The 358,258-nt window shown below is 34.8% G+C and carries 314 protein-coding genes, 2 tRNA genes, 4 pseudogenes and 2 riboswitches; of the genes and pseudogenes, 116 read left to right on the plus strand and 204 right to left on the minus strand.

The window, feature by feature from the left end; translation table 11 throughout:
• The 6 genes and pseudogenes from E2R68_RS02175 to E2R68_RS02205 form a co-directional block, all read right to left on the minus strand.
• On the minus strand, positions 1 to 274 hold a 274-nt coding region (locus tag E2R68_RS02175; protein WP_208380101.1), incomplete at its 3' end, for a transposase.
• 74 nt (positions 275 to 348) lie between these two features.
• Positions 349 to 1,149: a hypothetical protein gene (locus tag E2R68_RS02180; protein WP_134275872.1), complete on the minus strand. Its 801-nt coding sequence runs from the start codon at positions 1,147 to 1,149 to the stop codon at positions 349 to 351.
• 433 nt (positions 1,150 to 1,582) lie between these two features.
• Positions 1,583 to 2,231 (minus strand): annotated as a pseudogene (locus E2R68_RS02190) (SphA family protein).
• On the minus strand, positions 2,197 to 2,973 hold the full coding sequence (locus E2R68_RS02195) for a tRNA (adenine(22)-N(1))-methyltransferase (protein ID WP_134275875.1): 777 nt from the start codon (positions 2,971 to 2,973) through the stop codon (positions 2,197 to 2,199). Before E2R68_RS02195 ends, E2R68_RS02190 begins: the two are co-directional and overlap by 35 nt.
• 39 nt (positions 2,974 to 3,012) lie before the next feature.
• On the minus strand, positions 3,013 to 5,196 hold the full coding sequence (locus tag E2R68_RS02200; RefSeq protein WP_134275876.1) for a helix-hairpin-helix domain-containing protein: 2,184 nt from the start codon (positions 5,194 to 5,196) through the stop codon (positions 3,013 to 3,015).
• Between the two features lie 136 nt (positions 5,197 to 5,332).
• Positions 5,333 to 5,695, minus strand: a complete 363-nt coding sequence (locus tag E2R68_RS02205) for a thioredoxin domain-containing protein (protein ID WP_134275877.1) — start codon at positions 5,693 to 5,695, stop codon at positions 5,333 to 5,335.
• Positions 5,696 to 5,966: 271 nt separating this feature from the next.
• Between E2R68_RS02205 and E2R68_RS02210 the strand changes: the two genes are divergently transcribed.
• The 6 genes from E2R68_RS02210 to E2R68_RS02235 all read left to right on the plus strand — a co-directional run bounded on the left by E2R68_RS02210 (position 5,967) and on the right by E2R68_RS02235 (position 12,555).
• Positions 5,967 to 7,259: a DEAD/DEAH box helicase gene (locus E2R68_RS02210; RefSeq protein WP_134275878.1), complete on the plus strand. Its 1,293-nt coding sequence runs from the start codon at positions 5,967 to 5,969 to the stop codon at positions 7,257 to 7,259.
• Positions 7,260 to 7,616: 357 nt separating this feature from the next.
• Complete coding sequence (gene fbp, locus E2R68_RS02215; protein WP_134275879.1) at positions 7,617 to 8,621, plus strand: class 1 fructose-bisphosphatase; 1,005 nt, start codon at positions 7,617 to 7,619, stop codon at positions 8,619 to 8,621.
• Between the two features lie 280 nt (positions 8,622 to 8,901).
• On the plus strand, positions 8,902 to 9,483 hold the full coding sequence (locus E2R68_RS02220; RefSeq protein ID WP_166738786.1) for a DUF2057 domain-containing protein: 582 nt from the start codon (positions 8,902 to 8,904) through the stop codon (positions 9,481 to 9,483).
• An 85-nt stretch (positions 9,484 to 9,568) separates the two neighbouring features.
• Positions 9,569 to 10,159 carry a hypothetical protein gene (locus E2R68_RS02225; RefSeq protein WP_134275881.1) on the plus strand — a complete coding sequence of 197 codons (591 nt, stop codon included), beginning with the start codon at positions 9,569 to 9,571 and terminating at the stop codon, positions 10,157 to 10,159.
• A gap of 118 nt (positions 10,160 to 10,277) precedes the next feature.
• On the plus strand, positions 10,278 to 11,357 hold the full coding sequence (locus E2R68_RS02230) for an outer membrane protein assembly factor BamD (protein WP_134275882.1): 1,080 nt from the start codon (positions 10,278 to 10,280) through the stop codon (positions 11,355 to 11,357).
• A gap of 28 nt (positions 11,358 to 11,385) precedes the next feature.
• Positions 11,386 to 12,555: a hypothetical protein gene (locus E2R68_RS02235; protein ID WP_134275883.1), complete on the plus strand. Its 1,170-nt coding sequence runs from the start codon at positions 11,386 to 11,388 to the stop codon at positions 12,553 to 12,555.
• A 126-nt stretch (positions 12,556 to 12,681) separates the two neighbouring features.
• Here E2R68_RS02235 and E2R68_RS02240 read toward each other — a convergent pair whose 3' ends face one another.
• The 15 genes from E2R68_RS02240 to E2R68_RS02315 all read right to left on the minus strand — a co-directional run bounded on the left by E2R68_RS02240 (position 12,682) and on the right by E2R68_RS02315 (position 38,703).
• Positions 12,682 to 13,188 (minus strand): VF530 family protein, encoded by a 507-nt coding sequence (locus tag E2R68_RS02240; RefSeq protein ID WP_134275884.1) that lies wholly within the window; start codon positions 13,186 to 13,188, stop codon positions 12,682 to 12,684.
• 122 nt (positions 13,189 to 13,310) lie between these two features.
• Positions 13,311 to 13,775: a GNAT family N-acetyltransferase gene (locus tag E2R68_RS02245; RefSeq protein ID WP_134275885.1), complete on the minus strand. Its 465-nt coding sequence runs from the start codon at positions 13,773 to 13,775 to the stop codon at positions 13,311 to 13,313.
• A 27-nt stretch (positions 13,776 to 13,802) separates the two neighbouring features.
• Complete coding sequence (locus tag E2R68_RS02250; RefSeq protein WP_134275886.1) at positions 13,803 to 14,228, minus strand: VF530 family DNA-binding protein; 426 nt, start codon at positions 14,226 to 14,228, stop codon at positions 13,803 to 13,805.
• A gap of 85 nt (positions 14,229 to 14,313) precedes the next feature.
• Positions 14,314 to 15,948 carry a PfaD family polyunsaturated fatty acid/polyketide biosynthesis protein gene (locus tag E2R68_RS02255; protein ID WP_134275887.1) on the minus strand — a complete coding sequence of 545 codons (1,635 nt, stop codon included), beginning with the start codon at positions 15,946 to 15,948 and terminating at the stop codon, positions 14,314 to 14,316.
• A gap of 12 nt (positions 15,949 to 15,960) precedes the next feature.
• On the minus strand, positions 15,961 to 21,783 hold the full coding sequence (locus E2R68_RS02260) for a hotdog fold thioesterase (RefSeq protein ID WP_134275888.1): 5,823 nt from the start codon (positions 21,781 to 21,783) through the stop codon (positions 15,961 to 15,963).
• A gap of 9 nt (positions 21,784 to 21,792) precedes the next feature.
• Positions 21,793 to 24,381 (minus strand): PfaB family protein, encoded by a 2,589-nt coding sequence (locus E2R68_RS02265; RefSeq protein ID WP_134275889.1) that lies wholly within the window; start codon positions 24,379 to 24,381, stop codon positions 21,793 to 21,795.
• A 1-nt stretch (position 24,382) separates the two neighbouring features.
• Positions 24,383 to 32,659 carry a type I polyketide synthase gene (locus E2R68_RS02270; RefSeq protein WP_134275890.1) on the minus strand — a complete coding sequence of 2,759 codons (8,277 nt, stop codon included), beginning with the start codon at positions 32,657 to 32,659 and terminating at the stop codon, positions 24,383 to 24,385.
• A 51-nt stretch (positions 32,660 to 32,710) separates the two neighbouring features.
• Positions 32,711 to 33,544, minus strand: coding sequence for a helix-turn-helix domain-containing protein (locus tag E2R68_RS02275; RefSeq protein WP_134275891.1), 834 nt, complete (start codon positions 33,542 to 33,544; stop codon positions 32,711 to 32,713).
• Positions 33,545 to 33,916: 372 nt separating this feature from the next.
• The gene (locus tag E2R68_RS13970) at positions 33,917 to 35,218 is read right to left on the minus strand and encodes a TIR domain-containing protein (RefSeq protein ID WP_208380102.1); all 1,302 of its coding nucleotides are present in this window, start codon (positions 35,216 to 35,218) and stop codon (positions 33,917 to 33,919) included.
• A 106-nt stretch (positions 35,219 to 35,324) separates the two neighbouring features.
• A complete protein-coding gene (locus E2R68_RS02285) occupies positions 35,325 to 35,867 on the minus strand; it encodes a recombinase family protein (protein WP_208380103.1) in 543 nt (180 codons plus the stop codon).
• Positions 35,868 to 36,476: 609 nt separating this feature from the next.
• Positions 36,477 to 36,719 (minus strand): hypothetical protein, encoded by a 243-nt coding sequence (locus E2R68_RS02295; protein ID WP_134275894.1) that lies wholly within the window; start codon positions 36,717 to 36,719, stop codon positions 36,477 to 36,479.
• Positions 36,719 to 37,135, minus strand: coding sequence for a hypothetical protein (locus tag E2R68_RS02300; protein ID WP_134275895.1), 417 nt, complete (start codon positions 37,133 to 37,135; stop codon positions 36,719 to 36,721). The genes E2R68_RS02295 and E2R68_RS02300 overlap by 1 nt, the downstream gene beginning before the upstream one ends.
• A gap of 253 nt (positions 37,136 to 37,388) precedes the next feature.
• Positions 37,389 to 38,114: a hypothetical protein gene (locus tag E2R68_RS02305; protein WP_134275896.1), complete on the minus strand. Its 726-nt coding sequence runs from the start codon at positions 38,112 to 38,114 to the stop codon at positions 37,389 to 37,391.
• A complete protein-coding gene (locus E2R68_RS02310) occupies positions 38,111 to 38,383 on the minus strand; it encodes a hypothetical protein (protein WP_134275897.1) in 273 nt (90 codons plus the stop codon). Before E2R68_RS02310 ends, E2R68_RS02305 begins: the two co-directional genes overlap by 4 nt.
• Positions 38,383 to 38,703, minus strand: a complete 321-nt coding sequence (locus E2R68_RS02315) for a hypothetical protein (RefSeq protein WP_134275898.1) — start codon at positions 38,701 to 38,703, stop codon at positions 38,383 to 38,385. The genes E2R68_RS02310 and E2R68_RS02315 overlap by 1 nt, the downstream gene beginning before the upstream one ends.
• Positions 38,704 to 39,031: 328 nt before the next feature.
• Here E2R68_RS02315 and E2R68_RS02320 point away from each other — a divergent pair, with 328 nt between their 5' ends.
• The 3 genes from E2R68_RS02320 to E2R68_RS02330 all read left to right on the plus strand — a co-directional run bounded on the left by E2R68_RS02320 (position 39,032) and on the right by E2R68_RS02330 (position 41,893).
• Positions 39,032 to 39,847 carry a ParB N-terminal domain-containing protein gene (locus E2R68_RS02320; protein WP_134275899.1) on the plus strand — a complete coding sequence of 272 codons (816 nt, stop codon included), beginning with the start codon at positions 39,032 to 39,034 and terminating at the stop codon, positions 39,845 to 39,847.
• Positions 39,844 to 40,497 (plus strand): LCP family protein, encoded by a 654-nt coding sequence (locus E2R68_RS02325; protein WP_134275900.1) that lies wholly within the window; start codon positions 39,844 to 39,846, stop codon positions 40,495 to 40,497. Before E2R68_RS02320 ends, E2R68_RS02325 begins: the two co-directional genes overlap by 4 nt.
• A 1,129-nt stretch (positions 40,498 to 41,626) precedes the next feature.
• Positions 41,627 to 41,893 carry a hypothetical protein gene (locus E2R68_RS02330; protein ID WP_134275901.1) on the plus strand — a complete coding sequence of 89 codons (267 nt, stop codon included), beginning with the start codon at positions 41,627 to 41,629 and terminating at the stop codon, positions 41,891 to 41,893.
• Positions 41,894 to 42,122: 229 nt separating this feature from the next.
• Here E2R68_RS02330 and E2R68_RS02335 read toward each other — a convergent pair whose 3' ends face one another.
• The 3 genes from E2R68_RS02335 to E2R68_RS02345 all read right to left on the minus strand — a co-directional run bounded on the left by E2R68_RS02335 (position 42,123) and on the right by E2R68_RS02345 (position 45,773).
• Positions 42,123 to 43,634 carry a recombinase family protein gene (locus E2R68_RS02335; protein ID WP_134275902.1) on the minus strand — a complete coding sequence of 504 codons (1,512 nt, stop codon included), beginning with the start codon at positions 43,632 to 43,634 and terminating at the stop codon, positions 42,123 to 42,125.
• Between the two features lie 100 nt (positions 43,635 to 43,734).
• The gene (gene ppiC, locus E2R68_RS02340; protein WP_134275903.1) at positions 43,735 to 44,013 is read right to left on the minus strand and encodes a peptidylprolyl isomerase PpiC; all 279 of its coding nucleotides are present in this window, start codon (positions 44,011 to 44,013) and stop codon (positions 43,735 to 43,737) included.
• 35 nt (positions 44,014 to 44,048) lie between these two features.
• Positions 44,049 to 45,773, minus strand: coding sequence for an AMP-binding protein (locus tag E2R68_RS02345; RefSeq protein ID WP_134275904.1), 1,725 nt, complete (start codon positions 45,771 to 45,773; stop codon positions 44,049 to 44,051).
• Between the two features lie 260 nt (positions 45,774 to 46,033).
• On the opposite strand from E2R68_RS02345, the gene E2R68_RS02350 reads away from it, so the two are divergent.
• Positions 46,034 to 46,300 carry a DUF2960 domain-containing protein gene (locus E2R68_RS02350; RefSeq protein ID WP_134275905.1) on the plus strand — a complete coding sequence of 89 codons (267 nt, stop codon included), beginning with the start codon at positions 46,034 to 46,036 and terminating at the stop codon, positions 46,298 to 46,300.
• 27 nt (positions 46,301 to 46,327) lie between these two features.
• On the plus strand, positions 46,328 to 47,044 hold the full coding sequence (locus tag E2R68_RS02355) for a hypothetical protein (protein ID WP_134275906.1): 717 nt from the start codon (positions 46,328 to 46,330) through the stop codon (positions 47,042 to 47,044).
• Between the two features lie 44 nt (positions 47,045 to 47,088).
• Here the strand turns inward: E2R68_RS02355 and E2R68_RS02360 are convergent, their stop codons facing one another.
• Both E2R68_RS02360 and E2R68_RS02365 read right to left on the minus strand, forming a co-directional pair.
• Positions 47,089 to 47,322 carry a hypothetical protein gene (locus tag E2R68_RS02360; RefSeq protein ID WP_134275907.1) on the minus strand — a complete coding sequence of 78 codons (234 nt, stop codon included), beginning with the start codon at positions 47,320 to 47,322 and terminating at the stop codon, positions 47,089 to 47,091.
• A gap of 210 nt (positions 47,323 to 47,532) precedes the next feature.
• Positions 47,533 to 48,192 (minus strand): 7-cyano-7-deazaguanine/7-aminomethyl-7-deazaguanine transporter, encoded by a 660-nt coding sequence (locus E2R68_RS02365; protein ID WP_134275908.1) that lies wholly within the window; start codon positions 48,190 to 48,192, stop codon positions 47,533 to 47,535.
• Positions 48,193 to 48,401: 209 nt separating this feature from the next.
• Between E2R68_RS02365 and E2R68_RS02370 the strand changes: the two genes are divergently transcribed.
• The 4 genes from E2R68_RS02370 to E2R68_RS02385 all read left to right on the plus strand — a co-directional run bounded on the left by E2R68_RS02370 (position 48,402) and on the right by E2R68_RS02385 (position 52,634).
• On the plus strand, positions 48,402 to 49,067 hold the full coding sequence (locus E2R68_RS02370) for a regulatory protein RecX (protein WP_134275909.1): 666 nt from the start codon (positions 48,402 to 48,404) through the stop codon (positions 49,065 to 49,067).
• Between the two features lie 58 nt (positions 49,068 to 49,125).
• Complete coding sequence (gene radA, locus E2R68_RS02375) at positions 49,126 to 50,550, plus strand: DNA repair protein RadA (RefSeq protein ID WP_134275910.1); 1,425 nt, start codon at positions 49,126 to 49,128, stop codon at positions 50,548 to 50,550.
• Positions 50,550 to 51,080, plus strand: a complete 531-nt coding sequence (locus E2R68_RS02380; protein WP_134275911.1) for a class I SAM-dependent methyltransferase — start codon at positions 50,550 to 50,552, stop codon at positions 51,078 to 51,080. The genes radA and E2R68_RS02380 overlap by 1 nt, the downstream gene beginning before the upstream one ends.
• A gap of 72 nt (positions 51,081 to 51,152) precedes the next feature.
• Entirely contained in the window at positions 51,153 to 52,634 is a 1,482-nt protein-coding gene (locus E2R68_RS02385) for an NAD-dependent succinate-semialdehyde dehydrogenase (protein WP_134275912.1), read from the plus strand.
• Between the two features lie 61 nt (positions 52,635 to 52,695).
• Here E2R68_RS02385 and E2R68_RS02390 read toward each other — a convergent pair whose 3' ends face one another.
• The 7 genes from E2R68_RS02390 to E2R68_RS02420 form a co-directional block, all read right to left on the minus strand.
• Positions 52,696 to 53,679: a DHH family phosphoesterase gene (locus tag E2R68_RS02390; protein ID WP_134275913.1), complete on the minus strand. Its 984-nt coding sequence runs from the start codon at positions 53,677 to 53,679 to the stop codon at positions 52,696 to 52,698.
• Positions 53,679 to 54,314: an adenylyl-sulfate kinase gene (gene cysC / locus E2R68_RS02395; protein WP_134275914.1), complete on the minus strand. Its 636-nt coding sequence runs from the start codon at positions 54,312 to 54,314 to the stop codon at positions 53,679 to 53,681. Before cysC ends, E2R68_RS02390 begins: the two co-directional genes overlap by 1 nt.
• A 22-nt stretch (positions 54,315 to 54,336) precedes the next feature.
• Positions 54,337 to 56,064: an SLC13 family permease gene (locus E2R68_RS02400; RefSeq protein WP_134275915.1), complete on the minus strand. Its 1,728-nt coding sequence runs from the start codon at positions 56,062 to 56,064 to the stop codon at positions 54,337 to 54,339.
• 86 nt (positions 56,065 to 56,150) lie between these two features.
• Entirely contained in the window at positions 56,151 to 57,560 is a 1,410-nt protein-coding gene (gene cysN, locus E2R68_RS02405) for a sulfate adenylyltransferase subunit CysN (protein ID WP_134275916.1), read from the minus strand.
• 46 nt (positions 57,561 to 57,606) lie between these two features.
• On the minus strand, positions 57,607 to 58,515 hold the full coding sequence (gene cysD / locus E2R68_RS02410; protein ID WP_134275917.1) for a sulfate adenylyltransferase subunit CysD: 909 nt from the start codon (positions 58,513 to 58,515) through the stop codon (positions 57,607 to 57,609).
• A 352-nt stretch (positions 58,516 to 58,867) separates the two neighbouring features.
• Positions 58,868 to 59,791 (minus strand): YbaY family lipoprotein, encoded by a 924-nt coding sequence (locus E2R68_RS02415; RefSeq protein ID WP_134275918.1) that lies wholly within the window; start codon positions 59,789 to 59,791, stop codon positions 58,868 to 58,870.
• 138 nt (positions 59,792 to 59,929) lie between these two features.
• Positions 59,930 to 61,051: a site-2 protease family protein gene (locus E2R68_RS02420; protein ID WP_134275919.1), complete on the minus strand. Its 1,122-nt coding sequence runs from the start codon at positions 61,049 to 61,051 to the stop codon at positions 59,930 to 59,932.
• Between the two features lie 160 nt (positions 61,052 to 61,211).
• Here E2R68_RS02420 and E2R68_RS02425 point away from each other — a divergent pair, with 160 nt between their 5' ends.
• Positions 61,212 to 61,571, plus strand: a complete 360-nt coding sequence (locus E2R68_RS02425; protein WP_134275920.1) for a DUF2750 domain-containing protein — start codon at positions 61,212 to 61,214, stop codon at positions 61,569 to 61,571.
• A gap of 101 nt (positions 61,572 to 61,672) precedes the next feature.
• Positions 61,673 to 62,275: an RNA methyltransferase gene (locus tag E2R68_RS02430; RefSeq protein ID WP_134275921.1), complete on the plus strand. Its 603-nt coding sequence runs from the start codon at positions 61,673 to 61,675 to the stop codon at positions 62,273 to 62,275.
• Positions 62,276 to 62,341: 66 nt separating this feature from the next.
• Here the strand turns inward: E2R68_RS02430 and E2R68_RS02435 are convergent, their stop codons facing one another.
• Positions 62,342 to 63,721: a PhoH family protein gene (locus E2R68_RS02435; protein ID WP_134275922.1), complete on the minus strand. Its 1,380-nt coding sequence runs from the start codon at positions 63,719 to 63,721 to the stop codon at positions 62,342 to 62,344.
• 230 nt (positions 63,722 to 63,951) lie between these two features.
• On the opposite strand from E2R68_RS02435, the gene E2R68_RS02440 reads away from it, so the two are divergent.
• Together E2R68_RS02440 and E2R68_RS02445 are read left to right on the plus strand one after the other, a co-directional pair.
• Complete coding sequence (locus E2R68_RS02440; protein WP_134275923.1) at positions 63,952 to 64,260, plus strand: DUF496 family protein; 309 nt, start codon at positions 63,952 to 63,954, stop codon at positions 64,258 to 64,260.
• 59 nt (positions 64,261 to 64,319) lie between these two features.
• Positions 64,320 to 65,078: a 4'-phosphopantetheinyl transferase family protein gene (locus tag E2R68_RS02445; RefSeq protein WP_134275924.1), complete on the plus strand. Its 759-nt coding sequence runs from the start codon at positions 64,320 to 64,322 to the stop codon at positions 65,076 to 65,078.
• Between the two features lie 27 nt (positions 65,079 to 65,105).
• On the opposite strand, the gene E2R68_RS02450 is transcribed toward E2R68_RS02445, so the two are convergent.
• The 3 genes from E2R68_RS02450 to E2R68_RS02460 are packed head-to-tail and all read right to left on the minus strand — an operon-like array spanning position 65,106 to position 66,577.
• Positions 65,106 to 65,504 carry an acyl-CoA thioesterase gene (locus tag E2R68_RS02450; RefSeq protein WP_134275925.1) on the minus strand — a complete coding sequence of 133 codons (399 nt, stop codon included), beginning with the start codon at positions 65,502 to 65,504 and terminating at the stop codon, positions 65,106 to 65,108.
• Positions 65,505 to 65,507: 3 nt separating this feature from the next.
• On the minus strand, positions 65,508 to 65,960 hold the full coding sequence (locus tag E2R68_RS02455) for a low molecular weight protein-tyrosine-phosphatase (protein ID WP_134275926.1): 453 nt from the start codon (positions 65,958 to 65,960) through the stop codon (positions 65,508 to 65,510).
• 53 nt (positions 65,961 to 66,013) lie between these two features.
• On the minus strand, positions 66,014 to 66,577 hold the full coding sequence (locus E2R68_RS02460) for an elongation factor P hydroxylase (RefSeq protein ID WP_134275927.1): 564 nt from the start codon (positions 66,575 to 66,577) through the stop codon (positions 66,014 to 66,016).
• 147 nt (positions 66,578 to 66,724) lie between these two features.
• Between E2R68_RS02460 and pdxH the strand changes: the two genes are divergently transcribed.
• Positions 66,725 to 67,378, plus strand: coding sequence for a pyridoxamine 5'-phosphate oxidase (gene pdxH / locus E2R68_RS02465; protein ID WP_134275928.1), 654 nt, complete (start codon positions 66,725 to 66,727; stop codon positions 67,376 to 67,378).
• 83 nt (positions 67,379 to 67,461) lie between these two features.
• On the opposite strand, the gene E2R68_RS02470 is transcribed toward pdxH, so the two are convergent.
• The 5 genes from E2R68_RS02470 to E2R68_RS02490 all read right to left on the minus strand — a co-directional run bounded on the left by E2R68_RS02470 (position 67,462) and on the right by E2R68_RS02490 (position 73,512).
• Positions 67,462 to 68,433 carry a Solitary outer membrane autotransporter beta-barrel domain gene (locus E2R68_RS02470; protein WP_166738787.1) on the minus strand — a complete coding sequence of 324 codons (972 nt, stop codon included), beginning with the start codon at positions 68,431 to 68,433 and terminating at the stop codon, positions 67,462 to 67,464.
• A 2-nt stretch (positions 68,434 to 68,435) separates the two neighbouring features.
• A complete protein-coding gene (locus tag E2R68_RS02475; RefSeq protein ID WP_243834577.1) occupies positions 68,436 to 69,836 on the minus strand; it encodes a cobyric acid synthase in 1,401 nt (466 codons plus the stop codon).
• 172 nt (positions 69,837 to 70,008) lie between these two features.
• Positions 70,009 to 71,061 carry a 3-deoxy-7-phosphoheptulonate synthase AroG gene (gene aroG / locus E2R68_RS02480; protein WP_134275930.1) on the minus strand — a complete coding sequence of 351 codons (1,053 nt, stop codon included), beginning with the start codon at positions 71,059 to 71,061 and terminating at the stop codon, positions 70,009 to 70,011.
• Between the two features lie 110 nt (positions 71,062 to 71,171).
• Entirely contained in the window at positions 71,172 to 72,419 is a 1,248-nt protein-coding gene (gene moeA / locus E2R68_RS02485) for a molybdopterin molybdotransferase MoeA (RefSeq protein ID WP_134275931.1), read from the minus strand.
• Positions 72,420 to 72,567: 148 nt separating this feature from the next.
• Complete coding sequence (locus E2R68_RS02490; protein WP_134275932.1) at positions 72,568 to 73,512, minus strand: LysR family transcriptional regulator; 945 nt, start codon at positions 73,510 to 73,512, stop codon at positions 72,568 to 72,570.
• A gap of 204 nt (positions 73,513 to 73,716) precedes the next feature.
• On the opposite strand from E2R68_RS02490, the gene E2R68_RS02495 reads away from it, so the two are divergent.
• Entirely contained in the window at positions 73,717 to 74,925 is a 1,209-nt protein-coding gene (locus E2R68_RS02495; protein WP_134275933.1) for a pyridoxal phosphate-dependent aminotransferase, read from the plus strand.
• Positions 74,926 to 75,057: 132 nt separating this feature from the next.
• Here E2R68_RS02495 and E2R68_RS02500 read toward each other — a convergent pair whose 3' ends face one another.
• From E2R68_RS02500 to hemA, 9 genes are all read right to left on the minus strand, one after another.
• Positions 75,058 to 75,300: a hypothetical protein gene (locus E2R68_RS02500; protein WP_134275934.1), complete on the minus strand. Its 243-nt coding sequence runs from the start codon at positions 75,298 to 75,300 to the stop codon at positions 75,058 to 75,060.
• 312 nt (positions 75,301 to 75,612) lie between these two features.
• The gene (rlmM, locus tag E2R68_RS02505) at positions 75,613 to 76,701 is read right to left on the minus strand and encodes a 23S rRNA (cytidine(2498)-2'-O)-methyltransferase RlmM (protein ID WP_134275935.1); all 1,089 of its coding nucleotides are present in this window, start codon (positions 76,699 to 76,701) and stop codon (positions 75,613 to 75,615) included.
• Positions 76,702 to 76,735: 34 nt separating this feature from the next.
• On the minus strand, positions 76,736 to 77,149 hold the full coding sequence (locus tag E2R68_RS02510) for a DUF423 domain-containing protein (RefSeq protein WP_134275936.1): 414 nt from the start codon (positions 77,147 to 77,149) through the stop codon (positions 76,736 to 76,738).
• Positions 77,150 to 77,167: 18 nt separating this feature from the next.
• A complete protein-coding gene (gene kdsA, locus E2R68_RS02515) occupies positions 77,168 to 78,013 on the minus strand; it encodes a 3-deoxy-8-phosphooctulonate synthase (protein ID WP_134275937.1) in 846 nt (281 codons plus the stop codon).
• A 52-nt stretch (positions 78,014 to 78,065) separates the two neighbouring features.
• Entirely contained in the window at positions 78,066 to 78,980 is a 915-nt protein-coding gene (locus tag E2R68_RS02520; RefSeq protein WP_243834578.1) for a SirB1 family protein, read from the minus strand.
• Positions 78,981 to 78,983: 3 nt separating this feature from the next.
• Positions 78,984 to 79,370 (minus strand): SirB2 family protein, encoded by a 387-nt coding sequence (locus tag E2R68_RS02525; protein WP_134275938.1) that lies wholly within the window; start codon positions 79,368 to 79,370, stop codon positions 78,984 to 78,986.
• Between the two features lie 17 nt (positions 79,371 to 79,387).
• Complete coding sequence (prmC, locus tag E2R68_RS02530) at positions 79,388 to 80,245, minus strand: peptide chain release factor N(5)-glutamine methyltransferase (RefSeq protein WP_134275939.1); 858 nt, start codon at positions 80,243 to 80,245, stop codon at positions 79,388 to 79,390.
• Positions 80,246 to 81,337: a peptide chain release factor 1 gene (gene prfA / locus E2R68_RS02535; protein ID WP_134275940.1), complete on the minus strand. Its 1,092-nt coding sequence runs from the start codon at positions 81,335 to 81,337 to the stop codon at positions 80,246 to 80,248.
• A gap of 51 nt (positions 81,338 to 81,388) precedes the next feature.
• A complete protein-coding gene (gene hemA, locus E2R68_RS02540; RefSeq protein WP_134275941.1) occupies positions 81,389 to 82,654 on the minus strand; it encodes a glutamyl-tRNA reductase in 1,266 nt (421 codons plus the stop codon).
• Positions 82,655 to 82,898: 244 nt separating this feature from the next.
• Between hemA and E2R68_RS02545 the strand changes: the two genes are divergently transcribed.
• The 3 genes from E2R68_RS02545 to xthA all read left to right on the plus strand — a co-directional run bounded on the left by E2R68_RS02545 (position 82,899) and on the right by xthA (position 84,705).
• Complete coding sequence (locus E2R68_RS02545; protein WP_134275942.1) at positions 82,899 to 83,321, plus strand: outer membrane protein assembly factor BamE; 423 nt, start codon at positions 82,899 to 82,901, stop codon at positions 83,319 to 83,321.
• Positions 83,322 to 83,524: 203 nt separating this feature from the next.
• The gene (locus E2R68_RS02550) at positions 83,525 to 83,761 is read left to right on the plus strand and encodes a TIGR02647 family protein (protein WP_134275943.1); all 237 of its coding nucleotides are present in this window, start codon (positions 83,525 to 83,527) and stop codon (positions 83,759 to 83,761) included.
• Between the two features lie 137 nt (positions 83,762 to 83,898).
• Positions 83,899 to 84,705: an exodeoxyribonuclease III gene (gene xthA, locus E2R68_RS02555; RefSeq protein ID WP_134275944.1), complete on the plus strand. Its 807-nt coding sequence runs from the start codon at positions 83,899 to 83,901 to the stop codon at positions 84,703 to 84,705.
• Positions 84,706 to 84,783: 78 nt separating this feature from the next.
• Here xthA and E2R68_RS02560 read toward each other — a convergent pair whose 3' ends face one another.
• The 3 genes from E2R68_RS02560 to pfkA form a co-directional block, all read right to left on the minus strand.
• Positions 84,784 to 85,503: a TIGR01621 family pseudouridine synthase gene (locus tag E2R68_RS02560; RefSeq protein WP_134275945.1), complete on the minus strand. Its 720-nt coding sequence runs from the start codon at positions 85,501 to 85,503 to the stop codon at positions 84,784 to 84,786.
• Positions 85,504 to 85,544: 41 nt separating this feature from the next.
• Complete coding sequence (locus tag E2R68_RS02565) at positions 85,545 to 86,165, minus strand: UPF0149 family protein (RefSeq protein ID WP_134275946.1); 621 nt, start codon at positions 86,163 to 86,165, stop codon at positions 85,545 to 85,547.
• 93 nt (positions 86,166 to 86,258) lie between these two features.
• The gene (pfkA, locus tag E2R68_RS02570) at positions 86,259 to 87,221 is read right to left on the minus strand and encodes a 6-phosphofructokinase (RefSeq protein WP_134275947.1); all 963 of its coding nucleotides are present in this window, start codon (positions 87,219 to 87,221) and stop codon (positions 86,259 to 86,261) included.
• Between the two features lie 307 nt (positions 87,222 to 87,528).
• Between pfkA and E2R68_RS14180 the strand changes: the two genes are divergently transcribed.
• The gene (locus E2R68_RS14180) at positions 87,529 to 87,654 is read left to right on the plus strand and encodes a hypothetical protein (protein WP_279587466.1); all 126 of its coding nucleotides are present in this window, start codon (positions 87,529 to 87,531) and stop codon (positions 87,652 to 87,654) included.
• A 160-nt stretch (positions 87,655 to 87,814) separates the two neighbouring features.
• On the opposite strand, the gene E2R68_RS02575 is transcribed toward E2R68_RS14180, so the two are convergent.
• The 9 genes from E2R68_RS02575 to E2R68_RS02615 all read right to left on the minus strand — a co-directional run bounded on the left by E2R68_RS02575 (position 87,815) and on the right by E2R68_RS02615 (position 99,547).
• Entirely contained in the window at positions 87,815 to 89,377 is a 1,563-nt protein-coding gene (locus tag E2R68_RS02575; RefSeq protein WP_134275948.1) for a SulP family inorganic anion transporter, read from the minus strand.
• A 372-nt stretch (positions 89,378 to 89,749) separates the two neighbouring features.
• On the minus strand, positions 89,750 to 91,459 hold the full coding sequence (locus E2R68_RS02580) for a polyamine aminopropyltransferase (RefSeq protein ID WP_134275949.1): 1,710 nt from the start codon (positions 91,457 to 91,459) through the stop codon (positions 89,750 to 89,752).
• A 64-nt stretch (positions 91,460 to 91,523) separates the two neighbouring features.
• Entirely contained in the window at positions 91,524 to 92,423 is a 900-nt protein-coding gene (locus tag E2R68_RS02585; RefSeq protein ID WP_208380104.1) for a DUF350 domain-containing protein, read from the minus strand.
• Positions 92,424 to 92,432: 9 nt separating this feature from the next.
• Positions 92,433 to 93,368, minus strand: coding sequence for a hypothetical protein (locus tag E2R68_RS02590; RefSeq protein WP_134275950.1), 936 nt, complete (start codon positions 93,366 to 93,368; stop codon positions 92,433 to 92,435).
• Positions 93,369 to 93,383: 15 nt separating this feature from the next.
• Positions 93,384 to 94,166: a 3-deoxy-manno-octulosonate cytidylyltransferase gene (gene kdsB, locus E2R68_RS02595; RefSeq protein ID WP_134275951.1), complete on the minus strand. Its 783-nt coding sequence runs from the start codon at positions 94,164 to 94,166 to the stop codon at positions 93,384 to 93,386.
• 2 nt (positions 94,167 to 94,168) lie between these two features.
• Positions 94,169 to 94,348, minus strand: a complete 180-nt coding sequence (locus tag E2R68_RS02600) for a Trm112 family protein (protein WP_134275952.1) — start codon at positions 94,346 to 94,348, stop codon at positions 94,169 to 94,171.
• On the minus strand, positions 94,342 to 95,313 hold the full coding sequence (gene lpxK / locus E2R68_RS02605; RefSeq protein ID WP_134275953.1) for a tetraacyldisaccharide 4'-kinase: 972 nt from the start codon (positions 95,311 to 95,313) through the stop codon (positions 94,342 to 94,344). The genes E2R68_RS02600 and lpxK overlap by 7 nt, the downstream gene beginning before the upstream one ends.
• Entirely contained in the window at positions 95,313 to 97,064 is a 1,752-nt protein-coding gene (gene msbA / locus E2R68_RS02610) for a lipid A ABC transporter ATP-binding protein/permease MsbA (RefSeq protein WP_134275954.1), read from the minus strand. The genes lpxK and msbA overlap by 1 nt, the downstream gene beginning before the upstream one ends.
• A gap of 20 nt (positions 97,065 to 97,084) precedes the next feature.
• Entirely contained in the window at positions 97,085 to 99,547 is a 2,463-nt protein-coding gene (locus E2R68_RS02615; RefSeq protein ID WP_134275955.1) for a DNA internalization-related competence protein ComEC/Rec2, read from the minus strand.
• A gap of 33 nt (positions 99,548 to 99,580) precedes the next feature.
• On the opposite strand from E2R68_RS02615, the gene E2R68_RS02620 reads away from it, so the two are divergent.
• The gene (locus E2R68_RS02620) at positions 99,581 to 100,099 is read left to right on the plus strand and encodes a DUF2062 domain-containing protein (protein WP_134275956.1); all 519 of its coding nucleotides are present in this window, start codon (positions 99,581 to 99,583) and stop codon (positions 100,097 to 100,099) included.
• A gap of 101 nt (positions 100,100 to 100,200) precedes the next feature.
• The gene (locus E2R68_RS02625) at positions 100,201 to 100,851 is read left to right on the plus strand and encodes a porin family protein (protein WP_134275957.1); all 651 of its coding nucleotides are present in this window, start codon (positions 100,201 to 100,203) and stop codon (positions 100,849 to 100,851) included.
• A 103-nt stretch (positions 100,852 to 100,954) separates the two neighbouring features.
• On the opposite strand, the gene E2R68_RS02630 is transcribed toward E2R68_RS02625, so the two are convergent.
• The 3 genes from E2R68_RS02630 to E2R68_RS02640 all read right to left on the minus strand — a co-directional run bounded on the left by E2R68_RS02630 (position 100,955) and on the right by E2R68_RS02640 (position 107,273).
• On the minus strand, positions 100,955 to 101,434 hold the full coding sequence (locus tag E2R68_RS02630) for a response regulator (RefSeq protein WP_134275958.1): 480 nt from the start codon (positions 101,432 to 101,434) through the stop codon (positions 100,955 to 100,957).
• Positions 101,435 to 101,784: 350 nt separating this feature from the next.
• The gene (gene pepN, locus E2R68_RS02635; RefSeq protein ID WP_134275959.1) at positions 101,785 to 104,430 is read right to left on the minus strand and encodes an aminopeptidase N; all 2,646 of its coding nucleotides are present in this window, start codon (positions 104,428 to 104,430) and stop codon (positions 101,785 to 101,787) included.
• 143 nt (positions 104,431 to 104,573) lie between these two features.
• Positions 104,574 to 107,273: an acetate--CoA ligase family protein gene (locus E2R68_RS02640; protein WP_134275960.1), complete on the minus strand. Its 2,700-nt coding sequence runs from the start codon at positions 107,271 to 107,273 to the stop codon at positions 104,574 to 104,576.
• A gap of 176 nt (positions 107,274 to 107,449) precedes the next feature.
• Between E2R68_RS02640 and E2R68_RS02645 the strand changes: the two genes are divergently transcribed.
• Positions 107,450 to 108,793, plus strand: coding sequence for an MATE family efflux transporter (locus E2R68_RS02645; RefSeq protein ID WP_134275961.1), 1,344 nt, complete (start codon positions 107,450 to 107,452; stop codon positions 108,791 to 108,793).
• Between the two features lie 74 nt (positions 108,794 to 108,867).
• On the opposite strand, the gene E2R68_RS02650 is transcribed toward E2R68_RS02645, so the two are convergent.
• On the minus strand, positions 108,868 to 109,683 hold the full coding sequence (locus E2R68_RS02650; RefSeq protein ID WP_134275962.1) for a hypothetical protein: 816 nt from the start codon (positions 109,681 to 109,683) through the stop codon (positions 108,868 to 108,870).
• 41 nt (positions 109,684 to 109,724) lie between these two features.
• Positions 109,725 to 110,630 carry a LysR family transcriptional regulator gene (locus E2R68_RS02655; protein WP_134275963.1) on the minus strand — a complete coding sequence of 302 codons (906 nt, stop codon included), beginning with the start codon at positions 110,628 to 110,630 and terminating at the stop codon, positions 109,725 to 109,727.
• Positions 110,631 to 110,844: 214 nt separating this feature from the next.
• On the opposite strand from E2R68_RS02655, the gene E2R68_RS02660 reads away from it, so the two are divergent.
• Both E2R68_RS02660 and E2R68_RS02665 read left to right on the plus strand, forming a co-directional pair.
• The gene (locus E2R68_RS02660; protein ID WP_134275964.1) at positions 110,845 to 111,843 is read left to right on the plus strand and encodes an NADP-dependent oxidoreductase; all 999 of its coding nucleotides are present in this window, start codon (positions 110,845 to 110,847) and stop codon (positions 111,841 to 111,843) included.
• Between the two features lie 234 nt (positions 111,844 to 112,077).
• Positions 112,078 to 112,899 (plus strand): phytanoyl-CoA dioxygenase family protein, encoded by an 822-nt coding sequence (locus tag E2R68_RS02665; RefSeq protein WP_134275965.1) that lies wholly within the window; start codon positions 112,078 to 112,080, stop codon positions 112,897 to 112,899.
• Between the two features lie 51 nt (positions 112,900 to 112,950).
• On the opposite strand, the gene E2R68_RS02670 is transcribed toward E2R68_RS02665, so the two are convergent.
• Together E2R68_RS02670 and E2R68_RS02675 are read right to left on the minus strand one after the other, a co-directional pair.
• Positions 112,951 to 114,855: a RecQ family ATP-dependent DNA helicase gene (locus tag E2R68_RS02670; protein WP_134275966.1), complete on the minus strand. Its 1,905-nt coding sequence runs from the start codon at positions 114,853 to 114,855 to the stop codon at positions 112,951 to 112,953.
• 172 nt (positions 114,856 to 115,027) lie between these two features.
• Complete coding sequence (locus E2R68_RS02675; RefSeq protein ID WP_134275967.1) at positions 115,028 to 115,519, minus strand: MarR family winged helix-turn-helix transcriptional regulator; 492 nt, start codon at positions 115,517 to 115,519, stop codon at positions 115,028 to 115,030.
• Positions 115,520 to 115,624: 105 nt separating this feature from the next.
• On the opposite strand from E2R68_RS02675, the gene E2R68_RS02680 reads away from it, so the two are divergent.
• On the plus strand, positions 115,625 to 116,920 hold the full coding sequence (locus E2R68_RS02680) for a multidrug effflux MFS transporter (protein ID WP_134275968.1): 1,296 nt from the start codon (positions 115,625 to 115,627) through the stop codon (positions 116,918 to 116,920).
• Positions 116,921 to 117,108: 188 nt separating this feature from the next.
• Here E2R68_RS02680 and E2R68_RS02685 read toward each other — a convergent pair whose 3' ends face one another.
• The 3 genes from E2R68_RS02685 to E2R68_RS02695 all read right to left on the minus strand — a co-directional run bounded on the left by E2R68_RS02685 (position 117,109) and on the right by E2R68_RS02695 (position 119,247).
• Positions 117,109 to 117,996, minus strand: a complete 888-nt coding sequence (locus E2R68_RS02685) for a hypothetical protein (RefSeq protein WP_134275969.1) — start codon at positions 117,994 to 117,996, stop codon at positions 117,109 to 117,111.
• Positions 117,997 to 118,093: 97 nt separating this feature from the next.
• Positions 118,094 to 118,181, minus strand: a tRNA-Ser gene (locus E2R68_RS02690).
• A gap of 115 nt (positions 118,182 to 118,296) precedes the next feature.
• Positions 118,297 to 119,247, minus strand: a complete 951-nt coding sequence (locus E2R68_RS02695; RefSeq protein WP_134275970.1) for a glucokinase — start codon at positions 119,245 to 119,247, stop codon at positions 118,297 to 118,299.
• 239 nt (positions 119,248 to 119,486) lie between these two features.
• On the opposite strand from E2R68_RS02695, the gene E2R68_RS02700 reads away from it, so the two are divergent.
• Together E2R68_RS02700 and pyk are read left to right on the plus strand one after the other, a co-directional pair.
• Complete coding sequence (locus tag E2R68_RS02700; RefSeq protein WP_134275971.1) at positions 119,487 to 120,341, plus strand: MurR/RpiR family transcriptional regulator; 855 nt, start codon at positions 119,487 to 119,489, stop codon at positions 120,339 to 120,341.
• Positions 120,342 to 120,412: 71 nt separating this feature from the next.
• Positions 120,413 to 121,843: a pyruvate kinase gene (gene pyk, locus E2R68_RS02705; RefSeq protein ID WP_134275972.1), complete on the plus strand. Its 1,431-nt coding sequence runs from the start codon at positions 120,413 to 120,415 to the stop codon at positions 121,841 to 121,843.
• Positions 121,844 to 121,911: 68 nt separating this feature from the next.
• On the opposite strand, the gene E2R68_RS02710 is transcribed toward pyk, so the two are convergent.
• A complete protein-coding gene (locus tag E2R68_RS02710) occupies positions 121,912 to 122,472 on the minus strand; it encodes a glutathione S-transferase family protein (RefSeq protein ID WP_134275973.1) in 561 nt (186 codons plus the stop codon).
• Between the two features lie 467 nt (positions 122,473 to 122,939).
• Here E2R68_RS02710 and E2R68_RS02720 point away from each other — a divergent pair, with 467 nt between their 5' ends.
• A complete protein-coding gene (locus E2R68_RS02720) occupies positions 122,940 to 123,536 on the plus strand; it encodes a MarC family protein (protein WP_134275974.1) in 597 nt (198 codons plus the stop codon).
• Between the two features lie 5 nt (positions 123,537 to 123,541).
• On the opposite strand, the gene dinB is transcribed toward E2R68_RS02720, so the two are convergent.
• A complete protein-coding gene (gene dinB / locus E2R68_RS02725; RefSeq protein ID WP_243834579.1) occupies positions 123,542 to 124,639 on the minus strand; it encodes a DNA polymerase IV in 1,098 nt (365 codons plus the stop codon).
• Between the two features lie 211 nt (positions 124,640 to 124,850).
• On the opposite strand from dinB, the gene E2R68_RS02730 reads away from it, so the two are divergent.
• Both E2R68_RS02730 and E2R68_RS02735 read left to right on the plus strand, forming a co-directional pair.
• Positions 124,851 to 127,232: a heavy metal translocating P-type ATPase gene (locus E2R68_RS02730; RefSeq protein WP_134275975.1), complete on the plus strand. Its 2,382-nt coding sequence runs from the start codon at positions 124,851 to 124,853 to the stop codon at positions 127,230 to 127,232.
• A 60-nt stretch (positions 127,233 to 127,292) separates the two neighbouring features.
• Positions 127,293 to 127,682, plus strand: a complete 390-nt coding sequence (locus E2R68_RS02735) for a MerR family DNA-binding protein (RefSeq protein WP_134275976.1) — start codon at positions 127,293 to 127,295, stop codon at positions 127,680 to 127,682.
• Positions 127,683 to 127,790: 108 nt separating this feature from the next.
• Here E2R68_RS02735 and E2R68_RS02740 read toward each other — a convergent pair whose 3' ends face one another.
• The 9 genes from E2R68_RS02740 to malQ all read right to left on the minus strand — a co-directional run bounded on the left by E2R68_RS02740 (position 127,791) and on the right by malQ (position 139,576).
• The gene (locus tag E2R68_RS02740; protein ID WP_134275977.1) at positions 127,791 to 129,101 is read right to left on the minus strand and encodes a dicarboxylate/amino acid:cation symporter; all 1,311 of its coding nucleotides are present in this window, start codon (positions 129,099 to 129,101) and stop codon (positions 127,791 to 127,793) included.
• A gap of 58 nt (positions 129,102 to 129,159) precedes the next feature.
• Positions 129,160 to 130,248 (minus strand): DNA alkylation repair protein, encoded by a 1,089-nt coding sequence (locus tag E2R68_RS02745; protein ID WP_134275978.1) that lies wholly within the window; start codon positions 130,246 to 130,248, stop codon positions 129,160 to 129,162.
• Between the two features lie 164 nt (positions 130,249 to 130,412).
• A complete protein-coding gene (locus E2R68_RS02750) occupies positions 130,413 to 131,180 on the minus strand; it encodes a class II glutamine amidotransferase (protein ID WP_134275979.1) in 768 nt (255 codons plus the stop codon).
• 11 nt (positions 131,181 to 131,191) lie between these two features.
• On the minus strand, positions 131,192 to 131,770 hold the full coding sequence (gene lpcA, locus E2R68_RS02755; RefSeq protein WP_134275980.1) for a D-sedoheptulose 7-phosphate isomerase: 579 nt from the start codon (positions 131,768 to 131,770) through the stop codon (positions 131,192 to 131,194).
• A 43-nt stretch (positions 131,771 to 131,813) separates the two neighbouring features.
• The gene (locus tag E2R68_RS02760; RefSeq protein WP_134275981.1) at positions 131,814 to 132,305 is read right to left on the minus strand and encodes a hypothetical protein; all 492 of its coding nucleotides are present in this window, start codon (positions 132,303 to 132,305) and stop codon (positions 131,814 to 131,816) included.
• Between the two features lie 103 nt (positions 132,306 to 132,408).
• Positions 132,409 to 132,693: a YeaC family protein gene (locus E2R68_RS02765; RefSeq protein WP_134275982.1), complete on the minus strand. Its 285-nt coding sequence runs from the start codon at positions 132,691 to 132,693 to the stop codon at positions 132,409 to 132,411.
• 251 nt (positions 132,694 to 132,944) lie between these two features.
• Positions 132,945 to 135,071 (minus strand): glycogen debranching protein GlgX, encoded by a 2,127-nt coding sequence (gene glgX / locus E2R68_RS02770; protein WP_243834580.1) that lies wholly within the window; start codon positions 135,069 to 135,071, stop codon positions 132,945 to 132,947.
• Complete coding sequence (gene glgB, locus E2R68_RS02775) at positions 135,072 to 137,291, minus strand: 1,4-alpha-glucan branching protein GlgB (RefSeq protein WP_166738794.1); 2,220 nt, start codon at positions 137,289 to 137,291, stop codon at positions 135,072 to 135,074.
• A gap of 92 nt (positions 137,292 to 137,383) precedes the next feature.
• A complete protein-coding gene (gene malQ, locus E2R68_RS02780; RefSeq protein WP_134275984.1) occupies positions 137,384 to 139,576 on the minus strand; it encodes a 4-alpha-glucanotransferase in 2,193 nt (730 codons plus the stop codon).
• Between the two features lie 673 nt (positions 139,577 to 140,249).
• Between malQ and gap the strand changes: the two genes are divergently transcribed.
• The 9 genes from gap to E2R68_RS02825 all read left to right on the plus strand — a co-directional run bounded on the left by gap (position 140,250) and on the right by E2R68_RS02825 (position 149,597).
• Positions 140,250 to 141,242: a type I glyceraldehyde-3-phosphate dehydrogenase gene (gene gap, locus E2R68_RS02785; protein WP_134275985.1), complete on the plus strand. Its 993-nt coding sequence runs from the start codon at positions 140,250 to 140,252 to the stop codon at positions 141,240 to 141,242.
• A 423-nt stretch (positions 141,243 to 141,665) separates the two neighbouring features.
• Entirely contained in the window at positions 141,666 to 143,093 is a 1,428-nt protein-coding gene (gene sbcB, locus E2R68_RS02790) for an exodeoxyribonuclease I (protein WP_134275986.1), read from the plus strand.
• Positions 143,094 to 143,324: 231 nt separating this feature from the next.
• Positions 143,325 to 144,290: a cysteine synthase A gene (cysK, locus tag E2R68_RS02795; RefSeq protein ID WP_134275987.1), complete on the plus strand. Its 966-nt coding sequence runs from the start codon at positions 143,325 to 143,327 to the stop codon at positions 144,288 to 144,290.
• A 387-nt stretch (positions 144,291 to 144,677) separates the two neighbouring features.
• Complete coding sequence (locus tag E2R68_RS02800; RefSeq protein ID WP_134275988.1) at positions 144,678 to 144,935, plus strand: HPr family phosphocarrier protein; 258 nt, start codon at positions 144,678 to 144,680, stop codon at positions 144,933 to 144,935.
• 47 nt (positions 144,936 to 144,982) lie between these two features.
• The gene (gene ptsI / locus E2R68_RS02805; protein WP_134275989.1) at positions 144,983 to 146,707 is read left to right on the plus strand and encodes a phosphoenolpyruvate-protein phosphotransferase PtsI; all 1,725 of its coding nucleotides are present in this window, start codon (positions 144,983 to 144,985) and stop codon (positions 146,705 to 146,707) included.
• 58 nt (positions 146,708 to 146,765) lie between these two features.
• Positions 146,766 to 147,275 carry a PTS glucose transporter subunit IIA gene (gene crr, locus E2R68_RS02810; RefSeq protein WP_134275990.1) on the plus strand — a complete coding sequence of 170 codons (510 nt, stop codon included), beginning with the start codon at positions 146,766 to 146,768 and terminating at the stop codon, positions 147,273 to 147,275.
• Positions 147,276 to 147,408: 133 nt separating this feature from the next.
• Positions 147,409 to 147,759 (plus strand): ArsC family reductase, encoded by a 351-nt coding sequence (locus tag E2R68_RS02815; protein WP_134275991.1) that lies wholly within the window; start codon positions 147,409 to 147,411, stop codon positions 147,757 to 147,759.
• Between the two features lie 9 nt (positions 147,760 to 147,768).
• The gene (dapE, locus tag E2R68_RS02820; RefSeq protein WP_134275992.1) at positions 147,769 to 148,902 is read left to right on the plus strand and encodes a succinyl-diaminopimelate desuccinylase; all 1,134 of its coding nucleotides are present in this window, start codon (positions 147,769 to 147,771) and stop codon (positions 148,900 to 148,902) included.
• Positions 148,899 to 149,597 (plus strand): M15 family metallopeptidase, encoded by a 699-nt coding sequence (locus E2R68_RS02825; protein WP_243834581.1) that lies wholly within the window; start codon positions 148,899 to 148,901, stop codon positions 149,595 to 149,597. Before dapE ends, E2R68_RS02825 begins: the two co-directional genes overlap by 4 nt.
• 51 nt (positions 149,598 to 149,648) lie before the next feature.
• On the opposite strand, the gene E2R68_RS02830 is transcribed toward E2R68_RS02825, so the two are convergent.
• Entirely contained in the window at positions 149,649 to 150,131 is a 483-nt protein-coding gene (locus E2R68_RS02830) for a YajQ family cyclic di-GMP-binding protein (RefSeq protein WP_134275993.1), read from the minus strand.
• A gap of 137 nt (positions 150,132 to 150,268) precedes the next feature.
• On the opposite strand from E2R68_RS02830, the gene E2R68_RS02835 reads away from it, so the two are divergent.
• Complete coding sequence (locus E2R68_RS02835; RefSeq protein WP_134275994.1) at positions 150,269 to 151,198, plus strand: ketopantoate reductase family protein; 930 nt, start codon at positions 150,269 to 150,271, stop codon at positions 151,196 to 151,198.
• Here the strand turns inward: E2R68_RS02835 and E2R68_RS02840 are convergent.
• From E2R68_RS02840 to yejK, 6 genes are all read right to left on the minus strand, one after another.
• Positions 151,152 to 152,159 carry an LPP20 family lipoprotein gene (locus E2R68_RS02840; RefSeq protein WP_134275995.1) on the minus strand — a complete coding sequence of 336 codons (1,008 nt, stop codon included), beginning with the start codon at positions 152,157 to 152,159 and terminating at the stop codon, positions 151,152 to 151,154. The genes E2R68_RS02835 and E2R68_RS02840 overlap by 47 nt on opposite strands.
• Positions 152,160 to 152,180: 21 nt before the next feature.
• Entirely contained in the window at positions 152,181 to 153,425 is a 1,245-nt protein-coding gene (locus tag E2R68_RS02845; protein WP_134275996.1) for a COG3014 family protein, read from the minus strand.
• Positions 153,426 to 153,490: 65 nt separating this feature from the next.
• Positions 153,491 to 154,090 carry a penicillin-binding protein activator LpoB gene (locus tag E2R68_RS02850; protein WP_134275997.1) on the minus strand — a complete coding sequence of 200 codons (600 nt, stop codon included), beginning with the start codon at positions 154,088 to 154,090 and terminating at the stop codon, positions 153,491 to 153,493.
• A gap of 58 nt (positions 154,091 to 154,148) precedes the next feature.
• Positions 154,149 to 154,496 carry an HIT domain-containing protein gene (locus tag E2R68_RS02855; RefSeq protein ID WP_134275998.1) on the minus strand — a complete coding sequence of 116 codons (348 nt, stop codon included), beginning with the start codon at positions 154,494 to 154,496 and terminating at the stop codon, positions 154,149 to 154,151.
• A gap of 46 nt (positions 154,497 to 154,542) precedes the next feature.
• Positions 154,543 to 155,409, minus strand: coding sequence for a 6-carboxytetrahydropterin synthase (locus tag E2R68_RS02860; protein ID WP_134275999.1), 867 nt, complete (start codon positions 155,407 to 155,409; stop codon positions 154,543 to 154,545).
• A 43-nt stretch (positions 155,410 to 155,452) separates the two neighbouring features.
• The gene (yejK, locus tag E2R68_RS02865) at positions 155,453 to 156,529 is read right to left on the minus strand and encodes a nucleoid-associated protein YejK (protein ID WP_134276000.1); all 1,077 of its coding nucleotides are present in this window, start codon (positions 156,527 to 156,529) and stop codon (positions 155,453 to 155,455) included.
• A gap of 399 nt (positions 156,530 to 156,928) precedes the next feature.
• On the opposite strand from yejK, the gene E2R68_RS02870 reads away from it, so the two are divergent.
• The 4 genes from E2R68_RS02870 to E2R68_RS02885 all read left to right on the plus strand — a co-directional run bounded on the left by E2R68_RS02870 (position 156,929) and on the right by E2R68_RS02885 (position 160,845).
• The gene (locus E2R68_RS02870; protein ID WP_134276001.1) at positions 156,929 to 157,153 is read left to right on the plus strand and encodes a YejL family protein; all 225 of its coding nucleotides are present in this window, start codon (positions 156,929 to 156,931) and stop codon (positions 157,151 to 157,153) included.
• 4 nt (positions 157,154 to 157,157) lie between these two features.
• Positions 157,158 to 158,972, plus strand: a complete 1,815-nt coding sequence (locus E2R68_RS02875; protein ID WP_134276002.1) for a DUF3413 domain-containing protein — start codon at positions 157,158 to 157,160, stop codon at positions 158,970 to 158,972.
• Between the two features lie 355 nt (positions 158,973 to 159,327).
• Positions 159,328 to 159,540 carry a hypothetical protein gene (locus E2R68_RS02880; RefSeq protein WP_134276003.1) on the plus strand — a complete coding sequence of 71 codons (213 nt, stop codon included), beginning with the start codon at positions 159,328 to 159,330 and terminating at the stop codon, positions 159,538 to 159,540.
• A 435-nt stretch (positions 159,541 to 159,975) separates the two neighbouring features.
• Positions 159,976 to 160,845 (plus strand): carboxylate/amino acid/amine transporter, encoded by an 870-nt coding sequence (locus E2R68_RS02885; RefSeq protein WP_134276004.1) that lies wholly within the window; start codon positions 159,976 to 159,978, stop codon positions 160,843 to 160,845.
• A 47-nt stretch (positions 160,846 to 160,892) separates the two neighbouring features.
• Here the strand turns inward: E2R68_RS02885 and lplA are convergent, their stop codons facing one another.
• The 3 genes and pseudogenes from lplA to E2R68_RS02900 all read right to left on the minus strand — a co-directional run bounded on the left by lplA (position 160,893) and on the right by E2R68_RS02900 (position 163,130).
• Positions 160,893 to 161,912, minus strand: a complete 1,020-nt coding sequence (gene lplA, locus E2R68_RS02890; protein WP_134276005.1) for a lipoate--protein ligase — start codon at positions 161,910 to 161,912, stop codon at positions 160,893 to 160,895.
• Between the two features lie 112 nt (positions 161,913 to 162,024).
• The gene (locus E2R68_RS02895; protein WP_134276006.1) at positions 162,025 to 162,462 is read right to left on the minus strand and encodes a GNAT family N-acetyltransferase; all 438 of its coding nucleotides are present in this window, start codon (positions 162,460 to 162,462) and stop codon (positions 162,025 to 162,027) included.
• 190 nt (positions 162,463 to 162,652) lie between these two features.
• Positions 162,653 to 163,130 (minus strand): annotated as a pseudogene (locus tag E2R68_RS02900) (VOC family protein).
• A gap of 344 nt (positions 163,131 to 163,474) precedes the next feature.
• Between E2R68_RS02900 and E2R68_RS02905 the strand changes: the two are divergent.
• Entirely contained in the window at positions 163,475 to 165,352 is a 1,878-nt protein-coding gene (locus tag E2R68_RS02905) for a DUF294 nucleotidyltransferase-like domain-containing protein (RefSeq protein WP_134276007.1), read from the plus strand.
• 9 nt (positions 165,353 to 165,361) lie between these two features.
• A complete protein-coding gene (locus E2R68_RS02910; RefSeq protein ID WP_134276008.1) occupies positions 165,362 to 166,099 on the plus strand; it encodes a 3'-5' exonuclease in 738 nt (245 codons plus the stop codon).
• 138 nt (positions 166,100 to 166,237) lie between these two features.
• Here the strand turns inward: E2R68_RS02910 and E2R68_RS02915 are convergent, their stop codons facing one another.
• Positions 166,238 to 167,836: a BCCT family transporter gene (locus E2R68_RS02915; RefSeq protein WP_134276009.1), complete on the minus strand. Its 1,599-nt coding sequence runs from the start codon at positions 167,834 to 167,836 to the stop codon at positions 166,238 to 166,240.
• Positions 167,837 to 168,179: 343 nt separating this feature from the next.
• On the opposite strand from E2R68_RS02915, the gene epd reads away from it, so the two are divergent.
• The gene (gene epd, locus E2R68_RS02920) at positions 168,180 to 169,217 is read left to right on the plus strand and encodes an erythrose-4-phosphate dehydrogenase (protein WP_134276010.1); all 1,038 of its coding nucleotides are present in this window, start codon (positions 168,180 to 168,182) and stop codon (positions 169,215 to 169,217) included.
• Between the two features lie 13 nt (positions 169,218 to 169,230).
• Here epd and E2R68_RS02925 read toward each other — a convergent pair whose 3' ends face one another.
• Together E2R68_RS02925 and ubiT are read right to left on the minus strand one after the other, a co-directional pair.
• Positions 169,231 to 169,518, minus strand: a complete 288-nt coding sequence (locus E2R68_RS02925) for a YkgJ family cysteine cluster protein (protein ID WP_134276011.1) — start codon at positions 169,516 to 169,518, stop codon at positions 169,231 to 169,233.
• 100 nt (positions 169,519 to 169,618) lie between these two features.
• Complete coding sequence (gene ubiT, locus E2R68_RS02930) at positions 169,619 to 170,161, minus strand: ubiquinone anaerobic biosynthesis accessory factor UbiT (protein ID WP_134276012.1); 543 nt, start codon at positions 170,159 to 170,161, stop codon at positions 169,619 to 169,621.
• Between the two features lie 219 nt (positions 170,162 to 170,380).
• Between ubiT and ubiU the strand changes: the two genes are divergently transcribed.
• Together ubiU and E2R68_RS02940 are read left to right on the plus strand one after the other, a co-directional pair.
• Positions 170,381 to 171,376, plus strand: coding sequence for a ubiquinone anaerobic biosynthesis protein UbiU (gene ubiU, locus E2R68_RS02935; RefSeq protein WP_134276013.1), 996 nt, complete (start codon positions 170,381 to 170,383; stop codon positions 171,374 to 171,376).
• Positions 171,377 to 171,409: 33 nt separating this feature from the next.
• Positions 171,410 to 172,294, plus strand: coding sequence for a U32 family peptidase (locus E2R68_RS02940; protein WP_134276014.1), 885 nt, complete (start codon positions 171,410 to 171,412; stop codon positions 172,292 to 172,294).
• Between the two features lie 29 nt (positions 172,295 to 172,323).
• Here E2R68_RS02940 and modC read toward each other — a convergent pair whose 3' ends face one another.
• The 14 genes from modC to moaA all read right to left on the minus strand — a co-directional run bounded on the left by modC (position 172,324) and on the right by moaA (position 182,903).
• On the minus strand, positions 172,324 to 173,424 hold the full coding sequence (gene modC / locus E2R68_RS02945; protein WP_134276015.1) for a molybdenum ABC transporter ATP-binding protein: 1,101 nt from the start codon (positions 173,422 to 173,424) through the stop codon (positions 172,324 to 172,326).
• Positions 173,417 to 174,103, minus strand: a complete 687-nt coding sequence (modB, locus tag E2R68_RS02950) for a molybdate ABC transporter permease subunit (protein WP_134276016.1) — start codon at positions 174,101 to 174,103, stop codon at positions 173,417 to 173,419. Before modB ends, modC begins: the two co-directional genes overlap by 8 nt.
• Positions 174,103 to 174,849 (minus strand): molybdate ABC transporter substrate-binding protein, encoded by a 747-nt coding sequence (gene modA / locus E2R68_RS02955; RefSeq protein ID WP_166738788.1) that lies wholly within the window; start codon positions 174,847 to 174,849, stop codon positions 174,103 to 174,105. The genes modB and modA overlap by 1 nt, the downstream gene beginning before the upstream one ends.
• Before the next feature lie 28 nt (positions 174,850 to 174,877).
• Entirely contained in the window at positions 174,878 to 175,339 is a 462-nt protein-coding gene (moaE, locus tag E2R68_RS02960) for a molybdopterin synthase catalytic subunit MoaE (RefSeq protein WP_134276018.1), read from the minus strand.
• Positions 175,340 to 175,588: a MoaD/ThiS family protein gene (locus E2R68_RS02965; RefSeq protein WP_134276019.1), complete on the minus strand. Its 249-nt coding sequence runs from the start codon at positions 175,586 to 175,588 to the stop codon at positions 175,340 to 175,342.
• A gap of 8 nt (positions 175,589 to 175,596) precedes the next feature.
• A complete protein-coding gene (gene moaC, locus E2R68_RS02970) occupies positions 175,597 to 176,079 on the minus strand; it encodes a cyclic pyranopterin monophosphate synthase MoaC (protein WP_134276020.1) in 483 nt (160 codons plus the stop codon).
• A complete protein-coding gene (gene moaB / locus E2R68_RS02975) occupies positions 176,079 to 176,597 on the minus strand; it encodes a molybdenum cofactor biosynthesis protein B (protein ID WP_134276021.1) in 519 nt (172 codons plus the stop codon). The genes moaC and moaB overlap by 1 nt, the downstream gene beginning before the upstream one ends.
• 83 nt (positions 176,598 to 176,680) lie before the next feature.
• Positions 176,681 to 177,268 (minus strand): molybdenum cofactor guanylyltransferase, encoded by a 588-nt coding sequence (gene mobA / locus E2R68_RS02980; protein ID WP_134276022.1) that lies wholly within the window; start codon positions 177,266 to 177,268, stop codon positions 176,681 to 176,683.
• A gap of 77 nt (positions 177,269 to 177,345) precedes the next feature.
• Complete coding sequence (locus tag E2R68_RS02985) at positions 177,346 to 177,921, minus strand: NapC/NirT family cytochrome c (protein WP_134276023.1); 576 nt, start codon at positions 177,919 to 177,921, stop codon at positions 177,346 to 177,348.
• A gap of 15 nt (positions 177,922 to 177,936) precedes the next feature.
• Complete coding sequence (locus E2R68_RS02990) at positions 177,937 to 178,401, minus strand: nitrate reductase cytochrome c-type subunit (RefSeq protein WP_134276024.1); 465 nt, start codon at positions 178,399 to 178,401, stop codon at positions 177,937 to 177,939.
• Between the two features lie 116 nt (positions 178,402 to 178,517).
• A complete protein-coding gene (napA, locus tag E2R68_RS02995) occupies positions 178,518 to 181,013 on the minus strand; it encodes a nitrate reductase catalytic subunit NapA (protein ID WP_134276025.1) in 2,496 nt (831 codons plus the stop codon).
• On the minus strand, positions 181,010 to 181,285 hold the full coding sequence (locus tag E2R68_RS03000) for a chaperone NapD (RefSeq protein WP_134276026.1): 276 nt from the start codon (positions 181,283 to 181,285) through the stop codon (positions 181,010 to 181,012). The genes napA and E2R68_RS03000 overlap by 4 nt, the downstream gene beginning before the upstream one ends.
• Complete coding sequence (napF, locus tag E2R68_RS03005; protein ID WP_134276027.1) at positions 181,282 to 181,764, minus strand: ferredoxin-type protein NapF; 483 nt, start codon at positions 181,762 to 181,764, stop codon at positions 181,282 to 181,284. Before napF ends, E2R68_RS03000 begins: the two co-directional genes overlap by 4 nt.
• 161 nt (positions 181,765 to 181,925) lie before the next feature.
• Positions 181,926 to 182,903: a GTP 3',8-cyclase MoaA gene (gene moaA, locus E2R68_RS03010; protein ID WP_134276028.1), complete on the minus strand. Its 978-nt coding sequence runs from the start codon at positions 182,901 to 182,903 to the stop codon at positions 181,926 to 181,928.
• A riboswitch (molybdenum cofactor riboswitch) is annotated at positions 182,894 to 183,045 on the minus strand. Its footprint overlaps the gene before it by 10 nt.
• 66 nt (positions 183,046 to 183,111) lie before the next feature.
• Here moaA and E2R68_RS03015 point away from each other — a divergent pair.
• From E2R68_RS03015 to E2R68_RS03040, 6 genes are all read left to right on the plus strand, one after another.
• Positions 183,112 to 184,797: a histidine kinase gene (locus E2R68_RS03015; protein ID WP_134276029.1), complete on the plus strand. Its 1,686-nt coding sequence runs from the start codon at positions 183,112 to 183,114 to the stop codon at positions 184,795 to 184,797.
• A gap of 40 nt (positions 184,798 to 184,837) precedes the next feature.
• A complete protein-coding gene (narL, locus tag E2R68_RS03020) occupies positions 184,838 to 185,473 on the plus strand; it encodes a two-component system response regulator NarL (protein WP_134276030.1) in 636 nt (211 codons plus the stop codon).
• A gap of 265 nt (positions 185,474 to 185,738) precedes the next feature.
• The gene (dinG, locus tag E2R68_RS03025; protein ID WP_134276031.1) at positions 185,739 to 187,796 is read left to right on the plus strand and encodes an ATP-dependent DNA helicase DinG; all 2,058 of its coding nucleotides are present in this window, start codon (positions 185,739 to 185,741) and stop codon (positions 187,794 to 187,796) included.
• Between the two features lies 1 nt (position 187,797).
• Positions 187,798 to 188,577 carry a TSUP family transporter gene (locus tag E2R68_RS03030; RefSeq protein ID WP_134276032.1) on the plus strand — a complete coding sequence of 260 codons (780 nt, stop codon included), beginning with the start codon at positions 187,798 to 187,800 and terminating at the stop codon, positions 188,575 to 188,577.
• A complete protein-coding gene (priC, locus tag E2R68_RS03035; RefSeq protein WP_134276033.1) occupies positions 188,565 to 189,128 on the plus strand; it encodes a primosomal replication protein PriC in 564 nt (187 codons plus the stop codon). Before E2R68_RS03030 ends, priC begins: the two co-directional genes overlap by 13 nt.
• Positions 189,121 to 189,297 (plus strand): DUF2496 domain-containing protein, encoded by a 177-nt coding sequence (locus E2R68_RS03040; protein WP_134276034.1) that lies wholly within the window; start codon positions 189,121 to 189,123, stop codon positions 189,295 to 189,297. The genes priC and E2R68_RS03040 overlap by 8 nt, the downstream gene beginning before the upstream one ends.
• A 9-nt stretch (positions 189,298 to 189,306) precedes the next feature.
• Here the strand turns inward: E2R68_RS03040 and E2R68_RS14245 are convergent.
• Positions 189,307 to 190,114: pseudogene (locus E2R68_RS14245) on the minus strand (IS3 family transposase); the annotation flags it as partial.
• 258 nt (positions 190,115 to 190,372) lie between these two features.
• On the opposite strand from E2R68_RS14245, the gene E2R68_RS03050 reads away from it, so the two are divergent.
• A complete protein-coding gene (locus E2R68_RS03050) occupies positions 190,373 to 191,935 on the plus strand; it encodes a hypothetical protein (RefSeq protein WP_134276036.1) in 1,563 nt (520 codons plus the stop codon).
• A gap of 72 nt (positions 191,936 to 192,007) precedes the next feature.
• On the opposite strand, the gene cysS is transcribed toward E2R68_RS03050, so the two are convergent.
• On the minus strand, positions 192,008 to 193,414 hold the full coding sequence (gene cysS / locus E2R68_RS03055) for a cysteine--tRNA ligase (RefSeq protein WP_134276037.1): 1,407 nt from the start codon (positions 193,412 to 193,414) through the stop codon (positions 192,008 to 192,010).
• 127 nt (positions 193,415 to 193,541) lie between these two features.
• Here cysS and E2R68_RS03060 point away from each other — a divergent pair, with 127 nt between their 5' ends.
• Both E2R68_RS03060 and E2R68_RS03065 read left to right on the plus strand, forming a co-directional pair.
• Entirely contained in the window at positions 193,542 to 194,036 is a 495-nt protein-coding gene (locus E2R68_RS03060) for a peptidylprolyl isomerase (RefSeq protein ID WP_134276038.1), read from the plus strand.
• A gap of 3 nt (positions 194,037 to 194,039) precedes the next feature.
• Complete coding sequence (locus E2R68_RS03065; RefSeq protein ID WP_243834582.1) at positions 194,040 to 194,780, plus strand: UDP-2,3-diacylglucosamine diphosphatase; 741 nt, start codon at positions 194,040 to 194,042, stop codon at positions 194,778 to 194,780.
• Positions 194,781 to 194,846: 66 nt separating this feature from the next.
• Here E2R68_RS03065 and E2R68_RS03070 read toward each other — a convergent pair whose 3' ends face one another.
• From E2R68_RS03070 to proQ, 3 genes are all read right to left on the minus strand, one after another.
• Entirely contained in the window at positions 194,847 to 196,508 is a 1,662-nt protein-coding gene (locus tag E2R68_RS03070; protein ID WP_134276039.1) for an AMP-binding protein, read from the minus strand.
• A 227-nt stretch (positions 196,509 to 196,735) separates the two neighbouring features.
• Positions 196,736 to 198,730: a carboxy terminal-processing peptidase gene (gene prc / locus E2R68_RS03075; RefSeq protein WP_134276040.1), complete on the minus strand. Its 1,995-nt coding sequence runs from the start codon at positions 198,728 to 198,730 to the stop codon at positions 196,736 to 196,738.
• 11 nt (positions 198,731 to 198,741) lie between these two features.
• Positions 198,742 to 199,371: an RNA chaperone ProQ gene (proQ, locus tag E2R68_RS03080; protein ID WP_134276041.1), complete on the minus strand. Its 630-nt coding sequence runs from the start codon at positions 199,369 to 199,371 to the stop codon at positions 198,742 to 198,744.
• Between the two features lie 263 nt (positions 199,372 to 199,634).
• Here proQ and trhP point away from each other — a divergent pair, with 263 nt between their 5' ends.
• The 13 genes from trhP (at position 199,635) to E2R68_RS03145 (ending at position 213,511) form a co-directional block, all read left to right on the plus strand.
• On the plus strand, positions 199,635 to 200,981 hold the full coding sequence (gene trhP, locus E2R68_RS03085; protein ID WP_166738789.1) for a prephenate-dependent tRNA uridine(34) hydroxylase TrhP: 1,347 nt from the start codon (positions 199,635 to 199,637) through the stop codon (positions 200,979 to 200,981).
• Between the two features lies 1 nt (position 200,982).
• Entirely contained in the window at positions 200,983 to 201,234 is a 252-nt protein-coding gene (locus E2R68_RS03090; protein ID WP_134276043.1) for a YfhL family 4Fe-4S dicluster ferredoxin, read from the plus strand.
• Between the two features lie 53 nt (positions 201,235 to 201,287).
• Positions 201,288 to 202,562 (plus strand): MATE family efflux transporter, encoded by a 1,275-nt coding sequence (locus E2R68_RS03095; protein ID WP_243834589.1) that lies wholly within the window; start codon positions 201,288 to 201,290, stop codon positions 202,560 to 202,562.
• Between the two features lie 137 nt (positions 202,563 to 202,699).
• Positions 202,700 to 204,328 (plus strand): ABC transporter substrate-binding protein, encoded by a 1,629-nt coding sequence (locus E2R68_RS03100; protein WP_134276045.1) that lies wholly within the window; start codon positions 202,700 to 202,702, stop codon positions 204,326 to 204,328.
• 1 nt (position 204,329) lies between these two features.
• Positions 204,330 to 205,307, plus strand: a complete 978-nt coding sequence (locus E2R68_RS03105) for an ABC transporter permease subunit (protein WP_134276046.1) — start codon at positions 204,330 to 204,332, stop codon at positions 205,305 to 205,307.
• Positions 205,294 to 206,184, plus strand: coding sequence for an ABC transporter permease subunit (locus E2R68_RS03110; protein WP_134276047.1), 891 nt, complete (start codon positions 205,294 to 205,296; stop codon positions 206,182 to 206,184). The genes E2R68_RS03105 and E2R68_RS03110 overlap by 14 nt, the downstream gene beginning before the upstream one ends.
• Positions 206,184 to 207,194, plus strand: coding sequence for an oligopeptide/dipeptide ABC transporter ATP-binding protein (locus E2R68_RS03115; protein ID WP_134276048.1), 1,011 nt, complete (start codon positions 206,184 to 206,186; stop codon positions 207,192 to 207,194). The genes E2R68_RS03110 and E2R68_RS03115 overlap by 1 nt, the downstream gene beginning before the upstream one ends.
• Positions 207,194 to 207,976: an ATP-binding cassette domain-containing protein gene (locus E2R68_RS03120; RefSeq protein WP_445177074.1), complete on the plus strand. Its 783-nt coding sequence runs from the start codon at positions 207,194 to 207,196 to the stop codon at positions 207,974 to 207,976. The genes E2R68_RS03115 and E2R68_RS03120 overlap by 1 nt, the downstream gene beginning before the upstream one ends.
• A 109-nt stretch (positions 207,977 to 208,085) precedes the next feature.
• On the plus strand, positions 208,086 to 209,930 hold the full coding sequence (locus E2R68_RS03125) for an EAL domain-containing protein (RefSeq protein WP_134276050.1): 1,845 nt from the start codon (positions 208,086 to 208,088) through the stop codon (positions 209,928 to 209,930).
• An 88-nt stretch (positions 209,931 to 210,018) separates the two neighbouring features.
• Positions 210,019 to 210,951, plus strand: a complete 933-nt coding sequence (ttcA, locus tag E2R68_RS03130; RefSeq protein WP_134276051.1) for a tRNA 2-thiocytidine(32) synthetase TtcA — start codon at positions 210,019 to 210,021, stop codon at positions 210,949 to 210,951.
• 194 nt (positions 210,952 to 211,145) lie between these two features.
• Positions 211,146 to 211,895, plus strand: a complete 750-nt coding sequence (gene tpiA, locus E2R68_RS03135) for a triose-phosphate isomerase (protein WP_134276052.1) — start codon at positions 211,146 to 211,148, stop codon at positions 211,893 to 211,895.
• Between the two features lie 283 nt (positions 211,896 to 212,178).
• The gene (locus E2R68_RS03140) at positions 212,179 to 212,838 is read left to right on the plus strand and encodes a Bax inhibitor-1/YccA family protein (protein ID WP_134276053.1); all 660 of its coding nucleotides are present in this window, start codon (positions 212,179 to 212,181) and stop codon (positions 212,836 to 212,838) included.
• A gap of 70 nt (positions 212,839 to 212,908) precedes the next feature.
• The gene (locus E2R68_RS03145) at positions 212,909 to 213,511 is read left to right on the plus strand and encodes an arylesterase (RefSeq protein WP_134276054.1); all 603 of its coding nucleotides are present in this window, start codon (positions 212,909 to 212,911) and stop codon (positions 213,509 to 213,511) included.
• 54 nt (positions 213,512 to 213,565) lie between these two features.
• Here the strand turns inward: E2R68_RS03145 and lolE are convergent, their stop codons facing one another.
• The 3 genes from lolE to E2R68_RS03160 are packed head-to-tail and all read right to left on the minus strand — an operon-like array spanning position 213,566 to position 216,709.
• Positions 213,566 to 214,807: a lipoprotein-releasing ABC transporter permease subunit LolE gene (lolE, locus tag E2R68_RS03150; protein ID WP_134276055.1), complete on the minus strand. Its 1,242-nt coding sequence runs from the start codon at positions 214,805 to 214,807 to the stop codon at positions 213,566 to 213,568.
• Positions 214,807 to 215,490, minus strand: coding sequence for a lipoprotein-releasing ABC transporter ATP-binding protein LolD (gene lolD / locus E2R68_RS03155; protein ID WP_134276056.1), 684 nt, complete (start codon positions 215,488 to 215,490; stop codon positions 214,807 to 214,809). The genes lolE and lolD overlap by 1 nt, the downstream gene beginning before the upstream one ends.
• The gene (locus tag E2R68_RS03160) at positions 215,483 to 216,709 is read right to left on the minus strand and encodes a lipoprotein-releasing ABC transporter permease subunit (protein WP_134276057.1); all 1,227 of its coding nucleotides are present in this window, start codon (positions 216,707 to 216,709) and stop codon (positions 215,483 to 215,485) included. The genes lolD and E2R68_RS03160 overlap by 8 nt, the downstream gene beginning before the upstream one ends.
• Before the next feature lie 385 nt (positions 216,710 to 217,094).
• On the opposite strand from E2R68_RS03160, the gene mfd reads away from it, so the two are divergent.
• Together mfd and E2R68_RS03170 are read left to right on the plus strand one after the other, a co-directional pair.
• Positions 217,095 to 220,574, plus strand: coding sequence for a transcription-repair coupling factor (gene mfd, locus E2R68_RS03165; protein ID WP_134276058.1), 3,480 nt, complete (start codon positions 217,095 to 217,097; stop codon positions 220,572 to 220,574).
• Positions 220,575 to 220,593: 19 nt separating this feature from the next.
• Positions 220,594 to 221,556, plus strand: coding sequence for a CsiV family protein (locus E2R68_RS03170; protein ID WP_166738790.1), 963 nt, complete (start codon positions 220,594 to 220,596; stop codon positions 221,554 to 221,556).
• A gap of 88 nt (positions 221,557 to 221,644) precedes the next feature.
• Here the strand turns inward: E2R68_RS03170 and E2R68_RS03175 are convergent, their stop codons facing one another.
• The 3 genes from E2R68_RS03175 to rluC all read right to left on the minus strand — a co-directional run bounded on the left by E2R68_RS03175 (position 221,645) and on the right by rluC (position 224,287).
• Positions 221,645 to 222,622 (minus strand): glycosyl transferase family protein, encoded by a 978-nt coding sequence (locus tag E2R68_RS03175; RefSeq protein WP_134276060.1) that lies wholly within the window; start codon positions 222,620 to 222,622, stop codon positions 221,645 to 221,647.
• Positions 222,623 to 222,702: 80 nt separating this feature from the next.
• Positions 222,703 to 223,347, minus strand: coding sequence for an HAD-IA family hydrolase (locus tag E2R68_RS03180; protein ID WP_134276061.1), 645 nt, complete (start codon positions 223,345 to 223,347; stop codon positions 222,703 to 222,705).
• A gap of 1 nt (position 223,348) precedes the next feature.
• Positions 223,349 to 224,287, minus strand: a complete 939-nt coding sequence (gene rluC, locus E2R68_RS03185) for a 23S rRNA pseudouridine(955/2504/2580) synthase RluC (protein WP_134276062.1) — start codon at positions 224,285 to 224,287, stop codon at positions 223,349 to 223,351.
• A 330-nt stretch (positions 224,288 to 224,617) separates the two neighbouring features.
• Between rluC and rne the strand changes: the two genes are divergently transcribed.
• Together rne and trxB are read left to right on the plus strand one after the other, a co-directional pair.
• Complete coding sequence (rne, locus tag E2R68_RS03190) at positions 224,618 to 227,500, plus strand: ribonuclease E (RefSeq protein ID WP_134276063.1); 2,883 nt, start codon at positions 224,618 to 224,620, stop codon at positions 227,498 to 227,500.
• Positions 227,501 to 227,669: 169 nt separating this feature from the next.
• Positions 227,670 to 228,620 (plus strand): thioredoxin-disulfide reductase, encoded by a 951-nt coding sequence (trxB, locus tag E2R68_RS03195; protein WP_134276064.1) that lies wholly within the window; start codon positions 227,670 to 227,672, stop codon positions 228,618 to 228,620.
• A gap of 71 nt (positions 228,621 to 228,691) precedes the next feature.
• On the opposite strand, the gene E2R68_RS03200 is transcribed toward trxB, so the two are convergent.
• The 3 genes from E2R68_RS03200 to folD form a co-directional block, all read right to left on the minus strand.
• Positions 228,692 to 229,912, minus strand: a complete 1,221-nt coding sequence (locus tag E2R68_RS03200) for a diguanylate cyclase domain-containing protein (protein WP_134276065.1) — start codon at positions 229,910 to 229,912, stop codon at positions 228,692 to 228,694.
• A 128-nt stretch (positions 229,913 to 230,040) separates the two neighbouring features.
• Positions 230,041 to 230,925 carry a GGDEF domain-containing protein gene (locus E2R68_RS03205; protein WP_134276066.1) on the minus strand — a complete coding sequence of 295 codons (885 nt, stop codon included), beginning with the start codon at positions 230,923 to 230,925 and terminating at the stop codon, positions 230,041 to 230,043.
• Between the two features lie 258 nt (positions 230,926 to 231,183).
• Positions 231,184 to 232,038: a bifunctional methylenetetrahydrofolate dehydrogenase/methenyltetrahydrofolate cyclohydrolase FolD gene (gene folD, locus E2R68_RS03210; RefSeq protein WP_134276067.1), complete on the minus strand. Its 855-nt coding sequence runs from the start codon at positions 232,036 to 232,038 to the stop codon at positions 231,184 to 231,186.
• Positions 232,039 to 232,210: 172 nt separating this feature from the next.
• Between folD and E2R68_RS03215 the strand changes: the two genes are divergently transcribed.
• The 12 genes from E2R68_RS03215 (at position 232,211) to nspC (ending at position 247,205) form a co-directional block, all read left to right on the plus strand.
• Entirely contained in the window at positions 232,211 to 234,385 is a 2,175-nt protein-coding gene (locus E2R68_RS03215; protein ID WP_134276068.1) for an FUSC family membrane protein, read from the plus strand.
• An 84-nt stretch (positions 234,386 to 234,469) separates the two neighbouring features.
• On the plus strand, positions 234,470 to 234,796 hold the full coding sequence (locus E2R68_RS03220) for a TusE/DsrC/DsvC family sulfur relay protein (RefSeq protein ID WP_134276069.1): 327 nt from the start codon (positions 234,470 to 234,472) through the stop codon (positions 234,794 to 234,796).
• 23 nt (positions 234,797 to 234,819) lie between these two features.
• Positions 234,820 to 235,386 (plus strand): elongation factor P-like protein EfpL, encoded by a 567-nt coding sequence (gene efpL / locus E2R68_RS03225; protein ID WP_134276070.1) that lies wholly within the window; start codon positions 234,820 to 234,822, stop codon positions 235,384 to 235,386.
• A 419-nt stretch (positions 235,387 to 235,805) separates the two neighbouring features.
• Positions 235,806 to 236,747, plus strand: a complete 942-nt coding sequence (locus E2R68_RS03230) for an SPFH domain-containing protein (RefSeq protein WP_134276071.1) — start codon at positions 235,806 to 235,808, stop codon at positions 236,745 to 236,747.
• Positions 236,748 to 236,749: 2 nt separating this feature from the next.
• On the plus strand, positions 236,750 to 237,205 hold the full coding sequence (locus E2R68_RS03235) for an NfeD family protein (RefSeq protein ID WP_134276072.1): 456 nt from the start codon (positions 236,750 to 236,752) through the stop codon (positions 237,203 to 237,205).
• 291 nt (positions 237,206 to 237,496) lie between these two features.
• Positions 237,497 to 237,844: a putative quinol monooxygenase gene (locus tag E2R68_RS03240; RefSeq protein ID WP_134276073.1), complete on the plus strand. Its 348-nt coding sequence runs from the start codon at positions 237,497 to 237,499 to the stop codon at positions 237,842 to 237,844.
• Positions 237,845 to 238,054: 210 nt separating this feature from the next.
• On the plus strand, positions 238,055 to 239,443 hold the full coding sequence (gene dbpA / locus E2R68_RS03245; RefSeq protein WP_134276074.1) for an ATP-dependent RNA helicase DbpA: 1,389 nt from the start codon (positions 238,055 to 238,057) through the stop codon (positions 239,441 to 239,443).
• A gap of 305 nt (positions 239,444 to 239,748) precedes the next feature.
• Positions 239,749 to 241,230 (plus strand): PTS glucose transporter subunit IIBC, encoded by a 1,482-nt coding sequence (gene ptsG / locus E2R68_RS03250; RefSeq protein WP_134276075.1) that lies wholly within the window; start codon positions 239,749 to 239,751, stop codon positions 241,228 to 241,230.
• 570 nt (positions 241,231 to 241,800) lie between these two features.
• Positions 241,801 to 243,213: a diaminobutyrate--2-oxoglutarate transaminase family protein gene (locus tag E2R68_RS03255; protein ID WP_134276076.1), complete on the plus strand. Its 1,413-nt coding sequence runs from the start codon at positions 241,801 to 241,803 to the stop codon at positions 243,211 to 243,213.
• On the plus strand, positions 243,213 to 244,691 hold the full coding sequence (locus E2R68_RS03260; RefSeq protein WP_134276077.1) for a pyridoxal phosphate-dependent decarboxylase family protein: 1,479 nt from the start codon (positions 243,213 to 243,215) through the stop codon (positions 244,689 to 244,691). The genes E2R68_RS03255 and E2R68_RS03260 overlap by 1 nt, the downstream gene beginning before the upstream one ends.
• A gap of 98 nt (positions 244,692 to 244,789) precedes the next feature.
• Complete coding sequence (locus tag E2R68_RS03265) at positions 244,790 to 246,010, plus strand: carboxynorspermidine synthase (protein ID WP_134276078.1); 1,221 nt, start codon at positions 244,790 to 244,792, stop codon at positions 246,008 to 246,010.
• 70 nt (positions 246,011 to 246,080) lie between these two features.
• Entirely contained in the window at positions 246,081 to 247,205 is a 1,125-nt protein-coding gene (gene nspC, locus E2R68_RS03270) for a carboxynorspermidine decarboxylase (protein WP_134276079.1), read from the plus strand.
• Between the two features lie 804 nt (positions 247,206 to 248,009).
• Here the strand turns inward: nspC and nlpI are convergent.
• The 15 genes from nlpI to E2R68_RS03345 all read right to left on the minus strand — a co-directional run bounded on the left by nlpI (position 248,010) and on the right by E2R68_RS03345 (position 264,347).
• Entirely contained in the window at positions 248,010 to 248,951 is a 942-nt protein-coding gene (gene nlpI, locus E2R68_RS03275) for a lipoprotein NlpI (RefSeq protein ID WP_134276080.1), read from the minus strand.
• A 182-nt stretch (positions 248,952 to 249,133) separates the two neighbouring features.
• On the minus strand, positions 249,134 to 250,081 hold the full coding sequence (secF, locus tag E2R68_RS03280; RefSeq protein WP_134276081.1) for a protein translocase subunit SecF: 948 nt from the start codon (positions 250,079 to 250,081) through the stop codon (positions 249,134 to 249,136).
• A gap of 12 nt (positions 250,082 to 250,093) precedes the next feature.
• Positions 250,094 to 251,956 (minus strand): protein translocase subunit SecD, encoded by a 1,863-nt coding sequence (secD, locus tag E2R68_RS03285; protein ID WP_134276082.1) that lies wholly within the window; start codon positions 251,954 to 251,956, stop codon positions 250,094 to 250,096.
• Positions 251,957 to 252,018: 62 nt separating this feature from the next.
• On the minus strand, positions 252,019 to 252,354 hold the full coding sequence (gene yajC, locus E2R68_RS03290) for a preprotein translocase subunit YajC (protein ID WP_134276083.1): 336 nt from the start codon (positions 252,352 to 252,354) through the stop codon (positions 252,019 to 252,021).
• A gap of 50 nt (positions 252,355 to 252,404) precedes the next feature.
• A complete protein-coding gene (gene tgt, locus E2R68_RS03295) occupies positions 252,405 to 253,529 on the minus strand; it encodes a tRNA guanosine(34) transglycosylase Tgt (RefSeq protein WP_134276084.1) in 1,125 nt (374 codons plus the stop codon).
• An 80-nt stretch (positions 253,530 to 253,609) separates the two neighbouring features.
• Positions 253,610 to 254,665: a tRNA preQ1(34) S-adenosylmethionine ribosyltransferase-isomerase QueA gene (gene queA / locus E2R68_RS03300; RefSeq protein ID WP_134276085.1), complete on the minus strand. Its 1,056-nt coding sequence runs from the start codon at positions 254,663 to 254,665 to the stop codon at positions 253,610 to 253,612.
• Positions 254,666 to 254,816: 151 nt separating this feature from the next.
• On the minus strand, positions 254,817 to 255,521 hold the full coding sequence (gene phoU, locus E2R68_RS03305) for a phosphate signaling complex protein PhoU (protein ID WP_134276086.1): 705 nt from the start codon (positions 255,519 to 255,521) through the stop codon (positions 254,817 to 254,819).
• A gap of 13 nt (positions 255,522 to 255,534) precedes the next feature.
• Positions 255,535 to 256,347 carry a phosphate ABC transporter ATP-binding protein PstB gene (pstB, locus tag E2R68_RS03310; protein ID WP_134276087.1) on the minus strand — a complete coding sequence of 271 codons (813 nt, stop codon included), beginning with the start codon at positions 256,345 to 256,347 and terminating at the stop codon, positions 255,535 to 255,537.
• 80 nt (positions 256,348 to 256,427) lie between these two features.
• Complete coding sequence (gene pstA, locus E2R68_RS03315; protein WP_134276088.1) at positions 256,428 to 258,086, minus strand: phosphate ABC transporter permease PstA; 1,659 nt, start codon at positions 258,084 to 258,086, stop codon at positions 256,428 to 256,430.
• 17 nt (positions 258,087 to 258,103) lie between these two features.
• On the minus strand, positions 258,104 to 260,329 hold the full coding sequence (locus tag E2R68_RS03320) for an ABC transporter permease subunit (RefSeq protein ID WP_134276089.1): 2,226 nt from the start codon (positions 260,327 to 260,329) through the stop codon (positions 258,104 to 258,106).
• A gap of 458 nt (positions 260,330 to 260,787) precedes the next feature.
• Positions 260,788 to 261,144 (minus strand): 50S ribosomal protein L20, encoded by a 357-nt coding sequence (rplT, locus tag E2R68_RS03325; RefSeq protein ID WP_025564056.1) that lies wholly within the window; start codon positions 261,142 to 261,144, stop codon positions 260,788 to 260,790.
• 16 nt (positions 261,145 to 261,160) lie between these two features.
• Positions 261,161 to 261,358 carry a 50S ribosomal protein L35 gene (rpmI, locus tag E2R68_RS03330; protein ID WP_025564055.1) on the minus strand — a complete coding sequence of 66 codons (198 nt, stop codon included), beginning with the start codon at positions 261,356 to 261,358 and terminating at the stop codon, positions 261,161 to 261,163.
• A 95-nt stretch (positions 261,359 to 261,453) separates the two neighbouring features.
• On the minus strand, positions 261,454 to 262,011 hold the full coding sequence (gene infC / locus E2R68_RS03335; RefSeq protein ID WP_134276090.1) for a translation initiation factor IF-3: 558 nt from the start codon (positions 262,009 to 262,011) through the stop codon (positions 261,454 to 261,456).
• A 5-nt stretch (positions 262,012 to 262,016) separates the two neighbouring features.
• Positions 262,017 to 263,924 (minus strand): threonine--tRNA ligase, encoded by a 1,908-nt coding sequence (gene thrS / locus E2R68_RS03340; protein WP_134276091.1) that lies wholly within the window; start codon positions 263,922 to 263,924, stop codon positions 262,017 to 262,019.
• 159 nt (positions 263,925 to 264,083) lie between these two features.
• Positions 264,084 to 264,347, minus strand: coding sequence for a YebG family protein (locus E2R68_RS03345; protein WP_134276092.1), 264 nt, complete (start codon positions 264,345 to 264,347; stop codon positions 264,084 to 264,086).
• A gap of 162 nt (positions 264,348 to 264,509) precedes the next feature.
• Between E2R68_RS03345 and E2R68_RS03350 the strand changes: the two genes are divergently transcribed.
• The 4 genes from E2R68_RS03350 (at position 264,510) to rsmF (ending at position 269,870) form a co-directional block, all read left to right on the plus strand.
• Positions 264,510 to 265,073, plus strand: a complete 564-nt coding sequence (locus E2R68_RS03350; RefSeq protein WP_243834583.1) for a paraquat-inducible protein A — start codon at positions 264,510 to 264,512, stop codon at positions 265,071 to 265,073.
• Complete coding sequence (locus E2R68_RS03355; protein WP_134276094.1) at positions 265,066 to 265,698, plus strand: paraquat-inducible protein A; 633 nt, start codon at positions 265,066 to 265,068, stop codon at positions 265,696 to 265,698. The genes E2R68_RS03350 and E2R68_RS03355 overlap by 8 nt, the downstream gene beginning before the upstream one ends.
• A complete protein-coding gene (locus tag E2R68_RS03360; protein ID WP_134276095.1) occupies positions 265,688 to 268,354 on the plus strand; it encodes an MlaD family protein in 2,667 nt (888 codons plus the stop codon). Before E2R68_RS03355 ends, E2R68_RS03360 begins: the two co-directional genes overlap by 11 nt.
• A gap of 70 nt (positions 268,355 to 268,424) precedes the next feature.
• Entirely contained in the window at positions 268,425 to 269,870 is a 1,446-nt protein-coding gene (rsmF, locus tag E2R68_RS03365) for a 16S rRNA (cytosine(1407)-C(5))-methyltransferase RsmF (protein ID WP_134276096.1), read from the plus strand.
• A gap of 80 nt (positions 269,871 to 269,950) precedes the next feature.
• Here rsmF and E2R68_RS03370 read toward each other — a convergent pair whose 3' ends face one another.
• The 22 genes from E2R68_RS03370 to E2R68_RS03475 form a co-directional block, all read right to left on the minus strand.
• Positions 269,951 to 270,628: a VpsP family polysaccharide biosynthesis protein gene (locus tag E2R68_RS03370; protein ID WP_134276097.1), complete on the minus strand. Its 678-nt coding sequence runs from the start codon at positions 270,626 to 270,628 to the stop codon at positions 269,951 to 269,953.
• A complete protein-coding gene (locus tag E2R68_RS03375; RefSeq protein ID WP_134276098.1) occupies positions 270,625 to 271,374 on the minus strand; it encodes a tyrosine-protein phosphatase in 750 nt (249 codons plus the stop codon). Before E2R68_RS03375 ends, E2R68_RS03370 begins: the two co-directional genes overlap by 4 nt.
• On the minus strand, positions 271,374 to 273,584 hold the full coding sequence (locus tag E2R68_RS03380) for a GumC family protein (protein ID WP_134276099.1): 2,211 nt from the start codon (positions 273,582 to 273,584) through the stop codon (positions 271,374 to 271,376). Before E2R68_RS03380 ends, E2R68_RS03375 begins: the two co-directional genes overlap by 1 nt.
• A 15-nt stretch (positions 273,585 to 273,599) precedes the next feature.
• The gene (locus E2R68_RS03385; protein ID WP_243834584.1) at positions 273,600 to 274,124 is read right to left on the minus strand and encodes a polysaccharide biosynthesis/export family protein; all 525 of its coding nucleotides are present in this window, start codon (positions 274,122 to 274,124) and stop codon (positions 273,600 to 273,602) included.
• On the minus strand, positions 274,121 to 275,296 hold the full coding sequence (locus E2R68_RS03390) for an outer membrane beta-barrel protein (RefSeq protein ID WP_134276100.1): 1,176 nt from the start codon (positions 275,294 to 275,296) through the stop codon (positions 274,121 to 274,123). The genes E2R68_RS03385 and E2R68_RS03390 overlap by 4 nt, the downstream gene beginning before the upstream one ends.
• 54 nt (positions 275,297 to 275,350) lie before the next feature.
• Positions 275,351 to 276,748, minus strand: coding sequence for an undecaprenyl-phosphate glucose phosphotransferase (locus E2R68_RS03395; protein WP_134276101.1), 1,398 nt, complete (start codon positions 276,746 to 276,748; stop codon positions 275,351 to 275,353).
• A 126-nt stretch (positions 276,749 to 276,874) separates the two neighbouring features.
• Positions 276,875 to 278,194, minus strand: coding sequence for an HlyD family type I secretion periplasmic adaptor subunit (locus E2R68_RS03400; RefSeq protein WP_134276102.1), 1,320 nt, complete (start codon positions 278,192 to 278,194; stop codon positions 276,875 to 276,877).
• Positions 278,194 to 279,864, minus strand: coding sequence for a type I secretion system permease/ATPase (locus E2R68_RS03405; RefSeq protein ID WP_134276103.1), 1,671 nt, complete (start codon positions 279,862 to 279,864; stop codon positions 278,194 to 278,196). Before E2R68_RS03405 ends, E2R68_RS03400 begins: the two co-directional genes overlap by 1 nt.
• 111 nt (positions 279,865 to 279,975) lie before the next feature.
• On the minus strand, positions 279,976 to 281,166 hold the full coding sequence (locus tag E2R68_RS03410; RefSeq protein ID WP_134276104.1) for a calcium-binding protein: 1,191 nt from the start codon (positions 281,164 to 281,166) through the stop codon (positions 279,976 to 279,978).
• 30 nt (positions 281,167 to 281,196) lie between these two features.
• Positions 281,197 to 281,275, minus strand: a riboswitch (cyclic di-GMP riboswitch).
• A gap of 368 nt (positions 281,276 to 281,643) precedes the next feature.
• Positions 281,644 to 282,669, minus strand: a complete 1,026-nt coding sequence (locus E2R68_RS03415; RefSeq protein ID WP_134276105.1) for an acyltransferase family protein — start codon at positions 282,667 to 282,669, stop codon at positions 281,644 to 281,646.
• A gap of 316 nt (positions 282,670 to 282,985) precedes the next feature.
• Entirely contained in the window at positions 282,986 to 283,870 is an 885-nt protein-coding gene (locus E2R68_RS03420; RefSeq protein ID WP_134276106.1) for a polysaccharide pyruvyl transferase family protein, read from the minus strand.
• A gap of 17 nt (positions 283,871 to 283,887) precedes the next feature.
• Positions 283,888 to 285,354 (minus strand): oligosaccharide flippase family protein, encoded by a 1,467-nt coding sequence (locus tag E2R68_RS03425; protein ID WP_134276107.1) that lies wholly within the window; start codon positions 285,352 to 285,354, stop codon positions 283,888 to 283,890.
• A gap of 84 nt (positions 285,355 to 285,438) precedes the next feature.
• Positions 285,439 to 286,197, minus strand: a complete 759-nt coding sequence (locus E2R68_RS03430; protein WP_166738792.1) for a glycoside hydrolase family 16 protein — start codon at positions 286,195 to 286,197, stop codon at positions 285,439 to 285,441.
• Between the two features lie 52 nt (positions 286,198 to 286,249).
• On the minus strand, positions 286,250 to 287,152 hold the full coding sequence (locus E2R68_RS03435; protein WP_347876574.1) for a glycosyltransferase family 2 protein: 903 nt from the start codon (positions 287,150 to 287,152) through the stop codon (positions 286,250 to 286,252).
• Between the two features lie 48 nt (positions 287,153 to 287,200).
• Positions 287,201 to 288,130, minus strand: a complete 930-nt coding sequence (locus E2R68_RS03440) for a glycosyltransferase family 2 protein (RefSeq protein WP_134276110.1) — start codon at positions 288,128 to 288,130, stop codon at positions 287,201 to 287,203.
• A gap of 53 nt (positions 288,131 to 288,183) precedes the next feature.
• A complete protein-coding gene (locus tag E2R68_RS03445; RefSeq protein WP_134276111.1) occupies positions 288,184 to 289,080 on the minus strand; it encodes a glycosyltransferase family 2 protein in 897 nt (298 codons plus the stop codon).
• Positions 289,077 to 290,063, minus strand: a complete 987-nt coding sequence (locus tag E2R68_RS03450; RefSeq protein WP_134276112.1) for a glycosyltransferase family 2 protein — start codon at positions 290,061 to 290,063, stop codon at positions 289,077 to 289,079. The genes E2R68_RS03445 and E2R68_RS03450 overlap by 4 nt, the downstream gene beginning before the upstream one ends.
• On the minus strand, positions 290,060 to 291,028 hold the full coding sequence (locus E2R68_RS03455) for an NAD-dependent epimerase/dehydratase family protein (RefSeq protein ID WP_134276113.1): 969 nt from the start codon (positions 291,026 to 291,028) through the stop codon (positions 290,060 to 290,062). Before E2R68_RS03455 ends, E2R68_RS03450 begins: the two co-directional genes overlap by 4 nt.
• The gene (locus E2R68_RS03460) at positions 291,018 to 292,226 is read right to left on the minus strand and encodes an O-antigen ligase family protein (protein WP_134276114.1); all 1,209 of its coding nucleotides are present in this window, start codon (positions 292,224 to 292,226) and stop codon (positions 291,018 to 291,020) included. The genes E2R68_RS03455 and E2R68_RS03460 overlap by 11 nt, the downstream gene beginning before the upstream one ends.
• Positions 292,220 to 293,533, minus strand: coding sequence for an O-antigen ligase family protein (locus tag E2R68_RS03465; protein ID WP_134276115.1), 1,314 nt, complete (start codon positions 293,531 to 293,533; stop codon positions 292,220 to 292,222). The genes E2R68_RS03460 and E2R68_RS03465 overlap by 7 nt, the downstream gene beginning before the upstream one ends.
• A gap of 103 nt (positions 293,534 to 293,636) precedes the next feature.
• Positions 293,637 to 294,134 carry a hypothetical protein gene (locus E2R68_RS03470; protein ID WP_134276116.1) on the minus strand — a complete coding sequence of 166 codons (498 nt, stop codon included), beginning with the start codon at positions 294,132 to 294,134 and terminating at the stop codon, positions 293,637 to 293,639.
• Between the two features lie 246 nt (positions 294,135 to 294,380).
• Positions 294,381 to 295,160, minus strand: a complete 780-nt coding sequence (locus E2R68_RS03475; protein WP_134276117.1) for a methyltransferase domain-containing protein — start codon at positions 295,158 to 295,160, stop codon at positions 294,381 to 294,383.
• 114 nt (positions 295,161 to 295,274) lie between these two features.
• On the opposite strand from E2R68_RS03475, the gene E2R68_RS03480 reads away from it, so the two are divergent.
• On the plus strand, positions 295,275 to 296,033 hold the full coding sequence (locus E2R68_RS03480) for an ElyC/SanA/YdcF family protein (RefSeq protein WP_134276118.1): 759 nt from the start codon (positions 295,275 to 295,277) through the stop codon (positions 296,031 to 296,033).
• A 112-nt stretch (positions 296,034 to 296,145) separates the two neighbouring features.
• On the opposite strand, the gene E2R68_RS03485 is transcribed toward E2R68_RS03480, so the two are convergent.
• The 8 genes from E2R68_RS03485 to phoB all read right to left on the minus strand — a co-directional run bounded on the left by E2R68_RS03485 (position 296,146) and on the right by phoB (position 304,805).
• The gene (locus E2R68_RS03485; protein WP_208380106.1) at positions 296,146 to 296,328 is read right to left on the minus strand and encodes a DUF1737 domain-containing protein; all 183 of its coding nucleotides are present in this window, start codon (positions 296,326 to 296,328) and stop codon (positions 296,146 to 296,148) included.
• 234 nt (positions 296,329 to 296,562) lie between these two features.
• The gene (thiI, locus tag E2R68_RS03490; RefSeq protein ID WP_134276119.1) at positions 296,563 to 298,017 is read right to left on the minus strand and encodes a tRNA uracil 4-sulfurtransferase ThiI; all 1,455 of its coding nucleotides are present in this window, start codon (positions 298,015 to 298,017) and stop codon (positions 296,563 to 296,565) included.
• A gap of 80 nt (positions 298,018 to 298,097) precedes the next feature.
• Positions 298,098 to 299,861 carry a diguanylate cyclase domain-containing protein gene (locus E2R68_RS03495; protein WP_134276120.1) on the minus strand — a complete coding sequence of 588 codons (1,764 nt, stop codon included), beginning with the start codon at positions 299,859 to 299,861 and terminating at the stop codon, positions 298,098 to 298,100.
• 129 nt (positions 299,862 to 299,990) lie between these two features.
• On the minus strand, positions 299,991 to 300,527 hold the full coding sequence (locus E2R68_RS03500; RefSeq protein WP_134276121.1) for a YaeQ family protein: 537 nt from the start codon (positions 300,525 to 300,527) through the stop codon (positions 299,991 to 299,993).
• Positions 300,528 to 300,615: 88 nt separating this feature from the next.
• Positions 300,616 to 301,719: a 3-isopropylmalate dehydrogenase gene (leuB, locus tag E2R68_RS03505; RefSeq protein WP_134276122.1), complete on the minus strand. Its 1,104-nt coding sequence runs from the start codon at positions 301,717 to 301,719 to the stop codon at positions 300,616 to 300,618.
• Between the two features lie 129 nt (positions 301,720 to 301,848).
• Complete coding sequence (locus E2R68_RS03510) at positions 301,849 to 302,604, minus strand: Nif3-like dinuclear metal center hexameric protein (protein WP_134276123.1); 756 nt, start codon at positions 302,602 to 302,604, stop codon at positions 301,849 to 301,851.
• Positions 302,605 to 302,757: 153 nt separating this feature from the next.
• On the minus strand, positions 302,758 to 304,047 hold the full coding sequence (gene phoR, locus E2R68_RS03515; RefSeq protein ID WP_134276124.1) for a phosphate regulon sensor histidine kinase PhoR: 1,290 nt from the start codon (positions 304,045 to 304,047) through the stop codon (positions 302,758 to 302,760).
• 74 nt (positions 304,048 to 304,121) lie between these two features.
• The gene (gene phoB / locus E2R68_RS03520; protein WP_134276125.1) at positions 304,122 to 304,805 is read right to left on the minus strand and encodes a phosphate regulon transcriptional regulator PhoB; all 684 of its coding nucleotides are present in this window, start codon (positions 304,803 to 304,805) and stop codon (positions 304,122 to 304,124) included.
• A 212-nt stretch (positions 304,806 to 305,017) separates the two neighbouring features.
• On the opposite strand from phoB, the gene rdgC reads away from it, so the two are divergent.
• On the plus strand, positions 305,018 to 305,926 hold the full coding sequence (rdgC, locus tag E2R68_RS03525) for a recombination-associated protein RdgC (protein WP_134276126.1): 909 nt from the start codon (positions 305,018 to 305,020) through the stop codon (positions 305,924 to 305,926).
• 110 nt (positions 305,927 to 306,036) lie between these two features.
• On the opposite strand, the gene E2R68_RS03530 is transcribed toward rdgC, so the two are convergent.
• A complete protein-coding gene (locus tag E2R68_RS03530; RefSeq protein WP_134276127.1) occupies positions 306,037 to 306,996 on the minus strand; it encodes an acyltransferase family protein in 960 nt (319 codons plus the stop codon).
• A gap of 479 nt (positions 306,997 to 307,475) precedes the next feature.
• On the opposite strand from E2R68_RS03530, the gene purT reads away from it, so the two are divergent.
• Both purT and E2R68_RS03540 read left to right on the plus strand, forming a co-directional pair.
• Entirely contained in the window at positions 307,476 to 308,654 is a 1,179-nt protein-coding gene (purT, locus tag E2R68_RS03535; RefSeq protein ID WP_134276181.1) for a formate-dependent phosphoribosylglycinamide formyltransferase, read from the plus strand.
• Between the two features lie 241 nt (positions 308,655 to 308,895).
• Positions 308,896 to 309,312, plus strand: a complete 417-nt coding sequence (locus E2R68_RS03540; protein ID WP_134276128.1) for a SulA-like leucine-rich domain-containing protein — start codon at positions 308,896 to 308,898, stop codon at positions 309,310 to 309,312.
• A 731-nt stretch (positions 309,313 to 310,043) separates the two neighbouring features.
• Here the strand turns inward: E2R68_RS03540 and E2R68_RS03545 are convergent.
• The 6 genes from E2R68_RS03545 to apt form a co-directional block, all read right to left on the minus strand.
• On the minus strand, positions 310,044 to 311,534 hold the full coding sequence (locus tag E2R68_RS03545) for a carbon starvation CstA family protein (RefSeq protein ID WP_134276129.1): 1,491 nt from the start codon (positions 311,532 to 311,534) through the stop codon (positions 310,044 to 310,046).
• A 177-nt stretch (positions 311,535 to 311,711) separates the two neighbouring features.
• Positions 311,712 to 312,452, minus strand: a complete 741-nt coding sequence (gene btsR / locus E2R68_RS03550) for a two-component system response regulator BtsR (RefSeq protein ID WP_134276182.1) — start codon at positions 312,450 to 312,452, stop codon at positions 311,712 to 311,714.
• Positions 312,452 to 314,146 carry a sensor histidine kinase gene (locus E2R68_RS03555; protein ID WP_134276130.1) on the minus strand — a complete coding sequence of 565 codons (1,695 nt, stop codon included), beginning with the start codon at positions 314,144 to 314,146 and terminating at the stop codon, positions 312,452 to 312,454. The genes btsR and E2R68_RS03555 overlap by 1 nt, the downstream gene beginning before the upstream one ends.
• Before the next feature lie 226 nt (positions 314,147 to 314,372).
• Positions 314,373 to 314,702 carry a YbaB/EbfC family nucleoid-associated protein gene (locus E2R68_RS03560; protein ID WP_134276131.1) on the minus strand — a complete coding sequence of 110 codons (330 nt, stop codon included), beginning with the start codon at positions 314,700 to 314,702 and terminating at the stop codon, positions 314,373 to 314,375.
• A 52-nt stretch (positions 314,703 to 314,754) separates the two neighbouring features.
• A complete protein-coding gene (gene dnaX / locus E2R68_RS03565) occupies positions 314,755 to 317,220 on the minus strand; it encodes a DNA polymerase III subunit gamma/tau (protein WP_134276132.1) in 2,466 nt (821 codons plus the stop codon).
• Complete coding sequence (gene apt / locus E2R68_RS03570; protein ID WP_134276133.1) at positions 317,221 to 317,766, minus strand: adenine phosphoribosyltransferase; 546 nt, start codon at positions 317,764 to 317,766, stop codon at positions 317,221 to 317,223. It abuts the gene before it with no gap.
• Positions 317,767 to 317,992: 226 nt separating this feature from the next.
• On the opposite strand from apt, the gene E2R68_RS03575 reads away from it, so the two are divergent.
• Positions 317,993 to 318,946 carry a tRNA-dihydrouridine synthase gene (locus tag E2R68_RS03575; protein WP_134276134.1) on the plus strand — a complete coding sequence of 318 codons (954 nt, stop codon included), beginning with the start codon at positions 317,993 to 317,995 and terminating at the stop codon, positions 318,944 to 318,946.
• A 103-nt stretch (positions 318,947 to 319,049) separates the two neighbouring features.
• Here E2R68_RS03575 and E2R68_RS03580 read toward each other — a convergent pair whose 3' ends face one another.
• From E2R68_RS03580 to E2R68_RS03625, 10 genes are all read right to left on the minus strand, one after another.
• Positions 319,050 to 320,024, minus strand: a complete 975-nt coding sequence (locus tag E2R68_RS03580) for a PstS family phosphate ABC transporter substrate-binding protein (protein WP_134276135.1) — start codon at positions 320,022 to 320,024, stop codon at positions 319,050 to 319,052.
• Between the two features lie 224 nt (positions 320,025 to 320,248).
• Complete coding sequence (locus E2R68_RS03585; RefSeq protein WP_134276136.1) at positions 320,249 to 322,060, minus strand: DUF3466 family protein; 1,812 nt, start codon at positions 322,058 to 322,060, stop codon at positions 320,249 to 320,251.
• A gap of 7 nt (positions 322,061 to 322,067) precedes the next feature.
• A complete protein-coding gene (uup, locus tag E2R68_RS03590) occupies positions 322,068 to 323,990 on the minus strand; it encodes an ATP-binding cassette ATPase Uup (protein WP_134276137.1) in 1,923 nt (640 codons plus the stop codon).
• A 41-nt stretch (positions 323,991 to 324,031) separates the two neighbouring features.
• Positions 324,032 to 324,256 carry a glutaredoxin family protein gene (locus E2R68_RS03595; protein WP_134276138.1) on the minus strand — a complete coding sequence of 75 codons (225 nt, stop codon included), beginning with the start codon at positions 324,254 to 324,256 and terminating at the stop codon, positions 324,032 to 324,034.
• A gap of 27 nt (positions 324,257 to 324,283) precedes the next feature.
• On the minus strand, positions 324,284 to 326,545 hold the full coding sequence (rlmKL, locus tag E2R68_RS03600) for a bifunctional 23S rRNA (guanine(2069)-N(7))-methyltransferase RlmK/23S rRNA (guanine(2445)-N(2))-methyltransferase RlmL (RefSeq protein ID WP_134276139.1): 2,262 nt from the start codon (positions 326,543 to 326,545) through the stop codon (positions 324,284 to 324,286).
• Positions 326,546 to 326,727: 182 nt separating this feature from the next.
• Entirely contained in the window at positions 326,728 to 327,366 is a 639-nt protein-coding gene (gene udk / locus E2R68_RS03605; RefSeq protein WP_134276140.1) for a uridine kinase, read from the minus strand.
• A 25-nt stretch (positions 327,367 to 327,391) separates the two neighbouring features.
• Positions 327,392 to 327,814: a VanZ family protein gene (locus E2R68_RS03610; protein ID WP_279587468.1), complete on the minus strand. Its 423-nt coding sequence runs from the start codon at positions 327,812 to 327,814 to the stop codon at positions 327,392 to 327,394.
• 42 nt (positions 327,815 to 327,856) lie between these two features.
• Positions 327,857 to 328,747: a DnaJ C-terminal domain-containing protein gene (locus tag E2R68_RS03615; protein ID WP_134276141.1), complete on the minus strand. Its 891-nt coding sequence runs from the start codon at positions 328,745 to 328,747 to the stop codon at positions 327,857 to 327,859.
• A 348-nt stretch (positions 328,748 to 329,095) separates the two neighbouring features.
• Complete coding sequence (locus tag E2R68_RS03620) at positions 329,096 to 329,332, minus strand: cysteine-rich CWC family protein (protein ID WP_134276142.1); 237 nt, start codon at positions 329,330 to 329,332, stop codon at positions 329,096 to 329,098.
• A 370-nt stretch (positions 329,333 to 329,702) separates the two neighbouring features.
• Complete coding sequence (locus tag E2R68_RS03625; protein ID WP_134276143.1) at positions 329,703 to 330,206, minus strand: hypothetical protein; 504 nt, start codon at positions 330,204 to 330,206, stop codon at positions 329,703 to 329,705.
• Between the two features lie 381 nt (positions 330,207 to 330,587).
• Here E2R68_RS03625 and E2R68_RS03630 point away from each other — a divergent pair, with 381 nt between their 5' ends.
• The 5 genes from E2R68_RS03630 (at position 330,588) to E2R68_RS03650 (ending at position 336,158) form a co-directional block, all read left to right on the plus strand.
• Positions 330,588 to 332,204, plus strand: coding sequence for a cation:proton antiporter domain-containing protein (locus tag E2R68_RS03630; protein ID WP_134276144.1), 1,617 nt, complete (start codon positions 330,588 to 330,590; stop codon positions 332,202 to 332,204).
• 207 nt (positions 332,205 to 332,411) lie between these two features.
• Positions 332,412 to 334,082, plus strand: a complete 1,671-nt coding sequence (asnB, locus tag E2R68_RS03635) for an asparagine synthase B (protein WP_134276145.1) — start codon at positions 332,412 to 332,414, stop codon at positions 334,080 to 334,082.
• A 63-nt stretch (positions 334,083 to 334,145) separates the two neighbouring features.
• Positions 334,146 to 334,610, plus strand: a complete 465-nt coding sequence (locus E2R68_RS03640; protein ID WP_134276146.1) for a YchJ family protein — start codon at positions 334,146 to 334,148, stop codon at positions 334,608 to 334,610.
• Between the two features lie 28 nt (positions 334,611 to 334,638).
• On the plus strand, positions 334,639 to 335,478 hold the full coding sequence (purU, locus tag E2R68_RS03645; RefSeq protein ID WP_134276147.1) for a formyltetrahydrofolate deformylase: 840 nt from the start codon (positions 334,639 to 334,641) through the stop codon (positions 335,476 to 335,478).
• Between the two features lie 116 nt (positions 335,479 to 335,594).
• Positions 335,595 to 336,158 (plus strand): VC2662 family protein, encoded by a 564-nt coding sequence (locus tag E2R68_RS03650; RefSeq protein WP_134276148.1) that lies wholly within the window; start codon positions 335,595 to 335,597, stop codon positions 336,156 to 336,158.
• A 94-nt stretch (positions 336,159 to 336,252) separates the two neighbouring features.
• On the opposite strand, the gene E2R68_RS03655 is transcribed toward E2R68_RS03650, so the two are convergent.
• Positions 336,253 to 336,804, minus strand: coding sequence for a DUF3332 family protein (locus E2R68_RS03655; RefSeq protein WP_134276149.1), 552 nt, complete (start codon positions 336,802 to 336,804; stop codon positions 336,253 to 336,255).
• Between the two features lie 367 nt (positions 336,805 to 337,171).
• Between E2R68_RS03655 and E2R68_RS03660 the strand changes: the two genes are divergently transcribed.
• Positions 337,172 to 337,255, plus strand: a tRNA-Tyr gene (locus E2R68_RS03660).
• A gap of 90 nt (positions 337,256 to 337,345) precedes the next feature.
• On the opposite strand, the gene E2R68_RS03665 is transcribed toward E2R68_RS03660, so the two are convergent.
• A complete protein-coding gene (locus tag E2R68_RS03665; protein ID WP_134276150.1) occupies positions 337,346 to 338,242 on the minus strand; it encodes a LysR family transcriptional regulator ArgP in 897 nt (298 codons plus the stop codon).
• 160 nt (positions 338,243 to 338,402) lie between these two features.
• Between E2R68_RS03665 and E2R68_RS03670 the strand changes: the two genes are divergently transcribed.
• Positions 338,403 to 339,017: a LysE/ArgO family amino acid transporter gene (locus tag E2R68_RS03670; RefSeq protein ID WP_134276151.1), complete on the plus strand. Its 615-nt coding sequence runs from the start codon at positions 338,403 to 338,405 to the stop codon at positions 339,015 to 339,017.
• Between the two features lie 59 nt (positions 339,018 to 339,076).
• The gene (locus E2R68_RS03675) at positions 339,077 to 340,330 is read left to right on the plus strand and encodes a leucine-rich repeat-containing protein kinase family protein (protein WP_134276152.1); all 1,254 of its coding nucleotides are present in this window, start codon (positions 339,077 to 339,079) and stop codon (positions 340,328 to 340,330) included.
• Positions 340,331 to 340,421: 91 nt separating this feature from the next.
• Here E2R68_RS03675 and E2R68_RS03680 read toward each other — a convergent pair whose 3' ends face one another.
• Positions 340,422 to 341,549 carry a M14 family metallopeptidase gene (locus E2R68_RS03680; RefSeq protein ID WP_134276153.1) on the minus strand — a complete coding sequence of 376 codons (1,128 nt, stop codon included), beginning with the start codon at positions 341,547 to 341,549 and terminating at the stop codon, positions 340,422 to 340,424.
• Between the two features lie 212 nt (positions 341,550 to 341,761).
• On the opposite strand from E2R68_RS03680, the gene E2R68_RS03685 reads away from it, so the two are divergent.
• A complete protein-coding gene (locus tag E2R68_RS03685) occupies positions 341,762 to 342,142 on the plus strand; it encodes a SpoIIAA family protein (RefSeq protein WP_134276154.1) in 381 nt (126 codons plus the stop codon).
• 103 nt (positions 342,143 to 342,245) lie between these two features.
• On the plus strand, positions 342,246 to 342,497 hold the full coding sequence (locus E2R68_RS03690) for a hypothetical protein (RefSeq protein WP_134276155.1): 252 nt from the start codon (positions 342,246 to 342,248) through the stop codon (positions 342,495 to 342,497).
• A gap of 34 nt (positions 342,498 to 342,531) precedes the next feature.
• Here the strand turns inward: E2R68_RS03690 and E2R68_RS03695 are convergent, their stop codons facing one another.
• The 6 genes from E2R68_RS03695 to queE form a co-directional block, all read right to left on the minus strand.
• Entirely contained in the window at positions 342,532 to 343,254 is a 723-nt protein-coding gene (locus E2R68_RS03695) for an amino acid ABC transporter ATP-binding protein (protein ID WP_134276156.1), read from the minus strand.
• A complete protein-coding gene (locus E2R68_RS03700) occupies positions 343,251 to 343,901 on the minus strand; it encodes an amino acid ABC transporter permease (protein WP_243834586.1) in 651 nt (216 codons plus the stop codon). Before E2R68_RS03700 ends, E2R68_RS03695 begins: the two co-directional genes overlap by 4 nt.
• Positions 343,901 to 344,572: an amino acid ABC transporter permease gene (locus E2R68_RS03705; protein WP_134276158.1), complete on the minus strand. Its 672-nt coding sequence runs from the start codon at positions 344,570 to 344,572 to the stop codon at positions 343,901 to 343,903. Before E2R68_RS03705 ends, E2R68_RS03700 begins: the two co-directional genes overlap by 1 nt.
• A gap of 377 nt (positions 344,573 to 344,949) precedes the next feature.
• Complete coding sequence (locus E2R68_RS03710) at positions 344,950 to 345,777, minus strand: transporter substrate-binding domain-containing protein (protein WP_134276159.1); 828 nt, start codon at positions 345,775 to 345,777, stop codon at positions 344,950 to 344,952.
• Between the two features lie 466 nt (positions 345,778 to 346,243).
• Positions 346,244 to 347,194: an AEC family transporter gene (locus tag E2R68_RS03715; RefSeq protein ID WP_134276160.1), complete on the minus strand. Its 951-nt coding sequence runs from the start codon at positions 347,192 to 347,194 to the stop codon at positions 346,244 to 346,246.
• A 104-nt stretch (positions 347,195 to 347,298) separates the two neighbouring features.
• A complete protein-coding gene (gene queE / locus E2R68_RS03720) occupies positions 347,299 to 347,976 on the minus strand; it encodes a 7-carboxy-7-deazaguanine synthase QueE (RefSeq protein WP_134276161.1) in 678 nt (225 codons plus the stop codon).
• A gap of 82 nt (positions 347,977 to 348,058) precedes the next feature.
• Here queE and queC point away from each other — a divergent pair, with 82 nt between their 5' ends.
• From queC to E2R68_RS03740, 4 genes are all read left to right on the plus strand, one after another.
• Entirely contained in the window at positions 348,059 to 348,724 is a 666-nt protein-coding gene (queC, locus tag E2R68_RS03725) for a 7-cyano-7-deazaguanine synthase QueC (protein ID WP_134276162.1), read from the plus strand.
• A gap of 38 nt (positions 348,725 to 348,762) precedes the next feature.
• Positions 348,763 to 349,419: a cupin domain-containing protein gene (locus tag E2R68_RS03730; protein ID WP_134276163.1), complete on the plus strand. Its 657-nt coding sequence runs from the start codon at positions 348,763 to 348,765 to the stop codon at positions 349,417 to 349,419.
• A 164-nt stretch (positions 349,420 to 349,583) separates the two neighbouring features.
• Positions 349,584 to 350,288 carry a DUF3581 family protein gene (locus tag E2R68_RS03735; RefSeq protein WP_134276164.1) on the plus strand — a complete coding sequence of 235 codons (705 nt, stop codon included), beginning with the start codon at positions 349,584 to 349,586 and terminating at the stop codon, positions 350,286 to 350,288.
• A 222-nt stretch (positions 350,289 to 350,510) separates the two neighbouring features.
• The gene (locus E2R68_RS03740) at positions 350,511 to 351,002 is read left to right on the plus strand and encodes an Hsp20 family protein (RefSeq protein WP_208380108.1); all 492 of its coding nucleotides are present in this window, start codon (positions 350,511 to 350,513) and stop codon (positions 351,000 to 351,002) included.
• Between the two features lie 323 nt (positions 351,003 to 351,325).
• Here the strand turns inward: E2R68_RS03740 and E2R68_RS03745 are convergent, their stop codons facing one another.
• From E2R68_RS03745 to E2R68_RS03785, 8 genes and pseudogenes are all read right to left on the minus strand, one after another.
• The gene (locus tag E2R68_RS03745; protein ID WP_134276165.1) at positions 351,326 to 351,925 is read right to left on the minus strand and encodes a YitT family protein; all 600 of its coding nucleotides are present in this window, start codon (positions 351,923 to 351,925) and stop codon (positions 351,326 to 351,328) included.
• Between the two features lie 299 nt (positions 351,926 to 352,224).
• Complete coding sequence (locus E2R68_RS03750) at positions 352,225 to 353,379, minus strand: alpha-hydroxy acid oxidase (RefSeq protein ID WP_243834587.1); 1,155 nt, start codon at positions 353,377 to 353,379, stop codon at positions 352,225 to 352,227.
• Positions 353,380 to 354,214: 835 nt separating this feature from the next.
• Entirely contained in the window at positions 354,215 to 354,475 is a 261-nt protein-coding gene (locus E2R68_RS03760) for a Txe/YoeB family addiction module toxin (protein ID WP_134276166.1), read from the minus strand.
• Positions 354,468 to 354,722 carry a type II toxin-antitoxin system Phd/YefM family antitoxin gene (locus E2R68_RS03765; protein WP_134276167.1) on the minus strand — a complete coding sequence of 85 codons (255 nt, stop codon included), beginning with the start codon at positions 354,720 to 354,722 and terminating at the stop codon, positions 354,468 to 354,470. Before E2R68_RS03765 ends, E2R68_RS03760 begins: the two co-directional genes overlap by 8 nt.
• A 154-nt stretch (positions 354,723 to 354,876) precedes the next feature.
• Complete coding sequence (locus tag E2R68_RS03770) at positions 354,877 to 355,680, minus strand: GIY-YIG nuclease family protein (RefSeq protein WP_134276168.1); 804 nt, start codon at positions 355,678 to 355,680, stop codon at positions 354,877 to 354,879.
• Positions 355,681 to 355,882: 202 nt separating this feature from the next.
• Positions 355,883 to 356,302: pseudogene (locus tag E2R68_RS03775) on the minus strand (transposase); the annotation flags it as partial.
• Between the two features lie 307 nt (positions 356,303 to 356,609).
• A complete protein-coding gene (locus E2R68_RS03780; RefSeq protein WP_134276169.1) occupies positions 356,610 to 357,638 on the minus strand; it encodes a serine/threonine-protein kinase in 1,029 nt (342 codons plus the stop codon).
• Complete coding sequence (locus E2R68_RS03785; RefSeq protein WP_134276170.1) at positions 357,638 to 358,102, minus strand: hypothetical protein; 465 nt, start codon at positions 358,100 to 358,102, stop codon at positions 357,638 to 357,640. Before E2R68_RS03785 ends, E2R68_RS03780 begins: the two co-directional genes overlap by 1 nt.
• Between the last annotated feature and the right edge of the window lie 156 nt (positions 358,103 to 358,258).

Genomic DNA, 358,258 nt, shown 5'->3' on the forward strand with positions numbered 1-358,258 from the left:
ACTGAGGCTCAAAAGAGCCTTCTCTGTCACGGGGAGTTTCAAGTTCAAACTGGCCATCGTCAGTAATAATAGTTTTAGTTGAACTGCCATTACGACTGTTAGTGGTTGATGATTTTCGATGTTTGGAATAACCAAGGTGGTCGTCTAACTCTGCATTCAATGCAGCTTCAACGGTTATCTTAGTCAGCATCTGACTAAAGTTGTTGAGGTCTTTTTCTGTTTTTAATGTTTTCGCGGCTTCACGAGCAAACGCTTCTAATTGCTTCTGATCCATAACTGCTTATCCTTTTCCAAATAGTAGGATTATAAATAAGCAGTTACACAGTTTTTATTACAGTCTCTTAACGATTACATTTTTACACCGTTACACCAACCGTCAGGGGCTGTATTTGAAGTGCTTCGAGAAGCGTCGACTAAGAAGGCTTTATAGGAATCGCCAAAGTTGTGTTTCTTAACAAGGTCTTTGATTTCATTTAGTTTATCTTCAGCTTGATAAAAACGTTCACTGTATTCTTTATCACACCAATTAGGTTTTTTAAGATCAATATCAAAGGCAGTAAATTCATCCATTAATTTAACGACTTCATCTTGTGCTTTTCTTTTCTCTTCAGCAAGTGCAGCTGCTTTATTAATTTTTGCAGATTCTTTTTGCCACTTTCTGAATTCAACCATTTCTTTTTCAAGCACATCATTTTTGGCTTTTAATGCTAAGTTTTGACTGTTCAGTCGGTTGATTTGTGCTCGGTTATTACCTTTTGATGCAAACTCAGCACGAATTTCTCTTTCAATTTGTTTTCTAGAGACATTAGGAGTGTTAGAATTGTAATTAGCTTTTAGTTTTTCGATCTCTTCTTTATATGCAGCTCGCTCAACTTCAAATTCCTTAAATGCTAAATTTAATTCTTCTTCTTGAGCTGCAATGTATTTTGTATCTCTTATTATTTTTAATTCCCACTTATCTTGTTTTTCCAGTAGATCAACCTCAGCAAGTTTTATTTCTGACCTTAAGTCTTCTAATTCTTTTTTGCTTAAGTCCACTTCCGAAAACTGATTAATTAAAAATACAACAGCGGCCACTAGTATCGCGAGAACAACAATACCACTAATAATGCTATCTTTAAGGTTAGATTTTCTTTTATATTCCGACATTGATAATCCCTTGCAATGTAATGGAGGCTCACTTTAAAGAGCTTTTGATTATAGATTTTTAAATACAAACTTTTCGTTTTAGGCTAAAAACTAAAGAAACGAAACCATGCCAGATTCTAATGTTTCAGCCACAAAAAACAACTATAAACATCAAAAAATATAATCTATTTAACGTTGTGAACGCTTTAATTAAGTCATTTGTATCAAGATAGATATAAAACCTCTATGTCTTTGATAAAACTAAATTTTACTGCCATTTACTTTACATTTAATTTATAAAAAAGGTGAAAGGAAGAACCGCATAAAAAGGGTTGAACAGCAAATATTTCTATACCTGCTAAATGTACCCTAATGATTTCAAAACCACATTTACCTTCATATCCATTCCCTTTAAAATTGAATAAATAACTCTGAGAAAAAACTTATAAAATATTTATTTTTTAGCACCAAAAGGAATGCTGATTGTAGTGAAAATAGCGGTACCTTCAACACGATGCTTAGCAGAAAACTCCCAATAACCGCGTAAGTTAATATAAGCTTGTTGCTCATTCATTGTAAATGAATAGCCTATTTCAGGTGCAATAGAGGCAATGCTTGATTTTAACCCATCATTGTAGGCATAAGCGCTAGTATCTTCCGTTAATTGACCGTAAACATAACCAACGAGACCCCGTATGATAGTTCTCAAAGTTATAAGTAGCGCCAAGCACTGCCAAAAACTCTCTACCACTTGTTTCATTAAAATAAGTATAACCACCGCCAATATCGATAGCAGAATGACCTATACCGATATTAGCTAATCGGCTTGAATCATAATCACCAACAGGAATGCCACCTGTTACATAAGTCATCCAATTATTCTTATCTTCATTCCACGCAAGGCTTACTATCGGGTATAAATCGGTAAATCCAGTAACAGAGTCGTCACCTTTTATAGAGGGTTTACCTGTAGGAGAAATATGTCCTTCACTATGATTATTACCCCACCCAAAACATAACCCCATAACTCTTGGAAAATTTTCTGCAGATACTTTAAAAATAGCGATTTCAAAACAATGACTCGTCTTTATCCTCGTTAACATTCCAATGGGACTCTACTGTATTTTGATAATATTCTTGAAGTACAAGACGGTAATCCATTAATGCCTTTGTATTTAATTCCTGATCAAGCTGGCTTAATTTATGACTCGAATCTGAACTTTCCATACGTTGATAATGTGCAATAAGTTTAACGAGATATTGTTTATGAGAGTTTTTTGGCTCCCATATTTTTTTTCCACTCAAAGAAATTTCTTTACCTACAACTTGGTTAACCAATAAGAGTTCATAACCTCGTTTATTTTCAACCACCAAGCGCTCTTCTTTTAACTTAAAGTTTAATTTAATCAATGCAGTCCGTAATTTATAAGTATGCTGTACCGGACATAATAAATAATCGATGTTATATCCACGATAACGTTGCATTAAACCTTCAAGCATATCAATCATTAACTCTCCCCCTACTCCGCTGATAATAACTAATTGCTTAGGAATCGGTGATAATTGACTCTGATGCTTGTCTTCCATTAATTGTAGACTTGCTACATCTTGGCAAAAGGTATTCCAGCTAACATCATTAGGTAAATGGTACGCATACATTGATAATTTTTTATCTAATTTATCAATAATAGCAGGAACAAGATCCACAAAATTAACTTGTTTAACCAAGCCATCTGCTAGGATTTTAAATCCTAATAAACCATGATCACAACAACAATCCCATACAAGGTGGTAGGGTGAAGTGACCATTTCCGATAAATTTAACAAACGTTTATTTAACTTCATTTTATCTAATTACTTATATCAGTTATCAGTTATCAGTTTTTATATTGATGGTTGTTTAATGGACTTCATAGTCAATGCAATACGCTTTCTTTCTGTATCAACACTAATAATTTCTACATTAACTATTTGCCCTACTTTAACTACCTTCTGAGGATCATCGACAAAACCTTCTTTTAACATTGATATATGAATTAACCCATCTTGATGAACACCTAAATCAACAAAAGCACCAAAATTAGCCACATTCGTGACTGCACCTTGTAGTGCCATTCCGACACTGAGATCAGTTATTTTTTGAATATTTTGATCAAACTCTGCACTTTTAAATTCAGCTCTAGGATCACGGCGTACTTGTTTAAGTACATTCGAAATTTCCCGATAAGCAATGACTTTATCTTTATCCATATCCTCAGGTATGTTTAATTCACATGTTTCTGGTGATGCTAATACTTGTTCAACGGTTATCTTATTTAAAAGAAGAAACTCTTTCGTTAATAGGTATTGCTCTGGATGCAGAATGGTTTCATCTAAACCGTTTTCTCCTTTATTGACTGTTAAAAAACCAGCGGCTTGCTGAAATGCTTTTGCTCCTAATCTATTAACATTGTTGAGTGCTTGACGAGAGTTAAAGCGCCCATGCAGATCTCTATATTCAACAATGTTATTAGCAATCGTTGTATTTAACCCTGCGACATGCGATAACAAATGAGCCGAGGCCGTGTTTAAATCAACACCAATTTTATTAACACAGTCTTCTACCACCGCTTGTAATCGATTTGCTAACAAAGTCTGTTGTACATCATGTTGATATAAACCTACACCAATAGCTTTTGCTTCAATTTTAACGAGCTCTGACAAAGGGTCTTGTAAACGGCGGGCAATAGAAACAGCACCACGTACTGTAACATCTAAATTTGGAAATTCCTCTGCTGCTAATTGTGATGCAGAGTAAACTGATGCACCCGCTTCACTCACTGAGATAGCTTTTATGGGTAAGTCTATTGATTGCAATATTTCAGCAATAAACTGCTCACTTTCACGTGACGCTGTGCCATTACCAATTGCAATTAATTCAACCTTATATTGTTTGATCAACTGACTTACTTGCTGTATTGCTTTAGCAATTTGTCGCTGAGGTTGATGCGGATATATAGTCGCGTAATCTAATAGTTTTCCTGTTTTATCAATGATCGCTAATTTACAACCACTTTTAAAACCAGGATCTAGACCTAGTGTCACTTTTTCGCCTGCGGGTGCAGCCATTAATAATGAGGTTAAGTTATTAGCAAACTGTTCTATGGCCTCATTATCGGCTTGTTCTTTTAATTGTACGAGGAATTGTTTTTCAAGGTTGAGTAACAATTTTGTACGCCACGCAGTATCGATGACTTTTCGATGCCAAGAGTCATGATCATCTTTAGCAAGATAAATATTAAGATGTTTTGCCATTAAGGTTTGGCAATAACTATAAGTTTTTTTGTCTTTTTGAAATGGGTCTGCATTAATTTTTAAACGTAAAAAACCTTCTGATTTTCCTCGTAACATAGCGAGTACTCTGTGTGCAGGTATCTGGTTTAATTTAGCACTAAAATCAAAATAATCTTTATACTTAATTGCTGCGTTTATTTTTGATTTCACAACGACTGCAGTCAATACACTTTGTTCTCCTAAATGCTTTTTCAGTAATGTTAACAATTCAACATCTTGCGTTATATTTTCAACTGCAATAGCTAATGCACCTTCTAATGCTTGCTCTGGTGTTACAAAACCTTTGCTGGCATTAATATAACGACCTGCAATCCTATTAAATTGTTGCTTCGGAGATTGCCATAATTGTTTGGCTAATAACATTAAACCTGCTTCTTCTGCTAATTTAGCCTTGCTAACACGTGTAGTCTTAAATGGTGCATAGCAATGTTCTAAACTTACTTTATCTTGTATTGATTGTATTTGTGTTTGTAACTGTTTGGTCAATTTACCTTGGCTATCAATCGATTTTAATATGCTGACTTTACGAGTCTCTAATTCTCTAAAATAATGAAGCTTGGTTTCTAATAAACGAAGTTGATTATCACCTAATGACTGAGTTAAATGCTTACGATATCGTGCGATAAATGGAACTGTATTGCCATCATCCAATAATTTAATTGCACTATCAGCTTGTTTAAAGGAAATGTGACATTCTTGAGCTAAATACTCAGTAATTTTAGAGGTTGATGGCATAGTATGATTCTTATTATGTTCACATAACAAGCATCACTTTTTTAAATTGATACTTGTTTGTGAATACTAGGGGTCAATATAGTTGAGGTAAATAACAACTTATTGCATAGGTTAAAATGCTGAATAAGCTCTTTTCTTAAAGTTTGCTAAATTCTGTTGCTAAGGCTAATAGTTCAGTTTCACTTATTATCTCAACATTACTGGTACTCACTGCTTCACCATTTTTAATGAGTACAGTGCGCGGATAACCATGCCCACCGAAATGTTCAACTAACTGTTGATAAGCAAGATCAACAAAAACACCTTTTTCATGCTGAGCAATTAGTTGCACTACGTCTAATTCTTGCTGTTTCAACTCGTTAACAAAAGAGATGATATTTTCTTGCTGATCCATACAATCAGAGCACCAAGTGGCAACGATATTTAATACAAAACTCTGTTTATTTTCTATTTTTTCATTAACTTCAAGTGGTGTAACAGTACGAAGGTGATCAAACATAAAAGGGCTTCCTGATAAAATATAATTAAAGTTATCATACTGTAAGCAATAGATTACGCCAAGACACCCACCCTATTATTTATAGCCGTTATAAAAGTACCCAATAAATAAAAGAACACATTAGAGAAAAATTACTTAATAAAAGATCAATGACATTTGTCGACTAATAATTTCAGTAAGTCACCTCAATAGCCTTATTATTTTTCCAACATTACAAATAGAGTTTGTTATACTGCGCTGATTTTATAATGTACTTACATAGGGTTTAATTATGAGTGTTGATGCAGCAGGTTTATCTGCAAATCTTTTAAAAGCAGTTAAAGCATGTGGTTATTCCAAATTAACCCCAATCCAGCAACAAGCAATTCCAATGATCCGTGCCGGACACGACCTATTAGCCAGTGCACAAACCGGCACCGGAAAAACGGCTGCATTTACTCTTCCTTTATTAGATATTTTAGCGAAAAACCCACCAAATAATATTGGTAGCTCTCGTACGATTAAGGTTCTTATCTTAACTCCCACACGCGAATTAGCATTACAAGTTGCTGAAAATGTTAAACAATATAGTCAATTTCTACCTTTAACATCGTGTGCTGTCACTGGTGGTGCAAACATGTCACCTCAAACTCAAATGCTTAAACAAGGTGTAGATGTTTTAATAGCAACACCTGGGCGTTTAATTGAACATGTTAATGCTCGCCAAGTAGATCTTGCCCATATTAAACACTTAGTACTTGATGAAGCTGATCGTATGTTGGATATGGGGTTCTTAACTGACATCCAAAAAATAACCGATATTATTAAACAAAAACATCAAACATTAATGTTTTCAGCGACTTTCTCCAATAAAGTTAAAACACTTGCTAATAAATTGTTACATACACCTAAGAACATCGAAACAGCAAAACAAAACTCAACTTCAGGCAAAGTTAAACAACAGGTCTATTGGGTTAGTGAAACACGTAAACGTGAATTATTATCAGAATTAATCGGTGTTAAAAACTGGAAACAAGTTTTAGTTTTTGCAGGGACAAAAGAAAGTGCCAACTTATTAGCACAAGAATTAAAATTAGATGGTATTAAAGCTGCATTATGCCATGGAGATAAAACCCAAGGTGCCCGAAATAAAGCAATTCAACAATTTACAGAAGGTAGTGTTCGAGTATTAGTTGCAACAGATGTTGCCGCTCGTGGTTTAGATATTCCTGATTTACCTTATGTTGTTAACTTCCATTTACCATTCTTAGCTGAAGATTATGTACATCGTATTGGACGTACAGGTCGTGCAGGTAAAAATGGTCAAGCTATTTCATTAGTCAGTCCTAAAGATGAGCAATTCTTGGATAATATTGAAACATTAATTGATAGAAAATTCGATCGTATCGTTTATCCCGGATATGAATTCGATAGAAGCACTGAAGTACAGCAAGATGGAAAAAGCTTTAAAAAAAGTCGTTATAAAGCAACACAAGAACGTAACCAAATGCTAGAAAAACGTAAAGCAGAAACAAAACCCTCTGCTGTTCGTCGGGCTAAAAATAAAGCAAGAAAAGCAAGATAGCTTTAAATAATGTTATTGAATACTAAAAAACAGACTAAAAAACTTCAAAATATTTTGTACAAACATGATTTTAAACAAGAAATAAATGAAGGAATTATGCGGTCAAGCACAAGCTAGGCATAAAGCTTGTGTTTTTACGACATAAAAACAAAATAAATATGATATTTCTGTAAGTTAAGGCTGATAACTTGTAAAATAAATAACATTAAACTAGTTTTGTAACGCAATGAATAATTAGCCCTTATTTCTAATACAGCATAGCTAGTCACTCAATTAATCCGAACAAAGCAACATCTTTTTTGAAAAGAATTTTTATTATTAATACTATAATAAAATCCAACACTTATTGGAGAGTATATGATCACTTTAGGCGAATACATTATTGAAAAACAGCATGATTTCCCAGAGGCTAGTGGGGAATTGACAGGCTTATTAGGAGCCATTCGCTTAGCTGCTAAAATAGTTAACCGTGAAATTAATAAAGCTGGTATTACTAATATAATCGGTGCTACCGGTATTGAAAATATTCAAGGTGAAACACAGCAAAAACTTGATTTATACGCCAATGATAAATTTAAAGATGCGTTAGAAGCTCGCGGCGAAGTGTGTGGTGTTGCTTCTGAAGAAGAAGATGATTTTGTTAGTTTTGATAGTGAGCGTGGCCATAACAGCAAATATGTTGTATTGATGGATCCACTAGATGGCTCTACTAATATCGATGTTAATGTTTCAGTAGGTACTATTTTTTCAATCTATCGCCGTATTAGCCCTGTTGGTACTCCAGTTACTCTTGAAGATTTCTTACAGCCTGGTATTAATCAAGTTGCCGCAGGTTATGTTATCTATGGTTCATCGACAATGCTTGTTTACACTACAGGTAACGGTGTTCATGGCTTTACTTGTGATCCCTCATTAGGTGTGTTTTACCTTTCACATGAAAATATGACAACACCAAAAATGGGGAATTGCTATTCTATTAATGAAGGTAATTACTTAAAATTTCCATTAGGTGTTAAAAAATATATCAAGTACTGCCAAGAAATTGAACCTACACAGAACCGTCCTTATACTTCGCGTTACATTGGTTCATTGGTTGCTGACTTCCACCGTAACTTGTTAAAAGGTGGTATCTTTATTTATCCATCAACAGCACAAGCTCCAACTGGTAAACTAAGACTTTTATATGAATCAAACCCAATTGCCTTCTTATCTGAACAATCAGGCGGTGCGGCAACTGATGGTTTCCAAAGAATATTAGAAATCAATCCAACAGAACTACATCAGCGTGTACCATTTTTCTGTGGTAGTGCTGATATGGTAAAAGAAGCTGAAAAAATGATGCAAGAAAATAAAGAAGAATAAATTCAATTTTTTAAAAACTGCATCAAAAATAAAAATACCAAACATTTATGTTTGGTATTTTTATTTGTAATTAAAAACAGAAAATAAATAAAATATCTGCATTACAAAATACACTTTCCAATCAATATCTATAGTTTTAGCCAAAAATATTGGCTATTTATACCGTTATTTCACATTATTTTTAAGAAAGTCCTTTGAAATGACATTTCAATATACCAATGCCCTCAATGATCTGTCATATTTATATTTACAATACCGCTTATACTCATTAGGAATGTACATGAAAGTCACAGGATTATTTTTAGCCTTAGTAGTAAGTCCATTTGCTTTTTCAGGAGAGATTATTCCAAGTAATAATATCGAAATATTAGCTATCAATGGCGTTAAAGCACAATCTTCATTTTTTGGTAGTAAAGATATTGAAGTAGAAGATGGTCCACAACAAGTTGTCGTTAAATATATTGACTCATTTGGTAATGAAGATTTTATTGAAAGTCGACCTTATATATTTACAATCAATATCGATGGAAAAACCTCTATTAGAACAGAAAAATTTAATAACCTTTCACAAGCGACTAAACAAATAGATAACGGCTTAAAATGGTATGTAAAAAATCAGAAAGGAGAGTTTCAAGTAGAAAAAGCAGAGCAATTAAAGGGGAAAGGTTTTATGCCATACTCTGATATCGAAGCAATAGTTGCCGAATATAACAAAAATAATATCACAGTTGCCGATATTAAGAATAATAGTCATAAAGTCCCTGCTAAAAATTCAAATGCTTTGATTGAACAATATAAAATATCCAATAAAGCACAAAGAAAAGAATTTAAAATGTGGTTAATTGAAAATGAAACAAAATAACAAAACCATTTAACAGCATCACTTAATGACACACAAAAAGTCATGAGATCAGAGTATTCATATAACTGATTTAAAGGAGTTTTAAATGATCACTGTCGATATTCCTGCTAGTTTTGAGTGGAATCAGACTAATTTGAATTGGGTTAAACATTATTTAATGCCAAAAACAGACTTAGTTATAAAATTAACTCATGGTACTGGATTAGATACTGATAATCTTGATGAAGATAAATTCAAAGCATTTTGTCATCAATTAGAAGGTACTCCCGAAGGGCGTGAACTGCGCAATAAAATGTTCAAAGCATGGCGGAGTAAAAAATCACGCGATAGTGATAATGGTAAGAAGCTATATACTTTTAATTTGTCTATTAAAGCAGGTATTCAATTAAAAAAAATAGCCAAACAAGCCCCGCTTAATCAAACTTTAGAATCACTTATCTTTGCGGGAAAAAAATCCTCTGAATTCGATATACAGCAAGAAAAAAAATTAGAACAGCTTGAAGCGGAAAATAAAGAACTTAAACAACAACTTGCTAACATCGATAATAACAATGACGAATTACAAGCAGAGTCTATACTTGCAGGAGATACTCAAGTCACTCAATTAGCTAAATTAGAAAAATCACAGTTAATAAAACAAATTTTAATATTGAAAAGAAAGATTAAAGAATTGTAATATTAATATTAATGTTAATGTTAATGTTAATGTTAATGTTAATGTTAATGTTAACAGCATGAGTTTTATAAATGGAAATATCTACCATTATTGTAGATAAACAATATAAGGATATAATATGCGCTACCCTCTTTTATTTTCTATTGCCTCAAGTGTGGCACTATTATCAGGTTGTGGAGAGCAATCAATAGATGATAATTGCAGATATTACGTTCAACAAGATCTTGATAATAAGAACTACGATGATGCGATTACAAAATTAGAGTCGACTACATGTCAAGATAACTATTCTGATGATGATTATTTAATTGACCTTGCTTCTGCTTATTTAGGCAGAGCGGGTTATTCATTACCTTCAATATTAGCAGCCGTTTTAGATAACAAATCAACTGATGATAGTTTTTTAAATTTTTCTACCGATATAGCAGATCTAAAAACAACAAATACACTTGCAAATCTTCAGCTATCACATGATACCTCACTTCAATATTTAAACGCTCAATGCAACGACATTGCAGACAAAACTCCAACAGAAGTTGGCATCTGTCTAACTCAAGCAGTCATTGGTTTAACTAAAACAGCCTTAGCAATTGATTTTTTAAGTGGTGGAGATATTAAAGACTGGAAAGATAATGCCTCAGGTGCAATGAAACAATCTACCTGTGCCATCGGATATAGTACTGCTTATACTGCCGATAATAGTATAAGTTTACCTTATTCAGCTTCCTGCCAATCTCCAATACAAGTTGAATCAAGTGAAGAAGTTACTTTCTCTAATGGAACGATTAGCAAAACGTATCAACACCTAAAAGTAACAGGAGGAACAGAAGATAAATATTATTTACAAAGTTCTTCTACCGATAGTGCTACAAATAATGTAGCAAGCAATATCGTATTTACAGAAAACTTCTGTCAAACAGATTTCACTGTTTGTAGCGTTATTAATGAAACAACTTGTTATGTTTGCCCAAGTCAGGAAGAAGATGATCTTGTTGTTAATTCATTTGTACTTGATTCTTTAAATGATGGTCTGAGTAATATCGATAGTTTATTCGCCCATAAAGAAGATGGTAATAGTGATATCACTGAAGCAACAGGTAAGTTTAAAGAGGAGATCAAACCTGGTGGTTGTGATACTACATCGGATCAACCTTGTTTTACTATGCAAGATATTACTGACTACTTAAATAAAAAATAATTAGCAAAGAATTACGAAAGGAATCAATATGAAAAAATTACCAATGCTCATCTTTGCAGGGTTAACAACACCAATGCTAGGGTTAGAAGCTTCAGAGCTAAGTTACTTATATAAAGACCAACGGATCATGGCAATGGGCGGAGCAAACGTTGCTGCCGGAGGTTATAGCACTTCAATATTTTCTAATCCAGCTGGGATTGCAAAAGTAAGTAATGAACATGGAATGGTGATCGAATTGTTAGGCTTCCAAGCAGGCACAAGTAAAAATGGTCAAGCATTATTTACCGATTTAAATGATGCTATTGATAGTGATAATGAAGGTGATATTTTAACAGTTTTTGACGATTACTCAGGCCAAACTGTTCACGTTGATGTATCTAACTATAGCTCAATGACAAACAATCATGGTCAATTTGCTTGGTCAATCGGTTTATTAAGTGCTGTTGATGCAAATTTAACCCCACATGGTAATAGTTATAACCTACTTGAAGTACAAGCCAGAGGTTATGGCGGTATAACAGGTGCCGCAAGTTATACGATCAAACCTAATGATCTTGGTGATTTATCATTTGGTCTAGGTTTAAAGGTTATTTCTCAACAATCTTACGAAGGCGCATTAACACCTGATCAGTTGGTCGATTACGACAATATATTGGATAACTTACAAGACAAAATGGAAAATAATGGTACTGCAATTGGTGCTGATTTAGGCGCTATTTATCAGTTCAATAGTTTTCTCAAGCCTTCTTTAGGTGTCAGCGTATTAAATATTGGAGGATTAGATTACGACGATAGTTATGGCTCTCAACCTATGACAGTCAATCTTGGTGCAGCTATAGAGCCAGATTTAGGTTTCATTAAAAAAACGGTTATTGCACTTGATTATGTAGATTTACTTAATGCAAACCAAACTCGTACTTATACAATAGGTAGCGGAAAAAATGTAACTTACACTGAAAATGATGATACTGACATTATAAAAAGAATTCGTTTTGGTGTTTCTGCATTATTATATGAGAACTCATGGTCTGCATTTGGTTTAGCGACAGGTATTTATCAAGGTGCATATACTGCAGGATTTGATTTTACTGCGAGTATTTTCCAAATTGGTTTCAGTACTTACGAAGAGCAACTTGGACCACAGCATGGAGACTACACAGATCGTCGCTATCAACTTAGAACAGGTTTTGCTTGGTAAAAATATTATTTAGTAAAAATAAAAAGGGCGACTAGTTTTTAACTAGCCGCCCTTTTTAATACATGACTTCCGATAAGCTAAGCAATATAGACCCATTATCCAAAATTAAAGCCATATAAGTTTAAACTATACGTTCCAAGGATTGCTTGGATCATATTTAGGCTCTTCTTTAGTGGTTTTAGGGCCTTTATTATCTCGCATTGGATGTTTACTGACTTGTTCTCTACGTTGACGAGAATGGTTTCCCTGACGCTGTTCATTTTGACGTTCTTGAAACGCTGAAGCCGCTTTAGCTTGTGATAACTCTATTGATTCAATCGTTAGTTTCATTGGAGATAAAGGGACGATACCATGTTCAAAGCCGCGTTCTCTTGGATTCAAATGAAATTCAGCATCATTTGGTTTTGGCATACGCTTAAAACGATATAGGTAAAAGCTCTCTAACTTTAAACGCGCCCACTCTGTTTTTTGTAGAAATTTCAGGCTACCTTTAATCGTTGGATTAACATCAAAACACTTAAAACGTGTTGCAGCGAATAATATTTTCCATCCATAAAATTCAACTAATTCAGTCAATAGTGTTTCGGTCTTTAATCCATGTAACGGATTATTACGTTGTAATTCAACAGACATTTTTTGTTCCTAAATGTAATGCCATCACAAAAGGTGAATCGATGGCGGTAATATAATTTATTATATCAGTTGTTTAAAATAATCAGAATCATTCTAAAAAAGAGTGAGCTTTAAATAAAAGGTTATAGCAATGATTCATTAATTAACAGCATTTCTATATGCTCTATACCATCTTCATCGTACGGATCTGATGTGACCTCAAAACCAAGAGACTCATAAAATACTTGTAGATGCATTTGTGCCGATATTTTTATCCTAGGTTGCTGCATTTCCTGCCAAATAAAATTAATTGCTTTATTCAATAATTGTTTAGCAAAACCTTGCTGTCTAGCAGAGACATCAACCAAAATTCGACCAATGGACACTTCTGCATAACTTGTTCCTGCCGGGAGTATTCTACAATAAGCCAATAATTCATCGTCTTCTTCTGATATTAGTAGTATATGTAATGCTTGTTGATCTAACCCATCAAGGTCAGCATATAAGCAAGCTTGCTCTAAGACAAAGACATCTTGTCGTAGCTTTAAAATTTGATACAAGCGTAAAACAGTAAGCTCTGAAAAAAATAATAATTTCCAAGTTAACACGCCTATCTCCTTTTTTATCTTTGTTTTTTATTTTATACCCCAAGGATTACTTGGATCATAAACAGGCTCTTTTTTAATAGCATTTACTTTATCATACACTCGATATTTACAAGCAATATCAACACGTTCAATTAATTCATCAGAAATAATTTCTGGAGTGCCTTCAACTTGATCTTCAGGAATATGGCGATCTCTTGGCGGTTTAGCTAATAATTTTGGCTCTGGATATGGGTATGCTTTAAATTCATGTAAATAAAACGTTTCAACCTTTTCACGAGCCCATTGGTTATTGCGTAAAAATTTACAAGTAGATTTCATGCCAGTATGAAAATCAAAACGGTCAATACGCAATGCTTTACTTAATCCAGGCCAAGTATAATGTTCTGAAATTTCAGTTAAGAGTATTTCAAGTTTCAAACCATATAATGGATTATTCTGTGTTTTAGCCGTCATGTATTACCTTGTTGTTGCGGTGTCGAGCACTTTTGAAAAAGTGCTGCTTAAAATTAAATATTCGAATTAAAAATATTGATGAATTTTAAAAAGGTGCCGAGGGATGATAACTCAATAAATCATTATGTATTGAAATACCTTGGTATTTAAGTTGATTTATTCTTTGTAAATACGCAGCACCAGTTAATAAATGTAATGCAACATCTACGGCTTTACGTTGTTCATAATCTGCAAGGTAGGTATTTTTAACCCAACTATTAAAAGCACCTAAGCTTGGGCCAGCCCAAATTTGATAATCCATCTCTCGCCCTTTTTCGCCAATATTTGACCATCGAGAAGATAGGCCTAAATACCAACGGAAAATTAGTGCCATTTTACGTTTCGGATCCTGCTTCACTCGCGCTAACATTTCCGGGTCTCGTGCATGGAAAAATATCATGGTAGTTTCCCAGACTTGATCTAAATTTTGACGAAAGATTTGTTTTTCAATTTTTTCTCGTTCAACTGCTGGGATAGCTTCAATACTTGGGTAATTACTATAAAGCTCATAAAGTTTATTGGCTCGCATAGCAAACATTGAACCACGTTTAACCACTTGTAACTTAACCCCCATTTCAAACATATCAGCAGCTGGTGCCATGGTCACATCAGCCATCTCAACATTAGCGAGCAGCTTTCTGGTATGCTCTGAAGCCCCTGCTTCTACACAAGCTTGATTAACAGAACCAAGAACAACGTAAGCAGCGCCCATATTATAAGCGGCTAACATTGACTCAGGAGTACCAACACCACCACCAGCCCCAACACGAAGTGGTACCACATAGTCATATCTAGCTTGAATTTGATCTCGCTGTTGAATAATAGTCGGTAATAACGTTAAAAATGGTCGGTTATCAGTATGCCCTCCAGAGTCAGCTTCTGCAGTAATGTCATCGGCCATCGGTACTTGTAAAGCGAGCTTTGCTTGTAATGCAGTTATTTTTTCTGCTGCCAGTAACTTATCTAATATCTTTTGAGGTGCAGGAGACATAAATTTCTCTGCAACTTCTGTACGAGAAATTTTCGCAATGACTTTATTCTTGATATTAATAGAGCCATCAGCGTTCTGTGACAGTCCTGCAACTCGATAATATACAATATGTTCAGTTAAGCCTAAAAATGCAGAAGCTTCGACGGTATTCACACCTAGCTTCAAAAATCGCTCTACTGCACCAGACTCTAATGCTTCTTCACTTGGAGCATGAATTAAATTTACAGCAAACGGTCCATTAGGTAGCGCGCGTTGAATTCGTTTAATTGACTCTTCAATTACATCTGGAATTAAACCTGCAGCACCAAATGAACATAAAAAGCCAGCTTGCCCTAACGCAATAACCAATTCAACAGAAGCAATCCCATTGGCCATTGCACCACCATGGTATGCGTATTTAACACCATGTGCTCTTTTAAACTCATTACAACCGAGCTCTTTTGCATTAATTGCCTGCGCAAAAGCAACAACATCTCCGCTCATTTCTGAAGCGCTCTCTTGAAGTTGATGTGTAGCACCAATCTCACCAGTTTGTGATTGAGCCAGGTACAAAGGTTTATCAATAGCTAAGAAAGCTTTCTTTACGCTATGCTCATCTGTCATTAATGTATTGGTATTAATATCCCAGTTCCAATTAATACCTGCTTGATTGGAAGTTATTAAGGGCGTTTTATTTTTATTCTGTGTCATTTCTTTTTTCTCTTAAGCTTCAACAATGCTAAGCACAATATCTTTTATTTGATAAATCCGCAGACCATCTTTAGATAGATTTGCATCACCTACTAAACGCACTTCTGAATCCGTTTTAATGATATCTGTTAAATGAATATCCAAACTCATTTGTTTATTCAGTGGCGTAATTTGCCCTCTATATTTCCATGCAACTTTTGTTTTCGGTGTAATGAAACGAGGATTAATAAACTGTTTACCTAAATCATTACTCAATGCATAACATTGTAATAATTCAATGATCGCTTCAACACCTAATGAACCTGGCATTACCGGATCTTGGTGAAAGTGATAACGGAAGAACCAATCACTTGCATCAATAGTACGTTCACCGTAGATATAAGCTAACTGGTGATCACCACCGCCTTCAACAATAGTCACGTTATCAACAAAGCTTAACTGCCCACCAGCCAGATGATAAGAAGGTTTATCTGTAGAAGGTTTATACAATGCCAACTCATTATCAGTTAAATCGATCCGTTTAACTTTTTCATCGGGTGTATTGTGTTCAACAAACCAAGGTTGCGTGATTTGTCCGTTATCGATACCTAATTGATTAGTTAACGAATCTGCACTGAAATAACCAAATACTGCACCACCGCGATACATTGTTTCTCCTTCAACACTTAAATCAAAACTAAAGCTTTGAATAATGGCACCACCCGCCATACTGGTAGACAACAACACTGATTTATTAACAATCGTTTTACCACGTAAATCAATCGCTTTGACCAATTCACCATGACCATCCAGATTACGGAAATACAGATCTTTATCAGGATATTTAAGCGTAGTGCCCATATAAGCGGAGATGAAACCATTAGGTTGTAATGCTATTTCCATCAATAACGCATACGGCATCCAGTTTTCACTACTGTTTTTAGTGAAATACCAAGCATCCTCAGGTACAAAATATTCAGCAACACAACTAGATGGCGTTTTAAAGTCCATACGCTGCCCTTTGACCTCTGTAACCTGTGTAACTACTTGTAGGTCACCACAAGGCGTTCTAGGAGGTGTCCTACCCAGGTATACGTCAAAGTCTTGACCAAAACATTGACTAATGTTGCCTGTCGCAAACTCAAACAAATGCCAAGGTGTAAATGGTGTTGTATCTGGTTTTCTGTTTTGTCCTGCTACCATAGGTGCAGAGAAATGTTGGATTGGCACGACACCTTTATTTGTTGGAGCTGTTAAATCAGATTCAACACGCATTAAAGGACGCTCTGGGTGTTTAAATGGTTTGATTCCGCGTTCGTCAATCACCTGTAATTCTTTTTCTGAAGTAACAGGAATGGCATTAACAGTTTGGATTTGTTGCAATTGTTCTTCAATATTATTAACTGACGGTTGATTAATTGAAGCTTGGTTCGGATTGGCATCATCAACCAGCTCTACGTTATTCGGTAGCGTCACAGGGAATGGGCTATTTTGATCTTGCTCTTTTATTTCCATGCAAAGGTTTTTAAAATCAACCACTACTTTGCCATCAAGAATAATATCAATATTTGCTTTGATGAAAGGTCTTGGCTCCATGCCAATCGCAGTCACTTCCATACGGTAAGTTAGCGTATTATGTTGTGGTCTGACTTGTCCACGACAGCGAACCGTTTGTGCTTCACCCGCCATAGGTTGAAAACGCGCATTATTAACATGACCATTCATGCCTAACCACAGCATAAAGAACATTGCCATTTGCCCACAACCTTCTGACATTAATGATCCTGCCATCACTTGGTCATCTTTAAAGTGACAAGGAAAATACCAGTGTTCAGGTGTAAGATCTTTCTGCCCTTCCAATATGCCTAATCCCCAATGACCGCCATTTCTATCAATCTTAGTAATACGTTCTATCATCAAGAATTTTTCAGATGAAAACTTCAATGAAGGATTACGTCCTTGTTGATCATAAGCGTGCCCAAAACAACCTTTGATGTCACCATGGACTAACTTCAACATATCTTGGTAGTTATACTGTGTTTTATTGTTCGCAATTAATGGTATAAATGACGATTTTTTAGCGGAAGTTAATTGTGCTTTGTCATTCGCTGTTGCAATCACCCCTTTACCATCGGCCAACTCTTCATCTGTAAAGAAACCCGCACAGCCATTACGCATAATTAATACTTTTTTATCCCCAACAAAACAGTCGTAATGGAAGAAGAATAAAAGCTGTTCACCATTTTTTGCATAAGAATCGATATGTATTTCATAACGTAATGTTTCACCACCAAACGCCATCTCTTCCAGGAAAGTTAGCTCACAATCTAATAAGCGATAAACTCGCTCACCTTTATTTTGGAAATCGATACCAATATAAGAGATCAACATGAGATCACATTGACCAGACTCCACAGATACAGACCAAGGAATTTGACCATCAATTAAAAATGGCGCATCAAGAGGGATATCATATTCAGTAAACATCGACGCTTTTTTGTATTGATTTGTTTTAGCATCAAGTTCAGTGACTCGGCTGACTAACAGATAATCCGTCGTTGGAAGACGTACTCGACGAGGATAACTATCAATAATTTTATATTGCTCACCAAATACGTTGGCAATATCCCCTTCAGCAAATTCAATTAATTGTTGCGTATCAAAAACCACGTTTTCAGGTTTATTATATTGCTCAATGAGTTGCAAATCAGGGTATTGGTAGCCTGCTTGCCCTTTGATTTGAATAACGCCATTAACCTGTTTAGTGACACCATTCAATGGCAAGTAAATAGTGGAAGTTGGAGTATTAGTCGTCGTTCCAGCGATACTCATTTGCGCTTGTAACTTGATCAGCGTTGAAATTTGCTTTTCAGCCATAAAGCGAGCACGTAAAAATGCTTGATGTGTTTGGTTTGTTTGTTCGATATCCTGTGTTGCTTTATTAAATGCTAACTGACTTACAGCAGAGTGTTGTTGAGGTATTTTGACATTCATTAAAACTTGCTCAGGTTGAATAATGTTTGTTTTCACTATTTCTGGTGTTGGATTCAAGGCTTGATGTATTTGTACAATAAGAGGATTATTTCTTTCACAACAAATACTGTCATAAATAGATTTTCCACCTAAAGACACGCTCTTAATAAGGCTAGCTTTTTTAACTTGAGATTTATTAAGCGTATCCTCTAGCGTTGAACTTATCGCTTTTAATGCATTGTTATTTGATACGATAAGATGTGCAATGCTGTTATCAAGACCTAGTCCATTGATTGCTACATACTTAGTTTCTTTAATATTCGATTTAGCCGCTAACACACTAGCAATCAAACTCACCATACCGGAAGCATTATATAAATGTCCCACTTGCTGTTTTGAAGAGACTAATTTAGCCATTGGGTAAACAGCTGTTAAGGCACATTTCTCTTGTGTTAGTTGTGATTGGTTACCAGCAGCAAATAATTCAACTTGAGATATTTGATTAGCTTCAATACCTGCCTCATGCAATGCAAGAGACGCGACATCTTCGTTGCCTGATTGGTTTTGCTTGGCGGTAAATACACAAGATTCAATATTGGCATAAACAGATTCAGAAAAGTTACCTAGCTCAAGGCTCTGTCGCTCACTACTGACAGCTCTCAGTACAATCGCTCCTGCTCCTTCACCCACTAACCAATTTTGCTGTTGAGTAGGATCCACTTCAACTTCTGCATTTTCAGAAACAGGATTAAAACGTTGTCTTAAACTGACATTTTCAAAACTACCAGCAAGATCAACACTCGCAATAATGACAGCTTCAACATCCGATGTTTTTAATAAATTATCGGCAATATCAACACATTTATAAACTGAATTTTCTTCACTAGACACAGTAAACGCTGGCCCACTAAAATCCCATAAAGCAGAGATCCTAGACGCCATTATATTACCTATAAAACTGGTATATTGATTTAATTGCGCAGGCTCATTAATACTACTTTTACTAATATGAGTTAATTCAGTTAATTGTTGCTCTGTTAACTCAATACCTTGGTCAATTAAACTTTGCTCTATTTGTGTCTGTAAATTAACACGGCCGCGATACTGATGAAGGTCAAGCTCTAAGCCCATCGCCACCAAGACTGCAACATTTGCACCTTCTACTAGTTTTGCGTCTTTTGCTGCGTTATCTGCCACTTTCATCATTAACAATTGCTGTGGTATCAGGCTATCTTGGTCATTAGGCGGGATTTTGAAACGTAAAAAATCAATATCAAACTGTTCGATATAATTACCTAAGGGTGCTTTAGTTAAACCAACCTTCTTTAATACCGACTTCTGTTGTTCAATCCCTTGCCAGCGTTGTTTAGGTAACTCTCTAAAACAATTTCCCCCTTGTTCACTTAATCTATTTTTATAGTCAGCAATGCTTTCAATGGAACCAAAGTGACAATCCATACCAACGATAGCCAGACTAGAAACATCATTCAGTTTACGCTTATCTTCAATTAACGGTGTATCACCTGCTTGCAAAACAATATGCGCATTACTGCCACCAAAGCCAAAGACACTCACCCCAGCAGTTGCTTGATGATCAGCTTCTGGCCATGCAACACTAGTAGATGGAATTTGTTGTTGAGAAAAATAAGCATGTTGCGTTGTAATGACATTAACAACATTGATTGTCGCAGGGATCACTTTTTCATTTAAAGCATAAATGGCTTTTGTCATCGCAGGCATTCCGGCGGCAGTTAACAAGTGTCCTAAATTGGATTTAGCCGATCCTAATAATGGCTTATGATCATACTGGCTAAAATACTGCTCCATCGAACTCAATTCGACTTTATCGCCTTTTGGTGTTCCAGTCGCATGACATTCAATATAATCAATATGTTTAGGGTCGATCTGTGCATCTTTATAAGCCTCTTCATAAGCAAGCACCTGACCTTTACTATTTGGGCTAAGGACAAATTCTCCTTTGCCATCATTTGTTAACGCGCCACCTTTAATCACAGCATAAACTCGGTCACCATCTTTAATGGCATCACTATGTCGCTTAAGCACCATCATGCCCGCACCTTGTGCGGCAAATAAACCTTGAGAATCTTTATCAAAAGGCGCATGTCTATTATTTCCAGGAAAAGCTTGGAAGATAGAAAAACCCATATTAACAAATAGAGAATCTGCCGCAGATACTGCACCAGCTAACATCATATTAGCTTTACCTGTTTGCAAATAATCACAAGCAAGTTTCACGCTGTAACAAGATGAAGCACAGGCTGCATCAAGCGCAAATGAATTACCGCCTAGTCCATTTACTTGGGCTAACATTGCCGCTGGATACCCTGCGACTAACGCATTTTCAGGAGATACTGTTTTTCTTGCTGCAAAAGGTGTTAATTGAAAGCTGCTATTGAGTGTTTTTTGTAAAGCGAGTTCAACTACATCATGATACAGATCCATAAATAGGAAGTTAGACTGCTTAGTAGGAAAAGATAGATTACCTAAAATTAAACCACAATCTTTTAATGCTGCACTTTTCCAATAACCAGCATCCTGTAAAGCACGCTTTGTTACAAATAATGACCATTGATGTAAGTCATCTAATTGCATTAGTTTTTCAGTGCTTATGTCTGTAATATTTGGCTCAGGTAAATACTCAGTTGCATCAAAATTAAAGTCGCGGATATAACCACCGTATAGACAATAATATTTATCACTATCGCCCTTTTTTCCTAAATATTTTAGCGGGTCAACACCTAACTCACTTTTAGTAATTTCCGTTCGATTATCTTGTTGTTGCAATAATTGCAGCCAAAATGCTTCAGGTGCACTTGACCCTGGAAATAAATTAGCAATACCAACAATGGCGATGTTTTCCATAAATACTCTCTATGATACTAAATTGTTACAGTTATATTTTTTAACTGGACGAATTATCGTGCCTGTAAAAAAAGACTGTAAATTAACTTGATAACCAAGGCTAATTAAAGGTGCAATGGTTTTTAAAATGGCACTATGATCATCTAAATTTTTCTGATTAACCGATAAGCATGTAACAGTTGTTAAATCATCTTTTAATATTCTTTCAATCCAAGTGCCTAAAGACTTTCCTGCGCCCATTTCAATAAATACACGTTCACCTTGTGCAGCAAGTTGCTTTATTAACCTTGGGAAATCTACTTGCTCGGTTAAACATTTACTAATACTGGTTGCGATGGCTTTTTCAGTGATCGGGATGGGTAAATAGCAAGAGCTAGAAAATAATTTACAGCTCACTTTTTCTTTAATATCCAAAGAATAAAGCTTTTGCATATTTTCATATTCGCTTTTGGCTAAAGGACAATGAATAATATTAGGTACATTAAGTGCTATTGCTCTAACTGAAAGTTGTTTTGATAAGGCTACACATTGTTCAGGATCACCAGCGATCACCAAACTATCAGGTGTATTAATAATAGTGATATACACCCGAGGGAAAGACTCTAATAGTGCTTCAACTTGCAATAATTCCGCTTTAATATGGTATGACTCCCACAAAGGAGTTCCCGTTTTTTTAGCTAATTTAGGCCACTCATTATCCAGACGTTTTAATGGACCAGATAATTGCGCTGTAAATATTGGACTTTCTCGTAGCCGTTGACTCATTACATGAGGTGACTTCCAACAACCAAGTGCAGCAAACATACTCACTTCACCCATGCTATAACCTGCAGCACTAGTTGCTTTTAATCCAAGTTGTTCTTGAAATATAGTGGTTAATAAACAAGCATAACTCACTCCTGCTTCAGCAATATTAGCTAATTCATCCCGTAATAAGTTTTCATATTCTATTATGTGAGTTTTATCAGGTTTACTTAATGAACGTGGGGTCATTAAGTTATCTTGTAATGCGGCGGCAAGATCATCTGTCATAGTTAATAGACGATGGTAACTTTCAGGAAATAATCGTAATAAATCTTTTCCCATCCCCACATACAATGCACCAACACCGGGATAAACAAAGTTTAATGAACTCTGATCTTGTTTAGTTTGAATTAGCTCCCCACTAAAATAACTACCCGTAGGTGTTTTCCAAGGTTTAACCATTGGCTCAGTTATGCCATGCAAAGCTAATTGAATTTGCTTTTCTAATGTCGAGAATGAACATGCAATCAGTACAATACAATAAAAGCTTTCAATATTTTCATCGGAAAAATTTTCAGTAAACAGATGATATTGTTGCTCACAAAAAAGATTAAAATTTTGTTCTAACTCTTTGACGTTATTTAACACTTTATTTAGATTTTGATGTAAGACGCTAATATTACATGCAGTAACGATCACGGGTTTGCTAGGTTGTTGCGCCAAAAACCCGTTATTCACGGACCTTTCATTTTCTTCACCGTTAATCTGATTTGCTACAGAAAGTTGTATCAGATGATGACTATCACCTAATGAAAAATTATCTGAACATATCTGGCTTAACAATATATGACGAAAGTGTTCTGTTTTGTTAGGCAAATAACTTGTTGATTGCTGTAAAGCGTATAAACCTGATAAGGGGTAGTCTTTAATTAACTGTTGATCAATAAAATTTTGTTTTCCAGCGATTCTGTAACCTTGATCTAAACACAATATGCCTGAGACTAAAGCTAATAACGTATTAAAATTTTCAGAAGCAGAATCAAGGAGATCAACATTGCTTATTAATGAATTTGCAAACAGAGTTTTTTGATTTAGCTCGTGTAGTAACGGCGAGGAATTTAACGAACTAAAAGCATGCAAACACCCTTTTTGATGTGAAAATTCTAAAGGCTTAAAAGCATGCTTTTCAGATTTATCGTTCTGTGAAAGTAGAAATGAATCAATATGCTTAGTTTTTAACTTATTTTGGAACAGAAACTGTTGAATATGTTGGCTAATGTTTGTAGTGACACTTTCATTTTCCGCATTAAAATTCGCTAATTTCTCTACAGAGGTTGCATTTATCTCAGCATAACAATGGCAATGTTTAATTTGTGCTAATTGCGCTAAGTGTAATTGATCTTTTGTGTCTAGATAAAACTCATCATTCAGTAACTTTTTATCACACACTAATAAAGCAACCATTCCATCAAAATGCATTTGGTTGATAGACAAAATCAATGTTGGTCGGTGATTTTCAAAACTTAATTGTTTTGCTAACTGTAAGCTTTGATTAATTTCATTTGCATGAGAAAAACTTGCAAAATCTGCTAAACAATTATTTTTTTTAATAATATCCGAGAAAATATTTTTGGCGTCATCAAGCGCAACCAGATCCACACATGACGCCACTATATGATTAGCCGATAACACTCCATTAACAAATGGATAGATATCATCAACTAGTTGCTGAGAATCCATATAAAATTCATTATTATTCAGCGAGATAGGTTTATTTCGGTAAAGGTGATAATCGAATGCATCGATACCTTTTACCGAAGTAAAACTAACGTCTAAACCTATCACTGACAACATATTATGCGTTAGCCTTAAATAACGCTTTTAATGTTGCACTGCAGGTCACCTCAGCAGAAGTTACCTTGCTAATAATGTTACCATCTTTATCAATTAATAAAATATTACCAATAACACGTTGTCCAACTGTTTTAGTGATAGTTAATTTAACAAAGAAGTATTCATTAATATTGACTTCTCTAAACACCTGCCAAGCATCTGTACTACTCGGTAGACTACCTTCCCCTATAAATTTACTTGTCCAAATAAGTAAAGCTTGATAAACCAAGTCATTAGCTAAAACATTATTATCAACTAATAAAAATTCACCTTGAGAACGTAAAACTGATTGATCAATAACACACTCTAACAATATCCCTGACTCATCCATTTGATGTATCTGTTTTATTCCTTGGAAATTTTTTCCATGAAATAAACTACCATCATGATAAAGCGCCAAAGCTTCTTCAGAGTCTTTTTTTATCAATGTAGGTAAAGCATCTTGATAAACTAACATTTCTGATTTTTGCTTAGATAAGTTAACCAATCCACGGAAATGGAAGAAGGTTTTACCTTTCTCTTTTTCACTACTGATCACGACATCAACACAAATCGATGACTCGCTGTCTTCAACTAATTTTGTTTCAATCAAAAACTGTTTTGCTTGGTTGCCATCAAATACAATACCTTTAAATAACTTAAACTCTTCAATCCCTTGGTATTTGTATTCTGGATATAATTCTTCACATACACTTTTCATCCAAGCAATTGAACAAACCGTCGGTAATACCTGAAACCCATCAATCTGATGATCTCGAAGCAAAGAACTATTATCGGTATTAAATACCTTAACCACACTGCTTGATAATGGTTTCGAAATCACTGGAGTTGAATCATCCTCTGTTGTTTTATCGTTCCCTGACATATCAGTACCAACAACAATTTGTACACAACGATTAGTATTTGAAGCTAACTCTCGTACTAATAATGTGGCGCCTGATTGAATAGGAATAATGTAAACACCACGTTCATCAAACATACGTTTTAATGCAGGTGTTACCATGCCACCATCCCATGGTCCCCAGTTGAAACTTAAAACTTGTGTCTCTGGATACAAAAATTTAAATCGATAAGCTGCTTTATTCAGTATTTCATTAGCAATTGCGTAATCAGATTGCCCTGGGTTGCCATAAAAACCAGCGGCAGAAGAAAACACGACAAGATGCTCTAATCGCTCTGGAACACAGCATGCTAACATCGCCTGTAGACCATTTACTTTTGTATTATAAACTTGATCAAACTCGAGCAATGTTTTTTGCTCTATATACTTATCAGCCAATACTCCAGCACCATGAATGATACCTGTGATAGCCCCCCATAACTCACAAATAGGTTCAATGGCTTGTTTTAGATTATATGCATCACATACATCTGCACTAACATATTCAGCAATACCGCCCTCATCTGAGATACGGTTTAATGTTTGACTGATTTCTCGGTTCGCAAGCACAGGATTAACCATATTTTGAATTAGTTTAGGGTTTGGCTTTTCACCCTCAGCGATTAAAAATTGCATCGCTGCTTTTTTTAATGATTCTTCTGTTTCATGCTCTAATGACCAAGTTTCTTCCTGAGCCTGATATGCAGAGCGACCTAATAAAAGAAATTTACACTGGTACTGTTTAGCAATCTCGATAACACAATGAGCAGTTACGCCTTTTGCCCCACCACTAACAAGAAAAACTGAATCTTGATCAATTGAGTGACTACTTTCTAAAGTATAACTATCCGTTGACTTCGCAACTAAGGTCAAACGCCCTTTACTGTTAAAACCAACTTCAACAGGTTTTGTTTGCTTATCATTCAACTCATTGATCACAATATTTGTTACTTTCTCTGCCGCATATTGTGATGGAATATCAAGGATACGACAGAAAACATTATCCCATTCATGAGCGAGCGTTTTCACTAACCCTGCCAAACCGCCTTGCACAAGATCTGCTTTTTTCTCAATCTTATTGGTAGAAAAATCTCCGCCCTGACGCGTTAATACAACAAATGATGAACGGGTTTCATTATTAACTTGGTTAAGCTTACTTAGTTTTGCGAGTAAAAATGCAAGCTGTAAGCCTTTTTTATATTTACTTTCAAAATGAATACCAAGCACTTCTGATTTAGGGTGTAGGTAAATAACTGATTGCCATTGTTCTTTACTTTCTAATACAACACTTAATGCGGCTTCAGTGACTTCATCTAAAGGAAGGTTAGTTACTTCTTTGTTAAAGACTTTGGTTGTTGCACTTTCGATCCAACTCGGTGTAATAACAACAACATTCCAGCCTAATTGAGATAAATTATTTGCAATATAAACACAACTTCCTTGGCCATCATTAACAAGTAGCATATTTTTATTTACAACACGTGAATCCATACATTCAAGTGCGGCTAATTGTTTAATCTGTACTGTAGCACTAGGAGATGGAGTGAATGCGATGATATTTTCTATCTCAGTAGAAACTAGAAGCGACTCATCTAACTCCTTTTTATCAATTGTTTTAGACACATTAAACCTAACAACCGAAGCACTAGAATCATTATTTACTTCATTCATGTAAGTGACAATTTCAGCTAAGGTGCGAATTTGTGATAATTGCTCAGCATCTAATTCAGGTAAGTCGATGATCTCATCTTGCACTGCACCTAATATCTCAACACGCTTGATTGAATCAATTCCTAAGTCAGCTTCCATATCCATGCTTAGTTCAAGCATCTCAGTTGGGTAACCTGTTTTATCCGCCACCACGGCTAGCATAGTTTGCTCAATCAATTTGGCATCAATTGTTTTATTAGCAATGACGTTATTCGAAATGCTATTAGACAAAGGACTTTCTTCTAACAACTGAGGTAAAGCAACGCTTACTGAACTCATCACTTCGTTCATGTAAGTGACAATTTCAGCTAAGGTGCGCATTTGTGATAATTGCTCAGCATCTAATTCAGGTAAGTCGGTGATCTCATCTTGTACTGCACCTAATATTTCAACACGTTTGATTGAATCAATTCCTAAGTCAGCTTCCATATCCATGCTTAGTTCAAGCATCTCAGTTGGGTAACCTGTTTTATCCGCCACCACGGCTAGCATAGTTTGCTCAATCAATTTGGCATCAATTGTTTTATTAGCAATGACGTTATTCGAAATGCTATTAGACAAAGGACTTTCTTCTAACAACTGAGGTAAAGCAACGCTTACTGAACTCATCACTTCGTTCATGTAAGTGACAATTTCAGCTAAGGTGCGCATTTGTGATAATTGCTCAGCATCTAATTCAGGTAAGTCGGTGATCTCATCTTGTACTGCACCTAATATTTCAACACGTTTGATTGAATCAATTCCTAAGTCGGCTTCCATATCCATGCTTAGTTCAAGCATCTCAGTAGGATAACCTGTTTTATCCGCCACCACGGTTAGCATAGTTTGCTCAATCAATTTGGCATCAATTGTTTTATTAGCAATGACGTTATTCGAAATGCTATTAGGCAAAGCACTTTCTTCTAACAGCTGAGGAGCAGCAACACTAATTGAACTCATCACTTCGTTCATGTAAGTGACAATTTCTGCTAAGGTGCGCATTTGTGATAATTGCTCAGCATCTAATTCAGGTAAGTCGGTTATCTCATCTTGTACTGCACCTAATATTTCAACACGTTTAATTGAATCAATCCCTAAGTCAGCTTCCATATCCATGCTTAACTCAAGCATCTCAGTTGGGTAACCTGTTTTTTTCGCAACCACCGCAAACATCGTACGTTCGATTAATTGAATATCGATAGCTTGAGTTATTGCCGTAACCGTTTCAGTCAATATAGGTGCTGAACTCACTACCGCATGAATAAATGATGCCGCTACCTCATTCATGTAAGTAACAATCTCAGCTAAGGTACGCATTTGTGATAATTGCTCAGCGTCTAATTCAGGTAAGTCGGTGATTTCATCTTGTACGGCACCTAGGATCTCAACACGTTTGATTGAATCAATTCCTAAATCAGCTTCCATATCCATGCTTAGTTCAAGCATCTCAGCTGGGTAACCTGTTTTTTCTGCCACTACGGCTAGCATAGTTTGTTCAATTTCTTGGCTATCAGTAATATGGTTTTTTACTGCGATAGTTGAGACTTGAGGCAAAGAAACGCTTACTGAACTCACCACTTCATTCATATAAGTGACAATTTCAGCTAAAGTACGCATTTGCGATAACTGCTCTGCATCTAATTCAGGCAAGTTAGGAATATCATCCTGCACAGCACCTAGGATCTCAACACGTTTGATTGAATCAATCCCTAAGTCAGCTTCCATATCCATGCTTAACTCAAGCATCTCAGTTGGGTAACCTGTTTTTTCTGCCACTACGGCTAGCATAGTTTGTTCAATTTCTTGGCTATCAGTAATATGGTTTTTTACTGCGATAGTTGAGACTTGAGGCAAAGAAACGCTTACTGAACTCACCACTTCATTCATATAAGTGACAATTTCAGCTAAAGTACGCATTTGCGATAACTGCTCTGCATCTAATTCAGGCAAGTTAGGAATATTATCCTGCACAGCACCTAGGATCTCAACACGTTTGATTGAATCAATCCCTAAGTCAGCTTCCATATCCATGCTTAACTCAAGCATCTCAGTTGGGTAACCTGTTTTTTCCGCCACCACGGTTAACATTTTATTCTCAATCTCATGTAAATTGATTTGAGTAATAGGATGTTGATTTTCCACAACAGCTTTAGCACTTTGAATTGTTTGATGCGTAGCTTGTAACTGTGCTTGCAAATCATTAGATTTAACAGCAGTTTGCTTAACAGTATTTTGATGAGCTGAAGTTACTTTTGCTGTATTCAACTGTGCGCTCTGATTTTGTGGCGTTTGCGAATGAGCATTGCTGGTCAAGTTAGCAACTTGATTATCGGAACTATGTGCAAACATTTGCTGCATATTATTAGTCTGATTGTTTAAATACGTTTCATGTACACGTAATGTTTCCGTTTGGAAATCGTGATACATAGCTAACGTTTTATCTAAACCTTCTGGTAATTTTTGTTGGCCAGCCTGTGCGGCTAATACGCTTTGAAAGGTTTCTGCATACTGATTTGGCCCATCTAAATAAGCTTGATGAACGGCTAATAAGTCTGATTGATGCTTAATAAATAGCTCAATATTATTTTCAATATTGGAAGCTAAATTTTGTTGTGCCGTAGGCGTTTGAGCCGGTTGATTAGCAAGTGGTTTACCAGTGTTATCAACATAAACAACTTTTTCAACAACCTTTTCAACAACAACTTCTTTTACAGTACTACTTGAAGAATGAGCATTACTTATTTTCCAATCATCCGTCAGAGCATCTTCAAAGGCCTTTTTAGTTTTTGGACTCACATAAGATGCACCAGAGAGCTTCATCGCAAGAGGTGATTTCTTAGGGGCAACAGTAGGTCGTGCTACTGCAGAATACGGGTCAATACCATCTAACTCTAATCCCATAACAGCAAGCTCTAAAGCAGCTAAACGTAGTTGTAAATCCGATGATTTTTTAGCATTACTATTAGTTGCAATAGTGAAAACGTCGTTTTTATCACTCAAGATATTATGAACTAAACGAGTTAAGACATTTTTAGGTCCAAATTCAACAAAGATGCGTCCACCAGCGTTATATAACTGGCTAATTTCTTCACTAAATTGTACTGATTGTAGAATATGTTTTTTTAGTTCAGCTTTAATTTCTTCTGGATTGTTGTTGTAAGCTTTACCCGTTGCATTAGAATAAACAGCCGTGGTTGGTTTATTGAAGGTAACTTCATCAATCGCTTGAGCAAATGGTTTTTGTGCATGCCCAACTAACGGCGTATGGAAAGCCGCAGAAACAGGCAACTCAATAACTTTAAAACCATTAGTATTTAGAGTAACTGAAGCCGCTTTAATTGCATCGGTTGTACCAGCAATAACGACTTGATTATGTGCATTATAATTAGCAATACTGACATTCTCAATTGAGGAAATTAACGTTTCTACCTCATCGGCATGACCAATTACCGCAGCCATTTTTCCTGCATCAATATCAGTATTTTCTGGTGTTGACATTGCTTGACCACGTGCAATAGTCAACTTCATATAATCAACTTCAGAAAACACACCTGCAGCCCACAACGCAGTTAGCTCACCAAAGCTATGGCCTGCACAGAAATCCGCTTTAAAACCTGCTTGTTTAAAAGTATTAAACAAACCAACTGATAAACCACCAATGGCAGGTTGTGCAAACTGAGTTAGGCGTAAATTAAGCTCTTGCTGAGAACGTTTCTCTGCATCAAAAACAGGAATAGGATAAACAATATTCGATAAACTTGCTTTACCTGCTTGATGAAATTGTTGATCCATTGCAACTTGAGTCGACATCATACTTGGGAAATGACAAACCAACTCACGTCCCATATTAACGTATTGAGAACCTTGACCAGAGAAAAGTGCAACAACTTTACCTGTTGTTTTTATACCTTGTTCACGATAAAAAATGCCTGTGGATTGAGACCACTCTTTGCTTTCATTGGCCATTAATTGTTTAATAATGTCCTGAATTAATTTAATTGCCTCATTAGCGTCATGTGCAACAAAACCACAACGCACTTGAGACTGAGCAATTTTCTGAACGGGATACGAAAGAACCATTTTATTAAAGGCATAAGGTTGAAATTCAACATCTACGTTTAATAAATTCAGGTTTTCATTTAATATTTTGATTAATTCAGCTTTGTTGTCTGCACTAAGTAAAAATGACTGTGCAACATCATTTAAACGATAAGCACCACGTTGAGCTTGCGTATATTCTTCTAAAACAAAATGAAAATTAGTACCACCAAACCCGAATGAGCTAATACCTGCTTGACGTTTAGCTCCATCAGCTCGTTGCATCCATGGTCTAGTTTCAGTATTAATATACAGAGGTGTATTTTCGATATTTAAGTTCTTATTGGGTTTATCAACATTAATTGTTGCCGGTAATACTTTATGATGCAAAGCCAAAGCCGCTTTAATTAATCCAGCAGTGCCTGCAGCTGCTTTAGTATGACCAACTTGAGACTTAACAGAACCTAATGCGACATGTTGTTTTTGATCATTATTTTCACTAAATAATAGCTCTAAACCTCTAAATTCTGCAGCATCACCCGCTTTAGTACCCGTACCATGAGCTTCAATTAGTCCACAAGTTTTTGGGTCAAAACCAGCGTCATCATAAGCGCGTTTTAATGCTTTTAATTGCCCTTCAGGTCTTGGCGCATAAATCGATTTAAATTTACCATCGGAAGAACTGCCAATACCTTTGATCACAGAATAAATTCGGTCACCATCACGTTCAGCATCTTCTAATCGCTTCAAAGCAATCATACCAACACCTTCACCGATCATCATACCATTTGATTTTTCATCAAAAGGACGAATACAATCTCCATCAGTAAATGCCGGTGTTTTAGAGAAAGACATATACATAAACGGTGAATTATCACAACAAATACCACCAGAAATCATCATGTCTGAACGATATTCTAACAAGTCTGAAACTGCCATTTTAATAGCAGCTAAAGAGCCCGCACAAGCTGCATCAACTACGCAGTTTGTGCCTCCAAAGTTAAAGCGATTAGCAATACGTCCAGCAATAACATTACCTAACATGCCTGGAAATGAATTTTCTTCCCAAGGAATATAAGCTTTTTTAAATTTTTCAACAATCACGTCGGTATCGTTATCGCTTAAACCTGACGCTTTTAATACTTTCTCTAATACAGGGCCTTGTAAGCGAGACATTAATTGCCCGCCTTGCTTCTGTCCGCCACCTACACCCAGCGTGATCCCCATTTTGTCACGATCAAAACTTGATTCCTCACTCACGCCAGCATCTGCTAATACGTCTCGAGCAACAACTAATGCCATTAATTGTGTAATATCGGTCAGCTCTAATAAATTAGGTGGTAAACCAAATTCCATTGGATCAAAGTCGATCTCAGGTAAAAAACCACCACGTTTACAATAACTTTTATCAGCGGCCTTTTTATCTTCAGAATAATAATCATCAATAGCCCAGCGATCTTCAGGTACATCTTGAATACCATTAACAGAGTTAACGATCATATCCCAAAACTGTCCTAGGTTTTTACTTTCAGCAAAAACAGAGGCCATTCCAACGATTGCAATCGGCGTTTCTTGTAAGCGAGAATTAATACGCTTATCTGACGCAGTGTTGGTGGTTTGTTCTTTTGACATTACTTTCTCCAATGGCATTACTATTAGTTCGGTTATTTGCTTACTGAGCTTTTACTGCTCATTTAATAAACTAAATCGACTTAAAAATTCATTATAATTTGCCGCTAATAAACGACGGATATGGAATGGTGCATGTTTCAATACATGTTTCATGTATCGTCTAGCTGCATCAGCTTCATCATCTTGATATAAATCGACATAAACCCATTGGCTATCAGGATCATTAGCAATCAATAAACGATGTTGGTTTGTTTTATTATTTTCTTCGCTGCCTGCTTTTTTATCTAATTCAGGTAGAGTGATAACATTAACTTGCACCACGTCCTCGCAAGTTAAACTACGCGTTTTTGCAGTTCTCGCATAATCAGTAAGCAGGCTACTTTGCTGCTCTTCTGCATCTTCTAAGCGTAATTGGTTTAATACCTCTAACATCGCTTGTGGATTCACTTCAGAGTTAAGAATTTTTTCTGAAGTATTATCTTGAATAGCCACACTCACTTGTTGTTCTAATTTTCCCAATTCATCAGCAGGATCAATATCGGCAAGTTTTGATACACCATGACGTTTTAAACATCGTTGCAAACCTGCGCGGGAGGTATTGGCATTAATAAACTGTCGACAAACTTTTAGTAACTCATCCAATGAAAGCATTAAACGAGTACGTAATTGCACAACAACATATTGCTGCTGCAATGTCAGGGTTGTATTGGAATGTTTAGGGATATGAGAAGCATCTTCTAAGGTTTCACGCTGACGCCATTTACGTACGGTAGACTCAGATATTTTTAATAAACGAGCTAATACTGCCGTTGGTAACTCGGAGTCTCGGATAAAGGCTCTTATCTCAGGCGTTGTTGTCGCGTTTTTATGCTGTTTTGCAGTCAAAATAATTTAATTCACAAAATGTAAAGTAGAAATTGACTGTAATATACACAGGTATCATTCCCTATACAATCTACCGATACTTTTATTTGTATTATTTATGAACGGATTAAATTTATGTGACTGAACACTCATTTAAGATCATTAAGATCAATATGTAAGAGGCTGATAAGATTGAAAATGCATAGGAAAAGCAGATGATTAAAACTGATATAAAAGGGAAATAATGACCTTAATGATAAGGCCATTGGATATTAATGAATACAGTGAATCCTCATCAATTAGGTTCTATAAAGCACTTTAGTAAAGTGCTCATTCTAACATAGTTAGAATAAGTGCCAATGGATATCCACCAGCACTAGAGCCTATCAGTAGTTAAGCATAAAGAGCGTTAGCATCACACTCTATTCCCGCCTCTTTAAACTCTTGTAATAGCTTCATTTCCCAACTTTCATTAGTGCCTATGTAAACAACACCTTGTATATCATTTTGTATTTCTACGCTCGGGTCTACAATCGCCGCAACTTTATCCATACCTAATCTAGCAATGAAATAACCATGTTCAAAAACTACATTCTGTCTAGCTCTCTTGTTTAAAACTGGCTCTTCTAAAGCACCTATAGCTTTGGCTTTTCGACCTTCGTCACAAGGCGTATAGAGAATAATAGCATAGGCAACATCACCATTTTTTATCAACTTATTAATAATAGTGTTACCACCATTAGCTCTATCCATAAGTATTATCGGGTCTAGCCCTAGCCTACGGACAAAGTTATCTACTTTTAATCTAAGTACTTCGTCGTGACCATGAACAATAAACACTTTTTGTTTAGGAGCTTGTTGGGTATTGGGAGTATTCATATATGGTTCCGTAGTCTTATAATGTATAGGTCGTTCTATTATTTGCGGTTGAGGTCGTATTTGCTCAGTTAAAAACTCTCTATCTAAAATACTAGAATGAGGTTGCATGTGCGCGGTTAGTGCCGTTAGGTCTATAGCATTTGGTTGAGTTAGTGCGTTGCTCATTTCCATTGCTTTAGTCATTTCTGCTAATGCACTTGGTTGATATAGCTGTTTGGTCATTTCTGCTATTGCACTTGGTTGATATAGCTGTTTAGTCATTTCTGCTATTGCGCTTGGTTGGGCTAGCTGTTTGGTCATTTCTGCTATTGCACTTGGTTGGGCTAGTGCTTTGCTCATCTCTATCGATTTGGTCATTTCTGCTATAGCGCCTGATTGAACTTGTAGCGCAGTCAAATCTAAAGCACTTGCTTGAGCTGGATAATAATCAGTCAATGACTTTACTTTACTCGCTTTACTAGAGTCTTCAGGTGTTAGTTTATTGGCTATATCAATGCATTTTAAACGAGCTTGTTCGCTATATCCTGACTCACCTGAGTAGTGGTTATTACTTTCTCTATCATCATCATATCGCTGAATCAAACCAAGCAACACACCACCAACAGTTTGATTATCACTTATAGTCCAAAAGCCACGCATTTTATTAGCTTTAGAGCCTGACTTTTGACCTACAGTATAAGCTTCATCATAGATATCAATATCATAGTCTTCAAAAAAACTACCAAGACTCTTATGTGTAAAGTCAAGTAAATGACCATCTTCCATTTGTAAGTAGCTTTCTAAAATGTTTTTATCTCTGTTGGTCAAATCTGCCATAAAATCTCCTAGTTAGAGATTCATTTTACCACAAACAATCCTTAGCAATATAAAGTGTTAACAGTTTCATATTACGGAATACCCAAGTTGATAGGTCAAACCAGAATCAACCTTTCAATTTCTTACTGACTTTTGCAACAGTGCCTAAAGAATACCCCGTTTCTGCAACTGTCTTTCTAATGCTTAGGCCATTATTCAAATGTTGCTCAATCAGTGCATAGTCTACAGTTGGCTTTCTACCCTTATACACACCTTTTGCTTTAGCTTTTGCAATGCCTTCTTTCTGGCGCTCTAACATTATTTCACGTTCGAACTGATAAACAGACCCAAGTAGGTTCAACATTAATTGATTCATCGGGTTTTTCTTGTCCGCTGTAAAAGTCATAGCCTCTTTTCTGAACTCAACCGCAACACCCTTGCTATTAAAGAACTCGATAATATCAATCAAGTCTTTTATGTTACGTGCAAGACGGCTTATATCATGAACCGTTACCGTATCGCCTAATCTCGCGAAATCTTTTAGATTATTAAGTTCTGCCCTATCTGTTGTTGAACCACTAACTTTATCAGTAAACGTTTTGTCCGCTTCAATAAGTTGTCTGTCGTCATTTTGTTCTACGGTTGAAACTCGAATATAAGATAAAAGCATAATACACCTGTGTCATTTAGAATCTAGAGTCCACTGTAACAGGCTGTTATACTAATTCATACCAACTCATAATGAACGCTTTTTACAGCTTTTTACCGTTACATTTAGACCGCGCTCTATTAGATACAAAAAAGCCGTAACAAAATTTACGGCTTTTAAATTCAAACTTTAAAACTTAATACCTAAAGTTGCCATAGCTGTTTGCGTATTTGTTCGACTAGCCATTAATAGCTCATCAATCGCGCTCGATGCAATAACACTTTCAAATAGAGATTCCCCCCACCAGATTTTTTATGACCTACATCCACAAATTGCAACATGAGAATATTGCAGGCCCACGCTTGGTGTATAGTTTTATTTGATATATTGATTTTCATTTAATAAAGGATAATAGTATGAATAGTTTGATTAAGGCAGTTGTGATTATGTTTTGTGTGGCAGTTGCTTCGCCAGCTTTTTCTCACGGCGGAGGCCTGAACAAACAAGGAGGTCATAATTGCTCTGAGAAATCTAAAAGCAAAGGACTGTGTTCGGGCTATCATAAGCATCGCTAACAAATATAGCGCAGTTTCATTAGACGCAGAAAGCCGTGACAATAGTCACGGCTTTTTAATTAATGCCCAAGGTTGTCATAGCTATTTGCGCATTGGTTCGACTAACCATTAATAGCTCATCAATAGTCTTGTGCTTGCACTTCGCAATCAGTCGCGTTCGCTCAGCATCAGAACACAACACTTTCACGTAACAATGAAAGCTCACCATATAATCATCAATCGCGCTTGATACCGTGACGCTTTCAAACAGCACATCATCATCACTGGCTTTTTTAAAATAATTTTCAATGTAATTCATTATAAAAAACTCCTCAAATCATTTAGGTCATCGGTAGATGTACGACTGAGGTCAATCATATTGTTTTTCAATAATTCAGTGATTGTCATTTTTTCACCCGTTACCGCCAGCTCTTGTTTATTCGGCTGCTCTTTTAGCATTTCATCAAGTTCCGACTTTACAACCATTTGCTCTATTTTATGACTATGCTTCAAAGACTCAGAGAACTGGACCGCTAACAATTCTTTAAGCAAGTAAATTTGAATTTCTTGTTTAACTCCATTTGATAGATTGAAATTGAGTTTGTAATCATCAAGCAACTCCAGCGGAGACTTAGAGGTAATTAATGCTTTTATCGCATTGCGTCGCTCGGCATTACAAGTGCGAGCTTCCGCACTCTTGGCTTGAGCTTGTACTGCATTATCTTTAGTAAACATACCAACTCCTATGCTACAGACGTGCTACAGGTTTTCTGTAGCTCATAAAAAACTAAATCTTGCTTCCGTAATCGCTCGACCCTCAATGAATCTGTAGTTAACAAATCCGATTCGATTTGCTCTCTTAGCTCATCAGGTAAAAGCTTTAACAAACCATGTTTAAAAGTCGAATATTTTTCGACCCTGAAAATGCTATCGAAGATTTCATTTGATATCCCATACGCTTTAAATGCATTCTGATTTACTATGTATATCATCGTAAGCCTCCTGCAATTAATTGCTCCAGAGTAACTTTGTTGTCAACTATCCCGTAACTAACGTTAGTAGTGTTTTTAGTCGCGCTTGCAGTTTCAGTGATTTTTTCAGATTCAGATTCAAGCTCGTCCTCCAAACTCAATACCTCAACTAATCGCTTCAAAACAGACTCACTCAAGCTATCAATTACAATTTCTGCATGTACATCAACTAACTCACCAGTCTCAACCAAATGAGCATCGTCTACAATATCAATTTCAAAATCTTCCGATTCTAAATTTAAATCAAGTCTTGTTGTGTAAACACCACCTGTTTCAGTAAAAGCAACCAGTCCAACTCTATGCTGATAATTCATTTTGTCTGTGTTGAAATATAATTCCATACCACTGTCATTATGTTTTTTTAGATAGCAAGATTCAGTTACGTAGTGCATTGATTCAGTTTCGCTAGGCTCAAAAACCCCCGATTCATTTATAGAATTGTCATTACTAATGAAGTAATTGCCACGAGCGTCCGCATTCACGTTTAATGAAAATCCAGTGCGAAATAGTGATTGATACTTTTTGCCAACTGAATTGTCATCAAGAAACAGAATTGATTTTCTTTCTTGATTGAATCGGCCAATGACCTTATTCAAATCTCGTTTTTGAGCCGATTCCTTATCAGCAAATACGATTGATTTGTGAGACGGTTCAATTCCGCTAATTTCTTTTTCAATTTTCATATACTCAATTCCTCAGCTTGTACAACCTCAGTTTCTGCCAGACCAAATTCATCAACAAGCCTCGACACTTGCTCTAACATTTCTACACCACTTAGCTTTACGTACTGTTCTGTATTTGCGCATAACAAATACGTATCGGGTTCAATACTGTTATTGCCCACGACTACTAATGAACCCACTTTAGTTTTAATGACTATGAACCGACGTACCGCTTGTGCATGATATTCAATTTCTACACCGAACCGTTCTGATAATATTGATAACGACATTATTTTGCCCCTAGACGTTCGAGCATGATTTTCGAGACCAATTTCTTAGTTGAATTTTTAGTTAACTGTGATTGAGTTTCATCTAGAAGATTATCGCTGATATCACGATACATTTTTGCAAGCGCCTTGTTATCAACTCCTAATTTGTTTGTCGTTTTGAATTCAAGTAGAAAACTTGCCTCGTTTCTTACTTTATTCTCTGCTAACTCAGCCATAAGATTTGAGAACGATTTAACAGCCTTTCGGCTCTCATTAATTTTGTCTTTATTTTTTCTGTAGTGCTTTAAGCTTGATAAGCGTGATTGCTCTTGATTTGTCATTTATGCCCCTTTGTTACATCTATTTAGTGATGTAATCAGACGCTTGACAGTAGATATGAGTAACTGCATTAACCAAGAGTGAATCAGCGTTAGAATCGATAGTAGGTCGCATACGCCGTAGGCGTTGTTGCTTCGCAACTTAAGCATACAAACGTAATGATTTAGGTTCCAGATAGAGTGCTACTTATATAGTAACTTTAAGTGGAGCCTAATTAGTTGCTACGCAACAATGCCTGCGGCATATCATTTTATGAATTCACTTTAGACGCTTGCGTCACCGTGATACTCTCGTGAGAAAATACACGTACGTACTTTTTCACGAGGCAATATGAAACAAGCATTTATAAACGTCAACAAACTACTTGTACCCAAGAATCGAGAGCGAAAAGTTAATATCGCTAAGGTTAAAGAATTAGCAAAATCAATTCATACGCTAGGGCTAATTAGCCCTATCGTGGTTAGTCGAGACAAAAGGACCGTCGTTGCTGGCGCGCATCGAGTCGAGGCATGCAAGCTTCTTGAAATAGAGGAAATAGAGGCGCGCATTATTCTATCCGAGCAAGATGCAAAGCTGGTTGAAATTGATGAAAATTTTAAACGAAATGATTTAAAGCCAGCAGAGCGCAAAGACCACGCAGTTAAGCGCATGAGTGAAATTATATTGAGAATTCGTGAAACTGAGAGTGACGAGGTTATTCGAAAAGCTATCCAAGAGAATGTCGACAACAAGAATTTGAGCGCAGATGATTTCAAAGAGGCTCTTGATATTGCTACTGGCTGGGCTTCGTTAGAATCCAATACCAAGCCAAAGGTAAAAGAGGCAGTAAAGAAAGCTGAGCGTTGCGTTAAAAAGCTGGCCGAAGACATTGTAATGGGTGAATTGGGGCTGTCGCGACGATACCTCAGGGATGCGGTGAAAACAGAAAAGAAAGTTGCAGTTGGTGACACTCCTCGAATTTACTTTGATGACCCGAAGCCAGAAGAGATGGAGGCGCAGGTTAAATTATTAACTGGTACAGCAATGAAAAAGGTAAGGCGATTAGGTAAAGAATTGCGTGCAGAGTTAAATGAAATCAATAGCAGTGATGCTAAAGAACTTGAGACGTTGATTGCTCAAATAGAAAGGATTGGGGGTTTAACATGATAATTACAGCAAGAATTCTTGATGTGTTGAAAGCGTTTAGCAAGATTAACATGAGCCTTTATATGGAAAAGAATGGCGTACTGGCAACCAAGAACTTGAACGGTGGCGTCTACGCCAAGGTCAATTTCCCTGTTCAAATAGATAACGATTACGGAATTTATGATTTGCCAGAATTCATTGACAGGTGCTACTCAGGCTCAGAGTTGCAAATCAACGGCACCGATATCACAATTGACCGGAGCACAACAGCTAAGCTACACAGCGCAGACAAAAGCGTGATTGTCAGCCCTAAACCCATAGAAATGAAGTTATTTGAGAATATATCACCTTCAATTTTTGAGATGAATATCAACGGCGCACTGGTAAAGGAAATTAAAAAGCATAAACATCATAACCTTGTGATTAGCGCCAGTGCAAACACTGTTCGTGCGACCATTGTAGATTATGGGCTCAGAAATGAAGTAATGCGACTGGCAGAAGCACCGCGAACAACTCCCGATTTCTCAGTAAACGTATCGACAAACAATCTAATGCACCTGCCTAGTGAAGATACTAGGGTTCGAATTACAAAAGTTGGAGTCATTCTTTTTGAATCAAAAAACATTCAGTCCATGGTGATTGCCCAAGCTTGCAAGCACCCTTACCTATAAGTAACGGCTTGCCGTCCGTGCGTAGCACGTTTACTTCTGAGTGTTTACGCTTGACGTGCTGTTTTCATAACGATTTTAGGTTCCACTTAAAGTTACTATATAAGTAGTACTCTATCTGGAACCTAATTTAGAGGCTTCGCCTCGCGCTACGCGCACAAACCCTAATTAGAAATGGTTCTGAATAATCCATTGAAGCGTAGCGTTAATTGACGACGCAGTCGTCCGTGCGTAGCACGTTTACTTCTAAGTGACGTGCTGTTTACGTTTGAGTCGCTCCGCTCCGCGCTACGCGCGCAAACTCTAATTATAAATGGTTCTGAATAACTCTATATTTTAATCTTTTGATTTTAAGAGTTCGGCCTATTCGCGTAATTAGTTTTATAGTGGCTCAACCGCCTGCTATCACTGAGCCGAGAGGAATAGAGTGTCGTACTTTTGGAATAGAGTGTCGTACTTTTTTTAACTCAATATAGCTAACTTGTGCGCTTGCTCAGTTTGTTTACTACCTTCCGAACCCCTAGTAAAATAAGACTTCAATTAGCTACTAAATAGATTAGTAGTCACTTCCGACTACCTAATCTAAATTCTTCGATATCATTAGAATGCGTACTGCATTTGATACTTCCAGTGTCTACCGCGTAATAACGTCAATTATTACGCATTCTAATGATATTGACCTTGTTGACGCAGGGATGGAATCCACTGGAATAAAATGAACTATCAAATATTCGCGAACTTAACCATCACTCGCGGTCAAAATAAAAAACAAGAATGGAAATCGTTCTACACCGTAAAATCTCTAAAGCTCAGAAACAAAAAAACAAAACAATATATCGAACTATCTGACGAATCGTTAAACAAGCAAATGCGCGGCCTAAACTTATCTAAATCTCGCCGTGATAGCTTAAATAGACGTATCCGAAAAATGGCCAGTGATAACTTAATCGACTTATCTGAATTCAAAGTGCATCTGCAATCGAAAGGTAAAACTATATCAGTATGGTTCGTAAAGAAGACTCAGGAACTCCAAAATATCACTATCGAAACGCACGTAATCGAAGAACGTCAAAAATCCAAAAATAGAGAATATATAGTATTCCATGACTACGAGACTTTAAAGGTGGACCAAATGAACGCTAAAACTAAATCGATTGTTTTTAACTTAAACACTTTAGAAAAAGAAGAAAATCGTGGCTGGAAGCTTGGTAAATTACGTAAAAACGCGACATTAGAAGAAAACACAGAGAAGACGAATGAAATCATTGAAACTGTTAATACATTAACTGATAAATCAGAACAAATGGAGTCCACATTACAGGAAATGGAAGCGCGTATACGCGCTGAGTTTGAAGAAAAAATGAATTTAATGAGAGCGCAGATGCAAGAAGGCATGTAATTGTTAAAATGCATTATTAAGCGGCATTTCCGCATACTAACTAAGACAAAGATTTTATGAACACTAAATATTTTTGTATTCACTGCTTATTGATACAACAGCATTAACACCCATTATGCTTTAAAAAAGCCGATTCATTAATTTGAATCGGCTTTTTCGTCTAGAGTTTTAAACTCTTTTGATAAATGCTTTATTCTGCTGACACGATTTGCCGTATCAGACTTACGAACTAATCGACATATTCAAAATCTTCAACACCAACAAGAAGGCTAGCAATCTCCTTTAAAAGCTTCTCGCTATCGTGCGTACCTAATAACGTAGAGTTACCAACTCCGTGGCGTTGCTCTAATGTACGGATAATTCTATGACCATTTTTCTGTATGCAAGTAAGCTTAAAAACAGCTCCAGTTTTTCCATACTTACGTAGGAAAAGCACTTCAACTTTATCAATCAATTTTCTGAAAGTAGCGTTCTGCTCTTGGGCATCCTCTAATTCAAACACTTTTTTGTATTCAACTTCCACTTCTGTGCTTTGCTTTTCATCTTCATCTTTGCTTTCTTCAATAAGTCGCTCTAATCGACTTATCTCAGCATTAGAACGCCTCGCGGCTTTTAAGTCTTTATTGTTTCTCGCATCAGATAATAGCTCTTCTTCAAACTGTTGTTGCTCTATTAGCTCAACGGTTTTTGATATATATCCTTTCTTTATTGTGTAGCTCATTCCAGAAAGCATTTGCTTCATTAACAAATCTGGTTCACGTATTAAATGGACGTTCTGACATCGCCCTTCTGTTGCACCGATGCATTTTCTATACATGACTTTTTTCCCATTATACGCACTTGTTCTTTGCACCATCCCAGACCCACAATCGGCACAGCGCATTATTCCTGTAAAAGCACTTTTCTTGGATATCCTGCCAGTTTTCTTCTGCTGTAGGCTCTGCCAACTTTCAAAGTTAGTGAGCGGAGGAAACATATCAGGCACTTTCTTTATCGGTTTCATTTCACCGCTACCAGTCGTATCGTAATAGACTTTTGCACCATATAAAGCGTGGTTCTTAATGGTCTGCCTTACAATCGAACCACCCCAACCTTTTCCAGATAACCCCCCTGGTAGAAGCTTGTTCAACTCTTTTGCAATAGTCTGGTTGCTATTACCTTTCAGCTTACCCTCAAGCATTACACTGGCATATTCGGCTTTGTCGTTTAAAGTCGGTATACCACCAACTAACTTTATCCAGAAAGGCAACTTACCTTTTATTATGTTGTTCTCAACAAGTCGTGATTTGGCATTTTTTATTAGGTTAGACTTTCGCTCACTTTCTTGCATTGCGCGGTCAGCATCTAACAATAGTGGCAGAACAGGCCCAAGATTTGTCATTGTTGTTTTGTTGTAGATTTGCCCAGTGTCGAGCATTACGATATTTACATTTAAGTCGACCAAGTCATTTACAAGGTCCAAAGCGTGTTGGTATCCTCGTCTAGTTAGTCGGTCTGTATTTTCAAATAAGACGTAATCAACTGACACTCTATGGCTTTCTATTGCGTCAACTAAATCAACTAAAGCCGGACGCTTACCACCTTCTTTAAAAGCAGACACGCCTAAATCATTGAATGTCTCTTCTATAAGTTCAACATCGTTGTACTTGCACCATTCCTTGGCTTTTTGAGTTTGTCGTAGGACTGAATCGCCCTGTTCTTGTTTGAGAGTAGAAAATCGTATGTAGAGTAAAGCTTTCATATTGGCAACCTAATCAGTGGTATATTCGAAAAGCACATTAGCGAAGCCAGTTTACTAAAACCTAGCACTGCATATGCAGGGCTAGGTCAAGAAAACTATATTAGATTCGGTACAGTACTTTAACAACATGCCAGCCAAATTTGGTTTTAACTAAGTGAGGAGTAATTAATTCTCCGTTAAAACACACCTTATCAAAAGCAGGTACCATTTGGCCTTTTTTAAATTCACCTAAGTCCCCTCCTTTTTTTCCTGAAGGACAAGTTGAATATTTTTTTGCCAATGTTTGAAACTTTGCACCTTTTTTTAGCTGTGCAATAATATCTTCAGCTTTATCCTGATGTTTCACTAATATGTGTAATGCAGATGCTGTTTTAGCCATTTTTTATACTCTTTGTAAAGCTATTGTTTATTAATTTACATATGTAAATAACGTTTAATTTTTTTCGTTGGTGTTTTGATAAAAGGGTCTGTTTGCTCAAATACACTAGTCAGTTTTGAAAATGATGATAACTGTTCATTTGACTCTACTTTAATTTCTTCTAATGAAGATAAAATATCTTGATGTAATTTAGCATCACTATTGTTTTTAAGATCATATTGTTGATCAAACAGATCATAATCTAGATGGATTTTTGCAACTACTTTATTGTCAAGTTCATAAACCATAGAATCAGCAACTAAAGGATGTTGCTCAATCACAGCTTCTATACATTCAGGGTATATATTTTCACCGTTGGGGCCAATAATAACATTTTTACTACGTCCATTAATGGTTAGGATCCCCATCTCATCAACATAACCTAAATCGCCTGTATTTAACCAACCTTCTGCGTCTAATACTTCAGCAGTGCGCTCTTGGTCTTTATAATATCCCTGCATAATATTAGGGCCACGAACGTGTAATTCACCATCTCGATCTTGCTCATTTGTTTTCACAAAACGATATTCAATTTCTGCTGCGAATGTACCCGTTGTTCCGACTCGAGTTTTACCAGGTATTGCACCCGCAATAATAGGAGCTGTTTCAGTTAATCCGTAACCAATGGCATATGGGAATCGCGCTTCAGACAAAAAATCTTCAACAAAACTAGATAATTTTGCCCCACCAACACCAAAGAATCTTATTTCACCACCAAAACTTTCTATTAATTTATTACCTGCTATTTTATTCATTTTTTTACGTATAAAAGCAACATTATCGTAAAGATACTTAATGGTCTTATTTTTATTAAATTGCGTTAACACTTTATTTTTGTAAATTTTTTCAATAACTAAAGGCACACTTAATATGCAAGTTGGTTTTACTTGCTGCATTGCACCTAATATTATTTTCGGAGAAGGGATTCGATTAAGGTAATGTATAGATGCCCCATTAGCAAAAGGCACTAAAAAACCTACCGAACATTCAAAAGTATGTGCTAGCGGTAAAATGGATAAAAAGCGGTCATTCTCTTTTATCTCAATTAAGGTGTTAGCTTGATGAAGCTGTGCCATTAAATTATAATGACTGAGCATTACACCTTTAGATTGCCCCGTAGTTCCTGATGTATAAACAATAGCAGCAAGATCATTTGGATTAATGGTTAAAAGATCGTCAATTTCACTGATTTTTAATAGATTTTTCTGTTTTGCAAAATCTAACACTTTATTTTTAATCTGCGCAACGGTCTGTGCCCCTTTAATAAAGAACTCTGAGTGTGCAGGCGTTTTGTCTTCCACTAAATCAAGTGTTTCTAATGAAAAAACATAAGATAAATTAGAACTAAAATCCTCTTCGTCTATTGTCTCCATTTTCTTATTTGAAGCAAATATAGCTTTCGCTTCAGAATGTTTAATAATGTGGTGAACTTCATTATTATGAAAGTCAGGCAAAATAGGCACAACAACTGCCCCCATGGCTGTTATTGCTAAATAAACAAGGCCCCAATGCGGCATATTTTCACTACATATTGCAATTTTATCACCTTGTTTTACCCCTAATTCTTTAAACATAACTTGTAATTGGATCACTTTTTGTTGTGCTTGTTGGTAAGTAATACCAGCTTCTCCAACATGTGTCACAAATACATTTGAAGCATATTTTTTAAATGTATGGTCCGCTAAAGACATTAAATTGTTGTGAGAAAGATTAAGTGACATAAAGCGCCTTTAAATTAGAATAATGAGCCATTTTCAAACAAGGTTTTTGATTGAAATTTAAGTATGAATATAGAGAAAATAAAAAATTGAACTCTATGATCTTAGTTTAAACTGAGCAAGTTTTTGTATTATCTCACACCTTTTCAGTATGTTAGTTTATAAATCTATCATTTTTTTATTTTAGTAAAACCTTAAAAGGTTGTTATAGCTCAGTAACAAGCTGTGATAAAATACTCTTTTTTATTCATTGGAACATCTCTATGGCACGCCAAGTTACTTATTTTTACCAAGGTACCAAAAAAACAATTACATTTTCATTTAGTCAACACTTTGATATTTATGAAGGTGTTGCAGCTGCAGAAGGTGTTGATTTAACTTCATTTTGGGCAATGGAAAAGCAAATAGAAATGAGTTGTCGTGGTCAAGGTATTATGAAAAATTACCGTGCTAATGAATTTGAACGCATGGGCTTTTCTGATATTAAATTTGTTAGAGATGAGACCAAAGAACCTAAAGAAAAAAAATAATGTTCGCCTATCGTTAGAGAATTATTTGTGAAAGCTTCTGAACCATTAAAATCACGTACCTTGTCTGAACAAGAAAAAAATCACCTAACTCAGGCACTGAGTTCACTACCCGTTCCTCGAAAAAGATACCTTAAAGCAGCCCTTAATACATCTGTATTTTGGGTATTTTCATTGGCTATCTTTTGTATCGTATGGTTTATTAGTAGTTTATTGATTGCAGCTTTTACTGAATTCGATATTGGGATCAGCAGTGATTATGCAAAGCACATATTTCCAATCATTATCCTAATTGCTGGTTTCTTTGCAATTAATTCCACTAAAAAATGGCTTGCTACTTCTGAAAATGACTATGCACTTGTAAAAGCAGATTTAAAAGCACAGCAAGTCGTGTTAGACACTTATCAAGTCATTGAGTCAAAATGCTTTAAAGAGCCTGAGCACGGTGGACTGTTATATTTTTTATTATTAAAAGCACCACACAATGAAACAACTAAAGTTAGAGCAATATATGACTACGAAAGCCAAAAAAAAGATCCTGATATAAAATCATTATTATCAATCACCCATCAAATAACAATTTGTACTGCACCACAATCAAAGTTAGTTGTAAGCAATCAATTTTCAGGGCAAGCAATGGGTAAAATAAGTTATTTTGCTTTAACAACAGAGCCTGAAAATTGGCCTCAACCTAATAGCTGGGTCAATAGTGATTGGCATACACTTCAACAAAAATTTGAAATATAAAGTTACACTCCAGCAAGTCACTTTTATAGGATAATTTTTGCAGGTTAATAACTGTATAAATATGAATGTCCATTGGATGTGACCATCTCAACCAAATCAACTTCAATTGTTTCGCCAATATTGTATTGTGATAAATTTTTATGACATTCAATTTTTGTATTAATAGGCAACTTGGCTGAGAAACAAGGACGTAGTTTTAACTTTCTTTTTTCTTCTTCATAACAAACTTGGGCAAGGATTGTTTTAGATTGGATGGCAATGATATTTTCTGTTCGCATAAAAATGGCCTTATCAATAATAAAGAACTGCAATTAAGCAAAAAAAGTCCATTTGTTACTTATTCCCTAATTTTAATCTAAGGATTATAGCCAAGCTTTTTTGAAAAAAAATCATCTTTACAATTTTTTACACTTGCCAATTTTCATAATGGATATCATCAAAATAAACTAATCCATGATATCCATTAACTTCTTCTGTAAACCTGATATTTATATGTTTACAGCTTGTTCAGGTAACTTAACAATGCGCTTTTCAAGGACCTTCAACAACACTCCGTAAGCCGGTAAAAATAACAGTAAACTAACTAACAACTTAAATCCGTAATCTACTAATGCGATTTCAGGCCAGTGCGCTGCCATAAAATTATCTGTTGAAGCATAAAATGCAAATGAGAAAAAAATCAGGGTATCTAATAAATTGCCAAATAATGTAGACATTGCAGGTGCAACCCACCATTGCTTAGTTCGACGTAATTTGGCAAACACTTTAATGTCTAATAGTTGCCCAAACAAATAAGCGGCAAAACTTGCAAAAGCAATCCTAAAAACAAAACTATTAAACTCAACTAAAGCCTGCCCTCCTTGAAATCCACCTTGATGAAATAAAACACCAATAACATAAGAAATAATTAAAGCTGGGATCATTGCTTTAAAAATGATCCTTCTAGCATTAGTTTGCCCAAAAATTCTTACTGTTAAATCAGTCGCTAAATAAACAAAAGGAAAACTAAAAGCGCCCCAAGTTGTATGCCAGCCAAAAATGGTAAAGGGTAATTGCACTAAATAATTACTAGCACAGATAATGATGATGTGAAATCCAACCAATAGCGTAATAGCACGGCGAATTTGCGTGTTTGAAAGTGATAACATATTTGACCTTTTTAACTGTAACAACGGGGTGAGGGAACCCGCTTTATGATTTATTCGAAAATAGGGCGTGCAGTATATACCTATGAGTGTTTGAGATGCAAAATAAGTAAACAATACCAATGCATTAATTTATCTAATCGAGGATATAACTTTGCAAATTTATGAGAGCTCAATATATACTGTATATAAATACATGCCATGGATTTATTATGTTTACTAACAAACCAATAAAAATTGCTAAAGATATTGAAGGCGTAAGACGTAGTGCACTCTGGCATTTATCCCGTCGAGATCACTCTCAGGCAGAATTGCTAACAAAACTAAAACGTAAAACAGATAATCACGATTGGATTGAAGTAATCATTAATGAGTGTTTAGATTTTAATTATCTAAATGATCAACGATTTACTGAGTCATTTATACGCAGTTCACAAAATAAAGGCTATGGAAAAACACGCATTAAGCAGGATCTAAAACTCAAAGGGATCTCAGAGCCTTTAATTAAAATGAATATTGATGATAATGACTTTGATTACATCAATTCAGCAGAGCAGTTATTAAATAGTAAATATCAAGAAGCTATCGTAACGCAACATTTAAAACAGAAAGCGATGGCATTTTTACAAGCCAAAGGTCATAGTTTCGATATTATAACGCTTGCAATTGAATCACATAATGAACACTACCCCACTCCTAAATTTGATAATACTGAACAAGCCTGTTTATTATTAAGTAAAAAATTTAGGAACAGTATTGACGATAAAAAACAAACAAATAAAGCAATACGATATCTCACTTCACATGGTTATGACTATTCAAAATCAAATCAGGCGATAAAATTATTCAACCAAAATATAACCCTAGAAGATGAGTAAAAAACTTACGCAATAGCACATTTAATATCTATCATTGTTTTAAAATACGGAGCCTATAATGGCAAAAGCAAAGACAAAAATTTCTTATGTATGCAGTGATTGCGGAGCTGATTATACGAAATGGCAAGGACAATGTGGTGAATGTAAAGCATGGAATACAATTACTGAATTTCGAGAAGCATCAAGTACTTCAAAATCCGTTAATGCCGCTATAAATCGTAACCTAAATGCAACTCAAGCTGGCGGTTATGCAGGTGTTACAAGTAATGGAGTACAACGTATTTCTACGGTACAAGTAGAGCATGCACAAAGAGTATCAACTGGATTAAGTGAATTAGATCGAGTACTAGGAGATGGTATTACCTTGGGGTCTGTAGTGTTAATTAGTGGCGACCCAGGCTCAGGTAAAACCACCCTACTCACAAAGGTTGCCTCTGTCATGTCACAATCAATGTCGACGTTATACGTTACGGCAGAAGAGAGTTTAAGCCAGTGGGCCAAAAGAGGTATTGAACGTTTAAATTTAAATTTTAATGAAGCAAATTTTTTATTATCTGATACCGATAGTATTGAAGATATTGTCGATCAATGTATCGAGAATAAAGTGAAGTTTTTAATTGCAGATTCTATTCAAGCTTTTGAATCTAATTCTGTTGATGGTTCTGCCGGTGGTGTTACGCAAGTTAAGACCTGTGCAAAAATATTAAACCGTTTATGTAAACAGCACGGCATTACTCTTATTTTAGTTGGACAAGTTAATAAGAACTCTCAAATGGCAGGCCCTCAAACACTTAAACACATTATTGATACTGCAATTCATATTGAAGTAAATGATGCATCTGTACGTATTTTACGAGCAGATAAAAATCGCTTTGGCGATACTGAACAAGTAGGTATTTTTCAAATGACAGAAAAAGGCATGCGGTCAGTTGATAATCCAAGTCGTTTATTTTTATCTGGCAGCGAAGAACACTTTGAAGGCTCTGCAATTTCAGTGATCAAAGATGGTGCTCGTAACTTATTAATTGAAATACAAGCATTAGCAACTGAGGTTGAAGGAGAAAAGTCGATCCGAAACTGTATCGGAATTTCATACAGTCGTTTATCTTTGATCACCGCAGTGTTAAAAAAACACGGAGGGATCCCAACCTATTACGATATAAATATCAGCTTAGTCGGAGGGTTAAAAATGGCTGATTCTGAAACATCAACTGATATGGCCGTGACAGCAGCCCTTCTAAGTTCAATCAATTCTAAGCCTTTACCTACTGATGCTGTCTTTATTGGTGAATTAGCATTAACAGGAGAATTACGTCAAATACCACAAATTGTGCCACGTGTGCGCGAAGCTTTAAGCCATGGTAAAAAACAAATTTTTATTCCATCAGTTGCTTACCATTCTTCCATGCAGCAATTTGTAAAAGGAGACCAAAAAATAATTCCTCTTAAAAATGTAAAAGAATTGATTGAGGCTCTACAGTAATGCAGGTTCCTCAATTATTACAAAATTATGCCTATCTGTTTGATAACGGTCCCGATGCAGTTCTAGATTTAGCTTGTGGTAAAGGTCAAAATGGTTTGTATTTGCAACAGCACAAAATAAATACAATATTTGCAGATATTAACGAAATACATATAGATAATTTAATCAATCAGCATGCTATTAAAAAAGAACATTGTTGGTGTGCTGATTTTGAATCAGCTTCATCTGCAGACGCTAGCACACTCAGTAAAATGAAATTACAAGGGATCATTGTTTTTCGTTATCTACACCGCCCCTTATTCCAATATCTAAAAAAGGCAATAAAGCCTGGTGGCGTCATTATTTACGAAACATTTACTGAACAAAATAAAGCCTTTGGCAGACCACACAGAGAAGCATTTTTATTAAAGAAAAATGAATTAAAAAATATTTTTAGTGATTGGGAAATCATCTTTTATTTTGAAGGCATTAAACAGGATCCGGATAGAGCTATCGCACAAATCGTGTGTAGAAAACCAAACTGTCCATAATCACAAGTTTCAGTTTATCTTTAAATATCATAGTGAGTTGAATTAAAAGACAATAATATAAAGAGGTAAAAAATGCACAATATTAAGCAGCAAGATCTTATAAAAACAAGCTCTTTTATTAATGGCTCTTGGCTAAAAAGTCAGCATTCATCAATAGCATTTGATGTCGTTAACCCAGCTAACCTTTTATGTTTAACAAAAGTTCACGATGCACAAGCAACAGATGCAGAAAATGCAATTGAGGCAGCCTCTAGATCATTTCCTACTTGGACAAAATTAACTGCATATCAACGAGCAGATCATCTTGTAGCATGGGCAAAATTAATTTCACAACATGAAGATGATTTGGCACGTTTATTAACCCTAGAACAAGGTAAACCCTTATCTGAAGCATTAGCTGAAATCCGATATGGTATTAGTTATTTACATTGGTTTAGCGAAGAAGGTAAACGTATTTACGGCGATACTATTCCCGCTTTATCCCCACAACAGCGAATTTTAGTGACGAAACAAGCCGTAGGAGTAGCTACCGCAATAACTCCATGGAACTTTCCTAATGCAATGTTATTACGTAAAGCGGCAGCTGCATTAGCCGCAGGTTGCACCTTCGTTGTCAAACCTGCATCAGAAACTCCTTTGTCTGCGCTTGCTTTAGCTTATCTCGCAGAGCAAGCGGATCTACCACAAGGGAGCTTTAACGTTGTTGTTGGCACTGACGCTAAAGCAATTGGAGAAGTACTAACCAAACACCCAAAAGTCAATAAATTTAGTTTCACCGGATCAACTGAAACTGGGAAAAAGCTTATCGCACAATGTGCCGAAGGCGTTAAAAAAGTATCTATGGAATTGGGTGGCAATGCACCATTTATTGTTTTTGACAGTGCCGATATAGACCAAGCTATAACAGGACTTATCAGCAATAAATTTCGTAATGCAGGACAAACTTGCGTATGTGCTAATCGTATTTATGTTCAACAGAATATATTAGATACTTTTACAAAGAAATTAACCCAATCATTAACCACGCTTAAAACCGGTAACGGTTTTGATCAAACAACAAATATTAGCCCACTTATTTCATCTAAAGCAGTTGATAAAGTGCGTCATTTAGTAAATAACGCACAGCAGCAAGGCGCGACAATAGAGTTTCAAGGTGATCTGCACTTTGATAATAAAACAGGAAATAAATCAGATTGCTTCTATCCAGCAACACTGTTGAGTGGTGTTAGCCAGCAAATGGAAATAGCAAAAACAGAAATATTTGGCCCTGTCATCTCATTGATTAGCTTTAATAATGAAGATGAATTAATTGAACAAGCCAATGCAACAGATGCTGGTTTAGCTGCTTATTTTTATTCTCAAAATATCAATCAAATTTGGCGTGTTTCTGAGGCATTACAATATGGCATGGTGGGGATCAATGAAAGTGCGTTATCAAATGCAGCAGCTCCATTTGGTGGGGTTAAGGGCTCAGGCAATGGACGAGAAGGTTCACATTATGGCTTAGATGATTATTTGGAAATTAAATATCTATGCTTCGGGGGAATTGATTAAATCATTATCTGAATAAATACTCGAATAAGTAAACCTATACGGTTTACTTATTTAAATCGATTTAACTAGCATATTTTTCTTCAACCAAGTTAATAAAATCACTCAGTTTAGTGTCTGGCAAACAATTGATTCCTGCGGCAGCTGCGCGCCCTCCTCCGGTTTCAAATTGGCTACAAATATCACCGGCCCCTTGTTTATTATTAAGTGGCGCTCTTAATGAAACTAAATAGTTTTTTGTTTGCTCAACTAAGTCCTGTTTTTTTGTATCGCAGGTCAGTACAGCAAAGGCACTATTTGGATTTTGATTCGCAAGAAAATTACCATATACACCACTAATACGTCGCGACCATGCTGCATCGGGCAACTCAAAAACACTTAAGTATTCAGAACGATATTGATAAGGGATAGCCAGTGCGAGAGCAAAGTCTGCTTGATAAGCCATTTGTAACTGTTTAAAAGGAGACTGTGCATCATCAATCACATCAAAGGGAGATTCATATTTTGATAATAATTGATACAAGGTTGCAGGATGAAAATGTAGATCACTTAAGTTTGAACCGTAACCATTATAATTAATTAATGTACCTAACTCTTTTAACTGCTTTTTTTGTACTTCATTATAGCCTGTCGTATTAGCTAATTGCTCTGCAGTTGCAATCATATTATCTCCATAAGCAGCACAAATAGCCCAGGCGTGATATTGGCCTTCTAAGTAGTTATCAATAATTAAAGCAGTACAAGTATTAGCATCAAGGTCTATCAATGCTTGCAGGTTTTTATGTTTAGGAATAGCGCCTGAACGATGATGATCGGCATAAAATACAGGGTTTCCTTTTTCTAGTATATGACGCAAAGCAGCACTATTTTTTTCCATTGAAATATCAAGTACTGTGACACTATCAGATGCTTCAACGTTAAGATTTTCTAATAATTGAATATCTCTTTTTACCCCAGTAATTAACTGAGAATCTTTTGGTTCACTAAGACGTAATTGTATCAGTGAAATAATGCCATCAGCATCACCATTGAAGACATCATAATGCATTATAGGTACTCATTTTCTTTTAAATAATCAATAACTTGCTGAGCACATTCCTGAATTGATTTTTGCTCTGTTTTAACATGAATTTCTGGATTGACAGGTATTTCATAAGCACTATCAATACCAGTGAAATTTTTAATTTCTCCAGCTCGTGCTTTTTTATACAGGCCTTTAGGATCTCGTGATTCACAAACGCCTAAAGGAGTATCAATAAACACTTCAATAAACTGACCTTTAGGCAATTGTGAACGTACCATTTCACGATCAGCAATAAAAGGAGAGATAAATGCAGTTGAAACTAATAAACCAGCATCGACAAATAGTTTAGACACCTCACCAACACGACGGATATTTTCAATACGATCCTTATCAGAAAATCCTAAATCACCATTTAAACCGTGACGGACATTATCTCCATCTAAGACATAGGTTTTAGCTTGATGTTGAAACAACATTAAATCAACAGCATTTGCCACTGTTGATTTTCCTGAACCACTCAAGCCTGTAAACCACAAAACAGCTGCTTTATGACCATTTAATTTGCAATGTTCCTGATGAGAAACACTAGCCTGATGCCATACAACATCTGTAGATTTTTCACCATCTACTGTTACTTCCATATACGGGTTATTCATCATAATTCTCTTTATTTCAAATAGTTTACAGTCCAAAAACACTAATAATCGCAATAATGGCGGTGATGCTGTACACCAAACTCACAGGTACACCTACTTTAATAAAATCATTTAATTTATATTGGCCTGCATTAAATACCATTAAGTTGGTTTGGTAACCATAAGGACTAACAAAACTTGCACTCGCACCAAAAGCAACAGCCATAATAAATGCAGTGGGGTTTGCATCGAGACTTAATGCAATGCCATAAGCGATTGGAAAAATAAGTGCAGCCGCCGCATTGTTTGTGACTAATTCAGTTAATAATAACGTCACAATATAGACACAGATAAGTGCAATTATTGGATTCATGACAATTGAACTATGTGCAAGTAATTCTGTAAATGAGCCTATTACCCCACTATTTTGTAAAGCATAAGACAATACAATAGCAGATGAAATAATAACCCAGATATCGGTAGGAAAACGTCTTAATATTTCACTACTTGTTAGACAACCACTGAGTAATAAAATACCTAATAATAAAACAACCGCTTTAAATAACGGGATAATACCAAATGCAGCCAACGCTATTGCTGCAAAAAATCCAACAATAGCTAAACATTCTTTTTTACCGGATAATCTCGAATCTAATTCAACATCAGAGAGTAATATAAAATTCTTACGGATATTTCGACGTGATTTAAAATCTTCGCCAACAGCCAACACTAAAAAATCACCCGGTCTAATCTTTAGTTTTCCAATTTTACCCGATACTTTTGCACCATCACGTTTAATTGCAACGACGGCAGCATCAAACAAAGAACGAAAACCAACTGATTTTAATGTTTTCCCCGTTAAAATACTTTCAGGACGAACGACTACTTCTCTTAAATTTCCTAATGGCAAGCCACTATTTTCAGCAAAAATAGACAAACCATCAAATAAACGTAACTGGTTAACTTTCGAGATATCACCACTAAAAATTAATTTATCGTTTTCCTGTAAAACTTCACTTGGTGAAATAGCCGTCAATAAAACATCCCCTCGCATTATTTCCACTAAGAATAAGGACTGTAAATGACGCAATCCATTTAGCTCAACACTTTTACCTATTAAGTTAGATCCTGGTTCAACCTTAGCTTCAATAAAATAGGACTGCGCTTTACCATCCTTCATTTTATGATCAGGTAAAAGAGAGCGGCTAAAATACAAGGTAATACCACAGGTAACAACTAAACATAAACCGACTAATGTGAAATCAAAAAAGCCTAAAGATGGTAAACCTGCATCTAATACCAAGCTATTAACAATAAGATTCGTGGATGTACCTACTAAGGTTAATGTGCCACCTAAAATAGCCGCATAGGATAATGGGATTAATAACTTGCTTGCAGAATGATTGGGGTTATTACGAATCGGCGCAAGCATAGTAGAAACAACAGCAGTGTTATTTAAGAAAGCAGATGATATGACTGTAAAACCAAACAATCTTGCCCACGTTGCTCTATAACTAGGTTTAATTACTTTCATTGCAACCAAGCGTAACAAACGAGTTTTTTCAAGCGCAATTGAACACAACATCAACAGTATTAATGTTAATAAACCTTGATTAGATAGGCTTTTAATTACTTGTTCAGTACTTACCATTTGAGTTGAAAACAAAGCCAACAAAGCAACACCAAACACTAAGCTTGGGCGTTGTTGAAATTTAATCAAACCCGCAATAGTTAGCACAAAAATAGCCAGTACAAAATACGATTGAAGTGTCATAAATGCTCAATAAATGAAACCATTATTATCAATCGTTAGCATTAACGAGATGCTAATAACTAACGACTAATAAACAATGGGGAATACTACCCTTTCAGGATATCTTTTGCTTCCCAATGAGGGAAATGTTTACGAACTAGCGCATTGAATTCAACTTCAAATTCACTATAAGTCGTTTTCTCAGGTGCTTTAACGTCAACCGCTTGTTTGATCATACCAGCGCCAACTGTGGCGTTAGTTAAGCGGTCAATAATAATAAATGCACCTGTTGCTCGGTTCTCTGCATATGAATCAAATTGTACTTCTTTTGCCACTTCAAACTGACAACTACCAATTTCATTCAATGCCAATAATGTTGCTGGTTTTTGTTGAATTGTATTTACATCTGTTTGGTAGTTAACTTGAGTAACACAACCTACTGTTGAGTTACTGCCTACTTTAATGATGTATTCACGATCAACTTGTAATGGCGTTTCATCCATCCAAACCACATCTGCTTCAAAGTTTTTAGTCGATTGAGGTTGCTCATGTGGACGAACAATCATATCCCCACGGCTAATGTCTATTTCATCTTCAAGCGTTAAAGTGATCGCCATACCTTGATAAGCAATCTCAATGTTGCCATCAAAAGTAACAATCTCTTTAACTTTGCTTTGTTTACCAGAAGGTAAGGCTGCAATCGTATCACCCACACGGATTTCACCTGATGCAATCGTGCCTGCGAAACCACGGAAATCTAGATTTGGTCGATTAACATATTGAACACCAAGACGGAATTGGTCATTTGCATTACTACTAATTTCAACAGTATTTAGTAAACGTAAAAGTGGAGAGCCTGGGTACCAAGGCATATTTTCACTTTGATTCACTACGTTATCGCCTTTAAGTGCTGAAATAGGCACAAAACGAACATCTGCTATGTTTAGTTGCTTAGCAAATTCACGGTAATCTGCTTTAATTTTTCTGTAAATTTCTTGGTCGTAGCCTACAGCATCCATTTTATTAATAGCGATAACAACATGTTTGATGCCTAATAAAGAGCAAATGTAAGAATGACGACGAGTTTGCACTTGTACACCATGACGTGCATCGATCAAGATAATCGCTAAATCACAAGTTGAAGCCCCCGTTGCCATGTTACGAGTATATTGTTCATGTCCCGGTGTATCTGCGATGATGAATTTACGTTGCTCTGTTGCAAAGTAACGGTAAGCCACGTCAATGGTAATGCCTTGCTCGCGTTCTGATTGCAAACCATCAACCAATAAAGCTAAGTCAAAAGACTCATCGGTTGTATTGAATTTCTTAGAGTCTTTTTCAATCGCTGCCATATGATCTTCAAAGATCATTTTACTATCAAATAATAAGCGGCCGATTAACGTCGATTTACCATCATCTACACTACCGCAAGTGATAAAACGCATCATGTCTTTATTTTCGTGAACACGTAAATATTCTTCGATATCAGCTGCGATTAGATTTGTATCATTAGTCATTTTTTTTCCTTAAATCTTTATGGTTATGGGTTATTTAAGCTGAAGCCTAGAAATAACCTTCCATTTTTTTCTTTTCCATTGAACCAGCAGAATCATTATCGATAACACGCCCTTGACGCTCAGATGTTGTTGTTAATAGCATCTCTTGAATAATTTCTGGTAGTGTTTTAGCTTCTGATTCAATCGCACCAGTTAATGGGTAACAACCTAATGTACGGAAACGAACATTTTTAATTTCAGGGACTTCCCCCTCTTCAAGAGGCATACGCTCATCATCAACCATAATTAATGAACCATCACGCTCTACTACAGGGCGAGGAGCAGAAAAGTACAAAGGCACCATTTCGATTTGCTCTTGGTATATATATTGCCAAATATCAAGTTCAGTCCAGTTAGAAAGTGGGAATACACGAATACTTTCACCACGGTCAACTTTAGAGTTATAAATATTCCATAATTCTGGACGTTGGTTTTTTGGATCCCAGCGATGTTTTTTATCTCGGAAAGAATACACTCGCTCTTTTGCACGTGATTTTTCTTCATCACGACGAGCACCACCAAAAGCGGCATCAAAACCATAATGATCTAGTGCTTGTTTTAGCCCTTGTGTTTTCATTACGTCTGTATGTTTAGCTGAACCATGTGTAAATGGCCCCATCCCCATCGCAAGACCTTCAGGATTTTTATGAACTAATAAATCAAAATCATACTTCTTTGCCAGATTGTCACGGAATTGGATCATCTCTTTGAATTTCCAGTCAGTATCAACATGCAATAATGGGAAAGGAATTTTACCTGGGTAAAATGCTTTACGCGCAAGATGTAATAACACAGATGAGTCTTTACCAATTGAATACAACATTACTGGGTTATCAAATTCAGCAGCGACTTCACGCATAATTTGAATCGATTCAGCCTCAAGCGCCTTAAGGTGAGTTAGTCTTTTATTGTTCATGTGTTTCCTTACAAAGTCACAAGATATGTATAATTTGAGAGTATTATGCAGTGTTACAAGACAAATATGCAGGAACGAATTTAGATAGGATATAGAAAATTGTTATAAGGGAAATTAGACCTTCAACGTATTGAAAATATTTAATTTTTTAAACTTACTGTTAGTTTTTAACCTATATAAACAAAATAAATAGAATATTTTTTACAATAAGACTCTATCTTAGTTATATAGCATGGAAGGCATTCAGGGGCTTTGGGGTTTACTCTAAGAATTACCAATAATAATGAGAAAAAAGCATATTACTCAATCAAGTAAATATGCTTTTTAATAAGGTTATAATAACTTAATCAATTTACTGTTTATTAATGGTAATTAGTTTTGGTTTTTCAGGTTTAATTTCGCTGTTCTTATTATTAACCGTAATATCATCTTGTTTATTGGTATCAGCTTTGCTCTTATCAAGCATTGTCTCTGTTGCTTTATTTGTTTCTTTGATCGTTTCATTGCTTAACTGAATACTTTTATTCACTTTAAATCTCAAAATAACTTGCTCTAGTTTATTTGACATCGTTAACGAACTGCCATTAATTTTATAAGTTTCAACGTGAGATAGTGCTTGTAAATAATTAAACTCATCGTCTCCATTTAAACAAGCCATTTGTGTAGAAATTAATGGGGCAAATGTTAATGTTGATTCAGTGACTTCATAACCGCCTGAAAATTGGTTACAACCTGCAAAGCCTGCCGCTCGTTTACTCTTTTGATTAAATGAAATTCCAACCGCTTTATCTGCAGCGGCAGCGGGTTCAACAACAATCTTATTAACTTCTGTTAATACCCATGGATGAGCTTGTAGCATAGTTTGATTATCGATTTCTATTTGTTGGCCTGCTGGAGATAATACAATATTAATGGCTTCTTTATTATCAAAAGCTGGCGTACTTGTAGTATTTATGAAACGTATTTTGCCATCAACTTTTATACTTGCTCGTAATGTATAATGACCTTTTTTATCAAGTTTTTTAGGGCTATATGAAAGTTCAAAATTCCATGGAGGGGCGGTATTTACCGTCATACTTTTTTCAGCAACACTAAAAGCAGCGACATCTTGTTTTGCAGTATCTTCAAGTTTAATGCTTAATACAGCATTTTCAGGTAATGCAATTCGTTCATGATAAGTCACAGTGCCAGAAATAATCGACGATTTAGGTGCGGAGCTACAGGCTGTTATTCCTAATAACACACAACAAAGTGCAATAAGTTTCCAATTGAACATAATAATTCCTTTTAAAATAAGAGTTTGTAGAGCAGAAAAATATGAGAAAGAGTTATAGTCTATCTCATATTTTGATTAAATCATCTCTTTACACTTTAGTATAAAGGCTTTTCTTTGTGTAATAATTAAGAGTAATAACTAACTGCCTAATATCATCAATGGTAGAGATAGTAATTGATCTCCTGATTTTGCAAAATAAAAAATGATCGCAATCAAACTCGCAACCGTAGCAAAATACCAAATAGAAGAGAAAATTTGTCCATAACGATCAAGTGGTAACAGATGACTGTTAAAACGCGCTTTCCACTCAAGTACAATTTCAACACTACCGATTAATAACATAAAACCAAGTAAAGCAAGTCCCAATGAATAGCTGATAACGACACCAGCTGCAGCGCCAACCGCACACGCCAACAAGCCAACTTTACTGTTCATTGAAAAGCTAATACTTTTTAAAATATGTCCTCCATCAAGAGGCAAAATAGGTAACATATTAAATAGATTTAAAAGTGCATTAAAAGCTGCTAGTCCTGCAAAAAAATCACTCCCCGTTATCCAATAAATGCATAGGCATAATATTGACATTATCAAACCAAATGTTGGCCCCATAATGGATATCACGACATCTTGCCAACGAGTATTAATTTTTTCATCCGAGACCGCTAAGCCACCAACAAAAGGGATCAAATAAATTCCCTTTGTTTTCATACCAAAGTATTTCATAGCTCGAATATGGCCGTATTCATGAAAAACCAAACAAGCGATTAACGCTGCTGCAAATTGGAAAGAAAAAAACCAACTATAAGCAGCAACACTTGCACCCGCTAACACTACTTTTATAATTTTTGCACTTTTAAATAATTTAAGCGCTAATGACCCCAAACCAATTAAGCTTAATTTTTTAGGTTCATTCACTACTTTTACAGGTGTTTGTTTTTCAATATCTTTTATATCACGCGACGCTTTTTTAATGAGTTGGTCATCTACATAAAATGTATACTTAACTAAAAAAGGCTGCCAAACTACATCAACTTCTAATTTACATTGAATAGCCCTTTTTACTGCTTCAGTCTCACCATTTTCAGTTTGTTCCTTAGCTTGTTGTACAAACTCAAATTCATGCGTTTGTTTCCCTTGAACGTATTCACTTGCTGTAATTTGTGAAACAATTTGATCTCCCCAATACAATTGTTGCCAACCAGCCATAGAGGCTTCAAGTCTTAATATTTTTCCAAAATGTGGTAGTTGTAATAATTCCATGTTTTATCCTTAATAAGTCGACGTAATTATGCCTTAAATTAAATAAACAACCTATTATCTCATTTAATCATTCTTCATGATTTCTCACTATCAATTATCAGCTTAACCCGTATACTAAGCGCTTTAAGTTTCACCACTTTCACAATAAGAGAGAAACACCATGACGCAAAACACTGCTGCATTAGAAAAATTTCAAGATGACGTTAAAGAAAGCCAGCTTTTATGGGCTCTACAAGATAAAGAGAGCGGTGATTGGGTAGTGATGGACTCAATGAACTATGAAGAAACTGAAGTAATGCCTTTATGGTCACAAGAAGATCTTGCAAAAACACATTGCGTAGAAGAGTGGGAAGATTATGTACCAGCTTCAATTACCTTAGCGGATTGGTTCGAGTTTTGGCTTGAAGATTTAGTAGAAGATGATGTTATTGTTGGTTTAAATTGGGTTGGTGATGAAGATGATCTTGAATTAGGTTTATCTGAATTTACTGAAGCATTAGGGCAAATAGAAGCTTTATAAAGTAAACCCTCTTTTATGTTATTTGCTTATTTACCTTCAAGTAAATAAGCAATGCAAAAATGCATGCTTAATACTCACCTCTAAAATATCAATATTAAATTATGTCTGAAAATAAAATAGATCTAACATCGCAATCTCGTACTATCATCGCCCTTACAAATCCTAAAAGCTCTACTAATGTCGGAGGTGCAATGCGTGCGGCTGGATGTTATGACGCTCAAAAGGTAGTGTATTCTGGAGAACGATTTAACCGCTCAGTACGATTAGCGGCAGATACTCAAAAAGTGCATGAAATTGTACCTTTAGTACATTATGAAGATCTATTGTCAGCCTTAGAGCCAGGTATGAAATTGGTGTGTGTTGATTTAATTGAAGGTGCAACCCCTTTACCTAATTTTGAACACCCTCAAAATGCAATGTATTTATTTGGTCCGGAAGATAATACAATTAAACAACAGGTTATTAATAAAGCCGATGCCGTTGTTTATGTGCCAACGATTGGATGTATGAATTTAGCCGCTTCAGTTAATGTTATTTTATATGACCGATTAGCAAAATCTCAACTTCACCAACAAGATAATGATTTAATTAGAAGTAGCCGAGATAAAAATAATAAGGTGAAAATTAAAGCGTTAAAGTACAAAAATAACTTAATTAAAGAAGCTAAAAATTTAGCAAGACAAGAAGAATCTAATAACAGTTAATAGCCATTTGAAGATAACAAGCTGTAAAAATTAATTAACAGCTTGTTTGATATTTATTTATAAACTCTACAAATGCTCTTCTGCAAATTCAGCTAATCGACTTCTCATTACACCATTTAAATATACATTTGCGCTGCCTTCGAAGTTTTTAAATCGTTCCACAATATAAGTTAGACCAGATGTAACAGGCGTGAGATAGTTACTATCAATTTGCGCTAAATTACCCGAACACACTATTTTAGTCCCCTCCCCACAACGAGTAATGATGGTTTTAAGTTGTGAGGCAGTTAAGTTTTGACATTCATCTAATAAAACAAAACTATTTTGAATACTTCTACCGCGCATAAAATTCACTGATTTAAACTGAATATTCGCTTTATCCATAATGTAATTTACCGAACTCGCACTACAATTATCGTTTTTATGTAGCACTTCCAATGTATCAGTCACGGAAGCTAACCATGGCATCATTTTTTCTTCTTCAGTACCGGGTAAAAAACCAATGTTTTCAGCAATATCTGGCGTATTTCGTGTGACAATAATTTTGTCATACTGCTTTTGTTCTATCACTAACTCTAATGCAGCAGCCACTGCAAGCAATGTTTTACCACAGCCGGCAGGTCCAGTTAAAATAACCAAATCAACGGATGGATCTAATAACGCATTCATTGCCATACCTTGATAGATATTTTTAGGCGTGACGCCCCAAGCTTGTTGTCCCATTAATCGTTCGTAGCCAATATCTAATAACTCAACGCCATCTTTAAAATGATCTGTAACTTTGCCTACAAACTCATGGTCAGTATCTACAATATATTGATTAGGGTAAGGTGCGGTTATTTTTTCAGTTTTAAATTGATGATAAGTATCCTCACCTCTATTAAAAGTTTCACAATTTTGGATACTCTCCCATAAGCTTCCTTCAATATGTTGATAACCTTTGCTCAATAGGTCGACATCAGCAAGTAATTGATCCGTTCTATAATCTTCAACATATTTCAGCCCAGCCCCTTTAGCTTTAAGGCGCATATTTATATCTTTAGTGACTAGAATAACTTTTGCAGGTAACTTACTTTCCTGTAAATAAAGTGCAGCATTAATAATTCGATTATCAGGCTCATCCTCACTAAATGCTTCTTTTACAAAAGCACTATGATGATCTGCAAAAATCGAAATAACGCCCCCAAGCTTAACCCCTTTATGATCTATCTCTACCCCTTGACTAATTTGTTGAGAACTCGCATCTTGAAAAATAGCTTCCAAACTTCTGATGGCTACGCGCGCATCACGACTAACATCTTTTTGCCTGTCTTTAATACGGTCTAATTCTTCTAATACTGTCATGGGGATCACGACATTATGCTCTTGAAAAGAATATAGCGCTAAAGGTTCATGTAACAAAACGTTGGTATCAAGTATGTAAAATTTACGTGGGGTATCTGTCATAAAGAACTCCTCAGTTATGGTCTAATATAAGCATACTTTCATATAAACAATCCTTAATGACCGTTTTATGACAATAGCTATAAATCAGTTACCTATGTGAAATTATTTAAAAAATCTGTTTCGTAAATCATTGTGCAGCGTATAATCAAATTTGCTGATTGAAAATCATTAATCTCATCAACTAGTTTTAATTATTAATTAAATAATCATGAAATACAAAAGGAACAAAAATGAGTAGTAACGTACTTGAACTTGTAAAAAATACTCGTCGTAAAAACAAATTAAAACGTGAAATACTTGATAACGATAAAAAAATACGTGATAACCGTAAGCGTGTTGATTTATTGGCTAATTTAACTGAATACATCACACCCAATATGAAGCATGAAGATATTGTTAATATCATTAAAAACATGCAATCTGATTACGAAGATCGTGTTGATGATTATATTATTAAAGGTGCTGAATTATCTAAAGAGCGCCGTGATGTAAATAAAAATATCAATTCATTTAAACGCCCAGAAACAAGTAATAAATAATTTGTTAAAGTAACAAATACATTGTTAATTTTTACTTTATTCACACAAGGTAAGCTTTTGTGCACCTATTGTTGTCTTCACTGCAAGCGCTAGAAAAAAACCATATTGATCTCTGGTTTATTGACCCAAATACTATTTCAGCCCAGTCTATTCAAGATTTAAGCTCTGTATTAAGCCACTCTGAAGCTGAAAAGTTGGCACAATATAAAAATAAATCTGCTCAACATACTGCCTTAGTGACTCGCTCAATTAGCCGTATTATATTAGCGAATTACACTCAGTTATCCGCTTCTGAAATCTCGTTTGTTCGTAATCAACATGGAAAGCCAGAATTAGAAAAGAATATAAATAATGTTCAATTTAACCTTAGTCATAACCATCATCTTATTGTTATGGCTGTTTGTGTCAATGATGATATTGGATGCGATATTGAAAGTCCTTTACGCAAAGTGAATATCGAACCAATTACAAGACGTTATTTCTCTAAGCAAGAACATAAGCAACTTATAGAGTTAAATGATGAGAAAAAACAACAACGATTTTTTGAATTATGGACATTAAAAGAGGCGTTTGTAAAAGCAACGGGTGTAGGGATCAGCTTAGGTTTAGATACCTTTCATTTTAGTTTTAATAAAAATAAGTTAACCAGTAATATCAATCTAGCTTTTAATTCACATTACCCATTAGATAAAAATGTTCAATGGCAACTTTATCAAGCCGCTTTTAAAAATCAGATGTTAGCTATCTGTAGAGCAAATGAATTACCACAAAACGTGAACTTTTTAGATGCGAGCCAGTTAATTAAAAAGAGTAAATAACTGGCTGTATGCCATTAAATACAATGATTAAAGTAATGCTTTTAATATCTCTTCAGGTAAAGGCTGTAACTGTTTATTTTTATCTAAACAAACCATTTCGATATCTCCAATAACCGCAGCTCGTTGAGCACCAGGGCGCCAAACTTCTTGTCGCCATAATGTTTTGTATTTACCATCAATGACAAAACTAGTTCGAATATCACATACCTCTGCAAATTCAACGCCATCTTGAAAAGTCATATTCGCTTTATAAACGGCAAATCCAATGCCTTTTTCATTCCATAATTTATTAAGGCGTTGACTATCAATAACATGTTCACGGGCACGTTCGAAATATTTCAAAAAATTGGGGTGATAAACCACACCTGAATGGTCAGTATCTTCATAATAAATTTGCACTGCATGGTGGTATATTTTATTAGTCATTTATCAACCTATCTTATCTAATAATTGATCGCTGGCTTTTTCTAATAGGTCTAACACTAACTCAAACCCTTGCTCACCACCGTAATAAGGATCAGGTATCTCACTTTCCTTCACATCAGACAGAGATAAAAATAGTGCAATTTTATCTGCATATTGTTCAGGACAACGTGTTAATAAATCTATTTTGTTTTGTCTATCGGCAGCAAATATATAATCAAAATAAGCAAAGTCTTGAGTTGTAACGGGGCGAGATGTGATCCCTTGAAAACTATAACCTCGACGCTCTCCTGCAGCACGAGAACGTTGATCAGGCCCTTTCCCTTGATGGTGATTTATAGTACCGGCAGAATCTACTTCAATATTTATTCCACGTAATTTCGCTTTTGCTTTTAATACTGCTTCAGCGGTAGGAGAACGACAAATATTTCCTAAGCAAACAATAAGAATTTTTTTCATTAATAAAACCTTTTACAAACATAATGCCTTAACAACATAATGCCTTAACAACATTAAACTAATTGATACATTCCCTGATATTCAAAACTTTCTACACATAAATCAGGTGTGTTATATGCTTTTTGACACGCTTTTAATAGAATTCTTGTTCGTGGTGAAAAACCTGTCTCTAATAATGTTAATACTTGATGATAAACTTTTTGTTTAAAGGCTAAACGGTTAATAACGATACCACTTAAATTATCACTACTTACGTCGAACTCCAATCCACAACTTACGGATAATGCCCATTCAATTGCCTGTGGTAACACTTCTACTTTTTCAAATTCAATTTGTCGCAGTTGATCCCGTCCATCAGGTTCATACCAATAACCATAATCAAGCTGACAACGACGTTGTTCTCCTGCCACTAACCAATGCGCTATTTCGTGCAACGCACTTGAAAAGTAACCATGTGCAAAAATAATTTGATGGTATTGGCAGTGCTCGTGAGCTGGTTGATATAAAGGTTCGTTACCGCCTAATACTAATTTAGTATTATAAGAAACGTAAAAGGTTTGATTAAATATTTCTATAATGTCTTGACTACGAAAGCTTTCAATTGCTTGTTTATACATACTTACAAAAATCTCATTACAGCGGTACTAAATGACTTAAAATTCTTATCTATTTTGTTTATCCGCTAACTAAACAATAAGTTCGACAAGATTAAAGACAAATTATACACTGCACCTTCTGTTCAATCTAATTAATAAAGATACGCCATGTCACTGTTAAGTAAACTACGTTGTGCATTCACCTTAGGACAAGGTGTCTTAATAGAAAATAAAGCACTTACCACAACTGATGATCCTATTTCATTTTTTGATAATTGGTTAAAAGAAGCTGAAAAGTCAGGGATTATTTTACCTGAATCAATGTCTGTTTCTACCTCAACAACTGAAGGTCGACCTTCTTCACGTATGGTGTTATTAAAAGAATTTAATCAACAAGGTTTTGTTTTTTTTACCAATTACGGCAGTAGAAAAGCTGCTGAATTACAAGCGAACCCATTTGCAGCACTTTTATTCCATTGGAATATGTTACAACGACAAGTGCGTATTGAAGGACGTATTGAACGCATCAGTCAGCAAGAATCAGAAGCTTATTTCCATTCCCGTGGACGTGGCAGTCAAATTGGCGCTTGGGCTTCAAAACAAAGCCACATATTAAATGACCGTAAAGATCTTGTGGATAGTGTGAAATATTACGAAGAAAAATTTGCAGGTAAAACGATCCCATTACCTGATTTTTGGGGAGGTTACCGTGTGATCCCTGACAGCATTGAATTTTGGCAAGGTAAAGCAGATCGTTTACATGACCGCTTTGTTTATACTAAACAACCAAATGAATGGAAAATTACACGCCTTAACCCTTAATAAACTTTGTTAGAAGAGTGAATTAAAACTCTTCTAACTTTTAAAGCGATTGCATTAAATATGCAGTCTAAATTAATGTAAAATTATTCATTGTAATAAAGCACTAAGGTACCACCACTAATTGAACTACCGTAGTTAATTGAAATGCCGATACCGATATTATCTAAAAAAGGAATATCGTCATTGGTATCAATAACCCAACCAAAACTTGTTTCATAATAATGACCCTTTTCTGCCATTGCTCTCATATCACCGAGTACATCAATTCTTTTAAAATCAATAGTAAGGAAATCATCAATCCCCCATAGCTCAGGGACATCAACAGTAAATTCAACACCATTGGTTAAACGCCAACCTTCAGGGTTAATATTTCTCGAATTTTCAATAGAGCCACCAAATCCTTGCCCATAAATATAATTTGTATTGTTATGTGCTCGCCATGATCCCCATTTTTGATTTTTTCGATAACCGATACCTATTTCAGGCTCAATGATTGCCGCAAAGGTACTAACATTGAAAGTATTTTCATTTAACTTATTTTTTAACTCATCTGGTACTCCATCACCATAATGATAAATATTTTTATAATAAGTTAAATAGGCACCTAAAGCAGATTCAACGTACCAATTTTTAGTAACATGATAAAATTGAGAATAACTACCGTATATACCAGCAGTATATTCATTAAAGTCATCTTTAATACTTGGGACAAGTTCATTATCGCGGCGGCTATTAATATAAAATGCACGCACCGTTAGTGCATGATCCCATGCTGAACTTTTAGGCTCTAAATACCAGGTATGAGGAATAACAAAAACATCCAAACTATTTTTTAACTTACTTGATTTATCATTCCCAAAACCTGGATCATCAACCTTAAGATCAAAATTCATAAAACCAAAAGTAAGCGCTTCACTATCTGACATTAACGTTGAGATTGCAAAAGCTTCTTCAATTGTACTTATTCCGAGTTCATCAGCTGCTTGTGCCCTATTACTCATCATCGTAATGAAGCCAATAAAGCTGATAACACTAAAAATATTTAAACGAGACAAAGTTATAACCATCCATGTTGTGCAAACATATCTGCCAATTTATCTAATTCTTGGTCAACATGTTTTTTCCAATTAATTCCATTTTGAGCAGCACCAACTTGCTGCATAAACCAGTTATAAAAAACAGCATTATCAAATAAACCATGTAAATATGAACTATGGATATTGTTTTGTTTCCAACCCATATTTTTATCTATAAAGACCTCAACATTATCTGTTAAAACAACGCTTTCTCCGTGATGTATTTGATAAGTTTCAAGTGTATTATTTTTCCATTTTATTATATTTTGCTGTGTTTCTTTTTGATGGGCTAAGGTTGTGCTCAAATCAATCAAGCCTAAACCATTTTTATCACCATCCTCTAATGCAAAAGGGTCTTTTATCTCTTTTCCTAAAACCTGCAAACCACCGCAAATACCTAAGACAAGTTTCCCCGTTGCTGCGAATGCAATAATACCTTGATCAAGTTGTGTTTGTTGTAAAAAAGCTAAACTTTTACCGCTATTTTTACTACCAGGTAAAATAACCGCATCAAATAAAGACAGATCTTGAACATGTTGAATAGGCACTAAATTAACATCTTCTTGGTATATTAACGCATCAAATTCATCCAAATTAGAGGCGTAAGGATAATATATTAAAGCCACGTTGATTGCACCACGTTGCCAAGTTGTCCCTAATCGAAAGCTATCTTCTTCTGGTAATTGATGACGATAATAAGGTAAATTAGCAACCGTAGGTATCCCTGTTTTTTCTTCCAGCCACTGCATGGCATTACCCAGTAAATTAGGGTCACCACGAAATTTATTAAGTACAAAACCTTTAATTAGCTTCTGCTCTTCTTCAGCTAAACACGCCCATGTTCCTAACAAATGAGCAAAAGAGCCTCCACGATCAATATCAGAAACTAAATAAACATCTGCTTGACAAGCAAGTGCAACGCTCATATTAACAATATCACCATCACGTAAGTTAATTTCCGCAGGGCTTCCAGCCCCTTCAATAACAATTTGCTCATACTCATTTTGTAATGACTCTAAAGCTGTTAACACCTTTGGCCAGATCAACTTCTTACGCGCCATCCAAGGCATATTGGAAATTTCATGATCAACTTTACCATTTATAATCACTTGGCTAAACGTATCTGCACTGGGTTTTAATAATACTGGGTTCATTAATACCGATGGTGTTGTTTTAGCTGCTAACGCTTGTAAATATTGCGCACGTCCTATCTCTAGACCATCCTTAGTGATCGCAGCATTGTTACTCATATTCTGCGCTTTAAATGGTGCTACTTGCACACCACGATTAGCGAGCAATCGACAAATAGCTGTCACCACAAGTGATTTTCCTGCATCGCTTGTACATCCTAAGATCATGATTGGTTTTGCTTTAGTAGACATGAAATTCACCTAGAAGTAGTAATAGCAATATTTACACCTAACATTGAACTGTTTTTCCAGCGCAAAGTTTTTAATATAATCGGTATAAATGTTAATAATTTTAAAAGAGACAAAAAAAAGCACCGTCTAAACAGTGCTTTATAATAAATCAAAACAAGGTCAGTTAATTAAATTAACCACGACGAGCAATAACCGCTGCAGATAATTGTGCTAATAATGTTTCTGTCGCATCCCAACCAATACAAGCATCGGTAATGCTTTGGCCATAAGTTGGTGTCACGCCGTCACATAAATCTTGACGCCCTTCTACAAGATGGCTTTCTACCATTACGCCTGAAATTGCTTTATCGCCTGCGGCAATTTGTGCACAAACATCAGTACAAACTTTCATTTGGTTTTCAAATTTTTTCTCTGAGTTTGCATGACTAAAATCAATCATTATCTTTTCAGGTAAACCTGATTTTTGTAAATCTTGTTTAATAGAAGCAACATCTTCTGCGCTATAGTTCGGTTTTTTACCACCACGTAAAATAATATGACAGTCTGGATTACCCGCTGTTTCAACAATCGCACTGTGACCAAATTTATTTACTGATAAAAAGTGATGCGATGCATTCGCTGCACCAATCGCATCCACAGCAACTTTGATCGTACCATCGGTGCCATTTTTAAAACCAACAGGGCATGATAAACCAGAAGCTAATTCACGGTGAACTTGAGATTCAGTTGTACGAGCACCGATTGCTCCCCATGACATTAAATCTGCAACATATTGTGGTGTTATCATATCTAGGAACTCAGTTGCAGCAGGCACACCCATAGCGGTAATATCTAATAATAATTTACGGCCTGTACGTAAACCTTTATTAATATTAAAAGTACCATTTAATTCAGGATCATTAATTAGACCTTTCCAGCCCACTGTAGTACGCGGTTTCTCAAAATAAACACGCATAACCACTTCTAATGAATCTTTATATTTTTCACGTAATGGGGCTAATTTTGCAGCATAATCAAGTGCTGCTTTTGTATCATGAATTGAACAAGGACCAATAATCACTAAAACACGATCAGATTTATCGCTTAAAATGTCACTAATTGCTTCACGAGAGCCTGCCACTGTGCGGCTAATTGCTTTCGTTGATGGGAATTTTTCTAACAAAGCGATTGGGGGTAATAACTCTTTTATTGCAGTAATATTTACGTCATCTGTTTTAATCATAATTTTTCCATGGCACTTTCTGTGCTTATAGTTAGTATTTCAATTTCATGAATATGTGTTCATTATTTTACACATATTCTGGTTTAATTTAGGCATCAATTTGCCTTATTGTATTAATCCATTAAAGGACTGTAAGGCTCAACAACTACCTTTTCACCTACCGAGACATTACCTCTATCTTGCTCCAGTACGATAAAGCAATTAGATTGGCTCATTGAGCTAAATACACCAGAACCTTGACTGCCTGTTGTATTAACAATTAATTGCCCTTGCTCGTTGACTGAATAAGTCCCACGTTGAAAATCAGTTCGTCCTGGGGCTTTAGATAATGCATCCCGACATATCGCATTAAAGCGCACAGCCGGTTTTATTTTCTCCCCACACATTTTAGCCATTGCCGGTACAGCTAGTTGGTATAGAGTGACGATAGCGGAAACAGGATTTCCTGGCAACCCAAAAAAGATACTGTTTTGTAACTTACCAAAAGCAAATGGTTTTCCTGGTTTAATCGCTAATTTCCAAAAACCAATTTCCCCTATTTCATTTAAAACATCTTTAATAAAATCTGCTTCGCCAACTGAAACACCGCCACTAGTGATCACAACATTAGCTTGTTGGTCAGCTTGAATCATAGCATCTCGAATCAAGGTATAATCATCTTTAATAATACCAAAATCGATCACTTCAACGTTAAGTCGAGATAACAAAGCAATAATACTATATCGATTACTATCGTAAATATCCCCTTGCGCTAATGGCTCTCCTAAACTTTTTAGTTCATCACCAGAAGAAAGCACCGCCACTTTTAATTTTCGATACACTGCAACAGTTGCAATACCCAATGAAGCTAAAAGCGGGATATCACGTGGAGTTAATTTGTGACCTTGTTGTAATACTGCTTGTCCTACTGTTAAGTCTTCACCTGAAAAGCGTATATTATTGTTGACCATAGCGCTCTGTGTAAAAGTAATTGAATCACCTTCAGCAATGCACTTTTCTTGCATCACAACACAATCAACTGAATCAGGAACAACAGCGCCTGTCATAATACGAATACAACAACCGCTTTTAACTTCGCCTGTAAAAGGTGCGCCAGCAAATGATTTTCCAACTAATGTTAATTGTATTGGATTATTCTCACTACCTTCTTTTATATCATTCGCATGTAATGCATAACCATCCATCGCTGAGTTATTAAATGGTGGAACATTTAATACTGAAACAATGTTTTCAGAAAGAGTGAAACCTAATGCTTCAGATAAAGGTAAAGTGATTGTTTCACATACATTGGATAATGAATCTTGCATTTTTTGCAATGCTTCTGATAACGGCATTAGCCCATTTGTATCGCAACAGCTCATAATGTTCACTCTTATTTTTATTGTTGATTAATAATCATTTTATTGTGTCTGTTTCCACTCTAGCGTGCAATTGAACAAACTAAATAATTAGCGCTAGGATCAATGAATACAGAAAAAACAGGCTTGAATGTCTTTTTTTTATGCACCTTTATTTATCTTCTGACTTAGTTGATAAAAAATTAGCCACTTTGATCCCTTTCAAATTGGAAAAGCAACTTTCAATTGCAGTCGCAATAAAATCTTCAATAAAAGCTAACGACTTTTGTTCTTCACGTACCGCAGCATAAAGTGTGTTCCATACGCCCTCTTTACCTAAACGACGAGCAACGACATAATCTTTTTGTAAGTATTCAAACAATGCCCAATTAGGTAAACCTGCAACACCTCTCCCACTTGCCACTAATTGCAACATCATTAATGTCATATCAGCATGACGAATTTTAGCGGGTACCACACCAGCTGGCGTTAAGAAGTGATTAAAAATATCTAAGCGTTCTTTCTCTACAGGATAAGTGATCAAGGTTTCAGATTGTAAATCTTCAGCATCAATATAAGTTTTATTCGCTAAAACATGATGACGGCTTAATGCCAACATGGGTTGGTAACTAAATAAAGGAATATAAGTGATCCCTTCAATCTCTTGTGGATCAGAGGTCACCACTAAATCTAAGTTGCCTCTTTTTAATGCAGGTAAAGGTAAAAAGCTAAAGCCGCTGGTAAAATCTAATTCAACCTCTGGCCAACTATCACGAAAGCGATCAATCGCTGGCATTAACCATTGAAAACAAGAGTGGCATTCTATCGCCATATGTAAGCGCCCAGCATCTCCAGAAGCAAAGCGAGATAGATCTCGTTCAGCATTACGAATTTGCGGCAGAACCTGATCTGCAAGCTCTAATAAACGTAACCCAGAAATAGTAAAACGAATTGGACGTGATTTACGCATAAATAAAGAACAATTTAAACGCATCTCTAACTCTTTAAGTTGGTGCGATAAAGCCGATTGCGTGAGGTGTAATTGTTTAGCCGCTTCCACTAAACTGCCTGCTTTATTAAGTGTTGATAATGTTTTTAAGTGTTTAAATTCAATCATAAGGAGTCCAAATAAAGCATAAAAAGAATAGTAAATTAAGCAAAGTTCATTATATTAATCAATTTTACTGAATGATTGAATTTAATTAATAATTATCTGCATTTACTTTCACATATTTTTTATTTCAACTTCACTAAATCAGTTAGATGAGGTACTTTATCCGACTGTTCCAAGCACTATGTAAATTAGTTTTAAGGGGTTTAAATGTATATTCGTTCAAACAAATTAGATAATGTCTGTTATGACATTCGCGGTCCTGTATTAAAACAAGCGCTAAAATTAGAAGATGAAGGTCAGCGCATTCTTAAATTAAATATAGGTAACCCCGCCTCATTTGGTTTTGAAGCCCCAGAAGAAGTATTAATGGATGTGATCAAGCATTTACCAACGAGCCAAGGTTACTGTGATAGCAAAGGGTTATTTTCGGCTCGTAAAGCGGTTATGCAACATTATCAAGGCAAAGGTTTATTATCTTTAGACACAGATGATATTTATATCGGTAATGGTGTAAGTGAACTTATCGTAATGGCGATGCAAGGTTTATTAAATAATGGTGACGAAATTTTAATACCTGCACCTGATTACCCACTATGGACAGCTGCAGCAAATTTATCTGGTGGTAAAGCCGTTCATTATGTTTGTGATGAAGAATCTGACTGGTTTCCAGATATTGATGATATTAAATCAAAGATCACTTCTCGCACCAAGGGTATTGTTTTAATTAATCCTAATAATCCAACGGGTGCCGTTTATAGTAAAGATTTGTTAGAGCAGATTGTTGAGTTAGCACGTCAACATAACTTAATTGTTTTCTCTGATGAGATTTACTCAAAAATTGTTTACGACGATGCGGTACATATCCCATTAGCAACCTTAGCTGACGATATTTTAATTGTTACTTTTGACGGATTATCAAAAGCTTACCGTGTATGTGGGTTCCGTGTAGGTTGGATGATGATCAGCGGAGCAAAAAAACAAGCACGAGATTATATCTCTGGTATAGAGATCCTCGCCAGCATGCGCTTATGTGCCAATGTACCCATGCAACATGCAATTCAAACTTCTTTGGGTGGTTATCAAAGCATTAATGAATTAACCGTTCCCGGTGGACGTTTGTATGATCAAACACAAACAGCTTGGAAGTTAATTAATGATATTCCAGGATTAAGCTGTACCAAACCCAAAGGCGCTTTATACCTGTTCCCTAAATTAGACTCAAAACGTTTTAATATTAAAGATGATCAGCGTTTTGCCATGGATTTATTAGTAGAAGAAAAAATATTAATAGTACAAGGCACAGGCTTTAACTGGCATAAACCGGATCACTTCCGTATTGTATGTTTACCTCGAGTTGATGAAATAACAACAGCGATTCAGAAAATCGGTCGCTTCTTAGATGGATACAGTCAGTAGATATAAAGTTCAACAACCACCCGCTAAAATAGGTGGTTGTTTCATTTTCAAAACTTATAATTAAAAAGCGAGTTGTTTTAACTGCTAAAGTAGATCAGCTATTGACTACGATTGGTATCAGTCACTTCAATGTTAGCTATTTAATTTTTTAGATCGAAAAGAGTTAGCAAATAGAGTTAATCCTCCACCAAAAAATAATGCCAGCATAGACAGCCCTATTCTTGCTTCTGTTACATAACCTACCGTTAATAATAAAATACCAACTATCATTAAGCTTACCCCAATCACTAAACATACGCCTGGATAACGGCTTAACAAAGAACGAGAATGCTTTCTGTGGCTTCCTGCTTTACGTTTATATTTTTTAGCTGACATCACTATTTACTCCATTCTACAGTTTCATCAAACCTATTGTTATAATACAAAATAGATTCTCTAAAATCGCATGTCAGATCACGCATTGAGGTTAAATTTGAATTAATTATTACCAACTTAACTATTGCGGATAACTAAAGTATTGCTTTAATAAATGGAATGGTAATAGGTAGAATAACAATGTGGAATGGATTAATAATAAAGCTTAAACCACTCATGTTAGATTATGGCGGCTAAGCAATATTAAGGCAGTAAAGATAAGATAAATTTGTGGTTAATCTGCTCTTATTTTTATCTGCTTATTGGCTGTAATTAGGATAATGGGCCATACAGTTTATCCGTTAAGCGCACGTGTACTGTTATTTCTTCTCGATCATGATACAAGTGTTTTGCTTGTAGCTCATAGTTAAACCCGGCTTCATCAATCATATCAGTTAATATTTTTAAATCGTCTGTCGCTTCTTGATAGCGTTGTTTCATTGGTAGCTTAAGATTGAAAATAGCTTCGTTACACCACCCCTCAATTAACCACTTTGCCATTAACTTCGCAACACGTTTAGGTTTTTCAATCATGTCGCAGACTAACCAATGAATATTTTTACGTTCTGGCTCAAATTTAAAGCCATCTTCCATATAATGGGTCACTTGCCCTGTTTCCATTAAACTTTCGGCCATTGCACCATTATCAACACAACTTACAAACATGCCTCGACGTACAAGTTGATAGGTCCAACCACCGGGACAAGCCCCAAGATCCACAGCACGAAGACCTGAGTGAGCACGCAACTCTTGCTCTTCTTTGCTTAAAAATGTTTGAAAGGCTTCATCAAGCTTTAAAGTTGAACGACTTGGAGCTTCATTGGGGAAACGTAATCGCATGATCCCCATATGTTCATTACTACGATTATTAGGGATAGAATAACCAACGTAAGCTGTTTCATAATCCATAAAGCAAACATGCAAACGTTGTTTTTTCGGATTTTCTTTATTAGTTAAATTATTTTTCTGTTTCAACTTCTGCCTAAACGGTACAGTAAATTTACGGCAGAAAGTCAGTAAAGGTTTAGTTTCATCACCTTCAGGACATTCAACGTAAACATCACCTGACATAGGTAAGTTTCTTGTCACTTCTAAAATAGGACTAATACGATCTTCTGCGGGTAAATTTTCTAGTAGTTCAACAGCAACAATCATTTGTCGAGCAAAAATAAGTTGAGCAAAATTAAGCTGTTGCGCTAATGACTCAACTTGTGAGGGATCGTAACAATGATATAAAACAAAACCGCTATTTTTTAATGTTTTAACATAACCAAAAACGTCTAACTCACTCGCTTTTGCTTGGATCTCATTTGCACAGTCATTTTCAAAACCTGGACGACAATATAATAGAATACCTAACATACAAACCTCAATTTATTCACTCTAGAATAAACCTTTATTTTTGTTTAAATAACATAGCAAAGCCAAGGCACAACCATGCACAAATAAGTAATAGACCACCCAATGGGGTGATCAAAACAAGTAACTTAGTACCAGCAAAAACCAAATAATACAAACTACCACTAAAGCACAAAATACCTAGAGTAAAACACCATAAACTGAAAGAAATCAAAGTGCGAGAAATAGATTTCCCAACAAATACTGAGTTTAATAATGAAACAATTAATAAGCTAATTGCATGAAACAACTGATATTGTGCAGCTAGTTGTACTTGTGATATTCGAGCGGCACTTGCCCATGCAGATAAACCATGACTTGCATAAGCCCCAAACATAACCGCAGAGGCCCCCAAGAAGGCAGCAACAGCAATAAAGAAACGGGTTTGATTAGATAACGTAATCGATGGCATGAGTTTATTGTCTACCAATTATTCAGTATCAATAGCATCTAAGCTTTTAGCTAGCTCGTCCATTTGCTTCATTTGCGTTAAGAAAGGTACTAACTTATCAAGTGGTAAAGCACATGGTCCGTCACATTTGGCATTAGCTGGATCTGGGTGAGATTCTAAAAACAATCCCGCAATACCTTGAGACATACCAGCAAGTCCAAGCTGCACAACCTGACTTCTTCGCCCATCTGCACTATCACTACGCGCACCAGGTTTTTGTAATGAATGAGTAACATCAAAAATAACAGGATACCCAGTTTCTTTCATGGTACTAAAACCTAACATATCAACAACGAGGTTGTTATAACCAAAACAACTACCACGTTCACACAAAATAATCTTGTCATTTCCCGCTTCATTAAATTTAGTAATAATATGCTGCATTTCATGAGGTGCTAAAAATTGTGCTTTTTTGATATTAATAACAGCATTGGTTTCAGCCATCGCTTTAACCAAATCAGTTTGACGACTTAAGAATGCTGGTAATTGGATCACATCAACCACTTCAGCTACAGGTAGTGCTTGGTATGGTTCATGAACATCAGTAATAATAGGCACGTTAAAAGTAGATTTAATTTCTTCAAATATACGCAAACCTTCTTCTAAGCCTGGTCCACGATAACTATTAATAGAAGAGCGATTTGCTTTATCAAAAGAAGCTTTAAACACATAAGGAATATTTAACTTACTTGTCGCTTCAACATAAGTCTCAACCATTTGCATTGCTAAATCACGAGACTCTAAAACATTCATTCCACCAAATAAAACAAAAGGAAGATCATTAGCAACATCAATGTTACCTACTTTAATAATTTTCTGGCTCATCTGCTCTCTCAATTAGTGACGACTTTAACTAACAAAGTCTAATTTTGTTGAATTAATGGATAGTTTGAGTAATTAGCTCATCACCCATTTGTGTAATTTGTAATTTTAATAAATTAACAATCGGATCTTCCGGGCACTGCTCAATGAAAAAAGTAAAATCATTACAAGCTAACTGAAAACAATCTAATTGTTGAAATAAAAAACCACGGTCTCGTACTTCAAACGCATCATCAGGATCCAGTCGTAATAAAATATCACTACATAATAATGCTAACTCAATTTTTTCAGATTGAATATAAGCCGCTTTTAGTACATTTACGTAACGCTTAATGATGGTTTCATTATTATCAGCTTCTAACATATTTGAAGTTAAACGAGCATGGTTGCCTAATTGACCACGAACTTTTAATTCTAGGTGTTTGCGATCAACCAATTCACCATTAAAAGGGTCAACATAAAGCGATTCATTATCTATGTTAACTTTGACAATAAAACCACTAGGGAAACAGATCCCCTGCGCAATAAAGCCAGTCTCTTTAAGCATTTCAATTAATAAAATACCTAAACTGATAGGCACACCTTTACGGCGAGATAAAACTTTAGAGAGCAATGCATTTTTAACTTTAAAAAAAGCTTTCCAATCACCACTAAAACCTTGAGTTTTATAAACACTATCTAATAAAGCTTGTAGTTTATCTTTGTTAATTTCAGTGTTGTTTTTTAATTGTGATTTTAAAACAATCATTTGCAAACGTAATGCATCATTAAATTTAACAATAGATTGACCTGTTATTTCAGATTCAGCCATGCTCGCTAACTGTAAAAGCGAAAAATTATTGTAGTCTATACCTTCAAAAATGAAGTTTGTTTTAGTTTCTTCAACTTGTGTTTCATTAACAATTAATTCTTCCGTAATTGCTTGTTCAATTCCATTCTGCTCAAGGGCAATTTGCTCATCTAATTCCATGCTTTATCCCACTAATAAAATGGCCTGTTTGGTGATGGCTAATTTAGCAATAAAAGCGAGCCACCCAAAAGCACCGATAAATGTAATCCACTGAATATGTGTTTTTGTTTTCTCATTTAATGCCACTTGCACCATGATAAAGTAAGCCGCAAACGCAATTAACTTCTCTAACAACCAAGCATTGCCTGTGGCAAATGGATTTAAGTGTAAATATCCCATCAAACCTAACCCTAAGGCAATAATAGTAAAGGTTGAATGCAACTGAATTTTTTTAAAAACAACTTTTTGTGAATTTGCATTATTTGTTTTTAACCAATAAAAACGAACAATAAATAAAATGACAGCGATTAAAATAAATGTCATATGTGCATGTTTTAAAATTGAATACATATTTTCCCTAAGTGTATTTAAATAGTTACTTCTTTATGCGTTAATGCATAACCTAACGTAACACGGTCATTTTGACCATAATCTTGGTGTGTTGTGATGCTTGCAAAACCATTCTTCTTTAATAAATCTTGTACTGCACTTGCTTGTTCAAATCCATGTTCAAACAATAAACAACCACCTACTTTTAAATATAATTTTGCTTGTTCACAGATATGACGAATATCTGATAAACCTTGTTCATTTGCGACTAACGCTGAAATCGGCTCAAAACGCACATCACCTTGATGCAGGTGTTTATCATCAGCATCAATATAAGGTGGATTGCTAACAATTATATCAAACCGACCTTGCACATTATTAAACCAATTACTTTGTTGAACAATGACATTTTTAAGCTGTAAATTATCAACATTTTCTAGAGCTAGCTTAACTGCTTCTTCGCTTTTATCTACCGCGACACAAGTTGCATTAGGTAATTCACTTGCAAGCGCTAAGATAATAGCACCAGTGCCTGTACCTAAGTCGAGTATATGAGCATCATGACTCATCTTTTGTTGTACAATATCAAGTGCGACTTCTACTAATATTTCAGTATCAGGCCTTGGGATTAAAGTACTATTATTTACTTTTAACGGCAGGGACCAAAATTCTCTCTCTCCCGTTAAATGAGCAACCGGTATTCCCTTTATTCTCTGCTCAATTAATGCTTTGAAACCTAATGTTTGCTGCTCTGTTAATTCTCGCTCAGGCCAAGTCATTAAATAAATAGTTTGTTTATCTAATACAAAAGCAAGTAATACTTGTGCATCTAATAATGCAGAATCACTGTTGCTCAGAGTTGACTCTGCCCATGTTAATGCTTGATCAATACGCAATTACAACGAACCCTGTGCTAATGCAGCAAGTTTGTCTGCTTGATCTTCTTGTAGAATAGGATCCAGTAAAGCATCTAATTCCCCTTCTAATACTTCATTTAAACGGTATATCGTTAAATTAATACGGTGATCACTTACTCGACCTTGTGGGTAATTATAAGTACGAATGCGTTCACTACGATCACCACTAGCAACTAGACTACGGCGAATATCTTGCTCTTCCGCATTATTTTTTTCATCTTCAGCTTGTTGCAAACGAGCTTGTAGTACAGACATCGCTTGAGCACGATTTTTATGCTGTGATCGTTGATCCTGACATTCAACAACTGTTCCCGTTGGTACGTGCGTAATACGAATAGCCGAGTCAGTTTTATTAACATGCTGACCACCAGCCCCCGATGCACGGAAAGTATCAACTTTTAAATCAGCAGGATTAATTGAAATAGCTTCAGATTCTGGAATTTCAGGCATTACCACTACAGTACATGCAGAGGTATGAATACGGCCTTGTGATTCAGTTTCTGGAACACGTTGTACACGGTGACCACCTGATTCAAACTTCATTAAACCATAAGCACCGTCGCCTTCGATTTGCATGATGACTTCTTTAAAACCACCTTGCTCGCTCTCATTGCTATTCATGACTGTCATGCGCCATTTTTTGCTATCAGAGAATTTACTGTACATACGGAATAAATTACCTGCAAAAATTGCCGCTTCATCACCACCAGCACCGGCTCGAATTTCAACAAAACAGTTACGATCATCATTTGGATCTTTTGGTAACAATAATATTTGTAGTTGATCAGCTAATTTTTCTACATTTTCTTTTGCTTCAACGATTTCATCTTGAGCCATTTCACGCATCTCTTGATCATCGTCTTCTAACATTAATTCAGCAGCAACAAGATCTTCCTGAGCGGATTGAAATGCTTTAAAAGAAAGCACAACCTCTTCAAGTTGTGAATACTCTTTAGTTAATTCTCGGTATTTATCTTGATCCGCCATGGTTTCAGGATCACCTAACAATGCTTGAACTTCTTCATAGCGTTCAACTAATATTTCTAATTTTGCAACAATTGATGCTTTCATGTTTGTCTCTTTTTATGAATAGGTTAATAGCTTAACTATTAGTTTTATTCGTTATAATTCGTCTTTTGAGCTTAACCCTAAAGTCGCTCTTAATAACATTAACTCTTGCTCATCACCTGTTTGGCTAACAGAGGTTAACGCTTGAGTAGGATGATGGATAAGTTTATTTGTTAATTTGTACGCAAATTCTTTTAATACTTTTTCACTATCATTGCCATTCGCTAATGAAGTAATAGCACGTTGTAATAATTCATCTCTTAATTGCTCACTGTTTTGACGATATAAACGGATACTTTCAACCGCTTTTAATGATTCTTGCCAAGCGATAAAGTCTTCAACGCAAGTAACAATTATTTTCTCTGCTTCGATAGCAGCTTCCGCTCTAGCTTGTTTATTCTCTTCAATAATACCTTGTAGATCATCAACGCTATAGAGGTAAGCATCATTTAATTCAGAAACTTGGGGTTCAATATCACTAGGAACAGCAATATCAATAAATAACATGGGTTGATGACGACGATGCTTTAACGCAGTTTCCACCATACCTTTACCAATAATAGGTAATGGGCTTGCAGTTGAAGAAATAATAATATCTGATTCAGCAAGATGATTTGGTATTTCACCTAAGGTAATTGCTTTTGCATCGAACCTATCAACCAGTTCCATTGCTCTTGCCAGTGTTCTATTCGCAATAGTAATGTTAGGCACTTCGTGTTCTAACAAATATTTACCTACTAGTTCAATCGTTTCACCCGCACCAATGAGGAGTACTCGGCTTTGTTTTAAATCACTAAAAATTTGTCTCGCCAAACATACTGCAGCAAAAGCTACGGAGATAGCATTTGCGCCTATTTGTGTTTCAGTCCGAACACGTTTTGCAACAGTGAATGCATGTTGAAACCATTTATTTAATATTTTATTCGTTGCTTTTTCTTGGTTTGCTGTTGCAAAAGCTTGTTTAATTTGCCCCAGTATTTGTGGTTCACCTAATACTAGAGAATCTAAACCACACGCAACACGGAATAAATGCGCCACGGCCTCTTGGTTTTGATAACAATAAAAATTATTTTCAAAACTGCCTGCATCAAGATGATGAAATTGGATCAACCAATTTAATAACGCATCACTCTCAGTTTCATTGGTGTAACAATATATTTCACAACGATTACAGGTAGAAATAATAACGGCTTCTTCAATAAACGGTTGCGCTAACAAATCTGCATAAGCAGCAATCAAAGAATTAGGTGCAAAAGCAACTTGTTCTCTTAATCTCACTGACGCAGTTTGATGATTAATTCCTAACGCAAATAATGGCATTTATATAATTCACAGATACAAGAAAATGAAGCAAAATAAAAGAGCTGAATTCTACGTAAATTTGCAGCAAATTTAAAGCGAACTCTGTTTCTACTGCATATTTAGTCTTATTTTTAATCAATTAATGCTTAACACTTGACTGATAAAACATAAACACAAAATTTCTTCGCTTATATTTTTACTTGTATGCTCTGCTTGGGTATCATCGAGTCAAAATATCTATCACTAAAGCATCGACGAGATCATGATCATTAAAAAAATATTTTTCTGCCTTGCAATCAGCTTTTCACTTTCTGGTTGTACTTATTTATACGATAAATTTGTATACCAAATAGATGTTACTCAAGGTAATTACATCGACAGTGCTAAATTAGCACAAATCGAAATTGGCATGACACAAGAACAAATTATCTTTGTATTAGGTTCCCCTATGCTTATTGATCAATTTGATTCATCTAAGTGGTATTATGTTCGTTATATCAAACCCGGTGGTGAGAAAGTACAACAATCTCAAATCATACTAACCTTTAAAGATAAAAAATTAACGGAAATTAATAGTGAAAATACAGGCGAAGATAATCCGTTAGTTGAACAATCTGCAGAGAAAAAAGAACCAAATGAAGCAGCAGAAAATGCGCAACCTAATAAGTCTGTGACTTCTGAATAAAGCGGATTATTGAATGAGTGAACTTAAAAGGGATATCAGTTGGTATTCCTTTTTTTATAGCTATTTAAAGTGCGCTAACTCACCTTTAACAACAAATTATTATTTTCCCTTGATCTAGCCCAATTTCATCAACACAAAGCTTTGCATTTTGTTTTCTAATACCTATGATGAAAGTTCCTCTCAACATAGAAGTGAACAAAAAAATGACTAAAAACTACTCAGATACATTTTTTGAAGAAATCAAATTACTTGCTAAGTTCCCTGAAAAATCACAGTTAGAAGGACTAAAAATTCATAAAGAAGCCGCACCGTCAGTTATCCAAGCAGCACAATCTCTTTTCGATAAAGGTTTAATCTCTCAACGCGATGGCGGATATTTAACAGATAGCGGTTTAGAAACAGCCTCACATCTACACCATGTATTAATTGCTTTAAAATAAAATCCCAATACCGATAGTTTTACATCTGATTTTTTAAAAACGTCAAAAAATAATATGAATTGCTGTCCATTACCTTGTTGAGTAAATAAGCTCAACAAGGTACATTCAGCCTTTTGATTCTGTAAAGGCTATATTCTATGAAAGTTATTTCCTTCAATATTAATGGACTACGCGCTCGTCTTCATCAATTACAAGCAATTATTGATAAACACCAACCCGATGTAATTGGCTTACAAGAGATCAAAGTACATAATGATGCATTCCCTGTTGAAGCTGTCGAAGCAATGGGATACCACGTTTATTATCATGGCCAAAAAGCACATTACGGTGTTGCTATGTTATGTAAACAAAAACCTTCAGCCGTTCAATATGGTTTTCCTACGGATAATGAAGATCACCAAAAGCGCATGATAATGGTGACAATTGATGATCAAGATGGACAACCAGTACATATTCTCAATGGTTATTTCCCTCAAGGTGAGAACCAAACGCATGAAATAAAATACCCATACAAACGTCAATTCTATCAAGATTTAAATACATACCTTAATACACATCATACTGCTGACGATCAGGTTATTGTCATGGGAGACATTAATATTTCACCACTAGATTTAGATATTGGTATTGGTGAAGTTAATGCAAAACGTTGGTTACAAACCAAAAAATGTAGCTTTTTACCTGAAGAACGTGAATGGCTGGCAACGTTAATGGGGTTCGGTTTTACTGATACATTCCGCTTATTACACCCAGAAGAAAATGAAAAATTCAGTTGGTTTGATTACCGTTCTCGTGGTTTTGATGATAACCGGGGTTTACGCATTGATGTGATTTTAGCCACTGCAACATTAGCAGAGAAAACCGTAGAAGCAGACATTGATTATGAATTAAGAGGAATCGATAAACCTTCAGATCATGCGCCTATCTGGACTGAATTTGCATAAAATAAGAGCCTGTAAATAATACAATAAAGCTTGTCACCCACTTTGTAACAAGCTTTATTGACTAAATTAAAAATTGATTTAAATTTTGGGCCAGTTTAATTGATCACATCTATCCAATAACAATAACTTATCCTGACAAGATGCTAATAAAAACTCTTTTCCAGCTTCAGGAGTAACTATAAAGTTGAATGATTGTTGAGCATAATCAAATTGAATTTGATACGCATGTAAATAACCACGATCGTAACGGTATGCGTCTTCTGTAGCATAAATAAGATCGCCACAGATCGCGCTTCCAATACTCTTTAATGCAACACGAATTTGATGCGTTTTCCCCGTTTTAGGTTTAACAACAAACAAACGTTTTCCATCACCTAATGCATAACTAAAAAACTGAGTGATCGCTATATTGTCTTGTTTTCTTGTAAGCTTCCACATTGAACGACGTGACTTCTCCATTCCACCTTTAATCAAGCCCTGTGTCTTTTTAGGTTTTTTATCAGAAATAGCTAAGTAATATTTTTGTATTTGTTGCGTTTTAAATAATTCAGATAACCCATTAGCATCTTGTGATGATTTCGCTAACAGTAATAAACCCGAAGTCATTTTATCTAATCTATGTACGCTATACAGTTTTTGTTTTAAAGCTCGCTCGGCAGCAACAACAACACCAATATCCCCTTCTTCAGTATGAAAGTTAATACCTGCTTTTTTATTGATCACAACAAAGTATTCATTTTCAGCCACTAAAGTAAAATATTGCTGGTATTCAGTCATTGCTTGTATTGCTTTAGGCATATTTATTCTCAATAAAAATAGTGATAGTACTTTTGTTATTATTATTCATCTATGTTTAAAACTTGAGCGGCACAATAAGCAAGGTTAGTTAATAACTGTGGCAGTATTTGTAATATCTCAGCAAAATCTGGTAACTGTTCAAATAGATCTAACAACTGTTGATCAACTTCTTCACTTGGTGCCAATTTACTTAGTAATAAAATACTCGTTTGTAATAAGTTTTGTGTGTTTTCATCTTCATTAGTCACTAACCATTGTTCATTAAAACATTCAATAGCTGCTAAATATCCTGCTGCAAATTCTACAGCTTCGACAGTTAATGCATCATTATCTAACCATTCTTGACAGTTTAGTTCGTCAAGTGATGTTGCTTCTGCATATAAAGATTGAAGATGAGCAACAAGATTTAATACTCTTTGTGCGTATTCTGTCGCTTGTTGTTCATCAGTAAAACTAATATCAACACCATCACGCCATAAATAGGACAACCATTGTTCAAGATCTACCCCTTCAGGTATTGCTTGAATACTACAAATAAAACCAAGTTGATAATAAGCGGGTTGTAACTGTTCAGTTAATGGATGTGTTTTATTAAAATGAATAAAATCCATAAAAACAGAATTTTGATGATCGTGTAACGAATCATCAGTTAGGTTATGCATAATAGGATCCTATCGTAAAAATACAGCTCTAATATAGATATAAAAAAGCCCACCCAAAGGTAGGCTAAATGAATAATAGCTATCTAGTACTATCTAGTACAACAATTTTGATAAATCATATAAATCTTGACGGAATGGGCGCTGCATATTATCTAAACAGTCAATAATATCATGATCGATCAGCTCACCATTTTTAATACCAATACAACGAGCACTTCGACCTTCCATCAATACTTGTACCCCATAAGCCCCCATTCGACTTGCTAAAATACGGTCAAATGCCATCGGTGAGCCACCACGTTGTATATGCCCTAAAATAGTAGCTCGAGTATCGCGATTGGTTTTTGCTTGAATACGTTTAGCTAATTCATTGATATCAGTTATGCGCTCAGTGATGGCAACAATCGCATGTTTTTTACCTTTTTTCTCACCTAACTCAATTTGCTTGATAAGACTATCTTCATCAAAATCTTTTTCCGGTAAAATAACGTACTCACTACCACCAGCAATCGCAGCCCATAAAGTTAAATCACCACAATGGCGTCCCATAATTTCAACAATTGAAATACGATTATGTGAAGAAGAAGTATCACGTAATCGATCAACTGCATCAACTACAGTATTTAATGCCGTCATAAATCCAATGGTATAGTCTGTTCCAGCAATATCGTTATCAATCGTGCCAGGAAGCCCAACACATGGGAACCCCATTTCACTTAACTTTTTAGCTCCCATGTAGGAACCATCACCACCGATCACTATTAACGCTTCGATACCGTGTTTCTCTAATACTTTGATTGCTTCTTGACGAACACTTTCTTCTTTAAATTCAGGAAAACGAGCGGTACCTAAAATTGTTCCCCCGCGATTGATAATATCTGATACTGAATGGCGATCTAGCTGCTCAATTTTATCTGCATGTAAGCCGGCATAACCATCGTAAATACCAAACACTTCAATACCGTTAGAAATACAACTACGCACAACGGCTCGGACTGCACAATTCATTCCCGGTGCATCACCGCCACTTGTTAAAACTCCAATTTTTTTAATCATAATTGTCCTCCACCAAAGAATGTTAGTTAGTAAAAAATAGTAAGCGTTGAACTTAATATATTATAAATAATGTCATTTGATGAATATTGATCACGAGGAGCACTTGCACATCATTTTCAGTTAAACAATCAACAACTTGATTAACAGCATACAATAATAAGGGCTGAATTAAACAACAATATTAGTAAAATCATCATAAAAAATATTTTTATGATGATTATTTATAAAGAGCTTAAATTATTTTAAATTGTCACAAATATGCAATAAAAACGAGGTAATGTATTGGAAATTAAAAAAGGAGAATAAAATGAAAAATAAAAAGAAAGCATTTAGAAATAAACATATTTGGTTTTCAGTATGGAATGCAAAAACATCACAACTTAGCCCAAAATGCGATGATGAATATCGCCCAATCCGTCAATCCAACCGTTAAATAGAGCCTATAAATATATACTCTTTTGCTTGAGGAGTATTAATTTATAAATCAACAACAAACATTTTCGCTAACCATTTCCTCCCCTCTAAAAAACAAAAGCAGGTTAAAAAACCTGCTTAAAATAGAGCTTATGAATACGATTATAAATACTAAGTAATTAACCTAGTCTATCTGATGCAACTGCATAAGATGGATCTTCAATAACATTTATTTCCACTAATACACCTGCTTTATGTAATAACTTACGACAATCTTTACTTAAATGGCGAATATGTAATTTCTTGCCTTCTTTTACATAACGTTCATTAAGCACACTGATTGCCTCAATAGCGGAGTGGTCAACGACTCGTGAGTCATAAAAATCTACAACCACATGACGAGGATCATTTTTCACATCAAACAATTCTAGAAAATTACTTACAGAGCCAAAAAATAATGGCCCATTAATACCGTAATATTTTTCACTATTATCATCATTAGTTTCACATTTAGCATATATGTGGCGAGCATGCTCCCATGCAAATACTAATGCAGAAACAATAACTCCAACAAATACAGCGATCGCTAAATCTGTTACTACAGTTACCCCACTCACTAGTACAATAACAAATGCATCTTTACGCGGTACATTACGCATCATTTTAAATGAAGCCCATTCAAAAGTACCTAACACAACAATAAACATCACCCCCACTAATGCAGCTAATGGAACCACTTCAATTAAACTTGATGCGAATAAAATAAAAGCTAACAAAGCTAATGCAGCAGTGATCCCCGATAAACGACCACGTCCGCCTGAATTAATATTAATCATCGACTGACCTATCATCGCACAGCCCCCCATACCACCAAAGATGCCATTGACCATATTAGATGCACCTTGCGCAACACACTCTTTATTAGGACGGCCACGTGTGCCTGTCATTTCATCTACAACGGTTAGCGTTAATAATGATTCGATTAAACCAACTGCAGCTAAAATTAATGAATAAGGTAAGATAATTTTCAAGGTTTCTAAACTGAATGGTACGTCAGGTAAAGCAAATGTAGGCAATGTACCTGCAATGGTCGCATTTTCATCACCACTCATGCCTTGCAAGTAATCTAATACGGTACGAGTATCTAACGCAGGAATAAAATAGACTAATAAAGTTACAACAAGAATAGCGACTAAAGTTGAAGGTACTGCCGTTGTTAATTTTGGTAAGAAGTGAATAATAGCCATAGTCAATATAATTAAGCCGAGCATTACATGTAAAGCACTTCCTTCTAACCAGACTAGTTCACCACTTGCATCAATAATTTTAAATTGTCCTAATTGCGCGAGAAAAATAACAATAGCTAAGCCATTTACAAAACCAATCATAACCGAGTGCGGTACCATTCGGATAAATTTACCAAAATGTAATGCCCCACAAATGATTTGAAATAATCCCGCTAAGAGCACTGCAGCAAAAAGATATTGGACACCATGTTCAGAAACCAAGGCAACCATAACAACAGCCATTGCACCTGTAGCGCCTGAAATCATACCTGGGCGCCCACCGAATATAGAGGTAATTAATCCCACCATAAATGCTGCATATAACCCCACCATTGGGTCTACCCCTGCCACAAAGGCAAAAGCTACTGCTTCAGGAACCAGTGCTAGTGCGACAGTTAAACCAGAGAGCACATCATTTTTAACACTGCTTTTATTTATTTGGGGGAATTCGAACACCGCTGTAGTTCCTTTTAGGGCTAAATATAGGGCGCGTAGTATATCGTTGATTTCGACGAACAGCAAAATAAACAAAACTTAAAGTATTTTATAAATAGAATAACAATAAGATCGCAAAGGAAATAACAAGAAGATAAAACTAAATAGGTAATACTATTACCTTTTAGATTATGATTTATTCTCCTTCAATAGCTCCCTTAATCTTATGATTTATAGAAAAATACCCTCTTCATTTTTGCTACTTAAATAATCATTAAATATAAATTGATGCTGGCTTGGCTATTTGAACACTTAGATTCAAATAACAAATTTAGAAATGACGTCCTTAATATTCACAAAAAGAACGTAGATAACTAGCCTGATGATAAAAGATTAATTAGAAAACTCAGTTTCAATTTCCCACGCTTTTTGATGGTATTGATACAGTGTATTACTCCCTAAATAGTTAATTTTTATTTTATCTTTATCGATATAAAAATCTTTATTAAACATAAATGCGCCCTGCAATAAAGGCAAGGTTAACCATTTGGTAGGTACTTCAATTTCTTTAAAAGCAGCTAAACGTTGCGAAGGAGCACTTCCCCGCTTGCTTGCAATCGTCCATCCCCATTCTCCAAAAGAAGGAACATTTTGGTGATATTGCTCAGTATTATATCCCGCTTGTTGTAATGTTTTTGCAATAGAAATAAAAGCGGATTGAGCATGAAAAGGTGATGTGGACTGCACTACTATTACACCATCACCACTTAATAGATGCTGTAAACGATAGTAAAAATTAACACTATATAGTTTATTTAAATCTGGGTGACTTGGGTCGGGTAGATCAACAATAATGGTATCAAAAGTTTGTTTAGTTGCTAATAAGTTATCTATCGCAATAAAGGCATCGTCATTAATAACATTTACACCAGGTTGATTAAAACTATCTTGGGTTAGATCTTCCACTTTATGGCTTAAATGAGGAGGTAAAAACTGCTCTGGATTTTTAAACAATTCCACCAATTGACTATCTAAGTCGATTAAAGTAACAGCTGAAGGCTTCCATTTTTGAACCTCTCTCAAAGCTAAGCCATCTCCACCACCGACAATTAATACTTTATCATGGCGAGCAGAAGCTTGCATGGCAGGATGTACTAAAAATTCATGGTAGATATGCTCATCTAAACTCGAGAATTGCAAACGTCCATTAATGTAAAAATTATAGATAGGATCATAACCACCACCTAATAATCGTTCTGTAAACACAAGGTTTTGATATGGTGTTTGTGTTTGATAAACCACCTTATCAAGGTATAACATGTTCTGCATTTGCTTTTGCCAATGTCCACCAAAAACAAACATTAACACCACTAATAATGCTAAAAATCCATGGCCTATTAACAATCTCACTTTATGGCGAAGATAAACTCTAAAACGAACTAAGAAAATAAACCCCGCAATTAAGTTAAGTGATGCTGTTAAGGCGGCTGCTTGGCTAATTTCAATATTGAGCATAAACAACACCCAAATTGCAGCACCAACACCAGCACCAATATAATCTGCACCGTATATAGTACCTGCATTATGTGCTAAATGGTGACCGTAAATCGTTTCTCGAATACGCGCAATAAGGGGAATTTCCATACCGATTAAAAAGCCTAAAACAAATGCAAATAGATACGGTAATTTAATACTCATCCAATTTAATGTTGCTAAAAAGTCTCCTTTAACTAATACATCATTTGGTATCTGATAAGTATCGGCAATAACTTGTGGTAATGTTTGGCTGAAGCCAATCACTGAGGCAATAAATAAAGTCGCACTACAACCAATAAAAGCAACAACTAATTCAAGAACAACAAACCCTTGAAAGGCATCTTTCACTTTTTTAGCAGCAAAAGCGCCAAGCCCCATAGATACAATCATAATACCAATGATGGCATAAATAACCGTTTCTACGCTGCCTAATATACGAGCAGAATAATGTGATAAAAGATACTCATAAATTAATCCACAACAAGCTAATGTCGCCATAATTAATATTAATAAAGTATCATCAACAAGCAACTTTACTTGTTTATTTTTGAGTGCATTTTCCTGCATAAATTTACATTCACTTATAAAAAAGGCCATCAATTAGATGGCCTAATAGTTAATTTGGTTTAAATTATGACATTAAGGCCATTAATAATAATGCAATTGAGAATGAGGTTGCGAACTCAATAATGGCGATACCAATATTTTGCTGGTCTTCTACTTCTTCACGGCGGTTAATTCCCCATAAAACAAGATACTTAGCTATCGTCGTTAATATGGTTAATGAAGCCATCAAGACAATACTGATAATCACCCATTGTGCTAAACCAACCCACAGTGCGTCCATATCAAAAACAAGAAAATAACTTGCAGCAGTCACTGACATTGCAGTTGAAATTAAATAACCGCTGTAACGAATAGATAAAGCAACGTGTTCATTGATTAATGCCGTTTGGAAAGAAATACCGTTATTTTTAGCGTATTTCCATTCAAAAACGCGTGTAATAATAACCAACATTATCTGCGATACGATCCAAGCAGCAGCTAATGCGATGAATGTTTTAACGCTAATTCCATCAACCCAGATAATCGCAGCACGTACCACAATGGCAGTAGCAATAACAGATGCAGCATCGACAATACCAACCGCATTATTACGGTTTAAAATTAGTTCATGCTTATCAAACGCAGGTAATGCAAATTTATCGTGAATATAACGTCCCGCTTTAATTAAAATTAAACCTGCTAAACCATAAGCAAGCATACCGATAAACTCTATTTGGTATGATCCTGCTAATTCACCTGTAATTGCACCACTTAATGCAATCCCCATCGCGGCAACACCACCCGCTAAACTAATACCATAAGCAAAATTGTCTTTTGTTGCTAATTCATCTGTAGTATCAACTTTACCAATCATTCCCATGGTGTAACGAATGCCAGTTAATAATAAAATGGCAACAACCATATCAATTACTAAATAACCAATCAGCGAACCGCTGTATCCTAATGTTGTCATTAACTCATTCATGTTATATCCCTATTTCCCACGTCTAATGCCACGTGAAGTGGTTGAAGTACTATTCCGAAAACTACTTGTTGATGCTTTTTGTCTAGAGTAACTTGATTTACCTGCAAAACTTGGGGCTCGTTGTGCTTTTTGACTTGCTGTCGACATACGACTTGCCCCCGTTTTAGTTTTAGCATAAGGACTATTAAAACTACCTCGGTTACCAAATTGCTTTTTAGTGCGGTTAGCTAAGTTATCTTGAGACTTTTTCTGTTGAGGTGAGGTATAACGATTACGTCCTACATCATTGTAATAGCTGTAATCTCGACCTGAAGACCAACGATTATAACCAATAGGACGAGGCGAAATAGCAGAAAACATGGCATACATTCCATACCAATGCCAAAAAGACATACCACTATTATTGGTTTGCCATTCTCCATAACCTGGGTTACCAACAAGTTGACTGCCCGCTCCGTTATCATCAGCACCGTTAGCGCGTAGACTTTGTGATTTACTGATCGCATTCACACGAGCTAATTCACCATCAGACATATCAGCAATAACATTGATAGGATCTGATAATGCATCATTAAATAAACTTGGATCAGATGCTTCAATTAACGTTTCACTTTCAAACAACTGAGCTTCAATATCACCTAAAATAGCTGGTTGTTTTTTTAACGTTGATAAACGATCGGTTAAAGAACGATACATTGGCCCATTACGTGTAGCATCTTTCGATAATTCCGTGAGTAGTGGACGAAGTTCTGGTTTTCGTTGTGTTAATAACTGTGCATATTGTTGCAAGATAACGGCATTTCGAATGCGGTTATCATTTAAGTTATTACCCAAATTTCCAATGAGGTAATCAGCTGTTTTTATATTTGCTTGCAGTCGTTCTGGGCGATCATCACCACAGGCAACTAATAACAAACTTAAACAGCAGATAAGAAATATGCGCATAAGTTTTATAATCCCTTATTTATTTATGTTAACGGCGGATAATACATTGATTACACGTTGTAGATCTTGCGCAGTATCAATGCCTGCAGGTGGAACTTCAACAGCAACATCAACATGTATTTTAAAACCATGCCAAAGTACGCGTAATTGTTCTAATTTTTCAATCACCTCTAAAGGTGAAACAGACAATTGAGCATACTGTTTTAAAAAGTTAACTCGGTAAGCATAAATACCAATATGGCGTTGTAAATTTTCCAAATTAACGTTTTTGCTTTGCTGATTTTCAGGAGTAAAGTTATCACGATCCCAAGGTATTGTTGCACGACTAAAATAAAGTGCTAATTTGTTTTTATCCGTCACCACTTTAACAGCATTAACATTAAATACATCTTCTTGATCACCAATCGGTGCACTTAATGTTGCAACACTTGCTTGTTCATTTTCAAACAGGTTATTTGCCACTTGTTTAATCACACTAGGTGGGATCAGTGGTTCATCTCCTTGTACGTTAACAATAATTTCATCATCTGAAAAATTATAAATATGACACACTTCAGCTAATCTATCGGTACCTGATTCATGGTCTTTTGACGTTAAACAAACCTCTATATTTTTTACTCGCTGCAAAGCATCAACAATGCGTTGATCATCGGTTGCCACAATGACCTGCTTAGCACCACTTTGTAATGCTTGCTCTGCAACACGTTCAATCATTGTTTTACCTAATATATCTGCAAGTGGTTTTGCAGGTAAACGAGTTGATTGATAACGAGCAGGAATAACAACAATAAATGACATAGTTATTCCTCGTCAGCACTCATTTTTCGCGCCTCAACTTGTAATAGAGCAGGAATACCTTCTCTTACAGGGTAAGCTAAATGGTCAAACTTACAGATTAATTCATTATTGATTTTGTCATAAGCTAGTTTTCCTTTGCATACTGGACAAGCAATAATATCCAATAGTTTTATATCTAACATTTTGATTCCTTGATCTGTTTTAATTTATCTAAAAACGGTTGTGTAAACGTATTTGGTAATTGCCCATCAATTGGTAAGTACCACCAATTATCTTTAGCAAATGAAGTGCATTTTACTGCATCTTTTTCTGTCATAAGTAATGGGATATCTAATTCAAATTGGTCAAAATCATCTGAAGTATAAGCGTGGTGATCAGCAAAAGAGACTGTTTTTTGTAGCCTAAAGTTTTGTTTCCTTAAGGTTTCAAAAAAACGAGGAGGATAACCTATCGCAGCACAAGCATTAATATCAGATATGGTTAAAGTGCCTTGCTTTCCATCAACACGTTTACAGGTAGAAGGTAATAAATTCATGGTAAATTCACCAGAACATACACCACCATTATTAATAATATAATCCACAGATTGTAAACGACTCAAAGGCTCTCTTAATGGCCCCATTGGCATAATGTGCTGATTACCATAACGGCGTTTACCATCTACAACAACCACTTCAATATCACGTTGTAATGCATAATGCTGCAGACCATCATCGGTAACAATGACGTCAACATCACACTGTTCAGCCAAATAAATGGCTGCTTGTGAACGGACTGGATCAACAACAACAGGTATCTGTAAACGTTGATAAATTAAGACTGGTTCATCACCCGCTTCTTTTCCTGTTGTTTCATTCACAACAAGCAGTGGGTATTGTGGTGATTTGCCACCATAACCTCGACTAATCACACCCGGTTTATATCCTGCAGTGATTAATAGTTCACACAAGCTAATTACAAAAGGTGTTTTGCCATTACCACCAACTGAAATATTGCCTACCACAACAACAGGTAATGGGCTTTGATAGCTTGCTAACCAGCCTTTTTTATAACAAAACCTACGAATAGTGCTGATCAATTGCATTAATAAAGAAAATGGGTACAAACACCATACCCATAAACGAGTTGCTTGATACCAAAATGGCATTACAACTCTCCCGATGCTTGCATTTGATTTAAGCTATGGTAAATCTTGCCTTGTGCTAATAGCTCAGTATGAGTGCCTTGTTCAACCACTTGTCCTTGGTCTATTACCAATATTTGATCTGCATGTTCAATAGTTGATAAACGGTGTGCAATAACAATTGATGTTCTATTTTTTTGCAGTTCATCTAATGCGGCTTGAATATGACGCTCTGATTCCGTATCCAATGCAGATGTTGCTTCATCTAATATTAAGATAGGTGCATCACGTAATAATGCACGGGCAATAGCTAAACGTTGACGTTGTCCACCAGATAACATCGCACCATTCTCACCAATCACTGTATTTAAACCGTCAGGAAAACCTTCTATAAATTCCATTGCATGAGCAGTTGTTGCCGCATTAATTATATCTTGCTCGGTAAATTTACCTTCACTTGCATAAGCAATATTATTAGCAATAGTGTCATTGAATAAATGTACATTTTGAGAAACGATAGCGACTTGGTTACGTAATGACTTTAAGCTATATTCTTCAATATTTTTACCATCTAATTTTATTTCTCCTGAATCAATATCATAAAAACGAGTTAATAAATTCGCAATAGTAGATTTTCCACTTCCTGAACGCCCCACCAGTGCAACTGATTGGCCAGATTTGACATTAAAACTCACTTTTCGTAGTGCAGGTTGCTCCGCTGTAGGGTAAGTAAAAACAATATTATCAATACTAATATCGCCTTTAGCACGCTCAACTTCATAAGTACCGTCATCTTTAGCAACTGTCATATCTAACATAGTAAACAAGCTGCTACTTGCTGAAATACCTTTTTGAATTTCGTTATTTACCTGAGTTACACTTTTGATTGGTTTCATTAATGCCATCATAGAACTAATGATCACAACAAAAGTACCTGAAGATAATGTATTCATAATTTCAGGGTAAGTCGCTAGGTACAATACAAATGCTAATGCCAGTGAAGCAATACTTTGAATAACAGGAACACTGATTGCGTTCGCACTTGCCATCTTCATGTTTTGACTACGAACAGTGTTACTTACTTTTTCAAACTTTTTATTTTCAAGTTCTTGACCACCAAACATCAAGACTTCTTTGTGACCTTTCAACATTTGCTCTGATGAAGTTGTAACTAACCCCATTGCATTTTGTAAATTTTTACTTATTTTTCTAAAACGTTTACTCACAATATTAATAGCAATACCAACGATTGGAGCCACTACAAAAAACACCAATGATAATTGCCAACTTTGATAAAACATCAATGCAACTAAACCAATAACCGTTGCACCTTCACGGAATATCTTAACCATGGCACTACTAGCTGCATTAGAGACTTGGTTAGCATCGTAGGTGATTTTTGATAACAGGTCACCAGTATTGGTTTTATCAAAAAAGCTAATAGGCAGAGCAATTAATTGAGAAAACAGTTGGCGTTGTAATTTCATTACAATATGTGTACCAACCCAAGCCATACAATAAGAACTTAAAAAAGCAGCAAGACCACGTAAAGCAATTACTACAATTACAAAATATGGCATTAATTGCATTACACTAGGATCTTTCCCCGTAAAACCATCATCAATTAATGGTTGTAATGACCATATAAGTAACATATCTACAGCGGCATAACCAACCATACCAACAATGCCAAACGCTAATGCAACTTTGAACTCTTTGATATAGCCGAGTAAGCGTTTAAATACTAAGTAACCGTTTTCTTCTTTGTTTTTCATGAATACACCAAATAAGATATTTATAATGCAGGATGTCGATGATACCAATAAGCTGCGAGATCTTCTCTATAAGTTTTTACTTCAATATGCTGATTTTGCACATTAAATCGAATAAATCCAGTATTCCCTGTCGTTAACTGTTTTGCGCCTTGTTGTTGATAACGTTGTACAACTTGTAAAGCAGGAAAATTCCAACGATTTCTATAGCCAGCAGGGAAAACAACCCAACTAGGATTTACTTGCCTGATAAAAGCTTCACTGGATGAGCTTTTACTACCATGATGTGGTGCAATAAGAATATCTGCCTTTAATATTTCTGAATTATTATTTTGTAACGCATTGTATATTAACGCTTGTTCAATAGTATGACTAATATCCCCTGTTAATAATAGACTGTTTTTTCCATCACTTATTTTTAATACACAGGAGTTATTATTGTTATTTTTACTCACCACTGACGGAGAAAGTATAACGACACTTAATTTTCCTAAAATAAACTGCTGCCCTGTTATACATTGCTGATAATCAAGATAAAAAGAATGCATCTTCAATGCCTCACCAGCATAAGCTTTTTTGACTTTTAATGACTGTTGAATAATATTTGCGCCACCCGCGTGGTCATTATCACTGTGACTAACAATTAAATAATCTAGATCTCGGATCCCTTTAGCTTGTAAATACGGCAAAATTTCAAACTCGGCCGTAGCATAATTTGGCGGGTAGCTAGGGCCTGTATCATACAACAAGTATTTACCCTCACTTTGAATTAATACCGCCAATCCCTGACCAACATCAAATACCTCAACTTGCCAAGTATTTTGTTTTTCCCACCCTATTTCTCCTATTCTCACAACAATAAAGCCAATGAAACTAAACACCAATATTGATAGCAATAACATCCTACGTTTTACAAGAAAAAAAGATTGTAGATAAATGAATAAAGCAACTAATAGGCTAAATATAAAAACACTCAACATTAGTTTTATGGTTAAGTCAGATAATAACAAATAAGCTTCTGATAATTCTGAAAAATAATACATAAATTGTATTAACAAATAGTCACTTATCATTAATAAAAAAACTCCAATAGGCTCAACAAGCATCACCAATAGTGTGCCTAATAAAGTGATAGGAATAATAAACCAAGAAAATAAGGGGATAGCGATAAGATTAATAATGAAAGAAAACAAACTCACAGCAGAAAAATTAAGTAACTGAATTGGTAACATAAAAATAGTCAAAATAAGTTGTAACAATAATAACCACTTAATAAATGAAATACATTTTTGGCTATATATTTCCCACCAAGCTGGCATATCCGCTTCAACTTTTTGAGTTTTTTGAGGTTTCTGTTGACTCCAAACAAAGAGCAAAATAATGCTTATAGCTGTAAATGAAAGCCATAAACTACTACTTAATATCGCTAATGGGTCAACTAATAAAATAATCCATAAACACAAGATTAATAAATCAAAAAGACTTATTTTTCGTTTTACCGAAAACATTAATACACTGATAAATAACATTAACAATGCACGTTGGGTAGGTAATGAAAAACCAGAAATATAACCATAACTTAAACAGACACAGAAACTAAGTAGATATATCAGACGCCAAGAAAACCAGCCTAATAAGCTGATAGGTAATATTCTTTTCAGCAACAGATTAAATATAAAGAATGAAAAAACAAATAATAAACCAATGTGCAAGCCAGAAATAGCAAATAGATGAGCAATGCCTAACTGTTTAATCAATTGCTTTTCGTCATCACTCAGTAAACTTTTATCTGCAAAACTTAAAGCTATAATTGCTCCTTGCTGTTCAAGTTTATCCGAGGCATGCAATACTTTTTGATATAAATATGCCCGTAATGAAATAGAGGGATCTATTGTTTGTAGATGAGTTCTAATGTTGGCAATATAAGCAATATGATTTGAATAACGCCATTTTTGTCGGTCAAAACCATTAGGGTTAGCTTTCCCTTGCAATGGTTTTATACTTGCTTTGAATTGGTGCACCTGCCCAGCTTGTACTAACAATATTGGCTTAAACCAACGCATTTCAATTAATGGACAATAAATACAGTGCTGATTATTGATAGAAATTATATTTGCAATAAAATAACCATTATTTTTTGAATTGATTAATGATTTAACCTGTACTGTTATGATATTGTCTTTGCCGTTCAATGCATTAGTAAAAAAGCTAGCATGTTGTTTATTAACGGAAGTTAACGATGGTTTATTTTGCAATATATTAAGGACATTTGTTGAATCAACAGAGACTCCCAATAATGTAACTTGTGTAAATAAGCTAAAATAGGCAGCAGTTAACGGCAGGATCACTAATGTTCGCCATCTAGGCCAACAAATAAAAATAAATACACTTAGCACGCAATACAGTATGCCACTATAATTTAATAATTGTGGCCAATAGAGTGTGCTAACAAAAACAGCGATAGATAGCCCTATTGATATTCGCATTTTTTCCCATTTACGCAGATAAAGTTTAATTATATGCCAAAAAAATTTATTAAACGCTTTTCGCCAAATCCAGAAACGCTAAAAGCTCATCCTCATTTAAAACATTTTGGAGCTAAACTTCAAAATCCTAACTTATGGCATTTAAACAGACGTAGTGCTGCAGGTGCTGTTGCAGTAGGATTATTTTGTGCTTGGGTCCCAATGCCATTTCAAATGTTACTGGCATCAATTATTGCAATGATTTTCTGTGTGAATTTACCTTTATCCGTTGCCCTAGTTTGGATATCAAATCCACTCACTATGCCTCCATTGTTTTATGCAGGTTACCGCTTAGGTGCTTTTATTTTAAATCAGCCATTAATGGATTTTCATTTTGAATTATCCTATGCGTGGATCATCAATACCTTAGAAACAATTGCGCCCGCTATGTTTTTAGGTTGCTTTATAATTGGTTGTATTTGTGCCTTTTTTGGATATTGGAGTTTTACTTTTTTCTGGCGTTATAGTGCTGCTAAAAAATGGAAAACCCGTCAACATTCGCAAAAACGCTAAAAAGAGCATTAAAAACCTAATTACTAGTTTATAAAAATGGAGAGATTCTGCTTTAATATTAATGAACTAACAGCAGACTTCTAAAAGGAAATGGATATTTCATGAAACTACACCAACGTATACTGCCTGTATTTGTAATAAGTACTTTTTCATTACCAAGTGCAGCTGAAAGCATCTTTTTTGAAGACCCTTATGGGGCCAAAAACTATATGACAGTGAGTGCATTTTTAGGAACTCGAATTAGCGAAGATGTAGCACATAAAAGTACTGGTGAAGTCGCTGATTTTAGCGCCGCATTAACTCAAGCAGTTGCTTTAGGTTGGACATACGATAGGCACTCTGAAGGTGAGTTATTATTCTCAAATAGTAAACCAACATTATCAATGTCCAATTCAACCACAAGTGCGCCTGATATCGATGTGTATATACAATATCTACATTTTGGTGGACGTGTTTTATTTCCAACTCGTACAGCATTCTCAAGCAGTTTTGGTTTAGGTATTGGTGCTACTTATTTTAATCCTGAAGGTAATGATTACGGCTCTGAATTTGCTTTTTCAGGAAATATTACCGGTGGTATTCGTTACCAATTAACAGAAGAATTTGCTTTACGCGGAGACTTACGTGTATATGGCACCCTGTTAAACTCTGAGAGTTCATTATTCTGTGGTAATCAAACGTGTTACTTAGATGTGGATGGGGATGTTTATGTACAAGGTGAATTAATGGCAGGTCTTGAATTCAAGTTCTAAAAGCTCTTTATAAAATAGCATTATTAATCCTCTGTACTCATGTGATGAAATGTTTAATGAGTACAGAGAAGTTTTATAAAATCGGGTAGATTTACGTTGTTTTTTAAGGCTTACCTAATAAACGAGCAAGTGTTTTAACATCTAATTTTTCAGCATAATCTTCATGATCAAGCCCTTTTTCAACTATAAATTCAGTCACTAACTCTTTCACCGTTTGTAATAATTCTTCAGGATCCCATATTTTTTCTAAAAAATGATCTAATCGAGCATAATTAATTGCGCGTACCATATCGGCTTGCGTTGCTAAACCAGTTAATAACAGCTTTTTAGTGCCCATGAAACGATTATCCATCTCAATTTCTGTTAATAATTCAACTCCATTTTTGCCTGGCATAACGTGATCAGAAATAACCAATGCAACATATTCTTGATCTGCATGTAGGTCTTCTAATAAACCTAAACATTCAATCGCAGATTCACACTCTTCAATATTAAAAACATCTGCAAAAAATGCTAAATCTCGACTAACTGAATCTAAAACCTCACGTTCATCATCAACACAAATTATGTTTATTTTTTCCATCAAGACACCCACCCAATAAATTAAAAGCCAAACTTAGAGTTATATTAAAAGTATAATTATCTTATAACTCCGATACTATATGATACCTACTTTACTACCTCTTTTGTATAGGTACACCCCTCACTATTATAAATAGTAGTTAAGATTATCCTTTAATAATCAAAGACCAAGCGAATGATAAGCTTAACAATGACGATTGCTCACTCCCTATTTATAGATAGTTTTAAGTAATTTGGATTAAGTGTATGTCTATTTTAAATATTCACATCTTGAAAAAGAGGGGTAGATCAAGCTCAATAAAAAAAGCCTTTCTAAATGTTTAGAAAGGCTATCCAGATCACTTTATAAGATTACTGTGCGAGTGCTTTAGTCACTTTTTCATATAAGTCGACAGCTAAATCAGGTAATACTAATAAACGATTTAATTGTTTTTTAATTAATTGAATACGCACTTCATCCAAGCGTTTAAATTGAATTAAAGGAGTGATCAAGCGAGAAGCTACCTGAGGGTTCAAACTATTAAGCTTGATAAGTTGCTCAGTTAAAAATTGATAACCACTACCATCAATATTATGAAAATGATAAGTATTATTCTGTGCAAATGCGCCAACTAAAGAACGTAATCGATTAGGATTATTAAAAACAAAGCTGCGGTGATTAAATAAATTTTCAATATTATTTAATACTTTTTCACAAGGCATACTCGCTTGTAACGCAAACCATTTATCCATGACTAGACCATTTTCATACCAAGTATCATCAAAGGCTTTCATGACATCTGAACGACAAGGCAACAAACCAATATTTGCAGCCGTTAATGCTCCAAGATGATCGGTCATGTTATTACATGAATCAATTTGTGCTAATACGTATTCATTTGCCAGTTTTTTGTCAACTAATGCAATAAATATTAAAGAGATATTTTTTAGTTTACGTTCAGCAATATCATTGATATCTGCTTGGTATGCTTTTAATTTATGGTGGCGTAAATAAGTATCAACAAATAACTCATGTAGCTGTGTCGCAATTTCTTGAAGCATGAAATGACGAGCATGATGAATTGCATCAATATCTACGTACTCAAATAATTCTCGAGCACCATTTTCACTAGTGAAAGTAAACATATCTGCAATTAATGCAGGATCTAGGTTTTCACTAACTAGAACCGATTTAAAACCATCAATAAAAATCTCTGGTAATTCAAGTGCTTCTTTTTGCTGTAAGGCTTTTACATTTTTAACTAAGTATTTGTTAAATAGAGTTTGTCCTGCATCCCAACGAGAAAACTCATCACTCGCAAAGCTCATAATATCTAATAATTGCTCATCGCTATAAGCATATTGATATTTAACAGGTGCAGAAAACCCACGGAATAAACATGGAACAGGTTTACTTTTAACATTTTGAAATACAAAAGTTTGCTCTTTATGCGTTAAACTTAAAACTCGAGTTGTTCTACCTTTTGATAATTCAATGGCGTTACCTTTGTTATCTAATAACTCTATATCAATAGGGATATGTAGAGGCAATTTTTTTGCTTGATCCGCTGTAGGTAAGGTTTTTTGTTTAAAAGTAATTTGGTAAGTATTGTTAATATTATTGTAATGATCAGTCACAAAAACGTTAGGAGTACCTGATTGTGAATACCAACGTTTAAATAATATTAAATCAATAGCACTTGCATCCTGCATTGCAGCAACAAAATCATCACAGGTAACTGCTTGCCCATCATGGCGTTGAACATAAAGTTGCATGCCCTGTTGAAATTTCTCTTCTCCCAATAAAGTATGCAACATACGAATCACTTCAGATCCTTTTTCATACACTGTTAAGGTATAAAAATTATTCATTTCCATTACACTTTCAGGGCGAATTGGATGTGACATTGGGCCCGCATCTTCAGAGAATTGATGATCACGCATCGTCATTACATTAGCAATTCGATTAACACTACGACTACCTAAGTCTGAACTAAACTCTTGGTCTCGAAATACTGTTAAGCCCTCTTTTAGACTAAGCTGGAACCAGTCTCGACAAGTAATACGGTTACCGGTCCAGTTATGGAAATATTCATGCCCGATAACAGCTTCAATGCCTAAGTAATCTTGATCTGTTGCACTTTGTGGGTTAGCTAAAACAAACTTAGAGTTAAAGATATTTAAACCTTTGTTCTCCATTGCCCCCATGTTGAAGAAATCCACGGCGACAATCATATAAATATCTAAATCATATTCTAAATTAAAACGTTGTTCATCCCATTGCATTGATTTTTTAAGTGATAACATTGCATGTTGAGTTTTATCTAAATTACCTTTATCAACAAATAAAGCTAATTCAACTTCGCGTCCACTTTTAGTGGTGTAAGTGTCTTTCAAGCAATCAAAATCACCAGCCACTAATGCAAATAAATAAGCAGGTTTAGGGAAAGGGTCAACCCAAGAAACAAAATGTCTGCCCCCTTCTAAATCACCTTGATCAACTTGATTACCATTTGATAATAAATACGGATAAAGTGTTTTATCTGCAATAACTTTGGTACTAAATTTAGCTAATACATCTGGGCGATCTAAATAATAGGTAATACGTCGAAACCCTTCAGCTTCACACTGAGTACAAAAAGCTTCGCCAGATTTATATAATCCTTCAAATGCTAAGTTTTTGGCAGGGTCAACTTCTGTATTAATCTCTAATTTAAAAGAGTCAGGCAGAGAGTTAATTAACATGCCCCCTTCTTCAATTAATTCAAAATCACTATAATCGACATCATCGACTAGAACAGAAAGTAACTTTAATGACTCACCAAATAAAAATAATGGTGTAGCTTTCGCACTAACACGCTTTACTTGGCTAATAGCTTTAACTGTGGTTTGGTTATCAAATAGATCAAACTCAAGGTCAATAGTAGAAATGCTGTAATCTGATGGTCGATAATCACTCAGATGTTTTTCTTGGGGATTTTTTTCGATAACTTCTTCGAGAGAATCAACTTGGCTCATTATTTATATACTCTTAAATCTATGGGAATCTGTGCGCATAATATACAAGAAGGCTTAATAATTATTAAGCCTTATTTAAACAACATGGCAATACTCAGGCATTAACATCGTTTAACTCAATAAATGAGTCGTTCAAATCACAATTATTGAGCAGGCTCTGCTGTTAAATCTATTTTCATATTAATGATCCCTTCTTCTATGTCTCGTTCAATTTTAAAACCTAAACTTTTAGCCAGCATTGCCATACCAACATTACTTAACATCGTCATGCCCGAAATCGAATGTGTGCCTTTATCTCGATGGTATGTGATCAATTTTTTAAGCAATAATTTACCTAATCCTAATCCTTGTAAATCAGACAACACAATCATAGCAAATTCTGCATCAATATTATCAGGGTCAATCGATGCTCGCACCACAGCAAGGGTTTCTTGTTCATTGTTTTGATTCAAGCGAATAGCAATAAATGCCATTTCTCGCTCATAATCAATTTGCGTTAATATTGCCATCTCTTCATGTGACATCTTACCTCGTTGTGAGAAATAACGTTTGTATCTATCCTCTTCCGTTAAAGAGTTATCAAATACTTGATGTCTTGCCTCATCTTCCGCTGTAATTGGACGAATTAATACTATTTCACCATTTTTTAAAACAACATTTTCTTCTAATTGTTTAGGGTATGGACTAATTGCAAATCGACTTGATGCGTTTTGTATATCAGATGTTAACTGCATTTGGCCATCAACAATGGTCACTTTGTTTCCAGTCACAAGAACAGGATTTAAATCTAAATCTGTAATTTCAGGGTTATCCAACAACAGCTGCGATAATTGTGTCAGCATCAAACAGACCGCATCCATATCAAAGTCTTTTGCATGCTGTTTTACTTTGATTTTTTTATCTTTAATCCCTTGGATCACTAAATATCGGGCAAGTGCCATATTTAGAGGGGGTAACGCTACCACCGCATTTTCCAACGTTGATTGTAAGTCTCGTGCATCACTATCTTGAGAAATAGCAATCACAGGACCAAAAATAGCATCTTGTTTAATCATCACTCGTAACTCTAATGCCAGACCTGATGCCACCATTTTTTGTAAAATAAATCCGCTAAATCGTGCATTAGGCAAGACTAATTTCACCCTCTCCGAAATAGATTTTAATGCTGAATCAAGCTCTCGAGCATTGTTAATATTCAGCATAACGCCATGAACTTGAGACTTGTACTGTATATCCGGTGAATTAATTTTTACCGCTAGCGGATAACCAATTATTTTAGCTTTATCAATCGCTTCCTCAATATTCTGTACAATATGAGTATCGATAGTATTAAGGTGATAAGCATCTAATAAAGGCTTAGTAAAATAGGTATTTAACTTAGCACTCAATGTTTCTTCATTAAGATTTTGTTTGATGTATTCTGCAGCTGCAGTGGCATCATAAACGAGGTGTTCAGGTAACCGAGTGGGAGTCTCTAATAATAATTTCTTATTTCGGCGATATTGCACCAAATGCATAAAAGCAGTGATCGCACCCTTAGGTGTTCTAAAAGTAGGAATTTTTTCATTAGAAAATAGTTTTCTTGCTGGTTTTGCAGCCTCTTCTCCACTCCAATTAGTTAGGATATTAATTTGTTTTTTCTTTTTATGTTTTTTAATAACGTCAATAATGGCTTTAGCCGTTTCTTCGCTATCAGATAAAGCAGAAGGCGAATGCATAATTAAAATAGCATCAACTTGATCACTATCCATTAAGTGTATTAATGAAGTGGCATAACGTTTGGGGTCTGCATCACCGATCATATCGATAGGATTGTTATGCGACCAATTACTGGGTAAACAACTATTTAATTTATCCATTAAGGGTTGATCAAGTTCAGCTAATCGCCCTCCTTCTTCCACCAGATTATCAACAGCTAAAATACCTAAACCACCACCATTGGTAATAATCGCTAAACGCTCTCCATGCAAATAATTTGCATAAGCTAAGGTTTCAACAGCAGCAAACAGCTCATGCAAATCATGTACTCGTAGCATACCCGCCCGTTTGATAGCCGCATCATAAACACTATCGTGTCCAAAGCATCCACGACTATGTAATGCAGCAGCTTTAGCACCTAATAAGGAACTGCCCGCTTTAATCACTAACACCGTTTTATGCTGGGAAATAGCACGTGCTGCAGATAAAAATTCACGAGCATTGGCGATATTATCGATATATAACAAAATGGCTTGAGTTTTAGTGTCACGAGCTAAATAGTCTAGCAACTCAGCAAAAGTGATATCTTTTGCATCACCTAATGAGACAAAAGCTGAAAACCCTATTCCTTTACCCATTGCCCAGTCTAATACTGTGGTGCATACGGCGGCAGATTGTGAGATAAAGGCGATATTACCAGGTAGTGCATTACAATGAGCCAAGCTCGCATTAACTAGATTATGAGGATTAATAATACCTAAACTACTCATGCCTAACAGGCGAATTTTATGTTCAGCCGCAACCTCATAAATACTATTTGCAATATCATGGTCAGTTTCTGTGGTAATAATAATGGCGGCTCGACAGCCTTTATCTGCAAGTGATTTTAATATTTCAGGAATACGAAATTCATTAGTACAAATTACCGCTAACTCTGGCGTAATAGGCAAGTCAGAGACTTGTTTATAAGCGAGCACCCCATGCACAGAGGTGTACTTCGGCGTGACTGGCATAATTGGGCCATTAAACCCAGCCGCAAGTAAATTATTCATCACTAAGTAACCAGCCCGTTTGACATTCACGGAGGCCCCGATCACAGCTATAGATTGCGGATTAAAAAAATGTTTAAGTAACTGTAAACTCATAACAAACTCGCCCAATGTAAACGATATAAGATAAATTAAGTTTACGCTTTCAAAGAAATCTTGCCGTAGTTTTTAAGTAAAGTAAGAGGCATATCATTGAATATTTTTTACGAATTAATTTGCGCCCTCTGTGCGTGCAGATTACACTCAGCCTTTTACCTCGTCCGGAGTAGGTTTTGCCCTTTTTTATTGAATCCAAGAAAATTATAAAACTCAGTTTACCGCTATTTATTGCGCAATTTGCACAAACGGCGATGGGCTTTGTTGATACTGTGATGGCAGGTGGTGTCAGCTCAAGTGATATGGCTGCTGTAGCAATTGCATCTAGTATCTGGCTACCTTGTATTCTTTTTGGTGTGGGTGTATTGATGGCCATAGTCCCCCTCACGGCACAAGCACATGGCGCTAACGATACACTGCAAATACCCAAAACAGGACAACAAGGTTTATACCTTGCATTATTATTATCAATTCCTATCGGAGTTATCCTGTTTAATGCAGGTATTTTAATGAAGATGATGGATATTGAAGCTTTATTAGCAGCCATTACAGTACATTATTTATACGCAATGATTTTTGCAATTCCAGCCTTTTTATTATTTCAGGCACTACGAAATTATGTAGAGGGATTATCACTTACCAAACCCGCTATGGTTATCGGATTTTTAGGGTTATTGGTTAATATTCCTTTAAACTGGATGTTTGTTTACGGAAAGTTAGGGGCTCCAGCTTTAGGTGGTGCAGGTTGTGGAGTTGCTACTGCAATTGTCTACTGGTTAATGGCTATCGCACTGGCTTTTTATGTTTTTTATAGCAAAAAATTAAAACATTACCCATTATTTAAAGAGTTTACTCAACCTGATATTAAACACCTTCTCTCGATATTTAAGTTAGGATTACCCGTAGCCGTTGCAATATTTTTTGAGGTGACCATTTTTGCCGCGATTGCGATATTAGTTGCACCTTTAGGAGCAGATGTTGTTGCCTCTCATCAAATTGCGATTAACTTTTCAACCATGATATTTATGTTACCAATGAGTATTGCAAACGCGGTGAGTATTCGAGTTGGTTTTAACCTAGGTAGCAAAAACAATAATGGAGCCAAACAAGCGAGTTATGCAGGTCTAAGTATTGGTTTAGGTTTGTCCGTTATCACCGCGATATCAACTGTCTTATTTAAAGAGCATATCGCCTTATTATATTCAAATAATCAAGAGGTTATAGACCTAGCGATTGTACTTATTTTATTCTCTGCTATTTACCAATGCGTTGATTCAATTCAAGTCGTCGCTGCAGGTGCACTACGTGGTTATAAAGAAATGACGGCTATTTTTACCCGTACTTTTATCTCTTACTGGGTTGTGGGCTTACCATTAGGTTATACGCTTGGCATGACAAATTTACTCACAGAACCTATGGGAGCACAGGGTTTCTGGATTGGCATCACTGTCGGTTTGACCGTTGCAGCTATTTTGTTAGGGCAACGTTTATACGTAGTACAAAAAACACAGTTTAATTAAGCGCTTAATAAAATATGACACATTCAAAGTAGACTTATTTGCACTCCAAATAAGTCTATTTATTAAGAGCAATATTAAAAACGAAAGCTAACAATCCACAAAATAACTCTCAGAATAGATAACATCAATACTAATGTACTCGCTAAAATAATCCCTATGACATATAACATCGAGACCATATTAATAGTCTGCTGGAATTCAAAAAAGTGACCCCCAACGACTTGAAGTAACATCATAGTCAGCAAACACAATAGAATAAATATAATAAAACCAACCCACGCACCTTTTAAATCTTCTTTTGATGGCGAAAGATGCAAACTAATGGCGGCACAACAATATGCCCAAACCAACACATTAATCGGTGAAGTAGCGTAAGTCTGTTGAATTAAATCTTTTATTTTTTGCAGCAAGGAGAATATTTCAGAAAAATGTAGCTGTAGCGGTTCATTAAACACGGCACTTTTTAAAACCTCAAATAAAGAAGCAGCATTATCTAACAATAACCAAGTTGTTAAATAAATGGCAAATAACCCACCAAATAACGGAGCAATACCAATAAAGAAATTCCCCATTACTTGCCATAAATTACGATTGTTATAAGAATGTGTTACATAACCTAATGTGCCATCTTTGTCTGGGTTAAATAACATAACTTTATGTATTTTATGCCCAAATATAAGGCAAAAAAGTGCATGTGATAATTCATGGAATGGCGTTCCTAACCACGCACTGAGATAAATAATTCGCCCACCAAGCATATTAATTGATAAAGAAAACACCATACGCTGAAGAATGAATAACAGAAAAACCAAAACAAAAAACAATGTAAAATAATGCCCTAAAATCAGTAAATGTTGGCTTATCCAAGCCAGAAAAGATGACAGTTTCATACTCTATTTCTACCTATTACATCAGTGATTTTAATCAACAATTATGACATTGCTTTAATTCTAGCGACCAAGAAGTCTACCGCCGATTTTACTTTAGGTACTTGATAACGTTGTTTTTGATATAACAAAAACACCCCCAAACTCGAATTCTGTGTCACAGTTAATCTTGGTTGAATATCTAATTCCACTAAATCACCTGAAGATAATTGAGATGCAAGTGCCCATTTGGGCATCATTAAAATGCCCTTTCCTGCACATGCTTTTTGTAATAACCAATCACCATTATTAGAAGTTAATATTGCAGGTGCAGAAACATCATGCCATTGCCCTTTTATCTCACACAACCAAGGCGTAGGGCCAACCGGAGTATTAAAATATAAACCTTGATGTTGCTGTAAAGTTAACGCATCCAGTGGAAAATCCAATTCCTTAATATATTCTGGAGAAGCAACAGGAATAAAGTCATTACTCATTACTTTAATTGCTATAACACGCTCATCCGGTGCGTATCCACCGCGAATAGCTAAATCAACTTCATCTCTGGCTAAGGTTGATAGTTGATCACTTAAATTTACATTCAAAGTTATTTCTGGGTATAAATCTGAAAATTCATCTAATAACGGTAACAATATTTTTTCACCAAAACCAACCATAGAACTGATGTTCAGCACGCCCATTGGAGTCGTTTGATAAGATCTTACTGATTCATCAGTCATTTCTAATGACTTTATAATCTCGCTTACTTGTTGATAATAACGGTTACCTATTTCCGTTAACGTCACCACTCGTGTTGAACGCTTTAACAAGGTTGCACCAAGGCTTTTTTCTAAATCAGCGATGCGTCGAGATAGTGATGAAGGAGGAACAGAAAATAAAGCAGCAGCTTGAGTAAAGCTACCCGTTTCAACAACCTGTACAAAATATTTAAGCGCTCTTAACTGATCCATTTTTATCTTCCATAAGTTTATATTCAACAAGACAGTCACAAGTAAACGTACAAATATTGATACTAACTCCATTATTGCTTTTACGACAATAAAGAAAGGCTAATTAACGCATATATATTGCTATAAAAACAATACATAATCATTTTATCAATGACATTTAGCAACAATTACTCATATTCATTATCTCTACAGAAAAAAACACGAGGAACAAGCAATGACAACATTTACTGCAATTAACTTAATCAAACGTCCTACTGGCGGTCCTATTAATGCATCATTATTTGAAGTAGTTAAAAAAGAAATGCCAACCGTTGAACCTGGGCAAATATTAGTAAAACAAAACTACATGTCATTAGATCCGGCAATGTTTGGTTGGATGAGCCCTGATACTAACAGTTATATTCCTCCAGTCGCTTTAGGTGAGGTAATGCGCAGTTCTGGTATTGGTGAAGTGATTGTAAGTAACCACCCTGATTTCACTGTCGGCGACCGAGTGATGGGTATGATGGGATGGCAAGAATACTGCCTAAGTGATGGTAAAGGTTTAAATAAAGTAACAGCATCACTGCCTGACCAAGGTATTTTATCTGTTTTTGCATTACCTGGTTTAACAGCAACACAAGGGTTATTTAATGTTGGCAAACCTAAAAAAGGGGAAACATTAATCGTGACCGGTGCAGCTGGCTCTGTCGGTTCAATCGTAGGACAACTTGCTAAAGCAGAAGGTCTACGTGTAATCGGCGTTGTTGGTAATCAAGAAAAAGCAGATTGGATTGTTAACGAATTAGGTTTTGATGCAGCTATTAATTACAAAAGTAATGACTTAGATGCACAATTAGCAGTTGCAGCACCTAATGGTATCGACCTGTTTTTTGAAAATACTGGCGGTCCAATTCAACACTTAATATTTGATCGAATTAATGCACATGGGCGAGTGGTTGTTTGTGGTTTAATTGCTGATTACGATAATGAGGTACCAGAATTAAGCCCTAGTTGGATGAACATTATTAAACGTCGTATTACGATCCAAGGTTTTACAATGCCTGATCACTTCCACCAAGTACCAGAGTTATTAGAAAAATTAACTCCTTATGTATTAGCGGGAAAAATCAAACATCGCGCTCACGTATTAGAAGGCTTAACCTCTGCAATTGAAGGTCTTAACTTATTTTCTGAAGGTGAAAACAAAGGTAAATTGATAGTTAAAATTTAATAATTAATAACATCAAAAGCTCGTTTTCATACTAGTGATGGAAACGAGTTTTTACTGCATCTTTTAATCTTTATATAAAAAACTAACAATAAACCTCCTATCTTCACCTCCATGCTTAACCATCTAAACTTGCCATAGATATCAATAAGTAACAGAATAGCGGCCTTAAGATATCTTGAATAAAGATCAAACTTCAAATATCAGACTCGAATAAAAGACAGGCAGTAATAATAAATGTTTAATGGTATAAAAGATCTACATCAGCAATATTATGAAAAAGGTTATTTTGTAGTTAAAGATTATTTTAGCAAAGCTGAAATGGCGGCATTAAGAAAGGTTATATTAACTTTTCATGAACATTGGAAATTAGAGAATAAAACTTTCTATCAAGAAGAAGCTTTTAACTCCTCCCTGATCACTGGTAGTCAATATTTAGCATCTGATGATCGGGCTGCATTATTCAACTTTATCAGTTCGCCAAAAATGATAGGTATCATCAATTCAGTGATTAAAAACTCGCCTGCTTTTATGAATACACAACTATTTTTTGATCCTTTTAATCAGCAACAGGAAAATTTTTGGCATCGAGATTGCCAGTATGATTATGATATTGAAGATCAAAAAAGAGTAATACAGCAAACTCAAGTAGTCCATCTTCGAGTACCTATATTTGATGAGCCAGGAATGGAATTAATTCCGGGTTCACACAATCGTTGGGATACCACAGAAGAGTTAGCCGTTCGACAAGAAGAAAATGGAAAGTTAAGCAGTGATGATTTACTCATGAGTCATAAAATCCCTCTAGCCGCAGGAGATTTATTAGTTTTTTCAGCAGATATGATCCATCGAGGTTTATATGGACTTGATCGGTTAGCTTTTGATATTTTAGTTTTTGATGCTTCGGGAGATGGAGCTATTTATGCGGATTATGTAGATGATGACTGCTTGCCTAATGACGCTATATTAGAAAAAATTAATCAACCTGCATTATTCATTAACACCATGAAATTAAAGTCCGAACATAAAGACTTAGATACATTCCCCATTTGTATCTAAGTCTTAGAAACAAAAATAGAAAGAGGTGTTAATACCCAATTTATGAATTTGTTAAGCGTTATTTATCCAACTTAATACATCTGAAAAACGATAATTCTCTAGTATTGCAAATCCAGATAATTGACGTACTTTCAGACGAGTAAAAATCGGTGTTGTTAATCCACAGAAAAAACGTGCTCTTAATACAGCGCTATCATCTTTTCCTAATTTTGCGGCTATTTCTGCGCTTAATTGTTCTGCATTATATTGTTGTAAAGGCATTAAGGATCCCACAACAGGCATAATAGCTGGACGACCAGCACAAACCGAACAATGTCCGCATGCTTGCTGTAAATGACTGTCGGAGAAGTAGTTAGCTAACTGTAAATTTAAACATTGATCACTAGCAAAAAAAGCAAGTAGATGATGAATTCGTTGAATTTCACTGCTTTCTTTTTGCTGAAAGCGTTGCGTTAATTCATCACGTAACCCTTCTGTGATTTTATTTTTATCAACCTTATAAACTTGGGTCATCTGCTTGGTTTGTAACTCAATCAAACCTTGTTGATCTAAATAATCAATTGCAGTTAATACACGGCTTCTTTCACATTGATACGTTTGCTGCATCTTTTCAAAATTTAACGAAGACCAAGTACGTGCTTTATCTGATGTCGCAAAAATGGTTTGTAAAAATTGAGCTCGTTCACCATGAAAGCGAGCAACCAGTTCGTTTTCAGGCATTAAAAATTTGTATTTATATTCAGCGTAATAACTGTAAGCAGGTTCAATCACTCCTTCTAATTCTAAATACACTAATAATGTTTTTAATGCTAACAATCGAATATTAGATTGACTAGAAAGGCTGTTCATAACCACTTCCCAGTTTCCCTGAGATTGAGCAATTTCATTAATAATATAATCAATTGCAGTGCTTTCTGGAGTATCCGCATAAACAAAATTTTCAAGTACATTCAGGTTATTTTTGTTCGCTAAGACTAAACAATCTGAAGCCTTGCCATCACGACCTGCACGACCAATTTCTTGTGCATAATTTTCGATGGATTTAGGTAAATCGTAATGCACAACAAAACGAATATCACTTTTATCAATCCCCATGCCAAAAGCAATAGTGGCGACGATCAAGGGTAATTGTCCGTTCATAAATTGTTGTTGAATTTGTTGTCGTTGCTCATTGCCTAATCCAGCATGATAAGCCGTTGCTTGAATACCCTGCTCAGTTAATAATTGTGCAACTTGTTCAGCTGTTTTTTGTAGGGTGACATAAATAATGCCGTGCATTTGTTGATGCTGATGTAACCAAGGTACTAAAGTTGCTAACTTTTCAGTTTCATTAACTCCAACAACAGATAAGTTTAAATTACGACGGTAAGATCCAGTTAAGGTTATATGATTAATATCGATATGAAATTTAGCCGCCATATCTTGTATAACTTTTTGTGTCGCAGTGGCTGTTAATAGTAGAACTTGGGTAATAGAAAACTCTTCTCGATAACTCGCTAACTTTAAATAATCAGGTCTAAAATTATGCCCCCACTCACTAATACAATGAGCCTCATCAACAACCATCAGCGAAATAGGCACTTTTTTCAAAAAAGTCCTAAACCTTTCACTATTTAATCGTTCAACAGAAATAAATAAAATTTTAATTTGACCATCAGCAACATTTTTATAAACCTGTGCAGACTCTGCAGGACTTTGCATCGATTGGATACTTGCAGCTGCAATACCTTTACTCTGTAAAAAATCTAACTGATCTTGAATCAATGCAAGTAATGGAGAAACAACTAAAGTCAGGTGCGGAAGGTGTAATGCAGGCAATTGATAACACAAGGATTTACCTGATCCAGTTGGAAAGATTGCCGCAGCGCTATGACCATCTAATAGCGCTTGAATAACCGACTCTTGTCCTAGTCTAAATTGTTCAAATCCAAAGTATTGCTTTAATGACGAGTACATAAATGGCCTTAATAATAATATTGAAGCACGTTTATAACATAGATATTTATAGGATCTAGTTATACCAATAAATAGCTTATCTATTTAATTTATTAAAACAGTTCACTTCCTCGTTGTAAATCTTATAAAGGAGTAGCCATTTACGTCAATTTATTGACGTTGTACTCCGTTGTTACCCCTCTTCATTATGATCTAATACTTTTTGTAATAAGGTATCTAATTGCATCGTTTCTACTGCTGTTAAACCACTTAATAGAGATTTATCTTGTTGATGCAATTGAGTCATAATTTTTTCTACTAATTGTTTCCCTTTAGTATTTAATTGAACCAATTTACTCCGTTTATCATCTGGATTTTCTACTCGTTTAATCAAACCCGCATCAACTAAACGTACTAATACTTTGGTTAAGCCACCAGAACTAAAAAACATACTTTTATATAAATCGGTTGGGGACAAACAATAAGGAACAGGACTACGTCTTAATGTCGCTAACACACTAAAATCAGCATGTTGTAGATCATATTGACCAACACAAGATTCTATCTCATTTTTAAATAACTCTTGAACTCGAGTTACTTTTAATAAAGCAAATGACATGGTTTCAGCGCATTCAGGCCAATTTTCACGCATTGCTAATTCAATTTCTCGTAAACTGTTTTTCATCTTCTTTCTTATTCGCTTCTTATTTTAAAGTCATCAATCAATATATCTTGCCAGAAAGACAAAATCCACCTATTATCTTACTAGAAAGATAATAAGGCGAGACAAATGACACAAAACAACAAAAAAGTAATCAGTAAAAAGTTGATCGTAACGCTTTCGAGTATTTACGCGATCTCTCCTTTTGCTATTGATAGCTACTTACCTGCTTTACCTAGCATTGCAAAAGAGATGCAAGTTGATATCGCTATGTTATCTGTCACTGTGAGTTTATATATCTTTGGTCTTGCCATTGGACAATTAATTGGAGGACCTTTATCAGATAAACATGGTCGACTTCCAGTAATGCTTTCTGGTTTAAGTATTTTTGCCATCTCAAGTTTATTACTAACCACCAGTACACATATTGAAGTGCTTTGGTTATGGCGTATGCTGCAGTCTATTGGTGGTGGTATCGCAATTGTCGGTGTGCCAGCGGTCATCCGAGATAATACAGAAGGAAAAGAAGCCGCTAAATTATTTGCATTAGTCTCATTAATTATGATGGTAGCTCCTTCGATTGCTCCCACCATAGGTAACTTTATTTTATCTTTACACAGTTGGCATTGGATTTTTTACTTTATGTCAATCGTGGCATGCTTTGCTATGTTCATGGCGATCAAATTTATTCCTAGAAAGTCTGCTGAAGAAAAATTAGCACAAAAATACCAAGCTAAATTGACACCAGCTCAACGCCATAAAGGCATTAAATTTATCGATGTGTTTAAACACAAGCAAGCTGCAGGTTATATGGTGGCACAAGGTTTTGCTTTTGCAGTTATGATGAGTTTTGTAACCAATTCAGCAATGATCTATATGGGTGTTTTTAAAGTCACGCCAGATACCTTTTCAATGTTATTTGCAGCAAATATTTTTGGATTGATAATGATTAACCGTTTAAATAATTTTTTATTGAATCGCTTTGAACCTTCAACATTATTGCGCTTCTTTTTAAGCATGCAAGTAACTGGTGCAACTTTGTTAGTACTATCCAGTTTCTTAATGCCTAAGATATTGCCATTAACCGTAGTAGCTTTTGTTATCACGCTCAGTGCAAACGGTGGCATTATTGCAAATTCAAATGCTTGCTTCTTAAGACATTTTAATAAGAGTACAGCAGGTACAGCATCTGCGGTATTAGGTGCTTTTCAATGTGCAATAGGTGCAGCAGTTAGTGCATTAGCAGCATTCATTAGTATGGGGAAATTACAACCTGTGGTAATACTGATGTTAATATCTTCAAGTATTGCTTTGTTTGCGGTGATCCGCAGTAACAAACAAGCCCGTTTAGCAAATGAAATTGAAATATCAGAAAAGAAACAACAGACGATTAATGAAAAGTCTTTATTAATGGAACAGGCATAGAATGAGTTTTTGTTAAATAACGAGGGCAATGACATTTCAAAGAGCAGTTAATTATCTATTTTAATACTTCACTTCAATATATTACTTATCAAGCTCTAGAAACAAAAACACCATCTAATTTTATATTAGATGGTGTTTTTTTATCACTTATAAAAGGTGATTATTTAAGAATAAATATCTTCCTGACATTAATCTAAAGTATGACCAAAATAAACTTCAAGTAAGGCTTTAGGCGTATACGGTTCTACTTTAGCAGCAGGGTTTTCAGCATTAGTACCAATAATAAATTGCACATAATAAGGAATATTATTTGCTTTTAGTGTTGTATTCTCAGCATTACCCGCATGTTCATAACCCCAAGTATGCGTTAATTCATGTAATATAAGAGAGGCTGCATTATGTTCATAACCTTTTACTAACTCCAGAATTTGCGGTTCAATTGCTACATAAAGATCAGGCATACGAGGAGGATATGCAGGCATACTGTAAGCAAGCCCGGTAGTGTCGGTGCCACCACCCATATAAAATTTATAATGATTATTAGACGCAAGCATCGCTTTATTAGCTTGGTCTCTGAATACCTCATAATTTTCAGGATATGGTAACTTCCCTTCATAATCAGCATTGAGTAAATTAATATTATTATTAAATGCAGATTCAAACTTTTGTGTATTAACCACAAACACTATACGTCCAAATATTTTTTTGAATTGACGTATTTGATCTTTGTCCCAAGTAGGAAGAATACTTACAAATGAAGCAAAAGGAGCAGCACCGCGATCCGATGAGCCAACAAACATATCATCGGCTAATTTAGGAAGGTTTTTAAATATACGATCTGGATTTTCTAAAACATATTGCACATCAGAAGGATGATTTTTAATTAAACATTTAGCATCTTCTACATCAAGCCCAATACTAACGAGAGCATCTTGTGGGTCTGAAGGTAATTGAGTTGTACTTTGATCTGTTGTTTTAGTGGTATTGCCATCGCTTGGGTCACATGCGACTAAGAATATAATTGTAAATGAGATAATAATTGCTTTTTTAGCAAAACAAAAAAATAATTTTCTCATATATAGTCCTCTAATTGATAAAAGAAGAGAGAAGATTGTTCTTATTGCAGATACAAAAATGGGTTGCTTTAATCAGCAACCCATTTTTGTATTAATGTGGCGGAGAACAAGAGATTCGAACTCTCGAAGGGTTGCCCCTTACACACTTTCCAGGCGTGCGCCTTCAGCCACTCGGCCAATTCTCCATAAAATTTTAATGCTCAATAATTACACTAACTTAGTCGTTGTAACAATGAAGCGGAGCGCATGATAGTTAACTCAGTAAGTTAAATCAACCGTTAACACTCAATATTCAGTGATTTATGACAATTCTTGTCGTAAATAAACGGCTGCCCCCAATAAGCCAGGGTTTTTATGAGTAATGACATAAGCTGGTATATGAGATAAATATTCTTGCAAACGCCCTTTTGCTTCAAAATATTGACGAAATTCACTGTTTTCAAAGAATTCTAAAAAACGAGGAACAATACCACCAGCAATATATACCCCACCTCGACAATCTAAATTTAATACTAGATTGCCTGCGAAACTACCCATTGCTTGGCAGAATAGGTTTAATGTTTGCTCAGCCATTTCGCATTCATTATTCACTGCTGCAGTGGTTATTTGTGCCGCTTCATCATATTGAACAGGTTGTTCTTTCAGTTTACATAAAGCTTGATAGATATTAACAATACCTTGTCCTGATAATAAACGTTCTGTAGAAACATGCCCAAACTGCTCTTGTAATATTAATAACACTTCAGCTTGTTGCCGATTATTAGGAGCAAAACTAATATGCCCACCTTCACCATCTAAACTGATCCACTTATCATCCTGCTTAATCAGATGTGATACGCCTAAACCAGTACCAGGACCAAAAACAGCTTTCATTGCATTATCAACAATACTTCCACCACCTACTTTTATTTGCTGAGTTTCATCGAGGAAAGGCACTGCTAATGAGATAGCAGTGTAATCATTAATGACATAAAGTGATTTCAGTGCGAATTTGTTTTTTAAGGCCGCTTGAGAAAATTGCCAGTGAAAGTTAACCATTTTCACTTCATCTCCCTCAACTGGGCAGGCAATACCAATGCATAAATGAGCAACGCTAGCCGGTAATGTAACAAAATACTGCTCAATGGCATTTTCTAACGTAGTGAATTCACTACAAAGATATTCTTTAACTTGGTCTATTTCTCCGTTGCTTAAATTTAATACACCTAAACGTATATTCGTTCCGCCTACATCAACAACTACTGACAACATCCTTGTGCTCCTGACTTAAAATTAATATTAAGAAGCCTAGTGCAACCTCTCAATTTTCTTATTTATACTTTTATTTTTTGATCTAAAACATTTTAACTCTGTAATAAAATGACATCAAAAATCGCCTACTCTATAATCTTATTGTGTTATAACTGTATTTCTTGTAATTTTATTTCATAAAACATTACAAATTTCTTTGCCAAATGCTAACTACCTTTATACATCGAGTGAATAATATAATGAATACTTTAGAGTTAATTAAAAAAAACCTTGATACTTTTAGTAAATCGGAACGTAAGGTAGCAGAAGCAATTCTAGCTGCCCCACAAACCGCGATTCATTCTAGTATTGCTAACTTAGCTAAAATTGCTCAAGTCAGTGAACCAACAGTTAACCGCTTTTGTCGCCGTTTAGATACTAAAGGTTTTCCTGATTTTAAGCTACATCTAGCACAAAGCTTAGCGAATGGTACACCTTATGTGAACCGTAATGTTGATGAGGACGATGGTCCTGAAGCTTATACCTCAAAAATTTTCGAATCTACTATGGCATGTTTAGATGTTGCTAAGAATAGTCTAGATATCAATTTAATTAATCGTGCCGTCGATATATTAACGCAAGCCAACAAAATTTCTTTTTTTGGTTTAGGTGCTTCATCTTCTGTTGCCCACGATGCACTTAATAAGTTTTTCCGTTTTAATATCCCTGTATCCTGTTTTGACGATATTGTAATGCAACGTATGAGTTGTATTAATAGTTCAGAAGGTGATGTAATTGTTTTGATCTCACATACAGGTCGAACAAAACCTTTAGTAGAAATAGCTCGTCTAGCCCGCGAAAATGATGCTTTTGTTATTGCATTAACTGCCTATGATTCACCACTCGCAGAGCAAAGTAATTTAGTGCTTTCTTTAGGTGTACCTGAAGATACGGATATTTATATGCCGATGTCATCTCGTATTGCGCAGTTAGTACTAATAGATGTATTAACAACAGGTTTCACTTTGCGCCGAGGAGCTAAATTTAGAGATAATCTAAAACGCGTTAAAACAGGTATTCGAGATTCTCGCTTTGAAAAAGAAGATGACAAGTGATAGGTTGTTAAATAATAAATGTTAGCAATAACATTAACTACCGCCCTTTCTATCTTTAAATAGAGGTGAACATGACAAGACGTACAAAAATTGTAACCACATTAGGCCCTGCAACGGATCGTGATAATAATTTAGAAAAAATCATTGCAGCTGGCGCTAATATGGTACGTATGAACTTTTCCCACGGTGACGCAGTTGATCATGTAAGACGAGCACAAGAAGTCAGAGAGATAGCAGCTCGATTAGGTTTAGAAGTTGCCATCATGGGTGATTTACAAGGTCCTAAAATTCGTGTTTCCACCTTTGAAAACAATAAAATAGAACTAGCTGTAGGTGATAAATTTACACTTGATAGCGATATCCAAAAAGGTCAAGGTAATCAGCAGCAAGTTGGTCTTGATTACAAAGCCCTACCAAAAGAAGTCTCAACCGGTGATGTTTTATTATTAGATGATGGCAGAGTACAGTTACAAGTTGAGACTGTTGAAGGTAATAAAGTACATACTAAAGTGATTATTGGCGGTCCTTTATCAAACAATAAAGGGATCAACAAACAAGGTGGTGGTTTATCCGCAGCTGCGTTAACCCCAAAAGACAAAAAAGATATTTTAACCGCAGCTGAAATAGGTTGTGATTACCTCGCAGTTTCCTTCCCTCGAAATGGTGATGATTTACACTATGCGAGAAAATTAGCAAAAGAAGCTGGCTGTCATGCAAAAATAGTCGCTAAAGTTGAACGTGCTGAAGCTGTAGAAACCAAAGAAGCACTAGAAGATATTATTCTTGCATCAGATGTTGTTATGGTTGCTCGTGGTGATTTAGGTGTTGAAATTGGAGATGCTCGTTTAGTTGGTGTGCAAAAAGAAATGATCCGTACTGCACGTCGTTTGAATCGAGTGGTGATCACCGCAACACAAATGATGGAATCAATGATCAATGCTCCCATGCCTACACGAGCAGAAGTGATGGATGTTGCTAATGCCGTATTAGATGGAACCGATGCAGTTATGCTCTCAGGTGAAACGGCCGCAGGAGAATACCCAGTAGAAACCGTTAAAGCAATGAGTGATGTTTGTATCGGAGCTGAAAAACACCCAAGTATTAATGTATCAAACCATCGTATTAATTATACTTTTGACAGTCCAGAAGAAGCATTAGCCATGACAACTATGTATGCAGCAAACCATACTAATGGCGTCACCGCGATTGTTGCATTAACAGCCTCTGGTTCAACCCCTTTATTAATGTCTCGTTTAAGTAGTGGCTTGCCAATTTATGCATTATCTAGCAAACAACAAACATTAAATTATTGTGCTTTATATCGAGGTGTTACACCTGTTAAATTTGCATCAACATCCATTGATAGTGTGCAATATATTGATAATGCATTAGAAACACTTAAAGCATTAGAGTTAATTAAAACCGGTGATTTAATTCTGTTAACGCATGGCGATAATGTAAAACAAGGCTCTACTAATACCTGTAAAATAATTAAAGTTTAAAATTACTTAGCAATACAAGCACAGAAAAACGCTCTTCTATTTAATAAAAGAGCGTTTTTAGTTAAGTATTAGTCTTGTGGGGCTGTGGCATTAAAAATAGGATCGGTATTAGCAAGATCTAATAATTTTTGTATATATGGGTAATCAGTTAGCGAAAAAAGATCTCTAAATAAAGCCCAATCAATAAAAATAGCTACTCTCATTTCTGCATTAGACAAAGGCAATGATTGACTAATAATTTTATTATTTATGGCTTCTAACCCTGTTTCTATGCGTTGCTTTTGACGTGTTAAATAAACACTTTGCTCTGGTGTAATATTATCAAATTTAGCGAGCATTAATAAATTAACACTGCTATCTAATAAAGTGTTGGTCATATTATATAATTCGACTTCTTCTACATCAGTTAAAAACTCTTCTCCAGCCACTTCATAAATATGCGTAAGAATAGAGGTTGAATCTGTCAATTTAAGATCGCAATCAATTAAAATAGGGACCTTCTTGGTGGGAGACAATAACGCGCTTTGTGCAGCATCCGTTTCAATAAACTGACATTCAAGCTCAGTTTGTAATAACGCAATACGACAATGGCGTACAAAAGGAGAAGTGTAACTACCGTATAATTCCATAATAGCTCCTAAATAAAGTAAGTCGAAAATAGCACAATGAATAGTGATAAATACAACAAAGAAAACTTACTTTAGGGGCTGCATAATTATTAGTCAATTGATTCGATCATTTATTGCTAAGTTAATGATCAACTCCTTTATATCTGATCAATAAGAAACATATTTTTTGATCTCCTAAGTAAATATATCTGATCAAAAATGTAAATATCACCTTATTTAATCATGTGTAGTGATACAGACTAGATGGCGATTTACAATACCTGATAAAGCAAGTAACCTTGCGCCCTTGCAAATAACATGCAACAACATTTTAAAGCTACTTTCGTGAAAGCGAAGTAGGTGCGTTATTATTAGACAGTAAAAGACCAGTGAATATCATAAAGCTGTTTATTATCTTTATCTTACGCACATTAGTGACCTTACCTGTTATTGCACATCTTATTTTTTAAAAACTAAAGAGAAAACAAATGGATATTGCACTCTATCTTCATGCATTAACGGGTTTATTTGTCATTATTGACCCTATCGGATCAGCATTAATTTTTAATTCACTGACCTCTGGTACGGATCAAAAATATCGTACAGTAATGGCCATAAAGTCAGTTGTGATCAGTGCTTTTTTACTCATTCTATTTGGCAATTATGGAGAGGCTTTATTCTCTCAATTAGGTATTAATATCAATTCATTACGCATCTCAGGGGGGCTGTTATTATTTTATACAGCTTTCATGATGATCACCCAAGAATTGAAATTTACTAAAACAGAAAAGAATGCGGATATTTCAGTCTTTCCTATGTCTATCCCTTTATTAGCAGGTCCAGGTACACTTACACTTGCGATCTTATTGTTTTCACAAAATAACCAAGGCTATGCAGTGTTCTCTGTTAGTGCTGCTATTGTGAGTATTTTATTACTTACATTAGTGGGAATGATCGCTTCAAAGTACTTGAAAAAGATTATTGGGAAAACTGGTGATGAAATTTTACGTCGCTTTTTAGGGGTTATTCTTGCGGCATTAGCAATTCAATTTATTTATGAAGGGATCCGTAATATTTCTATGTAATGGGTCTATTCATTATCAATCAGGCTTAACTGTATTGGATATGATTGTTCAGTTAAGCCGACACTCAGACCTAATAAACGAATAGGTTGTTTAGGATTAGCTTCTATCAATTGATGTAATAATTGTTCAAAAATAGATAGGTTTAACTGGCTATATTTTCTTTCACTACTTTTAATAGTGAAATCGCTAAACTTTAACTTCACACCTAATTTCGTAATTATTTTCTTATCAAGATGCTTTTCTAATCGCCCTTCTAATTCATTATAAAATTGCTTTAAATGCTCTAAACATTGTACTTCACTGAATAGATTATGTTCAAAGGTCCGTTCAACAGCAACTGATTTACGCTCTCGATTAATTTGTATCGGTCGATTATCAATACCTTGACTATAACTGATTAATGATTGCCCTAATTTACCAAATGTTGTTAGTAGCTTTTGCTCTGAATATTGCATGATATCTGCACAGGTAAATAATCCTTTATCAGCAAGATTTTGTTGTGCCACTTTACCTACACCCGGTATTTTTTTCAGCGGTAATTTTTTGATGAATGCTTTGGCTGACTCAGGTGTGATCACACACTGTCCATTAGGTTTATTTTCATCTGAAGCTATTTTAGCTAGAAATTTACAATAAGAAACACCAGCTGATGCTGTCAGATTTAGCTCTGTTTGTATTGCTAGTCTTATATCCTGTGCAATATAAGTTGCCGATCCTTGAAACATTTTACAATCGCTCACATCTAAAAATGCTTCATCTAAGGATAACGGTTCAACTATGTGTGTATAACGATAAAAAATATTACGTAGTTTCTGTGACACCTCTACATAAACTTGCATACGGCCCGGTACAACCAATAATTCAGGGCATAGCTGCTTAGCTTGGAATACCGGCATGGCAGAATGTACTCCAAATTGACGGGCGAGGTAATTACAGGTCGATAATACTCCTCGACGTTGACTCCTGCCCCCGATAGCTAACGGTATATTTTGGTAATTAGGATTATCTCTCATCTCAACAGCTGCATAGAAACAATCCATATCGATATGAATTATTTTACGTTGTGAATATAAAGAGTCAGATGGCATAGAGTCAGAACACATAAAAGTACCACCTCACCATAGAATAAAAAGACACATCACACCACAAAAACAAAACAACTGTTTTTATAAACAGTTATAATATTATGAACATAATAAATTACAAGCTAAATAAAAATATTTAAATACATTTGACATTAACCTAAGGGTAAAGGTTAATCTTCTACATTAATAAGAGTGATAACAATAAAGTAATCTACTAGAGCAGGTTAATATGATGACTCCACAACAAATAACATTTCCTGTATATGGTATGAATTGTGCTGGTTGCGCCAGTAAATTAACAACAAGCTTCAATGATATTGAAGGGATTGAAGCAAATATTAATTTTGCTTTAGAAAAAGTAACATTAACAATGGATCAAGTAGTAGTGACCCCTTCTATCGCTAAAATAGTAGTGAACACGTTAGAAAAAAAAGGTTATCAAACAGATTATCAAAAGATAACTTTTGAAGCAGATTGGTCATGTGCAAGTTGTGTAGAAGCAACATTAAAAGCATTAAAAAAACATTCGCTCGTATTAGATGTTAAAGCTAATTTTGCGACTAAAACACTTTATGTAGAAACATTAGAAAGCTTTATTAATAATACTTTTATCGAACAACTTATTAAATTAAGCCCTTATACGTTAATCCACAAACAAGTCACTACATCACAGCAACAATTACTTGAAAAACAAAATAATGAACGAAAACAACAGCAAAAAGAAAAATTAAGTGTCAGTATCGCTTTATTATTAAGCTTACCTTTTTGGTTCGCTATGATACATATGCTGTTTACCGATTCCCATTTATTATCTCCTTGGTTTGAATTTTTATTAGCAACACCATTGCAGTTTATTATTGGCGCTCGCTTTTATAAAGGATCATGGAACAGTCTTAAAAATAGATCCGCTAATATGGATGTCTTAGTAACTTTAGGCACCTCTGCAGCATACTTTTTCAGCTTAGCGATGCTGCTTCAAAATAGCCCTCAGCACCTATACTTTGAAACAAGTGCTTTAGTTATTGTTCTGATCCGTTTAGGGAAATATTTAGAATTCCGAGCTAAACAAGCAAGCAGTAAAGCTATTAATGCGTTAAACCAACTACAAGCCATTGATGCCCTTGTTAAAAAAGGTAAAGCCTTTAAGCGCATGTTGATTGATCAGGTACAGGTTAATGATCTTGTGCAAGTAAGCTCGGGTGATAAAGTTCCTGTTGACGGTATTATAGTTGAAGGTAGTAGTTACTTAGATGAAGCATTATTAACCGGTGAAAGTCGTACAATACATAAAGAAATTGATCAGACTGTATATGCAGGAACCATTAATGGTGATGGTGTTTTATTAATTAAAACAACAGCAGTAAATGAACAAACAAAACTACATCAAATCATACAATTAGTTGAATCTGCTCAGATGAGCAAAGCCCCAATATTACAATTAGTAGATAAAATCAGTTCTATTTTTGTGCCCATCGTATTAGTTATTGCCATCATTACTTTTTTTGCATGGTTGCATTTAACCGGTGACTTTGAGCAAGCATTGATCCACAGTGTTGCTGTATTGGTTATTGCATGCCCATGTGCCTTAGGGCTGGCAACGCCGACGGCTATGGTGGTAGGAATGGGGCTAGCCGCTCAACAAGGTATATTAATTAAAGATATCAATACATTACAATTAGCTCATAAGTTAGATTATATTGCCTTCGACAAAACAGGCACGCTAACTAAGGGGCAAGTTAGTTTAAAAAATATAACCTCTTTAGATGAACAGTTTTTACCTTTATTAAGTGGATTACAACAAGCCAGCAAGCACCCTATTGCTAAAGCTATTACAGAGTATTGTCAGCAACACAATATCCAAGCAAAGAATATTAATGAGATACAAAGTGTTCACGGTGAAGGAATACAAGGAAGTTATGATAATGAGATGATCATCGCTGGTAATCCAGCAATGCTGTCTCGTTTAAAAATTAATTTAGCAGAACAATTAAAACTGCATAACATCAAGATAGATCTATCCGAAAATAATATTTATGTATGTTACCAACAAAAATTATTCGGATATTTTTCTATTGAAGATCAATTGCGTCCTGAAAGTAAGCAAGCAATTAAAGACCTGCAAAAATTAGGACTCTCAACCCTATTAATTAGTGGTGATCAATACAGTGTAGTGCAAGCAATGAGTGAAAAATTAGCAATAAATACTTTTTATGCGCAACAAACACCACAGCAAAAATTGCAGCATTTATCAGAACTTCAACAAAAATCATTAGTCGCTATGGTAGGAGATGGTGTTAATGATGCGCCGGCACTCGCTGCGGCAGACGTAAGTATTGCAATGGGAAGTGGTAGTGATGTAGCTAAACAAACTGCAGCAATGACTTTAATGCGTGATGATCCACGTTTAATTGCCGTTGCTATTAAGCTATCACGTGCAACTTGGTCAACCATTCGTCAAAATTTATTTTGGGCATTCATCTTTAATAGCTTAGCAATTCCAGCTGCGGCATTAGGTTATCTAAACCCAACATTAGCAGCGATGACGATGACAGCTTCAAGCTTAATGGTATTAAGTAATTCATTATTATTAAAACGAACTCTACTTAAATAAATGAAAAATGCAGTCATAATATAACCGTAAACTCAATATCAAAAATACTGGAGAGAACCTATGTTATCAATAAGTCAGGCCTCTAAAGAAACTGGATTATCAGTTAAATCTATCCGTCATTATGAATCAATAGGTTTGATCGATGAGCCACCACGGGAGCACAATGATTATCGTTTTTATCCTAACGAAATCATAAAACAGTTACATTTTATCCAAAAAACAAAGTTAGCGGGATTCACTTTAAAAGAATGTAAAGCGCTTCTGCTGCTATGTGAAGATGAGCAAAGAAATAGTGCCGATGTGAAAAAGATAGCATTAGAAAAAATACAAGAAATAGAGCAACGTATTCAACAACAGCAGGAAATTGTGGATCAACTTAAAAAAATCAGTCAATTATGTCCAGGGGATGATCAAGCAAAATGTAGCATTATTGATGCTTTTACTCAGTAGTTTTTTATTCCTGTTAATAAAAAAGCCAATTCAGCATATTAGCTAACATACTGAACTGGCTTTAACTGTTAATCTTAACTTTATAAGAAAACAACTTTGTGAATAATGTTACTCTTGTTGCACTTTACTAAGGCCTATTTTTTCAGCTTTATAAGCCGTATCAGGATCATTGAACACATCAATATCCATTTCGCCTTCTGATTTAGCTACGATACAAGTAACAACACTATCACCCGTAATATTTACCGCTGTTCGGATCATATCAAGTAATCTATCAACACCCATGATCATCGCAATACCTTCCACTGGTAAACCAACTTGATTTAATACCATTGCTAACATGATTAAACCAACACCAGGTACCCCCGCCGTACCGACAGATGCCAATGTTGCAGTCATTATCACAGCGGCATAATCAGAAAGAGTTAAATCAATATTAAAGGCTTGTGCAATGAACACAGTCGCCACACCTTGCATGATCGCCGTACCATCCATATTAATAGTGGCACCTAATGGAACAGTAAACGAAGCAACTCTATTATTTACACCTAAATGTTTAGTAGCTGTTTCTAATGTCACCGGGATCGTCGCATTTGATGATGCAGTAGAAAATGCAAATGTAATTGCTGTTTCCATTTTTCTGAAAAATTTAACAGGACTTAAACCCGTAAAAATTTTAAAGAAAGCACTGTAAGTCACAAGAGCATGGATAATTAATGTTGCGCTTAATACTAAGAAGTAATTCATTAAATTAAAAATAGCGTCTAAGCCAATTTCACTAAATAGTTTAGCCATTAAGAAGAACACACCATAAGGTGCAATATTCATTAACATGACAACTAACTTCATAATCACTTCATTAAAATCTGAAAATAAAGTAGCAATACGTTCGCCAGCTTTACCAGAAGCACTAATAGCAATACCAAATAAAATAGCAAAAACAATAATTTGCAAGGTATTACCTTCGGCCATTGAACTCACTGGGTTAGTTGGAAACATATTAATGATCACGTCGCCAAGGGATGGTGCTTCTTTGGAAGCAAAGGTTGTTGCTTGAGCTAAATCAATCCCCACTCCCGGCTGGAAAATATTAGCCATCACAATAGCAAGCGTAATAGCAATACCTGTTGTCACTAAATAAAAAGTAACTGTTTTGCCGCCTAAACGTCCTAAAGTGGAGAGATCTTTTAAGCTACTTGTACCACAGACTAAAGATACAAAAATTAATGGGACAACCAACATTTTAAGGCTGGCAATAAAGACAGCCCCACCAACATGAAATAGACCATGCACGATATAATCATGAATAAATGCAATATCTGCAAACACACTACGGATCAAAAATCCCGTTAAGATCCCTAAGCCCATGCCTATTAGCACTTTCTTAGTTAATGACATTTTATTTTTTGTTTCGGTCATGGTAACTCCTGTTTAATGATCCCTTTTACGTACTTCCAACGTAACAGCTCAGTTTTAGTTAATTAGTTAATATAAAATCAGTCGAACATAACTGCACACCATTGACCAAAATAGCCAAGCTATGTAAACCTAAATAATATTGACGGGTGGATATTTTTTTAAAGCTAAATGACTTCTTAATATTCTTAGAATCTTGTTTGATCACTGATTCTGATAATTGGAATATTTTACGTGATTGTAGCCCATTTTTTTTCATAAAATCAATGGCAAACTCAATGCGTAACTTATTCAGAGGTAATAAATATTGATGTTTTAATAAACATGAAAAATACAAAACGCCACCTAAGCTGACTTGCTCATCAACAACAAAATCAATCATTTGAATATCTTTTGGAGGAAGAAATCCAAATAAAACTAATGCATCTGGATCTGCTTGTTTTAACAAGCTACGACAAGCATGTTTAACTAAACGTTTTGATTGAGTGTTTGGATTTTTAGCTAGCCATTGTTTGGCTAAATTAATAACAATCTGAGGGTGATCCTTAGCAATGTCATTAAGGTTGTTGGCTACGCTACGACGTACATACTCACTACAATCATCTTTTAAGATTTCTAAAATGGGTAAAATATAGCGAGGGTCTTGTTTAAACAAAGGCAAAGACATTGCCCAAGGTAAACGAGGACGGCAACCTTCAGAAGCTAAGCGTCTAATATGCTCATCGTCATTCGTAGCCCAATCTAACAAAACTTGATGCATTTGTTCTGGGTATCGTTCTATGAATGGACGTATTGCAAATTCAGCACTAGAAAATTGAGTAATATATGCAAGTGCTTTAACAGATATTTTAAATTCATCCAAACCATATAACTCTACAAATGTAGGGATAAACATGCCTTCATAATGGGTAAAGTGTTTGGCAACTTGTTGAATAATGCCTACTGCTTGTTTGTATTCTAGAGTAATAAAGTGATGTAATTGCTGTGCAATATGGAAGGTACGAGCTTTGAGTTCTTTATCTTTCCATTGATTATTAAAAACAGCATGAATAAAATCAGTTTTTTTAAAATCAGGATAAACCTCATGAATGACGGTTGCGACATTTGTTATATATAATTGATTATAAACATCTTTTAATAATACAGCCATAACATCCCTATCGTATTAGAGTAGTGCTTCAATAAAAGAGGTTCATTGAATAATGATGGCATTTTTTAGTTTTAAAGAATGCCATCTCCATTGTAGTGCTTATATAAATTAAAGTGATGAAAGAAAATGCTTAAAATAATTTATATTCTGAAGCAAGTTCACAATTACAGTACACGCTCACCAAAATGAAAAACACAGAACTCCCCTTCACCCATTTTATTCCATGCTTCATCTTTTGTTAAAGGACGAGTTGCGATCACTGTTACTACATCACTATCAGATGTTTCCTGCTGAAAATCAACAATCATATCTTCATCTATTAATTGTGCTTTTCCAAAGGGAGCACGACGTGTGATCCAATGTAAGTTATTTGTGCAATAACACATCACATATTCGCCATCACTTAATAACATATTAAAGACACCTAATGCTTTTAATTGATCAGCATAAGTTGCAATCAATTTAAACATACTCAACATATCATCAGGCGGTTGTTTATATTCTTGATGTAATTTATCAATAATCCAACAAAAAGCTCGCTCGCTATCGGTTTGACCAATAGGGTTAGCGTATCCCATCGGTAAATTTTCATAACCTGTTAATTGACCGTTATGAGCATAAGTCCAATTACGTCCCCATAGTTCACGTATAAAAGGATGAGTATTTTCTAAGTTCACGCCACCACGATTAGCTTGCCTAATATGACTGATCACTGATTTACTTTTAATTGGATAATTTTTAACTAACTCTGCAATTTTTGAATCACAACTTGGACTAGGATCTTTAAAGCTACGACAACCTTTGCCTTCATAAAAAGTAATTCCCCAACCATCTTTATGTGGTCCAGTTTCACCACCTCTTTTCACTAACCCACTAAAACTAAAACAAATATCTGTTGGTACATTGGCACTCATGCCTAATAATTCACACATTTTTTAAAAACCTAAGCCATTTTTTTTTCAATTAAATAGATCAAAATATGAATGACCTTGATATGTATTTCTTGAATACGATCTGCAAATCCAAAGTGAGGAACGCGAATTTCAACATCAGCTAAACCCGCCATTTTACCACCATCTTTACCAGTTAAAGCTATCACTTTAATGCCTTTACTTTTAGCCACAGTAATAGCATTAAGGATGTTAGCTGAATTGCCACTCGTCGATAAACAGAATAAAACATCACTACGACGACCAACACCTTCAAGATAACGAGCAAATATTTGCTCAAATCCATAATCATTCCCTACACATGAAATATGACTCGCGTCAGAAATTGCAATAGCAGGATACGATGGGCGATGTTCACGGTAACGACCGGTTAATTCTTCTGCAAAATGCATCGCATCACAATGTGAACCACCGTTGCCACAGGCTAAAACTTTGCCATCATTTTTAAATGATTCAGCTAATAATGAAGCGGCATTTTCTATATTTTGTAAATTTTTTTCTTCTGCTAAAAAATTTTCCAACACGGCTTGTGCTTCTAATAATTCATCTTTAATTATTGATATATTTACCATATCTACTTACCTAATTATTTAAGTTATTAACTACATTAACGAGTTAACATTCTTTTAAATTTATCTGATATCGAGCTGAATGACGTTCAGACTCTCCAAGTCTATTGTTACGCATAAAAGGCTGTTGATATATTAACGAACAAGCTGTGTCATCTAACCCTTCAGGGTAAAAGACCAATTGTCCATTTTCTTTACCTTCTACAATTGATAGCCGTTCCACCCAAATAAAAATGGAGATATTTTGTGTTAATGCAGCCATCTCACCTAAGGTTAATATTCCACCTTGATGTACTTCATCAATAACACTTGCATCCAGTCTTTCATTCAATTGTAGGTTATGGATACTTGCTCTACTGAATAACATACGATTAACAGACTTTAATTGCATCTCTGTTATTTTCAGCATGTTAATTCTTGCTTCTCGTGCAATATCCGAGGTATATGAGATAAATGTACTCATAATAATTAATACAATTAAAAAAGTAGTAAGATAAACTAATAAACGCTGAGAAATAAATCCTTTATGCTGAAACATTGAGATCCTTAAACACTCAAAATACAATAATGAATTATCAATATAAGCGAACTAAATCAACCATATATTTTATATTCATATTGCCATCAAAACCTTAACACGACTATAAGTTAATAATATGTGTGTCGCTTAAATCAGTTTCTTCAGAAAATTGACTCTTTAAGACTTTCTTTGATTCCATATAAATTTCACCATTTTGTGCAATAGTGAAATGATCTGGCTGTTCATTAAATTCTTTTTGATAAGCCATCACTAACTGTAAGGAATGTGCTTTTTGTTCTTCAGTTAATACAGCACCATCTAACCATTTTCCTGTTTCTACGGCTGTTTTTAATTTTTCATAAAGTGATGGAGTTATATTTTTTGCATACTCATTAATATTTGACACTGACTTTACCTGTCCTTCTGATAAATACTAGTTTCAGTATAAATGATCTTAATTAATAATTATCTAGTTATGTTTATTTTCAACTATAAATATTTACAATCGCTCTGTCTTTTCAATAAATTTTATAACACAAATATTTCTTTTAATGATAAACATAAAAAAAAGAGACACCTACTGTTAGATGCCTCTTATTATTTGAATCTAAGCTAAATAATGAACGTTAAAATAGTTCATTAGTTTGTTTATCATTTCTAATGGCTGACAGCTCTAAACAATAATACTGAATGAGCAGCCGCTTTCACGGCATCAGACACAAAAGTAACTTCATCAATTAGTTCACCATTTTCACAACGAGTATCTATCTCCGCTTGCCAGAATTTATTTTCTTCTAAAGCAGGTAATTGACAGCATATTTGATAACTAGAAGCATTTAGTACCAAATAAAAATGTTCTCCTTCTGAATCAATTTCATTTAGCTCAACAGCAATCGCTTGTGAATTTGCAGCATGCCAGTCTATTTCTTGCATCAAATATCCATCTGGATGATACCATTTCACTTGATCGCTATTCTCTAAATTATCATCTAAAAGAAGCTTTCCAAATAATCGAGATTGTTTACGTAGTGCAATAATCTTACTGGTAAATTTAAATAACAATAAGTCATCAGAAGAATGTTCCCAATTAATCCAACTTATCTGATTATCTTGGCAATAAGCATTATTGTTACCTAATTGATTGTTTCCCATTTCATCACCCGCAAGGAAATGAGGTGTCCCTTGAGATAAAAATAAAGTAGCAATCATATTACGTTTTTGTTGTTGTCTTAGCTTATTAATTCGAACATCTTTTGTTGGTCCCTCACAGCCATAATTCGCTGATAAGTTATGTCCATGACCATCACGATTATTCTCTCCATTTGCTTCGTTATGACGATCTTGAAAAGACACCATGTCGTCTAATGTAAAACCATCGTGGTAACAAATATAATTAACACTCGTGCTATTACTTCTGTTTTCAAGAGGGAAGAAATCACGAGAGCCTAATAAGCGAGTGGCCACCTCAGAAACTTGCCCTGTATCACCTCGCCAAAAAGAGCGAATAGTATCGCGATAACGATCATTGCACTCTTTCCATTGTTCAGGAAAGGCCCCTAAGCGATATCCACCAGGACCAATATCCCAAGGTTCGGCTATCAAAGTGACTTTACTTAGAATAGGATCTTGTAATAATGCTTTAAAAAATGAGCTTTGCTCATTAAAACCTTTAGCTTCACGACCTAAACTAACCGCTAAATCAAATCTAAAACCATCAACTTGCATCTCTGTCACCCAATAACGTAGCGCGTCTAGAGTGATCTTTAAAGACCAAGAAAAATCTAAGTTAACTGTGTTCCCACAACCTGAATGGTTACTATAATTTTGATAATTAACGCCATTTTTATCGCTTTCAAAAGTATAATATTGCTTATTATCAAAACCTTTAAAACTAAGTACTAACCCACCATCACCTGATTCAGCTGTATGATTAAATACCACATCTAATATCACTTCAATATTGGCGGCATGTAGTTCACGAACCATTGTTTTAAATTCAACGACAGCATCATATTGTGAATAGCGAATTTCGGGCGCAAAAAAGTTAATTGGGTTATATCCCCAATAATTCGTTAACCCTAAGTCTTTTAAACGTGGTTCACTCATATAACTAAATACAGGCATAATTTGTAAACTCGTTATACCTAATGATTGATAATGTTTAATACTTTCTGGATGTGATAAACCAAGGTATTTTCCACGTAAAGGTAATGGAATATTAGGATTTGATTGAGTGAAACCTTTGCAATGCAATTCGTACAAAATACGAGTTTTATTATCAATCGTTGGTTTAACACTCTCCTGCCAATCAAACTGGTCATCTATTACAATTGATTTGGCAATATGAATATCATTTTCATCGCTTTGCGATTGGGCAAAACTATGCTGAACTTTGCTTAAAGATTTAGCATAAGGGTCGATTAATAAATGTTTGTTATTAAATAATAACCCTTCTTCCGGGGCATAAGTACCATGGACTCGGTAAGCATATTTTTGACCCGCTCGAATACCTTGCAAATGAATATGCCAAAGATGCGAATGAGTAGTGTTTAGAAAATAACTCTCTATCTGAACTTCGTTATTATCGAATAAACAAAGCTCAACACTTTCAGCTCCTTGGCTATGTACTGAAAAATTACACCCCAGTTCATCCAAAGTAGCACCTAGTGGATAATAATTTCCGAGTGAACTAACAAAACTCCCTTTTATGTAGTCAGTTTTACTTACCGTTTCTTGCTCACTATTGATAATATCCATGTTAGTTTCAGTCACAATATTTGACACTTATGCTCCTTTTCTCTTTAAGTAAACGGTTGATAGTGGGGGTAAATTGATGACGATAGAATGACCTTTACCTTGCCAAGGATGGGATTCACTTTCAAACACTCCCATGACATCTCCCATGGCATAATTACTTCCCCAGTAATATTCACTATCAGTATTAATAACAACTTCATATTGACCTGCTATATCAACAGCTAATCGATAATATTCACGAGGTACAGGGGTAAAGTTTGATATACAAATAACATGCTCAGTTTTATTTAAATTATGACGCACAAAAGAGACAATACTATTTTCACCGTCACTATGATCTAACCACTCAAAACCTTGCTGTTGGTAATCAGATTCATACATTGCACGATTATTTTTATAAAAATGATTTAAATCACAAATAAGTTTTTGTTGAGCTTGGTGCTTGTCAAAAGCAAGTAAATCCCAATCTAAACTTTGATCATGATTCCATTCTCTACTTTGGGCGATTTCAGTTCCCATGAAATTTAATTTTTTACCCGGATGAGCATACATATACCCCATATATGCTCGTAAATTAGCTGCACCTTGCCATTCATCTCCAGGCATTTTCCCTAACATACTTTTTTTACCATGCACAACTTCATCATGTGAGATAGGTAATACAAAATGCTCGTTATAATGATAAGCCATGGCAAATGTCATTTCATGATGATGGAATTTTCGGTACATAGGATCTTGCTCAATATAACTTAATGTATCGTGCATCCAGCCCATATTCCACTTAAACCCAAAACCTAACCCACCCTCAAAAGTAGGCTTGGAAACACCAGAAAAAGCAGTGGATTCTTCAGCAATGGTCATCGCATGTGGGTATTGACGATACACTTCCTCGTTAAACCATTTTAATAAACTAATCGCTTCATAATTATGATTTCCCCCATCAACATTCGGTACCCACTCACCTTCTTCACGCGAATAATCCCAATACAGCATTGAGGCAACAGCATCCACGCGTAATCCATCAACATGGAATTTATCAAGCCAAATAAGTGCACTCGCGACTAAAAATTGACGCACATTATCGCGCCCAAAATCATATATATAAGAATTCCAATCTGGATGCCAACCACGGCGAGGATCTTCATATTCATATAAAGGAGTGCCATCAAAACAGGCTAAACCATGTGAGTCCGCGGGGAAATGAGCAGGTACCCAATCAACAATAACGCCAATGTTCGCTTGATGGCATTGGTCAATAAAATATTTCAAATCATCTGCATCACCAAATCGACTTGTGGCAGCAAATAATCCCACGGGTTGGTAGCCCCAAGAACCATCAAATGGGAACTCAGAAATAGGTAAAACTTCTAAATGTGTGTAGCCCATTTCAACTAAATAAGGTAATAAATCTACCGCTAATTCTCGGTAGGTCAGCATTCGTTCTACACCATTTTCTACCACTCTTTTCCAAGAGCCGAGGTGTACTTCATAGATGCTAATAGGTGCAAAGCGTTTATCTCCAGCCTGAGATGCTTGCCATGCTTGGTCATTCCATTGGTAGGAATCATGATCAACAACAATAGAAGAATGTGATGGAAATAACTCAGCTTGAAAACCAACTGGATCCGCTTTATGCGGTAAACGATTTCCTTTGTTATCTTTAAGTTCAAATTTATAAGCGCAACCTGCAGATAAACCAGGAACAAATAGAACCCAATGGCCACACCAACTGCGTTGCATTGGATGACGTTGCCCATCCCAATGATTGTAAGCAGAAATCAAACTAACACTAGAGGCATTAGGGGCATAAACTATAAAGCGCACACCGCTTACTTCAACACCATCAACACATACTGTTTTTAATTGAGCACCTAAAGTTTGATAAACATTCTGAGGGGCTTCATGCAATGTAGCCAATCCTGAAAAGGCAATATCATGAAACTGATAAGGGTCAATGAATTCATGTACACCACCTTGATATTCAGCGGTTAATTGGTAAAGAAACGGCTCTGTCACATTAGGTAATTCAACTTCAAATAAACCTGCAGCATCTACCAGTATTAATTCCCCTTCAATATCTAACTCATCGGCAGCGGCACAAAAGGAAACGGTAATCGCTTCAGGTAACCATACTCGCAAAGTAAAACCTTGTTGCTCAGTTTTTTTAATTAATCCTAATTTGGCAAAGGGTTGTGCTAGTTTTGCTTGTTTTAATTGTAAGATTAATTCTCTTGCTGCTAAGTTCATTTGCTTCTTTTCAATTTCAGCTACTGTCTTTTGTACGGCTTTTTTAGTCATTTTAAATACCTAGGTAGAAGTTCATTTAGCCCGAATTCAGGTTATTTAGATCTTGCTTCTGTTAGTTCTTTTAATAAATTATGAATATTTGTGTCTTTAAAAATAGAGTCAACATCATGTGTCAATTTTCGTTGCCAATTTCTATATTCATCACTTGTACCAGGCACATTAACGGGCTGCTCCATCTCTAAGAAATCTTCAAGTTGCAAAGTTAATAATGTAGAACATCCTCTTGCTAGATGTTTTTGCAATGCAAAGTTTAAAACCTGATCCATACCAATATAATTTGCATCTCTAGGAAAATCATCAGGTAGACTATGATGCCCATGTAAACTATCTAGTATCTGTTGCTTAGCATTAACTCTATCAACAAGTAGTTTATTAAATACCTCAGGATCTGGATATAAACCAAGTTCTCTGCCTAAATATAAATCCTCACAGTGCCAATAACCTTTTATTGTTGGCATGTCGTGAGTTGATAAAGTGGCCATTGCTTGTTGTTCATAATGGGAAGGAGAAATAAAACCTCCATCTTCAGCTTGTTCGAAGAAAAAGACTTTATATGAATACACTCCAGCTTCTTTCAACAATACATCCATACCATCAGGCACAGTGCCAAGATCTTCTCCAATCACTAAGCATTCATTGCGAACACTTTCTAAAGCTAATAAATTCAACATATCATAAACATTGTAATAGACGTAAGCACCGCCATCAGCAGTTTCACCTTCAGGAACCCACCACAAACGTAATAAAGCCATGACATGATCAATACGTAGAGCTCCACAATATTGCATATTTGCTTGTAGTAATTCGATAAAAGGTTGATACGCCGACTTATAAAGTTGATCTGGCGAAAGTGGTGGCAATCCCCAACTTTGGCCTAATGGCCCCAATACATCAGGCGGCGCTCCAATACTAATATTTTCACAATACAAATCGCGATTGGCCCAGACTTCACTACTATTTTTTGTCACTCCTACCGCTAAATCACGATAAATACCCAATGTCATACCTAATGATTTAGCAAGTTTGTCTGCCTCTGCTAATTGCTCTTCTGCAATCCACTGACAATAGCTCCAAAATATAATTTCTTGAGCATTTTCTGAACACCAATCTTGTGTAGCAGTACTTGAAAATGATTGTAAGTTATCAGGCCAAACAGGCCATCCCCAGGCTTGCTCATCTTCAGTAAAGAATTTGAATTGTAATGCGTCATAGGCAGCTTGTTCTTTTAGAGAATCCCCTTTTTCAGCAACAAAAGAGCTCAGTTTTTGTAAACGTTTATTATTTTCTTCTTCACCATCATGCAAAGTAATGAACAAATCTCGCAACGCCGCAAGTTTTAAACGAGCAACGGATTCGTAATCGACCCATTTTAGGTCTTGTAACTGAGTTAACGCTTGTTGAAACTCAGCAGAAGCTAACTTGTTTTGTAAAACCTGACAATGCTGCAATTCTGGGATCTCTGTAATATCGATATACAGTATATTTAACCATTTCCGTGATGAGGGGCTATAAGGGCTGGCATTATTAGGTTGTGATGGACTCAGTGCATGAATAGGATTTAAGCCAATAAAGTCTCCACCACTTTCAGCCGTTTTAGTTAATAATTCTTTTAAATCAGAGAAGTCCCCTATTCCCCAATTTTGTTGACTTTTGATACCATATAATTGAACACTTGTTCCCCATAGCTTTTTGCCTTCTCTTATAGCAGGAGGCGTAAAGCAGACTGTAGGTGTAATAACTAAAGACATTACCGCTAATGGTTGATCATTACCTTCTTCTAATAAAGTAAGCTGATGATAGCCAATATCCAACTCCACCTCTAAAGTCACAGCATATAATTGAAATTCAACATCCGAAATTTCATTACAACCTAATAAGGGGAAATCTGTCGCTGTTATCTTTTTATCAATTTGTAAACCATCTTCGGTAGTAATACGATAAACCAGTGCGTCTGTTACAAAATCAATAGGTAAATGCACTTCAATTTGATAATTTGAGGCTTTTTGCCATACACAGACAGGAGGTAATAAAGATAACCAGTGTTGTGTTTCTTCTTGTTGATAATGGGCTGATAAAGCGGCTTCATCTAAAGCATCAAATCCCATATGATTAATGAGAGTATTAACATTTTCATCAGTAACGGTGGCAGGTTTTCCCCAAGCATCAATAAAATGAGGATCAATCCCTTTTAATTGCATAAACGAATCTAATGTAGAACTATTCATGTAACACCTATATTTATGATTAATTGATAGTACCCAGTATGGAAACTAGATTTCTAATTTAACTCGTCATGATTACGAATAAAATGAATACAAAATGGTGATAAATAAAAACCATGTCACCTACTATTTAATATCAGTTATTGTATTAATAACCACCACATCAAAAATAACATTCAATCTTAGATTGTTTTACCACAAATTATTTTGACTACTCATTAAACTGAGCAATTTACTTAAGTAAACTCACAATTTATCTATTTTGTATTTAATATCAATACGATTGTTCAACTATACAAAGGAAACAATAAACCAGGAAAGAGAGTAATTAATTGATATGAAGCTAAACTACTTCAATTTTATTAAATAAAAATGATCATATAGTTACAATTTCTACCTAGGTCTCATAAAAAATTATTCAATGAATAGACAAATAACACTTTAATTGCTGTTTTGCTTTATTTTATGTGGAATTGCCCTTAATATGACACTGTAATTTAATTACAGTGATATCAGTTCAAAAAACATACTACTTATTAATTAGAAATTTTTTTGCAATTTAATGAGTAACAAGGTGTTTTCAGAGCGTATAACTTGACTAACATCAAGTCTCAGGTGTTTTTGACACCTATAATGATGACAAGTTTTAAAATCAAACATCCATAAGGAACAAAAAATGACAATTAAAGTAGGTATTAACGGCTTCGGTCGTATCGGCCGTTTCGTATTCCGTGCATCATGTGAACGTGCTGATGTTGAAGTTGTTGCAATCAATGACTTAATCGACGTTGAATACATGGCTTACATGCTTAAATATGACTCAACTCACGGTCGTTTTAATGGTACAGTTGAAGTTAAAGACGGAAACCTAATCGTAAATGGCAACACTGTTCGTGTTACTGCAGAACGTGATCCAGCCAACCTAAAATGGGATGAAGCAGGTGTTGAAGTAGTTGCAGAAGCAACAGGTTTCTTCCTAACTGACGAAACAGCTCGTAAACATATCCAAGCAGGCGCTAAAAAAGTTGTTCTTACTGGTCCTTCTGGCGACGTTCCAATGTTCGTAAACGGTGTTAACTTCTCTGAATACGCTGGTCAAGATATCGTTTCTAACGCTTCTTGTACTACTAACTGTTTAGCACCAATTGCTAAAGTACTGAATGACAAATGGGGCATTGAATCTGCTCTTATGACAACTGTACATGCAACAACTGCAACTCAAAAAACAGTTGATGGTCCATCAATGAAAGATTGGCGCGGTGGTCGTGGTGCTTCTCAAAACATCATCCCATCTTCAACTGGTGCTGCTAAAGCTGTAGGTAAAGTAATCCCAGCTCTTAACGGTCTTTTAACTGGTATGGCTTTCCGTGTACCAACTGCTGACGTTTCTGTTGTTGACTTAACTGTTAACCTTAAAACTGCTGCTACATATGAAGAAATCTGTGCTGAAATGAAACGCGCTTCTGAAAATGAAATGGCTGGTGTTCTTGGTTACACTGAAGATGCTGTTGTTTCTCAAGACTTCATTGGTGAAACTCAAACTTCAGTATTTGATGCAAAAGCAGGATTATCTTTAACTGATAAATTCGCTAAAGTTGTATCTTGGTACGATAACGAAATCGGTTACTCAAACAAAGTACTAGACTTAATCTCTCTTGTTTCTAAATAAGCAGTGATATAAGTTTCGAGTTAAGCCTGCTATATGCAGGCTTTTTTGTATCTAAAACTTAGTCTTCAAACTCTTTTAAGTGAAGGTCATGTTTTCACTAATTTAATTGTATTCGATAATTAATTATTAAAAACACACCTGCAATATTCTTTACTTCTAATACTTATCTTTAAAATAAACTTATTTTTCAATTACATTATTGTAATTAATATCGATTACATTAAATATGTTATCTAAATTTTGCGCTGAAAAAATAGTTCAATTCAAGACCTAATGGCAGTTTCTTTTACAAAGTTTACAACCAGAAACTGGGACTGTTGTGACAAGTAAAATAGATAAGCTATTTATTGTGATTAGTATCATTCGCTTTTTACAAGCAAATTAGCCACAATATGTGAATCAGTAATTTCAGGTAATATAAATATGAATCAAGATGCTCCAAGCCTTTTCTGGCACGATTACGAAACCTTTGGTTTAAATCCAGGTACCGATCGCCCTTCTCAATTTGCCGGGATCCGTACCGATCTTGATTTAAATGTAATTTCAGAACCTTACGAATGGTACTGTCGCCCACCTAATGATTATTTACCCGCACCTGAAGCTTGTTTAGTTACTGGTATAACCCCGCAACATGCTTTACAACATGGTGAATATGAAAATCAATTTATATTTAACATTTTACAGCAATTCAAACAGCCTAATACCTGTGTGGTGGGTTATAACAATATCCGTTTTGATGATGAGGTGACACGCTTTACTTTATACCGAAACTTTCATGACCCTTATCAGAGAGAGTGGCAAAATGGTTGTTCGCGATGGGATATTATCGATATGGTACGTGCATGTTATGCACTAAGACCTGATGGTATAGAATGGGTTTATGATGAAAATGATGCACCTAGCTTTAGGCTTGAATTATTAACCAAGGCAAATAACATTGCACATCAACAAGCGCATGATGCAATGTCGGATGTTTATGCCACCATTGCAATGGCAAAATTAATTAAAACAGTACATCCTAAGTTATTTGATTATTGTTATAGTTTGCGCCAAAAAAACAAAGTACTACGTGAGTTAAAACTTGGAACCTTCACCCCTTTAGTGCATATATCAGGTATGTTTTCAGCTTTACAAGGATGCTGTTCATATATTTTACCTATTGCACAACATCCAACAAATAATAATGCAGTGATAGTAATTGATTTAAATAAAGATATTAAGCAACTTAATTCTTTAACCATTGAACAAATACAATCTTACTTATACACACCAACCAATGATTTGCCTGAAGGGATTAATAGACCACCACTTAAGCTTATTCATATCAATAAATGCCCTATTATTGCAAGTGCTAAAACATTAACACCTGCACGGGCAAAAGAATTAGGGGTTGATGCAAAACAATGCCGTGAATCCATAAATTTCTTCTCAGAAAACAGAGCGTTAGTTGAAAAATTAATCACTGTTTTTAATGTAGATCCAAAAATCAATCGAGAACAACAGCCAGAGCAAAAGTTATATAGTGGAGGTTTCTCTACTGCAAACGATAAAAATCAATGTAAAGCGATTACAGAGCTGTCTGCTCAACAAATTTCAGGCTATGAAGCTAACTTTGATGATCCTAATTTAGCGATATTATGGGGACGCTACAAAGCAAGAAATTATCCTGATACTTTATCTATTGAAGAACAAGAAAAATGGGCAAAACACAGGGAGGCTTATCTTATAGAACATAGAGATAATTATATTGAACGTTTAAATATACTCGCGCTTGAGCACCAACATAGCCCAGAGAAAATAGAAGTATTACAAAACTTAGTACATTACTTAGAATTTTTAACAGAAAGTTAAAAATTCTAATATTAATTTCCTTATATATCAGTTAAATAACATGAAGTACGGTCGTATTGTAACTAAATTTATTTAACTGATTTTACAATCAACTCAGCCTCTCAACAGCTTAAAAGCTAATATATCTCAAAAATCTATATGGTATAACAAAATTTTACTTCCGCATTTAGAAACATTGGATATGCTACTAGCTATAAATTATTAAATCACTCAACGAACAGGAAGATCATTATGAGCAAAATTTTTAGCGACAACTCACAATCAATCGGTAATACACCACTAGTACGCTTAAACAATGTAACAACTGGTAACGTATTTGCAAAAGTAGAAAGTCGTAACCCAAGCTTTAGTGTGAAGTGTCGTATTGGCGCAAACATGATTTTAGAAGCAGAAAAAAATGGAACATTAACAAAAGATGTACAATTAGTTGAAGCAACTAGTGGTAACACAGGTATTGCATTAGCTTTTGTTGCAGCTGCCCGAGGTTACAAAATAACCCTAACTATGCCAAACACAATGAGTGTTGAACGTCGTAAATTATTAAAAGCATTAGGCGCAAATCTAGTATTAACCGATGGTGCTTTGGGCATGAAAGGTGCAATCAATAAAGCAGAAGAATTAGCTGAATCTGCACCAGGTAAGTACCTGGTATTACGTCAATTTGAAAACCCAGCAAACCCACAAATTCACGAGAAAACAACTGGCCCTGAAATCTGGAATGATACAGATGGCGAAATTGATGTATTTGTAGCAGGCGTTGGTACTGGTGGTACAATTACAGGTGTTAGCCGTTACATCAAACAGACACAAGGCAAAGCAATTATTAGTGTTGCAGTAGAGCCTACAGACTCTCCAGTTATTGCTCAAACATTAGCTGGTGAAGAAGTAAAACCAGGACCACACAAAATTCAAGGTATTGGCGCTGGATTCATCCCTAAAAACCTAGATATTTCATTAATTGATCGTGCAGAACAAGTAAGCAATGATGATGCAATTGAAATGGCTCGTCGATTAATGGAAGAAGAAGGTATTTTAGCAGGAATCTCTTCAGGGGCAGCCGTTGTTGCAGCAGCACGTTTAGCAGCAGAACCTGAATTCAAAGACAAAAATATTGTTGTTATTTTACCAAGCTCAGGTGAACGCTACTTATCAACAGCATTATTTGCAGGTGTATTTGAAGGCGAAGAGTTCGCTTAATTTAAAAACATTCTGATTTAAAAAAGGTGCTTTTTAGCACCTTTTTTTATATCAAAAATTCCCTTCCTCATCTACAGGTCAAAAAACAAGCAAAAAAACAAATATTATGGCGTTTTTATAGCCATAAAACAGAAATTCGTTGACCTATCGTATCTTATTTAGGATCATTAATTTCATTATGGGTTATTATAATCATCGCCTGTTAAAGAAAAATGACATATTAAGAAAAATCTAATATTTGGCGAAATAAATGTTGGCTTAGTTCCAACCTCCATTTCTCATTTTTAGTTGTTTTGATGAATACACTTTTATTATCTGTGCATTATTTTTTATGCTTCATAACAGATCATGTTCATCACAAATTCAAAATTTATTTAAGGTATTACCATGTATCAAAAAACAGTTACTATTACTGCACCGAATGGTCTTCACACTCGTCCTGCAGCTCAATTTGTGAAAGAAGCAAAATCATTCACAGCTGACATTTCTGTTGAAGTAGGTGGTAAATCAGCAAGCGCTAAAAGTCTTTTCAAGTTACAAACATTAGGTTTAACTCAAGGTACTTCCATCAATATCAAAGCTGAAGGTGCTGATGAACAAAAAGCGGTCGATACTTTAGTTGAATTAATGGCAACTTTAGTGTGATCCAACCATTCTCATTTATGAAAAACCTAATAGCTTAAGGGTAGATTATGATCTCTGGCATTCTAGCATCTCCTGGTATCACGTTCGCAAAAGCGTTGTTATTACAAGAAGATGAGATTTCAATCAACACCGATAAAGTGCAAGATTCTCAACATGAAATTGAACGTTTTCTTGAGGCTCGAACAAAAACATCTGCACAATTAGAAATTGTTAGGAAAAAAGCACTTGAGACATTTGGTGAAGAACAAGAAGCTATCTTTGAGGGACATATTATGTTGCTTGAAGATGAAGAGTTCGAAGAAGATATCTGTGACTATATAAAATTAAATCACTGTTCTGCTGACTTCGCAATAAACTATGTTGTTGAAGAAAACGCAAACATGTTGCAAGAATTAGAAGACCCTTACTTACGTGAGCGCTCTGCTGATTTCCGTGATATCGGTAACCGTTTATTAAAAAATGTACTTGGTATCAACATTGTTAGTTTAGATGCAATTACTGAAGAAGTTATTTTAATTGCAGATGATTTAACTCCTTCTGAAACAGCACAAATCAATCTTAAAAAAGTATTAGGTTTTATTACTAATATTGGTGGTCGCACTTCACATACTTCGATCATGGCTCGTTCATTAGAAATTCCAGCAATTGTTGGTACAAATGATATTACAGAGCGTGTTAAAAATGGTGATATTGTTATTCTTGATGCATTGAATAATAAAATAATTATTCAACCTAGTGACTCAGAACTAACCAAAGCTAAAGCAATACGCGATCAATTTTTAAATGAAAAAGTAAAACTTGCAGAGTTAAAAGATCTTCCTGCTGTCACATTAGATGGACATCACGTCGAAATTGCTTCAAATATTGGCACCGTTAAGGATATTGATGGCGCAAAACGTTATGGCGCAGAAAGTATCGGTTTATATAGAACAGAATTTTTATTTATGGATCGAGATCAACTTCCAACTGAAGATGAACAATTTTTAGCATATAAAGAAGTAGTTGAGGCAATGCAAGGACACCCTTGTATTATTCGTACCATGGACATAGGTGGTGATAAGTATTTACCTTATTTAAATTTACCAGCTGAACTTAATCCTTTTTTGGGATGGCGAGCAATTCGAATCTATTTTGACCGTCCTGAAATAATGAACCCTCAATTACGTGCATTGCTACGAGCATCTGCTTTTGGCAAAATCCAGATCATGTTTCCAATGATCATTTCTGTTGAGGAAGTGCGCAGACTTAAAGATATATTAACCGTATTGAAGCAAGAACTAACAAATGAAGGCATCGCTTTTGATACAAGTATAGAAATTGGTGTTATGATCGAAACACCAGCGGCAGCAACTATTGCACATCATTTAATTAAAGAAGTCGACTTCTTTAGTATTGGAACAAATGATTTAACGCAATACACTCTTGCTGTTGATCGAGGCAATGAATTAATTTCTGAACTATATAATCCATTATCACCTTCTGTATTAACATTAATTAAAACAGTAATTGATGCTTCTCATGCAGCTGGAAAATGGACTGGTATGTGTGGTGAGTTAGCCGGCGACGAGCAAGCAACACTTCTACTATTAGGAATGGGGCTAGATGAGTTCTCAATGAGTGCAATGTCTATTCCTATGATTAAAAAAATTATACGTAATACAACTTTTTCAGAGGCAAAAGCATTAGCAGATAAAGCTCTTTCTTTAGCTACAGCTGCTGAAATCGAAGCATTAGTCAGTAATTTTAATAAAACTAAAGCATTAACTAATTAAAACTAAGCAGCTGATTAGCTGTTGATTTAACTTATTTTATTACAACTTGGAGTTTAACATGGGTTTTTTCGATTCATTAAAGAAAGCAGTAACTGGTAGTACGCCGACATCAGATACCATTGACATTGTAGCGCCTATTTCAGGTGAAATAGTGGCAATTGAAGATGTGCCAGATGTTGTTTTTGCTGAAAAAATCGTCGGTGACGGTATCGCTATCCGTCCAACAGGTAACAAAATGGTTGCCCCATGTGACGGTAAAATAGGTAAAATTTTTGAAACAAATCATGCCTTCTCATTAGAATCTGACACAGGGATTGAATTATTTGTTCATTTTGGTATTGATACTGTTGAATTAAAAGGTGAAGGTTTTACACGTATTGCTCAAGAAGGCCAAAAAGTAAAAGCTGGCGAGACTATCATTGAATTTGATTTAGCTTTTTTAACTTCAAAAGCAAAATCAATATTAACGCCTGTTGTTATTTCAAATATGGATGAAATTAAAGAGCTACAAAAAATGTCTGGCACTGTTGACGTTGCAGAAGATATTATTCTTAAAATAGTTAAATAATTCATCGCCAGTAAATACAAATAGTCGATTTGCGACTCTTTGTATTTACTGACACCTTATCTTAAATTTTTCTTATTGCCCCTTCCTTGTTACAATTCATTATTCTTTTTATTTCAACGTATAAGCTCCCATAATGCAGACAATAATGTACGGTATCCCAAATTGCGATACGATAAAAAAAGCTAAAAAATGGCTCGATGATAATAATATCCCTTTCTTATTTCACGATTACCGTAAAGATGGATTAGACAGTAATTTAATTTCACAGCTATACCAAACATTAAGCTGGGATGAATTATTGAATAAACGTAGCACCAGCTATCGTGCACTCACCGATCAGCAAAAAGAGTCATTAAATGAAAAATCAGCAAGTTTATTGTTTATAGAATTTCCTACCTTAATCAAACGCCCTCTTGTGATCCACCAAGGCGTAGCGATAATTGGATTTAATCAAAAAAACTATCAAACCTTTTTTGCCGTATAAGGAAATACCATGAACCACTCACCTGTTGTAACATTATTAGAAGATTTGATCAGTCGTCGTTCAGTGACACCTGAAGATGCTGGCTGCCAAGATCTTTTAATTGCTCGTTTAGAAAAATTAGGTTTTGTTTGTGAAACCATGGAATTTGAAGATACATTAAATTTATGGGCAAGACGCGGCACACAAGCGCCTCTATTTTGTTTCGCTGGACATACCGATGTAGTACCAACTGGACCTGAAAGTAAATGGGATACGCCACCATTCGAACCAACTATTATTGACGGTATGTTATATGGGCGTGGTGCGGCTGATATGAAAAGCGGCATTGCTTGCTTTATGCTTGGATTAGAAGCATTTATCAATGAACATCCTGATCATAAAGGCTCTATTGCATTACTGATCACAAGTGATGAAGAAGGCCCATTCATAAACGGCACAACACGTGTTATTGATGTATTAGAAGAACGCAATGAAAAAATAGATTATTGCATTGTTGGTGAACCTTCAAGCACTACTCATGTCGGTGATGTCATTAAAAATGGACGTAGAGGCTCATTAACAGCTGATATAATATTTAAAGGAACACAAGGACATGTTGCTTATCCCCATTTAGTGAATAATCCTATCCATTTAGCCACGCCTATATTAACAGAACTAGCTGACACTGAATGGGATAAGGGTAATCAATATTTTCCTGCAACTAGCTTTCAAATCACTAACTTTAATTCAGGTACCGGAGCAAGTAACGTAGTACCTGGTGATGCAGTAGTACAATGTAACTTCCGATATTCAACGGAATTAACAGCGGATATGATCACCAATAAAGTAGAAGCAATTATCAACAAAGCTAAAGTAGAGCATGAGATAAAATGGACTTATAACGGGCAACCTTTTATTACCGAGCCCGGTTCATTAACTGATGCAGTGACTCAAGCTATTTTATCAACTAATGGCATTACGACAGAGCTATCTACTAGTGGTGGTACTTCTGATGCTCGTTTTATCGCACCAACAGGCGCTCAGGTAGTTGAATTAGGACCAATCAATGCCACTATTCATAAAGTAAATGAATCAACTAATGTTGCACAATTAGATGAGTTAGTTGATATATTCAAACTTACATTAAAAAATCTATTAGCATGATTTCATCTGTAATAACGCCCAAACAACTTACGGGCCAAGAGCAAACTCATCTAATAGAGTTTGCTCCAAATCGATTGCTTCACAAGCAAGTTGTAAAGGATTTTACTGCATTACAATTAGCGGCAAAACAACAAGGTTTTACTTTACATATTGCTAGTGCATTTCGAAGCTTTGAGCGTCAATTACAGATTTGGAATAATAAATATTCTGGTCGTGTTGCTATTTTAGATAAAAATGAAGTCGCACTCGACTGCAAGCAAACAAACAAAATAACTGAGACAGAAAAGCTATATCAGTTATTACATTGGTCTGCTTTACCTGCTACTAGTCGCCACCATTGGGGCACTGATATAGATGTTTATGATCCAACCCTACTACCTCTAGGTCAATCATTACAATTACAAAAAAGTGAATATTTAAGCGGTGGATATTTTGCGGAATTAAATGAATGGCTAACAAATAATATGCAAGCTTTTGGTTTTTATCGCCCTTATCAAAATTATCAAGGAGGAGTTGCTGAAGAACCTTGGCACATTAGCTACTTTCCAATAGCCGAAAAATGTCTTCCGCTATTAGATGAAACACTGATAGCAGACACAATAAACAAAGCGTCTATTCAAGGAAAGTCTTTAATTTTGCAACAGTTACCTATTATCTATAAACAATATATTTGCAATATTAATCAAAGAAAATAGCAGAATTAATAGAGCTTTATATGTAATAAACCTCTATTAATTATTGATAATTTAGTCTTTAAAGTTATTAAATTGAAAGCCTATTCCTAAATCACAATCTTTCACTAAACGCATTGCTTGCTGTAAATCATCACGCTTTTTGCCTGTTACACGTAATTGCTCACCTTGAATGGCAACTTGTACTTTAATTTTGCTATCTTTAATTAGTTTTACTAATTTTTTCGCCGTTGGTTGATCAACACCCACTTTAAATTTAACATTCTGAGACCAAAATTTTCCTGATTGATCACATTGTTCAGGATCCATTGCACGCGTATCCACACCACGTTTAACAAGATTACCACGTAACATATCACGCAAAGCAGAGATTTGCATATCGGCTTCAGCTTCTAGTTTTACTACTTCTTTATTAAGTGTCACGGTTGCTTTAACACCACGTAAATCATAACGATTACTTATTTCTCGTCGTGTATTGTCTACTGCATTTTTAACTTCTTCTAAGTCAATTTCTGAAACGATATCAAATGAAGGCATCTTTATTCCTTAATGAATGGTTTAAATTAATGTGTGCTGAATTTACCAGAAAATGCATTCATCTTCTATCATCGAAACAGACTTTGTTACTTGTATCTTATTATACAAATTAGCATAATGAATTTTTAGGAGAAATTATGATTCAAATTATTGGTGCAGGTGCAATCGGCTGTTTATGGTTAGCAAAATTACAACAATCAAATTTCGCCTGTCATATTGTGACCCGTACTAAACACCAAACAACTGAATTACAATTTACTAACTTACAAGCAGAAAAAATTCGATTACCTATTTCTCACAGCCATCAGTTATTACATAACACATTAATCGAGCAACAAAGTGTTATTTTAGTTTGTGTAAAAGCACCTAATGTATTATCTGCTTTATTAATGCAACGCCCTTATATATCAACCCAGCAACCTATTATATTAATGCACAATGGTTATGGCTGCGCTGATGAAATACTTAAGCACTTCCCTAACAACCCCATTATTTCTGCAACAACAGCTAATGCGAGCTTATTAAACGCTCCTTTTAATATTACGCAGACAGGTAATGGGGCAAGTTACTTTGGTACTTTTAATTGTGAGAATAAAAAATTAGATCTAGCAACTCTAATTAAACCTTTTCAAGCAGTTATGAAAGATGTGCATTGGTGTAATGATATCGCTGAAAAATGTTGGCTAAAACTAATTATTAATGCAGCCATCAATCCATTAACAGCCATTCATCAAATTAAAAATGGAGCATTACAAGCATCAGAGTTTTCTTTAACCATCAAAGCAATTATTGAAGAATCACTTGCCATAGCAAAAGCTGAACAATTTAATTTTGAATTATTATCATTACAAAAAAGTATTAATGCAGTGATTGAAGCAACGGCCCCAAATTACTCATCAATGAACCGAGATATTTTTTATCGGAGAGAAACTGAAATAGAGTTTATTAATGGTTACCTTATAAAAAAAGCGCATCAACATAATATTGAGGCGCCTATTTTAACGAACTTATATCAACAAATTAAAGCGTTGGAGTATCGCTCACCAACTGTTGTAAATAATTGCTAATTTGACTGTTTAATTTATCTTGTAAACGCAAATTTAATAATTCTTTTTGCTTTGCAGAAATTTTAACAGTCCAACGTTTACGGCTAATCACTTTATCATTTTCACTAATTGTTAATTCATAACTACCACGTAACCAATACCAATTATTAATAAACGCTGGATCAGTGACATCAATTTCTGCAGAAAGTTGTAAGCTTGATTCATTAACAACCTTTACTCCTAACTTTGCTAAACCCGCTTGTAATGATTTTTTTTGGCTATCACTGTCCGCTTTTACACTCATTTGTAATGATGCTAATTTACGACTAATTAACTGCTCAATTTTGTTACTCGAAATATTATTGGGTACACCACTACCACTAATATATTTCAATTGTAAATCAGCAGTCTTACGTGCAAGCTGTTGATCTCTTGCCGAACGAAGCGCATTAACAGCTAAAATTGAATTAGGCGCAAAATTAATACTGTAATCAATTAACTCTGCTGTTTTATTATCTAGCTCAGTAATGGATTGCATTAAATTTTGAGCCGCACTATTTTTTTCTAATACAGCTAGAGCATAATAATCACCAGTAGGACTTAGCCAACTTTCTTTTATTTCTACGCCTTGAATCACTTGATCAGTTTCTGTTTCGATACTGCGCTGTAATGTGGTCGAACTTTCTAGCGTCACTCCGACTACACTTTCTTGTTTTACCGCTTCAGTTAATGTTTTTGTCTCTGCACGTACTTTCACTGAAAAAATTTCCAGTAAATTAGTGACGGCACTTTGTCCTGCTCGAGTACGATTTGAGGCTTGTCCTACAGCAGTTAAATAATCATTACTTGGGTATTTTCCTTGTGCATTATCAATCCAATCAGGACGCTCTGCCAACGCTTTCTCTTCAGGTGTTGGAGCTGCACAAGCCGTTATCAATAATAACGAAATGAACATACATAATGTAAGCTTTACTTGCTTCATAAAAATTCCTTATTTAAAGATTTATTGCTGATAATGAAAAACTTTATCAGTCAAACTCGTTGTTAAAATAACGTGTTGCGTTCCTTTACTTAAACTAATTTTATGATCAATATCGTTTACACTCGACACAATAACATTATCTGCATTAGTATCTAAATAACTAAATTGTATGGTAGCAGGCAACATGTTCCAGCTACGTAAATCAGCAATTTCACTTAACACAGTAGCAATATTTAATAATGTACCAACCAATGAGCTTTGTTCATGACCTCTTTGCACTAACTCATATTTAGCAATCGCTCGCGTTGTTGTTAGTAATAAAATTGATGGGTATTCTCTATCTAAATCTTCTCTTGCTAAGGAGTCAATATTTTCAATTACATCACTACGAACTTGTTGCTGACCATCACTCATTTTAAGGCGTTGTAAACGGTAATCTTGTTTATCATAAGCAGGCATAGAGATTCTAATTAATTGCCCATGATCATGACTTGGCACCATCACTGTTCGCTCAACTTTATTCGAAACAACGCCATCAAAATACAGGCTAAAAACTTGCTTATTAGTCTTAGCACGCTGTACAAGTGATGGGAATTTTTGACTATATTTCGCGTATTGTTGATCATTTCCCATTTTTTTGCTCATACGTAATAAGCCTAACTTTAGCCCCTCAGGTAAAGTTGCTTTACGTTGCGTTAAAATACTTTCGGCAGATTGATAACTAATAAAAGCATTTGAACGTTCATCTAATAGCTCATAAATCATAGCAGATAATAGATGTGTGCTTGCTAGTTGACCGTTTAATTGTCTGCCACTAACTAACTTTTTCATGGCAACATCAGCTTGTAGCATTTCAACGCGTGCCCCCTCAATATCGTTATTAAATAAATAACTTAGAGCAAGCATATTATGTACCATTACTCGATCAGTTGGGTAACCGCTATATTTTCGAAATGTCTCATTAACAGTGCCAGCAGCGACATTTTCAGTAACTGATATAGCAGCTAATGATTGCATCTCTTTTTCTGCATGTGTTAGTGATTTAATAGCAGGATCAAATTGCCCGGTGAGCAACTGCAAATATCCAAGATTCAGATAATATTGTGCAATATCTGTATCACCAGGATCTTTTTCTTGTAATGTAGAAAGGATTTTTTCAGGTTTTTGTTGTTGTAACTGATCAGCTAATTCATTGTTGTGATATTGCTGCAAAGAACAGCCCGTAGACAACAACACAAATAAAGTAATAATAAGTATTTTATGCATGGTTTTCCCACTTTGAAATTAAAATAGGCTCAAAATTGAGCCTATTTAAAGGGTTCGTTGGGTGCTTACTCGCGAAGTTTACTATTTTTAACCAGTTTTTTGATTTTCTTCTCACCAACCCATACTTTACGATTATCTTTGATACTAATTAACTCTAAGTTAACTTGGTAGAAACGTACTTGAGTTGTACCATCCACATCAATAATAGTATTGATTTGACCTTGCATCATGTAGTCAGCGCCATATTCTTGGCCCATTTCTTTACGCGTTGCTTCAGTTGCATTTAAATCTTGATCAGCACGTTCATCACGGATCTCTTGACGAGCACCAGAACTTGCAACAAATTGTACTTCACCAGAGTTAATTAACTCACGTTCAATATTGGCAATAAATGCATTGGTATTAATATGTTCATGGCTTAAGTTTTTAATACGACCAACAATAACTGCAGGATCTTTACCTTGTGTTTTTACAAATTTAGTTATCCATGCACGTGATAATGCATCATCAACCATTTCTCGCGCAACAAGTTGAGAATCGGTGTCATTCCATGCCCCGCTTAAATCGATTTGCTGTTGTGCATCTAAGCGCTCAACCGATGTAGAACAACCCGACAAGACCAACGTCGCTGCAACTACTAACCAAAATTTAGATTTTATTTTCATTGTAAACTCCACTAAAGAATAATTGTGCTGGATTTGATTATCCAACGTTTTTAAAAATTTAACTAATTAATTTCCCTAGATTTTTTCCACCTAACAAATGTAGATGAATATGATAGACCTCCTGTCCACCATCATTATTACAATTCATAATCAAGCGATAACCTGACTCAGCAATACCTTCCTGTTTTGCAAGGTTTTTAGCAACTGTCATCATTTTACCAATTAATAATTCGTCTTCAATTTCAATATCATTTGCCGTTGGGATCAGTTTGTTAGGAATAATTAATATATGCACAGGCGCTTGGGGAGAAATATCTCGAAATGCAGTCACATAATGATCTTGATATAAAGTATCTGATGGGATCTCTTTATCAATAATTTTTCTAAAAATAGTTTCTTCTGCCATATGAGCCTCTTTAAAATAATTCAAATAAGTAATTAAACAGCTAAAATTAAAGCGTAACAATTGCTCCTTTACCAATACCTTCATAAGCATAAACGGTTACACGATTATCCCCTTCTTGCTGTTTAATTGTTTCACAAATAAAACGAGCTAATTCTTCAACTGTTGTGTCATTATCCAATACTTCACAACGACTCGCTGGCATCAACAATTCAAAATATCCCTGTGGTGCATGATATGCAGAACAATGGACAGGTACAGTACTTTTGCTGGTAATAAATGATAATTCACTACGTTCAATCACGTCTTCTTGACTTGCTAAATAAATATCCGCCCAACGCTTAGCCCACTTATCGACCCAAGATTCACTGTATTCATCATTGATGAAAATATCAATTTTTGAACGGTGTCCATGTGCAATACGTTGACAATTTCCATTATGCTTTTTCAAACCATGCGTATAGTGATAATAAGGCGTTGTTAATACTTCTGAACGTAGCTTTATTGATAAACCAGTTATATTTTCTGGTAGTTTAATCAGCACAACTTGTTCTAGATAAGTTTCTAATAAATCGACTGTAATCGTTTCACTTTCTAACAAACAATACGCTTCATGCGGGCTTTTTAATTGAATAACACTTTTATCTTCAAGTACATAATCAACTTGTGTGCGTTGTTCTTCTAATGTAACTGAGCAACGAGATGATGCATGTGGCACGAGTAATTTATGATCAACTTCAGCATCAATAATGGCTTTTATCTGTTTTTTAACTAATGAAAAATCCAGAATCATAGATTGTTCATTCAATTGTCCATCTAACACAACATCAACTTGATAACTTTCGCCAACAAAGCCACGCTCTGGATCTAAATATGTAGCATCAATGACCGTTAGGTCTCGTACAAATAATTTCATTCTTGTTATCTCTTATCAATTGCAGTGAGTAATTAGCACATGATTAAAACGGTGCTTTACTTTCATCTTCAGTTGCACTTTGTAATACAACGTCATCCGAGTCAATTAATGCATCACGTTTAAGTTGTTCACGTAAATTAGGCGGAATACCTTGAATGGTTAATGTGTCAGACGCTTCGTCATATTTGACAGATGAACCTAAATGCTTTTGATCAAAACTAATACTCATGCCACCACCTTGACCAACATATTTTGTTAATTTTCTAACTAGGCTTCTGTCAGCAGGAAAATTTTCTTCTAATTGATAATCTTCACTGACAAAATCATAAAAACTTCCTTCCAAACTAGATGTACTTTCAAATTCATTAGATAAGGTTGAAAGATCAATATCTTGACCTTCTTTAAGTTGCTCTTTGCAGTAGTTCGATGTTACTTCACGCACAGCTTGCTTTTCTTCAGTTGGTAAAGCTTGTTTTTCACAAAACTCTTCTACTGCTTGTAATAGACCTTGATTTTGTACCTTTGCATCAAAGCCTTCTTTTGCCCCCATCATATCTAAGAAAAAATCAGATACTTTACGACCAACTCGACCTTTAATAAATGAAATATAACGGTTAGCTTCAGGTGAGCGTTTTAATAACGTGAGATCAATACGCGCGACTAGTTGAATTTTACTTGTTTCAATATGCTGACTTACTTTAAGCTCTAAATTCTCATTAACACTGATCGACTGATTATTTTGCAATAAAGCAATAAATAGGTAATCACTCGTTGTCCAACTATATTTACTTATCAGTAACACACCTTCTTCAGCAAAATCATGCTTTTTTAATTCTTCTACAAGTCGGGCTGCAGCTTGCTGTGAAAAACCAACAAAATCTAATTCACCATTTAACTCTTCTGTTAGAGCACGTTGAAATAATGGTGACTTTTCAGATTCATCAGCAAAATAAGCATAGGCTTTATTTGATTTACTCTGGTAGTTACGGTGCAAATCCATTACAAACTGCTCAATTGAAGGCGAAATAGGTAACTCACCTTCACGCATTTTACATTGTAATACCCCTTCATCGTTGTAATTCAAAGAATGTAAAATGATATTAGTAGCAGAAACGTTCATAGATAGAATGACCTTTTGAAAGCAAATTGATTTAGTGGCAAATCTGATTCGCAAATTATATACCTGTTATCCTTCAAGATGCAAAAATCAACACCACTAATCACAAATAACATTTAGCTAAAAAACAAAGAAAATATTAAATAAAATCAACACTTAGTTAGATACGTTTGCTCGTAATAGATAAACTCACCTAACTATTTTTTGATCAAAATAGAAGCGATAACATTATATTTTCATAGCAGAAATGATGATTAAATAGAAAAAGAGATGAAAAACGAAGATTAAATAGTTTTATTATCACCTTAACTTTTTAAATTCCTCCTGTTAAGTGATTGGTATAATAATGTCAGTGGGGTATCATACTGTAATTATTCATCCTTAATTACATAGAAGTTTATTATGCCAATTCAATCAAAATACTCTAGCCAAAAAATTGAAACTATCCTTGATCAAGTCATGGACGTTTTACATGATAATGACGTATCAGTTGATTTGAGCTTAATGATCCTTGGTAATAGCATTACACATGTTATTAATAGCCAAGTTCCGGTGACACAGCGTAAAGCAATTTCAGATAAATTTGTAAAAGCATTAAGTGCTTCTATTAACTTAAAAGATAAATAAAAACATGGTTGAGACAGGTCATAAATTCTACGACAATGTAGCCAAGAAAGTAGCCTGGGCACACTGGTTTACGTTTTTTAATATTATTGCTGTTTCATTAATCAGTATTCGTTATGTAGCATATTCTGGTCTGGCTGATTCAGCCTTAGGTATTCTTTATCAATTTGTCAGTCTGATTGGACACTTTAGTTTTCTTTCTGCTGTTGTCTTTGGTATTTTTTTATTTCCACTGGCTTTCCTCATAACAAACAACCTTGTTTACCGATTAACCTCCATATTAATCGCCACTGTTGGTATTGCTTTTTTAATCGTAGATACACAGATATTCCGACTTTATGGTTTTCATCTCAACCCTCTAATTTGGCAATTTTTACAACGACCGGAACAAGTCGAAGCCATTTATTCAATTAATTTACACTATATTTCTATTCCTATTATTTTTGCCTTAGAAGTATTCTTTTCATTAATTGTATGGAAAAAAGTACGTAATTTAAGTGCTAAACGTATTGGCAAGCCAATTACTTTGGTGTTGTTATCAGCATTTATTCTTAGCCATCTGTTGTTTATTTGGGCCGATGCAACTCAATACCGCCCAGTCACCTTACAAAAATCTTTATATCCATTATCATACCCAATGACAGCCCGCACGTTTTTAACTAAACAAGGTTTATTAAACGAAGAAAGCATTCAAAAGAATAAACTTGCCCAAGATGGCACTAATCCAAATGAATTACGTTATCCCATTGAGCCATTAGCTTTTTCTGCTAGTGAAAACAATCCTGAACATAATCGAAATATTTTAATTATCACAGTTGAATCACTGCGTGCAGATATGTTGAATGCTAAAAGCATGCCCTATCTACAGACACTAAGTGAACAAGGATTTAATTTCAAACAACACTTTAGTGGTGCGAATAATAGTGAGCAAGGCGTATTTAGTTTATTTTATGGCTTGCCGAATAGTTATTGGACAACCGTTATCAACAATCATATTTCGCCTGTTTTTATTGATAAAGTAGCAGAAGATAAACGTCCTATTGGGCTATTTTCTGGTATAGGTTTTGTACATCCTGAATTTTTACAGAGTAGTTTTAGCCAATTAAAAGCGACACCTAACGTTTACTTTTCAAAAACTCAAAATAATAATCAAGTCGTACAACAGTGGAATAAATGGGTTAGTGAGCAAAAAAACACTCAGCCTTGGTTTAGTTATGTTTATTTAGCACAAAAAAACAGTCATTTATTTGCTCAAAATAACCACAAAACGGTTTCTGAACAAAGTGAAGATTTATCGCTATACCAATCTCAAGTACTGACAATTGATAATCAGATAAAACGATTAGTAGAAAGGCTAAAAAAACAAAAGCAGTATAAAAATACAATCATCATGATAACCGGAACGAATGGGCAGTCATTTAAAAAAGCGAATACAAGCGATACTTTAATTAACGGTTCACATGTACCAATGGTCTTAATATGGCCAAATAAAGTACCACAAGAAATAAATAGAATGACAAGTCATGTAGATATCATGCCAACCCTAATGCAAGAAGTGTTCTCTGTTGATAATATGCCGAGTAGTTACAGCAGTGGTAAACACTTGTTTAGCAACAATAATCGTCAGTATGTTTTGTCAGGTGATACCAATAACTACATTATTTATGAAACAGATAAAATAACACAATTTTCACGTAATGGTGATATTGATAGTATTAATTGGCAAGGTGACCGTATTGAGCAATCTGAAAATAATGCTCAATATGACATAACGTTATTAATTGATGTGCTATCTAAATTACGTCGTTTTAATCCTAAATAAACAATAGTTCACATGGGGGAAACGTCTTCCCCATCACTTCTCAACTCTCTTTTTTACATTATGATTTTTGAACTTTGATGAAGCTCATACTAGTAGCCATAATATATATGTTACATTCCACCAGCATTTACAGTAAATAGCGGATCTATTTTACTGGTTAAAACAACTCACTTCTTTGTTATAAATTTTGTAAATGGGACAACCATTTATCTCAATTTACGCCTCTAATTGAATTGTTTTTTCTGAGCAAAACTTAGATCACATACTTAATGTAATTGCTCTTAAACAATGACATTGCATATGATTTGTACGTAGTAACAAGGTAGTTACTACTCAATAAAAAAGGGATACTACTATGACCATATTATCTTGCGAGACAACAACTCGCCTAGAGCAAGAAATAAGACTCTTTTCTCAAAAAATTTACCATAAAGGAAGTGCTCAAGCTGAAATCGTCAAACAATATGAGAATAGAAAAAAAGTTGAGCAGTTTAAAATTAACCTGATCTGTAATACAGCCTTGAATATTGGACTAATAATTTGCTTAGGAAGCTGGTTAATTTTATAAAAAAAGTAACGAAAAAGCCAATTAACATAATGAAAGCCATTCTTTAAATTCGATTTTTGTCGTTTTAGGCTATTGAGATGACAAATAAATTACGCTTACCAGCATCGTTTTTATTGTTGCGCCATTATGATCTTCTTATCCTATCTGATTCTATAACGGTTATTAACAGAGCTATTTTTAAATTAACTCAACCAATACCGTAATTTAGATTATTGTAATAACCTACTCTATAAACGATAAAAGGTATAAATTTCATTAATTTACACCTTTTATTATGAAAATATAAAACATTTTTTGGTTATACATTAAGTAAATAGTCACCATTCAAAAAGTAGATTGGAAAACTATCCAACTATTTGATTTATTTTAGTAAATTTATTTACCCAAATAAGAGAAATGAGTAAACTCCCCCCTATTTTTATGGAATAAAACTTAATGCCAATACTTATTGCCATCACTTTTTTGTGGGCATTTTCTTTTAGTTTAATCGGAGTCTATCTAGCAGGACAAGTTGATGCTTGGTTTTCTGTTTTAATGCGAGTTGCCCTTGCCACTTTAGTCTTTTTGCCATTTTTACAGCTGGGTCAAATTAAACCTAAAATTGCTTTACAACTGATGCTATGCGGCGCATTTCAACTTGGTATTATGTATGGTTTTTATTACCAATCCTTTTTATATCTTTCCGTACCAGAAGTTCTCTTATTTACCGTTATGACCCCCATTTATATCACTTTACTTAACGATATACTTGATCGAAGATTAAATATTGGATTTATTATTAGTGCATTAATTGCAATTATTGGAGCAATTGCTATTCGCTATCAAACGATAGATGAAGGTTATTTAAAAGGCCTATTGATTGTACAAGGTGCAAACCTATGCTTTGCCGCAGGTCAAGTTGGGTATAAACGGATCATTGCAAAAGAGCGTGCTGATTTACCACAACGTACTGTCTTTGCTTGGTTTTTTATCGGAGCATTAGTTGTTGTTATTCCTTGTTATTTATTACTTGGCAATCCTAACAAACTACCAACAACAGGTCTGCAATGGTCTATTTTAACTTATTTAGGAGTTGTTGCTTCAGGTATCGGTTACTTTGCTTGGAATAAAGGTGCAACCATGGTGAACGTGGGAACATTAGCAGTCGCAAATAACTTATTAATTCCTGCAGGTATTTTAGTAAATGTTATATTCTGGAACCATGATGCCGATATATTACGTCTTTCAATTGGTGCAGGGATCATATTGTTGGCACTGGTGGTTAACGATAAATTTAATCAGAAAATAGATCAGCAAAAAACATAATTGCTTTACTTAAAAATATAAATAAGTGGTGCTACTGCACCATTTATTTACTCATCTCTGATAAAGAAAGCTTGTGATCTAAACCACTGCTCAATATCCGTCAAGTAGCCTTTAAATTGTGGTTGTATCATTGCTAAAGCCGACATTTTTTCACTAATAGCGGTGATGCTATAATGGTTATTCAGTAATAAGTTACGTAACACATCAATAAAATCAACATCTAATGCATCAGAAAAAACAACACATTCATCAATCACACCTTGTTTTACTTTCAGATTGATATCAACAATTCCCCATGTAAAACGCGTCTCGAGTTTGTGGTCAAATTCAGGTGTTTTACCAAAGCGCCAATCGCTATCACTCATTTTTTGGTAATACGTATCTAATACATCGATCTCTTTTAATACTTCAATATCTAATAACTCAGGTTCAACCCTTGTTTCATAATGAGCACAAAAAGCATCAGTAATTGCCTCACAAATAGTTTTATGATTAATCTCTGCATTAAATTCACATAAATTAGCAACACGAGATCGAACTGATTTAATACCTTTAGCTTCAAGTTTTAACGGATGAGGATTAAGGTAATTAGCAAGTTGAGTTAAATCTGCATTCACCAATAAAGTACCATGGTGGAAACTTAACTTTGAAGTGTGTTTGAAAGCAGATCCAGATATTTTTTTATCACCAACAGTTAAATCGTTACGTCCAGAAAGTTCTGCACTGATGGCAAACGTTTTTAACGCCTTAATAATGATATCGAAGTTATCTGTTTGCTGATAATTGGCTTTGCTACTTAAAAAAGTAAAATTCGTATTACCAAGATCATGAAAAACCGCTCCACCGCCACTTTGTCTTCGGGCAAGGTAAATATTATCAGCTTCCATTTTATCTAAACGACATTCTGCCCAAGGATTTTGATGTTGGCCAATCACCACAGTCGGATCATTTTGCCATAGATAAAGTATATGAGTAGAATGGTCTAAATGACGAAAGATCCAATCTTCTATCGCTAAATTAAACCAAGGATTGTTTGTTGATGAATGCAATACTCTTATTTTAGTCATAACATACTCTAAATGAGGGTGAAAAATGAACTGATAAACTAAGTGCAAAACCACATTAATTTATCTTAGCCTGATATTCAATAAGTCATTATTTACACTATAAATATATTATTTATGGATACACCATCGTATTCATCAGGCGCTCTTTTCCTTGAAAGTTTAGCGAAAATTCACTTGTAATACGAAACCCCGATTTTAGATACAGTCCTTTAGCGCGCTCATTTGATTTCCATACCGACAATCTTGCACTACCTTCTAATTGGCATAATACATAAGCTAATAACTTCTGCCCCACTCCTTCCCCTCTATTAATGGAATCAACAAAAAGCCAATTAATGCGATCACCTGTAAAACCGCAGAAACCTAAAATATCCTCTTCTTCGTAAACATAAACTTTAGACTGAGAAAATACCGCCATCATATATTCATCTTTACTCCAGGGAGTAAATATAAAATCCCCCTCCTCTTGATAAAACTCATGTGGACGAGCGGCATCATAAATACTGGCTAAGCGAGTAAAATCAGTTTCTTTATATTGTCTAATATTCATATATGCCTCACTTTAAACAGATGCTATACAAGGTAACATCTAATAAGCTATTCAGTGCTAAGTATTAACCCACTATTCTTGCTTCATTCAATAATATTTAAAAAGTGTATGTTCAAAGTTAAGCATCTAAAAAAACAAAAGCCCCAATATTAAAAAGTAACAATGTAGCTAATAATATTAATTCATTTTTTTATTCGTATTCAGAAGAGTATGTTTCACTATATGAATGAGAATATAACTCAAAAAAATTACCAAACGGGTCTTCTAAGTAGATCATTTGATAAGGTTTACTCTCATCTTCAGGATGGTATCTCATGGTTTCCATTCTTGTTTTACCCCCGTACTTTTTCAATCACACCTTCAAAATCATCAGCTTCTAAAGAATAATGGAAAATACCAATTTTTGAAAAATCGACAATATGCTTTTCTTCTCTTTCTTTCATCTCGAACAATTCAAAACCAATGCCATCTTTAGTGACTAGATGAGCAATATTAAAGCTTTTAAATCCTTCACCAAATACAGCGATGCACATAGCACCAATCGCGGTTTCTTTTTCTTCAACCACTTTTGATTTCCCCATGACAATTTCAAGCCCTAATGCTTTAGTGTAAAATTCAACGGCTTTGTCTATATCACCAACCATAATGCCTACATGACTCATTTTCATATTCATTTCACCTATATTGTTTTTTTGATTACTGCTGTGTTTTGATGGAGGTATTATAGGCAGAACAAAAAAAACACTTAAAATTATTAATCTTTATTATTTTAATAATTTAAATTTATCATTATATGTTGATTATTTTGCTCATATAAATAGGAATATTAATAAACAGAGAAAGTGTAGTAGAACAAAGGATTGTTAACTTTTGTGAATACAGACCAAAAAACTCAATAAAATGAACATGATGATAACTTTATATATCACCATGACTATTTTTCTACTAACATACATAAGATAAGTACATCTCACCATGCCCCCTAACCGAACACTGACATATTGAGTAGCGAATGGAAGTTGAATTATTAGAGATAAAAGATTTTATTAGCCAATATGCCCCTTTTGATCAGCTTCCTGAAGAAGTTTTATTAGAGGTGGTGCAAAGCGTGCAAATATCTTATTACCGCGCAGATACGCGTATTGTGGATTTTAAAGATAACATCCATGAATTATATTTGATACGCAGTGGTGTGGTGGAAATTTATCGCCGTAACGGTGATCTTTATAATCGACTTGACCAAGGTAAGTTATTCGGTCAAATGGGCTTACTAACCAATAATAAAGTACGCTTTCCTTCAAAAGCAGTAAAAGACACGCTTTTATACTGTATTCCAGACACTGTTTTTTATGATTTATGTGAACGCTTTGATAGTTTTGCTGAATTTGTTGAGTCAGAAGATAGTACGCGTTTAAAACAAGCTGTTGAAGGTAAAAGTGATGATGCTAATGATCTCACCACATCTAAAGTAAAAAAACTCATCACAAGAGAAGCTCTAGTTTTACCTAGCAACACCAGTATTCAGTCAGTTGCACAAATCATGGCTGAAGAATACCAGTCTGCAGCATTAATTAATGATCCAACTATTGACGATGAAGATGGCGGTAATCTTGTTGGTTTAATCACTGAACATGATTTGTGTGCAAAAGTGGTTGCTGCTGGTTTGAGTGTTGATAATCCAGTATCAGAGGTAATGTCGACTGAGCTTATTTCACTCGATCACAATGCTTATATTTTTGAAGCGATGTTATTAATGTTGCGTAATAACGTGCATCACTTACCTATTCTTAAAAATAAAAAGCCCATTGGTTTAGTGGAAGTTACAGATATTATTCGTTATGAATCGCAAAATAGCTTATTGTTTGTAAGTGGTATTTTTCAACAACAAAGCACTGAAGACTTAGCACTTTTATCTAGTCAATTAAAAGATTGTTTTTTACGAATGGTCAACGAAGATGCCAATTCTCATATGGTTGGACGTGCCATGTCAGAAATTGGACGGAGTTTTAAACAACGATTATTAGAATTAGCAGAAGAAAAGTTAGGCCCGCCACCTCTACCTTATTGTTTCCTTGCATTGGGTTCAATGGCAAGAAATGAACAGTTAATTGTAACAGATCAAGATAACGCATTAATACTTGATAATGATTACGACCCAGAGATCCATGGAGAATATTTTGAAAAGTTAGCGCATTTTGTCTGCGATGGTTTAGCCGCATGTGGTTATACCTACTGTACAGGTGAAATCATGGCAACAAACCCTGAATACCGTAAAACTCAAGCACAATGGGAAGCATGTTTTGCTGATTGGATAGATCACCCTAATCCACAGGCATTATTAAACTGTAATATTTTCTTCGATCTTTCCGGTGTTTATGGTCGTGTTAAATGGGCTGAACAACTTAATGCATTTGTATTACGTAGAGCCAAAAAGAATAATCGTTTTTTATCTTGCATGGCACGTAATGCATTAAACAGAAAACCTCCACTGGGTTTCTTTAAGAACTTTGTAATGGAAAATGATGGACGTCATAATAATTCAATCAATTTAAAACGTCGAGGAACAGCACCTTTAGCGGATTTGATCCGAGTACATGCTCTCGCCATCGGTTCTCAATCTCAAAACTCATTTGATCGTTTAGAAGATATTATTGAAGCAGGTATTCTACCTAAATCAAAAGGGGCTGATTTACAACATGCTATGGAATTGATCTCTTTAGTCAGATTACGCCATCAAGCACTTGATGTTGAGTCTGATCTTGAACCTGATAATAATATTGAACCTGAAAATATGTCCGATTTTGAGCGACGCAATCTTAAAGACGCTTTTTTAGTGTTAAGTAATGCACAGAATTTTTTAAAATACCGTTATAGTGCAACTAGCCTTTAAGGGGATATAATGCATCATTTTGCTAACAAAGAAATTCACTTCGCTAATAAAGAAATTCTAAACTGGGCCGCTTTTTTGCAGCTAAAAGCAAAAGAAAGCAAAGATATACGGTTACAGAATTTCTACAATAACGGTACTTATCACGATGAAACAAAGCTAAAAGATATTGAATTTGTTGCTTTAGATTTTGAAACAACAGGCTTAAATCCACAACAAAATAGTATTATTAGTATTGGCTTAGTCCCTTTTAGTTTAAATAGGGTTTTTTGTAATCAAGCCAAAAAATGGTATGTAACTCCTCAAGACAAGTTAGAAGAAGACTCAATTGTTATTCATGGCATCACACATTCTGATTTAAAAGGTGCGCCTGATTTAATACGTATTTTAGAGCATCTATTAGACGAATTAGCAGGTAAAGTTGTGGTCGTTCATTACCGAAGAATTGAACGAGATTTTTTAGATCAAAATCTACGCGCATTAATTAATGAAGGAATTGTTTTTCCTATTATTGATACCATGCAAATTGAGGCTGATATACAACAAAAACAAACATCAGGTTTTGTTAATTGGTTATTCAGAAAAAAAACACAATCTATTCGTTTAGGCAGTAGTCGTTTAAGATATCACTTACCAACCTACCCGCCACATGATGCATTAACAGACGCCATTGCTACTGCTGAGTTATTTCAAGCACAAGTGAGCTATCATTTTAGTGAAAATACAGCCATCAAAGATATGTGGTTATAACACTCCTCTATTCGAACTATAAGTTTACTCCCCACTGAATAAAGATAGTGAGTAAACATCATCAACAAAAAAGACGATTAATCATTGATTAATCGCCTTTTTAGATCGTTTTAATAATTTTTATTAATTAAAAACTACTTATACTTCGCCTTTCGCGATAGCTTTAGTACGTTGCTCTGTTCTCATACCCATCAACAAACTCACACACATTATTAATAATATAATGGTGAAAGGTAATGCTGTTGATATGGCGGCAGCTTGCAATGCTTCAATGGCATGTATACCGCCAACCCATAACAATGCAACAGCAATTGCTCCCTCGATCGAAGCCCAGAAGATACGTTGTGGAACTGGTGCATCAACTTTACCACCAGCAGTAATGCTATCAATAACCAGTGAGCCTGAATCAGAAGAAGTAATAAAGAATACTAAAACTAATACGATAGCAAGTACCGATAAAATACTGCCAAACGGTAAAGCATCAAACATTTCAAACATTGCAAGTGGAACAGAAGTTAACCCTTTATCTCCTAAGATACCTACATGATTAACTATTTGATCAATCGCATTGCCACCAAATACTGACATCCAAATGACTGTAACAGATGTTGGAATAATTAATACTGCAGTAATAAATTCACGTACTGTACGGCCACGAGAGATACGCGCAATAAACATACCTACAAATGGAGACCATGAAATCCACCATGCCCAATAGAATACAGTCCAGCCATGCATCCAAGCTTGATCTTCACGACCGATAGGATTACTTAATGGAATAATATTTTTTACATATCCCATAATAGTATTAGGGATTGTACCCATTGATACAGCAAAAGTAACAATAATAACAAATACAACTAAAGCTAATGCTAATAGCATATTGATATTACTAATCACTTTAACACCACCATCCATTCCTCGAACAACAGAAACAACAGCTAATAAAGTGACCGCTACAATAATAATGATCTGTGTGGTCAGCCCAGCAGAAATACCAAACACATGGTGGAAACCACTCGCTGCTTGCTGTGCACCCATACCAAGGGATGTAGCTAAACCAAATAAAGTCGCAATAACGGCAAAGATATCAATGATATGTCCAGCCCAACCCCAAGTACGATCACCTAGTATTGGATAAAAAATAGAACGCATTGAAAGTGGTAAACCTTTATTAAAAGCAAAAAATGCTAATGATAAGGCAACAACACCATAAATAGCCCAAGGATGTAATCCCCAGTGGAACATCGTTGCACCTAATGCTAATTGAGCAGCTTCTGGTGTATTAGCCACAACATTTAATGGCGTTTCATACCAACCAGTATAATATGCAATTGGCTCAGAAACCCCCCAGAACATAAGTCCAATACCCATTCCGGCTGCAAATAACATTGCAATCCAAGACCAAGTTGAATAGTCGGATTTTGCATCATCTCCACCTAAACGAATTTTACCGTAAGGTGACACAACTAATGCTAAGCAGAATACAACAAATATATTTGCTGACCACATGAATAACCAATCAAATGAACCAATGATTTGCCATTTTATTCCATCTAATGCGGCTTTAGAAACTTCAGGATCAACGACCATGATCACAACTAAAAATAAACCTATTAAGCCCGCACTAATACCAAAAACAGGATTATGTACATCAAATCCCCATTTTTGAACGTTATCTTGCCCCACAGTATAGTCGGTGTTATCTATACTATATTTATCCTTGTTTAAACTCATTTTTCCTCATTTAGAGCATCCGCTCTGTTATGTACCAGTTTCCATCGCGATGATATTAACAAAATCAACATTATTTTTCAGTTTAATCTTGAAATTAATATTAAATAATGACATTAGATTCCCATAAATAATCTAAATTTTAGATTATTAGGTATGATGTGGAGAATTTATTAACGAGAATAATTATTCTTCTGAACATGAAGTTGATAAAAATAAAATGAAATTAAGTTATTCTTATCAAGAGTTTAGTGAAGAGCAAGATTAATAGATTGTTTTTCTATGCTTATCTTTTTTTTGTTTTACAATGTGAATCTAACATTACATTTTAAACTCGGAATTATTCATGTCACTTCGTATTGCAATCAATGGTTATGGACGTATCGGACGTAGTTTTCTACGTGCTTTGTTCGAAGGTAATTTTCAATCAGATATTGAAGTCGTTGCCATTAACGAACTCGCAAGTGCTGAAGCGATTTGTCATTTAACACAATACGATTCAACACATGGACGTTTTCCATTTGAAGTTTCACAGCTCAATAATTATCTCTGCATAGAACAACAAAATATTCAATTGCTCTCTTTTGAAAATATACAAGAGTTACCATGGCAAGCCTTAAATATTGATATCGTCATTGACTGTACTGGTATTTATGGCAGTAAAAATGATGCAAATGCACATATCTCTGCTGGCGCTAAAAAAGTCATTTTTTCACATCCAGCAGATCATGATGTGGATGCGACCGTTGTATATGGCATTAATCACCAACAGTTAACCGGTCATGAACAATATATTTCAGGCGCTTCTTGTACAACAAATTGTATCGTGCCAGTCATTGCCAGTTTAGATACAGCATTTAATATTAAATGTGGCACCATCACTACTATACATTCTGCAATGAATGACCAACCAGTGATTGATTCTTATCATCATGATTTACGTAGAACACGCTCAGCTAGTCAATCGATTATTCCCGTTGATACGAAATTAGCAGCAGGTATCGAACGAATTTTACCTAAATTTGCCAATAAATTTGAAGCAATAGCAGTGCGAGTTCCTACCATTAATGTAACTGCAATGGATCTGAGTGTGACAGTTGATAGTAAAGTGTCTATTGATGATATTAATCATTGCTTAAAGCAGAGCGCATTAAGTGAATTAAAAGGTATTTTGGGTTATACCGAAGCACCGCTAGTTTCTGTTGATTTTAACCATGACCCACGTTCTTGCATTATTGACTGTACACAAACAAGAGTAAGCGATGGACATTTAGTTAAATTACTTGTGTGGTGTGACAATGAATGGGGGTTCGCAAATCGTCTATTAGATACGTGTATGCACTTAAAAACGTTAATAGAACAATTGCCAGAACACAATAAATAAAATAGTGCGGTGATTATTTAGCAATAAACTCTTCACTGCACTCATATGATCCCATTTCAAAGATACGACATACCCAAGGTCTGTTTTCATAAATCGTGCATAAACGAGTTTCACGATCAACACAGATACAGTACCCATCATCGAGTTGTTTCATTGTTTCCCCTCCCCATTGATCACGATTAATATATTGCTCTGGTACACCGGTCTCTGTGATCAACATAACCTCTAACTGACAGCAAGCCGCTCTACAGTTATCACAAGTTAATTCAGGGGTGGAAATATCTTTAATGGGTATCGTCATTTATTCACAAATATAAAAGGAATAATAAAGTAGTAAGCCTATAGGGCTCACTACTTAAAAGATACCAAAATTATTTAGCTTATTGGAAAACCTAATTAAATTATACGCTTACATTATTGGTTACTTTATCAAACCCAGTTGGTTTTAAAGCTAAACCTGTTTTAATAAACTCAGAGAAATGTGCAATCGTTTTTTGAGCTAATGGTGGCAAGTTATCAAACTCTATATTATCCAGTAAATTTTTCACTTCCAAACCTAGTTCTGTATCACCTTCTATTGATAAACGACGCTGGAAGAATAATGTATCTGGATCTTCTTTACGGCCAACCACTAAGATCAAATCATTCACAACAGCGGTGAATGACACATCCGTTCTCGGTGCTTTTTCTTTAATCACAATGGCATCATTTTCAAAACTTAAAAACCAAGTTAATTTAAGATCTGAAATAGTTACTTTTAACCATTTATCCTCTAAAAATCTTAAATCATCATCTTCAATCGCTTCTTTAAAAATACGACTTAATATTTCATTTAAACATTTTTGTTGTACAGAAAAAGGTAATAACAAACTTGGGAAAGCTAATAATTTAGGTGTTTTTGTTACTATTTTATGTTGAATTTCGCTGCGTAATTGAGTAAACATATTTATCCTTTAAGTCACCATTTTTCGATAAGGCTGCAGCCATTCAAGACAGTAACCATTTAATAATAGAAATTATAAAGACGTCATCGAAGAACAACTTGGTTTAAATCAATTTAGCTCTAATCAATTTTGCAAGGAATGCATTTTGCCTGCCCTACATCAATAAATATCTAGCTACTTTTTTTACAATAGCCATATTATGAATAACGGAGAAAATGAATGGAACTTTTATGCCCCGCAGGCAGTTTACCCGCATTAAAAATGGCCATTGATTGTGGTGCAGATGCCGTTTATGTCGGATTAAAAGATGATACCAACGCTCGTCACTTTGCAGGTCTAAATTTTAATGACAAAAAGCTAGCTAAAGGTGCACAATATGTCCGGGATCATAACAAACATTTACATGTAGCCATCAATACTTTTGCACATCCAGGAAGTGAAAAAAGATGGTTTAATGCTGTTGATAAATGCGTTGATTTAGGAGCAAACGCCGCTATTATTTCTGATATTGCAACATTAGATTACGCCGCTAATAAATACCCTGAATTAGAATTACACTTATCTGTACAAGCTTCAGCCACTAACACTGCTGCTATCGATTTTTATAAAAATAATTTCAATGTAAAACGAGTTGTCTTACCAAGAGTTTTATCGATTCATCAAGTAAAACAATTAGCACGTAATACTGATATGGATTTAGAAGTGTTTGCTTTTGGTAGTTTGTGCATCATGGCAGAAGGCCGCTGTTATTTATCATCTTATTTTACTGGTGAATCACCAAATACGGTTGGTGCATGTTCTCCTGCTAAATATGTAAGATGGCAAGAAACGGAACAAGGTTTAGAATCTCGCTTAAATGATATTTTAATTGACCGCTATCAACCTGATGAAAAAGCTGGATACCCTACTTTATGTAAAGGAAAATTTACTGTAGATAATCACCTTTATCACGCACTCGAAGAGCCAACTAGCTTAAATACATTAGCGATCCTACCTGAATTAATGCAAGCCGGAATTACCTCTGTAAAAATTGAAGGCCGTCAACGCAGTCCTGCTTATGTTGAACAAATAACTCGTGTATGGCGTGCAGCCATCGACAGTTACCAACAAGCACCAGAAAATTACAGTGTACAAAAAGATTGGGATGTAGTGCTCGCGAATGTTTCTGAAGGTAGCCAAACCACCTTAGGTGCTTACCACCGAGATTGGCAATAACATCACATCGACATTGTTGTAATAGGAATATTCATGAAATTATCATTAGGGCCTTTGTTATATTACTGGCCAAAACAAACAACCGAAGCATTTTATCAAGCAGCTATAAAAAGTGATGCTGATGTTATTTATTTGGGTGAAACAGTATGTAGTAAACGTCGTGAATTTAAAGCTCGCGACTGGATCAACCTTGCTAAAGAATTAAATAATCAAGGCAAAGAAATTGTATTATCAAGCATGGCATTACTTGAAGCACCTTCCGAAATAAAAGTACTCAAACAACTTTGTGAAAATGGAGAGTTCTCAGTTGAAGCAAATGACTTAGGTGCTATTCAATTACTTTCTGAACGAAAAGTCCCTTTTGTATGTGGCCCAGCTATTAATTGCTATAACGCACACGTACTTAAATTATTTGTCAATCAAGGCATGCAACGCTGGGTTATGCCCGTTGAACTTTCGCGTGATTGGTTGCAAAGTGCATTAGACGATGCACAAAAAATGGGAATACGTGATCAATTTGAAGTTGAAGTATTTGCTCATGGTCATTTACCCCTTGCTTATTCTGCTCGTTGTTTTACCGCAAGATCAGAAAATAAAGCAAAAGATGACTGTGAATTGTGTTGTATTAAATACCCTGAAGGGCGAACAAGTCATACTCAAGAAGGCCAGCAAGTATTTGTATTAAATGGTATTCAGACACAATCTGGTTATTGTTATAATTTATTAAATGATGTTGAAAGCATGCATGATTTAGTTAATGTTATTCGTGTGAGCCCTAATTCAATGGAAAGCTTAGCAATCTTAAGTCAGTTCAAACAACAGATATTAGGTGCCCAACAACAATTTAAATTAGATGATTTACAATGTAACGGTTATTGGCATCAAATTGCTGGTTTATCATTACAAACCAGCCTGTAAAAATATCGCCTAATTAGTCCTTAATTAGCTTAGTTTATTATGCTCATGGTTTTCACATGAGCATAAACGCAACTCCCTACTTCTAGTTGTAACTTATGAAATGAACGTGATGTAATACGAGCATAGATAAACTGAGATCCTATTTTTAGTGTTAATATCATTGAATTTTTATCATCTTTCATAAAATCAACAAGCTGAACAGATAAGCAATTTAATAACGAACTATCCATGATCGGTTTAGTAGCAATAATAACATCACGACTATTTATCTTAACTTGAATGCTCTTTGTTTTTGGCTCTTCTACGGTATTGATAAATAACGTCTGCCCATCAACGAGCCCTTCAATCAAACCTTCTGTTAAATCGATTGTTTTAACCTGCACATTCACAATTAATCCTTGATGTGCAAATTTTCTTAATGATAGCTCACTATCAAGAAATAACTTTTGCGGCTCACCGATCGCTTCCACTTTGCCTTCATTCACTAATAACATGTTTTTACTAAGATAAAAAAGCTCATGAATAGAATGAGTGACGTACAATATTGGAATATGCAAACTCACCAGCTTTAAAAATGGCAGCAATAAATTTTTACTACTGATATCTAATGATGATAATGGTTCATCCATTATTAATAACGTTGGGTTAGTTAATAATGCACGTGCAATGGCAATACGTTGTTTTTGACCACCTGATAGCTGTGTTGTTTGATAAGTTAGCAGTTCACTAAAACCTAGCTGTTGGGCTAACTTATCAATAGTAAATATATTATCAGAGTGTTCTTGAGTTGTTGCCTTAGCAACGGCAAGTAGTAAATTTTGTTGTACATTAAGATGAGGGAATAATCTTGGCTCTTGAAATACCATACCAATTCGACGCTTTTCTGTTGCTAATAGGAACTTATTTTGATTCACTAATGCATTAGTATTTAACCATGCTTGTTGGTTAAATTGGATCTGCCCTTCACAAGTTTCTAATCCAGCTAAACAGCGTAATAAAGTTGTTTTTCCCGCACCGGAATCACCAAAAATGGTACATACACCTGATAGTTCAATTTCACCTTCAAAGTGTAAAACATTGTCATTTACTGCATTGTTATTAAATGCTTTTTGAATATTAAATTTAAGCATTTAATACCCGCTGTTGACGTTTTTGTAAGCAACCATAAATCACCACTAATACCGACATAGAAAACGCTAATAAGATAAAAGAGAGCTTATGCGCTGATGCATATTCAAGAGATTCAACATGATCAAATAAGAGAATAGATAAAACTTGAGTTTCACCAGGAATATTACCCCCAATCATCAATACTACTCCAAATTCACCAATCGTATGTGCAAAACCTAATGCACCGGCGATAATAAAACTCGGTAATAACATGGGGAAGATGATTTTATATAAACGTTCAAATTTTCCATAACCTAATGTTGCACTCACTTCTAAATAGCTTTTATCTAAATGAACAAAAGCACTTTGTAATGGTTGCACAACAAAAGGGAGCGAATAAATGACCGAAGCAATAACCAAGCCAGTAAAAGAAAATGCCAGTGATGAGTCATTAAAACTCAACCACCACTCTCCTAAAAAATGCTCTGGAGAAAAGGCGATTAATAAATAAAAACCCAATACTGTTGGAGGCAAAATTAATGGTAAGGCAACAAGTGATTCAACTAACGGACGGATTTTTGTCTGACTACGAGCTAACCACCAAGCAAGTGGCGGAGCCATTATCATTAATAACAATGTTGTTAAACTTGCTAATTTTAGCGTTAACCAAATTGCCTGATAATCCCCCGCCGTTAACATTAATTATATCCTTGTGATTTTATATACTTTTGCATATTTTCAGATAATAAAAATTGACGAAATAATTGCGCATGTTTAGTTTCATCATTGTTTAAAACAATACCAGCTTGTTTAATTGGATGATGCCATTCTTGAGGAATAATTACGTAATTTTTTTGTTGTTTTTGAATAACTGATGCATAAGCAACTAAGCCCGCACGCACATTTTTAGACTCAACAAATTGGTAGGCTTGGTTAATATTATTACCTTTAATATATTGCTGAACTTGCCATTTTTTAATCGACTTTAAGGTTTCTTCTGCTGCAATACCATAAGGTGCAAATTTTGGATTAGCAATGGCGAGTCGTCCATCATATAAAAGAAAATCTTGTAACGTTGGTACTCTGGTAATATCTGGTTTCCAAAATACTAACCGACCTTGAGCATAAATAAACTCATGTTCTTGATTCACTTTATTGGCATCAATTAATAAATCAATATGCTTTTGATCTGCAGATAAAAACACATCAAACGGAGCACCTCGTAATATTTGTTGGTATAAAGTAGCAGTAGAAGCACTTGATATATTAACTTTAATACCTGATATTTCTGTAAACTCATGGGCAATATGTTGCGCAGACAATTTAAAATTACTAGCAACAGCGATGTTTAATGGTTTGTTTTTTACCGTACTTGCTAAAGCAAAGCTGTGAGCACTCCATAAACTAATAAGAATAAAGGAAATAATTAAACGAATTCTATTCATTATTGATAAATACCTTGGACTTTTATATTCAACATTTGTTTTCAAGATTCCATTTTGAAAGAGCTTGCTGATCGGCTTCTCTTGCATCTACCCATTTAGTTTCACCACTTTCCATTGTTTCTTTTTTCCAAAACGGGGCTTGGGTTTTTAAATAGTCCATTATAAATTCACAGGCAGCAAAAGCATCTCCACGATGTTGACTCGCGATACCTACAAAGACGATTTGTTCTGATAAAGTTAATGCGCCAATTCGATGAATAACAGTTGATTCAATAATATTCCACCGAGCTTTAGCTTGCCTAACAATATCAATCAAACATTTTTCAGTCATTCCCGGGTAGTGCTCTAAAGTTAAATCACTCACTCGTTGATCTTGATTAATATCTCTCACTAAACCTGTAAATGTAACAATGGCACCGATTGACGTTTTACTTTTTAAACGATTATATTCAACTTGTTGGTTAAAATCTTGTTTCTGGACACTGATCATTTAACCGCCTGTAACTGGGGGAAAATAAGCAACTTCGTCCCCGTCATTTAATACAACATTCTTAGTTGTCATACTTTGATTAACAGCTTTCAGCCATATTTGAGAATTTAACACGCCACTCCAATCTGCTTGATACTTTAATAGGTGTTGAAATAATTGCTCAGTGTCTTTAATATTATTAGATTCTATAAGCAGTTCTCGAGTCCCTAATTGCTCACTTAACTTGGCAAAAAATAGTACTTTTATCATTTTCAATCCTATTCTGCAGCTTTAAAGTGGCCAGATTTACCACCAGTTTTTTCTAATAACTTAACAGTAGAAATCACCATATCTTTTTGTACTGCTTTACACATATCATAGATAGTTAACGCAGCAACTGACGCGGCTGTTAACGCCTCCATTTCAACCCCAGTCTTGCCAGACAATTTACATAAACTTTCAATACGTACACGGTTAAACTGAGTTTCAGCAGTAATACTCACTTCGACCTTAGTTAATGCAAGAGGATGGCATAAAGGAATTAAATCAGATGTTTTTTTCGCCGCCATAATCCCCGCAATACGAGCTGTTGCGAAGACATCTCCTTTATGATGCTGACCATTAACAATTAAAGATAATGTTTCAGCAGACATTTCAATATAAGCTTCAGCAATCGCTTGTCGTACAGTGACCTCTTTTGCACTTACATCCACCATATTAGCTTTACCATCTTGATTTATATGGGTAAAAGTAGCTGACATTATTTTTTCCCTAAATGCGGCATAAAGTTACATGGTTTATGCTGAGAATTAATTTGCTCGTGAATAATGTTAGTCCAAGCCGTTTTACAAGCACCTGTTGACCCTGGCATACAGAAAATAACCGTATTATTAGCAAACCCAGCTAAAGCTCGACTTTGAATCGTTGAAGAGCCAATTTCTTGATAAGAAACAGCACGGAATAACTCACCAAACCCTTCCACCTCTTTATCAAATAACACAGAGACGGCTTCTGGAGTTGTATCTCGAGCAGTAAAACCCGTTCCACCAGTAATTAAGATCACTTCAATATTTTCATCTGCAATCCATTGTGAAACAACTGCACGAATTTTATAAGGATCATCAATGACAATTTTTTTGTATGCTAATTTGTGGCCTGCTTCAGCTAATGCGTTAACAAGATATCCGCCAGAGGTGTCTGTGGACTCATTACGAGTATCTGAAACAGTTAATACTGCAATGTTAGCGGCTGTAAATTCTTTGCTTGATAAATGACTCATGTTAATCCTTAGTACTGCTGATTTAATAAAACTATCAGCATAAAAATTTTAATTTAATATCGTTTTTTAATTCTATTTAATGGCTAATCTTTTGACTGCATCATCGCATAAGTTGATAAACAATGCTGCCATTGCTCCGGTGTATTTGTATTTTCAAAGCGAAATGCATCACGTTCATTTTTACATATGCCTTTAACCTTAAGCTGCTTAAGCAAACGATATAAAGAACGATGCTTTTTATAGGATGAAGTAACCGCATCGGATAAATAACCTGTTAAATTGTCATTTAATGTAAGCAACATAGGGAAAGTAACATCTTGATAATACACACCTTGTATTTCTAGAGAAGTAAATTGCTGCAATATATGTTGGCAATCTTCAACAGCTAATAAAGGCATATCAACAGGGATAATCAACATCGCATCATAATGTGTAGATAGTTGTGTAGCACATGCATCAAGCCCGGCAATAGGCCCTAGTGATGAATATTGATCACTAATACAGTTAAAGCCTTCGTAATCACCACTAACAAAACAATCATTAACACCTGCATTTTGTAATAGTGTCACTGCACGTGATAATAATGTATGTTGCTCAAGCGTTAAGGTTGCTTTATCTTTACCCATACGTAATGACTGCCCACCCGCTAATACAACTCCTGCTATTTTCACATTCATCCTTATACTAATCACAGTAAATAAAAAAGGAGCAATAAGCCCCTTTTGTTTTATTGAGTATATCGGCTATTTTACCAACCTTCTATACCTTCCATATTAGGTAATTGATGTGCAATACCTTTATGACAATCTACACATGTTTTTTCACCTGAAGCAAGTGCAGTTGAATGTTGAGAAACACTTCGTTTACCTTGTTCACTGAAATCCATAAATTCAAATTGATGACAATTACGACATTCTTGTGAATTATTTTCCTTCATTCGTTTCCACTCTCGATTTGCTAGATGAGCACGTCGAGCTTGAAATTTTTCTTCCGTACTAATGGTCCCCATTGCAAATGCAACAAGTTCTTTAGAAGCTTGTACTTTGCGAACAATTTTATCAGTCCAATTATGTGGAACATGACAATCAGAACAAATCGCACGAACACCTGAGCGATTAGAATAATGGATGGTTTCACGTATCTCTTTGACAATAGGAGCATGACAGCCAGAACAGAATGCTTCTGTATTTGTTGCTTCCATTCCGGTATTAAAGCCACCCCAGAATATAATCCCACCTAAAAAGCCAATCACTAGGATAAATCCGAATGAAGCTGTCGAAGGAGATTTCATAATCACCCATAAACGCTTTAATAATTTAAGCATAATATTAACTCCTGCTTAGCGTAACGAATGAACCGGTGTGAATGTGTTTTCAACCAGAGGTTTAGCGTCTGCTTGTGTTACATGGCACTGTAAACAAAAATAACGACGAGGTGATACATCAGATAATGTAGTACCTGAACGAGTTTCAAAATGAGTCACACTAATTTTCGTCGCCCCCATTTCACCCGCATTTTTGAAACTATGGCATGCCAAACATTTATTTGCATTCAAGTTAACCTGATAGCCACGAATTGAATGTGGGATCATAGGTGGTTGCTGTACATAATTACGATCAATAAGTTGTTGTTCACGTTGTACTCGTTTTAAATCTTCAGCTTTATTCACATCAGATATTTCATATAAACCACGTAATGATGATACACCACCATTATTTGATGTTAATGCATCATCGTTACTCCAAGCAGGTGAGGATAATGCGATAATTGATGCAGTCAAAATTGCTGTTAATATTTTTTTCATTACTTTTCTCCATCTTCTTACTATAACTAAGAGCGGTTATAGCCAAGCGCTCTTTTTAAGTAGACGTAAATCATTCCGTTTATACGGCATTACAACTTCGCAATGCCACATTGTCATTACACTTTTTTAGTAACTTTAACGGCACATTTTTTATAATCTGTTTCTTTCGATAACGGATCAGTTGCATCTAACGTTAATTTGTTCGTTAACTGTTTAGCATCAAACCAGGGCATAAAGACTAATCCTGCTGGTGGACGATTTCTGCCTCGCGTTTCTACTCGAGACGTTAACTCGCCACGTCGAGAAGCCATTACGATTTCATCTCCACGTCGCAAACCACGCTTTTCAGCATCATCAGGGTGCATAAATACAACCGCATCTGGGAAAGCTTTATATAACTCAGGAACACGTCGAGTCATTGAACCTGAATGCCAATGTTCAAGAACACGTCCCGTACTTAACCATAAATCGTATTCTTCATCAGGAGATTCTGCTGGCGGCTCATACGGTAATGCAAAAATAACTGCTCGCCCGTCTGGTTTACCATAAAATTGATAGCCAGAACCTTTTGCTACATAAGGATCTGAACCCTCACGGAATCGCCAAAGCGTTTCTTTACCATCAACAACAGGCCAGCGTAAACCACGCTCTTCATGGTATCTATCATAAGGAGCTAAATCATGACCATGACCACGACCAAAGCTAGCATATTCTTCAAATAAGCCTTTTTGAACATAGAAGCCAAAATGACGAGACTCATCATTTAATCTATCATCAGCAACTTCGTCTAAACCAAATGCATCAACTTGCCCATTACGATAAAGCACGTCATACATAGTTTTACCTTTAACTTCAGGCATTTTAGCAATCAAGTCAGCATCCCATACGTCTTCAATTTTGAAACGCTTTGCAAACTCCATCATCTGCCATAGATCTGATTTAGCGCCTTTAGGTGCTTCTACTTGTTGATGCCAAACTTGTGTGCGACGTTCTGCGTTACCAAATGCCCCCTCTTTTTCAACCCACATGGCAGTTGGTAAAATAAGATCTGCCATTTGTGCCGTTACTGTTGGGTACGGATCTGATACAACAATGAAGTTTTCTGGATTACGGTAACCAGGAATGACTTCTTCATTAATATTCGCCGCTGCTTGTACATTATTATTACACATAACCCAGTAGGCATTTAGTTTTCCGTCTTTTAACATACGGTTTTGTAACACTGCGTGATAACCTGGTTTAGAAGGAATAGTTCCTTCAGGTATTTTCCAAAGCTTTTCAGAAATAGCACGATGTTTAGGATTATTTACAACCATATCTGCAGGTAAACGATGTGAGAACGTACCAACTTCACGAGCAGTACCACAAGCAGATGGCTGTCCAGTTAAGGAGAATGGACCCGAACCAGGTTTAGAAATCTTACCTGTTAATAAATGCACGTTGTACATTAAATTATTTGCCCAAACACCACGAGTATGTTGGTTGAAACCCATTGTCCAGTATGATGTCACTTTGATTTTTGGATCCGCATACACTTTAGCAAGTTTAATTAGCTTAGCAGCCGGAACACCTGACATTTTTTCAGCATATTCAACGTCAAATTCAGAGACGTATTCAGCAAATTCTTCATAAGACATTGGTGTTGAGGCACCTGAATCTGGATTTTTGGCTGCTTGCTGTAATGGACTTTCAGGACGAAGTCCATAACCGATATCGGTTGCACCTTTGCGGAAGTTAGTATGTTTTTTAACAAAATCTTTATCAACAGCATCATTTTGAATGATGTAATTGGCAATAAAATTAAGGATGGCAAGATCTGATTGAGGTGTGAAAATCATACCATTATCAGCTAATTCAAATGAACGGTGTGTGTAAGTAGATAAAACATGTACGCTAACATCAGGATTACTTAAGCGGCGATCAGTTAAACGAGACCAAAGTACTGGATGCATTTCTGCCATATTTGATCCCCACAATACAAACGCATCTGCATTTTCAAGATCATCATAACAACCCATCGGCTCATCAATACCAAAAGTTCGCATAAAACCACCAACAGCAGAAGCCATACAGTGACGAGCATTTGGATCAAGATTGTTTGTACGGAAACCTGCTTTCATTAATTTAGAAGCGGCATAACCTTCCATAACGGTCCATTGACCTGAACCAAACATACCAACAGAAGTTGGGCCTTTATCTTTTAATGCTTTTTTGAATTTCTCAGCCATTACATCGAATGCAACATCCCAAGAAACAGGTGCAAAATCCCCCTGTTTATCATAAATACCACCTTTCATACGCATTAGCGGAGTTGTTAAACGATCTTTACCGTACATGATTTTAGAAAGGAAATAGCCTTTAACACAATTAAGACCTTTGTTAACCGGCGATTCTGGATCGCCTTGTGTAGCAACAACTTTGCCTTCCTGTGTACCAACAAGAACACTACAACCAGTACCACAAAAACGACATGGCGCCTTTTCCCATTTTATTTTAGTGGCATCTGTACTTGCAATAAGATTACTAGCAGTAGCTGGTAATGTTATGCCTGCAACTGCAGCAGCAGAAGCCGCTGCTTGTGCTTTCATAAATTCACGTCTGGTAAACTTCATTGTATTTCCTCGCTATCATTTTGCGTAGACTTTTCAAATTCGTGGTAAACAAGGCCAGTATGTAATACACCGTCTAGTTCATTAATTTGGTCAATACATTGCATTATTTGGCCTTGATTAGCGGCTTCTATTATTACAATGGCTTTCCCTTGCTCTGTTATCGTCACCATCTCAGCACCTTTTAATGCATTGATACTGTTAGTAATGCTAGACGACTTTTCAGGTTTAACATGTACAATTAAACTTGAAACATGTAATTCTTCTACTTTCATTTACTGTCCTTGATGTTAATGGCACTGGTTGGACATGGCGAAAAGCATGCCCCACAACCATTACATTTTGCTAAATCAATTTCTGGAATTGCGTTAATACCTATTTTGAAACTTAAAGCTAATTCAGGACAACTTTCGCAACAACTACGGCAATAGACATTTTGATTTGCTAAACAACTCTCACTAATAACTGCTTTTTTTTGCCATGCAATTTCACTGGTATCTGCAAAAATATCTTCCTGGCAACTTACTGCACATTTAGTACAAAAAGTACATTCACCTGCAGAAAAGTCGATAACAGGAAACCCACCATCGCCTTGTACGATAATATTTTCAGGGCAACTATTTAAACAATTTTGACATTGAGTACAGTTTTCGGTGAATTTTGTTGCATCAACAATCCAAGGCATTAAATTATTAATTACCAATTCAGATTTTCGGCGAAATAAATTACGTTTTTGTGTGTCAATTATTGGCATATTTAATTGCTAACAGAATGTTAAATAATATGAGAGTAACTTTAGCAGAAGTATTTTAAAAAGAAGGGGAAAGGGAATTTCACTTGATGCAAATCAACAACTATTATATGCAATGAGACATCCCCCACAGAAAATGAGAGAAGTCTCGACAATTAGTTTAGTTAACCACCAATAGAAGCAAGATGTGGCGTGCCACCCGATACTCCTAAATCTAGAAAATGTGTTGCTTTCTTTTCTTGTAAAGCAGAGATAATAGTCTTTTTTAATTGCTCTTTATCCGAACTATTTTGTAATAAATGTCGAAGATCTACTCCCTCTTCACCAAATAAACATAAATGTAGTCGCCCTACTGCTGATACACGTAAACGATTACAATGACTGCAAAAGTCTTTGCTATAAGGCATGATCAAACCAATTTCACCGACATAATCAGGGTGAGTGAAAACTTCAGCTGGGCCGTCGTTGACATGCCTTATTTTACAAATCCAATTTTGCTTTAATAATATTGATTTGATCGTTTGACCAGATAAATGATAGCGATTAAAAAATTCAGTATTATCTTCTGTTTGCATCAACTCAATAAAACGTAATTGAATGGGGTGATCTTTTATCCAGGCTAAAAAAGTATTAAGGTCGTTATCATTTAAGCCTTTCATTAAAACACTATTTACTTTTACCTGTTCAAAACCAGCAGAAGCACATGCTTCGACACCTTCCATCACTTTATGAAAGATATTTTTTCCAGTAATTAAGTTAAAAGTATTAGCATCTAAGCTATCAACGCTCACATTGATCGCACTTAACCCCGCTTCAAACCATTGTTCAGCATGTTTACTTAAATTAAAGCCATTGGTTGTAGTGGCAACTTTTTTAATACCTTCAGTTTGTGAAATTTGAGAAATAATATCAGCAAAATCTTTGCGTAAACTAGGTTCTCCACCTGTTATTCTCACTTTACTTGTGCCTAATTCTGCAAAGGCATTAATTAAGTTGGTTATTTCATTTTGAGATAAAAATTGCTTTTGATGAGTACGTTGATATCCATCAGGCAAACAATAATTGCACTTGAAATTACATTCGTCCGTGATCGACAAACGTAGATATTCAAACTTACGATGATATCTATCGATTAATTGCATGGTCAGTTCCTTTCCAAACACGGGAGGCAAACCCATTTCTAGATTTACCCTTCTTAACTTACAAACGGTTAAGCGGCTTGAATCACATATTTACACAAAATACGGTAAACTTAGTGATAAAAGCTCGGAGCTAAATTAAATATAAATGACATATGCCTCTAATTAAAGGAAACTATGTCGATTCGTTACCTATTATTCTTAACTATGTATGAAGATTAATCTACTGTTTCATTCAATTTCCATTACAAAAGTGATCTCAACGATCTGTTTACTCATATTAACCATCTCTGGCTCTCATATTCTTAATGTTGTCAGCGCTTATAGCGGCTTAGATAATAGTAATGAAGCAATTGAACGTTTGATGAAATTAAAATTTGCTACCCATACTCTAGCAGTGGAATTTAAATATACGAATAAAAACAGACAAGACTCCCTTAATAAACTATCTCCTTATTTATCAGAGCAAGTGTTAACACATAAATTTTTTGATGTCTCAGAAATCAATACACTCAATGCAGCATTAAATGAAGAGTTTCACGCATTACAATTACAGTTAAGTCAGTTATCTCAGTCAGAATTAGAGTCACGTCTCGCACATTTCACTGCACAAATAAGCTTAACCATAAAAGAATATCAATTATTATTAGAGCAAGAGGAATATTTAAATAAAACCTCAGAAACCTTAGCTTTCTTCTTAATTGCTTTATGCTCATTATTTTTATTAGTCTATTGTCGACGTTATGTTGCGACTCCGCTGCAGCAATTAGAAAAAAACGTAACCTCGATTACCAATCATCATTTTAACGTCGACTTTCCAGAATTTAAAAATGAGATTGGTGTTCTCTCTTCTGGTTTACAAAGTATGTCAACTGAACTTGAATCCTTAATTGTAGCAATGCAAAAAAAGGTATTAAGCAAAACTACCGAGTTAGAAAATGCTAACGAAACAATTCAATTTTTATATACTATTTCTCAGCAGTTAAATACGGTTAAGTTAACGAATGCTATTATCATTGAAGCACTTAACGCCTTAGCAAAACAAGCTAACCTTTCAAAATTATGTTTAGAACTCATCAATGGAGTACAGATCGATAGTGATTATGGATGTGCTTCTCAACACCCTGATAAAAAAAGAATTCCTATCATTATTAATGGGAAACCTTTTGGTTATTTAAATTATGTTCAAGAAGTAACAGTAACCAATAACGCAACCATTATTGCAAGTTTTAGTGGCCTTTTAGCCCGAGCGTTATATCAAGAAGAATATAGCTTACAAGAACAAAAATTATTATTAATGGAGGAGCGTGGTGTCATTGCTCGCGAACTTCATGATTCTATTGCGCAAGCCCTTTCATTCTTAAAAATACAATGCACTGTCTTACACCGCCAAATAAAAGCCAATGAAGGTAATGATAAATATAAAGAATCCGTGAACAATATCGAAGAAGCTGTGTCAGATGCTTATGTACAATTACGTTCACTACTATCTACTTTTAGATTAAACATCAGTGTATCTGATTTTAAAGAAGCAGTTTTAGTTATGATTTCTCAATTGCAAAAACAAACAACTGCTAGCATTAAGCTTGGACATTTTGAAACCAATTTTCAAACACATGCCAACCAACATATTCATTTGTTGCAGATTGTTAGAGAGGCAATCATCAATGCAATGAAACATGCAAATTGTAATAACATAACAGTTAGTTGTATCACTATTGGGCAAAAAGTCATGCTTACAATTTGTGATGATGGTATTGGCATTGATGAAAAACCAGCTAAAGACAATCATTATGGTCTTGAAATCATGAATCAACGAGCAACAGAGCTCGATGCAGTATTAGAAATCCAAAATTTATCAGTAGGTACTGAAGTCAAACTGATATTTACAATTTAAATAAAAACTCGATTAAGTTTGTAACACTAAGGAATAATAAATGAGCAATGTATCTACGGTTATTGTTGTTGATGATCACCCTCTTATGCGTAAAGGCATCACACAGCTATTAAATATGGATCCTAATTTTGTGGTCATTGATGAAGCGACAAACGGTATAGAAGCCGTTAGTATGGTGAAAAAACAACGCCCTGATATGGTCTTGTTAGATTTAAATATGAAAGCTGTATCTGGTTTAGAAACTTTAAAAGCATTACGTAATGACGGTATTACCAGCAAAATTGTTATTTTAACCGTATCAGATGCCAAGCAAGATGTAATTTCATTAATCAATCAAGGTGCTGATGGCTACTTATTAAAAGATACCGATCCAGAATTATTATTGAAAAATCTACATCAAATCCAACAAGGTAAACTGGTTGTAAGCAACGCACTAACAGAATATTTAGATTGCTTAGATCAAGAAGATAATATTCGAGAAAAATTATCAGGGTTAACACGCCGTGAAACACAAATTATGGAAGAAATTGCAAAAGGATTAAGCAATAAAGAGATCTCTGATAATCTACATATTTCAGAAGGTACTGTAAAAGTACACGTAAAAAGTTTACTTAAAAAATTAGGTATAAAATCTCGAGTTGAAGCCGCAGTTTTATTTTTGGAACAACCAAAATAAACGATACCCTAGCAGTTTCTAATTATCATTTTTATGATCTATAAAATAAGATAATATTTACAATAATAAGTTGATTAATAATCGGTAAATATTTCACCGATTAATAAATACTGCACAAGTGTTAATATCACAGATAAATAACCTTTATTTTGGTAAACTGCCAAGATAAAGGTTTTTTGCTTTTTATATACAATAAAAAACCATTTAAAAACAGATTGATAACCTAAACTGTCACTTATTATACTGATTAATAGTATCGAGATTTATGCTTTCAGATTCATTAAAAAAAGAAATTCGCGCCAACTATGAGCTTATTACTCAAGCTTTACCACAATTTAAAGCGCGTAAAGCTCAGAACTATTTAGTTGCCGAAATAGCAAAAGTTTTAGCAGGAAACTATGATAAATCACGCCGAATATTAGTCGCAGAAGCAGGGACAGGAATAGGCAAATCACTCGCTTATATTTTAGCCGGGCTTCCTGTAGCACTTAGGTTAAATAAAAAACTCATTATTTCTACTGCAACAGTAACGCTACAAGAGCAGTTAATTAGTAAAGACCTGCCATTTTTTCTACGTCATAGCGATTACAAGTTTACTTTTACACTAGCAAAAGGCCGTCAACGTTATTGTTGTGAACATAAATTATTAAATCAACATAATAACGATAACCAACAAACACAACTATTCATTGAAAAGCCTCAAGCAGGCGATGCGGAACTATTAAATAGATTAAAAACAGCGTATCTAGATGGTAAATGGAATGGCGATCAAGATAGTTGGCCAACACCTATACCTTATCGTATTTGGCAACAAATTGTGTCCGATAAACACAGCTGTAAAAAAGCGTTAGCCAATCACAGGCAATGCCCTTTCCATCGCGCTCGAGATAACATTAATAAAGCCGATGTTATTGTAGTAAATCATGCCTTATTGTTAGCTGATTTGGAATTAGGTGGTGGCGTCATTTTACCCGATCCTGATGCTTGTTTCTATGTACTTGATGAAGCTCATCATTTACCCAAAATTTCTCGCGACTTTTCTAGTGCAAACGTCAATATAAAAACCAGTCAAGAATGGCTTAAAAAAATAAAACAAGTTAGCACTCATATTAATCGTGTTGTTCATCGTCAAACAACGATCACGCCTAATTTAAATATGTTAGAAAGTGCGAATGAAATCATTAATGATTTAAAAACCATTGAATTGTATTTTAGAAATAACCCGCTTAACTATAACAAATCAAACCAATATCGTTTCCCAATGGGTGAAGTACCACAACCTATAGTCAATGCATTAATTAGTTTAAAAGAAGAATCAAAAAAATGCTTAAGTGCACTTAATAAATTGGTTAATATCACTTCAGAAGAATTAAAAGATGCCAATATAAAACTCTCAGACGCAGAGCCTATTTTGATTGAAACAGGTTATTATATTCAACGTTTAGAAACTCTTTGCGCTTTGTGGACCATGTTACTAAAAGAGCGAACCTCCACTCAAGCACCGATTGCTGCATGGGTAAATAATGAAAATGAAGGTTTCACTTTATGTGCAAGCCCATTAGAAGTAGGTGGTCTATTAGAGTACATGCTGTGGTCACAAGGCGCTGGCGTAATTTTGTGTTCAGCGACCCTAACGTCGTTGAATAGTTTTGATTACTTTATGCGTCAAGCAGGTTTAAAGAATAATGATGGAACACAATATCTACGCCTAAAATCACCGTTCGATTACCCTTCTATTGCGCTTAATGTGGCAAAAATGAAATATGATCCAACAGAACCCGGATTTGATAATGAATTAGTTGATAATATAGCGCAGCGAATAGAAGAGAAAGAAGGTAATTTAGTGTTATTTGCTTCTTATTGGCAAATGAATTTAGTTGCCGAAAAACTACGTAAAAAATTTCCTAATGCATTATTAATTCAAGGAGAAAGTTCGCGTAGTAGAATGATTGAAACTCATAAAAAAGCTTGCGATAAAGGGCTCACTAGCATTTTATTTGGAACAGGTAGTTTCGCAGAGGGATTAGATTTACCTGGGCATTATTTAACTAATTTGATGATCACCAAGTTACCTTTTGCGGTACCTGATTCTCCTGTTGAAGAAGCACATGCAGAATGGATCACTTCAAAAGGTGGAAACCCATTTATGCAAATAACCATTCCAGAAGCGAGTAAAAAATTAATACAATCTTGCGGTCGTTTGATCCGTAAAGAAACAGATACCGGGAACATAACACTGTTAGATAAACGTGTGATCACTAAACGTTATGGTAAAAGCTTAATTGACTCCCTTCCTCCTTTTGCTTTAAATGTAGAGAAATAAAATGACAGAGTTTGTATTAGATCCTAACAGCTGGATGCTATTAGCCTTAGTTGGTTTATTTGCAGGGTTTATTGATGCCGTTGTAGGTGGTGGTGGGATGTTAACCGTACCAGCTTTATTAAGTGTTGGTTTACCACCACATTTAACATTGGGCACTAATAAATTATCAGCAAGTTTCGCTTCAGGTACTGCAGCCTATACTTATTTTCGTAAAAACCTATTTGATCCCATTTTTTGGAAGCATTGTTTTTACAGTACATTTATTGGGGCTGTATGTGGCACCGTATTAGTTAACTTTATTTCCACCGAGTTTTTAAATAAGTTTTTACCTTTAATTATCTTAGGTGTGGCTCTTTATACTTTATTCAGTCGAGTAAAGGAGATTGATAATAAACAATTACCAGAAAACACCCTGAAGTTAAGAATAACACAGCGTTTACAAGGTTTTACATTAGGCTTTTATGATGGTGTTTCTGGCCCTGGAACAGGCGCATTTTGGGTTATTTCGAATATGCGTTTATATCGTCTAAATATTTTGCTTTCTAGCGGTATTGCAAAAGCAATGAACTTTACTAGTAACCTAGTTGCTTTAATTATTTTTATTGCTTTTGGAGAAGTTAATTGGTTTATTGGATTAACCATGGGGGCTTGTTTAATGCTAGGAGCTTTTATTGGAGCCCATTCTGCAATCCATTTTGGCGCTAAATTTATACGACCATTATTTATTATGGTTGTACTTATCATGGCGATTAATCTTGGGTATAACGCATGGTTCAGTTAGTTGATTTAAAACACTTAAACGCTTTGTCTGAACAACTTGATGCACTAACGGTACGTTGTCAGCAATGGGATCAAAAAATAACATTAACTGAGAATAAATCATTTCGTTTTGAAGTGCATTTATTTACAACAAGCAGTTTAACATTGAGTGGTTATTGCCAACAAATCCACCATACTTTTGCACACTTAAAACATGTTACAAGTAAAAATATGGATAACGTGATCGTTCAATATGAATGCGAACGATTTATTAATCAATTCTCTGCATTGTTGAACATTGTTAATCAATTAGATGCAGGAAAAGCAGAAGGTTTATACAAACGTTATTCAACACAACAAGAAAAAGTATATCAACAATTACAGCGCCAATATCAATATGAGCAACGATTATTAACAATGATATCCGAAGAAAACATTTTGTACCAAAACGCAACAACAATGAATAAATCAACACACAAAGCCCGTATTAGTGCGCTTAAAAAGCGCTATCAAAAGTGTAATGAATTTACTCAATCACTAGAATTTAAAATGGAAGCATTAGACAATGACTAATAAGCAACCAACTAACACAGCGTCTACTGCATTAGATAAAGCACCTTTAGAAATCAAACTAGCCGTTGATTTAATTCAATTACTAGAAGAAAGTAAAATTGATATTGAAATAACGATTAAAGCATTAGAAATAACATTACAAGATTTCAAAAATAAACAGAATAGTTAACTATTCTGGTCAAGCCCAACCGGACACCTGACTTTGTAAATTTTCATAGTTAATCGGCGTTAAGTCGCCGAGTGCTGTATGAAGCCGTTCGTGGTTGTAATAACGGATATATTCTTCAGCATCCATCTTCATTGCATCACGTGTTAAGTGAACAATATTTAATAACCATTCATTCTTTAAACTGCCAATAAATCGTTCTACAACTGCGTTATCTAAACAAGCTCCAACACTGCTCATTGAGGCTATTATTTTATATTTTCTCAGTAACTGACTAAATCGCCCACTTGTATATTGAGAACCACGATCATTGTGAAACATTAACCCAGACTCAGGTCGTCTGATGTTAATCGCCATTTGTAATGCTCGCTCAACTAAATCAACCGTCATGCGTTTTGATAGTGACCAACCGATAACCTTACGTGAGTATAAGTCCATGACGACGGCTAAATACATCCAACCTTGATTGGTTCTCAAATAGGTGACGTCACCTGCTCAAACTAAGTTTGCGTACTTAGGATTAAACTGCTGCCTTAATAAATTATCGGCAACGCTATCACGGTGTTTACGCTTGGTTGTTATTTATATGCCTGACGCTGTCTCACGACTAGTTTTAGCTTACGCATGATACTGCGAGTGCGATAAAGTCCAACATTGAGCCAGCCAGTCTTAAATTCTTACACAACTGACAAGAACCTAAACTGCCACGACTACGTTTAAATAGCTGTCGTGCAGTACGGTACATATTTAACTCTTCTTCACTGATGATTTTAGCTGGGCGTTCTAGCCAATCATAAAATGCACTACGGCTTACTTGTAGTTCAAAAGCATATTCTGATTTAGTTGTTGAACTTTAGTGAGTTATTAACAACCTCTATAATCTTTAATAGGAAGAAATGATTCTTCCTGTTATTTTCCCTATGCATCTCTTAAATTGATATTTAGCGATAAAACCAAGCTTACGATGTTAACCCATTTCTAAATTATCCAGAAAACTGAAGTTCAAATAACAAGTAAGATTGACCTATTATTTAATATGATTACTATCATAATATCACTGTTAATAATGGAGTATTAAGTGAGTAAAAATAAGGTATTAAGCTATTTATCCGGATTATTGTATTTCATCTCCTACCAGATATTTGCGCAAAATGGATTATATAAACCTAATCTCTTAATTCAAGAAGGTATTGACCCACAGATCCTTAATCTTGCTGTGGCAACATTTAGCCCAGAAGTTGCATTAACTCTTGATACCACCCAAGTAATCGAATCAAACAATAAAAAAACTAAATTAAATTACAAGCTTCTATATGACCCTTTTACAAATTACGGTATTGACCTGCGTTTACAAGTCCCCAAACAATACGAACACCTTTTAGCAGGTAAAGATATTTCAAATACCCTAGATGAAATAATGGCATTACAGATAAAACTAGGTAATACATCTGTATATGATCCAGATAGCTTTAAAATTGTTTCCAAAACCGAGCAGCAAACCGTTATCTCATTTACTTTGTTAAAAGATGAAATTCCTTATGAAATAAAACAATATAGAAGCTTTAAAGGCTATGTTTACATTACATCACACCGAATTAATAAAATAGTGATAAGCAATCAAGAATCTTTTGAAGATCAAGGTATTGATGTCACTATATTTGAGAAAGAGCTAACCTTTAACTCAGTACCTTTTAATGGCGGTTATTTATTACAGGGTATTAAAATTGAAAAGCAAGGCATTAAAAATGGAGAAAAATATCATTCGCTGATTAATGCTGTTGTTTCGTCTTATCAAAACCATAAATTAGATCCTGTCAGTTTTTCAGGCGGTATACAAAAAAAAACTCCTTTCTCTGAATCAGACTATAAAACCTATTATGTAGAGCTTGATCGAATATTCCCTTTGTTTGGCCAAGAAGCACGTAAACAAGGTTATGATTTACCGAAGCCTTTTGGTATATCAATGATTAGTATGTTACAAGAAACAACCATGCATATGACAAGTTTTGCCGTGAATGGAAAAGATGTAGGTAATTTAGTTGGTGGTGATGATGCAAAAGTTGTTAATAGCTCCGCTGTCATGTTAGTGCGTGCAGATATGTGGTTATTACCTTTTTTAAACGTTGGATTAATTGTCGGTAAAACTCAAACCCTTAGTGATATAACTTTACAAGTATTGCCTAATGGTTTTAATCCATCTATTCCTATTTTTGATGATATCGGTCCTGGTGATTATTTTACAGTGAACGATGCTAAAAGTAGTAGTGTTGTATATGGTGGTGGTGCAACTATTGCTGGAGGGGTCGGTAATTACTTTGGTACAGTGGATTTACAATATGTAACTGCATATACCAAGAAAGCCGATGCGGAATTAAAAATGTCTATCATCACTCCAATCGTAGGTTATCATTTTAAAGAAATTGGGTTAAGGGCATTACTAGGAGCACAATATCAAGATACCGCAAATCGAATCGTTGCTAACTTTGTTAAAAATCAAGTGGTTGTAGGGTTAAGATCTAAAAAATGGACTGGACTGGTAGGTGTTGAGAAAAGCTTTGCTCGCCATTGGAGCAGTTCATTAATGTTTAGTTATGGTGAGGATAGGAATAATCTAAACTTAGTAGTAGGTTATCGTTTTTAATATTGTATTCATTATTTAAAAAGGGCATCAATTGATGTCCTTTTTGATTTAACAATAAAGCTTATTTAAATATTAAACTTTTCGCCAAGTAGTACCATTAGCACCATCTTCAAGCACTATATTTAATGCAGCCAACTTATCACGAGCATCATCTGCGCTCGCCCAGTCTTTATTCGCCCTTGCTGTATTACGTTGTAATATCAATGCTTCAATCTCAGCAACTTGATCATCTTCACCATTACCTTGTGAAGTACCTTGTAAAAAATCATCCGGCGATTGAGATAATAAACCTAACACATTAGCAAATTTTACTAACATGCTTCCTAACGCTACCGCTTTATCCATATTGGTTGCTTTGATTCTATTGATCTCTTTTGCTAAATCAAACAATACCGCTAATGCTTCCGGTGTATTAAAGTCATCATCCATGGCTTTAACAAAACCTTGATAGAATTTATTGCTCTTAAATTCATCATCAAACTCATTAATACCAACAATTTTAATATCACGAATAGCTGTATATAGTCGCTCTAAACTCGCTCTCGCTTGTTTTAAGTTATCTTCTGAGTAATTTAATTGGCTACGGTAGTGACCAGATATTAAAAAATAACGAACAGATTCACTATCATATACATCGAGTACATCTTTAATGGTGAAGAAGTTATTTAATGATTTCGACATTTTAACTTTATCAACTTGCACCATGCCTGAATGCATCCAAGTATTCACATACTTACCGTGATGCGCACAACATGACTGAGCAATTTCATTTTCATGATGTGGAAAACTTAAATCAGAACCACCGCCATGAATGTCAAACACTTCACCTAAATGTTTTCTGTTCATTGCTGAACATTCAATATGCCAACCAGGACGCCCTTCCCCCCATGGAGATGACCAAGATGGTTCGCCCGCTTTAGCCATTTTCCATAATACAAAGTCTAATGGATCATGTTTACTATCTTCTACTTCAACACGTGAGCCAGCTTGTAACATTTCAAGATTTTGACCGCTTAATTGTCCATATTCAGGAAATGAAGAAACAGAGAAAAGTACATCACCAGTATCAGATACATAAGCGTGTCCTTTAGCAATTAACGCTTCAACCATGCTAATAACCTCAGGCATGTGGTCGGTAACACGAGGCTCAATATCAGGTCTAATCATATTCAGTGCATCAAAATCAGCATGCATTGCTTCTGTAAAACGTGTCGTTAGTTGATCACAAGTTTCACTGTTTTCATTAGCACGTTTAATAATTTTATCGTCAACATCGGTAATGTTACGAATAAAGTTTAAATCATAACCACTAAAGCGTAAGTAACGAGCGACAGTATCAAAAGCAACAAAAGTACGACCATGTCCAATATGACAATAATCATAAATAGTGACACCACATACATACATCCCGACCTTACCGGTAACAAGGGGTTTAAATTCTTCTTTAGTTCGAGTTAGGGAGTTGTATATTTTTAACATTTTCCATCCAATGCGATTACTGTAAAGCGCCTATTCTAACCTGCTAAAGTGACAAATTCACCCTTTGTATTTAATGAATTACCTAGTTAAGGTATGATAACGCTCTTTTTGAAGATAGGATTTAACTATGATTACTTTACATACAAATTTTGGCGATATCGCACTAGAAATGAATGAAGAAAAAGCACCTAAAACAGTGGCAAACTTTATTAAATATGCAACCAGTGGTCATTATGACAACACTATTTTCCACCGTGTTATCGATGGTTTCATGATCCAAGGTGGTGGTTTTGCCCCTGGTATGGAAGAAAAAGATAGCCAAAAGCCAATTAAAAATGAAGCAAACAACGGTTTATCTAATGTTAAATATTCTGTTGCAATGGCTCGTACTATGGAACCACATTCAGCTTCAGCTCAATTTTTTATTAATGTTGGTGATAATAAATTTTTAGACTTTAAATCAGAGACAACTGATGGTTGGGGATACTGTGTATTTGCTAAAGTAGTCGCTGGTGAAGATGTTGTAGATAAAATCAAAGTTGTTGCAACAGGTAACGCACATTATGTTCACCAAGATGTGCCACTAGATGATGTTGTTATCACTAGTGTTACTGTAGCTTAATCTATGATGCGCACTTTATTCATTGCAGATTTACATCTCAGCGAAAATCATCGACACATTAGCGATGCTTTTTTTTCTTTTCTTGAAAAGGAAGCAGTCAATGCTGAGACACTTTATATCCTTGGTGATATGTTTGAAGTCTGGATCGGTGATGATGAACACACACCTTTAATGGATGAAGTTGCGCAAAAATTAACGCAGTTTTCTCAAAAAAACAATACTCCTATTTTTTATATACACGGTAATCGTGACTTTATGATTGGAAAACGTTATGCAAAACAAGCTTCCATGACATTATTACCTGAGCATACTGAAATTGATTTATACGGTTGTAAGACGTTAATTATGCATGGTGATACGCTTTGTTTATTTGATAAAAATTATCAACGCATGCGTAAAGTTATTCATAATCCAATGCTGCAATTTATTTTTAATTGCTTGCCCCTGAGATTACGTAAACGTATTGGTTGGAAAATTCGCACAGCGAGCCAGTCAAAGAAAGTTTATAAAAATACAAATATGATGGGTGTAACACAAGATGAAGTTTTACGTTTAATGTCTAAACACAACGTACAACACCTTATCCATGGCCATACACATCAAGCTTTTATTCATGACTTGGAAGTTAATAACAAAGCAGGAAAACGTTATGATGTAGGTGATTGGTATAATAATTTAAGTTATGTGGAAGCCTCTCCTACAGGCGTTGAATTAGTCGTTCGTCCTATTAATTACTATCAATAATTATTTTATAATTTCCTCATGAAAAACAACCGTAACCCCTTAAAATGATATTACGGTTGTTATTGCTTATCTTTCTTTTAATAATCGTCGTAATACCTTACCAACATTATTTTTAGGCAGTTCAGTGACTATTTCAATATTTTTAGGTTGTTTATAACGAGTTAAATATTTAGCACAATGAGCCTTAATGGTTGAAACTTTAATATTAAAATTACTCAATACCACAAATAATTTTACAGCCTCACCAGACACGTCATCATCAATGCCTACTACAGCAGCTTCAAGTACTCCATCTAACTGAGTAACGATATCTTCGATTTCATTAGGATAAACATTAAAGCCAGACACTAATATCATATCTTTTTTGCGGTCAACAAGACGTAACAAGCCTTTTTCATCAAAAAGCCCTATGTCACCACTCTTAAACCACCCATCATTAAAAACAACTTTTGTTTCTTCTTCATTTTGCCAATAACAATCCATTACTTGTGGACCTTTTATTTCAATTTCCCCTGGTGTATTAAAGTCCTCAATTATATTATTTTGATCATCAATTAACCGTAAGTCAGTACCTGGCATAGGAAGGCCAATTGAACCATCATGTGCAGTAACATTATATGAATTAACACTCACCATAGGCGCACACTCAGTTAGCCCATAACCTTCTATAACTGTACTACCCGTTACTTCTTTCCAGTGCGATGCAACTTTAGTTTGTGTGGCCATGCCCCCTGCTAAAGTAATTTTCAAATGGCTAAAATCAACGCTATCAATTTTAGGGTGATGTAATAAAGCATTGAACAAAGTATTTAATGCAGTGAAGTAAGTGAAGTTATATTTGCTTAAAGTTTTTATGAAAGTATCTAAATCACGAGGGTTAGTGATCAATAAATTAGTTGCGCCTTTTTTAATAAAAAATAGACAATTCACAGTGAGAGCAAAGGCATGATACAAGGGTAATGCGGTCACAATCATTTCACTTTCTTGCTTCACCGTTAAACCAAATACACCATCAGCTTGAGCTAAGCTGGCTGCCATATTACGGTGTGACATCACTGCGCCTTTTGAAACACCGGTTGTGCCTCCTGTATATTGAATAAATGCAATATCATCTAAACGGATCACTGGGCGAACATACGCAAATTTAGCACCATCTTTTAATGCAGAACGATAACTTTTAGCGCCGGGCAACTTAAATTTTGGCACCATTTTTTTCACATAAGCCACTATAAAATTAACTAAATTCCTTTTAATCAGTGGTAATGCATCACCTAGTTTTGTTAAAACAACGTGTTGGATCTGTGTTTCTTTAACAATACTTTCTAATGTTTGAGCGAAATTAGAAACAATAAAAATGGCTTTTGCACCAGAATCATTTAATTGATGTTTAAGTTCAGAAGCCGTATAAAGTGGGTTCACGTTTACCACAGTTAAACCCGCTCTTAAAATACCTAATAATATAATCGGATACTGTAAAAGATTAGGCATCATGATAGCAACACGATCGCCTTTGCTTAGCTGCGATGTTTGTTGCAAATAAACAGCAATTTGACGAGACTGCAGCTCTAATTCAGCATAACTAAGCGTCTCATCCATATTAATAAAAGCAGTATGATCAGCATACTCTTTAAAGGTATGTTCAATCATTTCTACTAAATCAATAAAACTACTTTCATCTAATTGACTACTGATCCCTTCAGGGTACTTATCTAACCATGGTTTAAACATATAAAATCCTTTTATACCGATTACATTACAAGGTGTAAATTGATGTAAATGGCTGTTCCCTTTACGAAATTTACAACGAGAAAGTGAGTTTTTTACAAGTAAAATAGATAAGTTATTTATTGTGATTGATATTATATAAATACCAAGTCTGCTATTTTCAGACTGATATAAAAAAACCGACTATAAAAGTCGGCTTTTTCAATGACCTTTAGAAACTTATCGTTACATTATAGATTAGCGTAATCTAAGGTAATGTGCCCAGCTTCAATTAAAAAAGCATCAATAGGCTCAAAATCATCAGGAACATCATCTAATGATTTCACTTCTTTTAAACCTGCTCTTTTTAAACGCTCGTTAGTACGAACCAATCCTTCTGCTTCATTTTTTTCACGCTCGCTCACACGTTGTTTTTTAAGCAATGAGATTGTTGTTTTATCTTTTTCAGCAAGATATTCCTGAATATCAGCATCTAAATAACTAAATTCTACTTCACTTTTAATACGTTTTTGATGAGCTAAAATTAACTTTTTAATCACTGGTTCAAGGTTGTTAAGTTTAGTATATTTCGCCGACTTAATATTATCCCAAGGCAATGCATTTTTTTCTAAACTCTCACCAGTATCCTTAGGGTCAATAGCAGTTGGAAATTTTATATCAGGAATAACGCCTTTATTTTGCGTACTACCACCATTGATGCGATAGAACTTAGCAATGGTGTACTGTACAGAACCAACTGCATCTTGGTTTTGATCGTAATAGCGAGCAATACGACGGTGCTGCTGTACAGTTCCTTTACCAAAACTTTGTTCGCCAATAATGATCGCTCTACCATGATCTTGTAATGCGGCTGCAAATATTTCAGATGCTGATGCACTATAACGATTGATTAATACAGTTAATGGACCGGTATAAGTAACTGCGCCATCATCATCAGATTGAACTGCAATTTGCTGGCGACTATCTCTTACCTGTACTACTGGACCACTTTTGATAAATAACCCAGTTAACAATGTAGCTTCAGTCAAAGCACCACCGCCATTATTACGTAAATCAATCACAATGCCTTTAACGTCTTTCTTGGCAAGTACAGCTAGTTCACGTTTAACATCTTCACTTAAATTCATGTAAAAGCTTGGAATGGTGATCACGCCAATGTTTTTACCATCAATTACTTCTACTGATGATTTTGCTTCTCTATCTTCAAGATGAATTTCTTCTCGAACAATTTTAATCACACGGCTTTTATCGCCAGCTTTACCTGATAAGATCTGTAGCTGAACCGTTGTACCTTTAGGCCCTTTAATCAACTCAACAATATCGTCTAAACGCCAACCTATAACATCAACAATTTTTTTACCGTCCTGGCCAACACCAATGATGCGATCGTCTTTAAATAATTGTTTTGATTTATCTGCTGGACCACCAGGCACTAAACTACGTATTACAGTGTAATCATCTTCCAGTTGTAAAACAGCACCAATACCTTCAAGAGAAAGATTCATTTCCATTTGAAAACGTTCAGCGTTACGTGGAGATAAATAACTAGTATGAGGTTCAATAGTATGTGCATAAGCATTCATAAAAGTTTGAAAAACATCTTCACTTTCAGTTTGAGTTAAATGCTTAAGTGCATAATTATAACGTTTTGTTAAAAGCGTTTTAATTTCTGGCCATTTTTTGCCAGATAAAGCTAAATTTAATTCATCCGACTTAACACGCGCAGTCCACAGTGCATCTAATTCTTTTTTATCTTTAGGCCATGCAGCTTCACTACGATCGAATTGATACTCTTCGTCTGTATCGAATTTCATTTCTTTATCTAATAAGGAAAGAGCATAAGTAAAACGTTCATAACGACGAGTTAAATTAAGCTGATAAATCTCATATACAGATTTCAAATCACCAAATTTAAGATCGTCATCAAAAGAGTATTGATAAGCTTTCATTTTATCAATATCACTTTGCATAAAGATCTGTTTATTAAAATCTAGCTGCTTAATATAACGTTCAAATATTTTTTCAGATAATTGGTCATCTAAAGGCAAATATTTGTAATGGGAGCGACTAAATAAATCGCTTACTCTTTTCGCCACTTTTGCATGTTGAGGTTCTTGATGTAACTGTGGAATGTCTTTTAAGCTAACATTAGTTACGGTGGCAAACGCGGCCCCAACAAAAAGAAGTTGAGATAAAATCAATGCATGACGAAAGAGTTTTTTCATTAAAATACCTTTTATACGATTAAATGCTTAGCTTTCACTTTAACAACCATTCCAGAGTCTAGTTGTACTTGAACTTCTTCTTTTAAAATTTCTACTACCGTCGCTGAAACAGGCGATTTTCCTAATAACACTTTAACTGATTGTGCTACTTTTAATTCATTATGATTAGCTTCTTTATATTGGCTTAAATCAATTTCAGGTTGTTTCGCAACTTTTTTAGGAGCTGTTTTTTTACGATTTGGTACTGTTACTTTTTTAGCAGGTCGGCTAGCTGCTTTATTTGCTTCAGTTTTCTTTTTATTAGCAAATGCTTTTTCTTTACTTTCTTTTAATGAAAGCTGAGCGTGATCTGCATGTTCTTGAGAAACTTCATCCCCTTCAACACCGTCTAGGTCAACTCGTTTAGCACCAGCTTTTACACAATGAAGGTAACGCCAGCTCATTGTATATTGACGTAAAGCACCACGAAGTTGTGTTTTACTCACGCGAGTCTCATTTTCTAAACGCGTAGCTAGTTCTTGAAACACACCAATTTTTAATGGTTTTGCAGACTCTGTCCCGGTGATAAAACAAGCTGGGAATTGTTCTGTTAAGAAGGCAATGATTTGTTTGTTATTTGTAAACTTTTCTGTGTTTTCCATGTAAAACCTAATATTTAAAAACGATGTTGAAAGATATTCAAAGTAAATCTCTGATTATCAGTAAGAAAATTACTCAGTAGTATAGTGTTGCGTTTATTAAATGTGAAACGAATTATCGTCATAGCGGGCTATTCCCTTCAATTTAATGATATTTCTAATGAATAGTGAATATTTACACATATCCCTACACCTTTTTTATAAAAACAAGTAGAATCTCACATCACATTTTTACTAAAATGTCCCAATTTTTTATTGAAGAGAATATGATGAAACCAGAATTATTATCGCCAGCAGGCACTTTAAAAAACATGCGTTATGCTTTTGCTTATGGAGCTGATGCCGTTTATGCAGGACAACCTCGTTATTCTCTTCGTGTACGTAATAATGAATTTAATATTGAAAAATTACAGCTTGGTATTAATGAAGCTCATGCCCAAGGTAAAAAACTGTATGTGGTTTGTAATATTCAGCCTCACAACTCTAAGCTAAAAACATTCATTCGTGATATGAAACCCGTTGTTGATTTAAAACCTGACGCGTTAATTATGTCAGATCCAGGTTTGATCATGATGGTCCGTGAAGCTTTTCCAGATATGGCAATACATTTAAGTGTACAGGCAAATGCGGTTAACTGGGCAACAGTCAAATTTTGGTATTCACAAGGTATAGAACGCGTTATTTTATCTCGCGAACTTTCACTGGATGAGATCGAAGATATTCGCTTCCATTGTCCTGATATAGAAATAGAAGTTTTTGTACATGGGGCGTTATGCATGGCTTATTCAGGCCGTTGCTTATTATCAGGTTATATCAATAAGCGTGACCCTAACCAAGGTACATGTACCAACTCATGTCGTTGGAAATACGATGCTCATGAAGCAACAGAAAATGAAACGGGTGATATTGTTGCAGTGCACAAACCAGAACCAACATTAGGTAGCGGTCAAACAACGGATCAAATTTTCTTATTGCAAGAAGAAGGCCGTCCAAACGAATACATGCCAGCTTTTGAAGACGAACATGGCACTTACATAATGAACTCAAAAGATCTACGTGCGATTCAACATGTAGAGCGACTTTTAAAAATCGGTGTTCACTCATTAAAAATTGAAGGTCGTACTAAAAGCTTTTATTACTGTGCCCGTACTGCACAGGTTTATCGTAAAGCAATGGATGATGCTATTGCAGGCCGCCCTTTTGATCCGTCACTAATGGGGTCGTTAGAAAATTTAGCACACCGAGGTTACACAGAAGGCTTTTTAAGCCGCCATACTCATGACCAATATCAGAATTATGACTATGGTTATTCAATCAGCGAGACTCAACAATTTGTTGGAGAAATTACAGGTCGCAACCAACAAGGCTTAGCTGAAGTGAACGTGAAAAATAAATTTTTACTCGGTGATAAATTAGAATTAATGACACCACAAGGTAATATCAATTTCAAACTTGAAGAATTACATAACCGTAAAGGTGAGTTAGTGGATGTGGCACCAGGATCTGGTCATGTATTATATATTCCAATTCCAAAAGAGATTGATCTCAACCACGGTTTATTAATGCGTAATTTAACTTCGGGTGCAGATACTCGTAATCCGCACGCTAAATAAGATGGCGCTATTAATAGAAGATACTTGTATCAACTGTGATATGTGCGATCCAGAGTGTCCCAATGAAGCCATTACTTTTGGTGCTGAAATCTACGAAATTAATCCAGATTTATGCACGGAATGTGTTGGCTTTTATGAAAAAGCAACTTGTGTTGCAGTGTGCCCTATCAACTGCATTATTGTTGATCCTCAGCATGTTGAAACACAAGAACAATTACTCGATAAATTTGCAAATTTATATGTCGATGAGTAATGTCATTCAGCGCTAAATTCACACAGGGAGATCTTTCTGAACATATAATAAAAATGGCGCTAACGAATGTAATTGGGTTAAGCGTCTTTTTTATTGTTGATTTAATCGATATTTATTTCATTAGTTTACTCCACCAGCCACACCTTGTTGCAGCGATTGGTTATGCAGCCGCTATTTTATTTTTCTCCTCCTCATTAAGTATTGCAATGATGATTGCAAACTCAGCAGTGATAGCTAAAAGTATTGGCCAACAAGATATACTTTCAGCCCAAAAATCAGCACTCACCTGTTATTTGTTGACCTTCATTTTTAGTATTTTTATCTCTTTAATTATCTTTTATAACACTACAACAATATTATCTATGATTGGCGCTCAAGCGAGAGAACTTGAGGCTGCCGCTCATTATTTAAAAATAGTTGTTTTTTCCATTCCTCTGGCTGCATTATCGATGCAAATAATAGCGACTTTACGTGCTCTAGGAAAAGCTAAGCTAGCAATGATTTGTACCTTGATAGGAGGAGTCGTTAACCTAATATTAGATCCCCTACTTATATTTTATTTTAAGCTAGATTTAAATGGCGTCGCTTTTGCTTCAATAATTGCGAGAATGGCGATGTTATTACTTGGAGGATATTATTTATTGTATCAACATCGATTTATTGTACGAATGAAACTTGATGATTTTAAAGTAAATACACATAAAATATTAAAAATAGCTCTCCCCGTATCGTTAACACAAATGATCACTCCGATGAGTCATCTTTATATCACTTACGAAATAGCTAAGTTTGGAAGTGATTTTATGGCAGGTTGGGCAATTATCAGCAGATTAATTCCAGTTGCTTTTATAATGCTATTTGCTATGCCTGGTAGTATAGGCCCTATTATTAGCCAGAATTTAGGGGCTAAAAATATTATTAGAGTAAAAGATACACTGAATATTTCACTTAATTTTATAATCAAATATGTCTTAGTATTAGCACTTACATTATCTTTTTTACAAGAGTTTTTAATCCAACTATTTAATGCCCGTAACGATGCCGCAATTTTGCTACGATTTTTTTGTCAATACATTCCCATCAGTTTCATTTTTGTAGCGATGAATTTAGTCGCCATGTCATTTTTAAATAATGTTGGGCACGCTAAAGTGGCGACCCTACTTAATGCAGGAAAAATGTTTTTTGGAATAATTCCATTTGTGAGCTTAGGAGCTTATTATTACGGCGCACAAGGTATACTGGTTGGACAGGCAGTCGCAAGTATCATCTTTTCATTGATAGCTATCGTAATATGTTATAAAAATCTATCAAAATTAAAAGCTCAATGAATATTCTATGGGTCAATTTGTCAGATGATTTAATGGAAATATTAAATTAGTCTATCCTTCTGATATTTAATATTTTATTTGCGCTTTGCAACTGCTAAAATAACCTTTATGACTTCTAATGGATATAGAATTACGCTATGTATTTAATAAGCTTAAGAACGACGCGACTAATCTTGTTATTGCTATCCATAGTTAGCCTTCAAGGCTGTTATCAAAATAAACAACTAACTGATAATACACTCATTTATTGTACAGAAAATAATCCAACATCTTTTAATCCACAAATAAGTAATGATCTCGCTAGTTTAGATGCAACAACACACCAAATTTTTAATCGTTTAGTAAAACTCGACTCCAATACCAATCGATTCATTCCTGATTTAGCTGAAAGCTGGCAACAAAGTGATGATAAATTACATTATCGTTTTACATTACGTAAAAATATCAGCTTTCATCATACTGATTTTTTCACACCCACTCGATTTTTTAATGCCGATGATGTGCTATTTAGTTTTAATCGCATGCTTGATATACAACATCCTTATCATACGGTGAATAATCAAATGGAGAGTTATTCTTATAGCCACCCTTTTTCTAATTTGCTTTCTAAAATAAATAAAATTGATGAGCATACTGTGGAGTTTGTTCTATCAAAACCGGATGTTACTCTATTAGCTAACTTAGCAGCCCATTATGCAGTTATTCAGTCAAAGCAATATGCAGATCAGTCATTACAACGTGGTCAACCTGAAAAGATTGATTTTCAACCGATTGGTACAGGGCCCTTTAAATTTAAAAGCTATACGAGTAATGGTGTGATCCGCTATCAAAAAAATGAGCTTTATTGGCAGGATATGACTAATATTGAAAACCTTATTTACATCACTAATCCAAGTGCAACAAAGCGCTATAGTAAATTACTATCAGGTGAATGTGATGTTATTTCGTATCCAGCGGCTAGTCAGTTAGAGGCAATGAGTAAGAATAAAGAAATCATCTTAAACAGTAAATCCACTTCAAATATCGCGCTATGGGCATTTAACACCAAACAAACCATACTACAGGATGATAAAGTCCGTTATGCGCTATCACAGGCGATTGATAAAAAAACTATCTTACAGGCAGTCTATTTTCAGAGTGCAATACAAACTAATACACTATTGAGCAAACAGTCTTGGGCGCTAAAACCACGTATTGACGAAAATATTTATGCCTCTCAACAGGCCAAAGAAAAGTTACAAACACTTAACTACGATTTTTCTAAAACATTGAGTATTCTAGTACCAGAGAATGCAGCAGTGTTTAATCCTAACTTTCACAAAACAGCTGAATTAATACAATCAAATTTGGCGGATATTGGCGTCATGGCAAAGATTGAGAGCCTCAGCGGAACAGCATTGCAAGCAAGGTTGTTTAGTGGTGATTATGATACTTATTTAACAGGTATCAATGTACATATTAATGATCCTGATAGTATCTTTAGACCTTTATTGAGTTGTGCTTCTTCGCCTGAAAACGGGAATAGTAGTCGCTGGTGTTCACCTCATACTGAATCATTATTAGAACAATCTTTAACAGAATCAAATTTTGCACAACGCATTAAAAGTTATTACCTTTTACAAGATGAAATATATAAAAAACGTCCCTATTTACCCATTGCACACGTATTAAGACTAGATGCAATTTCTTCATCTGTTTTAAATGTACAAGTTAATCCATTAACCGGCATTAATTTTCAATATGCCATTAAACAAGATCTAAATTAATATGCTGTCATTTTTAATAAGACGTTTAAACCTATTATTGATCACTGCGTTTATCTTAACGATTATCGCATTTGCAATTGATCGCAGTGTGACCATTGAAAGTGATCTGACATTGTCAGAACAACCTAATTATTTTTTTCAGTACTTGTCTTACCTATTTAATTTGCTGGATGGAAATTTTGGTTATTCCTCTTTAGATAATCAACCATTACTAACACGAGGTTTACTCTTTTTTAATGCAACATTAGAGTTATGTTTTAGCGCGTTATTAATCTCATGTTTAATTGCCATCCCACTTGGTCTACTTGCAGGTTTATTTAGAAATACCAAACTAGATTACATGATAATGACTGTCGCAATTGTTGGTTTAGCATTACCTGTTTTTTGGGTTGGCGTAATGGCAGTCTTATTACCTAGTGTTTGGGGGGATGTTTTACCTGTAGATGGCAATTTAAGCTTAATATATGATGTGCCTACTGTGACTGGTTTTTTATTAATCGACACTTTATTAGTAACTAAAGAATATGGGTTGTTTGCTTTTTTTGACAGAATTGCTCATCTGATATTACCTTCTTTGGTACTCTCATTTTTTCTTGTAACAGAAATTATCCGTCTAACACGTCATTCAATGACAATGGTCATGCGTAGCAACTATATTAAAGCGGCTTATGCAAAAGGCTTTTCTCGCCGTAAAATAGTTTTTACTCATGCATTAAGAAATGCTCTCCCCCCTATTATTCCGCAATTACGTTTACAATTAAGCACAGTGATCTCCTTTGCTATGACCATTGAAATAGTATTTAACTTAGATGGTATTGGAAAGTGGCTGTTTACTTCTTTAAAAGCAGGTGATTACTTAGTACTACCAGCCGGTATGTTAATTATTACAGGGTTTATTTTGTTTTTTAGTATCTTGGTAGAAATTATTATGGTCATTATTAGTCCACTAAGACGAGGTTCGTTATATGTTGATAAATAATGGATTCAACGAAGATAAAATCCAATCACCACTTCGTTACATTTGGTCTATTTTTAAAAGTAAAAGTATTGCTGTTGTGGCAATGTGGTTAGTTATCTTACTCATTTTTGCTGCTATTTTTGCGCCTCACTTTGTACCTCATTCACCATTAGCTCAAAATTCAGACAAGATGTTACTGCCTCCTTATTGGGTTGATGGTGGGGATATAGATCATATACTCGGTACCGATGATTTAGGGCGAGACACATTATCACGTGTATTCCATGGTTTACAATTCACCTTCGGAGGCGCTATATTAATTACCTTTATTGTTGCAATTATTGGTATGGTTATTGGTGCTAGTGCCGCACTTACAAAAGGCATCAAGGCGAGTATTTTACATCATTTATTAGATGCGCTATTAGCCATTCCTTCATTATTGTTAGCTTTAATATTGATCACAATCTTTGGCCCAAGTTATTACAACTGCTTGATTGCAATATCTCTTTCACTCTTACCGCAATTTATACGAGCCAGTTATTTAGCTATTGAACAAGAGCTAGGCAAACAGTATATCATTGCCTTACAGTTGGATGGAGCAACCAATTTACGATTATTCCGTTATGGAATTTTACCTAATATATTAGAGCCCACCATTACCGTTATTAACCGACTATTTACCATGGCTATAATTGAAATTGCTACATTAGGTTTTTTAGGTTTTGGCGCTCAATTGCCACAAACAGAACTAGGCTCTTTAATTGCAAGTAGTATGGAACTCATTTATTTATCACCATGGTTGGTTATTTTTCCTGGGCTTGCCATTTTTTTAGTGATTGTCATTGTTAATGTATTTGCAGAAGGTTTACGACACGCTGTTATTGAAGGAGAAGAATAATGGCTTTATTAGATATTAGAAACCTGAGTATTGATATTGAAACAGCTCAAGGAAAAATTCGTGTTATTGATAAAGCTTCATTAAATATCGTTGAAGGCTCAATTCACGGATTAATAGGTGAATCAGGATCAGGAAAAACCCTCATTGCACAAGCAATCATGGGATTACATAATAATAACTGGACAGTAACAGCAGATCGTATGTTTTTAGGTGGGATAGATTTAACTAAACTATCACAAAAAGAACGTCGCCAAATCATGGGAAAAGAAATATCTATGATTTTTCAAAAACCAAGCTCTTACCTCGATCCTAGTCAAAAGATACATACGCAAATAAAGTCAGTATTGCCAAAACAAACAATGAAAATCCGGATCAGACGTATCCTAGGAAAAATCCGACGGGTTAATGTGCAATCTAGCCGATTACAAATGAAAGAATTATTGCATAAAGTGGGGATCCAGCATGATATCTCGATTCTCAATTCATATCCACATCAATTATCTGAAGGTGTTTGTCAAAAAATAATGATTGCAATGGCAATTGCTAATAATCCTCGTTTAATCATCGCAGATGAACCAACTACCTCTATGGAAGCGGTGACGCAATCACAAATATTTAGATTACTCTATAAACTCAATCAACTGAATAATACAACGCTGCTCATATTGAGTAATAATTTTGCAAATACCAGTAACATTTCAGATTACATGACCCTAGTGTATTGTGGACAAACAGTAGAATCTGGCTCGTATAAACAAATAATTACCTCCGCTATGCACCCTTATACTCAAGCTTTGCTGAAAACAATGATCCATAATGACCCATCACATGAACATAAAGGTGAACTCTATACTTTACCTGGTAATATACCTTCAGCCAATCAATTACCTATCGGTTGTCGATTAGGCCCTAGGTGCCCAAGAGCGCAAAGAACCTGTGTTGAAAATCCAAGTGTGACAATTAAAAAAGGGCATAGTTTCCGATGCCATTATCCAATTAAATTGAGCTAATTATGCAGCCATTATTAAATGTTGTGAATCTTTTCAAAAGCTTTAAACAAGTCTCAGGTTTATTTACTAGCCGTGATCGTATTGCATTTGGTCCCGTTAACTTTACCTTAGAGAAAGCACAGACATTAGCGGTAGTAGGAGAAAGTGGTTCAGGGAAAAGTGCATTAGTAAGAACCATTGCTGGACTATTAAAAGCGAATTCAGGTGATATCTATATTAAAGGAAAAAACATATCCTCTCTTAGTTCTCAAGAGCGTTGTCTTTCAGTGCGTATGATATTTCAAGATCCAAGTAGCTCATTAAACCCTAAAATGACTGTTGGTAAAATTTTAAATGCTCCATTAGAGCTCAATACTGATTTAAATGCAGAACAACGACATCAACAGATTCTTGATACTTTAAAACTAGTAGGCTTATTACCAGATTATTTAGCCTTTTTTCCGAATATGCTATCCAGCGTACAAAAACATCAAGTTGCTATAGCGCGAGCAATGATATTAAACCCGGACATCATTATTGCTGATGAGATACTAGCAATGTTAGATATTTCACTACGATTTAAAATCATAAATTTACTATTAAAAATTCAAAAAGAAAAAGAAATTAGCTATATTTTTGTCGCTCATAACATGCATTTAGTGAGACATATGAGCGATCACATTATCGTACTCCATCATGGAAAAATTATTGAAAAAGGAACGACTGAAAAGATCTGTCATTCTCCTCAGCATGAACAGACAAAGTATTTATTAGTTAGCCACCAACCAGACTACAGGAAATGATATAAATTTCAGATAAATAACAAAAAAGTATTTATTTTATATATACTAAATAAATACTTTTCTGAGCATGTGTGCTTTGAGATTTTACTAATATCATGGAGGACATTAAATGAATGATTACAAAATAAGTCTTTGGCTCACCAATATTATTACAATCATTATCGCAATCAGTTTAGCCTTTGCCATTAAACTTATTTTTAATCCTTTATTATACCAGCAGCAGCAATTAACAGGTGAAAATGAACAATTCACTCAGTTACCCGATCTTGTCAACCTAGATGAACTTAGAGAAAGCATTAACTTAAATCAATTTACTTATATCAAAGTATCAGGTGACAACCTATCTAAACCTATTATTTACACAAAAAAGTCTGAACATGATCTATTCAGTAAAATATTGCCACTCCCGCTTTCAACAAGCACTTCTGTATCAAACCAGCAAACATTTGAATATACATCAACAAATGACTCCTTATTTAAACTCTACCGCTCTATCGTATTGATCATTATTGCAGGTTTAATTTTAACAATGATTATCGCTAACTTTATTTACTTCCGATTATTTAAAAAAATAGAGCATGCTTTAGTTTATGAAATAACTAATGATGTACATAAAGAAACCCCGTTCACGAGAGTCTCTGATGCCTTACACGAACAAAAATTATTAATTCATCAAGCACTACAGAAACAAGAAAGTAAGATAGTTGAATTAGCAGAACAAGTTAATACAGACAATCTGACCGGTTTACACAATCGTCATGCGTTTCGAAAAGAGTTAATTCAAATATTAACCCACGAAAGTAACCCCAAATCAGCTATTTTATTTATTATTCGCTCATTTGAATTATCGGCGATCAATGCTAAACGTGGTTTCCAACAAGGAGATCAATACATTATTGATATTGCGCAGATGATAAAAAAAGGGATCGAAAGATATAAAAATATCCATATTTCACATATCAATGGGGCTGATTTTGCTCTTATTGCACATGAAATGTCGATTAAAGATGCACATCAACTTGCCAAAGAACTAAAACTAAAATTTGATGAATACCAGCAATTTAATAACTTAGATAATGTTGCTTTTAATGGCATGACTGTAATTACCTCCAATCAATTACCAGAACAGGTCTTAACTCGTGCAGATATAGCCTTGGCTAAAGCTCAGTTAGAAGGTGTTAATGCTTGGGTATTTGAACCAAAAGATAATGAAAACGTTGCATTAGGACAACAATATTGGACAACGCTTATCAAAGATATTATTGATAAGCGCTCATTAACGCTTTTATCTCAACCGATTCAAGAAATCCACCGTGAAATGAAAGCTTATCAAGAGATTTTCACTCGTTTCACAGGAGAGAACAACAACATTATTCCAACTGAAAATGTATTTGCTATGGCACTACGAACAGATAACATCATTAAACTGGAACAGATAATTATAGAGAAAGTGATTTCAAAATATCGAGTACAAACAAGTCACCATTGTCGCTGGGGTCTGAATATTAGCTCATCTGCAATACAAAGTAGTAGCTTTAATATTTGGTTAGAACGTTTATTATTAAGAAACCCTGATATTGCTGGCTCACTTGTTTTTGAGATGCAAGAAAAATTATTAGACAACAACTTGATCACCAGTAAACGATTTTTTGAAATGCTCAAAAGAGTTGGTAGCCGCTCAGCAATTTGTAACTTTGGTAAAGGAATTGGTTCGTTTCGTTTATTTAAAGAACTAAAACCTAATTTTGTAAAAATTGATGCAAGTTTAATTCGTCATATTGAAAGTGATAGTGAAAACCAGCAGTTTGTTCGTATGGTGATCGATGTTGCTCATCGCATGGATTGTCAGGTTATCGCAGAAGGTATTGAAGATATTGAACAGAAACAAATTCTTGAAAGTATGCATGTAGATGGAATTCAAGGTTATTTAATTGCTCACCCCACTGTTTTATAGGCGATACGTGGAGTCTTTGTCTTTACATCTACTCCACTCTTTTTATACAATGCGCGCAGTTTTATCACCACTATAAGCAAGGCATACCATGACGCAACAACTGTCAGAAAAAGAGTTATTCAATCTCAAAAAATTAAACAAAGTGTTACGTCGACAAACAGGTCAAGCCATTGCAGATTATAATATGATCGAAGAAGGCGACAGAGTAATGGTATGTTTGTCTGGTGGCAAAGACAGCTACACTTTATTAGAGATCCTAAGTCAATTAAAAGCAGTCGCACCTATCCACTTTGATATCATCGCAGTAAATTTAGATCAAAAACAGCCAGGTTTTCCAGAACATATTTTACCACAGTACCTTAAACAGTTAGGCGTTGATTACCGCATAATTGAACAAGATACATATACCATAGTGCAAGACAAACTAGAGCCAGGTAAAACAACCTGTAGTCTTTGTTCTCGTTTACGTCGTGGCATTTTATATAAAACAGCAAAAGAGTTAGGCGCCACCAAAATTGCACTTGGGCATCATCGAGATGATATGCTTGCCACTATGATGTTAAATCTATTTTTTGCCGGCAAACTAAAATCTATGCCAGCAAAATTAGTGTCAGATAATGGGGAACACGTTGTTATTCGCCCATTGGCTTATTGTAAAGAAAAAGAAATAGAACAGTTTGCCGAGCTTAAAAAATTCCCTATCATTCCTTGTAACCTATGTGGTTCTCAACCAAATTTACAACGCCAATTAACCAAAGAAATGCTAAATGATTGGGAAGTTAATTATCCAGGTCGTTTAGAAACTATGTTCACTGCAATGCAAAACGTGGTTCCTTCACATTTAGCAGATACGACTTTATTTGATTTTAAATCAATTACCAGGGAGTCTGGGATTATAGATGGTGGTGATATTGCTTTTGATAAAGAGTCTTTTGCGGTTCAAAGCCAAACTGTTGAAGATGACACAGAAAATGAGTTCTATAAGCAACATACCGCCGTTCAATTTACAGAAATTAATTAACTGCTTAATTAACAATTTGTAATGAACTAAATATCAATTATTAACTTCGATCTAATTTTAAAGAAGTTAATTAATCATTTATCTCATTTTGTTACAAATATATAAAAAAAAATGATAAGTTTATTCAGATAGTTAATTATAAACACTATTCTATTCGATACTTATTAGTTCTAATAAAAATGATGGAGTCAAACATGAGAACACCTCTTGTAATGGGCAACTGGAAACTTTTCGGCACTAAAGATACTATTTCGGCACTGATTAAAGGTATTGAGGGTACGGCGAATTCAACTAAGAATGTTGAAGTTGTTGTATGCCCCCCTCCAATTTTTATTGAACATGTTGCCAAACTTACACAAAACAATAATCTTAAATTTGGCGCTCAAAATGTTAGTGAGCATATTACAGGCGCATTTACCGGTGAGACATCATCAGATATGGTGAAAGAGTTTGGAGCTAAATATACTTTAGTTGGCCATTCAGAGCGTCGCCAATACCATTTCGAAACAAATGAAATGGTGGCAAGAAAGTTTATGGCTGCACAGAATAGTGGATTAATTCCCGTATTATGTATTGGTGAAAGACTACTCGACCGTGAAACGCATAAGACATTTGAAGTACTTGAAAAACAACTCAAAGCAGTGACTAATCTTGTAGGTGTAGCTGCGTTTGAGAAAGCTGTTATCGCTTATGAACCTATGTGGGCAATTGGAACAGGTAGAGTAGCAACGGCAGAACAAGCTCAAGAAGTACATTCCTTTATCCGTTCTTGGTTAAGAGCACAAAATGAAGTTGTCGCAGAAAAAGTGCAAATTCTTTATGGCGGTAGTGTAAAAGCAAACAATGCAAAAAACTTATTTGCTCAACCAGATATCGATGGTGGATTGGTTGGTGGTGCTGCACTTATTGTTGAAGAATTTGTAGGCATTATTGAAGCAATTTAATAATAGAGTCTAATATTTATATAATTGTATTAAAGGCACTTGGGTGCCTTTTTTTTATTACTTATTATTTAAATTAAATATCCCTTTATTTTCACTTCTCGCACCACCAAAAACCACCCTTTTTAGGTAGTATTTTGCGTTTAATCGCCTTATTTATTAATGATTAAGAGGATATGCATCAAAAAAAATTATCCTCCATTATTTACTGCAACGAAAATCCTCCACAAGCTAAAATCTCATGTTATGATGTCTGATGTAATCACTAATTAAATTGGAGTTAAAGATGAATTCTTCTATTAATAATGCTCAAACACACAGTGTTGGAGTTTCAATTAATAAAGTTTTAAAGAACACATATATGCTGTTAGGAATGACATTAGCATTTAGTGCAGTAACAGCAACAATTGCAACTATGGTTGGTATTGGCCCAATGGTTTCACTTGTATTAATGCTAGTAGGGTTTGCTTTATTATTTGTTGTTTCAAAAACAGCAGATACTAGTAAAGGCTTATTCTGGGTATTTATGTTTACAGGTGTGATGGGTGCATCTCTTGGTAATATGTTAAATCATTATTTAACTATGCCTAACGGCCCTGCCCTTATTATGCAAGCATTAGGTACAACAGCAATTATCTTCTTTGCTTTATCAGCTTATGTATTAACCACACGTAAGGACTTCTCATTTATGGGAGGGTTCTTAATGGCTGGTATGATTGCAGTACTGGTAGCGATTATTGCTAATATCTTTTTACAAATTCCATTATTCCAGTTAGTTATCAGCAGTGTTGTTGTACTAATCATGTCTGGTTTAATTTTATTTGATACAAGCCGTATCATTAATGGTGGTGAAACAAATTACATCCGTGCAACTGTTTCTCTATATTTAAATATTTTCAATATTTTTGTACACCTACTTTCAATATTGGGTATTTTAGACGATTAAGTTTCTAACCAATTAGACTTTGCGCACTTTAACGTGCGCTTTTTTTTACCCTTATTTTAATGAATCGATAATGAAAATAATATTTACCCTGCTATTTTGCTTTTTATTAACAGCTTGTGGCTCCTCTGAAAAACTAACTCCATTGAATCATACACAACCTATTTTAGCCTTTGGGGACAGTTTAACTTTTGGATATGGAGCTAAAAAAAATCAAAGCTATCCAGCACAATTAAGTAAATTATTAAATATAGATGTGATTAACGAAGGCATAAGTGGTGAAACAAGCGATAGAGGTTTAAAACGATTAGCCTCTTTATTGGATCGATATCAGCCGCAGTTAATTATTTTATGCCATGGTGCAAATGATATGCTGCAAAAACAAAGTCTACAGGTAATGAAAAATAACCTTTCACAAATGATTGCAATGGCACAAGAGCGAGATATACAAATTGTTTTAATATCAGTACCTGAAGCCTCTTTATTTTTACCTGATCTTATACAATATCAGGAATTATCAGAGCAATATAATATTCCATTAGAAAATGACATCATAAAAGATGTATTAAAAAAACCATCTCTACGTAGTGATATGATCCATCCTAACGCTCAAGGGTATGGCCTAATTGCACAGGCTATTTATAAATTATTAGAAGATAATGGCGCATTAAATTAATGCACTATTCGATACCTCCCCTAACAATCTGATCATTCTTGTTGGTTGAAAAAGTTAATGGCTATAACCTAACTCTTTTGCAGGCTCTATATTGCTTGCAGTCCAGGCTGGATACAAAGTGGCAACCACACTCATAACAAAAGCAACAACGGTAATAATCACCACTTGATGATAATCAACCTGAGAAGGTAAGTAATTAATAAAATAAATATCGCCAGAGAGTAATTTACGTCCTAACATGTTTTCAAATACACTAAAAATAGTACTCAAATTACTCGCTAGATAAATACCAACAACCGCACCTAAAAGACTACCTAACAATCCATTAAATGCTCCCTGTACGATAAAAATAGCACGCAATGACCATTTCCCCATGCCCATGGTCTTTAAAATAGCAATATCACTACGCTTTTCATTCACAGCCATAACCAAAGTTGACACAATATTAAAACAAGCAACAGCGACAACTAGCAATAAAATGACATACATTAGCGACTTAACCATTTGTATATCTTGGTATAAATAACCTTGGCTAGTGATCCAGCTTTTAATATACATATAAACAGGGATGCTATAAGCCACTTCTCTCGATAACACTTGTGCTTGTAAAACATCATCTACTTTAAAAGCAATCCCCGTCGCATTATTAAGGTGTAACATCTCTTTGGCTTTATTAATATGTATAAAACCTAATGTACTATCGACTTGCCCTCCCATTTTAAATGTGCCAGTTAACACAAATGAGAATTTACGAGCGGCTTTAAGTTGATTAGAGCCAATTTGAGGTAATAAAAGTGAAAGCCTATCACCTACCACTAAACCAAGATGTTGGGCTACGGGTTCACCTAAAATAATACTATTTTCTGATGTTGATAATAACTCCCAGCCACCTTGTTTAATATATTGTTCAATCGAAGTAACTTGATTCTCTGTATCAGGTGTTATCGCACGCATTTGTAATGCTTTCATTTTGCTATCTTTTTGTAATAACGCATTCATTACAATATATGGACTAGCGCCAGCAACACCTGGATGTTTCCTTATTTGAGATAGTATTTGTTCTTCATGAGTAAAATCACCTTTCACTACTTCTAATTCCGCATGCGGGATCACGGTTAATAATTGGTCTCTTAATGCTCTTTCAAAACCGTTCATCGTTGAAAGGCCAACAATTAATACAGCAACACCTAAAATAATGCCGGAGATTGATGCAATTGAAATAAAAGAAACGAATTTGTTTTTATGTTTTGCTTGGCTATAACGTAAGCCAACAAATAAGGGTAAAGGTCTGAGCATTATAACGAATCCTGTAAAACACCATTACTCATATACATCTGCCTATCTAATTTATTAGCTAATTGCTGATCATGAGTTACAACAATAAATGCCGTACCTAACTCTTTATTTAACTCAATGAGTAACTGATAAACCGATTCAGCACTTTTAGCATCTAAATTACCTGTAGGTTCATCGGCAAGTACTAAAGATGGGTTATTGATTAGAGCTCGAGCAATCGCAACACGTTGTCTTTCCCCACCTGATAGCTCTGCAGGACGATGAGCGATACGGCTGCTTAACCCCACTCGATCTAATAAACACATTGCTTTTTCTTGGGCAACTTTAATGCTTTCACCTGCAATCAATAACGGCATTGCAACATTTTCTAATGCGCTAAATTCTGATAATAGATGATGGAATTGATAAACAAACCCTAACTCTTGATTACGCCATTTAGCTTGTCGCTTTGATGATAGCTTATTAATATTCTCACCATTAAATATCACCTCACCAGAAGAAGGCGAGTCTAAAGCTCCTAGAAGATGTAATAATGTACTTTTACCTGAGCCTGAGGTACCAACAATGGCCAGTAATTCACTTTTATTGACAGCTAAATTAACACCATGTAGAACTGGTGTTTGTAGCTTACCTTCTTGATAAACTTTACTTAAATCATGACAAACTATAATCGAATCATTCATATCTTAATGCCTCAACAGGGCTTACTTTACCTGCTCTATAAGCTGGATATAAAGTAGCTAATAAACTTAATAACATGGCGCCAAACATGATAAATGCAATTTGTACGGGCTCATGAATAACAGGTAGTACACGTGCGCCTCCAGACGCATTAGATAAAACATGTAAACCTAAAAATGACATCACCTCATTAATATAAGTACTCAATAGCAACCCTAATCCAGTACCAATTAAGGCTCCGATAATTCCACTAAATGCACCTTGAAGAATAAAAATAAAATTAATAGTAGAGGCTTGAATGCCTAAGGTTTTTAAAATTGCCACTTCAGCACTTTTGTCTGTTACAACCATCACAGAGGAGGATAAAATGTTAAAAGCGGCAACGGCGATAATGAGACACAGTAGTAACCAAATCATATTCTTTTCCATCTTAACGGCTGCAAATAATTCACCGTGAGTACTTCGCCAATCAACAAGTGTTTCACCAGCATCAAGAGAAGGATGTTGCCATGACTCAACAGCAAAGGGGTCGTTAAAATAGAAGCGTAAATCTGTTACTTGCTGTGGTTGAAGACGGATCAAACGAGCAGCATCTTGTGCATGCATTAAAACAAGATGGCTATCGACATCTGAACCAACTTCAAACATACCAGCAACAGTGAAATTACGTTGGCTAGGCACTTGTCCTAAAGGTGTATACCTTGCACCTCTTGTAGAGATAATTCTCACTTTATCACCAAGATGAACTTTTAACTGAGTTGCTAATTGATGGCCAATAATAACCCGGTATTCTCCTGCTTGTAGATCATTTAGTTCCCCCATATAAATACTGTCTTTCACTGTGTGACTTGCATATTTATCTGGATAAATACCTTCAACTAAAGCGCCTTGTAAATTATTAGGGCTCTGGATAATCGCTTCAGCATTGATCATAGGTTCAACAGCAATCACCTGTAAATTTGGAGGTAAGTTGTCAATACGTTGTTGCCAATGATCGATAATATGTTGCTGATTGCTTAATTTCGCTTGTGGAATAGAGCCGAGAATACGTTGTTTTAATTCACCTTCGAAGCCATTCATCACAGATAACACTGTAATTAAAGCCAGCACTCCTAGGATAATTCCCCCTGTTGAAAACAAAGAGACAAAAGAAACAAACTGATTATTTCGTTTAGATTTTGTATATCGTAGACCGATAAATACACTTAAAGGATAAAACATAGTTACCTTTTATATAAAGCTATCTTTTATTGAAAGTGACTTTTATTATGTGTGAGATAATAAATATCACTAAATAGAGACTTAACTCTTTGATTACATTTTAATACAAGGCATTCTAATGTATCTTTATTCGCTTAGACAGACAAAACTCTTGCAAATGGTGCTTCTCTCTCACTCAGAACAACTTGCTTTGTAGAGTTTATGAAAAACAAGAAATTTTAATGATTATTGTAACGCGACAACCGTTAAAGCATTAAATGCATTAAAGCATTAAAGCATTAAAGCATTAAAGCATTAAAGCATTAAAGCATTATTAAAATAATGAAAAATAATAATAAAAAACAGTGACAAAAAACAATTAACATAATGAATATAAGTAAATAATATGAATAGCTTGCTTAAAATACAACCTTTAAAATCATCAACTGATACACAACAACTTGCTAATTTAGTCGGTAGTAGCCAAAGCTTTGTTATTAATCAGTGTGCACAAGCTAATCCACAAAAATCACCATTAATTGTAATCGTTAATGACACTCCAAGCGCAATAAAATTGCATCAAGAGTTGCTTTTTTTTGCTGAAGGTAAGTTTGAAGTAAACCTATTTCCTGACTGGGAAACTTTACCTTATGATCATTTTTCTCCACATCAGGATATTATCTCCACACGTATCGAAACACTGTATCAATTACCCTCTATAAAAGAAGGTATTTTAATTGTTCCTGTGACGACTCTATTATTACGACTAGCACCACCAAGTTATTTAAAGCAACACACTTTAGTTGTTAAAACAGGGCAAAAGTTAGAACTACAACAACTCAGAGAGCAATTACAAGAAGCTGGCTACTATGCCGTTGAACAAGTTCAAGAGCATGGGGAATTTTGTGCTCGAGGTTCATTGTTAGATGTTTACCCGATGGCAAGTGATACGCCATACCGTATTGATTTTTTTGATGATGAAGTTGATTCTATTCGTCCCTTCGATACAGAAACACAACGCTCATTACCTACCATTAAACAAATTAAAATGTTGCCTGCACATGAATTTGCAACAGATAAACAAGCAATTCAGAATTTTAAATCTGCTTATAGCAACAAATTTCCAGCTAAAATATGCACTGGGCCAGACTCGATTTATCAGCAAATATCACAAACGAACTTACCTGCTGGTATTGAATATTATTTACCTCTTTTTTTTGATGAAACGGCAACGTTATTTGATTACTTCCCTAAACAAAGTCGTTTATGTGTTGTGGGTGATATCAATACCGCTATTGATAACTTCTGGAAAACTATAGAACACCGTTATGAAGAACGTGGTGTTGATCTATTACGTCCATTATTAAAACCTATTGAATTGTATTTAAGACAAGAGCAATGTTTCAAACGCTTAAATGAATTTCCAAAGTACCAATTACAACATGACTCTTTTGCGCAACCGAAACCTGGTAAAACAAACCTCCCCTTTACCACTTTACCTGACATAAAAATTCACCACAAAGATAAAACACCGCTTGCTAATATCGCTGACTTTATTAATAACTTTTCAGGAAAAATACTATTAAGTGTTGAATCAGCAGGCCGTAAAGAAGCTTTATTAACTTTATTAAGCCCTCTAAAATTATCAATTAAATCAGTTAATAACATCAGCGAATGTAGTAACAAAAAAGCTAAAATATTTATTACCATTAGTCGCGTTGAACAAAGCTTCTTAATTATTGATAGTCAATTTGCTTTTATTACAGAAACTGAATTATTAGGCAGCAAAATAACTCAGCGTAGGCGCCAAAATAAAGATAATAATAATGAAGAAAACTCAGATCATATTGTCCGAAATTTAGCTGAATTAAAAGTAGGTCAACCGGTTGTCCATATTGATCATGGTGTTGCTCGTTATTTAGGCTTACAAACCATTGAAATATCTGGCAGTATCAATGAGTTTGTAACACTTGAATATTTACGTGGTGATAAATTATATGTACCTGTCACCTCATTGCATTTAATTGGTCGTTATAGTGGCAGTGATGTAGAAACAGCCCCCATCAGTAAATTAGGTAATGACACTTGGGCAAAAGCTAAAAAACGTGCAGCAGAAAAAGTGCGTGACGTAGCTGCTGAATTACTTGAGATTTATGCTCAACGAGCAGCTAAAAAAGGTTTTAGGTATAAATTAAATAAAGAAAATTATGCCGTTTTTAGTAACGACTTCCCCTTTGAAGAAACTCATGATCAAGCTCTTTCTATTAATGCTGTTATTTCAGATATGTGCTCATCACAACCTATGGATCGATTAGTTTGTGGTGATGTAGGTTTTGGTAAAACTGAAGTGGCCATGCGTGCTGCATTTATGGCAACAGATAATGCCCGCCAAGTAGCTTTATTAGTACCAACTACATTACTTGCACAGCAACACTTTGAAAATTTCCGAGATCGATTTGCAAATTGGCCGGTACGCATTGAAGTCTTATCTCGTTTTAAAACAGCCAAAGAGCAAAAGCTAATTTTACAAGAAGCAGCTGAAGGGAAAATAGATATCCTTATTGGTACTCATAAATTATTAAGCGATGGTATTCAATTTTCTGATTTAGGATTATTAATTATCGATGAAGAACATCGTTTTGGTGTGCGACAAAAAGAAAAAATTAAACGCCTTCGTGCACAAATTGATATTTTAACATTAACGGCAACACCTATTCCTCGTACTTTAAATATGTCCATGAATGGTATGCGTGATCTATCAATTATCGCTTCACCTCCAGCAAAACGACTAGCAGTAAAAACTTTTGTTGAACAGCGTAGTGATCAAACCATCAGTGATGCAATCACTCGTGAAATTATGCGAGGAGGACAAGTCTACTTTTTACATAATAATGTTGAAACTATTGAAAAAGCAGCTGCTGACTTACAGGTTTTATTACCACAAGCAAGAATTGCTACCGCACACGGTCAAATGAATGAACAGCAATTAGAACGTATCATGTCTGATTTTTATCATCAGCGTCAAAACGTACTGGTTTGTACCACTATTATTGAAACAGGTATCGATATACCAACAGCAAATACCATCATTATTAATCGTGCCGATCATTTAGGTTTAGCTCAACTGCACCAATTACGTGGACGTGTTGGGCGTTCTCATCATCAAGCTTATGCTTATTTATTAACACCCACACCCAAACTAATGACCAAAGATGCTAAAAAACGTCTACAAGCAATTGGCTCTTTAGATACATTAGGTGCAGGTTTTACCTTAGCAACTCACGATCTCGAAATTCGTGGTGCAGGTGAATTATTAGGAGATGAGCAGTCAGGACAAATCACTAGTATTGGTTTTAATCTGTACATGGATATGCTGAATCAAGCAGTTGATGCGCTACGTAATGGTCAAGAGCCAAGTTTAGAACACCTACTATCAACTCAAGCGGAAGTAGAGTTGCGCATACCCGCGTTAATACCAGATGATTATATTCCCGATGTTAATATGCGATTGTCTTTATACAAGCGCATTGCCAACAGTAAAAACAATAATGACCTCAATGAAATTCAAGTAGAATTAATTGACCGATTTGGTTTATTACCTAATTCAGCTAAAAACTTGATCGCAGTCACCTCTATTAAGCAGCGTTGTAGCAAATTAGGTATTGCCAGAATTGAAGCTCATGCATTAGGTGGTGCAGTTACTTTTACTGAACATTCACAAGTAGATCCCATGTTTCTTGTTTCGTTACTGCAAAGCCAATCAAATACCTTTAAACTAGACGGACCAAGTAAACTGAAATTTACTATCGGCCTTGAAAACAGTGCTGAACGTCTAAATTGGTTGAAACAATTGCTTGATAGCTTTAAATTACACCTTATTAAATAATTTAGGAAAGGATACCCTTTTGAATTGTCGTTATATTTTACCATTACTGATCGCAGTAACATGCTCTCTTAATGCACATGCAGCATCTGGCCGTTGGTTCGAGGTTGAATTATTAGTTTTCAAACGAAATGTTGATGTTAAAGATATTAGCGAACAATTAGATCAAAAAAACGTTTATTTAAAACAGCGTGAGCGTCTAGAAGTATTTAAAGCTAAGCAAGCAACTGATTGTTTAAAAGATCAGCCTTGTTTACATGAGCAAAATCCAGTTAACATTACTAATAATGAAATAGTAAAAGGTGGACATCGAATACAACGATTAGATAGTTCTCATTTACATTTCAAAAATCAGCTTAACAAACTGGAAAAGCATGAACTATTTGAACCATTAATGCATGTGGCATGGCGTATGCCAGTACAAAATAAAAGAATAGCATTACCAATCCATTTATTTGCAGGCCAAAATTATGCATTAGATTTACATAAAGCCGAAATAAAAAAACAAAAAGAGCGTGAAGCAGAATTAGCAAAACAAACAGGTAACAAAAAAGTTGCTCCTACACTTCAAGAAACACCAGAAAAAGCTAAAACAGATAAATTAGATGTGTTGGCTGCATTACAAAAAGAAAAAACAATTCAAGACTTATACGAAATTGATGGTAATTTACTGATTTACGTAGAGCGTTATTTGTTTGTTGATAGTCAACTAGTGGTAAGAACTGAAACTGAAAAAGAAGTGTCTTCTAAGCAAGCAGTCTTAGCAAATACTCAATCCCAAGAACAAAAAAATAACGATAAAGCTCAACAGCCAAACACGGTTGAAGTTATCGATCAACAACCTGTTGAGCAGGCAGATGTTGAAACTAAAACCGTCATAACAGAAACATTATTTGATCAGAATAGACGTTTACGAAGTGGTGAAATACATTATTTTGATCACCCTCTTTTTGGCATGATCATTCAAATCAGAAAAATTCCATAGAATACATAAATGTCAGAATGATATATTTATAAATAAAAAAGGAAGCAATTAAGCTTCCTTTTTTGTTTTGATAGTAGAAATAACTAAATTATAATTTTCTTGTTTCCCAAAGCTGTTTGGCTTTTTCTAATACATCACTCTGTGAATGCTCTGGATGCATTTGTTTTAACACCATTGCAACGGTTGTGATCACTGCAGCATCGCCATACTCATCAACAATTTCTTTATTCCAAACTTTCAGTAAATATTCAGCAGATACTTCTGTATGTGATCCAGAAAAGTCCTCTAAATAAGTTGGCCAATCTTGCTCAACATATTGCGCTTTTCCATCAACTTGAACAACACCACAAGCCAGTGTCGAAACACGAGGATTCACTTCGCTTTCTCCACCCTCGCCTTTAAAAGCAATGACACTATATTCCTTATTTAATACTGCTGCTTGGGCATGGATTTTTTCGTAACTTTTATGAAAAACACCATGAATACTATAAGGTGCAGCACTTGGATTAATGCTTCTAGCAACTGTATTTAATGGCGTTCTCAAACCTACTTGTTCTCGTAATGCTAAAAGCTCAATTAACTCAGGGCAATAAGAGGAGAGAGGTATATAAACCAAGGCATCTTTTTGCAAAGCTGCTTGAGCACTTTCAGGTGTATCAGCAATAGATATATTTAATAATGGACATGCAGATTCAACTTGATATTTGATTAAATCAACACTCATGTGTCCGTGCAATAAAATTTTAACACCATCTGCAGCCAATACTTTTGCCGCTAATAATAACCATGGTGGTTGTCTTTTTTTACCCGCAAAACAAGGCCAATCAAGATCCGTTGTTAATGCCTTCCATTCGGGAGAAACTTTAGTGCGTAATGCTTTAATGTACCCAGCAGCTTCTTCAGGAGTTTCACAGCGCACTCGTTGTAACATTAACAAAACAGCCATTTGTAATAAACTGGCATCACCATTTAAATAATCAGTTAAAGCTTGTTCTGCTTCACTCATTGTTAATGGACGTCGTCCTTTCTCCCCACGACCAGTTAATTTGATATATTCACTAAACATAAAAACTCCTTTTAAAGCATCTATTCATAAGCAAAAAGAACGACCACATAAAACTAATCAGTCAATCTTAAGCTAAATTATTAAATATGTGGGTGTAATTGAGTTGCTAAGCAATCAACAATTGCAATGGGGTTTGATAATAATAACATTTCAGGATCATGCACACCGTAACTCACACCTAAACTTTTTACACCTGCATTAGTTGCCATGTCTAAATCATAACTAGAATCCCCCACCATCAAAGTATCCGATGAAGCTATGTTTAATTTATCTAAGAGTAGATTAATCATCAATGGATCTGGTTTAGAATTAGCTTCGTCAGCACAAATAGTGGCAGCAAAAAGAGTGCTTGTATTGGTTATTTGTAACATACTATCTAAGCCATTTCGCCCTTTTCCTGTCGCTACAGCAAGCGTATATCCTTTGGCTTTCAAATCAATTAACAATTCAAAAATACCGTCATATAAAGGAGTGTTAAGGTGTTGATGAAGGAGGTATTGCTCTCGATATGCTTCGACCAAATCCTGTTGTTGTGATAATGACAAATCAGGAAATAATTGCTGCATCGCTTTAAGCAAACTCAACCCCACAATATTTTTAACGGCTTGTGCGGTTGGTATTGTTTGTTTTTGTTGTTGTGCTGCTTGTTGCATACATAATACGATTTTATCAACGGAATCCATTAACGTTCCATCCCAATCAAAAATAATCAGTTTATATTTCATATTAACTTCGCTGTAATTTTGTTAACAGTTCCTCTAGACGAGGGCAAAGAGGCGCACTGACTGTCATATTCTTTTCTAATACAGGGTGGAAAAAAGTAATATGAGCCGCATGTAAAAATAAACGGTTTAAGCCTAATGCTTTCATCGATGCATCAAATGCATTATCACCATAACGCTCATCACAGGCGATATTGTGACCTTTACATGCAGTATGAACACGTATTTGATGTGTTCGTCCAGTTACCGGACTTGCTTCAACTAACGTTGCTCCTTCATAACGCTGAATAATTTTAAAACGTGTTTCAGACTCTTTACCGAGCGGGCTCACTTTAACCACTGAATCTTGCGCATTTTTTAACAGCGGTTCACGTATCGAACGATCTCGTTTATCCCACTGCCCTTTCACTAAAGCAAAATATTGCTTCTTCATTGTTTTTTGGCGAAGTTGTTCGTGTAAAGCTCGTAACATGCTACGTTTTTTAGCAATTAATAAACAACCTGAGGTCGCTTTATCTAAACGATGTACTAATTCTAAAAATCGGGCGTCAGGGCGTAATGCTCTAAGGCCTTCAATAGCACCAAAATCTAAACCACTGCCACCATGAACGGCGATACCAGAAGGTTTATTTAGAATGATCAAAGCATCATCTTCATAAACAATGGCTGATTCTAAATTTTTAATACTATTTAATTTAGGAGATGGTAACGCATTTTCAGGATCAACTTTAACAGGAGGAATGCGCACACTGTCGCCTACCTGTAATTTATAATCAGGTTTAATGCGTTTTTTATTAACTCGAACCTCTCCCTTACGCACTATTCTGTAGATCATGCTTTTAGGCACGCCCTTAAGATGTAAACGAAGAAAGTTGTCGATACGTTGTTGTGCATTTTCTTGAGCAATGTCAATAATGCGTACTGAGTGATTTATCTGTTCCATTCGTTAAGTTTATCACGCCTAATCCAGATAATATGTAAAAACTTTGTTGCTTGTAAGCCGTTATAAGTGCGACAATAACAAAGTTAATGCCTCGCAATTAAAAACAAAGAAATTGCTGGTAGGCATGGCACTGATTAAAAGCAAATTAAATGATTAGAATGTAACGCTGAAGTGTTAAATCATCTCTGATTTAGCACTTTTGTAGCCGCTTTTTAACGCACCTCAGAATACTTCCAGTCGAGAGATTGTAAAACCAGACATGGGGTCAAGCATGCAAAAAACAGTTAGTACATATAAAAATAACGAAAAAAATAAAACAAGAGTTCACAAATGAAAAGAATGTTAATCAACGCAACTCAAGCAGAAGAGTTGCGTGTAGCCCTAGTTGATGGGCAAAAGCTGTATGATCTTGATATTGAAAGTCCTGGTCACGAACAAAAGAAAGCGAATATTTATAAAGGTAAAATCACACGTGTAGAAGCAAGCTTAGAAGCTGCATTTGTAGATTATGGTGCAGAACGTCACGGATTTTTACCATTAAAAGAAATTGCCCGTAATTATTTTCCAGAAGGATACTCATTTAAAGGCCGCCCTAACATCAAAGATGTTATTAAAGAAGGCCAAGAAGTTATTATTCAAATTGAAAAAGAAGAGCGTGGTAATAAAGGTGCAGCATTAACTACCTTCATCAGTTTAGCTGGTAGCTACCTTGTATTAATGCCAAACAACCCTCGTGCAGGTGGTATTTCACGCCGTATTGAAGGCGATGACCGTACTGAATTAAAAGCTGCATTATCAAGTCTTAAATTACCTAATGGTATGGGACTAATTGTACGTACTGCTGGTGTAGGCAAATCAGCGGAAGAATTAGAATGGGATTTAAATGTATTAGTTAATCATTGGCAAGCCATTGATCAAGCATCAAAAACTAAATCAGCTCCTTTCTTAATCCACCGTGAAAGTAATGTTATTGTTCGCTCTATTCGTGATTATTTACGCCGAGACATTGGTGAGATTGTCATTGACCACGCAAAAACTTACGAACAGGCAAAAAACCATATTGAAATGGTTCGCCCGGATTATGTAAATCGTCTTAAATTATACCAAGGTGAAATCCCACTATTTACACATTATCAAGTTGAAAGCCAAATTGAATCAGCTTTCCAACGCGAAGTTCGTTTACCTTCAGGTGGTTCAATCGTTATTGATCCAACAGAGGCATTAACTTCAATTGATATTAACTCCGCTCGTGCTACACGTGGTGGTGATATTGAAGAAACAGCTTTCAATACTAACTTAGAAGCAGCAGAAGAAATTGCACGTCAATTACGTTTACGTGATTTAGGTGGTTTAGTGGTCATCGATTTCATCGATATGACACCTGCTCGCCATCAACGTGAAGTTGAAAATAGAATGCGCGAATCTGTACGCCAAGATAGAGCTCGTATTCAATTAGGCCGTATCTCTCGTTTTGGTTTAATGGAGATGTCACGCCAACGTATTCGTCCTTCTTTAGGAGAATCAGCATCACGTGTTTGTCCGCGCTGTCATGGTCAAGGTACTATTCGTGATAATGATTCACTTTCTCTTGCTATTCTACGTTTAATTGAAGAAGAAGGTTTAAAAGAGAACACAGCACAAATCCAAGCTCGCGTTCCAGTTGCTGTTGCAGCTTATTTACTTAATGAAAAACGCAAAGCTGTTGCTAAGATTGAAAATCGTCATAACTGTGAAGTTTATATTGTGCCTGACGCAAACTTACTGACTCCGCACTTTGAAATCAAACGTACTCGTAAAGACGGTAAAGAAGACATCAATTATGATGCGCTTGAGAAACAACATACTGTTTATGTGCCTAATATTGCACAAAAAGAAAGTGAAGAAATTGAAGAGCCTGTTTTAAGTGGTTTCAGTGCACCTAAAGAAACAACTAAGACAGAAAAGAACAAATCAACTGCGAAAAAAGCTGAAAAGCCAACTTCAATGTTGACAAAATTAGTTCAATCAATTGTTAAATTCTTTAGTGATGACTCAAAAGTTGAAGTTGAAAAGAAAGCACCTCAAAAACCTCAACCTAAAAGAGATGAGAACCGCAAACCACGTAACCCGCGTAATGCCAAAGGTAATCAGAACAGAAATCGCAATAATCGTTCAGAAAAAGCTGCTGAAGGTGCTAATGAGCGTCGTCCTAACAATCGTAAAACAGCTGAGCGTAAAGCAACACCACAAGCGAAGAAATACGACAATGAAGCAAAACCTTCAACAGCTAATAATGAAGAAGTTATTGTTGCACGTCGTAAACGTCGTAATATGCGTAAAAAAGTGCGTGTTCAACAACCTGAGGCCGTTGTAGAAAAGAACACAACAACACCTATTGCCGAAACAGAAACTAAAGTAGTCACTGAAAATAAAAAACCAGTAACTAAAGCTGAACCTAAGGTAGTAGAAGATAAAGTCAAAAAAGTAGAAAAAATAGAAAAAGTAACAGAGCCTACTTTAACCACAGAAACTGCTGATACAAATAGTGAAAATAAAGTAACTGCTAATGAGCAAGAAGCTTATCAACCTGTTTCAATTCCGAACCGCCGCTCTCGTTATTTACGTAACAACGGACAACGCAATAAAAAACGTGATGATAATGTTGAGCAAGCTGAAGCAGTTGCAACTCGCTATCCAGAAACAGCTCAACCAACTGAAGTTGAAGTACAAGCAATAGCACCAACAGCAAAACTTGTTGAGCAAGTTGCAGAAGCACCTCAGCAACAAGCTGAAAAGCGTGTTTCAAATACTGAGACAACAATAGCAGAGCAAATTTTACCTACTGTAGAAACAACAACGGCTGAAGTTAAAGTAGAGGAAGTATCTCCTGTCATTGAACCAGTTAAAGTTACTGAAGCAAAAACGGTACCAACTGAAGCTAAGGTTGAAGAGCCTAAAGTTGAGATTGTTACACCAGAAAAGATAACGGTTGCTGATGAAGTGATTAAGACTGCAAGCAATACTCCAGTAACAGAATATGGCACTGTCAGTATTGCTAAAGGTAAATCAACATCAAAAACAGTTAAAACAGTTTCTGATCCTCTTGATTTATCTAAAGAGCTTAACATTGTTGCTGCAACTGAGCGTCAATCAATTATTAAAGCAACACAGCAAGCAGGTAGTTCATTTGCAAGTAATCATGCAAGTAGTGAAATGGTAAAAACTTCACTATAATGTGAAGCCTAAGCCTATCAATAAAAACGGATATTCCAATGGAACATCCGTTTTTTTTTACTGAAATTTTCACCTCAAAAGTTTAGTATTAACAATATTTTATTAATGATCAGTTAGTGTGGTTGATGAATACCACTGACTAACCTTTTTTATAATTCAAGGTAACTATATGAGCGAAGCGATACATAACAAATTATTGATTTTAGGATCTGGTCCTGCTGGGTATACAGCGGCTGTATATGCTGCACGTGCAAATCTTAAACCAGTATTGATTACAGGTATGCAACAAGGCGGGCAGCTAACTACGACAACAGAAGTGGAAAACTGGCCAGGTGGTGGTGCTGATATGACAGGCCCTGGTTTAATGGAAAGCATGAAAGAACATGCTTTACGTTTTGATACTAAAATTATCTTTGATCATATTAATGAAGTTGAATTAACTAAACCTCCTTTTACTCTTAAAGGTGATACTGGAACTTATACTTGTGATGCATTAATTATCGCAACAGGTGCTTCAGCACGTTACTTAGGGCTTGACTCTGAAGAAGCTTTTAAAGGCCGTGGTGTTTCTGCATGTGCAACTTGTGATGGCTTTTTCTATCGTAACCAAAAAGTAGCTGTTGTAGGCGGTGGTAATACTGCTGTTGAAGAAGCACTTTACTTATCTAATATTGCATCTGAAGTACATTTAGTTCATCGCCGCACTGAATTTAGATCAGAGAAAATTCTATTAGACCGCTTAAACGAAAAAGTTGAGAACGGTAATATCATATTGCACACTGATCGTACATTAGATGAAGTTTTAGGTGACGATATGGGAGTAACTGGATTACGCCTTAAAGATACCTTATCGGATAAAACTGAAGAAATTGATGTAATGGGTGTTTTCATTGCTATCGGCCATAAACCAAATACAGATATGTTTGTGGATCAATTAGAAATGAATCATGGTTACCTTAAAGTGCAAACAGGTAGCGAAGGCAACGCAACACAAACCTCTATAAAGGGTGTATTTGCAGCAGGTGATGTATCTGACCATATTTATCGTCAAGCAATTACATCAGCAGGAACAGGTTGTATGGCAGCATTAGATGCAGAAAGATACTTAGATAATTTATAATCAAATAACTAAAAACAAAAAAGACTGCAATAGCAGTCTTTTTTATAGGTTAAATAAATTGATGATTAAAATTAAATTTCAACACCAACTTGATCTCCACCATTATTTTTAGCTACTTTTAACGCTGCTTCAACTTTACTCACTAACATCTTCATTGTATTTAATTCACTTGGAAAAATGTTTGATAAGCCGATACTCATCGTAAAGATCTTTTTAACTGGTGATGCAGCATTCTCTAGTTTTAATTCTTGCAACGTGGTTTTTATCATTTCAGATACTTTTAACCCTTTCGTTGCGTTACCACCATGAATAATAACTGAAAAACGCGCGCCCTTCTGATAAGCCATGAAACAACCAATAGCATCGCATTTTTTCTTCAAAGCACCCGCAACTGTTAACAACAATTTATCAGCAGTTTTTTCACCATGATGTTGACTATATTCAGTGAAGTGATCTAATTCACAAGTAAACATTGATAATAATTCTTCATCTCGACTTGATTCTTTCCAGATGCTAGAAAAATGCAGTTCAAAATCTGAATTATTATTAATCCCCTGCTTTTTCATCATTTGGGCTAAATTAAGCTTATTCGACTCAGCGGTTTCTTCTACCACTACTTTTTCATTAACAACACGTTGCGAACGATTGTTGCGCAGGTTTAAATTACCAGAGACCTGATTACAACCTGACATTTTAGCAATAGATAAAGCAGAAGTAGCTTGTTTTACTTCAACTTGCATGGATGTTGGATAAACACTAGAAAGGCCAATACTTAATGTGACGATATCAGCTACTTCAGAATATTTATGCTCTGTATTAGATTTTTCAACAGCAGAACGAAGCTTTTCAGCAATTTCATGAGCAGATTCAGCAGTTTTCCCTTTTACTAAGATACCAAACTCATTACCTTTGTAACGAGCTAAATAAGCGCCGTGCTCTTCACATACGGTTTTAAGGGCTAATGCAACCACTAATAACATGAAAGAAGACGCTTGATGCCCATAATTTTCATTATATTCATCAAAGAAGTCTATCTCACAAATTAGAACTGATAACAACTCTAAATCATCACTTGCTTCGCTCCACAATTGAGCATACTTACTATCAAAGTTATCTCGATCAGCAATATTCATTTGCTGCATAACTTGCTCAAATGCAGACAACTCTGAAGTTGGTTTTTCTTCAGGTTGCTGATATTTTTTAATACATACAACTCCTTCTGCATCAACACTTTTTTTAGTGTCTACATTGAAGTTCTTGTTGATTGCATCTGCTCGATTACCATGTGCCATAGTATATCCTCGATCCCACTGTTGTTAATCTGATTAACAATTGATTCCATTCATTAACGAACGAATATTATTATAATAACTTAGTTCTGGGTCGTTCTGCTTATCCGGAACCAAGGTTATTTATTATTCTAGAAGAATGGGTCCATATCATACATACCCACTGCTTGCTTTTTCTTTTCTTCTTCAAGACGCTCTTCTTCTTCTAATCTAAGCTGTTTTTGCTTTTCTTTTTCTTTCTTTAATTCTTCTAACCTTAATGCTTCAGCTTTTTTCAATTCTTCTTCTTTTCTAAGCGCTTCTTCTTTTTTCAACGCTTCTTGTTGTAAAAGTTCATTGGCTAGTTCAGCTTCTTGCTGACTATTTGAAATACTACTCGATGATTCAAGCGTTGTATCTAGATGTCCAGAGACTTGATTGCGCCCAGCTAATTTTGCATTGGTTAATGCCCTACTTGCTTGTTTCATAACAACCTGCATAGAGGTTGGATAGAAACTTGAAACACCAATACTTAAAGTAACAATATTACTCACACTTGAAAACTTATGTTCCGTACGAGACTTTTCTACTGCGAAACGTAGCTTTTCAGCAATTTCATTGGCTGTTTCAATATCCCCACCTTTGATAAGGATACCAAATTCATCACCTCTATAACGACCTAAATAACAATCATGCTCTTCACATGTTGTTTTCAATGCTAAAGCAATAACTAGCAACATAAATGAAGCACCTTGATGCCCATAATTATCTACATAAGCCTTGAAAAAATCGATCTCACAAATCATTAGAGTTAACAATTCATTTTCATCACTTGCTTCGTTCCACAATTGAGTATATTTTTTATCGAAGCTTTTACGATCAGCAATATTCATTTGCTGCATTACTTGTTCAAATGCAGATGACTCAGAGCTTTGTTTTTCCTCTTGATGCTTACTTAAATGAACAACACCTTTGCCATCCTGCTCTTGTGTTGTGTCATTTTTATCTATCTCATCTGATTGATTTAGTTGCGCCATATTATTCCCTCAATCTAGCTTATTTACTTATCAAGTATTACTTATAGTAGCAATAGTCTTTTAACATAAAGGCCACTTAATTTTCACATATTTGAAGTACTATAATCTTTTCAATGCATAAGATCACCGAGTAGGGCAAAAGCAATATAAATAGTTTGCTGATCTTCACAAATTAGTGGTTCATTCGCGCTATAGTTTGACACGAGGTGATTCTCTGAGGTTAAAAATTTAGTAAATCACCACTTTATTAGTTCTTTATTAAGAATGATATTCACTACAAGCAAACAATGTATTTTCAATGAGTGTAGCAACTGTCATAGGACCAACACCACCAGGAACAGGTGAGATCCACCCAGCACGTTCTTTAGCGGTTTCAAATTCAACATCACCAGTTATTTTACCGTTATCTAAACGATTAATACCTACATCTAATACAATTGCCCCCTCACGGATCCATTCTCCAGGAATAAAATTAGCCTTACCTCGCGCAACAACTAATACTTGAGCTTGACGAACATGATGTTCTAGATCTTTAGTAAAACGATGGCAAGTTGTAGTCGTACAACCAGCTAATAGCAATTCTAAGGTCATAGGGCGACCAACAATATTTGATGCTCCAACAACAACGGCATGCATACCACGGATATCAACACCAATTGATTCGATCATCGAAATCATGCCACGTGGAGTACAAGATCTTAATAAAGGGATACGTTGCGCTAAACGACCTACATTATAAGGGTGGAATCCATCAACATCTTTACTAGGTTTGATACGTTCGATAACAGAGGTTTCATCTAAACCATCAGGCAATGGAAATTGCACCAAAATACCATCAATAGTATTGTCTTCGTTTAATTGATCAATTAACTTTAAAAGATCTTCTTGAGAAGTTGATTCTGGTAAATCAAAAGCTTTTGAGGTAAATCCAACCTTTTCACAGGTGCGGCGTTTACTTTGAACATATATTTGTGATGCAGGATCCCCTCCTACTAAAACAACAGCTAATCCAGGTACACGTAAACCTTTTTCCTTTCTAGCATTTACACTTTTAGTTACTTTATCGGTAATAGCAGCAGCAATCGCCTTTCCATCAATGATTTGAGCAGACATCAAACATTTCTCTTTTGAGTTAATAAAATTCTCTGCTATTGTCGCAAAAGTCACTTAAGATGTCACATTAAACATCAAAAACTTAATAACTTCGATGTAAGTTATAATAGATTAATATTAAACAACTTATATGATACATATCCGTACATAATTAATTCAACGATAAGTAAATATGCAGCACTCCTTTACATTAATGTTAAGACGATTAATTTCAGATTCTAATACACACTCAGGCTTCCGTGTATTAATTGCTATGGCCTGTACTTTTATTCCGGCAATATTAGATTTTAATTTATATTTTTTAGAACAATCCAACTTGTTAATTTCAACCTCGTTATGTTTAGGGGTGATGGCTTGTGCAATCGTGGAAGTTGATGAAAATACAAAAGACAGGTTAAAGTTTATTGTTACCGTTATTACTTGTTTTTTTATTGCTGCTTCAAGCGTTGAATTATTACTAGACTACCCCTTATTTTTTGCTATCGGTTTAGGGTTATCCAGTTTTGCTTTTATGATGCTATCTAACTTAGGAACGCATTACAGTAAAATTGGTTTTGGTGCCATATTAGTTGCAATTTATACCATGATTGGCCATCAAGATAATATTCCTTGGTTTGAACAACCTTTATTATTAGCTATTGGTGCGCTTTGGTATGGTTTATTTGCCATCACATGGTCACATTTAAGTCCAAACCGTTCAATTAGAGAGCAATTAGCACAACTATTTTTTGGATTGAGTCGATACCAATTACAAAAATCAGCCCTATTTGATGATCAAAAAGGTAACTCTCGACAAGGTATTATTGAAACAAGACAAAAATTAGCTGTATTAAATATAGGTATCATGGCTCGCTTAGAATCCTCTAAAAACATGATCAAAGGACAATTTCAAAGTAATAGGCGCCAACATGAATTAAGTTTATTAAATCAATATTATTTAATTGCAGAACAAATCCATGAACGTATTAGTGCTAGTCAGTATTTATATAGTCAACTTGAACATACTTTTGGCCGAAGTCATATCTTAGAAGGATTCCACCAGCTTTTATTACAAGTAAGTGATGATTGCCATATGGTCGGTGTCAGTATTAATGACAAAAAACCATGTCAACATTCTCGTCGCCTAAAATGGACCATCCACGCATTATCAGATCAATTATATTTATTAGAACAAAAGCTACAGTTGTTTGATAACAACCAAGAAGCAATGCAAGCTTTGCAAGCTATTTACGATAATATAAGCGGTATTAATAATTTGTTATTTTCTTTAACGAAAATCCATGAACAACTTCCCCCTATTATTGTAGATAACGAACAGCATCAAACTCATTCTTTTTGGGAAAAGATCAGCGCAGCTTATCGCGAAAAAAATGCCGTTTTTAAACATGCAATTCGTATTAGTATTTCTCTAGTATTTGCTTATTTGATCCAAAATGAATTCCAACTTCAAAATGGTTTCTGGATTTTATTAACCGTTTTATTTGTGTGTCAGCCAAGTTTTAGTGAGACTCGTAAACGTTTAATGCGTCGAAGCTTTGGTACACTTTTAGGAATAATGATCAGTTTTCCCGCTCTTTTATTTATCCAGAATGATGCTGTGCAAGTTGTGGTCATGATTTTAGCTGCATTCCTTTTCTTTACTTATGTCCGTACAAATTATGGCTTAGCCGTTGTTTTCATTACTCTATTTGTTATGTTGATTTCAGATATACAACGAGGCATTGGATTAGAGATTTTATCCTCTCGCATTTATGAAACCTTAGCGGGTTGTCTATTAAGCGTAATAGCAATTAGTTTTATATATCCTGACTGGCAATATAAACGCTTCCCCTCTTTAGCAAATGATCTTTTATTAAATAGCAGTCGATATTTCAAACAAATTGCACAGCAGTATCAATTCGGCCGTAGTGAATCAATGATATTTCGACAAACTCGTTTTGCTTCTTTTAAAGCCGATGCATTATTAACAACAGCATGGCAAAATATGCTATTCGAACCTCATTCTAAGCAACACCTTAAACGCGAAATTTATGGATTAGTGAATCGTTGCGATGCTCTAAATTGTTATATTGCGGCATTATCTTCACATCGTAGGAAAGTTGAATCAGAAGCAGATCTACACATTTTACAAAAACTCTTTGAAGTGACTTCACAGCAAATTCTATATACCTATAGACCTGAGTTAAAAGATTCAAACGATGAAATTGATGTTGAGTCATTTGTTCGTTATAAAAATACTATTTCTGATGACTCAAAATTAATTGTTGAGCAATTACGTTTAATCGCTTTTGCAGCATTAGATATCCAAGTGCTATTACAAGAAATTAACAGTAACAACACAGAATGACTGTTTTAGAATAGGAAAGCGATTCGTTTTAATATAGAATTTTGCGACCTTCAACTCGTCATTAATATAATAGAGGAAGTCGACTTGATATTTAATGGTCAAGAGATAGCAACAGACGCTCAAGGTTATTTACTAGATCCCACATTATGGGATGTTCAGTTAGCGACAGAGATTGCTCAATTAGAAGAAATAGAAATGACTGATGAGCATTGGCAAGTAGTCTATTTTGTTCGAGATTTTTATGAACAATTTAATACTTCTCCAGCTATCAGAGCATTAGTAAAAGCAATGCAAAACAAATACGGTGCAGACAAGATAAGTAGCCGTTATTTATATAAATTATTCCCAACTGGGCCAGCTAAACAAGCAACTAAAATTGCAGGTTTACCTAAACCGGCTCGCTGTATTTAAGTACTATATAAAGGAAATATACTATGCCGAAGGCAAGTGATATCAAAAAAAATACTGCTATTGAGTTTAACAATAGTGTCTACATCATCAAAGATATTGAGCGCTCAGTTCCACAAGGACGCGCAGGCGGAAGCTTATACCGTATGCGTATGTACGATGTAGTTTCTGGAGCAAAAACAGATGAAACATTTAAAGATAGCGACATGCTAACATTAGCTGACTTAATTCGCCGTAATGCAATGTTTTCATATGTTGATGGTGACGAATTAGTATTTATGGACAATGAAGATTACACACCATACAACTTAAATAAAGAAAGTATTGCTGATGAAGTGTTATTCATCGATGAAAATACACAAGGTTTACAAGTTGTTATTGTTGATGGTGCGCCAGTTGGCGTTGAATTACCAGCAAGTGTAGATTTAGAAATTATTGAAACCGACCCTTCAATCAAAGGTGGTTCAGCAACGGCTCGTACTAAACCCGCTATTTTATCAACCGGTTTAACAGTGCAAGTACCAGAGCATATTTCAACAGGTGATAAAATCCGAGTTAATACTGCTGAAAAGAAATTTATGGGTAGAGCGTAATATTCTCGGCAACCATTAATCCCAAAAGCCGATTATTTAATATCGGCTTTTTAATGCATATTCCACACAGCCACTCATCATGTCACTTTATTCGCACATTTAGGTGATTAACAACCATCATAATCACTTCATAGCAATGACATTAAGCATGTTATCTAAATTTTACGCAGAAAAATTTAATTCGAGGCGTAAATTTCATAAATGCTTGTTCCATTTATGAAATTTATAACAAACAAGTGAGTTGTTTTAACCAGTAAAATAGATCAGCTATTTATTGTGATTGGTATAATACACCTACAAAAAAAAATGTTTATTGAACACGACTCACACTGTTCAAGCACACTTACTAATTAGCGGTATGATTAAGATCAGCAACCTGTTATTTTAAACTAACAGTCTCCCCTACCAACGGATTTATTATGAACATATTATTTGAATATTTATTTAGAGTAGAAGTTTTTTTCTTGGTGTTAGTTGTGGTGATCTTAAAAAAATCAATTATATTTGTACCACAAAATCGTGCGTTTTTAATCGAACGTTTTGGTAAATACCAATCAACTCGAGAAGCAGGTTTAAACTTTCTTTTTCCTTTTATTGATCACATTGGTGCAGACCGTTCATTAAAAGAGCAAGCCGTAGATGTACCAAGCCAAAGTGCAATCACGAAAGATAATATCTCTTTAAGTGTTGATGGTGTCCTGTATTTCCGAGTATTAGACCCGTACAAAGCAACTTATGGTGTTGATGATTATGTATTTGCAGTGACACAATTAGCACAAACTACCATGCGTTCTGAATTAGGTAAGATGGAGCTAGATAAAACATTTGAAGAACGTGATGTGCTTAATACCAACATTGTTGCATCAATTAATGATGCCGCTGGTCCTTGGGGCATACAGGTTTTACGTTATGAGATAAAAGACATTGTTCCACCACAAACGGTAATGGAAGCAATGGAAACTCAAATGAAAGCAGAACGTATTAAACGAGCACAAATATTAGAATCTGAAGGTGATAGACAAGCAGCGATCAACGTCGCAGAAGGTCAAAAACGATCAGTTGTGCTTAATGCAGAAGCAGAAAAAGAAGAGCAAGTATTACGCGCTCAAGGTGAAGCAGAAGCGATTATTGCCGTCGCTCAAGCTCAAGCAGAATCGTTACGTATGGTTGGTGAAGCAGCGAATACTGTAGAAGGTCAAAAAGCAGTACAACTTGATTTAGCCACTAAAGCGATTCAAGCTAAAGCAGCAATTGCCAAAGAGTCTTCAGTTGTTCTTTTACCTGATAGCGGCAATGATGCTGCATCAATGGTTGCACAAGCGATGACCATTATCACTAGTTTAAATAAAAACAAAGGATAATAATGGAATATCTTTTAGCACATTTATCACAAGCATTAATTGTACTGGGATTAATCTTCCTCGTTATCGAAGTGCTTGTATTTGGATTTTCAACTTTTATATTATTTTTCATTGGATTAGCCACCATTGTAACCGGTGGTTTAATGATGATAAATATTATCCCTGAAACAGTACTTTCATCTTTAGTATCAACAGCACTTATATCAGCAATCATTACAATAGTGAGCTGGAAGCCGATGAAACGTATACAAAATAAAGTAGAACTTAAGCAAGTAGATAACGGGATAATTGGTTATCAATTTACACTGACTGAAGATTTACCTATTGGTAAAACAGTCACTTATCATTACTCTGGAATCATCTGGAAAGTTAAAGCGAGAGAAGCCTTAGCGATGGGCGATGAAGTTAAAATAATTAAAATGGAAGTTGGTTTACTCACTGTCGAGCGAGTAGCTTAATATCACTAAGCTCAATGGATTATAAAAGTCTGTTGAGCTTAACAAACCATGATATTAACGATCTACATTAACGCTACTGAACCAATATTCATAATAAATAGCTTATCTATTTTACTTGTTAAAACAGCCAACTTCTTTGTTGTAAACTTCGTAAAGGGAACAGCCATTTATGTCAATTTACGTCTTGAATTAACTGTTTTTTCCGCGCAAAATTTAGATATGAAATGTAATTGGTATTAATTCAAAACAATTAATAATTTCTCTCTCCCCTTATTAATATAGGAACTAAAAATGTCACAAAAAGTTTATTGTATTGCTATGTTTAGAGCAAAATGCGGTCAAGAAGATGCATTATTCAAAGTTTTACAATCATTAGAGCCTAATGCGCATCGTGAAGATGGATGTATCCAATACTTAGTCACTAGACATATCAAAAGTGATTTTGCTACCGGAGAAAGCTTTCCTATTGTTTTCAACGAAATTTGGAAAGATAAAGCGGCTTTTGAAGCGCACTGTCAACGTAAAGAGATAGTTGAATTCTTTGAACAGCAATGTGTTGCTGAAGATGGATTAGTTGAAGCACATAATGTATGTGTTTATAGCGATCAGGCTAATCATTATGATGCACCTATTTTATAAATAGCTAGTTAATATTGCTGAGCCCTCTCTCAGCAATTTACCTTTTTTATCATGATTGCCTAAACACTCATAAGACAACTAAATCCCAAAGTCAAAGCGCTAAATTAAAGTCCAAAATTTTACAGCAGATTTTCAACATTATTTTGTGACCAGCACAACAACCTGTTATGGTAACGCACATTATTAATACCCTATCAGGAAGCTATTACCGTGAGTGAACTCTCTTTTTCAACATTACCATTATCAGAAAGCCTTTTAAGTAATTTAGCCTCTTTAAACTATCAAAAAATGACTGAAATACAGGCTCAATCTTTACCATTAATTTTAAATGGAGAAGATGTAATTGCACAAGGTAAAACAGGCTCAGGAAAAACAGCGGCTTTTACATTGGGTCTTTTACATAACCTAAATGTTAAACGTTTTAGGATCCAATCTTTGGTTGTATGCCCTACTCGCGAACTTGCAGATCAAGTTGCAACAGATATTAGAAAATTAGCTCGTTCTATTCATAATATTAAAGTATTAACCCTATGTGGAGGCATCCCTCTTCGACCTCAAGCTGATTCTCTTGAACATGGCGCACATATTATTGTTGGCACGCCCGGCCGTATACAAGATCATTTACATAGAGGCTCATTGAGTCTTCAAGACCTAAATACCTTAGTACTTGATGAAGCTGATCGTATGTTAGAAATGGGGTTTCAAGACGCTATTGATGCAATTATTGAACATAGCCCAACACAACGACAAACATTATTATTTAGTGCAACTTATCCTGAACAAATACAAAAAATTGCGCAACGGATCATGAACTCACCAAAACAAGTAACAGTAACAGCAACTCACGATAATAATATTATTGAGCAAACCTTCTATAAGGTACAAAACCATCAAGATCGTATGCTTGCTTTACGTTTATTATTAAATCGTCATCAGCCTGAATCTAGCGTTGTATTTTGTAATACTAAACGTGAAGTACAAGAAGTTGCTGAAGAGTTAACTAACCGTAGTTATAGTGCCATTGCTTTACATGGTGATTTAGAACAAAAAGATCGCGACCAAGCATTAATTCGCTTTGCCAATAAAAGTTCCCGTATTTTAGTAGCAACAGATGTTGCAGCTCGTGGATTAGATATCGATAATTTAAGTGCAGTTTTTAATTTTCATGTTGCACACGATCAAGAGGTACATGTTCACCGTATTGGTAGAACAGGCCGCGCTGGTAGTAAAGGACTTGCTTTCACTTTTTATAGCAGCAAAGATGATCATCGAATTAAATTATTGGAAGATATTTTAGATCGTAATATTAATGCAAGCCCCCTGCCTGATGAATCTTTATTAAATAGCACACCACCTCAATCAGAAATGATCACCATTCGTATTGAAGGAGGGAAAAAACAAAAAATACGCCCAGGTGATATTGTAGGAGCTTTAACGGGTGCCGATGGTATTACAGGACAACAAGTAGGTAAAATTTACGTTGCTGATAATTGGTCTTATGTAGCCGTACAACGTAATTCATTAAAAGTTGCCTTTAAAAAATTGAGTGAAGGTAAATTAAAGGGTAGGAAGTTCCGTGTGATGGTAGTACGAGGTTAATCACTCAAGTACAGACTGTCATCATACAAATAAGCGTGCGATTGAATAATATTTAAAATCAAACGCTTATTTCTATAAGCATCTATTTTATAAAATAAAAAATTTTACCGCGAACAAACGCCCTAATAACTGATGTCTAAGTCTCATAAAATTTAATCTAGAGCATATAACTTCATTTAAATTCTTTTTAAATCTTTGAATCCATGAATATTCTAACTAGACTCGCTATAATCCCATAAAATTAACTCCCTCTATACTGTATGCACTTAAATAGTATACGTTTTGTACTCACGGAGAGTATTTAGATGAATGTGTTCGGAAATTTACAAAAAATAGGGAAGTCATTAATGCTTCCTGTCTCAGTATTACCCATAGCCGGTATCTTATTAGGAATTGGGGCCGCTAACTTTAGCTTTATACCAGATATCATATCAATAATTATGAGGGATGCTGGCGGTGCAATATTCACTAATATGCCTCTTTTATTTGCTATTGGTGTTGCGCTTGGCTTCTCTAAAAATGATGGTGTAGCGGGTCTTGCAGCTGTTGTTGCTTATTTTATAATGATCAAAGTGATTGTTATTGTTGTGACAGTCACTAACTCGCCGGAATCCTTACAATTACTCCCTAATAGCAAAGAATATAGTGATGCAATAGAAAGGTTATCAGATACAGGTGTTTTAGGTGGCATATTTGCAGGTGGTATTGCAGCTGTCATGTTTAATCGCTTTCATAACATTATTTTACCTGATTATTTAGGTTTTTTTGCAGGCAAACGAGCAGTCCCTATTATGACAGGGATATGCTCTATTTTAATTGCTGTTATTTTAGCATTTGTTTGGCCACCCATCGGCTCTATTATTCAAGAGTTTTCTTACTGGGCGGCAGTACAAAATCCTAAACTTGCATTTGGTATTTACGGTGTAGTAGAACGTGCTTTAATCCCATTTGGTTTACATCATATATGGAATGTACCTTTCTTTTTTGAAGCTGGTACTTGTACAAGTACGAGTGGTGAACAATTACATGGTATTTTAACTTGTTACTTATCTGCTGATGATGTGAGTCGTGCTGCTGGTAATGGTTTTGGACAATTAGCTGGGGGCTACTTATTTAAAATGTTTGGTTTGCCTGCTGCAGCTATCGCTATTGCTCATTCAGCAAAACCTGAAAATAGAGCTAAAGTAATGGGGATCATGGCTTCAGCAGCATTAACTTCTTTTTTAACAGGTATTACTGAACCAATTGAATTTGCATTTTTATTTTCAGCTCCTCTTTTATATCTTATCCATGCTTTTTTAGCAGGTTTTGCATTTGTGATCACCAATACATTAGGCATGGTACACGGCACTTCATTTTCCCACGGTTTAATTGATTTTGTATTGTTATCCGTTCACTCTCAAAAAATAGCTTATTTCATCGTTATTGGCCTGGTTTATGCCATTGTGTATTACACGTTATTTCGCGTAGTGATCCAAGCACTTGATCTTAAAACCCCCGGTAGAGAAGAAGATGATTCAGAGCAGCAAAAAGAGATAGCTCTATCGAATAGAGAAACCTCTTCAGCCTTAATTGTTGCGTTTGGTGGTAAATCGAATATTAAAAATTTAGATGCCTGTATTACTCGTTTACGTGTTACCGTCAATAATATTGAGCTTGTTGATCAGGATGCACTAAAACAATTAGGAGCAGCAGGAGTTGTTGTATCTGGAGATGGGGTACAAGCTATTTTTGGCACCCGTTCAGATAACTTAAAAACAGATATGGAAAGTTTTTTAAATAAATAACTTCAGCAAATAATTAAACTACCGATAATAAGATCACCCTTTATCTTTGATCGGTAGTTTGGAATCAACTAAGAGCATATTTAGTTAATTTTTCACTCGGTGACTTATTTCTATTAAATAGGCTTTTGCATACCGATTATTTTTCATACCATTAATTAAATAGCTCATTAAAAATCAAATAGATAAAAAGGTATGTTTATTTAATTTAAATAAACCTATTTTTTAAGCTTGCACTGGATAAAAACGATGATAAAATGCGCGCGTTTTCCCATTCAACCAATTTTATTATAACGACTAATTATCAACGGAGGCTTAAACAATGCAACATACTTACATTGACTCATCTAAACCTCTCAATCGTTATTTTACACCTCAAAATCAATACTTATTACAGTATCGAGAACGTACAGTCGAACCTTGAATTTCAGTTTCAAGTTAGCTTAGTTCATCAGATATTCGTAATTAAAATTATTGCTATACCTTATTTACTTAATCCGTTTATTCATTGATAAACTGATTAGTTATTAATTTATTTTTTCAATTTATTATTCCAATTTAATGGAGCATAAAATGCAAAACGTCTTAAATTTGGCACCTGAGTGCAAATTAACAAACGAATTAGAAGTTCCAATCATTAAAACACCTTATGACTTAACACCTGATGAAGTTTTATTGAGCCAAGAACATTATGAATCTGAAGTTCGTTCATATCCACGACGTTTACCGATCGCTATTAAAAGTGCTCGTGGTGCTATTGTTGAAGATACAAAAGGCCAGCTGTACCTTGACTGTCTAGCCTGTGCAGGTGCATTGCCACTAGGTTATAACCACAGTGAAATCAACCAAGTATTAATCAACCAAATAAATACTGGTGTACCTTATCAAACCTTAGATTTAACAACCCCAAGTAAAGATGCATTTATCAAAGCTGTTATGCAATTTTTACCTGCTAATTTTGCTAAAACTGCACGTATTCAATTTTGTGGTCCGTCAGGTGCAGATGCAGTAGAAGCATCAATCAAATTAGCTAAGTTATACACTAAACGTAATACTATGGTGTCATTCCACGGCGCTTACCATGGTATGACAAACGGTTCTTTATCGCTAACAGGTAACTTAGGTTCTAAAAGCCGTCGTACAGGTTTAATGTCTGACGTACACTTTATGCCATTCCCATATGATTACCGTTGTAAATTTGGTTTAGGTGGCGAAGAAGGTGCAGCACAAAGCATCCGTTACATTGAATCTGTGTTATGTGATGATGAATCAGGCATTACTAAACCAGCTGCGATTATTGTTGAGCCAATCCAAGGCGAAGGTGGCGTAATACCTGCACCTAAAAAATGGCTACAAGAGCTACGCCGTATTACAACTGAGCATGGCATCCTATTAATTTTTGACGAAGTACAATGCGGTATTGCACGTAGTGGTGATAACTTTGCATTTGAGGAATCAGGTATTGAACCAGATATTCTTATTTTGTCTAAAGCGATTGGTGGTGGTATGCCAATGTCAGTTATTTTATATAATGAAAAATTTGATTGCTGGAATGCAGGTGAACACACTGGAACATTCCGTGGTAACCAATTAGCAATGGCAAGTGGCGCAAAAACACTAGAAATTATCCAACGTGACAGCTTAGCTAAAAATGCAGCTGAGCGTGGTGAGCAATTACGTGAAGCTTTACGTAAAATCCAAGCAGACTTCCCACAAATTGGGGATATTCGTGGCCGAGGTTTGATGAATGGTATTGAAATTGTAAAACCAGGTGAATTTAATTCACTAGGCCAAGCAGAAGCAGATCCTCAATTAGCGATTAAAATTCAACGTGCGGCATTAGAACTAGGTTTAATCATTGAAAAAGGCGGACGCCAAGGCGCTGTATTACGTTTTTTACCGCCGTTAATTATCAGTGAAGTACAAATTAACTTTGTTGCAGAAACAATGGAAAAAGCAATTAAATTTGCAGTGGAAGCACAATAATGAGCCAAATAAATCATTGGCAACATTATTTTCCTCAGCTCGGTGAAAACCAAGCTTTCGAGCAAGCAACTCAACAAACACAAAATGCGATTAATAATTTATTTAAAAACGCAGATAAAGCCTATTCAGGACTTGAACCTGCATTATTAAAAGAACAAATTAATGCGATTGATTTTTCACAATCTACTCCATTACAAGAAGTGATTGATAATACAAATGAGTTGATTGCCAAAAATTCTATTTTAGTGCAACACCCGCACACCATTGCTCATTTGCACACACCACCTTTAATCGCTTCAGTTGTTGCAGAACAATTTATTGCGTCATTAAACCAATCAATGGATTCATGGGATCAAGCTCCTGCAGCTACCTTTGTTGAACAGAAAATGGTTGATTGGTTATGTGAAACCTACCAACTCGGTGAGCACTCTGATGGTGTTTTTACCAGCGGTGGCACACAAAGTAATTTAATGGGGTTATTACTGGCACGAGATTGGTTTGCTTATCAGCAATCACAGCATGATGTACAACAAGATGGTTTACCAGATTATGCACAAAAAATGCGTATTATCTGCTCTGATAAAAGTCATTTCACAGTACAAAAATCAGCATCATTAATGGGCCTTGGTGAACGTAGTGTTGTATTAGTTAAAACCAATGTACAAGGTCAAATTGACATTAATGAATTACAGCTAACTATTGATGCATTAAAAGCACAAGATTTATTACCTTTTGCTGTTGTTGCGATGGCTGGCACAACAGATCATGGTGCAATTGATGACCTACAAGCTGTTGTAGATATAGCACGTAATGCAGGTTGTTGGTCACATGTTGATGGCGCTTATGGAGCGGCATTACAACTTAGTACACAACATAAAGATCGCCTTAAAGGCATCGAATCTGCTGATTCTGTTAGTGTTGATTTTCATAAATTATTTTACCAAACAATAAGTTGTGGCGCCCTACTCATTAAAAACAAAGCAAACTTTAACACTCTGTTACACCATGCAGATTACCTTAATCGTGAAGGTGATGAGTTACCAAACTTAGTGGATAAAAGCATTGCAACAACAAAACGTTTTGATGCATTAAAAATGTTTATGACATTAAAAGCAGTTGGTGAGGAAAAACTAGGTGAATTTTATGATTATTTATTAGCACTAACCCAGCAAGTCGCTAATAAAATATCAGAGAATCAATATTTTGAATTATGTTGTACCCCACTACTGTCAACTGTGTTATTCCGCTTATCTCCTTTAGTAAAAGGTGATTTAAGTGAAATTGAATTTAATCAGTTACATCAACAATTACGATTAACATTATTAACCAGTGGTGAAGCCGTTATTGCTGAAACTAAAGTTGATGGAAAATTAGTTTTGAAATTTACGCTGTTAAATCCATGTCTAACCTTAAATGATTTTGACACGCTATTAGACAAAATTGAGCATTCAACTAAAGCATTAATTAACAAAAAATAATCTGTACTTAATATCTATAAGTGGAATTACTAACACTGACTTAACAGCATTAAGTAGTAGTTAGCTAAGAAATAATAATTAAAGAATAGGAACAAACCATGTCTGTATTACAAATTGGCGCCGGTGGCGTAGGTTGGGTAATAGCACATAAATGTGCTCAAAATAATGATGTATTTGGCGATATTACTATTGCATCGCGCACCATTGCTAAATGTGAAAAAATTATTACTTCAATCAAAGCACGTAATAATGTAAAAGATACCACTAAGTCAATCACTGCACTAACGGTTAATGCCGATGATGTAGCTGCATTAGTTGCATTAATTAATCAAATAAAACCAGATTTAGTTATCAATGCAGGTCCTCCATGGGTAAATGTTGCAATCATGGAAGCTTGTGTACAAACAAAAACTGCGTATTTAGATACATCAGTGGCAACAGATTTATGTAGCCCTGGTCAACAAGTTCCTGAAGCATATGATCCACAATGGGCATTTGCAGATCGTTTTAAAGAAGCTGAGATCACAGGAATTCTAGGGGCCGGCTTTGATCCAGGTGTTGTCAGTGTGTTTGCTACTTACGCGCACAAACATCTATTTGATGAAATTGATAGTATTGATGTGATGGATGTTAATGCCGGCGATCACGGACAAAAATTCGCAACAAACTTTGATCCAGAAACAAATATGTTAGAAATCCAAGGAGACTCTTTTTATTATGAAAATAATGAATGGAAACAAGTACCTTGTCATAGCCGTATGATGGAATTTGATTTCCCGGTGGTTGGTAAACAAAAAGTTTACTCAATGGCACATGATGAAGTACGTTCAATGGCAGAATTTATTCCTGCAAAACGTATTGAATTTTGGATGGGTTTTTCAGATAACTACTTAAATTTCTTTAATGTTATGCGCACAATCGGTTTATTAAACCCTGAGCCAATCACTACTTGTGATGGCATCACAGTTGAACCATTAAAAGTACTTAAAGCTATTTTACCTGACCCTACATCTTTAGCACCAGGTTACACAGGTAAAACCTGTATTGGTACTTGGTTACGTGGTAAAAAAGACGGCGTTGCTAAAAGTATTTTCATCTACAACATTTGCGACCATAAAGAGTCTTATATTGAAGTTGAGCATCAAGCAATTTCATATACAACAGGTGTACCGGCTATCACTGCGGCATTACTTTATTTCCAAGGTAAATGGAGCGATAAAGGCTTATATAACGTAGAGCAATTAAATCCTGACCACTTCCTAGAATTAATGCCTAACATAGGCCTTAGCTGGGAAGTGATGGAACTTGAAGCCGAGTAATTTAGTTTCAATTAATTAATAATGAAAGGCGAAGCTAATTACTTCGCCTTTATTGTTTGTGAGAAAAATAATGTTACAAAAACAAAATTTAAATACGCCTTATTTTATGATCAATGAACAAGCATTGGTTAATAATCTTGAAAAAGCGAAACAATTAAAAGAGATTTCAGGCGCTAAATTAGTACTTGCATTAAAGTGCTTCTCAACCTGGGGAACCTTTGACACTATCAAGCCTTATTTAGATGGAACAACAAGCTCTGGCCCTTATGAAGTTAGATTAGGACATGAAAAGTTTGGTGGTGAAACACATGCTTATAGCGTGGGTTATTCACATGCCGATATTGAAGCGGTTAAGCCACTATCAGATAAAATTATTTTTAACTCATTATCACAACTTAATGCGCATTATGATAACTGTAAAGACAGTGCCTCTCTTGGCCTACGTATCAATCCAGAAATGAGCGTAGCAGGACAAGATTTAGCAAACCCAGCTCGCCCCTATTCTCGTTTAGGCGTAAAACAAACATTATTAGAGTCAACAGTATTAGATAAAGTTGATGGTTTTATGTTTCATATGAACTGCGAGAATAAAGATGTTGATGCATTTATTAATATTTTAAATCATATATCGACTACTTTTGCAGAATACCTCAATAAACTATCCTGGCTTAGTTTAGGTGGAGGGATCTTTTTTACCTATCCTGATTACCCAATAGAAAAACTAGGAGAAGCATTAAAAGCATTCGCAGCAAAACACCAAATACAAATCTATTTAGAGCCAGGTGAAGCAATTATCACTCGTACGGCTGATTTAGTCGTAAGCGTGATTGATATTGTTGAAAATGATAAAAAAACAGCGATTGTTGATAGTGCAACTGAAGCTCATCGTTTAGATACGCTTATCTACAATGAACCTGCATCAGTTAAAGAAGCTAACGAAGGTGCAGAGCATAATTACATCATTGGCTCATGCTCATGTTTAGCTGGTGATCAGTTTTGTGAAACTCAATTCGATAAACCATTAGAAATTGGTCAAAAACTACATTTAGTAGATAGTGCAGGTTATACCATGGTAAAATTGAATTGGTTTAACGGGTTAAAAATGCCGAGTATTTATTTCGAAAAAGTAGATGGCAGCATTGAAGTATTAAATGAGTTTGGCTATGAAGATTTTAAAGCGACATTAGGGAAGTAATGATTCACTGTAGGAATGGTACTGCTGATTTCTAGTCACCTACTCCTGCGTTTCTAGTCCCCATAGCCAACATGGGGATTCATGTTTCTACGATATTATTTACTGATTTGATTGATCTTTCGTCTGTGCTCATCCATTCACTTAATTTATTAATTGCTTTTATTACGCACCGGCTCTCGCTGGCCATCCATGACCAGAACGAGCCTATCCCAAACATCCTGTTTGGGCTTGCTAAAAGCAATATATAATTTAGGAAAGCTCAACGGTGATGGTGTCGTATTAACTATCTATGGGGTGCAGGATTCATCCTGCATCTTTTAAAGTGGCTTAAAAGCCACGCCCCTTTTATGAAATGAATAACTCTATTTATCTATATTACAGTAATTTGATTTAAAAAATTAATTGCTTGATTTTATGCACGATAAAGGCATTTTTATGTTAATTTTAACAAATTAAACTATTCCGTATTTTCATCTGAAATATGGAGTTATTTCAATCAGTTATGAATAAAACCTTACTCAACGTGCCTACAGCAACTCTCCCGTTGAGTTTTTCTGAATCAATTGCTGTCTTCAGCAAGCTAAGGCTGGGAGCGAGTTATGCGGCTACAAAAAATTTTGGATATCCACATTAAACTAAACAATATCAACAAGTTAAAAAACAGATGGCAGCATTGAAGTGTTGAATGAGTTTGGCTATGAATATTTAACCAGTAAAATAGATCTGCAATTTACTGTGATTGGCATAGAGTCAAAAATAAAAAACTCACCGGAGTGAGTTTTTAAAATAACAACATAAACTATATTAGTTAATCTTTGCTTCTGCTTTTTTTAATTCAGCGTGTTGAAGTTGAGTTTGGATTGCTTTTAAATCAAGTAATGCATATTTATATTCAATAAAGTCTTGTACGTTTGCAGCTAAACTCAATTTCAAATAATAGATCCCTTGATTAATATTATTATGATTAATATGCCAGTGCGCTAAATAATAATAAGCTTCACAAAGGCGCTGTGCTAATTCTTCATTGGTAGTAATTCCATTAGATATGTTTTCGAAAAATGCTTGCTCTGATATTTTTCCATTCATAACATCAACAATCCCCCACGCAAAATTGCTATTATCTGCGGGAGCTTGTGCAGATTTTAATTGTTCCGTAGCTAATTGTGGATCAACCTTGTAATCAATTAAATAACGCCATAAAACACGATAAGGATCTGTTTTGTCTAAAGCATAAAAACGTTCTATATCTTCTTTTGCAGCATCATAACGTCCAACAAGTGACAGACCTACGGCACGGTGTAGGTAACTAAATTGAACATCATCAGAAAGCTCAATGGCAGAATCAAATGCTTCAAATGCTTCATCATAAGCCTCCCCCATCAATAAATACAAACCTAAGGAATTATAAGCTTCTGCAAAAGTAGGATCTAATTGAATGGCTTGACTAAAATCAAAACGACTATGTGCACTTAAGCCCATACGATCGTAAATTAAACCACGTTCATATAATAAGATAGCCCGCTGCTTATTATCAACATTACTTTTATCTGCAATAAGTTGATTAATACGTAATAAATTTACTTCATCTTGATAAGATGCTTTTAGTGGAACTGGGAGTGGAAAAAATAAACTACCGGATCTCATTGCCGATGAATTATCTTGATCATTTTGGCTAGAATGACTCGAACATGCAGTGAGTACTATAAAAGACAGGACTACTATTAATTTATTAAAAGATGATTGCATTATTAAACCCTTATAAATAAGAGATTTAAGAGTGTACTATATCCTCGATAATGTAAAGTTTTAGGCTTCATATTCACAAATTAAACCAATCACATTAAATATGTTCTCTTTAGTTTTATTTCAGATATAAAAAAGCACTGCAGAGCAGTGCTTTAAATAAATTTAGTTATTGAAAAGAGAATTTACATTAGTGGATCTTGATCTGCGCCTTCTTTTTCAACCACTTCAGGGATCATATGTTCACGAGAAATACCTAGTTTAATCGCCAGAGCACTCGCTACATAGATAGATGAATAAGTACCTACACCAACCCCTATCAATAATGCAGTTGCAAAACCATGAATCAACGCTCCACCAACAACAAATAATGAAATTAATACAAAAATAGTTGTACCAGATGTAATAATTGTTCTGCTTAATGTTTGCGTCAATGATTGGTTTACAATTTCCTCAGGCGTTGCTGTTGCAATCAAACGAAAGTTTTCACGAATACGGTCAAATACAACAATCGTATCATTTAATGAATAACCAACAACAGCAAGTAAGGCGGCAAGTACCGTCAAATCAAACTCTATTTGGAATAGTGAAAACACACCCAAAGTAATAATGATATCGTGAGCTAGAGCCAATACAGACCCCATTGCTAAACGCCATTCAAAACGCATACTTACGTATAACATGATACAAACAAGCGCTATAATGATAGCTAAGCCACCATTTTCTGCTAATTCGGCACCAACGTTAGGTCCAACAAACTCAATTCGACGCATATCCACGTTGCCAAAATCCGCAGCGTTTAATGCATTTAAAACTTGATTACCGATAGTTTGGCCTTTAACACCTTCACGAGGAGCTAAACGTACCATAACTTCATGACTACTACCAAAATGCTGTACAACAGCATCAGGAAACTCAGCAGCAGCTAATGTTTCACGTAAATCAGTTAAGTTAGCAGGTTGATCAAAACCAACCTCAATTAATGTACCGCCAGTAAAATCTAATCCCCAATTTAACCATTTAGTACTTAACGACCCTAATGAAATAACAATTAACAATATTGAAAACCAAGTTGCTGGTTTTGCATATTTCATGAAGTCAATTGTTTGCTTCGATTTGATTAATTCAAACATATTTTACCCAGCTTATATTGAAAGTTTTTTAATATCATTACGTCCACCCCATAGTGCATTAACAATCGCACGAGTACCGAAGATAGAAGTAAACATTGAAGTTAAGATACCAATTGCAAGTGTGACCGCAAAGCCTTTAACAGGACCAGTACCCACTGCGAACAAGATAACAGCAGTGATAAAGGTAGTGATATTAGCGTCTGCAATGGTAGACAATGCATTTGAATAACCTTCATTAATGGCACGCTGAATTGATTTTCCGGCTTTTAATTCTTCACGAATACGTTCAAAAATAAGTACGTTAGCATCAACCGCCATACCAATAGTTAATACAATACCCGCAATACCAGGTAACGTTAACGTAGCCCCTGGAATCATCGACATTAAACCAACGATCATAACAATATTAAATATCAATGCTGTATTGGCAACGACACCAAATTTACGGTAATAAACAAACATGAATAGAACAACAGCAAGCAAACCATAAACCATTGCTTTAATACCATTATCGATATTTTGCTGACCTAAGCTTGGACCAATCGTACGTTCTTCAACGATTTGAATCGGTGCTGTTAATGCACCTGCACGTAATAATAAGGCTAAGTTGTGTGCTTCAGCTGCATTGTCTAAGCCAGTAATGCGGAAACTACGACCTAATTGAGCTTGAATTGTTGCAACATTAGCAACTTCAATACGTTTTTCAGTTTCAGCTTTACCATTGGCTTTCTTTTTACCCGTTGGCATATATTCGATAAATAATGTAGCCATTGGTTTACCAATATTGTCTTTAGTAAAGCGAGACATTTTACTGCCACCTTTAGAATCTAAAGAAATATTTACCTGCGCACGTCCATATTCGTCTGCTCCCGATTGTGCATCAACAATATGGTTACCCGTTAAGATGATCTTTTTCTTAATCACAACAGGACGGCCACTACGTTCTTTGTAAATAATAGAAGAGGCAGGAATGCGTCCTGATAATGCATCTGACACATCAGTTTCAGAGTCAACAGGGTGAAATTCTAACGTTGCTGTTGCACCTAAAATTTCTTTTGCTCGAGCGGTATCTTGAATACCTGGTAACTCAACCACAATACGGTCAAGACCTTGACGTTGAACCAATGGTTCAGCAACACCTAATTCATTAACACGATTACGTAAAATACTTAAATTTTGTTGTAATGCATCTTCCTTAGATGATTTTAATTTTTCTTCGGTCATTGCCACGGTTAAATAAAATACACCACTGCTTTCTTTTTCTTGGAAAGAATAACCTGGATTAATAGGTTTTAAGTAATCAACCGCATTATTTAAAATATCTTGAGATGTAAAACGAAGTACAACGCCCGTTGCAGAAGTATCTTTTTCAATACCACGAAAACGAATTTTTTGCTCACGTAACTCTGCACGTAAGTCTTGTACCATTTGATCTTGTTCTTTACTGATCGCTTCGTCCATGTCCACTTCCATTAAGAAATGTACACCACCACGAAGATCTAGGCCTAATTTAAGAGGACTACCACCAATGGATTCTAACCATCCAGGTGTTGAAGGCGCTAAGTTTAAAGCGGTTACAAAGCCATCGCCTATTTGTGAGCTAATTGTTTCACGCGCAATTAATTGATCTTCACTAGAAGAAAGTCGAACTAATATTTGGCCATTCTCTAATATGGTTGATTTAGGAGAAATGTCTGCTTGTTTAAGAATGTCTTGTACTTTGTCTAAAGTAGATAATTCAACTTTAGCACCACGAGTAGCAGAAACTTGTACGGCAGGGTCTTCACCATAAAGATTTGGAGCAGCATAAACTAGAGTCAATAATACGATAAACCCTAGTAGCAAATACTTCCAAAGAGGATATTTATTTAACACGATAATGTCCTTTATTTAACGCTAAAGGCAATAAAAAAGGCAGGAAACCCTGCCTATTTTATTTAGATTGATTTAAGCGTACCTTTAGGTAGCACAGCTGTAATGAAGTCTTTTTTGATTGCGATAATGTTATTTTCGCTTAGTTCTAGTTGAACGTAGTCATTTTCATCACTAATTTTAGCAACACGGCCGATCACGCCACCAGTTGTTAATACTTCATCATTTTTACCGATATTATCCATTAGGTTTTTATGTTCTTTTGTACGACGCGCTTGTGGGCGGTAAATCATAAAATAGAAAATTGCACCAAAAACAACCAACATAAAAATCATTGACATGCCACTGTCGGCAGGAGCGCCTTCTGCAGCTGCATGTGCTTGAGAGATAAATAAACTCATGTTATATCCTTTATTGTATAAAAATTAAACTGTGTAATAGTATTTTGTTATCAATTATTTAGAACAGGCATTTCTTTGCCAATTCGTTTATAAAATGATTCAACAAACGCCTCTAATGTACCCTCTGCAATCGCATCACGCAAACCTTTCATCAAACGTTGATAGTAACGTAAGTTATGGATCGTGTTTAAGCGAGCACCAAGAATTTCTCCGCATTTGTCAAGGTGATATAAGTAGGCACGCGTATAGTTTTTACACGTGTAACAATCACATTCAGAATCTAATGGGCTTGTATCTTCACGATGTTTAGCATTACGAATTTTAACCACGCCATCAGTAGTAAATAAATGACCATTTCTAGCATTACGCGTTGGCATAACACAGTCGAACATATCAACACCACGACGAACACCTTCAACAAGATCTTCTGGTTTACCCACTCCCATTAAATAACGAGGTTTGTCTTCTGGTATTTTAGGTGCAATATGCTCTAAAATTCGGTGCATATCTTCTTTAGGCTCACCAACTGCCAACCCACCAATAGCATAACCATCAAATCCAATCTTACTCAAACCGTCTAATGACACATCACGTAAGTGCTCATAACAACCACCTTGGATAATGCCAAATAACGCATTTGGATTTTTTTGTTCGTCAAAACGTTGTCGACTACGTTTTGCCCAGCGTAAAGAAAGTTGCATTGAAACATCAGCTTCTTCTTCTGTCGCAGGGTATGCAGTACATTCATCAAAAATCATGACAATGTCAGATCCCAAATCATGCTGAATATCCATCGACACTTCAGGAGACAAAAATACTTCATCGCCATTAACAGGGCTTCTAAAATAAACCCCTTCTTCTTTGATTTTACGCATCTTACCTAAACTAAATACTTGGAAGCCACCAGAGTCAGTTAAGATCGGTCCTTTCCAGTTCATAAAGTCATGTAAATCGCCATGTTGACGGATCACTTTTTGCCCTGGACGTAACCAAAGATGAAAAGTATTCCCTAATAAAATTTCAGCACCTGTTGCATCAACTTCTTCAGGTGTCATTCCTTTTACTGTGCCGTATGTACCTACTGGCATAAACGCAGGTGTTTCAACCGTTCCACGATCAAATGTTAAACGACCACGGCGAGCGCGACCATCGGTTTTAATTAATTCATATTTCATACTTTTCCTTATCAGATAAACAGTCTGATATTTGTAAAATAGCGGAGTATTTTAAACTCATTGTTAAATTAAGTTTTGACCTAGCTTTTGTTATTGATTTTTTTAGTTAAAAACATCGCGTCGCCATAACTAAAAAATCGATATTTTTGTGCAATTGCAGTTTGGTATGCTTTATCGATATTTTCTTTGCCTGAGAATGCACTTACTAACATCAATAGAGTTGATTCAGATAAATGGAAATTAGTGACCATGGCATCAACCACTTGAAACTCATAACCAGGATAGATAAAAATACTGGTCTCAGAAAAAAACGGAGCTAAAGGAAAGCCTTTAGCTAACGTCACACTGGCAGCACTTTCAACTGAGCGAACTGAAGTGGTACCGACAGCAATAACTCGCCCGCCTGAAGCTTTGGTTTTAATAATTTTATCAATGACTTCTTGAGAAACTTCTGCGTACTCACTGTGCATTTGATGATCGAGTATATTATCAACTTTAACTGGCTGAAAAGTGCCTGCCCCAACATGCAAAGTAACAAACGCAAAATCTGCTCCTTTCGCTGCCAGTTTATCTAGAATAGTTTGATCAAAATGTAAACCCGCAGTCGGGGCTGCAACCGCACCGGGATTTTTATTGTAAACCGTTTGATAACGCTCTTTATCAGCATCTTCATCTGGTCTATCAATATAAGGTGGCAGTGGCATATGACCAATACGCTCTAATATTTGCAATACAGTTTCATCGCTTTCAACTTTGATTTCAAATAAAGGACCTTGGCGTTGCACCATGATTGCATTAACATCATTCTCTAATAACAATGCACAACCTGGTTTAGGCGATTTAGAGCTACGTACATGAGCAAGAAAAGAGATTTCATCTAGAACACGTTCAACTAAAACTTCAATTTTTCCACCGGTTTCTTTAGTACCAAATAACCGAGCTGGAATAACGCGTGTATCATTAAAAATAAGTAGATCATTCTCATTAACCAATTCAACAATATCAGTAAAGTTCAAATGGCTTAATTGTCCTGAATTCGCTTCTAATGAAAGTAAACGACTATTCGAACGTTCAGGCATAGGATAACGCGCAATCAATTCCTCAGGGAGATGGAAAGAAAAATCAGCTACTTTCATAAGGTACTTCCAGCTAAAATAAAACGCGCAGTATACCTGATGCTATATAGGCTGCAAAGGTTTGTCCTATAAATGAAAGCATGTATATGAAAAAAGCAGAGATCTATAAATTCAGCTCTGCTTTTTCTTTCTATAAAACTGAATAACAGTATTAATTTATCAATGCGTTTATCTCTTCTTCTGTTGCATGGCGTACATCAACACCTTTTACTAAATAAACAATTTGCTCACAAATATTCTGGCAACGGTCGCCAATTCGCTCAATAGAGCGTGCAGACGCTAATACTTTAAGTACAAAAGGAACTGAGCGAGGATCTTCCATCATAAAGGTCATTAATTCACGAAGAATACTTTCATATTGGCGATTTACTTTTTTATCTTCATTATGAACAGCAATAGCCGCATGCAGATCTAAACGAGTAAAAGCATCTAATGCATTATGTAACATTTTAGAGACTATTTGCCCCATATTTTCTAAACCAATTAAAGAAGGGACTTTTTGACCATGGTTTTCAATAACCATTTTGGCAATAGAGGTAACGCTATCCCCTACTCTTTCCAATTCAGTGACTGTTTTCATAATGGTTAAGATTAGACGTAAATCACTCGCTGCAGGTTGGCGTTTAGCAATAATACGAGAGCAATCTTGATCAACCGTTGTTTCAAATTGATTAACTTCATTATCTTTTATAATAACCTTACGCGCTAACTCAATATCATTTTCAGCCATTGCACTTAATGCATCCATTAGCTGTTGTTCAATCAACCCCCCCATTTGCATCACTTGATTACGCACGTTTTCCAATTCATTATTAAATTGACCTGAAATATGACGGCTTAAATTTAAGTTTTCCATTTTATTTCCTCAATTAACCGTAACGGCCTGTAATGTAATCTTCGGTTTGTTTTTGTTTTGGTGTTGTAAATAAGGTATTAGTATCTGAATATTCAATTAATTTACCCATATACATAAAAGCAGTTTGATCCGATACTCGAGCGGCTTGTTGCATATTATGAGTAACAATCACCACAGTAAATTTTTGCTTAAGCTCAGTGATCAACTCTTCAATGGTTAATGTTGAGATAGGATCCAACGCAGAGGTGGGCTCATCTAACAATAACACTTCAGGTCCAATAGCGATTGCACGAGCAATTACTAAACGTTGTTGCTGACCGCCGGATAAACCAAATGCATTATCGTGTAATCGATCTTTCACTTCATTCCAAAGTGCTGCACCACGTAAAGAGCTTTCACATGCTTCATCTAATGTACGGCGGTCATTAATACCTTGTAAACGTAAGCCATAAACGACATTTTCATAAATTGATTTAGGAAATGGATTAGGACGTTGGAATACCATGCCAATGCGACGACGTAATGAGGCAACATCTACGGATTTATCATAAATATTAATACCTTGTAACTCAATATTACCGTCGACCTTACAAAGGTCTACTAAGTCATTCATTCTATTAATGCAACGCAATAATGTTGATTTACCACAACCAGAAGGTCCAATAAATGCCGTGACTTTTCCCTTTGGGATTTTCATAGAAACATTATATAAAGCTTGTTTATCACCGTAATAAAGATTTAAATTTTTAATTTCTAAAGCTGTATTGTCAGCGCTTAAGCTTGCAAGATCTTCACCTTTCGGGTTTAAATTGGATAAATCAATCATTGTCTTTCCTAATCTGAGTCACACATCAATGTGTATGCTTTATTAATATCTAATATATTGCTATTCATTTTTTAACTATATTAATGCTCTAGCGAACGGTATTTTTCACGTAAATTATTACGGATTGAAATAGCAGCTAAATTCAAACCAATAATAACAGTTACTAATAAAAATGAAGTGGCATAAACTAATGGACGTGCTGCTTCTACGTTTGGACTTTGGAAGCCAACATCATAAATATGAAAGCCAAGGTGCATAAACTTTCTATCTAGATGTAAATAAGGGAAGTTTCCATCTAGAGGCAATGTTGGGGCCATTTTCACTACACCCACTAACATTAAAGGCGCCACCTCTCCTGCTGCGCGAGCAACCGCGAGGATTAACCCCGTCATGATAGCAGGACTTGCCATTGGAATAACAATACGCCATAACGTTTCAGATTTTGTTGCTCCTAATGCTAATGAGCCTTCTCGTAATGTGCTCGGTATACGACTCAAGCCTTCTTCCGTAGAAACAATAACAACTGGCAAGGTTAAAATAGCCAATGTAAGTGCCGACCATAAAACACCAGGCGAACCAAATGTAGGGGCAGGTAAAGCCTCTGGATAAAATAGCTGATCAATACTGCCACCTAAAATATACACAAAGAACCCTAGACCAAATACACCGTAAACAATGGAAGGAACACCAGCTAAGTTAATAACTGCAATTCGTATAAATTTTGTAATACTGTTTTTGGCAGCATATTCATGCAAGTAAATCGCCGCTATAACACCAAATGGAGTCACAATAACGGCCATTAACATCACCATAAAAACAGTACCAAAAATAGCTGGGAAAACACCACCTTCTGTATTCGCTTCACGAGGGTCACTACTTACAAATTTATAAACTTGGTGAAACCAATGTCCAATTTTTTGTGTTAACGTCATATTGTTGGGTTGATAAAAATCCAAAATATACGAGAGAGGCATAGTCACTAAGCGCCCTGTCATATCTTTCACCACAACACTGTCACGTTTAGCTTGTTCACGATAATCAAATAACTCTGTTTCTAATGCTAAATATTCATTTTGTAATTGTTCACTTTGCCCTTTAAGTTCAAGCTGCTTTTTATCAGTTAATTTTCCATCGAGTTGTAGTTTACGCTCTTGCAAACGAATACGTTCTAATTCGTAATTAATACGCCCTATTTCGCCAGATAATAAATCATCTTCTTTAGAGCGTAATGCAAGTGCTCGCTCAAGACGCTCACTAAGCTCTCTGACTAAACCATTTGGCTTAATATCAAGTGCTTGACCATTAACTTTGATCCCATCGATATAACCATAAAAGTTACCGTTTTTTGTACGTTCAAAAACAACAATATTATCTGCAACCGTTGTAGATTTGATACTTGTTTCAAGGATCCACTGAAAATCTAAATCAACATATTCTCGATTACCAATTTTTATTAAAAAACGATCTAATGAATCTGGTTTATTTTCTAATCCCTTTATACCTGCAGAAATTAATTGCTCTTTTAATACATGTTCAGTGTCATAAATCTCACCGATTAACGTTGATTGATGCCCATCTTCCACTTGCATAGAAAATTCATAAACAGTGGCAGGCCAGAAAAAACTAAGACCTCTCCAGCCTATTAATATAAACAATCCCAACACTGCAATTAAACTTAAACTTACCGCACCACCTGTCATCCAAATCCACGGAGTGCCTGACTTAAACCATTTACCCATAACAATTAACTCCCTATTTATAGGCTAGAATATTTTTCACGCAGACGCTGACGAACAAATTCAGCAATGGTATTAACAACAAATGTAAAAATAAATAATACAAATGCAGCAAGGAATAAAACTCGATAGTGTGAACTACCCACCGCGGACTCAGGCATTTCCACTGCAATATTGGCTGATAACGTACGCATACCTTCAAATATATTCCAATCCATAATAGGTGTATTACCTGTAGCCATTAATACGATCATTGTTTCCCCAACTGCACGTCCCATACCCATCATAATGGCCGAAAATATACCAGGACTTGCCGTCAATAGAACAACCTTTGAAAGTGTTTGCCAGCGTGTTGCACCTAATGCCAATGACCCCATAGTTAGACTTTTTGGAACACTAAAGATGGCATCTTCTGCAATAGAGAAAATAGTAGGAATAACAGCGAAGCCCATGGCGATACCAACAATAAGTGAGTTACGTTGGTCAAAATTGATACCCAACTCATTAGTTAGGTACATACGCGTATCACCATTGAATAACCAAAGTTCAAGCGTGTCACTAAACGCCATAGAAAAGTAACCCGTGATGAATAAAATAGGTAATAAAACTAAAGGTAATACTCCTTCACTGATTCTATCACTTAACGATTTTGGTAAATTACTCCAAATTAAAGCAGCAATTAACACACTAACAGGTAAGCTTATCAGTAATAACAGAATACCTGGCAATTGGTTTTCAACGATTGGGGCTAACCATAATCCAGCCAAAAAGCCCAAAATTACCGTAGGTAAGGCTTCCATTATTTCCACTGTAGGTTTGATATATGTTCTGATGCTAGGCGTCATAAAATAAGCCGTATAAATAGCAGCAGAAACAGCGATTGGAACAGCAAATAACATTGCATAAAAAGCAGCTTTAATAGTACCAAAGGAAATAGGCACTAAGCTCATTTTAGCTTCAAATTCATCGCTTGCTGATGTCGACTGCCAAACGTACTGAGGCTCCGGATACCCTTCATACCATACCTCTTGCCATAAAGCAGACCAAGTAATTTCAGGGTGTTCATTATCAACATGATAAAGTTTGATAAAGCTTTTATCCGCAACCAATATTGCATTTGCGCGCGGGGATATAGCTACTACTAAAGAGTCTGTAGAAGTTAATGATTCAGTAAACAACTTAGTTTCTCCCGTTGAATGAAATATCGATAACTCACCCGACTTGCTTGTTGTCATAAATCCTTTACGGTAATACTCAGGGACAATACTCGTTATATTTTTAGAAGCCTTAAAATCACGAATATAAGTGAACTCACGTTTATTATCTTTAAGCACTTCAAACCATTGGCTAACAACACCATTTTCATTAGCAACTAATAAAGAACTCGCCCCCGTTAACAATTGTATGGTAGAGACATTACTATCTTTAGCATTAATTTGGAAAGCAGATAGAACACGAATATTGTTACTTTCTGAAATATCATAAACCAATAAATTATTACCATTTCTAACAAATAGTTTTCTTAAATTAGGTGTTAATAATAATTGATCAACATGATGTGGAAATGAAGGTAATTCGAATGATTCTTGCTCCCAAGTTGTTTCTCCAGTCATCATATTTTCTTCAGCAGAAAGAAGGAGAAAAACGCCTTTTCCGTCACTTTGTACTGCTGCAACAGCGGCATAATCAGAGTTCATTTCAAATGAAAGTTGCTTTAATGCTTGCTTGTTATCTGAAACACTTAAAGGATCTTCACCAAGAGGAAACCTAAGTTGTGGCGTGATCATACGTTTGTCTTTAGGATAAGTTGTAATGAAATCAGGCTTAACTATCTTCACTTCCCCTTGACCGTTACTAAATGCAAAAGTCCCTGTTGAAGAAGTTGTTCTGGCTATTTTATTAATACTAGGAAAGGCTTGATATTGTAATAAATTTTCACCTAAATCATTTTCTCTTAATGAATAAAATGTTAATAACCCTAGTTCATCAACTTGATAAGCAACTTCATTTTGCTCATCAATTCCTAAAGCGTAAATAGTCGTTGGATCTTGACGTTTAAAAGATTGTGTCTGGTCAATACTAACAGGGGCAAAAATAGGCAGAACAACATATAAAAGATAGCCAAAAATCAATAATAATGTAACTAATACTAAGCTACCACCGCCTGTCACACCATATTTGACTAATTTATCCTTAATAACACGCTTCTTATTAGCTCGTAGCGTGGTCGCTAAATCGCGTTCCATGTATTATCTCCAACATAATTAATGACGGGGAGTATAGATTTGTTTTGTGACACTTATATGACAAAAGTCATGAATATGTTATTTGGAAACGATCATATTCAATATCACTGCAAACTTGACTTATTAAAAATCGATTTATACCAATTACATTAAGTATGTGATCTAAATTTTACGTAGAAAAAACAATTCAAGTTGTTCCATTTACGAAATTTATAACAAACAAGTGAGTTATTTTAATCAGTAAAATAAATTAGCTATTTACTGTGAATACTATTAGTAGCAATTATATTAACTACGTTATCTAAGTTAAGAGTTATTTAAGTAAAGAGCGATTCTCAATAGTCAAAATGTAATGAAAAATTTGCAGCGATAACATTGATGGTCTAAAAAGAGAGGAATTTTGGATAAAAAAAAGGAGACAAAATGTCTCCTTCTTCAATTCTGTTAATCAATAATGATTAAGCTAGCGCTTTTTTTGCAACTTCTACTAAATGAGCAAATGTTGCTTTATCAAATACAGCTATGTCAGCTAAGATCTTACGATCGATTTCAACAGAAGCCTTTTTAAGACCATTGATGAAACGGCTGTAAGATAGACCGCTAATACGAGATGCAGCGTTAATACGCGCAATCCATAGTTGACGGAACTGACGTTTACGTTGACGACGGTCACGGTAAGCGTATTGACCAGCTTTAGTTACTGCTTGAACCGCTACGCGATAAACACGTGAACGAGCTCCGTAATAACCTTTAGCTTGTTTTAAGACTTTTTTATGACGTGCACGAGCTTGTACACCGCGTTTTACTCTTGGCATTTTATATATTCCTTACTTAAGCGAATGGTAACATTCTGTTAATACTAGGTACGTCTACTTTAGCTACCATGCTTTGAGCACGTAGATGGCGTTTACGTTTAGTAGATTTCTTAGTAAGGATATGACGTAAGTGAGATTGCTTACGTTTAAAACCACCAGAAGCAGTCTTTTTAAAGCGCTTTGCAGCACCTTTGTTAGATTTCATTTTAGGCATTGCGAACTCCGCATTGTTAAAATTTAAATTAAACCAGTAAGGCGAGTAAATAGTACGAACATTCTCATATTCGTACATCAATACTTCTTTATGCCTTAGCTAGCACGTTTAGGGCCAAGTACCATCACCATTTGACGACCTTCCAGTTTAGGGAAAGACTCGACAGTTGATATTTCAGCTAAATCGTTTTTAACGCGATTTAGTAATTCCATACCCAGTGATTGATGCGCCATTTCACGACCACGAAAACGTAGCGTTACTTTGGCTTTGTTACCCTCTTCAAGAAAGCGAGTCAGGCTGCGTAGTTTTACCTGATAATCGCCATCATCAGTCCCAGGACGGAATTTTATTTCCTTCAACTGAACCTGTTTCTGATTCTTCCGTTGTTCTTTAACGGATTTACTCTTTTCAAAGAGAAATTTGCCATAGTTCATGATGCGACAAACTGGCGGCTCAGCATTTGGACTAATTTCAACTAAGTCCAAGTCTGCGTCAAATGCCATATTTTTTGCTTCTTCTAAAGAAACAATACCTACTGGTTTGCCTTCTGAATCAGAAAGACGTACTTCAGTACCAGTTATTTCATCGTTTAAACGATGTTTGTTGCCCGTTTGCGGGGCTTTTTTTGCACCTTTTATAACAAATTCCTCCAAGTAATTTATGAACGAGTGATAATTTCTTGTTTTACATGATTAATAAAATTATCAACCTGCATTTTCCCAAGATCATCACCTTTGCGTGTTCTTACTGCAACTTCGTTTGCTTCGACCTCTTGGTCACCCACAACTAATAAGTAAGGAACGCGCTTTAATGTATGCTCGCGGATTTTAAAGCCTATCTTCTCATTTCTCAAGTCCGAAATTGCTCTAACACCCGATTTTTTCAATTTATTTACTACTTCAGTAACAAAATCTGACTGTTTGTCAGTAATATTCATCACAACCACCTGTTGAGGTGATAACCAAGTAGGATAAATGCCTGCGTATTCTTCAGTTAAAATACCAATGAAACGCTCTAAAGAACCCAAAATTGCACGATGGATCATAACTGGTGTATGACGTTCGTTATCTTCACCAACATAAGTTGCGTCTAAACGGCCTGGCATTGAAAAATCTAACTGTATTGTACCACATTGCCAAGCACGACCTAGACAATCATATAAAGTAAATTCAATTTTAGGACCATAGAAAGCACCTTCACCAGGAAGATACTCAAATTTAACACCATTCTCATCTAATGCATGAGCAAGCGCAGCTTCTGATTTATCCCAAGTTGCATCATCACCAACGCGTTTTTCAGGGCGAGTAGATAACTTAACCACGATATCTTCAAAGCCGAATGTTTTATAACATTCAAATACCATATTGATACACGCAGAGACTTCTTCAAGTATTTGTGCTTCAGTACAGAAGATGTGAGCATCATCTTGTGTGAAACCACGAACACGCATTAAACCATGTAGAGAGCCAGATGGTTCGTTACGATGACATGAGCCGAATTCCGATAAGCGCAATGGCAAATCGCGGTAAGATTTCAAACCTTGATTGAAAATTTGTACATGACCTGGACAGTTCATCGGTTTAATTGCATAGTCACGGTTTTCACTACAAGTACAGAACATGCCGTCTTTATATTTATCCCAGTGACCTGATTTTTCCCATAACGAACGGTCTAAAATCTGTGGTGCTTTCACTTCTTGATAACCAAATGCAACTGTTTGCTCACGAATATAGCTTTCAAGCTCACGGAAGATAGTCCAACCATTTGGATGCCAGAACACCATGCCCGGCGCTTCTTCTTGCATATGATAAAGATCTAACTGTTTACCGATTTTACGGTGATCACGTTTAGCCGCTTCTTCTAAGCGTTTTAAATAAGCATTCAATTGCTTTTTATCAGCCCATGCTGTGCCGTAAATACGTTGCAGCATTTTATTGTCAGAATCTGCGCGCCAATATGCACCAGAGACTTTCATTAACTTAAACCATTGACTAAATTTCATCATCGGCACATGTGGGCCACGACACATATCAATGTATTCTTCGTGATGGTATAGGCCAGGACGATCGTCTTTATCGATACCTTCTAAAATTTCTAGCTTATAAGGTTCATTACGCTCTTTAAAAACAGCAATTGCTTCATCAACAGAAACTTTCTTTTTAACCACTTGGTAATTTGTTTTTACCAACTGTTGCATACGTTTTTCGATTTTAGCTAACTCTTCATCATTGATGGTGACATCGAGATCAATATCGTAATAGAATCCATTATCAATGGTTGGACCTATTGCCATTTTAGCATCTGGATATAGTTGCTTAATTGCGTGACCTAATAAATGTGCACATGAATGACGTAATATTTCTAAGCCTTCGTCATCTTTAGCAGTAATGATTGCAACACTTGCATCATGATCAATCGGATCACAAGCATCAACTAATTTTCCATCGACACGACCAGCAATACACGCTTTTGCTAAACCAGGGCCGATATCAGCTGCGATATCCATTATAGAAGTAGTGTTGTCGAATTGACGTTGATTTCCATCGGGAAGAGTAATAATTGGCATGCTAATTCCTCACAGTGATGCTTCCAACCAAAAAGCATTTGTAGTTTGTTAAAATTGAGGGGGCATTTTAATGTATTAAAGCACACAATAAAAGGTATCTAATATGAATTTATTGATACCTTTTATTGTGTGTCATTATTTGATGAGTTAGATAACTGGTTACTCTTTAATTTTTTTATTATTTTCTGTAGAAAATAACTGACCTTTAAATAAGTTCTGTAATATATCTTTATTACTTGCGACGTATAACCCTAACTCTTCAAGTTGCTGATCATCCAAAGAAACGGGACTTTCACTTAAGAATAATGCAATTTGATCTGCACTATCTAGCATTTTATCGTACGCATCAGCTTCTTTCTTGCTGGTAAAGGTCATTTTCTCAACACCTTTTCTTTCTACAATGTATTTAATGATGACTGCCACGGTGGCCTCTTTTAATAAACTAATTAAACATGGTTTTACATACAGTACTACTGCTTCCGAATGAATGCAACTTTTGTCATCCTTAAATTAGTTTGCTATCTTACATTTATGTCAAACTACTGATTATTAACAATGAATACTATTATATGCAGCCATTGTGATATGGTTTCAAAAAGACCAAATTTACAATCAGGCTATGTCGCAAAATGTGCTCGTTGTCAGCGAACTATTTATACTGCGAAAGTAGTTAGGCCAGATAAGATGTTTGCGTTAGCAATCAGTGCATTAATGGTGTGTATTCCAGCATTCTCTTTTCCACTTATCTCTGTTCATTTATTAGGTATTACCGAAGGTACAAACTTAATACATGGTGCAATAATGATGATAGATATTGCTCCTCTTGTTTCTTTTATGGTGTTATTTTGTGCTGTACTGTCACCCACATTATTAACCTTATGTATGGCGTTTAGTAGTTTTTGTATGATGTACAATAAACGACCTGCAATGCTCAATTATGTTTTAAAACTAACCAGTGCATTGTTACATTGGTCTATGCTTGAAGTTTACTTGATCAGTCTGATGGTCGCGATTGTAAAATTAATGAGTTATGCAGATCTTTATTATGGTAGTGGAATGTTATTTTTTATCGCTCTTTTAATTATCAATATGACCATGATAAGTGAGTATAACAACGTTAAGTATTGGGAATATTTACGCAATGGATAAGCCTTTAAAACCAGGTATTAGTGCCATACAACAAAATAGGCAGTTATGTCGTATTTGTGATACCGATTGCTCAATTACAGGCAATGCAACATATTGCCCTCATTGTGGTAGTCCAATCTCACCCCGTATAAAAAACAGTCAACAAAAAACATGGGCACTATTATTTACAGCTATTGTATTTATTTTTCCAGCCAATCTTTACCCTATTACTTATTTATTAAAAAATAATACACTTTACCCTGATACTATTTTTTCAGGCATTTTAAGTCTATTAGATAGTGATATGCCAGCAATTGCATTTATTGTATTTATCGCCTCTATTTTAGTACCAATATTAAAAATTCTAGCATTAACATTCATTTCATTTGCGGTGCATTTTCAATGGCAACTTAATCCTAAAAAACAACTGATTGCTTTTTCAATCGTTGAATGGATTGGCCGTTGGTCAATATTAGATTTATTCGTTATTTCAATCATGGTTGCAGTTTTTGACAAAGGGAACCTGTTATCTGTTTACCCTGGTATTGCAGCAACCTCTTTTACAGTTGTGGTTGTTACCACATTATTTGCAGCAGAGAGTTTTGATACTCGCTTAATTTGGGATGCTAACATCGATGCAAAATAACCCTTCTTCAGAAACAGTGATTACTAAGTCACATTCAATTTCACCTATTTGGTTTTTGCCTTTTATTGCAGCGATCTTAGGGGCTTGGATTTTATTTCAAAATATTACCCATAAAAATGAACATATAACCATTCACTTTTCCAATGCTGATAGCATCATTGTTGATAAAACAAAAATCCGCTATAAAGGCGTGATCGTAGGGACAGTCAAAAAAATTGAACTAGATGAAGTTGATGGTGTTAATGTTTTTGCTGAAATTGAATCTCATGCAACGTTTCTTTTAAAAGAAAAGAGTCAATTTTGGCTTGTTTCTCCGAAAGCCTCCCTTACCTCGATATCTGGCTTAGATACTTTATTTTCAGGTAGTTATATCAACTTATTACCTGGGGAAGGTGAAGCCGCAACGACTTTTGAAGCAACAACAGAGCAACCAGAGATCATTCCTGATAATGCATTATTAATCAATTTAAAAAGTAACAATGCAGCTTCTATTAATATTGGAACACCTATATTTTTCAAAAAGATACAAGTAGGTGAAATTGTGCGAGTCCGACTCGATAAATCAGGAAAATTTGTTAATATTCAAGCGTTTATTGAAAGTAAATATAGCCACCTTATCAAAAAAGAAAGCCAGTTTTGGAATATTAGTGGTTTAAATGCCAATATTTCACGCTCGGGAGTTGATATCAAACTCGATAGTTTAACTTCTTTAATTGCAGGTGGTATAACATTTAGTAGTCCTGATTCCGATACTCCCCCAGTAAAAGATCAACAATTTAATTTATTTGAGAATATTGATGAAAGTAAACAAGGTTTACAAATCACCCTTAAATTAACAAATACTGATAATTTGCCTAATGGTGCAGGTATTTTATTTAAAGGGCATGGTATTGGTCGTATTAACCATATTCGTTATGATACTGATTCTCAGTTATTTATTGCTCAAGCAACTATTAACCCAGCTTTTTCTGAAATGGTAACTGAGAACGCACAATTTTGGATAGAAAAAGCCTCTATCTCTTTTTCTAAAATTGAAAATTTGAGTAATTTAATTACTGGTGATTATGTTGGTTTTTCTTACAGCGAAAATTATAAACAAGAAAAACAAAAGACTGAATTTGTACTCAATAATAATCAACTACCTTCTCAGGAGTATGCATCAATTACTTTGATTGCCGATAATGCAAATGGATTAACAGCAGGGGCTTCCGTCACTTATAAAGGCCTAAAAATAGGTAACATTACCTCACTTACTTTAACCAAAGACAGTAAACATATAAAAGCGATGTTAAATATAAACAAACAATTTAGTTACTTGATTAATAAAAATAGTAAATTTCATTTATTAAGTGGTGTCAACTTTAAAGCTTCTTTGCAGGGGATAGAAGTAAATAGTAAACCATTAAAAAATATACTCTTAGGTGGCATCGCTCTTTATAATAAATATCCTCCCACTAAAAAGAATAGCAAAACACCACTCAAAACAAATCAGTTGTTCCATTTATATGCATCTAAAGAAATGGCAAAATTAGGTAAGAACGTTTTTACGGCGCCTTTAAAAGTATCATTATTAAGCAAAGAATTACCATCTGTCAGTGTTGGTTCTCCTGTTTATTATCATAAATTAAAAGTAGGTGAAGTCAGTGACTTAACATTGCATGATTCAGGTTTAATGCAAACAAGTCTAGAAGTAAGCGCTCAATTTAAACACTTAATTACCAATAAAACTGTTTTTTGGAATATTAGCGGTTTTCAAGTTGATGCGGGGCTTTCGGGTGTCAAAGTGAATGCAGAATCATTACTTTCAATTGCTGCAGGAGGTATCGCATTAGAGCTAGCGCCATCTGTTAAAGGAAATGTAACAAGCCAAGGTCAATATCGTTTGTTTGATAGTTATCAGCAGGCAACTATTCCGCCTAAACAACTCACTTTAACTTACGATAATGCTTTTGACCTTAAAGTTGGTAATAAAGTAAAACTTAAAGGTTTAGATATCGGTGAAATCAGTAACTTAACCCTTAACAAGCACAATAAGATAGACGTTACTTTGGATATTGATGCAAAGTATTTTGCTAAAGTCGCTAAAAAAGGCAGCCGATTCTGGATCGTGCGTAGTGATATTTCATTATCAGGAGCTAAAAATTTAAGCACGCTGATTAGTGGTGTTTTTATTAATGTATCGCCTGGTACAGGTAATGCTTTAACTAAGTTTACCGGAGAAAGCCATGAGCCATTATTAGCTCAAAATAAAACAGGCTTGCCTATTACATTGTTAGCAGATAATGCCGGCTCAACAGATATCAGTAGCCCAGTTTATTATCGTCAAATCCAAATTGGTGAAGTTATCAATAAACGTTTAAACAGTGACGCTTCTGGTGTTGAAATAGAGCTTAACATTTATCCTGAATATGCTTATTTGATTCGTTCTAACAGTGTATTTTGGCCAGCGTCTGGCTTTAATTTAGATGTTGGCATCACAGGAGCAGCGCTAAAAGCGACATCTCTTACCTCCCTCATCAAAGGAGGAATCAATATGAGCACACCAGATGATGAAAAGCTTCAACCAGCAAGTAAAGCCTTTGCTTCCTTTGAGTTACAATCAGAAAGTAAAAATTCTTGGTTAAAATGGAAACTTAAAATTCCTAAAAGTAATTAATTAAAGTTTATGTTATCTTGCGCGCACTTTTAGTGCGCGTTTTGGCAAGCATCATTTATTGGATAATTTTATGGACAGCAATACTTTTATACCTCAAGCATTTATCGATAAAATGTCTGATATTTTACCAAGTCACTTACATATTGATGATTTAGTTGATGCCTGTCGTCGTCCATTACGCCGTGCTATTCGAGTAAATACTCTGAAAATATCAGTTGCTGACTTTAAATTACGAGCAATCGAACAAAACTGGTCTTTAACCTCTATTCCTTGGTGTCCTGAAGGTTTTTGGATCATGACCGAAGATCAAACTAACTCTCTTGGTAATAGCGCCGAACATTTAGCTGGGCTTTGTTATATCCAAGAAGCAAGTTCAATGATGCCCGTCAGCGCCCTATTCCATTTTTTTGAGCCATCAAATAGTTCTGTTTTATTAGATGCTGCGGCAGCCCCTGGCTCTAAAACGACACAAATAGCAGCCTTAATGCAAAACCAAGGACTTGTTATAGCCAATGAGTTTTCATCTAGCCGTATTAAAATGCTGCATGCCAATATTCAACGTTGTGGCATCAATAATGTAGCTTTAACCCATTTTGATGCCCGCGTATTTGGAGAATGGTTACCGGAAACATTTGATGCCATTCTATTAGATGCCCCTTGCTCAGGAGAAGGCACAGTACGCAAAGATAAATATGCAATGAAAAACTGGTCCCAAGCTTCTATCGAACAAATAACAGCGATGCAAAAAGAGCTTATTGTTAGTGCATTTAATGCATTAAAACCGGGTGGTTTTTTAGTTTATTCAACTTGTACTCTAAGCCAAGAAGAAAACCAAGATGTACTTCATCATTTACAAACAGAATATCCTGACAAAGTTAAGTTTCTAAATTTAGAGAATTTATTCCCTAGTGCAAACAAAACACTCACTCAAGAAGGATTTTTACATATTTGGCCACAAATTTATGATACTGAAGGTTTCTTTGTTGCTGCTATACAAAAAGTAGAAAGCTCAATAAAACAAAATTATAATAAACGCCCTGCTAAGTTACCTTTCATCAAAGCCTCATCACAAGAAAAAGCAAACTTGCAAGCATATTTTGAACAGCAATTCGGTATTAAAGAGCTAGATGGTATTTTATATAAACGTGAACAAGAGCTTTGGCTATTTCCTGCTTCAATAGAGCCCTTGATGGATAAAATTCGTTTTTCTCGCTTAGGTATCAAAATAGCTGAACAATTTGGTAAAGGCCGTAAAATAGGCTTTAAAACCATGCATGAATTTGCACGCTGTTTTGCTAAAGATAGCAGTAAAAATAATGTAGAGCTTTCAGCACAACAAGCTAATGAATTTTATCAGGGTAGAGATATCCACGATATTGATTGTAAAGGAAATAGTGGAGAAGTATTTGTTAACTATCGAAGTAATGTAATAGGTATAGGAAAGTCATTGGATACTCGAATAAAAAATAACTTACCTAGAGAGCTTATACATGATAAAAAATTGTTTAAAATGTAAGTAATATGCATAACTTTTAAGACTTTATTTTTTATTAGCCCTAATGGTATTTAAATTAAATTAGGGTTTTATATTAGGAATTATTTGCAAAGTGGTTGAAAGGCAACATCCTTTTCTCTATTCAAATTATCAACAATACAGACAATTTGATCTTTTCCTATTACACGAGCGTATTTAATTAATTCATTACGTCCCGCATCAAAATATAAAGCTCGTTTTATTTGCTCTACTCCAATTTGAGCAGATATATTTTGAGAGCTTCCCCAATGTTTCAAAAAAAGTTTAGATAGTTCTAAATTTACCTCCTGCATATAAGGTCCATGCACAATTGCTTTATCAATATAAAGGTAAAAATCATCATCTAATATCCCTAATTGAGACTTTATATTTGCCATATAAGCCCATGTTAATGGCCAATGAGGCCTTAATTTTGTCGACTTTTTATAAAGCTGAAGTGCTTTTTTCAAACTACTATGGGATACACTTAGGTTGTCAAAATATTTAAAAGCTTGCCATTCATAAACTTTTGCAGCCATATTTAAATAATGAGGATGATGGCCGTGTAGGTTTAGCATTGTTTCACTAGCTAATAATGCGCTGTTCAACTCTTCTCGACTCAATTGATTTGAATGCTCCCAACGGGTTAGATAAGTCTCAACCTTTAAATAATTTAAGTTCGCTAAGCTATATTTAGCAACTAAAATTCCCACAGCTATGGTTAGGGCAAGTAATGCTATTTTAAAAGCTGCAATTTTCACAAGATTTCTTTAAATGATTTAATAAAAGCGTTGGATATGAAAATAGAATTTGGATTATCAATGCATAGTTTATTCGCTTTATTAATATCAAACTTTTCCGTAATAGCTTTATATGCTTCTAACATTCTATTTGGCCTACGCTTTAAATTATGCATATCAGAGGCAACAACATGAACTAAACCTAGATTGATATAATGCCATCCTAGTTTTTGAGATTTCTCTCCAAAGCCTCCAAGTAATGAGGCTGCTGTGATCTGTAATAAGCATCCTTGTTTAATAAAGTCATCAATAAGATTAGGATGTTCCCATAAGTCACGATTCCGTTCAGGGTGAGCAATAATAGGGCAAATATTATGTTCGAATAACCAAGCAACCAGTTTCTCACTACCTGGTGGGATATGACTATCTGGAAACTCAAGCAATAATAAATTTTGCCCCTTGTGTTTCCCAAGAAATGGTAATTGCTTATTTTTAGCCAACAAGATGATTTCAGGACAAATCCGCACTTCTGCAGCAAAGGCTAATTCAACCGTAATATTAAGTTCAATTATCTTATTAAATAAATGGTGGAATACGTCCTCTATACCGGCCAAATCATTATCAAAGCTACCAATATTAAGATGAGGAGTCGCTATTATTTTATTAACACCACTATCAACAGATTGAGAAATTAAAGCAATAGAGTCATCAATGCTCCTCGCACCATCATCAATTCCCGCTAAAATATGACTATGTAAATCAATCATTAGCGACTATTTTTGTGATTATAATCATAAGAGTCATAATAACCGGCATAATCCATATTCTTTTTAAGTTTTTTGATATTAACTCGATTAAGAACGACCCCGTCAATTCTTACTTCTACCTCGACTAAACGGGAGATTCCGGCTTTAGCTGTTGCTTCTTTAGTTGATTCAGAACGAACAACATAAATAACCGAGTCTGCACTTTTAGAAAGCACTAATGCATCACTTACAGCTAACGATGGAGGCGAGTCAATAATAATATGATCGTATTCCTCCTTCAGTTTCATTAATAAAGTTGCAAATTTTTGAGAAGATAATAGTTCAAGTGGATTCGGAGGAATGAAGCCCGCAGATAAAATATCTAAACCAGACATCTCATCATGAATAATAGAATCATTTAACGTTTCAGCACCTGAAATAACATTAGAGAGCCCACTCTGATAAGGATCTAATGAAAAAACACGTGTAAAACTTGGTCGACGCATATCAGCTTCAATTAATAGTGTTTTTTCCATTTGCGCCATGGCAAAAGCAATATTAATCGCGGTCGTTGTTTTCCCCTCTGCAGGGACAGATGAGGTAACAACAACAACTTTATGATCATCATCAAGATGTGATAAAACAAACCCGGTTCTTAATGTTCTTATTGCTTCAGAGAAAGTCCTATATGCATCATCAAAGAAAGCATATAAAGGAAGACCTTTTTTACGTTTTAAATGTAGTAGTGGAACTAAACCTAATAGGCGGATTCCAAGTTTAGATTCGACTTCAGCAGCACTTCTGAAACTATCATTCAAAGCATTTAAAATAAACGTTAATATAATTGCGAAAATAAATGAAACAGCAAAAGCAATTAACACTAACAAAGTCTTTTTAGGTTTAACTGGTGAAATAGGTACTTCAGCAGGGTCAACAACTTGTGCTTTTTGTGTTTCTAAATCTGTTGTAATGTTCATCTCTTTAAAACGCTCTAAAAAGGCATCGTATAAATTGCGATTTGATTCAACTTCATGACTTAATTTTAAATAATTTTGTTCCTTATTAGTAATGACTTGGAATTTAGATTTTTCTTTATTTAAATTTCTTTGAAAGCGGCGTTCATTGTCCTTAGCTGCAGACAAGTCTTTACCGATACCAGTCACTAACTTATCAACTTGTTGCTGTAAATTCTTTTGTACTGCCGCTAATTCAGCTTTAGCTGCAATTAATTTAGGGTGCTTTTTACCATAACGAAAACTAAGTTCTGAGTAACGTTTTTCAGCTTCAATTTCTACACGTTTAATGGCTCTTACTGATTCATGATTACTGATTTCAGGTAAACTTAGGAGAGACTCAATATCATTATCTTCCACACGACTAACAAATAGCGCAATTGTTTCTGCTTCAAAACGTTTTTGTTTAGCATCAAGATAACTTTGCGTTAAACTCTCTAATTCATTACTTGCAATACTACGCACACCTTTGGATTCAATATCAATTAAATTTTCTTTAACTCTATATTTTTGTAACAGATCAATTGAATTTTCTAAATTTAAGCGTAATTCCTCTAAACGATCTTGAAGCCAACTTGCCGCTTTTTTAGTGCTGTTTAATTGTGATGCCATCCCTTGAGTAATAAATGTATCAGCAATTTCATTTGCTACCATTGCAGCTAACTTAGGATCATGAGCTTCAAAAGAAATATTAACGAGCTGTGTCTTACGTATTGGCTCAATTTCAATGCGTGATTGGATAGTATTAATTAATGCAACTTTATCTCGACGTCCATCAAATTCATCTATTATTTCATTATTTTTTTCAGCAATAGGTAAGAAACTTTTAATATAAGATTTAACATCGCTAAATAAGCTTGGTTCATCAGAAGGCAAAAATTCAGGTTGATAAGCTAGGCCTAATTTATCAATAACTTGTTCAGTAATAATCCGAGATTTTAGAATTTCATATTGAGTTAAAAAATACTCTTTACGTGAAGTATCTAAAGAATAAACAGTATCAATTGAAACTGTTTTATTTTGATCAGACTCTAGTAATAACGAAGTTGTTGCTCTATAAACAGGTTGCATTCCAGCAACAAAAACAGCCGTTAATAAAGTAGTAAAAACTGCAAACCCCAAAATTTTCCATTTAGATTTGATCAACAGTTTCCAATAAATTTTTAAATCTATAATCTGTTCTTGTGGAGGGTTCGATATTGATTTTTTAAATTCCATATAAGATATCCGCGATTAGAAAAAGCTTTGTTCAATGGTTATCGTATCACCGGCAGAAATAACAGAAGTTAACTCTACATTTTCGTTAACAACTTTATTTTTTATCGTTTTTTTGATGTATATTTTTGCTTTTGATTCACGTCCAGTAAACCCTCCTGCCAATGCAACAGCTTGATCTATCCGCATCCCTGGTTGATAAGGATAAGCTCCGGGTTTTTTTACCTCACCATGAATGTAAAATGGTCGATATTGAATAACATCAACTTGAACAGAAGGATTAAGTAAATAGTCACCTAATAGTCCATTATATATAAGCTTTTGGACTTGCGATGTTGTTTTTCCTGTAACAGAGACAGCACCAATTAAAGGGAAGTTGATAAAACCATCATCATTAATCACAAGTTCAACCATTAGATCTGGTTCATCATAAACAACAATTTTAATTTCATCTCCTGTATCCAATTTATAATTATTAACAACCTCCCCTTGTATATAAGGACAGCTAAATAATACAATCAACAACAATAATTTATTCATCATAGTGCAACCGTTATCCCTAAATTAACTGCGTTTTGATCATAACGAATATTCGCTACATTAGAGCCTTTTTTAGTAAACTCATAACCTGTACGCATTTTAAACCAACGAGTAAATTCATAAGATAGGTATAAAGAAGTATTAAGTGTTTTATCTTCTCGGTCTGCCCCTATGTAATCTTCATTGCTATAAAGTAGAGTAATATCTGAATCTATTTTTTCAGTCCAATTATGTAACCAACCAACAGAGCCGCTTGCAGCCAAAATATAATCACCAACCGTATCTGAATCTTCTGCAGCGCGATTAACATGCATTTCTATACTTGAATACATGACAGGTTGCCATGTAACACCGAGATCAATAATATTACCTGCAAAATTTTCTCGGCTACTATCATCAAATTCTTTATATTGATAACCAAGTTTTAATTTACCAATTGTTTTTCCTAACCCTTCCCAACGAGCCCCAAAAGTAAAACGGTTATCTCTATTATTTTTATTTTTTTGATGTTGATAAACACCATTTGCCGTACTCAAATCAACTGTAAAATAAGTAACAGCTCCAATTTGATAATCACCATCAAGCATAAACGTCCACTTTGATAGATCATCAATTTCCGTATCATCAGTAAAATTTTGATATTCCTTCACATAATACTGTATACCGCCCCCCACATTAAGAATCGCACTTTGTAATCCATACTGATAATAAACATTAGTAAATAATGTATTGTATTTTATTGGGGCATCATATCGATATTGGTTTGATTCTGTTAAGTTCGAACCTCTAGCTTCATGAAGGTTATTAAAGTGAATATTAATGTCTGTTCTATGCCTGTCAGTAAATTCTGTATGTCCATATAATGCTAATTTTTGATCTAAGTAATTATCATCACTACTATTTTCATAAGTGCCAGAAATTAACTCATACTCTCCACCATATCGATTTATACCATCATCAATACCAAAAGCGATCAAGGGTTTGACAATGTAAATAGCAGAAGAAACTGTATCAAACTCACTTGTATAAATATTGTCATTAAAATATGTAGAGGCATCAAGTTGAGGAACTATAATAAAACTATTCGTGAGTTTTACTGGTGCAGGCTCAAATATACGAGCCTCAACACCAATGACAATAAAGATAGTTAAGAGAGTAATTAATAATGACTTCATCAGCAGTTCCCATATAAATACTATATCTAATTAAAGTGAACAATAACCATTTTTCTAATATGCATTTTTATGTATAAAACCTTTAAATAAAGTTAAAAACACAATTTTAAGATCAAATAAAATGGACCAATTTCTAATATATTGCAGATCAAACTCAATACGCCCTTTCATTTTATCCAGTGTATCTGTTTCACCTCGCCAACCATTAATTTGTGCCCACCCAGTAATGCCTGGTTTTACTTTATGGCGTAACATGTAAAAAGTGACTAAATTGCGATATTCTTCATTATGAGCAACAGCATGAGGTCGAGGTCCAACAATTGACATTTGACCTTGTAATACATTAATAAATTGTGGCAACTCATCTAATGATGTTCTTCGTAAGAAAGCCCCTAATTTAGTTACTCGACTATCCCCTTTTGTAGCCTGCTTAATAACATCTCCATTATCAACCGCCGTCATGGAACGAAACTTCCAAACATTAATTGGTTTTCCAGATAAACCATAACGCGTTTGTTTAAAGAAAACGGAGCCAGGAGAGTCTAGTTTGATAAGAATGGCGATAATTAACATAGGTAAGGTAATAATAGATAAGATCAAGCTTGCTCCAATAATATCTTCAATACGCTTTGAAAAATAAGAAAGCCCATTCATAGGAGACTCATAAACACTAATAGTTTGTGTACCACCAACTTGTGATAAATGAGCATTCATTAAATTAAAGGTAAAGAAGTCAGGCACAATATGAACATCAACAGTTGTATTACCTAGCCCTTGCAAAATTAATTCAATACGCTTTTGAGCCGCTAATGGCAAAGCAATATAAACGATATCAAAATTTCCAGCCTTCGCTAAATCTATTCCTTTTTTAATATCACCTTCTAATTGTGTGATAAATTCAGAGGATACACGCCCATCATTTCGATCATCAAAGAAACCATTTAACGTAAAGCCTATTTCAGGATGTTGATAAAATTCATTTGCTAAGCGTACACCTGACGGAGTTAACCCAATAATGGCAATTTTTTGTGTATTGAAACCTTGGCATCGACGTTTAAATAAAATTAATCGAAAAACAATACGCCAACCAATGAGAGCAATAGTTGAGCTAACAAACCAAAAACCAATAACTACACGAGAAAGCTCTAGGCTAAATTTACTAAAAAATAAAAAGATAGAAATAATAAAAACAGCAGATAACCAAGAAAATAAAGTATATGTAAATAGTTGTGCAGGAAAACCAGTTCGCCATGAACGATATAAATTCATAGTTTCAGCTGAAAGACTAAAAGAAATAACGGCAATTAAACCGACTAAAAAATAAAGGATTGTAAATGTTTCATTGTATAGGTAAATCACAGACAGAAGCATTGATAATATAAAAAATATATCTGCAATTCGAAGTATTATAGAGTAAGGACAACTATTATTTTTTACATAAAAATCTTCCATATAAAAATCCTTTCTTATATTTAATAAAAATAACATCAATTAAATAGATGTATTTAAGCATAACAACAAGTAAAAGAATCAACAATCAATTTATAAAATAAAAGTAACAAAAAAAACAAATAAAGATCAACCCTCTCTAAATGCACGAAATAGATCTAAAGATAATGGTTCTAATAAATAATCAAGAGGAGTACGAGATTTGAGCTTTATAAAAATTTCTGCAGGCATTCCTGGGTGTAATTCAACATCATTTAATTTTTCTAAATCTCTTTTATTGAGACTAACTTTAATGATGAAACCATCTGTTGCACTATTACTATTATCATCAAGTCTATCTGCGGCAACATGAATAACTTCTCCTGCAATAGGAGGTGTTGACCGAAAGCTATAAGCAGATAATCTAACCATTACAACTTGACCAAGTTTGACCACATCAATATCTTCAGGTTTTAATTTTGCAACAACAATCAATCGCTCATCGAGCGGAACGACTTGAAGTAAGGTTTCACCAGGACTAACAACATCACCTTTATTAAAAACAGATAACCCCACGATTTGCCCTTTATGGGGGCTTTTAATAATAACTCGGGACAATATATCTTCAGCTTTAACTAATTGTTCTAAGGTGTCATCTTTAACCTTAGTAATATCTTGCAACTCACTTTCTACTTCACTGATAAATCGAAATTTAGTAGCAGTTTGTTGCTGCCTTGCTTCTAAACTAATCATTTCATTGTTTTGCAACTGTCCATTTAGCTCAATCAAACTTCCTGAATATTTTGCTTTTGTTCGTTTAAGTTCATAACTTTTAAGGTGTGATGAATAACCTTGGTCTAATAATTTATCATGCATATTAACTTCTTTATTAAGAAGCCACATTGCAATCTTTTCTTGTTCAATTTTTTTAACTAACACTTTTTTATCACTTTCAAGCCCTAGCAATTTAGTATCAAAACTCAAAAGTTCACTATGTTTCATACTCATTCTTGCATTAAAAAGTAATTGTTGAGTTTCTAACACTGAACCTAATGAAGGGTATTCCCCAACAGCTTCTAATAAAATAGGGTCAAAAATTAATTTTTCAGCTAATTTTCTTTCATGATGTAAGCGTTGCTGTTGTGCCAATAAGCTATAATATTTTAATTTTAATTGCACAAAATGAGTTCTAGCTGTTACTGCCGATAAACGAATTAGTGGTTGATTTACTTCAACTGCATCACCGTCATTAATGAGAACAGCTTCAACTATTCCGCCTTCTAAATGCTCTACAGCCTTACGTTGCCCTTCTACACTAATAATCCCTGGTGCAATTGCGGCAGAATCTAGCTGGCTTAATGCCATCCATGAACCTAATCCACCAGCAAATATAAATAAACAAAAGACACCTACTTTTACATAGTCTTTACCATCAAATATATGAGATGAATTTTTTGTATTACTTATCATTAGCTTGTACCTGATTTTTTATTCAAACGCAGTAATACATCATCTCTTTTTCCTGCATCTGTAATTGAGCCTTTATGCATTACAACAAGCCAATTAACTGCTTTCAAAATACGTGGACGGTGGCTGATAATAATAATTGAGACACCATTATTTTTTAAATGCTCTACAAGTTTTAATAATCTATTTTCTGCATTCATATCTAAATTTGAATCAGGTTCATCGAGTAATAATAACTTTGGGGAGTGATAAAGAGCGCGTGCTAAAGCAATCATTTGCATTTCTCCTCCTGATAATTGAACTCCAGAAGGACCAACAATTGTTTTATAAGCATTTGGTAACTGGCTAATAAATTCATGAATACCAGCTAATTTTGAAGCTGAAAAAACTTGCTCTTCAACATTTTCACTTGTATCAAATCGACTTATATTATCGAAGATAGTTGCTTCAAATAAATCTATTTTTTGTGGAAGATATCCAATTAAAGAGTTACGCTGAGATGGTAAAAGTTCATTAATATTAATACCATTAATACGTATATTTCCCTGTTGCAATTCACAATGCCCAGCTAAAAGATTCAATAATGTGGATTTACCTGAACCACTACTTCCAATAATAGCCAAAACATTATTAGGCTTAAGCTCAAATTGAATATTACTCAAAATATTACGTTGAAATTTATCTCTTAAACTCAACTTACTGACAGATAGATGTACATCATCTATTGGCATTTCTATACGATTTTCTACATCAGTATGACTTAAAATACCTTTAATACGCTTAACTGCCTCTTGGCTTTGGCGCCAAGGACGCCACATATTAATCCCCTGATCAATTGGAGCTAAAACTCTCCCAAGTAAAATAGAAGAAGCAAGCATCACACCGGGAACAGTTTCATTATTGATAACTAACCAAGCACCGAGTCCTATGACTCCAATCTGTAAAGACATACGCGCATATTTAATAATACTTTGTAATAAATGTAGCTGAAAGTTTGATTTATATTGAACAACAAGTGTTTCAATATGCTTTTGATGCCAATAATCAGAAAGAGGAACACTCGTATCAAATAATGTAATACTTCGTCCATGCTCTATCAGTTTTTGTAAGCTACTATCATTTTCAAAGTTATTTTTTACAAATTTATCTTGATTTTTTTTCGTTAATTTTAAATTAATAATTGTCAATATAACTAATATTATTGTCGCAGTTAATGCAAACCAACCTAGCGTGCTATGAAGTGAAAAAATAACCAAAATAAAAATAGGTGTCCAAGGTAAATCACAAAATAAAGAAAATACAGGTGAGGAATATGATGTACGAGTTTGTGCAAGATCTTGTAATATCTGACGTGCATGTTGAGGTGATGAACCCGCAGATTTTAATGCGGCTCTCACAACGTCTTTAGAACAAAGTTCATCAAATTGAGCACTACTTGTATGCAATAACCTAGTTCTAATAAATTCCAGAATTGCTTGAAACAATAATAACGCAAATGCAATAAGCGCAAGAAGAAATAAAGTTTCAACACTTCGAGAAGAAAGAACACGATCAAAAACTTGCAGGCTATAAATAGGTATAACTAGCATGCATAAATTTATAAAAATTGAAAAGAAAGCAACATAAAAAAGTTGTGTCTTACGTGCCGATAAGAAAAGATTCCATTCAGACATAGTATTCCTTATTTATCTAAGCAAACTCAGTATTATGGTTTTATTCCAAATACGTATTTTGCTCAAAAAAAAAATAGTACAAGCTTGTGATACTTGTACTATTTAGTAAAACTATGCTGTTAGTAGATCAACATCAGACCAAATGACTTCACCTGTATTAGCTTGGTAACCATTTAATGCCTCTATATGTGATATACCATAGCCTTGTCCATCAATAAGCTCGAATATATCGGCCTTATCTGTGCCAGCAGTCATCGTTAAGTAATCATCAAATGATGAGGCAACAGCAGTAAACGTAACCTCAGCACCAAACATTACAGAATCGCCTGCATCACCTCCAAGCATTACAATTAAACCATCTTGTAAAGATGCTGTAATATCGTCTTCACTATGATTATTTATATTAGAAATAATAGCTTCAAAACCAACTGCTTTAACAACATTTGCAGAGCCTGATATAACCAAAGAGTCGAATCCTTCACCACCTGAAATAACTTTATCATTAGAATCAAAGAAAACTTGATCATTGCCTGCCCCAGCAAATATATAATCAGCCCCGCCTTCTCCCTGTATTGTATCGTTTCCATTACCGCCATAAATAAAATCTTTGCCGTGACCACCATTAATCATATCGTTTCCATCTCCGCCATATATTTTATCATTACCATGGCCACCATGGATGTAATCATTACCACCATGAGAATAAATAGTGTCTGCTCCATTCCCACCGTATAAAGCATCACTACTTTCTGATCCAACTACAGTATCATTACCATCACCAGCATCAATGTAACGTTCAGTGTCTATACCTGCATTAAGGCCTAAAATAGAAATAAAATCATTTCCAGTTCCTGCATCAATATTTACAGATGTAAACTCTGAACCTTCAGAATTAGTAAAAGTGATTCTATCATCACCAGCACCTGTATCTAAATCAAAATGATTAGACCAATTAGAGCCATTTGACATTACATCAACATTTATCCGATCATTACCTTCACCAGTAATAATATCGCCACGTTTAGCATTATTTATAATTACATTTACATCATTTGTACTACCTTGAAGGTCTACTCCGACATCTACATAATCATTCAGAACCACGCTTTTGTTGGTCGTTTCGACATGAATCTCTTTACTATCTTGGGCATTCCATGAGGGTGATGTTGCAGAAATACGCGTACTTGATACATACATATTACCAAGCGTTGTGTTAAGAGTATCAGATAAAACTTCGTGATCACTGGTTAAGTTTTTACCTGTACCATCTAGATTTGTGCTACCTACTTTAATTGAGTACATACAAATTCCCCTAAAAATTAAATAAATTAATGAGGCAACTCGGCTATCTCCAAATTAGAGATCCGTGGCTTTCTGTCCCATACTCACGCATGGTTTAGCATTACTCGATAAGAAGTACTTAATAAACATAATACTTGTTTACTAAATTTTAAGTATGCTTACAAGCATATCAAAACTATACACCAAAAAAAGAAAAAACATCAACAAAAACGAAAAATAAACTATATTCAGCATGATATATAATTTGGCACATATACTTCTCTTCGCTAAATTACTTGCAGCGGTTTTCTCAATATAACTTTACATCATTTTGTAATAGTTACTTTTCACTTGAAATTTTTAAAATGTTCTAGCGTGTCAATTGATTATTTAGGGGCTTTGAATATTCTGGTCAAGCCCAACGGATAACAGACTTTTAATTAAAACCATAAACGTATTTCAGGAAGAAAGTAGTCAACATGAGTAATATATTAATGTTTATCTTTTGCCAGTTAATAATATTTGAGCTTTCGGAAATAAACGAACAAAAACTTTATAAGTCATTAATGAGATAATAAAAACTAATATTGGGCTAATAATAAAAATTATTACATAACTATATGTCATAGGTACAATATGTAATTGTTTAGCTACAATCCATATAAAACTAATAATCAAAGTATGTGAACAAAATGTAAAGAATATAACTGAGCTATATTTTTCAATATTAAACTTATTAGCTAGAAAACAGGCTACATTCCAAAATATTATTGCTCCAAAAACTCTAGAGATTATGGATATTATAATTTGAATTTCATCAAGTAAATTTTCTGGTTTAATAAATATTAATAGATTAGTTAGAATAAATAATAAAAGCGCACTAGTTATGAATAATGATTTACTTTCAAAGTACTCCTCTCCTCCTTTACAGGCAAAAATAATACCAATAAAAAAGAAAATAATTATTTTATCATTTATAAACAGGTAATTATTTAGATTTAATATAGACAATATTATTAATGAAATAACTGTAATTATAGATGTGACTCCTGATGTTAATTTTAATAATAAGGGCGCAATAATTACACATACAAATATATCTCTTAAGAAATACAATGGGAGAATACCTGGTGTATCGTATACAGAAAACAAGTAATTTATAATATTTTTATCTTCTAATGGTGCTCCCCCTAATATAAAGTCCTTAGAGAGTGATAATAAATTCCATGTAGCTAAGGGTACTAGTAATGTGATTGTTTTATTTAATAACAGCCTAGTATATTTATATTTTAAAATAGAGGAGACAATAAGATAACCGCTAATAATACTAAGTAATGGAACACTGGTTCTCCCAATAAAATTACTTATCAGCACAACTAGGTAATCAATAAAATTATTAACGTTACATATCTCACCGTACAGAGGAGGGAAGTGAACATATATCAAACTTAGGATACAAATTACACGAGCAGTTGAAATTTTCTTAGATAGGGATTTTTTATCACTTAATAACAAATTAATCATGAATTTACGATCCTGTAAATAATTTGTGCAATTAAAGTAATAATATATATTTATGAATCTATATTATTATAATAAATAAAACTTCTTAGATGGCAGGTTCACCTTATTATATCTTCAACTTCTACTTTGTTGATATCAACTAGTAGACGTAATAGCCTATTGGGTTTTTCATTCAAGCTGCGTTGCCATAATATAAGGATCTACAAAATCCCCCACACTTTGAATGTATCGTAGCAAAGCAATATAGCACATAGTCAGCTAACCGCTTTTCCTATTATTCAAGTTATCCCCTTATGCTTTGAATCTAAGCATTAATTTAAGACACTTGTAATTTACAATATTGAGAAAGCTTATCTAAGGCCATATAGGATTTATCATTAAAGATTTTTTCATCACTCATTTGCCCCCCCTGTTTTACTAATTTTAACAACTGCTCTGCTGCATGATTTATAAAATAAGGATCACTAAAACTCAATGCCTTACCTAATTGAGTACTTCGTTTACCTAACCCCACGTTACCTGTTTTATTTGCCCATAAATCCTGAATAGAAGAACTAGGGCTTTGATTAAATTGTAAGTCTATATTTAACGACTCTGACCAGTCATACCATTTATTATGATGTGTAGACACAATAGGCTTTAATGCGATCCATGGAGTACGTAAGGTGTCAGCTAAAATAGCACCATGCATTGCCTCTGTTATAACTAACTCGCTCTGCTGTATTTCTTGTAGGTTTCTTAATACATCAGGGTTTGTTGGATCAATATAATTAATTCCACCTTTCTTACACACTTCTTTCCAATTCCCCCTGGGAATACTTTGAAAATGAGACATAAAACTAACTTTGAATTTTTTTTCTTGATTGGCTAGCCCCATAAAACGAGTTAAAATTGCAGCATCAGTAATAACAATATTAGGAGAGAGATTTAATGTTTTAGCTGTTCTAGGGCCTCTAACGAAGGCAACATCCCAAGTCCCATCATGCATATCTGGCTTCCCTGTATAGCCCCCATATCCAGAGCCCATTACGATTTTTTTAGATTCTTTTGGAAAATCATTCCATAAAATAGACCCTATCCCTAAAAAAAGGGTAGATTTATCTTGGTCAAAAAAATCTGGTTCAATTAAAGCATCCCACATGACTTTATTTAATTCATCTCCAAAATTGGGAATTTTATCTTTAAAATATGTTAATTTCATATTACCGAGCTCCTTTATTAACTATTTGATCTTGATAATTTTATTAAAAATGGATTGCTTGGAAAAATCTTCATACCTATATTAATTAATTTATTGAAATCTATTAATATTAATAAAACTAAATACAGCACAAAAAATACAACTCCGGAGAAAACTAAACCTATAAATACATTATTAAAACTTAATAAATGAGTTTCTATAAAAGTAAAAAGAATACCTGTAGTAATACAACAACAGACAGGCCTCAAAAAGCTACTAACGTAATATTGTAAGCTTAATGACAATATTTGACAGGATTTCCACATTGAGATTAATGTATATAAAAATTTAGCAAAAATAAGTGAAATAAGTAAAGCATTTAAATCATAAAAAGCAGTCATTGCAGTAAGCGGAATAATAATAATTGATAATTTAAGCTGTAGTTGAAACCACCATTTAGCATGCTCATGTAAAATTATAATATTTTTTTGACAAACCCCTAAAAGTATAAAGGCAAACATAATACAAAAGGCTTGAAATATTATACTAGAAGCAAGCCATTTATCCGTGAATAAAAAAATAAATATTTCATCTGATTTAATAAAAAATAAAGTAAGAAATGGATATAAGCAAGCAACCGATAAATAAATAGTACATAAATAAGTAGATTTTAATTCATCCATTTTGTTTTGTTTTTTAGCCAATTCTGGAAAACTTACCTCATTTACAGTTCCTATTAATATATCGCCAATAAGCCTATTTAAGCGTTGTGCGACGTTATAAAACCCAAGCTCTCTCGTTCCTAAACCCAAGCCAACAATAATTGAATCATAATGATCTAATGCTGTTGTTAAACTATCTGTAAAAGTAGTGTAAACAGCAAAAGGGTTCATCTTTTTAACAGTGTTGGTACAAAACGAAAAAAAGACATAACGTCTAGTAGGTATTAAAACAGCAATAAAATTTGAAATGGAAAGTAAAACCTGAGCCCAAATCAAAGCCCAAACACCATAATCGAACATGATCAGTATGATGATGAATGTAGAAGAGATAATTGAGGAAATAATTGTTCGTAATGCGATTAAAGAGTATTTTTGTTGCTGAAGTAAAATAATATTTAATGTGTGAAATAAACCATCAAAAATTAATTTTATTGTCAAAATAGTTAACGCAAGATTAAATACTTCATTCTGAAACCCAAATAAAGATAACTGTGCAAACACCACAAGAATACCAGCCAAAAAAATAGAAACAAAAAAGTTAAGCCAAAAAACACTACTAATTTCTAATTTGTCTGTACATTGATATTTTACAAGTGCGCTTCTCCAACCACTTGGCATAAGGCTTGCTAAAATATATATAATAGATAAAGCAAGTGCAACTAAGCCAAAATCCTCTGGAGATAAAATCCTCACAGTATAAGCAAAAACTAAAAAATTAATTAACGGTGGGAATAATTTGCTAAAAAATAGCCATATAATTCCCTTTTTTGAAGTATTTTTCATCAGTGTCTACTGTTTTGTTAGTGAATTTTAATAGCTTTAATTTTTAACAACATAGATAATTCTAAATATAATTAAAGTACATTCCTATTCCATTTTTTGATAAACTCTAACATAGTCAATTACAAATTTTTGAGGGAATATTTTGTTATCAATCCCTTTCTTCCCTCCCCAACCACCACCAATAGCAAGATTGATTATCAAATACATAGGAGTATCAAACGGCCATGCTTCATAAGCATCACTTTCTTTTAAATAACTAAATTTCAGTGCACCATCAAACCAAAAATCAATACGCTCAGGCTTGACTTCAACTGCGTAGGTATGGAATTTATTTAGTAAATTTCTCACAAGCAAGGAGTGGTTAACTCCATTTTTTAAAGTATGATTTTTATTTTTGGTATGAACGGCAAAATGAATATGTTTTTCATCGAAACCAACATACTCCATAAGATCGATTTCTCCTTTAGCAGGCCAACCTTTCTTATATGGGTCCAAGCCAAGTAACCAAATAGCAGGCCATACTCCTACACCTTGAGGTAACTTAGCTCTAACTTCAATGCGAGGATAACGCCAACTAATTATTCCCTTTGTAGTTAAGCTTGAAGATGTATATTCAGGTTGAGTAAAACTATCAAAAAAAAATGCATACCAAGATGATTCTCTTTTGTGAGCTTCAATAATTAAAAATCCCCCTTCGACTCTTGAGTTTTTTTTATCAGCGGATGTATAAAACTGCTTTTCACTATTACGCAAATAGCCAACTTCATAATTCCACTTTTTTCTATCTGGTGTACTTGATGCAGTAAATTCATCACTCCAAACTAACGCCCACTCTTCAGCCATTAGAAATTCACTTTTAAATGACAACAAAAACAAGAACACAATTAATTGACATTTATGCATAAGACTTCACCCTTCCCCTTGTAAAAATACCATAAAAGAAGCCAAGCCCATGTGAAATGTCACATAAAGAATCTAATATTGAATATTTTGAGCTAATAAGAAATGGTATAAAGGAGAGGAAACCTTTTAATAAATATGCACTTCCTTTGAATAGGCAAATTAAATAGGTTTTATGACGGTTTTTATTACAACTTTCAATTTTAAAGCCAGTAGCCCCCATTCTAAATGTTCGATTTAAAGCCCATTTAAGATTTAATCTTTCTCTAACAATATGTTCTTTAACAACCGCATTTGAGCGCCATTTAATTTTACCTCCAAGCTTAGAAACTCTTAAAAAAAGCTCTTTATCTTCACCACCATGAATAAGTGTTTCATTAAAGCGTAAATTTAAACGTTTTAAAGTATCAATAGAGATCAACACATTATTAGTTGCCGCCCATTGTATATCTGCATTGTGATTAATGACTCGTTCACGGTAAACTTTGGCTAACTTAAAAAACGAGGGAATATCTTCTGGAAATAATGCACATTGAGGTCCTGAAACAACATCAAAGCTATCAATATCGATAGTTAATTCATGAATCCAGTTATTAACAGCAAAAGCATCATCGTCTATAAACGCAAGATGACTATAACCATTGATTTGCGCAAATGATAATGCACAATTACGTGCAAAAGGAATTCCAGGCTTAACTTCTAAACAGTGAAAAATATTAATATTAGAATGTTCTTTATAAGGCTCTATAATTTGCGTAATAGATGATAAAGCTTTTTGATTATTTTCAACAACCAAAATATCCATATCAATAAATGAAGGTATATTTTGCCTAAAAAGACTTTCAATGCATATTTTAAAAGTCTTATTTCTGACCCCTGTTGTCAGTATAGCAACCACTATTTTCAATATCATCTCCAATCTATTAAGTTTATATTTATAAATAAATTAATACCCAAATAACCGTTTACGAATCGGAAACCACAATAGCGCTACAGAACTAGGGCTTAATAAAGCAATTTTTAACGCTGGAAAAAGCTTTTTTTTCTTTAATCTTTCTACTAAATAAAGGAAATTTTTCCCTCGTAATAGATTTTTTGTCCTAAGTTGCTGTGCAGTTTTTTCCTCTTTGGTTAATGTGTGTTTTTTTAAAAATTTTTCATCTGAAGATAATAAACGTTCAAAATGAGAAATAGTCATTATTTCAGATATGGAGCCTGATCTGATCGTATATACATAAGCACAAACATCTACAACAATTGCCTTCGCTCCTTGCGCAAGACAACATGCAAGGAAATAATAATCTTCACCAATTTTAATTTCTGGCCAATACTTAATATTATGATAAAAAATAAAACTACGACGAAAAATGGGTTTTATATACCCTGTCGACTTTTGCTTTGTATAAATCATATTTGACTGAATTAAAAATTGTAATGTAAATACCCCTACAGGTAATTCATTCCTATGAAAGTAAGGTATCAGGGTATGTTCCCCCTCTATTTGTCCATAAAAATTATCTATCAAGACATCTACATTATCTTTACTAGCAGCTAACATTTGACTTAACCTAAAAGGCTGATAGGTATCATCTGAGTCTAAAACAGCAATCCACTCTCCTTGTGCCGCATTAAAACCGATATTTCTAGCGGCTCCAGGGCCTCCATTATATTCAGAACAAATTAATCGAACTCTTAAATCACTATAACTTTTGACTACCACACAAGTATCATCCGTTGAACAATCATCTACTACAATAACCTCCACATTAACTCCTACTTGCTGTAACGCAGAATCGATAGCTTTTTTGATAAAAGATGCTGAATTCCATGCTGCAATAATGATAGAGACATCGATATGATTATGATTATTTTGCATTTGAACCTCTTAAATAACTCTTACTCACGATATTAAAAGATATAACATTCAAACTAGTATTGAAGAATTTCATGTTTACCTAAAAGTTTAGATATAACTCCAATATGTAATACTCCCCGTAAGAACCATGAATAAGATATTGTTTTATTAAATACCGAGATAGCACTCATAAATAAACAAAATGAAACTTTACTCAAACTACTTAATATTGATAATACAAACGATATAGTAGATTTATTAGAGTTTAATATTTTAGCTCCTGAAGTTTGGCCATATCTAAATTTTCTTTTAATTAACCATTTGAAATTATTACGTTGCTCTGGCACAGGTTCAAATACAACCGCTTTTTCTGCAAATTCTAATTTTGCACCTCGTTGAAATGCAGCTGAAAAATAAGCACTATCTTCACCTCCACTTCTGCCTAATGTTAAATCAAATTTTTTATCTTTAAAAAACTCAGAATCCAACCGTATTAACGTATTTCCTGTATACCCAGTTTCGACATTTCCATTAATAAACACAGGTTTATGCGAGTGAAAATCTCCTTTTTTTATCCAATCAGGAGTATTAGAAGGATATTTTGCTATAACGGGGCCAAATACAGCATCTGCACTTGTGACTTTAGCCCTCATTATCATTTCTGAAACCCATGTATTGCTTACAATTTGATCATCGTCAATAGTAAGAAACCAATTACTTGTACTATTTTCTAGACAAGCATTCCTAGCAATAGAAATATTTTTTTGGGGGGCATGTATATATATTAATTTTAACTCTAACTCTCTACTTAATTTTTCTATATAGTCTCGAGCTACATCAGTTTTATCATTATCTGAAACTACTATTTCAATGCTGAAATTTTCAACTAACTCTTGTTCAGCAATAGAAATTAATGTTTTTTTAATTTCCGGCCTTTTATATGTACAAATGGCAATGCAAACATTCATCATTTCAGCTTCCCTACTAAAAGATGAAAACTATTAGATAATAATTTTTTACAAAAACCGATAGACCAGCCCATATGCATCGTAGCTATAATTCCCCCAGATAAGACCAATATTAAATTTTTATTTTTCAAAGCTAATAAAACGCCATAGCCTAAGCATAAAATTAGCCAGCTAATAAATGGTAATACAGTCAATATGTTCAACGGGTTTAACAATGCCATTAGAAAACAAGGAAATACAGACAATGGAATTAGTTGCCTAAGTTTGGGGATTTGTTTATGTTTCAAAGCATTGCTTGCTCGTCCTAAACCATAACGGTAATATTGAATAGCTAGCTTTGTGATTGAATTTCTTGGATAATATTTCATATTAGTTTCTGCAGTTAGCCAAATTTTATAGCCCGCTTGTACTAGTCTGAAATCCAATTCAGCATCTTCATTCGCAATAAAACTTTCATCATAACCACCTACATCTAAGAAAGCGCTTACTCTCATTAACGCGTGATGTCCATGTTCAACCCATTTACCATTATGATTAACATTACGATGCGCAGAACCTCCATTACCTAATTTAGAGTTTTGTGCTATTGCAACCATACTTTGAAAAGAAGAACTTCCAACTGTATCCATTGTTACAACCACAGAGTCTGATTTTTCTTTATTTACTTCGTTAATTAATGTCATAACAAAATCATCTGGATAATCTCCATGAGCATCAAGACGAATAAAAAATTCTGAATTTAAAGCGAAAGTCTGAACAGCAAGATTTATTGCCGCACTTTGAATTTTCTTAGGGTTTTTTAATAATTTTACCTGTGGATTTTCATTTGCGACTTTCATAACTGCCGCTTGAGTTCCATCAGAACTTCCCCCATCAACAACTATAATTGGAATATCAATTAGCTCTGACAAATTATTAAGCAATAATTCAATATGCATAATTTCATTCAAACAGGGTATTATGATAATGTTTTTTAATTCACTCATTTAAAGGTCCCTGATGTATTATTTGACCAACGTTGTAAAGCAGATTTTAATCCTTGATCAAATATTTTACCTTTAGACACTAACCACCCAGGATATACATCCGTTGATTGCACTAATTTCATTACTCTATCGGGGTGAATTCCGATATTGAAGGCATTAAACATTCTTAAAAACTTTGCTATTCCTGTGACTATAACTCTTGGTACTAAAAATGTTTTTACATTCTTAAAATGATTTTCTTTAAAAATAGAGATTATATTTTCTAATGTATAACCATGGTGATATGCACCATTAAATATTATTAGCTTCTCTTTTTGCTGTTTTGCAAATTCAATGGCATCTAGTAAATCTTCCACATAAATACAAGCTTTGATAGTGTCTTTCCGGCCAGGATAGATAAAGAAACCTTTATTAAGTAATGTAGCTAAACGAGTAAAATTACCACCTTCACGAGCACCAAAAACAACAGCTGGACGTACAATAACTAAATTTGAATCACTTACTCTTTTCATCCAATCTTTATGGATATTTTCAGCCAACATTTTTGAGTACCCATAAGATGAAATAGGTTTTAAAGCTGATTCTTCCTTTTTTTGTTCTTCCCCTGGTCCATATACTGAAATAGAACTTGTAAATACTATCTCTTTGATATTAGCTTTTTCCGCATATTTGCAAACTTCTAAAGCCCCAGAAATATTCGTATCATAATATTCATGGTGTTCATGCCCAGGTGTTGTATGAATTGCTGCAAAATTATAAATTTGAGTAATACTCGGGTAAATTTCAAGATCACCTAGATCTCGTACATCTTTTAATAAATACACAACACCCGGCTCTTTAACAACAGGTTCTTTAATATCTAAAGAGACTATATTTTTACAACCAGACTGTATCAAATAACTTATCAAATGAGAGCCAATAAAGCCTGAGCCTCCAAAAACAATAACACCTTCATTAATATTCATTATTAATACCTTCTTTTAAATAACCCCATGCCATACAGAGAAAAAGATGAGTAAGTGAAAACTGCTCCATCCAAATAGCTTCTAGAAATGTTTGTAAAAATAAATAGGTAAAAATTAATATTGCAAAAAAATAGCTACTTCCTATTTCTATACTTGGTAATGAAAATATTTTTCTAAAAAATAAAATAATTAATAACATGAACAGGCTCAAGCCAATAAAACCTAGTTCAACAGTTATATCTATATACATATTATGGAAATTAAAACCTGCACCTGAAGAAACATGAGCAAACTCCCATATATCTTCAGCGACATCATTTCCAACATAAAACACACTTTGGGAACCTACTCCGAAAAGAGGATTCTCTTCAATAAGTTCAAGTCCTCGTTCCCAAATATAAGTTCGCCCCGTTAATGTAGGATCCTTTCCTAAGCTATAAAATAAGTTATCAAAAGTACCTGAAAATACACCTCTTGCTAAAGATAAAAAAGTTAATATAGAAGTTACAGTTATTACCCAGTTCAGTTGTTGACGAATTACAAGAGGAATACGAATATTTTGATAATAAACAATCAAAAAAGTCATTAAAATACTTAATACAACAACCCCTAACGATCCAATAGACTTTGCTTTAATTAAAACTAAAGCTGAAATAAAAAATAATCCTCCGCCTAACAGTCTACTAATCAAATTAGAATGCTTATCTAATGTTAAAGTTAAAGCAACCGCAATACTTAGTGCTGTATTAATGGCTAAATGATTTTTACTATGAAATATTCCAATTAAACTATATTCCCCAGTAAGGCCATTTAATGCAACTCGCTCTGAAAATAAACTCATTGACATAGCTAATAGCATTGCAATGGCAACAGATCTTAATAAAATTGTAATATTTAATCGACTCGCAATAACAACCGCAAATATTGTAGTAAGGATTAACTGGACACTTCCTCTAATAACAGCAACTGGAATCTCTGACCAGAAAGCAGAAAATAGCCCCCATATAGGAATTAAAAATAAGATCCAATTTTTTTTACAAATATCAATAGTATAAGAAATATTAGTAATCGAAAAAATAGTCCCAGAAATGAGGAAAATCAAAATAGCTAACGCACCAAACATTGAATTATAAATAAGAGCAACGATTGCAATAAAAGCCCAAATTGAAGCATTTAAATGGTTTTTATTAATTAACATTTAAGCCCCTTTGATGTTTTTTCAATCAGAAAGGTCAAGCTCAAAATACATATAAACAATAATGATATTGCATAGTCTTGTAATACAAAGTCAACACTACAATGCATGATCATACCAATACATGCCATTAACACTCCAAATGACAGGCCTTGTTTAAATTTACTTCGACTATTACGTAATATAGTTAAGCTATGCCACATAACATAAACCACTAAAGCAAATAGTAATAAGCTTAGTATTAAGCCTAATTCCCCTAAAAACTGAAAATATTCATTATGCGCATGATCATAAAAGCCACTATAAGGAGCACTTTGATAAGTTGGAAATGTTGAATAAAAACTTCCAGCCCCACTACCTTTAAGCCAGTAAGTTTGCACATAAGGAATTGAGTCCATTACTACATCATCACGAATTTCAGCTTGAAATGATGTTGCTTCTAATCTCTCTTTTACTTTTTCAATTCCAAAGTAAGCTCCAACAACAAGAATATCAATGATGACTAAGCTTAAAATTAACCACTTAAAAGTATTAGGTGGATGTTTCATGAATACTAAGGCTAAAAAGCTAGTAAATAGTAGTGAGATAAAAAAAGCAGAATTTCCCATTCTAGAACGGGTCATAATTAAAGCAATAACCATGATAATAATACTAATACGGATCAACCATTTAGGACTTAGCAACGTATCAATAACCACGGTCAATTTTTCACGTTGAGAAATTGAATTGATTCCTTTTAAAGAACCAACCAAATAACCGATTACAATAGATAAACAAAGCACTAAATAATTAGCTAGGTGATTTTTATAAACAAATGATCCTGTTGCCCGGTCACTAATAGTAAAGCCAAGTAAACTATGTTCCCAACCTGAGTATTGTAAAAATATGGCATAAAGTGCTTGTGTTAGCCCAGAAAGAATAATAATTAAACAAAGTTGTTTTACCCTTTCAGTTCGTTCTACTAATAACGTTAAATTAATAATAAACAAACAATAAGTAATACCTTTGATTAGTGCTATTTCAGTTTGGCTTGGATCAAGGGAGTTTAAAAAACTTAAATTTGGATATAGGCTTCCAATCCATTGCATAAAGATCCAAATTTGAACTAAGACAATAAAACCTAAAATAATTTTCACTTGTTTTAGTCGTTCAAATATTTGATTAAACCGATAACAAAAACAAATAAGTAAAGTGTTAATGCAGATGAGTAACTCAATTAAGCCCCATGCCCATGGTCGATTAGCCCCTAGAGGGATGGGGGAAAACCAAATAATAAAACAAAGTAGATAAAAGGCATATTTACTGCTCATATTTTAGCTTCCTTGCTATTTATCATATAGTTTTATATTAAACGCTCGTCCACACAGACCAACATCGACCTAATAAAGTATTTTTTAAATTCAGTTTTTAAAGCTAATTTGCTGAAGCAGACTTCCCACCACTACCAGTCCCCCCTCCAAAATCTGATGAACGAGGGGCAGCTGCTAGCGTAATAGTAGGAAAACCACCTGTAGAAGCACTTTCAACAGGAAAGTTAGATTCGTTGGGTCCGTTTAATAATGTAGCCACTAATAAATTATCAGATTCGGCTCCTACATTAACGGGTGTATCAGTAGTTTGGCTTTCTGCTTGAACAGGAGGTGTTATAACTACAGCTTGTGTTCTTGCAATAGCAGGTTCAGGAATTGGTTGATTAGAGTTAACAGGCTCACTTAATTGTACAATTTGAGGAGGCTGAGAAGATTGTTCGAAGGTAGTCTGAGTATTTGCTAATACAGCTTCAGAATCTACAGTTGGTCCCACATTAGTAACAGAAATACCAGATGAATTAGATTCTTGAGTGGGTACAAGTGTATTAAATGCACCAAAAAACATAACAGCAGATACTGTAGCAGTCGTTAAATTATTCATATCCATATCCTATTTTTAATAATGTAAATACAAAAATAGATCTCTTTTATAAATAGTTTATTATAATTAAACTTAACTGTCATGTTTTAAACGATATTTTATCATTATTTGTTATAAATAAAATCAAAAAAATATTTGCATTTAAAAGAAAAGACCCAAAAGTAAGATGAATGGATAGACTTAAGGTTGGCTTAATTTTAGTGATACTTTAGAAACTTCACCTTGCAAATGAAGCGTCAATTTAGTTTATTTGGATGGTGAGTTTTTAGCAATTGTCAAATGGGTATAACGTCCTAATGATGCATAAGGTTCAAGTTGACAGTATGTTTTTTCCATCATCAATAATTGTTCAAAATTAGTTTCTGAAGTTTTTGGGGATTTCATATAATCATGTAATACACGCACACCTGTTTTTTGTAAAATAGACATATTTGCACTCTTTAACCACGTTTTCACTTCACCTTCAAAGAGTGGATTAGTAGGTGATAACCGTACAACTTTTTTACGTGGCATGCCTAATTCCACAAAGTTTAAATTACCGGAAATAAGGTTAAAAAATCGTTGTGCTTCTTTATTATAAAACATCAAAGAAACAAGCCCATCATCCTTTAGCCAGTTTAATAAAGAATATAATGTTTGTTCAGGGTCAGCTAACCATTCTAAAACAGCATGGTTTAATATTAAGTCAAACTTCCCTTCCACATGTTCATTTAATGCTTGAATAGAGCAATGTATGACTTGTACATTCTGCTCGTAAACCTTGCCCTTTAATTGTGTTTTAGCAACCGTAAGAAGTTCTCCTGATATATCGCACAAAGTGACTTGATGCCCTAACCCTGCTAATTTTTGACTAAAGAAACCAAAGCCTCCACCCGCATCTAATACTCTTAATACAGGTTTATTTAAACGCTGAATGCAATCGAGCAGTTCTTGCCAAATAATTTCTTTGCGGATTTTACCTTTATAACTTCCATATATGTTGTTAACAAACTTTTGTGCAATAGGATCAAAATTATGGTCAATCACAGGATTAAATTCTCATTTATTTAGGTATCATAGAAATGATTAGTATACTTGAATTCAGAGCTATTAGCTTAAATTCAAATAACACCAAATATTAAATAAATACTTAAGGTAAGCATGTTATTTCTCATAAAAAAATGGATTGGTGGATTACTTATGCCGTTACCTTTTTCATTACTATTATTATTTATCAGCCTATTATTATTATTTTTTACCCAGCGTCAAAAAACAGCAAAAATATTAGTGTTATGTAGTTTTATTATATTGTTTAGTTTTAGTGTATTACCTAATGCGAATCATTTAGTTAAGCCATTAGAAAGACAGTACCCCGATCTCATAAATGCGCATCAATCATTGGATTATATTCTAGTACTGGGATCATCTGGCATTCATGATCAAAGTATCCCTATTACAGGACAACTGTCATTTACTGCATTAAGTCGCTTTAGTGAAGCTTTACGCTTATATTATGCAAATCCAAATGCTTATATAGTGGTTTCTGGATCAGGGTTTGGCGACACTCAAAGCCATGCTCAACTATTACAAACATTAGCCATTAGCTTTACTATCCCTAGACAAAGAATTATTCGTTTAGATGATACAAAAGATACCAATCAAGAAGCACAACAGATGGCAACTATCATTGATGGTAAAAAAGCAGCTTTGGTCACTTCGGCCACACATATGCCAAGAGCAATGAAGTTATTTAAACAATATAATCAAACACCTATCCCGGCCCCTGCAATGTACCTGGCAAAAGAAAATAACCATAAATTACCAAGCTATATTTATATACCATCAGCTTATCAGCTCTATAAATCGCAAGTTGCCCTACATGAGTATTTAGGTCAATTACAGGCATGGTTTTTACGCTAACAATTGTTTTTTTTAGTTTAGAAACATAAAAGTCCTGCAAGCAGGACTTTAGTAATCAATTTGAATCTTTGATTATGGGAGGTGGAAAGGTTTTATGTATTCTAAATCAATCTTAAACCAAACGAGCAGGTCTTTTAATTACCGCCTGTCCTACAACAACATGCTCCCCATTAAAGGTCATCGTTGGGTAACCGTACAACTCATAACCTTCACTTAACTTTTCAGTTATCCGACGGCAAAATTCAGAATCATCTTTACCTGTAATTAATTTATAAGTTTCAATTGAGTGTGGCATATTAATATCCTTTTATTAGTACTGCGAATCTAAATTCAGCATACGACTATTCATTCAAAAGACATATTAATTCCCACACTACCTAAGCAAAACTGTGAGTTCCGATCATTATGCATAAAAAAACGGCATTTAAAATGCCGTTTTATAGATAAAGTTTATGATTTATAAGGAATGTTAAATCACCATACTAAGTACCTGTGCTAAGTAACTAAACTAATTAACTATGATAAATAATTATGGGCGATACACTTTCACATTTTCAAAGCCTGCTTCTTTAAGGTAAAGCGCTTGTAATTGACTCATGACACCACGCTCACAATAAAGTAGATAAATTTTATCTTGTGCTAATGTTTCAAATTGATTACTTAATTTAAAGAAAGGTAAATGTTGTACTTCAACACCATCAATCTCTAATGGTTTTTCATCTTTTTCATCTGCAGAACGAATATCCAATACAACTTCATTAACAGCAAAAGCAGAAACTGACTCAACTTCCACCAGTTGTTTTTTTGCATCAGTTACAATATCTTTAATGTCTAAAATCTTTGCATCAAAAACGACTTTATCGATCAATGACATATCAAAGTTATCTTCTTCTTTTTGAATCTTTGTCATTACAGCTTTTACAGTTGGTCGTTGTGAGATAACACCACAATACTCAGGGATTGTTTCAGATATTTCAGCAGTACCAATCTCACGAGCACAATCAATAATATCTTGTTTATCCGTCGCAACTAATGGACGTAAAATAAGCGTATCTGTAACTTGGTCAATGACAGAAAGATTACGTAAAGTTTGGCTTGAAACCTGGCCTAATGCTTCTCCTGTCACTAATCCTTCAATATCTAAATTAGCAGCTACTTTTGCCGCTGCACGCATCATCATACGTTTTAATACAACGCCCATTTGACCGTTATCTACCTTTTCAAGTATCTCTGCCACAACCGGTTCAAAAGGAACTGAAATGAATTTAACACGATGCGAAGCTCCAAAACGCTCCCATAAGTGATAAGCAACTTGTTTCACACCTATTTCATGCGCTGCACCACCTAAATTAAAAAAGCAGTAATGCACACGAGATCCACGTTTCAATAATTGATAACTTGATACACCTGAATCAAACCCACCTGAAATAAGTGATAACACAGACTCTTGAGTACCAAGAGGGAAACCACCTAAACCTTGATGACGTTGATCTACCATGAATAATTTTTGTTCATTGATCTCAATATTAACCGTTACATCAGGATTTTTTAATTTAACTGACAATGCATCTGTATGCTGATTTAAACCACCACCTACATAACGTTCTACTTCATTTGAACCAAAGTCATGGGTACCGATACGCTTAGCACGAACACAGAATGTTTTACCTGCTAAACTTTCACCAAAACTCGCTTTGGTTTGCTCGTAGATATCATGAATATCAGTAAAAGTACTTTCACTCACTTCTAAAAAATGTGCAATGCCTGGCGTACTTTTTAAATAATGGATAACCGTTGCTTTATTAACAGGATCATCATTTTCACTACGAACAATAATTTTATCCCACTCAAGAATAACTTTGATATCTTCATCATGACGAGTAAGTACATTTCGAATATTACCCTGTAGCATTTTGCTAAAACGTTTACGAACAGGTTTACTTTTCATCATGATTTCAGGAAAAAGTTTTACGATAAATTTCATGGGACTTCACTGTGTTAATTTTAAGAAAAACGAATTATACGCACTACATATTTGTGCGCAATGTTTAATAAAAGTGACTTCTATACGTAGGTTTGATCACGCCCAGATCTGATAGCCATATCATAAGCATAATCAGCATCGCCTCTCAAATCAGCAATACTGCCTCCATCAGCAGGGAATATACAGGCCAAACCAATACTTAATGTTATTTGTTTACCAACTTTAGAGTGCTTATGATCAATATTAGAAGCAGAAACTAATTCACGTAATTTCTCTGCAGCCCTTAATGCTTTAGTTGCATTGTCTCTTTTAACCAATACCACAAACTCTCCATTGCCAATATAATACAAAGAAGCACTATGACTTCGATAATTTTTTACCGCTAAAGAAGCAACCTTAACTAAAGTATCAGTATTCATTTGTTGATTATAATTATCTGAGTATGCTCTATAATAGTCGACCCCAACTATAAGCATAGAGAGCACTTCCTGTTGTTCATCACACTCTGTCCATATGCTAATGAAACGATCATCTAGGGCTGATTGGCCATAAACATTTAACTCCATTAAACGCACTGGTAAACTTGACCCTATATTAGCATTGACCTCTTCTTCTATGGGCTCTTCGTCAATCATTCCACCTGATTTAGGTGTTGAAATATCTAGCGCCACCTCTGCTAACTCAAGTGGATTATCAGTAATTGAAAGTGCTAACTCAGCATTAAGGTTATCATCAGTAATGGAAGACGTTGTCTTAAAATGAATACTCTTATCTATTTCATTTTCAGGGATAACTAGCGGATCAATTTCTGTACCTAGGTTATTATCAACTTCCAAAGATACTGCTTTTTCAAGAATATTTTCCTCTACTTCATTTGAAGCAATATCTATTGTATCTAACTCTAACGAATAGTTGTTATCAGTAGCTAAGGGAGTTAATTCATCATAGAGGCTTTCATCTACTTCATCTACTTCATCTGAAGCAATAGTTAACTTATCAACCCCTAATTCAATCACATTATCAATAGCTAAAGATAATGGCTCAAACTCTTCAGAATCACCTTTATCTACTTCTGTTTTGGAAAAGTCTATTGTATGGAGTTCTAACTCAGGGTCATCATTTACTAATAAAGGCTTTAATTCACCACTATCCATTATATTTTCATGCATTTCTAAAGGATCGTTTTCGATAACAGTTCCAGTGTTTTGAATATAGGTTTCAACTGGTAAGTAATTCACATTGCCAGAAGAAGTTCTTTCCAACTTAACGAGCGCCTCACGAGCACACTGTATGAATAATTTTGCAGTACTTAAGAGACCACTAGCAATACCCACATTTAAAATAACATTTTCACTAATATCGGAGAAATCGTGAGTAGTTTCAGAGAACTCAACAGCTTCACGAAGTTCTTCAGCAATAACAATAACTTGTTTTTTATTACCACCTTTAAATAAAATTGCAAATTCGCCTTGCTCTCGATAGGCTAAAAAACATTCATGTTTATCACATATTTTTTTTAAAATAAGCCCAATAACAAGCAACATAAAAGAGGTTCTTTGCTCTCCATGATTATCTTGGTAGGCTTGAAATGCATCTATATCGCAAAGAAAAACCGAAAACACCTGATGCTCATCAGTACTGTTAAGTTTTAGATATTCATCATTAAATTCATCTAAACCGGCAATATTAATTTGTGACATCACTTTAGCAAAAGCAGATGAATCGCGATTGATTTCCTTTTCAACCCGCGTTTCCAATTTTACTTCATCGGTAGAAACGTCTTTTTTTGTGTACTCTTTTTTCGCCTCTATCATTTTTTCTTCTTTTTCAGGAATAAATTGCACTATAAATATCCTTTTTTATTGCAGTTTATCGAATACTTTTATACTAACTCAGTGATTTATATTGTTCAGTTAAGCAGATCTAAACTGTAAGATATTATTAAAATACAGTGAATGTTACTCATCTTAAATTCAAAGACTTTCCAAACGACTGAACCTAACTTCACAACTGCCTTTATCAGCAGCAACATAAAAAACATTATCAGTAATAGTCAGGCTAAAATCCATCGTACGCTCAACCAAGTTAGCCATTTGTTGGATCTGTTCAAACTCAAATTGATAAACTTCCACATTAATTGTTGCAAAGTCTTTTTTTGATTGTTTCCACCACACATTTGACTTGGTATTAAAACAATACACCTTTGTCTCTTTTGCTTGTCGGCAGGCTTTTTTAATTCGATCAAAACTAGGCTCTCCCACATCAATCCATAATAAAAATTCATCACTGAAATTTTTCGCCCAAATATCAGGATCATCCGCTTCACTTAACCCAGTGGTAAAACTCAAAAACTCTTGATTATTTAATACATAAGCTAAGATACGTGCCACCATACGTTCTGTTGTTTCAGAAGGATGCTGTGCAACAGTTAATGCAATGGTTTCATAAATATCGTCGTCTAAATTTGATACATTGATACTCATTTTAAAAATAGTAGGCTTTAACGCCATTTTGTTTCTCCAAAAAAAAACCACGTTATAAAACGTGGTTTAAATAAAATCTAATCAATAACCTGAAATAAGGTTATATCAATTTATATTAAACTGGCATTTTAGCCAGTTTTTCACAAACTAAATCACCAAATTCAGCAGTACTTACTAAGTTTGCTTCACCTGCTTTTGAAAGGTCTGATGTTGAATAGCCATCTTCAAATACACCTTGCATAGCAGCCCACAGATTTTTAGCTTCTTTTTCCATACCAAAGCTCATTTCTAGCATTAATGCTACTGAACCTATCATTGAATATGGGTTAGCAATACCTTTACCTGCAATATCAGGAGCAGAACCATGTGATGGTTCGTAGTAAGATTTTTCAGGACCTTTACATGCAGAAGGCATTAGGCCTAAAGAACCTAAGATGCCGCCGCCTTGGTCACTTAAGATATCTCCAAACATGTTTTCCATCACCATTACGTCAAACATAGTTGGTTTTAAACATAGGTAAGTTGCAGCTGCATCAACTAAGATGTTGATCACTTCAACTTCAGGGAAGTTTTTGCTTTCTTCTTCAACAATTGCATTCCATAAAACACTTGATTTAAGTACGTTTGATTTATGGATGTTATGCATTACTTTTTTACGTTTCATTGAAACTTCAAAACCAACACGTACGATTTGACGGATTTGATCTTCATCGTATTCTAAGACTTCACGAACGTAACGTTTGCCTTCCGCATCTACGCCAGTTTCTTTCTCACCGAAGTATAAACCACCGACTAATTCACGAATTAGCATAATGTCGATACCATCGCCAACAACAGACTCTTTTAATGGAGAGAAGTGAGCTAAACCTTTTGGTAAATAAACAGGACGGAAGTTAGCATAAGTATTGTAACGACGACGTAATGGTAATAATGCACCACGCTCAGGCTGTTCATCAACTGGGATTTTTTGAGAGTCTTCGTGATTTAAACCGATAGTGCCTTTTAAAATGGCATCTGCTTTATCACAAGCCGCTTTTGTTTCTTCAGGAAAAGATTTACCAGTAGCGAAATAAGCAGCGGCACCAAATAGTACATCGTTTAATTCAAAGTTCACATCGGCATTACGTTGTTCAACTAATTTTAAAACTTTTACAGCTTCTTTCATTACTTCAGGACCGATACCGTCGCCTGCTAGTAAAGCAATGTTATATGTTGTCATTTTAATTTCCTAAATGATTTATCGAGTTGTGATTGTCTGTTTGCATAATAAAGTAAAAACACACTAACTTTCAATTTTTGCAGTACATTTTTAACATTTAAATGACTATTTAAGCAAAATAAATGAATATTAAACGGGATTGTCTATATCAATAAAGGTTACATCAAGATCCATTTCCTCGATTAACCATTCACCTAATGCTTTTACACCATAGCGTTCAGTTGCATGATGTCCTGCAGCAAAATAATGGATCCTCATCTCTTTGGCAATATGTGTAGTGCGTTCAGATATTTCACCGCTAATAAAAGCGTCAATCCCCTGCTCTGCAGCAATCGTTATATAATCTTGTCCGCCGCCGGTACACCAAGCAATGCTTTTAATTTCAGGCTTGCCACCATCAATCCACAATGGCTCTCTGTGAAGTTGCTCTGTTATAGTGGTAACTAACTGTGTAGGAGTCACAGCTTGTTCAAATTTACCTACGCGCCCCACGCTACGTTTATCCCACGGCTCAAGAGGACGTCTATCAACAATATTCAACAATTCTGCAAGTTGTTTATTATTTCCCAGTTCAGGGTGAACATCTAACGGTAAGTGATAGGCATAAAGGTTAATACCATTTTCTATTAACGCTTTAATACGATTATATTTCATGCCGACAATTTGTTGTGCCTCGCCTTTCCAAAAGAAACCATGGTGAACTAAAATTGCATCAGCATTATGTTCAATCGCTGCATCAATTAATGCTTGATTTGCAGTGACACCTGTAATAATTTTTTTTACTTGTTGACGACCTTCGATTTGCAATCCGTTAGGGCAATAATCTTTGAATTGATGTATTTCTAAAAATTGATCAAGTTTATTAGCAAGTTTACGGTTATTCATTTTTTCACTTTTTAAATAAAGAACTTATTTTGTAATAATAAAGAAGTTGTGAGCACGAATGAAGCTTTTAATAAGCTAAAGGCTCTCAATCCCAAAAATAAAATATCTACTTTATACAAATCCAGTTAGGCGAATTTTAAAACACATAATGATTTAACAAAGATAAGCTTTTGAAATAATAAATGAAAACTGACTACCTTCACCAATGTTACTTTCAATATCTAACTCACTGTCATAATGGGATAGACCATGTTTCACAATCGACAACCCTAAACCAGAACCGCCAGTGTCACGAGATCGAGATGCATCTACACGGTAAAAACGCTCAGTCAGATGTAAAATATGTTCAGGCGCAATACCATCTCCAGTATCCATTACACAAAAATAAGCTCCCTCAGGGATCCGTTTCCATAACACTTTAACATTGCCATTTTCAGGCGTGTAATTAATTGCGTTATAAACAAGATTCGCCATAATACTCCGTAATTGCATTTCATCACCGACCACAGATAATTTAGGGTCCACAACAAAATTAATTGAAAGAGATTTTTTACGACCTAAAGCTATCGCTTCATTTTCTAACTGAGTTAATAAAACAGCGGTATTAATACATTCATGGAAATCGACACTTGCAGCCCCTTCTATCTTAGATAAAGTCATCAACTGCTCAACTAAAGCACACATTCTTGCTGTTTGTTGTTCTAATACACGAACCGTCTTAAGTTGGCGCGGATCATCCTGAGCACTCATTTCCATTATTTCGATGTACCCTTGTAATACCGTTAAAGGGGTGCGTAATTCATGTGACACATTCGCCACAAAGTTACGTCTATTTTCATCCATTTGGCGGTAACTCGTCACATCACGAACGATCAATAAACGTTGGTCTTTTGCATAGGGCATAACCCTAAACTCGAGTAACTTTTCACTATTAATAGGAGAAATAAGATCGAGAGGATCTTGATATGAATTACTACGTAAATATTCTACAAAATCAGGGTGTCGAATAAGATTGGTAATGTTTTCACCTGCATCTTCAGGCCACTTAAAACCTAATTGAAATTGTGCAAGGTGATTACACCAGACTATTTCTCCCTCTTTTTTAAACACCACAACCGCATCAGGTAACGCTTCAGATCCTTCACGGAAACGACTTATCACATTAGCTAAACTTTTATGACGCTTACGGTATCGTTGCTGCATATTATGAATACCGATGTACGCATGTTCCCACACCGATTTCCCAGGAGGTAATACAGTACTTTTACTGACCCATAACCAATCATTCAATTTTTTTAAAAAATAATAGTGCCAAGCAATATGCAACACTGTCGCCACTAATAAGAATTCAAGTAAGTGCCCAGTTAATAACCCTAAAATTACAACAGGGATATAAACTAAACACATTGCCCAGAATAACTGCTTCCATGTATATACTTTCAAATTAACACTCTATTTTATTTAATAAATTAAGTGAAAAACACCTTGATAAGCAAGTAGATATAAAAATATAGATGCTATGAGCGAGTTGAAAAACGGTAACCAGCCCCACGTACTGTTTGTACTAGGTGGTCATGGTCAGATAACGCCTTTCGTAAACGTCTAATATGTACATCAACAGTACGATCTTCAACATAAACATTCGTACCCCATACATTATTTAATAACTGCTCTCGACTATAAACTCGCTCAGGATGCGTCATAAAAAAATGCAATAATTTAAATTCTGTTGGCCCCATATCTAACGGGGTATCACTTAATGTTGCTCGATGAGAAACAGGATCTAACTTCAAATTACCCACTGTAAGCGTATCATCTAATGATGTTGGATTAACACGGCGCATAACTGTTTTTAAACGAGCCATTAATTCTTTAGGAGAAAAAGGTTTAGTAACATAGTCATCTGCCCCATTCTCTAAACCACGCACTTTATCTTCTTCTTCACCTCGGGCAGTTAGCATAACGACAGGAATTTGACGTAAGATTTCATCTTGCTTCAAAAATTTTAACAATTGAATACCACTACCACCAGGAAACATCCAATCCAATAAAATCAAATCAGGGTATGGTTCATGTAATTGAGTTAATGCAGTCTGATAATTATCAGCTTCTATTGTTTCATAGCCATGTTGTTCTAATACAAATACCAACATATCTCGGATGGTAACTTCATCTTCCACTACTAAAATTCGACTTGCCATATAGATTGATTCCATTCATATAAAATTAAGAGAGTGCATTATCGAACCCTATTATGACATTTATATTACAGATATAAACAAACCGTCATAAAAGTTACCTGTTTTTTTAATCTCAAAAAAATCATCTTCTTTATACGATTTGCTTAAAATTCCTTTACACTGCTAACATTAATCAAATTCATTCAATTCGGCTATTTGAAAAAGGGTCTTTCATGTTTTTTAAAAATCTACAAGTTTATCGCTTTACACGTCCTATGGAACAAGATGACAACACATTAGAAAGTAACCTAGAAGAGTTTAAATTTAAACCTTGTGGCAGTCAGGATATATCAAAATTAGGCTGGGTTTTTCCAATGGGGAAAAGTGGTAGCATGTACACGCATATCCATCAAAAACAAATTCTAATTTGCCTTAAGAAAGAAGAAAAAATGTTACCTGCAGGTGTCATTAAAGATCAACTTAATGAACGTGTTGAAGCTATTGAATTAGAGCAAGGTAGAGCACTTAAGAAAAAAGAAAAAGATAGTTTAAAAGATGACATCATCATGCAATTATTACCACGCGCTTTTAGCCGTACATCGCAAACATTTGCATGGATTGATAACGAAACAAATATGCTATACGTTGATTGCTCCTCTGCACGTAAAGCTGAAGAATTAATCTCATTATTACGTAAAACATTAGGTAGCTTGCCTGTTGTACCCGTGCAACTGCAAAATCAAACTGACGTTGTCATGACTGATTGGTTAGTAGAAGGAAATATTCCAGCTAACTTCAAACTAGAAGACGAAGCTGAGCTTTGTTCTGCATTAGAAGGTGGCGGTATTATTCTTTGCAAACAACAAGACCTATTATCAGAAGAAATAAAAATTCACTTAAGCTCAGATAAGTTTGTAACAAAATTAGCACTGAATTGGGCTGATAGTATTTCTTTTGTTATCGGTGAAGAGTTTGCGTTAAAACGCCTTAAGTTTTCAGACGTATTACAAGAACAAAATGAACATATTGAAGCAGATGATTTTGCGGCACGTTTTGATGCGGACTTTATATTGATGACCGGAGAAGTAAAACAGTTGGTTCCCTCGCTAGTTGAACTATTTGGCGGCGAGCAAACACTTTAATAGGTCATCAAACCTCAAGCCCAGCTTGTATTACTTATTACAGTTGGGCTTTTTTGGGGCATTTCAGACTTTAAAAATTCCTTTATATTTTGCTTTCATATACCCCCTTTTCACCTACCTCCTAGAGTAATTGATGATATACGAGGCATTATTTTATGAAAAAGTTTAGCAAAAAATATAGACAAAAAAACCGTAATAACAGGTGCCAAGAACCAGTAAATATAATATGGAATATCAACAGGTATCTTTTTAAAAGCAATCCATAAAAGTAATATTATTGGTCCATGTACAAGAAAGGTAAAAAAACTATTGGCGCTGTTTTTATATAAAAACACATTTAGTTTTGTATTTATGATTAATGACATTAATGGCCAAACTAAAAATGGCGATAATAATCTAAATACCTCTATATTTTGAATATTAAATAAAACAATTGCCAAGCAATATAAGATAAATAACAAAAGTAGTAACTTTGCATATTTATCTAAATAGGTTAGAGACCAACCTTGTGTAGCTGCTAACCCTCCAATATAAAAGCTTACTAACATAGTATTTCTCAGAATCAATGAGCCATCAAAATTAAAATAATAAACAATCAATACAATAATCAATCCCAAATATGGAATGCGCTTCAATAATAGCCCCAATATAGGTGCTAATAGTGATACAGCAAATAAATCTCTAAGAAAATTAAGAGGATAGTTTGCAGGGGTACTAAAAAGTCCAGTTAAAGCATTCGTCCAATTTAGTAGATTAAATGGATAAAGCTCAACTGAAAAATCGTGCGATAGAAAGTTAAATTTTTGTGATAAATAAATAGCGATAACAAATGGGATGTTCCAAATAACAAGTGGTATAAATATAGACTTTGATTTATTAAGTAATAATTGAAAAGGTTGTAGATAAAGGCTAGATTTAAACAATAAAAAACCAGAAATAACAGTTAACATTGGAACTGTTGACCTAAAAACACCATGAGAGAAAAATGCTTTGATAAAATCAAATAAAGTACTTAATTCATTTAATGGCTGAGATGGTGGTAAATGAAGAATAATAATACCAATAACCATGAAATACCTTGTAGACCATATTCGCTCACTTATTTTTCTATTCAAAATTTTCTCCAGAAATCACTAAGTGTTTAAACACAATACATCAAAAAAACATAAAAACAAAGTTCAGGGCAATACCTCCCTAGGTGATTTTAAATTAAAATGCTGTTAATCAATATTAGGACGGGACGAATACTTCTTAATTTAACAACCAAACAAGGGGGAACACTATAATTTTTAACCCTTCAATCAACAGTTCTACTTCTATTTTTAGATTATTTTATTAAATAATTGTATCTTTAAACTTTTCAAGTTAGGTGCTTCCCTCCCCCTCTATTTAATTCAGCTAAATAGCCCAATATTTATAAATCTAATCATCCATTAAAAATATTTATTTATTATTTTCAATCAATGATCCTCAGTTAAATTATCTGGTAGAATTATCACTAGCTATCCTCCCCTTTTTATCTATATAGAGTGAACACATGACGGTTTCAATTTTAGGTACGGCAACATCAAACAGCGCGACTAAAGCATTATTATTAGGCTCAGGTGAATTAGGAAAAGAAGTTGCGATCGAGCTGCAACGTTTTGGTATTGAAGTGATTGCAGCGGACAGTTACGTAAATGCACCTGCAATGCAAATAGCACACCGTTCACACGTGGTTAGCATGCTTGATGGGCAACGCTTAGAAGAAATTATCCGCTTAGAAAAACCAGACTTCATCATTCCTGAAGTAGAAGCGATTGCAACCGATACATTATTAGCATTAGAAGCTGATGGATTTAATGTTGTACCAAGTGCACGAGCAACTAAACTAACGATGGATAGAGAAGGTATCCGTCGCTTAGCAGCCGAAACATTAGGGGTAACAACCTCTCCTTATATTTTTGCTGATACTAAAGAAGAGTATTTACAAGCAGTAAAAGAGATTGGTCAACCTTGTGTCATTAAGCCAGTGATGAGCAGTTCAGGTAAAGGTCAGAGTGTTGTAAAAACTGATGCTGATTTAGATCATTCATGGACTTATTCTCAAGAAGGTGGCCGCACAGGCGAAGGCCGAATTATTATTGAAGGTTTTGTACCATTTGATTATGAGATTACCTTATTAACAGTCAGTGCAATAGATGGGATTCATTTCTGTGCACCTATCGGACATCGCCAAGAAGATGGTGATTACCGCGAATCATGGCAACCACAAGTAATGTCAGATAAAGCATTACAGCAAGCTCAAGAGATAGCAACAAAAGTGGTGACAGAGCTTGGTGGATTTGGTCTATTTGGCATGGAATTTTTTGTTAAAGGTGATCAAGTTTATTTTAGTGAAGTTTCACCTCGCCCACATGACACTGGTTTAGTTACACTTATTTCTCAAGATCTATCAGAGTTTGCATTACATGTGCGTGCCATTTTAGGCTTCCCAATTGGTGAAATAACACAATTCGGCCCTTCTGCTTCTAGCGTTATTCTAGGCAATGGGGTATCACAAGACCTTAAATTTGAGAATGTTGCAACTGCTTTAGGGAAAGTCACAGGATCGCAAATTCGTTTATTTGCTAAACCTAATATCAATGGCGGGCGTCGTTTAGGTGTGGCTATCACTCGTGGTGAAAGTATTGAACAAGCAGTTAACAATGCAAAATCAGTGAGTAACACAGTTAATATCATCTATTAATTAAGCGTTTATATTCATTCGCTAAACCTTAGATATAATAGATCTCCTTCTTCTACAATATTTATCAAGGCAATATCATCACATTGATATTGCCTTTTTTTATTACGTGAAAAACAAAACCACCAAAACTGCTTGCTAAACAAACACAAAAAATAAGCATAAAATTCAAATTAAGCTTGATAAGTAATCAAAATAATACTACTGTTGTTTTACACAGTGTTTATTTATACAGGTTATTATTATGATATCGACATTAATCAAAACAACACAAACTAACTCATATGTATTACCGAATTATGATCTTAAAACAGCAAAAGCAAACTCATTAGTTAATGTGCACTATCAACAAAATGATTATCAGGCATTATTAGCTCAATTACAGAATGGGAATGATCAAGGTTGGATTTTATTTTTAGCACCTCCAGGTAAACCAAATACGCAATTCTTTCAACAAGCAGGCATTAATAAAAATAGAGTATTAATGATTGATTCAAATAAAGTAAACGATAATTTAGCGCTATTATCTACACTATTACAGAGTAACAATTACTGTACTGTTGTGACTTGGGTAAATGAACTATCAGAAGAAGCACGCTCTCTAATTGAGAAAGATGCAGAATCAACGAATACTAGTTGTTTTATTTACTGCAAGCACTAAACACATCGATATTAAGTTTATGCAGCATTTTAAGAGATTGTAATAAAAAATGTATTCATCTTATTTAATTACTAACAAAACTACATTTTTATTTTGAACACTAGTTAACGAGGAATATATACTATGCTATTACTTAATTATGTTAATTAAGAAAATGATAATGAGAAACATAATAATAAGTTTACTTAGTACTTTTGCAGGTATTAAACAAAATCGATTACTACAAAATAAACTGTATCGACTCCTCGAAGAAGAAAATTTAACCTCTTCAATTGAAAATCCTTGTACCGTTCTTTAATTTAGGAAGGGTAAATAAATAATTGAAAAATGTTAGTACTAATACTTTCAAGCACCATTTCAACACAAGTACTCTATGTCATGAAAAGCAGCTTCTGCACCATAACTGCTTATTCTTTTCCAAATAGCTGAATTATCAGTAAACAACTACACCGTTTTTATATCGCCTCAAAGCTCAAAATAATCACATTAAATAACTTATCTATTTCACTTATTAAAACAATCTGCTCCTTATTAGAAATTTCACATAGGAAACAAATGTTCACGTTGATTTTCACCTGAGTTGAATTGTTTTTTCAGCACAAAATTTAGGTGAAAATATTTAATGTTATTTGTATAAGTGAATTTTCTGAATCAGATCTTAAAAATTAAAAAACCAATCTAATTTTAGATTGGTTTTATATTGGGTACTTATTGATCACAGCATTAAAAGGTTAACTTTTTTGTACTGCAATACCATCATCATCTAAGCGTTCACCCTGTTCATTAATAAACTGTGTATTTTTAGATTTATGAATAACATAAACAGTAATAGTCACCATAGCTAATACTCCAATAATAGTTGAAGTATGCATTGCTAAACCAAACCCTAATGTTGCATTATTTAATATAAAAGTAATAACAACTGTGGTCATAAACATAGCTGGTACCGTTGAAATCCAATGGAATTTATTATGGCGTACAAGATAAGCTGTTGCTGTCCATAACATCATTACTGCTGTTGTTTGATTAGCAAACCCAAAATAACGCCAGATTATGCCAAAATCAACTTGCGTTAAAATAGCGCCCAGAAGAAACAAAGGTAATGCCATAAATAAGCGATTGCGCATCGTTTTTTGTTCCATATTAAAATACTCGGCTAAAATTAAACGACTTGAACGAAATGCCGTATCCCCCGAAGTGATCGGTAAAATAACCACACCTAAAAAGGCAAGAATACCGCCAAATACACCTAATAAACCAAATGATGCCCCATACACAACTGCACCCGGACCACCCGTTACAATAGCATCAGATAATGAGCCAACAGAACCAAAGAATGATAATGCAATTGCACACCAGATAAGAGCAATAACACCTTCACCGATCATCGCACCATAAAAGACAAAACGTCCATTACCTTCATTTTCAAGGCAACGAGCCATTAATGGTGATTGTGTTGCATGAAATCCAGAAATAGCACCGCAAGCAATGGTAATAAACAATGCAGGCCATAACGGTAAGTCATTTGGATTCATGTTCGTGAACATTTGACTCATTTCATAATCACCTAACAAAGTATGATCACTTGAGAAAACCACTGCAGCGATTAATCCTACAGACATGAAAATTAATAACGCACCAAAAAACGGATAAAAACGACCGATAATTTTATCTACAGGTACGATAGTTGCGACAATATAATAAGCAAAAATAATTGCCACCATCGACATCAACGATACCGTTATGTTGGTTTGCTCATTGATTAAATTAGTTAGCATGCCAGCAGGTGCTGATACAAAGACAACACCAACCAGTAGTAATAACACTAAAGCAAATATATTCATGAAGTGCTTAGCATTATTACCTAAGTATTTACCTGTGATCGATGGTACAGAGGCCCCACCATTTCGTACTGATAACATGCCAGAGAAATAGTCATGTACGCCACCAGCAAAGATGCAGCCAAAAACAATCCATAACATAGCTGCAGGACCGTATAAAGCCCCCATAATAGGACCAAAGATAGGTCCTACACCGGCAATATTAAGTAATTGAACTAAGTAAACTTTGGGAGTAGACATTGCTACGTAATCAACACCATCATGCTTTTCATAAGCAGGAGTTGTTCGATGATTTTTAATGCCAAATACTTTCTCTACAAAACGTCCATAAATAAAGTAACCACCAAGTAGCAGTGCCAAACAAAATAAAAACCAAAGCATGATTAAATCCTTTTAAATAATAAATTAGAGGATTGCACTATAAAGTTTTGATTTTAAATCGCAGTTGATAATTAATTGAGTGGTCGGATAAGCATTTAAACGGTCGATATTACTTTTAAGTGGTTTTAAACATAAGTAACCTCAGTTCCATTCGTCAGAACTGAGGTTCTGTAGTCATCAGCTAATAAGTCCAAAGCGGTCTTTTATCAGCTTTAAATAACGACGACTGACAGGAGCATGGTGTAATGAACGAGTAATAATTTCAGCAGATCCATTATCCAATAACTTAATTTCACGAATACAGGTTGGATTAATTAAGTACTGACGATGACAACGTATCAACTCAGTTTTCTCTTCTAATATTTTTAATGACAAGCTAGCCGTAAATTTATCTGAATCGGTTAATAGGTGTACGCCTGTTTGCTCAGACATCGCTATCTCAATTTTATTGGGTTCTAATAACAAGATCCGATTAAAACCGGAACAAGGGATCAACTCTAATTTATGATTTAAAACAGGAGAATAATCTATTTTTTCAGTCTGCTGTATTTTATCAAGCTCAAGACTTGATTTAATCCGTGCGAGTGTTTTATGCAAACGTTGGCTTTCTACCGGTTTTAATAAATAATCAAAAGCATTATCTTCAAATGCTTTTACTGCATATTCATCATAAGCTGTTACAAAAACAACTTTCGGCATATTATCAGGATCAAGCATACTTAACAGTTCAAGCCCAGTTACCTGCGGCATATGAATATCTAAAAAGACCACATCAGGTTTTAAACTATGAATTGCTTTTAATCCCTCAATCGCATTAGCGCATTGAGCAATAACCTCTACTAATTTAGTCTCTTCAAGTAATTCGTTAAGTTCTTCACGTGCGTAATGTTCATCATCAATAATAATTACTTTAAACATCATTTAGCCTGCTGATTAATAAGAGGAAAAGAAATCATGGCTTTGGTATATATTCCTGTTTTACAACTCATAACCAAACCATATTGAGGGCCATATTTATTTTTAAGACGCTTATCTACAATCTGTAATCCAAGGCCAATATTTTTTCCATCTTTACAATAATTACCTGCATTATCGATCACCTCCAAAATAACTAAGGTTTCTTTATTCGTTTTTGAAAAGTACCCATTAATGTTAATTTCACCTTTCTCTAATAACGTTGATGTCCCATGTTTTATCGCATTCTCAATGAGAGGCTGTAAAGTAAAAGTAGGAATATTTAATACTAATAAATGCTCATCAATATTTATATCAACACATAAACGTTCTTCAAAACGCGCTAACTCAATTTGCAAATAAGCTTGAACATGATCCAGTTCTTCTTGCACAGTCACTTGTTCAATATTTTGCTTTAAATTACTCCTAAAAAACTGCGATAAATGTTGGATCAGCTTTCTGGCTTTATGTGGATCTTTTCGTGTCACAGCACTAATTGTATTTAATGTATTAAATAAAAAGTGTGGGTTAACTTGAGCGTGTAATAAACGGATTTCAGATTGATTTAATAAATTCTGCTGTTGTATATAACGGCCAGCTAAAATTTGATTAGAGAGTAATTTAGCTAACCCTTCGCCAAGGCTACGATTAAGTGTTGAGAATAACTTTTGTTTGGGCTCATAGAGTTTGATTGTACCTAATACACGACCATCCGCTTCTAACAATGGGATCACTAGCACAGAGCCTAATTTACAAGATGGGCTGATTGAACACTGATAAGCCATTTCATAACCGTCTGCATACGTGATCTCTCCATGCTCAATCGCTTGTATTGTATAATCAGAAGAAATAACCGTTCCACAGACATGGTGATCATCTCCAACCCCAATAAATGCGAGTATTTTATCTCTATCAGTAATGGAAACAGCCCCAACACCTGTTTCTTGATAAATAATAGCAGCAATTTTTTTACAACTTACGGCATTAAACCCCTGACTAAAAACGCCCACACTACGTTGTGCAATACGTAATGCTTTATTAGAAAAAGCAGTATAATTTTTTTCGAAAATAGCTTTTTTATCTTGGATAATGCTCATGAACAATGCCGCGCCCACAGAATTAGCAAGTATCATAGGAATAGCAATCGATTGCACCAGTAACCAGGCTTGATCAAAAGGTTTTGCCACTAATAAAATAATCAGCATCTGCATAATTTCTGCAAATAAAGTAATAGAAAGTACTACGCTTGGTTTAAAAATATTATCTATTTTTCCCTTACGTAAATAATATAGATGTAATAAACCACCAATTAGCCCTTCTGTTGTTGTTGAAATTGCACAGGCTATATCAGTAAAACCACCCATTGAATAACGATGTAAACCACCAGTCAAACCCACAGCAAAACCAACTAAAGGACCTCCTAACAAGCCGCCCATAACAGCGCCAATAGCACGGGTATTCGCAATGGCATTTTCAATGGATAAACCAAAATAAGTTCCCAAAATACAAAAAGAGCTAAACAGCACATAACAAGCGATACGGTGAGATTTTCGACCAGAAATAAAAGTAAGCGGAATGAATAAAGGTGTTTTACTTAGTAGATAAGCAATAACTAAATAAACACTAAGTTGCTGTAACAATAATAAAACTAAATCCACAATAAGCCCTAATAAAAACTTAAAGTGTAATATTACAGATTAATAAATTATAAAGAGGTGATATACATAACTTATTTGTCATTGAGATAATACTAATCACAATGACGCGTTATTCTTTTTATATTGTTTAAAACAAAAGGCCTTTCAAAGCTAATAATTATTAACTTGGAAAGGCCTTTGAAATCAGCTATAAAAATAGATTTAAAGCTATTTAGAAGCTGTTAAACTAAAATGGCATTTTGAAACCTGGAGGTAAATCCATACCACCAGTTAATCCACTCATTTTACTTTTATTAACCTCTTCAACACGACGAACTGCATCATTCATTGCCGCAGCAATTAAATCTTCAATCATCTCTTTATCATCTTCCATTAGGCTTGGATCAATTTCAACTTTACGTACGTTATGATTGCCTAATAATGTAATTTTAACTAAACCCGCACCAGATTCACCAACAACTTCAGTCTTGGCAATTTCTGCTTGTGCATTTTTCATATTCTCTTGCATTTCTTGGGCTTTTTTCATTAAATCGCCCATGCCGCCTTTGCTAAACATAATTTCTCTCTTATATAAGGACAGTTCTACTTTATTAATTATAATGCTCTAATTATAACGGCACTATGCTATTTTCATAGACTTTTGCCATATAATCTCGCACAAATATTTGTACAATGGGATCACAAGTAATAGATAATTTTGCATTATCTAAATACTCTTGATAAACAATCAATTCTAATTCAGCCGGAGTATGGCCAACCACCTTGCCCGTTCCAATGCTTACGCTATATTGTTGTCCAAAATAATGGCGTAATTTATCTTTTAAACTTTCACACAAACCTTGGTTATTTAATAAGTGTTGCTGTGAGTCATGTAAAGTTAAAACTAATTTATCCGCTGTTTTTTGCATTACAGTACTTTTAGCTAAGAGTTTTTCCAAACCAACTAATTGCATTGCTTTAATTGCTAAAAACCAAGGGTCTGTCATTTTATCATCAACATAACTAGCAATATCTATTTCAGGCGCTTGATTCGCCTCACTCTCTGATAATATCACTTGAGAATGATTAATATCCGTTTTGATTAAATCAGATATATCATTATTTACTGGCACGCTCACTTGCTCAGTTTGCTGCTTCGGTATAGTTTGTTTAACAGCTGTACTTGTGCTTTCTGTAGAAACAGCTATTAAACTTTTTGAAGGTGTGGATTCAATTTTGTTAACCGTACTTTCGATAACACAGTTTTCGATGATACCGTTTCCGATGACACTATTTTCAATAACAATGTTATCTGCCCTTCCATATCCTGGATCGTAATCAGGATAATTATCCTCTGCAGATTGTTCCTGATAGCTACTAATAGGAGGTAACTCTTGTTCCATATCATGATGATCAGGTGCTGGTTGTGTAAATGACACACTACTTTCTGAAGGTGTGTTGGAAGTTGTGGTTGTTTTAGAAGCAGTCACTACGGCTGATGTTGAGGAAAATGATTGCTCTGGTGCGACAGGCTGTACATTAAAATTATTTGTTAATGCTGTTTCAGTTGCCGCACTAGTCTTTTTTAACTCTTCTCGCTTTAATCTATGACTACGTAACATATTACGAGAATTAGTGCTTGTCAGTGACGGCTGAATTTTTTCTGTCGCTTTTGGTTCCACAGCCTCAACATGTTCAGCAGTTACATTAAGTGGTTTTACAGGTGCAATTTTTTCTTGCTGTAGTTGCTCTGTTTCTGCTTGTATTGGTTCTTGTATAGCTTCATTTTGTATAGATGATGGCCTAACTTCATTTGATGTATTTACTTGAATAGCTTCTACTGTGTTAATGTTTTGAGTATCACTCACATCCGCCATAAGTACAGTAGCAACAGGCTCAGGCATAACAGAATTATTATCTATATTAGGTAAAACACTATCCACAGGAGCACTAGGAGCTGCCACAATAGTTTCAACATCTTGAGCTTGCTGCAACATAGCTTCATCTATATCAACATAATTAGCAGGTTTAAAGGCTAATAAACGCATGACTGTCATTTCTAATGCGACTTTTCCATTAGGGGCATAACTATAATCTTTATAACCTTCTAATGCGATTTGATAAAAAAGTTGCACTTCTTCTGGTGTCAAACGTTCAGCTAATAATTGCACCGCTGATTTTTTACTTACATTTGCATTGCGCTGTAACTGAGTTAAAGCAATTTGATGACATAAACTTGCAAGCTCTTGATGAAGAGCAGAAAAATCAGCACCTAAATGGACAAACTCTTGAATTTTTTCAAATACTTTTTGGCTATTACCAGATGCCACAAAATGTAATAAATAATGTAAGTGGGATTGATCAATCGTACCTAACATTTTTAATACAGCAGTATACTCTATATTACCAGCCCCAAACGCTAACGCTTGATCAGTCAAGCTTAATGCATCACGCATACTACCATCAGCAGCCTTTGCAATAACATTTAATGCGGCATGCTCAAAAGTCGCATTTTCATGGGCTAAAATAGAAGCTAATTGAGATTCGATTTGTTCAGGTAAAATTGCTTTTAAATGAAATTGTAAACAACGCGATAAAACTGTGATGGGTAATTTTTGCGGATCTGTTGTCGCTAATAAAAATTTCACATACTCAGGTGGTTCTTCGAGTGTTTTTAATAATGCATTGAAACTATGCTTTGAAAGCATATGCACTTCATCAATTAAATAAACCTTATAACGACCTTGTGCTGGTTTATATTGCACGTTATCTAAAAGCTCTCGTGTATCATCAACTTTAGTACGAGATGCTGCATCAATTTCTAGCAAATCAACAAATCGCCCCTGATCAATATCTTGGCAATTAGCACATTGACCACAAGGTGTTGCAGTTACTCCTTTTTCACAGTTTAGGCTTTTAGCTAAAATACGTGCAATCGTTGTTTTACCAACACCTCGAGTACCACTGAAAAGATAAGCATGATGAACGCGATTTTGGGTTAACCCATTCTCTAATGCTGTTAATACATGAGGTTGACCAATAACTTCTTTAAACGTTTGTGGGCGCCACTTTCGTGCTAGAACTTGATAACTCACTTATTCACCCGCAAATTCAATCAATGAAAATACTGGGATCGACATAGCTGATAATTTATCAACGCCTTGTAAATCAGGTAATGAAATAACAAAAGCAGCTTCAATAACCTTACCGCCTAAACTTTCAATTAATTTTACAGAAGCCTCAGCAGTCCCGCCTGTTGCAATCAAATCGTCCATTAATAAAACGTTCTCACCGGCTTTTATTGCATCTTTATGAATTTGTAAAATATCACTTCCATATTCTAAATCATAACTTTCTTGGATCGTTTCACGTGGTAATTTATTGGGTTTACGTACCGGCACAAAACCAGCCCCTAATGCAGCTGCTAATGGTGCACCAAAAATAAATCCACGCGCTTCTGTACCCACAATTTTATCTATTTTTTGATTTTTATAACGCTCAATAAATAGTTCGATAGTAGTAGAAAACGCAGCACCATTTTCAATTAAACTTGTGATATCTCTAAATGTAATTCCTGGCACTGGATAATCTTCAATAGTTTTAATGCTATTTTTGATTAATGTTAGTTGTTCTACGCTCATGATTTGTACCTTTAATTTATCTATATGCCCTAAGAGTAAATAGTTGCTTAGCTGAGTGCAAGGTGCCATATCATAAACTCACTAACTATTTTCAAAATAACCTTATTATAAATACCATAAACAGTGTCGTTGTATGCTGTATTTCATGGTGAAAATGACATGCTTATTTTTGCTTCTGTAATGATAACGGGTATAATCTTGCCTCCTTTATAGAGCGAGACACACCATGCATATAACACTTGCCCCAATGGAAGGTGTGATGGATTATCACATGCGCCAATTTTTAACAGAAATTGGGGGAATAGATCGCTGTGTAACAGAATTCGTACGGGTTGTAGAGCTCCCTCTACCATCACGTGTATTTTATCGTTTATGTCCAGAATTACATAATCTAAGTCAAACTCAATCAGGTACACCTGTACGAATTCAATTATTAGGACAAGATCCTGAATGTTTAACTGAAAATTCAGTCCGAGCAATTAAATTAGGCTCTGATGGTATTGATTTAAATTTTGGCTGCCCAGCTAAAACCGTCAACAAAAGTCGAGGGGGAGCTGTTTTACTTAAAGACCCAGATGCTTTATATCAAATTGTAAAATCAGTACGTGATGCCGTTGATGGCCAACATGTTGTTAGCGCAAAAATTCGTTTAGGATATGAAGATAAAAGCCTCGCGATTGAAAATGCTCAAGCTATTGCAGAAGCGGGAGCCAGTGAATTAGCTGTACATGCAAGAACTAAAGAAGAGGGTTATAAACCACCAGCACATTGGCATTGGATAAAAAAAATAAAACAATCTATAACTATACCAGTCATTGCTAATGGTGATATTTTTAGTTTTGAAGATGCACAACGTTGTATTGAAATAAGTGGATGTGATCGTTTAATGATTGGTCGAGGTTCACTAGCAGTACCAAACCTTGCTAATGCTATCAAAGGAATTGAAGCACCTTATACATGGTTACAGAATCTACAAGTCATGGAACAATACTTTCAAGCTTTACGTGTACTAGATGATAAAGAAAAATTTATGCCAAGTCGTATTAAGCAATGGTTAATGTTCATGAAACTACAACACCCACAAGCAGATCCTTTTTTACAATCGGTGAGAGCAATTCGCCAATCAGACGATATGTTGACCGCCTTGCAACAAGCGCAAACAAAGCTAACTAACTCTTAGTAACAAACCAATATTAATCTAAAAAAACTTATTATAGAAATAAAGAAATAAAAACAGCGCTAATGAGCGCTGCTTTACCTAAGTCATAAATTTATTAAAAAAGTTATAAACCTAATTTAGCAAGTTCTTGCTCTACCACTGTAATAGGTAATGGAATATAACCATCCTTTTTAACAATACCTTGCCCTTGTTGAGATAACATTAACTTAATGAACTCAGCTTGTAATGGCGATAGTGGTTTATTTGGATGCTTATTTACGTAAACATATAAGAAACGAGATAATGGGTATTTACCATTAATTGCATTGGCCATTGTTGCTTCAACAAATGGACCGCCCTTTTTAGATAATGCAACCGCTTTAACACCTGCCACCTTGTAACCAATACCAGAGTAACCAATAGAGTTTAAAGATGAAGCAACAGACTGAACCACTGAAGCTGAACCAGGTTGTTCATTCACAGAGTTTTTAAAGTCACCTTTACATAATGCTTTTTCTTTAAAATAACCATAAGTACCTGATACTGAATTACGACCAAATAACTGAATATCTTTATCTGCCCAACTTCCATCTAGCCCTAAATCAGACCAGCGAGTTGCATTTTTATCACCACCACATTTATGCGTAGAAGAAAAAATCGCATCAACTTGCTTAATGGATAAACCTTCAATTGGGTTATCTTTATTCACAAATACAGCTAATGCATCAATTGCAACACGTACTGCTGTGGGTTTATAACCATAATGTTTTTCAAAAGCCTCTATTTCTTTAGACTTCATTTGACGACTCATTGGGCCAAATTGAGAAGTGCCTTCAGTTAAAGATGGTGGAGCTGTTGAAGAGCCTGCTGCTTGAATTTGAATATTAATATTTGGATATTGACGTTTAAACTCTTCCGCCCAAAATGTCATCATATTCGCTAACGTATCAGACCCTACTGATGAAAAATTACCAGAAATACCACTCACTTTAGTATATTTGTGTAAAGTATGTTCAGTTGTATCGGCAGCCATAACAGATGTAGAAATTAATGATGTAGTGCCTAATGTAACCGCTGCTGCTAACATTTTAAGTTTCATGCAAAACTCCATTTGTACTTAATTAAGTTAATATTAGTTATATTCTGTTAGTCATTTAACAAAATATTATTCGCGATCAAGCGATACTGCTTAATATGCAACTTTATTGTGACACTTTAATTACAAAGACATTATTATATTCATAAAAATAAAAAAGGCTTATTACATAATTGTAATAAGCCTTAAAAATCAAAATATTAACTAATTACCCACTTCTCAGAATATTATGAAATTTTATTTAATCGACGAATCAATAAAACGGGTAAAGCAAATAACCATAACCAAAAACTAGCTCCACCACTTCGAGTAAAGGGAGCATCTTCAGCAACAAGTGCCTCTGATTCCCAACAATTTGGGCTATCATTAGGCGTAATACCTGAGCTTGGATCCGGTGGAGTTAATTTAACTAGGATAGGTTGTGCACCCACTCTATATTGAAAGTTTTCAATGCTACTGTATTGATACCCCTGCGCTAAAATCACACCATCATCATTAATTGCCGTCGCACTTTGTAAGCGGATTAATGGACTATCAACTACTCCACCAGTTTCTGAACATAACAAATCATCTAAGAACCAACTATCACCAGTGTTGTTATCATATAAAAATGCACTTTGTACTCGAGGAGTACCATTGCTAACAGGTGAAGTTTGGTTATAAGCATCTGCTTTACCCACAACCAACCCATTATTATTCATATCATAACCGTAACTATTAGCCCCACTTTTAGCAGAGCTATCCCCCGCCAAACGCTGCTTAGTTGATTGCACTTTCTTATCTAAAAATGGAAATTTAATAGTGTCAGTTTCCATATCATAAATAAACATCTCTATTGGTTTATTGGAACTTTTAGAATAAGCATATTGACGATTTCCCATAATGATATTGCTATCATCAGTGATCGTAGTCGCCCAAGTATTATATAATGAATCGTCTTGATCACTAATCCCTGTATATACCTTAGTAATTACAGTCGGTTTTGCATAAACACTATCAGCATAAACACCATCAGCATCTGCATCACCTTCAGGTTTCATGATAATAGCTCGCTGACGCGCACCTTGCTCATCATCATAATACTCAAAAGACGATACCCCTACTGCAATCCCTGCTTTATTAATATCAAATGCAGCAGCGCTATAAGTTGCGTCACTATTACCTCGTGTTGTATTACCATCTAACCACTCAGTTGCTAAACTAAAGCCTGTTAAGTCGCTGCTACTAGCATCATATTCCCAAGCCCATGCTTGTGTATCAAAACCTGGGCAGTAGACTAAATCATTAAGCGTATAAAGGTTGCTATTTCCCTCATTGTAACAGCGGTTAAAATAATCTTCATCGCCACCCGCGAATGACTGGCTTGCATTACCAACAATTAATGTTTTGGTGCCATTAGTATAAGTAACATCCCGCATTTTATAGGCACTAGTAAAACCGCCATTAGTTACAAATGGTGCTAATAAAGAAACTTCTGCAGTACTATTACTTGCTTCGCTAACAAAACCTCGGCGAGTAAACTCACGACCACCACTAGAATAAGGCGCTGAACCATAACCAACAATAAAATCGCCTACTAATGTTTCTGCTACATCAGTAATTTTTACATCGCTATTAGCCCCAAAACCTTCCACCTTTGCAGTCGGTGTTGCAGTTAAAAAATAACTAATAGGGCTAAGAGTGCCATTATCCATCGCCGCCATTGCATCACGCCATGCATCATAAGCATTCTCAAAGCTTAAATCACTACTACTTTCACTACCATAAAAACGTAATTCACAAATATCATCTTCATAAAAACATTCTTGGTTAAAGGTATATGGCAAACCGATATCAGTATCTTGATCAATTTCAGCTTTTAAAGCATAAGCAGCAATTAAGTCACCTGTTGGTGAAATTGCTGAAGCAAATGGCCCATAATTACTACCTGCTGTATCAGGAGATAGGATCTCTAGCTTATAATAAGGTTCAGTATCAACTGCCCAAGCGCTACTCGCAGATAACAATGCGACAATTGAGAACCCAATAGTGTATTTCATGTAAAAATTACTCTCCGTTTTGCAATTCGTCCAACTCTTCCCAACGTGTAAAGGCTGTTTCTAATTTTTCTTCTGTTTCTGCTAATAACGCTAAGAATTGATCTGCTTCTTTTTTATCTTTAGTAAAAAATTCAGGTGTATTGATTGTATCCTGTAATTCTTCCACTTTTTCTTCCAACTGCTCTAATAATGCTGGTAAGCCATCCAATTCTAGCTGTAGTTTATAAGATAATTTTTTCTTTTTAGGTGACTGAACAGACACTTTTTCTGCTTTAACAGGTGCAGATTTAGTTTCTTTTTTTGATTCTTTAGCCACTTCTTTGAATGATTCACTCTGCTCTTTATGGCGAACAGCATCACTGTAACCACCAACAAATTGTTGAATGTTACCATTACCATCAAAAAACCAAGTATGAGTTACTGTATTATCAACAAAACTACGGTCATGGCTTACTAGTAACAATGTACCTTGGTAATTCGCTAATAACTCTTCTAATAACTCCAGCGTTTCGACATCAAGATCATTGGTAGGTTCATCGAGAATTAAAAAATTACTTGGTTTTAAAAATATCTTCGCTAATAACAAGCGATTTTTTTCACCACCAGATAACGCTTTAACAGGAGTTCGCGCACGATCAGGATGGAACAAAAAATCTTGTAAGTAGCCTAATACATGACGTTTATTACCATTAATTTCAACTTCTTGTTTCCCTTCAGCGAGGTTATCAACCACTGTTTTTTCAGGATCTAACGCATCACGATATTGGTCAAAATAAGCTACTTCTAATTTAGTACCACATTTCACAGTACCTTGGTCAGGTTCGATATCACCCAGTAATAACTTAAGTAAGGTACTTTTACCACAACCATTACGTCCTACTAATGCAATTTTATCACCGCGCATAATTGTTGTAGTAAAGTCACGCACAATACGTAAATCATCATAGCTGTAGGTTAATGCATCCGTTTCAAAAATAATTTTTCCTGAACGAGCAGCTTCATCAACCACGATTTTAGCTTTACCTTGCACGTTAGTACGTTCAGCACGTTCTTGTCGTAATGATTTTAATGCACGAACGCGCCCTTCATTACGTGTTCGACGAGCTTTAATACCTTGACGGATCCAAGTTTCTTCAATTGCTAATTTACGATCAAACTCAGCATTTTGCTCTTCTTCAATACGTAATGCCTCTTCTTTGGCAATAAGATACGCTTCGTAACCACCCGGCCATGAACTTAACTTTCCTCGGTCGATATCAACAATACGAGTTGCTAAACGGCGAATAAATTCACGGTCATGACTGATAAATACGATAGAGCCTTGGAAAGAAGTCAAAAATTGCTCCAACCACTCAATTGTACCCACATCCAAATGGTTAGTTGGTTCATCTAACAATAATAAATCAGGATCATTAACCAATGCTTTAGCAAGCGCAACTTTACGTAACCAACCACCAGATAACTGATCTAATGTAATTTCAGGATCAATCGCTAAACGGTCTAAAATTTGATTAATCTTAGAATCTAATTGCCACGCATCAAGTTGATCAATTTGCTCTTGTAAACGTTGCAATTTATTCATTGCTTTTTCGCTACAATCTTCAGCAATGATATGTAATTGTTCATGATACTGACTTAGTACAACACCTGCATTTTCCATACCTGATGCAACAAAGTCATAAGCGCTCATGGTGCTTGCTGTTGGAGGATCTTGCTCTAAGCGGGCCACTTTAACGTCATTATTAATTAATAACGTACCATCATCTAATTGAATACGACCATCTAATACTTTTAGTAGCGTTGATTTACCTGCGCCATTTCTACCGACTAAACAAACACGCTCATTTGCTTCAATCACTAGATTTGATTTATTTAATAATGCACCGCCGCCAAAAGCTAACTCTGCGTTATGTAATGTTAATAATGCCACGTTTATTTACTCTTATTGGTCATGCTGAATAGGAATGCTATTTAACATGATAAAAATTGTTTAATTTGAAAATGTTCAAAAGGCCAATCTAAGTATTGGCCTTTTGTATTTTTTAATACAGGAATACGAATACCAAATAAGTCGACTAATGATTGCTCAGATATAATATCAATTAATTGATAGTTAACTTGGCATTGTGCTAACAATGCCATTGCTTGCTCACAAAGATGACAACCATCTGTATGATATAAAATAGGTAAACTCATTTATTCCATTCTATTACTGATAATCATTTAATTATGTTTAGTTAATAACCAACACTGATGTATTTTATCGTTGCCTTTAAAATCTTCAGGGATTGATGCTTTACTAATATCTTTGACATAAAAACCAAGAGCTTTGATTGCTTCAAGGTCTAATTTAAAACCACGTTTATTATTAGAGAAAATAATCTCACCATTTGGATTAACACGCTCACTCGCAGATGTTAACAATGCAACGTGATCATCCTGCACATCAAACACATCCGTCATACGTTTTGAATTTGAAAATGTAGGTGGATCAATAAAGATCAAGTCATACATTTCATGTGCATGTTGCAACCATTTAATACAATCTTGTTGAATAAAGTCATGCTTACCTTGGATACCATTTTCAGTGAAGTTTTCTTGGCCCCAATTTAAATATGTGTTCGACATATCAACACTGGTTGTTGATTTCGCGCCACCTAATGCAGCATGAACAGATGCAGTTGCGGTATAACAAAATAGATTTAAGAAGTCTTTACCTTCAGCCATTTTACCAATACGTAAACGTGTTGGACGATGATCTAAAAACAAACCTGTATCTAAATAATCTTGTAAATTTACAATGATTTTTGCAGGCCCTTCTTGCACCACTAAACGCTGTTTTTTGCTGTCTAATTTTTCATACTGCTGACGCCCTTTTTGGCGTTCACGTACTTTAATAATTAACTGGTCATCTGTTAAATCTAATAAGTAACGAGTAGTCGACACAATATCTAAGAAACGACGACGTACTTTTTGTGCATCAATCTCTTTTGGTGCACGGTATTCTTGAATAATTAAATATTCGTTATAACGGTCAATCGCAACATTATATTCAGGTAAATCTGCATCGTATAAACGGTAACATTGAATGTTTTCACGTTTTGCCCATTTGTCTAAACGTTTCATATTTTTTAATAAACGGTTAGCAAAATCTTCAGCATAAATTGCAGGTTTAATTTGTTTTACTTCTTTGAATACAATATCAGCTTCTGTTTCAATCACAGGAGGAAGCGTTCCCCATGGGTTATCTTCCGTTGACTCTACAAATTCAGTTGTTTCGACCGTTTTAGGTTTAACTGTTTTCGTGGATTTTTCTGCAACAACTTCAGCGCCTTCAGCAATACGTTTAGGTGAAATTCTGTAGTTTTTAAGTACACACTCAATCGGACCATTGAAGAATTTATAACTTCTTGCCGCACGCATCCCTAAACAACTGAGTAATTCAGTATCCATAGCAAACATGCTTAAATTCCAACCTGCAAAAGCATCTTTAAAGTGATGCCCTAGCTCAGTGTACAAACTAATAGTGTCACTAAACCCACCAAGACGTTCACCATATGGAGGATTTGAAACCACCATACCTGTGCTTAACTCTTCTGGTGGCAATACTTTTTTAGCATCTTGTACACTAAACTCAATCAGTTCAGCAACACCTGCTCGTTGTGCATTTTGGCGCGCAATACTGATCATATCTTTACTTAAATCAGAAGCATAAAAACGAGTAGTACAATCTTTAACTGCTCGACGTCCGTAAACTTGAGCCGTTGTTTTTAGTGTTTTCCATGTTTCTACATCATGTTTTTTCCACTGCTCAAATCCAAATTTATTTCGTAATGAACCTGGTGCAATATTCAGAGACATCATCGCGGCTTCAATCACTAACGTACCAGAACCACACATAGGATCGACTAGTGCTTCACCTTTCCATCCACTACGTTTAATGATCCCTGCAGCCAATGTTTCACGTAATGGTGCTTCACCGGCAATGGTACGGTAACCACGCAAATGCAATGGCGATCCTGAAAGATCAATATAAATGGAAGCTTTATCTTTAAATAGACGACCATTAAAACGGATGTCTGCATCGCGCTTTTCTACATTTGGACGTTCATCGAATTTTTTACGGAAACGGTCAACAATGGCATCTTTGATTTTTAATGCACCAAATTGCGTATTACGGATTTCATCATTGCTACCAGAAAAATCAATTGAGAAAGTTTTATCAACATCAAAATGAGACTCCCATGGAATATTGCTACAACCCAAGTATAAATCCATTGGATCAATCACTTTGAATTCACTTAATTTAAGTAAAACACGAGAAGCAAAACGAGACCACAAACAAACTTGGTAGCCATTTTCTAAGGAGCCGTCAAAGCTCACACCACCAGCAATTTGCTTGGTATTTTCAATACCTAGTTCTTTAAGTTCAGCTTCTAATAAAGGAGCAAGCCCCTTGGCTGTAGGAATAAAATAATTGAACATAGACGCTCTCATGCAATAGTGAATAAAAAATAGCACGTATTATACCTTGCAAAGCACATTATCCCTATGGAATTTTCAGTGCATTATTATCAATATTTAAAAACAAAAAAGCCTTCCAAAATGAAGGCTTGAATATAGGGAGCATTAAAATATTATTTTTATATGTTCATATTGATAGAAGGTTATTTTTTTAATAAGTATTTAATACGTGTTTTTAATATATCGATAGCAATGCGATTCTTACCACCACGGGGAATAATAATATCAGCGTGTTGTTTAGAAGGTTCAATAAATTGCAGAAACATAGGTCTTACTGTTTTTTTGTATTGTGCCATTACAGACTCTAATGTTCTTCCTCGCTCCATAATGTCACGAGTTAGACGACGCATTAAACAGATATCCAATGGTGTATCGACAAAAATACTCGCATCTACCTGTGCTCTTAATGCAGGATCAGTCAGTAATAAGATACCTTCAATAATAATAATTTTCTTCGGCGTTAATTCGCTTACTTCATTAAGACGAGTATGTTCTGTATAACTATAAACTGGAATTTCAACGGTTTGATTTTTCTTTAGTTTTTTCAAATGCTCACATAATAATGCATGCTCAAAAGCTTTTGGATGATCATAGTTAGTTTGAACACGCTCTTCTAAGGGCATATGAGACTGATCTTTATAATAAGCATCTTCCGAGATGATCCCTATTTGATCTGTTTCTAGCTCTTGTTGTAGTTCATTACAGATAGTATTAGCAATTAAACTTTTTCCTGAGGCAGATGCCCCTGCAATAGCAATAACAACACAGTGATTTTTATTCAAATTAGCCTCTCAGAAGTTAAAATATTTAGTTAGATGTTTTATATATAGGAAAACAAATATTAATAATGTAAGCGATGATCACCCCACAAATAACCCCGCATATATTGGCGAACAGATCTAACCATTCTGCCTGTCGGTTAAAATGAGGTTGTATTAATTCAATTGTTCCACTCAAAGCAATATAAGACAGTAAGATAATAAACCAATATTTAGGTTTTTTTAACATAAGAGGCAATACTAAAACACTATAGGCAATAAAGTGATGTGTTTTATCAGTCCCCGCCACCTTAGGTAACTCAGCCATTGGCGTAAGTGATAATATTGCGATCAATGCAAATAATAATAGCGAGAAAAAAATCCAATATTCTCTAATGAATTGTATTAAAACCTTCATAAGGTATAACCTAGTGTTTTTATAAAAAATAAAACTCAGTAAAGTAATAACCAATTAATAATGACGATAAATCAGTTATCACTTTTATAAATAATGTTATGGCATTAACTCAGCTAATTGAGTTAATAGTTTATGCTGCTCTTCAGTCACTTCTGTTGGTGTCGGGATCATAACGGTATAGATTAAATCTCCGACTAAATCACTGTTCATCGCTTTAATACCACGACCTTTAATTCTAAACTTTCTACCTACTTGCGTACCAGCAGGGATTTTTAAATTGATGTAACCAGAAAATGTAGAAGCTTTTGCTGTGCCGCCTATGGTTGCAACAGGGAAAGAGGTTATTAAGTCACAATATAAATCATTACCTTTACGCGTAAAAAATTCATGCTCTAACAGAACAACTTCAACAAATAAATCACCACGTTCAGCGCCTAAAGTACCAGGATTACCTTTCCCTGCAATACGTACTCGCTGACCTTGGTTAATACCTGCTGGCATAGTCACTGATAAAGGTGTCGTTGTATTTGGTAAGCGAATTTCTTTAACGCAACCTTCCACTGAATCTTCTAAAGTCAATTCAACTTGTAAAATAATATCAGAACCTTTTTCAGGTTGAGCTTGATAACGTTGTTGCTGCTGTTGTTGACGCTGACCAAACATATCACCAAAGATATCATTAAAATCTCCAGCACCTTGACCAAAACCACTTTGGTTAAAACCTCCATGACCGAAACCACCACGTTGGCGAGGTTGACCATTTTCAAATGCATCATGTCCAAAATCATCAAATTGCTGGCGTTGTTCTGGATCATTTAAAATTTCGTAAGCTTCTTTTACTTCACGAAATTTTTCTTGAGCAACAGGATTATCAGGATTTCTATCTGGATGGTATTTCATCGCTAATTTTTTATAAGCTTTTTTAATATCTTTCTCAGATGCGGATTTGCTTACACCTAATACTTCGTAATAATCACGTTTTGACATTCTTTTCTCAATAATTCCATAGTAATGGCATAAGTAGTACTTGCTTTGATAGACAACACTACTATGCAGTTTTAGGACAGTTTAAGAGCAACAACAAAATGGATTGAATATAATCATGTTGTTACGCAACAAAGCATTAAGAATTATAACTTAACTAATGTTAAATCATATATAAATTGATTGCTGCAAAGAGAACAGTTAAGAATTGTATAAATATCAAACAAACAAGATAATTTCTTATCTAAACTTCTTATTTTTAAACACTAAATTGCTCATTTAGCAAACAGAAAGAAGTTAATAAAGATGGCTTAATTATTATTATCTTCGACTTAATAAATAATAAACGATTTATTGCTGAGCTGCTGACATAGAAATTTGATTTAAGAACTTTTCAGGATCAAGGTTAAAATGCGCAACACAGGCACTACAAATGCAGGCTTTTTTCTTTAATTTAATAGGTACTAATGCAGTTAACTCAACAGGTACTTTTATTTTGCTACACCAACACCCGATATCACTTTCAACAGCACATTGATTATCTTTCTGACAAAATGGACAAACGCTTGTATTAATATTTTGACTCATCTGAAATACCTATAAAATTGACAAGCAGTAGTAATAGCATAAATCTACAAAATCATTACTGTACAATTTTCAAACAAATATCGTATAACAGGTATTAATCACACTTTTATCACAATATATTGAGTGTTATTGGTTTCTTGAAAAACAACAAGCAAGCTTGACTATCAACATGGCATCAGCGTTTCCAAAATTAAATCCAGATCCGTGCACGCACCTCATACCACTGTAGAAACCTGTAATTCCTGCCATGGTCAAGATGATTTAGGTTTCGCTAATTTTACTCCTATGCTTGCCGGATTAAGTGAAGAATATTTAGATATGCTTTTTATTATTTGAATCTCAGTTAATTGAGCTGAGAGTTTAATGATTGCTACATTTCAGAATGGTCATGATCATCTTCGCTATGAGCTTGTGAATATTCACTTAATATTTCACTGCTTGGGCTATAGTCGTCATCATTACCTGCAATGTAGCGTAGATGTTCCCAAGTTAGCATATAAGCAAAATATAAACGGTGCTGGCGTTTTAATTGTATATTACTTGCAGAGAATAGCTGACTACCTGAATAACCTTGTAATGACTCAATAATATTAACATAACGTAACCAAGGCTGAGCATTGTGTTTGCTAGGGTTAAAATTTACTTTATTAAACGCTAATAATGCATTCCAGAAATGTTTATTCGTATCTACATTGTTTATTTTTTTAGCTTGTTCAATTAATGAAAAGAAGCTTCTTTGCTGTGTTTCTTCCACATTTAAATAATCTTTAAGTTGCTTGATCAAGTGTAACTCAGCTTGATAAAAGAAAGCTGCTAGTGAGACTGGTTGCTCTGATTTAAATTGCTCAACAAAATGTTCAAAAGTATTTTCCACGCGCTTCCCCAATAAATAAGAATAAATATTCTGTCATTATAATCACCTATGTTTAAATTCGTCTAGCTTAGTCTTCGCTGACTAGGCCTTTCAGTAATTTAGTTGCCTTTCTCATTGGGCTATAAATTCATAACAAAAACTGTCGGTATCAAAAAATTTCACTAGCTTATTTATCTGGCGTATTTGCTTTCAAATTGCTCTTAACCAAAATTTCTGATCGCAAGATGGGCATATATTTCAATTTATTAACGGGATTCAGGTTAACTGATACATATTATTCTATTCTTAGTGAAATATTGATTGTTCTCATCTAAGCAATCCCCTAAAATTAGCACCCTATAAAATTAACAATTAAATCAATCATTTAAATAAGTTGAATCCATGGATAGTACGATATTACTCTTTTTAGGTGTTGCATTTACCTTTGGTATGGTAATCAATTTAACCGGCCTTCCCCCAATGGTAGGTTTTTTACTTGCCGGCTTTGCACTTAATTTTCTCGGTTTTGAATCCAGTAACATCTTGATAACTTTCGCAAACTTAGGTGTCACAATATTACTATTCTCAATCGGTCTTAAATTAAATATTCGCACCTTATTTAAATCAGAAGTTTGGGGCGGAGCCAGTATACACCTAACTGTAAGCATTATATTTTATGTATTAGCGCTTATTGCTATCAAACAAATTGGTTTATCTTTATTTGAAAATTTAGACACTTTTGGTCTGTTATTAATCGCTTTTGCATTAAGTTTTTCAAGTACCGTTTTTGCAGTCAAAATTTTAGAAGAAAAGAGTGAAAGTAATTCTCTTTATGGTCGTATCGCCATTGGCATATTGATCATGCAAGATATTTTTGCGGTTCTATTTTTAACTATTTCAGTAGGGAAAACCCCATCTATCTGGGCGCTAGGATTATTCGCCTTACCATTAATCAGACCGTTATTATATAAATTGCTAGATAAAGTCGGACACGGTGAATTATTAGTTTTATATGGATTATTTTTAGCCTTAATTGTCGGCGCAGGTTTATTTGAAAGTGTAGGAATGAAAGCTGATTTAGGCGCACTGATTGCTGGAATGTTATTAGCAGGCCATGCCAGTGCTAAAGAGATGGCGCGAGCTTTATTTAATTTAAAAGAATTATTCTTAGTATGTTTCTTTCTGAGTATCGGTTTGGGTGGTTTACCTAATTTAGATCACGTCATGGTTGCCGCTATTTTGTCATTTTTATTGATTGGCAAAATTGTATTTTATTTCCTAACTCTTGCACAATTTAAACTGCGTTCTCGTACTGCCTTATTTGCCTCTTTCAGCTTAGCAAATTACAGTGAATTTGGATTGATTGTTGCAGCACTTGCAACATATAAAGGTTGGTTATCTCAAGACTGGTTAATTATCACTGCAATTGCGGTTTCATTTAGTTTTATTATTGCTTCAATCTTAAATAAATATGCTGATGCTATTTATACCCGTTATATTTTTATATTAAAACGTTTCCAATCGACGCGCTTACACCTTGATGATAGGCCTGTTCGAGTTGGCGATGCACAGATTTTAGTGATGGGTATGGGACGTATTGGCGCAGGTGCATACGATGCTTTAAAAATGACTTATGGTGAAAAGGTCATGGGAGTCGATTATAACCACCATACAACATTACAACATAGAGAACTAGGAAGACGCGTGATCACCGGTGATGCTCTCGATTCAGATTTTTGGAGCAAACTACAACTCACCGACAATATAAAATTAATTCTATTAGCAATGCCAGATCATAATGGTAATCGTTATGCAGCAGAACAATTAAACAATATTAAAGACTATAACTTTAAAGTTGCAGCCCTTGCACATTTTAAAACTGATGAAAAAGAGCTAAACGATATGGGTATTCACTTAGTATTTAATATGTATGAAGAAGCAGGTGCAGGTTTTGCTCGCCATGTATGGTCAGATTTACAAGGTGTTTTAACTAAAAGTCCTCATAAACTCGACTTATAACGCAAAATATTGTGCTATCAGTGTTTTTTGTTATTAAATTGTACTGATTTCGTGTGACTTTTGATGCTTATTCTGCAAAAATCATATTTCTCAATATGTTGATCTAGTTTGATCACGAAGCATATCAGTTAGATAACTTATGCTTAAAAGTAATTCAAGAAGTAACGGATAACTTTACTCTCCGTTTACAATAAAAAAGGTAACCTTATGTGTTCTATTTTTGGTGTGCTCGACATTAAAAGCGATCCTATCGCATTGCGCCAACAAGCAATTGAAATGTCAAAACTGCTTCGTCATCGCGGTCCAGATTGGTCTGGTGTTTATTCTTCTGATAAAGCGATCCTTGTTCATGAACGTCTTTCTATCGTTGACGTGAATACAGGTGCACAGCCTTTATACAATCAAAATAATACACACATTCTTGCAGTAAATGGTGAAATCTATAATCACAAAGAGCTAGCGAAAGAGTTAACTTGTGGTTACCAATTCAAAACAAAATCTGACTGTGAAATTATTTTAGGTTTGTATGAAGAGAAAGGTAATGCATTTTTAGATGAACTAAATGGTATCTTTGCTTTCTGTTTATACGATGAAGAAAAAGACAAGTACCTGATCGGTCGTGATCACATGGGTATTGTGCCACTTTATCAAGGTTGGGATGTTCATGGAAATTACTATGTAGCATCAGAAATGAAAGCTTTAACACCTATTTGTGCTAAAGTATCTGAATTCCCACCAGGGCATTTTCTAGATAGTGAAATCGGTGAATTAACTAAATATTACGTTCGTGATTGGATGGAATATGATGCAGTTAAAGACAATGGCGGCAGCGCAACTGAAATTGGTCAAGCATTAGAAGAAGCTGTAAAACGTCAATTAATGTGTGATGTTCCATACGGTGTATTATTATCTGGTGGTTTAGATTCTTCTGTTATTTCAGCAATCACACAAAAATTTGCTAAGCAACGTGTTGAAGATGATGATCAAAGCGGCGCTTGGTGGCCACAACTGCACTCTTTCTCTGTTGGCCTAGAAGGTTCTCCAGATTTAGCAGCGGCACAAAAAGTAGCAGACGAGTTAGGTACAGTTCACCACCCTATTATCTTCACTGTACAAAACGGTATTGATGCACTTAAAGAAGTTATCTATCATTTAGAAACTTACGACGTGACAACTATCCGTGCTTCTACTCCAATGTACTTAATGGCGCGTAAAATTAAAGCAATGGGTATCAAAATGGTACTTTCTGGTGAAGGTGCAGATGAAATCTTTGGTGGTTACTTATACTTTCATAAAGCACCAAATGCACAAGAGTTCCATGAAGAGTTAAACCGTAAACTAAGCAAACTACACATGTTTGACTGTTTACGTGCTAACAAATCAATGTCAGCTTGGGGTGTTGAAGCTCGTGTACCTTTCTTAGATAAAGAGTTCTTAGACGTAGCAATGCGTACTAATCCTGAACTTAAAATGATCAAAGATGGTCGTATCGAGAAAAACATCCTACGTGAAGCATTTGATGGCAAGCTATTACCAGAAGTGTTATGGCGTCAAAAAGAGCAATTCTCTGATGGTGTTGGATACAACTGGATTGATACGCTAAAAGAGCACGTTGAAACATTAGTAACAGATCAACAACTTGCTGCGGCAGAGTTTAAATTCCCAATTAATACACCAGATACTAAAGAAGCTTACTTCTACCGTAGTATTTTTGAGGAAAACTTCCCACTTGATAGCGCTGCAGAATGTGTTCCTCATGGTAAATCTGTTGCTTGTTCAACAGTAGAAGCATTAGCGTGGGATGAAAGTTTCCAAAATAATGCCGATCCATCTGGTCGTGCAGCAGGTATTCATAACGATGCTTACACAAAAAAATAAACATTATGTTTAACTAAGCATTTTTTAAGCGCTCTCTGAGCGCTTTTTTTGTGGAGAAAATAAATGGAAACTACTTATTGTCATTGTAAAAGTGGCCTGCAATATAAAGACTGTTGCCAACCTTTTCACCTATTACAGAAAAAACCTAACTCCAGTGAACAATTGATGCGTTCACGTTATAGCGCCTTTTGCTTACAACTAGGAGAATATTTATTTTCGACTTATCACCCCAATTATCGTGGTGATTTAACAACTGAAATACTTTCTGAACCTTCCTTAAATTGGGTTAATTTAGAAATAATTGCTACAGAGAGTTTAAATAATACAGGATTTGTTGAATTCAAAGCTTGGTACATAGATAAAGAGCAACTTAATTGTCATCATGAGCGATCTAATTTTGTTAAAGATCATGAGCAATGGTTTTATTGTGATGGAACTTTTTATCCTAATGAAAAATCAGGTAAGATAAGCCGCAATGATAGCTGCCCTTGTGGTAGTGGTAAAAAATATAAAAAATGCTGTGCTTAACAGTAGAATTGAACCAATAGAGAAAATAATGGAAAAGAAAACACTACTAACCGATTGCCCAGATTCAAAAGGCTTAATCGCACAAATTACTAATATCTGTCAAAAGCATCAACTCAATATCGTTAAAAATAATGAATTTGTTGATCACCAATATAATCGTTTCTTTATGCGTACTGAAATCGAAGGCATTTTTAATGATCAGACATTATTAGCGGACTTAGACTTAAACCTACCAAAAGGTTCATCACGTGCGTTAATTAATGCAAGCAAGCGTAAACGTATTGTTATCTTAGTAACTAAAGAAGCTCACTGTCTTGGTGATATATTGATGAAGAGCACCTATGGTAGCATTGATGTTGAGATAGCAGCGGTTATTGGTAATTACGATGCATTAGAAGATCTCGTGACTAAGTTTAATATCCCATATCATACTGTGAGCCATGAAGGTTTAACACGTGAAGAGCATGAAGATAAAGTATTAGAAGCCATTGCACCTTACACCCCTGATTATGTTATTTTAGCTAAATACATGCGTATTTTAACACCTAAATTTGTTGAAACTTATTCTAATAAACTGATTAATATCCACCACTCATTTTTACCTGCTTTCATCGGCGCAAAGCCATATCAGCAAGCCTTTGATCGTGGTGTAAAAATTATTGGTGCGACGGCTCACTTTGTTAATAATGACCTAGATGAAGGCCCTATTATTACACAAGATGTTGCTCATATTGACCATGCTTACAGTGCAGAAGATCTGGCTAAAGCAGGTAGGGATGTTGAAAAATCAGTATTAAGCCGCGCATTACAACAAGTATTAGATGATAAAGTATTCGTTTATGCGAACAGAACTGTAGTTTTTAGATAATTTATTAGATAGTATTTATTTTTTAGATTATGCTTATAAGCACCATGCTCAATCATCTGATTCTAAAGTGAAATAAATCACTGGGATCATAAATACTAACAGTCTTGGAGTCTATTATGAAAAAACAACTAGCTGCTATCGCAATCGCAACAAGTTTATTAAGTGTGTCAGTTCAAGCTGCAGACAAAACACCGATTATGTTTTCTTCAGTAAATGGTTTTAATGCACCTAATGCAAGTGAAGTAACAGGTGTTCGTTTAGCTGCGTTACACGGGAAAGTAGATAAAGTTACAGGTTTAGATATTGCACTGTTGGGTATGTCAGAAACAAATACAACTGTTGGTGTAAATTACGGGATATTTGGTGGTCATAAAGTCAACAAAAGCATGACTGGTGCTTCATTAGGTATCTTTAACTGGTCACCAGGTGAAACACTTGGTGCAAACCTAGGCATAGTAAATGTAACCGGTAATGTGAAAGGCGCAAATGTATCTGCCGTGAACTATTCTGAAGGTAATACTATGGTTGATGTTGCATTTGTAAGTATTTCAAAACAGTCAACAGTACAAGTTGGTATTTTTAACAAAACAGCAAAAATTGATGGTGTTCAAGTTGGCCTAATTAACTGTGCTGACAATGGATTCTTTAAGTGTTTCCCAATTGTTAACTTCGCAAAATAAATATTAAGTTAAAATAAAAGACCTAAAAACCTTAACTTTTGTTAAGGTTTTTTTATATCTAAATTAAATTCCCTTCTTCATTGTATAGACTTTTTCAATCAGCAATACGCGCTATGAATTTTCCATCCAAATAAAATTTAGCTACTTGATTTGATTTTTCACCACGTAATATTGATGTTTTACCATCCATATAAAGAATATGATATTCAATTGTATTAGTATTAATTATGTCTGCTTGTACTGACTTAATGCTCTCATCTGTCATTTTTAATTTCTGTAATAATGAAGATGTTAAAACAGGCTTAACCGGCTCTTCTAACAATAACGTTGTTTTCTGAAGTGTAGTATTATTTTTCTCTTCGCTCTTTTTTTCTTTTACATCAAGAAGATAAGGTTGATTATTTAATGGGTTCTTACCCGACCAAAACTCGATAGAATTAAACACTAAGATATCAACAGTAAATGTTAATCCGTATACTGGCATTAATAGCATATTAACACCACCGCGAGCATAATGGTTTTCAACGACTTCATGATTAAACTGAATAACTTTTTCTGTTACAGCATTATTTCCCACACAACCAGATAATGAACTAACACCTCCGAGGAACAGTAAAACCAAAGCCGTTTTTTTAGTAAAATTCATTTTATTAACTCTTCTTTGAATATGATTTTATATTAATAAAATCAATAAGGTACAACTATTATCCTTGATAATATTTAAAATGCAGAAGTTAACAAATAAGTGGATAAAGTCAATACAAATGGTTTTATCTTATAAAGTACAACACACTTTAAATATACATATTATTATTTTTTATTAAGTAAAAAATACAACTAATTTATTAGTCCCTAAAGATTTCCCTCCTAACAACTTGTTTATTATTCATACAAAAAAATGTAATTTTGTATTATTAGAATAAAAAACATGCATAACATTGTTTTATTTAAGTTTTTTACACTTTAATTCTTCACAATCGATAATTTTCTGATATTATCACCATCGAAATAACGGAGGGGTTCCCGAGTGGCCAAAGGGAACAGATTGTAAATCTGTCGCGAAAGCTTCGGTGGTTCGAATCCACCTCCCTCCACCATTTCATCTCTTCATGCTCTCACTCTAAATTATCAATAAGTCTAATTTTTCTATCATCTATCAAATAATAATTTACAATAAACTCTTTATATTATTTTAAAACCTGACGGGCATAAGCAATCACTTGCTCACTTAATAGTTGCATTAACTCTCCCCCTAATTGCCAACAATGCCAATACAGAGGCACTCTGACTTTATACTCAGGTAAAATATCAATTAACCCCCCAGATTCCAGATGTTCTTGTACACTGAATAGGCTATTAAAGCTGTATGCCCCACTCGCTAAAGTTAAATCTACAAAAGCCTCTGAAGAGCGTACCGTATGACATGGATATTGCCCCATACTTAATTGAAAGTGCTCACTTAAAAAATCTAAATGCATATCATCATGTTGGTCAAATGACATCGCGGGAGCATGTTGTAAACTTTGTTTATTAACTCCATTTTTAAAAAAACGCTCAATAAAATTAGGACTCGCAACACATACATATTCCATATAACCAAGAAAGTGACTATCACTGCCACTAATTGCCTTTTCTTTATTACTTAAACAAGCAAGCGCTTCACCACTTCGCATTCTTTCCCAAGTTGTCGATTCATCTTGCACAAACAAATTAAGTTGCACATTTTTTTGTTGTAATAATGGACTCAATGCCGTTATCAACCAACTTGCTAAGCTATCTGCATTCACAGCTAAAGGTAATGTCTGTACTTGGTTGCTTTGTACCGCTAACTGCTGATTTAACTCGATTTCTAATTGCAATACTCGTTGATAATGCCCTAATAATAAACGCCCTAACTGAGTTGACTTGGGAGGCGTGGAACGGATTAATAATGGCTCTCCGAAGGATTTTTCAAGTAATTTAATACGCTGAGAAACTGCAGACTGAGTAATAAAAAGACGTTGTGCTGCACGCTCAAAACTCTGCTCCATAACAACGGCATCTAATGCCTTTAATAATTTGTAATCAATATTACTTAAATCCATCACACTCTCTTTGTTATTTACCTTTAACTTTAAAAGCTAATTTATTACAACAACACACCAGTTATTAGAAAAACTAATTAAACATTAAATTTATTAGCTAGATTAACATAATAAAAAAACTATAGTAGCAGCCTCTTTCCACCATACAATATGAGTATTTATGTTAAGCACTTATTTTACAGGCTTGTCTTTGATGGCCACTTTAATTATGCCTATTGGAATGCAAAATGCGTTTGTTCTCAACCAAGGAATTAAACGTCAATATCACCTGTTTGTTGCCAGTTTTTGTTCTGTTGCTGACATCTTATTTATGTCCATTGGCGTATGGGGAGGAGGAAAAATTTTTAATGCCTACCCTTGGTTATTATTGGGTATTGGTCTTATTGGCTCTATATTCATGCTCTATTATGGTTTTTTATGTTTTAAAAGTGCTTTTAAAGGAGAAAATAACCTTAAAACTGATAATAAAAATCGTAGTTTTAAAGCCATCGTTTTAGCCTGTTGCGCTTTTACTATTTTAAATCCACATGTGTATATTGATACTATTGTTATATTAGGTGGTTTTGCAGCAAACTTAGCACCACAAGAGCGTCCTTGGTTTGTATTTGGTGGTGTTAGCGCTTCATTTATTTGGTTCTTTAGCCTCGCTTTATTAGGGCAAAAATTAGCTCCTATATTATCAAAGCCAAGGAGCCAGCAAATTATTGATCTAGTAATAGGGACAATGATGTGGATCTTAGCAGTTTACTTGTTACATTACGTGGTAACAAATTAAAGCATGATCAATTAACATATAAAAATACTTCTATTTAAATGAATTAGGAAAATATTATTTTGCACACTCTTGCCCAGCTAAAATCAGGCCACCTACATGATATTAAACGCCTAAAGCTATCTGAAAATTTAAGCGAATTTCCTATGGAAATTTTAACTTTGGCAGATAGCTTAGAGATATTAGATTTATCGAATAATCAATTAAGCTCATTACCCGATGAGCTATCGCAACTAACTCAACTTAAAATTATTTTTGCTTCTAATAATTGCTTTAAGGTATTACCTAGTGTATTAGGGAAATGCCCCAAATTAGAAATGATTGGTTTTAAATCTAATCAAATAACCACAGTTCCAGAAGCATCATTGCCTAAACAATTACGTTGGTTAATTTTAACTGAAAATTGTATAACACGTTTGCCAGAGACTTTAGGGCATAGAGCACGTTTACAAAAACTTGCTTTAGCTGGTAATCAATTAACCCAACTTCCTAACAGCTTCAATCGATTACACAATTTAGAATTATTACGTATTTCGGCAAACCAATTAACAAATTTTCCAACTCAATTATTATCACTCCCTAAATTAGCCTGGTTTGCTTTTTCAGGTAATCCTTTTTGCCAGTCAAATTTACATATTAAAACAGTGCCAGAAGTAAACTCCGATGATTACCAGCTACAAGAAGTATTAGGGCAAGGTGCTTCAGGTGTAATATATAAAGCAAATTGGAGCAATCCCAAAGATATAGAGCAAGAAAAACAACAAGAAATAGCTATTAAAGTATTTAAAGGGGAAGTAACAAGCGATGGTTACCCTCAAGATGAATTACAAGCTTGTTTAAAAGTAGGAACGCATAAAAACTTAGTTAAATCCATTGCTCAGGTAAATGAAGATAACTACCTTGCACTGGTTATGGAGTTGATCCCTAGTCACTATAAGAATTTAGGCGGACCACCTAATTTTACAACCTGTACTCGTGACACTTTTGATCCAGAATTTACACTCTCAATAAATAGCATCCAAAAAATAATAGAACAAATGCAGGAAGTATTTAAACACCTTCATAATAACCAAGTATGTCATGGTGATTTATATGCTCATAACACTCTCTTTGATCAACAATCAAATATAATATTTGGTGATTTTGGTGCTGCAAGCATGTATCACATGCTCAATGAAGATATTCAACAATCAATCAGAAAAATAGAACATCGTGCTTTTATTTATTTTTTAGATGATTTACTCAGTATATGTGAAACAAAAGATAAACATTCTCCTGAATATCTGGCATTAAAAGCTCAAGTTGTACAATCGTAATAAAATACAAAGTAGCGATTAGAGGGAACAATAAATATTTGTCCCCTCTACATTTTCTTACGCATTAAAAAATAGCATGAGAAATAGTAAATTAACGCAAATCATCTACCACAGCTAACATAGCAACTAATGATGCTTCACCAAACTTAACTGAACGTTCAGGTGACCACCCCATAGTAGGATCGGGAAGGTTATCATTATCTTTAAAAGGCATTTCTAAGGTATTTGCTAAACAATCAAAACGCTCTGCAACCCAATTGGTCGCAACCGTCATATTGGCTTTACCTGGGGCATCAACTTCATAACCAAATTCAGACTGAAAATCAGCACTAGCTAATGTTAGAACTTCAGTAAAACGTTCACGTAAGCGAGCTAACCTATCATTATAACTCGGAGCGCCTTCTGAACCAGCTAGAAAGACAAAAGGTAACGCTTCATCTCCATGTACGTCATAAAATAGATCCACACCAGTTTCTTCCATTTTATTAATGACATGAAATACTTCAGGACTTCTTTCTAAGCTAGGGTTAAGCCATTCACGGTTTAAGTTAACACCTAATGCATTAGTACGTAGATGTCCTCGTACTCCCCCATCAGGATTCATATTGGGAACGATATAGAAGTTTGCTTTATCTAATAACAGTTTGCTGGTTGGATTGTCACTATCAAGCAAACTATGTAACAAGCCATCCACTAACCATTCAGCCATTGTTTCACCAGGATGCTGACGAGCAATGATCCAAATATTACGCTTATTAGCGTCTTCATCACCGACTTTAACTAAAGTAATATCTCGTTTATCAAGCGTTTCACCTAAATGACTTAAACTCACTAAAGGGTGCATTTGTACTGCAGCTAATAAGTCTTGATGGCGCTCATAACTATAAGGTGCAAAATAGGCAATTTGTAATGATTCACCGTCTAGATCAGCAATGATAGTTAATTTTCCATCCTTATAAAATGTTGGCAATCGGAACCAATGTTGTCGATCATAAGAAGCAACAGCTTGGTAATTCTCCCACCCTTTAACATACGAAGCATCACCTGCATTGAGGATATTAAGTACATATTGCTCCCCCACTACACCTTCTAAACGAAAATTAAACCATTGAAAAAACTCTTCTCCAACATCAGGGCGAATAGCTAATTGAATATTTTTATTATCTTCTAAATTAATAACTTCAATGTTACCTGCATCAAAATTAGCAGTAATACGCATAAGTTTTCCTTAGTTTGTCTATTGTTATATCTGTATACAGAGCATAAACGATCGCAGACAAACAGCATAGGAAAACTGATTTGCTTAACAAAACAGAATAAAAGAAAGTTTATTAATAGCCGAACCTCTTCATTGCAATTAACCTGAATACGATTCGAAAATTGATTCTTTTAATTTATCTCATTCAAATGCAAAGCATTAAGGAAATACTGATGATCAAGCAACTAGAAAAGAGCTATGGTGCAACTATTGGACTAGAAATCTCAGGTACTATTTCAGCTAAAGAAGAGCAACAATGGATAGAAATACTCGATAATATTATTGAAAAAAATGGCAATATTAATGTGCTTATCGTGTTGGATGGAAAAGTTAATTTTGGAATAGATGTACTATATACCGATTTAAAATGGACATTAAAAAATATTAAAAATATGAATAAACTTGCCATTGTATCTAAAAGTAAAGTATTAGGATGGCTTGTTGCAGCAGATAGTCCCTTTGGAAAGTTAGTAGGAGTAAGTGAAAAACATTTTGCATTAAACAAGTTATCAGAGGCTTGGGATTGGGTAAATGATAGCAATTACATTAAATAATGTTACCTAAATTTCGCACAGGAAAAATGACAACAAAAAAATGAGTTATTTTAACAAGCTAAATAGGTTAAGTATTAGTAAAAGCTAATAATAGGAACAACATATGGATCAAGATCGTTTAATTAAAGTATTAAAAATATCGATCATCATTGGTTTATTTTTATTGGCGCTGGGGATTTATTTACACCTTTTTAGTGAAAAAATGCAGGAACTGGGTGTAACCGGTATCATGATTAGTGCAAGTTGTATTGCCGTGGGTTTTATATTTTCCTTACCTACAAAAATCTACTTAACTATTTTATTAATGAGACGTGAAAATGAAGAGCGTTTAGATTCAAATAATAAACGCAGATAAAAGAAAACATTTTATCTGCGTTTGGCCAAAAAATTTACAGCACTTTACTTAAAAATTGCTGCGTTCTCTCTTTTTGTGGGTTATCTAAAACTTCTTGAGGAGTACCAATTTCTTCAATTAATCCTTCGTGAAAAAAAGCTACTTTATCAGATACTTCTTTTGCAAAGGCAATCTCATGAGTAACACAAATCATAGTCATTCCATCATCACGCAATAGTCTTAATGTATCTAATACCTCACCAACTAACTCAGGGTCAAGAGCAGAAGTGACTTCATCAAAAAGCATATAAGGTGGTTCCATTGCTAACGCACGAGCAATCGCTAAACGTTGTTGTTGCCCACCAGACATTTTAGTTGGATATTCATGAAGTTTGTCACCAAGCCCTACATGAGTAAGCTCTTTAGTTGCAATTGCTTCAGCTTTTTCTTTACTAAAACCTTTAACTATTTGTGGCGCCAATGCAGCATTTTCTAATACAGTTAAATGCGGGAATGAATTCCATTGTTGAAATACCATACCTAGATTTTGTCGTAGTGCATTGATATCCGTTTTCTTATCATGTACATCAATACCATCAACTAAAATATGACCACCATTGATAGACTCAATCGCATTAATACAATATAAAAGAGTAGATTTACCACTACCACTTGCACCAATAATACTCACTACTTCGCCGCGATTTACAGTTAAATCAATGCCTTTTAATACTTCTAAGTCACCAAAAGATTTATGAACACCTTTTATTTCAATCATATTTTCATTTTCCTTTCTATATATTTACCATAACGCGACAACGGATAAGAGATCATAAAGTAAAACAATCCAACACCTATCAAGATCATGAGAGGTTGTTGCGTTCTTGATATTAACTGCTCTGCAGTTCTCAGTAATTCCATGTATCCTATAACAGATACAAGTGCCGAATCTTTTATCACACTAAGTGCAACCCCAAGCCAAGATGGGAATACCGCTCTCATTCCAATTGGAATTCTGATATATCGCACGGTTTGTAGATAATTCATGCCCAACGATCTGGCTGCTTGTACCATAGAAACAGGCACACTATTAAACCCACTTCTGAAAACCTCTGTCATAAATGCCATGGTATACAAAGATAAAATAATTGAACCTGCGGCAAAAGGAGGAAGAGGATAGCCCATAACACCAACAAAAGTGCTAAATAGTATAAGTTGAATAATAAGAGGCACAGATCTAAGAATATCTAAAAATGCACCTAAAACCATATTCACTGATTTATTTGATTCCGCTCTTATAAAGCCAATCAATAATCCCAGCAAACTACCAACAACAATGGCAACAATAGAGATATAAACAGTATTTAAAATACCCGTTAAAATAAATCCAGAGTCATTCCACGATAAAGGAGTAAATAAATTCATTATGATAGTTCTCCTTTAAATATTTTTTTAGCGATCAAACTCGATGCTAACAGCACCAACTTCGTTATTACAAAATACATAGCAGCTGCCACGATAAAGAACTCTAAAGTTCTAAATGAAGTTGATTGCAATCTTTGAGTCTCACCAGATAATTCATCCATACCGACTAAAATCCCCAAAGAACTCATCAAAATTGACCAGACAAACTGATTTGTCATTGGGTGATAAATTCTTCTGAACATTTGCGGTAAAATGACATATCGATAAACTTTAAAATTATTCATGCCAAGTGATTTTGCAGCACTATATTGAGTCGCAGGAATGGATTGAAATCCACCTCTAAATGTTTCAGCTAAATATCCAGCATTAATAAAAACTAATGCAGCAAAAACTGATAGGTATGGGCTAAGATGAATTCCATAAGCACCTAAACCAAAATATGCCATGTAGATAAGAAATAAAGCTGGTGTATTTCTAGCAATCTCTACCCAAATATTTGAAATATGATAAAAAACCTTAGAATTTGACATTTTTCCTAAAGCTAATAATACCGCAATCACTATCCCTACCAGCATAGATAAAACTGAAACATGCACGGTTGTAAATGCCCCAGTTAAGAGTTGCGGGAATGCATCAAATACTACATTCCAATGAAATTGATAATTGTCCATATATCCTCTTTATAAACACCGTTATAGATGTTTTAAATATCCCCAAATTTTACAAATAATAAAACTGGTGTTATCGATACTTACATTAAAGTCGAAGTATTGATTTTATGCGCCGCTTAATGCGGATTAATTCATGTAAACCTTAAAATTTATTAACTTTGTGCACTACCCCTCCAAATAGATTTTTAAATTTTTTAAAAACTTACTGAAGCAATATAACATTTGTTATAAATGGCTTATTTCAGACTTTTATTTATATTGTTTGCGATCACTCAAATCATCATTTTAGATAAATTGTTATTTGAGATAGATTGATGAGCCTTGAGGCTTTGATAACCTCCAGTTGTACTGGAGGTTTTTAAGGTTAGACAAAATACTTATTTATTGTCTCTTAATGACTGAACCATATCAGGTGATACAGGGGTACCAAAATGTTTAACATGCAATTCATTTAGTCGACCATCTCGTACTTGGTGAACTAAAAACAGGTTCAAGTAGTTGATCCAAGCAAGTTCATTTCTTTTGGCAATAATACCTACTACATCATCATAGTTTGGTACGTAAGGACCTGCGACAAACCCATCAAATTGGCCTGATGTTAACTTTGTAGCAATGTTTGTATTTGTTGAGATCAGTGCATCAATTTTACCTTGATACAAACCTAAAAAGGCATCATTTTCTGATTTAAAAGAAGTGTAATTATCTCTTCCCCAACCTTTTGAATCAGCATATTTAAAATACTCAGATTCATAAGTTGTCCCTAAAGCTGCGCCAACTTTAACATTTTTAAGATCGTCAAAAGATGCCATTTTCACACCTTCTTTAGATAACACTTGGAATTTAAATACAAAGTATGGGTAGGTAAAGCCGACTGATTTTGCTCGAGCTAAAGTGTCTGAAGTAGAGCCAATAACAACGTCTGTTTTTGCAGAAATTAACGAAGGAATTCGATCACCCCAGGTTAAATTGATAACGTTTGATTTTACACCTAAACCTTTTGCTAAATCATTACAGTAATCAACATCAAAACCGGCTGGTTTATTATTTTTATCTGTATAACCCATTGGAGGAAAATCTAGTACAACACCACAATTTAAAGTGCCTCGGGTGATAACATCATCCAACTGATCGGCATGTGCTGCTGAAAATGTACCTATTGCTGATACTGAAGCAATGACTAATGAAATTTTCTTTATTAACTTCATACTTTCTCCTTTAGTTTTTATTTAACATCTGCTTTATCTAGGGTATGGCAAAATAGATTTACCACTCTTTGCATCTTGTTATTAAATGACACATCCCTGTCTATAAGTTAATGTTGATATTTATCAGTTAATGTTAATTTCTATAACATTAAAAAATACTGTAGCAAACTTTAGAATAACTTGTTGACATTTATGAGGTTTATTGAAGATCAAAGAAAAGAATAAGAAGCAAAAAAATATCAAAATTTATTTTAGACAACCAAAGAATCAATAACTTAACGCACTGATTATCAAGTATAAAAAGTTTACATTTAATTTTAATTTTTTGAATTAAATGTCTAAAAAACAATCAACTAATGGGTAAGCATAAAAATAAAACAATGGGATAGGTGAAAATCAATTCAATTATTTTGTTTATTTAAAATAAATGTCACAAAAAATATCTATTTATTGATGGCCAGCCAGATCAAATAAGTTGTAACCAATATAATAAAGAAACACCTAAACTACAGGTTAATAAAGAACCAATTGTTGTCATCGCAACAATATTAGCGGCTAAATCTGCATTATGACCCATCGCTCTTGCCATCACATAACTTGCTGCTGCTGTTGGTGAAGCTGACATAAAGAAAACTAATCCTAAAGGCGTTCCAGTAAAACCAAATAAATAAGCTCCTCCGGTGATGAAGATAGGTCCTATAACAATTTTTAAGATACTAGAGAAACGGCAATTAAAACCATTATATTTTAAAGCTTTTAGATTTAAACTACCGCCTGTGCATAAAAGAGCTAGTGGTAATGTCATATTTGAAAAATATTGCCCTGTATTAATCAATACTTTGGGTACAGGAATAGCAAATATAAAGAAGACGATACCTAATGAAATACCGATAATTAATGGGTTCTTGGCAATTGATTTAACCACACCAAAGATAGTTATCGACTTAACCCCTTCTTGTTTGGGCGTTAATATGATGACCGATAAAATATTATAAAGCATGGTATGAAAAGCCACATAAATAGCTGCGACAGCAATCCCCGCGTCTCCATAAACATTGGCAACATAAGCTAAACCAATAATAGCAATATTACTTCTAAATGCGCCTTGGACAATAACACCATGATCACTTTTGTCTTTTACCCAATACCGAGTTAATAAAACCGTTAATAAGAAAAAAACAAAATTTGCGATGACCGAGTATATTATCAAAGAAAAATTAATATCAATATCACGATTAGTTTTAATAATGCTTAAGAAAAGCAATGCAGGAAGCGTTACTTTAAAAACCAGTTTTGAACCAATTTCAATAAAAGCATCATTAATAGTATTTGTTTTTCTTAAAAACCATCCTAAAAAAAGTAATAAACAAATAGGACCAATAATAGAAAAAGAAAAATGTAGTGACTCTAAAAACATATGAAACTCTCTAATATAAAAGCAATAATAAATATCGTCATTTAGTCGTTCATTCTATAGAGCTAAAGACTTTCTGATTATCACATAAAAATATAAGCTGAAATTTAATCAATCTGTAGATATTTATGAACTTGTACCGATAATCGCCAATTGCGCTCAATACAAGTTTTCATACATAAAGCTGTCGCGTTAACTTTTTGAGAAATGGGTTGTAAGCAAATAGTTTTATCTTTAACTGAGCTTAGTTGTGATAAAAGTATATCCAATTGTTCAATATCTCTCTCTGTACCAACGGGATGTTTAATTTCATTTGCACGTTGTAATGCCTCTTTTAAGACAACTTTTTTACCGCGCATATTTACTTTGGGTGACAAAGTAACCCACGTTTCAACATCCACCAATATAGGATAAGTTCCACTGGTTTCAACTTGAGTTTGAAATCCAAATTGATGCAAAACTTGTGTTAATTCTCGTAAATCAAACATACAAGGCTCACCACCGGTAATAACAATTAAGTTCGCAGTGTAACCTAAACGTTTAATTTCATTAACGATGTCTACTGCAGAGACATCTGCCCAACGATCCGATTCATTACTTTTATCGGTTAATAAAATTAAATCAGATTTTTTAGCAAGATCAATTTCCCATGTATGTTTTGTATCACACCAAGCACAGCCTACATCACAACCTTGTAAACGAACAAAAATAGCAGGCACACCAGTATAAAAACCTTCACCTTGGATAGTTTGAAATAGTTCATTTACTTTATAGTTCTGTATCATTGACGTAAAATACCTTAATTAGATCTTGCTCACTGTTTTGGTGGGCTTTTTATAAGCGAATACTATAGGAAACACAAGTGCTATGAGCAAAAAAGTCGTGGTTATTTATTCAGGTGGAATGGACTCATACACTGTTTTACACAAAGCAATAGAAGAAGGATTAACTCCTTTTGCGTTAACTTTTGATTACGGGCAACGCCACGTAAAAGAAATAAAAGTGGCAAGTGATGTTTGTAAGGAATTAGGAATACACCATAAAGTTATTGATATTACTGCAATAAATCAGCTTATTGGAGGTTCTTCTCTAACTGATAATTCAATTGATGTTGCATTAGGTCATTATCAAAATGACAACATGAAAAGTACCGTTGTGCCTAACCGAAATATGATTTTATTATCTTTAGCAATTGGCTATGCAGTATCAATTGGAGCTGAAAAAGTATATTACGGAGCACATTCAGGTGACCATGAAATTTACCCTGACTGCCGCCCTATTTTTGTTGAAAAGATGAATGAAGTCGCAGCAGTTGCAAACTATGAAGCAACCGAAATTTATTCACCTTATTTAAACAGTAACAAAATTGGGATTTTGAAAGACGGGATCAGAATGGGCTTAGATTATAGTAAAACATGGACCTGCTATAACGGCCGAGAAAAAGCTTGTGGTCAGTGCGGTAGTTGTGTTGAACGTTTAGAAGCTTTTGAACAAAATGGTATTAAAGATCCCATTGCATATGAAATAGAATAATATTTTTCCTTTGATATTGTTATTAAATAAGGTAACCCATGCTTGATATTAATCTAGATTTTTCACAAAAAGTAGTGATTGAGACACAGCAACAAGCATGGGTAAATAGTCCAATGCTAGGGGTTAAACGTAAACCACTAGCTCGTGCAGCTAATGAAAAGCATATAACCAGTATCGTTGAATATGCTGCAGATTCCTACTTTAGTGAACATAAGCATCCTAATGGAGAAGAAATTTTTGTTCTTGAAGGAGTATTTTCAGATCAAGATGGAGACTACCCTGCGGGAACTTATATACGTAACCCTCCCAATAGTCGTCATAAACCTTTCAGTAAATTAGGCTGTTTGATTTTTGTTAAATTGAATCAATTTGATCATCAAGATACAAAAGCTATTAGAATAAACAGCAATGAAACCGAATGGCTACAAGGTATTGGCAATTTACAAGTAATGCCATTACACGACTTTGAAGGGCAACATACAGCCTTAGTAAAATGGCCTGCTGGCGAGCACTTCCAACCTCATAAGCATTTTGGAGGTGAGGAGATATTAGTTATTTCAGGCGTGTTTCAAGATGAGTTTGCTTGTTACCCAAAACATACTTGGATCCGTAGTCCACATATGAGTCAGCACAATCCCTTTGTGGAAGAGGAAACCATTATCCTAGTAAAAACAGGACATTTACCACTAGATTAATATCTATACTATAATTTTTATTCTTCATGAAGAATGCTATAACTAAATATTTTGTTTATCCGCTATTCCCTAACTGTGCTTTTTTTTATAAAATATAGGGTTAAGCCATTATTTGGCTAATTTATTCACCAGACAATTTTTATTGTTTTTATTAGAGAGCTGAAATGTTATTAGATCCTTACTTTATTAAGCAAGACAGCAACATCATCATTAGTGCAGAACAAGCAAGTACCTTTGCTAAGAAAGAGTGCCAAGATTTTAATCCTATCCATGATCCAAATTCAAAACGATTTTGTGTACCTGGCGACCTATTATTTGCATTAGCATTAAATGAATACGGTATCAGTGAATCAATGAAATTTTCTTTTACTAATATGGTCGGAGATAGTACGCCATTAAACTTTCCTAAAACAGCTGATGAAAATATCATTGTTAATAATGAACAAGGAAAAAGTGTTTTAGAGATTGAACGCAAGGGAAAGATCAGCCATGACCCTAAATTATTAGAATCACTGATCAAAAATTATGTCGTTTTTTCAGGACAAAATTTTCCAACCTTATTGATGCCATTAATGGAAAAACATCAAGTAATGTTTAATACAGCACGTCCTTTAGTCATGTATAACAGCATGAATTTCGAGCTAGATACTTTACATTTAAATAACTCATTACACGTAGAATTAGCAGAAAGTAAACTAGATGTTGAAGCTAAACGAGCTAATGAATTTTTACATTTTGATATTTATGATGGTGACAAAGTAGTTGGTCGAGGTGTTAAAACCGTCGTTGTAGGCGGATTAAAACCTTACGACCATGAAGCGATCACTACATTTGCTGAGAGTTATTTAGCCGCTCGAAATGCATTTTAAACTGCTTTTTAGTTCATTATAATTTCAATATAGGGAAAACAAATGTTTTCCCTTTTTTTATTGCCCTGTATTTTCCCTCTCCTTTAAATAATAAAAAAAATTCCACTTCAACTATTGAAAATGCTTTTTAGTGCCCCTAATTACATAAATATGATGCGGAGACCAATTCAAAATATCCCATCAGTTATTGTTTTATTTTATTTACTCGAAGGAGAACTTATTATGAATACAATTGATTTAACTCCCCTATACCGTAACAGTGTTGGCTTCGATCGTTTAGCCTCATTAATTGATAATGCATTCAGTAGCGATACAAAAACATCAACGTATCCACCATATAATATCGAGGTACTTGGTGAAAATGAGTACACTATCTCCCTTGCTGTCGCTGGATTTTCACAAGATGAATTAGACATTCAAGTAGAGAAAGGAGTATTAAGTATTTCAGGTAATAAACATAATACCGAAAAAGAACATAAATACCTTCACCAAGGTATCCCTAACCAGTCCTTTGAACGAAAGTTTAACTTAGCAGATTATGTAGAGGTTATCGGTGCAGACCTATCCAATGGTTTATTAAATATTAATTTAGTGAAAGAAATTCCAGAAACGATGAAAGCTAAGAAAATAGCAATAAATCAGATAAATAAATCTTTAACAAACCAGAAAGAAGAAAAAATAATTAACGATAAAAGCAAGCTAAAAAGCGCTTAATAATCGATATTAAGATAAAGAATAGACACAATAAGTAACGAAAAAGAGGCGTAAAATACGCCTCTTTTTATTATCATATCTCTAGAGATAAATAGATACTGGTATTGCACTGCAACACTGCTTTTTAACCTATCAAACAACATAGCTAAAAAGAGAAATGAAAGTATCAGTCACCAAAAGTTTATGGAGCCCCATACTTCCTAAAATCCTACGAGCATGAAGCGATAACTACATTTTCTGAGAATTATTTAACCGCTCGAAATGCGTTTTAATCGTACCAACGATGAAAAGAGTATTAACTAATCCTTTCATTTCCACTGCATTTATTTACCACTATAACGTCCTGGTTTATGGTTAATCACTAACACTAAATTACAGGCAGTTGCCCCAATAACCGATAAAAGAATCGCACGCATATCAACAATAAAAATTGCCATCAGCAATACCACAAAATCAACAGACATTTGAAACTTACCAATGGATATTTTATATTTTTGGGATAAAAACTGCGCCAAAATCATTAACCCGCCCAAACTCCCCCCATGTCGGAACAACATCAATAATCCATAACCAATTAATAGGCCACCGATCACCGCTGAATAAACTGGGTCTAAAAAACTAATGGTTATAAAAGTAGGGGTAAACTCAACAAAAATAGACAGTAAAAAAACAGCAATAAAAGTTTTCAAAGTAAACTTGGGCCCTAATTGCTTATACGACAAAATATAAAAAGGCAGGTTGATGATAAAAAACACTTCACTAAAGCTAAAATGAGTGGCGTACTGCCCCAAGAATGACAGGCCAGCAGTCCCTCCAATTAATAAACCAGTTGCTTTAAAAAACGTAATACCAAGTGAAGCAAGTAATGTCGCAATGATAATCGCTTGAACATCTTCGATTAAGCTATGTCGATTTTCTGGCATGCAATTCTCTTTAATAAATTTAAAGCATTAGTTATAGAATATTAATAAAATCAGCCAAAATTGAAAATCCGGTGTATTCCACCTAATTCACTATTAAAACTAAAATATTCAATGATTTATCGATAAATATCGTCAGCTTAAATTTATAACATGTAAGATCTGATCTACCAAACATTTAGCGACTGACTTAACTTGCTTTAGATTTTTGAGTCTAGAAGTGCACAATTAATATAGCCTGTTATTATCACAAGCCCAATTAATTACAGCATTGCTAATCCGTACTATCGCTAGCATTAAGCTCAACGGCGAAAACGTAAATTATCAACCGATAATTGATCGATTGATGTTTTTCCCATTAACTTCATATCTCGCTCTAATTCTGATTTCATTAACCCCAATGCTCTTTCAACACCCGGTTGACCTGCGGCAGCAAGTGGATAAAGATACATTCGTCCAATGCCAACTGCTTTAGCTCCTAATGACAATGCTTTAAGCACATGTGTTCCTCGTTGTACCCCACTATCAAAAATAACATCAATTTCATCTCCAACTTCATCAACTATTTCAGCGAGTTGATCAAATGAACTACGAGAACCATCTAATTGTCGACCGCCATGATTAGAAATAATGACACCAGTACAACCAATTTCGACTGCTTTTCTTGCATCCTCTCTACTCATAATGCCTTTTAAACAAAACTCACCATCCCAGAACTTCACCATTTCAGCTACATCATTCCAGTTCATTGAAGGGTCTAACATATTAGTAAAGTAGTCACCAATTGAAGTCGCTCCGTTTCCCATATCAATATGAGCTTCTAATTGAGGTAAGCTGAAAGGTTCATGGGTAACATAATTAATTCCCCACATTGGCTTTAATACAAACTGCAACATGCCTTTAAGATTTAACCGAAACGGAATTGAAAAACCAGTCCGTAAATCACGCTCCCTATTTCCACCAGTAATAGAATCAACCGTTAACATCATAACTTGTACACCTGATGCTTTTGCACGTTCCATCATGGCTCTATTTAAAGCTCGATCTTTATGAAAATAAAATTGGTACACTTGTGGAGTATTTGTCTGCTTAGCGATCTCTTCCATACTTACTGTACCAAGTGAAGAAACACCAAACATAGTGCCATATTTCTCAGCAGCACCTGCAACAGCCCTTTCTCCTTGATGATGAAACAAACGTTGCAAAGCAGTTGGGGAACAATAAATAGGTAGGTCCAGTTTTTGCCCCATGATGGTGACAGACAAATCAACCTCTTTCACACCTGTTAAAACACTCGGAATTAAATCACAAGTTTCAAAAGCAGCCGTATTACGCCGATAAGTAGACTCATCATCAGAGCCTCCATCAATATAATTAAAGATAGGAGTAGGCAAACGTTTTTTAGCTAAGAGTCTAAAATCATGGAAGTTATAACAGTCTTTCAGTTGCATCATCATATACCTTATCTTTATAGAGAGATCCTGCGCTTAACTATAGTCAGCAAGCGACTTATATCTATTTTAAATAGGCATAATTTTATAATTTATGATGCTTATCTACATATCAGAGGTAACTTAAAGGCGTTAAAAAAAGGAAGTAACATTCACTATAAATAAGAATAATTAAATCAAACAGTGATTAATCTTCTTTTTCTATTTAAGTTTAACAACCGCAATATTCAATCTAGCTAATGCAGCAAGATTAGCAAAATCAAGAGCTTTCCTTAACGTTTATGGATGCCCGATATTTTTCTTCCATGTTTGTTATATGTACTTTTCCACTAGGCCACAATCACTTACCAATAACACTCCAATACCAGATTTTTTTATCTGGTTGGCACATGTTTTCAATCAGATATTTATGATGGGCATTATTTGGTAGAGCGATAAATGATTCAGAATTGGGATACTCACTTAAAGCTTTAAATGCAGCAACTATTGCGACACCAACATGTACTTTAACCTGGGATTTACAAATTCTTTTCCAAATTTAGAGGATCCTCATTTTGAGGAGGTAGCACCTTTAGCTTCCACGTAGCATTTAACCCCAATCAGATTAGAAGCAATAATATCTACGCCAGTTTGTTTTGTAGTTAATTTTTGGGTTATTTCATACCCACTTTTATCAAATATGAACAGACAGCTTCAACAACATCATTTTCAGTTAACATCAATCTTCCCTGTACATATAACGCCTAATCAGCGGACAAAAATTGTTTTCCAAACTTGTTAAGGAACGAAACATGGCAAACTGTTTTTGTTCCGTTTAAATTTCTTATTAGCTGTTTTCCATTTAATAATGATAACGACAAGATATAATTGTTAAATGTTTATCAGTGACGGCATAAACCAATCTATTAGTTTCATCAATTCTACGAGACCAAAAACCAGACAAATTTTCTTTCAATGGTTCTGGTTTTCCAATGCCCTCAAATGGAGATCTTTTTGCATCATTAATTAGCTTGTTAACTCTCTTAATTGTTTTTCTGTCTTGTCCTTGCCAATAAACATAATCACCCCAAGCTTCATCTGTCCATGCGAGTAGCCTAGTCATTAAGAATCTCTCTCTCTGTAACTTTACCCAGCTGGTACTGCTCGATTGATTTTGATAAATGTGCAGCATTTGCTGGCGATTTTAGTAAATGAACAGTTTCCATCAAGCTATTGTAATGCTCCAGAGACATTACAACTGCATCTTCTGCATCTCTACGGGTTATAACGGTGTAGTCGACATCATTTACAACATTATCTAAAACTGATTTGAGTCCATTTCGTGCTTCAGTGAACGATACAATACGCATAAATTACCTCATTAGTTGTACAATTAATAAGACAAGTTTAACTAAAAAAACACACATGTGCAATATTAGGTACAAGTTAAGTTTCAAGTACAGCTAACGCCGTGCTCTGAGGCAAACCGAAACGCAGCGTAGGTTTGTCCCTAGCAGCACTTTGTTACGCCATTAATTTTTTCAGGTCAATTTCAAATTCTGATTCAAGAAACTGAACTGTAATTGGTTGATTGTCTAAAGATGCTTTAATTTTTTGGGGCGTATAAATGCCCGATTTGCTCTTAAATTTTGCATCTTCACGATCCAGAGTAATGAACCAATTGACTAAAGCCACATATTCTGACTTTTCTTCTGAATCTGAATTATCTGCCATATTTTGGCATTTTAATGGTAAAGACAACAAAGGAGCATCTTTGATATACACTTGCTGAATGGGCAAAGCCTCTTTTGTAATTTTTCCTATTCCCAAATACCCTTTCTTCGGAAGATATGCTGCAATCACATCACCTACTTCAAAACTAAGCATTGCATCTCTGAATCGCGGAGCCTGACCAGCGGAGATAAATCCGTACTTTACGTAATCATCCCAGTTTCTATGTGGCCCTTCACCGACATTGTAGTAATAAAGACCATTTTGAAAGTCGAAACCAGAAAGCTTTTTATATAGCGTATCGTGTGGGCGAAAATTTTTTGAGTAATGGCCTGAGGACACATTTGTGAGCTGCTTTCCCAATTTCCACAACAGTGTTTTCTCGACCAATAATGCATCATGCTCTGACAACCCACGAGAAATAATACGTATGATTGGCTCTAACCCTTCCTTTTTAATTGCCTTTATTCGTTTTGATTTTTCGCTATCGCTATCTTCGAATAAATGAGCGTCCTTCCGAGAACCTTTTCCTTTCCCATAATAAAACTCCTCAAAATTTCGAGGATCTATATAAACGTAAACATAATACTCGCTCATAACTTCCTTAAGGCATAACGAGGCTGTAGAATTTCTCATTTCCAGCCTGATTTTTAATTATAAAAACACAGTATTTTATATGTACATGATATTCAAATAGATTATTGAATTTTAAGTAAATGATTGATTAATTTGAGTTGTAAAGACGCATATGAGGTTAATTAGGCTGGATTCTTGCTGTTTAAGGGCTTTAGCCCTTGGCTTAATATAAACTATTCCTTAATTTTTCTATATTATGAACAAGACAATACATTTGCCATTGGGCATTCACTTTTTCTTGCCCGCGCAGTGTGAATTTATTCATCCCTTTATTCACCGTAATATTACCAAATACAGGCTCAATGGCGCCTAATCGTTTGCTATATTGGCGTCGTCCTATTGGGCTATCTATCTTAACTTTCATTTTATCGCCATAGCTTAGCTTTTTCCGTGATTCATTATTTTTAAATTGGACTTGCCTTCCTCTATCATTCGGTGGTTTACGCATGCATTGCTGTTGTAAAGGGCATAACTTACAGTCTTTTAAATAACCACAGAATCGTGTGTATTTTTGCTTGTGACTCTTTATATTTATCCCACTTCGCCACATTTCATTACCTGCAGGGCAATGACAGATTCGTGTCACAACAAGTATTGGACACCCACTAGCTCATCGCAATAAAATCAAACCTTTAGAATGAAAAGTTGATGGGTGTCCAGTAGTTTCTGTGTGAGCCAACTGTATTTAGTCCTTGTTTAACAGCTTGTTAGGGCTTTCTTAGGATTGCTCATATCTATAAAGCTTGAGCTAGTTGACTTAAAATCAGGTAGGTTGTCATACATACTTTCTGTAATTTCCGGCAATTTATCCAAATAGGAGGTAGCTCGACGGTTGCTAACAACTTTCGCTCTATTTGTTAATTCAGATTTTGAGTTTGCCGTTAATTTTTTCATTTCTCTAAGAACTCAACTATTTTTTTGTCTTCTATGTCAGTGAAACAGAATTCTTTGACTCGTCTTGTGGCTGAATTTACACCATGTTTATAGGCTTTTGAAGTTCTCTTTTCACATACTTCAATCATTTTGATTGTCCCCTCAACTTCTTGTCGCCATATTCTCTTGTTTTTATCTAGAACATACTCCCAGTCTAGGATAGAACCATCAATATCTGCAAGTCCGTTTACAATCTCTACAGGTGAACCATAACGATCGCCCGGATTAGGCTTTAAACATTTATTTATCACTGTTTTTAATTTTTTAGGAATATGCAAAGGATATGCCTTTCTATCTGGGAATCTACCAGCTCTTACATCACCACCAAGCTCTGGCCACGTTTTATACTTGCTAAACTGGCGGTCAAACTCTTTGTCTCCCACACACATACGATACATAGTTAAACCAGCTTGATAAATATCAAATCTATTGTCAAAAATATATTGAGCATTACCGAAGTATTCTGGAGGAAATTGCTTCCCATACAGCATTGGCTGTTTTGCTAGGCCGTTTCTGTCCATTGGTTTTGATTGACCAAAATCAGCTAATAATGCTTCATTTCTATCAGAAATAAGAACATTATCAGGCTTTATGTCAAAATGAATCAATCCTTTTGAATGCACATTATGTAAGCCGTTTAAGAAATGAGTTGAGTATCTAATGATCTCTCTAACAGTAAGGCTTTTTTGTGCCATCTTCTTTTTAAGAGAACCATTACGATAAAAAGGCGAAGCCACATAAACTTTTTTGTCATCTTCACATGCATAGCAAACTTGAACTATATTCGGGTGAGTACTTTTATACAGCGCCTGTGCTTCTTCGAAGTAATCTTTAGAAGAAAAACCATGCTTTATTTCTATTTCTTTAATTACTATTTCTGCATCTAAATTTTGATCATGGGCTCGGTATACTTTTGAGTTTTTACCTTCATGCCCAATTTCTTCTAACTTTTTAAATGATACTTGAGCTTTTTGATATGCAAACATTAAGCTAGTGCCCCCATCGCTGTCAAAACGGACTCTCGCGCCGGTTTAGTTCGACAAACATCCCAATTATCGATCAATTCAAACACCTTATCTCCTTTAAATACGGACTCTAATTCTTTACCTGTCATATTTAATTTCGAAGCGATTGAGTTTTTTCTACCAACAAAATATTTGTCAACATTACTACTGGAAAATGCTTCTTGAATAACACCTTCAATGTGCAATCTTGTTACATCTAAGTTTTGTGCATTACTCTCTGCAACCCTAACCCCTGCAATTGAAATATTATATTCTCGCAATATATCTAAGACACAATTTCGAATATATTTTAATTTCTCAGGGAAATCTAATGCAGCTGGAATTTTAATAAGCTCAATATTGATTATTTTGAAGTTTTCATTTTCAGTGTTAATTACTGAAAATGTTGTTTTTTTAGGTTCTACTCTAATTCCTAAAATATTCATAAGATCCCTTTTGAGTGGACGGAGAGCCCTAACGAGGCTGTAGAATAACTCGTTTTCAGCCTACTTAATTTAAATAAAAACCAGATTAACTTACATTTACTTGAGATTAAATAGATTATTCTGTTTTCAATAACTGATTGATTAAATTGAGGCTTA

The sequence above is a fragment of the Psychromonas algarum genome, from assembly GCF_004376845.1.
In the GTDB taxonomy this organism is placed as follows: Bacteria; Pseudomonadota; Gammaproteobacteria; order Enterobacterales; family Psychromonadaceae; genus Psychromonas.

What these genes read in the sequence shown, in the direction of transcription:
- nspC (WP_134276079.1), top strand. Translation starts at nt 246,081, where the DNA reads ATGTTACAAAAACAAAATTTAAATACGCCTTATTTTATGATCAATGAA.
- tpiA (WP_134276052.1), top strand. Translation starts at nt 211,146, where the DNA reads ATGAGAACACCTCTTGTAATGGGCAACTGGAAACTTTTCGGCACTAAA.
- E2R68_RS02695 (WP_134275970.1), bottom strand. Translation starts at nt 119,247, where the DNA reads ATGTTGTCAGTAGTTGTTGATGTAGGCGGAACGAATATACGTTTAGGT.
- E2R68_RS02415 (WP_134275918.1), bottom strand. Translation starts at nt 59,791, where the DNA reads ATGTTCAATTGGAAACTTATTGCACTTTGTTGTGTGTTATTAGGAATA.
- ptsI (WP_134275989.1), top strand. Translation starts at nt 144,983, where the DNA reads ATGATCTCTGGCATTCTAGCATCTCCTGGTATCACGTTCGCAAAAGCG.
- E2R68_RS03665 (WP_134276150.1), bottom strand. Translation starts at nt 338,242, where the DNA reads ATGGATTTAAGTAATATTGATTACAAATTATTAAAGGCATTAGATGCC.
- pdxH (WP_134275928.1), top strand. Translation starts at nt 66,725, where the DNA reads ATGTCACTGTTAAGTAAACTACGTTGTGCATTCACCTTAGGACAAGGT.
- purU (WP_134276147.1), top strand. Translation starts at nt 334,639, where the DNA reads ATGGAAAAGAAAACACTACTAACCGATTGCCCAGATTCAAAAGGCTTA.
- E2R68_RS03000 (WP_134276026.1), bottom strand. Translation starts at nt 181,285, where the DNA reads ATGAAAGTAGAAGAATTACATGTTTCAAGTTTAATTGTACATGTTAAA.
- E2R68_RS02320 (WP_134275899.1), top strand. Translation starts at nt 39,032, where the DNA reads ATGAAACAAGCATTTATAAACGTCAACAAACTACTTGTACCCAAGAAT.
- E2R68_RS03730 (WP_134276163.1), top strand. Translation starts at nt 348,763, where the DNA reads ATGCTTGATATTAATCTAGATTTTTCACAAAAAGTAGTGATTGAGACA.
- E2R68_RS02510 (WP_134275936.1), bottom strand. Translation starts at nt 77,149, where the DNA reads ATGCCATCGATTACGTTATCTAATCAAACCCGTTTCTTTATTGCTGTT.
- E2R68_RS02255 (WP_134275887.1), bottom strand. Translation starts at nt 15,948, where the DNA reads ATGACACAGAATAAAAATAAAACGCCCTTAATAACTTCCAATCAAGCA.
- E2R68_RS03455 (WP_134276113.1), bottom strand. Translation starts at nt 291,028, where the DNA reads ATGAATATTAATGAAGGTGTTATTGTTTTTGGAGGCTCAGGCTTTATT.
- E2R68_RS03500 (WP_134276121.1), bottom strand. Translation starts at nt 300,527, where the DNA reads ATGGCGTTAAAGCCTACTATTTTTAAAATGAGTATCAATGTATCAAAT.
- E2R68_RS02905 (WP_134276007.1), top strand. Translation starts at nt 163,475, where the DNA reads ATGGAAGTTGAATTATTAGAGATAAAAGATTTTATTAGCCAATATGCC.
- E2R68_RS02585 (WP_208380104.1), bottom strand. Translation starts at nt 92,423, where the DNA reads ATGAATGAGTTAATGACAACATTAGGATACAGCGGTTCGCTGATTGGT.
- napA (WP_134276025.1), bottom strand. Translation starts at nt 181,013, where the DNA reads ATGAAGTTTACCAGACGTGAATTTATGAAAGCACAAGCAGCGGCTTCT.
- E2R68_RS02335 (WP_134275902.1), bottom strand. Translation starts at nt 43,634, where the DNA reads ATGAAAGCTTTACTCTACATACGATTTTCTACTCTCAAACAAGAACAG.
- E2R68_RS02855 (WP_134275998.1), bottom strand. Translation starts at nt 154,496, where the DNA reads ATGGCAGAAGAAACTATTTTTAGAAAAATTATTGATAAAGAGATCCCA.
- E2R68_RS02875 (WP_134276002.1), top strand. Translation starts at nt 157,158, where the DNA reads ATGGTTGAGACAGGTCATAAATTCTACGACAATGTAGCCAAGAAAGTA.
- E2R68_RS03580 (WP_134276135.1), bottom strand. Translation starts at nt 320,024, where the DNA reads ATGAAACTTAAAATGTTAGCAGCAGCGGTTACATTAGGCACTACATCA.
- E2R68_RS02835 (WP_134275994.1), top strand. Translation starts at nt 150,269, where the DNA reads ATGATTCAAATTATTGGTGCAGGTGCAATCGGCTGTTTATGGTTAGCA.
- E2R68_RS02870 (WP_134276001.1), top strand. Translation starts at nt 156,929, where the DNA reads ATGCCAATTCAATCAAAATACTCTAGCCAAAAAATTGAAACTATCCTT.
- E2R68_RS02850 (WP_134275997.1), bottom strand. Translation starts at nt 154,090, where the DNA reads ATGAAAATAAAATCTAAATTTTGGTTAGTAGTTGCAGCGACGTTGGTC.
- cysK (WP_134275987.1), top strand. Translation starts at nt 143,325, where the DNA reads ATGAGCAAAATTTTTAGCGACAACTCACAATCAATCGGTAATACACCA.
- pstB (WP_134276087.1), bottom strand. Translation starts at nt 256,347, where the DNA reads ATGATTGATTTATCCAATTTAAACCCGAAAGGTGAAGATCTTGCAAGC.
- modC (WP_134276015.1), bottom strand. Translation starts at nt 173,424, where the DNA reads ATGCTTAAATTTAATATTCAAAAAGCATTTAATAACAATGCAGTAAAT.
- ppiC (WP_134275903.1), bottom strand. Translation starts at nt 44,013, where the DNA reads ATGGCTAAAACAGCATCTGCATTACACATATTAGTGAAACATCAGGAT.
- E2R68_RS03750 (WP_243834587.1), bottom strand. Translation starts at nt 353,379, where the DNA reads ATGATGATGCAACTGAAAGACTGTTATAACTTCCATGATTTTAGACTC.
- E2R68_RS03205 (WP_134276066.1), bottom strand. Translation starts at nt 230,925, where the DNA reads ATGGCGCAACTAAATCAATCAGATGAGATAGATAAAAATGACACAACA.
- E2R68_RS02800 (WP_134275988.1), top strand. Translation starts at nt 144,678, where the DNA reads ATGTATCAAAAAACAGTTACTATTACTGCACCGAATGGTCTTCACACT.
- E2R68_RS03415 (WP_134276105.1), bottom strand. Translation starts at nt 282,669, where the DNA reads ATGATTAATTTGTTATTAAGTGATAAAAAATCCCTATCTAAGAAAATT.
- E2R68_RS03680 (WP_134276153.1), bottom strand. Translation starts at nt 341,549, where the DNA reads ATGCGTATTACTGCTAATTTTGATGCAGGTAACATTGAAGTTATTAAT.
- E2R68_RS03090 (WP_134276043.1), top strand. Translation starts at nt 200,983, where the DNA reads ATGGCGCTATTAATAGAAGATACTTGTATCAACTGTGATATGTGCGAT.
- E2R68_RS02490 (WP_134275932.1), bottom strand. Translation starts at nt 73,512, where the DNA reads ATGATTGAATTTAAACACTTAAAAACATTATCAACACTTAATAAAGCA.
- E2R68_RS02745 (WP_134275978.1), bottom strand. Translation starts at nt 130,248, where the DNA reads ATGGCTGTATTATTAAAAGATGTTTATAATCAATTATATATAACAAAT.
- E2R68_RS03255 (WP_134276076.1), top strand. Translation starts at nt 241,801, where the DNA reads ATGCAAAACGTCTTAAATTTGGCACCTGAGTGCAAATTAACAAACGAA.
- E2R68_RS02500 (WP_134275934.1), bottom strand. Translation starts at nt 75,300, where the DNA reads ATGTCAGCTAAAAAATATAAACGTAAAGCAGGAAGCCACAGAAAGCAT.
- E2R68_RS02285 (WP_208380103.1), bottom strand. Translation starts at nt 35,867, where the DNA reads ATGCTTTTATCTTATATTCGAGTTTCAACCGTAGAACAAAATGACGAC.
- lolD (WP_134276056.1), bottom strand. Translation starts at nt 215,490, where the DNA reads ATGAATGATTCGATTATAGTTTGTCATGATTTAAGTAAAGTTTATCAA.
- E2R68_RS02910 (WP_134276008.1), top strand. Translation starts at nt 165,362, where the DNA reads ATGCATCATTTTGCTAACAAAGAAATTCACTTCGCTAATAAAGAAATT.
- E2R68_RS02435 (WP_134275922.1), bottom strand. Translation starts at nt 63,721, where the DNA reads ATGACAGATACCCCACGTAAATTTTACATACTTGATACCAACGTTTTG.
- E2R68_RS02270 (WP_134275890.1), bottom strand. Translation starts at nt 32,659, where the DNA reads ATGTCAAAAGAACAAACCACCAACACTGCGTCAGATAAGCGTATTAAT.
- E2R68_RS03040 (WP_134276034.1), top strand. Translation starts at nt 189,121, where the DNA reads ATGACTAATAAGCAACCAACTAACACAGCGTCTACTGCATTAGATAAA.
- E2R68_RS03400 (WP_134276102.1), bottom strand. Translation starts at nt 278,194, where the DNA reads ATGATAAGTAATACAAAAAATTCATCTCATATATTTGATGGTAAAGAC.
- E2R68_RS03440 (WP_134276110.1), bottom strand. Translation starts at nt 288,130, where the DNA reads ATGCAAAATAATCATAATCATATCGATGTCTCTATCATTATTGCAGCA.
- E2R68_RS02735 (WP_134275976.1), top strand. Translation starts at nt 127,293, where the DNA reads ATGTTATCAATAAGTCAGGCCTCTAAAGAAACTGGATTATCAGTTAAA.
- E2R68_RS02195 (WP_134275875.1), bottom strand. Translation starts at nt 2,973, where the DNA reads ATGAAGTTAAATAAACGTTTGTTAAATTTATCGGAAATGGTCACTTCA.
- pyk (WP_134275972.1), top strand. Translation starts at nt 120,413, where the DNA reads ATGACAAGACGTACAAAAATTGTAACCACATTAGGCCCTGCAACGGAT.
- rpmI (WP_025564055.1), bottom strand. Translation starts at nt 261,358, where the DNA reads ATGCCTAAAATGAAATCTAACAAAGGTGCTGCAAAGCGCTTTAAAAAG.
- E2R68_RS02205 (WP_134275877.1), bottom strand. Translation starts at nt 5,695, where the DNA reads ATGTTTGATCACCTTCGTACTGTTACACCACTTGAAGTTAATGAAAAA.
- thiI (WP_134276119.1), bottom strand. Translation starts at nt 298,017, where the DNA reads ATGAAATTTATCGTAAAACTTTTTCCTGAAATCATGATGAAAAGTAAA.
- E2R68_RS02760 (WP_134275981.1), bottom strand. Translation starts at nt 132,305, where the DNA reads ATGTTTCAGCATAAAGGATTTATTTCTCAGCGTTTATTAGTTTATCTT.
- E2R68_RS02440 (WP_134275923.1), top strand. Translation starts at nt 63,952, where the DNA reads ATGAGTAGTAACGTACTTGAACTTGTAAAAAATACTCGTCGTAAAAAC.
- E2R68_RS02925 (WP_134276011.1), bottom strand. Translation starts at nt 169,518, where the DNA reads ATGACGATACCCATTAAAGATATTTCCACCCCTGAATTAACTTGTGAT.
- E2R68_RS02915 (WP_134276009.1), bottom strand. Translation starts at nt 167,836, where the DNA reads ATGAGTTTAAACAAGGATAAATATAGTATAGATAACACCGACTATACT.
- crr (WP_134275990.1), top strand. Translation starts at nt 146,766, where the DNA reads ATGGGTTTTTTCGATTCATTAAAGAAAGCAGTAACTGGTAGTACGCCG.
- E2R68_RS03695 (WP_134276156.1), bottom strand. Translation starts at nt 343,254, where the DNA reads ATGATTGAAATAAAAGGTGTTCATAAATCTTTTGGTGACTTAGAAGTA.
- E2R68_RS02650 (WP_134275962.1), bottom strand. Translation starts at nt 109,683, where the DNA reads ATGAAACTGTCATCTTTTCTGGCTTGGATAAGCCAACATTTACTGATT.
- E2R68_RS03410 (WP_134276104.1), bottom strand. Translation starts at nt 281,166, where the DNA reads ATGTACTCAATTAAAGTAGGTAGCACAAATCTAGATGGTACAGGTAAA.
- E2R68_RS02670 (WP_134275966.1), bottom strand. Translation starts at nt 114,855, where the DNA reads ATGTACTCGTCATTAAAGCAATACTTTGGATTTGAACAATTTAGACTA.
- E2R68_RS02475 (WP_243834577.1), bottom strand. Translation starts at nt 69,836, where the DNA reads ATGTCTACTAAAGCAAAACCAATCATGATCTTAGGATGTACAAGCGAT.
- E2R68_RS03540 (WP_134276128.1), top strand. Translation starts at nt 308,896, where the DNA reads ATGATATCGACATTAATCAAAACAACACAAACTAACTCATATGTATTA.
- E2R68_RS02590 (WP_134275950.1), bottom strand. Translation starts at nt 93,368, where the DNA reads ATGCGCATATTTCTTATCTGCTGTTTAAGTTTGTTATTAGTTGCCTGT.
- radA (WP_134275910.1), top strand. Translation starts at nt 49,126, where the DNA reads ATGGCAAAAGCAAAGACAAAAATTTCTTATGTATGCAGTGATTGCGGA.
- msbA (WP_134275954.1), bottom strand. Translation starts at nt 97,064, where the DNA reads ATGAAAAACAAAGAAGAAAACGGTTACTTAGTATTTAAACGCTTACTC.
- E2R68_RS02390 (WP_134275913.1), bottom strand. Translation starts at nt 53,679, where the DNA reads ATGCATTATGATGTCTTCAATGGTGATGCTGATGGCATTATTTCACTG.
- E2R68_RS02230 (WP_134275882.1), top strand. Translation starts at nt 10,278, where the DNA reads ATGCGCTACCCTCTTTTATTTTCTATTGCCTCAAGTGTGGCACTATTA.
- gap (WP_134275985.1), top strand. Translation starts at nt 140,250, where the DNA reads ATGACAATTAAAGTAGGTATTAACGGCTTCGGTCGTATCGGCCGTTTC.
- fbp (WP_134275879.1), top strand. Translation starts at nt 7,617, where the DNA reads ATGATCACTTTAGGCGAATACATTATTGAAAAACAGCATGATTTCCCA.
- E2R68_RS02450 (WP_134275925.1), bottom strand. Translation starts at nt 65,504, where the DNA reads ATGACTAATAAAATATACCACCATGCAGTGCAAATTTATTATGAAGAT.
- E2R68_RS02675 (WP_134275967.1), bottom strand. Translation starts at nt 115,519, where the DNA reads ATGAAAAACAGTTTACGAGAAATTGAATTAGCAATGCGTGAAAATTGG.
- E2R68_RS02880 (WP_134276003.1), top strand. Translation starts at nt 159,328, where the DNA reads ATGACCATATTATCTTGCGAGACAACAACTCGCCTAGAGCAAGAAATA.
- E2R68_RS03395 (WP_134276101.1), bottom strand. Translation starts at nt 276,748, where the DNA reads ATGGAAGATTTTTATGTAAAAAATAATAGTTGTCCTTACTCTATAATA.
- modA (WP_166738788.1), bottom strand. Translation starts at nt 174,849, where the DNA reads ATGAATAGAATTCGTTTAATTATTTCCTTTATTCTTATTAGTTTATGG.
- E2R68_RS02400 (WP_134275915.1), bottom strand. Translation starts at nt 56,064, where the DNA reads ATGACACTTCAATCGTATTTTGTACTGGCTATTTTTGTGCTAACTATT.
- E2R68_RS03265 (WP_134276078.1), top strand. Translation starts at nt 244,790, where the DNA reads ATGTCTGTATTACAAATTGGCGCCGGTGGCGTAGGTTGGGTAATAGCA.
- dinB (WP_243834579.1), bottom strand. Translation starts at nt 124,639, where the DNA reads ATGTGTTCTGACTCTATGCCATCTGACTCTTTATATTCACAACGTAAA.
- phoB (WP_134276125.1), bottom strand. Translation starts at nt 304,805, where the DNA reads ATGGCAAGTCGAATTTTAGTAGTGGAAGATGAAGTTACCATCCGAGAT.
- queA (WP_134276085.1), bottom strand. Translation starts at nt 254,665, where the DNA reads ATGAAAGTAGCTGATTTTTCTTTCCATCTCCCTGAGGAATTGATTGCG.
- E2R68_RS03640 (WP_134276146.1), top strand. Translation starts at nt 334,146, where the DNA reads ATGGAAACTACTTATTGTCATTGTAAAAGTGGCCTGCAATATAAAGAC.
- E2R68_RS02940 (WP_134276014.1), top strand. Translation starts at nt 171,410, where the DNA reads ATGAAATTATCATTAGGGCCTTTGTTATATTACTGGCCAAAACAAACA.
- E2R68_RS02990 (WP_134276024.1), bottom strand. Translation starts at nt 178,401, where the DNA reads ATGAAAAAAATATTAACAGCAATTTTGACTGCATCAATTATCGCATTA.
- dapE (WP_134275992.1), top strand. Translation starts at nt 147,769, where the DNA reads ATGAACCACTCACCTGTTGTAACATTATTAGAAGATTTGATCAGTCGT.
- E2R68_RS02665 (WP_134275965.1), top strand. Translation starts at nt 112,078, where the DNA reads ATGTTTAATGGTATAAAAGATCTACATCAGCAATATTATGAAAAAGGT.
- cysN (WP_134275916.1), bottom strand. Translation starts at nt 57,560, where the DNA reads ATGACTAATGATACAAATCTAATCGCAGCTGATATCGAAGAATATTTA.
- E2R68_RS02370 (WP_134275909.1), top strand. Translation starts at nt 48,402, where the DNA reads ATGTTTACTAACAAACCAATAAAAATTGCTAAAGATATTGAAGGCGTA.
- E2R68_RS03145 (WP_134276054.1), top strand. Translation starts at nt 212,909, where the DNA reads ATGAAAATAATATTTACCCTGCTATTTTGCTTTTTATTAACAGCTTGT.
- E2R68_RS02250 (WP_134275886.1), bottom strand. Translation starts at nt 14,228, where the DNA reads ATGACGGCTAAAACACAGAATAATCCATTATATGGTTTGAAACTTGAA.
- E2R68_RS02455 (WP_134275926.1), bottom strand. Translation starts at nt 65,960, where the DNA reads ATGAAAAAAATTCTTATTGTTTGCTTAGGAAATATTTGTCGTTCTCCT.
- E2R68_RS03620 (WP_134276142.1), bottom strand. Translation starts at nt 329,332, where the DNA reads ATGAGTCAAAATATTAATACAAGCGTTTGTCCATTTTGTCAGAAAGAT.
- E2R68_RS03425 (WP_134276107.1), bottom strand. Translation starts at nt 285,354, where the DNA reads ATGAAAAATACTTCAAAAAAGGGAATTATATGGCTATTTTTTAGCAAA.
- E2R68_RS03095 (WP_243834589.1), top strand. Translation starts at nt 201,288, where the DNA reads ATGGCGCTAACGAATGTAATTGGGTTAAGCGTCTTTTTTATTGTTGAT.
- E2R68_RS02965 (WP_134276019.1), bottom strand. Translation starts at nt 175,588, where the DNA reads ATGATAAAAGTACTATTTTTTGCCAAGTTAAGTGAGCAATTAGGGACT.
- E2R68_RS03420 (WP_134276106.1), bottom strand. Translation starts at nt 283,870, where the DNA reads ATGAAATTAACATATTTTAAAGATAAAATTCCCAATTTTGGAGATGAA.
- thrS (WP_134276091.1), bottom strand. Translation starts at nt 263,924, where the DNA reads ATGCCAATTATTACTCTTCCCGATGGAAATCAACGTCAATTCGACAAC.
- E2R68_RS03405 (WP_134276103.1), bottom strand. Translation starts at nt 279,864, where the DNA reads ATGTCTGAATGGAATCTTTTCTTATCGGCACGTAAGACACAACTTTTT.
- prfA (WP_134275940.1), bottom strand. Translation starts at nt 81,337, where the DNA reads ATGAAAGCATCAATTGTTGCAAAATTAGAAATATTAGTTGAACGCTAT.
- rplT (WP_025564056.1), bottom strand. Translation starts at nt 261,144, where the DNA reads ATGCCAAGAGTAAAACGCGGTGTACAAGCTCGTGCACGTCATAAAAAA.
- E2R68_RS03360 (WP_134276095.1), top strand. Translation starts at nt 265,688, where the DNA reads ATGCAAAATAACCCTTCTTCAGAAACAGTGATTACTAAGTCACATTCA.
- E2R68_RS02260 (WP_134275888.1), bottom strand. Translation starts at nt 21,783, where the DNA reads ATGGAAAACATCGCCATTGTTGGTATTGCTAATTTATTTCCAGGGTCA.
- E2R68_RS03530 (WP_134276127.1), bottom strand. Translation starts at nt 306,996, where the DNA reads ATGGTTATTGGTATTATTATTCTTCATTTACCACCATCTCAGCCATTA.
- apt (WP_134276133.1), bottom strand. Translation starts at nt 317,766, where the DNA reads ATGAGCGTAGAACAACTAACATTAATCAAAAATAGCATTAAAACTATT.
- nlpI (WP_134276080.1), bottom strand. Translation starts at nt 248,951, where the DNA reads ATGCAATCATCTTTTAATAAATTAATAGTAGTCCTGTCTTTTATAGTA.
- E2R68_RS02565 (WP_134275946.1), bottom strand. Translation starts at nt 86,165, where the DNA reads ATGCATAACCTAACTGATGATTCGTTACACGATCATCAAAATTCTGTT.
- trhP (WP_166738789.1), top strand. Translation starts at nt 199,635, where the DNA reads ATGATGAAACCAGAATTATTATCGCCAGCAGGCACTTTAAAAAACATG.
- modB (WP_134276016.1), bottom strand. Translation starts at nt 174,103, where the DNA reads ATGTTAACGGCGGGGGATTATCAGGCAATTTGGTTAACGCTAAAATTA.
- E2R68_RS02300 (WP_134275895.1), bottom strand. Translation starts at nt 37,135, where the DNA reads ATGTTTACTAAAGATAATGCAGTACAAGCTCAAGCCAAGAGTGCGGAA.
- E2R68_RS02620 (WP_134275956.1), top strand. Translation starts at nt 99,581, where the DNA reads ATGCCAAAAAAATTTATTAAACGCTTTTCGCCAAATCCAGAAACGCTA.
- E2R68_RS03180 (WP_134276061.1), bottom strand. Translation starts at nt 223,347, where the DNA reads ATGAAATATAAACTGATTATTTTTGATTGGGATGGAACGTTAATGGAT.
- E2R68_RS03105 (WP_134276046.1), top strand. Translation starts at nt 204,330, where the DNA reads ATGCTGTCATTTTTAATAAGACGTTTAAACCTATTATTGATCACTGCG.
- prc (WP_134276040.1), bottom strand. Translation starts at nt 198,730, where the DNA reads ATGAAAAAACTCTTTCGTCATGCATTGATTTTATCTCAACTTCTTTTT.
- narL (WP_134276030.1), top strand. Translation starts at nt 184,838, where the DNA reads ATGAGCAATGTATCTACGGTTATTGTTGTTGATGATCACCCTCTTATG.
- E2R68_RS03450 (WP_134276112.1), bottom strand. Translation starts at nt 290,063, where the DNA reads ATGAGTGAATTAAAAAACATTATCATAATACCCTGTTTGAATGAAATT.
- btsR (WP_134276182.1), bottom strand. Translation starts at nt 312,452, where the DNA reads ATGTTTAAAGTAATTATTATTGATGATGAACATTACGCACGTGAAGAA.
- queC (WP_134276162.1), top strand. Translation starts at nt 348,059, where the DNA reads ATGAGCAAAAAAGTCGTGGTTATTTATTCAGGTGGAATGGACTCATAC.
- E2R68_RS03460 (WP_134276114.1), bottom strand. Translation starts at nt 292,226, where the DNA reads ATGTTAATTAATAAAAACCATTTAAATGCTTCAATTTGGGCTTTTATT.
- E2R68_RS02700 (WP_134275971.1), top strand. Translation starts at nt 119,487, where the DNA reads ATGAATACTTTAGAGTTAATTAAAAAAAACCTTGATACTTTTAGTAAA.
- E2R68_RS02545 (WP_134275942.1), top strand. Translation starts at nt 82,899, where the DNA reads ATGATCATTAAAAAAATATTTTTCTGCCTTGCAATCAGCTTTTCACTT.
- E2R68_RS02350 (WP_134275905.1), top strand. Translation starts at nt 46,034, where the DNA reads ATGGCACGCCAAGTTACTTATTTTTACCAAGGTACCAAAAAAACAATT.
- E2R68_RS02525 (WP_134275938.1), bottom strand. Translation starts at nt 79,370, where the DNA reads ATGTATTCAATTTTAAAACATGCACATATGACATTTATTTTAATCGCT.
- E2R68_RS02985 (WP_134276023.1), bottom strand. Translation starts at nt 177,921, where the DNA reads ATGCTTAAATTATTAAAGCGTTTATGGGTGATTATGAAATCTCCTTCG.
- E2R68_RS03015 (WP_134276029.1), top strand. Translation starts at nt 183,112, where the DNA reads ATGAAGATTAATCTACTGTTTCATTCAATTTCCATTACAAAAGTGATC.
- leuB (WP_134276122.1), bottom strand. Translation starts at nt 301,719, where the DNA reads ATGACAACATATAACATTGCTTTACTAGCAGGCGACGGTATCGGTCCT.
- E2R68_RS03685 (WP_134276154.1), top strand. Translation starts at nt 341,762, where the DNA reads ATGATCAAGCAACTAGAAAAGAGCTATGGTGCAACTATTGGACTAGAA.
- E2R68_RS02210 (WP_134275878.1), top strand. Translation starts at nt 5,967, where the DNA reads ATGAGTGTTGATGCAGCAGGTTTATCTGCAAATCTTTTAAAAGCAGTT.
- E2R68_RS02860 (WP_134275999.1), bottom strand. Translation starts at nt 155,409, where the DNA reads ATGAAATTATTTGTACGAGACCTAACGGTCATTGATGCTACATATTTA.
- malQ (WP_134275984.1), bottom strand. Translation starts at nt 139,576, where the DNA reads ATGAATAGTTCTACATTAGATTCGTTTATGCAATTAAAAGGGATTGAT.
- E2R68_RS02425 (WP_134275920.1), top strand. Translation starts at nt 61,212, where the DNA reads ATGACGCAAAACACTGCTGCATTAGAAAAATTTCAAGATGACGTTAAA.
- E2R68_RS02520 (WP_243834578.1), bottom strand. Translation starts at nt 78,980, where the DNA reads ATGGAATTAGATGAGCAAATTGCCCTTGAGCAGAATGGAATTGAACAA.
- E2R68_RS03445 (WP_134276111.1), bottom strand. Translation starts at nt 289,080, where the DNA reads ATGATGAATGTTTGCATTGCCATTTGTACATATAAAAGGCCGGAAATT.
- E2R68_RS02580 (WP_134275949.1), bottom strand. Translation starts at nt 91,459, where the DNA reads ATGCAGGAAAATGCACTCAAAAATAAACAAGTAAAGTTGCTTGTTGAT.
- E2R68_RS02895 (WP_134276006.1), bottom strand. Translation starts at nt 162,462, where the DNA reads ATGAATATTAGACAATATAAAGAAACTGATTTTACTCGCTTAGCCAGT.
- E2R68_RS03385 (WP_243834584.1), bottom strand. Translation starts at nt 274,124, where the DNA reads ATGATGAATAAATTATTGTTGTTGATTGTATTATTTAGCTGTCCTTAT.
- lolE (WP_134276055.1), bottom strand. Translation starts at nt 214,807, where the DNA reads ATGCTCAGACCTTTACCCTTATTTGTTGGCTTACGTTATAGCCAAGCA.
- cysS (WP_134276037.1), bottom strand. Translation starts at nt 193,414, where the DNA reads ATGTTAAAAATATACAACTCCCTAACTCGAACTAAAGAAGAATTTAAA.
- E2R68_RS03740 (WP_208380108.1), top strand. Translation starts at nt 350,511, where the DNA reads ATGAATACAATTGATTTAACTCCCCTATACCGTAACAGTGTTGGCTTC.
- E2R68_RS02220 (WP_166738786.1), top strand. Translation starts at nt 8,902, where the DNA reads ATGAAAGTCACAGGATTATTTTTAGCCTTAGTAGTAAGTCCATTTGCT.
- hemA (WP_134275941.1), bottom strand. Translation starts at nt 82,654, where the DNA reads ATGCCATTATTTGCGTTAGGAATTAATCATCAAACTGCGTCAGTGAGA.
- E2R68_RS03355 (WP_134276094.1), top strand. Translation starts at nt 265,066, where the DNA reads ATGGATAAGCCTTTAAAACCAGGTATTAGTGCCATACAACAAAATAGG.
- E2R68_RS02730 (WP_134275975.1), top strand. Translation starts at nt 124,851, where the DNA reads ATGATGACTCCACAACAAATAACATTTCCTGTATATGGTATGAATTGT.
- E2R68_RS03735 (WP_134276164.1), top strand. Translation starts at nt 349,584, where the DNA reads ATGTTATTAGATCCTTACTTTATTAAGCAAGACAGCAACATCATCATT.
- kdsB (WP_134275951.1), bottom strand. Translation starts at nt 94,166, where the DNA reads ATGTCATTTATTGTTGTTATTCCTGCTCGTTATCAATCAACTCGTTTA.
- efpL (WP_134276070.1), top strand. Translation starts at nt 234,820, where the DNA reads ATGCCGAAGGCAAGTGATATCAAAAAAAATACTGCTATTGAGTTTAAC.
- E2R68_RS02305 (WP_134275896.1), bottom strand. Translation starts at nt 38,114, where the DNA reads ATGAAAATTGAAAAAGAAATTAGCGGAATTGAACCGTCTCACAAATCA.
- E2R68_RS03650 (WP_134276148.1), top strand. Translation starts at nt 335,595, where the DNA reads ATGAAAAAACAACTAGCTGCTATCGCAATCGCAACAAGTTTATTAAGT.
- E2R68_RS02385 (WP_134275912.1), top strand. Translation starts at nt 51,153, where the DNA reads ATGCACAATATTAAGCAGCAAGATCTTATAAAAACAAGCTCTTTTATT.
- E2R68_RS03770 (WP_134276168.1), bottom strand. Translation starts at nt 355,680, where the DNA reads ATGAGCGAGTATTATGTTTACGTTTATATAGATCCTCGAAATTTTGAG.
- priC (WP_134276033.1), top strand. Translation starts at nt 188,565, where the DNA reads ATGGTTCAGTTAGTTGATTTAAAACACTTAAACGCTTTGTCTGAACAA.
- E2R68_RS02315 (WP_134275898.1), bottom strand. Translation starts at nt 38,703, where the DNA reads ATGACAAATCAAGAGCAATCACGCTTATCAAGCTTAAAGCACTACAGA.
- pepN (WP_134275959.1), bottom strand. Translation starts at nt 104,430, where the DNA reads ATGAGCCAAGTTGATTCTCTCGAAGAAGTTATCGAAAAAAATCCCCAA.
- E2R68_RS02885 (WP_134276004.1), top strand. Translation starts at nt 159,976, where the DNA reads ATGCCAATACTTATTGCCATCACTTTTTTGTGGGCATTTTCTTTTAGT.
- E2R68_RS03560 (WP_134276131.1), bottom strand. Translation starts at nt 314,702, where the DNA reads ATGTTTAGCAAAGGCGGCATGGGCGATTTAATGAAAAAAGCCCAAGAA.
- cysC (WP_134275914.1), bottom strand. Translation starts at nt 54,314, where the DNA reads ATGATGAATAACCCGTATATGGAAGTAACAGTAGATGGTGAAAAATCT.
- E2R68_RS02365 (WP_134275908.1), bottom strand. Translation starts at nt 48,192, where the DNA reads ATGTTATCACTTTCAAACACGCAAATTCGCCGTGCTATTACGCTATTG.
- E2R68_RS03140 (WP_134276053.1), top strand. Translation starts at nt 212,179, where the DNA reads ATGAATTCTTCTATTAATAATGCTCAAACACACAGTGTTGGAGTTTCA.
- E2R68_RS03200 (WP_134276065.1), bottom strand. Translation starts at nt 229,912, where the DNA reads ATGGCACATGGTAATCGAGCAGATGCAATCAACAAGAACTTCAATGTA.
- E2R68_RS03585 (WP_134276136.1), bottom strand. Translation starts at nt 322,060, where the DNA reads ATGAAATACACTATTGGGTTCTCAATTGTCGCATTGTTATCTGCGAGT.
- E2R68_RS03430 (WP_166738792.1), bottom strand. Translation starts at nt 286,197, where the DNA reads ATGGCTGAAGAGTGGGCGTTAGTTTGGAGTGATGAATTTACTGCATCA.
- E2R68_RS03070 (WP_134276039.1), bottom strand. Translation starts at nt 196,508, where the DNA reads ATGTTTAAACCATGGTTAGATAAGTACCCTGAAGGGATCAGTAGTCAA.
- E2R68_RS03350 (WP_243834583.1), top strand. Translation starts at nt 264,510, where the DNA reads ATGGTTTCAAAAAGACCAAATTTACAATCAGGCTATGTCGCAAAATGT.
- E2R68_RS02830 (WP_134275993.1), bottom strand. Translation starts at nt 150,131, where the DNA reads ATGCCTTCATTTGATATCGTTTCAGAAATTGACTTAGAAGAAGTTAAA.
- tgt (WP_134276084.1), bottom strand. Translation starts at nt 253,529, where the DNA reads ATGAAATATGAATTAATTAAAACCGATGGTCGCGCTCGCCGTGGTCGT.
- mfd (WP_134276058.1), top strand. Translation starts at nt 217,095, where the DNA reads ATGAATAGCTTGCTTAAAATACAACCTTTAAAATCATCAACTGATACA.
- E2R68_RS03100 (WP_134276045.1), top strand. Translation starts at nt 202,700, where the DNA reads ATGTATTTAATAAGCTTAAGAACGACGCGACTAATCTTGTTATTGCTA.
- E2R68_RS02310 (WP_134275897.1), bottom strand. Translation starts at nt 38,383, where the DNA reads ATGTCGTTATCAATATTATCAGAACGGTTCGGTGTAGAAATTGAATAT.
- E2R68_RS14180 (WP_279587466.1), top strand. Translation starts at nt 87,529, where the DNA reads ATGAAAAATAAAAAGAAAGCATTTAGAAATAAACATATTTGGTTTTCA.
- ubiT (WP_134276012.1), bottom strand. Translation starts at nt 170,161, where the DNA reads ATGTTTACTCAATTACGCAGCGAAATTCAACATAAAATAGTAACAAAA.
- E2R68_RS03715 (WP_134276160.1), bottom strand. Translation starts at nt 347,194, where the DNA reads ATGTTTTTAGAGTCACTACATTTTTCTTTTTCTATTATTGGTCCTATT.
- E2R68_RS02180 (WP_134275872.1), bottom strand. Translation starts at nt 1,149, where the DNA reads ATGTCGGAATATAAAAGAAAATCTAACCTTAAAGATAGCATTATTAGT.
- napF (WP_134276027.1), bottom strand. Translation starts at nt 181,764, where the DNA reads ATGCCAATAATTGACACACAAAAACGTAATTTATTTCGCCGAAAATCT.
- E2R68_RS03510 (WP_134276123.1), bottom strand. Translation starts at nt 302,604, where the DNA reads ATGAATAACCGTAAACTTGCTAATAAACTTGATCAATTTTTAGAAATA.
- E2R68_RS02720 (WP_134275974.1), top strand. Translation starts at nt 122,940, where the DNA reads ATGGATATTGCACTCTATCTTCATGCATTAACGGGTTTATTTGTCATT.
- moaA (WP_134276028.1), bottom strand. Translation starts at nt 182,903, where the DNA reads ATGCAATTAATCGATAGATATCATCGTAAGTTTGAATATCTACGTTTG.
- rluC (WP_134276062.1), bottom strand. Translation starts at nt 224,287, where the DNA reads ATGGAACAGATAAATCACTCAGTACGCATTATTGACATTGCTCAAGAA.
- yajC (WP_134276083.1), bottom strand. Translation starts at nt 252,354, where the DNA reads ATGAGTTTATTTATCTCTCAAGCACATGCAGCTGCAGAAGGCGCTCCT.
- E2R68_RS03465 (WP_134276115.1), bottom strand. Translation starts at nt 293,533, where the DNA reads ATGAGCAGTAAATATGCCTTTTATCTACTTTGTTTTATTATTTGGTTT.
- E2R68_RS03110 (WP_134276047.1), top strand. Translation starts at nt 205,294, where the DNA reads ATGTTGATAAATAATGGATTCAACGAAGATAAAATCCAATCACCACTT.
- E2R68_RS02225 (WP_134275881.1), top strand. Translation starts at nt 9,569, where the DNA reads ATGATCACTGTCGATATTCCTGCTAGTTTTGAGTGGAATCAGACTAAT.
- yejK (WP_134276000.1), bottom strand. Translation starts at nt 156,529, where the DNA reads ATGAACGTTTCTGCTACTAATATCATTTTACATTCTTTGAATTACAAC.
- E2R68_RS03235 (WP_134276072.1), top strand. Translation starts at nt 236,750, where the DNA reads ATGGAATATCTTTTAGCACATTTATCACAAGCATTAATTGTACTGGGA.
- E2R68_RS03615 (WP_134276141.1), bottom strand. Translation starts at nt 328,747, where the DNA reads ATGTCAAAACGTGATTATTACGAAGTATTAGGTGTAAGCAAATCCGCA.
- proQ (WP_134276041.1), bottom strand. Translation starts at nt 199,371, where the DNA reads ATGGAAAACACAGAAAAGTTTACAAATAACAAACAAATCATTGCCTTC.
- E2R68_RS03030 (WP_134276032.1), top strand. Translation starts at nt 187,798, where the DNA reads ATGACAGAGTTTGTATTAGATCCTAACAGCTGGATGCTATTAGCCTTA.
- ubiU (WP_134276013.1), top strand. Translation starts at nt 170,381, where the DNA reads ATGGAACTTTTATGCCCCGCAGGCAGTTTACCCGCATTAAAAATGGCC.
- E2R68_RS02625 (WP_134275957.1), top strand. Translation starts at nt 100,201, where the DNA reads ATGAAACTACACCAACGTATACTGCCTGTATTTGTAATAAGTACTTTT.
- E2R68_RS03160 (WP_134276057.1), bottom strand. Translation starts at nt 216,709, where the DNA reads ATGTTTTATCCTTTAAGTGTATTTATCGGTCTACGATATACAAAATCT.
- E2R68_RS02360 (WP_134275907.1), bottom strand. Translation starts at nt 47,322, where the DNA reads ATGCGAACAGAAAATATCATTGCCATCCAATCTAAAACAATCCTTGCC.
- E2R68_RS02550 (WP_134275943.1), top strand. Translation starts at nt 83,525, where the DNA reads ATGACTAAAAACTACTCAGATACATTTTTTGAAGAAATCAAATTACTT.
- E2R68_RS03380 (WP_134276099.1), bottom strand. Translation starts at nt 273,584, where the DNA reads ATGGAATTTAAAAAATCAATATCGAACCCTCCACAAGAACAGATTATA.
- rlmKL (WP_134276139.1), bottom strand. Translation starts at nt 326,545, where the DNA reads ATGTTCAATTATTTTATTCCTACAGCCAAGGGGCTTGCTCCTTTATTA.
- E2R68_RS02615 (WP_134275955.1), bottom strand. Translation starts at nt 99,547, where the DNA reads ATGCGAATATCAATAGGGCTATCTATCGCTGTTTTTGTTAGCACACTC.
- E2R68_RS03240 (WP_134276073.1), top strand. Translation starts at nt 237,497, where the DNA reads ATGTCACAAAAAGTTTATTGTATTGCTATGTTTAGAGCAAAATGCGGT.
- cysD (WP_134275917.1), bottom strand. Translation starts at nt 58,515, where the DNA reads ATGAACAATAAAAGACTAACTCACCTTAAGGCGCTTGAGGCTGAATCG.
- E2R68_RS02685 (WP_134275969.1), bottom strand. Translation starts at nt 117,996, where the DNA reads ATGAGAAAATTATTTTTTTGTTTTGCTAAAAAAGCAATTATTATCTCA.
- E2R68_RS02630 (WP_134275958.1), bottom strand. Translation starts at nt 101,434, where the DNA reads ATGGAAAAAATAAACATAATTTGTGTTGATGATGAACGTGAGGTTTTA.
- E2R68_RS03060 (WP_134276038.1), top strand. Translation starts at nt 193,542, where the DNA reads ATGATTACTTTACATACAAATTTTGGCGATATCGCACTAGAAATGAAT.
- E2R68_RS02325 (WP_134275900.1), top strand. Translation starts at nt 39,844, where the DNA reads ATGATAATTACAGCAAGAATTCTTGATGTGTTGAAAGCGTTTAGCAAG.
- secF (WP_134276081.1), bottom strand. Translation starts at nt 250,081, where the DNA reads ATGTTTGAATTAATCAAATCGAAGCAAACAATTGACTTCATGAAATAT.
- E2R68_RS02660 (WP_134275964.1), top strand. Translation starts at nt 110,845, where the DNA reads ATGACAACATTTACTGCAATTAACTTAATCAAACGTCCTACTGGCGGT.
- E2R68_RS03115 (WP_134276048.1), top strand. Translation starts at nt 206,184, where the DNA reads ATGGCTTTATTAGATATTAGAAACCTGAGTATTGATATTGAAACAGCT.
- rsmF (WP_134276096.1), top strand. Translation starts at nt 268,425, where the DNA reads ATGGACAGCAATACTTTTATACCTCAAGCATTTATCGATAAAATGTCT.
- E2R68_RS03710 (WP_134276159.1), bottom strand. Translation starts at nt 345,777, where the DNA reads ATGAAGTTAATAAAGAAAATTTCATTAGTCATTGCTTCAGTATCAGCA.
- folD (WP_134276067.1), bottom strand. Translation starts at nt 232,038, where the DNA reads ATGTCTGCTCAAATCATTGATGGAAAGGCGATTGCTGCTGCTATTACC.
- glgB (WP_166738794.1), bottom strand. Translation starts at nt 137,291, where the DNA reads ATGAACTTAGCAGCAAGAGAATTAATCTTACAATTAAAACAAGCAAAA.
- E2R68_RS03215 (WP_134276068.1), top strand. Translation starts at nt 232,211, where the DNA reads ATGCAGCACTCCTTTACATTAATGTTAAGACGATTAATTTCAGATTCT.
- asnB (WP_134276145.1), top strand. Translation starts at nt 332,412, where the DNA reads ATGTGTTCTATTTTTGGTGTGCTCGACATTAAAAGCGATCCTATCGCA.
- E2R68_RS03765 (WP_134276167.1), bottom strand. Translation starts at nt 354,722, where the DNA reads ATGCGTATTGTATCGTTCACTGAAGCACGAAATGGACTCAAATCAGTT.
- lpcA (WP_134275980.1), bottom strand. Translation starts at nt 131,770, where the DNA reads ATGGTAAATATATCAATAATTAAAGATGAATTATTAGAAGCACAAGCC.
- E2R68_RS03260 (WP_134276077.1), top strand. Translation starts at nt 243,213, where the DNA reads ATGAGCCAAATAAATCATTGGCAACATTATTTTCCTCAGCTCGGTGAA.
- E2R68_RS03480 (WP_134276118.1), top strand. Translation starts at nt 295,275, where the DNA reads ATGTTATTTCTCATAAAAAAATGGATTGGTGGATTACTTATGCCGTTA.
- E2R68_RS02265 (WP_134275889.1), bottom strand. Translation starts at nt 24,381, where the DNA reads ATGTTGTCAGTGATAGGTTTAGACGTTAGTTTTACTTCGGTAAAAGGT.
- E2R68_RS03745 (WP_134276165.1), bottom strand. Translation starts at nt 351,925, where the DNA reads ATGCCAGAAAATCGACATAGCTTAATCGAAGATGTTCAAGCGATTATC.
- E2R68_RS02560 (WP_134275945.1), bottom strand. Translation starts at nt 85,503, where the DNA reads ATGCCTAAAGCAATACAAGCAATGACTGAATACCAGCAATATTTTACT.
- E2R68_RS02655 (WP_134275963.1), bottom strand. Translation starts at nt 110,630, where the DNA reads ATGGATCAGTTAAGAGCGCTTAAATATTTTGTACAGGTTGTTGAAACG.
- E2R68_RS03670 (WP_134276151.1), top strand. Translation starts at nt 338,403, where the DNA reads ATGTTAAGCACTTATTTTACAGGCTTGTCTTTGATGGCCACTTTAATT.
- E2R68_RS03125 (WP_134276050.1), top strand. Translation starts at nt 208,086, where the DNA reads ATGAATGATTACAAAATAAGTCTTTGGCTCACCAATATTATTACAATC.
- E2R68_RS03785 (WP_134276170.1), bottom strand. Translation starts at nt 358,102, where the DNA reads ATGAATATTTTAGGAATTAGAGTAGAACCTAAAAAAACAACATTTTCA.
- E2R68_RS02710 (WP_134275973.1), bottom strand. Translation starts at nt 122,472, where the DNA reads ATGGAATTATACGGTAGTTACACTTCTCCTTTTGTACGCCATTGTCGT.
- E2R68_RS03780 (WP_134276169.1), bottom strand. Translation starts at nt 357,638, where the DNA reads ATGTTTGCATATCAAAAAGCTCAAGTATCATTTAAAAAGTTAGAAGAA.
- E2R68_RS03705 (WP_134276158.1), bottom strand. Translation starts at nt 344,572, where the DNA reads ATGGACAATTATCAATTTCATTGGAATGTAGTATTTGATGCATTCCCG.
- moeA (WP_134275931.1), bottom strand. Translation starts at nt 72,419, where the DNA reads ATGAGCTGTTGCGATACAAATGGGCTAATGCCGTTATCAGAAGCATTG.
- E2R68_RS03230 (WP_134276071.1), top strand. Translation starts at nt 235,806, where the DNA reads ATGAACATATTATTTGAATATTTATTTAGAGTAGAAGTTTTTTTCTTG.
- moaE (WP_134276018.1), bottom strand. Translation starts at nt 175,339, where the DNA reads ATGATCAGTGTCCAGAAACAAGATTTTAACCAACAAGTTGAATATAAT.
- moaC (WP_134276020.1), bottom strand. Translation starts at nt 176,079, where the DNA reads ATGTCAGCTACTTTTACCCATATAAATCAAGATGGTAAAGCTAATATG.
- dinG (WP_134276031.1), top strand. Translation starts at nt 185,739, where the DNA reads ATGCTTTCAGATTCATTAAAAAAAGAAATTCGCGCCAACTATGAGCTT.
- ttcA (WP_134276051.1), top strand. Translation starts at nt 210,019, where the DNA reads ATGACGCAACAACTGTCAGAAAAAGAGTTATTCAATCTCAAAAAATTA.
- E2R68_RS02815 (WP_134275991.1), top strand. Translation starts at nt 147,409, where the DNA reads ATGCAGACAATAATGTACGGTATCCCAAATTGCGATACGATAAAAAAA.
- E2R68_RS02640 (WP_134275960.1), bottom strand. Translation starts at nt 107,273, where the DNA reads ATGAGTTTACAGTTACTTAAACATTTTTTTAATCCGCAATCTATAGCT.
- E2R68_RS03700 (WP_243834586.1), bottom strand. Translation starts at nt 343,901, where the DNA reads ATGAATTTATTTACTCCTTTATCGTGGAATGACTCTGGATTTATTTTA.
- lplA (WP_134276005.1), bottom strand. Translation starts at nt 161,912, where the DNA reads ATGACTAAAATAAGAGTATTGCATTCATCAACAAACAATCCTTGGTTT.
- rlmM (WP_134275935.1), bottom strand. Translation starts at nt 76,701, where the DNA reads ATGTTAGGTATTCTATTATATTGTCGTCCAGGTTTTGAAAATGACTGT.
- E2R68_RS13970 (WP_208380102.1), bottom strand. Translation starts at nt 35,218, where the DNA reads ATGGCAGATTTGACCAACAGAGATAAAAACATTTTAGAAAGCTACTTA.
- E2R68_RS03690 (WP_134276155.1), top strand. Translation starts at nt 342,246, where the DNA reads ATGGATCAAGATCGTTTAATTAAAGTATTAAAAATATCGATCATCATT.
- E2R68_RS02680 (WP_134275968.1), top strand. Translation starts at nt 115,625, where the DNA reads ATGACACAAAACAACAAAAAAGTAATCAGTAAAAAGTTGATCGTAACG.
- E2R68_RS02235 (WP_134275883.1), top strand. Translation starts at nt 11,386, where the DNA reads ATGAAAAAATTACCAATGCTCATCTTTGCAGGGTTAACAACACCAATG.
- E2R68_RS03175 (WP_134276060.1), bottom strand. Translation starts at nt 222,622, where the DNA reads ATGTTTAGTGAATATATCAAATTAACTGGTCGTGGGGAGAAAGGACGA.
- E2R68_RS02600 (WP_134275952.1), bottom strand. Translation starts at nt 94,348, where the DNA reads ATGTTAGATATAAAACTATTGGATATTATTGCTTGTCCAGTATGCAAA.
- E2R68_RS03470 (WP_134276116.1), bottom strand. Translation starts at nt 294,134, where the DNA reads ATGAATAATTTAACGACTGCTACAGTATCTGCTGTTATGTTTTTTGGT.
- E2R68_RS02430 (WP_134275921.1), top strand. Translation starts at nt 61,673, where the DNA reads ATGTCTGAAAATAAAATAGATCTAACATCGCAATCTCGTACTATCATC.
- E2R68_RS03630 (WP_134276144.1), top strand. Translation starts at nt 330,588, where the DNA reads ATGGATAGTACGATATTACTCTTTTTAGGTGTTGCATTTACCTTTGGT.
- E2R68_RS03545 (WP_134276129.1), bottom strand. Translation starts at nt 311,534, where the DNA reads ATGCTTTGGTTTTTATTTTGTTTGGCACTGCTACTTGGTGGTTACTTT.
- E2R68_RS02750 (WP_134275979.1), bottom strand. Translation starts at nt 131,180, where the DNA reads ATGTGTGAATTATTAGGCATGAGTGCCAATGTACCAACAGATATTTGT.
- moaB (WP_134276021.1), bottom strand. Translation starts at nt 176,597, where the DNA reads ATGAGTCATTTATCAAGCAAAGAATTTACAGCCGCTAACATTGCAGTA.
- lpxK (WP_134275953.1), bottom strand. Translation starts at nt 95,313, where the DNA reads ATGCCATTTTGGTATCAAGCAACTCGTTTATGGGTATGGTGTTTGTAC.
- E2R68_RS02740 (WP_134275977.1), bottom strand. Translation starts at nt 129,101, where the DNA reads ATGACCGAAACAAAAAATAAAATGTCATTAACTAAGAAAGTGCTAATA.
- E2R68_RS03760 (WP_134276166.1), bottom strand. Translation starts at nt 354,475, where the DNA reads ATGACTAGGCTACTCGCATGGACAGATGAAGCTTGGGGTGATTATGTT.
- E2R68_RS03320 (WP_134276089.1), bottom strand. Translation starts at nt 260,329, where the DNA reads ATGGAACGCGATTTAGCGACCACGCTACGAGCTAATAAGAAGCGTGTT.
- queE (WP_134276161.1), bottom strand. Translation starts at nt 347,976, where the DNA reads ATGATACAGAACTATAAAGTAAATGAACTATTTCAAACTATCCAAGGT.
- epd (WP_134276010.1), top strand. Translation starts at nt 168,180, where the DNA reads ATGTCACTTCGTATTGCAATCAATGGTTATGGACGTATCGGACGTAGT.
- E2R68_RS02845 (WP_134275996.1), bottom strand. Translation starts at nt 153,425, where the DNA reads ATGCATAAAATACTTATTATTACTTTATTTGTGTTGTTGTCTACGGGC.
- E2R68_RS02295 (WP_134275894.1), bottom strand. Translation starts at nt 36,719, where the DNA reads ATGAATTACATTGAAAATTATTTTAAAAAAGCCAGTGATGATGATGTG.
- E2R68_RS02240 (WP_134275884.1), bottom strand. Translation starts at nt 13,188, where the DNA reads ATGTCTGTTGAATTACAACGTAATAATCCGTTACATGGATTAAAGACC.
- E2R68_RS02825 (WP_243834581.1), top strand. Translation starts at nt 148,899, where the DNA reads ATGATTTCATCTGTAATAACGCCCAAACAACTTACGGGCCAAGAGCAA.
- E2R68_RS03375 (WP_134276098.1), bottom strand. Translation starts at nt 271,374, where the DNA reads ATGATTGATTTACATAGTCATATTTTAGCGGGAATTGATGATGGTGCG.
- pstA (WP_134276088.1), bottom strand. Translation starts at nt 258,086, where the DNA reads ATGGGTAAATGGTTTAAGTCAGGCACTCCGTGGATTTGGATGACAGGT.
- E2R68_RS02420 (WP_134275919.1), bottom strand. Translation starts at nt 61,051, where the DNA reads ATGGAATTATTACAACTACCACATTTTGGAAAAATATTAAGACTTGAA.
- ptsG (WP_134276075.1), top strand. Translation starts at nt 239,749, where the DNA reads ATGAATGTGTTCGGAAATTTACAAAAAATAGGGAAGTCATTAATGCTT.
- rdgC (WP_134276126.1), top strand. Translation starts at nt 305,018, where the DNA reads ATGTTTTTTAAAAATCTACAAGTTTATCGCTTTACACGTCCTATGGAA.
- E2R68_RS03390 (WP_134276100.1), bottom strand. Translation starts at nt 275,296, where the DNA reads ATGAAGTCATTATTAATTACTCTCTTAACTATCTTTATTGTCATTGGT.
- phoU (WP_134276086.1), bottom strand. Translation starts at nt 255,521, where the DNA reads ATGGAAAACTTAAATTTAAGCCGTCATATTTCAGGTCAATTTAATAAT.
- E2R68_RS02200 (WP_134275876.1), bottom strand. Translation starts at nt 5,196, where the DNA reads ATGCCATCAACCTCTAAAATTACTGAGTATTTAGCTCAAGAATGTCAC.
- rne (WP_134276063.1), top strand. Translation starts at nt 224,618, where the DNA reads ATGAAAAGAATGTTAATCAACGCAACTCAAGCAGAAGAGTTGCGTGTA.
- xthA (WP_134275944.1), top strand. Translation starts at nt 83,899, where the DNA reads ATGAAAGTTATTTCCTTCAATATTAATGGACTACGCGCTCGTCTTCAT.
- E2R68_RS03065 (WP_243834582.1), top strand. Translation starts at nt 194,040, where the DNA reads ATGATGCGCACTTTATTCATTGCAGATTTACATCTCAGCGAAAATCAT.
- E2R68_RS03655 (WP_134276149.1), bottom strand. Translation starts at nt 336,804, where the DNA reads ATGAATTTTACTAAAAAAACGGCTTTGGTTTTACTGTTCCTCGGAGGT.
- E2R68_RS02460 (WP_134275927.1), bottom strand. Translation starts at nt 66,577, where the DNA reads ATGTATAAACAAGCAATTGAAAGCTTTCGTAGTCAAGACATTATAGAA.
- E2R68_RS03575 (WP_134276134.1), top strand. Translation starts at nt 317,993, where the DNA reads ATGCATATAACACTTGCCCCAATGGAAGGTGTGATGGATTATCACATG.
- E2R68_RS02345 (WP_134275904.1), bottom strand. Translation starts at nt 45,773, where the DNA reads ATGTCACTTAATCTTTCTCACAACAATTTAATGTCTTTAGCGGACCAT.
- pfkA (WP_134275947.1), bottom strand. Translation starts at nt 87,221, where the DNA reads ATGATTAAAAAAATTGGAGTTTTAACAAGTGGCGGTGATGCACCGGGA.
- kdsA (WP_134275937.1), bottom strand. Translation starts at nt 78,013, where the DNA reads ATGAGCCAGAAAATTATTAAAGTAGGTAACATTGATGTTGCTAATGAT.
- E2R68_RS03485 (WP_208380106.1), bottom strand. Translation starts at nt 296,328, where the DNA reads ATGCCACACTCAATTGAAACTTATAAATTAATTACAGGTAAAGATGAT.
- E2R68_RS02495 (WP_134275933.1), top strand. Translation starts at nt 73,717, where the DNA reads ATGTATATTCGTTCAAACAAATTAGATAATGTCTGTTATGACATTCGC.
- E2R68_RS02380 (WP_134275911.1), top strand. Translation starts at nt 50,550, where the DNA reads ATGCAGGTTCCTCAATTATTACAAAATTATGCCTATCTGTTTGATAAC.
- trxB (WP_134276064.1), top strand. Translation starts at nt 227,670, where the DNA reads ATGAGCGAAGCGATACATAACAAATTATTGATTTTAGGATCTGGTCCT.
- sbcB (WP_134275986.1), top strand. Translation starts at nt 141,666, where the DNA reads ATGAATCAAGATGCTCCAAGCCTTTTCTGGCACGATTACGAAACCTTT.
- E2R68_RS02840 (WP_134275995.1), bottom strand. Translation starts at nt 152,159, where the DNA reads ATGAAGCAAGTAAAGCTTACATTATGTATGTTCATTTCGTTATTATTG.
- E2R68_RS02330 (WP_134275901.1), top strand. Translation starts at nt 41,627, where the DNA reads ATGAACGCTAAAACTAAATCGATTGTTTTTAACTTAAACACTTTAGAA.
- E2R68_RS03595 (WP_134276138.1), bottom strand. Translation starts at nt 324,256, where the DNA reads ATGAGTTTACCTATTTTATATCATACAGATGGTTGTCATCTTTGTGAG.